This window comes from Blastochloris viridis, assembly GCF_001402875.1.
Classification (GTDB): domain Bacteria; phylum Pseudomonadota; class Alphaproteobacteria; order Rhizobiales; family Xanthobacteraceae; genus Blastochloris; species Blastochloris viridis.
The window spans coordinates 1,371,458-1,826,431 of sequence record NZ_CP012946.1 but is presented as its reverse complement, the minus strand read 5'-3'; the positions used below and the strand labels follow the sequence as shown (position 1 = coordinate 1,826,431).

Below are 454,974 nucleotides of genomic sequence, written 5' to 3'. Positions count from 1 at the left end.
GGTGACGGTGGCGCCGGCGTCGGTGACGGTCGGGGTGACGGTGATCGAGGTCACAGCATTGGCGACCGCGGCGGTGTAGCTGGTGGTGCCGGAGGCGAACGCCGGGGTCAGCGTGCCGGAGCTGAGCGACAGCCCGGACAGGTTGGCGTTCGCCGAGGCGGCGCGGGTGACGGTGACGGTGTAGCTCTGGGTGGTGGTTCCGTTCTGTGCGGTGACCACGGTGGTGACGGTGTTGGCGCCGACCGCAAGGGCGATCGGCCCGGACGGCGAGCCCGAGGCGACTGTGCTGCCGTTGACGGTGACGGTGGCGGTCGCATCAGTCACCGTCGGGGTGACGGTGATCGACGAGACGCCGTTGGCGACCGCGGCGGTGTAGCTGGTGGTGCCGGAGGCGAACGCCGGGGTCAGCGTGCCGGAGCTGAGCGACAGTGCCGACAGCGTGGCCACCGCCGATGGTGCGGCGCGGGTGACGGTGACGGTGTAGGTCTGGGTGGTGGTGCCGTCCTGGGCGGTGACCACGGTGGTGACGGTGTTGGCGCCGACCGCAAGGGCGATCGGCCCGGACGGCGAGCCCGACGTGACGGCGGCGCCGTTGACGGTGACGGTGGCGGTCGCATCAGTCACCGTCGGGGTGACTGTGATCGAGGTCACCGCATTGGTGACCGCGGCGGTGTAGCCGGTGGTGCCGGAGGCGAACGCCGGGGTCAGCGTGCCCGAGCTGAGCGTGAGCGCCGACAGGGTCGCCACCGCCGATGGTGCGGCGCGGGTGACGGTGACGGTGTAGGTCTGGGTGGTGGTGCCGTCCTGGGCGGTGACCACGGTGGTGACGGTGTTGGCACCGACTGCAAGCGCGATCGGCCCGGACGGCGAGCCCGAGGCGACTGTGCTGCCGTTGACGGTGACGGTGGCGGTCGCATCAGTCACCGTCGGGGTGACTGTGATCGACGAGACGCTGTTGGCGACCGCGGCGGTGTAGCTGGTGGTGCCGGAGGCAAACGCTGGGGTCAGCGTGCCCGAACTGAGCGACAGCGCCGACAGATTGGCGTTTGCCGAGGCGGCGCGAGTGACGGTGACGGTGTAGGTCTGGGTGGTGGTGCCGTCCTGGGCGGTGACCACGGTGGTGACGGTGTTGGCGCCGACTGCAAGCGCGATCGGCCCGGACGGCGAGCCCGAGGTGACGGGGGTGCCGTTGACGATGACGGTGGCGGTCGCATCGGCCACCGTTGGTGTGACTGTGATCGACGAGACGCTGTTGGCGACCGCGGCGGTGTAGCTGGTGGTGCCGGAGGCGAACGCCGGGGTCAGCGTGCCCGAACTGAGCGACAGCGCCGACAGATTGGCGTTCGACGAGGCGGCGCGGGTGACGGTGACGGTGTAGGTCTGGGTGGTGGTGCCGTCCTGGGCGGTGACCACGGTGGTGACGGTGTTGGCACCGACCGCAAGGGCGATCGGCCCGGACGGCGAGCCCGAGGTGACGGGGGTGCCGTTGACGGTGACGGTGGCGGTCGAGTCAGTGACGGTTGGGGTGACGGTGATCGAGGTCACCGCATTGGCGACCGCGGCGGTGTAGCTGGTGGTGCCGGAGGCGAACGCCGGGGTCAGCGTGCCGGAGCTGAGCGCCAGCGCCGACAGGGTCGCCACCGCGGAAGGTGCGGCGCGGGTGACGGTGACGGTGTAGGTCTGGGTGGTGGTGCCGTCCTGGGCGGTGACCACGGTGGTGACGGTGTTGGCACCGACCGCAAGGGCGATCGGCCCGGACGGCGAGCCCGAGGTAACGGCGTTGCCGTTGACGGTGATGGTGGCGCCAGGGTCAGTGACGGTTGGGGTGACGGTGATCGAGGTCACCGCATTGGTGACCGCGGCGGTGTAGCCGGTGGTGCCGGAGGCGAACGCCGGGGTCAGCGTGCCCGAGCTGAGCGCGAGCGCCGACAGGTTGGCATTCGACGAAAGGGCCGACACCGTCAGCGCCGGGGCCGTGGTGGCAGTGCTACCTGCTCCCGATTCGGTCGAAGAAACGGTTCCAGTTGTATAGGAATAGGTGCTGGCGACCGTGGATGTGACATCCAGCGATACGGTGCATGAACTCGATGTGCCGGCGGCCAGCGATCCGCCGGAGAGGCTCAAAGACCCGGAGGAATACGTTGCGGTTCCGCCGGAGCAGGTGGTCTGCGGGTTGGAGCCGGTGAGATTGCTCGGCAGTGCCGCGGCCGCGACGGCGACGCCGCTCAGCGCCGCGGAGGCATTGGTGTTGGTGATGGTCAGCGTCAGCGTCGACGTGCCGCCGGCATAGATCGAGGTCGGACTGAACGCGGCGCCGATCGACGGCGGGTTCGGCGCGGGCGCGCTGCAGTTGAGCTGCCAGTTGACGATAGTACCGTTTGCAGTTCCGGTGGCGCTGCCCCGCGACTGAACAAGGACCCGGCTCTCGTCGCCCACCAGCGTGACGGTGCCGCTGACGGGACTAGCTGACGTCGCCTCCGGGCCGTCGACTGGATAGTCGAAGCTTGTCGTTCCATGCCGGACCAGCATGTAGGGGTATGCGCCAATCTGTGGAGTATACGTATAGCTTATTATTTCTCCCGCCGAAAACGAATCGACAACAAGATTTCCAGCAAGGGCGATAAGAGTACCGTTGAGCTCGCCATCGTGAATTCTTTGGCAGCCTGACGACAAAGCATGGGCGGTCTGGGAGGTCAGCAGCGTCGCGAGCACCGCGACCGCGGCGCCGCCCAGGCTCAAGCGACGCGACGCCGTCGTGGCCGAATGGCCGCCGGGCACGGTGTTCGGATCGGCGTTCCGCGTCGAGGGCACGTCCGTGACGGGGGCGATCACACCGCGCGCGATCCGGCCGAGGCAGCGGGCGGCGCAGCTAAGCCGGCGCCAACGACCATCTGTGCGCCGGGCGTCACGCGATTCAGCCATCCCTGCCTCCGGCGACCCTGCGTTGCGCCCGGCCACACGGGAGGTGGCGCAATCGTGAAAAGACGCAAAAATCCCTAACACATCCTTAGGGAGAGACATCGCCCACGGTCAACACAGAGCGGCAACAATCACACGAAAAATCCAACCCTGTGGCGAACTTGACACATTGATTGCGGTCGTTGGTTGCGGTGGAGAATGGCCGTCGTCGCGCGGAGGCGGCGACTGCGTCGTCAACCCGATTGTGGCAACCTGTGATTACATCTAAACGGGAGATTGCGTCCATGCCACCGCGCGGACGCATGGTCACCATGGTGGTGATATCGCCGAAACAGGAGGCGAACAATGGATCCGTTTCTTGGCCAGATCATGCAGGTCGGATTCGACTATGCTCCCGAGGGCTGGATGCAGTGCAAAGGTCAGACACTGCAAGTTTCGCAATATCAGGCGCTCTACAGCTTGCTCGGCACGAGTTTCGGTGGCTCCGGAACCACCTTCATGCTTCCGAATCTGCAGGGACGGACGATAATCGCGCCGGGAGCGGTGGCGACTCCGAGCGGGAGCGTCAACTTCGCTCACGGCCAATCCGGCGGCAGCGCAACCACCGCGCTTACGGTCCCGCAACTTCCCAGCCACAACCACGCGGCGACCTTCACCCCCACCACGACGCCGCTCTCCGCGACGGCGACCCTGGCTGCCACCACCACCGCCGCCAATTCGGCCGGCCCGGTGGCCAACGCGCGGTTCGGCACCGGAGTCGATGGCGGTGGCGCGGGAGCCATCCCGCAGATCTACGCGCCGGCGGGCACCAGCGGCACTGCGGTCAACCTCGCGGGAGTTTCGGTTACCGTAAGCGGCGGCGTTACCGGCGGCACCGTTGCCGTTGGCAATACCGGTCAGGCCTCGCTCGTTCCGACCATTTCCCCGTTTGTGGCGATCAACACCATCATTGCCGTTCAAGGCCTCTATCCGCCGCGGTCGGACTGATCGCGTCGGAAGAGTCTGCCGGCGTCCGGCGGTCGGCGCGGCCGGACGCCGGCGTTCAATTGAACACCGCCTGATAAATTCGCCGTCCCGGCTGCGGTATGAGCTGGGAGATCGTGATGAAATGGGGGCCGCCGCGGCCACAGTCGAATTCGTAGGTCGCGTCGATCAGATAAACGCTATCCGGTGACTCGAAGTAGAGGCTGAAGGGCTCGCGCGGGATGCCAGGATACTTCGACCTGCGCTTGAGACGAACCAACGTCAGTTCGACCGGCTGGGGGATCGTCGCCACGCGCACCGCGCGGCCCACCCACGGTTCGAAATCCTCCGGTGTCAGCATATCGACGGCCCCCAGCACGAACGGCACGAATAACGACGCCCAATCGCCGGCTGCACCGACGACGCCAAATGATGAAGTGTGCGCTGCAGGGTTGCAATACACGAACGTATCGGTGGCGCGAACGCCGTCACGCCGGCGAAGCCGCCCGCCATTCCATCGCCCAATAGAGGCTGTCCTGGGTGACCTTCCGGAAACCCAGCCGGCGGTAGAGCCGCAGGGCGGGGTTGGAGGCCATGACATGGATCGACACACTGGCGCCGTTCATCGCCGCGTCGGCGCAAATCACCCGCAGCAGCGCCGTGCCGATGCCGCCATTGCGGAGCTGGGGCGCCAGAAGAATATCGACGATTCGCCAGTTGGCCGCTTCCCGAGCAAGGCACAGCCGTCCGACCGGTGCGCCGTGGTGCTTCAGAACGAGGCGGTCAGCGCCGGGGTAGCAGGCCGCATAATGAACGCGCTGCAGCCGCGCTTGGTCGGCGAGAAACGCCGTCTTGGCGGCGTCCGTCCAGTCGGTGTGCGCCAGTTCAGCCCAGCGATCGGCAATATAGAGCAGTTCAAGCGCCGGCCGGTCGGTGTCGGACTCGCCGCGCACGGCAAAACCGCGCGCGGTCAGGTCTTCCGGAAGTTTCAAGCCCGTCGCCGACACCATCGATCGCAAGACTGAACGGACGCTTACCCGCTGCCAATTGCCAAAACTTACGGGTTTTGTCGCTGGAACAGCGAGCGTACCGTTCTTCCGATCTGTCGTTCGCCTGATCGTGCAGGCTGAAACTGCGGGGTCTGCGGCCTTGGGCCCGCCAAGCCGGTACGCACCCCGTCGCTTGCCGAAAACCCTGCTTTCGAACAGAGATTTTCGGTGAGTGTGTTTCCCAAGATCACGATGGATCATTCGGAAACAAAATCAGCGGCACCGGCCGGTCAGATCAGACGCTGTCGACGCCTTTCTTGACGGCATCCTTCGCCTTCCCGAGGGTCTGCTGCGCCTCACCCTTGCGCTCCTGAACGGCGCCTTCGACTTCCAGGCTCGGATTGCCGACCGCCTTGCCGACCGCCTGCTTGACGTTTCCGGCTGCCTCGTTCGCCATTCCCTTGATCTTGTCGCTGGTGCTGCCCATGGGAATCTCCTCGTTGACGGGGACCGTAATCGGCCCGGGACTGCATAATTCCGCAAGGTCGGAGAAGGTTCCTCAATTGCGGTCGCGCGCGGCCAAAGCGCCACCGGATCGGCCGCAAACATATTTTCCTATCTTTGATCTTGTATTCCTTCGATCGCGGCGGCATTTCACCAATCTGGAATCCACCCACTGGCCTCAAATCAACGAAACCTTGTCGGAGGTGTATTTTTTTCGGGCGTGGCTGCTATGTTACAGTGGCTGCCAGACGCGAGGCGAGGTGTTCGCTGGCAGCGCTGGACGACGCCGGGGCCTGTTTGCGGCTCGCGTCATACATCTTGAATCTATGAGGACCTTTTGATGCACGGCGCCCTTCCGCGACCCTTCCTGATCGTGGGCGTCGGCGCCTCGGCGGGTGGTGTGGAGGCCCTGACCGGGCTGTTCGGCGCGGTGCCGGCCGAGCCGGGCATGGCCTTTGTCGTGGTGTCGCACATCGGGCCGGGCCGGGAGAGCATGCTCGATCAGATCATCGCGCGGAGCGCCCGGCTGCCGGTGTCGAACGCCAGGAACGATGACCCGATCGAACCCAATCACATCTACGTTCTTTCAACCAACGCTACGATTTCGGTCAAGAACAACCGCCTCGTTGTTCTGCCGCGCTCCGCACCGAGCGATCATAACCCCATCGACGTGTTCTTCACCGCGCTCGGCGAGGACTGCGGCGAGTATTCCGCCGGCGTCGTGCTGTCCGGCTCGGGTAGCGACGGCACGCTCGGCATCAAGGCAATCAAGGAGCATGGCGGGCTGACGCTGGCGCAAGGCACCAGCGGGCACACCCACCCGGGCCAGAGCGGAATGCCGGAGAGCGCTGTCGCAAGCGGGCTGGTCGACAGGGTGTTGGCCGTCGAGGAGATTCCGAGCGAACTGGCGCGGTATGCCGAGTCTCTCGCAACGGTTCCAACGCCCGGTCCTGCGAACGAGGCCGCCCCGGAATCGGCAGAGATTCGGCAGGCGCGGTCGGACATTCTGGTGACCCTGCGTGAGCGGTTCGGCCACGATTTTTCCGGCCACAAGGACAAGCCGTTCATGCGTCGCGTGGTGCGCCGCATGAGGCTATTGCGTGTCGCCAATCTGCAAGCCTACGCCGACCTCTTGAAACGCGATCCGGAGGAGCCTGCCAAGCTGTTGCGCGACCTGCTGATCGGCGTCACCGACTTCTTCCGCGATGCCGAAGCGTTTGCCACCCTTCAGAAGGCGGTGGTGCCCGAACTGTTCGCAGTGCGCGATTCGAACAGCATCGTGCGGGTGTGGGTGCCAGGCTGCGCCACCGGCGAGGAAGCCTATTCGATCGCCATTCTGCTCAGCGAGTACATCGACAAGCTGCCGTATTCGCCGCGCGTGCAGATTTTCGCGACCGACATCGCCCGGCCGGCTCTCAGCGTTGCCCGGGCCGGGCGTTATCCCGCGGCGCAACTCGCAGGCCGGGTCAGCCAGGATCGGATCGAGCGTTTCTTCGTCTCATCCGGCGACACCCTCACGATTTCGAAGCCGTTGCGGGAGATGTGCGTCTTCTCCGACCACAGCCTCCTGCGCGATCCGCCGTTCTCGCGCATCGACCTGATCTCATGCCGCAACCTTCTGATCTACCTCGACGCGGAAGCGCAACGGCGGATTATCGCGGTGTTCGATTATGCGCTGCGCCCCGGCGGCTATCTGTTTCTGGGGCCATCGGAGAGCATCTCGCAACTGGGCGATTCATTCGCCTATCTTGATAAGAAACAGCGCATCTTCCGTCGCCGGGATCGGCCGGGAGTGCGCCTTCGTCCGACGATCGCGTCCAACATGCCTTATCTCCCCCGGGATTTTGACGCGTTGCGTCAGCCGATGACAGCAACTCAACTCCAGCACGCCGTGCAGGCGCGGGTGCTCGACCGATTCGCCCCCGCGCACGTTGTCGTGAACCGGGACGGCGACATCGTCTACCAGTCGGCCAACACCGCCCGATATCTTGAGGCGACCGCGGGCGCGCCGACCCGGCACTTGCTTTCCCTGGCGCGCGCTGACCTCCGCGTTGAGCTGCGCAGGACGCTTCAGCAGGCGGTGCAGAACCGCGCTCGGGTGGTCCGCGATCGTATGAGCGTATTGAACGGCGACGTCAGAGAGCAGTTTCGGCTGATCGTCGAGCCGTTCGGCCACAGTGCCGACGATCCCTTGTTCCTGGTGGTGTTCGCGGAGGCTGAAAATGGCAGTCCGCGGCCGAGCAACGGTGCCGGCAGGGTGGACGCTTTGCCGGCGGGCGCGCCGCACGAGGAGAGCCCCGACAAGGACGAAATCATCGGCCAGATCGAACGGGAGTTGGCCGATACGCACGAGCGATGGCTGGCGACGATCACCGAATATGAGGGCGCAATCGAGGAGCTCAAATCGGGCAACGAAGAGCTGAACTCGATGAACGAGGAGCTCCAGTCCACCAATGAGGAGCTCGATACTTCGAAGGAGGAACTGCAGTCGCTCAATGAGGAGCTGCAGACGGTCAACACCGAGCTGCAGGCCAAGATCGACGAGCTGGATACCGCCAACAGCGATCTGGCCAATCTGTTCGAGAGCACCCAGATGGCGACGGTGTTCCTCGACCACGATCTCGTTATCCGCAGCTTCACGCCGGCGGCGTGCAGCATCTTCAAGCTGATCCAGAGCGACAAGAATCGCTCGCTGACCGACATCGTTAGCCAGATCGACTATCCCGAGCTTGGACAGGACGTCGCCGAAACCGTCACGACCGGCATGGTGCACGAGCGCCGTGTGTCGCAGCGGGATGGCTCGGCGCACTATATCGCGCGCATTCTGCCCTACCTGACCGCGGACAAGGCCAGCGATGGCGTCGTCGTTACCTTCGTCGACATCACCCAGCTGACCCACGCCGAACGCGACGAAGAGCGAACGCGGGTGCTCATCGGCGAGTTGAACCACCGTGTCCGCAACATGCTGGCGGTCGTCATCTCGGTCGCGCAGCAGACGCTGATGCCTGACAAGAGCCTGAAGGACGCCAAGGCGACATTGATCGCGCGCTACAGCGCGTTGGCGCGCTCCTACACGCTGGTCGCACGGCAGAACTGGGGCTTCATCGCGCTCCAGGATCTCGTCGAGGAATCGCTGGGCGCGCACATGCTGGGGCAGATCGGCCGGGTGAAGATCGACGGCTGGCCCGTCCACGTCAGTCCCCGCGCTGCGCTGAGCCTCGGCATGGCACTGCATGAACTCGCCACCAACGCGGTCAAGTACGGCGCGTTTTCCAACGACATGGGCACGGTCTCGGTCAGTTGGGATGCCAATCAGCCTGACACCCAGGACCATTTGACCATTCGCTGGGTGGAGCGCGGCGGCCCAGCGGTCGTGCCGCCGAACCGACGCGGTTTCGGCTCCGATCTCCTCGAGAAGAACTTATCGCACGACCTCGACGCTCGCATCGATCTGCGTTTCGAGCCGGCCGGCGTGGAGTGCGACATCGTAATTCCGCTCTCCAACAACGTGAGGCTGGAATGACCTCCGCGCTCGACCGCTCGCTTCGCATCCTTGTGGCGGAGGATGACGCCATGATCGCGTTCGATGTCATCGACGCGCTCGCAGAGTTCGGCTGCACGGCGTCCGGCCCGGCCGCCACCGTCAAGGCGGCGCTCAACAAGGCCGAGGATCCGGCCGATCAAATCGACGGCGCGCTGCTCGATCTCGATTTGCGCGGCGAGCGGTCCTATCCGGTCGCCACCGCGCTCATCCGGCGCAACATCCCGTTTGCGTTCACCTCGGGCTACGGGGCGGACGCGATCGAAGCGGCCTTTCGCGCCTACCCCTGCCTGCTGAAGCCGATCAACCGGTCGGACCTGCTCACGGTGTTGCGCGGCTTTCAAACCCCAGCGGACGGGGCCGACGCGCTGAACGGCTTACTCTGCCGCAAGCCGGATCATACCCGAGGCCCTGAAGGCTGACCTTTCTCAGCCTCATGGTGAGGAGGCTGCCACCGGGTCGCGCCGCAGGCGCGCCCGATGCCAGGCTCCGCAGCCGTCTCGAACCATGGGGCCGACCTCGGCTCTAAAGCTCGCTTCATCCTTCGAGACGCTCGCTTTCGCGAGCTCCTTCAGGATGAGGCGAGCCGACGCCGGTGGAAGGTCAAACGCACGCGGATCATGGGTCTCGGATCGCGTGGCTGCTCCGCTTGTCCGGGACGGTGGCGCGAGGTCTCCGCCGGGGCCGGCCGGCCGGCCTTGGACGCCGGACGGCACGGCGCCGTGACGCGCAGCGCGCGGATTTGTTCAGGCGCCTGTGTCGGTCGCGGTCTTCGCCTTGGCTTTCGCGGTGGTCTTTTCGGGCGCTTTGGCGGTCGCTTTGGCCGCCGTCTTCGATTTCGGGGCGGCTTTGGGCTTGGTGGCTTTGGCGGTCTTTGCCGCCGCCTTCGGCGTCTTCGCCTTGGGCGCGGCGTCATCGGTCTCGGTCTTTGCCGGGGCCTTGGCCTTCGGCGCGGCCTTGGCGCGCTTCGGCTTCGGCCCGTCGGCTTCCAGCTTCTCGGCTCTCGCCTTCAGCAGCTCGACCGCCTGCGCCAGCGTCACGCTGTCGGGCGTGACGTCCTTGGGCAGGGTGGCATTGACCTTGCCGTGGTTGACGTACGGACCGTAGCGGCCGGCGCGGACGGACACCGGGCCGCCGAGGGCAGGGTGGTCGCCAAGCGCTCGGCCGGCATCGGCGGTGCGACCGCGTCCCGGCCCGCGGGTCTCCTTGACGACGATGAGGTCGATGGCGCGATTGGCGCCGATCGACAGCACGTCGTCATCGGCGCCGAGATTGGCGTAGGTCTTGTCGTGCTGGACGTAGGGGCCGAACCGCCCGATTCCGACCAGGATCGGCTTGCCGCTTTCCGGGTGGGTTGCCACCGCGCGCGGCAGCGCCAGCAACGCCAGCGCGGTATCCAGATCGACGGTTGCCGGATCGAATCCCTTCGGGAAGCTGGAGCGCTTGGGCTTCTCGCCATCGCCGAGCTGGACGTAGGGTCCGAACCGGCCGTTGCGCACCGTGACATCGAGACCGGTGTCAGGGTCTTCGCCGAGGCTGCGGGGGCCGTCGCCTTCGGCCGTGCCGTCGCCATTGCCCGGCACCGCCAGCGGGCGGGTGTACTTGCATTCGGGATAGTTCGAGCAGCCGATGAACGAGCCGTACTTGCCGAGCTTCAGCGACAGCCGGCCATCGCCGCAGCCTGGACAACGCCGGCGGTCGATGCCGTCGCCGAGGTCGGGGAAGAAGTGCGGCCCCAGCATCTCGTCGAGCGTATCGATGACCTCGGAGACGCGCAGTTCCTTGGTGCCGCCCACCGCGGCGGAAAAGTCCTGCCAGAACTGCCGCAGCACCTCGCGCCAGTCCAGCTCGGCGTTGGAGATGCGGTCGAGCTGCTCCTCCAGCGAGGCGGTGAAGTCGTACTCGACGTAGCGCGAGAAGAAGCTCTCCAGGAAGCCGGTGACCAGCCGTCCCTTGTCCTCGGGATGAAGGCGCTTCTTGTCGAGCCGGACATAGCCGCGCTCCCGCAGCACGGCGAGGATGGCGGCGTAGGTCGAGGGGCGGCCAATGCCGAGTTCCTCCATCCGCTTGACCAGGCTGGCCTCGGAATAGCGCGGCGGCGGCTCGGTGAAATGCTGGGTCGCTTCGACGCCGCGGCAGCCCAGGGCCTCGCCGGTGCTCACCGCCGGCAGGCGGCGGGAATCGTCGTCGTCGCCGTCGTCGTCGCGGTCCTCCTGGTAGAGCTTGAGGAAGCCGTCGAACTTGACGACCGAGCCCACCGCCCGAAGATCGAGCTTGCGGCCGTCGGCCGCCGCCACGATGTCGACCGTGGTGCGCTCGATCTCGGCCGATTCCATCTGGCTGGCGATGGTGCGCTTCCACACCAGCTCGTAGAGGCGGGCCTGGTCCGGTTCGAGGCGGCGCGCGACGCTGCTGGGGTGGCGAGCCATGTCGGTCGGCCGAATCGCCTCATGCGCTTCCTGCGCGTTCTTGGCCTTGGTGCGGTAGACCCGCGGCGCCCGCGGCACGTAGCGCTCGCCGAACTCGCTGCCGATCACCTGCCGCGCCGCGGCGATGGCCTCGTCGGCGATCTGGACGCCGTCGGTTCGCATATAGGTGATGAGGCCGACGGTCTCACCGGCGATCTCGACGCCCTCATAGAGCCGCTGGGCGAGCTGCATGGTGCGGGCCGGCGCAAATCCGAGCTTGCGGCTGGCCTCCTGCTGCAGCGTCGAGGTGGTGAAAGGCGGCCAGGGGTGGCGCTTGACCGGCTTGGCCTCGACCGAGGTCACCCGGTAGGCGCCGGCTTTCAGCGCCTGCGTCAAGGCCTCGGCGCTGACGCCATCGGCAATGTCGAGTCGGCCGAGCTTGGTGCCGTCGGCGCCGACCAGCCGCGCCTCGAATACGTCGCCGCGCGGTGTTTCCAGCCGCACCGCGATGGCCCAATATTCCTGCGACCGGAACCGCTCGATCTCCAACTCGCGGTCGCATACCAGCCGAAGCGCGACCGACTGCACCCGGCCGGCCGAGCGCGCACCGGGCAGCTTGCGCCACAGCACCGGCGACAGGGTGAAGCCGACCAGATAGTCGAGCGCGCGCCGGGCGAGGTAGGCGTCGACCAGGGCCTGGTCGATCTGGCGCGGATGCTTCATGGCATCCTGCACCGCCTGCTTGGTGATGGCGTTGAAGGTGACGCGCTCGACCGCGACGTCCTTCAGCGCGCGCTTTTCCTTCAGCACTTCCAGCACGTGCCAGGAAATCGCCTCACCCTCGCGATCCGGGTCGGTGGCGAGGATCAACCGTTCAGCCCCCTTCACCGCCCGCGCGATGTCGGCGAGGCGCTTGGCGGCCTTGGGCTCAACGTCCCACAGCATGCGGAAATCGGCGTCCGGATCCACCGAGCCATCCTTGGCGGGCAGGTCGCGGATATGGCCAAACGAAGCGACGACCTCGTAACCGGGGCCGAGGTACTTGTTGATCGTCTTCGCTTTGGCCGGCGACTCGACAACGACGACGCGCATCTGTGGCTCGACGAAATATATGGAATGACCGGGGACTTTGGCGGCGGAACATGGGCGGCGGATGGCGCCCTGTCAAACACCCCGGCGCAACCTCTACAACCAGAAGATTTAAAGGCGACTCAATAAACCCCAAAGTTGCCAAAACGAACGCCCCTGGCTAGATTGGCGCCCCAGGTCCCGTTTCGTGCGTTCGGCAGGGCAGTGGAGGTAACGGCAATGGATACCAGGTTGCAGCGACAGGCATTGCCCAATCCGAGACAGTCCGGAACCGATGCTGCGGTCGCGGCCTATATCGTCGAGGCCGCGGCGGAACTTTCGCTTCTCGCCCATCGCCACGACATGCCGGTGCTGGCCTACATCCTCGACATGGCGCGTCTTGAGGCCGAATCCCAGGCCAGCGCATTGACCAAATCGTGATGCGCCGGTCAGGCGGCGGCGACGAGGCCGTTGCCCTGCCGCACCAGCCGGCCGGCGAGGTCGAGTTCCAGCAGCACCACCCGCACCGCAGCGGCCGGCGCGTCGGCAAGGCGCACCAGATCGTCGATCGACACCGGCGTCGGCCCGAGCAGACCGGCGATGCGATAACGGAGGTCGTCGTCGGGCCCCGATGAAGCCGGTGACAGCAAAGGTTCTGGCTCGCCGAGCGGCTTGGCCTCCGGCGCGACGCCGAGGATCGGCGCCAGCGCCTCGATGACGTCGGCGGCTTCGGTTACCAAGGTGGCGCCCTGCTTCAGGAGGCGGTTGCTGCCGGCCGCACGCGGATCGATCGGCGAGCCGGGCACGGCGAACACCTCGCGGCCCTGTTCGCCGGCAAAGCGGGCGGTGATCAGCGACCCCGAGCGCTCGGCAGCCTCGACCACCACCACACCCAGCGCCATGCCGGAGATCAGGCGGTTGCGACGCGGAAAGTCGCGGCCGCGCGGCTCCCAGCCCATCGGCATTTCGGAGACCGCGGCGCCGGTTTCCAGCAGGCGGTCGAGCAGGTCGAAATTCTCCGGCGGGTAGGGGCGATCCTGGCCCCCGGCCAGCACCGCCACCGTGCCGGTGGCCAGCGACGCAACATGGGCGCTGGCGTCGACGCCGCGGGCGAGCCCGGAGACGACGACGAAGCCGGCGCTGCCAAGGTCACGGCCGAGAATCGCCGCCATCTTGTGGCCCGCGGCGGAAGCGTTGCGGGCGCCGACAATGGCGACCATCGGCCTGGTCAGCACCTCGGCCCGGCCACGCACCGCCAGCAGGGGCGGGGAGTCGTCTTCCTGGCGCAGCCGTGGCGGATACTCCGGCTCGCCCAGCGCCACGAACGACACGCCGAGCTTGCGGGCCGCCGCCATCTCGCGATCGATCTCCTCGCCGCTGGCGATCCGAATGCCGCGGCCGCCGCCGCGCTTGGCCAAGGTCGGCAGGGCGTCGATTGCGGCGCGTGCCCCGCCGAAATGGTTGATCAGCGCCCGAAAAGTGCGGGGACCGACGTTCTGGCAACGCGACAGGCGCAGCCAGTCCAGGCGGGTCGCGTCGTCGAGATGGCGACCCGTCGGGGCGGTCACGGCACGTTGTCCGCACCGGGCGGGTTGGACGACGTCGACGGCGGGGTCGCACGCGCCGCAGCCGGCGCCGCGGTGCCGCCGATCTTGCCCTCGGAGCCCTTGCGCAGCCGGTCGATGTTGGCCCGGTGGGTCCACAGCAGCAGGATGGTCAGGCCCATATAGAGATGGACCGCGTCGTCATAGCCGAAGAAAATCAGCGCCGACGGCGTGACGATGCTGGCGATCAAGGCCGCGAGCGAGGAATATTTGGTGATGGCCGCCACCGCCAGCCACACCGCGACGAACACCAGCGCCGCCGGCCAGGCGACGCCGAACAGCACGCCAAGATAGGTGGCGACGCCCTTGCCGCCTTTGAACTTGAGCCAGATCGGCCACAAATGGCCGACGAAGGCGCCGAGCCCGGCGATCAGCGGCTGCTCGTCCACCCACAGATGGGCGGCGATCAGCACCGCGGCGGTGCCTTTCAGCGCATCAAAGATCAGAGTCGCCGCGGCCAGCCCCTTGCGGCCGGTGCGCAGCACGTTGGTGGCGCCGATGTTGCCCGAGCCGATGGTGCGCAGGTCTCCGGCGCCGGCCAGGCGGGTGAAGATGACCCCGAACGGGATCGCTCCCAGCAGGTAGCCAAGCGCCAAGGCGGCGACAAAGGACGGCCAACCGTATGTCCAGTCGATCTCCGGCATGATGCCCCCGTGACGACAGAATCGCGAAAATGGACGATCCGCCCGGCCAATTGCGGTTACGCCGTTGCGGTTATGGATCAGCTTTCGCCGAAAAGACCTTGGAGAATAAGGAATTTTCGACGACAGCCCGGCGAAGCGACCTGACTGGAGCTTGCCGATAACGGCTCAGAAATATTCGTAGACCGTGCGGCCGGCAACAAGAGTCCTCAGCACGCGGCCTTCCATCCGCGCCTCGTCGAACGGGGTGTTCTTGCAGCGCGATTTCAGGTCGGCGGGGACGAGCAGCCAGGGTTCGTCCGGGTCGAACACGATGATGTCGGCCGGGGCGCCGGGCCTCAGCGTGCCGACCGGGAGGCCCAGGATTTCGGCGGGACGGGACGACAGCGCCCGCAGCAGCCGCAGCAGCGAAAGTTTGCCGGCGTGCACCAGCCGCAGGCCGGCCGACAGCATGGTTTCCAGCCCGATGGCGCCGGCTGCCGCCTCAGAGAAAGTGAGGCGCTTGGTCTCGACGTCCTGCGGGTTGTGGTCGCTCATCACCACGTCGATCAGGCCGGAGGCGACCGCCTCGATCAGCGCTAACCGGTCGGTCTCGCTGCGCAGCGGCGGAGAAAGCTTGAAGAAGGTTCGGAAGGCGCCGACGTCGAACTCGTTGAAGCTCAGGTGGTTGATCGACACCGATGCGGTGACCGGCAGCCCGGCCTCCTTGGCACGGGCCAGCACCTGGAGCGAATCGGCGCAGGTCAGCGAGGCGGCGTGGTAGCGGCCCCTGGTCAGCGCCACCAGCCGCATGTCGCGCTCGAGCATGATGGTCTCGGCGACGCGCGGAATACCGGCGAGGCCGAGCCGGCTGGCGAACTCCCCCTCGTTCATGGTGCCGGCACCGACCAGCGAGGGGTCCTCGGTGTGATGGACGATCAGCGCGTCGAAGTCGCGGGCGTAGGTCAAGGCGCGGCGGAACAGCTGGGCGTTGGTAACGCTCTGCGCGCCGTTGGTGAAGGCCACCGCGCCGGCGGCGCCCAGCAGGCCGATCTCCGTCATCTCCCTGCCGGCGAGGCCCTTGGTCAGCGCCGCCATCGGCCGCACCCGCACGATGGCGGTGTCGCGGGCGCGTCGCAGCACGAAGTCGACCACCGCCGGATCGTCGATCGGCGGATCGGTTTCCGGCTGGCAGACGATGGTGGTGACGCCGCCGGCCGCCGCGGCCTGGCTGGCTGAGGCCAGCGTCTCGCGGTGCTCGGCACCGGGCTCGCCAACGAAGGCGCGCATGTCGACCAGGCCTGGTGCGACCACCCGGCCGCGGCAATCGACCACCTGCGTGCCCTCCGGCACCCCGGCGCTCGCGATGCCGCGCGCCGTCTCGCGGATCACGCCGTCGGCGATCAGCACGTCACCGGAGAAGTCGAGCTCGCGCGCGGGGTCGACGACGCGGGCGTTGGCGAACAGCAGCGGGCGGTTCTCGGTGACCGGCATGATCGCCCCGTTCATGCGTTGGGCAGGTGTCGGGAGAGTGCGTCGAGTGCCGCCATCCGCACCGCCACCCCCATCTCAACCTGCTCGTTGATCAGCGATTGGGCGCCGTCGGCGACGCTGGAGTCGATCTCGACGCCGCGGTTCATCGGTCCCGGATGCATCACCAAAGCGTCGGGCTTGGCGTAGCGCAGCTTGGCCGGGTCGAGGCCGTAATAGTGAAAGTACTCCCGCACCGAGGGCACGAACGAGCCGTTCATGCGCTCGCGCTGCAACCGCAGCATCATCACGATGTCGGCGTCGCGCAGACCCTCGCGCATGTCCCGATAGACCTCGACGCCGAACCGCTCGATCCCGCCCGGCAGCAGGGTGGTGGGCGCCACCACCCGCACCCGCGCGCCCAGCGTGTTGAGCAGGATGATGTTGGAGCGCGCCACCCGCGAATGCAGGATGTCGCCGCAGATCGCCACCGTGAGTTGATCGATGGCGCCCTTGTTGCGGCGGATGGTCAGGGCGTCGAGCAGGGCCTGGGTCGGGTGCTCGTGGGCGCCGTCGCCGGCATTGATCACCGAGCAGTCGACCTTGCGGGCCAGCAGTGCCACTGCGCCGGAGTCCTGATGGCGCACCACCAGGATGTCCGGATGCATGGCGTTGAGCGTCACCGCAGTGTCGATCAGCGTCTCGCCCTTCTTCATCGAGGACGAGTTGACCGACATGTTCATGACGTCGGCGCCGAGCCGTTTGCCGGCGATTTCGAACGAGGACTGGGTGCGCGTCGAGGCTTCGAAGAACAGATTGACCTGGGTGCGGCCGCGCAGGATCGCCCGCTTCTTCTCGACCTGGCGGTTCAGCGCGACGTACTCGTCGGCGAGATCGAGCAGGCCGGTGATCTCAGGATAGGACAGCCCTTCGATGCCAAGAAGGTGGCGCCGGTTGAGCACGGAGGGGGAGGGCGGTTCGAGGGTCATGCCAAGTGCTGTCCTTAGCCGGTCAGCCCCCACATGGACAAGGCGGACGGCGCCGATCCGCGCCGCTGTCCCCAGCCGCAGCACAACGCCGGCCGTGCAGCAACATGACACAGCCACGATGGCAGCAGCAAACGGCGCTGTCGACGTTATGCGGAAGGCACCAAACGGTTTCCAGTTGGTCACGTCGTGATTGCCGAAAACAACTTCGCCGAAAAATCCTTGATCGGAAAGGGAATTTTCGGAAACCGAACGACCAGGCTCGGGCCGGAGGGCGGCTCACAACAATCGAGGAAGCGCAGATGGCACGCAATTCGCTCCCTGGCGCCGCCGCGGTCGGACTTATGGCGGCGCTCGTCGGCTCGGTGCTGGTTCAACCGGCCGAGGCTTGGCGCGGTCATAAAGATACCGCTCGCGTCGCACCGGAGGCCATCGATGATGGCCCGTACGCCTTTGATGCGGCAGCGTGCGACCCCGATGGTTTCGTCGGCGGTCCGGTCGTGCCGGGCTACTACGGCGGGCCGGTCTATTATGGCGGGCCGGCGGTGAGCTATCCGCCGCCGCCGCGCCGGTGGCGAACGGCTCCGGTGGAGCAGAGCAATGACGTCTACTTCCGCCGCTGGTACGAGACCAGGTAATCCGGCCTGGCGCCGGGCGCGGTTTGCCTTCGCCGCCTACCCGATATGCGGTTTCCGGATGATCACGTCGTGATCCCGGAAACAACCTCGCCGAAACATCCGTGATCGGAAGGGAAGTTTTCGGCGACTGCACGCCGAAACTCCGGCCTGATCAGCTGGATTTTGGATCCGACAAGGATTTCGGCGAGTTTTTGTTGTCAGACTGTCGAAGTGCTCGTCTGCAGACTGCGTGACCGGCGACCTCACGATGAAACGCCGGCATGGCCGGCCGGATTTCGGATCACAGCATCCGCAGCCGGTCGAGCGCGCCCTGCAGCAGGTAGGCGGCGGCCATCTTGTCGACCACCTCCGCGCGCTTGGCGCGCGAGGTGTCGGCCTCCAGCAGGGTGCGGGTGACCGCGACCGTCGACAGCCGCTCGTCCCAGAAGCCGATCGGAATCTCGGTCAGTTGGGCGAGGTTGCGCGCGAACGCTCGCGTCGCCTGGGCTCTGGGGCCTTCGGAACCGTCCATGTTGAGGGGCAGGCCGAGCACCAGCGCCGCCGCGCCCTCCTTGGTCGCCAGCGCCAGCAACTCGGCGGCGTCGAGCGTGAACTTGCGCCGCATGATGGTCTTCACCGCGCCGGCGATGGTGCGGGTGCGGTCGGACATCGCCACGCCGATGGTCTTGGTGCCAAGGTCGAGCCCGATCAGGGGCCCTGGGGCGAGATCGGCGGCGAGTTCGACGAGCGGGGCGACGCGGGCCGGCATGGTGTTATCCTTTTCACCCACCTTGGACGATCTCGCACGGTGCGTCATCCCGTCGAACGTGGTTTGCTGCATCTGTAACCGGCCCACCGCAGCGCTCGGGGAGGAAACAGATGAAAATCACATGGTTCGGCCATTCCGCCTTCCGCGTGGAACTTGCCACCTCGGTCATCCTGATCGACCCGTTCTTCACCGGAAATCCGGCCTTTCAGGGCCATGCCGGGCAGGCCGCGGCCGGCGCCACCCACATCCTCGTCACCCACGGCCACGGCGACCATGTCGGCGACACCGTGGAGATTGCCAAGGCGACTGGGGCCAAGGTAGTGACCAATTACGATCTGGCGATGTGGCTGGCCTCGCAGGGGGTGGAGACGGTCGACCCGATGAACACCGGCGGCACCACCGACCAGGGCGAGTTCACGGTGACGCTGGTGCGTGCCGACCACTCCGCCAGCCTTCCCGGGGTCGAGGCGCCGCTCGGCCCGGCCAACGGCGTCATCGTCAAGGCCCCCGGCGAGCCGGTGCTGTGGCACATGGGCGACACCGACATCTTCTCCGACATGGGCCTGTTGTCCGAGATTCACGACGTCAAGGTCTGCATCTGTCCGATCGGCGACCGCTTCACCATGAGCCCGCACACCGCGGCGCTGGCGATGAAGAAGTTCGTGACGCCGAAGATCGCCATCCCCTGCCATTACGGCACCTTCCCGATCATCGAGCAGACGCCGGACCGCTTCTGCCGGGAGATGATCGGCTCCGGCATTGAGGTCGTCGTGCCGGAGAAGGGCGAGGCGTTCTCGCTCTGAGGCGGTTGCGGCGCGAAACGCGGCTTTGTAGAACCGCAGCCGTGTTCGCGCCGCCTTGGCGCCCATTTCCGAGGGCTCTCAATGTCCGTCGATCAAGCCACGGTGCGCCGGGTGGCGCATCTGGCACGCATTGCCGTCACCGACGCCGAGGTGCCTCACCTCCAAGGCGAGCTCAACGCCATCCTGGCCTTCGTCGAGCAACTCGGCGAGGTCGATGTCGCGGGCATCGAGCCGATGGTTTCGGTCACGCCGATGGCGATGAAGATGCGCGAGGACAAGGTCACCGACGGCGGCATCGCCGACAAGGTGCTCGCCAACGCCCCCGCCAGCGACGATGGCTATTACCTCGTTCCCAAGGTGGTGGAGTGACGATGCGCGATCTCACCCGCCTGACCCTGGCCGAGGCCCGCGACGCGCTGGCCCGCAAGGAGGTGTCCGCCCGCGAGCTGACGGCGGCGCATCTTGGCGCCATCGCCAATGCCCGCGCCCTGAACGCCTATGTACTGGAGACGCCGGACAAGGCGCTGGCGATGGCCGAGGCCTCCGACGCCCGTATCGCCCGCGGCGAAGCCAGGCCGCTGGAGGGCATCCCGCTCGGCATCAAGGATTTGTTCTGCACCGAGGGCGTGCGCACCACCGCCTGCTCGAAGATCCTGGGCGAGTTCGTGCCGCCGTACGAGTCGACCGTCACCAGCCAGCTGTGGCGCGACGGCGCGGTGATGCTCGGCAAGCTCAACAACGACGAGTTCGCGATGGGCTCGTCGAACGAGACCAGCGCGTTCGGCCCGGTGGTGTCGCCGTGGCGCCGCCAGGGGTCCGACACCAAGCTGGTGCCGGGCGGCTCCTCCGGCGGCTCGGCCGCGGCGGTGGCGGCCAATTTGTGCCTAGGTGCTACCGGTACCGACACCGGCGGCTCGATCCGCCAGCCGGCGGCGTTCACCGGCACCGTCGGCATCAAGCCGACCTATGGCCGCTGCTCGCGCTTCGGCATCGTGGCGTTCGCGTCCTCGCTCGACCAGGCCGGTCCGTTCGCCAAGACGGTGCGCGACGCCGCCATTCTGCTGCGTTCGATGGCCGGCTTCGATCCCAAGGACACCACCTCGGTCGACCGCGACGTGCCGGACTACGAGGCGGCGATCGGCCGCTCGGTGAAGGGCATGACCATCGGTATCCCCAAGGAATACCGGGTCGACGGCCTGGAAGCGGAGATCGACGCGCTGTGGCAGGCCGGCATCGCCTGGCTGAAGGACGCCGGCGCCACCATCGTCGAGATTTCGCTGCCGCATACCAAGTACGCGCTGCCGGCCTATTACATCGTCGCGCCGGCCGAGGCGTCCTCCAACCTCGCCCGCTATGACGGGGTGCGCTACGGCCTGCGCGTGCCGGGCGAGAGCATCGGCGACATGTACGAGAAGACCCGCGCCGCGGGCTTCGGCCGCGAGGTGCGCCGCCGCGTCATGATCGGCACCTACGTGCTGTCGGCGGGCTATTACGACGCCTATTACCTGCGCGCGCAGAAGGTTCGCACGTTGATCAAGCGCGACTTCGATCTGGCGTTCGACGCCGGCGTCGACGCGGTGCTGACCCCGGCCACGCCGTCCGCCGCGTTCGGCATAGGCGAGAAGGGATCAAGCAACCCGGTCGAGATGTACCTCAACGACATCTTCACAGTGACGGTGAACATGGCCGGCCTGCCGGGCATCGCGGTGCCGGCCGGGCTGGATGGGCAAGGTTTACCGCTCGGCCTGCAACTGATCGGCCGGCCGTTCGACGAGGAGACGCTGTTCGCGCTGGGCGAGGTCATCGAACAGGCCGCCGGGCGGTTCGTGGTGCCGGAGGCTTGGTGGGCTTGACCTCCGCGCTGTCGTCCCGGAGCGAGCGGGTGCGCAGCACGCGCGAGCATCCGGGACCTTCCACCAGAAAAGGCGCCAAATCTATTGACGGTTCCGCGTCGCGCGGCTGATGCCGCTTGCCCGGAACGACGGGAAGTTTCGCGACGCGCAGCAAGTCGTCGATTAATCGCCGACGCTCGAATAGATATCGCCGAGCCCCAGCGTCAGCTCAAGGCCGGGCAGCGGGATTACAGCCTCCCGCCCGACCAGCATCTCCGGCTCATCCGGGAAGCCGCCCTCGGCATTGCGCGCCCACAGCCATGCCCGCGGCTCGTCCTGCGACAGCACGACATAGGCGGCAAGGCTCGGCAGGCTGGTGTATTCGCGCACCTTTGCCCCGAAGTCGGTGGCAACCGTGGAGGGCGAACCCACTTCGGCGATCAACAGCGGGGAGACGGCGGTGAGGCCCTTGGGATCCGAGCTTTGCACGTCGACTGCCACGTCGGGGTAGCGGACGGATCGGCCGACCCGGATCGCCAGCTCGGCCATTGCCACGTGGTAGCGGCTCCGGTCCAGCGCGGCGTGCAGCATGACAAACAGGTTGCCGGCGATCTCTCGATGGGCCTTTGACGCCCCGGTCATCATCACGATGCGCCCCTCGCTCAGCTCGCAGCGCTGGTTCTGCAAGGCCGGGTGGTTGAGGAACTCGTCCGGCGTCAGCGGGGGCAGGGTCCGGATATTCATGGCAAAGCGCTCCTCGGCGGGACCATCCTACCAGATGCGCCGGGCGGCCTGAACGTCAAATCCCGCCCACCAATCGGCCGAACCGAACGCCGACGGCGGCGGCAACCCGCGGCCCGTCCCGCAATGCTTGCGTTTCCGAGCCGTCGGCCCGGCGCATCTGCATCCGGGCCGACAGGGGCCTCACGCGTTCGCCGCGGTCGGTCGGCGCGGGCGCTGCGGCTTCCTCAGCTTGCGCTTGGCCCAGATCAGCAAGCCGGTGCATAGCAGGCCGATCAGCGCGAACGACGTGACGACATTGACGATGCTGCCGATCGAGCCGCCGAAGGTGCCCTCGTGGATCAGCCGCGGCCAGTTGGCGGGCAGGGGCGTCACGGCATCGCGGGTCACGGCGTAGACCGTCGGGCTCGTGCCGTCATTGACCCGTGCCATCAATTGGCCGCCGCGCGACCGAATCCAGGTCACCGCGGAGAGGTCATGCTCGGCCGCGACCATCCGCACCGCCTCGCGGAGCGCGGGCGCCGGTGCCCGCGCCGCCTGTGGCGCACCGGCGAAGCTGATGCCGAGCGCGATCAGAAGACCGGTCAACGGGCTCAAGATCACCAGCGGCAGCAGGAACCACGCGATGCCCTTGTGCCAGCCGGCCAGCGTGTTGCGCAGCCGCGGCAGTCCCATCAGCAGGCCGATCGCGATCAGCACCAACATGGCGATGGTCGAAACCGTGACCATCCAGCGCAAGTCGAACACGAAATGCTCGTGCAGAATGCGCGAGGTCATGAACACGCCCGACCAGTTCGACGCCGCCGAATCGGCCTTTTCGCCGGAGGCGAGGTCGACCACCGTGCGGGCGCCGGGTCCGCCCGGCCCGCCGGACATCAGCGTCAAGGTGCCGTCGAGCGGGCTGATCATCAGGCTGCCAGCCCGGCCATCGGGGTCGTGCTTGGCCAGGATCTGCTCGACCTTGTCGAGGGTCACGGCACCCGGCTGGATAGCCGAGCGGCTGGCCATCGGCTCGACCGACAGGATCAGGCCGGTAATCAGAATCAACACGAGCGGCAATGCAAATATCAGCGTTGTCCAGCGATGGAGACGCAGCAGCAGGTTCTTGTTCACGGCAAACCTCGATTGAAATGATATTTATCAACAAAACACCGCGACCGGGTCGTTCTCAAGTGAAAGCTTGGTAATGCAGGTTTCAATGCGGAACTGCTGGCGGGTTTTACTTGCGATCCATTCGCGATTGTCAAGACTTCGGGCGATACGCCGATCATGCCGTTGGGTCGGCTGCGTCCGAGCGGGAGGAGAATTCGGTAACCTGGGCGTGATACGGTTTCCGGACGATCAGGCCGGAGAACCGTATTCCGGTCGCCGAAAATCCCCTTCTTTGCAAAGGGATTTTCGCGAACTTGTTTCCGGGATCCCGAAGGGATCTCCCGGAAACCGTATGATACGCAAAACCGAGACTGAAAATCGGTGGAGGACCCGCCGTGGTGGAGCAGGTGACCCCGGTCGGCGCGACCTTGTCGCTGCCGTCAACGCGTGGGCAAATCCCAGCGTTGACAGCCGGCCAGGTGGTCGATGCCCGCGTGCTGGCGGTCATGGACAACGGCGCGGTGCGTCTGGCCATTGCCGGCCTCACCGTGGAGGCCACCACCACCGCCCACCTCACCGTCGGCTCAACCGTCCGCCTGTTGGCCGAGGAGCAGGGCGGAACGCTGAAGCTGTCGGTGATCGACCGTCCCCAGCCCGCTGCGACTTCGGCCGAGGCTATGCGGGCGCCGGGTGCCGACACCGCGCTGGCGGCGCCGCTGGCGCGGGTGGTGTCGACGCTGATGGCGCGCCAAAGCAGCCTCGCGCCTTTGTTCGCCGATCTTGAACAGATGCTGGGTTCGGCGGCGGCCGCCAACGGCAAGGTACCCACGCTGCCGGCGGAGGTGCTCGCCGCTGCGGCGAAGGTGCTCGATTTTCGGCTGTCGACCCGCGATGCCACCGATCCGATCCAGATCCTGACGTCATTTCTGCGTTCCGGCGTCTTCCACGATGCCGCGAACCCGCGTCTGGCGACGGCAACGGCCGCGGATGGCGGCCTGATGCAGCGGCTGGGCCACGCGCTGGAGCAGGTCGTTGGCGCTCAGCCGGCCGGCGGCGCCTCGCAAGGCGCGGCGGCGCCGCAAACGGAGCAGGGGTTGACGTTGCGCGCGCTGATCGGCCTGTTGGCGCTGGCCGAGCCGAAGACGGCCGGCGGCATGATGGCATCGCCGATGCCGCTGCCGGACCTGAAGTCCGCGCTGGCGGACCTGCGCAACGCCATTCTCGGCGCGCTGGGTGAAGATGGGGCGCGCCTCGCCGCGATGATGCCGCCCCGCACCGAGGCCGCGCGGCCGCCGCGCCGCGGGACGCCGCCACGCGCGCAGCCCGCGGCCGACCCGCTGTTGGGCAACACCTTTTCGCCCGGCGAGGCCCTGCGCACCCTGTTGGCGGAAACCGAGGGGGCGTTGGCGCGGCTGTCGCTGGCGCAACTCGCCTGTTCCGACGCCGAGATCGGCACGAGCGGCGGCGTTGAGAAGGGGGCGGCGCCGGGCTGGACGTTCGAGGTTCCGCTGCTGGCCGATGGCCGCACCAGCATTGCCCAGATCGAAATTCGCCGCGACGAGTCCCGCTCTGCCGCCACCGATGAGCAGGTCCGCGGCTGGTCCGTCCGGTTTTCGATCGACGTCGATCCGGTGGGGCCGGTGCACGCCATGCTGGCGTTGCGCGGCGCCGAGCTGTCGGTGTCGCTTTGGGCCGAACGGCCGGCGGCAGTGGAGCAGCTCCAGGCGGCCAGCGGCACGTTCGCCGCCTTGGTGGCCGACCAGGACCTGACGCTCGAGCGCTTGTTCGTGCGCGGAGGCAGGCCGGACGGCCCGCCGATGCCGGCCCGCCACTTGGTGAACCGCGTGTCATGAACGAGCCGCCCAAGACGCCCATCGCCGTCGCGCTGGAATACGAGACCGGCGGCGTGCCGCGTGTCACCGCCAAGGGGCGCGGCCCGATTGCCGAGGCGATCGTCGCCAAGGCGGAGGAAAGCGGCGTCCACATCGAGGAAAACGCCGCGCTGGCCCAGGCGCTGTCGCGGGTCGAACTCGACGCCCAAATCCCTGAGGAGCTGTTTCGTGCCGTGGCCGCGGTGATTTCGTTCGTGCTGCGAGCCGGCAAGCTCAAGCCGCCGGCATAGCAACCGCGGCCGCCTTCGGTCGTGCCCCGGCGGCCGGACGACGAAACTCCGGCCCGGCCGGGCCGGCCGGAGTTCGCATCAATCGTGGCCGGCGGAGGTCACCGACGTCAGGCCAAGCTCGCGCAGCAGCGCAAGGTCGTGGTCGTCACCGGGATTGTCAGCGGTGAGCAGAACCTCGCCGACGAAGATCGAATTGGCGCCGGCAAAGAAGCACAGCGCCTGCAGCTCATCGCTCATCTCGCTGCGCCCGGCCGACAGCCGGACCTCGGACGTCGGCATCATGATGCGGGCGAGTGCGACGGTGCGCACGAAATCGAACGGCCGGATCGGCGGCGCATCCGCGAGCGGCGTGCCGGGGATCGGGATCAGCATGTTGATCGGCACGCTTTCCGGCGGTGTCGGCAGGTTGGCAAGCGTCACCAGCATGTCGAGCCGGTCGGCGACGCGCTCGCCCATGCCGACGATGCCGCCGGCACACACTTTCATGCCCGCCTCGCGAACGAGCTCGAGCGTCTCCAGCCGGTCGCCATAGGTGCGGGTGGAAACCACCGCCGGATAATAGCTCTCCGAGGTGTCGAGGTTGTGGTTGTAGTAGTCGAGCCCGGCGTCGGCGAGGGTGCTGGCCTGCGTCGCCGTCAGCATGCCGAGCGTCATGCAGGTTTCGAGGCCGAGCGCCTTCACCCCCTCGACCATGGCCACCAGCTTGGCCATGTCGCGGTCCTTCGGGTTCCGCCAAGCCGCACCCATGCAGTAGCGGGTGGCGCCGGCGGCCTTGGCCTTTTCGGCTTCCGCGAGCACGTGGTCGAGGTCCAGCAACCGCGTGGCATCGAGTCCGGTGTGGTGGTGGGCGGACTGGCCGCAATAGCCGCAGTTCTCGGCGCAGCCGCCGGTCTTGATCGAAAGCAGCTGGCTGAGCTGGATGCGATTGGGATCGAAGTTGCGGCGATGAACCGTGTGCGCCTCGAACAGCAGGTCGTTGAACGGCTTCAGCCACAGCGCCTCGGCCTCGGCTCGGGTCCAGCGCGGGGCTTTGTCATCGGCGGCGGACGCACACAGCAGACTATCGGACACCGTTTTCCCTTTTGCGATTTGCTTCCGCGATCAAGCCGCGGGCGGTGCGCGACCGCGCGGACGCCCCGGCAGGGTGTTGACGGTGTCCATAACCGAGCGACGCCGAAACGTCAGCCCTTTCGATAGGCCGGGTTGGCCGCGATGCGGCGTCATCATAGCAACGGCCCCGAATGCTGACGCATGGGGCCGTTGAAGCTCTCAGATTATCTTTCGGAACGTCACAGACTTCGCGAAAGCGAACCACCGTGGCTGCCGGCAGCACGAAGGTGCGGGGCAGCATCCGAACGGCCACGTCGTTGCGGACGCGGCCGTTGTGGATCAAGCGGCTTGAATTTCGCCGACGGCGATCTTGCCGGTGCGGCGGTCTTCGCAGCTGTCGAACAGCACCTGCTGGCCCTCAACGAGGCCCCGCATGCCGGCACGTTCGAGCGCAGTAGCGTGGACGAAAACGTCCTTGCCGCCATCTTCCGGCTGAATAAAGCCGAAGCCGCGCTGATCGTTATAGAATTTCACGGTACCCTTGGTCATGTCGTCTCTTTCACAAAACTGGGTCGAAAGCCTGCAGCCGCCATTGGCCGAAAGCTCTTGTCTTCGAAATTTGGAGAAGGTCTGAACGTCGCCCAGTTGTCGTGAGGCGAGACGGCCCGATCGTCGGCCAAAAGTCTACGGACTCACTTTAGGCCGATCCGCGCCGAATACAAGCGCCACTGCCGACCCGCTGTCGCGCTTCGGGGGAAACGCGACAGCGTGCCGGGCGGGTCTCAGCCGGCCGAGCCGCCGAGCCCGCGGCCGATGACGCGGCCAAGGCGGGCGGCATAGCTGTGGGGATCACCCGGCCGATCGCCGTCGAGAATGCGGGCCTCGTCGAGCAGCAGGTGCGCGACATCCTCACGGAAGGCGCGGTCGCTCTCGCCGAGGTCGGCCAACCGCTTGATGAGGTCGTGGCGCGGATTGACCTCGAGAATCGGCTTGGCGGCGGCGCCGAGCCGGCCAGCGCTCGCCAGGATCTTCTCGAGCTGGCGGTCGAGCCCGGCTTCGGACGCGACCAGGCACACCGCGCTGTCGGTCAGGCGGTCGGAGGCGCGGACGTCGGCGACCTCCTCGCCCAGCGTCGTTTTGACGAAGGCGATGAAGTCCGTCACCGCCGGGGCGGTGTCCGACACCGGCGGCGTCGCCGCATCGAGCAGCGGGATGGCGGCGAGGTCGGCCGCGCCTTGTGTCACCGACTTGAACGGCTTGCCCTCGAAATCGGGTCCGAGCGTCACCCAGAACGAGTCGACGGAATCGCTGAGCAGCAGCACCTCGATGCCGCGGGCGCGGAAGCCTTCGAGGTGGGGGGAGGCGGCCAGCCGCGCCGCGTCTTCGCCGGCGATATAGTAGATCGCGGTCTGGTTCTCGCGCAGCGCACCGACATAGTCCTTGAGGCTGCGCCAGCCCTCGCCGGACGCGGCAGTCTTGAAGCGGGCGAGGCCGAGCAGCGCCTCGCGGCGCTCGAAGTCCTCGCACAGGCCCTCCTTCAGCACCGCGCCGAAATTCGCCCACACCTCGGCATAGGCGTTGTCGTCGCGGGCGGCGAGCTTCTCCAGTTCGCCCAGAATGCGCCCGGTGACGCTCTTGCGGATCGCGGCGAGGATCGGGCTCTCCTGGATCATCTCGCGCGAGACGTTGAGCGGCAGGTCGGCGGAGTCGACCAGGCCGCGCACGAAGCGCAGATAGCGCGGCACGATCTCGGCGTCGTCGGTGATGAAGACGCGCTTCACATAGAGCTTGATGCGGCCCTTGCGCTCGGGGTCGGAGAGGTCGAACGGCTTGGCCGAGGGCACGAAGGCGAGCAGCGAATATTCCTGCCGGCCTTCGGCGTGGACGTGGATGGTCAGCGCCGGGGTGTCGAACTGGCCAGCGGCGCTGCGGTAGAAGTCGGTGTAGTCCTCGGCGGTGATCTCGGACTTCGGCTTGGTCCATAGCGCGGCGCCATCGGTGACCTCGGTGGGTTCGGCGTCGGGCTTGTCCTTGATCGAAATCGGCACCGGCACGTGGCCGGACTGGTCCTTGATGATACGCTGCAGCTTGAAGCGCTCGGTATAGGCCTTGCCGTCTTCGCTGAGGTGCAGCACCACGCGGGTGCCGCGGGCGGGCGCCTCGGCGAGCTCGACCGGGGTCACCGTGAAGGTGCCCTTGCCATCGGAGGACCACTGCCACGCCTCGGCGGTGCCGGCGCTGCGGGAGATCACGTCGACTTTTTCCGCCACCATGAAGGCGGAATAGAAGCCGACGCCGAACTGGCCGATCAGGTTGGCGCTGTCGCCCTGCGCGGCGTCGAGCCGCTCCATGAAGGCCTTGGTGCCGGAATGGGCGATGGTGCCGAGCGCCTCGATCAGCTCGGGCTTGCTCATGCCGATGCCGTTGTCCTCCAGCGTCAGGCGGTTGGCCTCGGCGTCGACGGTGAGAGTGATGGCTGGCTTGGCGTCGTCGCCGACCAGACCGGGGTTGGCGATCGCCTCGTATCGCAGGCGCTCGCAGGCGTCGGCGGCGTTCGAGATCAGCTCGCGCAGGAACACGTCGCGATCCGAATAGACCGAGTGCACCATCAGGTGCAGCAGCTTGGCGACGTCGGCGGCGAAGGCGCGGCTTTCGCCGTGGGAGGCTTCGGTCGTGGTCATTGCAATGGAATCCTCCTGAAAATCGATCGGTCCCGACATGGCAAGACCGGCCGCCGACTTCAAGTGCCGCGACCGGCGTTGCGGTGACGGCCACTTGCCGGCGTCAGCCGTAACGGAACACCAGGAGCAAGATATAGCCGCGCAGTTCGGTCACCAGCCGTGGCAGCTGGCTGCCATCGGCGGCATCGACCGCGCTGCCGATCTGTTCCAGCACCTTGCGGGCGCCCTCGATGCTGCGGCGAAAGTCGGGATTGGCGGCAATCGCCGGCGCCGCCTCGCCGTCGCAGCGCTCGAGCGCGGCGCTGGCGCTGGCGGCGGCGGCGGACAGCGCCACCGCCGTGGTCGATTCCGTCAGGTCGGGCGGCTCGTTGCGGAAGGCATCGAGCGGGCCATAGGTCTTCTTGGCGTCGCGGATGCAGTCGGCGAACACCGGGCGGTCGGCGTCGCGGCGTTGCTCGGCGAGCTTCTCGGCCAGCTTCTCCAGAAGATCGGCGGCCTGGAGAGGGTCACCGCTTTCCAGCGCCGTCAGCGCGGCGGCGGCCAGCCCGCCGTGCGTGCTGCCGGCAAGCTGGGTCGATAGCCGCTCCAGGATCACCGCGGCGAGCGCATCGTTGCCGGCACGCACGTAGCCGGCGGCGATGCGGCGGTCCGACAGCACCTCCTCGCTGGTCGCCAGCGCCACGTCGTCGGGCTGGGCCGGGGCTGGGCCGGGCAGTGCGAGCAGCCAACAAACGGCCAGCGCCGCCGCCAGCGCCCGATTGCGCCGGCCGGCCGCTGGCTTTAGAGCAAATTCCGCCGCTGGCGCCATCCGGCCGGCGCGAGGCGCCTGGAGGAGAGGTTGGCCGACATGACGAAGTTTGACCTGCTCACGCGGCGCTCGGTCGTCATCGGCGCGCTCGGTGCCGTCATCGCCGGCACTCTGGCTGGCGCTGGCGGTGCGGAGGAGGGCGGCGACACCGGTTTGATCCGCGAGGACTGGTTCCTGGCCAGCGCGTTCGACCTCGGCGCCGACCTCCGGCTCGCCGCCAGCCGGAACAAGCGGCTGGCGGTGCTGTGGGAGGTGAACGGCAACCCGTTGTGCGCGGAGACCCATATCAAAACCCTCGGCGATGCGGCGATCGCGGCCTTCATTCATGCCCGTTTCGAGATCGTTCAATTCGACGCAGCCGGCGTGCGCGACATCACCGATTTCGACGGCGAGAAACTGCCCGAAAAGGCGCTCGCCGCCAAATACGGCGTTCGCATGACACCAACATTGCAGTTTTTTGCGGACACCACCGATGCCATCGCCGCCAAGCCGGCCCGCCAGCGCGAGGTGGCGCGCCTGCAGGGCTACGTCGAGCCGCGCCACATCCTGGCGGTCTGCCGCTTCGTTGCCGAGAAGGCCTACGACACCATGCCGCTGCGCGACTATCTCAAGGCGCTACCGATCTGAAAAATCTCCCTAACATATTATTTTTAAACATGATTTTCTGATAACGGGCTGGCGTTGACCGGCTTGGGCGGCCGAAGTACCTCTCATTCGCCCCGTTCGGCCGCCTTGGCGGCGTTCCAAAGCGCGTCCATCTCGGCAAGGTCGGACTGTTCGGGGGCGCGGCCGACGCGGGCGAGGGCGTCCTCGATCGCCTGAAAACGGCGGGTGAATTTGTGGTTGGTCCGGCGCAGGGCGTCCTCGGGATCGACGCCGAGGTGGCGCGCCAGATTGGCCACGGCGAACAGCACGTCGCCGATCTCGCCGGCCGCCGCGGCGCGGTCGCCGGCGGCGACCTCGGCCTCCACCTCGGCGATCTCCTCCTTGATCTTGGCGATCACCGGGCCGACCGCGCCCCAGTCGAAGCCGACCTTGCCGGCCTTCTCCTGCAGCTTGAGCGCGCGGGTCAGCGCGGGCAGGGCGAGGGGAATGCCGTCCAGCGTTCGCGGACGCGCGGCGATGTCGCCGGCGGCAACGGCAGTGCCAGCCTCGGCCGCCCGCTGGGACTTTTCGGCCTTTTCCTGGGCCTTGATGGCGGCCCATTGGGCGTTGACGGCCTTGGTGTCGAGGTCGCGGGCGTCGCCGAACACATGCGGGTGGCGGCGGATCAGCTTGGCGGTGATGGCGTGGACGACGTCGCCGAACTCGAAGCGGCCGGCTTCCTGACCGAGCCGAGCGTGGAACGCCACCTGCAGCAGCAGGTCGCCCAGTTCGTCGACCAGATCGGCCTCGTCGCCGCGGGCAATGGCGTCTGCGACCTCGTAGGCCTCCTCGATGGTGTAGGGGGCGATGGTGGAGAAGTCCTGCGCGAGGTCCCACGGGCAGCCGGTGCCGGGCGTGCGCAGCGCCGCCATCAGCTCGATCAGCCGCGCGATGTCGCGGGACGGTTCCGGGCGCGTCGTCATCCAAACTCTCCCAACTCTGGCGGCGGAGCCGGCGCCCGTGTCATCTGGCACACCGACAGGATCGCTCCGGGCTTTGTCGCTCCGGGGCGCCCGGAGGGCTGTCGCCTTGCGCCCTTAATACCGGACCTTGCCGACAGACCGAACTCTGCGCGCATCATAGCCGCGGTAAGCGTCGCCGCCGTCGGAAGCGGCGCAGATGTGCGGTCCAGAATCACCCCCGCCCGCTGCACGAGCAACACCATGGCTGAGTTTGCGGCGGAAGAATTGGCGTCAAGAGGAACCCCGCCGAGTTGATGGCGTTTGGCTAAATCATCACTCTAGAGAATGATCGGGCGCCAAATGACTGCTGAGAAAAATCTGGAAAATCTCTTCCTCGATACTCTGAAGGATATCTACTTCGCCGAAAAGCAGATCCTAAAGGCCCTGCCGAAGATGGCGCGTGCTGCGGCCTCGGAAGAGGGCAAGGCGGGTTTTCTGACGCACCGGGATGAAACGGAGGGGCAAATCGAGCGGCTCGAGCAGGTATTCGAAATTCTTGGCAAGCCCGCCCGCGGCAAGACCTGTGAGGCGATCCAGGGCCTCATCGCCGAGGGCGAAGAAATCATGGAAGAATACAAGGGCACGGCGGTGCTGGATGCAGGACTCATTTCGTCCGCTCAGGCCGTCGAACACTATGAGATCGCACGCTACCGCACGCTCAAAGCATGGGCGGCGCAGCTTGGTCTGAAGACCGCTATCCCGCTGCTCGACGCCAATCTGCAGGAAGAAATCGCTACCGATCAGAAATTGACCGCTCGTGGCGAAGCCATGGCGAACCCAAGAATCTTGGCAAAAAAGGCGGGCTGAAAAGGTCCGGAGACGCGATGGGCCGCCCGACGAGACGGCCTTTGTTTGCTCACCAACGACACCGTCATTGTCCTTGCGAACACTCAAACATCGTCCCGGAGACTTACGATGGCCAAGAGAGCGACCAATCCGTCAACGCGTCAGACTTCGACGGCTACGATCCACGATCAAACCCTCCTGCGCGGGGAGGGCGGTGAACTCCACCAGATCGCCGAAGGTGACGTGCCTGTCCTGACCACGGCACAGGGCGGCCCGGTCGCCGACGATCAGAATACGCTCCGGGTGGGGCCGCGCGGACCGTTGGTCGTCGACGACTTTCATTTCCGCGAAAAGGTCTTCCACTTCGATCATGAGCGGATCCCGGAGCGCGTGGTCCACGCCCGCGGCTACGGCGCCCACGGCTTTTTCGAGACCTACGAGTCGCTCGCGGCCTACACGAAAGCCGATATCTTCCAGCGGCCGGGCGAAAAGACGCCAACCTTCGTCCGGTTCTCCACGGTGGCCGGCAACAAGGGCTCGGCCGATCTCGCCCGCGACGTGCGCGGCTTCGCCGTCAAGTTCTACACCCGCCAGGGAAATTGGGATCTGGTTGGCAACAACATCCCGGTGTTCTTCATCCAGGACGCGATCAAGTTCCCGGACCTGATCCACGCCGCCAAGCAGGACCCCGACCGGGATTTTCCGCAGGCGCAGACCGCGCACGACACGTTCTGGGACTTCATCAGCCTCACGCCGGAAAGCATGAACATGGTCATGTGGATCATGTCGGACCGAACCATTCCGCGCTCGTTCCGCTTCATGGAAGGTTTTGGCGTCCACACCTTTCGGCTCGTCAACGACAAGGGCGAATCTACCTTCGTGAAGTTCCACTGGAAGCCGAAGCTCGGCCTGCAGTCGGTGGCCTGGAACGAGGCCGTCAAGATCAACGGTGCCGACCCGGATTTTCACCGCCGCGATCTGTGGCATGCGATCCAGGGCGGCGACTTCCCGGAATGGGAGCTGCAGGTCCAACTGTTCGATCAGGAATTCGCCGATCGTTTCGATTTCGACGTGCTCGATCCGACCAAGATCATTCCAGAGGAGATCCTGCCACCCAAGCCGATCGGTCGGTTGGTGCTCGATCGCATGCCCGACAATTTCTTTGCCGAAACCGAGCAGGTGGCGTTCATGACCCAGAACGTGCCGCCCGGGATCGACTTCAGCAACGACCCGCTGCTGCAGGGGCGCAATTTTTCCTACCTCGACACGCAGCTCAAGCGGCTGGGCAGTCCCAACTTCACGCATTTGCCGATCAATGCGCCCAAATGTCCGTTCGCGCATTTCCAGCAGGACGGCCACATGGCGATGCACAATCCGGTCGGCAGGGTGAATTATGAGCCGAACTCGTTCGGCGAAGGGCCACGCGAGTCGCCCACGCGCGGCTTTCGCCCGTTCGCGGCCGAGGAACACGGCATCAAGGCGCGACTTCGGCCCGAGAGCTTTGCCGACCACTACAGCCAGGCCCGGCAGTTCTACATCAGCCAGACGCCGCCGGAGCAACGCCATATTGCGGCGGCGCTGACGTTCGAATTGAGCAAGGTTGAGACGCCGGCCATTCGTGAACGCACGGTCGCGCATCTCCTCAACATCGACGAGACGCTGGCAACCACGGTCGGTCAGAAGCTCGGTTTCAAGGCCATGCCGAAGCCAGCGGACGCAGCCGTGCCGACCCGCCAAGACCTCGAGCCGTCGCCGGCGCTGAGCATCGTCGAGCGGGGCCCGAAGCGCTTCGAGGGCCGCAAGCTCGGCATTCTGGTCACCGATGGCGTCGACCCAACGTTGCTGCAGGGCCTGACCGCCGCCATCACCAAGGAAAAGGCGGTGTTTGAGCTGATCGCGCCGAAGGTCGGGGGTGTCACCGCCGCGGACGGCACCTGGATCAAGGCGCAGCATATGATCGACGGCGGCCCGTCGGTGCTGTTCGACGCCGTCGCCGTGCTGACGTCCGCCGCCGCGATCGACGATCTGCTGCAGGAGGCGACCGCGCGCGACTTCGTGGCCGACGCGTTCCAGCATTGCAAGTTCATCGGCTATGACGCCTCGGCCTTGGCGCTGCTGGAAAAGGCCGGCGTGGCGGACGCCCTCGACGAGGGGGTGGTGGCGCTGCCCGGAGAAGACGGGCTGGAGGCGTTCGTCGCGAAGCTCGGCAAACTGCGGGTCTGGGGCCGCGAGCCTTCGGTCAAGCTCGGCAAGGCGTCGCCTCCGGCCAAGTCGCGCTAGGCAGCTAGTGGATTGACGCATTCGGAGGATTCCCGAGTGCGGAGATTTGGTTCATGCTCTGGGCATGAGAGCAGGCATTGTTGTTGACGTCACGCCCGAGGACCGCACGCGCCTTGATTGGATCGTCGGGGATCACAACAGTTCGCAGAAGCACGCGGCTCGCGCCCGGGTCATCATCGCCACCGCCGACGGCTGCGGCACGATGGAGATCGTGCGCCAATCCGGACTGTCGAAGCCGGTCGTCTGGCGCTGGCAGGAGCGCTTCATGCGCGAGGGCGTCGATGGTCTGCTGCGCGACAAGACACGCCCGCCGGGCAAGCCTGCGTTGGCTCAAGAGCTCGTCAAACGCATCGTCGATTTGACGCTCGGCGAACCGCCGGGCGAGACCACCCATTGGACGGGCCGGGCCATGGCCGAGGCCGCCGGCGTCAGCCTGCGTTCGGTCCAGCGGGTATGGACGGCGCATGGCCTGACGCCGCATCGCGTGCGGACGTTCAAGCTGTCTAAGGACAAGCACTTCGTCGAAAAGTTCACCGACGTCGTCGGCCTTTACATCGACCCGCCAGCGCATGCGATCGTGCTTTCGCTCGACGAGAAGTCGCAAATCCAGGCCCTCGACCGCACCCAGCCGGGATTGCCGATGAAGAAAGGGCGCGCCGGCACCATGACCCATGATTACAAGCGCCACGGCACGACAACCCTGTTTGCGGCGCTCGACATTCTCGAAGGCAAGGTGATCGGGCGCTGCATGCAGCGCCACCGGCATCAGGAGTTCATTCGCTTCTTGAACGCGATCGAAGCGAACATCCCGGCCGGCAAGATCGTCCATGTCATCCTCGACAATTATGCGACCCACAAGCATCCCAAGGTCATGCGATGGCTCCTCCGGCATCCGCGGTTCACGTTCCACTTCACGCCGACATCGTGTTCGTGGATCAATGCCGTCGAAGGGTTCTTTGCCACGCTCACCAAGCGTCGGCTGAAGCGCGGCGTTTTCAACTCGATCACCGACCTGCAGGCCGCCATCAACCGGTTCCTCGACGACCACAACGAAAAACCGAAGCCATTCGTCTGGAAAGCCAATCCCGACCGCGTCCTCGCCGCTATCAAGCGCGGGAAGCAAGCGTTAGAGTCAATCCACTAGGAGCCTGTCCAGATAATCCGTTGGCACGGTGTCCGAGCGTGGCGTGTCTCGCTCACCCGGCTCTCGCGAGCTTGGTGATGTTGTGGGCGAGGCAGATCAACGCCCATTCCGCCTGAACCGCTGCCAGACCGCGCAGCAGGAACTGTCGGAACCCGCGCGCCTGCTTGATCTGGCCGAACACCGGCTCGACGATCTGCTTGCGCAGGCGATATCGGCTGCGGTGGCCGGCCCGCTTCAGCGTCAGGCGCATGCGCTGGGTGAGCGGCCCGCCCAGCTTCCGCGAAGCCTCGGCCGGCCGCTTGGCCCGACCGATGGCGACATAGGCACGAATGTCGCGGGCGGCGAGCGCGGCGAGGTTTGCCTCACTGCAGTAGCCCGCGTCCGCCGAGACCTCCTTCGGCCTGCGGCCGAGATGAGCCTCGATGCCCTCGACCAGCGGCACCAACTGCGGGCAGTCGCTCATGCTCTTGGTCAGCCCGTGGGCCACGATGATCTGCGCCGCGCCGTCGACCGCCGCCTGAGCATTGTAGCCCTGGACGTAGCCGTCCTTGGTCAGCAGCACCTGGCTGTCGGGATCGGTGAAGTTGCGCTGCGTCTTGGGGGCCGGCGCGTCCGAGCGGGGTTTCAGAGGCGGCCCCGGCCGCTTGCGTCCCTCGGCGCGGCGCGCCTCCTCCGCTTGGCGTTCGGCTTCGGCTTTGGCGGCCGCAGCCGCGGCGGCTTCCTGCTCGAGCGCGGCCTTGGCTTCCCGGATCTTGGCCAGGCGCTTGGTCTTGTCGGCCACCCAGTCGGGCATCTCCTCGCCGCGGCGTCTCGTGCCGTGCTGCGCGTCGTCCTGCGCGTCGGCGGCCTCCGCGCTCGTCAGCCAGCGGTCGACCTCCGCCTGCAACTCCGCCTCACGCTCCTGCATGCGCCCGTAGCTCATCGCCTTGTGCTTGGAGGCGTTGGCCTTGATCTTGGTGCCGTCGAGCGCGACGTGCCCGAGCTTCACCAGCCCAGCCGCCTCGGCCAGCTTCAGCACCTGGACAAACAGGTTGGCGAGCGCCGCCAGATGGCGTTTGCGGAAGTCGGCGATGGTGCGGAAATCGGGCGCATCGTGCGCGACGATCATCATGAAGTCGACCCGCTCGGTGCAGGCTTTGGCAATTCGCCGTGACGAGTACAGTCCGGTGCAGTAGGCGTGGAGCAGCAGAGCGACCATCATCCGAGGGTCGTACGGCGGCTGACCCAGCTCGCCTTTGTAGCTGGCAAAGATCTCATCCAGATCAAGGCCATCGCGCACCAAGGCGATCACGAACTGCGAGAGGTGATCTTTCGGCACATAGTCCGTGATCGCCGGCGGGAAAAGCTGCGTCTGGTCGATCTTCCACGGCCGAAAATGCCTGCTCATGCAGGCGATTGAATCAGATCCGTCGCCGAAAAGCCATGACTTCTCGGACAGGCTCCTAGCTAGAGCCTGATCCGACCTGACTGCATCAGCTCGGACGCTCTAGGTCTTTGTTATGTCGCATTTTCTTTCGCACAACCGGATCCCACTTGTGCGGAAAATGCTCTAGTCATGGCCGTGAGGCGGCAGCCGCAGCGGGAGCGCGGCGTGTCGCCGTGTCCGGTGGCGTCGCCCGCCGACTCCGGCGGGTGGGGAGGGCGGCGGTGGCACCTCCCATCGAGGCGCGGTCGAGAACGACTCGGCCGCGCCCGTGGCGGCGCCGGACCCCGCGGCGCCAACGCGGTCGGCCAAGCCAGCCGGTCAGCAACCCATGAGCCGTCGAGGTCCGCCAAACATGATCCCGGCAACTGCGCCGCCTGGGGCAAGCGGCCAGCCCAATCATGTCTCGGCCTCATGGTGCGGGGGGCTGCGCGCAGCCGTATCGGACCATGGGCAAATTCATCCTTGGGCGAGACGCCCGCTTTCGCAGGCTCATCAAATGGGGCGAGTTGGCGTTGGCGGAACATCAAGCTCATAGGCCCGTGGGCATAAGTCCGGTCACCCAGTAGGTCACGAAGTCGGCTCGCCGAGATCGGAGTTCATCAGCCCGGCTGGCAGACATGATTCGCATAAGGAATATTATGGAACATTCACGCGTGCCAACGGTTCGCGGGGCTTTGGCGAGCCGCCGGTGATCCGGGACAGTCATCCAAAGCCGTCAGGGCGTGACGGCGATCTTCAGGCCGTCGAACGCCGGCTCGACGCCGTCCGGCAGCCGCTGCGCCAACTCGCGGTAGTCGAGATCGGTGTGCAGGTTGGTCAGCACCGCGTGGCGCGGCTGAACCTGATCGATCCAGGCCAAGGCCTCGGCGAGGCAGAAATGGCTGGGATGCGGCGTGTCGCGCAGCGCGTCCACAATCCAGGTGTCGAGGCCCTCCACGGCGCCGACGCTGTCCGGCGGAATGGCGCTGACGTCGGCGCTGTAGGCCAGCCCGCCGACGCGGAAGCCCAGCGCCTCGGTCCCGCCGTGCACCAGCCGGAACGGCAGCACGGTCACCGGCCCGCCCGGCCCTTCGATGGTGGCGGGCTCGCCGGCATGGATGCGGTGGTCGGTCAGGATCGGCGGATATTCGCTGCCTGGTGGGGTCGCGAAGCAATAGCCGAACCGCGTCCGCATGATCGCCGAGGTCTCGGCGTCCATGTAGACGTCGATGCGCCGGCGCTGGTGGATCACCAGCGGCCGAAGATCGTCGATGCCGTGGGTGTGGTCGGCGTGCTCGTGGGTCAGCAGCACGCCGTCGAGCCGGTCGACGCCGGCGTCGAGCAGTTGCTGGCGCAGGTCCGGCCCGGCGTCGATCAGCACGGTGGTCTTGCCAGCCGGGCCGGTCCGCTCGATCAGTAGCGCGCAACGGCGGCGGCGGTTCTTCGGTTCGGCCGGATCGCAGCGGCCCCAGCCGGAGCCCACGCGCGGCACGCCGCCCGAGGAGCCGCAGCCGAGGATGGTCGCCGTCAGGGTCATGACGCTGCTCGAAGATCTCGCGGCACACGGCTGAAAAGACGGAAGAAATTCTCGGTCGTCAGCGCGGCTGCCGCATCCGGCGAAATCCCGCGCGCCGCCGCCAGCACCCGCACCGTCTCGACGATAAAGCCCGGCTCGTTGCGCTTGCCGCGCCATTTGCCCGGAGCAAGGTACGGCGAGTCGGTCTCGACCAGGATGCGGTCGGCCGGCAGCTCGGCGGCGATCGCTCGCAATTCGTCGGTCTTCTTGAAGGTGAGCACGCCCGAGAACGACACGTAATGTCCGAGCGCCACCGCGCGCCGGGCCAGCTCGGCGCCGCCGGTGAAGCAGTGCAGCAGGGCCGGGAAGGGTCCCTGCCCCATTTCCTGCTCCAGTATGGCCGCGGTGTCCGCGTCGGCCTCGCGGGCGTGGATCACCAGCGGCAGCTTGGTGATGCGCGCCGCTTCGATGTGGCGGCGGAAGCTCGCCTCCTGCACTGCGCGCGGCGAGAAGTCGTAGTGATAGTCGAGACCGGCCTCGCCGATGGCGACCACCTTGGGGTGCTCGGCAAGGCGCACCAAGTCGTCGGTGGTGACGTCGTCCTCTTCGGCGGCGTGGTGGCAGTGGGTGCCGACCGAGCAGAACACGTCGTCGAACCGCTCGGCGATGGCCCGCACCGCATCGAACCCCCGCACGCGGGTCGAGATCGTCACCATGCGGGCGATGCCGGCCGCCCGCGCCCGCGCGACCACGTCGTCGAGGTCGGCGGCGAGGTCGGGGAAGTCGAGGTGGCAGTGGCTGTCGACCAGCATCGGGGGGGCTTGCATCAGGCGCCCTTCACTGGCGCGTCGGGATCGACGTAACGGGGGAACACCGGCTCGGGCGCCGGCAGCACGCCGCCCGCCTGGAGTCGTCCGGCCGGGCCGAGCCGGTCGAAGCCGCGGGCATCGGCCGCCACCCCGACCAGGTCGAGCAGCTTGGCGGCGCCGCGCGGCACGAACGGCTGGGCCATGATCGCCACCTGCCGGATCACCTCGGCGGTGACGTAGAGCACGGTCGCCATCCGCGCCGGATCGGTCTTCTTCAGCGCCCACGGCGCCTCGCCGGCAAAATAGCGGTTGGCGTCGGCGACCACCGCCCACACCGCGGCCAGCACGGCGTGGAGCTGCTGGGTCTTCATTGCCTCGCGGGCGGTGTCGATCATGGCGTCGGCCGCGGCCAGCAGCGTCCGGTCGGCCTCCGAGAGGTCGCCGGGCGTCGGCACCCTGCCCTCGCAGGACTTGGCGATAAAGCTCAGCGAGCGCTGCGCCAGATTGCCGAGGTCGTTGGCCAGGTCGGCGTTGGTGCGGTTGACGATGGCCTCGGGCGTGTAGGAGCCGTCCTGGCCGAACGGCACCTCGCGCAGGAAGAAATAGCGAACCGCGTCAACGCCATAGGCATCGGCGAGCGCGAACGGGTCGACCACGTTGCCGACCGACTTCGACATCTTCTCGCCCTTGTTGAACAAGAAGCCGTGGCCGAACACCCGCTTCGGCAGCGGTAAACCCGCCGACATCAAGAACGCTGGCCAGTAGACGGCGTGAAAGCGGGTGATGTCCTTGCCGATGACGTGGAGGTCAGCGGGCCAATAGTCCGTGCGGGGTCCGCCGCCGTTCAACAAGCCGGTGGCGGTGACGTAGTTGTTCAGGGCATCCACCCACACATACATGATGTGGTCGGGATCTCCGGGCACCGGAATGCCCCAGTCGAACGTGGTGCGCGAGATCGACAGATCCTGCAGTCCGCCCTTTACGAAGCTTACGACCTCGTTGCGACGTCCCTCCGGCAGAATGAACTCGGGATGATCCTCGTAATATCTAAGAAGCGGATCGGTATATTTGGACAGGCGGAAGAAATAGCTTTCCTCCTCGGTCCACTCCACCGGCGTGCCCTGCGGGCCGACGCGGACGCCGTCCTCGCGGACGGTGGTCTCCTCTTCGGCGTAATAGGCCTCGTCGCGCACCGAGTACCAGCCGGAATACTTCGACAGATAAATGTCGCCGGCCGCCGCCATCCGCCGCCACAGCTCGGCGCAGGCTTCTTTGTGCCGCGCCTCGGTGGTGCGGATGAAATCGTCGTTGGAGATGTTGAACCGCTCGACCATCGCCTGGAACCGCGGCACGTTGCGCGCAACCAACTCGGCCGGGGTCAGCCCTTCGCGTTGGGCGGTCTGCAGCATCTTGATGCCGTGCTCGTCGGTCCCGGTGAGGAACAGCACGTCAAAGCCGTCGAGCCGCTGGAAGCGGGCGATAGCATCGGTGGCAATCACCTCGTAGGCGTGGCCGATGTGCGGCACGCCGTTGGGATAGGCGATTGCGGTGGTGATGTAATAACGGCCCTTCATCCGGCCCTCGTTTCAACGGCGCGTACGGCGCGCGGCCTCGGCCAAAGATGAAACGACCGAGAACACGAATGGTTTGCGATCAAGATTGAATGCGTCGACCTCGGCAGCCGCGCGGGCGAGCTTGTCCCATACCTCGGCATGGGCTGCAAGCGCACTCGCCGCGGCGTTGTCCGGCATTGCCAGCGGCGCCGCCAGGTGGTCCTCGACCGCCTCGATGAAAGCGGAGAAGGCGCCGTCCCCGCCGCTCGCCAGCCGCTCGGCGAGACCATGGAGCGCTGTCCCGTCGACCGCCGGCAGCCGGCCGAGAACGGCACGGACCGCCTCGCGAACGGCCCCCTGCTGGGGATCGAGCAGCGCCAGCGCCCGCCGTACCGAGCCGCCGGCGGCGGCGATGACGTCTGCAAGTCCGGGCGCGGCGGGCTCGATGCCCAGCACCTCGGTCAGCACGCGGGCCAACTCGACCGCGCCGAGCGGGCGCAGCATCAGCTTGCGGCAGCGCGAGCGGATGGTCGGCAGCACCCGACCCGGCCGATGCGCGATCAGCAGAAACAGCACGCGCGGTGGCGGCTCCTCCAGGCTCTTCAGCAGTGCATTGGCGCCGGCGACGTTAAGCTCGTCGAGTGAATCGACGATCACCACTCGCCACCCGCCCGAGGCCGCGGTCGAGCCGAGGAAACCGACGGTCTTTCGCACCTCATCGACCGGGATCACCGTTGGCAGCGTGGTGCGGTCCGGCGTGATGACGCGGCGCAGTACGAACAGATCCGAGTTCGACTGCGCCTCGATGCGCCGCACCGCCGCATGGTCGGCGGGCGCGGCGAGCGTTGCGGCATCACGTGCCCCGGCCGCCAGCACGAACCGCGCCACCCGGTAGGCAAAGGTGGCCTTGCCGATGCCCTCCGTGCCGCCAAGCAGCCAAGCGTGTGGCACCTGGCCGGATCGCCACGCATCGAGAAACGCCGCTTCTGCCGCTTCCTGGCCAATCAGGTCGCGGGCGGCGCGCGGATGCGGCCTTCCGGGGACGCGATCGCCCTCTTCGACGGCGACCTTCACCCCAACACCTCGCGGGCGGCGGCGAGGCTGTCGGGCACGATCAGGCGCGACGTCACCGCCTGCCAGACCGCTGCGGCGACCTCATCGGCCTTGCGGGCGGCCTCGATGACCATGCAGCGTTGGGGCTCGCCGTCGGCCAGTTCGCGGTATGCAGTACGCAAGGCGCGGTGGAAGGCGAGGTCCTCGCTTTCGAACCGATCCGGGCGCGCGCCGGGCCGGGCCCGGACACGGGCGAGGCCGAGTTCGGCCGGGACGTCCAACACCAACGTCAGGTCAGGACGGGTGCGGCCAACCGCGATGCGCTCGAGCGCGCGGACGAGACCCGGCTCGACCTTGCCGAGCACGCCCTGGTAGACGCGGGTCGAATCGATGAAGCGGTCGCACAGAACCCAGGTGCCGGCGGCCAGCGCCGGTTCGATCGCGGTCGCGACGTGGTCGGCCCGGGCAGCCCCGAACAGGATGGCTTCCGCCACCGGACCGAGCGGCTTGGCGGCGCCGGACAGCAGCACGTGCCGGATCGCCTCTGCGCCTGGCGATCCGCCGGGTTCCCGCGTCGTCATCACATTGTAGCCGGCATCCGCCAACTGCTCGGCAAGGCGAGCCAACTGGGTCGATTTACCGGCCCCTTCGCCGCCTTCGAAGCTGACGAAGCGACCGCGCCGTCGCGGCGTCTCGGTCACGGCTTCAGTGCTCCAGCCTTGATCTGCGCGATTCCACTCCGGAATAGATCGATCACCAGTTCCTGCGAGCCGTCGAGCGCGCGCTGCCACAGGCTGCCCTGCGCGACATCCTCAGCGGCGTGCAGCGGCATTTCGAGCGCGAGCGTCTCGCCCCGCATCACGCGCAACTTGCCGATCGGCGTGCCGGCGGCCACCGGCGCGCGCACCGGCCCCTGATAAACCACGCGTGCCGTGACCCGCTCGGTCGAGCCGCGCGGCACCAGGATCTTGACCGGTCCTTCCGCGGCGAGTTTGACGCGCCCCTGCACGCCGCCGAACATCCGCGCCTCGGCGACCGTCGCTCCAGCGTCGAACAGTAGTCGCAATTCAAAATTGCGGAAGCCCCAGTCGAGCAGCTTGCGGGCCTCCTCGGCGCGTTCCTTCTCGTTCTTCGCCCCCATCACCACCACGATCAAGCGCTGGCCGCTCTGCACCGCCGAGCCGGCCAAATTGTAGCCGCCTTCCTTGACGTAGCCGGTCTTCAGCCCGTCGGCGCCTATTCCCATCGCGAGCAACGGGTTGCGGTTTTGCTGGAAGATCTTGTTCCAGGTAAAATCACGCTGTCCGTAAATCGGGTAGAATTCCGGGAAATTGCGGATGATGTAGGCGCCAAGCTTGGCAACGTCGCGGGCCGAGATTTTCTGGTCGGGGTCGTGATAGCCGGTGGGATTGCGGAACATCGCGCTGGTCAGGCCGATTTCCTTGGCGCGCGCGGTCATCAACTGAGCGAAAGACGGCTCGTTTCCCATCAAACCTTCGGCGATGGCGATGGCGGCGTCGTTGCCGGACTGCACGATGACGCCCTGCATCAAGTCGGACAGCTTCACGCGGCTGTTGAGGATCGCGAACATCGCCGAGCCGCCCGAAGGCGCGCCGCCGTGGCGCCAAGCATGCTCGGAGATGACGAACTCGTCGTCGACGCTGATCTTGCCGTCCTTGATGGCCTGGAACACCACGACCATCGTCATCATCTTGGTGAGACTAGCAGGCGGCACCGGTACGTCAGCCGACTTTTCGAACAGCACGCTACCGGAATCATAATCGACCAGGATCGCGTGCGGTACACTGGTCTGATAGGCGTCAGCCGCGCAGGCGACGCGAATGCCAGCCAGGATCGCCAGCGCGAGCAAAGCCGTTCTGATCAACCCCACGGTGACGCGCGCCGCCATCGCCACCCGTCCCTCTTTGCCGCCGGCCCTTGGCAAGTCCGAATCTCTTTACCAAGCCAGTGGCGAGGCGATCAACGACGATCACCTAAGATTGTTGACCGATCAATACAGGCCACGCCCGGTGGCGACCGCGCCATTGGCGCCGGAAGCCTCGATCGGAGCGAATGCGGTGGTCGAAGCCGTCGTCATCGGCCGACTGGAGGTGCGGAGCCCCGACGACGTCAGCGGGTGTTCGCTGGGGCCGACGTCGAACGGCCGGTCAGGCGGCAGCGGCACCGATCCGCGTATCGCGACGCGGGTGGAAGCGGAAGGTGGCATCGACGCGGACGAATAAGCCGACACCGGCGGAACGAACGGCGCGGCGGAGGCAACCATCACCGGGCTCGGTGACGGGGCCGGCTGACCGTCGGTCCGCAGCGTGGCAAGCAGCACCTTGTCGTCGGTGCCGTCGAGCGAGGCCGGGCCGACGTATTCGACACGAACCTTGGCGACGCCATTGCGGTGGAAATCGAGCGCCTGGGCGGTCTTCACCGACAGATCGATGACGCGGTTGCCGTGGAACGGACCACGGTCATTGATTCGGACGACGATCGAGCGGCGGTTCGAGAGGTTGGTGACGCGGGCGAAGCTGGGAATCGGCAGCGTCGGATGAGCCGCCGACACCGAGTGCATGTCGTACACCTCGCCATTGGCGGTCAGGCGGCCGTGGAAATCGTCGCCATACCAGGAGGCAACGCCCTCCTCCCGGAAGCCTTGCGGTTTATCAAGCGGCACGAAGGTCTTGCCGGCGATGGTGTACGGCTTGCCCGTGCGAAATGTGCCGCCACCCTTGGGAATCGGCTGACCATCGGCGACGACCTTGGGGCTTGCCGAGACGCCGTATTTGGGATCGACGCGACTGGCGAGGCGCTCCTGCAGCGAGCAGGCCGACAGGATCAAGGCGGCAGCGCCAAGCGTCGCAATCCGGCAACCGGTCCGCGCCGACAGTTCCATCGAATACCCCTCGCCCGGCCTATGCCAGCGTTTCATGCTGAAACCTAACATGACCACAGCCGGCGAATTCGACGAAAATACGGCCGAGTTAATTATGGTTAATGATCGATCAGCATGGCGCCGTCGCCGCCAGGCTGGCCCAGACCGATCGAACGCGCTCGAAAATAGCCCCAAAAACAATATCTTGTTTTCGCCCGGACCGGCTGCTGCGTGGACGTAGGGAGTGGGCCCCTGTGATCGGACGGGATCATGCGGCCGGATTGACCAGCGCCCATTCGGCGTCGGTCAGGTCACTCGGATAGCGCAACCCACGGCGATCCGCCGTCCGGCGGTGGTCTGGCGTCCACATCGTGATCCCTCGCAAAGCGCGCCCGCGCTACAAAATCACAAACGACTCCACAGACTCAACTTCTTTCCGGATCGGCTCTTAGATTCGCCGTTTGCTCCCTCGTCTGATTAACTTTGGGGAAAGCCGTCTCAACCCTTGTTTGATGGCGCGGGCTGACGGACAATCGGCGGCGGCAAGCGTGAAAAGTTGCATGAAATCGAGGGGGCAGAATGGATGCCGTAGAGCTTACGCGCTTGATCGCCGGCGGGGCGGCGATTCGGCGCCGGCGGACATTGCAACCGGCGGGCGGCCAGGGAGACAAGATCTTTCCGCCGACCTATCCGGGGGAGGGACGCAATGCCCCACCGCGCCACGTATTCGAACGGCGGCGCATCAATGGCGGCGAGGTATGGTGCGTGCTGGTCGACAGCGTACAGTCGCAGGCCAACCGGCTGGAAGACGGCCTGCTAGCCGCAGCCCGCGACGGCACCGCGGCGATCCCGCACATCGTCGTCGATTTCCGCGGCACCGGGATCGAGGGGCTGACCGAGATCACCTCGCTCGACGCGCCGCACCGGGTCTATGACGCTATTCTGCGCGACAGCCTGCTCGGTGGCGAGCCGTTCATGAAGAGCGCGCTCGGCGAACGTCTCGCCAAAGCCAAGCCGGACAACGCCACCGCGCTGCTGGAGACCTCGCCGAACGCGCTGCTGTTCGGTGCGTGGCATTCGACCGGCGAGGGCGGCGGGCTCGGCGCCAAGTTCGCCCGCTGCCTGGTGTCGGAGATCGTGGCCGTGGGCACGCCGGTCGAGGAGATCGCCGACAAGCGGACCGGGGAGATCGATTTTCGCACCGCCGGCCGGCGCACCGGCAGCCGCATCGACCCGCTCGGCGTGCTGCGCAAGGTCGAGGTGTTCAAGGGCGAGAACGGCTGGGACGTCACCGAGGCCGGCGCCGGCAAGAAGGCCAAGAAGGTTCGCCCCTCCGAGATCAATCACGGCAATATCGCGCCCTCCGTTCAGCCTCTCGGCGTCACCTGCGATCACATCGAGCACACCATGGTGCTCAGCTTCGCCGCGCTGCGGCGCTTGCGCTTCGGCTCGCCGAAACGCGATGCCGCCGGGCGCGCGCTGCTCGCCGCGCTCGGCCTGCTCGCGGTGGCGGAGCAGGATGCGCGCGGCTATGCGTTGCGTTCGCGCTGCGATCTGGTGTGCGACAGCGCAAGCGGATTGGAGTTCGTGGGCTCCGACGGCACGTCCGATCCAATCAGCATCGATCTCGCCGGCGCACGCGCGCTCTATGCCGACGCCTTTGAGACGGCGAAACATGCCGGCTTCGCGTTCCCGCCCGAGCCGATCCGCCTCGTGCCGCAGGACAAGCTGATCGCGATCGTACGCGAGAGCCAACGCCTGGCGCTAGGCGGCGAAGGCGGAGAGGCGGAGGAGAATGGATGACGCTCGTCCTCGAGATCGAGTTTCTCGCGGGCGTCGCTTTCGCCGCAGTCGGTCCGGACAGCGACCGGCCGGACTGGCCGCCGCAGCCGGATCGCATCTTCTCGGCGCTGGTCGCCGCCTGGGCGGCACGGGGACAGAGCGCGCGGGAAGCCGATGCCTTGCGCTGGCTGGAGACCAGACCGGAGCAGCGCATCGTCGCCTCCGGCGCGCTGGCGCGGACGGCACCGGTCAGCTTCGTGCCGCCCAACGATCCGGGAACCGGCCGGATCGGCAACCGGTCGGTGCTGCCCGATTTCCGCGCGCGCCAGCCACGCCGGTTCCCGGCCGCGCGCCCCGATGATCCCACCCTCCGCCTGATCTGGACCGACGCCGATCCCGACGACGCCACGCTGGCCGCGCTCGACGCGCTTGCCGCCGACACCGCCTATGTCGGCCACTCCACCAGCCTGACCCGCTGCCGCTTCCGGCGGGAGGTGGAGCCCGAGGTGCTTGCAGCGGCGCGCCCGGCGCAGCGCCGCATCTATGACGGGCGGCTAGCCGAGCTGACGGCCGCGTTCGCCGCCGGGCGCCGGCCGGCGCCGGGCGCCCGCGTCCCGCCAGCGGCCGAGGCCGCCGCCATGGTTCGGCACGGGGTGTTCGACAGCCGCTGGCTGCTGCTCGACCACGTTCACGGCACGATGCCGGACGTGCGCGCCGCCGCGATCGTCGCCAAGACCATCCGCGATGCGCTGCTCAACGGCTATAGCGGCGCCGGCAAGCGCATTCCCGAAATCGTCTCGGGGCATGCGCCGGATGGCACCCCGACCCGCGCGCCGCACCTCGCCATCGTGCCGCTGGCGTTCGTCGGCGCACCTTATGCGGACGGCCGGGTGCTCGGCTTCGCGCTGGTGCCGCCGCGCGGTAGCGGGCTGCTCAACGATCCGGGCTTCCTCGCTGCCTTGCGGAGCAAAGCCGAGCTGATTGAGGAGCGCGGCCGGCGCATTCTCACCATCTGCACGCCCAAGGGCACGGCGAACGGCCATGCCTTCCGCATCGAGCTGTCGCCGACCTTGAAGGCCGATCGGCGCTCGCTGGATCCGGCGCCCTATCTCGGCCCCGCGCACACCTTCGCCACGGTGACGCCGATCGTGCTCGACCGCCACCTCAAGGAGAAGGGCGCCGCGCGCCAGAACGAGATCATCGCCCAGATCATCATTGCCTGCCGCAATGCCGGCCTGCCGGAGCCGGCGACGATCACGCCCGACAAAGGCGCGCCGTTTGCCGCGGTGTTCCCCGACAAGCATTCGGCGATCGAAGGCGCGGTGTCGGCGTGGCCGTCCGGCCCGGCGCCGGCCTGGACGCGCTGGCGGCTTCCCAAGTCGCTGGCCAGCCGGCCGCTGATTCACGCGGTGATCCACTTTGCCGAGAAGGTCGAGGGGCCGGTGCTGCTCGGGGCCGGACGCTTCTTCGGCCTCGGCCTGTGCCGCGCCATCGAGCCGGAGCGCGCGCCATGACCGAGGCGCTCAAACCGTCCGAGTTCGCGGCGTTCTTCCGGGAGGTCCATGGTCAAAAGATTCCTGGCTTTTCGCCGTTTCCCTGGCAGACGCGCCTTCTGGAAAAGGTCGCTGCGGACGGATGGTGGCCGGCGCTGCTCGACCTGCCGACCGGTAGCGGCAAGACCGCGGCGATCGACATCGCGGTGTTCCACCTCGCGCTCGAAGCCGAGCACGGCGCGGCCCGCCGCGCGCCGGTGCGCATCGCCTTCGTGGTCGACCGCAGGCTGATCGTCGACGACGTCCACGCCCATGCGAAAAAGATCGCCGAAGCCCTCGCGGCGCCCCAATCGCCGGTGGTGGCGCGGGTTGCGGCCCGGCTGAAGGCGCTGGCCGGCAATGGTCCGCCGCTCGCTGTCGCCCGCCTGCGCGGCGGCGTGCCGCGCGAGGACGATTGGGCGAGTACGCCCTCGCAGCCCACGGTGCTGTGCTCGACGGTCGATCAGGTCGGCTCGCGCCTGTTGTTCCGCGGCTACGGCGTGTCCGACCGCATGAAGCCGGTCCATGCCGGCCTGATCGGCTCGGACTGCCTGATCCTGCTCGACGAAGCCCACCTCGCCGAGCCGTTCCGCCAGACGCTCGGGTATGTGACGCACTATCGCGGCGACGGCTGGTTTGACCCGGCCTGGGGCGTACCGGCGCCGTTCGGCGTGGTCCAGCTCTCGGCGACCGCCGGAGAGAACAGTCCGGACCCTTTTAGGCTCGGCGACGACGACAGAGCTCATGAGGTTCTGAAGCGCCGCATCGAGGCCCCCAAGCCGGCGGCGCTGATCGGCCCCGCCAAGGCGAAGGCCGCGGGCGATGACGAGGAGGCCGACGAGACCGCCGACACGGATGACGCCGAAAACATGCGGCGCGTCGCCGCGCTCGCCAAGGCGGTTCAGGACGCGCTCAAGACATTGACGGAGCGCGGCGTCAGCGCGCCGGCGATCGGCGCGGTGGTCAATCGCGTCGTGCGGGCGCGATCGCTGTTCGAGCGGCTAAAAACCGACCTCGACGCGGATGGCGTCAAGCTGGTGCTGCTGATCGGCCCGGCGCGGCCGGTGGATCGCGAGCAGACCGCAAATGACGCCTTGAAGCCGATCCGCACCGGCGAAGCGCGCCCGCTCGAAAAACCGCTGGTGGTGGTGGCGACGCAGTGCATCGAGGCCGGCGTCGATGTCGATTTCGACGGGCTGATCACCGAGGCGGCGCCGATCGACGCGCTGCGCCAGCGCTTCGGCCGGCTCAACCGCGCCGGCCGCGCGATCGAGCCGGCGGAGGCGAACATCCCGATCGCGGCGATCGTCGCGACCAAGCGCGATCTGTCGCCGCGGGCCGACGATCCGGTGTACGGCCCGGCCATCCGCGCCGCCTGGACCCATTTGTCCGAGCACGCCGCCGCGCCGACGCGCAAGGGCGGGCCGCCGATCATCGATTTTGGCATTGCGGCGTTCGAGGCGGTGGCGGCGTCGGCTCCGCCCGCGGCGCTGTCGCCGCGCCCCGACGCGCCGGTGCTGATGCCGGCGCATCTCGACCTCTTAAGCTGGACCGCGCCGGTGCCGCGCACCGGTCCCGAAATCGGGCTTTATCTGCACGGCGCCGGCCGCGAGAGCGCCACGGTGACGGTGGCGTGGCGGGCGGATATCGATCCCGATCTGCCGGACGAGACGCGCCGGCTGCTGGCGCTGGTGCCGCCGCGCGCGGCCGAGACGATCGAACTGCCGGTCTCCGCGGTGCGCCGCTGGCTCGACGCGGTGGCGCGGCAGGCCCGGCCGCGCGTGGATCGCGACCTCGCCGACATTGCGGCGCGGGCGGAGGAGGACGAGCCGGAGCGCGCGGCGAGGGCGCCGGTCGCGTTCCGCTGGGCCGGCGACGACGACCGCTCGGCCTGGATCGCGCCGCGCGCCATCCGCCCCGGCGACACCATCGTGGTGCCGGCCAAGCACGGCGGCGTGGACGAATTCGGCTGGAACCCATCGGCGCCGGGTCCGGCAACCGACGTCGCCGCCAAGGCAATAGAGCCCTTTGCCGGCAAAAGGTTTGCCGTGCGCGTCGCCCCCGGTCTGCTGCGCATCGAGATCGAGCCGCAGGATGGCGAGACCGAGGCCGCGGCCGAAGCCCGCCAGCGCAAGGAGGATGGGGCGCGTGAAGATGCCGTCGCCGACACCCTCGCTGAAACTCTGGGCCAGCCGTGGAAGGTCGTCCGCGACGCGCTGGCCGCGCTCGACCTGCCGGACGACATCAAGGCTGCCCTGAACCGCCTCGATGAGGGCCGCCAGCGCAAGGCCCGCCCCAAGGTCGAGGTCTACACCGACCTTTACGGCGTCGACGATGAGGACCGGCCGCGCGGCGTGGTGCTCGTCGCCCCATCCGGTCTGAAAGACGTGAAGCCGGAGACCGGCGCGGAAGACGGCCAACCCGCCGCCACCGAGGACGACGTCGCCGGCTCGATGCCCGGCTTCACGCAGGGGCTCGACACGCATTGCGGGCAGGTGTCGGAGTTCGCCGAGCGCTTCGCCCGCGCCGCCGGCCTGCCAGACGCGCGCGTCACCGACGTCACGCTCGCAGCCCTGCTGCACGACCTCGGCAAGGCCGACCCGCGCTTCCAGGCGCTGCTTGCCTTCGACGATCCGCTCGGCGCCGATCCGGCCCACCCTCTCGCCAAGTCGGCGCGGCCGGCGCCGCGCGGAACCGTCGCGCGGGTGGACCTGCCGGCGCGCTGGCGGCACGAGGCGCTGTCGGTGCGGCTGGCGCCGCTCCATCCGCGCTTCGCCGAGGCTGAGGACCCCGACCTCGTGCAGTGGCTGATCGGCACCCACCACGGCCACGGCCGGCCGCTGTTTCCCCACGCCGACTCGCTTGATGCCGAGGCGCGGACGCTGCCGCTGGCCGGCAACACCATCACATTGCCGGCCGGGCCCGGCCCGCAATCGCTGGCCTTCGAGCATGATGGCGTCGACTGGGCCGGCCTGTTCGAGCGGCTCAAGGCCCGCTACGGGGTGTGGGAGCTGGCGCGCTTCGAGGCGGTGCTGCGGCTCGCCGACCACCGCGCCTCCGACTTCGCGGCACGCGCCGCCGAAGGAGACGCGACGTGACCGCCCCGGACGAACCCGCAACGCGCCACCGGTTGGACGGGCTGGAGCCGGACAACCTGCTCGCCTTCCTGGCGCTGCTCGGGCTGTTGCGGGCGCTGGAAGCCGAGAGCCGCGACAGCTTGCGCCCGCGCGCCGCCTGGGACGTCGAGCACCCTCCCCTGCGCCCGGTGCTGCATCTTGCCCGCCCCCTGACGCAAACCGAGGTGGCGGAAGCCGCTGCGGCCGGTGTGGCGAGGCTGGCGGCGGCGCACGAGTTCGGCGGCCGGGCCGACCTCGACCATCCGCGCCCAGATGCGCGGGACTTGCTCAAGGCGGCCGCCGCCAGCCCCGAGACACGCCAGCGCGCCGACCTCCTCACCGCCCTGATGAGCGACGCCGCGGTGAAGGACGCCAAGGACCCCGCGACCGCCCCGGTCGACCCGACGCCGCTGTGCCTGCTGTTCGGCCAGGGCCACCAGCATTTTCTCGACCGGCTGGCCAGCGTGCCGCGAACCGAGGTGCCGCCGCCGCGCGGCCGCGGCAAGAAGGCCGTCGCGGTCTCGGCGGCGGACTGTCTGGCCGAAGCGCTGTTTAAGCCCTGGCATCGCGACGACCCGACCTTTTCGTTCCGCTGGGACCCGGCCGAGGACGTCCGTTACGCTTTGATGCCGGGCGATCCCACCGACCCCGCCTACAAGGGCGGCACCCAGCACGGCGCCAACCGGCTCGCCGCGATCGGCATCGCGGCGCTGACGCTGGCGCCCGAACCGCGGGCGGGGCGGGTGCGGCCGGCGATCCTCGGCGGCAGGTCGGACGCGCGCGGCTTCTCCTTCGCCTGGCCGGTGTGGCGTGAGCCGGCGACGCTCGCCGCCATCCGGGCGCTGCTCGGCCATCCCGGTTTGCGCACGCCGGCTGCGCTCGCCCACCTCGGCGTCGACCACGTGCTGGTGGCGCGGCGCATCTCGGTCGGCAAGTTCATGAATTTCACGCGGGCACGGGCCGAGGAGAGGTGACGGACGGTTGGTGGCCTATGTTTTTTCGCCCTCGCTAGGGCTCCATGTTATGGATTTTGCTTTTTCGCTATCGATCGCAAGTCCCAACGATCTTGCATAACTTGAGGCGACTGAATGCGAATAAAAGCAATCCTCCCCAATATCTTGTAGGACAACGAACATATCTGATGAGATACTACGCAAGACATCTTTCCCATGAATCTTTTCATGCCGCCACCCTCTCTCAACAGCAGCATCAATCACTGTTTTCTTCCTGGGGTTAGCGGGGAGCATCCTAAGCATGTTGCCCGGTCAGGATTCAAAGTGAGGATAAAATTAGGAATATTGTCAATTCACTAAAAAATCCAGGTGTGGCAAACTGGGTTAATGTAGCATGGTAGCCTGCTGCTTATGGATGCGAGGATGCAGCGATGCTTGGCGAACCAAACTCACTGTTCCGACGTTTGCTTCAGTGGGGACGCGCCTACAGACCTTCGGTTAAAACGATGCACATTAGAGCCGTCGCTTTTCAGGAACGAGACCATTGGTGCGCACAGTGCCTTGAGTACGATATTGCAGTTCAGTCGGAGAATCTTCACGGCTTGCGGCAGGCATTGGAACAGGCATTTATTGATAGAATCCAAGTAGGTACTGAGCTTGGAGTAGAGCCGTTCTCAATACTACCCCCTGCACCTGAAATATTCTTTAAGATGTATGAAGCTGCCACGCCGCGGATGATTCCATCGAAGAGGCCTTCGAGAAGAAGGTCGCAGACAGCCACTATTTGCCCTGATTTGCGATTCGCCAGAGATGCTATTTAAAACTAGTTGGCTTGGCGCCGCCAGTCAATAAGTTGCTTTCCTTCTCCTTTAACCGCCTGCCATGATGTATAAGACGCTTTAGGCGCGGTCCCCGAGCCGAGCCGGCTCGGGCCTCATTGAAGATAGATGATGGCAGGTGGACGATCCCCTGACTCAAATATCTCCGCGCCTGGCCCGCCTCTTGCACGTTCAGCGTGCGGGAGGTGGGCATGTCTTCGTCTGATACACGGTCCGATCCGCCGGCCGGGTCTGTGCCCGGCCAAGACGCTCTTGGCCAGAACCTGAGCGACCAAGGCGCCGCCGCTCCGGCCCGCCCCGCCGCCCGCCAGGGCGAATTGGCGCTGTTCGCGCCGCCCGCGGCGGCCGACGAGATGCTCACTCCCGCCCGAATGATCAACGAATGGGTCTACTGCCCGCGCCTCGCCGTGCTGGAATGGGGCCGCGGCGAATGGGCCGGCAACGCCGACACCGCCGCCGGCCGCAGAGCCCACAAGGCCACCGAGACCGGCGCCGCGCCGGCGCTGCCCGAGCCGGACGCGCTGCCGGACGATCGCACGCTCAAGACCCGCCGGCTGCTGCTCGCTTCCGAGCGGCTCGGCCTCACCGCCGAACTCGATGTCATCGAGGCCGACGACGGCCGCGTCGTGCCGGTCGACATCAAGACCGGCAAGCGGCCCCATGTCGCCGAGGGCGCGTATCTGCCCGAGCGGGTGCAGGTGTGCGTGCAGGCGCTGCTGCTGCGCGAGGCCGGCTACACCTGCGAGGAGGGCGCGCTGTGGTTCGCCGACAGCCGCGAGCGGGTGCGCGTCGAGCTGACCGACGAATTGATCGCCACCGCGCTCGGTGCCGCCTCCGACCTGCGGCTGACCGTGGCGGCGGGCCGGCTGCCGCCACCGCTCGACCACTCGCAAAAATGCGTGCGCTGCTCGCTGCTGCCGATCTGCCTGCCCGACGAGGTCAACTGGTTCCGCAAGGGGGCGATCGCGCGCACCCCGCCGCCGGCCGCGACGCCGGCTTTGCCGCTCTACGTCCAGACGCCGGGCGCGCGGGTGACCAAGAAGGACTTCACCCTCGTCGTGCAGGTCGAGGGCGAGGCGGACCGCGCCGTTGCGCTCGACGAGGTGTCGGAACTCGTGCTGGCCGGTCCCGTCTCGCTCACCACGCCGGCCGTCCACGAGCTGCTGCGCCGCGACGTGCCGGTGGCGTGGATGTCGTCGGGCTTCTGGTATCTCGGCTCGACCGGCGGCCAGGGGCCAAGGAGCGCAACGGTGCGCACCGCGCAGTACGCGCTCGCCGCCGACGAGCCGCGCCGCCTCGCCTTCGCGCGCGAGCTGGTGGCCGCCAAGATTCGCAATTCGCGCACCATTTTGCGACGCAACTGGCGCGGCGAGGATGGCGAGCGCGGCCCGCTGCTCGACCGCCTCGCGCTGCTCGCCGACCGCACCGCGCGCGCGGAGACCGCAGCCGCGCTGCTCGGCCTGGAGGGCGAGGCGGCGGCGCTCTATTTTCGCGCTTTGCCGAAGCTGTTCACCGATGCCGTCGCCGCGCTGCCGGCCTTTGCCTTCGAGCGCCGCAACCGCCGCCCGCCCGCCGATCCGGTCAACGCCTGCCTGTCGCTGATCTACGCGGTGCTGACGCGCACGTTCTCGTCGGCAATCTCGGTCGCCGGGCTCGATCCCTGGAAGGGCGTCTATCACGCCGAGCGGCCGGGACGGCCGGCGCTGGCGCTCGACCTGATCGAGCCGTTCCGGCCGGTGCTGGCAGATTCCGCCGTGCTGATGGCGCTCAACAATGGCGAGCTGGCGCCGGACGACTTCGTCTCCGCCGCCGGCGGCTGCAACTTGAAGCCCAAGGCGCGGCGCGCGCTGATCGCGGCCTATGAGCGCCGGCTCGACCAGGAGACCACGCACCCGGCGTTCGGCTATCAGGTGTCAATGCGCCGGCTGATCCAGATCCAGGCCCGGCTGTTTGCGCGCTTCGTGTGCGGCGAGATTCCGCGCTATCCGCATTACGTGCCCAGGTAGAGCATTCTCCGCAAAAGTGGATGCCGGTTTTGCGAAAGAGAATGCGCCAAGCCAACATCTTAAAGCTTGCGATCTGACCCGGTCAGACCGCAAGCTTTGACGGAGAACGCGATGGCCCGCCGCTCAAATGCCGAGCACGCTTACGTGGTCGCCTACGACATCTCCGACCCCAAGCGCTGGCGGCGGGTGTTCAAGACCATGAAGGGCTATGGCCGCTGGCTGCAGCTCTCGGTGTTCCACTGCCGGCTCGACGGTGGCCGCCGGGCCGAGATGGCCTCCGCGCTGGAGGACCTGATCGACCGCGACGCCGACCACGTCATCATCCTCGATCTCGGCCCGGCCGAGGATGTTGAGTTCGCGGTCGAGAGCCTGGGCAAGAGCTTCCAGCCGATCGAGCGGCGCGCGGTGGTGATTTAGAGCATTTCCCGCAAAATTGTGAGCCGAATTCATGAAATAAAGTACGATAACCAAAACCATGAAAGTGTCAGATCTGATGCAACCAGATCGGAAAAATACTCTAAATTTGAAATTATTATCCCTATATGTCCTCACGTCCAATCAGACTCCTGGGAGGACGCCCCCCCCGAAAACCCTGAGTTCAAGCAGGAATTTTCGGCGATGCCGGTTTCAAGACTGCGGATGGACCTTCCGGACCTCGCCTGAGAAGAATCTCGTCTCGTCCGGCAGTCACTCGGATCTGCGATCCCCGCTGTCACAATCGTCGGCGCTGACCCCGCGTTCGGAACGTGCCGCCTTACGGCGCGAGCGCTGCCGTGATATGCATTTCTCCCGTAAGCGCTCGCAGCTGTTTAGATCCTTGAATTTGAAGGGCTGTTTGCCAATGTGAAATACGTTCATGCCTTGTCGCACGTTGCGAGGCGAGACCGTTGACGCAGCTCTCGCAAGTACCTGTCTATTCTCCTGCGTAATCGAGCAAAAATCTGGCAGGGGTATTCCCCGAGTAATCCGCTCGGGCCTCATTGAAGCCTTCCAATCGACTTGCCGGCATCAAGCGATACGCTGCGTATTCCCCGAGTAATCCGCTCGGGCCTCATTGAAGCATCCGCAACTGGGAAAACGTCAAGGCAGTGGTGGGCGGCGTATTCCCCGAGTAATCCGCTCGGGCCTCATTGAAGCCTAGGTGACCTGTCCAACACACCAAAGCTACCAGACCAGTATTCCCCGAGTAATCCGCTCGGGCCTCATTGAAGCGGCGTTTGGGACAAGGGGTGGAACGCGGCGGCCGAGAAGTATTCCCCGAGTAATCCGCTCGGGCCTCATTGAAGCGACCACCTATCAACGGCCATTGAGCGGCTCATAAGCAGTATTCCCCGAGTAATCCGCTCGGGCCTCATTGAAGCGCTTGTCAGGCTCAGTATTCAACAAGCCAACGCGTGTTAGTATTCCCCGAGTAATCCGCTCGGGCCTCATTGAAGCTTGGAACTGAATTGGGATGGACATGGCCAGGGTCGGTCACGGTATTCCCCGAGTAATCCGCTCGGGCCTCATTGAAGCCTCGACACCGGCGAGCTGATTACAGCGCCGCTGGCGGTATTCCCCGAGTAATCCGCTCGGGCCTCATTGAAGCACGCCACGACCGAAGGCTGGCTTTGCGGATGCACAGACGTATTCCCCGAGTAATCCGCTCGGGCCTCATTGAAGCCAGAAGGTCGTGTGACGCCGACCGCTGAAGATGCGGCGTATTCCCCGAGTAATCCGCTCGGGCCTCATTGAAGCGCGCCCCCCAGCACCGCGGTCGCCTCGGCCGAGGCCAGGGAGTATTCCCCGAGTAATCCGCTCGGGCCTCATTGAAGCGGCGTGCGCGGCCGGCGGGCGTCCGAGGTGACGGCGGTATTCCCCGAGTAATCCGCTCGGGCCTCATTGAAGCCAACTCACCCTCGACAACGGATTTTCGCTCACCGCGCCTGTATTCCCCGAGTAATCCGCTCGGGCCTCATTGAAGCAGCGTCAGCTCCACCGCCTTGTTGAGGGTCTTGATGTATTCCCCGAGTAATCCGCTCGGGCCTCATTGAAGCCCGGCGCTGCCGGACGGCGCGGAGGTGCTGCACCGGGTATTCCCCGAGTAATCCGCTCGGGCCTCATTGAAGCGCGGCGACATCGTCGGTGCGGGCGCGGCTCTATCGCGGTATTCCCCGAGTAATCCGCGCGTCAGCCCGGTGACGGCGCTGGGCTTCATCGCGACGGTCAACGTGACGCGCAAGCTGGGCGTGATCCTGCACGCGATATGGCACGCAGCACCTGCTACGTCCGCGACCCGATCGTCTCGCGGCGGCTGCGGCTGTGCCGTCACCCGTTCGATCCGGCCGATACGTCCGCCGCGCCGGACCGATCCGTGCCGCCGCCGTCTCGGCCACGCTTGAACGGCCAAATCCCGCCCTACAACGGCAAGGGCCGGGTGCGCTGCTTCGCGGCAGGCGCAGCCGCGGAGGCGAGGATGCCGTTCATCGAGCCTAAGCCCATCGCCGAATACCCCTGGTACCTGCGGCTGTTCTTCCGCAACCAGGTCCGCCGCTACGGCCAGGTGCTGTCGCCGTCCTGGCTGTGGGGGCGGCTGCCCGGCCATTTCCTCGGCCTTCTGATCCTGCTTGGCCTGTTCCAGCGCCGCGCCTTCCCGATCGACACCGCGCTGCGCAGCGCGCTGTCGGTGCGGGTGGCGCAGATCAATGGCTGTGCGTTCTGCGTCGACCTCAACGCCTACAATCTGCTGAAGGCCGCCGGCGCAGCCGACAAGGCCGCGGCGGTTGAAAAATGGCGAACCAGCCCGCTATTTTCGGAGTGCGAGCGCGCCGCCCTCGCCTACGCCGAGACAATGACCGACACCGCCAAGCGGGTGACGGCGTCGGAGATCGACGCCTTGAGGCCCCACTTCGACGACGACGGCATCACCGCCCTCACCGCCTGGATCGCGTTCCAGAACTTCAGCGCCAAGTTCAACGCCGCGCTCGGCGCCGAGGACGCCGGGCTGTGCCGGCTGCCGCCGTCGCGGTCAGCCGCCGATGGGTGACGGCCGGCGTTGTGCCGGTTCGAGAAACGGCGGCCGCGGGCCAAGCCATGTGGAGCAGACAGGTGAGCCCCCCTCCCGAATCGCCGCGGGCCAGATTCGCCGACCCCGATTGGACGGCGAGCGGCCAACGCCGGGCCGGCGTCACGCTCACCGCGCTGGAGACGCTGTGGTTCAACACCGGCACGCTGTGCAACCTCGCCTGCCCGTCCTGCTACATCGAATCGTCACCACGCAACGATCGCCTTGCCTTCCTCAGCCGAGCCGAGGTGCGGGCCTGCCTCGACGAGGCAGCCGGGCTCGCGCCGCCGCCGCACGAGATCGGCTTCACCGGCGGCGAGCCGTTCGCCAACCGCGACATCACCGGCATGATCGAGGACGCGCTGGCGCGCGGCTTCCGCGTTCTGGTGCTGACCAACGCCATGGCGCCACTCGACCATCACCGCGCCAGGCTGCTCGGCCTTCGGGCGATGTTTCCAGGCCGGCTGACGTTGCGAGTCTCGCTCGACCATTACGCGCCAGCCCGGCACGAGGAGATGCGCGGCCCGCGAAGCTGGGCGCCGGCGGTGGAGGGCCTGCTCTGGCTGGCCCGCCACGGCTTCGTCGTCGCGGTGGCCGGCCGCACCGCCTCGGGCGAGCCGGAGGCGGTGCTGCGCTCCGGCTATGCCCGGCTGTTCGCCGGCCTCGGCCTTGAACTCGACGCCCGCGACCCCGCCGCACTGGTGCTGTTTCCGGAAATGACGGACGACGACAACGTGCCGGAGATCAGCGAATCGTGCTGGGCGGTCCTGCACAAGCGCCCCGAGCAGATGATGTGCGCGTCGTCGCGCATGGTGGTGAAGCGAAAGGGCGCGGACCGCCTCAGCGTGGTGGCCTGCACGCTGCTGCCCTATGACCCCCGCTTCGACCTCGGCCCCTCGCTCGCCGCCGCCGCCCGCCGCGTCCCGCTCAACCACCGCCACTGCGCCAATTTCTGCGTGCTCGGCGGCGGCTCGTGCAGCGCTTCCCGCAATGACGGCGGTTGAGGCCGCATCGCGGCCGGGCGCCTCTCCCGCGCTCCGCGCCGCCGAATTGGCCGCGCGTGCGCCTCCGCACCGGCCGACGGTCAGCATTTTGTCACCTGAGCCGTGGACACTCGCTCAGGTGTGTTGACAGTCCGCCGATCGGCCACCATAAGACGCGCCACTGACGCGGTTTCCGGCGCTGGCTTCGCCACCCGGAGGCTGAGGTTGGGGGAGTGTCCCGAGCGGCAAAGGGGGCGGACTGTAAATCCGCTGGCTAAGCCTTCGTAGGTTCGAGTCCTACCTCCCCCACCATCTGTTGAAATCCATTTAAATCAAATACTTGGGTGCCCCTCAGTGGGCGAGCCCGATGTGACGGCCGAGGGTGACGGCGCCATCGCGATCCAACGCGGCCAGGCCGCGCGCAGGCGCACCGGCTGCACAGAGATGTTCATGCCCGCCGCGGCGGCAGCGGTGCTGCGGATGCCCGTGCTGGCGGTACGCCGTGCCGGAACAAAGCCTTGATGCGCGGGGTTGATCGGCGGATTTCATCCCCCTGCCGAGGACACCCCCATGGCCGAATCCAAGACCGTCACGACCAAGACGGACACCGCGCCCGACGCCAAGACCAAGACCCATCCGAAGGAGCGGACGCTCCAGCACCTGTTCGTCGCCTATCTCAAGGACATGTATTACGCCGAGAAGCAGATCCTGAAGACCTTGCCCAAGATGGCGCGCGAGGCCTCCTCGCCCGAGGTCAAGGCGGCGTTCGAAACCCACCGCGACGAGACCGAAACGCAGGTCGAGCGGCTGCAGCAAGTCTTCGAACTGCTCGATCTTGCCGCGCGCGGCAAGACCTGCGAAGCCATTCTCGGCATCGTCGAGGAAGGCAAGGAGGTGATGGACGAATTCTCCGACTCGCCGGCGCTCGACGCCGGGCTGGTCGCCTCGGCACAGGCGGTCGAGCACTATGAGATCGCCCGTTACGGCGCGTTGAAAAGCTGGGCCGTGCAACTCGGCCTTTCGGATATCGCCAAGTTGATCGACCAGAACCTTCAGGAAGAGATCAAGACCAACAAGCTGCTCACCCAGATCGCCGAGACCTCGGTCAACGCCAAGGCGGCGTAATACGAGGCCTGGCCGATCCGGCCGGCGTTGCGTACCCCGCCAACGGAACGGCCAAAGCGGTCCGCCATGCGCCGCCTGCTTTGGCCGTATTCGTGTTGGCGGGCGCGATCGTCCGGTGTTGAGATATGGCGTTTGCGCAACGCCGGGCGTCATCGCCCACACCATCGTCCCGGTCGCGACAGTGTTCCTGCAAAACCGCCATATCGTTATCTGGAACGAGCGCACGGCGTCCGTCCCATGGCCCGGCGTCGAGACCCGCGGGCGCATCGGGCCACGAGGAACCACGCGTCCCCGGACGCCGCCGGCGTCATGTCATCGCCAAGCCGGTCAGGCCGTCAGCATGTAGCCGTTCAGTTCGCGGCTGACGTATTCCATCTGGTCGAGATTGTATTTCACCACGTCGCCCATCGAGATGACACCGAGCAGCCGCCCCGCGGAAACCGCCGGCAGGTGACGGAATCCGCCGGTGGTCATGCGCCGCATGATCACGTCGAGCGGCTCGTCGGGCGAGCAGATCGCGACGTCGGTGGTCATCACCGTCCTGACCGGCGCATCGAGCACCCTCGCGCCCGCCTCGGCGAGCCGGCGGACGATGTCGCGCTCGGACAGGATGCCGAGCACCATGTTGTCGGCCGTCGTCACCACCACCACGCCGATTTGGCGGCTGGCGAGCAGCATCGCGGCGTCCATCACCGGCTGGTCGGGCAACATCGTCGCGACCTCGCCGACCTTGTTTGCGAGTATCGTCCGGACAATCATCCGCGCCTTCCTCCCTGTTCCAGGATGGCACCCGGTCGTTGGAGCGGTCAGGCAATCAGTATCCGCCTGAATTGACGCGGTCGCAAAGCAAACAGTGGTATGCGGCTATCGGTCACGGCGAGTAACCGGATCGAACAGCGCGAATCCGGCCAATCCGGCGGCAAAGCCGCCAAGGTGCGCCTCCCAGGCGATCGTGCTGCCCGACAGCTCGCTGCCCAGGCTACCCAGCCCGAACAGGAAGTTGAGCCCGATCCAAACCGCCAGGAACGCCACGATACGCGGATCGCGCAGCGCACGGCCGAGCGGCAGCGCCGGCACCCGGTACGCCGCCGCTCCGTGGTGGCGGAACGCGCCGAGCGGCCCGCCAGCCTCGAACACGAACCGCGCCGCCGCCGCCATGAACCCGGACAGCGCGCCGGAGGCGCCCACCAGCGGCACCGGCTCGCCGATGTGGAACGCAAGGTGAGCGGCAGCGCCCGCCGCCGCCGTCAGCGCGAAGAACGCCAGAAAGCGCGCGGTGCCGAACCGCCACGCCACCGCCGAGCCGAACGCCAAAAGCCACACCGCGTTGACCAGCAGATGGGTCCAGTCGGCATGGAGAAAGGCATAGGTCACGAACGTCCAGAACTCGGCGCCAACGCCACCCGGCAGCTCGCCGAACGCTGCGACGTCGGTGTAGCGCGCCGGGATGAAGGCGAAATAGAGCAGGATGTCGACGTCCGCCTCGCGCCCGACCAGTTCCCGAATCACGTGAACCGCGACCAGCGCAATCGTCAGCGCCAACGCCGCGGGCGGCACGTTGAACATCGGCTCGGAACCTGGTTGAGAGGACGTCATGGTCGATCCTGTGTTGGTCAGACTGCGGCCGCCGCCCGAACGTATCGCTGGCAGCCGGCCCGCAGGAAGCGGCAGGAACCTGCGTTAAGAGACCGTTTGGAAACTCCGACGGGGCCGCGCCGGAGCCGATTTCGGGCGCTCCGGCAGGAGCCGATCGAAGAGCGTACCGGGGAGTACGGTCGAGATCGGCGACGAACCGGGCGCCCGAAAGCGGCCCGGCCCTTCGGGTTGCGGGGCGAACGCCGGTCGCGGCGTCAAAAAGCTCGTAGGTACTCCCCGGTATCGGTCTCGCTTTCCTCCTGGCGTCCGGCAGTTCGCGCCACAACGCGGCCCGCCGTCCGAGTTTCCAAACGGTCTCTAAGCCATGGCCCGGACTGCGGACGGGCGCAAGCGCAGCCGACGGCAACGGCGCTTTTTCACCTCGGCGCGGCAGGGAATTGTGGATGCGACCGGCAATCGCTCAAATTGAGTCTTTCGCCATAAACCTCTGTTTACGCTAAACTGTCCATACAAAATGACGGCAGAACTTTTTGGGTTTTGACGAGTCGACTACCCGAAATATTACGGCGGCCTTCTCAGGTCATAAGTTTGTCCTGTTTAGGAATGAACTTGCCGCAACGGAGACTTAACATGAAACATCCGATGCTGCGGCACCTTTTCATGGAATGGAACCGGCAACGAGGCGACCGCGCGGCGCCGGAGCGGGCACTGATATCGCCCGCCAACATCGCCGGCGCCCTCCCCGATGTATTGACGCTGGCGCTCGATGCGACGTCGGGTCATCTGATCCGGCTCGCCGGATCGCGCACCTGCGCGATGTTCGGCCGCGAATTGCGCGGCAGCGCCTTCGTCGAGCTGTTTGCTGCGCCCGACCGCGACGCCATCGCCCTGTTGATCGCCGAGATTGCCGAGTCCCAGGCGCCCGCCCTGGCGCAGTTGATGGGAATGAGCGTCGACCACGGCGAGCTCGCCCTGGAGTTGCTGCTGCTGCCGCTCCTGGTCGACGGCGCCACCCACGCCCAGATGCTGTGCGGCCTGGCCGGCCCGGAGACGCCGTGGTGGCTGATGGGCGATCCGGTGCGCGAATTGCACATCCGTTCGGTCCACCACCTCCACAACGGCGTCGAACACGACGTCTCGCGACGGTGCGCCAATCTCGGCAAAGGGGTCGCATAACGTTCAGGCGGTGCCGCCGAGCTTACCTGCTATTAACGACAGCCGCTCAAGATGGCCGTCCGGTAATCGGTGTCCTCAACTTCCGCGCGGGCCATGGCTGAAGCAGCAAGAACCTTACGGCCCCATTTCGCCGAGCGCCGGCGCCACCAGCGCGTACAGCTCACCCTGCTCGGCCGGTTCATGCTGGAGAGCCAGCAGGAATACCCCTGCCAGACCCTGAACATGTCGCCCGGCGGCGTCGCCTTGATCGCGCCGGTGCTGCCGCGGCCGGGCGAGCGGGTGGTCGCCTATATCGACGAGCTCGGCCGCGTCGAGGGCCGCGTCACCCGCCTGTTCGAGCACGGCTTCGCCATGACCGTGTCCGGCACGCCGCGCCGCCGCGAGAAGCTGGCCGAGGCGCTGACCTGGCTCGCCAACCGCGGCAAGCTCGGCCTGCCGGAGGACCGCCGCCACGCCCGCGTGGTGCCGCGTGACCCGCGTTCCATCATCACCATGCCGACCGGCTCGACGTTCCCCTGCGTGGTGGTCGACGTGTCGCTGTCGGGCGCCGCGGTGCGCAGCGAGATCCGGCCGCCAGTCGGCACCCGCATCACCCTCGGCCGCACCCCGGCGCGCGTGGTGCGCCACATCGAGAACGGCTTCGCGGTGGAGTTCGCCCGCTATCAGCACGTGGCAACGCTGGAAGACGAGCTGAAGGCGCCCGACCCGCAGTTCTGATCCCAGCGCAGGGCCCGGCCGAGCCCGATGCGATTGACGCCGAGCGGCGGACCGGGCACGCAAGGGGCGTCCGTTCCCCTTACTCATCCCCCGCCAATGCCCTCCGCCCAAAGGTTCGCCGCACTCGCCGGCATCGGCATGATGCTGCTCGGCGTCTTCATGTTCTCGCTGAACGACGCCATGGGCAAATGGCTGGTGGCGACCTACGCGGTGGGCCAGGTGCTGGTCATCCGCAGCGCCTTCTCCCTGATCATGCTGACGCCACTGGTGCTGCGCGAGGGCGTCGGCCGCGTGCTGCGCCCCGGCCAGCCGTGGCTGCAGGCCGCCCGCGTCGCCGCTGCGACGGCGGAGATCGGCCTGTTCTACTGGATGCTGGCCTATTTGCAGCTCGCCGACGCCATGACCTTTCTGCTCGCCTCGCCGATCTTCGTGGTGGCGCTGTCGCCGCTGGCGCTCGGCGAGCGGGTCGGCGCGCGGCGCTGGCTGCTGGTCGGCGTCGGCTTCGTCGGGGTGGTGATCGCGCTCAAGCCGTCGTCGGAGGCGGTGTCGCTGCCGGCGCTCGGCGCGCTGACCGGGGCGCTGATGTTCGCACTGATGAACGTCACCGGTCGCCTGCTGCGCGACACATCCGACGTCACGCTGGTGTTCTGGCAGGCGGTCGGCGCGTTGGCGCTCGGCCTGGTGCTGGTGCCGTTCGCTTGGGTGACGCCGAGCTTGCTCGATTTCTCGGCGCTGGCGCTGCTCGGGCTGGTGTCGACCCTCGGCCATATGTGCGTCACCAGGTCGCTCAAGCTGGCGCCGGCCTCAACCGTCGCGCCCTATCAGTACACCTTCATCGCCTGGGCGGTGGTGTGGGGCTGGCTGATGTTCGGCGAGGTGCCCGAGGTGCAGACCATGGTCGGCGCCGCGGTGATCGTCCTCGCCGGCCTTGTGCTGCTGTGGTCGGAAGCGCGGGCCGGTCGCCGCACCTGATTCCCAACCGTTTGTTATCAATGACTTACCGGATTTCGGAGCGGAAACGGACTCCGAATCCATTCCCTCGCATTTGAATCGGTTTTGTCGAAAGATTAGCTCGCCTTCGATTCAAATTATCTTGTGTTTTTCGCGAAGTTTAATTCGACGTTGTATTGGGTTTAGCTAAAGAGCACATTCCTGACTTAGCGCGAGTTCAAAGTGTACCTGTCAGTCTTGTCTTTGCCCTGGGGAGGGTCAAATGGACAAGACAAGCACATCAACGTATTTCGGACGCCTTCGACCGCGGCGAGGCTGGATCGTCTACGCAGCAGGGTTGGCCGCCGTCGCACTGACCGCCGGGTTCGATACCGCCTCGGTGAGCGCGGCCCCGACCGAGCGCCCGATTTTTATCGCGGTCGGAGAATATGCCCGCCCGCCGATCGGCTGGGTTCAGTTTTGCGGCGAGCATCGCGAGGAATGCCGGGTTCGTCCGAGCGAGCCGCGCGACGTGCGGCTGACTGCGACGGCCTGGAAGCAGTTGCTCGCCATCAACACCGAGGTCAACACCCGCATCCAGCCGGCGACCGATATCGAAACCTACGACCGGCTCGAATACTGGACTTATCCGGTCGATCGCGGCGACTGCGAAGACTATGTGCTGTTGAAGCGCCACCTGCTGATGGAGGCGGGCTGGCCGCGCGAGGCGCTGCTGATCACGGTGGTGCGCGACCAGCGCGACGATGGACACGCCGTGCTGACGGTGCGCACCGACCATGGCGAGTTCATCCTCGACAACCAGGTCACCGAGGTGCTGCCGTGGCACGAGACTGGCTATCGCTACGTCAAACGGCAGAGCCAGTCCGACCCGAACCTGTGGGTCGCGCTGGGCGACACTCGTCCCCGTACGCCGATCACGGCAGCGGATCGCCGATAGAGCGCCGCACGCCGCCAATGCACCCGAGTTTGTGGAAGGACAAGCAAACCGGTTGCCCGGAGCATCGCCCGAGACCGTCATCCCGGCCGATGCTTCACCAAGGCGGCGTCGATCGATCCGGTCCGCGGGAGGGCGGGCCGGCTTTGACAACGCCCGCCGAACGTTTTGAGCATCCGCGCGATACATCCCGATCGGCGGATGCTCGAACCGAACACGCGCCCGGTCCGGTCCGACCCTCCCCGTCCAAGGCCGACTGCGCAGAGGCCGGTCCTGTCCACAGGGCCGGCCTCAACGTTTCGGCGGTAAATCCGCCGACCCCAGCCGCCCGGCACAACGGGACATCAGGCGCGTGACGCCGTTTCCGGCTCCCGGCCGGCCCACCATCACAGCCGGGACAGGCCGGCGGCGTAGCGCCGCCAGTTGGCGACGTAATGGGCAGCCGATTTGACCAGCCGTGCCGCCGCGTCGGGCGGCAACGCGCGGATGGCGCGCGCCGGCGAACCCACGACCAGCGAATTGTCCGGGAACGTCTTGCCCTCGGTGACGAGGGCGTTGGCCCCGACCAGGCAGTTGCGCCCGAGCACCGCGCCGTTGAGCATGGTGGCTCCCATGCCGACCAGCGAGCCGTCGCCGATGATGCAGCCGTGCAGGGTGGCACGGTGGCCGATGGTGCAGTCGGCGCCAATGGTGAGCGGAAAGCCCATGTCGGTGTGAAGCATGGCGCCGTCCTGCACGTTGGAGCGGGCGCCGACATGAATCAGCTCGTTGTCGCCGCGCAGCACCGCGCCCCACCAAACGCTGGCCTCGTCTTCGAGCAGCACGCGGCCGATCAGCACCGCGTCGGGCGCAATCCAGCAGCGGTCATGCTGCGGCAATTCGGGGCTGATGCCATCGAGGGCGTAGATCGGCACGAAGTCCTCCCAACGCACGGGCAAAGACGCACAGGTGCTGCCAACCGGCTCCGCGGCGACGCCGGGGTCGGCGGCCGAAGACGGCGAAAGCTAGACCAGTTCGAACGCGCGCAGCAGCACGATGACGGCGGTGCCCGACATCAGGCTCCAGAAACCGGCGATCATGGTCGCGACGGCAACGCCGATCGGATTGTTGTTCTCGAACCGCTCGCGCCGCACCGTGTTGCGCACGATGATGAACGGCGCTGCGAACACCAGGAACGGCACGTGGGCGTAGGCGGTCGCCCCGCCGGTGAGCAGCGCGTGGAAACTCGCCGGCCGCGCCGCCAGCGCCTGATAGCCGGTGGCGAGCATCCCGGCGATCGCGAACCCAAGGCCAAGCGTGATGAAATTCTGAATGGTTTCCGGCGACACGACGCGACCCCTGCACCTGTTCCGACCGACTGCCCGGTGGTGCCGGGCGGCGATGGCAGAGGTTAACACAGCGTTAATGCGGCGCCGCAACTTCGTTCGCAAAGGGTTAACGGCGGTGGCCGGCGACCGCGCGAGGCTTTGCCGGACACCGCGACGGACGAGGCCGCGCAAGCTGAATTCGGCCGTGATCGGCATCCTGCACCGACGCCGGATCGCCCCCGCCGACCGATTTTTGACGGCACCGAGGCCAGCGCCGCCCCGGCTCAGGCTTTCTTGAGGAACTCGGTCTTCAGCACGAGGCCCCTGACCTGCTTGGTGCTGCACTCGACCTCGCCGGGATTTCCGGTCAGCCGGATGCCCTTCACCAGCGTGCCGCGCTTGATCGTCTCCGACGTGCCTTTGACCTTCAGGTCCTTGATCACGGTCACCGAATCGCCGTCGTTGAGCTGGTTGCCGTTGCTGTCCCGAACGATATCTTCACTCATGGCTTGTCCTCTGTCGGCCGCAGATGCGGCCCTTTGTCCGTCGCTTCGCCGACGATCGCGCCGGCCGATTCGGCTGCTCGGCGCCTTGCCGCAGCACCGTTCGGCGTCGGTGGACGAACCGCCCGCTCCGGCGACCCGTTAAGAGACACCGACCGACAATCGGTTTCCACGATCAGGTGGCGATCCCAGCAACACCTCGCCGAAAATCCGGCTTTGAATGCGGACGCTTCGCCGAACCGGCCACGATCTGCCAGCTTGGTCAGCTGGATACCCAGCGGATACCCCGAAAGCAAAAGCGAACCACCCGGTAACCGGGTAATCCGCTCTAAACTTCTGTAACACCTGGGAAATTTTGGTGAGCCCGCTGGGACTCGAACCCAGGACCCCAAGATTAAAAGTCTCGTGCTCTACCAACTGAGCTACGGGCTCGTTCGAGGACGGCAGGGACATACGGAGGCTGGCGCTCCGGGTCAATAACCCACCGCTGTGGTGGGGGCGAAAAACGCGGGAAATGGCTTCGCGACGGCACGCCGCCACCATTTTCGCGGACTTATGCGGATGATCCGACATCCGGCCGCACCGGCCGGCCTCACCTCACACCAGCCGGCTCTGCACCACCGCCGCCTCGATGAACGAGGCGAACAGCGGGTGCGGGTCGAACGGCCGCGACTTCAACTCGGGATGGAACTGCACGCCGATGAACCACGGGTGGCCGGCATATTCGACGATCTCGGGCAGGATACCGTCCGGCGACAGTCCGGTGAAGGCAAGCCCGACCTGCTCCAGCCGGTCGCGATAGGTCATGTTGACCTCGTAGCGATGGCGGTGGCGCTCGGAAATCTCGGTGGTGCCGTAGATCTGCGCCACCCGACTGCCGGGACGCAGCAGCGCGTCGAAGGCGCCGAGCCGCATGGTGCCGCCGAGGTCGCCGCCGGCCTTCCGCCGCTCCAGATCGTTGCCGCGCAGCCACTCGGTCATCATGCCGACCACCGGCTCGGAGGTGGAGCCGAACTCGGTCGAGCCGGCGTCCGTTATGCCGGCGAGATTGCGGGCGGCCTCGACCACCGCCATCTGCATGCCAAGGCAGATGCCGAAATAGGGCACCCTGCGCTCGCGGGCGAAGCGGGCCGCCCGGATCTTGCCCTCGGTGCCGCGCACGCCGAAACCGCCCGGCACCAGGATGCCGTTGACGTGCTCCAGGAACGGCGCCGGGTCCTCGTTCTCGAAGATCTCGGCCTCGATCCAGTCGAGCGACACCTTGACGTTGTTGGCGATGCCGCCGTGGGTCAGCGCCTCGATCAGCGATTTGTAGGCGTCCTTCAGCCCGGTGTACTTGCCGACCACCGCGATGGTGACGGACCCTTCCGGGTTGCGGATGCGCTGGGTGATCTTCTCCCAGCGCGACAGGTCCGGCTCCGGTCCGGGGTCGATGCCGAAGGCGTGCAGCACCTCCACGTCGAAGCCCTCGGCGTGGTAGGCCAGCGGCACGGCATAGATCGAATCGACGTCGCGCGCCTCGATCACCGCGCTTTCCCGTACGTTGCAGAACAGCGCCAGCTTGCGCCGCTCCTCCTTCGGAATCGCCCGGTCGGTGCGGCACAGCAGGATGTCGGGCTGGATGCCGATCGAGCGCAGCTCCTTCACCGAGTGCTGGGTCGGCTTGGTCTTCAGCTCGCCCGCCGACGGGATGTACGGCAGCAGCGTCAGATGGATATAGACGGCGTGATCGCGCGGCAGGTCGTTGCCGAGCTGGCGGATCGCCTCGAAGAACGGCAGGCCCTCGATATCGCCCACCGTGCCGCCGATCTCCACCAGCACGAAGTCGAAATCCTCGTTGCCGGCCAGGACGAAGTCCTTGATCGCGTTGGTGACGTGGGGAATCACCTGGATGGTGGCGCCGAGATAGTCGCCACGGCGCTCCTTCAGCAGGATCTCTTGATAGATCCGGCCGGTGGTGATGTTGTCCATGCGGGAGCACGGACGCCCGGTGAAGCGTTCATAGTGGCCAAGGTCGAGGTCGGTCTCCGCGCCGTCATCGGTGACGAACACCTCGCCATGCTGATACGGGCTCATCGTGCCCGGATCGATGTTGAGGTAGGGGTCGAGCTTGCGCAGGCGGACTTTGTAGCCGCGCGCTTCAAGGTCGGCCGCAAGAGCTGCGGCTGCGAGGCCCTTGCCAAGCGAGGAGACCACGCCGCCGGTGATAAAAACGTACCGCGCCATGGGAGTCAGGTTTTAACCCGCCCACTCAAATTCGGCGAGAGGCAAAAAGCCTCCTCGCCGAGGTGAAACTGAAGATACGCGTAATCGCGATCAGCGAGATTGCGGCGGCTGGGGCGGTCCCGGCTGGACCGGCGGCTTGATCTGGTCAAGCACGCCCTGCCCTTCGGCCGGGGCCGGCACCTGCGTGCCGACAGGCGCCGCGTTGTCGAAAATCGACTTCGGCTCGCGGCTGTAGCCGGCGAGCACCGACAGCGCCAGGCTGGTGGCGAAGAAGATGGCCGCCAGCACGGCGGTGGTCCGGGTCAGCACGTTGGCGGTGCCGCGCGAGGACATGAAGCCGCCGCCCCCGCCCATGCCGAGACCGCCGCCCTCCGATTTCTGCAGGAGAACGGTCCCGACCAGCGCGAGAACGACCATCAGGTGAATGACGATGAGAACGGTCTGCATGACACAAGCAAATAGGCCGGGGCGCTGCCACGTCGAAGGGCACGCCCGCGGCCGGACCACGGTTGGTCGGGCTCATACACGATCATTCCAGCCATTTCCACCCACGCGAACGCTGCAACGCTGCCGGATGGCCGCCGATACACAATCGTGATGGCCCGAAGCGAACAGAAAACAAAACGGTATGGCGGAATCGCGTCGGTGCGGTCCGCGATGCCGAAGCGGCGCGGACTATGCCGCCGCCGTCAGCGATAAACCCCTGCAATCGCCATGAAATCGGTGGCCTTGAGCGAGGCGCCACCGACCAGCGCGCCGTCGACCTCGGCCACCGCCATCAGCTCGGCGGCGTTGTCGGGCTTCACCGAGCCGCCATAGAGAATGCGGATGCCCTGCCCCTCCGCGCCGAACCGCGCGACCAGCCGGTCGCGAATCATGGCGTGGACCTCGGCGACGTCGGCCGGCGTCGGGGTCAGGCCGGTGCCGATCGCCCACACCGGCTCGTAGGCCACTACCGTGTTGGCAGCGGTGGCGCCGTCGGGCACCGACCCGGCGAGCTGGCGGCCCACCACGTCGAGGGTATGCCCGGCCTCGCGCTCGGCCCTGGTCTCGCCGACGCAGACGATGGCGGTGAGGCCGGCGCGGCGCACCGCCACCGCCTTGGCGTGAACCACGGCGTCGGTCTCGGCGTGGTCGGCCCGCCGCTCGGAATGGCCGACGATGATGGCGCTGGCGCCGGCGTCCTTCAGCATTTCCGCCGACAGATCGCCGGTGTGGGCGCCGGAGGGATTGGCGTGGCAGTCCTGGGCGCCGACCCCGACCGCGCCGCGCGGCTCGGCGGCAAAGGCGGCAAGCAGCGTCGCCGGCGGGCACACCAGCACCTCGGCATGGCCAGCCCCGCCGCCCGCCACCGCCGCCACCACCGCGCGGAACTCGGCGATCGCGCCCTTGAACCCGTTCATCTTCCAATTGCCCGCCACCAGCGGACGGCGTGTCGCCGACATGGTTTCTCCCCCCATTGTCCGCCGCTGTGCGGCGGTCTCCGGCATTGTTCGCCTCGGATTGCCCCCGAGGCAGCCTCCGCCTATTGTGCGCCACCCTTGGGCAGCGCGCGCTGCCTGTTTTCATTTGGAATCCGGATTTCGGTCAATGCTCCAGACCTTGCGAAAAGGTGCGGCGAGTTGGGTCGCCAAGTTGTTTCTTGGACTTCTGGTGATTTCGTTCGCCGTGTGGGGGATCGGCGACACCTTCCGCGGCTTTGGGCAGAACCATCTCGCCACCGTCGGCGCGACCGAGATCTCCATCGAGAGCTTCCGCCAGCTCTACAATCAGCGCCTGCAGAATCTCAGCCGCCAGCTCGGCCGGCCGGTCGCGCCGGATCAGGCGCGGGCGTTCGGCCTCGACCGCCAGATGCTGGGCGAAATGGTCGCCGAAGCCGCGCTCGACGAAAGCGCCAGCCGGCTCGGCCTTGGCATCTCGGACGATGAGTTGATCCGCCGTATCCACGACAACCCGGCGTTCCGCGGCACCAACGGCCAGTTCGACCGCAGTCAGTTCGAGCAGCTGTTGCGCGCCAATGGCTTCTCCGAATCGAGCTTCATCGCCTCCGAGCGCAAGCTCGCCAAGCGCCAGCAGATCGCCCGCGCCGTCGGCGATACCGCCGAGCCGCCGCAGGCGCTGGTGTCGCTTGTGGGCATCTACCAGAACGAGACCCGCAAGGTCGAATTCGTCGCCCTCGGCCGTGCCGCCGCCGGCGACATCGCCGCGCCGAGCGACGATGTGCTGCGCAGCTATTTCGAGGAGCGCAAGGCAGCGTTCCGCGCGCCGGAATACCGCAAGATCGCCGTTCTGCCGGTCACCGTCGACACCCTGGCGCCGTGGATCGAGATCAAGGACGACGACATCCGCGCCTACTACGACACCCACCGCGATGCGTTCGGCTCGCCGGAGCGGCGCACCCTGCAGCAGATCGTCTTCCCCACCGCCGAGGATGCCAAGGACGCCGCCGACAAGATCGCGGCCGGCGCCAGCTTCGAGGACATCGCCGCCGCCCGCGACCTCAAGCCCGCCGACATCGACCTTGGTGCGGTGAGCCGCGCCGGCATTCTCGACCCGGTGGTGGCCGAAGCCGCGTTCTCGCTGGCCGAGGGCGCGGCAAGCCCGCCGATCGCCGGCCGATTCGGCCACGTGCTGGTGCGCGTCCTCAAGATCGAGCCCGAGCAGAGCCGCCCGTTCGATCAGATCGCCGATCAGATCCGGCGGCAGCTCGCCACCGACCGCGCCAAGCGCGACCTGCTCGACCGCCACGACAAGGTGGAGGACGAGCGCGCCGCCGGCCAGACCCTGGCCGAGGTCGGCGCCAAGCTCGCGCTGCCGATCGAGACCATCGAGGCGGTGGACCGCTCCGGCCGCGACCCGGACGGCGCCCAGGTGCCGGCGTTCCCCGGCAAGGATGAGCTGCTGCCCGCCGCCTTCAAGAGCGACATCCGCGTCGAGAACGATCCGGTCCAGCTCGGCCTCAACGGCTTCGTCTGGTACGAGGTGCTGGGCGTCACCAAGGCACGCGAGCGCACCTTCGAGGAAGCCAGGAACCAGGTGCTGGCCCGCTGGCAGGAGGAACAGGTCGCGGAGAAGGTGACGGCGAAGGCCGACGCCTTGGTCAATCGCCTGAAGGCCGGCGACCAGCTCGCCGCCCTCGTTCAGGCCGACGGCCTCAGCGTTTCCACCGCCGAGGTGCGCCGCACCACCACCAAGGAGCTGCCCGAGGCGGCGGTGGCGGCGGCGTTCGCGACCGCGCCGGGGTCGGCCGTCGCCGCGCCCGGCGAGGACGCCACCTCCCGCCTGGCGATCCGGGTGGTCGACAGCCAGGTGCCCGCGCCCGGCAAGACCGCCGACAAGGTCAAGACCGACCTCGCCCGCGCCATCGAGGACGATCTGCTCGGCCAGTACCTGGCTCGGCTGGAAGGCGAACTCGGCGTGTCGGTCAACCAGCGCGCCCTCGACCAGATCACCGGCCGCGACTCCGGATCGTGACATGCTGAAAATCGAGCCTGACGTCGACGCGTTCCCGACCGATCGGCCGACCGTGGTGTGGGCCACCCTGGTCGCCGACCTCGAAACCCCGGTGTCGGCGTTCCTCAAGCTGGCCGAGGGCCGGCCCAACGCCGTGCTGCTCGAATCGGTCGAGGGCGGCGCCGTGCGCGGCCGCTACTCGATCCTGGCGCTGGCGCCGGACGTGATCTGGCGCTGCCAGGGCGCCGTCGCCGCGATCAACCGCCACGCCCTGACCGCGCCCGACGCGTTCGAGCCCTGCGCCGAGCCGCCGCTTGAGGCGTTGCGCGCGCTGATAGCCGAATCCGCCATCGAGCTGCCGCCCGGCCTGCCGCCGATGGCCGCCGGCATCTTCGGCTATCTCGGCTACGACATGGTGCGGCTGATGGAAAAGCTGGCACCGGCCAAGCCGGACCCCATCGGCGTGCCCGACGCCATACTGGTGCGGCCGACCATCGTGGTGGTGTTCGACGCGGTCCGCGACGAAATCACGGTGGTGACGCCGGTGCGGCCGGCGCCGGGGGGCACCCCGCGCCAGGCCTATGACCGCGCCGTCGACCGGCTGACCGAGATCGTCGAGCGGCTCGACGCCCCGCTCGACAAGACCACGCCGGCCGCCGACCCCGGCGCCCTCACCGCGGAGCTGACCTCCAACACCACGCCGGCCGAGTACCACGCCATGGTGGCCAAGGCGAAGGAGTACATCCTCGCCGGCGACATCTTCCAGGTGGTGCTGGCCCAGCGCTTCGAGGCGCCGTTCACGCTGCCGCCGTTCGCGCTCTACCGCGCACTGCGCCGGGTCAATCCGGCGCCGTTCCTGGTCTACCTCTCGTTCGACGACTTCTCGCTGGTGTGCTCCAGCCCGGAAATCCTGGTGCGGCTGCGCGAGGGCAAGGTGACGATCCGGCCGATCGCCGGCACCCGTCCGCGCGGCTCGACCCCGGCCGAGGACCACGCGCTGGAGGCCGAGCTGTTGGCCGATCCCAAGGAACTCTCCGAGCACCTGATGCTGCTCGACCTCGGCCGCAACGACGTCGGCCGCGTCTCGGCGATCGGCACCGTGACCGTCACCGACAAGTTCTTCATCGAGCGCTACAGCCACGTCATGCACATCGTCTCCAACGTCGAGGGCACGCTCGATTCCAAGCAGGACGCGCTCGACGCGCTGATCGCCGGCTTCCCGGCCGGCACGGTGTCCGGCGCGCCCAAGGTGCGGGCGATGCAGATCATCGACGAACTGGAGAAGGACAAGCGCGGCCCCTATGCCGGCGCCATCGGCTATTTCGGCGCCGGCGGCGACATGGATAGCTGCATCGTGCTGCGCACCTCGGTGGTGAAGGACGGCCGGATGTACGTCCAGGCCGGCGCCGGCATCGTCCATGACAGCGTGCCGGCCAGCGAGCAGGCCGAGTGCGTCAACAAGGCCAAGGCCCAGTTCCGCGCCGCCGACGAGGCGAGGCGCTTCGCCGCGAGCGTCGGGCGGGGGCAGTAAACGCGACCTGTCGCCCCCGCCCGACGCTCGCGGCTTGAGCCGCGCGAGGGAACGGGGCCCCAGGGAACACCACGGTTAAGATCAAGCCACGCCTTCAGCCACGGTCGCCGCGTCGCGTTGGACATCGCGCTTTCACTGGCGCAAGTCCCTGGGTTCCCTCCCCTCGCCGCTGATGCGGCTCGGCCGGGAACGACCGGTCTGCGCTTCACTCCCGCACGGCGATACGGCCCTCGACTTTCGGCGCCAGGGTGCCGAGCGACCTGAGGTAGACCATCACGTCGTTGGCCATCAGCTGGCCGTCGCGCTCGCCGGCCAGCGGCTTTGCCGCCTTCAGCATGTCGTAGCCGTCGCCGCCGTTCATCAGGAAATCGATGGTGGCAAGGGTGTAGCGCGCGGCGTCGTCGAGCGGCGCGCCGTCGACGGCAATGGCGGTGATGCGCTCGCCGGCCGGCCGCGACCGGCTGACGGTGAGGGTGAGGCCCGACACCTGCGGGAACCGGCCCGACGCCGTGCCGAGCTTGGACAGACCGTTTTCCAACGCGGCGCGGAGCTGGGCGCCGGTCACCTCCAGCACCACCGTCTTGTTCGAGAACGGCAGTTCCTTCAGCACGTCGCGCCGGCTGACCTCGCTGTCGACCCCGTAGGCGCGGTTGCCGCGCAAGCCGCCGCCATTGATCAGGGCGACGTCGGCGCCGGTCGAGTTGCGGATGGCATCGGCGAACAAATTGCCGATCGCCGCCTCCCCGCTCCGCACCGTGGCGTTGAGGCTGTCGAACGGCGCGCCGACCTTGGCCAGCGTGACGTCGAACTCCTGCGACAGATCGGCCTCGAAGCCCTTCACCATCTCGGCGACGCGCGGCTCATCCGCCGCGGTCTTGGTGTCGATGATGCGGAAGTCCGGCCACCACGTCACCTTGCGCCTGGCGCCGTCCTCGATCTGGACATCGAGATCGATGGCGATGACGTATTCGCCGTTCTGCTTGGCCTCGGCGGCGGCCACCGCGCCGTCGTACTGCACCCACAAATCATGATCGTCGCCGGACAACAGCACGTCGGTGGCGCGCGAGGCGTAGAGCTGGAAATCGATGGCGCGGTTGGCGTGGGCGAGTGCAACCACAATGTCGGCGCCGTTTTCACGCAGCGCGTTGGACTGCTCGCGCAGCGTCTCGACACTGTCGCGGAACCGGAGGTCGCCCGGCTGCGACTTCTGCGGCGAATCGGTGGCGGTGAGCCCGACCACGGCGACCTTCACGCCGTCGAACTCGAACACCCGGCTGTCGGCGATCCCCTCCAGCGGGCGGCCGTCCTTGTCGCGCAAATTGGCCGCCACCACCGGGAACTCGGCCTGGCCGATGCGCTGGCGGAACACCTCCGGGCCGAAATCGTACTCATGGTTGCCGGGCACGAACACGTCGGGCTTGATGGCATTGAGCAGATCGATGACGTTTTCGGCCTTGTCGAACCCGGACAACAGCGTCGGCGAGAATGCGTCGCCGGCATGGGCGACGATGACGTTGCGGCCCGACGCGCGCTCCGCTGCGACCACCCCGGCGACCTTGGCATAGCCGCCCCGCCCGTCCTGCGCCGACAGATTGTACATGTCGCAGATCAGAAGAAGCGTGACACGCGCCGTTCGGGCGGCGGCCACCGACGAAAACAGCGCCGACCAGCTTAGAGTGGCGATAAACAGAGCCGCAATGAGTCGCATCAACGTCCTCGGTGGAGACTTTATGGAAAGGCAATTTTGCCGACGATCGACTGGCCGGCGTTCGTGTGAGCTTGCGCACCCGGCGTCAAGCGCAGCGGGGCCATGGCGCGCCGCCACCATGCCGGCCTCGGCCCCGGCGCGCCAGCCCAGCGCCGGCAGCCTGGCCCTGAGCGCCGACGCGCCACCGCTCAAAACATGGTCACACGAGGGTGCTTGCCCGTCGGATGGCCACGCGCTACAGCCAAGACTGGTGGGCGCGCGATGATCCTTCTGATCGACAATTACGACAGCTTTACCTGGAACCTGGTGCAATACCTGGGTGACCTCGGCGCGGACCTCGATGTCCGCCGCAACGACGAGATTACCGTGGCGGAGGCGCTCGACGCCAATCCCGACGCGATCGTGCTGTCACCGGGCCCGTGCACCCCGAACGAGGCCGGCATCTGCTGCGACCTCATCGCCAGGGCCGGCGGCACCGTGCCGATGCTCGGGGTCTGCCTCGGCCATCAGGCGATGGGCCAGGTCTATGGCGGCAACGTGATCCGCGCCCCCGCGCCGATGCACGGCAAGATTTGCGAGATCCGCCACGGTGGCGCCGGCGTGTTCCGTGGCATCAACGGTCCGTTCCAGGCTACCCGCTACCACTCGCTGGTGGTCGAGCGCGGCAGCCTGCCGGAGGCGCTTCAGGTCACCGCCGAGACCGCCGACGGGCTGATCATGGGGCTCGCCCACCGGGAATTGCCGGTGCACGGCGTGCAGTTTCACCCCGAATCGATCGCCTCCGAGCACGGCCACCTGCTGCTCAAGAATTTTCTCGACCTCGCCGCCGACTGGAATAGCCAGAGCGGGCGCCGCCCCGCCGCCCGGTGAACGATCGCCGAAGGATCGACCATGAATAGCTTGAAGGAATTGATCGGCAAGATTGCCACCGGCGCCGTGCTGAGCCGCGACGAGGCCGCCCATGTGTTCGCGTTGATGATGTCGGGCGAGGCGACGCCCTCGCAGATGGGCGCCCTGCTGATGGGCCTGCGCGTCCGCGGCGAAACCGTCGATGAGATTACCGGCGCGGTGTCGGCGATGCGCGCCAAGATGCTGCCGGTCGAGGCGCCCGCCAACGCGGTCGACGTGGTCGGCACCGGCGGCGACGCCTCCGGCTCCTACAATATCTCGACCTGCGCCGCCTTCATCGTCGCCGGCGCCGGCGTGCCGGTGGCCAAGCACGGCAACCGCGCGCTGTCCTCGCGCTCCGGCGCCGCCGACGTGCTCGCCGCCCTCGGCGTCAAGCTCGACCTGACGCCGGCCGACATTTCGGCCTGCATTAAGGAAGCCGGCATCGGCTTCATGTTCGCGCCGGCCCACCACCCGGCGATGAAGAATGTCGGCCCGACCCGGGTCGAGCTCGGCACCCGCACCATCTTCAACCTGCTCGGGCCGCTGTCGAACCCCGCCGGCGTCACCCGCCAGATGGTCGGCGTATTCTCGCGCCACTGGTGCGAGCCGCTGGCCCACGTGCTGGCCAATCTCGGCTCCGAGCGCGCCTGGGTGGTGCATGGCTCCGACGGGCTCGACGAAATCACCAGCACCGGCGCGACCGCGGTCGCCGCCCTCGACAAGGGCAAGGTGACCAGCTTCGAGATTTCGCCCGCCGACGTCGGCCTCAGCCCGACCAAGCCCGACTCGCTGCGCGGCGGCGACGCCGCCGACAACGCCAAGGCGCTGCGGCGGGTGCTGGAGGGCGGACCCGGCCCCTACCGCGACGTCGCCCTGCTGAACGCCGCCGCGGCGCTGGTGGTGTCCGGCAAGGTCGACGGCTTCGCCGAGGGCTTCGCGCTGGCGAAAAGCTCGCTCGACAGCGGTGCGGCCGAAGCCCGCCTTGACCGCCTGATCGCCGTCTCCAATGCTTGATCGATGAGCGACATTCTCGCCCGCATCGGCGCCTACAAGCGCGAGGAAATCGCCGCCGCCAAGCGCGCGCGGCCGCTGGCAACGCTTGAGGCAGCGGCGCGCCAAGCCGGCGCAGTGCGCCCGTTCGCCGGTGCCATCAAGGCCGCCATCGCCGGCGGCCGCACCGCGCTGATCGCCGAGATCAAGAAGGCCAGCCCGTCGAAGGGGCTGATCCGGCCGGACTTCGACCCGCCGGCGTTGGCCCGCGCCTATCAGGCCGGCGGCGCCACCTGCCTGTCGGTGCTGACCGACACCCCCTCGTTCCAGGGCGCGCCGGACTACCTGATCCAGGCACGCGACGCCTGCGCCCTGCCGGCGCTGCGCAAGGATTTTCTCTACGACACCTACCAGGTCGCCGAGGCACGGGCCTGGGGTGCCGACTGCATCCTGATCATCATGGCCGCCATCGACGACGGCTGCGCCGCCGAGCTGGCCGTCGCCGCCCGCGACTTCGGCATGGACGCGCTGGTCGAGGTCCACGACGGGGCCGAACTCGACCGCGCGCTGAAGCTCGATTGCGAGCTGATCGGCATCAACAACCGCAACCTCAAGACCTTCGCGGTCGATCTTGCGATTTCGGAGCAGCTTGCGCCGCAGATCCCGCCCGGCCGCGTCCGGGTCGGCGAGAGCGGCATCTTCACGCCCGCCGACGTGGCGCGGCTGGCGAAGGTCGGCATTCGTACCCTGCTGGTCGGCGAGAGCCTGATGCGCCAGGACGACGTCGCCGCGGCGACGGCCGCATTGCTCGCCGCCGCCGCCGACACCGCGTGACTCCGGTGGCGCGGGGCACCTCGCTCACCCACATCGACGCCCGCGGCAATGCCCGCATGGTCGACGTTTCGGCCAAGCCCGACACCGACCGCACCGCCAAGGCCGAAGGCCGGGTGGTGATGCGGCCGGACACGCTCGCTTTGGTGCGGCGCGGCGACGGCAACAAGGGCGACGTGCTCGGCACCGCCCGCCTCGCCGGCATCATGGCCGCCAAGCGCACCTTTGAGCTGATCCCGCTGTGCCACCCGCTGCTGCTGACCAAGGTCGAGGTCGAGCTTGAGCCCGACGACGCCCTGCCCGGCGTGGTGGTGACGGCCATCGTCGGCACCCGCGGCCAGACCGGGGTCGAAATGGAGGCGCTGACCGCGGTGTCGGTGGCCTGCCTCACCGTCTACGACATGGTGAAGGCGATCGAGCGCGGCGTCCGCATCGAGGCCATCCGCCTGGTCGAGAAGGACGGCGGCGCCTCCGGCCGCTACGTCGCCGAGGAGCCGCCGTGACGTTGATCGCGCTCGACGACGCCCAGCGGCGCGTGATCGAGGGCGTCCGGCCACTGCCGGCCGAGCCCGCCCCGCTCGCCGCGGCCCACGGCCGGGTGCTGGCAGCCGATGTCGGCGCCCGCCGCACCCAGCCTGGCGCCGACATCTCGGCGATGGACGGCTACGCCGTGCGCCACGCCGACATCGCCGCCGCGCCGGCGCGGCTGGCGGTCGCCGGAACGTCGGCGGCAGGCCGGCCCTATCCCGGCCGGCTGGAGCCGGGCCACGCCGTCCGCATCTTCACCGGCGCCACCGTGCCGCACGACGCCGACACCGTGGTGATGCAGGAGGGTTGCACCGCAGAACCCGGTGCCGTCGTCGTCCACCACGCCGCGCCGCCCGGCCGCCACATCCGCCGCCGCGGGCTCGATTTCGTCGAGGGCGAGGTGCTGCTACCGGCCGGCCGCCGCCTCACCGCCCGCGACATCGGGCTTGCCGCGGCGATGAACCACGCCACCCTGCCGGTCCATCGCCGGCCCAAGGTGGCGCTGATCTCGACCGGCGACGAACTGGCGCCGCCGGGCTCGGTGCTGGCCGAAAGCCAGATCGTGTCGTCGAGCGCGCCCTACCTTGCCGCCGCCCTCACCGCGGAAGGTGCCGAGGTCGCCGACCTTGGCCTGGTGCCCGACCGGCTGGAGGCGACCGTCGAGGCGGTGCGGGCGGCGCGGATGCTGGGCGCCGACGTTCTTCTGACCACCGGCGGCGCCTCGGTCGGCGAGCACGATCTCGTCCACCGCGCGCTGGAGGCGGACGGCGTCGAACTCGGCTTCTGGCGCATCGCGCTGCGCCCCGGCCGGCCGCTGATCTTCGGCCGCCGCGCGGCGATGCGTGTGCTCGGCCTGCCCGGCAACCCGGTGTCGACCTTCACCTGCGCGCTGTTGTTCGTGCTGCCGCTGGTGCGGGCGCTGGCCGGACGCTCCGACATTTTGCCGCAGGTCGAGCCGGCGCGCCTGGGATGCGCCCTGCCGGCAACCGACCAGCGGGCGGAAATGTTGCGGGGCACCCTCGCCGACGATGGCGGGCTGGTCGCCACCGCGTTCGCCGAGCAGGATTCCTCAATGATGTCGCTGCTTGCAGCCGCCGATTGCTGCATCGTGCGGGAGGCGTTCGCCCCGGCCGCCGCTGCCGGGGCGCCCTGCCGCATCATCCGGCTCGGCCTTTAGTCCGGTCGGGCTTTTCGTCGCCGCCGCGGCGCAACGCCCGCTCGCACCGGCAGTTACCGCCACTTCTTGCAAATCATTCGCAATCTTCGGTCATGACAGCTATAGCCAATCATGGCATAGACCCGCGCGGGGGTACGCAATTTTATTCGGGGTTCTCATGACCACACTCAGCTCTGCGGACAAAGGCTCAGCCGGTTACGGCGGTCCCGCGATTCTCCTGCATTGGATTATCTTTCTCTTGGTCGTTGGTCTGTTCACCTCGGCCCAGATCGCCGAGGGCGTCGGCGACCAGATCAAGCAGCTGCAAGCCCTGGCCAGCGACCCGGCGGTGGCCGAGCAGATCAAGGGCCTGATGGCGGACCGCGGCAACCTGATGGGCGTGCACAAGGCCATCGGCGTCGTGGTATTCGGCCTGGTGGTTCTCCGTCTGGTCGCCCGTCTAGCGATCGGCGTGCCGGAGCCGGTGTCGGGTTCGCCGATCCTCGGCCTGCTGGCCAAGGCCGCGCACGGGCTGCTCTATGTGCTGCTGATCGTGATGCCCGCGTCGGGCTTCCTGATGTCGATGTATGCCGGCCGTGGCGTCGACCTGCTCGGCATTCCGCCGCTGCTAGAGAAAAACATCGAACTGGCCAAGCAGTTTGGCGCCATCCATGGCCTCACCATGAATGTGATCCTGCTGGTTGTGCTGTTCCACGCCGCGGCGGCTCTTTGGCACCACTACGTCCAGAAGGACGAGACCCTCGGCCGCATGGTGCCGTGGCTGCGCCGCGCTTGACGATTTGGACATGGCGGGAGCTCGTCCCGCCACGTCCGCCTCGGGTTTCATGCGGTTCTCCGGCTGATCAAGCCCGAGAACCGCATTTCGGCTGTCGGGAATTCCGTTTTTAGACAAGAGCTTCCGGCGAGGCTGCGGCCGGACTCGCGACGTGATGTCCCGGGCACCGCATCCCGACCATTTCTCGGCCCACGCCGCCGGCTATGCCGCGCGCCGGCCGAGCTATCCTCGCCACCTTATCGACGTCCTATCCGCCGGGGCGCGGCCTTGCGCTCGACGTCGGCTGCGGCAGCGGCCAGCTCTCGGCCCCGCGCCATCCGCTTCCCGCTGTCGCTGCGATTGGGGCGGGCCGGCTGAGCCGGGGGCATCAACGGCCCCTCTTCAGCGTCCGGGGCCGATGATTACCGTACCAGCCAGCCGGCCAACGCGGCGTTGACGGCGTCCGGCTTCTCCAGCGTCGACAGGTGGCCCGAGCCCGGCACCATCACCAGATCGGCCTTCGGAATCGCCGCCGCCATCTCGCGGGCGAGGTCGGGCGGCGTCAATTGATCGTCGGCGCCGACCAGAACCAGGGTCGGCACCGTGATGGTCGGCAACGTCGGCCGGGAATCGACGCGGCCGAGAATCGCCCGCTGCTGGCGGACGAACGCCTCGGCGCCGACCTCCTGCAGCATGCGCCGCACCACGATCTCAAGGGCACGATCCTCGCGCCGGTTGGGCGCCACCAGCCGCGGCCACAGCGCCTCGTGGATCATGTCGAGCCGGCCGTCCTCGCCCAGTTCGATCATGCGCTTGCGCACGTCGGCGGCAGCCGGCGCGTCGGGGCGCGCCTGGGTGTCGAGCAGCGCCAGCTTGCCGATTCGATCCGGCGCCTGCCGCCACAGCTCGAGCACGACATAGCCGCCCATCGACAGGCCGGCGAGCGCAAAGCGAGGCGGCGCCGTCTCCAGGATCTCGGCCGCCATCGCCGCGATCGAATCGTGCCCGGTCGCGTCCGCCACCACCACCTCGCGGTCGGAGACCGCCGCGGTCTGCGCCGCGTACAGCTCCCCGGTACAGCCGAGCGCCGGCACCATCAGCAGCGGAAGCAGTTCGGACATCGGCGATTCTCCGTAACACCAGCGTCACGACATCATCGCCAGCCGACCCCGCTTGACAATGGCGCGCGTGCCAATAGGGTGCCGCAACTTCGCAGGTTTGCGCTGCGCCGGACGCGCGCGCGAGAGGATTCAATCATGGCCAAGGCCGCAACCATCAAGATCAAGCTCGTGTCGACGGCCGACACCGGCTACTTCTACGTGACGAAGAAGAACTCGCGTACGATGACCGAGAAGCTGTCGAAGAAGAAGTACGACCCGGTCGCGAAGAAGCACGTCGACTTCAAGGAATCCAAGATCAAGTGACCGGCTAAAAGCCGGTCTCATCCAAAAAAGGCGCCGCACGGCGCCTTTTTTGTTGCCCTAATCGACATTGCATACCAACGGCCTCGGATGCTGACGCATGGGGCCGTTGAAACTCACGGCCGGTTGCCGCCGCCTAGCATCCGTTGCCCCCGAACAATCGACCCGCCGAACACGAAATCGCCGGTCGTTCCGGGCGAAGCAGAGACCCGGAACCCACGATCCGCTACGTCCGGGAAAGGCACCGCGATGCCGCGCCGCTGCGCGGGATGCGGACGACGGCAAGCCTCGCGGATGATGGGTCCCGGATCGCGCGGCTTGGCCGCTTGTCCGGGACGACGGCGCGAGGTCTCCCGCCGCGGCCGGCCTGCCTTGGACTCCGGCCATCGGAAATTCTTGCTTCCGAGCAAGGGCCTTCGCCGGAATCGCTTCCCTGGCGCGTAAGCCGTCCGTAAGGGGTGCTGTGGGTGATACCGCGCGGGCTGACGCCCGCCTGGGGATCATAGCTGCTGGTCGAGCGTGCTGGCGTTACGACCACGCCGCTCACGGTGCAAAAAGCGCCCAGAGAAGGAAGGCCGACCGGGTAACGTGCGAAAGGAGGCCTCTCGCGCACGACCCGGCCGGCCAAACCCCACGGACCCAGGAGATGCGGCGGACCTGAGCATTCCGTAGGGCAACCTTGCGAGAGAGACCGGCATAATCGCCACTCTCTCCGATGGCAAGACTCTCGTTGAGCTGAAAGCTACTCCAACTTGCGCCGGAATCAATGCCCGGCCGAATGCCGCGTCCGGCGCTCTTTGAATTGAGTAAAAGTTTATGGTTGACGGCCGCGACTCACGCGGCGTCTGCAACCACACGGTTGCGTCCGTCGCGTTTGGCGCGATAGAGCGCCTGGTCAGCGCGCTTCAAAATCGTGTCCGCGGTATCGGCTTGGTCCTGCCGCGCCGTCAGCCCGATCGAGATGGTGACGTCGAGCAGCCGCGTTCCTTGGTTGACGGCGAACGGCTCGGTCGCGATGTTGCGGCGAATGCGCTCGGCCACCACCGACGCGATGGCGATGTCGGTATCGGGCATCACCACCACGAACTCCTCGCCACCGTAACGGCAGGCAAGGTCGACGTTACGGATCGAGCGCCTGAGTCGAAGCGCGAACTCGCGCAGCACGTCGTCGCCGGCGTCGTGGCCGAAGGTGTCGTTAACCGCCTTGAAGTGGTCGATGTCGAGGATCAGCAGCGACACCGGCTTGGCCCGCGCCGTCGCCCGCTCCAGCACCGCGCCGAGGTGGCTTTCCATGTAACGGCGATTGTGCAGCCCGGTCAGCCCGTCGGTGATGGCGAGTTCCATCGAGTGCTGAACGTTGTCGCGCAGCCTATCGGCGTAACGGCGTTTCTTAACCTGGGTGCGCGCCCGCGCCAGCAACTCCTGGCGATCAATCGGCCGCAGCAGGTAGTCGTTGACGCCCAGCTCCAGCGCCCGCATCAGCCGCTCGCTGTCGTCGGCCTCGACCAGCACCAGGACCGGCACGTGGCGGGTGCGATCGAGCGATCGCAGTTGGCCACACAGCCGAAGCCCGTCGAAACCGTTCAGCCCCAGGCTGACGATGACGAGGTCGAAATTGCCCTCCGCGGCGCGGAACAGCGCTTCCTGCGGGTCGGCCTCCACCTCCACGGTCTGCTCGTGCTGCAGCGCCGCGCTGATACGCTCGGCCGCCGACGGCCGGTCCTCGACGATCAACACCCGGCCGCCCACGCCGGTTTCGACCGCGGCCTCGGCGAGCGGATCGGCGAGGCCGATCTCGCGCGAGGTCGCCGCCCGCATCCGGAGTTCGTCGAGCACCAGCTTCAGCCGCACCAGCGAGCGCACCCGCGTCAGCAGCGCCACCTCGTTGACCGGCTTGGTGAGAAAGTCATCGGCGCCGGCCTCCAAACCCTTGATGCGATCGGAGGCCTGGTCGAGCGCCGTGACCATGATCACCGGAACATGGTCGGTCAGCGGGTTCGCCTTCAGGCGACGGCACACCTCGAACCCGTCCATGCCCGGCATCATGACGTCGAGCAACACGATGTCACACTGGGCGCGAGTGCAGATGTCGAGCGCCTCCACCCCCCCGGCCGCGGCCACGACGTCAAAGTACTCGGCGGTCAGCCGTGCCTCGAGCAGCTTGATGTTGGCCGGGACGTCGTCGACGACCAGAACGCGGGCACTCATCGGGAAACTCTCACGCCAACGGGGAAAAATCGGAGCGCTCAGGCGTCTCCGACGAATTGGCGCACGGTTTCGATGAACTTGCCGATCGAGATCGGCTTGGACAGGTAGGCCTCGCAGCCGCCCTCGCGGATGCGCTCCTCGTCGCCCTTCATGGCGAAGGCGGTGACGGCGACCACCGGGATTGACTTGAGCTGGGGGTCGTCCTTGATCCACTTGGTGACGTCGAGCCCGGAGATTTCCGGCAGCTGGATGTCCATCAAGATGAGATCGGGCCGGTGCTGGCGGGCGATGTCGAGCGCATCGATGCCGTTTCGGGTCATCAGCGTCGCATAGCCGTGCGCTTCCAGGAGGTCGTGGAAGAGCTTCATATTGAGCTCGTTGTCCTCGACGATGAGCACGGTTTTCGGCATGATCCTGCTCCGGCCGCAAGGGGGGCGCTCCGGTCGATGTCGGGTCAAGCCGGCAGCGGGAGAGCGTTTCGCGTCATCCTAAGTATCAAGCGTTACGGAAAGGCAAATGGATCCCTTTCGCCGTCGGGCAGATTCGATGGACAGGTCACGGGCCGAGTTCGTCGGCGCCACTGCGCTCGGCGTGGTGGCGAGCGACCCGGAACGACTTGGCCTGTTCCTTGCGTTGAGCGGGATCGGCCCCGAAACCTTGCGCGAATCCGCCGCCCAGCCCGGCTTCCTGCTCGCGGTGCTCGATTTCGTGCTCTCCGACGACGATCTGGTGCGGGTGGTGGCGAAGGCCGCCGACATTGCGCCGACCGCGGTGGCGAGCGCGCGCGACCAGCTGGCCGGGCCGGCGCCGGGCTGAAGCGATGCCTGCCTTCTGCCGCGACTGTCTTGCCGCCGCCCCGGACGGGACGGTGCGGTGCGGGCAGTGCGGCTCGCCCCGCCTCGCCTGTCATCCCGAACTCGACACCCTGGCGATTGCCCACGTCGACTGCGATGCCTTCTACGCCGCGGTGGAAAAGCGCGACAACCCCGCCCTCACCGACCAGCCGGTGATCATCGGTGGCGGTCGCCGCGGCGTGGTCGCCACCGCCTGCTACGTCGCCCGCACCTACGGCGTGAAGTCGGCCATGCCGATGTTCAAGGCGCTCAAGCTGTGCCCGGACGCAGTGGTGATCGGCCCGGACATGGCGAAGTATGCTCGGGTCGGCCGCGAGGTGCGGGCACGCATGCTGGCACTGACGCCGCTGGTCGAGCCGTTGTCGATCGACGAGGCATTTCTCGACCTTCGCGGCACCGAAGCCCTGCACGGCATGACGCCGGCGCGGGTGCTGGCCCGCTTCGCCGCCTCGATTGAGCGCGAGGTCGGCATCACCGTCTCGGTCGGGCTCGCCCCGAACAAGTTCCTGGCCAAGATCGCCTCCGACCTCGACAAGCCGCGCGGCTTCTCGGTGATCGGCGCCGCCGACGCCGCGGCCTTCCTGGCCGACAAGCCGGTGTCGATCATTTGGGGCGTCGGCAAGGTGTCGGCGGAGCGGCTTGCCGCCGATGGCTTGCGCACGGTTGGCGACCTCGCCAGCGCCGACGAGGCCCACCTCGCCCACCGTTATGGCGGCGAGGGCCTGCGGCTCGCCCGCCTCGCCAAAGGCCGCGACGACCGCCCGGTGGTGGCCGAGCACGAAACCAAGAGCATTTCCAACGAGACCACCTTCGACGTCGACCTCGCCGCGCGTGGCGAGCTGGAGCCGGTGCTGTGGCGGCTGTCGGAGAAGGTGGCGCAACGGCTGAAGGCGGCCGGCCTCGCCGGCCACACCGTGACGCTGAAGCTGAAGACCGCCGACTTCCACCTCCGGACCCGCGCCCGCGCGCTGCCCCACCCGACGCGGCTCGCCCGCCGCATCTTCGACGCCGGGCGGGAGCTGCTGGCGCGCGAGACCGACGGCACCCGCTACCGCCTGATCGGCATCGGCGTGTCGAATCTCACCGATATTGCCGAGGCCGACCCGGTCGACCTCGTCGACAGCTCCGGCCCGCGCACCGCCGCCATGGAAGCGGCGGTCGACGCCCTGCGGGCCAAGTTCGGCTCAGGCGCCGTCGAACGCGGCATCGCGTTCGGCCACCGCCGCGGCCGGCGGTGACGGGTGCAGCGAAGACTGGGTGATAAGGTTTGCGGATTACCGGTCCCGTCGCCTCAGCGCGCCGGTCTCGTCGACCCGACGCAGCGCCGCAAGTTCCGCCGCAGTCGGCTCCGGCACCGGGCTCGCTGCCGGCGACACCTTCAGATCCCACCCGGTGGCGGCCCGGACCTCGTCAATGCCGGAGAACGCAAACCAGCCATCAAGCTCGAATTCCTTCGACTCAGGATGCGGCCGCAGAATGCCGAGCGTGGTAATGATCGCCGACGGGCCGCCACCGACGAAGCCCGCGCGACTGCGGGTGTCCGCTCCGTCGAGATAGCCCGGCGAGCTGATGTAGGCGACGCGTTCGGTGAAACGCTTCTTTTCGTGAGCCACCATGATCACCACCCGCTTGGCGCCGCTGGCGATATCGTTGGCGCCGCCGGCCCCGGTCAGTCGGGTCTTCGGCGGGCGGTACTCCTCGCCGATCTCGCTGCCCCAGATACCGGTGGTGTTGACATTGCCGAACTTATCAACCTCGGCGGCGCCGATGATGCCAACGTCGCACCGGCCGGACGCCACGAAGCAGCCAAGCGCATCCAGCGCAGAGGTGAAACTGGTGGCGTTGGTCGAGAGCCGGTTGCACTCGATGCCCCACGGCAGGCCGCCGACGGGGCTTGAGCCATAAACGCCGCCCTCGGTCATCGCCCGAACGTCAGGGGCGTGGCAAGCCTTGGCGAAATAGCCGGCAAGCATCGACAGACCGACGCCGAAGATCGCGAGCTCGCCGTCGCGGATCTCGCGGCCGGTGGCGATCGCCATCATTTCCTGCCGGGTATAGGCGTGGTGGGTGCCGGTCGCGTCGCTCATGCTTCGGCCTCCCTGGCCATCAGATCCGCGACCTCCTCGTCAGGGAGGATCCAGCGGCGGAACGGGTCGAGCAGAAACCCCGTTGCCGTCGCCTCCAGGCGCTTGCGGGTCTCGGCGCCGATCATCTCGAGATAATCGTCGAGGTCGCTCCAGCCCAGCACGTAGTCCCGGAGATAGGCCGCCGTGCCCTCCTCCGTCGCCAACGCGGCGTTCATCGCCTTCATGTGTGCCTCGTCGCAGTCATGGACGCCGGGTGAGGCCTGCGGCCATGCTGCGAACGGCCAGTGCACCACCGCCTCGACCACCATGTCGGGAATGCGCACGAGATTGGGAAACTGACGAATGCAATCCTGATCGACGATGGCGTCCGCGATCAGCACCACGCGCTTGGCTGCCCGCGACAGTTCGAACCGGCTCCATTCAGTGCCGAGCATGATCGCATTGCCGACGGCGTCCGACAGCGTGACGTGGATGGCGGCAAGATCCGGCGTCAGCGGCTTCAGCGCACCGACCTGCCGGCCGGTGAACGGATCGGTGACGAACGGAATCTTGGAATGATGGTCGATGGGATTGAACGCGCTGTAATGCTGGATGTCCGAATGAATGTTCACGGTCGCCGGCACGAACGGCCACCTCAAGGCGCCGCCAAGCAGACGCAGCGGCAGCGACAGGTTGGAATAGTCCTCCAGCGCCAGCCGGCCGCTCTCTACCGCGCGTCGCAAGCCATTGGCGAAGCCAAACACCTCGAGGCCGGAGAATCCGCATTCCGCCCTGGTCACCGCGCCAGCTGCCGCCAGCAGATTGAGCTGTTGGGTGTTGCAATGGAAGATGGCGTGAAGATCTCGGCGGCCCTGGCGCAGCAACTCACGACCGAACACGATGGCATCCGAGCCCACCGGCAGCGCCGCGCCACTGGCATATTCCATGCCGTCCCATGTGTACCGGCGCACAGCCTCGGCGAGGGAGATCAGCTTCAACGCCACGATCGGAACCTGAGGGTCGGCAGGGAAGCCAATGTCGGCGTGAAGAAGAGCGCCAGCAGCCTGCCGAATGCACCCGCCGCGAGCAGACACAGTGACGCCCAGAACAGTTCGGGCGAGTATGTCTTGAGGCCAAGCGGGTGATCTGCGGTACATAGCGTCGCCAGCGCCCGGCACAGACCCGACGTGTCGCCCATGCACCAGCCGGCCTCCCGCACTGTGAGTACGCCGGCCTCGATCATGAGGCCAAAGATCAGCCCCCACCACGTCACCGCGAGCACCAGGGCGAGCGCTCCTGCAGCAAGCACCCATCCCGCACCGCGCCGCGCCGCCCGCGCCACAGCCCGCGCGCTCATGCCGAGCCGAGGCCGAGCAGCTCGAGCGCGCGCTGGCGCAACGCGATCAGATCCGGGTCGTTGCGATGGCGCGGATAGGGCTTGTCGACCTCCAGCACTGCGGCAATGCGCGCCGGCCGGTCGGTCATCACCACCACCCGCCCGGCCATCAGCAGCGCCTCCTCGACGTCGTGGGTGACCAGGAGCGCGGTGAAGCCGGAATTCTGCCACAGCGACACGATCTCGCTTTGCATCGCCATGCGCGTGAGCTGGTCGAGCTTGCCGAGCGGCTCATCCAGAATGAACAACCGCGGATCATTGACCAGCGCGCGTGCCAGCGCCGCACGCTGGGCCATGCCGCCGGAGAGCTGGTGCGGATAGGCGGAGGCGAAGCGGTCGAGCCCCACCAGCCTGAGCGCCGCTGTGACGCGGTCACGGTGGCTCTTCAACAGCCCGCGCGCCTCCAGCCCGAGCTGGACGTTCTTTTCGACCGTGCGCCACGGAAAGAGCGTGGGGTCCTGGAACACCACCACCCGCGACGGATCGGGGCCGGCGATCTCCACGCCATCGGCGAGAATGGCGCCGCGCCGCGGACGGTCGAGCCCGGCGACCAGTCGCAGCAGCGTCGACTTCCCGCAACCGGAGGGACCGAGCAGCGCCACGAAGCTGCCGGGCTCGACGTCGAGCGTGATGTCCTGCAGCACCGGCAGGATCTCGCCGTCGAGGTCGAAGGCGTGGTCGACGCCGCGGATCGCCAGTGCCATCCCGGCGTCCACCGACTGTTCGCGCTGCAGCGACGCGGTCACTACCATCTGAGGAGCCCCTTCTGCCAGGCGAGGAGATGGTCGCGGACGCGGAACAGCAGCGTCACCGCGCCCGAGCACAGGATCGCCAGCACCACCAGCGCCGCATACATGTTGCCATAGGCGCCCCAGCCCTGCGCCCATTGCAGGTACCAGCCGAGCCCGGCCTTGACGCCCATCATCTCGGCCACCACCAGCACCGCAAATGCACCGCCGAGCCCCATGAACAGGCCGACGAACACGTGCGGCATCGCCGCCGGAATCGCCACCTTCAGCACCAGGAAGCGCTGGTTGGCGCCAAGGGTGCGCGCGATGTCGTAGTAGGCGCTCGACACCGTCGCCACCCCCGACCAGGTCAGCACAGCCACCGGCACGCCAGTGGCGAGCGCGATCAGGAACACGCCGGCGCTGGCGCTCGACGGAAAGGCGAAGAACGCGAACGGCAGCCACGCCGTCGCCGGGATCGGGCCGACGAAGCGCAGGATGGGATGGCCCCAATAGGAGGCCACCGGCGACCAGCCGAGTGCGAGGCCGAACACGAAGCCGGCAACGCCGCCGATCGCCACGCCCTTGACCAGCAGCAGCGCGGAATAGGCCACGCACTCCGCCAGCATCGCGCCCTCATCGAGATAGACTTCGAGGATTGCCTGCGGCGGCATGAAGAACGGCACCGGCAACCACGCCAATTTCGCCGTCACCAGCTCCCAGGCGGTGAAGATCACCGCCAGCGCGATCATCCACGCCTCGCCTCGCCGCGCGGCCCGGCCGAACTTGCCGAGCCGATGGCCAAACACCGCCGTCACCAGCACCACCACCGCGACAGCGAGCGCCACCGCGACCAGCTCCGTGGTGCGCGGCCAGTCCTGTGGCTGCGGCCACCATGCCGTCACCGCGGCCGCGGCCAGCCACGCTGGCGGCGCCAGCACAGCCGTCCAGCGAATGCCGCACGGCGCGACCGTCTCCCGGCTCTCCAGCACGAAAGCGCTATCGCTGCGATCGTCGACGATGCTTGTCATATCGAGGTCCGTCAGCTGAAAACGTCGCCAAAGACTCGCTCGGCGAACTTGCGGGAGTCGGTCGAGGGCTTCAGCACCTGCACCTTCTTCAGCTCGTCCGCATAGAGCACGATCTCTTGCTTCAGCGCCTCGCCCACCGGGTTGTGGCTGTGGGTGTGGTAGGCCACCATCGCCGTCAAATCCTCAACGCCACTCTTGGGCTTATAGGCGTTGTAGAAGACCTCGGCGGTGCCCCGCGGATCCTTCGCCGTTGCAGCCGAGGCTTCCAGGATCGCCGTCGCAGCGGCGCGTACCGTTGTCTTGTCCTCGCGGTACAGCTTGCCTGGCACCGCGAAGATGCAGCAGGTGCGGTTTGCGTATTCGCCGTCGAGATTGGTGGCGATCTGAACGTACCGCTCGTCCTTGAGATAGAAGTGGGTGTCGGGATCCCAGTGCGCCAACGCCTGCGCCTCGCCCTTCTCCACCGCCAGCCCGAGCAGATTGCCGGGATAGACGCGCCAGTCGACCTCCCTGGCCGGATCGATGCCGATCAAGGCAAGACGCAGCGAGATGAAGCTCTTGGCCGGGCTGGACTGGTCGGCGACTGCCACCACCTTGCCCTTCAAATCCTCCAGCTTCTCGATTCCCGCCGGCTTCCAGCCCAACAGGCGCAGGCAGCCGCCGTGGGTGCCGGCAATCAGCTTGACGTCGAAGCCCTGTTCGAGTGGCTTGAACCAGCGCAGCGCCATGCCCACCGCGCCCTCGGCCTTGCCGGTGGCGAGCGCTTCGAGCAGCTGCTCAGTCGAGCCGGCGAAGGTGAGCGTCTCGGCGGCAAGGCCATGCTTCGCGAAGATGCCCTTCTCGATGGCGTAGCCGACCGGCGCTGAGCACACCGCGCCGGTGTTCCAAGCGATGCGGAACGGCTTGGCCTCGCCTTCTGCGCGGGCAACGCCGTTGGCAATGAATGGGGCCGCTAGGAGCGTGCCGGCGCCTCCGATCAGCAACTGGCGACGTGAAAGCGACGTGACGGATGCGCTCATGACGGACTCCTCGAAACCGCGTGACCTTGGTTTGCTGCGTGCGGTCCCTGTTGGCGACGATCTTGAGACTGGATAGTAGCGGCCTCCTCGCAAAATCGGCTTCTCTTGTTGCCGTACGCAGGAGCAGAAATGCCCGCCCTCACCCGTTTGGGCAGATGAGCCTGCTGTTCCGGCGCGCACCGATCGGAGACAGGCGAACGCAGCATGACGGCATCCGCGCAGCTCGTTCGCCTAATCTTCCGAATCCCGATGCGGGTCGCCTGCGCGATCGTGAAATTATCCGGCGCAACGTCGTTTGCTCCGCCACAGAAAAAATAATGTGCGGAGCGCCGTCATCTCAAAATCCGCTATCACGATCGGCCGCAAGATTGGACGTTCAAGCTACCGCAATTCGTTGCGTACACAGCCCCGCGGCCGTAGCCTGACGACGTGATGATGCAAGCTCCGCCTAACGTGCGCCGGCGAACCATCGCAGCATGAAGACCGTGACATCCGTTTCCGAAATCACCGGCAGATCGCCGGCTGTCGCGCGGCATCCGCGCGCGGCCGGAGCCCCACCGTCACCGATGGCCAACGGGATCATTGCGCCATGAACCGGCCGTTCCCCCATGCCGAGATTGGCGCCGCGGTCGCGGCGCTTCAGGCGCGCTTAGGCGAGCGCGCGGTAACCTCGGACGCGGTGCGCGACCACCACGCCCGCGACGAAAGCTCCCATGCCGCCCGCAAGCCCGACATCGTGGTGTTTCCCGAAGCCACCCACGAGGTCGCCGAGATCGCCCGCATCGCCTCCGCCTTTCAGGTTCCGATCGTGCCGTTCGGAGCTGGATCGGGGCTCGAAGGCGCCGCCATCCCAGTGTTCGGCGGCATCTCGCTCGACACCTCGCGTCTCGACGCCATCCTGGAGATCCGTGCCGATGACATGATTGCACGGGTCCAGGCCGGAGTGCGGCGGCAGGCGCTCAATCACCATCTGCGCGACACCGGCCTGTTCTTCCCGGTCGATCCCGGCGCCGACGCCTCGATCGGCGGCATGGTGGCGACCGGCGCCAGCGGCACCAACGCGGTTCGCTTCGGCGTGATGCGCGAGAATGTGCTCGGCCTCACCGTAGTGCTTGTCGACGGCCGGGTGATCCGCACCGGCGGGCTCGCCCGCAAGTCATCCGCCGGCTACGACCTGACACGGCTGTTCGTCGGCTCGGAGGGCACGCTCGGTATCGTCACCGAGGTGACGCTGCGCCTTCACCCCATTCCCGACGCGGTGTCCGCCACCGCCGGCTTCATGACGCTCTATGGCGCGGTGGCGGCAGTGGTCGACATCAAGCGCGCCGGCATCGCCATCGGCCGGGTCGAGCTGCTCGACGAGGCCACCGTCGCGGTGATTGGCCGGCGCAGCAGCCTCGAGCTCGATCCACTGCCAACCCTGTTCTTCGAGTTCCACGGCGACGCGGCGGAAGTCGCGGTGTTGTCGAACACCGTCTCCGAGATCATCGCCGAGAATGGCGGTACCAACCTGCGCTGGCTGCGCGAGGACGCCGCCGCGCGTGCGCTATGGGACGCGCGGCGACTGGCGCCATCGTGGCTGAAAGCCGAGCGTCTGGGAGCGGTGTCGCGACCCTCGGACGTCTGCGTGCCGGTGTCCAGCCTCGCCGATCTGGTGGCGGAAACCCGCGCCGACGTCGCGGCCTCGCCGGTGCCGGCCTACATGTTCGGCCACGTCGGCGACGGCAATTTCCACTGCCTGTTCGTCTATCACCCAAACGACCCGGCCGAGGAGGCCGAGGCAGCGCGGCTGGGCGATCGCATCGTCGCGCGCGCCCTCGCCGCTGGCGGCACCGCCACCGGCGAGCACGGCGTCGGCCTCGGAAAACGCCGGTGGCTCGAGCGCGAACACGGCAGCGAGGCGGTGGCGGTGATGCAGGCGTTGAAGTTCACGCTCGATCCACTCGGCCTGCTCAATCCCGGCAAGGTTCTGCCCGAGCCCACCACGCTGGCTTGGCCCGACCAATTGGCTAGCTCCTTCTGACCGATGAGACGTTCGATCATGCGCCGTCTGTTCCACCGATTGTCTGTCGCCGCCATCAGTTTCGCCGTGTCCACGCCAGCCGTGGCCGAGACCATCCGGGTTGGCGCCACGTCCGGGCCGCATGCCCAGATTCTCGAAGCCGTGGTGCCGGTGGCGAAATCCAGGGGACTCGACATCAAGATCGTCGAGTTCTCCGACGGAACGATGATCAACCCCGCCACCGACAGCGGCGAGATCGACGCCAACGCCTTTCAGCACACGCCGTACCTCGACCGGCAGAACCGCGACCGGCACCTCGATGTCGTCTCGGTCGCGCGCACCGTGCTGATGCCGATCACCGCCTATTCGAAGCGCCACGCCACCGTCGCCGGCCTGCCGCGCGGCGGCGAGATCGCCATTCCCAACGACCCCACCAATTCCGGTAGAGCGCTCAAGCTTCTGGAGGGCAGCGGCCTGTTGCGGCTCAAGCCCGGCACTGGCTTCGAGGCGACCGTGTTCGACATCATCGACAACCCGAACGGCTTCCGAATCACCGAGCTGGAAGCGGCGCAGATTCCGCGTGTGCTGGCCGATGTCGACCTCGGGGTGATCAACACAAACTACGCCATCCGCGCCGGGCTCGACCCACGCAAGGACGCGCTGCTGCGCGAGAACGAGCTATCCGATTACTTCTGCCTGATCGGCGTCGCCCGCCGCAACGTCGAGCAGCCGTGGGTCAAGACGTTGGTGGAGAGCTTCCGCTCGGATGAGGTCAAGACGTTCATCATTGGCACCTTCAAGGGCGACATCCTGGCGGGGTGGTGAGACCGCGCACATCCAACATACCGATCAGAGGGGAAGAACATGACTGTCGCAATCCGCAACGTTGAAACGCTGGCGCTGCACGGCGGCTCGTTCCGCGCCGATCCCACCAACGGCGCCACCCAGGTTCCGATCTATCAGAGCACGTCGTTCGACCTCAGGAGCACCGAACGTGCCGACCGTCTGGTCAATTTCGAGGAGATCGGCTTCATCTATTCGCGCGTCGGCAACCCGACCCAGCACGTGCTGGAGGAACGGCTGGCGGCGATCGAAGGCGGCGCCGCTGCTTTGGCGCTGGCCTCGGGCCAGGCGGCGGCGGCGCTGTCGGTGCTCACTCTGGTCCAGGCCGGCGATAACATCGTCACGTCGACCGACCTCTATGGCGGGACCTGGAATTTCTTCGCCAACCGCCTGAAGCAGTTCGGCATCGAAGCACGCTTCGTCGATCCAGCCGACCCCGAGAACTTCCGCCGGGCAACCGATGACAAGACCCGCCTCTATTTCGGCGAAACGCTGCCGAACCCCAAGCTCAACGTATTTCCGATCCGCGAGGTTGCCGACATCGGGCGCAGCCTTGGCGTGCCCTTGATCATCGACAACACCTCCGCCCCGCTGTTGGCGCGGCCGATCGACCATGGCGCTGCCATCGTCGTTCATTCCGCCACCAAGTATATCGGCGGCCACGGCACCACCATCGGCGGCGCCATCATCGACTCCGGCCAATTCCCATGGGAGCAGTTCGCCGACCGTCACCGGCTGATCACCGATCCGGACCCCTCCTATCACGGCCGAATCTGGACCGACATCGCCCGGCCCTACGGCCCGATCGCCTACATCTTCGCGGTGCGCGCCGGCCTGTTGCGCGATCTCGGGCCGGCGATCGCACCGCAAAACGCCTTTCAGCTGATCCAGGGGCTGGAGACGCTACCGCTGCGCATCCGCCAGCACAGCGAGAATGCGGTCGCCGTCGCCAAATTCCTGTCCGGGCATCCCAAGGTCACGGCCGTGATCTTCCCCGGCGTGCAGAACGGCGAAGCTCGCCGAAGAGCCGATGCTTACCTGAAGGGCGGCTTTGGCGGCCTGGTCGGATTCGAGCTCAAGGGCGGCACCGACGCCGGCCGGCGCTTTATCGACGCACTGAAGCTGTTCTTCCACGTCGCCAATATCGGCGACACGCACAGCCTCGCCATCCACCCGGCGTCGACCACCCACGCCCAGCTGTCGCCGGAGGAGCAGCTCGCCAGCGGCGTCACTCCCGGCTACGTGCGGCTGTCGGTCGGCATTGAGAACATTGAGGACATCATCACCGACATTTCCCAGGCACTGGAGCACGCGTGAGGCAACATGCCGATCAATCTTAAGACCCCGGCGGTCGAAACTCGCGAGCAGCGGCTCGGCACCATCACCCAGTGGGAAGGCTCGGCCCGCCAGCTCGCCCGCGATTCCGCCTTCACCTATGGCTGCGCCAAGGGGTGCAATCCCGACGCGCGCGGACAGGGCGGCCGCCGGCTGTGCGAGAGCTCGACGCCCTATTCGCAGGCATCGATGTGCGCCGAGCACATCGCCGTCACCAACGCCACCATCATCCAACGCTCGGTGGTGGTGCAGCACGCCCCGATCGGCTGCGCCGCCAGCCAGTCCTTCACCTGCCGCTACTATCGCGACCTCGCGGCACGGCGCGGCTGGGAGCTGGAGGATCCCAAGTCGATCTGCACCAATCTCGGCGAGCAGGACATGGTGTTCGGCGGCGTCGAGCGGCTGGAGCAAACCATCCGCGCCGCGTTCGAGCGCCATAAACCGCGGGTGATCTTCGTCGCCACCTCGTGCGCCACCGGCATCATTGGCGACGACGTCGACGGCGCCGCGCGGCGCGTCGAGGCCGAGATCGGAATTCCGGTCGTCACGCTGCACTGCGAGGGCTTCAAGTCGAAGCACTGGTCGAGCGGATGGGACGTGATCGAGCACGGCATCCTGCGCCGGCTGGTGCCGACCGCGCCGGCGAGGCAGCCTGACCTCATCAACGTCATCCACCTTGGCGGGTCGGACGTGTTCTCGCCGCTGCTCGGGCCGCTCGGGCTCAAGGTCAATCTGGTGATGGGCGGCTCGACGCTGGAACGTCTCGCTGCGATGTCGGAAGCCTCGGCCACGGTGACGATGTGCTTCGTGCTGTCCTACCTCGCAACCGGGCTCGAGCAGGAGTTCGGTATCCCGGAGGTGAAGGCGCCGCTGCCCTATGGCCTCGACGCCACCGACGGGTGGCTGCGCGACATCGCCCGCATCACCGGACGCGAGGACAGGGTCGAGGAGCTGATCGCGCGCGAGCGTGCCCGCATCAATCCCGAGCTGGAGCGGCTGCGCCGCGCGCTCAAGGGCAAGAAGGGCTTTGTTGCCGCCGGCGCAGCGTTCGCCCACGGGCTGATCGCCGATCTGCGCGACCTCGGCGTCGAGGTCGACGGCGCGTTCTCGTTCCACCACGACCCTTCGACCGACAGTGGCGACCCGCGCCAGGATTCGCTGATGCATCTGGTCGACACCTGGGGCGACGTGCCCAACTTCACCGTCAGCCCCGACCAGCACTTCCAGGCCCACGCCGCGCTGAAGCGCTCGAAGCCGGATTTCGTGGTCTGCCGCCATTCCGGCACCACGGCGGTGCTGGCGGCGCGACTGGGCATTCCGGTGCTGCCGATCTTCTATTCCAATGACGGGATCGGCTACGACGGGTTGATCACCATCGGCCGTGCCATCCTGCGCGTGCTGCCGCGCCGGCGGTTTTACCAGGACGTCGCCAGCCATTCGCACTTTCCTTATCAGCCGTGGTGGCTCGAACAAACCGAGCCCTACGCCCCGATCCTCGAACCGGCGTGAGCGAACGATCCATGCAAGTTCTGAATACGGCTGCCGCGCCGCGCGACGTCCCCACTGGTGCGGCGTTCTGTGCTTCGCCCGGCGCCATTGAGCAGGTGCGCTACGGCTGCAGCCTCGGCGCGCTGGCGAGCGTAATCGCCATTCCGAATGCCGTTCCGATCACCCATTGCGGCCCCGGCTGTGCCACCAAGCAGTTTCACGCGCTGTCCGGCATCAACGGCTACCAGGGCGGCGAATTCCACGTTCCGAGCACCAATCTCGGCAATCGCGAGGTGATCTTCGGCGGCGCCGACCGGCTCGACGAACTGATCGCGGCAACGCTGAAGGTGATGGAGGCCGATCTCTACGTGGTGCAGTCCGGCTGCATTCCCGGCCTGGTCGGCGACGACGTCGAGAGCGTCGTCGGCCGCTATCGCCGGCGCGGTGTGCCGATCGTGCTGGCCGAGACCAGCGGCTATCGCGGCAACAATTTCACCGGCCACGAGACCGTGATCCGCGCCATCGTCGACCAGTTCGTCGGCGCGTACGATGGGCCGCGTGATGCCGAGCTTGTCAATGTGTGGTCGCTGCTGCCCTATCAGAACCCGTTCTGGCGTGGCGACCTCACGGAGATCCGCCGCATCCTCGAAGGCATCGGCCTCAAGGTCAACATCCTGTTCGGCCCGGCCTCGGCGGGGGTGCCGGAGTGGCGCGCCATTCCGCAGGCGGCCTTTAACCTCGTGCTGTCGCCCTGGCTCGGTCTCGCCACTGCCCGCCACCTCGAACAGGTCTACCGCCAGCCCTATTTGCACGTTCCGACCATTCCGATCGGCGCAACGGCGACGAGTGCGTTCCTTCGCCGAATTGCGGAATTCGCGGCGCTCGACCGGCAGCGAGTGCAGGCGTTCATCGCCGCGGAGGAAAAGGAGCATTACCTCTATCTGCGGGATTTCACCTCCTTCTACGCCGGCTGCACCAGCCAATACCAACTGCCCTCGCAGGCAATCGTGGTCTCCGAAAGTGCCTACAATCTCGCGGTTGCCGCCTTCCTGGTCGAGCAGCTCGGCCTCAACCCCGGCCCGATGGTAATCACCGAGAATCCGCCACCGGAAGTTCGCGACGACATCCGCGCCAACTACACCGCGCTTACCGACGGCGCCGAGGTCGCGTTCATCGAAGACGGCCATCTGGCACGCCAATACGTGCTTGAGCGGCGCACCGACGGCGAGCTGCCGATCGTGTTCGGCTCGACATGGGAGAACGCGCTGGCGCAGCAGCTGAACGCGCCGCTGGTCGAGATCGGCTATCCCTGCACCGACGAGGTGGTGCTGTCGCGCAGCTATGTCGGCTATCGCGGCGCGCTGGCGCTGATCGAGCGGACCTATACCACGGTGGTGCGTGCCAACACCCTGGCCTGAGCCGCCACCTCGCAGCGCCACCTGGCGCGTTCACGCTCAATCGGAAGGCCGGGCCGAACGTTGGCCCGGCCTTTTTTGCATTTGCCGCGCTTGGGCTCGGCATCGCGGCACGTGCTGCCACCACATCGTCATTGCGCCGCCCATCTCTCGACCTGACGCGCGTAGCAGCAGATGTGTGCCACGCGGCCTTCCATGAGAATGGTGTTCGCAATCCAGGCGTGAGTTTGAAAGCCATTCCTCGACCGCGCCTCGTACAATGATTCCAGGATCAGACGACCGCGCCGTGCGCGGTGTGTCACCGGCGTCAGGCCCGCTCGCGACCGATGCGCTTTTGGCGATTGGGCGACCGCAGCAGCCATTGGGATGAAGATATGAAAGTCGCAATCGGAACCGGCGACGGCGTATTCGTCACGGAGCATTTTGGCTTCGCCACCCAATTTCAGATCTGGGATCTCGGCAGCGGCGCGCCGCGACTGATCGAGACGCGCCGCAATCTTCCAGCGTGCGGCGCCGGCCCGCGAGCGGACGCGACGGCGCTGATGGATCGCTCTGTCGAAACCGTGAGCGATTGCCGCGCCGTGGTCGTCGCCCGCATCGGTGAATGCGCGCTCACCCGCCTCACCGCGCTCGGCATCCTCGCCTTCGAGGCGGACGAGCCGGTCAAGGTCGCGCTGCGCGAGATTTCGGCCTTTCTCGCCGACCAGGCGGGCGTGCCGGCATGACCTCGTCTTCCCCTCCCTCGACGATGTGCCCGGCCCAGGCGATGCGCCCGGCCTCCGCCACGCCCGCCTTTCCGGCGCTGGAGGGGCGCCATCCCTGCTTTTCGACCACCGCCGAGGGCCACGCCCGCAGCGCGCGGCTGCACCTGCCGGTCAGCCCCGGCTGCAACATCGCCTGTGCGTTCTGCAAGCGCGATTTCAACCGAAGAGACCAGCGCCCGGGCGTGGCCACGCGGCTGCTGACGCCGGACGAGGCCACGGACATCGTCGCGCGCGCGCTTGAGCTGTGCTCGACCCTCGCAGTGGTCGGCATCGCCGGCCCGGGTGACCCGTTGGCGAGCACGCACGCGCTCGACACCTTCGCCCTTGTGCGTCGGCGCTGGCCGCACCTTATCTTGTGCCTGTCGACCAATGGCCTGATGTTGCCCGCTCACCTCGACGCCATCGCCGACGTCGGCGTTGCCACGCTGACGGTGACGGTGAATGCGGTCGATCCGGCAATTCAGGCCCAGATCACGCCGAAGATCGCCTGGCAGCGCCGCCGCCTGAACGGCATCGAGGCCGCCGAGCGACTGATCGCCAACCAGCTCGAAGGCATCAAGGGCGCCGCCGAACGCGGCCTCACGGTGAAGGTCAACACCGTGCTGATCCCGGGCGTCAACGACCACCACATCGGCGACGTCGCCGCCCAGGTTGCCGCGGCCGGCGCCCGGCTGATCAACGTCATTGCGCTGATCCCACAACACGACTTCGCTCATCTGCCGGCGCCCGGCATGGTGATGCGCCATCGCGCGCGCACTGACGCGGCGCAGCACCTCAAGGTGTTCACTCACTGCCAGCGCTGCCGCGCCGACGCCTGCGGTATCCCGGGTGTCAGCGACTACACCGAACAGCTCTACGGCGACCGGCTGGTCGCCGAACCGACGTTTTCGCACGGCTGAGCCGTGCATGGACCCCAACGCAGGAGAGGCCGGAATGTCAAAGCAGCTCAAGCAAATCGCGATCTACGGCAAAGGCGGGATCGGCAAATCGACCACCACCTCCAACATCAGCGCGGCACTGGCCGAATCCGGCTTGAAGGTGATGCAGTTCGGCTGCGACCCCAAGGCCGATTCCACCAACACCCTGCGTGGCGGCGAATACATCCCTTCCGTACTTGAGCTGCTCGCCGAGCGGCGCCGGGTCGATGCCTACGAGGCGATCTTCCAGGGCTTCGGCGGCATCTATTGCGTCGAGGCCGGCGGACCGCAACCAGGCGTCGGCTGCGCCGGACGCGGCATCATCACTGCGGTGGAGCTTCTCAAGCAGCAGCGGGTGTTCGAGGAGCTCGACCTCGACGTCGTGATCTACGACGTATTGGGCGACGTGGTGTGCGGCGGCTTCGCTGTGCCAGTGCGCGAGGGCATCGCCGAGCACGTCTTCACCGTTTCGTCGTCCGACTTCATGGCGATCTACGCCGCCAACAACCTGTTCCGTGGCATCGAGCGCTTTTCCAGCGCCGGCGGAGCATTGCTCGGCGGCATCATTGCCAACTCGATCAATACCGACTTCCAACGCGAGATCATCGACGATTTCGCCGCCCGCACCGCGACACCGATCGTGCAATACGTGCCGCGTTCGCTGACGGTGACGCAGGCCGAGCTGTCCGGGCGCACCACGATCGAGGCCGCGCCGAACTCCGCGCAGGCCGAAGTGTATCGCGAACTCGCCCGCCGCATCGCCGATCACACCGAGTCGAAGGTGCCGACTCCGCTCAACCAGCAGGAGCTGCGCGAGTGGTCGGCGCGCTGGGCTGACCATCTGGTTGCCGCCGAGCGGGCCGAATCCGAGCGACAGCGCGAGGTTGCCTGACCGCCTGACGAATCCGGATGCCGCACCGCGCGGCATCCGCCGCTGCTGCACCTTCCAAGGATATGCGATGGCCATCAATCTCAAGACCTCGAGCGTCGAAACGCGCGAACAGCGGCTCGGCACCATCATCGGCTGGGACGGCGCCGCGTCGTCGCTGGCCGAGGAATCGGCGTTCTCGCGCGGCGACTGTGCGTCCTGCGGGTCCAGTCGCGGCGCCAAGGCCCGCCGGGTGTGCGAGCTGCAAGGCCCGTTCACCCAGGGCTCGGTGTGCAGCGAGCAGATGGTGGAATGCCAGGCTGGCAACGTGCGCGATGCCGTGCTGGTGCAGCATTCGCCGATCGGCTGCGGCGCCGGTCAAGTGATCTACAACTCGATCTACCGCAATGGCCTGGCGATGCGGGGCCTGCCGGTGCAAAACATCCGCTTTGTCTCGACCAACCTGCGCGAGCGCGACATGGTCTATGGCGGCGCCGAAAAGCTCGACCGCGCCATCCGCGCCGCGTTCGACCGCCACAGGCCGAATGCGATCTTCATCGCCACCTCGTGCGCCAGCGGCATCATCGGCGACGACGTCGAGAGCGTCGCACGGGCCTGCGAGGCGGACCTCGGCGTGCCGGTGATCCCACTGCACTGCGAGGGCTTCAAGTCCAAGCACTGGAGCACCGGTTTCGATGCCACTCAGCACGGCATTTTGCGCCAGATCGTGCGGCGCAACCCTACCCGCAAGCAGGACGACCTGATCAACGTCATCAATCTGTGGGGCACCGACGTGTTCACGCCCATGCTCAAGGAGCTGGGCCTCAGGGTGAATTACGTCGTGGACATGGCGACGGTGGAAGAACTGGCGCAGATGTCGGAAGCGGCAGCGACGGTGAGCTTCTGCTACACGCTGGGGACCTATCTGGCCGCAGCGCTGGAGCAGGATTATGGCGTGCCGCAAGTGAAGGCGCCGCAGCCTTATGGCTTCGCCGGCACCGACGCGTGGCTGCGCGAGCTTGCCCGCGTCACCGGCCGCGAGGCGCTGGCGGAAGACTATATCGCCCGCGAGCACGCCCGCGTGAAGCCGCTGCTGGCCGCGCTACGGCCCAAGTTGAAGGGCCTCAAGGGCTACGTCGCCACCGGCTCGGCCTATGCGCACGGCATGGTCGGCGTGCTGCGCGAACTCGACGTCGAGGTCGACGGCTCGCTCGTCTTCCACCACGACCCGGTCTACGACTCCGAGGATCCGCGCCAGGACTCGCTCGGCCATCTGGTGGAGACCTATGGCGACGTCAAGCACTTCACGGTCGGCAACCGCCAGCAATACCAGTTCTACAATCTGCTCCAGCGGGTGAAGCCCGACTTCATCATCATTCGTCACAACGGGCTGGCGCCGCTCGCCGCCCGGCTCGGCATCCCGGCCATTCCGCTCGGCGACGAGCACCACGCGCTCGGCTACCAGGGCATGGTCAATCTCGGCGAGTCGATCCTGGCGGTGTTGCAGCATCGCAAGTTTCACCAGGACATCGCTGGCCGCGTCCGCCTTCCCTACAAGGCGTCCTGGCTGGCCGAGCCCGATCCGTTCGCGCTTGCGCGCCTCGCCACCGTCTGAAGGACCACCCCATGGCCATCCTCGCTTTGAAGCAACGCTCGGCCGATCTCGCGCCGGAGCCTGACTCGTCCGGCCCGATTGAACTGGTGCGCTACATTTGCGCCATCGGCGCGCTGCAGAGCGCGGCAGCGATTCCGCGAGTGGTGCCGATCACCCATTGCGGCCCGGGCTGCACCGACAAGGCGTACATGAACGTCGCGTTCTACAACGGCTTCCAGGGCACCGGCTGGGGCGGCGGCCCGGTGACGCCGAGCACCAACGCCTCGCAGCGTGAGGTGATCTTCGGCGGCGCCGACCGGCTGCGCGAGCTGATCGAATCCACTCTCACGGTACTCGACGGCGACCTGTTCGTCGTGCTCACCGGCTGCATTCCCGACCTCGTCGGCGATGACGTCGGCTCGGTGGTGCGCGATTTCCAGAAGCGCGGCGTGCCGATTGTTTACGCCGAGACCGGCGGCTTCCGCGGCAACAACTTCACCGGTCACGAAGCGGTGGTGCAGGCGATCATCGAGCAGCACCTCGGCCCCGATGCCGGCGAGCGCAAGGCGGGGCTGGTCAATCTGTGGTCACTGCTGCCGTACCAGAACACGTTCTGGCGCGGCGACCTTGAGGAGATCAAGCGCCTGCTCGAGGGCATCGGGCTCAAGGTCAACGTGCTGTTCGGGCCGGACTCGGCGGGCATTTCGGAATGGCGCGACATCCCTCGCGCTGCGTTCAATCTGGTGCTGTCGCCGTGGCTCGGACTGTCCACCGCCAAGCTGCTGGAGAAACGCTACGGCCAGCCCTGGCTACACATCCCGGTGGTGCCGATCGGCGCCCGCCAAAGCACCGCGTTCCTGCGCGAGGTCGCGGCGTTCGCCGGCCTGCCCTCCGCGCCGGTCGAGGATTTCATCGCCCGCGAGGAGGCACGCTACTACAATTACATCGACGGTTTCACCGACTTCTATTCGGAGTACTGGTGGGGTCTGCCGGCCAAATTCGCGGTGATCGGCGACAGCGCCTACAACCTCGCCCTGACCAAGTTCCTGGTCACCCAACTCGGGCTCATTCCGGCGCGCCAGATCGTTACCGAAGATCCGCCGGATGAGCACCGCGAGGCGATCCGCGCCCAGTTCCGCGCCATCGACCACGACGTCTCGGTCGAGGTGGAATTCGACGAGGACAGCTTCGTCATCCACGACAAGATTCGCTCGACCGATTTTGGCCAGAAGCCGCCGATCATCTTCGGGACGACCTGGGAGCGCGATCTTGTCAAGGAGCTCAAGGGCACGCTGGTCGAGGTCGGCTTTCCGGCCTCCTACGAGGTGGTGCTGTCGCGCAGCTATGTCGGCTATCGTGGCGCGCTCGCACTGCTCGAGCGCATCTACACCACCGTGGTCAGCCGCAGCGCGTAGCATATGCCCCCGGCATCTGATGCCCGTTCAGTGACCGCTGCCCCTGCCACCCGCGTGCATCACTCATCCCCGGACGCTACGGAGGGCCTCATGCGGGTGACTTCCCGAAAGAGCCGGGAGCGGGAACGCCGCATGCCCGGATCTGTGAGGGCGAAGCCGAATGGCCGAGCTACTCGACCACGATAGAGCCCGGAGGAATAGTGCCAATGGCCGCGGCAGCCGGCCGTTGGTTCCGATCGCAATTTTCGTGAAATCATTGATTTAACGGACGAAAATCTGCGAGTTTCGACGGCTCCATGCGTCAGCATCCGGGGCCGTCGGTATAGCGGGCGTTGCCACCGGCCAATTGGGGAGGCCACCCGACCCGGCCCAGCGTCGCCTGCATCGCACAGCTTCCGCAAAATGCAGATACAAGGAGCATCCGCGACATCCCGCCGGTTTCACCGTATTGTTGGGTTCGGCGCATACTTACGCTACTGCACAGAGTCATCCTTGCCCAGATCTCCCAACGTTCTCCCCGCATTGCCCTCGAAGCGAGACCTGCTCGCGTTCCTGAGCAGCCATCCCGGTGCCGCCATGCGCGACATCATGCGCGCCTTCGGCCTTGGCAGCGCCGCGCGCGGCCCGCTGAAAGACCTGATGCGCGAACTCGCCGACGACGGCGTGGTCGCCCGTCGCAAGAAGCGCCTGCACATTCCGGGTACGCTGCCAGCGGTGGTGGTGGCCGACATCACCAGCCGCGACCGCGAGGGTGACCTCATCGCCCAACCGGTGGAGTGGGACGAGGCCGAGCACGGCGCGCCGCCCAAGATCCGCGTGCAGGTGCCGCGCCAACGCCGCGCCGCCCTGCCCGCTCCCGGCGTCGGCGACCGCGTGTTGCTCAAGACCGAGGAGAGCACCGAGGACGGCCACGTCCGCCATGCCGGCCGGGTCCTGAAAGTCCTCGACAGGTCGAAGGCCCGCATTCTCGGCCTCTACCGCCGCCTGCCCGGCGGCGGCGGACGGCTGGTCCCGATCGAAAAAAAGAACATCGGCCGCGAGCTCAGCGTGCCGCCCGGCGCCGAAGGCGACGCCGAGGACGGCGACCTGGTCTCCGCCGACCTCGTTCGCCAGGGTCGCTTCGGCCTCAGCACCGCGCGGGTGCGGGAGAAGCTGGGCTCGGTTGCGTCCGAGCGCGCCATCTCGCTGATCGCCCTCCTCGCGCATGGCATCCCGCACGTGTTCCCGCCGGCGGTGCTTCAGGAGGCGGAGGCCGCGCGCCCGGCGCCGCTGGAGTCCTACGAGGACTGGCGCACGCTGCCGCTGGTCACCATCGACCCGGCCGATGCCAAGGACCACGACGACGCTGTCCACGCCGAGGCGGACCTTGATCCCGACAACCGCGGTGGCTTCGTCCTCACCGTCGCCATCGCCGATGTCGCCCGCTACATCCGGCCGGGCTCGGCGCTCGACCGCGAGGCGAGACTCCGCGGCAATTCGGTCTATTTCCCCGACCGGGTGGTCCCGATGCTGCCCGAGCGTATTTCGAACGATCTGTGCTCGCTCCGCCCACTGGTCGACCGGCCGGCGATGGCGGCACGGATGATCATCTCGGCCGACGGCAAGAAGCTGAAGCATAGCTTCCATCGCATCATGATGCGCTCGGCCGCCAAGCTCGCCTACCCGCAGGCGCAGGCCGCCATCGACGGCCGCCCCGATGAGGTCACCGCGCCGCTGCTCGAACCGGTGCTGCAGCCGCTTTGGGCGGCCTACGCCGCGCTGAAACGGGCGCGCGACGCGCGCGGCCCGCTCGATCTCGATCTGCCCGAGCGCAAGGTCCTGCTGAAACCCGACGGCTCGGTCAACCGGGTGATCGTGCCGGAGCGGCTCGACGCCCACCGGCTGATCGAGGAGTTCATGATCCTCGCCAACGTCGCCGCGGCGGAGACACTGGAGCGCCACAAGACGCCGCTGGTCTATCGCGTCCACGACCAGCCGGCGCTTGAGAAGCTGGAATCGCTGCGCACCTTCCTCGGAACGCTCGGAATCGCGCTGCCGAAGGCGCCGGTGCAGCGACCGTCCGGGTTCAACACCATCCTCGCCAAGGTGGCGGGCAGCGACACGGCGCAACTCGTCAATGAGGTTGTTCTGCGCAGCCAGGCCCAGGCCGAGTACGCGGTCGAGAATTACGGCCATTTCGGCCTCAACCTGCGCCGCTACGCGCATTTCACCTCGCCAATCCGCCGTTATGCCGACCTTCTGGTCCATCGCGCCCTGATCCGGGCGCTCAAGCTCGGCGACGGCGCACTGGCGGACAGCGTCGGCGCCGAAGACTTGGCAGAAATCGCCGCGGAAATCTCTGCCACCGAGCGCCGCGCAATGGCGGCCGAGCGCGACACGGTCGACCGGCTGATCGCCCACCACCTCGCCGACCGCGTCGGCGCCACCTTCGGCGGCCGCATCGCCGGCATGACCCGCGCCGGACTGTTCGTGCGGCTGAGCGAGACCGGCGCCGACGGCTTCGTGCCGGTTGCGACCTTGGGGGCCGACTATTTCCGGTTCGACGAGCAGCGCATGGCGCTGGTGGGCGAGCGTACCGGCGAGACCCATCGGCTGGGGGATACGGTAACGGTTAAATTGGTTGAGGCTGCACCAGTGGCCGGCGCATTGCGGTTCGAACTGTTGTCGGAAGGCCGGTTCGAGACCCCGACCGGTCGTTCCGGGAAACGTGCAATCCGCCGCCTGACCGGTAAAGTGGCGCGCCGACCGGGCCGGAGCCAAAAATGACCGAAACGAGCCTGTCCGAAACGATCCTGTCCGACCGCAGCACGCGCCTCACCAGCGAAGCGCTGCGGCTGATGAAGCCGACCCCCTATCGCCGGCCGCGCGATGCCGCGACACTGATTCTGCTCGACCGCACCGGCCCGACCCCGAAGGTGCTGCTCGGCCGACGTCACGTCGGCCACAGCTTCATGCCGGGGGTGTTCGTCTTTCCCGGCGGCTCGGTCGACGCCGCCGACCGCCGCATGGCCGCCCACGGCGGGCTGGGCGAGGTCTGCAGCCGTCGGCTGGCCGATCAAGTGGTGCGGCCAAGCCCGGCCCGCGTTCGGGCGTTGGCGCTGGCGGCGATTCGCGAGATGTTCGAGGAGACCGGGCTATTCGTCGCGGTGAAGGCGGAGGGGCTCACCGTGCCGACGCCGGGCGACGCCCCGGCCTGGACGGCATTTGCCGAACGCGCGCTGCTGCCGACACTGGCGCCGCTGCGGTTCGTAGCGCGGGCGATCACGCCGCCGGGCCGTTCGAAGCGGTTCGACACCCGCTTCTTCGCCGCCGATGCGACCGCGGTGATCGACCGCGTCGATGGCGTGATCGGGCCCGATGCCGAACTCGTCGAACTGGCCTGGGTCCCGCTCGGCGAGGCCCCGAGCCTCAAGATGCCGATGATCACCCGCATCATCCTTGAAGAACTGAACGATCAGGTCACCGCCGGCTTTCCGGATACGCTGCCGGTGCCGTTTTACCGGATGCAAAGCAAAATATTCGGTCGCAGCGTGCTGCCGTGAGCGTCGCCGGCTTGCGGCGGCGCGGTGGCGACGACTTCCCTGCTGCGACACATCACGGGCCTCGAGCGACCGCCTGCCCAGTGTCGTCGCCAGAAGCTCAAACGATCCGGATCGTCAGGTCCGGCAGGCCGTCGACATGGGCGGTGAGGACGTCGCCGCGCCCGACTGCACCGACATTGTCCGGCGTGCCGGAGAAGATCAGGTCGCCGGCCTTGAGTTCGAATGCCTGCGACAGGTTGGCGATCTGTTCGGCGACACTCCAGATCATGTCGGCGAGGTCGGCGTTTTGGCGCACCGTGCCATTGACTGCGGCCGAGATCGCACCGCGGGCGGGGTGGCCGACCTGCGCCACCGGCTGGATCGGGCCGACCGGCGCCGCGTTGTCGAAGCCCTTGCCGACGTCCCACGGCCGCTTGGCCTCGCGCATCGCGTTCTGAAGGTCGCGTCGCGTCATATCGAGGCCGACGGCGTAGCCAAAGACGTGGCCAAGCGCATCAGCCGGCGCGATGTCGCGCCCGCCCGAGCCCAGCGCCACCACCAACTCGACCTCGTGGTGATAGTTCTTGGTGAGTGGCGGCATCGGGTGGTCGACCACCGCGCCCGGCCGTACCACCTGGATGGAATCGCGCGGCTTTTGAAAGAAAAACGGCGGCTCACGGCTGGGGTCGCCCCCCATCTCGCGGGCATGTGCAGCGTAATTGCGGCCAATGCAATAGATGCGTCGCACCGGAAAAGCCGAGTCTTCGCCGATCACCGGAATCAGCGTCGGAGCGACATCGAACAGCGTCTTGACCGTCATATTGGAACTCGCAGCGGGCGAAGGATTATCCACGACCGTTGCCGACGTTCATCGATTAAATCGGGGAAAGGCGGTCGGGGATGCGCACAGATTGCGGCCGAGGCCGGTTTTCGACTGCAATGTCTACCCCATCCGCAGCGCGGCGTCCTCTCCCAGTGGCCGCCGGCCCGCGATGAGCGGATCGAGCGCACACCGGCGAGGACGGCCCAAAGGCGCGTTGGAGCAGTGACGGTGCCGATCACTTCCACCGCGACATCACATCATGATCCCGGATGCGATTTCGGCCTCTACCCGGCGCTATCTGCCGCCTGCCACCCGCTTAACCACCTTCCGAGCGGTCCGGCCGCGCGCGCGGTCCTGCGCCGCCAGGGTGTCACTCGCCGGCTCGCGGGGCGCCTCGGGTGGCGGCGGGCCGCCGGCCACCGCCGCCCCGCCCATGTAGGCCGGTGGGTCGCTGGCCGGAAACGACAGTTCGGATGCGGCGTCGACCAGTTCCTGCTCAGTTTCGGGTACGGTGTCGCGTTCGGCCTTGGTGCGTTCGGCTTCGGACATCCTGCGCTCGGCCACGGTGGTCTCCCTTGAAGTGAACCAGGAAATAACTCGCCGAATGCTCTGAAAAGTTGGCATTTCCGGCGACCGTCCGGCCATTCCTTGGGGCGATAACCGGACGTAACCTAACCTTCAGGCCGTCGTGCGGGTTCCTTCGCCATCGGTGGCGTTGGCGAGTCCCGGTCGTTTTCCCGGAGCGGCTATGCCGCGCGGTCAGGTGACCGGGCGGCACGGCTCTGGCAAGGTTTGCCGGCTGAAGATCAGGTCTGGGAGGGGTCGGGGATGTTCGATGCCATCGCCTTCGCCGGCGGCGGCAATCGCTGCTACTGGCAGGGTGGCTTCTGGGATGCCGCTGCCAGCGTGCTCGATTTTGCCCCGAAACTGGTGGTCGGCGCCAGCGCCGGCGCTTGGCAGGCGGCCTATTCCCTGCTCGACCTTTACGATCAGGTGCGCCCCACCGTGATCGGCGCCTGCGGCCCCCACCGCACCAATTTCGACTGGCGCGGCAGGACGACGCCGAAAAGTCTGTTCCCGGTCGCGCCGCTGTTCCACGAGCTGGTGTCGATGACGCTCGGCGATGCCGAGTTCGCCCGGCTGAAGCTGATCGTGGACCTGCGCATCGCCATCTCCCGGCCGCCGCGCTGGCTGCCGGCCCAGGCCGCGCCATGGGTCGCTCTCACCGGCTATCAGCTCGAAAAGCGGCTGTTCCATCCGGTCCACCCGCGGTTTGGTCGGATGCTCGGCTTCGAGCCGGAGTTCGTGCCGGTGCGTGCGATGCGGAGCCGAACCGAGCTGGTCGACGCCATCATGGCCAGCGCCACCGTGCCGCCGATCATGCCGATCCTCACCATCGGCGGACGGATTGCGCTCGACGGTGGCTTCGTCGACAACGTGCCGGTCGAGCCGCTGGTGCCGGTCGAGCAGGCCGGTGGGCGCACGCTGGTGCTGCTCACCCGCTGCTACCGCTCGATTCCACACGTTCCGGGCCGCACCTACGTGCAGCCGTCCGAGCCGATTCCGGTCAAGCAATTCGACATCACCGACCCTGCCGGCATCCGCGCCGCTTTCGAGCTCGGCCGCAGGGACGGCGCCGCCTTCGCCGCGGCGTGGCGGCGGCAGATCAGCGCCAGCGGCGCTCGGCGCTCCGCCATCGATCCAGGGGCATGACGTCCGGCGGCACGCCATTGGGGTGCGGCCACGAATCGACCGCCCATGGCCGGCCGGTCGCGCGCTCCACCATCACCGCGGTCTGGTGCGGGTAGCGAAGGTCGATAAGGAAGCCGCGCGCCGCCGGCCCTTCCGGTTGGTGGAACTTCAGAAGGCCGAGGTCCGCGAGCAGCACCAGATACTGGGTGGTGTTGGTGGTCTCGTCGATGCAATCGAGCTGGCCCCGCTCAGGTCGCAACGGGTCAAGCCCGCCGCGGTCGGCGGCGGTGCCGGCCACCGGCGCCACCTTCCGTTCCAGCAACGCGACCGCCCGGGCAACGGCGGCCCGCTCGGCTTCCGCGGTCCTGGCGCCCTGCAGCAGCCGCCGAACCTCGCCGAGGTCGCCGGGGTGAAGCGTGACCGCGGTGCGGGCGGTGCAGCCGAAATCGTGGCAAACGGTCACCCGGTCGGGCCGTGGCGGCGGAATCTCCTTGGTCGCCAGATAACTCACCGCGTCATCGCGCCCCGCCATCGCCGGGTCGGTGCCGCCGAGACAAAGGACCACAACCACTGCTTCACGCCACCGCATCCGGCATCCTAACGCGGTTTGCAGCTCCGACTCCACAGGCTTGGCCGCGGCGCGTCAGCGAGATTGACCGCAGCCCCCCGGCCACCCATAAACCGCCCATGATCGACCCCTCCCACGCGACCCCGATCCACATCGTCGGCGGTGGCCTCGCCGGTTCCGAGGCGGCCTGGCAGGCGGCGCAGGCCGGCGTGCCGGTGGTGCTGCACGAAATGCGTCCGCTCCGCACCACCGAGGCCCACCGCAGCGACGGGCTGGCCGAGCTGGTGTGCTCCAACTCGTTCCGCTCCGACGACGCAGAGACCAGCGCCATCGGCGTTCTCCACGCTGAGATGCGCCGGCTGGGCTCGCTGATCATGGCGTGCGCCGACGCCCACCAGGTGCCGGCCGGCGGTGCGCTGGCGGTTGATCGCGAGGGTTTTTCCGCAGCGGTCACCGGGGCGCTGGACGCGCACCCGTTGATCGATATTCGCCGCGAGGAACTCGGTGCGCCACCGGCCGATTGGGACAGCGCGATCCTCGCCACCGGCCCCCTCACCTCGCCAGCGCTGGCCGAAGCGATCCGCGAGATCACCGGCGAGGCCGACCTCGCCTTCTTCGATGCCATCGCCCCGATCGTCCATCGCGACTCGATCGACCTGAGAGTCGCCTGGTTCCAGTCGCGCTACGACAAGGCCGGCCCCGGCGGCTCGGGCGCCGACTACATCAACTGCCCGCTCGACCGCGACCAGTACGCCGCGTTCATCGACGGCCTGCTGGCCGGCGACAAGACCGAGTTCAAGGACTGGGAAACCGCGACGCCATATTTCGACGGCTGCCTGCCGATCGAGGTGATGGCCGAGCGCGGCCGCGAGACGCTGCGCCATGGCCCGATGAAGCCGTTCGGCCTCACCAACCCGCACAACCCGACGGTCAAGGCCTACGCCATCGTCCAGCTGCGCCAGGACAATAAGCTCGGCACGCTCTACAACATGGTCGGATTCCAGACCAAGCTGAGGCACGCCGAGCAAATTCGGCTGTTCCGCACCATTCCGGGCCTCGCCAACGCCGAATTTGCCCGGCTCGGTGGCATTCACCGCAACACCTTCCTCAACTCGCCCAAGCTGCTCGATGCGACTCTGCGCCTGAAAGCTGCACCGCGGCTGCGGTTCGCCGGCCAGATCACCGGCTGCGAGGGCTATGTCGAGAGCGCGGCGATCGGCGGCCTCGCCGGGCGGTTTGCCGCCGCCGAGCGGGCCGGCGAACAGCCGCTGCTGCCGCCGCCGACCACCGCCCACGGCGCGCTGCTCAACCACATCACCGGCGGCCATATCGAGACCATCGACGCCGGCCCGCGCTCGTTCCAGCCGATGAACGTCAATTTCGGGCTGTTTCCGCCGCTGGCGGCGCCGACCCGCGGTCCGGACGGCGAGCGGCTGCGCGGCCCGGCCAAGGCCCTTGCCAGGAAGCGCGCGCTGTGTGCCCGCGCCCTGGCGGATTTCGACGGCTGGCGCGCCGGCGCCCTCAAGGCCGCGGCGGAGTGACCATGCGCGACAAGACCCTCGGCCCCTCCGCGACGGCCCGCGGCCGCTTCGAGCCGGAGATGGTGCTCAAGTCCGACACGTTCTCCACCATCGAGCGCGGCACCTTCATCAGCGTCGACGGCGGCCGCCGACCGGCGGTGCGGCGGCTGTTCGGCGAGGTGGCGTGGTGGGTGAAGCCGATCGCAAACCATTTTGCCAGGCGCGAGGCCAAAGCGCTCGCCGCCGCCACCGGCCTCAATGCCGGCCCCGAGCTAGTCGACCAGGGGCCGGGCTTCCTGGTGCGCTCGTGGATCGACGGCCTGCCGCTTCACCTCGCCAAGCCGACCGACCCGGCCTGGTTCCGCAACGCCCGGCGGGTGCTGCACGCCATCCACCGCACCGGCATCGCCCACAACGACCTTGCCAAGGAACAGAATTGGCTGGTCGGGCCGAATGGCGAAGCCATTCTCACCGACTTCCAGCTCGCCGCGGTGTTTTCCCGGCGCTCGAAGCTGTTCCGGCTGCTGGCGCATGAGGATCTGCGCCACCTGCTCAAGCACAAGCGCCGCTATTGTCCCGACGCGCTGACCTCGGCCGAGCGGCGCATGCTGAAGCGCAAATCGCTCCCGGCGCGGCTGTGGCTCAAGACCGGCAAGAAGGTCTACAACGCCTTCACCCGCGGCATCCTGCGCTATGAGGACCGCGAGGGCGGCGGCAAGCGCCTCGCCATCGACGCGCCGAAGATCGTGGCGCGACTGAAGCAGCACCCGCAGGTCGGCGACGCCTTCGTGGCAGCCTTCCCGTTTCCGCGCCGCGGCTCCGGCCTCTACGCCTTTGTCGAAGCCTCCGGCCTACAGCCGGATGAGGCGCGCCGCTTCATCGCCGACGAGCTCGGGGCCGAGCATGCGCCAGAGCTTCTGCAGGTGTGCGAGCAGCTGCCGCGCCACCGCGACGGCAGCCTGCACGAGGAGGTGCTGCGCCTCGTCGCGTTGAACCAGATCGACCTCGTTGCCACCCTGGCCGAGACCGAGGCGGCGCGCGCCGCCGCCGCCAACGTCGTCGCCAGCCGGCTCAATCTCGCCGACCGGACCTAAGAGACCGTTTGGAAACTCCGACGGGGCCGCGCGGGAGCCGATTTCCAAACGGTCTCTCAGCCGGCATTCGGATCACAGCGCGGTCCCGGGGCCGGAAACGGTGTCTCCGGATGGCCGCGCGATCCGACGCGCCTGCCGCGCCGCCCACCACAGCGTCAGTTGCCGCTGCCATTGCGGCACTTGCACCGGGGTGGTGAACGGGTCGTAATCTCCGCGCTCCATCCGGACGAGATAGCCGCGCACCAGGGCGACTGGAAGAAAAGCCGCGGTGACCTCGGCCGGAATCCGCTCTACCGCCGCGCTCACCTTCGTCAGGTGGTCGTGGGCGTGGTGACGCATCTCGGCGAGCGCCGCCTTCAGCGACGGCGTGTAGCGGCCACGGAGCACCTCGGCACGGTCGACGCCGTGGCGGTCGAGCACATCGACCGGCACGAACAGCTGGCCGCGCGAGGCGTGCAACGGAAACGCCCGCAGCAGGCCGGTGATGGCGTAAGCCACCCCGCCATGGCCGGCGATTTCCGCGGTGTCCGGGTCGCGGCCAGCGGCCAGGATCAGGGCGGCGAGTTGCAGCAGCGCCGCCGAGGTCTCGCCGGTATAGCCCTCGAGGTCGGCCAGCGTCGGCATCGGATCGTCATAGAGGTCGAACACCCGCGCCTCGATCAGGTCGAAGAACGGTCCGACCGGCAGCCTGCAGCGGGAGATGGTCTCGATCAGCGCTGCCGCGACCGGATGGGCGGCGACGTCGCCATGGGCGCTGCCGGCCAGCGCGTCACGCCACCACTGAAGCCGCACCTCACCGGGCAGGGGGTCCGACACCACTTCGCGGACCCGTGCGACCTCGGCGTTGAAGGCATAGAGCGCGTAGAGGTGCGGACGCGCCGGCGCCGGCGCGAACAGCGTTGCAAGGTACCGGTCCTTGTCGGCTTCGCGCACGAGGGTTTCGCAGTAGGCGAAGGCATCGCTGATCATGTTTTTGGAGATAGCGCGCGCCGCCGGTCAGTCCACGGCGATCAGGCCCGCGGCAACCCGGCGCGATTCGGCCAGCAGCAGGTTGTAGGTATGCGCCGCGTGTGGCGTCGCCATCGATTCAACCGCAACCTGCCGCTCGCGCAGCCGGCGCCGCAGCGGCTCGGGTAGCGGCGCGAGCCGCTCGCCCGAGCCGAACACGAAAAAATCGATGTCGTCGGCCTCGGCAAACACCCGGGCCAGCGCCGCGTCGTCAACGTCCTGCGGCGTCCGAACCGGCCATGCCCAAATGCCGCTCGGCAGGATCAGGAGCGAGCCGCGGTGCGACATCTCCGCGAAACGGAACCCGCCCGCCCCGAAGCGTTCGATGGCGTGGCGCCCCGGCAGGTGCGGCGTGCCGTCGAGCGCGGCCATGTCGGGCTCCGTCCTCAGGCTTTAGCCGTGGCCGCCTTGTCGGCGTCGTCCTTGGCCTGGGTCTTCACCCCGAGATAGATCAGGAACGGCGCGGCGATGAATGCAGACGAATAGGTTCCGATCACGACGCCGAAGATCATCGCCGCCGTGAAGGAGCGGATCACTTCGCCACCGAAGGCATAGAGCGCCACCATCGCCAGCAGCGTTGTCGAACCGGTATAGATGGTGCGCGACAGCGTCGCATTCATCGCAATGTCGAGCAGTTCCTCGGTCGAAATCCGCTTGTATTTCCGCAGCATTTCTCGAATACGGTCATAGATGACAACCGTATCGTTCACCGAATAGCCCATGATCGTGAGGATGGCGGCGATCGAGGTCGAGTTGAACTCGATCTGGGTTACCGCGAAGAAGCCGATGGTCAGAACGATGTCGTGCATCGTCGCCACCATCGCGCCGATCGCGAACTGCCATTCGAAACGGAACCAAAGGTAGAGGATGATGCCGAAGATGGCGATGACGGACCCGATGGTGCCGCCCTGCACCAACTCCTTCGACACCTGAGGCCCGACCACCTCGACGCGGCGGTAATCGACCTCGCTGCCGAGCGCCTCCTTGACCTTGACGACCACCGCCTGCTGCGCGGCGTCGCCGCCGGGCTGGGTCTGGACCCGGATCAGCACGTCGGTCGGTGGCCCGAACTGCTGGATCTGGACATCGCCAAGGTCGAGGTTGGCCAACTTCGCGCGCATCGCGCCGATGTCGGCCGGGCCGGACTTGGACTGCACCTCGATCATGGTGCCGCCCATGAAGTCGATGCCGAAATTCATCCCCACTGTGAGGAACAGCACGATCGAGACGATCGACAGTACGGCCGACAGCGGGAAGGTCAGCCTCCGCCAGGCCATGAACGGCAGCTTGGTATCGGCGGGAACGAGTCTCAGAAGACGCATCGGAACGGTTCCAGCTCAGATCGGCAGACGCGCCGGCCGCGCCCAGCGCACCCAACTGGCGATGAGCAGACGGGTGAACACAAAGGCGGTGAACACGGTGGTGACAATACCGAGCGAGAGCGTCACCGCGAATCCCTTCACCGATCCGGTGCCGACCAGGAACAGCACGAAGCCGGCGATCAGCGTGGTCATATTGGCGTCGATAATGGTCGCGAGCGCTTCGCGGAAGCCATGGTCGAGCGCCGTGATGGCGGAGCGGCCGTTCCGTACCTCCTCGCGCACGCGCTCATAGATCAGCACGTTGGAGTCCACCGCCATGCCGACGGTGAGCAGGATGCCGGCGATGCCGGGCAGCGTCAGCGTCGCCTCGATCGCCGAGAGCACCCCGAGCAGCATGCCGATATTGACGATCAGCGAGATGTTCGCGAACACGCCGAACAGGCCGTAGATCGCGATCATGAACGTCACCACCAGCACCGAGCCGATGATCGAGGCGTAGGTGCCGGCCCTGACCGAATCCTGGCCGAGGCTCGGGCCGATGGTGCGCTCCTCCACCACCGTCAGCGGCGCCGGCAGCGCGCCGGCCCTGAGCAGGATGGCGAGGTCGTTGGCCTGCTGCACGGTGAAGCGGCCGGAAATCTGGCCGGAGCCGCCGAGAATCGGCTCGCGGATCACCGGGGCCGAAATCACCTGATTGTCGAGCACGATGGCGAACGGCCGCCCGACATTCTCCTGGGTGACCGCGGCGAAGCGGCGGGCGCCGTTGGTGTTGAAACGGAAATTGACCACCGGCTCGCGCGTCCGGCTGTCGAAGCCGGGTTGGGCGTCGACCAGGTCCTCGCCCGCGACCATCACCCGCCGTTCGACCAGCACCGAGCCGCTGCCGCGTTCGGAACTTTGCATGACCTCCGAATCCGGCGGCGCACGGTCGGCCAGCGCCTGATCGGCGCTCATCGACATGTCGACCAGGCGGAAGGTGAGCTTGGCGGTGGTGCCGATCAGTTGCTTCAGGCGGGTCGGGTCCTGCAGCCCCGGCACCTGAACCAGGATGCGGTTGGCGCCCTGGCGCTGAATGGCCGGTTCGGTGGTGCCGAGCTGGTCGATACGGCGGCGAACGATCTCGATCGACTGGTCGACGGCCAGCCGCACCCGGTCGTTCAGGCCGGCCTGGGTCATCACCAGCTGGATCTGCCCGTCCTCACCCTTGCGGACATCGATGGTGCGCTGGGTCGAGCCCCCGAACATGCCGCCGATCGGCAGCGACAGCTCGGAGAGCTTCTTAAGCGCCTCGTCGTCGTTCTCGCGGTCGCGAATGCGGACCTGGACCGCGTCGCCCTGGATACCGAGCCCGGTGTAACCGATACGCGCCTCGCGAAGGATGCGGCGCACGTCGTCTCGCAACGCCTCCTGCTGCTCCTTGCGGACCGCCGGAACGTCGACCTCAAGCAGGATGTAGGAGCCGCCCTGCAGGTCGAGTCCGAGCACCATGGTGCGTTGCGCCCAGCTCGGCAGCGCCTGCAGCACCGTCGTCGGCAGTGCATTCGGCAGCGCCAGCAGGCAGCCGACCAGTGCGACCGCCAGGATCGCAATGGCCTTCAACCGGGTGAATACCAGCATCGACACGTCCTTCTGGCGGGCCGGCGCTCCGGCCCCACGTACCGCCTCAGCCCGCGGTCTCGTCCTTGACCGGCTCGCTCTTGGAGCGGACCTCGGAGATCATGCCGCGGATCTGGCGGACCTTAAGGCCCTCGCCAAGCTGAAGTTCGATCTCATTGTCGTCGATCACCTTGGAAATCCGGGCAACGATGCCGCCCGCGGTCACCACGATGTCGCCGCGGCGCAGGTTCTTCACCATCTCCTGATGCTGCTTGGCACGCTTCTGCTGCGGACGCAGGATCAGGAAATACATGATGATGAAGATCAAAACGAACGGCATCAGCGACAGCAGCATGTCGGTTCCGCCGCCGGCACCCGGGGCAGCCTGCGCGTACGCGGGAGAGATGAACATCGACGAACCTCATGAAATGCGGATCGGACCAGCGCGACGATGCAGGGTTTCCGCGCCCCACCATCATCTGGTGACGTCCGGGAGCCCTGCAGACCATTCAGACTCAACGAACCGCGTGCGCCGGATCTGCGAGCCGGCCCACGCAACCCTGCCTCTACGAAGCGGCGCGGACTATAGCCAGCCCCCCTTCGAATGCAATGCCGCTGCATCTTGCGGCATGCTGCCACCGTCGCTAAGCACGCGCCGACCCGTGCTCCAACCCCCGATCATGCCGTGACACCGCTCGCCTCAGTCCTTGATCGCATCGCCGCCGCGCTCGAACGGCTCACCCCGCCGCCACCGCCGGCGCCCGATTTTTCCAATGCCGATGCTTTCGTCTGGCAGGCGGCCAGCCAGCACTTGCAGCCGGTCGAGCGGGTCAACCGCGTGGCAATCTCGCTGCTCAAGGGCATCGACCGCGTCCGCGACACCCTGCTCGATAACACCGCCCGCTTTGCCTCCGGGCTGCCGGCCAACAATGCGCTGCTGTGGGGCGCGCGCGGCATGGGCAAGTCCTCGCTGGTCAAGGCCGTCCATGCCGAGGTGGTGGCGGCGCGGCGGGCCGGCGATCCGCTCAAGCTGGTCGAGATCCACCGCGAGGACATCGAGTCGCTGCCGGAGTTGATGGCGCGGCTGCGCCCGGCACGCTGCCGATTCATCGTGTTCTGCGACGATTTGTCGTTCGACGGTGGCGATACCTCGTACAAGTCGCTGAAGGCGGCGCTGGAAGGCGGTCTCGAAGGCCGGCCCGACAACGTGCTGTTCTATGCCACCTCCAACCGTCGCCATCTCATTCCGCGCGACATGGTCGACAACGAGCGCGCCACCGCGATCAACCCTGGCGAAGCGGTCGAGGAAAAGGTGTCGCTATCGGACCGCTTCGGGCTGTGGCTTGGCTTTCACAATTGCAGCCAGGACGAATACCTGACGATGGTGATGGCGTATGCGGCGCATTTTCGGGTGCCGACGCCGCCAGACGTGCTGGCGCGCGAGGCGCTGGAGTGGGCGGCCACGCGCGGCAACCGCTCCGGCCGCGTCGCCTGGCAGTTCATCCAGGATAGCGCCGGCCGCGCCGGCGTGACGATATCCGGCGCCGACGCTCCGGGATGACAGGGCCCGGCAGCCGGATTTGCCGATCAAGCGTTGCGCCAGGTCAAGGCGTGCCGGCCGGCGCGCCCTACTCTTCCGCTCGCCAGGGAGGACCGACGCCGATGCCCTCGTCGCTTTCGCGCCGGCAGGCGCTTCTGCTCGCCGCAGCCGTCGTTGCGGTCCCGACCGAAGGCCGCGCCGGACAGCAGGATTTCGTCGACGCCATCATTCGGCGCATCGCCGGCACCCTTGATGCCTCGCGCGACAATTCCGACTGGCGCAACAAATATCAACTCGCGCTGCGCAACATCGAGGACCTCAAGAAGACGCTGCAGTACGGCGGCACCATCACCTCAAATCCGGTGGCGGCGCTGCGTGGTGAACTCGGCGAGCGCCTCAAGGAATTGCGCACGGAGTGGGAGGCCTACAACAACGCCGAACAGAAGATCGAGGCACTGCGCAAGCAGGAGGCGCAGGGCGCCATCGCCGACATCGCCGGCGAGATGATCTCTCGCATTGTACCCAAGCCCGGCGTGCTGACACCGCTGGCGCAGGCGCGCACCAAGAACGCCGAAATCATCCGACAGGATTTCGCCCGGCTGAAAACCTTCGACGAAGCGCTGGAAAAGATCCGCGACTACAAGAAGAACCTGCTGCCAGCGATCCACGATACCCGCGACCGCTATCATGGGCTGGTGCCGCTGGTGGAGGCCTACGCCGCGCTGGCGCCGGCGTCGTTCGACGGCACCTATGCCGGCAGCTTCGACGGTGACGCGCGCGGCTCGCTGACCTTCACCATTTCCGGACGACAGGTCAGCGGCTCGATCCAGGGCCGGGTCGAAGGCGACCCGATCGAAGGCAAATTTTCCGGCTCGGTCGCCGAGGACGGCACGCTGAACACCGCGCTGACCGGCTCGTTGCGCGACGCCAGCAAATTCAACCTCGGCACCTTTCCGTTCAGGGGCAATCTGAACGGCCGCGTCAATGGCGCAATCGGCTCCGGCAACTGGGCCGGCGCGAACAAGCACGGCCGCCACAGCGGCAATTGGAGCGCGTCGCGGCGGTAACGCCGACTGGCGAGGCTCGTCCTCCCGGCCGAACGGGCGAGGCTCCCGGTCAGCCGCCGCCCAGCAGCGGCATCGGGTCGACCGGGTTCGAGCCCCGCCGCACCTCGAAGTGGAGCTGCGGCGAGGTGACCGACCCGCTCTGCCCGGCTTTCGAGATGGTCTGGCCGCGCTTCACAGTGTCGCCGCGCTTGACCAGGATCTCGCTGTTGTGGGCGTAGGCGGTCACCCAGCCGTCGGAATGTCGGATCAGCACTAGATTGCCATAGCCCTTGAGCTCGGCCCCGGAATAGGCGACCACGCCGTCCTCGGCGGCCTTGATGGAGGCGCCTTCCGGCACCGCGATATTGATGCCATCGTTGCGCTCGCCGCCCGGCTTGGCGCCGTAGCCAGTGATGACCCGGCCATGCACCGGCCAGCGGAACGACAGACCCTGGCGGGCCGGCTCGCTCTTGGTCTCGACGGTGTCCTCCGGCGTAACGGTCGGCTTGACCATCGCGGCGGTCTCGACCTTCGGCTCGGGCTTGGCGGCGGCAACGCTTGCCGGCGCTGCCGGCGCGAGCGCTGCGGGCGCCGGCGTTTCGGGGCGCGGCTGCGCCAAGGACGGCTGTGCGACGGGCATTTGCGTGGCCGCGGCGGCCTGCTGGGAGGCGCCGCGACGGCCGGGGATCATCAGCCGCTGGCCGACGCTGAGGCGGGCGTCGGGGGTCAGTCCGTTCGCAGCCGCCAGTTCCGCGCGCGTCAGCCTGTAGCGCTTGGCAATGCCGTTCAACGTCTCGCCGGAATTGACGATGTGGGTACCCGAGGGCGCGGCGGCTGCCGGCGGGCTGGCCGCGCGCAATGCGGCGGTCGCCTGGGGCGACAGGGCGGCCGAGGTGCGATCGGGGCCGCCGGGCCGATAGGTATAGGTCGGGATCACCAGGCGCTGCCCGGGATGCACCAGCCTGGGGTCGGATAGATTGTTGGCGCGCGCGATCGCCTGGGCCGGCACGCCATAGCGGCGGGCGAGCAACTCGACCGACTCGCCAGGCTTCACGGTGATCGCGGTCCCACCCTCCCAGTTCCAGCTGTCGGACGCACCGTTTCCGGTCGGCACGGCGCCGGTGGTCTCGATGCGTGCAGGCGCGACACTTGCCGGCGGGCGGTAGGCTGGCGCCGGCGCGGCGGCGACCGTGGTCGGCCGGCCGCCATAGGCGGCCTGAGGCGGGTTCGCCCGCGCCGGCACATACGTGGACTGGGTCGGCGCGGCCGGTGCCGACCACCGCGGCGGCGGCGGCGGCAAGGACGCCTGCGGCGCGCTCTGGCCATAGGCTGGCTGGCCATAGCTCGGCTGACCATAGGACGGCTGACCGTAGGACGGCTGGCCGTAGGACGGGTTGTATGGCTGCGTCTGCTGCTGGACCGGCGCCGGCGGATAATAGGCCGGCGGCAGCGGCTGGTTGGACACCTGAGTGGTGGGCGCTGCCATCACCGGCGCCGGCGGCGCGTTCGAAGGAACCGACCCGGTCGTTTCCGCCGACCGCGAGCCGAACGGAGTGTAAAGCGGATCAGACCCGAAACGACTGTCGGCACAGCCGGCGACGGCCACAGCCATCATTCCGGCCGCAGCAAACCGCGCGACCGTGCGCGGCCGGACGAATTCGGCAGGGGTACGCATCACCACAACTCACTCGCACGCGACAAATACGATGCGAGTAGACCCCATTGCGGTAAACGGCCGCTTAAGCCTGATGAAGGATGAACGCCAAAGCCGGCATCTGCCTCAAAATCGCGTCTCTACATCGACCGTGCAACGCCCGGCAGCAGCGGCACGAAGCGCACCGGCAGCAGCGAGCGCTCATCCCGCCCGGTTTCGGTGCGGGTGATCCGCATAAGCTCCTGCACCTCGCCGTCCGGCCCCACCGGCGCGATCATGATTCCCCCCACGGTGAGCTGATCGAACACCGCTGGCGGGATTTGCGGCGCCGCCGCGGTCAGGATGATTCGGTCGTAGGGCGCTGCCGCCGGCCATCCCAGCGAGCCGTCGGCGAGATGAACCTCGACATTGGTCAGCTCCAGCCGCCGCAACCGGCTCTCCGCCAGCTCCGCCAGCGTACGAAACCGCTCCACCGTCACCACCCGGCCGGCCAGCTTGCCGAGAATCGCCGCCTGGTAGCCCGAGCCGGTGCCGATCTCGAGCACAGTGTGATGCCGGTGGACATCGAGCGCATCGGTCATGGCCGCAACCAGGCTGGGCTGGCTGATGGTCTGGCCGCAGGCGATCGGCAGCGCGCGATCCTCCCACGCCACGTCGCGGTCGGCCGGGTCGACGAACAGCTCGCGCGGCACCGTCTCCAGCGCCCGCAGCACGTTGGTGTCGCGAATCCCGCGCCGCCGCAGCCCGAGCAGGAACTGCATGCGGCCGATGCTCTCGTCGCGTTTGGGGGTCAGGGCGCCCATGTCGTCTCCGCACGCTCGTCGTCCGTGCAGCCTTAATCGGCAACGTCGGGCAAGGAGTGTGGGAATTTTACAACAGCGAGAGAGAAAATGCAGCTCTCTCAATCCGGCGCGCCATCGGCACGGCTCAGGCGAACATCTGCGCCAGCCGGGTCATGAACGGCTCGTCGGTCATATCGAGCCGGAGCGGGGTCACCGACACCTTGCGGGCATGGACCGCCCACAGATCGGTGCCGTTGGCGCGGGCCGGCTCATGGCGGTTGAAGGCGATCCAGTAATACGGCAGGCCCCGGCCGTCGTAGCGGGCGTCGATGCGCAACAGATCCTGGGCGCGGAAGCCCTGGGTGGTGACGGCGACGCCGGTGACGTCGTCCGGCGGGCAATCCGGAAAATTGACGTTGACCAGCACGCCCTTGGGCAGGCCCTCCGCCAGAACGCGGCGGATGACGTCCGGGGCGAAGCGCTCGGCCGTGGCCCAATGCAAGGTTTGGCGGGTGTCATAGCCGTAAAGCTGCGACAGCGCGAACGACGGTACGCCGAGGATGGTGCCCTCGATGGCGCCGGCCACCGTGCCCGAATAGGTGACGTCCTCGGCGATGTTGCCGCCGCGGTTGACGCCGGACAGCACGAGGTCGGGCGGCGTATCGTGCAGGATGTGGCGCAGGCCCATGATGACGCAGTCGGTCGGGGTGCCCTTCACCGCGAACCGGCGCTCGCCGACCTTGCGCAGGCGCAGCGGGTCGTTGAGCGACAGCGAGTGCGCGACGCCGGACTGGTCGGTCTCCGGCGCGATCACCCACACGTCGTCGGTGAGCTGGCGGGCAATGCGCTCGCAGACTTCGAGGCCAGGCGCGTGGATGCCGTCGTCATTGGTGACCAGGATGCGCATCAGCCCGCCCGCTCGATTCGGGCGGCGCCGCCCATGTAGGGGCGCAGCACCTCGGGGATAGTGATCGAGCCGTCCTCGTTCTGATAGTTCTCCAGCACCGCCACCAAGGCCCGGCCAACCGCAACGCCGGAGCCGTTCAAGGTATGGACCGGCCGGATCTTGCCGTCCTTGCCGCGGACGCGCGCCTGCATGCGCCGCGCCTGGAACTCGCCGCAGTTGGAGCACGACGAGATCTCGCGGAAGGTGCCCTGCCCCGGCAGCCACACCTCGATGTCGTAGGTCTTCTGCGAGGCAAAGCCCATGTCGCCGGTGCAGAGGGTGACGACGCGATAATGCAGGCCGAGCCGGCGCAGCACCTCCTCGGCGCAGGCGAGCATGCGCTCGTGCTCGTTCCGGCTCTCCTCGGGCGTGGTGATGGAGACCAGCTCGACCTTGTAGAACTGGTGCTGGCGGATCATGCCACGGGTGTCGCGCCCGGCGGCGCCGGCCTCGGCGCGAAAGCAATAGGTGCCGGCGGTGAAGCGCTTGGGCAGCTCGGCCTCGTCGAGGATAGACTCGCGGACGAGGTTGGTCAGCGGCACTTCGGCGGTCGGGATGAGCCAGTAGTCGACAGATCGCACATCTTCAGGCCTGATAGATGGCAACCAGATGATTTTCTCATCCGCCAAGTCCGATAGCCGCGTATAACCCGCAATCCGTCGGTAGGCAGACTTGATATACGATCGGATGTCATCTTCAGAAGCACCAGCCTGTGACATTTCGCTAACTTGGCCATCGATAATAGGTGTCGCTTTATCGATGACCGAATTAACATATGCGTTGATATCGTCGTCATTTGCAACGCGAGTTCCTGCAAACTGATCATCCCGGAACTTCGGCAATTGCGCCGTGCCGAACATGGCGTGATCGCGCACCAGCAGCGGCGGGGCGACCTCGGTGTAGCCGAACTCGTCGGTGTGGGTGTTGAGGAAGAACTGGGCGATGGCGCGCTCAAGCCGCGCCAATTGGCCCTTCAGCACCACGAAGCGCGCGCCGGACAGTTTCGCGGCGGCGTCGAAATCCATCAGCTTGAGGTTCTCGCCCAGCTCGAAATGCTGCCGCGGCCGGAACGCCAGCACCGGCGCCTGCCCGAACCGGCTGCGCTCGACATTGCCGCTCTCGTCCGGCCCCTCCGGGACGTCCTCGGCCGGCAGATTGGGAATCGCCGCCAGCGCAGCGTCGAGCGCCGCTGAAGCTTCCTTCTCCGCGGCGTCGAGCTTCGGCAGGTCCTCTTTCAGCTTGGCGACCTCGGCCATCAGCTCGGCAGCCTTCGCCTCGTCCTTGGTCGCCTTGGCCTGGCCGATCTCCTTGGAGGCGGCGTTGCGGCGCGCCTGCGCCGCCTCGACCGCGACGATCGCGGCGCGGCGGTCCTCGTCCAGCCCGATCAGCGCTTTCGCCTGCCCGTCCAGGCCACGGCGCTTCAAGCCAGCGTCGAAGGCGTCGGGATTATCGCGAATCCATTTGATATCGTGCATGAATTTAAGCCTGGAAGGTCTTGCTAGATTTACGCGATTCGACGCCGACGTTTGCCGACACGGCGGGCGCGCCTCCACCCGCTCCGCTACGGCGGGGGCGTGACGTGTCAGCGCCTCTTAGCGCCGACCGGTCGTCGCCGCCACCCCCTGCACCGGGACACGCAGCTGCGCTCACGCCGTCGGCGTATTCCGCATCTCCCGCGCCCGCCGGATCTCGATCAGCCGCACCGCCCAGATCGCGCCCTCGTAGAGCAGCAGCAGCGGCACCGCCAACGACATCTGGCTGATCACGTCCGGCGGTGTCAGCACCGCGGCCATGACGAACGCGCCGACGATGAAATAGCGCCGCTTGGTCTTCAGCATCACTGAATCGACGATGCCGATCTGGCCAAGCAGTGTCAGGATCACCGGCAGTTGGAAGGCGACGCCGAACGCCAGGATCAACGTGGTGATCAGCGACAAATATTCGCCGACCTTGGGCAACAGCGCAATTTCGGCCTGACCGTCGCCGCCCACTTGCTGCATGCCGAGCGAAAACATCGTCAGCATCGGAATCACGATGAAATAGACCAGCAGCGCCCCGAGCAGGAAGAACACCGGCGTCGCCACCAGATAGGGCCGAAAGGCGTTGCGCTCGTGGGCGTACAGGCCCGGCGCCACGAAGGCATAAACCTGCACCGCGATGACCGGGAACGACAGGAACAGCGCGCCGAACGCAGCGATCTTGAGCTGGGTGAAAAAATACTCCAACAGCGCCGTGTAGATGAACTTGGAGTTACCCGGCCCCGCCACCCAGGTGAAGGGCAAGACCAGAATATTGTAGATCTGCTGCGCGAAGAAAAAGCACACGATGAATAGCACGAAGAAGGCGATCAAAGACTTGATCAGCCGGGAGCGCAGCTCGATCAAATGCTCAAGCAGCGGAGCCTTCGTGGCGTCAATGTCTTCCTGGGTCATGCCGGCTTGCTCTCGGGCGCGGCCGTGACCGACTCCGGCGCGGACGGCGTCGCCTCAGCCGCGGGCGGCGCGAGGTCGAGCGGCACAGCCGGCTGCACCGCGGCCGCTGTCGGATCGGCGGGCTTGGCCTCGGTCGTTTTGGCATCTGCCGGCTTGGCATCGGCCGGCGCCACCGCGGACTCGATGCTCTGGCGCACCTCGTCCTTGAGGGTCTGCAGCGGATTGGCGATCGAGCGGATGTCGTCGACGCTCTTCTTGAGGTCGGTCAGCTCGGCTTCGCGGATCGCCTCGTTGAATTGGCCCCGGAACTCGGCGGCGATACGCTGCATCTTGGCCACGATCTGGCCGAGGCCGCGGATCACACCCGGCAATTCCTTCGGGCCGATGACCACGAGGGCCACCACCGCGATCACCAGAAGCTCGCTCCAGCCGATGTCGAACATGCTCTTACCCGGGGCCCGATCGGACCCCTCCTCCGCCGGGCGGCCGCCGGAAACGACGGTCGATCAATTGACCTTGCCCGGCTCGACCGGCTGCGACGCGGTCGGGGCCGGCCGCGGGGCCTGATGGTCGATGGTTTTGGTCGGCTCAGCGGGCGGCGGCGGCGCGGCCGGCTTGACCTCGTCGTCTTCCGCCATGCCCTTCTTGAACGACTTGATGCCCTTGGCAACGTCGCCCATCAGCTCGGACAGCTTGCCGCGCCCGAACAGCAGCAGCACCACGAGGATCACGACGATCCAATGCCAGAGGCTCATCGAACCCATTACACCCTCCCGAACAGCCAGCGCCTTCGTTCGCCGTCGCGGCGTGCGCGGCTTTCGACGTTGGCTGAAAACTAGGTTGCCGGTCTCCCGAAGACAAGCGCTTCGGCGGAAACGATCACAGCACCGTTGAAGCTGGCCGGCATCAGCCCTGCGGATCGGTGGCTCCCGGCTCGCCGACGGCCGGGCCGTCGCCCGCCTCGCCGTCCTCCTCGGGCTCGCGTGGCAGCATGCCAAGATCGAGTTCGGTCGCCTCGCCCGCCTCCAACGGGTCCTCGTCGGGCCGCAGCGCCGGGTCGTCGGACGGCACCGGCACCGCGAAGGTGGCCGGCAGCCGGTTGTCGAGGAAGCCCGCGCCTTTCAGTTCCTCCAGGCCCGGCAGGTCGCCAATCGATTCAAGGCCGAAATGGACCAGGAAGGCCTCGGTGGTGCCATAGGTCACCGGCCGCCCCGGGCTGCGGCGGCGGCCGCGCAGCCGGGCCCAGCCGGTCTCCAGCAGCACGTCGAGCGTGCCCTTGTTGGTGGAGACGCCGCGGATCTCTTCGATCTCCGCCCGCGTCACCGGCTGGTGGTAGGCGATGATCGCCAGCGTCTCCAGCGCCGCCCGCGACAGCCTCTTCGGCTCGGGCGCGTCGCGTGACAACAGATAGCCGAGGTCCGAGGCGGTGCGGAACATCCATTTGCCGGCAACCCGGACCAGATTGACGCCACGCGGCGCGTAATCCGCGGCGAGACGCGCGATCAGCCGGCCGACGTCGGCGCCCGGCGGCAGGCGCCGGGCCAGCTCGGCTTCTGACATCGGCTCGGCCGCGGCGAACAGCACCGCTTCGAGGATGCGCAGCGCCTCCTCGCACGGGGCCGCAGCACCCTCCTCCGATGACACGGCCGCCGACACCATCCGCTGCAACACAGCCCCCGTCATGACACCGCAGCGGAACGCCGCCGCACCCACACCGGCGCGAACGGGCGCTCTTGCTGGATTTCGATGGCCCCCTCGCGAACCAGCTCGAGGCTGGCCGCAAGGCTCGATGCCCTGACCGTCGTCCGGTCCCCCGGCGCCGTCGTCCACTGGATCAGATATTCGTCCAGGCAGGTCCAGTCGAGCGCGCTACCGGCGAGCCGCTGCAGCAGGCTGCGGGCCTCGGCGAGCGACCACACTTGGCGCTTGGCCACGGTGACGCGGGCGTGCGCTCGCTTCTGCCGCTCCGCGGCATAGGCTGCAAGCAGATCGTACAGCGAGGCGGCATAGCCCGCCCGCGGCACCAAGGTTGGCTCCGGCTTGCCGCGGCCGAACACGTCGTGGCCCAGCCGGTCGCGGGTGGTCAGGCTGGCGGCCGCGGTGCGGATCGCCTCAAGCCGTTGCAGCCGGAATGCCAGATTGGCGGCCATGTCGACCGCGCTCGGCTCCTCACCCTTGGGTGGCTCGGGCAGCAGCAGGCGCGACTTGAGGTACGCCAGCCACGCCGCCATCACCAGATAGTCGGCGGCCAGTTCGATGCGAAGCTGGTGGGCGCGCTCGACGAAGCCGAGATACTGGTCGGCCAGCGCCAGGATCGAGATCTTGGCCAGATCGACCTTCTGGCTGCGGGCAAGGTTCAGCAACAGGTCGAGCGGCCCCTCGAAACCGTCGACCTCGACCACCAACGCGGCTTCCGCGGGCGCCTCGCCGGCATGCGAACTCTCGAACTCTGCGTCGAGCATGATCAGCCTGGCCTCGCCTCCCCGTTCAGCGTGGCCAATATAGCCGAGAATGCCGTCCGCGCCGCTGCGGTATCGAGTGGCTCTGCCCGTCTTGCACAAGCCAGCGCCGTCGCCGCCCGCGCGGCGGCCTTGCCGGCGAGGTGTGGCGCCACGGCGGCGATCTCGGCCATCTCCGCCATTTCGCCGTTGCAGTGCAGCAGCATGTCGCAGCCGGCCTCGAGCGCCGCGGCGGCGCGGCCGCGGAACGAACCCTGCAGCGCCCTCATCGACAGATCATCGGTCATCAACAGCCCGTCGAAGCCGATTGACCCGCGTATGACCTCAGCGACCACGGTCTTCGAGGTGGTGGCCGGCGCCTCGGCATCGATGTCGGCGTAGACGACGTGGGCGGTCATCGCCATCGGCAGATCGGCGAGGCGGCGGAACGCCTCGAAATCAGTACGCTCCAACTCGGCGCGGGGCGTGGTCACGACCGGCAGTTCGAGATGGCTGTCGGCGGTGGCGCGGCCGTGGCCGGGGATGTGTTTGACGATTGGCGCGACACCGCCGGCCATCAGCCCGTCGGCGGCCGCGCGCGCCAGCGCCGCCACGGTCGCCGGATCGGAACCATAGGCGCGGCTGCCGATGATGGCGTGGGTTTCCGCCAGGGCGAGATCGGCGCACGGCACGCAGTCGACGGTGATGCCGAGGGCGTCAAGGTCGGCCGCAATCAGCCGGGCCCCAAGCCGCGCGGCCTGGCGTCCATGCTGCGGATCGGCGGCATAGAGCCGCCCGAAGGCCTGGGCCGGCGGATATTCCGGCCAGTGCGGCGGCTTGAGCCGCGCCACTCGGCCGCCCTCCTGGTCGATCAGCACCGGCGCATCCGACCGCCCCACTGTGGCACGCAGCTCAGCCGTCAGCGCCCGCACCTGATCCGGCGTCTCGACGTTGCGAGCGAACAGGATGAAACCCCAGGGCTGAGCATCGCGAAAGAACGCCTGCTCGGCCGCGGTGAGCCGGGGACCGGCCAGGCCGGCGATGAAGGCACGCGGAGACATCGAAGACATCGGAACTTTTGACGCGTGGACCGAAAAACGCGGTCGGACACCCGCTCGCGGATGTCCAGCCGACACGGAATGATGCGGTTTCCGGATGGCAGGGCCGATCGGGCGCGCCGAGCGATCCCGGCCGGCGCGGGATCAGTTGCGTTGCTGCACGATGCAGTCGCCGCCGGCCGCCTTCAGGCTGCTGCACACCTCGTTGGCCTGATCGCGGGAGGCGAACGGCCCGATGTGGGCGCGGTAGAAGGTGCCACGCTCAAGCTCGACCTTGCGGACGCTGGTCGGTTGGCCGCCCAGCACGCCGGCATACTTGCTCTGCATCGACCGCAGCGCGGCCTGTGCTTCCGCTTCCGAACGCGCAGCCGATACCTGGACCACGAAGCCGGGTCCCGATACCGACGCAGTGCGCTGCGGTGCCGGCTGTACCGGACGCGGCGTGGCCGGCTGGGACACGGCCGGCTGCACCGGCGCCGGTTGCACCGGGCGTACCGCCGCAGGGGCCGGCGAGGCCGGCGCCGAGGCGGGCGCGCTCGGCATCACCGTGCCGTCGGAACGGACCACCAGAGTGCGGACCTTGCGCGGCTCGTTGCCGGAGGAATCGACCGCACCCGGCAACACCACACGAGGCGGCTGGGCCAGATGACTGGGATCGACCGGCTGCTCTTCGCGCGACACCACCTTTTCGGCCCCGCCGCCGCCAGGGGCGCCAACACGGTCGTAAATCAGCTTTTGACCACTGGCGTCCTGCGGCTGCGGCGGTCCGGCCGGCGCCACCTTGTTGGGACTGGCGTCGGCCTTGATGACCGGCGGCTCGCCGCCACCGGCCAGCGAGCGATAGGCGAACACGCCGCCAGTTCCCACCGCCGCAAGGCCGAGCACGGCACCGGCAAGCATGAACACCAAGCGGGCACGATTGCGCGGCGGCTCATCCAGCCCCTCGCCGTGGGGCGGCATCTGGCCGTCCTCGGAATAATAGGGGTCGTAGACCTGCTCTTCGGCGCCGTAATCGCGGTCGTACTCAGCCGCGGCGTCGTGCCGGTAATAGGAATCGTCCGCTGCCGCGCGCGTCCGCGCCGCCGCGGCCTGAGTCTGCCGCGTCACCGCTGCGGCGTCGTGCCGCGCCGGCTCGGCTCGGCCGAACGCCTCCTTGGCGAAGGCGTCCTGAGCGAACGCATCTTGCGCGAACGCATCCTGCTCGTACGCACTCTGGGCGTAGGTGTCGCGCGGCGGCGTGGGTGCGGGCCGTGCGGCCGTCTGCGCCGGCCGATCATACCGCGCGGCTGCCGCTGCGCGGGCCGGCGGATCGATCGTGGGCCGTTGCGGAGCCGCCGGCTCGGCCGGAGCGGCGTAGGACGGCTGGGGGGGATCGAACCAACTGTCGCTCGGCGGGCCGGCCGGCTCCGGCGGCGGCGGAACAATGCGCGAGGACTCGTCCTTATAGAAATCCTTGAAGGGGTCTTCCTGGCCGATCAGGCGGGCAAGCTCGGCCAGCGGGTCCTCGATCCGACCCGGACGGGCCGCCGCAGCGCCGCTGCGCGGCGCGTCATCGAAGTTATCGGCTGGATTGCGATATCGAGACTCGGCCATGTGTACGCGACCCCTCCAACCGGCCCTCGTCCTTCGCGGCCCTGCGTGCCCGCGAAGATCGGGTTCGAGCGGCCGGATCGACGATCAGCGCATTTCCAATACAGGCTCGACGCCGAGAATGCCCAACCCGGCCCCAAGAACCGTGGCGACACCATGAACAAGCGCCATGCGCGCCGACGTCATTAGTAGATCCTTTTCGATAATGAAGCGTAAATGTGGCGAATCCTTGCCTCGGTTCCACTGGGCATGGAAGGCGCTGGCGAGGTCGTAAAGATAGAACGCCACCCGGTGGGGTTCATGATGGATCGCCGCCTGTTCAACGATACGCGGCCAGATCGCGATCTGCTTGATGATATCAACTTCACCGGGATCGGTGAGCTTTGTCAGATCGGCGCCGGCGGCACCGGCCAGCGAAACATCGAATGACGGCAGCACCGCTGCGGTGTTCCGAAATACCGAGTGGCAGCGGGCGTGGGCATACTGGACATAGAACACCGGATTGTCGCGCGACTGCTCGATGACCTTGGCAAGATCGAAATCGAGCACTGCGTCGTTCTTGCGGTAGATCATCATGAACCGCACGGCGTCGCGGCCGACCTCTTCCACCACGTCGCGAAGCGTGACGAAGTCGCCTGACCGCTTCGACATCCGAACCGGCTCGCCATTGCGGAACAGCCGCACCAGCTGGCACAACTTGACGTCGAGCGCAGCCTTGCCGCCGGTGATCGCCGCGACCGCGGCCTGCATCCGCTTGACGTAGCCGCCATGGTCGGCACCCCAGATGTCGACGAGGTCGGTGAAGCCGCGCAGGAATTTGTCGTGGTGATAGGCGATGTCCGAGGCGAAATAGGTATAGGTGCCGTCCGACTTCTTGAGCGGCCGGTCGACGTCGTCGCCGAACGCGGTCGAGCGGAACAGGGTCTGCTCGCGGTCCTCCCAGTCCTCCGGCGGAGCACCCTTGGGCGGCGGCAACCGGCCCTCATAAATCTGGCCGGCCGCCTCCAGCGCCGCGATCGCCGCCGCCACCCGGTCGGTGGCGCCGGTGGTGAGCGTGCGCTCGGAAAAGAACACGTCGTGGCCGATGTTGAGCGCGGCGAGATCCTGCCGGATCTGGACCATCATGGCGTCGATCGCCGCGCTTCGCACGAGCGGAAGCCATTCGGCTTCCGGCATTTGGCGCAGCGCGGTGCCATACTGCTGCGCCAATGCCTGGCCGACCGGCACCAGATAGTCGCCGGGATAGAACCCTTCGGGGATGTCGCCGATGTCTTCGCCCAGCGCCTCGCGGTAGCGCAGGAAGGCCGAGCGCGCCAGCACGTCGACCTGGGCGCCAGCGTCGTTGATATAGTACTCGCGCGTGACGTCGTAGCCGACAAACGCCAGGAGGTTGGCGAGCGTATCGCCAAACACCGCGCCGCGGCAGTGGCCGACGTGCATCGGGCCGGTCGGGTTGGCCGAGACGTATTCGACGTTCACCTTGTGGCCGCGGCCAAGATCGGCGGCGCCGAAGGCCATGCCATCCCCAATCACCGCCGACAGCACCTCCGGCCAGATCGCCGGCGACAGCGTCAGGTTGATGAAGCCCGGCCCGGCGACATCGACTTTTGCCACCTGCGGGGCCTTGCGCAGCTCGTCCGCCAGCTTCTCGGCGAGGTCGCGCGGCTTGGCCTTGGCGTCTTTGGCCAACACCATCGCGGCATTGGTGGCCAGATCGCCATGGCTGGGGTCGCGCGGCGGCTCCACGACGACGCGGTCGAGGTCGAGCCCGGCCGGCAGGTGGCCTTGGTCGGCGAGCGCGCGGACGGCGGCCCGCACATGGTCGGCATAGGACGCGAAGATGTTCATGGGACTTCGTTTATCGGAAAGCGAAGGTGGCGCCTAACGCAAGTCGGGTGTCGAGTCAAAGAAACGCGCGTGCTCCGCCAGCAGGAAGCGGTCAGTCATGCCGGCGATGTAGTCGGCGACCCGTCGCTTCAGCCGCCCCTCCTCCGCCCCCTCCAGCCCGCGTCGCCATTCCTCGGGCATGTCGCCGGGATTGGCGGCGAGGTGGCCGAACAGCTCGCGCACGGCGCCGCGCGCGGCGCCCATCGCCTGCATGACTTTGGGGTGGCGGTACATGCGGGGAAACAGGAACGCCTTGATGTCGAGTTCCCGCTGCATCATGGCTTTGGAGAAGCCAATCACCGGCCGGCCGGCCCAGCGCACCGCCTCAACCGACTGCGGCGCGACCGCGGCGAGCCGAAGGTCGCTCTCGGCGACAACGTCGCGCACCAGCCGGGTGATCAGCCGTCGTTCCAGCTCGTGGGCCCGGCGACTGCGTTCCAGGTCGGGATAGTCGTGGTCGATCTCGGCGAAAATGTCGCCCAGCAGCGGTACCTGCGTCAAATCGTCGGCGTCGAACAGGCCGGCGCGCAGGCCGTCGTCGATGTCGTGGGTGTCGTAGGCGATGTCGTCGGCGATCGTCACCACCTGGGCCTCGGCCGAAGGGAAGCTGGCCAGCTCCAGATCCTGCAGGCTCTGGTATTCCGCAACGGCAAGCGGAACGGTGGTGCCGGGCAGCAGCGGTCCGTTGTGTTTGACCAACCCTTCCAGGGTTTCCCAGGTCAAATTGAGTCCGTCGAAGGTGGGGTAGCGCCGCTCCAGCCGGGTGACGATGCGCAGCGACTGGGCGTTGTGGTCGAACCCGCCCCATGGCGCCATCAGCGCATCGAGCTCGCGCTCGCCAGCGTGGCCGAACGGGGTGTGGCCGAGGTCGTGGGCCAGCGCCAGCGCCTCGGCGAGGTCCTCGTCGAGGCCGAGCGCTCGCGCCAGCGAGCGGGCGATCTGAACCACCTCGACGGTGTGGGTGAGCCGGGTGCGGTAGTGATCGCCCTCGTCGAACACGAACACCTGGGTCTTGTGCTTGAGGCGGCGGAACGCGGTCGAGTGGATGACCCGGTCGGCGTCGCGCCGGAACGGCGAACGCGGCGGGCTTTCCGGTTCTAGGTAGAGGCGTCCGCGGCTGCGGCTGGCATCGCTGGCGTAACGGGCGCGGGGAATCGGGGTGTCGACGGCCATAGCTGCCTTGCTGGCGAGGGCTGCCTTGCGGGTGAGGACTGCCTTGCAGGCGGGCGGATTTGACAGCGCCGCTGCCGCACTTACCTTCAGGTCGAACGGGGATGCAATGATCTCGTTCGCAAACCGAAACCCCGGAAAGTCATCGACATGGCGAATGGCCTCATCGTCACCCCCCGCGCGGCCACGCGCATCCTCAAGGTTCTCGCCGGCGAAGCCCCCGGCGCAGCGTTGCGCGTCAGCGTCGAGGGCGGCGGCTGCACCGGCTTTCAGTACAAGTTCGGCTGCGATTCCCGAAAGAGCGACGATGTCGTCGTCGAGCAGGACGGCGCCGTGGTGCTGATCGATCCCATTTCGATGCAGTACATGGCCGGCTCGCAGCTCGACTTCGTCGAGGACCTGATCGGCTCGACCTTCCGGGTTGAAAACCCGAACGCCACCGCCAAGTGCGGCTGCGGCACCAGCTTCTCGATCTGACCCGGTCGCCGGATGAGCGCGTCGCGATCCGGCCTGATCGGCCGGGCGGCGTATGATAGGCTCGTCCGACCCTCGGCGGCGCGGGCCGTCTCAGAACCGGAGTGTCGGGCGGTGCGCATCGCGACCTGGAACGTCAATTCGATCAAGCAGCGGGTCGACATCGTCTGCGGCTGGCTGAAGCAGCGCCAGCCCGATCTCGTCGCACTTCAGGAGATCAAGTGCGTCGACGACACCTTTCCCCGCGCCGCGTTCGAGGATGCCGGCTACAACGTCGCCGTCCACGGCCAGAAGACCTTCAACGGCGTCGCCATCCTGTCCCGGCTGCCGCTGGATGAGGTCAATGTCCGGCTCCCCGGCGACGAGGACGACGCCCAGGCCCGCTTCATCGAGGTGGTGGTGTCGACCAAGGGCGGCGCGCTGCGCTTCGCCTCGCTTTATTTGCCCAACGGCAACCCGCCGGACACCGACAAGTACCGCTACAAGCTGGCCTGGTTCGACCGGCTGATCGCCTACGCCCGCCAGCGCCTGGAGCTGGAGGAGCCGTTCATCCTGGCCGGCGACTACAACGTCATTGCCGATCCGCGCGACGCCCGCGACATCGCCCAATGGACCGGCGATGCGCTCTATCTGCCGGCGACCCGCGCCCGCTTCCGCGCGCTCGCCAATCTCGGCTTTACCGACGCCCTGCGTGCCACATCGGACGAGGCCGGGCTCTACTCATTCTGGGATTATCAGGCCGGGGCGTGGCAGAAGAACAACGGCATCCGCATCGACCATCTGATGCTGTCGCCGGAGGCATCGGACCGCCTCGCCGGCTGTGGCATCGACGCCGAGGTCCGCGCACTGGAGAAGCCGTCCGACCATGTGCCGGTGTGGGCCGACCTCAGGCTGGAGGGCACGTGAGCCGCCCGCTTGGCAGCCCTATCGATAGATCTTCAGCCACTGCTGGAGATAGGCCAGCGCCATCGAGCGCTCGTCCTCGGTCGCGACCTTGAAGGCGCTCTCGTAGGTGTCGACGATCCAGCCATCCTCGGTGGTCGCGGCCGACTCCCGCGCCAATGTCAGCAACATCAGGCCACGCGCAGCCTGACGGGGCACGCCCTCGCCCTTGAACAGCAAGCGACCAAGCAGTGCCTGGGCGCGGTACTGCTGCTTCTGGGCGGCGAGCCCCAGCCAGCGCGCCGCAGTGAGCGGGTCGCGCTCGGTGCCGATGCCTTCCAGATACAGGCAGGCGAGTTCGTACTGGGCATTGGCGTCGCCGAACCACGATGCCGCGTACTCGAACATCTCGCGGGCGCGAATGGGGTCCTTCACCACCGCGGTGTTGGGAATGCCGCTGATGAAGAACCGGCCGAGTTCGACGAACGCATTGGCGACGTAGGGGGCCTGTGGGCTGCCCGGCGCGTCGTCGGCGTGGAGGTTGGCGACGCGGCGGAAATACTCGTAAGCTTTGAGTTCATCGCGGCGGACGCCCTCGCCCTTGGCGTACATCGACGCGAGCTTCCAGGCGGCGGCGGTGTGGCCCTGGTTGGCGGCGTACTGCAGCGACTTCAGCGCTTCGCCCTTGTCACCGGCGAGGTCCGACTTGATGCCGGCGATGCCGGCGCGGAAGGCTTCCTCGCTCGACAGTCGGCCGACGGTGCGGCTGGTGTCGGGGGTGAAGGCAGCGGAGCGGGTGCCGGACGCGGCCGCGTCCGGATCGAGGGCGAATGCCGGCAACGCCGTCAGCACGACGGCGAACGCAGCCGATATCAGGCGATGGGATGTCCGCATATTCGTTCTTTGCGCCCTGTCCACCGAATGGACGACCCGCCGTGTTCGAGCGGCGTCACTCCGCCGCGCGGCGCCCCAGCCAGCGCCCGACACGCCCTGAAGGTCCGACCGCAACCAGTCTTTTCTACGGCACCAAACGCGCCGCGGAGCTTTACGGTCATTCAAATGTGCGTGCTCCGCTCCGACAGCGAAGACATAGTCGTCGCGCTCGGCCGCGGCGCTCGCGCGCCAGCCGAACCCGCCCCTCCGCTTGCCGGTCGTGCTGCCCATGACGTTTCCCCTGCCCCAGTCTGGCGCCTCCGCGACCGCCCCCTCGCGAAAAGGAATAAACGCCAACGCTCTGCAGCGGTTACAGCCGTGCCTCCGGTTTGTGGCGGGATCGCGGCTTCCGGGGGAGGCCTCATCTTGAAGTCATTTGAAATGGTGAAGATGTTGCGAAGAGGCAACAGTCATATGCCCGATATGGAAGAATACGGAGCAAGTTCTTCTCCCGGCGCCCGGCCGGGGCTCGACGCCCGATTCTTCGCCCGCAGCGTGCATCGCGTCGCACCGGAGTTGATCGGGGCGGTGCTGATGATCGACGGCGTCGGCGGGGTGATCGTCGAGGTCGAGGCCTACGACCATGAGGACCCCGCCTGCCACGGCTTTGGCGGCCGTACCGAGCGCAACGCCGCGATGTTCGGACCGCCGGGCCGCGCCTATGTCTACCGGTCATACGGCATCCACTGGTGCCTGAACGTGGTGTGCGAGCCGGAGGGCATCGCCAGTGCGGTGCTGATCCGGGCGATCGAACCCACGCTTGGGCTGGAGGCGATGCAGGCCCGCCGGGGCTTGAGCGACCCGCGCCTGTTGTGCGCCGGGCCGGGCCGGCTGTGCCAGGCGCTCGGCATCACCCGCGCCCACGACCACGCCCGGCTCGATACCTCGCCGTTCGCGCTGCTGCCGCGCGCCGCCGAGGTGCCGCTGGCGGTCGGACCGCGCATCGGCATCACCAAGGCCGCCGACCGGCCTTGGCGCTATGGCCTTGCCCGCTCGCGCTTCCTGTCGAAGCCATTCCCGCGCTGATGCGGCACGAGGTCGCCTCGCCAAGACAGAGGCCTCGAGGACTGACCTTGCCTACCCGGCCTCATGGTGAGGAGGCTGCCACCGGGTCGCGCCGCAGGCGCGCCCGATGCCAGGCTCCGCAGCCGTCTCGAACCATGAAGGCGCCGCGCAAGCCTTCGCCCCATCCTTCGAGACGCGACCTTTCAGGCTGCTCCGCAGGATGAGGCGAGCCAATGTCGATCCAGGATCAACGGCAAAGAAGGCCGCCGGTCACGCCGCGCTCATCACCCGCGCCAGGGCCTCGCGAACCTTGGCCAGCAGCGCGACATATTCCTCACGCTTTTCGCGCTGTTCCTCGACCACATCTTCCGGCGCCCGCTCGACGAACGCCGGGTTGTTCAGCTTGGCATCGAGCCGGGTGATCTCACCGGCCACCCGCTTCTCTTCCTTGCCGAGACGCGCGGTTTCCGCTTCGATGTCGATGAAGCCGGCCAGCGGCAGCGCCGAGGTCTCGCCGCGCACCATCAGCTGAACCGAGCCCTTCGGCGCGGCATCGGCGAACGTAATCTCGGACAGCCGCGCCAAGCGCTTCAGCGTGTCGAGATGGCGTCTGGCCCGCTCGGCTGTCTCCTCGGAGGCAGCGACCAGCACCAGTGGCATCTGGGCGCCGGGCGGCACATTCATCTCGGAACGCACCGAGCGGACCTCGGTGACGAGGTCGACCAGCCAGCCGATCTCCATCTCCGCTTCGACGTCGCCGAGACCTTCGAGCGACGGCCACGGCGCCAGCGCCAGCAGACCCTCCCGCGCCGGGCCGGTTTCACCGGTCAGCCGCCACAGCTCCTCGGTGACGAACGGCATGAACGGGTGCAGCAGCCTGAGGATGACATCGAGCGTCCAGGCGGTGACGGCACGGATCTCATCCTTGGCCGGACCGTCCGGCCCGGCCAGCACCGGCTTGGCCAGTTCGAGGTTCCAGTCGCAGAACACGTTCCAGACGAAACGGTAGACCGCGCCGGCAGCGTCGTTGAAGCGATACGCTTCGATCGCAGCTGCGGTCTCGGCCGTGGCGCGCGAGGCCTCGCCGATGATCCAGCGCGACACCATCTCCTTGGCGTGGGCGGGGTCGAACCCGGCGGTGCGGACGCAGCCGTTGACCTCGCAAAACCGCGCGGCATTCCATAGCTTGGTTGCGAAGTTGCGGTAGCCCTCGACGCGGCTGGTGGCAAGCTTGATGTCGCGGCCCTGCGCCGCCATCGCGGCCAGGGTGAAGCGCAGCGCGTCGGCGCCGTACTGGTCGATCAGTTCCAGCGGATCGATGACGTTGCCCTTCGACTTCGACATCTTGGCGCCCTTCTCGTCGCGGACGAGCGCGTGGATGTAGACGGTCTTGAACGGCACCTCGTCTTTGAAGTGAAGGCCCATCATCATCATCCGGGCCACCCAGAAGAAGATGATGTCGAAGCCGGTGACCAGAACGTCGGTCGGGTAATGGCGCTTGAGGGTCGCGGTCTCGTCCGGCCAGCCTAGGGTCGAGAACGGCCACAGCGCCGAGGAGAACCAGGTGTCGAGCACGTCGTCGTCGCGGGTGAGGAAGGTGCCGCGGCGGTCGGGATGCTCGGCGATGGCGATGCCCTCGCCGGGCTCGATGATCTCCTGCTCGGTGTAGTAGGCCAGCGCCTCGGCGAGCGCCTCCTCCTCGGTCTCGGCGACGAACACCTTGCCGTCCCGGCCGTACCATGCCGGGATCTGGTGGCCCCACCACAGCTGGCGCGAGATGCACCAGGGCTGGATGTTCTCCAGCCAGTCGAAATAGACCCGCTCCCAGTTCCTGGGCACGAACACCGTGCGCTCGTCCCGCACCGCGGCAAGCGCCCGCTCGGCCAGCGGCTTGACGTCGACATACCACTGGTCGGTCAGCCACGGCTCGATCACCACCCCGGAGCGGTCGCCGTGCGGCACCATGTGGGTGTGCGGCTCGACCTTCTGGAGAAGGCCGCGCGCCTCCATCATCTCGACGATACGTTTCCTCGCCTCGAAGCGGTCAAGCCCGTGCAGCGTCAGCACGGTATCGAGGTCGTCGCCGCCTTCGAGATGGGCCAGGAACTCCTCGTTGCCTTCAAGCAGCATCTTTGCTTCAGCATCGAGGATATTGATCATCCGAAGAGAATGGCGCTTTCCGACCTCGAAGTCGTTGAAGTCGTGCGCCGGGGTGATCTTGACCGCGCCAGTGCCCTTTTCGGGATCGGAATACGTGTCGGCGACGATGGGAATGCGGCGGCCGGCCAGCGGCAGCAGCACCTCGCGGCCGACCAAGTCCTTATAGCGCTCGTCGTCGGGGTGGACGGCGACCGCGGTGTCGCCGAGCATGGTTTCCGGCCGGGTGGTGGCGACAGTGATCCGGACCTCGGGATCGTCGGCCAGCGGATAGTCGAAGTACCATAGGTTGCCCTTGACCTCGACCTGCTGGACCTCGAGGTCCGAGATCGCGGTGAGCAGCTTGGGGTCCCAGTTGACCAGCCGCTTGTCCTTATAGATCAGGCCGTCGCGATAGAGCGTGACGAACACCTTGAGCACGGCGCGCGACAGGCCCTCGTCCATGGTGAAGCGCTCGCGCGACCAGTCGCATGAGGCGCCGAGGCGCATGAGCTGGCCAACGATGGTGCCGCCAGACTGTTCCTTCCACGCCCACACCCGTTTCAGGAACGCTTCGCGGCCCATGTCGCGCCGGCTCGGCTCCTGCCGCTCCATCAGCTGGCGCTCGACCACCATCTGGGTGGCGATGCCGGCGTGGTCGGTACCGGGCTGCCACAGCACGTCGCGGCCGCGCATGCGCTCGAACCGGCACAGCACGTCCTGCAGCGTGTTGTTGAGGGCGTGCCCCATGTGCAGCGAGCCGGTGACGTTCGGCGGCGGAATCACAATCGTATAGGGCTGCGCGTCGGCGCGCTCCGGCCGCCCGGCCTTGAACGCCTCGGCCTTGGTCCAGGCATCGTGGATACGGGCCTCGACTTCCGCCGGCGTGAACGTCTTTTCCATCATGATCGTGAACCCGTGCGCACTGGAACGGGCGCGACAGAAAGCCGACCGCCGCCCCCTCGTCAATCCGCAAGCGGCCTGCCATCGTCGAAGCTGACCTGCGCGCGGCGGTCCGCCGCACACTCGCGCAGCAGCCACCACGGTCGGGCAGGCCCTCGGCAGAGCACCGATTGAGACGGTTTCCGAATGATCCTCGCGTGATCCCGGAAACGATTTCGCCGAAAAATCCCTGGGTAGAACGGGATGTTCGGCGGGCGGAATACGGCTACCCGGTTTGATCGGCCGGAAACCGTATGAAGCGGCTGTGCCGGGCCGCGGGCGATCCCGCAACCGGTATTCTCACCCAGCCTTGTTCAAAATGACTCAGGGAGCGCCCGCCCCCTCAGCCCCGACAAGCCGGAACTCAACTCCGTCCGTGCCGCCGCCAGGCGCGGTACCGGCTCTCGAACGACGACCGCCCAAGCCAACCAGCAAAGCCAAGCGGCCCCGTGCGGTCTCTCGGGCGGTCGCGCCTTTCGGCACAAAACCGTCGGCAGAACGCGGCCCCCACCGCAACTGCGGCGCACGCGTCTCGTCAGCGCCCGCGCGACACCCGTTCGATCTCAGACCGCACCAGTCGCTCGACGATGGTCGGCAGGTTCTCATCCAACCAGTGCTTCAGCATCGGTCGCAGCATATCGGTGACGATGTCTTCCAGCGTCCTGGCGTTGCTTGAGAGAATGGTGTGGGTCAGCGAGCCGAACGCAGCCGAAACCGCAGCGCTGGTCGCGTCGGACAACATCGAGGATGTCACCGGCGAATGCTCCACCTTCGGCGGGGTAACCGATACCGCCGCAGGCGACAGCGCCGGCTCAGGCTCGCGGAATACCACGTCGGCGCGCGGCTCGACCCGGGTGAAGCCGTTGACCTTGGACTGCGCCTGCATCGGAACCGCCTCGGTCAGTTCGAGCGTGTCGGCACTCTGCGTTTGTGGCTCGGGCTCCGGCTTGTCATCGAACCCGGACAGCAGTGCGTCGATATCGTCTTGCCCCATGGCAGCACTCTCTTCTTCCGCCGGAGGTTCAGCCGTTGGCGGCGGAGGCGCAGCGATTACCGGTTTCGGTAACGGCGGCGGCTTGGCGGGTTCGTCGTCGGCAATAATCCGCCGAATGGAAGCGAGTATCTCTTCCATCGACGGCTCCTGCGCACGCGCACTTTGAGTCATGGCTTCCGCCTTCCTGCCGCGGTCAATCCGACTGGGCAGCCTTGGCCCGGCCTAGAAGAATCGACGCAATCCCAGACTACGGTTGGTAAAGTATGGCACTGGGTTGCGCGAACGCAAGAAATGGCTCGCCATTTATTCTCGGAAACCCACAACATGCCGCAACGATCCGATTGCGCCAATCACTTCCCGGACGGGGTACGCACCCCAAACCAAGCGTCGCGGACCTGGTTGTAGTGCACCGCGTCATCGTATTCACCGACCTTGAGGCCAAGCTGCCTGGCCGAAAGCCGCCCGATGCCGCTGAGCAGGGAATAGGACGCCACGATGCGGTCACGCTGTGCCGTCACCAGCGCCACCTGCGAATTGACCAGTTCGGTCTGGGCGTTGAGGACGTCGAGGGTGGTACGCTGGCCGACGCGGGCTTCCTCGCGCACGCCTTCCAGCGCGATCTGGTTGGCGCGAACCGCGGACTGCGTTGCCTCAATCTGGGCTTTGGCGGCCTGGAGCATGCCCCACGACTCCACCACCGCTGCCCGAACCTGCTCACGCGAGACGTCAACGTCGAGCCGCTTCTGCCCAAGGGTCTCCTTGGCTTGGCGAATCAGCGAATATTCCGCGCCGCCCTGATAGATCGGCACCGTCAGGCGCCCGAGCACCTGCGCCGACATCACATCATCGACCGTGGGCGAGGTCTCGAACTGGCGCAGATAGCTCGCCTCGAGCGTGACGGTCGGCAGCAGGCTGCCTTCGGCAACGTTGACCTGCAGCAACGCCGCGTCGGCGCCGTGTTTGGCCGCCTCGATGGCGGGGTGGCGCGACAGACCGCCATTGACAGCCGCTTCCAGCGACGCCGGCAGCGTGTTGTCGATAGGCTTGCCCTGGGTCAGCTTGCCGGGTTCGCTGCCGATCACTCGACGGTACTGCGCGCGCGAGGTCTGCAGCTGCGCGATCGCCGCCGAAAGTTGCGATTGCGCGTCGGCCAGCCGCGCTTCCGCCTGCGCAACGTCAGTGCGCGTCACCTCGCCGACCTGGAAACGGTCGCGGGTGGCCCGCAGCTGTTCCTCCAGGGCGGTGACGTTCTGCTGGCGCAGGGTCACGATGGCAGTATCGCGCACCACGTTCATGTAGGCGGTGACGCCGTCGAGCAGCACGTTTTGCTCGGTGTTGCGCAAGGTCTCGCGGGCCTGGATCACCTGGGCCTCGGCCTGGCGCACCTGGTTTGGGGTCTTGCCGCCATCAAACAATGTCTGGGTCAGGGACACGCCGTAACTGCTCTGATCGAGGGTGTCCCGGATCGTCGACGTGCCTGAAAGGCCGGTGAGCGAATTCGTCGAGGTGCCCTTCGAGGTCAGCGACTCGTTGCCGACCGTGCCGGTGCCGCTGATTCGCGGCCGATAGCCGGACAGCGCCTGCGGCACGTTTTCGTCGGTCGCGCGCACCGCCGCACGCTGGGAGTTGAGCGTCGGGTTGGTTCGGTAGGCTTGCGCCAAGGCACTATCGAGCGTCTGGGCCTGGGCCTCGCTTGCCAAAGCGAACACCAATGCCCCGAGCACGGCAACCCGCGTGGTTGTCGCCATCGGCATGTGCAACCTCTCAACTAACCAACGCAATGAAACGGCCGGCGAGGACGGACCTCGCCTTCTGCAAAAAGATAGCCGCAGCCCTCGCCGCAGCGTAAGTGAAAATCGGGTCAACGAACGGACGCGCCGGCTCGTTTTGTGCAAACTGGGGCAAAAATGCCACAGGACCACGCACTCAAAACACGAAGCCTTTTGGCTTGGCAAAGCCCGGCAGCAGCGGCACTGCGGCGTTGAACAACGCCAGCGACGAAACCGTGCCGCCGACCGAACGGAACAACGTCACGCGCCCTGCGCCACTGTTGTTGATAACGGCGACGAGTCGGCCCTCGTCGCTCAATTGCCCCAGCAGCGACGGCGGCACCTGCTCAACCGCACCTTCGAAGAAGATGGCATCATAGGGACCGTCCTGGGGCCAGCCGGCAGTGAGCGGCCCGTTCACCACGGCGGCGTTGGCAACGCCGACGCGCTGCAGCGCATCCCGCGCGGTCTCGGCCAGGGCGCCGTCAGATTCCAGCCCCACCACCGAACCGGCCAGCCGCGCCAAGACCGCCGTGGAATAACCGGTGGTGCAGCCGATATCGAGCACGCGGTCGGACGGCTTGAGGCCGGCCGCCTGAACGATCAGCGCCAGTATCATCGGCTCAAGCAGAAAGCGTGGCTCGCCGTCCCCGCCGACCGCGATGTCGTCATCGAGATAGGCCAGCGCTCGGCGCGGTTCAGGCACGAACAACTCGCGCGGCAACTCCGAAAGTGCCGCGATCACGGCGGGGTCGCTCACCCCGTTGGTCCGGATCTGTCCATTCACCATGTTCCGTCGGAGTGTAACGAAGTCGATCATGGGGGCCCTGCTCCGCTGCTTTAGGGGAATTAGGCCCGAAACCACGGCCGGCGCAACTGGTGGGCCGAGCATCGGACGGCCGTTTCCCGTCGATGGCGCGAATCAGGTGGCCGTGACTTCCGGCAGACGCGTCCGGCAGAGCCGGCAAGCCGAAGGGGGAGTTGTCGGTAGGTCGCTCGCTTGCCATGAGTTCGATGGCAAAATTCGACCGTAAACTGGATCAGCTAACCGTAATCTCACCGAGCGCGATGGCGCGGGCGACGGCGTGGGTGCGCGACACCGCCTGCAGCCGACGAGCGGCCGTCGTGATGTGATAGTTCACCGTGCGTTCGGAAATGCCGAGAATGCAGGAGGTTTCCCAGGCTGTCTTGCCCGCCGCCGTCCACTGCAGCACTTCGCGTTCGCGCTCGCTCAGCAACCGCTGACCGCTGCTTCGGATTGGCCCGAGGTGGAGGCGAACCGCGCGAGTGTGGGCGAACAGCCCGAGCAGATGGATCATGCGCTGCACGTTGGGGTGCAGGTCCGGCTTGACGCCGGCAACCGACACGCAGGTCTGGATGGTCTTGCTCGCCATGATCGGGATAACGAGGCCATCGCGCATGCCAGCGTCCGCCGCCTCGGCCATCACCTGCGCCGCTCGTGGCTGCCGCGCCGGATCGACCGGAGCCTCGTGCCAGGCGAAGGGGTCGCTGCGGACGCGGCCGTAAGCTGCGACCGGATCGTCTCGGTAGAAACCTTCCTTGAAGTAGTGGTCGCGCCAGCCGGCCGGCCAACTGTTGAGCAGCAGGAACGATTTCAGATCGGCGGGTGGATCGGGCAAGCCGGTGATGAGGACGATGTTGAACCCAAACGGCTCGACGCACGCGCGAAAGGAGCCGATCAACTCGTGCTGGTCGGCGGCCTGTTCGAGACGCTCCATTGCGGCCAACGTTTGCCGCCCGTGATCCGCCAAGGCCACCCCCCATTCAAAGTGGAAAAATGCTTACGCCTTCCGCAGCCAAAACGCGATTCGGACCCAGCACGAATGCCAGCAGGTTACGGGTACCGCCAAGGTTACGGCGACCTCGGCGGCAGTCCGGCAAGGCCGGATCGGCGATGATCCTGGGTGAACACCATGCGCCAGGCGGCGACGCATCGGGACCTGTCGGAGGCTTCGCCGTCATGCCAGGCGACCACCAAACGGCCGGACGAAATCGCCGGCGGAATCAATTCCGCAGCGCGACAGGGGGTGAGCTGGTCGGTGCGATGGGCGGCCGATCCTCACGGCCGCCGGCAATGAATGGACGGATTGCGCCCGACGGGGGGTTGCAGATTGCTCTGATCCTCTCTAACAAACCGCTCGGATGGCCTCGTGGCGGAATGGTTACGCAGCAGACTGCAAATCTGTGAATCCCGGTTCGATTCCGGGCGAGGCCTCCAATCTCCTCTTCAGGTTTTTCAAGCACCAGTAGCGACGCTTGGTCCTCATCAACTCCGGGTGGGAGTGTATCCACTGCCCGGTGTGCGGTGAGAACTCGGTTCGCCAGAACGCATTGAGCTTCTTGATCCGGCGCTTCTCGGACGGCTGGTGCCAGTCCTCGACGGTGCTGATCTCGGGTCGGATCTTCAGGCAGAGCTGGTCGAACTCCGCCCCACCACCGACGCAGGTTGGCCCGGTAGAAGTCGCAGAGCTTCTCGAGGCTGGGCACCACCAGCTTCAGGTTCACGCTGTTGAGGATGCGCCCGCCGTGTGCCCGAACAGCCCGAAACGCGCCGACCAGGCAGGATTTCGTGTGCCACCGCCACAAATCCGCCAACCCGGCCGCGCCAGACCAACCGAAAAACCCGGACGTGCCCGAGTTCTGCAAGAGCCTCATCGGAACGGGATTTTTGGGCGAGGTTGTTTACGGGGTCCGAAGGGACCTCCCGGAAACGGCTTGGTCGAACGATTTTTTGAAAATGGGATTTTCGACGGCCATCACAAGGTTCCCGGCCAAATCAGCCGGAACCGAAACGACCCATCGCCGCCGGATGCGAGCACACCGCGTCGCCGCGCCCGATCAGCGGCGTTCGATCAGGCGCTGGAAGATACGGCCCAACAGGCCGGTCAGCTTGAGGTGGCCTTCCTGGACGATGAAGCAGATGCAATCTTCGTCGTCGTCCGCCACCGGCTTGTGGTCGGTCATCTCGTCGGCGACGGCGAGGTCGCCGCGGTCGTAGCGGCCGTAGGCATCCGAGAAGCCGCCGCTCAGCACCAAAACCGCCTCGCGCCCGGTATGGGTATGGGCGGGGACCGCGCTGCCGGCGCGCAGCCACATCAGGCTGACCTCGGTACCGTCGCGATCCAACCGGCATTCCTTGAGGCCGGGCAGCTTCGAGTGCCAGCGCACTTCGGAAAACGGCCGTCCGATGAAGCGCCTGATCGCGGTCGGGAGCACCGGGTCGGCCACCTCTGGCGGACGCCGCCGCACCGGCGGCGGCGGCGCATCGTCGGCCAGAATGGCGGCCAGGCGGCTGTCGCGGTCCTTGAGCGGCATCGGCGGCGCGTCGTCGAGCAGAATGCCGCCGAGGACGTCGAGATCGCGCACGAAACTCAGGTTTTGCGGCGACAGTTCAAGATGGGCCTCGACGAGCACCGACATCGGACCCTGGAGCGACCCGGCCGCGTAATCGGCCAACAGCGCATCCACTGGATCTCCCGTTCGTTTGGCGAAGCTCATCGTCGACGCTGTCCTGTATGGTTCACGCAACTGTTACGCCGTCGCCCGCCGGGCGGATCACCCGCCATAACCGATAAGAGGTCGACGAACCGCGAATTCGCGAAGGCCCCGATTGCTGCCGACTTGCCAGCGCCGGAGCGCTCCGTTACCCGAAATGGCCCCTCCCGTCGACATCTACCCGGAGAATAGACATGCCGTCCCGCAGCCGCTGGCTCGTCTCGACCGAATGGCTCGCCGCCCATCTTGGTGCCCCGGACATCGTGGTTGTCGACGGCACGTACCATCTTCCCGCGACCGGCCGCGATGCCGAGGCCGAGTACCTGGCCGGCCACATCCCGCACGCGGTGCGGTTCGACATCGATTCCATCAAGGATCCGAGCTCGCCCCTCCCCCACATGGTGCCGCCGCCGGACGTGTTCGGCGCCGCCGTTGGCAAGCTCGGCATCGGCAACGGCCAGACCATCGTGGTCTATGACGCCTATGGCCTGTTCTCGGCCGCGCGGGTGTGGTGGACTTTCCGGATCATGGGCGCGCGCGAGGTGTTCGTGCTCGACGGCGGCCTGCCGAAATGGCGCGCCGAGGACCGCCCGATCGAGACCGGGCCGGTCACCCGCCCGCCCCACACCTTCAACGCCAGCCTCGACCACAGCGCGGTCGCGGCGGCCCAGGATGTGCTCGCCGCCTTGACGTCCGGCTCCGCCCAGGTGGCGGATGCCCGCGGCCGGGCCCGCTTTTACGGCGAGTTGCCCGAAGCGCGGCCCGACCTGCGCGCCGGCCACATGCCGGGCGCCAGGAACGTACCGTTCGACACCCTGGTCGCCGACGGCCGGCTGACGGACGAGGACACCGTCCGCGCCGTTTTCACCAAGGCCGGGATCGACCTCGACCGCCCGATCATCACCTCGTGCGGCTCCGGCGTCACCGCAGCGGTGCTGACGCTGGCGCTCGACTCGATTGGCAAGACCGCCCGGCTCTATGACGGCTCGTGGGCCGAGTGGGGCTATCGCACCGATCTGCCGGTGACCACAGAGGCCGCGTGAGCAGCGGTTGCTCGCACCATCAATTCCGGTCGAGCGAGGCCGGGATCGCCCGGCGATTTTCGTGACCTGTTTGCGCACAGTCTCGGCTTGCGCGGTTGACGCCGCGTGGCCGGGACGACGCCACTGAATGATTGTTATTTGCAAGTTGGCTGTTTCGAGCCGTTTACTGCAGCCCTATCCTAGACCTTCGTCGAAAGTCATTGTTCTATAATACTATTTTCCTTGTATGACAGATTGAACTCCGGCCTGACGGGCCAAAGTTCGATGTATAGTGGGCCATCCCTCGTTTGCCGCCGTCCTGGTTCGAGAGCTCACTCCACATGTCCGCCTCTTTGTCGCGTCCAATCCGTCGTCTTCTTGTCGCCAACCGTTCCGAGATCGCCATTCGCGTGTTCCGCGCCGCGACCGAGCTCGGCATCCGCACGGTGGCGATCTACGCCGAAGAGGACAAGCTTTCGCTGCATCGCTTCAAGGCGGATGAGGCCTACGAGGTCGGCAAGGCTCGCCCGGGCGCCGACAAGCTCGGCCCGATCGCGGCCTATCTGTCGATCGACGAGGTGATCCGCGTCGCCAGGGAGGCGCGGGTCGACGCCATCCACCCCGGCTACGGCTTCCTGTCGGAGAACCCCGAATTCGCCGAAGCCTGCGGTGAGGCCGGTATCGTCTTCATCGGCCCCGAGCCGCAAACCATGCGCACGCTCGGCAACAAGGTGTCGGCGCGCAATCTTGCGGTTTCGGTCGGCGTGCCGGTGATGCCGGCAACCGACCCGCTGCCCGACGATCCGGCCACGATCGAACGGCTCGCCGCCGAGATCGGCTATCCGGTGATGCTGAAGGCGTCCTGGGGCGGCGGCGGCCGCGGCATGCGGCCGATCGAGGGGCCGGCCGGGCTGATCGACACCGTCACCACTGCGCGGCGCGAGGCCAAGGCGGCGTTCGGCAAGGACGAGGTCTATCTCGAAAAGCTGGTGCGCCGCGCCCGCCACATCGAGGTGCAGCTGCTCGGCGATCGCCACGGCAACCTGGTTCACCTGTTCGAGCGCGACTGCACCATCCAGCGCCGCCATCAGAAGGTGGTGGAGCGCGCGCCGGCGCCCTACCTCGATGACGCCACCCGCGCCGCGCTGGCGGAGGCGGCTCTGAAGATCGGCCGCGCCACCTCCTATGTCGGCGCCGGCACGGTCGAGTTCCTGATGGATGCCGACACCGGCGCCTTCTACTTCATCGAGGTCAACCCGCGCATCCAGGTCGAGCACACCGTGACCGAGGTGGTCACCGGGCTCGATATCGTGAAGGCGCAGATCCACGTCGCCCAGGGCGGCCGCCTCGGTGAGGTGACCGAGACCGGCATTCCGCCGCAAGCCGATATCCGGCTCGACGGCCACGCCATGCAGTGCCGCATCACCACCGAGAATCCGGAAAACAACTTCATCCCGGACTACGGCCGCATCACCGCCTATCGCGGCGCGTTCGGCTTCGGCATCCGCGTCGACGGCGGCACCGCCTATTCCGGCGCGGTGGTGACGCCGTTCTACGACCCGATGCTGGAGAAGGTCACCGCCTGGGCGCCCTCGCCGGAGGAGACCATCGCCCGCATGGAGCGCGCCCTGCGCGAGTATCGCATCCGCGGCGTTGCCACCAACCTGGTGTTCCTGGAGGCGTTGCTCGGCCACCCGCGTTTCCGCGATGGCAGCTACACCACGCGCTTCATCGATGAGACGCCGGAGCTGTTTCAGGTCGCAAGACCCCGCGACCGCGCCACCAAGCTGCTCGGCTACATCGCCGACGTCACCGTCAACGGCCATCCCGAGGTCAAGGGTCGCGCCAAGCCGCCGGCCACCGCGCGCACGCCGGTGCCGCCCTATTTCGGCTCCGCCCGCACCGCGCCGACCGGCACCAAGCAACTGCTCGACCAACTCGGCCCCAGCGGCTTCGCCGCCTGGATGAAGGCCGAGAAGCGGGTGCTCATCACCGACACCACCATGCGCGACGCCCACCAGTCGCTGCTCGCGACGCGCATGCGCTCGTTCGACATCATTGCGGCGGCGGAGGCTTACGCCACCGGCCTGCCGCAGCTGTTCTCGCTGGAATGCTGGGGCGGCGCCACGTTCGACGTCGCCATGCGCTTCCTCACCGAGGATCCGTGGGAGCGCCTCGCCACCTTGCGCGAGCGGGTGCCGAACCTGCTGCTGCAGATGCTGCTGCGCGGCGCCAACGGCGTCGGCTACACCAATTATCCCGACAACGTCGTCCGCTTCTTCGTCAAGCAGGCGGCGGAAGGCGGCATCGACGTGTTCCGGGTGTTCGACTGCCTGAACTGGGTTGAGAACATGCGCGTCGCCATCGACGCGGTCGGCGAGGCCGGCAAGCTGGCCGAAGGCGCGATCTGCTACACCGGCGACATTCTCGACCCCAACCGCGCCAAATATTCGCTGCGCTATTACGTCGACCTCGCCAAGCAATTGGAGGCGGCCGGCTGCCACATCCTCGGCATCAAGGACATGGCCGGCCTGCTCAAGCCCGCCGCCGCCCGCGTGCTGGTGAAGGCGCTGAAGGAGGAGGTCGGCGTGCCGATCCACCTCCACACCCACGACACCTCCGGCATCTCCGGCGCCTCGGTGCTGGCGGCGATCGAAGCCGGCGCTGATGCGGTGGATGCGGCGATGGACGCCATGAGCGGCCTCACCTCACAGCCCTGCCTCGGCTCGATCGTCGAGGCGCTGGAGCACACCGAGCGCGAAACCGGGCTCGACCACGACGTCATCCGCCATCTCAGCTTCTATTGGGAGGCGGTGCGCGATCAGTACGCCGCGTTCGAGAGCGACCTCAAGGCCGGCGCCTCTGAGGTCTACCTGCACGAGATGCCCGGCGGCCAGTTCACCAACCTCAAGGAACAGGCCCGCGCGCTCGGGCTCGATACCCGCTGGCACGATGTCGCGAAAGCCTACCGCGCCGCCAACGACCTGTTCGGCGACATCGTGAAAGTGACGCCGTCGTCGAAGGTGGTCGGCGACATGGCGCTGATCATGGTCTCGCAAGGTATCACGCCCGCCGAGGTGGTCGACCCCGCCAAGGACATCGCCTTCCCGGCCTCGGTGGTCGAAATGCTGCGTGGCGACCTCGGCCAGCCGCCCGGCGGTTGGCCGGCCGCGCTGGTGAAGAAGGCGCTGAAGGGTAAGGACGCCTCGACCGCGCGGCCGGGCGCGCTGCTCGCCGACACCGACCTTGAGGCCCAGCGCGGCGAGGTCGCCAAGCTGATCGAGGCGACGCCGGACGATTTCGATCTCGCCGCCTTCCTGATGTACCCCAAGGTCTATGGCGATTTCGTGCGCGCCGTGCGCAAGTTCGGCCCGGTGTCGACATTGCCAACGCCGGTCTATTTCTACGGCATGAAGCTCGGCGAGGAAATCGCCGTCGAGATCGAACGCGGCAAGACGCTGGTGATCTCGCTGCAGGCGATCGGCGAGACCGACGAGGACGGCCACGTCGAGGTGTTCTTCGAGCTCAACGGCCAGCCGCGCTTCGTCAAGGTGCCGAACCGCGCGGTGTCCTCGCTGCTGCCCGCACGCCGCAAGGCCGAGGACGGCAACGACGCCCACGTCGCCGCCCCGCTGCCGGGCTCGGTGGCGGCGCTGGCGGTGAAGGTCGGCTCGGTGGTGTCGGCCGGCGACGTGCTGATGACCATCGAGGCGATGAAGATGGAGACAGCGCTGCACTCGCCGCGCGCCGGCACCGTCAAGGAACTGCTGGTCCACCCCGGCAGCCCGGTCGACGCCAAGGATCTGCTGGTGGTGTTCGAGGGGTAGCGACTGACGGCGTGACCCCGGGCGGAGCGAAGACCGGGGTCGTCCGCCGAACCGGCGCTATTCTGCACACGGTCCCGGGTCGCGCGGCTTCGCCGCTTGCCCGGGACGACAGAATGGGCCTCGTCATCCCGGGCGAGGCGCAGCCGAGACCCGGGATCGTCATCCGGAAAAGACGCCCCTTCCTGAAACCTGTCCCGGGTCGCGCGGCTTCGCCGCTTGCCCGGGACGACGATGCCTTCATGCCAGGTCGTCGTCCCGGGCGAGCGTCAGCGAGACCCGGGATCGTCCGCAGAACTCCCACCGGCAATCCGCTCATAGAGATCATCCCACTCTGGGTTTTCCGTCTCGATCATCTCGATCTTCCAGGCACGGCGCCAACGTTTGATCTGCTTCTCGCGGGTGATCGCCGCTTCAATTGAATCGTGGGCTTCAAACCAGACCAGGCGGTGAACGTTGAATTGCCAGGTGAAGCCGCGCACGGCGTCGGAGCGATGCTCGAACACACGGCGAACGAGATCATTCGTCACGCCGACATAGAGCGGCCCGTCCTTGCGCGTCGCAAGCATGTAGACCGCGTAGCGCATCGGTGCCTCGTCCTGCGGACGGTCCCGGATCGACGCATGGCGTCGTCCGGGACGACGCGCCCCAAGATACACGTCATCCCGGACGGTGCGGAATGCCGTGACCCGAGATCTCCGTGCCTCGTCATCCCGGGCGAGGCGCGAGCCGTGACCCGGGATCGTCATCATGAAAAGACGCCCCTTCCTGAAAACGGTCCCGGGTCGCGCGGCTTCACCGCTTGCCCGGGACGACAGAATGGGCCTCGTCATCCCGGGCGAGCGTCAGCGAGACCCGGGATCGTCCTCAAGAAAAGGCATCTCTTCCTGCACACGGTCCCGGGTCGCGCGGCTTCGCCGCTTGCCCAGGACGACAGCCGCTCAGCTCACCGCAAAACCTGCGCCAGGAACGCCTTGGCGCGATCGTGCCGAGGGGCGTCGAAAAACTCCCGCGGCGGCGCCGCCTCGACGATCTGCCCGACATCCATGAACACCACGCGGTCGGCGACCTCGCGGGCAAAGCCCATCTCGTGGCTCACCACCACCATGGTCATGCCGTCGAGCGCGAGTTGCACCATGGTGTCCAGCACCTCTTTCACCATCTCCGGATCGAGCGCGGAGGTCGGCTCGTCGAACAGCATGATGCGCGGGTTCATGCACAGCGCCCGCGCGATGGCGACGCGCTGCTGCTGGCCGCCGGAGAGCTGGCCGGGATACTTGCCCGCCTGCTCGGGAATGCGCACCCGTTCGAGGTAATGGCGCGCGACCTCCTCGGCCTCGCGTCGCGGCATCTGTCGCACCCAGATCGGCGCCAGCGTGCAGTTCTCCAGCACGGTGAGGTGCGGAAACAGATTGAACTGCTGGAACACCATGCCGACCTCGCGGCGGATCTCGTCGACGCGCTTCACGTCATCGGTCAGTTCGATGCCGTCGACGATGATGCGGCCGCGCTCGAAGGCTTCCAGCCGATTGATGCAGCGGATCAGCGTCGACTTGCCGGAGCCCGACGGCCCGCAGATCACGATCTTCTCGCCGCGCTTGACGGTGAGATCGACGCCGCGCAGCACGTGAAAGGTGCCGAACCATTTGTCGAGCTGCTCGATCGCGATCGCGATTGCATGCCTGGTCGTCTCGATTTTCGGCACCATGGGACCATCCGTCAGCGGCGCCCGCCATCGAGCCGGCGTTCGATGAATAGCGCGTACCGGCTCATGCCGAAGCAAAACGAGAAATAGATCAGGCCGGCAAACGCGAAGCCGGTGTAGAGCGTCGAGGGCGAGGCCCAGGCCGGATCGGCGAACGCGGCGCGAAGCTGGCCGAGCAGATCGAATATCGCCACGATCATCACCAGCGTGGTGTCCTTGAACAAGCCGATGAAGGTGTTGACGATGCCGGGTATGACCAGCTTCAGCGCCTGCGGCAGCACCACCAGCACCATGGTCTGCCAGTGGCCGAGCCCGAGTGCAATGGCGCCCTCATATTGCGCGCGCGGCACGCCCTGCAGCCCGCCGCGCACCACCTCTGCCATATAGGCGGCGGCGAACACCGCGACCCCGATCAGCACCCGCAGCAGCGCGTCGATGGTCCAAGAGCCCGGCAGGAACAGCGGCAGCATGTAGGTGGCGAAGAACAGCACGGTGATCAGCGGCACGCCGCGCCACACCTCGATGACGGCGACCGCCAGCCAGCGCACCACCGGCAGCGAGGAGCGCCGGCCGAGCGCCAGCAGGATGCCGAGCGGCAGCGAAGCGACGATGCCGGTCACCGCCACCACCAGCGTCACCAGCAGGCCGCCCCAGGCGCGGGTCTCGACATACGCAAGGCCGAACCGGCCGCCGACCAGCAGCGCGAACGCAGCCAGCGGAAACGCCACGAAAAACAGCGCCGCGTTGAGGCGCTTGAACGGCGCCGACGGGATCAGCAGCGGTACCAGCAGCGCCACCGCCGCGGCAAACACGAGATTGACGCGCCAGCGTTCGTCGGCCGGGTAGAAGCCGTAGGTGAGCTGGCCGAGCTTGGCCCAGATGAACGGCCAGCAGGCGCCGACCGGCCGACCGACGGTTTCGGCAAGGCACGCCTCGCGGCCGGAGCCGCGCCACACCGCATCGAACACTAGAAAATCCAGCAGTGGCGGCACGATCAGCCACAGCACCGCGAGGCTGACCAGCGTCAGGACCGTGCTGACCGGACCGGCGAACAGCCGCGCCCGCAGCCATTTGAGCGGCCCGGACGCCGCCCGCGGCGGCGGCAGCGCCGGCTTGAGCGCAGTGAGGACGAAGGCGTGTTTGTCCATCGCTCACCGCCCCACCGGCGCAAGACGCCGATTGTAGAGGTTCATCGCCAAGGCGGTGAGAAGGCTGATGGCAAGATAGACCGCCATGGTCATGGCGATGATCTCGATGGCCTGGCCGGTCTGGTTGAGCGCGGTGCCGGCGAACACCGCGACAAGGTCGGGAAAGCCGATCGCCATCGCCAGCGAGGAGTTCTTGACCACGTTGAGATACTGGCTGGTCAGCGGTGGCACGATCACCCGCATCGCCTGCGGAATCACCACCAGATGCAGCGTCCGCCCCGGCCGGAGGCCAAGCGAGGCCGCCGCCTCGCTCTGGCCGCGGTCGACCGACTGGATGCCGGCGCGCACGATCTCGGCGACGAAGCCGGCGGTATAGAACGACAGCCCCGCCACCAGCGCCACCAACTCCGGCACCAGGCGAATGCCGCCGGTGAAGTTGAAGCCGTCCAGTTCCGCCGGCACCAGCGCCAGCGGCCGCCCCAGCGCCAGGAAGGTCGCGAACGGCGCGCCCAGCACCAGCGCCAGCGCCACCCGGCCGGCCGGCAAGCTGCGGCGGCCGCGCCGCGCCTGCCGGGCCCGCGCCCAGGCCAGGAGGACAATGGCGGCGAGCACCGCCGCGCCGGCGGCGGCGGCCACCCACCACAGGCCGTCACCGGCAACCGGCTGCGGCAGGATCAGGCCGCGGGAGTTGAGGAAGATGCCGAGCGGCGCCTCCAGGCTGTGGCGCGGCCCCGGCAGCGAGCCCAGCACCACCATGTACCAGAACAGGATCTGGAACAGCAGCGGCAGGTTGCGGGCGAACTCGACATAGACGCCGGCAAGGCGCGCCAGCATCCACGATGGCGACAGCCGCGCGATGCCGACGGCGAAGCCGAGCGCGGTGGCGAACACGATGCCGAGTGCGGACACCAGCAGCGTGTTGGCAAGGCCGACCAGGAACACCCGGCCGTAGCTGTCGGCGCGATCGTAGTCGATCAGGCTCTGCGACACGTCGAAACCGGCGGTGGCGGCAAAAAACCCGAAGCCGGAGGCGATGTGCTGGTCGGCAAGGTTGCTGCGGGCGGTGTCGATCAGGCTCCACGCCAGCGCCGCCACCGCGGCGACAACCAGGATTTGCAGCGCCGCTGCACGGAGCGCCTGCGGCGACAACCGAAAGCGGCGGGCGGGAGGGCGATCCGGATCGGTGGTCATGTCATATACGTGGCCCGAGGGATTGAGGTCTCCCGGCCTCATGGTGAGGAGGCTGCGCAGCAGCCGTCTCGAACCATGTGGCCGTGGCCGCCTCATCCTTCGAGACGCGAGCCACCGGATTTTCCGGTGTCTCGCTCCTCAGGAAGAGGCCCGCAGACGTCGGTCAAAGTTCAAACTCAATAACCCCGGCCATCACCGGATCGGCGGGGCGTATTGCAGGCCGCCCTTGGTCCACAGCGCATTCTGGCCGCGGGCGATGCCGAGTTGGGACCCCTTGCCGAGGTTGCGCTCGAACACCTCGCCGTAATTGCCGACGTGGCGGACGATACGAACCACCCAATCCTTGGTCAGGCCGAGCTGCTCGCCGGCGTTGCCCTCGACGCCGAGCAACCGCCGCACTTCCGGGTTGGCCGCGGTCAACATGTCTCCCACGGTGGTGGAACTGACGCCCAGTTCCTCGGCGGCGACCATGGCAAAGTGGGTCCAGCGCACGATGTCCGTCCACTGGTTGTCGCCGTGGCGTACCGCCGGCGCCAGCGGCTCCTTCGAGATGATTTCCGGCAGCACGACGTGGTCATCGGGACGGGTCAGCTTCAGCTTTTCAGCAAAAAGGCCGGAGACGTCGGTGGTGAAGGCATCGCAGCGGCCGTTCTCGCCGGTGTCGTAGGTCTTGATCGCCTCGTCATTGGTGGCGAACGCCACCATCTCGTATTTCATATTGTGGGAATGGAAGAAATCGGCGGCGTTGAGTTCGGTGGTGGTGCCGGTCTGGGTGCAGATCGTGGCGCCCGACAACTCCAGCGCCGAACTCACCTTCAGCGTCTTGCGCACCAGGAAGCCCTGGCCGTCGTAGAAGGTGATGGCGGGAAAATCGAGCCCGAGCGCAGTGTCGCGCGACAGCGTCCAGGTCGAGTTGCGCGACAACACGTCGATATCGCCCGATTGCAGCGCGGTGAAGCGGTCCTTGGCCGACAGCGGCAGGAATTTCACCTTGGTGGGGTCGTTGAAGATCGCCGCCGCCAGCGCGCGGCAGAAATCGACGTCGAACCCGGCCCACTCGCCCTTGTCGTTGGGGGCGGAAAAGCCCGGCAGACCCTGGCTGACGCCGCACTCCACATTGCCGCGGGCCTGGATGGCCTTCAGCGTCGCCTGCGCCAAAGCGGGCGACGCCGACAGGGTGAAGGCCGCGCCCAGCGCGAGACCGACAGCAAGTTTGCGCATATTGAGAAGCCTTCCCACCAATGTTGATCCCCGCCGCTACGATTGCCGTCGCCAATCACCGGCATCAAGTGCCGGTTTCGTTTCGCGACCACCCTGGCCAACTCCAGAACCGGTCCAATGATACGGCGTTCGCACGATCGCTTGGTAAGCCAAGAAGCCGGTTTCGCCGAAATCCTTATTGTAAAACGCTTTTTTCAGCGATCCGCGTACGGCTCTTCAGCCTGATCAGCCGGAAACCGCATGAACCAACCAACGAGCCCGGCTCGCGGTGCCCGCCGACGTCGGCACTGCCAGCGTCCGTTGCCGGCGCTTTCGTGCCGGTGTCATCAACAACGGTCCCGCTGCGGTGAAAAATGCTCTAGACCTTTCGGAGGTCGCCCCACTGGGCCGAGTCTGCTCGGAACCGTCGCCGCGGCATTTCGAACCGCGGCGTAGGTGGGGTCAAGATTCCGCGGGGCTGACCCGAAATCCGGCCGAACAGGCCGGAGTCGCCATCCGGTCGCCGAAGGGATCAACCGGACGCCGTATGACGGGCCGGCCAGGACGGCCCCCGCAAGCAGGTTGGAGCCCATGTCGTCCCCGAAAACGCCCCCCTCGCCCCGCCGCCGGCACATCGCGACCGACCTCGTCCACGCCGGCCGCGAGCCGGCCGAGCAGTTCGGCTTCGTCAACACGCCGATCTATCGCGGCTCGACGGTGCTGTATCCGACCGCCGACGATCTCGCCAACCGCCGCGGCCGCTTCAGCTACGGCCGGCGCGGCACCCCGACCTCGCTGGCGCTGGAGAGCGCCCTCAAGCAGATCACCGGCGGCGCCGGAGTGGTGCTGACGCCGTCCGGCCTGTCGGCGGCGTCGGTTGCGCTGCTGTCGGTGGTGAAGGCCGGCGACCACATCCTGATGACCGACAGCGTGTACGAGCCGACCCGGCACGTCTGCGACACCGTGCTCGCCCGCCTCGGCGTCACCACCCAGTATTTCGACCCGCTGATCGGCGCCGGCATCGCGGAGATGATTCGGCCCGCCACCCGCCTCGTCTATTGCGAGGCGCCGGGCTCGCAGACCTTCGAGATGGGCGACATCCCGGCCATGGTCGAGGCCGCCCACGCCCGCGACGCGCTGGTGGCGATCGACAACACCTGGGCGACCTCGCTCGGCTTCGACGGCCATAGCCATGGCGTCGACCTCGTGATCGAGGCCGGCACCAAGTATCTCGGCGGCCACGCCGACGTGAACCTCGGGTTCGTGTCGGCGGCGCCCTCGGCCTGGAAGTCACTGCAGGGCACCCACGGCACGCTCGGCCAATGCGCCGCGGCCGAAGACATCTTCCTGGCGCTGCGCGGCTTGCGCACCCTGGCGCTCAGGCTCCAGCGCCACCAGGCCTCCGCGCTCGAGGTCTGCGACTGGCTGGCTGGCCGGCCGGAGGTGTCGCGCATCCTCAACCCGATGCTGCCGACCGACCCCGGCCACGCGCTGTTCAAGCGCGACTTCACTGGCGGCTGCGGCCTGTTCAGCATCGTGCTGAAGCCGGCGCCGCGCGAGGCGGTGGCGGCGTTCCTCGATGCGCTTGAGCTGTTCGGCATGGGCTATTCGTGGGGCGGCTATGAGAGTCTCGCCATCCCGTTCGACGCCAAGGCCTACCGCACCGCCACAAGCTGGCAGCCCGAAGGCCCGACCTTACGCTTCCATATCGGCCTGGACGAGCCAGCCGACCTGATCGACGATCTTGAACGTGGATTCGCCGCCATGGCGAACGCCGCCTCACGTCCTGAGGGAGAGCCATGAGACGCGCTCTTGCTGCCGCCCTGCTGGCGGCGCTGTGCCAACCCGCCGTCGCCAACGATTCGATGGCCGAACTCGGCATCGGCGGGCTGACGCTGACCACAACCGCCAATGTCGAGACATCTCTCAAAGCGCGCGTCGGCTACCGGTTCAACCCGCGGCGTTTTCTGACCTACGGCGCGTCGCCCGTCACCGCGTCCAGCGCCTTGGTCTTGCGGTAGCGGCGGTACAGCATCACGCCGAGGATGCCGGACACCACGAACAGCGCCGCCGACACCGCGATCCGTAGCTCGGCGTCGAGCTGCACGCCCGAGCCGGCCAGCGCGAACACCACGGTCTGCGGCACGTAGCCCAGCGCCGAGCCGACGATGAACGGCAGCGGCCGCACGCTCGACACCCCGGCCGCGAGGTTGGTGATGAGGTTGCTGCCGACCGGCAACAGCCGGATCAGCAGCGTCATCGACAGCGGATGGCCGTGCAGCACGTTGTCGAGCGCGGCGATGCGGCGGGGAAAGCGGTGCTTGACGATGGCCCGGCCGAGCAGCCGTGCGTAGGCGAACGCCACCACGCACCCGGCCACCGAGGCAACCAGCGCAAGCGCAGTACCGAGTGCGAGGTCGAAGGCATAGCCGGCGAGGAAGCAGATCAACTGGCGCGGCAACCCGACCGCAGTGAACACCGCCCCCACCGCGACGAAGATCACCTCGCCCGACAGGCCGCGGCCCTTGACCTGGCTATCGATCCAGCCGGTGTCGACCAGATCGGACAGGCCGGTCGCCTTCAGCGTGTAGCCGAGCACGACGAAAGTTGCGATCAGCATCAGGCCGCGGGCCATCAGCCGGAGATTGGTGCGGGCCTGGATCTCGGGAGACGCCGTCACCGCTTATAGCTCCGTCACCTCGGGCACCTGGCGGCGACGGCGGATCAGCCACCAGACGCCGTAGAGGTCGAGGATGCCGACCCACAGCCGGTCCCACAGCCCGTAATTGGATACACCGGCCTGACGCGGCCGGTCGACCACGTCGATCAGCCCGACCTCGAAACCCTCCCGCCGCACCAGCGCCGGCAGGAAGCGGTGCAGCGCGTCGAAATAAGGCAAGGCCAGGAACACGTCGCGGCGGAACGCCTTGAGGCCGCAACCGGTGTCGCGGGTGCCGTCCCCCAGCACGCGGCCGCGCACCGCATTGGCGATGCGCGACTGGATCTTCTTGAACCCGGTGTCCTTGCGGCCGAGCCGCTGGCCGGCAACGAGGCCAACCCGGGCGCCGCCGGCCGCGAGGGCGTCGAGCGCCGCCGGCAGGAAGGTCGGATCGTTCTGGCCGTCGCCGTCGAGCGTCGCGACCACCGGCGCCGTCGCCGCCCGCACCCCGGTGCGGATCGCCGCCGACTGGCCGCAAGACACGGCATGACGCAGCGGTATGAGCCAAGGCCGGGTGCGCTTCAGCTCGGCCAGCACCTTCGGCGTGGCGTCGTTGGAGCCGTCGTCGACGACGATCGCCTCGAACGGCCCGCGGCTGGCGAGCGCGGCGGCGATCTCGTCGACCAAAGCGGGCAGATTGCCAGCCTCGTTGCGCGCCGGCACAACCACAGATACCAGTGGGGCTTGGACCAGCGAAGCTTGTTCGGCCACGTGTCGTCACTTGGGCTGGCGCAGAGCCGGCCGGATCGGCGTCGGCCTGCGCGGAGGGAAGGATCGGCGCTCGCGCCGAGCCGGCCGCGCCCCGAGGGACGGCCGGCGGCGCCGTTGTGGCAGGGTGGCGCCCGCCCGGCAAGTCCCGCCGGCTGCCTTTGCCGGCTATGCCGCCACCGGCTCCTGCCGCACGGCGCGGCTCGACACCACGAAGGCGGCGATGAACACCAGCGTCATCATCAGCACGATGGTGGGTGCCGGGGCGCTGTCGATGAAAAAGCTGGCATAGACGCCGACGAAGGCGCAGCCCACCGCCACCGCCACCGCCACCGCCAGCATGGTGGCAAAACGGCGGGTGAGCAGGAACGCGATGGCGCCGGGCGCGATCAGCATGGCGATGGCGAGGATGATGCCGACCGCCTTCAGCGCTCCGACGATGGCCAGCGACAGCACCGCCAGAAAGCCATAGTGCAAAAGCCGCACCGGCAGCCCGACCGCCTTGGCCTGCACCGGGTCGAAGGCGTGCAGCAGCAGGTCGCGCCACTTGATGAGGATCAGCGCGGTGACGACCGCGGCGATCGCCGCGCTCTGGGCGATGTCCGACCAGCCGACCCCGAGCATGTCACCGAATAGGATGTGGTCGAGGTGAACGTCGCTTTCGACTTTGGTGAAGAGAACGAGGCCGAGCCCGAACATGCCGGAGAACACCACCCCCATCACGGTGTCCTGCTTGATGCGGCTGTTCTCCTTCAGATAGCCGGTGGCGAGCGCACACGTCATGCCGGCGGCGAAAGCGCCAAGAGCCAGCGGCAGGCCGGCGATGTAGGACAACACCACGCCCGGCAGGATGGCGTGGGAGATGGCATCGCCCATCAGCGACCAGCCCTTGAGCACCAGGAAGGCGGAGAGCAGCGCCGCCGGCACCGCCACCAGCACCGCGATCACCAGCGCAAGACGCATGAACTCGAACTGAAACGGCTGGGTCAGGGTCGCGACAAGATCGGTCATGCCACGGTCTCCCCGATGGCGCGCTGGGTCCGCGTGGCGCGGCGCCGGTTGGCGATCAGGCCGTGCCTGGGCGCCAACACGAACGCGGTCAGGAATACCAGCGTCTGCAGCAGCACGATGATGCCGCCGGTGGCGCCGTCGAGAAAATAGCTGACATAGGCGCCGACGAAGCTGGTCAGCGCGCCGATGGCGACGCTGATGGCGATCAGCCGCGGGAAGCGGTCGGTGAGCAGGTACGCCGTCGCCCCCGGCGTCACCACCATGGCGATGACCAGGAAGGCGCCCACCGTCTGCAGCGCCGCCACCGTGCAGGCGCTGAGCAGCGCGAAGAACACCGTCTTCAACAGCGGCGGGTTGAGGCCGACGGTGCGGGCGTGGCTCTCGTCGAAGAACACCACCATCAGGTCCTTCCATTTCAGCAGCAGCACCGCCAGCGACACCGCGCCGATGATGGCGAGCTGCACCGTGTCCTCCGGAGTGATGGCGAGGACGTTGCCGAGGATGATGGTCTGAATGTTCACCGACGTCGGCGACAGCGACACCATGAATAGGCCGAGCCCGAAGAAGGACGTGAAGATCAGGCCGATGACGGTGTCCTCCTTCAGCCGCGTGCGCTGGCTGAGGAACAGCATGGCGCCGGCCGCGAGCGCACCGGAGAAGAAAGCGCCGAGCGAGAACGGCAGGCCGAGCATGTAGGCGCCGGCAACGCCGGGCACGATGGAGTGCGACAGCGCATCCCCGATCAGCGACCAGCCCTTCAGCATCAGATAGGCCGACAGGAACGCACACACCGCACCGACCAGGGCGCTGACCCACATCGCGTTGATCATGTAACCGTAGGCAAACGGCTCCAGCAGCGTGGCGAGCGGGACCGTCGTCATCATGAATCCTTCCCGTTGGTCGGCCGGCCGTTGCCGTAGAGCACGAACGGCCGCTCGTCGTCGGTTATGACACCGGTGGGGCGGCGCTTGATACCGTCGGTCGAGTCGAACGAGAGCTGGCGCAGCGCGCCGCCGAAGGTGCGCTCCAGATTGGATTCGGTGAACACCTCGGGCGTGGGGCCGTAGGCGAGCACGGTGTGGCGCACCAGCACGGTGCGGTCGCAGAATTGCGGGATCGAGCCGAGGTCGTGGGTCGACACCAGCATCACCCGGCCCTCCTCCCGCAGCATGCGCAGCAGCACGATGATGGTGTCCTCGGTGGTGAGGTCGACGCCGGTGAACGGCTCATCGAGCAGGATGACGCGGCTGTCCTGCGCCAGCGCCCGGGCCAGGAACACCCGCTTGCGCTGGCCGCCCGACAGTTCGCCGATCTGACGTTTGCGGAAGTCGGCCATGCCGACACGGTCGAGCGCGACATCGACCGCGGCGCGATCCTTGGCAGCGGGGATGCGCAGGAAGCCCATGTGGCCGTAGCGCCCCATCATCACCACGTCCTCGACCAGGACCGGGAAGCTCCAGTCGACCTCCTCGCTCTGCGGCACATAGGCGACGGCGTTGGCTTTCAGCGCCTGCCGCACCGGCCGCCCGAGGATCGAGATGGTGCCCTTGGCGATCGGGATGAACCCCATGATCGCCTTGAACAGGGTCGATTTGCCCGATCCGTTGACCCCGACCAGCGCGGTGATGGTTCCGGTCGGAATCTCGAAGGACGCGTCGCGCAGCGCGGTGTGGCCGTTGCGATAAGTAACCGTTACCCCATGCGCGGCCAGCCCGGTTTCCATTACTTCGGTCGGCGCCGTCCGCAGGACTGGAGAGGCCATCTGCATCGTCGTCACTCACTCAAGCCTTTGGCGATGGTTTCGGAGGTCACGCGCAGCAGGTCGAGATAAGTCGGCACCGGTCCGTCGGGCTCGCTGAGCGAGTCGACGTAGAGGACGCCGCCGTAGGCGGCGCCGGTCTCGCGCGCCACCTGCTTGGCTGGGGCGGCCGACACCGTGCTCTCGCTGAAAACGACCGTGATGTTGTTGGCGCGCACCGTATCGATGACCCTGCGCACTTGCTGCGGCGTGCCCTGCTGATCGGCGTTGATCGGCCACAAGAACAGTTCCTTGAGGCCGAAATCGCGGGCGAGATAGGAGAACGCACCCTCCGAGGTCACCAGCCAGCGCCTGTCCGGCGGACTGGCGGCGAGCCGGGCACGGATCGGCGCGATGGTCGCCTCGATTTTCGCCTTGTAGGCCTCGGCGTTGCGCCGATAGACCTCTGCGTTGGCCGGGTCGTGGGCAATGAAGGCGTCGCGGATGTTGTCGACATAGGCCAGCGCCGCGGTCGGCGACATCCAGGCGTGGGGATTGGGCTTGCCCTTGTAGGGCCCATCCCCGATGCCGATCGGGGTAATGCCGCTCGACACCACCACGTTCGGCACGCCCTTGAGGTTCCGGAAAAATTTCTCAAACCACAGTTCGAGATTGAGGCCGTTCCACAAGATCAGCTTGGCGTCCTGAGCCTTGAGGATGTCGCCGGGGGTCGGCTGGTAATTGTGGATCTCGGCGCCGGGCTTGGTGATGGATTCGACGATGGCGGCGTCGCCGGCGACGTTCTTCGCCATGTCGGCGATGACCGTGAAGGTGGTGACCGCCTTGAACTTCGGCTCCGCCCGCGCCGGCCCGGCGCCGAGGACGGCGATCGCGACGGCACAGAGGGCACCGATGGCGGCGGCGGCTCGACGAAAGCTCATGGCGCAATCCTTATATTTTAATGCTTCCAATAAGCAAATGATCGCATAGGGACGCGTAACTTGCAAGTCATTTGCAAAAACCACTCCGGCGTTTGGTCGCCTGTTTGTCGCCTGAGGAAGGCGCGCCGTTCCAGCAAGTGCACACCGCATGGCCTTGCCGGCAGCAACCGATCGGGTCTCATACATCGCAAAATCCGCTGAAGGCGCCGTCCAACCACGGCGGAGCCCCGGTTCCCGCATGGGATGTTCGGCAGCGTCGGGTGCAGTATCGTGCCCCGGTCCTCCGAAACCCAGATCAAATGCAGGTGTGCCTGCATCGCGTTCTCGGCAGCCGGTCGGTTGTTTGGCCTCAATTCGAGCTGGCCGGTCAGTTGCGCAGGGTCTCGCGGAACTCGGTCCCGGTCTGCCCCGCGCCCGACAGCGCGGCACAGCTTTCAGACGGCCGCCTCCCAAACTTTGAAGTCAATCCAAATTGCCACTCAAACGCAGCCGCAATAGTCTCGGCCAGTCGTCTGCGACTGCAACGGTGCTATGGCCGGTGAGTTCCATGAAATATCCGATTCCGGAGGCTGTTGCAGAACTCTGCGAGCGGCCTGGATTTTCCTGATTTTCGGGTGGATTTTGCAGAGCGCTCCATCGCCAGCGCTCTATCCCTGGCATGTTGATGTTTGCGAAGACACAACAACGACGGACGAGGCGGCGATGTCGGTGATTGGAAGGATCGCACCAGACCTCGCGGAACTGCAACAGCGGCGTTTTCCGTCCTTGCCGGACGGCATCGGCCCGCGGACCGCGAAGAATGAGCAACTGGCGATCGTGCTGGGGATGGTGCGGATCGAAGGGTTGGTCCCGCACTGGCGCGGGCTTCCCGGACGGCCGCTGGCCGAGCGGCCGCCCGTGCCCGCAGCTTCATCGCCAAGGCGGTGACGGCTATCCGGTGCTGTGATCGACCAGGTCCGCACCCGGCCGATGCTGAGCCATCTGTGCAGCTGGACCGGCCACATCCCCCGCGAGGCGACCTTCTCGCGGGCGCTCGCCGGATTCGCCGACAGTGAACTGCCCTCACAGCTCCACGCGGCCTGATCGAGGCCGGCCACACCAGACCGGCCGCCTCCTCGCCGAGAGCCGGGCGCCGCCGTGACAGCCCCGCCATAAATCCGCCAATTCGGCCACGCCAGACCAACCGAAAAACCCCGGACATGCCCGGGGTCTGCAAGAGCCTCCGATCAATGAGTTTGCGGCGAGGTTGTTTCCTTAGAGCGTCCGCCGATCTGATTGAACCGGGTTGTCGCTCTAAGTCTTTGAATTATCGCATTCTCTTTCGCAAAACCGGTATCCACTTTTGCGGAGAATGCTCTAGATCACGACGTGATCAACCGGAAACCGTATGATGCCGTCCGGGAGATCGGACGCCTGGATCAGGCGAGGTCGGCCGCCACCTTCATCGACACGATCTTGTCGGGGTCGCGCACCGGCTCGCCGCGCTTGATCTGGTCGACCACCTCCATGCCTTCGGTGACCTGGCCCCACACCGAGTACTGGCGATCGAGCCACGGCGAGTCGGCGAAGCAGATGAAGAACTGCGAGTTGGCCGAGTTGGGGTTGGCGGAGCGCGCCATCGAGCAGGTGCCGCGGACGTGCTTTTCGTTGGAAAACTCGGCGGCGAGGTTCGGCAGCTCCGAGCCACCGGTACCGGTGCCGTGCGGGCAACCGGTCTGGGCCATGAAGCCGTCGATGACGCGGTGGAACACGATGCCGTCGTAGAAGCCGCGGCGCGCCAGCGTCTTCAGCCGCTCGACGTGGCCGGGGGCCAGATCCGGGCGCAGCACGATGGTGACGCGGCCCTTGGTGGTTTCGAGGATGAGGGTGTTTTCGGGATCAGTCATCTGAGCGCTTGCCTCTTGTTGCGTTGGTCTTTGAACACGACCCGGATGGTCCGTCCGGCGATGGCTCCGCCGAGCCCGTCGTTGAACGGCAGGGATGAACACAGCTCGAGCGCCCGGGCAACCGCCTGATAGTAAATCGCACGCTCGATGCGGGTAACGGCGCGGGAAAACTCGATGATGCGGGGGCGGCCGAACAGCCGGCCGTCCCGGCGGAAGCTGATCTGGAAGGTGACGTCCGGCGGGCTCGCGACATCGCCCAGCCGCGGCGGCCACCAGCATCCACGCAGGGCCGGCGCGAGGTCGGCGAGCGCGTTAAGCATTTTTTCAGGACTTTTCGGGGCCGGATTGTCCCGACCGACCGGAACGACTAATATCAAACTCGCTGCCGGCCGGACCTCGGCGCCGCCCTCGAAGCCCCGAACGGGGCAATAGACGGAAGCGTCGCAGGTATCGCCAATTCCTACGCCGTCGGCATCGGTACCAGGCTTGGTGCCGACCATCGCATCCGCGGTGGCGGCTCCAACAGCAAGGCCGATGCCGGCGGCGTAAGGAATGGCGAAGTTCATGTGGCGCCGGTCATTGCGCGTCGCCCTTTCCGGCGTCGTTTATTTCGCGTCGGCCTGGACCGTCAACTTCACGATCTTGTCCGGGTCCTTCACGACGCCGTTGCGCGCACTTTCACCCTTCTTGATCTGGTCGACAACGTCCATGCCCTCGGTCACGTAGCCCACGACGGTGTACTGGCCGTTGAGGTGGGACTTCTCGGTGAGCATGATGAAGAACTGCGAGTTTGCCGAGTTCGGATCCGAGGTTCGGGCCATGCCGACCACGCCACGGGCGAACGGCACCTTGGAGAACTCCTGGCGAAGGTCGGGGTATTTCGACCCGCCGGTGCCGTTGCCGAATTCGCCGTCGCCGGTCTGCGCCATGAAATCGGCGATGACGCGGTGGAACGGCACGTTGTCGTAGAAGCCCTCGCGCGCCAGAACTTTGATGCGCTCGGCATGCGCGGGCGCGACGTCGTTGCGCAGGCGGATGACGACGCGACCCTTGGTCGTCTCCAGCACCACGGTGTTCGCAGGGTCCGCCGGCAGCGGCGTCTGGGCGACGGCCGGCGCGGCAAAAGCGAGCGCAATCGCGATCGCGAGGGCACGGAGCATGGAGCCTCCTTTGGGATCAGCCCGTGTGGGCGGGAACTTAAGCGGCGTATTTAGCGGCGAGCCGGTCGAGCACCGGCGGCGGCACGAATGCCGAGACGTCGCCGCCCATGGCAGCGATCTGGCGCACCAAAGTGGCGGTGATCGGGCGTACCATCGGCGAGGCCGGCAGGAACACCGTCTGCACCTCTGGCGCCAGCGTGGCGTTCATGCCGGCGAGTTGCATCTCGTAATCGAGGTCGGAGCCGTCGCGCAGACCGCGGATCAAGAGGCCGGCGCCGGCCCGGCGCGCCGCCTCGACCGCAAGGTCGTCGAAGGTGACGACATCCAATCGCGTCCCGCTGTTGGCGGCGAACGCCCCGCAGCTCTCCAGCAGCATCTTCGCCCGTTCCTCGAACGAGAACAGCGGCGCCTTGCCGGGGTGGATGCCGATGCCGATCACAACCCGGTCGACGAAGCGGCAGGCATTGTGGATCACGTCGACATGGCCGTTGGTGACCGGGTCGAACGAGCCAGGATAGAAAGCCGTGCGCATCATGGCCGCACCCTTAGCCTACAATCCGTCGGAGTGGAATTACGCGCCCGAATTTACGTCTGGCACCGGCAACCCACAACCCTGGCGGGCGACCGCATCGGAGCGGACGCTCCAAGTCTTTGAATTGCCGCAGGTTATGCCGCAAGGGCAGCTCCGACATTTGCGGAAAATGCCCGCGGCAGCGACGAGAGATTGGCGGCCGGAGCGTTCGCCGGGGTCACGCCACCGCCAGAACGGCACGCCAATCCTGACCTCGATCTCGAACGTCGCCTCGCACATCCGCGAGAACAAATCGAAAACTAGCGGCGCCCCGCCGCCAGCAGCACCACGGCGCCGCCGATCAGGATGCCGGCGCTGGCCTTGTCGGCAATGCGGGCGTAGCGGCCCGACACCGCCCGGCCGAGCCGAGCCGCCGCCAGCACGAACAGCGTGTCGCCGGTGGCGGCGATGACGGCGAAGGTCGAGACCAGCAGCCACAGCGCCGCCGAAGGCCCGGCGTTGGCGTCGATGAACAGCGGCAGGAAGGCGGCGAAGAACACCAGCGTCTTGGGATTGGCAAATGCGATGAGAAATCCCCGCCCGAACGCCCGCTCCGGCGCCAAGGCAGGCGCGGCGGCGCCCGGCGACACTGATTTGCTGCGCAATTGCTGCGCAGCAAGAACGATGAGATAGCCCGCCCCGAGGTAGCGGATCAGGTCGAAATGGGCCGAGAACGCATCGACGATCCAGGACAGCCCCGCCGCCACGGTACAAAGCTGAAGGATGACGCCGGCATTGACGCCGGCCACCGCCAGAAGGCCGCCGGTGCGGCCGTGGCGCAGCGTGGTGCCGATCACCAAAGCGACGTTCGGCCCGGGCGTCGCAATCAGCGCGACCGAGGCCAGCACGAACAGCAGCCACGTCTCAAACGACATCGCGTTTCACCCTCCCGGCTGCGACGGCGCCTCGGCACCGCAGCGCCGGCAGCCCTCGCCTGCGCGGCGGATCACTCCGCCTCCCCGCCATCCTCGCTCTCGCCGTTCACCTCGCCGCTGGCGTCCTCGGTCACCCGCTCGACCGACACCACCCGCTCGTCGGCGGCGGTGTTGAAGATGATCACGCCTTGCGTCGAACGGCCGGCGACGCGGATGCCGTCGACCGGGCAGCGGATGAGCTGGCCGCCATTGGTGACCAGCATGATCTGGTCGGCGTCCTCGACCGGGAACGAGGCCACCAGCGGCCCGTTGCGGTCGTTGACGGCCATGGCGACGATGCCCTTGCCGCCGCGGCCCGTCAGACGATACTCGAACGACGACGAGCGCTTGCCGAAGCCGTTCTCCGACACCGTGAGGATGAACTGCTCCTGCGCGCCCATCTCGACGTAGCGCTCGGGCGACAGCGTTCCGTTGCCGGCCGCCTCTTCGCCGTCCTCCGCCACCACCGGCTCGTCCGGCGCGTCGTCGCCGGCGGCACGCCGCATTGCGGAGGCCTGCTTCAGATAGCCGGCGCGTTCGGCCGGGGTGGCTTCGGCATGGCGCAGGATCGCCATCGAGATGACCCGGTCGCCCGCCTCCAGCCTGATGCCGCGCACGCCGGTCGACTCGCGGCCCTTGAACAGCCGGACATCGCCGGCGGGGAACCGGATGCACTGGCCACCGCCTGCGGTCAGCAGCACGTCGTCGGCCTCGGTGCAGAGCGCGACGCCGGCAATGGCCTCGCCCTCCTCGATGAGCTTCATCGCGATCTTGCCGTTGCGGTTGACCTGAACGAAGTCGCTGAGTTCGTTGCGCCGCACGTTGCCGGCGGTGGTCGCGAACATGATCTGGAAATTGGCCCAGGTCGACTCGTCCTCGGGCAGCGGCATGATCGAGGTGATGCGCTCGCCCTGCTCCAGCGGCAGGATGTTGACCAGCGCCTTGCCGCGCCCCTGCGGCGGCGCCAACGGCAATCGCCACACCTTCAGCTTGTAGACCATGCCGCGCGAGGAAAAGAACAGCACCGGCGCGTGGGTCGAGGCGACGAACAGCCGGGTGACGAAATCCTCCTCCCGCGTCTGCATGCCCGAGCGGCCCTTGCCGCCGCGGCGCTGCGAGCGATAGGTCGACAGCGGCACCCGCTTGACATAGCCGGCGTGCGACACCGTCACCACCATGTCCTCGCGCTGGATGAGGTCCTCATCCTCCATGTCGGCGTCGGCTTCGACGATCTCGGTCTTGCGCGGCGTTGCGAACTCGTCGCGTATCTCGATCAGCTCGTCCTTGACGATCGTCATGATGCGCGCGCGCGAGCGCAGGATGTCGAGATAGTTGGCGATCTCGACCGCGAGCTTGTCGAGCTCCTGGGCAATCTCATCACGGCCGAGCGCTGTGAGGCGCTGCAGGCGAAGGTCGAGGATCGCCCGCGCCTGCTCCTCGGAGAGACGATAGGTGCCGTCGTCGGCAAGGCGGTGGCGTGGATCGTCGATCAGCAGCAGCAGCGGCTCGACGTCCCGCGCCGGCCAATTGCGCGACATCAACGCCTCGCGGGCGGCGGCGGCGTCGGGCGAGGTGCGGACCAGCCGGATCACCTCGTCGATATTGGCAACCGCGATGGCGAGGCCGACCAGCACATGGGCGCGGTCGCGCGCCTTGCGCAGCAGGAACTTGGTCCGCCGGCTCACCACTTCCTCGCGGAAGGCGATGAAGGCGCTGAGCAGATCCTTCAAGTTCATCAGCGCCGGGCGACCGCCGGCCAGCGCCACCATGTTGACGCCGAACGTGGTCTGCAGCGGTGTGAAGCGGTAGAGCTGGTTCAGCACCACGTCAGCGACGGCATCGCGCTTCAGCTCGATCACCACGCGCACGCCGTCGCGGTCGCTTTCGTCACGCAGGTCGGAAATGCCTTCGATGCGCTTCTCCCGCACCAGATCGGCGATCTTCTCCACCATCGACGCCTTGTTGACCTGGTAGGGCACCTCGGTGACGATGATCGCCTCGCGGTCCTTGCGCAGGCTCTCGATCGCAACCTTGCCACGCATCACCACCGAGCCGCGCCCGGTGTGGAAGGCGGAGCGGAGGCCGCCGCGGCCGAGGATCAGGCCACCGGTCGGAAAGTCCGGCCCCGCCATGTGCTCCATCAGTTCGTCGATGCCGAGACCGGGGTTCTCGATCAGCGCCATGCAGGCGTCGATCACCTCGCCGAGATTGTGCGGCGGGATGTTGGTGGCCATGCCGACGGCGATGCCGCCGGCGCCGTTGGTGAGCAGGTTGGGAAAGCGCGCCGGCAGCACCGTCGGCTCGCGCTCGGAATTATCGTAGTTCTCCTGGAACTCGACGGTATCCTTGTCGAGGTCTTCCAGCAGCGCGCTCGCGACCTTCTTCAGCCGCACCTCGGTGTATCGCATCGCCGCGGGCGGATCGCCATCGAGCGAGCCGAAATTGCCCTGGCCATCGATCAGCGGCACCCGCATCGAGAACGGCTGCGCCATGCGCACCAGGGCGTCGTAGACCGCCTGATCGCCGTGCGGATGATATTTACCGATGACGTCGCCGACCACGCGCGCCGACTTGCGGTACGGCTTGTTCCACTCGTAACCGTTCTCGTTCATCGAGAACAGGATGCGGCGATGCACCGGCTTGAGGCCGTCGCGCGCGTCGGGCAGCGCCCGGCTCACGATCACGCTCATGGCGTAATCGAGGTAGGAGCGCTTCATCTCCTCGGTAATGGAGATGCCACGGACGTCGGAAGTGTCACCGCCTTGGGGTGTCGCGGGGTCGTTCGGCAACATGGCCTCAATGGGATGCGGGAAGGTAGGGTTGAATAGCCGATTCCGGTTGCCGGCGCCACCAGTCCGGCAACCGGTAAACAGGTATTTTTAATTTTAAATTCAGGCATTTGCGTGATGATGACCCCGCGCCCGCCAAGGTTGCGTCGCGCTTTGGCAAATCTCGTTCCGGCGACGCTGCCTTGACCCATGGGGACACCGGCGCGAGGATCGTGCCCGCCTCGCCATGCTCGGCACGGCGCCGCCGCTCGCGCACCGCGACCGGCGCGCTCGATCGGGGTGATCCATGCCGCTCGATGCCCTCGTCAACGCCTTCGTGACGCTGGTCGTGATCATCGAGCCGGTGGCGTTGGTGCCGCTGTTCCTGAACCTCACCTTCGGCCTGTCGCCGCAGCACCGCCGGCAGGTGGCCGTGCGCGCCTGCCTGATCGCCTTCGCCATCCTGACCGGCGCGGCGCTGGCCGGCGACTGGCTGCTGCGTCAGCTTGGCATCACCCTGCCGGCGTTCCGCATCGCTGGCGGCCTGCTGCTGTTCTGGATCGCCGCCGAGATGGTGTTCGGCGAGCAGGCCGAGCGCAAAATCACCACCGCCTCCGAGGCCAAGACCAAAGACCACATCAACAACGTCGCCGCCTTCCCGCTCGGCATCCCGCTACTGGCCGGCCCCGGCGCCATCACCGCCACGCTGCTGCTGGTCGGCCAGCGCCCCGGCGACATCGTCTTCGCCGCGATGCTGATCGCGGTGATCGCGGCAGCGATGGGCATCGCCGCGCTCTGCCTGCTGCTCGCCGAACGGCTCGACCGCATGATCGGCACCACCATGCGCTCGGTCACCTCGCGCCTGCTCGGCGTCATCCTCGCCGCGATGGCGGTGCAGTTCGTGATCGACGGCGCCAGCGCGGTGATCAGGGGCGGGTGAGCAGCGCTCCGTCCGATGATGCCAAGTACGCGCCCTCATCGTGAGCAGCCCGCCAAGCGGGCGTCACGAAGCATGCTCCAGTCTACGCCGGAGCCACCCTCACGCTTCGAGACGGCTGCTTGGCGGCCTCCTCAGCATGAGGGCTCTGGGGTTCACGCTGCCTCGGCCCGCGTCGCGATCTTGGCGAGGCTGCGCAGAATCATCATGGTGCCCTTGAGGCGTTCGGACACCTTGTCGAAATCGCGCAGGAACAGAATGCGCTGGTCCGGCCGCACCTTCGCCGTCGGTCCCTGGTCGAGGATAAAGCTCATCAGGCCACGGGTGTTCTTGAAGGTGTTGTCGCGGAACGCGATCACCACGCCCTTCGGTCCGGCGTCGACCTTCTCGACATTGGCGCGCCGGCATAGCGCCTTGATGGCGACGATCTTGAGCAACTGGTCGACCTCCGGCGGCATCGGCCCGAAGCGGTCGACCATTTCCGCCGCCACCCCTTCGATCTGGGTGTCGTCCTCCAGATCCGCCAAGCGGCGATAGAGCGTGAGGCGCACGTTGAGGTCGGCGACGTAGTCCTCCGGGATCGTCACCGGCACGCCCAGCGTGATCTGCGGCGACCACTGGTCGGACACCGGTTCGGTGATGCCGGCCTTCATCATCTCGACCGCCTCCTCCAGCATCTGCTGGTAGAGCTCAAAACCGACTTCCTTGATATGGCCGGACTGCTCGTCGCCAAGCAGATTGCCGGCGCCGCGGATGTCGAGGTCGTGCGAGGCAAGTTGGAAGCCGGCGCCCAGCGTATCGAGCGACTGCAGAACTTTCAGCCGACGCTCGGCCTGCGCGGTGAGCGGCTTGTCGGCTGAAACCGTGAACAGCGCGTAGGCGCGGGTTTTCGCGCGACCGACGCGGCCGCGCAGCTGATAAAGCTGGGCGAGGCCGAACATATCGGCGCGGTGAACGATCAGCGTGTTCGCGGTCGGAATGTCGAGACCGGATTCGACGATGGTGGTGGAGAGCAGCACGTCGGCCTTGCCCTCGTAGAACGCGGTCATCACGCTCTCGAGCTCCTTCGCCGACATCTGGCCGTGGCCGACCACCACCTTCACCTCCGGGACGTTCTTGTCGAGGAAGTCCTTGCACGCGGCGATGTCCTCGATCCGCGGGCAGACGTAGAATGCCTGGCCGCCGCGATAGCGCTCGCGCAGGAGCGCCTCGCGCACCACCAGGCCGTCGAACGGCGCTATGAAGGTGCGCACCGCGAGGCGGTCCACCGGCGGCGTCGCGATGATCGACATTTCGCGCACGCCCGACATGGCGAGCTGCAGCGTGCGCGGGATCGGCGTCGCCGTCAGCGTCAGGACGTGGACCTCGGCGCGGAGCTGCTTTAAGCGCTCCTTGTGGCTGACGCCGAAATGCTGTTCCTCGTCGACGATGAGCAGGCCAAGGTCCTTGAAGTTGATGCCCTTGCTGAGCAGCGCGTGGGTGCCGACCACGATGTCGATGCCGCCCGTGACAATGCCGGTCTTCACCTTCGCCAGATCGGATGAGCCGACCATGCGCGAGGCCTCGGCGACGTTGATCGGCAAGCCCTTGAAACGCTCGGTGAACGTGCGGGCGTGCTGGCGGGCGAGCAGCGTTGTCGGCACCACCACCGCGACCTGCTTGCCGTTCATCACGCAGGCGAAGGCGGCGCGCAGCGCGACTTCGGTCTTGCCGAATCCGACGTCGCCGCACACCAGGCGGTCCATCGGGTGGCCGGCGGCCAGATCGTCGGTCACCGCCTCGATAGCGGCAAGCTGATCGTCGGTCTCATCGAACGGGAACCGCGCCGCAAACTCATCGGCCAGACCCGGCGCCACGGTGAGGCGCGGCGCCTCCTTGAGCGTGCGTTCGGCCGCGACCTTGATCAGCGCCGACGCCATCTCGCGGATGCGGCTCTTCATCCGCGCCTTGCGGGTCTGCCAGCCGTGGCCGCCGAGCTTGTCGAGCACCGCCCCGGCGTCCTCGGAGCCGTAGCGGGTCAGAAGCTCGATGTTCTCGACCGGCAGGAACAGCCGGTCGCCGCCGGCGTAATGCAGCTCCAGGCAATCGTGCGGTGCGCCCGCGGCCTCGACCGTTTTCAGGCCGACGAAGCGGCCGATGCCGTGGTCGACGTGAACCACCAGATCGCCGGCATTGAGGCTCGTCACCTCGGCGATGAAGTTCTGGGCGCGCTTGGCGGCGCGCCGCGGCCGAACCAGCCGCTCACCGAGAATGTCCTGCTCGGCCAGCACCGCAACCGCGTCGGTCTCGAACCCGGTTTCGAGGCCAAGGATGGCAAGACCGGTGGTGCGGGCGTCGAGCGCCAACGCCTTGGCCCAGCTTCCCACCGTCTCGATCCGCTCCAGGCCATGGTCGCGCAGCACGTGGCCGAGGCGCTCGCGCGAGCCCTCGGTCCAGGCCGCCACCACCACGGCCTTGCCGCCCTCCTGCAGGGTGCGGATGTGCGCCACCACCGCGTCGAACACGTTGGCGTCGCTGGCGCGCTCGGCGGCGAAGCTATGGCCGCGCTTGGCACCGACGTCGACGACGTTGACGGTGTCGGGCACTGCGAACGGCGAAAATCGCGCCAGGCCCCGCTCGCCGAGCCGCCCCTGCCATTCGCCCGCGGTGAGATAGAGCTTGTCCGGCGGCAGTGGCTTATAGACCGCCTGCATGGTACCGCTCGCCGGCATGTCGAGCGCCTCGCGCCGCGCCTGATAATAGTCGGCGATCTGGGCGAAACGCTCCTTCACCGCGTCCTCGGCCAACGGCTCCAGCACCACAGGCGTGCCGGGCAGATAGTCGAACAGGGTATCGAGCTTTTCGTGGAACAGCGGCAGCCAATGCTCGTGGCCGGGCGAGCGGCGACCTTCGGAAATCGTCTCGTAGAGCGTATCGCCCTTGGTGGCAGCACCGAACGCCGCGACATAGCCGAGGCGGAAGCGGCGGATGCTGTCGGTGGTGAGTTGCAGTTCGCTGACCGGCACGAATTCGAGCTGGCGCATCTGCGCCACCGAGCGCTGGGTCTCCGGGTCGAAGGTGCGGATCGACTCCAGCGTATCGCCGAAGAAATCGAGCCGCACCGGCAGGTCGAGCCCCGGCGGGAACATGTCGACGATGCCGCCGCGCACCGCGTATTCGCCGGTGTCGCGCACCGTGGCGCTGCGCAAGAAGCCGTTGATCTCCAGCCACTCGACGATGCCCGCCATCGCCACCATGTTGCCGGGCGCCACCGCCAGCGACTGCACCGCCACCGTCTCGCGCGCCGGCAGGCGCTGCAGCACGGCATTGACGGTGGTCAGCAGGATCGCCGGCTTGTCGCGGCCGGTGACGCGGGCGAGCCGCGCCAGCACCGACATGCGGCGGGCGACGATGGCGGCGTTGGGCGAAGCCCGGTCGTAGGGCTGGCAGTCCCATGCCGGCAGCGACAACACCTCGACATCGGGCGCGAAGAAGCCGAGCGCGCTCTCGATCGCCTGCATCCGCGGGCCGTCGCGGCACACCATCAAGAGGCTGACCGCCGGGGCGTCGGGCCGGGCGGCGGCGGCGCGGGCAAGGTCGCCTGCGACCAGAGGCTCGATGCCGTCCGCCACGCTGGCGAAGGTCACCGGCTTGCCGGGAGTGAGGGATTGGGGGGCGCGAAGCGGCTTGTTCATTCGAAATCCGGGTGGTCGGCACGGCGCGTCCCTCGCCCATCGCGGACGGGGGCGGCGAGGACGGAACAACGTGACGTCCGAGCCGGGTGAGCTATCCCGGCGCGTGACGTCTCAGTTTGCTCCCTCACCCGCCTCGCGATCCAAAACTCAAAATTGCTCGACCCCTTCTCACGCAGGGAGAGAGGGTCGAAAAAGACTGGCGTTGCGCCACCGCGATCACGCATCGGCTCCCGGGTGGTCGCGATGGAAATCGCGCAGGCCCTTTAAAACCGCGGTGTCATAATCCGGCGGAACCTCGCGCGAGCCGGTGATCCAGCCGTAGATATCGTGGTCCTGGGCGTCCATCAGGTGTTCAAGCTGATCGACCTCGCCCTCGTTCAAGGTGCCGAGCATGGCGTCGGCGAAGCGGCCGATCAAAAGGTCGAGTTCGCGGGTGCCGCGGTGCCAGGCGCGGAACAGGATGCGGCGGCGGCGCTCGTCGAGACCGGCGCTCGATCGCGTGGTGCCTGACATAGGGTCACTCCGGAATAGAAAAAGGCCCGCGGAGCCGTTTGGCCCCCGGTGCTCGTTCCTCTATAGCGTCCGCCGCCGCCGCTGTCAGCGCCGCGTTGTCATCACGGCACGGGCTTGCTGTCGCCGACGGCAGGGTCGCGGGATTGAGGCTTTTGCCCGGCGCCTACCAGTTCTTGTGAATTCTTGTTGGCGAAATATAATCAGGCCACGGAAGGTGTCATGATGCGCACAATGACCGTTTCCCTGTCTCAGCAGCAGGCCAGCCGGGTGCAACAGGCTGTGGAATCCGGGGCTTATGCCTCTAACAGCGAGGTAGTCCGGGATGCTTTGCGGCTGTGGGAGCAACGCGAGGAGATCCGTGCGCTGGAGCTGGCGAAGCTGAAGCGAGCCTATGACGAGGGCATGGCCAGTGGCGCGGTCCGTCCGGTGGACGCGGAGGCGCTTCTTGAAAAGTTCAAGGATAAAGCGCTGAAACGTGGATAGGCTTGTCTTCACCCCGCGTGCGGAGGCCGGTCTCTATGAGGTCTGGGCGGGCATCGCCGCAGACAATATTCGCGCCGCCGATGGCCATACTGGCGCATCATGCACAAGGTGGAGCTGGCCGCCGCCAATCCCAATATCGGCGCCGCCCGGCCCGCGTTGAGCCCAATGGCACGAATTCTGGTCGAGGCCTCTACATCATCATTTACGAACCGCAGCCCGACGGCGTGATGGTGGTGGCCATTGTGCATGGTATGCGCAACCCTGAAAGCTGGCTGCCTCAAGACCCGCGATGAGGTCGTCCGGCTGAAACGGACAGCGATCAAGACGTCATGCGTCCCTCCGTGCTCGACCCCCTGTTCGCCCCGATCACCGCCCTGCCCGGCATCGGGCCGCGTCTGAGGCCGCTCTACGACCGGCTGCTCGGCCGCGACGGCTCGCCGGCACGGGTGGTCGACCTGGTGCTGCATCTGCCCCACACCGTGATCGATCGGCGGTGGCGGCCCAAGCTCGCCGAGGTGCGGCCGGGGGTGCTGGCCACCGTCGAGGTCACGGTCGACCAGCACCGCCCGCCGCCGCCCGGCCGGGCCAAGGCACCGTGGCGGGTCCATACCCACGACGACACCGGCGATCTGTCGCTGGTCTATTTCAAGGGCGACAAGACCCGGCTGGAGCGGCTCTACCCGGTCGGCGAGCGTCGCATCGTCTCCGGCACCGTCGAGATGTATGACGGCATGCTGCAGATGGCTCACCCCGACCGGGTGGTGTCGGTCGAGGATGCCGCCAGCCTGCCGGCGCTGGAGCCGGTCTATCCGCTGACCGAGGGCCTGGCGCTCGGCCACCTCCGCCGGGCAGCCGCGGCCGCCCTCGCCCGGCTGCCGGCGCTGCCGGAGTGGCAGGATGCCGCCCACCTCGCCCGCAATCGCTGGCCGCCGTTCACTGATGCGCTGCGCACGCTCCACGCCCCGGCCGCGCCGGAGGATCTCGACCCCGAAAGCCCGGCGTGGCGGCGCCTCGCCTATGACGAGCTGTTCGCCGGTCAACTTGCGCTGCAGCTCCTGCGCAGCCACATGCGCCGCGAGCCGGGCCGGCGCAGCCTTGGCGATGGCCGCGTCCGCGACCGGCTGATCAAGGCCCTCCCCTTCGTCCTCACCGCCTCGCAGCAGCAGGCCGTTGCGGACATCTCGGCCGACCTTGCCGCCGACACCCGCATGATCCGGCTGTTGCAGGGCGACGTCGGCGCCGGCAAGACGGTGGTCGCCTTGATCGCCATGGCCCAGGTGGTCGAATCCGGCCGGCAGGCGGCGCTGATGGCGCCGACCGAGATCCTCGCCCGTCAGCATTTTTCCACCATCGCGCGCTTCGCCGAGGCCGCCGGGCTGCGCAGCGCGCTGCTCACCGGCCGCGAGAAGGGCCGGACCCGCGAGGCCATCGTGTCGGCGCTGGCGGCGGGCGAGCTCGACATCGTGGTCGGCACCCACGCGCTGTTCCAGGACGACGTGGCGTTCAAGGATCTCGCCTTCGCGGTGGTCGACGAGCAGCACCGCTTCGGCGTTCACCAGCGCCTAGCGCTCGCCAGCAAGGGCGAGGCGGTGGATCTCTTGGTGATGACCGCGACCCCGATCCCGCGCACATTGGTGCTGACCTATTTCGGCGACATGGACATTTCGTCCTTGACTGAGAAGCCGGCTGGCCGGCTGCCGATCGACACCCGCACGGTTCCCCTGGAACGTTTGCCGGAGGTGGTCGACGCGGTCGGCCGCGCGGTCGCCTCCGGCGCGCGGGTCTATTGGGTGTGCCCGCTGGTCGAGGAATCGAGCGAGGTCGACCTTGCCGCCGCCGAGGACCGCGCGGCCCTGCTGCGCACCCGGTTCGGCACGCGCGTCGGGCTGATCCACGGCCGTCTCAAGGGCAGCGAGAAGGACGCCGCGATGGCGAGCTTCGCCGCGGGCGACACCGCCATCCTGGTCGCGACCACGGTGATCGAGGTCGGCGTCGACGTACCGGAGGCGACCGTGATGGTGGTCGAGCACGCCGAGCGCTTCGGCCTCGCCCAGTTGCACCAGCTGCGCGGCCGCATCGGCCGCGGCGACAAGCCCTCGACCTGCCTGCTGCTTTACAAGGGCCCGCTCGGCGAGACCGCAAAAGCCCGCCTCGCCATCCTGCGCGACAGTGAGGACGGCTTCCGCATCGCCGAGGAGGATCTGCGCCTGCGTGGCGAGGGCGACGTGCTCGGCACCCGCCAGTCCGGCTTTCCCGGCTTTCGGCTGGCGCGGCTGGAGAGCCACGGCGCGCTGCTGCCGGCCGCGCGCGATGAGGCGGCCGCGGCACTGGCCGGCGACCCGGCGCTGGCGAGCGAGCGCGGCCGGGCGCTGCGGGTGCTGCTGCACCTGTTCGAGCGCACCGAGGCGGTGCGGCTGCTCCAGGCGGGGTGATGTTTTGAGCTATCGCACCCGGCAATTTGCGAGTTTGCGCCGGAACCTCGCCAGTCGTCCCCGGCGACCGCCGAAGGCGGTCGGGAAGGGGACCCAGGGACCACGACGTTTCCAATCAAGCATGCTCGTCAATCGAACGCTGCAGCTTATCCCGACTGTCGTGGATCATGGGTCCCCTTCCCTCGTGCGGCCAAAGCCGCACTCGCCGGGGACGACCGGTCGAGGTTGACACGCGCGGCGCCGTCAAATCCCGACGGAGATCAGGTCGCCCGCCGCATCAAGGCATTGTACACTTCACCCATGACCCCGCCCGCCCCTGAACCGCCCGACGAGCCCCCGGTCCGCACCACCTCGCTCGGCCTGCGCCGCTACGTCTATCGCCCGCTCGGCTTTGTCGCGCTGGGGCTCGGCATCGTCGGTGTGGTGACGCCGGTGATGCCGGGCACGGTGTTCCTGATCCTGGCGGCGTGGCTGTTCGCGCGCTCCTCGCCCGAGGTCGAGCGCTGGATCCTCACCCACCCGCGCTATGGGCCATTGGTGCGCGACTGGCGCGCCCACGGCGTCATTCCGCGCAAGGTCAAGCTGATCGCGTTCGCCAGCTTCGGCGTCAGTCTTGCTGTGGAATGGGCGGTGGGGGCGCCGCCGATCGCCATCGGCTCGACCGCAGTGGCGCTGCTCGCGGTCGGCACCTGGATGGCGACGCGGCCGGAGACGCCGCGCTGACCAAAGCTGTCCGCCCCCGCCTGCCTCAGCCCTGCGGCTCGCCCGTTGCGACCCGGGCCAAGCGGCGCCAATTCTGCCACTGCTCTTTGGTGAGCAGCCAGACCTCTTGCTGGCTGTAGGCCGGATCGACGAACCTCGCCGGCGCCACTCCGACCAGCGTGGCGCCGGTCCGTGCCTTGATGTCGTGTGACCGTCGATTGCCGACCGCGTTGGTGAACACCAGCCGGTCGAAGCCGAGTTCGTCGAAGGCAAAATCGGTGATGCGGACGGCCGCCTCGGTCATGTAGCCCCGCCCCCAGAACGGCCGGCCCAGCCAGAATCCGCGGTTCTCGGGCCGTCCTTCCCGCCACAGGTCGACGGCGCCGACCAGGCCCTCCGTCCCCTTGAGGTGCAGGCCCCACATCCAGCGGCCCTGGCCCTGGTTCGGCACCACCTGATCGCGGATGAACGCGCGGACACCACCATCGGGGTATGGCCATGGAACGGCCGCGCTAAGGTGGCGGATCACCTCGTAGTCGACAAAATGCCGCTGATAGGCGGCGACGTCGGTCTCCGTAACGCCACGCAGAACGAGCCGTTCCGTCGACAGCGTCGGGATTGGCAGCCCGGCGGCGACGGGACGGCCGTTCACTCCACCGTCACCGACTTCGCGAGGTTTCGCGGCTGGTCGACGTCGGTGCCCATCACCACCGCGGTGTGGTAGGCGAGGAGCTGCACCAACACCGCATAGGCGAACGGGGTGATGGTGGCCGGCATGTCCGGCAGCACGAAGGTCGCCTCGGTCTTCACTCCCGCTTCCTCTGCCCCCCTGGCGTCGGTGAACAGGATGATGCGGCCGCCGCGCGCCGCCACCTCCTGCATGTTGGAGGCGGTCTTCTCGAACACCCGGTCGTGGGGCGCGATCACGATCACCGGCATGGTCTCGTCGATCAACGCGATGGGGCCGTGCTTCAGCTCTCCGGCCGCGTACCCCTCGGCGTGGATGTAGCTGATTTCCTTCAGCTTCAGCGCACCTTCCAGCGCCAGCGGATAGGAGGTGCCGCGGCCGAGATACAGCACGTCCTTGTCCTTGGCGAGGGTGCGGGCGAGCACCTCGATCTTGGGCTCCAGCTTCAGCGCCTCCGCCATCAGGCCGGGGGCGGCCACCAACGCGCCGACCAGCCTCTGCTCATCGGCCTCCGACAGGGTGCCACGGGCGCGGCCGACCGCCACCGCCAGGCACGCCAGCACCCCAAGCTGGCAGGTGAACGCCTTGGTCGAGGCGACGCCGATCTCCGGCCCGGCCAGCGTCGGCATGATGGCGTGGCTCTCGCGGGCGATGGTCGAGGTCGGCACGTTGACGATGCCGAGCACGTGCTGGCCGTGCTGCGCGGCATAGCGCAGCGACGCGAGGGTGTCGGCGGTCTCGCCCGACTGCGACACGAATACCGCGAGCCCGCCCGGCGCCAGCGGCGCCTCGCGGTAGCGGAACTCGGACGCGATATCGATCTCCACCGGCACCCGCGCGAAGCGCTCCATCCAGTATTTGCCGATCAGGCCGGCGTAAAAGGCGGTGCCGCAGGCCGACATCGCAACGTGCTTGAGGCTGGCGATGTCGAACGGCAGCGCCGGCAGCCGCACCCGGTCGTTGGCCATGTCGAGGTAATGCGCCAGCGTGTGGCCGACCACCTCGGGCTGCTCGTGGATCTCTTTCGCCATGAAGTGGCGATGGTTGCCCTTGTCGACCAGGAACGACGACGCCGACGACGTGATCTGCGCCCGCGCCACCTTGTGGCCCGCCGCGTCGCGGATCTCGGCGCCGCGATGGGTGATGATCGCCCAGTCGCCGTCTTCCAGATAGGTGATGCGGCTGGTGAACGGCGCCAGCGCCAGGGCGTCGGAGCCGACATACATCTCGCCGTCGCCATAGCCGATCGCCAGCGGCGAGCCGCGGCGGGCGCCGATCATCAAATCCGGCTCGCCGGCGAACAGGAAGGCGAGCGCGAAGGCACCGCGCAGCCTGGGCAGCGCCGCCGCCACCGCCTCGACCGGGGCCTTGCCCTTGTTCATCTCGTCGGTGACGAGGTGAGCGACGATTTCGGTATCGGTCTCGGTCAGGAAGACGTGGCCGGCCGCCTCCAGCTCGCGCCGAAGGTCGCGGAAATTCTCGATAATACCGTTGTGGACGACGGCGACCTTCTCGGTGGCGTGGGGGTGGGCGTTGCGTTCGGTCGGTGCGCCGTGGGTGGCCCAGCGGGTGTGGCCGATGCCGATGGTGCCGCCGAGCGGCTCGGCGCGCAGCCGGGCGTCGAGATTCTTCAGCTTGCCCTCGGCGCGGCGACGGACGATGCCGCCGTCCTCCAGCGTGGCGACCCCTGCGGAGTCGTAACCGCGGTATTCGAGCCGCTTCAGCGCCTCCACCAAGCGCTCAGCGACCGGCTCCAGGCCCAGAATACCGACGATGCCGCACATGAACGATCTCTCCAACCACAGCTCATACGGTTTCCGGAAGATCACGCCGTGATCCCGGAAACGTCCTCGCCGAAACCCTTGTTCGAGAATGGAATCTTCGGCGACCGGAATTCGAAACTCCAGCCTTGGTCGGCCAGATTTCGTATTAACCGGGTTTAGCTGCCCTCAACCGAGGGGCAAATCACAAAACGTCACGCCAATGACAGGATCGCCTCACGGCTTGCCCTTGAGGCGCCGGAACTCGGCGGCCCAGCCGGCCTTGTTGACCTGCCGGCCACGCGCCACCGCCAGCGCGTGGTCGGGAACGTCGTCGGTCACCACCGACCCCGACCCGACATAGGCACCATCGCCGATCGTCACCGGCGCCACCAGCGAGGAATTCGAGCCGATGAAGGCGCCGGCGCCGATCGTGGTCCGGTATTTCCCGTATCCGTCATAGTTGCAGGTGATGGTGCCGGCCCCGACATTGCTGCCGGCGCCGACGCTGGCGTCGCCGAGGTAGGTGAGATGGTTGACCTTGGCGCCCTCGCCGATGGTCGAGGCCTTGACCTCGACGAAATTGCCGATGTGCGCCCCGGCGCCAATGGCGGCGCCGGCACGCAGCCGGGCGAACGGCCCCAGCTCCACCCCCGCCTCGACCGCAACGCGGTCGAGCTTGCCCTTCTCGAAGCCGTTGAGGTGAGAAAATGCCCGGATGGTGACGTTATCGCCAACCGTGACGCCGGGGCCGAACACCACGAACGGCTCGACCACCACGTCGCGGCCGAGCACGGTGTCGGCGGAAAAGAACACGGTGTCCGGTGCCACCAACGTGGCGCCGCCGGCCAGCGCCGCCGCCCGCGCCCGGCGCTGGAACACCGCCTCGGCGGCGGCGAGCTGGGCGCGGTCGTTGATGCCCATCACCTCGTCGTCGGCTGCCTCCAGCGTCACCGCCTTGAGCCCGGAGGCAACCGCGAGTTCCACCGCGTCGGTGAGGTAGAACTCGCCCTTGGCGTTGGCGTTGCCGATGCGTTCCAGCAGCGACAGCGCCGTTCCGCCGCCGAACGCCATCAGGCCGGCATTGCACAGGCCGATTGTCTTCTCCTCGGCGCTGGCGTCCTTCTCCTCGCGGATGGCGATGAGCCGGCCGCCGTCCGTCACCAGCCGGCCATAGCCGCTGGGGTCTTCCGGCCGGAAACCAAGCACCGCAACGGCGGCGCCCTCGGCGGCCGCGGCCAGCGTCGCCATGGTTTCGGGCCGCACCAGCGGGGTGTCGCCGAACACGATCAGCACGCGGTCGTAGCCGCGGCCGATCGCCGTCCGCGCCGCCAGCACGGCATGGGCGGTACCGCACCGCTCGCGCTGCTCGAACACCTCCGCGGTCGGAGAGAACCGCCGCACCTCGGCGGCGACGTCAGCGCGGTCGGGCCCGATCACCACCGCCACGTCGTCGGCGCCGGCGGCCTCGACCGCGGCCATGACGTGCCCGACCAGCGTGCACGCGCCGACGCGGTGCAGCACCTTCGGCACGGCGGACTTCATGCGGGTGCCCTCGCCTGCGGCGAGCACGATCGCGAGGGTGGACGGGCGAGGCATCGGCTCCTCCGGGCAGCGAGGTCCGTGGCGGACGGCTCCAACGGCTGGGCGCAGTGGCGGCAACGCGCTGGATTTCGCTGGAAAATCAATAAACTGCGGTCAGACTGCTCTGTCGCATCGCCGTTGCGGACGTGGGCGTGCGACCACGAGTGGGACGCGCAGTCATAGCCGGGTGCATTCGGATGCGGAAGGGGCCGGCGGAGGCGCGAATCTGCTAGGCTCTGTTAATCCTGTTCCCCTATCCGGTTGAGCTTGCCATGCGCCCTGCCCCTCGCCCGAATCTCGGTGTGGACGACGACGAGCCGTCATCGTGGACAACCTACGCGGTGTGGGGCGGCGTCGCGCTCACGGGGGGAATCGCGGTGCTCCTTGCCGCCTCGCTGTTCGGCGACCCCACCGTCGAGACCGCGAGCGGCTCGAACAACGCCGCGCCGGACGCCATCGTCCGCCGCGATCCGGCCGTGCTCGCAGAAACCCAGCGGCTGATCGACGCGGTGCGGGCGCTCAGCGACGACCGCGACCGGCTGATGGCTAGGCTCGACCAGATGGAGCGCACGCTCGGCGACGTCACCGCGGCAATCCCGCGCGACCGCGACGCCGGTGCCGGTCACGCCACCACCCAGCCGGCCCCGGCCGGCCACACCACCCTCACCCCGTTGCCGGCGCTGGCGCCGGAACCGTTCAAACCGGCACTGGCGCAACCGGCTGCCGCTTCGCCGGCGGCAACGAACGCCGAGACCAACCACGATGGCGACGCCGGCAAGCCGATGTCGCTCGGCGACATTGCCAAGGATACCGGCAAGGATGTCCTCAAGCCGGTCAAGCCGGCGCCGGCGGCGAACATGGCGGTGCCGCAGCCGCGGCCCCGCGCCGATGCGCCGGCCGAGTCGGTCGGCACCCGCACCGAATTTGCCATCGACCTCGGCAGCGACGCCTCGATCGATGGGCTGAAAACCCGTTGGGCCGCCATCCGTGGCAACAACAGCCAGTTGCTGGACGGGCTGCGGCCGCTGGTCTCGATCCGCGAAAGCCGCCAGGGCGACGCGACCGAGCTTCGTCTGGTCGTCGGCCCGCTGGCCAACGCCTCCTCGGCGGCGCGACTGTGCGCTGCGCTCGGCACCACCGGCGTCAACTGCCAGCCGACCCAGTTCGACGGCCAGCGGCTGGCGCTTTATTGAGTTGGTGCCATCCGCCTCGCCGCGGCACGTCCGCGAGCCGCCCGACGCTATGATCCCGATTTAAAATTCCGCAGCAAGCCCATGCTTCGAAATGGGTTCTCTGCCAAATAGCCGGCTCATCGGATCGACCGACCGGCTGCTGTTTTGCGTGCCGTCCCCAAGCGACGCACCGCCGCCGGCAGCGGACGCAGCGGCCAAAACGACCCCCGCCAAAGAAAATCGCCATGGCCGGGGCCGGCCATGGCGATGATCGATTGAACGCTTAGAGCATTTTCCGCACAAGTGGGTTCCGGTTGTGCGAAAGAAAATGCGAAATTACAAAGACCTAGAGCATCTGACCTGATGCAGTCAGGTCGGATGATGCTCTAGGCTCGACAGCCGGGTCCGGTCACTTCGGCGCGGTCGCCGCGGCGGCGCCGTTGCCCTGCTCGAGCAACTTCTTGCGCAGTTCCTCGGCACGCTTCTGCATCTCGTCCTGCAGCTTCTTCTGCTGCTCCTCGACGGTCTTGGGGTCGAGTGCCGGACCGTCATAAGCCTTGCCGAAACCGGTCAACGGCATGGTGAAGCTCACCGTGCGGTTGGCCTGGTTGAGCGTCTGAATTGTCAGCGCCTGACCGGCTTTCATCTTCTTGACGAAGTCGGCGTTGATCTCCATGTCGCCGTAGCAGGCGTTCGGGAAACACACTGCGTACTTGGCGTTGGCCGGCGGCTGCTGGTCGACGACCACGCGCAGGCCCGGCTGCAGCTGCATGCCCCAGGGGGTGGCGATGATGAAGGTCTTCTTCGGATCGCCTTCGATCTCGCGAATCGCCACCGACGCCAGGAACTGCCCGGTCTCGGCCCGGATCTCCTGGGTGATGAGGCAGATTTCCTTCTTGGCCTGCGGGTCGGTGTTGCAGAGCTTGGTCCAGGAGGTCGAGATCACCTGCGCCTGCTGCGGCGCCTGCTGACCCTGTTGCGGCGCCGGCTGGCCGGCCTGCGGCTGGGCCGGCTTGGGCTGGACCGGCTTGGGCTGGGCCGGCGCATTCTGGGCTGCGGCCTCGTGGGCGAAGGCGCCGAGCGCCAGCACCGCCGCGGCGACCGAAACGGCAAGGCGAGCACGCGAGCGCGAGATTGATCGAACCGGGAACGTCATACGGTACCCCCTCTTGCGCCTGTGCGATCACTCGAACCGCCGCGCGACATCTTAAGGTGGGTCCATCACGGCGAATTGAGGCGCGAGCGTGGCGCTGGTCGAGACCGGTGTACCGCCCTCACGGAATCTTGCCAAGCTGGCATCGCAAAACGGGAAAACCCGATCGGGCTTGATCGGAGGTCGCCGGTCGGAGATCTTCGGGCACTCGGCCCGGCTGCGCACCGTCGCAGACGTCCGATCTTCGAGCGGGGCATCCATGGTGCGACACGTCGTGGCAACCACCCTACTCGCGGCCAGCGTTCTCGCCGCGGTCGGTGCGGCGTTGCCGGCGCGGGCGATGCCGGCGCATGCCATCGCCATGCACGGCCAACCGGCGATGCCGCCGGAGATGGTAGAGCCAGCCTACGCCAATCCCCGCGCGCCCAAGGGCGGCCGGCTGGTGCAGGGCATGCTCGGCACCTTCGACAGTCTCAACCCGTTCATCGTCCTCGGCCTGTCGGCCACCGGCATCCGCGGCTACGTGGTGGAAAGCCTGCTCACGCGCGGGCTCGACGAGCCGTTCACGCTTTATGGCCTACTCGCCCAGTCGGTCGAAACCGACGACGAGCGCACCTTCGTCACCTTCAACCTCGACCCGCGCGCAACGTTTTCCGACGGCCGCCCGGTGACGCCGGAAGATGTGGTTTTTTCATTTCGGCTGTTGCGCGACAAGGGCCGGCCCAACCACCGTACCTATTACCGCAAGGTCAAAGCGGTTGCGATCACCGGCGCGCGCTCGGTGCGCTTCGACCTCACCGGCGCGGACGACCGCGAGCTGCCGCTGATTTTAGGCCTGATGCCGGTACTGCCGCGCCACGCCGTCGACCCCGACACCTTCGAGCGCACCAGCCTCGCCCCGCCGCTCGGCAGCGGCCCCTACCTCGTCACCGAGGTGCGGCCGGGCGAATCGCTCGTGCTGCGCCGCGACCCCGACTATTGGGGCCGGGATCTGGCCATCACCCGCGGCCTCAACAATTTCGACGAGGTGCGGTTCGACTATTACCGCGACGCCAACACCCATTTCGAGGCGTTCAAGCGCGGCCTCTACGACGTCAGGGTCGAGACCGATCCCGGCCGGTGGGCGAGCGGATACGATTTTCCCGCTGTCCGCGACGGCCATGTGGTGCGGGCGACCGTCGCCGACGGCCTGCCGAAGCCGGTGACCGGGCTGGTGTTTAACCTGCGCCGGCCGGTGTTCTCCGACCCTCGCGTGCGCGAGGCGCTGATCGAGCTGTTCGACTTCGAATGGCTCAACGCCAACTACTATTTCGGCGCCTACCGTCGCACCGGCAGCTTCTTCGAGGGCTCGGAGCTCTCGGCGCTGGGTCGCCCCGCCAGCGATGCCGAGCGGCAGCTGCTGGCGCCGTTCGCCGCAGCCATCCGCCCCGACGTCATGGACGGCAGCTACCGTCCGCCCGTCACCGACGGCTCCGGCCGCGACCGCGACCGCTTGCGGCACGCGCTGGAGACGCTCGCCGCCGCCGGCTACCGGCTCGACGGCGGCGTGCTGCGCGGTGCCGATGGCACCCCGTTCGCCTTCGAGATCCTGGTCGGCACCAAGGACCAGGAGCGGCTGGCGCTGGCCTATGCCCGCATGGTCCGCCGCGCCGGCATCTCAGCCGAGGTGCGGTTGGTCGACAACGTCCAGTACGATCGCCGCTTGCAGACCTACGACTACGACATGATGCCGTTCACCTGGACGCAGTCGCTGTCACCGGGCAACGAGCAGGCGTTCTACTTTGGCTCCACTGCGGCGGACGCGCTCGGCACCCGCAACTACATGGGCGCCAAGAACCCCGCCGTCGACGCCATGATCGAGGCGATGCTGGCGGCACGCGACCGCGCCAGCTTCGTGTCCGCAGTGCACGCACTCGATCGCTGCTTGATATCCGGCCTTTACATGATCCCGCTGTTTCACCTGCCGGAGCAGAGAATCGCGCGCTGGAAATATATCGGCTGGCCGGAGCACTCTTCTCTCAATGGACCCCTCCCCGAAAGCTGGTGGCGTGTGGCACCCTAGCGCAAGAGGTGCGAAGTGATTCTCGAACACGACGACAGCGATGGCTTTGCCGGTCGGGTAACTCTCGACCAGATATTCCGCCGGACCACCGAACAGCGGCCGGACGCGACCGCTCTGATCGAGCGGGTCGGCAACCAGCTCTGGCAACTGTCGTTCGCCAGCGTCGAGCGCGCCGTGTCGGTGCTCGCCAGCCGGCTCGCCGCACTCGGCCTGCCGCAGGATTCGGTGATCGCGCTGCAGGGGCCGGCCTCGGTCGGTCAGGTGGTGGCGCTGCTCGCCGCCAGCCGCGCCGGCCTGATTCCGATGTTCATCCCCGAACTCTGGCGCGAGGCGGACCTCACCCCTGCGATCGAAGGCAGCGGGGCGCGGGCAATGGTCTCGTTCGGCGATGCCGACGACACCGTCGACCTTCATTGCCGGGTCGCGGCCGGAGTATTTGCGGTGCGGTTCGTCTGCGCGCTACGCGACGACGCACCCGACGGCGTCATCGCACTCGGCAGCCTGGACGACCTCGTCACCGGCGAGATCGGCCGCATCCCGAGCTACCGCTCCGGCAATCCGGCCGACCACGTCGCGGTGCTGACCTGGGACGTCGGGCCCGACGGTCCCTATCTGGTGCCGCGCTCGCATCGGGCGTTGGTGGCGGGTGGTGTGCCGACGCTGCTCGCCGGCCGGCTCGACGAGTCGGCCGTGCTGCTGTCGACGGTGGCGCTGTCCAGCTTCGCCGGCCTGACCTGCAGCATGGTGGTCTGGCTGCTGGCCGGCGGCACGCTGGCGCTTGCCCGTCCGGCCTCGACCGCCGAACTGATCGAAACCGTGCCGCTGGTGAGCGGAACCCACCTCCTGCTGCCGTCCGACGTCGGCGGCTCGCTGTCGGCCGAGGGCCGGTTCAAGACCTGCCCCGACCTGCGGGTGGTGCTACTGCTCAATCGCGCGCCGGAACTGGTGCCGACGCCTTGGCTGACCGAGGACATCGGCGTGGTCGACATCACCGCCTGGGGCGAAGCGGCGCTGCTGGCGCGACGGCGCGACGGCGCCGAGCAGCGCGCCGTGGTGCCGACCCGGGCCGACGCCTCGGCCGGGCTCGATCCGGTTGCCGTCGCGATGGTCGGTCACCGGACCCTCCAAGGCACGCTCGCACTCGCCGGCGCGATGGTGCCGCACATGGCGTTCCCGGCATCCGCCGGTTCGGGCCTGCCGCTGGTGGCGGAAGGCGCCTACGACACCGGCTGGACCTGCCATGCCAATGCCGAGGGCGCCCTGGTCAGCGACGCGCCGCCCCGTGGCGTGGCGCGCATCGGCGGCTACCGGGTGTCGCTGCGCGACGCCGAGGCCAAGCTGTCCAAGCTGCTCGGCGCCCCGGTCGAGGTCGCGGCGCTGCCGCACCGCGTGCTCGGCCAGCGTGTCGTTGCCGCAACCGAGGGCGCGGTCGACCCCGCCGCCTCGGCCGCCCTTCCGCTGGTCGGCCTGTCGCCGGCGAAGGCCCGCCGCTCGGCCTGAGCGGGCCGGCGCGCCGACGTTTGGCGCAAACCTCTACGGTGTCTGACAATTAGCAGGCGGACCGCGCCCTGCCCGGCCTTGCGCCGGCGGAGTCGGCGCGTGCTGATCCCGTTCCGCGGGGCTCCGGCGTCATTGACGAGTTCTTTACGGCGCCGTGGTCCCCTGGGCGGACACCAAGGAATTGAAAGCTCCCACATGCAGCTTGATGGCCCGGTTGTGCTCGTGACGCGGGAGATCTCCGCACCGATCGTCGGTCACATGGTTGCGATGATCGAGAGCGAGGTCGTGCCGGTCGGCCACGCCGAGGCGCCCGCGGTGGTGCGCAGCATCGCGCCGGCGGCAGTGCTGGTTGTCGACAGCGGCGAGGACGAGGATGCCGCCGACGCTTTGACGGCGGCGATTCTCACCGCCGACCACTTCGTGCCGTTGATCCGGCGCTGGTCGCCGAATGATTCCGACCGCATCGCCACGCTGTGGCTCGACGCCGAGGCTGACGCCGGTGCGCTCTACGCCGCCCTGCAGCAGGCGTCGCGTACACGCACGCTGCTGCTCGAGACGCTGCGGCGACGCGTGGTCGCCACCGCGGCGGCACTGGGAGCGCCCGCCCTGCCGGACCCGTGGGCGCCTGCCCGCGATACCGCGGTGCTGGTGATCGACAATGGCGCGGTGCTGCCAGTGGTGGCGCCGATCTGCGCCGCACGCGGCATTTCGCTGGTCGGCGCGCCGTCGACCAGCCTGGCCGGGACCTATCTTGAGCTTCGCCACTTCGACGCGGTGGTGATCGGGCCGGCAATCGACACGGTGTCGGCCGAAACCTTCCTGTCCTGGCTGCGGGACGACCCGCGCCGACGCGACCTTCCCGCATTCTGGCTCGGCGCCGACCCGGCCTTCCGGCTGCGGATCGACCTGCCGAGCGAAATCCTGGCGCCGCACGATCCGCGCCTCGGCGGGGCGCTCTACGCCGCCGCCCGCCTCCACGCGCTGGAGCATCAACTGTCCGGGCTGATCCAGGACATGCATGCCGCCGGCCTCGCCGATCCCGACACCGGGCTGCTGTGGCCGGATGCCTTCCGCGCCGGTGTGATCCAGTCGATGGCGTGGGCTGAGTCCAACGGCCGCGACGTCGTCGCGCTCCGGCTCGCCGCCGAGCAGGGCCAGCCCCTACCGGCGGTGGTGCCGCGCATGGTGGCACGGCTGATGCGGCGCTCCGACCTGGTCACGCAGTACGATGACAGCGTGGTGCTGGTGGTGCTGGTTGGCAGCGACCGCGACACCGCCGCCCGCATCTCGGCGCGGCTGTCCGGCATCCTGACGCATACCGCCCTGGTTGCGACCGGCCGGGCCGGACCAGCGTTGTCGGTTCGCTGCGTTACCGCCAAGCCCGGCGAATCGGCCGAGGCGTTTCTCGCCCGGCTCGGCGGCGCGTCCGCCGCCCCTGCCAAACTGGCCGAAGCCGGCTGATCGCGCGGCGCGGCCGAGGTTACGCCGCATCCTCCCAGTTCGGTTTGATTTGGCGCAGCAGCGCGCTCAGGCCCGGCTCCTCGATCAGGTCTGCCGCCGCGTCGAGGTCGACCCAGCGCAGTTGGCGCTGTCCCTTTTCGAGCCAAGTATCGAACTGGTCCTCGACGTCGAACCGGAACACCCTCACGTTGACCAGCTCGAAGCCGCTGTCGAGTCGCTTCCACGCCTCATAGCAGCCGAGCGGCTTTTTCTGCACGTAGCCGAACAGGCCGGCCTCCTCGCGCGCCTCCTGGGCCGCAGCGATATAGTCCGGCACACCCTTTATCGGCCAGCCTTTGGGAACGATCCAGCGCTGGGTTTCGCGGGATGTCACCAGCAGCACTTTCCAGCGGCCGTCGGCCCCTTGCCGAACCGGTAGCGCCGCCACCTGCGACCGCGGAACCAAGCGATTCTGCTTTGCCATTATGACAACCTGCACCTTTTCAATAGCGTTGTCGTTGGCCAAACCGCCGGACGACCTTCGAGCGCAACACCATCGGACACCAACGCGACGACGCCATGTCCGGCTTGCCCCCGTTCTGCCGCCGTGAGAAGACGAAGCATGTCCCGTACACCACATAATGCGCCGAGGCCCGGCGGCGAGCCGCCGGCTGAGCTTGGCAGCGACATCGATCCGTCCATCGGCGATTGGACTTCGCCCCCGCGCCCGGCCAAAGCGGGCCGTCGCCCCGGCAAGCCGGCGCCGCGCGGCGGCCGCGGTGGACCGCGCCGCCACGACGAGGTCGTCATTCTCTATGGCTGGCACCCGGTGGCGGAAGCCCTGCGCAATCCGGGCCGCCGCATCCGCCGGCTGCTCGCCACCGAAAACGGCGCCAAGCGGCTCGCCGACGCCGGGCTCGACGCCGTCAATCCGGAAATCGTGCGGCCGGCGGTAATCGACCGCCTGGTCAGTGCCGATGCCGTCCACCAGGGGCTCTATGCCGAATGCGCCCCGCTCGATGCACCTGAACTCGACGACATCCCCGCGGACGGCGTGGTGCTGGTGCTCGATCAGGTGACCGACCCCCACAATGTCGGCGCCATCGTCCGTTCGGCCGCGGCGTTCGCGGCGCGCGCCATCGTCACCACCAACCGCCACTCGCCTGAAGCCACCGGCGTGCTCGCCAAGGCCGCTTCCGGCGGGCTCGAGCATACCCCGGTGGTCAGCGTGCAGAACCTCGCCCGCGCGCTGGAGGCATTGCGCGACCGGGGCTTCACGCTGGTCGGGCTGGACGGCCAGGGCGAGGCCGATCTGGGCGATCTTGCCCTCACCGCCCCGGTGGCCCTGGTGCTCGGCGCCGAAGGCAAAGGCTTGCGGCAGAAGACCCGCGAGATCTGCGACCGGCTCGCCCGCATCGACCTGCCAGGCCGAATCGACAGCCTCAACGTCTCGAACGCCGCCGCGCTCGCGCTCTATGTCGCAACGCGTGCCATCCGGCAGACCGCCGTCAGCGCCGTGGCCGAGGCCACGGCCCGTCCTCCGGCGCGATGATCACGTCCGGCCCGTCGTAGCTGGGGGTCGGCTGCACCGCGTCCGGCATGGTCGGCGTCGACCACGAGCGGAAATAGGGCTCCGCCGGTGTCGGCGTCGGCGCCGGCTTGCGCTTGGGATGGTCGCCCGGCTCGACGCCGCCAGGGTAGAAATGCACCCAGGTCGGCTCGACCCACCTCTGGTCGAGCCGCATGCGCTCAACGGTGCGCGAGCCGCCCGGCAGCGAGGGCGGGGTGTCCTTGCGCACGATGTCGTCGCCCGAACCGGGCATGCCCGGCCAGGCCATGCCGCGCCGCGCATAGTGCATCTCGAAATGGCGCCGCATCGGCTCGGGCATGCCGATCGGCCGAGGCACCGGCATCAGGATCGGTCCGTCGAGCACGCGCGGACTGCCGTGGCCTGGGCGATAGAGCCCCCAATCCTGCTCGATGATCGGGCCGCCGGGGCCAAGCTGAACCGGCGTCCAGTCGGCCGACGCCGGCCCGGCGGACGCCGGCAGCAGCGCTGCCAGGGCAAAAGCGAGCAACGCGCGCATGTGGCCTCCTGCCGACCGAACCTGAACCGCCCCATGTTTCACCCATGATGATGAACAGGGCGTTGACGACTGCGCTGATCCGCACAGGGCACCGAATCCGGGTTAACGCGTCCTGTGTCCGAGGACTTGAGCACAGTATTCGGGGTCCCAACCGGCGCGCTTTCGCCTGAGCCTGAGGCTTTTCTTGTCGGTGACGGCGCGCAGGAGATTGAAGGCGAAGTGGCGGACGACAGCCATGTTCCTGGCGCCGTGTCCCGTGCGCAGGCGGGACTGGTCGTCGCCGAAGGTGACGTCGAGGACCCAGTGCAGGCTGTTCTCGATCGCCCAGTGGCTTCGCACGGCCTCGGCGGCAGCGGTTGCCGAGAGCGCGGCCGAGGAGACGTAGTATCGGGTCTCGAAACGGCAGCGGTCGGCGAGCTCGGCGCGCGATGCGACGCGCACGATGGTGGCGACGTCGGGCAGCCGCAATTCGCCGGGAAAGCGCCGGTCCCCCTTCAGCCAATCGACCTCGCGGGCAACCGTGACGGTGCGGCTCTCGATGCGGCCATGGCCCTTGTCGAGGTCGGTGACGCTCTCGGTCTCGGCCGCGGGCGTCTCGGCGAAGAAGCTCTCGATCTCGGCCCGCAGGGTCGGCTGGTTGGCCTTCACGGCGAGCAGATAGTCGGCCTTGGCGCCTCGGATGGCGGTGGCGATGGTCGGATTGGTGGCGATGGCGTCGATCGAGATCAGGGTGCCGTCGAGGCCGCCGGCGGCGGCGAGCCGCTCGATCAGGAGCGGGATCGCCGTGGTCTCGCTGCTCTTGTCGGCGACCGCCTCCTGGCCGAGCACCAGGCGGCGGGTGGTGGCGAACGCCGAGACGAGATGGAGCGGCGCCTTGCCGGCCCCGCGGTCGTGGCTGCGCCGCGAGGTCTTGCCGTCGATCGCCACCAGGTCCGGGTGATCCGGCCAGCTCTCCCGAACCCACGCCGTGAACGCTGCCGCGAACAGGTCCGGGTCGATGCGGTTCATCAGCAGGGTCAGCCAACGCGCCCCCGGAACCCCGTGGTGGTAGGGCAGGAAGCGGCGCAGAAACGACAGATGCGTCTCGCCCCACTCGGCGATTCCCTCGTAGTCGTCGCAGTCCGCCAAGGTGCCGCACACCACCAGTAGCAGCACCTCCGGCAGCGGGTGAGCCACCCGCCACGCCTCGCGTGGGTCCTCGATCACCGACAGGTGGTCGAGCAGCACCTTCAGGCGCGACTTCTCGGGGACGAACAGGCCATCAAGGCTCAGGCCATCAAGGCTCATGGCGGGGCTCCGAATCGAGGCCCCTCATCGAATCAGACCTTCCGCAACCCCGAAACCGCCGTTAACCCGAGTTCGGCGCCCTGCTGATCCGCAGCGGACGCTTGCTTCGGCGGGAGCGGACTGCTAGCCGTCTTCTTGTCGCCAGCTTAGCCCAGCTGGCAGCGCAGCGGTTTTGTGATCAGGGGCCGTAAGGCTGAAGACGATTCGGATCACGCGCTTCAAGCCGCGCCTGACCCGAGCAGGTACCGAATAGGCACCGGATTTCGGTGTCCGTGGCCAGCGTAGCACAGCGGTAGTGCAGCGGTTTTGTAATCGGAGGGCCTTGAGGCGAGAAGGCGAATCGGATCATGCGCTTAGGGTCAGCGCGATCCGACCAAATACCGAATAGGCACCGGGATCGGTGTCCGCCGGGGCCGGCGTAGCACAGCGGTAGTGCAGCGGTTTTGTAAACCGAAGGTCGGGAGTTCGATCCTCTCCGCCGGCACCATCCTCCCACGGAGCCTAAAGAGTTCTATTCTTCGGTCAGGGATCTCGAACCCCTTCCAGGACGCAGCCAGCTTAGATGATAACAGCCGCACCCGCGGCAACGCCTTCCAAGAACAGGGCGCCCTCCATGTACCCCAGAAAAGCTGGATCATAGGCATAAGGCCACCAGAAAATCTCGTCGCGACCAGGCAATGAGTCGAGGCCAAGGTGGTCAATTTTATTCGTCCAAATCTGAACGCTGCCGAGAAGAAGCTCTCGCGTACAGACGCGCTCTCGGGCGATGATCCGATCACGGAGACTTCGATCGACCACGACAAGGCGAGTGTCAGCGTCGATAACCTTTCCGCATTCCGCCGCGCCAGGATAACGAGTTTCCCTTTCAGCAGTGAGTAAAGCATTTTCGCTCGGCTGTCCTCGCCGCCTAATTTCCTTCCGCATGGCCAACGTGACGAGTTGCGCTGGATCAACCGCCTTCTCGAATTCTTTGTCGCGGAAGAGGTCCGAAAGAACCTCCGCTGAGGTGGCCGCAGCCGGATGCGCTTTCAAGCCATCGATATGCGACACCAAAAAATCATAAACTGTCACGCCCTCGGACCATTCGAAATTCCGGTTGCCGCGCCCGCCGATCTGGATGAGGGAAGTGGTTGCAAATCGCTCACGAAAACACGTTCGAAACGACACGTCGACGCCGGCCTCCATGAGGCTGGTGGCGACCAAAGTCCAATCGGTGAAGCTGCGGTGCTTCAATCTAGCCTTCGCAAGAGCGAGCACGGCGTCTCGGTCTCGAGGGCAAAGGGCTGTCGATAGGTGCATGATGTGTCGACCTTTCTTTCGCATCATGTCAGCCATCACGGCCGCGCTCTGGACCGTATTCATGATGAGGAGCCGCGGCCCGGGAGCCGCCGCAACCGCTTCGGCCAACGCCTCAGGTCCATCCAGGCGGCCCAACGATACAAAAGAGACGCGCCGATCCTCCGCTGCCCGCAGCGGCGACGCGAGGTCTGGCGGCACGAGCTCCGGCAGCCTTAGGCGTGAGTCGCCAACGATGTCGTCGACTTCCCAAAACCTCGCCAGCGATCCGCTGGCGAGGACAAAGGAGCATCCCCAATCGGCGGTGAGCTCGCGCATCCAGCGCCAGTTCTGCGGCCAGAGCGATGTCGGCAGCGCGGCGTGCGCTTCGTCGAGAAAAACCATCGAGCCGGGCAGCGCGTGCAACTTCCTGAGGTTCGACGGCGTGTTCGCCGACAGCGTCTCAAAAAACTGGACGGCGGTCGTCAGGACGATGGGAGCCGTCCATAGAGTCGCGAGATCGCGAGAGGAGATGCTGCTGAAGTCGGCGCGGTGGTGATGCTCGGCAACGATCGTATCCGGCCGGCCGCGCTCGTTTTTCAGTACCAAGGCCTCCCGTAACGTACGCGCAGTTTGCGACAGGATCGCTGTATAAGGAGCCACGATGAACAGACGCCGCGCACCGGTCGCGATTGCTCTGCGGAGCAGGTAGGCCGTCACAGCCGTCGTCTTGCCGATGCCGACTGGTCCCTCGCAGGCCATCAGCGACGCATCGGGTTCGCGCTGGCGGCACGCCTGGTAAAACCGGCGGCGGAAGTCGTTGCGGCGTTTCTCGTCGTCGGACAGCGCCTCACGCCTTCCGAGATCGGCCACATAGGCGTCGAGCGACGCCAACCGCTCAGCCCAGCGCGACTGCGGCTCGTTCGGCACCGTCCATCCAGTGTCGGCGTAGGCCGTGTCGCTATGGTCGGCATCGACGAGGCAGGACAGGCCCAAGCGCATGGGAAGACCATGTAACGCTTTGCTCCGCGCCGGCTGGTGCGGACCGAGCGCTGCCTCGTGGGCAGCTATCATCCTGTCCAGCATGCCGTCGGTGCGCGCGATCTGTTGCTCGTGTACCTCCGGCGCTACACCTTCATCACGCCTGACGCCACGAAGCCGACGTGCATTTGGCGATTTCGCAAAGTGGACCGGCAAGGAAGGCAAGCCGGGCGCATGATGAGCTCGCACCATCCAGGCCGCCATGTAAGCGCCGCTGGCGCGCAGGTGGGCAACACCGGCATCAATGTGATCCCAATCGAGCCGTGCGTTGCACCCCTGACAAAGCGCCGCCTGACTCTGCGGATCGAGCTTGCCGAGGTCGTGAAACGTCGCGGCGTCCACAACGGCGTTCCTGATCGTTTCGCGTCCCGCCGTGTCACTGTAGAAGTGCAACATCGCATCCGCGCGCCGGCGCGCACCTGCAATCACACCCTCGCTTGTGGCCGTGCCGGCAATGTGAGCGCGATAGGTCTGCGGCTCTAGGCCCGGCTCACGGGCCGAGTGGGCGAGCGGCTCCACCCTCACGCCGCACCGGCGAGCGGCCATTCCTTCAGGCAAAGGTCTTCGAACGAAGCGAGACGCGCGCGAAGCTCCTCGGGCAAGGCCGTCGGGATATCGTATTCGTCGATGCCGAGGGATGGCTTGTTCGGGTCGAAGCCGGCCTTTTTCTTCGGCTTCAGCGCCGCCAGGATCAGCGGGTCCGGGCACGACCCGAGCGGGTTTTTATGCTCGGCGTACCAGGCGTGGAGGATGTGGACCTCGGGCCGAATGCCGGAGGCCGTGTGGGCGTAAGCGTGTGGGATCAGGAACTTGAGCACGTCGATGTCGTGTCCGTCGCAGCCGCTCTTGTGCGCTGCGCTCGGGTTGACGAAGAACGGCATCGTATACAGGCCGTGATGCACGACACGGAACGCGAGCGGGGCCATACCGCGGTCCTTGTCGCCTTCCACGCCGGCTTTATTGGTCAGAGTTAAGCGCACGATCTCTACAGGCGAGACGCTCACGCCGGGACCGAACTGCACGACCCCGGTGGTGATAAACTTGCCTTGGTCAGCTTTCTCGACGAACGTGTTGCCGAAAACGCGCCCATCCCAATAGGCGGCACGGAAATCGCCCAGCGACATGGCGCTGATCGCCTTGCGGTCGCGTCCGCGGCTTTCGAGAATGCCGAAGTGCTTTTTCGTTTCTGGGCCGGTCGCAGCGAGCGCGGCCTTTCGAACGTCAGCGTCCGCGTTTTCCATGAGGTCGCGGAGCTTCCGCTTGAACGACACTGGCGAAATCAGGCCACGCCCATCGGCTTCAAAGGTACGCGGCTCGCTCTCCCCGTCAGGATCGCCGTTCGGATTGGAATTGATCACGTTGATGACGAGCAGTCCCGTCCCTCGGTTGAATGCTTCGCTCACGCGCTTTCCCCCCTGTTCACGTCATTTTGTCCTTCTGCATGGCTGGCATCACCGGCGCCTTCTGTGCCTCGCGGCAACCCTGCCATGTAGCCAAGCAGCAGTTCGGCTTGGAAATACTCGTCCGGTCGGCCCTCGACCTTTCCGAGCTTCTCCCGCAGATCCATAGCGATAGGTTCAATCTCGCGCAGAACCCAACGCGCCTTTCGCTTTGCCCACGCTGCATAGGGCGGCCATCGCTTCAGCAGCAGCTTCAGTGCATCGTGGGGTCGCTCGGCGGCCATGCCGAGCAGCGCGTTTCCGAGAAGTGTTGGTGGTATGCTTCCGTCTCGCACATCCTTGCAGTAGCCGACGTGCACGATATCTGCGGCCGCCAGCAGTTGCCCGAGGCGAAACCCGGCGTCCGACATGTAGACCTCCTTTAAGCGGTCGAGATGATATAGAAGCGCGCCGATCCAGGTCGCGGACTGCAATGCGTTGCGACGTAGGCCGGCTTTCGGATCAAAATCCTTCAGAAATTCGGTCCCTTTCGTTCGTGCAGCCGCGACACCGGCGAGAAGATCGCCATGTCGCTCGACGAGCAGATGAAGCAGGTCGCGGGCACGGCGCTCAATGTCGCCTTCCTTGAGAAAGAGCTGGAAAGCCTGAGAAGCAGGGATGCCTATGACCTCGATCGGTCGGCGTCCGCCGTTCGCGAACTGCACGCGCGAAATCGGCGTGATCGACAGAGGGGTCACGTAAGGCGGTCCCCGCAAGATCACCTCTGCCTTCGCTTTGCCCGGAAACGGGAAGCGCAGCCAATCGGGTGTGTTCACGGTGGCGGATTGCCAATCTCGCGCTGCCGTCCAGAATCTGGCCGAGGTCGCTCGACGCTGATAGATGGACTTGCGGTTCGCGGGGTCGACGGTGCGGAGAACGAGGACCAACACTTGGTCCTCAGGCTGCCCGTGCTCAAAGATGCCTTTGGATTGATCGATGGCCCGCGATGCCAATTCCTTGAGTGCCGCCTCGCCGGACAATTCGTCATCGTCCGCCACCGCGTCTGCATAGTGCGCGCCCGGATCAGCCGTGCTCACGACGAGCAGGTCCGACTTGTCGCCGCTCTCGGCCGGAATCAGGCGCCAGGTCTTTCCCTTGCGATCCTCGCGCGTGAGCGCGGCGATGGCACCGGCCAGGCGACGCACGAGTTCTGCATCTGCCTGGAACGAGGCGTCGGCCGTGCGGCCGTATCGGGTGAGCGACGGGATATCCCGGTTGCGCGAGTAGATATAGGTCTGCCCGAGCCCCGGAAGGTTCGGCTGCGGAAAATTCCCAGCGTGAAGCTTCGCGGCCTTGCCGGTCAACGCACAAACGGCTTCGCCCTTGATCTGTTCGTTCCCGGTCGAGGGCGGATTGCTCAAGGCCCTGCTGATGGCACCGATCTGGCGGGCATCGCCGGCATCCCGCTGGAATTCCATGTCCTTGACATCGATCGCCAGGACGATGGGAGCGATCAGCGCCGTCCGGATAGGGTCGATCCAGTAGTCGTCTCCGTTGTTGCGGACGCGCTCGCCCAAGGCGTTTGTGAGTTGCTCCAGAAAGGACGGCGACACGTCCAGAGCCGCAAGGAAGCGCTCGAAGACAGCCGGGACCGAGGCGCTCAGCGGATCGTCGGCCAGCGTCCGCAACGCTTCGAGTCGTTCGCTGATCCGCTTCCTGTGCCCAGAATTTGGCCAGTTCTTAATCTGCCGCGCAGCAACGGAGTGCTCTGAGAAGAGACGCATGAGTTCGTTGCGCCGGTCCGGGGGTGACTTACTCGAATTCCAAGCCCGGTCGTGCTTTTCGCGCGCAAAAGCGTCGAGCGCCAACAACCCCGCCGCCGTCTTGAGTCCTGGGAATCCGTTGTGCTGACCGTCGCGCAAGGTCCAAACGGCACCGTTCCCGGCCTCGGGTATCACCTCCACCGAGGACACATGGCCGCCCTCAGCGAGGCGGACCCGTAAGGCCGACCCCTTTGCCACGTCCTTGACGTCCGGATGGCGGCCGACGAGATCGACCCCGTTCGCGGTCAGTCCACGCTCGATCGCGAGCAGGTCATTCAGCATCTATCTCACTGATTCATTTGGAAAGAACGCCCGAGGCAATGAAGGCCAGGGGCGTTCTCTGGTCGTTAGCCTATCAGTATTTCGATCCGCGCTCCGAAGAGCGCACTATGGTGGCCATTCGATCTCAAGAACGGTGATCCCAAACAAACGCACTCGTACTCGTCTGCCGGACCGCCTTCGCATCGCTTCCGCCTCCATCGTGTGGGCGCGTTTTACGATGGCCTGAAACGGCGGTCAAGTTCACTGATAGGCTAAAAAACGAGCGCCCCTTTTTCGATCCGGACGTCGTGCGCGAAGCGCGACACGTAGGCGCCGTCCTGAGCCCGGTCCCACACGCTGGACAGCATGGAGGGAATCTCGAGATCCAGAGCGTCGTCGACCTCCCATTCCGGCCGGAACGGCCCCCAGTAGTCGCAGGTGAATTCGGACCAACCGAGCGCAGGGGTCTTGAAGCAGCGACCCTGCTTGAGCCGCCGCTCGAACAGGTTTTGGAGGTAGTGCCGCGGGTTGCGTCCACTCCCGCCGCGAGCGCCGCGGATATCGGCGTAGATGCGGTAGCAGGGATTTGCCACGGCGGTGGCGAAGACCTGCATGCCGGTCCCGGTTTTAATGTTCAGGTCCTTCCGCAGCGGGCCGCCGTAGTTGAACGCATAGCGCTGAAACGAAACCGCTCCGCCTATAGATCCGACCGGCCGACATATCTCGACACGCGTGGGATGAAACCATGCTTCGCCCTGCGCGAGATATGCGATCGACTCGAGAAGACCCTTCGCGGCCGACCATGTCGGGACCGGATAGCTCGTGGGGCTGCCGCCGGTGTCCGGCCGCGCGTACATCGCCAGTGGACCGGACACCTCAAGCTGGATCGGATAGGAGCTCACAGCGAATTTGTCCCATTGTGAGTGATTCCTGTAAAACACATTGAAGCAGGCGGCGCGCACGATGCCAACTAAGGCGTGCACCCTCCACCCGCGGATCAGTCCGAGTTTTTCCTCCGGTTAGCGATGTCCTCGCCCCGCCTTCTCATCCTGCTCGCGGACCAACGCACCGACTTCTCGCTCGCTCTCGCGCCCTCGATCAGCCGGTTCACCTCGGCGGCGATGGCGGCGTAGGTACAGTCCGAATGCTCGATGATCAGCCGCTCGGCGAGCCGGCCGATGCCCTTGCCCCGACTCGGCCCGGAGGCCCGTGGCGGCCTCGGAGCCTCGGGCCCTGATGCTGCCGAGCCGAACTGCGTCGAGGGCCTCGGCGGCCACCGGAACGCGCCCGGATCGAGACCGTACTTGGCGACGAGCTCCTCGGCCTTCTCGAGAGCGGCCGCCGCCTCGCCGGCCGGGCAGCCGTTGGCCTCGGTCTTCTCCAGCAGCGCCTCGATGCGCCGCTTGACCAGCGGCAGTTCCCTCGCACTCGGCTTCTTCATGGTCATGTCTCCCAGCGGCGGGATGCCGCGGGACCATGCTGGCGCGGAAAGGGGCGTCCGCGAGCCGGGCCGGAGGGGAAAATCTTCACGGCTCGATGGCGCGGGCGCGGTCCTCGTCGGACACGCTGGTCGCCAGCAGCTCGGCGGATACGGGCATCTTTCTGAACCACCTGTTCACGAAGACCATCGAGCAGATGAGTGACAGCCAGTCCGGCAACACCCATGAGGTGCTGCAAGAGCTGTTTCGCGCCATGGCGACGCCCGCCGACAAGGAAACCCGCCAGGCGGCAAAACTCCGCCCTTGGGCCGACGCCTTTCCGTATGTGAACGGGGGATTGTTCCCAGAAGCCGGCGAGTGCCCGCGCTTTTCCCGGATCGCGCGGTCCTATCTGTTGCGGGCGGCGGAACTCAACTGGCAGGAAATCAATCCCGACATTTTCGGCTCGATGATCCAGGCCGTCGCCGACGACGAGGAGCGCGGTGAACTCGGCATGCACTACACCAGCGTGCCGAACATCCTGAAGGTGCTCAATCCCCTTTTTCTCGACGACCTGCGCGAGCAGTTGGTGGCGGCGGGCGACAATCTGCGCAAGCTGCGGAACCTGCGCAAACGCCTCTCGGCGATCCGCGTGTTCGACCCAGCTTGCGGCTCGGGAAATTTCCTGGTGATCGCCTATCGCGAGATGCGCCAGATCGAGCATGAGATCGTCACGCGCACCCGCGACAATCCCAAGAGCGTTATCCCGCTGGCCAATTTCTATGGCATCGAGATCAAGGGCTTCGCCGCCGAGATCGCCCGTTTGGCGCTGCTCATCGCGGAGTTCCAGTGCGACGTGCGCTTGATCAGCCAGAAGGAAGCTCGGCTGAACGTGCTTCCGCTCCACAAGACGGGGCAGATCCATATTGGAAACGCGTTGCGGTTGGATTGGTTGGAGGTGTGCCCGCCGACTGAACCGCCCCGGGTTTGCCGGAGGCTCCAACTCCTGAGAAGGTGGAGCCATGAGCAAGCAGACGAGCAGCAAGTTTTCTCCTGAGGTTCGATCGCGGGCGGTGCGGATGGTGCTGGATCACGAGCGTGAGCACCCCTCGCGCTGGGCGGCGGTGGTGTCGGTCGCCACCAAGATCGGCTGCACGCCGCAGACCCTGAACGAGTGGATCCGGAAGACCGAGGTCGACGCCGGAAAGCGGGTGGGCGTGCCCAGCGACGTCGCCGAGAAGCTCAAGGCCCTGGAGCGGGAGAACCGGGAACTGCGGCAGGCCAACGAGATCCTGCGCAAGGCGTCGGCGTATTTTGCGATGGCGGAGCTCGACCGCCGGTCCAAGACATGATCGCGTTCATCGACGATCACCGCGAGGTCCACGGGGTCGAGCCGATCTGCAAGGTGCTGCCGATCGCCCCCTCGACCTACCATGACCATGTCGCCAAGCGGGCCGATCCGGCGAAGCTCTCGGCGCGGGCAAAGCGCGACCAGGCCTTGCGTCCTGAGATTGCCCGCGTCTTCGCCGAGAACTTCGAGGTCTATGGCGCGCGCAAGGTCTGGCGGCAGATGGTGCGCGAGGGCTTCGACGTCGCGCGCTGCACCGTCGAGCGCCTGATGCAGGACATGGGATTGCGCGGCGTCATTCGCGGCAAGCCGGTGCGGACGACGGTGCCAGACAAGGCGGCGCCGTGCCCGCTCGACCACGTCAACCGGGTGTTCCATGCTCCGGCGCCAAACATGCTCTGGCTCTCCGACTTCACTTACGTCAGCACGTGGTCGGGCTTCGTCTACGTCGCCTTCGTGATCGACGCCTACGCCCGCCGCATCGTCGGCTGGCGCGTCTGCCGCACGGCGCACGCCAGCTTCGTGCTGGATGCGCTGGAGCAGGCGCTTCATGACCGGCGGCCCGCCCGCAAGGCCGGCCTGGTGCACCATTCGGATCGCGGATCGCAATACGTCAGCATCCGCTACACCGAGCGCCTGGCCGAGGCGGGCATCGAGCCCTCGGTCGGCAGCGTCGGCGACTCCTATGACAACGCGCTCGCCGAGACCATCAATGGCCTCTACAAGGCCGAGGTCATCCATCGAAAGGGCCCGTGGCGGTCGTTCGAGGCCGTCGAGTTCGCCACGCTGGAATGGGTCGACTGGTTCAACAACCGCCGCCTGCTGGCGCCGATCGGCAATATCCCGCCGGCCGAAGCCGAGGCGCGCTACTATGCCATGCTGGAAGAGACAGCGATGGCCGCGTAACTCAAGCCAAAACGCCTCCGGCAAACCCGGGGCGGTTCACCGTCCTGAACGGCTTTTCTCCGAGGTGGGCGTCAAGCGCCTGCGAGATCGTGATGCCGGTCTCGGCCGTCTTGGCGGTGGGGTCCACGCCGGACTGGATCTGCGACATGATCGCCTTGGCCCGGTTCCGAGCCTCGCGCAAGCCGATCCGGTCCACGCGGTCGATCTTGACCCGCACCGTGCGGACGTGCCGGCCGTTCCGCCGAACGTCGCCCTGAACGGCGTAGGTCTTGGTGGTGGCGTGGCAGATGACCATCAGGCCCTTGACCTGTTCGTCCCGCCAGATGCCCGAGCCCGGTTCGAGGTTCCGGATGCGGGCCTCCGTGAGGTTGATGACAGCCATGTTCGTCTTCTCCGAAGCACTGTGTGGAGCACCGTACGGAGACCATCGAGGATCAACGTACGTCGACGATCATGTCGCGCAAGGGCTTGTCCGCGAACCAATAATCCGAAATAATCCTTTTCGGATCAACGACTTCAGACCGAATTTGTAAACCGAAGGTCGGGAGTTCGATCCTCTCCGCCGGCACCATCCTCACTCATCGAGCGCCGAGGCGGACGAGTTCTGCTTCTATTAAGCTCTACGAAGCACACATCGGGGATTGCCCTGCTGCGCATTTGTGGGCAGCCCTCTCAGTCAGCATGGAAGTCGTGGACCGACCCGCCTGGACACCGGATAATCGGGCATCTCAGGGCGCCGGCCCGCTGCTCGCCGTTTTACCTCGCCCCTTGATGTCGTAAGGCTTTGGCTTGCCGGAGCGTCGGCCGTCCTGTGCCCGCGGTTCCGCCCCAATGGCCGATGACGACTGGCCAACAAGGAGCAATTGCGATGACGGACGGCAAGATCGACGCCCAGCTCGCGCTTCGCAGCGACGGGCGGCTGCTGGTCGGGCGCGATCGGATCACCCTGCTTGAGGCTGTCGCCGAACACGGCAGCATCACCAAGGCGGCCGAGGCGGTCGGCTTCAGCTACAAGACCGCCTGGGACGCCGTCGCTGCCATCAACAATTTGCTGCCGACGCCGGCGTTCGTGACCAAGACCGGCGGCCGCAAGGGCGGCGGCGCCGAAGTGACCGAGGAAGGCCGGCGGTTGATCGTCGCCTTCCGCCGACTGGAGGAGATGCTCGGACGCATCTCCGCCGCCATCGCCGAGGAAGGGCTGCAGAACATCGACGACCTGCTGCTGTGGGGCATGACGATGAAGCTCAGCGCCCGCAACGCCATCCGCTGCGAAGTCAGCGAGGTTCGCAGCGGGCCGGTGTCCGTGGTGGTCAAGCTGCGGGTGCCGCCGGACACCACCATCACTGCGGTGGTGACCAACGGTGCGGCGGCCGAACTCGGGCTCGTACCCGGCCGGCAGGCGGTCGCGCTGGTCAAGTCCTCATCGGTGATGCTGGCGCCGGTCGACGAGGTGCCGCGGCTGTCGGTGCGCAACCGTATCATCGGCACCGTCGCCCGCCGGATCGACAGCGAGGTCGGCAGCGAGATCGCGATCGACATCGGCGGCGGCAAGACGCTGCTCTCGGTCGTGACCCGCGAGGGCGCCGACGAACTCGGCGCCGAAGTCGGCAGCCAAGTCTGTGCGCTGTTCAAGGCGACCCACGTGATTCTCGCCGCTGGCTGAAGCGCCGAGGCGAGCCGCACGCCCGGCGCTTCGCCGACCGCTTTCGCGCCGATGCAGCGGGACATGTGAGGGGGCCGCCGGATCGCGACGGCGGAACGTGCCGCCGCGACCCGGTTCCGGACTCCACAAGGCTCCGCGAGCGCGACGCCGGCCCGCAGCCCGCGGTCAGAACGTCGCCTTGAGCGAGGCGTAGAAGCTGCGGCCTGCCTCGGGATAGCCGTCGCTCAGGTAATAATCCTGGTCGAGCAGGTTGCGGGCGCCGGCTGCAACCGTGAAGTTAGCATTGACGGCATACTCAGCCCTGAAGTTTACAAGTGTATAGGCACCGACAGTATAGTAATAATTGGCATTTCCGACCGTATATGACGTCCAGCGGTCGTCGGCGAACTCGACGCTCGGCGTGAGCTTGAGGTTGTCGTACGGTTGCCATGTCACGAATACGAGGCCTTTGAACTCCGGAACGCCCGACGGCCGGAAATTCGGATCGTCGGGATTGGTCACCTCGCGCCGAATCCACGTCAGATTGCCGCCGACCGTCCACCTGTCCGCAATGGCATAATCAAGCGAGGCCTCCGCCCCGTAGAAATAGCCGTCGCCGACATTTTGCGACTGGGTGTGAGTCGAGTCGACCTGCACCGATTGGATCATGTCCTCCACGTCGCTGTAGAATGCGGTAACGGACATTTGGCTCTTGGGCGCAAAGGCGTTGGACCAGCCGAGCTGGTAGTTGGTGGCCTCTTCAGGGGCCAATTCTGGATTGGACAACACCTGCGAGAACTTCGAGCTGAAGCGCTCGAACAGCGTGGGGAATCGGGTGCGGTGCGAAAAGTTGGCGAACACCTTCGCCGTCTCGCTGTAGCGCCAAACCGCCGCGCCCTGGTAGTCGATGGCGTCGCTGTCGTTCAGCGGAAAATACACCATCGCGCCGGTGTCGGTCGAAAAGTCCTCCGCCTTGGATAGATCGCGCCAGTTGTAGCTGACGCCCTGAACGAGATCGAACGCCGGCGTGAGGTGGATTGTGTTCTCCAGCGCGGTCGAAAAGGTATCCTCCACCGAGTTTTGCTTGGGCTCGGTGAAGCAGATCACGTTCGCGGTGCAGCCGGCGGTCTTGGCAAACCGGTTGCCGAAGCTCTCGTTCCATTCGGTGTGATCGTCGCGCCGGTAGCTGAACGCCAGCTTCAGCGTGTCGTAGCGGCCGATGTCGGTGCCGGCCTCGACGTTTCCGCCAACCGCGAAATCGTCGTAGTAAGTGTTGAAGGACCTAGCCGTTTTCCGAATAGTCTGCTCGGGATTATCAAATCCCATGTGCGTATTGTCGAACGTATTGTAGTACAGCTTCGTCTTCAGATAGGACGCCTCGCCAATCTGCGTATCGGAGAGCCAGTAGAGGTTCTGGATGTTCCACTGGGGCCAGTCGCGATAGGGCCGGGTCGGCGACACGTTGGTGACATGGTAGGGCGAGCCCTTGTCGGCCGATTGCTTGATGAGGTTGATGGAATATTCGTCGGTGGCGTTGGGGGTGTAGCCGGCCTTGAGGTTGACGCTCCAGTCGCGGGTGTCGGAGTGGTCGCGGAGCCCGCCGTTCTCGACCGCGGTCGGGTTAAAGCTCTCCGACAGCATCCAGCCGCGCATGTCGCGATAGGTGCCGCTGGCCTGGACGTAGCCGTTCTCCTTGCGCGAGCCGGCGCGGAGATAGCTCATCGTGCCCTCGAACGTGCCGTCGGTGCCGAACTCGGCCTGGGCGCGCCCTTCCGCCTCCAGTTCCTTGGTCGGCTTGTAGCTGACGAGGTTGATGGCGCCGCCCATGCCGCCCGGACCGTCGAGCACCGAGACGTAGCCCTTGGCGACCTGCACCGCCGCCACGTCGGGGGTGAGAAAGCGGCCGAAGTCGAAGCGGTTGTCCGCCGGCAGATAAATCTGCACGCCGTCGATCGACAGCGGCACCTCCAGGCGGCTGAAGCCGCGGACGCTGATGACGCGCTCGTTGCGTGCGTCGCCCGAACCCGTGCCCACCACGCCCGGCACGAGGTTCAGCGCCTCGTCGACCGTGTCGGCGGCAAAGGTCTCCATCTGGCTGCCGGAGAGGGTGCTGCCGCCGAAGTCGTCGGTCTCCTGGGTGCCGCCGGCCGGCGCGGAGACGTGAATCTCGCCGAGCCCGAACACGCCGTCGTCCTCTGCCGCGGCCGGCCCGACCGGCGCCAGGGCCGCAACGACCGCAGCCCCCGTTGCCATCATCATTACCTGACGTCTCAAACGCATATCCCCAAGCCCCTGCAGGTCCCACGCTGTTGGTTGACGTTTCTCCCGGCGGGCAACCGCCGCGCGGTGGTGGTGCGGTGCGTCGATGCACCGAGACGCGGCGCTCGGTTCGAGCGCAGCGGTGCACCGCGCGTCAGCGGTCCGTCGCGACGACGCCCCAGGCTGCGTTGCCGAATCAGCCAAAGCCTTCTCCGAGGGACCACCAAGGTCGCGACGCGCTTCGCGCGCCTGCGTCGATGTCTTCGACCTCGATCGAGATCGGAAATACTCCGCGCCCAGTGCGGAACTTCCGATTCGGACTTGGTAGTTAATTGACAGCACGAACCTTACGGCAGCAACGATTGCCACCTCAATTGCATAATATTAATCATTGTGCAGATATTCTTTAGCCAGAACAATTCAAAAGTATTTCTCTCCGCCAAATCCAAAACCTTCCGAGCAGAGCTGCGACGCCCGGAATGCCGCGGCCATGCCCTGCCGTCGCGGGCTGTCCAAATGCGGTCGAGCCGGCCGGCGTCTCGTCGTCGGTCGCCGAAATTGCCCATCCCGATCGAGCGGGCTGCCGACGCCGGTCCCAGGCGCCGGTGGTCCGGCGCCTGGACTCCCGACATCAGAACGTCGCCTTGAGCGAGGCGTAGAAGCTGCGCCCCGCCTCGGGATAGCCGTCGCTCAGGTAATAATCCTGGTCGAGCAGGTTGCGGGCGCCGGCCGCAACCGTGAAGTGTGCATTAATGGCGTATTCTGCGCGGAAATTGAGCAGAACATAGGCGCCGGTGGTGTAATAATAATTGACCTTGTTGACGGTATATGATGTCCAGCGATCGTCCGCGAACTCAAGGCTGGGCGTGAGCTTGAGATTTTCATAGGGCTGCCAGGTTGCGTAGACGAGACCCTTGATCTCGGGCACACCGCTCGGTTGGAAGCTCGGGTCACTGGGGTTGGTGACCTCGCGATCGATCCAGGTGATGTTGCCGCCGAACGTCCAGGTATCGGACGCCGCATAGTCGAACGACGCTTCCGCGCCGTAGAAATAGCCGTCGCCGACGTTCTGGTACTGGGTGATGCTGGAGGTGATATTCACCGACTGGATCATGTCCTCGACGTCGCTGTAGAACGCCGTCACCGACACTTGGCTCTTGGGTGCAAAGGCATTGGCCCAGCCGACCTGGTAGTTGGTGGCCACCTCCGGCGCCAGCCCCGGATTGGAATAGGCGCCGCCGAACCGCGAACTGAAGCGCTCGAACAGCGTGGGGAAACGGGTGCGGTGGGAGAAGTTGGCGAACACCTTCGCCGTCTCGCTGTAGCGCCAGACCGCCGCGCCCTGATAGTCGACGGCGTCGCTGTCCTTCAGCGGATAATAGATCAACCCGTTCGCGGTGGTGAAGTCCTCGGCGGAGATCAGGTTACGCCAGTTGTAACTGACGCCCTGCACCAGGTCGAACGCCGGCGTGACATGGACGGTGTTCTCAAGCGCAATCGAATAGGTATCCTCCACCGTGTTCTGCTTCGGCTCGGTGAAGCACACTGCGCTCTGGACGCAACCGGACGACGTTCCCGAGCTGTTGGTGAAATTCTCGTTCCACTCGGTGTGGTCGTCGCGACGGAAGCTGAACGCCGCCTTCAACGTGTCGAACCGACCGAACTCGGTGCCAGCCTCGACGTTCCCGCCGAAGGCGTAGTCGTCGTAATAGCTGTTGAACGCGTTCGAGCCGGACTGAACGGTCTGCTGCCAGTCGGAGAACGATCTCAGCGTATTGTTGAACGTATTATAATACGCCTTCGTCTTCACATAGGACGAATCACCGACCTGGGTATTGGACAGCCAGTAGAGGTTCTGGATATCCCACTGCGGCCAATCCCAGAAGCGGCGGCTGGTCGACAGATCGGTGACGTGGTACGGTGCCCCCTTCTGGCCGGCCTGCTTGATGAAGTTGATCGAGTATTCGTCGGTGGCGTTCGGGGTGTAGCCGGCCTTGAGGTTGACGTTCCAGTCGCGGGTGTCGGAGTGGTCGCGCAGGCCGCCGTTCTCGACCGCGGTCGGGTTAAAGCTCTCCGACAGCATCCAGCCACGCTGGTCGCGATAGGTTCCGCTGGCCTGGACGTAGCCGTTCTCGGTGCGCGAGCCGCCGCGAAGGTAGTTCAGCGTGCCCTCGAACGTGCCGTCGGTGCCGAATTCGGCCTGGGTGCGGCCCTCCGCCTCCAGTTCCTTGGTCGGCTTGTAGCTGACGAGGTTGATGGCGCCGCCCATGCCGCCCGGGCCGTCGAGCACCGAGACGTAACCTTTGGCGATCTGAACCGCCGCAACGTCGGGGGTGAGGAAGCGGCCGAAGTCCAGCCGGTTGTCGGCGGGCAGATAGATCCGCACGCCGTCGATCGACAGCGGCACCTGCCAGCGGTCGAAGCCGCGGACATAGATCAGTTGCTCGTTGCGGGTGCCGCCGGAATTGGAACTCGACACGCCGGGCGCGAGATTGACCGCCTTGTCGAGCGTGTCGGTGGCGAAGGTCTCCATCTGATCGCCGGAGACGGTGCTGCCGCCGAAGTCGTCGGTCTCCTGGGTGCTGCTGCTCGGCGCGGACACGTGGATCTCGCCGAGATTGAAAATCCCGTCCTCGGCTGCGGCGGGTCCGCCGGTCGCCGATCCAAGCGCTCCGGCGACCACGGCGCCGGCCGCAACCACCCATGTTTGACGTCGTAAACGCATATCCCCTGCCCCCGCTGTGGTCGTCATTGCGTTCGAAGTGGTCTGGAACGGCGCTCGCGCCGTTCGCCGCTGCTGTTCGAAGACACACGTCGTCCATCGCAGCGCGTGTCCTCGCCGTCGTGAAATTGCGATGCCGATAGCCCTGGTGGTGGCGCCGCGGCGCGCGAGCGGTCCCGGTCCGACCGCGTCAGGCCGGGTCCTCAAGGCGTTTGTTCGTGCCCAATTTCACGTGCGGCACCGGGCCCGACATTGCGGGGTGCTAGAAGTCCGCCCCGACCCGCCGCACCAGGGCGAACGCCCGCTCGTGCGCACGGTCGAGTTCGGCGTTCCAGACCGCCGCGATGTCGCTCGGGTAGGATTTGATCCGGGCCAGCCGGGCGGGGTCCGTCGCCGCCTCGGCGCTCACCGGAACGCTGCCGGCCAGGCGCCGGGCTTCGGCGAGCAGTTCGGAATATTTCGGGTTCGGCTGGGCGGCGAGCTTGGCTTCGGCATCATGGATGGCGCGCCACAGCGCGGCGACCCGTTGGTGCCGGCTCGTAATGGCGGCGTCGAACAGCGCCGAGATAACGCCGCGCCGCAGTCGTCCGAGGTCGGCATCATAGGCGAAGGTGATGTCGTCGGCCGGCGCAAAGGGATTGGCAAATACCGCGTCAATCTTGCCATAGGCGTCGGGCCGAATCGGATGGCGGCGAATGTCGGGCCGCAGCAGCAGCTCCTGAGCCGGGCGCGACAGCAGGAATGCGACGAAGGTGGCGGCGGCCTTGGCATTGGGCGCGCTGGCGGTCGTCGCGATGTGGGCCGGCAGGAACGCGGTGCGCGCCGGATAGACGAAGCCGACTGGGCGCCCACTGGCTGCCGCGGCCATCGGATAGAAGTCGATGGTGAGGCCGACCGCGATGTCGCCGGCGGCGACAAGATCGGTCGGGCTGCCGCCGATGCCGAGAAGCTTGCCGTTGCCGGCGATTTCCGAAATCAGCGCCCAGCCGCGCTCCCACCCCTCCGACTGCAAGATGACATCGTAGAGCGCGGGCGAGAACCCGACCGATGCCGGAATGGGAAGTCCAACCGCACCGGCAACGCGCGGGGTGGCGAGATCGCGCCACGCTTTCGGCACGCCGAGCCCCCGCTCCTTAAGACGGTCGAGGTTGAATGCAAGTCCGTAGCCGGCAACCTCGTAGGCCTCGAACAACCCGTTCGGATCGGAAATCTGCTGCCGCCCGATCCGGCCCGGGATGCTCGCACGGTCGACCGTGATCGCCCGGAACGCGCCGCGGTCGCGCAGCGCCGGAAAGGTGCTGAGCGAGGGCCCCCAGAACACGTCGATGCCGCTCTGGTCCGGCTTGCTGAGATCGCCGAACGCCTCAATGCCCTGCTTCCAGACCAGTTCGACCGCGATGTCCGGATGCGCCGTCTCGAACGCCTTGACAACCGGGCCGACGACGTCGTCGTGATAGGTGGTCAGCACCACCACGGTGTCCTTCGACGCCGCGGGACTGGCCAGCACGACGCCGCCGAGTATCAGCGCCGCGGCGACGGAGACGGCGCGTCGCGCACCTCCGAGGGTGCCATTGACCTGCAGCCATCGCCCACGCAAACGGCTCACGGTCGTTATATAGTTTACATTCATAACGGCAATAATGCGGCAAGTTAACCGGTCGGCAAGATTGAAATTGCCGCAACGAGATGGGAAAATCGCCTAAGAATTGACCAGTCCGCCAGCCTATTCCGCCAGACGAGGTACCTGGGTGGGGCTGGGCGCCGCGGCGCCCGCACCAGGCCAGTTCGAACCGTCCACGGCAAAGGGTGGCGCGTGTCGCCGGTGATGGCGCATTCGCGCCGCGCTTGGAGCGCCCAGCGCCCGCAGCGGCAGCAGGAAATGAAACGGCAAGCGCCGTGCTGGCCGGCGCGAGACCGTCCCGCACGCGCCAAGCGGACGCGCGGAACGGCCTCGGCTTTGCCCCATCGCCTGGACCCCGGGGGGCGTGATCGGGGCCAAGCTTGCGGGCAGGTTCGATGCTGGCACGGCTGCACGCCGGTGTCGGTGATCAAGTCACCGACACCCGGAAGCGAACCTGCGACGGCTCGCCCACATCGCAATTTCCGGGAGCCGGATATGTCAGATACGGGAACCCTCGCCGACCACGCCCTCGCGGCGACAACGGCGCACGGTGCGCCCTCCGCACCTCCGGTGCCGCCGAGCACGCAAGCGGCACCGGCCGACACCTCCAGGACGGGCTCCTTGGCGCACATGCCCGTCGGCCTGTTCGGCATGGTGATGGGCCTCGCCGGCGCCACGATCGCCAGCCAACGGGCAGCCCACACCGCCAGCGGCCTGCTCGCAACCGTGGCTGACAGGGTCGCGCTCGGCATGGCCGGCGTCACCCTCGCGGTCGGCGCGTTCATTTTCCTTGCCTACCTCATCAAGCTGATGCGCTATCCCCACGCGGTGGTGGAGGAATGGCACCACCACGTCCGCATCAACTTTTTCCCGGCCGCCAGCATCGCGCTGGCGCTGGTGGCGACCATGCTGCTGCCGATCGCACCGGAGGTGGCGCGGCCGATCTGGATCGTCGCCGCGATCGGCCACGCCATCGGCTTCGTCGGCGTGGTGTCGAGCTGGATGGGGCCGCGCACCATTCCGGTGGCGACGCTGAACCCGGCATGGTTCATCCCCGCCGTCGGCAATGTGGTGATGCCGATCGCCGGGGTGTCGCTCGGCTACGTCTCGGTGTCGTGGCTCTATTTCGGCGTCGGCGTGGTGTTCTGGCTGCTGCTGCTGCCGATGGTGATCCACCGCTTCGTGTTCGAGGCGCCGCTGCCGCCGAAGCTGGTGCCGACGCTGGCGATCCTGATCGCGCCGCCGGCGGTGGCGTTCATCGCCTATGTCAAGCTGAGCGGCGGGCTCGATGCCGGTGCCCAACTGCTGTTCGGCGCCACCATCGCGTTTGCGGCGCTGGTGGCCGCCGCCGCCGGCCGCATCGCCAGGGCGCCGTTCGGCGTGCCGTTCTGGGCGCTGTCGTTCCCCTCGGCAGCATTGACCATCGCCACCTTGGCCTATGGCGAGAAGACCGCGAACCTGGGCGTCAGCTATGCCGGCCTTGCGCTGTGGGCGCTGTTGATCGTCCTGATCGCGGCGTTGCTGGTGCGGACGATGGTCGCGCATTGGCGCGGGCAGATCTGCGTGCCGGAAAAATAGCGGACCGTCGTGGCCGCCCGCACAAACAAAAACCCGGCCACTCGGCCGGGTTTTTCTCTATCGCACGGAAAGCGCAGCGCCAGGGTGGCTTCCCAGAGGTCGCATCGCCCGGCCGACACGCCGTCGCCGAAATCGTGGCTCGAAGGCGGCGGGATTTCCCGCGAACAATCAGCGTCTGGACGGCGTGACGATCCGCAACCCGTATCATCCGGTCGCGTGGTTGGCTTCTGCCTTCTTGCTGAATTGGTCGTAGGCCTCGACCGCCTGAGCCGCGTACATCACGCTCGGGCCGGCGCCCATATAGATCGCCATGCCCATGGTCTCCATCACCTCGTCGCGGGTGGCACCAAGCTTGACCGCTGCCTCGGCATGGAAGGCAATGCAGGCGTCGCAGCGCGTCGCCACCGCGATCGCGAGCGCGATCAGCTCCTTGGTCTTGGTATCGAGCGCATTCGCCTTGAGCGCCGCCTGGGCGATGGCGGAGAACCCCTTCATCACGTCCGGGGCGCCAGAGCGCACTTCCTTGAGCGCCACCGAGAGTTCGCCGGTTATCGCCGTCCAGTTCTTATGCATGTGGTCCATCACTCCAAAATAAGAAAGCCCATGGGACGATGCGGGGGATCGGCCCATGGGCGTGGACGAGAGCATTCTCAGCAAAACTGGATACCGGTTTTGCGTACGAGAATGCGATAACTCGAAGACCTAAAGCCACCACCCGGTTCAATCGGATCGGTTGGCGCTCCAAGGCTCGATTGTTCAGGTGCGCGGCGTCGGACAGGTCTTGATGCCGAGCAGCGAATAGGCCGGGCAGAAGCTGAAGCCCGCGGTCGCGAGCGGCACCACGCCGACCCACGCCCACACCGGGCCTCCCGTCGCCGCCCAGGCGATCAGCGCAATACCGACAACGGCGCGCAACACACGGTCGATCGTTCCAACGTTCGCGGTCATGTTCATGTGGTCCTCCTCGAATCCTCTTTGAGTGGCAGCAAGGTAGGAGCCTCACAGACGCGGGTCTGTGATGAAGTCACAGTGGCGTGGCGCAAAGAGTCGCAAACTTCAGCCAAGACGCCCGCAGAGAGGCCGCGGCAGCCGCACATGCGCAGCCGCCGCAGCGCCTTCCGATGCGACGAACCCCGATCGGATCGTCCGGATTTCGTCGAAAAGAGACCCCGGCCCATCATGCGACCGCACGATCAGCCACCACCCATGGAGACACGCTATGCTGAAATCGACCGTGCTTGGCCTGATGCTGGCGCTCGCGTCGCTGCCGGCAGCAGCCGAGGATGCCCGCACCCGGCTCGACCTGCCGCCGGAGATTCGCGAACTGTTCCTTGAGGAGATGCGCAACCACATGGCTGCGCTCGACGGCGTCATCCAATTGCTTGCCGCCGGCCAGACGAAGGAAGCCGGCGCGCTGGCGCGCAAGGAAATGGCGATCGGACGCGGCAAGGGCATCGGCCGCTACATGCCGATCGAGTTCCGCGAACTCGGCCTTGCCTATCATCGCTCCGCCGAGGAGTTCGCTCGGCTGACCGAGAGTATTCCCGCCAAGCCGTCGGCGGAGCAATGGGTGCAGGTACTCGGCGGCATCGCCGCCATCACCGCCAATTGTGCCGGCTGCCACGGCGTATTCCGAGCGCAGTGATCGGGTTTGCGATCGGCCGGTTGGGCCCTTGGTGACCTAAGGAAACTCGGCGACAGCACGACGAAACTCCGGCCTGATCGGCCGGATTTCGATCACAGCGTCTTGCTGAGCGTGAACACGCCGCGCATGTCGCCCTGCTTGAAGCCGGTGGCCTGGTCGGCCGGATAGAGTTCGCCGATCTTGGCGCTGACCTCAGGCTTCAGGTTGCTGCCGTGGCAGGAAAGGCAGAGTTCGCCGGTCGGGATCGCCTGGATGTAGCGGAACACCCGCCCACCGTTCTGCTCGACGATCTCGGCACGCTTGAGCGTTGCCGCCGGGGCGCCGGCGGCAACGCGCGCGGCGAAGTCCGTCATCACCGCGCGCTCATAGGCATCCGGCGCCGCGGCCGGATTGCGCGGCTTCAGGCTGGTGCGGGACATTATCCAGCCGCTGCGGTTCGATGCGTCCGCGGCGATGCCCGGCGCCTCCTTGCCGCAAAAGGCAACGGCGCCAACCGTTCCGGAACTCTCGACAGCGCCCTTGAGCGCGCCGAGCAGCGTGCCGGCAAAGTCCTTGGTCAGCGCTGCGGCTTTGGCTTCAAGCGCAAGCCTGGCCTCGGCCCGCTCTCGCACCGAGGCGGCGACAAGCGCGGCGGCAGCCGCCAGCGCAACGATCACGTAAGCGGTCTTGTGCGGCATCGCTGGGTTCCGTGTGTCGGTTGGAGGATGGCGGGCGGACCGAGGTCGATCCCGCCAGCACCGCTATCCGCATGGGTTACGGGTGGCAGCGCCTGTCGTCTGTGACGAAGTCACCGTCTCCTGCGTTCGCGGCCGGTATCTTTCAGCCTGCGGTGGCGCAACCGGCGGCGTTGCCACAGCGTTGCGGCTGGAGGGGCGGCGTCATGCGCTCGACGCAGTTGCGGACGGCGCCGAGCCACCTATATTGAGCATATGTTCAAAACAGCGCAATGATCGGCAGCTGCCATGCCCCGCCCCCACAAGGTTCGCATCGTGCGCGAGGAGCTGCCGGTTCGCTATTTCAAGCCGCGCGGCATCCCGCTCACCGAACTCGACGAGGTGCTGCTGACCGTCGACGGCCTCGAAGCCTTGCGGCTGGCCGACGCCGAAGGGCTCGAGCACATCACCGCGGCCGAGCTGATGGGGGTGTCCCGCCCGACCTTTTCCCGGCTGCTGGCGGGGGCGCGCACCGCCGTTGCCACCGCGCTGGCGCGTGGCTGCGCGATCCGCATTGATGGCGGCGCGGTGCGCATGGCAACCGGCGACGACGTCGCGGAAGACTGCCCGGGACGCCGGATGCGGCGGCGGCGAGGCCATTGCCGCTGGCGCGAAACCAATGTCGGCGACCAGGACGATACGGCGCCCGAGGAGACACCCTCTCCCGACTCCTGAGCCGACGTCGACCGTTCGCGTGCAAGTGCAATCAAAGGATCCCTCGACATGACCACGACCACATCTCCCGAACCGCCCGCATCGGCGCATCCCAACCGGCGCGATATTCTGCTGCTCAGCACCGCGGCGATGGGTGCCGCGGGTCTCGCCGCGGTGGCTTGGCCGTTCATCGACCAGATGAACCCCGATAGCGGGACGATCGCCCAGGGCGCCCCGATCGAATTCGATATCGCCCCGATCGCCGATGGCCAGATCGTCCGCATCTTCTGGCGCGGCAAGCCGATCTTCGTCCGCCACCGCACGACCGAAGAAATCGCCGCCGCCGAGAATACCGACGTGGCGGCGCTGATGGACCCGGAACCCGACTCCGCCCGTGTGAAGGCCGGCAAGGCCGAGTGGCTGGTGGTCTTTGCCAGCTGTACCCACCTCGGCTGCATTCCGCTCGGGCACCAGGGCGATTGGGGTGGCTGGTTCTGCCCGTGCCACGGCTCGCAGTACGATACCTCCGGCCGCGTCCGCAAAGGCCCGGCGCCGACCAACCTGCCGGTTCCGCCCTATCGGTTCGCCAGCGACACCAAAATCGTCATCGGCGAGGCTTGATCGGGTCCGGGAGGTCGCTTCTCAAGCCCGGTAACAGTTTCGCCGAGAGCCCCTGCGCGACAGCGGGTTTTCGGCGACCGCACTGCGGTCCTCGAGCGTCGTCAACCGAAGCCTCGGCCCGAGCGGCCGGGGGTCAGCGTTGCCGTCGCGCCCGCACCGCCCCTTCCCTGTAATTTCGGAGACGTCTATGCGCATCGCGGTCGCCAGCCAGAATTTTCGTACCGTGACCCCCCACGCCGGCAAGACCCGCCGTTTCCTGGTGTTCGAGGTCGACGCCGGCGCGCCGCCGCGCGAGGTGGAGCGTCTCGACCTGCCCAAGGAGATGGCAATTCACGAATTTCAGGGTGGCGGGGATCACCCGCTCTACACCATGCGGGCAGTGATCGCGGCCAGCGCTGGCCCCGGCTTCGTCAACCGGATGGCGTCTCGCGGCGTCGATGCCGTAGCCACCAGTGAAACCGACCCCGTCGCAGCGGTCAGCCGCTATATTTCCGGCACGCTGCCGGCAGCCGCCCCCCACGACGACGACTGCGGCTGCCATTAAAGCGAGGCTGACAAGGAACGCCTGATCCGAAAGCCGGCCGGTCAGCCCGCCGACCTGCGGCTCCATCAGTTGCACGGCGGCAAAGCCGATCATCTCCCGCAACACATCGGCGTCGGGGGTCTTCTCCACGAGCGCGCCAAGGTTCAACATCTCGTCGGTCATCGGTGGTCCTCAGGTTCAGGTTGGTGTCGCAACCAGACCCTACCGAGAAACTGCCGATGGCCACCCTCGCGAAGCCGCCCGCCCGCTACGGCGCCATCATGGGCACGCCTGCGATCGGCTTCGTGACCGCCGAGCTACACCACCGGATGGGACACGACCAATACAGTCGCCGGCAAACCCAGGGCGGGTCAGTCGCGTCGAAACGTGCGGACGACCGCCCTTCGGCTCTGATGTCGGAATTCCGAAAAAGGAACGTCGCGTCCCGATCTCAGCTATCGCGGAACATGCTCCGGCGCCTCACGGGCACGGCATCGGGGCGAGGAGTTCGAGCGTCGCCATCTCGCCGCGGAGGCGGAAGTCGCCATAGTCGAGCGTGAGGTTGCGGCTGATGCCGTTCTCGAACAGCTCGAAGCCCAGCGTGTAGAGCGGCGTCTGCGAGTCGGAGGCCGCGTCGAAATAGCTGACGGTCACCGGCCAGCGCTGCAGGCCGGCGAGTTCCGGCCGCTGCGCCGCCGCCTCCAGCGCGCCGGTGCCCGGCTCGATCGGGCGGCCGACCACGCTCATGGTGTCATAGACCTTGTGGCCGGACTCGGTGCCGTCGAACACCTTGGCGGAGACGATGCGCTCACCTTTGCGCGCCGCCTCGACCAGGCGCCGCATGTGCTCGGTCGGAAACACCACGCCGGCGCCCAGCGCCGCCTCGCCGTCCGCCGGCTTGGCAATCTTGACGGTGACGCGGCCGTCGGCGCCGCGTTCGGCGCGGCCCTCGCTGACATCCTGCGACGCGCGGTCGACCGAGCTTTGGTTGGCAAACCGGAAGGTCTTTGCTGCGGCGTCTTCCCAGCTGGTGGCCAGGGTGTCGGACACGTTCGACCGCTCGTCAGCGCCCTCGATCTGTACCACCTGACGCAACGACATCGCCCAGCCCTCGCAGGCATTGCCGGAGAACTCGTAAACGATGCGGCCGCGCGCGGCGCGGACCTGCGACTTGGTGATCGGCCCGTCGAGGTCGAGATCGTAGACCGCGCGGTGCGGCACGAACGCCGGCGGCTCGTCGGCGACGGCTGGGGTGGCGGCGAGAGCGATAGACCCGACGACGAGGCCGACGGCCGCGGCGAGCGATGTGACGTTCATGAACCCGATCCTAGCCCCACGCCGGGCACCATACTGGCCACGCGCAGCCGCCACAACGCTACCCCGCCTTGTGCGGCACCTCCGGCTGCGTCCACACTGGCGCAACCCTGACCGCCTGCACCCTTGAAGGACCCCTAGCAATGGCCGGAACCGCCGAACAGAAGCTCGCCGAACTCGGGCTTGTCCTCCCTGCCCCGGCCGCGCCGGTGGCGACCTACGTGCCGTTCGTGCGGACTGGCGCGCTGCTGACGGTGTCGGGCCAGCTCTGCTTCGCCCAGGACGGCACGCTGTCGCACAAGGGCAAGATCGCCGATTTCGACCTCGGCACCGGTCAGCAGGCGGCGAGGTTCGCCGCGCTCAACGTGCTCGCCCAGGTCAAGGCCGCCGTCTCCGACCTCGACCGCGTGGTGCGGGTGGTGCGGCTCGGCGGCTTCATCAACAGCGGCCCGATCTACCCCGACCTGGCCAAGGTGATGAACGGCGCCTCCGATTTGATGGTCGCGGTGTTCGGCGAGCGCGGCCGCCATGCCCGCTCCACCGTCGGCGTCGCCGAGCTGCCGCTGGGCGCCTTGATCGAAGTCGAGGGCCTGTTCGAGGTCGAATGATGGCGCCGGGCTGGCTGACGGCGCGGCCGATCGCCCACCGCGGGCTGCACGATCCCGCCGCCGGGGTCGTCGAGAACACACGCTCGTCCTGCGCCGCGGCGATCGCCGCCGGCTACGCCATCGAGGTCGACCTTGAGCGCTCGGCCGACGGCGAGGCGATGGTGTTCCACGACGACACCTTGGACCGCCTGACCGAGGCCACCGGCCCGCTTGCCGCCCTCTCCGCCCGCGAACTGCAAGCGGTGCGGTTCCGCGCCACCGGCGACGCCATGCTGCGGTTCTGCGATCTCTTGGCGCTGGTGGCGGGGCGGGTGCCGTTGATCGTCGAGCTGAAAAGCCGGTTCGACGGCGATCTGCGCCTCGCCGTGCGCGCCGCCGAGGTGGCGGCAGGCTATGCCGGCCCGCTCGCCATGATGTCGTTCGACCCGGACCTCGTCGCCGCGTTGCGCCGGTTGGCGCCGGACGTGGTGCGCGGCATCACCGCCGAGCGCCACTATGACGATGCGGAGTGGACCGGGCTCACGCGCTGGCAGAAGCAGCGCCTCGGCAACCTGCTCCATCTGCCCTCTTCCCGCGCCCAGTTCGTGGCGTTCGGCATCCGCGACCTGCCGAGCGCGGCGACCTGGCTGGCGCGGCACGGGCTCGGCCTGCCGCTGCTGACCTGGACGGTGCGGACCAACGCCGACCGCGCGAGGGCGCGGCGGTGGGCGGACCAGATCATTTTCGAGGGGCTTCGGCCGTAACGGCGCCGGATGCCGACGCATGGGGCGGTTGAGTCGATAACCTCGCCGCATGTATGGTGTGCGGCGACATCACGGCCGGCGTCACGACGCGATGGTCGGGACGCCGCATGAAAACTGATCCGGCCGCGACCTGCGGCGTAACGTGACGGTGTCCGCCATCGTCGCCATGTTCGATCCCACCCCGCACGACCTCAGCCTCGACGTGGTCGGGAGCTTCCGCGACATCGCGCGCGATGCGTGGAATGCCTGCGCCCGCCCCGCGGTGACAGCCGGGGCGGCGGCCGCGGGCTCGGTACCCGCCGATGACGAGCTTTTCCCGGCCTATGAGCAGACCGCGGACAACCCCTTCGTTTCGCACGAATTTCTGTCGGCGCTGGAGCAGTCGGGCTCCGCGGTCGCCGGCACCGGCTGGGCCGGGCTCCATCTGATCGCCAAGGACGGCGGCGGCACCATCGTCGGCGCCGTCCCGGCCTACCTCAAGGGACATTCGCGCGGCGAATACGTGTTCGATCAGGGCTGGGCCGACGCCTACGCGGCCGCCGGCGGCCGCTACTATCCCAAGCTCCAGGTTGCGGTGCCGTTCACGCCATGCACCGGCCCGCGCCTGCTGGTGCGGCCCGGCCATGACGCGCCGGCGGTGCGCCGCCTGCTCGCCGCCGGCCTCGCCGAACTGGCGCAGCAGACCGGCGCGTCCTCGGTTCACGTCACCTTCCCGACCGGGCGCGAATGGACCGAGCTCGGCACTGAGGGCTGGCTGACGCGCACCGACCGCCAGTTCCAGTGGCTGAACCGTGGCTACGGCACGTTCGACGCCTTCCTCGACGACCTCGCCGCCCGCAAGCGCAAGGCGATCCGCCGCGAGCGTCGCGAGGCGCTTGCCGCCGGCATCGAGATCCACCGCCTCACCGGCCCCGACCTGACCGAAGCGGTGTGGGACGCCTTCTTCGCCTGCTACATCGACACCGGCTCGCGCAAATGGGGCCGGCCCTATCTGACGCGGGATTTCTTCTCGCTGGTGTCGGAGCGGATGGCCGACAAGATCGTGCTGGCGATGGCGCGGCGCGCCGGCCGCTGGATCGCCGGCGCGCTCAATTTCGTCGGCTCCGACACCCTCTATGGCCGCCACTGGGGCGCGACCGAGCACCACCCGTTCCTGCATTTCGAGCTTTGCTACTATCAGGCGCTCGACGCCGCCATCGAGCGCGGCCTCGACCGGGTCGAGGCCGGCGCCCAGGGCGAGCACAAGCTGGCGCGCGGCTACCTGCCGGTGCCGACCTATTCAGCCCACCTGATCCTCGACCCCGGCTTGCGCCGCGGCGTCGCCAACTACCTCGCCCGCGAGCGGGCCTATGTCGCCGAGATGGGCCGCGACCTGCTGGCGAGCGCGCCGTTTCGCAAGGGCCAGCCCGAGGACGGCGACCTGTGAGGCGAAATCCGGCCGGTCAGGCCGTCGAACCAGGTTGCAGTCACACCCGCGCCACCTCGGCCGCGACCAGTTCCGGCGCGCGCCGCAGCAGCACCGGCGCATCGACGCCGAAATAGCGCCGGGTGCTGTCCAGCACCTCCTCGTCCATCGCGAACCGGAATGCGTTGCACGGCTCGCCCTCGATCAGTCGGGGCAGGCCGAGCGGCTCGACCTTCCAGCCCATCTCCAGAAGGCGCGGCGTCCACCACATCTCGGCGACCGCGGTGATGGCGGAGATGCCCTCCTCCAGCGAGAATTCGCAGATGCCGCACAGGATTTCGCCCAGCGCCCGGCTGTCGCCGCCGCGGTGCGCCTTGGCGACGAAAATGCGCGTCCATTCGAACACGTCCGGCTGACGCGGCACCCCGCGCAGGGCGAGGTCGGGAAAGACGTCGCCGAGCAGGTGCGGCCGGGTCGACGGGATCAGCCGCGAGCCGCCGACCAGTCGACTACCATCAAGCGACAGAAGATAGAACGCATCGAGCGTGTCGAACTGGTCGATCTCCAACGGAACCGGACGATCGAGGTCCATCCATTTCCGATCTCTGACGTAAATATCATAGCGAAGATGGAAATGTTCCATCAGTTCATTTTTGTATAGGTGACGGTTCATGCGGTGAACGACGTGGATCAACTCTGCCTCCCCTGGATTAATTCACCCTAGGGGCAGAGATTCTCGTCGTCACCTGTAAGTTGTTACTGGATCAACCAGCGGTAAAATGCCGTAAAACCAACGGCCACCCCGCACAGCCAACCCGGCCGGCGCCGCGACTGCGGCCCTTGCCGACTCCCGCGACAGATTTCGAAACTCCGAGGAGCCCATCCGCGGGAAACGGAACTATGGGATCGAGATCTCGCCGAGCGCGATGGCTCGGGCGACGGCGTGGGTGCGCGACACCGCCTGCAGCCGTCGCGCCGCGGTGGTGACGTGGTAGATCACCGTCCGCTCGGCGATGCCGAGGATGCGGGAGATTTCCCAGGCGGTCTTGCCCGCCGCCACCCACAGCAGCACCTCGCGCTCGCGGTCGCTCAACAGCCGGCGGCGAACCGGCGCCTGCTCGCTGGCGAGCTGGACGGCGCGGGCATGGGCGAACATGCCGACCAGATGGATGGCGCGCTGAACGTCCGGGTCCCGCTCCGGCGCCTCGCCGGCCACCGACACGCACGAATGCAGGCTGCGGCTGGTCACGATCGGGATCACCAGGCCATCGCGCATGCCGATATCGGCGGCCTCGGCCATGATCAGTCGGCCGCGCGGCTGACGCTCATCGTCGATCGGCGCGTCGTGCCAGGTGAACGGGTCGATCCGCACCCGGCCGAACGCCGCCACCGGATCGTCGCGGTAGTAGTCCCGTTCCAGGTAGCGGTCGTGCCAGCCGTTCGGCCAGCTGTTCACCAGGAAAAACGGCTGCGGATCGGCCGGCGGATCGGGCAGACCGGTAATGAGCACGACATTGTAGCCGAATGGATCGAGACAGAGCCGGAACGTCTTGATCAGATCGTTGGTGTGAACGGCCTTCTCGAGGCGCTCGACCGCCGAAAACGCGATCTTGGCGTGATCAACCAACGAAGCCATCGCTGCCTCCCGGTGTCCGGCCGATCCCACCGAAGCCACGCTCCTTGACGCCGCTGCTGCCGGCGTCGGGGTGCATCTGCTGACGTACCCAAGTGTGGAGAAAAATTCATCTCCAAACACGCCGACGGACGATGCGCCGCACATGCCGGCGCCCTTGGAGCGCGCCACGCCTCGGCTGCACCGACGACGTCATCGGCGCGATGACGTAAGGTTTTGTTGGCATTTCTGGCGCTGCAATCGGCCGCCACAATTGCCTTGAACAATTCGAGGCGAGCAGCGTTGCGCTTAAGGCGCATTTGACGCTGCCTTTAGGAGGAGGCTCATGGCACATCCGCAACCGAATCCCGAGCTTCATCGCCGTGCCTTCGTGCTCGGCCTTATCGCGGTCGGAGCCGTCGGCTCGCTTGCCGTCACCACCGGCGCGGCCGACGCGGCGCCGGCGCTGCCGGTTCCGCCGGAGATCCCCACCACACCGGCCTATGACGCGCTGTTCCGGCCGGAGGCGGACGAGGCCGCCACCGAGACCGTGCAGTGGGGCCGGCGCTGCTGGATCAACCGGTGGGGTCAGCGGGTCTGCCGTGGCGGCCCGCCGCCCTGGCGCCGTCCGCGGCGGCGGGTGTGCTGGTGGCGCAATGGCCGCCGCTACTGCGCGTGGCGCTGACGAACGGCACCACGGCAGCGCGTTCGCTGAACAACAGCTGGGCGGGTCCGCCGAAGGGCGGCTCGCCCTTTTTCTGCGCCCGGCGGACGCCGGCCAGGTGCCGGTGCCACGAAGGCGCGGCGGGCAAAGGCGGCCGCCGGCGTTGCCGGGAAAATGCGTTAAGCTGGAAAGGTCCGTTCGCCCGATTCACGCCGGGGCGCGATTTTCCGGAAGCGCTGCGGGAGTTGCCACCCGTTGCCGACCTTGAGGCCCGTCATGACCGCCTACGATCCCAACAACGTCTTCGCCAAAATTCTCCGGGGCGAAATCCCCTGCTTCAAGGTCTATGAGGACGCCAAGACCTTCGCCTTCCTCGACATCATGCCGCGGGCGCCCGGCCACACCTTGATCATTCCCAAGGCGCCGGCCCGCAACCTGCTCGACGTCCAGCCCGACGACCTTGCCGAGGTGATCCGCACCGCGCAGAAGATCGCCATCGCCGCCAAGACGGCATTCGCCGCCGACGGCGTCACCCTCACCCAGTTCAGCGAGGCGGCGGGCGGCCAGGAGGTGTTCCATCTCCACGTCCACATCATCCCCCGCCACGTCGGCGTGGCGATGAAGCCGCCGGCTTCGGTCAAGGAAGACATGGCGGTGCTGAAACAGCACGCCGACAAGCTGGCGGCCGCACTGGACCAGTGACCTGTTTCACTTTTTGAATCCGGCACTTGCGTGAAGGTACGGATTCAAATTGTGATCAAAGCTGCAGCCACCACGCCCCGGCGATGATCACCGCATCGGCCGCGATCAGGCCGATGGTCACCGAGCGGCCGGTGGCGGCATAGGCGGCGGCGCCGGCCGCGGTGGCGCCGAGCCGCAACACCAGCGGCGTGGCGGCGAGCCCGCCGGTCGGAAACAGCACCAGCCGCGCCGCAAGGCCGGCCACCAGCGCCGTCGCCACCGCCCGCACCAGGCGAAACGCCAAGCTGCGGTCGTCGATGCGGTTCGCCACCGCGATGCCGAGGAAGCGCCAGACATAGGTTGCCGCAGCGGCGGCCAGCACCATGGCGTAGATCCCGAGTTCGCTCACCGCCACCGCTCCCGCAACAGCCCGGCCGCAAACGCCGCGGCGCCGCCAACCACCCCGGTCAGCATCAAATCGAGGTCGGGCGCCACCGCCACCATGATCGGACACAGCACCAGCCCGAACCCGAAGGCGAGCTTGTCCTCGAAGCTTGCGGCGGTGCGCTCCAGCGACAACAGGAAGAACACCGGCGGCAGGAACACCAGGCCGATCACCAGCGGCTCGGCCAGCCGGCCGGCGAGGAGATAGCCCGCCCCGGTCGCCAGCGCCGAGGCCACGATCAGCGTGTAGGCCATGCCGAGATAGAAGCTCGGCCGCGCCTCGCGCGGTAGCTCCGGCAGGTGGCGGAACGATTCCACCCACACCGTCTGCGCCACGAAATGGGCGCTCCAGAACTGGGTGCCGAGCGCCATGCGCGGCGACCGCAACACCGGCATCAGCGACACCACCATCGGCAGCAGCCGCACCGCCGACAGCGACACCGCAGCGAGCGCGGCCAGCGGCGATGTGCCCGCCGCCACCGCGCCGAGCAGCACCACCTGGCCCGGCATCGCCCACACCGTGAGCGTGGCCAGCACCGCCGCACCCACCGGCCAGCCGGCGTCGGCGGCAAGGCCGCCGAAGCCGATGAACGAGGCCATTAGCACCAGAACCGGCGGGCCGAACGCGATGCGGACGCCGGCGGCGAGCGCCTCGCGCGCGGTCATGGCGCCGGACGCACCGGTGCCGGCGGCGGGGGTGCTGGAGGTCTGTTCTGGGCGGGGAGCGGACGGTTCAGCCATGCGTCCTTGTGACCGATCCGGCATCCGAGCGAAAGTTGGCCTTCCGTCCAAGTCCGCCCGGCCCCGATGCAGAAAGGCCGGGCATCGGCCCGGCCTTCCGTTCATTGCCTGCTCACGCCTTGATCAGCGGCACCTTGGGCACCGGGCTGCGGGCGCTGCCGCCGCCATTGCCGCCTTTGGTCGGCTTGTCCGCCTTGGGCTTCGGCTTGGCGACCTTGGCGGCGAACACCGGTTTGCGCTTGCGCACCTTCTTCGCCGGCGCCACCGGTTCGGGCTTCGGCGTCACCGGCCCTTCGAGGAACTCGAAGCCGAGCTTCCGGACGCCGTCGACCTCCTCGACCACCACCTTGACGTGGCCGCCCTTGCGCAGCTTGCCGAACAGCACCTCGTCGGCCAGCGCCTTCTTGATCGACTCCTGGATGACCCGGCCCATCGGACGCGCGCCCATCTGGATGTCGTAGCCGTGCTCGACCAGCCAGTCGGTCGCCTCCGAGCTGAGCCCGATGGTCACGTTGCGGTCGGCGAGCTGGGCCTCCAGCTGCAGCACGAACTTCTGCACCACCATCGCGATCACCTCGGTCGGCAGGTGCGCGAACGGGATGATCGCATCGAGGCGGTTGCGGAATTCCGGCGCGAACAGGCGGTTGATCGCCTCGGTATCGTCGCCCTCCCGCTTGGAGCGGGTGAAGCCGTAGGCCGCCTTGGCGAGGTCGCTCGCGCCGGCGTTGGTGGTCATGATGATGATGGTGTTGCGGAAATCGACCTGCTTGCCGTTGTGGTCGGTCAATTTGCCGTGGTCCATCACCTGCAGCAGGATGTTGTAGAGATCGGGATGGGCCTTCTCGATCTCATCCAGCAGCAGCACCGAGTGCGGGTTCTGGTCGACCGCGTCGGTCAGCAGGCCGCCCTGGTCGAAGCCGACATAGCCTGGCGGCGCGCCGATCAGCCGCGACACGGTATGCCGCTCCATGTACTCGCTCATGTCGAAGCGGGTCAGCGGCACGCCGAGCGAGTCGGCGAGCTGCTTGGCCACCTCGGTCTTGCCGACGCCGGTCGGCCCCGAGAACAAATAGGAGCCGATCGGCTTCTCCGGCTCGCGCAAGCCGGCGCGGGCGAGCTTGATCGCCGAGGACAGCGCCTCGATCGCCTTGTCCTGGCCGAACACCACCCGCTTCAGGGTCCGTTCGAGGTTGGCCAGCACCTCGGCGTCGTCCTTCGACACCGTCTTGGGCGGAATCCGCGCCATGGTCGACACCACGGCCTCGATCTCCTTGACGCCGATCGTCTTCTTGCGGCGGCCCTCCGGGTGCAGCATCTGCGCCGCGCCGGATTCGTCGATCACGTCGATCGCCTTGTCGGGCAGCTTGCGGTCGTGGATGTAGCGCACCGAGAGGTCCACCGCGGCCTTGATCGCCTCGTTGGTGTAGCGGAGCTTGTGAAAGTCCTCGAAGTACGGCTTCAGCCCCTTCAGGATCTCGAAGGCGTCGGCCGGCGACGGCTCGTTGACGTCGATCTTCTGGAACCGGCGCACCAACGCGCGGTCCTTCTCGAAGTACTGGCGGTATTCCTTGTAGGTGGTCGAGCCGATGCAGCGCACGCTGCCCGAGGACAGTGCGGGCTTCAGCAGGTTGGAGGCGTCCATCGCCCCGCCCGAGGTCGCTCCGGCGCCGATCACCGTGTGGATCTCGTCGATGAACATGATGGCGCCGGGGTAGTTCTCGATCTCCTTGATGACCTGCTTCAACCGCTCCTCGAAGTCGCCGCGGTAGCGCGTACCGGCGAGCAGCGCGCCCATGTCGAGCGAGAACACGGTGGCGTTCGACAGCACCTCCGGCACCTCGCCATTGACGATGCGGCGGGCGAGACCCTCAGCGATGGCGGTCTTGCCGACGCCGGGGTCGCCGACGAACAGCGGATTGTTCTTCTGGCGGCGGCACAACACCTGGATGGTGCGCTGGATCTCGTTGTCGCGTCCGATCAACGGGTCGATCTTGCCGTCGCGCGCCTTCTTGTTGAGGTTGATGCAATAGGCATCGAGCGCATCGCCCTTCTTCTTGGGTTCCTCGCCCGGCTTGGTGTCGGCCTCGTCCTCGACGCCGCGCGCCGGCCGGCTCTCCGACAGGCCGGGCCGCTTGGCGATACCGTGGCTGATGTAGTTGACGGCGTCGTAGCGCGTCATGTCCTGCTCCTGCAGGAAATACGCGGCGTGGCTTTCGCGCTCGGCGAAGATCGCCACCAGCACGTTGGCGCCGGTGACCTCCTCGCGGCCGGACGACTGCACGTGGATCACCGCGCGCTGGATGACGCGCTGGAAACCGGCGGTCGGCTTGGACTCGTCGCTGCCGTCGGTGGTGAGATTGTCCAGTTCGCTGTCGATGTAATCGACCAGGGCCCGCTTCAGCTTGTCGAGGTCGACATTGCAGGCCCGCATCACCGCCGCCGCGTCCTGGTCTTCGACGAGGGCAAGCAGCAGATGCTCCAGCGTCGCGTACTCGTGGTGCCGCTCATTGGCCAGGGCCAGGGCGCGGTGCAGGGACTGTTCGAGGCTGCGGGAGAAACTGGGCAACGGGGGCTCCTATTTCTTCTCCATAACGCACTGGAGAGGGTGCTGGTGTTTGCGGGCGAAGTCCATCACCTGCGTGACTTTTGTTTCCGCCACCTCATAGGTATAGATCCCGCACTCGCCGACGCCATGGTGGTGGACATGCAACATAATGCGCGTCGCTTCGTCACGGTTCTTTCCAAAGAACCGCTCCAGGATCAAAACGACGAATTCCATCGGCGTGTAATCGTCGTTCAGCAGCAGCACGCGGTACAAACTCGGGCGCTTGGTCTGCGCCTTGGTTCGCGCGATCACCGCCGTCCCCGGCCCGGCCGGCGTGACCGGTTTGCCCTTGTCGGCCATTGCGCGGGGACGCCCCGGCGCGGCATCTCGCGATTTGGTCAGAGGAAACTCCAGGATCATCGGCAAGCCGGCAACGCTTTGGTTCGACATCGACGGACGGGACACACGGCAGCCATGAGCGCCGATATCGACACCGCCGACCGCCGATCCACCTCGTAATAATAGTAACAGCCTCGGCGCGCCGCCAGTGCGGTCAGGCCGCGCACGCTGGCGCGGCAGCGCCGCCGCCACTGGCCGCGGCCCGTTCACATGCGAGTGATCAAAACCACCCGCCGAAACCGCGGCCTCGGCCTTGTCCGGCGGATTATGGCGCAAGCCGCCCTCCCGGCGCCAGCCGCGGCGGCCGATCCGATCGAGTTTTGCGAAAATTCCCGCCTCCCCTTCAATCTGTTGGAGACGGCGCCGTGGTGGGATCGCCGGCCCGGCGGCTTCAGCCGGGACGCCGCGGCGCAGGCTCCGTAGCGGCCTTTGGCTCAACAGCTTTCCCCTGCCACAGTTAATCAAGCTTTAGCAAACATTTGGCGGATTTTCCGACAGGTCTAAGGGAACTGTTACCTCCCCGCTTTAGGCTGGCGCGCCGACGATGAGCGGGAGGATGCCATGTTCCGTTTCTTGCGCTGCGAAACGGGTAATGTTGCAGCGATTTTCGCCGTCGCCCTGGTCCCGGTCATCGGCGCCATCGGCGTCGCGGTCGACTATGGCCGCCAGATCGACGGCTTGGCCAAGATGCAGAACGCGGTCGATTCCACCGCGCTGGCACTGAGCCGTCTGCCGACCTCGACCACCAGCGCCGACCTCCAGACCAAGGGTCGGCAGTATTTCGACGCCAATTTCGGCGCCCGCGACGTCGCCGCCATCGAGGTCTCGGTTACCCCCGGCAAGGGCACGCTGTCGGTATCGGCCAGCGGCACCATGCCGACACGAATGATGGTGTTTTCCGACTATCTGGCCATGCCGCTGGCGACGACCGCCACGGTGAAATGGGGCAGCGAAAAGCTCAGGGTCGCGCTGTCGCTCGACACCACCGGCTCGATGAATTCGTCCAACAAGCTCTCGGCGCTCAAGACCGCCGCCAAGGGCCTGCTCGACCAATTGCAGGCGGCTGCCGCCGAGGACGGCGACGTCGAGGTCTCGATCATCCCGTTCAGCGAGACCGTCAATGTCGGAAAAACCAACAAGAACGCGAGCTGGCTGGACTGGAGCGATTATGGCAGCTGTAGCATTTCGGGGCCGGTCAGCAAGGTTCAGTGCCTGGCCGCCTCTACTGGGAGCGGCAGAAACAAAACCTACGGCATATGGACCATCTCGACCAACAAATCGGGTTGGGGCGGCTGCGTGACCGACCGCGGCACCCCTGACGCGGCCTATCCATCCACCGCGGGCAAAGGCTACGATCAACGCACCGACGAGATCGGGACCCGAACGGAATCGAAATTTCCGGCCACTCAAAATGACTACTGTCCAGAGCAGATGATCGGGCTCGGCCACAACTGGACCGCGCTGAAGTCGACGGTCACCAACCTGACCGCGGTCGGCGCCACCAACCAGCCGATCGGCCTGGTGTGGGCGTGGCAGTCGCTGGTCGGCGGCGGTCCGCTGACGGTGCCGGCCAAGAAGACCGACCAGACCTACCGGGAGGCGATCGTGCTGCTGAGCGACGGCCTCAACACCCGCAACCGCTGGGACGGCGACGGCTCGTCCACGTCAACCAAGGTCGATTCGCGGATGTGCAGCGGCACCAAGTGCGACACCGGAACCTGCGCCAACATCAAGGCGCAGAACATCACCATCTACACCATCCAGGTGAACACCGGGAACGACGCGAAATCGACGCTGCTGAAGAACTGCGCCTCCGACTCCGAGAAGTTCTTCTACCTGACCTCCGCCTCGGAGATGGTCTCGGTGTTCGACCAGATCGCCTCTGAGTTGGTCCGCCTGCACCTCTCGAATTGAGGCGCGCGCGATTGCCGGCGAGCGAAGCCGGGAAGGCGCCGCCAGCGCCGCGACGCCTAGGGCCGCGACGCCTGGGGCCGCGCTCGAAACCGGGCTCAGGACTTGGGCGCGCCGAACCGGCTGAAAACGTTCTCGTAGGGCTTGCAGGCTTCCTTGGCGAGGTCGGTGTAGAGCGCGCCGAGTTTGGTCGCCTGCGAAATCAGGCCCTCATAGGCGGCCTTGACGTAGTCAGACTGGATCTCGAACGCCTTGTCGAGCGACTTGGCGCCCAACAGCTTCTCGGCGGCGGCAGAGCTCTGCTCAAAGGACTTTTTCGAATAGTCGGCGACCTCAACCGCGATCGCCTGCACGCCCTTGGTGACGGCACTGGCCGACTTAACCGCGACGTCGACGTTTTCTTGGCTGAGCTTCTGAATTTCGTCAAAATTCTGGAACATGACCGTTCCTCTCTTTCGGCTTAGCCGCCGGTTGGCGCAGGGGGGAGGCGGAATTGCGACGGCTCCGCCTCAACGAGGGGTATCGCAATGCAGCATTCCGGTCAAGGTTTCGTACCGCACTGCAATATAACGCCAGATTTGTTGCGTCTCCTTAACCGTCCATCAACTCTCCCGGCCTAATGTTCGAGGTCGACCCGCCTTCGCGCAAGGCTTGGGCTGCGCTCAGTCGTGCGGGGGGCTCAATAGCATCCGACCCCGTGGGGCTGGCTGCCATCCGGCCAAGAGCCCTTTTCCGACGAGGGCTGGCGGTGGATCGTGACTCCGGGGTCACGCGATGATCCCCGGCAGTTCTGTGCGCATGGTGACGAGGCCGCAACTCCTGCGGCCGCGAGGAACTGCAACGGACGAACCGATGATTGTTCTCGGCCATGGACGGGGCTTCGTGCCGTTTGCCATCCGTGTCGCCGCCGTCGCTGCCGCGATCGGGCTGGCGTTGCCGCAACCGGCCGACGCCCGGCAAAAATCGCACCGCAGCAAGCCGGCTCAGGCGACCACCTCGAGCGAGCAGTGGCGCAGCGGCTATTCTGCAATCGTCGTCGACGCCAACACCGGCAGGGTGCTGCACGAGGCCAACGCCGACGCGCTGCGCCACCCGGCGTCGATCACCAAGATCATGACACTCTATCTGCTGTTCGAGCAGCTCGATGCCGGGCGCCTGCGGCTCGACAGCGAACTGCCGGTATCGGCCCGCGCCGCCGCGCAGGAGCCGACCAAGCTCGGCCTGAGGCCCGGCTCGACCATCGAGGTCGAAGACGCCATCAAGGCCATCATCACCCGCTCGGCCAACGACGTCGCGGTGATCATCGCCGAAGCCGTCGCCGGCGACGAGGCCTCGTTCGCGGCGGTGATGACGCGCAAGGCCCGCGCGCTCGGCATGTCGCGCACCACCTTCCGCAACGCCTCCGGCCTGCCGAACCCGGACCAGGTCACCACCGCGCGCGACATGTCGGTGCTGGGCCGCGCCATCCAGGAGCGCTTCCCGCGCTATTACCGCTTTTTCTCCACCCGCCAGTTCGCCTGGCGCGGCAGCCAGATCGCCAACCACAACAGGCTGCTCGGCCGGGTCGAGGGCGTCGACGGCATCAAGACCGGCTACACCCGCGCCTCCGGCTTCAACCTGGTGTCCTCGGTTCGGCGCGACGGCCGCCACTTGGTCGGCGTGGTGCTGGGCGGCCGCTCCGGCGCCGCGCGCGACGCCCGCATGGCCGAGCTGCTCGAATCCCACCTGCCGCGGGCCTTCGCCGGCGCCCACACCGCGCCGCGCATCGCCGAGTCCGAGCCGGTGGCGGCCGCGGCCGAGCCGCGGAGCCCCGGCGTGCCGCTGGCGCTGGCGTCGGTACGGGCCGACCAGGTTGCCACCGCGGCAATTGCGCGCCCCGGCCCCGGCTCCACCGAGCCGCTGCGTCCCAACGCGGTGCGCTCGATCCAGGTCGGCCCCGCCAATACCCGCGCACCGCTCGGCGCCATCACGCCGGCCTCGGACACCTCGTCCGCCACGGCTCCGGCGGCGCCCTCCCGCGGCGCGATCACCGCTGCGGTCGTCACCATCGGCCCGGGCGGCAATTCGGCGCCGCGCGGCACCTTCCCGCCCGCACCCAATACGCTTGACGCCCAGGTGGCGCGCGTCACCCCGGTGTCGGCGCCCGTCCAGATGCCGCCCACGCCGGCCGCGGCCGCGGTCTCGAACGCCGCCGCCCACGCCGCGCGCAGCGAATGGATGATCCAGATCGGCGCGTTCCCGGCGGAGGCGCAGGCACGTGACAAGTTGCGCGAAGCCCAGAGCCGCAACCGGGGCCTGCTCGCCTCGGCCGACCCCTTCACCGAGAAGGTGGTCAAGGGCTCGACCGCGCTCTACCGCGCCCGCTTTGCCGGCTTCGACGAGGAACGCGCGCGCGAAGCCTGCCGCGTCCTCAAGAAATCCGACTTCGCCTGTATGCCGTTGAAGAACTGAAACGAACTCCAGCCAATCGGCCGGAGGCTCGCACTGCCGTCGCCGAAAAATTCCTTTCAGACTAGGGGTTTTTCGGCGGAGCTGTTTCCGGGGTCACCGACTTGATCATCCGGAAGCCGTATGGGGCACGTCGTCCGCGTGTCCGTGTCGCCTGCCCTTCGCGCGTGGAGTATCAGCGATGGTGCCGCAAGAGTACGTCCTTGGCTTCGTTCACCCGGGTGGCGAGCCAGTTGGACCCACCCTGGTCGGGGTGCAGACGCTTCATGAGCGCCCGGTGGGCCCGTCGAATGTCCTCGGCGGACGCTCCTGGCACAAGGCCAAGGATCTCATAGGCCTCCTGCTCGGTCATCGCGCCGTCGCGCCGGCGCTCACCGGCCCCCGCTGCCGGGTTCGGCTCACCGTCTTCACGCCAGCCGGGCATCCGGCGGTCGAGATAAGCTTCCAGTAGGGCGCGGCTTTCGGCATCGGCGCTGGCGAGAAGGTCGTAGAGCTCCGCGCGGCCCAGCGCCGCCAGGCTGCGCCCGGCATAGGGCCCGGCCACCACGGTGCCGGCCATCTCGCCGAGGTCGTGGTCGAGCACCATCTCGATCAGAGCGGTGCGCACCCGCGAATTTTGCCCGGCGCTGCGCCGGGTCCGGCCGGTCCAGTTGGCTGGCTGCGGCAGCCAGCCAAGCAGCGAGGACGCCACTACCAGCAGCGGGATCGCCGCCATGAACCGCCCGGTCGCGATCAAGCCGAGCGCGACGACAACCGCCGCGCCGCCGCCGATCTGCGCCAGCCGGGCCACCAGCACCTTGGGGTTCATCTTCGCCAGCGCGCTCAGCCCCCACAACATCAGCAGAAGCGCCCCAGCCCCGATCGCCAGCGTCACCATGGCTTATCGCATCTGTTCGAGCAGCAGCCGGGCGCCGGGACCGTTGCTGCGGTCGGCCAGCTCGGCGAGCGCCCGCCGGCCGCCGGCGGCGTAGGCCGCCACCGCCTGCAGCAGCGCCTTGAGCTCGGCAGCCGAGCCCGGCCCGAACCGGCAATAGGCGCCGCGGGTCAGCCGGGCAATCTCGCGGAACGCCTGCTCGGCGACGGCGTCGGTGCCCTCCTGGAACAGGAACGCCGGCACCCCGCGCAGCGCCAGCGGCCCGGCCGCGGCGCAAAGGTCGTCGAGTGCCTCTTCCATTGCGTCACCGACGAAGGCCAGCGCGTGGACCCGGCCCCGGTCGGCCTCCTCGCCGGCGTGGCGCAGCACGCGGGCGATCTGGGTGTGGCCACCGCGGCAATCGATCGAGGTCATCAGCCGCTCCAGCGCGGCGGTGTCGGCCACCCAGCGCGAGGCGCGGCATTCGTGGGTGCCGCGGTAATAGAGCAGTTGCACCGCCAGCCCGCCGGCCACGGCGGCCTCGCGGAACATGTCGGCCTGCATCTGGGTCGCCATGTCCCAGGTCGGCTGCCGGCTCATGGTGGCGTCGAGCGCGAAGATCAGCCGGCCGCGCTCGCCGGCCGCCACCGTCGGCGCACGCCGCTTCACCTCGGCCAGGAATGCCGCGACATCCGCGCCGGTCTCGGCGGGAGGACGGCCTTGCCCGGCAACGGTGGGAGGACGGTTGGAGTCTCGACTCGACATGGACCCATCGCGCGCTGTTGCCTCTTAGGTGGGTCCGATCGCGGCGAATGGCAACCGCGTCGCCACCGAACGTCGGCGCGGCGGCATTCGGTATCGGCCGCGATCCGGCCTGCCTCAGCGGCGAGCAGCGCGGCGGGCCCGGCTGGCCTTGGCCGGCGCCGGGCGCCCGGTGTCGTCCTCCTCCACGCTGTGCCGCCGGCTCGGCACCGCGAGCGGCAGCTTGAGGAACTCGACCAGCGCCCGCACCTCCTGGCGCGCGGCGAAATGCGACAGGTTGGGCTCGACGCCGAACAGCGCGCGGTCGAGGGTATCGAACGCCGTCAGCCCGCGCAGGAACAGCTCGCGATAGATCACCCGCTCCGACAGCCCCTCGGCGACGCGGAAGCCGAGCCCAGCCGCCAGCGCCTGCAGGCCGCGCTCCAGATTGCGGCCATTGCGGGTCTCGAACTGGCCGACGCGGTTGCGCACCACCACCCAGTCGGTGGTGCCGCCGTCGGCGAGACGGCGCTGGCGCCGCGCATCGTGCACCAGCCCGGCGTAGGGGCCGACCGCCGACACCACGAAGGTCTCGGCGTCGATGCGGGCCAGCACGTCGAAATCGACAAAACTGTCGTTGAGCGGCGTCACCAGGGTGTCGGCCATCGCGTGCGCCACCCGCATCAGGTAGCTGTCGGAGCCTGGGGTGTCGATCACCACCACGTCGTGGGTGTGCTCCAGCGTGGTGATGGCGGCGGCGAACGCGGTGAACTCGTCGGCCTCGTTACGGTCGATGGCGTTGTGGCCGCCGCGCTCGACGGTGAAGTGGTGCGACAGCTCCAGCGCGATGCCCATCCGTGCCGCCAGCGCCCGGCGGTTCTCGGTGTAGCGGGTGAGCGAGAGCTGCCGACAGTCGAGGTCGACGGTGGCGACGCGGTGGCCGGCCTTCATCAGCGCCACGGCGATGTGCATCGCCACGGTCGACTTGCCGGAGCCGCCCTTTTCGTTGCCGACCACGATGACGTGCGCGCCGCGGCGACGTCCGATGCCTTCAGAAACCGGCGCCGGTTCCAGACGCATTGAGCGAAACCCCGATCCGACGCGCCAAAACCCACCCGTCAGGCGCGGACCACGCCGCATCTGCCGGGAAATTGTCCGCGGTTCAAGCCGGCGCGGTCAAGCGGCCGCCCGGACAATTTTACATAGCCGCGCAGTTGAAATAGTGGCGATGATGCGCCGCGTCGAGCGGCGCGAACTGCCGGGGAGAGAAAGATGCGAAATGAGACGCGGGTCGTCCGCACGGTCCGCAGCCTGCGCCGCACCCTCGAAGCGTGGACGCGCGAGGGCGAGCGTATCGCGCTGGTGCCGACCATGGGCGCGCTGCACACCGGGCACATGGCGCTGGTGCGGGCGGCGCGGCGCAAGGCCGAGCGCGTGGTGGTGTCGATCTTCGTCAACCCGGCCCAATTCGCTCCGAACGAGGATTTCGCCACATATCCCCGCACCTTCCGCCAGGACGTGCGCAAGCTCAGCGTCGCCGGCGTCGACCTCGTCTACGCCCCGGCGGTCGAGCAGATGTATCCGGACGGCTTTGCCACCCGCATCGTGCCGGACGGCGCCGCCGTCGCCGGGCTGGAGGACACCGTGCGCCCGCACTTCTTCGGCGGCGTCGCCACCGTGGTCGGCAAGCTGTTGCTCCAGGTCCGGCCCGACCTCGCGCTGTTCGGCGAGAAGGACTACCAGCAGCTCAAGGTGGTGACCCGCCTCGCCCGCGACCTCGACCTCGACACCCGCGTGGTCGGCGTGCCGACCGTGCGCGAGAAGGACGGACTCGCGCTGTCCTCGCGCAACGTCTACCTGTCGGAGGGCGAGCGCGGCCGCGCCGTGGCGCTGCCGCAGGCGCTGCGCAAGGCCGCCGAGGCCATCGCGAGCGGCCAGCCGGTGGCGCGCGCCCTCAGCCAGGGCCGCGCCGCCCTCGCCCGCGCCGGCTTCCAGGTAGATTACTTCGAGGCGCGCGACGCCGAGACGCTGGCGCCGCTCAAGCGCGGGCAACGCCAGCAGGTCCGCCTGCTCGCCGCCGCGCGCCTCGGGTCGACCCGCCTGATCGACAATCTGGCGGTGCCGCAAGGGTGAACGGGCGGCGGCCGCACGCCGCCCTTATGGATAGGCCGGCGGCACCAACACCGACCGGCGCCGCGTTGCCCGAAGCGTGGTCGCGCCAGCCATGCTTAAGGTTCAATCAATCAGATCAGACCGAGGCCGGCCAATTCCTGGCGCAGCGCCTCGGGCATGTCGGCGACGCCCTCGCCGATCTGGTCGAGGTCGGACGGTGCATCGGCGGTCGTGAAGTAGCGCCAGCCCTGGAACGCCCGCATCGGCCGGAGTGCGGTGCGCACCACCTTGGGCTCCAGCACCAGCTCGCAGCGGCCGATGCCCTCGGCGTCGACCATCGGGCGCAGCGCGAGCAGGCGCTGGCGGCACTGGATCTGGCCCTTGATCACCCAATAGAGCGAGCCGCCGGCCAGCAGTTCGTCGGCGCGCTTGGGCGTCATGCGGGTGGTGTGGACCTGCTCGAACGGCCCGCCGCGGCGGGCGTGCTGGCAGGCGGTGATCCACGCTTCGAGGTCGGCCACCGCGTCGCAACCGACGCACAGCTTGATGAGATGAAGGGGCTTGATCGGGGTGTCCGGCATAGCCGCGTCCTAACACGCGGATAAGGCGGTGGTCATCCTCGGGCCGCTTTGCCGCCTCGTCGTCCCGGGCAAGGGCCGCAGGCCCGCGACCCGGGACCGTCTTCCGGAACGGTCTTTCCTGCACACGATCCCGGCTCTCGCTGACGCTCGGCCGGGATGACAGGCTGAGGCGTCTCAGCCCTCCGCCGGCGTGATCACCAGGATTTTCGCGCCGTCGGCGACCTGGGCGCCGACGCTGACCGCCACCTCGGCGACGGTGCCGTCGAGCGGCGCCAGCAGCGCGTGCTCCATCTTCATCGCCTCGATCACCGCCACGGTCTGGCCCTTGTGCACCGCATCGCCGGGGCCGACGGCGAGCGCCAGCAGCTTGCCGTGCATCGGCGCGGTGACGACGCCGCCCTGGTCGAGGTGCTCGACGTCGGTCGCCTCGATGTCCTTCGGCCGCACCACCGCCTGCCGACCGTGGCGGATCGCGATCACCGCCTCGCCCGCGTCGATCACTGCTGCGGCCGCCGCCGGGGTGCCGCCGACGCTGACGGCGAGATCCGGCCCCAAATAGCGCACCTGCGCCGTCACGGTGTCGCCGTCGACCGCGACTTGAAGCCCGACCTCGCGCGGGCCGGCAAGGTCGAAGGCGTCGAGCACATCCCACGGCGAGCCCGCCTCGTCGGAGCGTGAGCGGGCAAGCGCCGACAGCCGCGCCTGCTCGCGCCGCACCAACCGCTCGGCCGCCGCCGCCACCGCGCCGGGATCGGCGCCGCGCTGCGGCAACAGCTCGTCGAGGTGGCGGTCGATGAAGCCGGTGTCGAAGCGGCCGGCGCGGAACGCCGCGTGCCGGCACAACGCGGCGAGGAACGGCGCATTGGTGCGCGGCCCCGCCACCAGCGTTCGGTCGAGCGCGCTCGCGAGGCGGTCGAGCGCCGCCACGCGGGTTGGGGCGTGGGCGATGATTTTCGCGATCATCGGGTCGTAGTGCGCCGACACCTCGCCGCCGGCTTCGACGCCGGAATCGACCCGGATGCCCTCCCCCGCCGGCAGATCGAGCGCCCACAGCCGCCCGGTCGAGGGCAGGAAGCCGCGCTCGGGGTCCTCGGCATAGAGCCGCGCCTCGACCGCGTGGCCGTCGATGGCAAGGTCGGCCTGCGCGAGGGGCAGCGCTTCGCCGGCGGCGACGCGGAACTGCAACTCGACGAGGTCGAGCCCGGTGATCGCTTCCGTCACCGGGTGCTCGACCTGCAGCCGGGTGTTCATCTCCATGAACCAGAACGCGTCCGGCTTCAGCCCCGCCGAGCCGTCGGCGATGAACTCCACCGTGCCGGCGCCAACATAGCCAACCGCCTGCGCCGCCTTGACCGCGGTCTCGCCCATGATGGCGCGCATCTCGGGCGTGAGGCCCGGCGCGGGGGCCTCCTCGATCACCTTCTGGTGGCGGCGCTGCAGCGAGCAGTCGCGCTCGAACAGGTGAACGGTATTGCCGTGGCGGTCTGCGAACACCTGGATTTCGATGTGGCGCGGGTCGGTGACGTAGCGCTCGATCAAGACCCGCGGGTCGCCGAACGCGCCTTCAGCCTCGCGCTTGGCCGACGCCAGCGCTTCGGCGAAGCCGGCCGGGTCGGTCACCTTCCTCATGCCCTTGCCGCCGCCGCCGGCGGTGGCCTTGATCAGCACCGGAAAGCCGATTTCGGCCGCAGCATTGGCGAGGCGCAGAGGGTCCTGGTCATCGCCGTGATAGCCCGGCACCACCGGCACGCCGGCCTTGGCCATCAGCGCCTTGGCGCCGTCTTTCGCGCCCATCGCCCGGATCGCGGGCGGCGGCGGGCCGATGAAGATCAGCCCCGCAGCCGCGCAGGCCGCGGCGAAATCGGCACGCTCGGACAGGAAGCCGTAGCCGGGATGGACCGCCTCGGCGCCGGTCTCGCGCGCCGCCGCGATCAACCGCTCGGCGAGCAGATAGCTGTCGCGCGCCGGCGCCGGGCCGATGCGCACCGCGGCGTCCGCCAGCCGGACGTGCGGCGCTGCGGCGTCGGCGTCGGAATAGACCGCGATGGTGCGCAGCCCGAGCCGACGCGCGGTGCGGATGATGCGGACGGCGATCTCGCCGCGATTGGCGATCAGGACGGAGCGGAACATCGGGACCAGGGTGCGCGAACGGAAATAGGACTGTGCGCAACGATCCCGCGGCCGGTCAATTATCCTGATTGCTAGGGCGGGTTTCGGCCGGCGCCGGTTGCGGCGCCGCCGGCGTCAGGGTCAGCGGCGCGGGCACGGCTGGCCGTGGTGCGGCAGGCTGAACCGGGGCCACCGCCTGCGGGCGCGGCGCCGGCCGGGCGGCCGGCTTTGGCGGCTCCGGCCGGGGCGGCGGCACCACCGGGGCGGCGGCGGGCGCCGGCGGCACGGGCGCCGGCGTCAGCTCGGCCGCGGGAGTGGCGACCGGGAGAGCAGCCGGGGGCGCCGCCGGCCGGGCCGGGCTCCAGCTCGCCGCCTGCTTCTCAACCAGGCCCTCGAACGTGCGCGCCGCCATATTGGCCTGGATCTTCGCGGCGTCGCGGAACAGCGCGAACTGCACGCAGGCATCCGGCCGGCAGCCCTCGACGTCGACCAGGACATGGCCCACCAGCCCGAAATCGTCGGCCTCGAGCGACCGCCGCAGCCGCGCGGTGCGCGGATCGTCCGGCCCCAGCCCGGCGACCGGATCGGCGGCGAGTGCCAAGAGGTCGAGCCGGTCCTTGACCAGCGTCACCGCCGCCGCCGCGTGTTCCGGCCGCGCGAACACCGTCCGCTCGCAGGCGGCGCGCAGCTCGGCATTGGAGACGCCGCCGGCACAGGCCAGCAGCGGGTTGGCCTCGGACGGTGCCGCGATCGCCCGCGCCACCCGCTCGGCCAGCGCGGCGCGGGCCGCTTGGACCTTGTGCTGCTCCAAGAGATCGAAGCCGCGCCACGCCACCACGGCGAGCAGCGCGACCAGCGCCAACCGCCACAGCCCGCCGCCCTCCTGGGTGCCGAACAGGCGGGCGATCAGCAGAATGATGATGACCGTGCCGCCGGCGAGCACCGCCCAGACCGGCACGGCCACGTCCGCGGTGAGGTCGCCGCTCACGACCGCGGTCGTGAACGGCACCAGCGAAGACGGAAGAAAATCGAGCATTGCCGCCATCTGATCCATCGTCCCTGTTTTCCACCACCGGCCGCAGCCGGTGTGACCACCCCGCCGCAATCGAGGGTCGCGGCCGCGACCTCGGCGAAACCATCGACCATGGCGGCGCTTCGTTCAAGTCGAGGCCACGGACGACATTGATGCCGTACCGTCTGGCGATCCGCCGCCGGATCACCATATGTCGGCCAACCAGACCAAACGGAGGATTCGATGACGGCTCGACCCACATTCCTGCGCCTTGCGGCGGTTGCGGCAACGGGCCTGCTGCTGGCATGGCCAGTCGGCGATGCCATGGCCAAGGCTGGCAAGAGCTCCAATATGGGCAGCCGCGGATCGCAGACCTTCAGCGCGCCGCCGGCCACCACCACCGCGCCGCGGCCCGCCGCGCCGATCGAGCGCTCGATGACCCAGCCGGGCCAAACCAATCCCGGCGTCAATCAGGCGCGTCCCGGCCAACCCGCCGCCCAACCCGGCGGCTTCGGCCGCGGCCTGCTCGGCGGCATCGCCGGCGGCCTGCTCGGCGCCGGCCTGTTCGGCCTGCTGATGGGCAGCGGCTTCGGCGGCATGGCCGGGCTGCTCGGCCTCCTGGTTCAGGTGGCGCTGATCGGCGGCCTGGTGTGGCTGGCGCTGCGGCTGTTCCGCCGACCGCAGCCGGCGTTGGCCGGTGGCCCGGCCGCACGCGGCCCGGCGCCGCTCAACCGCGCCGGCCTCGACGGCGGCGCCGACATGGGCCGGCGGCCGATGTTCGGCGGCGGTGGCGCCCCCGCCCAGCGCAAGGCCGGCTTCGACGGCGTCGGCCTGACCGCGGCGGACTTCGACAGCTTCGAGAAGCTGCTCAGCGACGTCGAGATCGCTTATGGCCGTGGCGACGTTGCCACGCTGCGCCAGAACACCACCCCTGAAATCGCCGGCTACTTCGCCGACCAGCTCGCCGCCGACGGCACCGCCGGCCGGGTCAACCGCATCGATGACGTCAAGCTGCTGCAGGGCGACCTTGCCGAAGCCTGGCGCGAAGGTCCGACCGACTACGCCACCGTCGCCATGCGGTTCTCGATGGTCGACCGCACCCTCGACACCTCGAGCGGCCGCCTGCTCGACGGCTCCGAGCAGCCGAGCGAAACGACCGAGGTGTGGACCTTCCGCCGCGACAATGGCGGCGCCTGGAAACTGTCGGCGATCCAGCAGGGCTGAAGGCCCTAGGGCGAGTCACCAAATCAGCCGCCGGCCGAGCGACTTGGCGACGCCGGCGGACTCGATATCTTAAAATGCCCCGGTCGGGCGCGGGACCTCCCGCGCCCGACTTGCGTCGGGCCGGGGTCTCGGCGGAAACAGCTGGTGTGCGAGCGACTTGCGAGCGGCGCCGGACTCAATCTGTGAGCATCACGGCCACGCCGCCGCGACCGTGACAACGGCCGATGCAGCCCGCGCGGCCTGCGACCATCGCGCTATGTCGTCCGGCCGATCGAGCCAGCGCGCGCGTCCTATCGCCAAAACTGCCGTTTCCGACCGGGGCTTTCGGCAAGGCTGTTTCCGGGATCGCAACGTGCTCTCCCGGAAACCTTATCAGGAAAGAAACCTAGATCGTCATCCGATTCCGCTGCATCAGATCGGAAGCTTGAGGTATTTCAGCCTCTTGCCGGCAGCCGGATCAGCGGCAGAAGCGCACGCGGCGGCCCCAATCGTCCCAGCCCCACCAGCAGCGCCGCGGCGGCGGCGGAGGCGGTCCCCAGCCCCAGCGCGGCGGCGGCGGTCCCCAACCTGGCGGCGGCGGGCGGCGACCCCAGCCGGGGGGCGGCGGTGGCGGACGGCGGCCCGGCGGTGGCGGGCGACGGCCTCCGCCTGGCGGCGGGGGCGGCGGATAGGGCTGTGCCGCTGCGTCAGTCGTTCCACCACCGATCAGCGTCCCGGTCGCCAGCAAAGCGCCGAAACCGGCAAGCAGCCCGCGACGTGTCATGTCTGTCGTCATGAGAGGGTCTCTCGTTCGACTGTGCATTGAAACCGTGCGTTCGCCCTGCGCGAGCGCATCGAAACTGCAAACGGTGTTTCTGCCGCCATGACCGACCGCCGGCGAGGGCCCGGTTTCAGCGTTGGCGAACACCGTCTGGCGGTTCACCGCGGTGAACCCGCCCGTTGGTCGCCGACGTCAGCCGATCGGTTCAAACGGCGGGCAAACTTCGGCTTTGCCTCATGAACGGGGTCTGAACAATCGCTCCGGACGCGAGGCAGGACGGCGCGAAAACGCGCGGACCGGCGGCGAGCGCGCAGCTGTCTGGCATCCGCCGCAGCGGATGCCAGAGTCGGAGCGTCCGCGGCGAATGGTGCCGCGCAGCGCTCAGAGGCTGTCGCCGAAATCAGCGCGGAACTTGGCGACGAGTTTATCCTGCCAGTCGGACACCGGCTTCAGCAGGCCGTAGAAGAACCGCAGGATCGCCGGCTCCTCGATGAACTCAAGGCCACCGATCAGCTTGCGGTTCTCGTGCAGCCAGGCGATGCGATCGACCGCGTACTTGACCTGCGACAGCGTGAACACACGGCGCGGCAGCGCGAGCCGCACCAGCTCCATGTTGGCGAACACCTCGCGGCCATCCGGCTCGCGCTGCTCGGACAGCGTGCCGCGCTCCATGCCGCGGATGCCGGAGACGAGATAGAGCGCCGCGGCCAGCGCGCCGGCCGGATACTGCGATTGCGGCAGGTGATCGACGAACCGCTTGGCGTCGAGGTGGCAGCCGAGGCCGCCGGGCGGGGTGATCACCGGGATACCGCGCCGGTCGAGGTCATTCACCATGGCGGCGATGAACAGCGGCCCCTGGCTGATCATGTCCTCGTCCATGGTCTCGTCGAGACCGACGACCATCGCCTCCATCTCGCGCACCGACATGCCGCCATAGGTCAGGAAGCCCTCATAGAGCGGCACCAGCCCGCGCATCTTGAGATAGAGCTCCTTGTCGCGGATGCAGATGCCGCCGCCACGGGCGCAGCCAAGCTTGCGCGCCGAGAAATATATGACGTCGAACAGGTCGGCGACCTTGCGGGTGATCTCGCGGATCGAAAGATTCTTGCAGCTGTCCTCGCGCGTCTTGTTAAAATAAAGATTATCGGCCAGCAAGCTGGCGTCGAGCACGTACGGAATGCCGTAATGCGAGCAGACCTTGCGAAGCTCGGTCATGTTCTGCAGCGACACCGGCTGACCGCCGATCAGATTGGTGCCGGACTCGACGCGCACGAACGCGATCTTGTCCGCGCCGTACTTCTTGATGACGGCTTCGAGCTTGGCGACGTCGATGTCGCCCTTGAACGGCAGCGTGCTGTTCACCTCAAGGCCGACATCGGCAACCAACTCCTCGATCACCCCGCCCTGCAGGGTGATGTGGGCCTTGGTGGTGGTGAAGTGGTAGTTCATCGCCACCACCGAACCCGGCGTCACCAGCACCTTGGCCAGGATGTGCTCGCAGGCGCGGCCCTGGTGCGCCGGCAGAAAGTAGTCGGTGCCGAAGATCTCGCGCAGCTTGGCATCGAGCCGGGTGTAGGTGGCGCTGCCGGCATAGGCGTCGTCGGCGACCATCATCGCCGCGAGCTGCTGGTCGCTCATGGCATTGACGCCCGAGTCGGTCAGCATGTCGAGGAACACGTCGGCATTCTGCAGCAAAAACGTATTGTTGCCGGCGACGGAGAGCGCCTTGTGACGTTGATCTATCGGCAGCAGGTTCAGCTTCTGGACGATGCGAACCTTGTGCATTTCCAGAGGAACCGCCTCACCGAAGAACTTCACCTGTGCCATCTCTCGCTCTCCTCAAGCCTGCGCGTTCTTGTCTTGGTTTCATCTCGCCAGGATGCAGGCAAGGGACCGTCCCGTCTTGTCGGCGGCATCGCTGATCTCATGCGGGGCGGAAAACGCCGGCGTTCGATGCGGGCGACAAGGCGTCGGTCGCTTGCCTTCCTCTCAAGCTCAGGGCCAAGACATATCGGGCTGGCGCCGGGCACCGCTTGAGGTGGATCAAACCGCCCGGCGAAGCCGACAGCACGTGCCGGATCGGCCGGCACGCCAGGATTGCGTGACGCAGCGACGCGAAAAGTCCCTGGGCTGCCCTGCCTTCAGCTGCGGCGAGCCGCGGTCGGCATCTTGAGCCAAAACGTTCGATAATTTCGATTGCTTCATAAAAATCATTTCGTTTGATCGAATGATCATGCCCCGGCACGGTGGCGGCGCCTCAGGAGCCCCGCCGATGTCCGTGCCGCCCGCCCCGCTCGCCGCTCTGCCCGCACAGCTCCGCCCCGCCGCCGGCCTGCTGCCCGGCCTTGCGCTCACGGGCGCGGTGGCGGGCGCCGCCGCCCTGCTCCACCTCTTGCCGGGCCTCGGCGATGTCAGCCCGATGATCCTCGCCATCGTGCTCGGCATCGCCGTTCGCAATCTGGTCGGTACGCCGAATTGGGCGCGGGCCGGCTTCGCCTTTGCCGTGCGGCGGGTGCTGCGCTTCGCCATCGTGCTGCTCGGGCTGCAACTCACCACCGCCCAGGTGGCGGCGGTCGGCGCCGGCGGCCTCGCCATCATCGCCGCCAGCCTCGCCGCCACCTTCCTCGTCACGCTGTGGCTCGGCCGCCTGCTCAAGGTCGAGCGCGACCTTGCGGTGCTGATCGGCGCCGGCACCTCGATCTGCGGCGCCTCGGCGGTGATCGCCGCCAACACCGCGGTGAACGCCTCCGACGAGGACGTCGCCTACGCGGTGGCCTCGGTTACGGTGTTCGGCTCGCTGGCGATGGTGCTGTTCCCGCTGGTGCCGGGCCTGCTCGGCCTCACGCCCCACGCCTATGGGCTGTGGACCGGCGCCGCCATCCACGAGATCGCCCAGGTGGTGGCTGCCGCCTTCCAGGGTGGCCCGGCCGCCGGCGAGTTCGGCACCGTCGCCAAGCTGACGCGGGTGATGATGCTGGCGCCGTTGGTACTGGCGCTCGCGGCCGGCGCCCGCCGCCGGGGCGAGCGCCGGCAGGCGCCGCTGCCCTGGTTCGTCGCCGGTTTCGCCGCGCTGGTGGCGCTCAACAGCACCGTCGCCATTCCCGCCGAGGTCAAGGCGCCGCTGGTCGCGGCGACGCCGTTCCTGCTCTCGGTCGCACTGGCGGCGATGGGGCTGGAGACCGATGTGCGGCGGCTCGCCGCCAAGGGGCTCGGCCCGTTGTGGCTCGGCCTTTTCGCCGCGCTGTTCATCGCCGGCTTCAGCCTCGTGCTGGTGATGGCGACGATGTAAGACGAATCCGGCCGATCAGGCCGGAGCGCCCATGACACTCGATCAGCTTCGTATCTTCGTCGCGGTCGCCGAGCGCGAGCACGTCACCCGCGCCGCCGGCGACCTCGCCCTCACCCAGTCGGCGGTGAGCGCCGCGGTGGCGGCGCTGGAGGCCCGCCACGCCACCCAGCTGTTCCACCGCGTCGGCCGCGGCATCGCGCTGACCGAAGCCGGGCGGCTGTTCCTGGTCGAGGCCCGCGCCGTGCTGGCGCGGGCGGCGGCGGCCGAGGCGATGCTGGCCGACCTCGCCGGGCTCGCCCGCGGCCACGTCGCGGTGGCGGCCAGCCAGACCGTGGCCAACGACTGGCTGCCGCCGCGCCTCGTGGCGTTCCGCACCGCCCACCCCGGCGTAACGGTGTCGCTGGCGATCGGCAATACCGCGTTCGTTGCCAGCCAGGTCGGCGCCGGCATCGTCGAACTCGGCCTGGTCGAGGGCGAGGTCGACCACCCGCTGCTCGCGGTCGAGGCGGTGGCGGAGGACCAATTGGTGGCGGTCGCCGCGCCCGGCCTCGCCGGTGTCCCCGACCGGGCGCTGACGCCGGACGACATCCGGGCGATGCGCTGGGTGGCGCGCGAGCGCGGCTCCGGCACCCGCGCCCTGTTCGAGGCCATGGTGGCCGCCGCCGGCCTGACGATGGCCGACCTCGCCATCCTGCTCGAACTGCCCTCCAACGAGGCGGTGCGGGCCGCTGCGGCGGCCGGTGGCGGCGCCGCGGTGCTGTCGCGCCTCGCCGTCGCCGGGGCGCTGGCCGCCGGCACCCTGCGCGCGCTCGACCTTGAGCCGCCGACCCGGCGGCTGCTGGCCCGGCGCTTCCTGGCACTCCGCCACCGCGAGCGCGCGCCCTCCCGCGCCGGCCAGGCGCTGATGGCGACCATCCGCGGCCCGGACTGAGACGGTTCCGCGGCCGCTCGACCCGCAAGCCGTTTGAAAAGCCGTCGAAGCTGCGACTTCACAAAGCCGGCACTCCTGTATAGAGGCTGCCGCGAACCGGCGCCGGATAGCGGTTTTGCCGAAGGCAATCGATGAGGTGCTGCCGCGCGGCATCTGGTAGGAAGTCACGCGGCACCTCGGTGCCGGCCAACGAAGCGAGAGGAGACCTGTCATGGAAAAGGCCGCAGACGGAGTGACGGAGACCAAGGCTCCGCTCCTGGAGCGCAACACGTCGCCCGAGCGCAAGGACCCGCTGCTGATGTCCGCGCGCGAGCGAAACAAGGATGAGCCCTGGGTGATCGTGGCCGTGCTGATCCTGTGCGCGATCGCGATCATCGGCACGCTGGTCATCGTTTTTGGCGCTCAACCCGCGCCGGTCTGACATCCCGGCGGTATCGGCCGGCGGACATCGACGCGTTGGACACGACAGGTTGAACCGCAAGGCGGCCGTCGCCTTGCGGTTTTCTGTTGCTTAATGCCCGCGTCCACCGCTTTGCCGTGACGGCATTCGGCACCCGCGTGCGCCCGGCACGCGGTCGCCGATACGGCGCCGCAACGGCCGCCCGCTTTATGGGCTTGAAACCTCCTTGGTCTCGGCCAACCCTTGGTTGGCTTTGCGAGACCGCCGATGACCGCCCTGCCCCCCTTCGAGGCCCCGTTCGCCGCCCCCGACGAGGACATCGCCGCCGGCCTGCTCGCCGCCGCGGCGCTGCCGAACGACGCCGAGCGCCGCATCGACGCCGAGGCCGCCCAGCTGATCGCAGCGATCCGCAAAGGCGCCGGCGGCATCGGCGGCGTCGAGGATTTCCTGCGGGCCTATGCGCTTTCCACCCAGGAGGGCCTGGCGTTGATGGTGCTGGCCGAGGCGCTGCTCCGCGTGCCGGACGAGGCCACCGCCGACCGCCTGATCGAGGACAAGCTCGGCCGTGGCCATTGGGGCGAGCTGGAAGCCCACGGCCAGACCGTGCTGGTGCACGCCTCGGCCTGGGCGCTCGGCGTCACCGCCCGCCTGATCCAGCCCGGCGCCACGCCGGATTCCATCGTCGCCGCGCTGGTCAAGCGGCTGGGCTTGCCGGCGGTGCGCGCCGCGACCCGGCAGGCGATGCGGCTGATGGGCTCGCACTTCGTGCTCGGCCGCACCATCGGCGAGGCGCTGGGCCGCGCCGCCACCGCCGAGCGGCGCGGCGAGCTATTCTCGTTCGACATGCTGGGCGAAGGCGCCCGCACCAAAGAGGACGCGCAGCGCTATTTCGACGCCTACGCCAATGCCATCCAGACCATCGGCCGCAACGCCGGCGCCGCCCCGCTGCCGGCCCGGCCGGGCATCTCGATCAAGCTGTCGGCGCTGCACCCGCGCTACGAGGCGGTGAGCCGCGACCGGGTGATGGCCGAGTTGGTGCCGCGCATGCTGGAGCTGGCGAGGGCGGCGCGCGCCCACCACCTCAACTGCACCGTCGATGCCGAGGAGGCCGACCGGCTCGAACTCTCGCTCGAGGTGTTCGCTTCGGTGCTGGCCGCCCCCGAGCTTGACGGCTGGACCGGCTTCGGCCTCGCCGTCCAGGCCTATTCAAAACGCGCCCTCGCGGTGATCGAGCATATCGACGCGCTGGCCGCCGCGCTCGGCCGCCGGCTGATGGTGCGGCTGGTCAAGGGCGCCTATTGGGACTCCGAGATCAAGCGCGCGCAGGAACGCGGCCTTGCCGACTATCCGCTGTTCACCCGCAAGGCGATGACCGACCTCAATTTTCTCGCCTGCGCCAAGCGCCTGCTGAACGCCCGGCCGCGGCTCTATCCCCAGTTCGCCAGCCACAACGCCTTGACCGTCGCCAGCGTGATCGAGCTCGCCGGCGGCGTCGACGGCTATGAGTTCCAGCGCCTCCACGGCATGGGCGAGGCGATGTACGCCGACCTCACCGCCCGCCGCCCCGCCGCGGCGGTCCGGGTCTATGCCCCGGTCGGCGGCCACGCCGACCTGCTCGCCTATCTGGTGCGGCGCCTGCTCGAAAATGGCGCCAATTCGAGCTTCGTCGCCGGCGCCGCCAACCCGTTGGTGCCGATCTCCGCGCTGCTGGTCAGGCCGCAGAGCTGGATTGCGCGTCCCGAGCGGGCGCGCCACCGCCGCATTCCGCTGCCGCGCGACCTTTACGGCCACAGCCGCCGCAACGCGGCCGGCGTCGAGTTCGGCCACCGCGCCGCGCTCGATGCCCTGCTGGCAGAGGCCGCGGCCGGCGCCGTGCCGGCGGCGGATGCCGCGCCCCGGATCGACGGCAGGCCCATCCCTGGCACGGCCCGCCTCGCGGTGAGCCCGATCGACGCCGAGACCGTGGTCGGCACCGTGATCGAGGCCGATGCCGCAGCCGCGGCCCTTGCCGTCGACGCCGCGCAACGCGGTTTTGCTGCCTGGGCGGCAACGAAGGCCGAGCTGCGTGCCGGGGCGCTGCGCCGCGCCGCCGACCTGCTGGAGGCCGAGCGCGGCCGCGCCATCGCGCTCCTTCAGGCCGAAGGCGGCCGGACGCTCGACGACGCCTTGGCCGAGGTGCGCGAGGCGACCGATTTCCTGCGCTATTACGCGGCCGAGGCCGAGCGGTTGTTCGCCGCCCCGCTCAAGCTGCCGGGACCGACCGGCGAGGACAACACCCTGGCGTTTCGCGGCCGCGGCGTCTTCGTTTGCATCTCGCCGTGGAACTTCCCGCTCGCCATCTTCGTCGGCCAGATCGCGGCGGCGCTCGCGGCCGGCAATGCGGTGGTGGCCAAGCCCGCCGAGCAGACGCCGCTGATCGCCGACTTTGCGACCTCGCTGCTGCACCGCGCCGGGGTGCCGGCGTCGGCGCTGCATCTGGTGCCGGGCGACGGCGAAATCGGGGCGCACCTGGTGGCGCATCCCCTCGTCGCCGGCGTCGCCGTCACCGGCGCGACCTCGACCGCCCGCGCCATCAACCGCGCCCTTGCCATGAAGGACGGCCCGATCGTGCCCTTGATCGCCGAGACCGGCGGCATCAACGCCATGATCGTGGATGCCACCGCGCTGCCCGAGCAGGTCACCGATGACGTGGTGGCCTCGGCGTTCCGCTCGGCCGGCCAGCGCTGCTCGGCGCTGCGGCTGCTGTGCCTGCAGGCCGACGTCGCCGACAAGATGCTGACGATGATCGCGGGCGCGGCGCGCGAGCTTAAGGTCGGCGACCCGCGCCAGCCCTCGACCCATGTCGGCCCGGTGATCGACGCCGAGGCGAAAGCCCGGCTGGAGCGCTGGATCGCCGCCCACGCCGCCGCCGGGCGCCTCGTCTGGCGGGGCACGACGCCGAGCGGCGGCCATTTCGTCGCCCCCGCCATCATTGCGCTCGATAGCCCGGAACAACTGACGGAAGAGGTGTTCGGGCCGGTGCTGCACGTGGTGCGCTGGCGCGCGGGCAACCTCGACCAGCTGGTCGACGCCATCAAGTCGAACGGCTACGGCCTGACGCTCGGCATCCACAGCCGCATCGACGCCACCGTGCGGCGGGTCATCGAGCGGCTCGGCGTCGGCAACGTCTATGTCAACCGCAACATGATCGGCGCCGTGGTCGGCAGCCAGCCGTTCGGCGGCTCGGGGCTGTCCGGCACCGGCCCGAAGGCCGGCGGCCCAAACTACCTGCCGCGGTTCGCGCAGGAGCAGACGGTGGCCGTCAACACCGCCGCCGCCGGCGGCAACGCCTCGCTGATCGCGACGGAAGATGACTGACGGCCGCCCCGTCAGCGGCACACCCGCACATCCCGCCACACCCGGCGGCCGGAGTCGAGCCGCACCCGCCGCTGCTCGATCCAGCAGCGCCGGCTCTGCGACGCGATGGCGGCACCGGCCGCAAGGCCCATGATGGCGACCGCGGCGGCGGCGCCGTCGCCACGGTCACGGCGGTAGTAATAGCCGCGCGGGCCAGGGCGATAGTACGGGCCCGGCCCGTAGTAGTAGCGAGAGGGACCTGGCCCGTAATAATGGTGCGGACCCGGCCCGGGACCGTAGCCATAGTGGTGGCGCGGCGGCCCCCACTGCGCCTGCGCAGGCATGGCGAAGCTCACCAGGGTGATCGCGGCCAGCACCGTCGCCATCGCCTTCTTGAGAAATCCGAACGTCATGGGTGCCTCCAATCGCACGCGCGGGCGTCGCTGCGCCGGCGCCGCCCCAACTTACGAGCAGCCGGCAGGGACGGATCCGGGATTGCGACGTCTCCCGGATCCGGACGGCAAACGGGTCGGCCGGCCCCGCCGGACACCGGCTCGGGCCGGTCCCCGGTCAGTAATAGCGATAAGGCCGGTCGCCCCGCCAATAACGCGGCGGCGGCGGCGGCGGGCGGCGGTAATGGCGGTCGTAGTAGGGCCGGCGAGAATGGCCCCAGTACCGCGGCGGCGGCGGCGGCGGCCGGCGATAATGGCGCCGGGGCGGCCCATCCCCCCAATATTGCACCAGCTCGATGCCGGCCTCCTGCGCCGACGCCGGGGTCGGCGCCGAAATCGCAACGCCGCCGAACAGCATCGCTGCGGCAACTCCGACGAGCAGAAAACGCGAGACCATGTCAGGACACCTGTTGGTTGTCCGGTTTCGGTAAACCGATCCTTCTGGAACGGCACTAAACAATGGGCGGAAGGGCCTGAACCCGACATGAATGAACCGCGACCACTTTGCGGCCATCCGGCGGCGAATCCTGGTGTTGCCGAACTACGGTCGCAATGCGTGCAGCTTGGCGCCGAAACCTTCCATCCCAGCGGGATCGACTTTCGTCGAATGCCGGTTCCCTCGGCCAAGTGCGCGACAGATTGTCCGCGCCGGCAACCCGGCCCGCCCCTTCAGGGTTGGTGTTTCCAGCGATAGGAGAACGCGATGGAACCCACCCGGCATCCGCGCAAGGATCCGCGTCTGATGACGCCTGCTGAGCGCATCCGCGCCGAGGAACCTTGGGAAATGCCCGCGCTGATCGGGCTCTGCCTGTTCGGCATCGTCGGCTGGGCGGTGATCACGTTCGGCGCCGGCTAGCGCCAGCCGATCCGGTTGCACCAAGCGGTCTCTCCAAGCTTTCCAAGCTTTCATTCCGCAAAATCTCTGTCGCAAGGCGGCCAGGGCGAGTGAAGTCCGCCGCCGCCAGTTTGATGCCGCCATTTCAGGCGGGCGGCATCGCCCACGGCGACGCGACGCGTCCGGCCCGAGTGCCGCCCGACTGCGGGCCGGCGCGTACGTCCTCCCCTCGGCTTGATCCCCACCGTCCGCCCGACTACTCAAGGCAGAAGCGTCGGACGATGCCGACTGGCTCGGCTCTGCACGTTAATCTTTTGGTTTTTCGTATTTTCTTTCGCGAGCCCGGCTCCCGCCCTTGCGAAAGACGCGTCACAGGCAGTCCCGGACGTTTCCATGAAAATCCTCAGGCACCGGCTCGACCTCGCCACCACCGACCCCATTCAGATTGTCGACGTCACCCCGCAGCTGCGCGATTTCGTCGCCGCGAGCGGGGTCCGGGACGGCCTTCTCACCGTGATCTCGCCGCACACCACCGCGCGGGTCAACCTCAACGAGCGCGAGGCCCAGCTTCAGCGCGACATGGTCACGTTCCTCAAGCGGCTGGTGCCGCGCGACGGCGACTGGCTGCACAACCTCTCCACCGTCGACGGCCGCGACAACGCCCACGCCCACCTGCTCGGGCTGTTCGTCAACGCCTCCGAAGCGATCCCGGTCGCCGACGGCGAGCTGATGGTGGGCGGCTGGCAGTCGGTGTTCTTCATCGAGCTGGACGGGCCGCGCGAGCGGCGCCACCTCGACCTGCAACTGATCGGGATTCACTGACCTCATGACGAAGGACGACATCGCCGGCTTTTTTGCCGTCCGCGCCGATCTCAATCTCGACGACTATATCGAGCTCGATTTCAGCTTCGAGTGCGCCGGCGACCCCCACGAGGCCGCCGCCCACCTTGCCAGCGAACAATCAACCGCGCAGTGGCGGCGAGTCGGCGTCGACGAAGATTTCCGGCCACGCTTCGCCGCCAAGGTGCTTGACCTCCGCGCCGAGCCGCGGCCGTCGGGCTTCTCCATCCCGGTCGAGTGCGCGGTGCGCGGCGAGGTCCACGCCTGCCGCGCGACCATCGCCCACCCCCATGGCAATTTCGGTCCGCGCCTGCCCAACCTGCTGTCCGCGGTGCTGGGCGAAGGGGTGTTTTTCGCCCCCGGCATTCCGCTGATCCGGCTGGAGGACATCCGCTTTCCGGCGTCCTATCTCGCCGCGTTCGAGGGGCCGCAATTCGGCCTCAACGGCCTGCGCGAGCGCTTGAAGGCGTTCGACCGGCCGATCTTCTTCGGCGTCATCAAGCCGAACATCGGGCTTCCGCCCGAGCCGTTCGCCGAACTCGGCTATCAGAGCTGGCTCGGCGGGCTCGACATCGCCAAAGACGACGAGATGCTGGCCGATATTCCGTGGTGCCCGCTCAAGGCCCGCGCCGCCGCGCTCGGCGCGGCGCGGCGGCGGGCCGAGCAGGAAACCGGCGAGCCGAAAATCTACCTCGCCAACATCACCGACGAGGTCGACCGCCTGATCGAGCTGCACGACGTCGCGGTCGAGGCCGGCGCCAATGCGCTGCTCGTCAACGCCATGCCGGTCGGCCTCAGCGGGGTGCGCATGCTGCGCCGCCACGCCGAGGTGCCGCTGATCGCCCACTTCCCGTTCATCGCCGCCTTCAGCCGGCTTGCCGGCTACGGCGTGCATTCGCGGGTGTTCACCCGGCTGCAGCGCCTCGCCGGGTTCGACGCGGTGATCATGCCCGGCTTCGGCCCGCGCATGATGACGCCCGAGCACGAGGTGGTGGCGTGCATCCACGCCTGCCTGGAGCCGATGGGCCCGATCAAGCCGTGCCTGCCGGTGCCCGGCGGCAGCGATTCGGCGGCGACGCTGGAGGGCGTGTTCCACAAGATCGGCTCGACCGATTTCGGCTTCGTGCCCGGCCGCGGCGTGTTCGGCCACCCGATGGGACCGCGCGGCGGCGCCGCTTCGATCCGCCAGGCCTGGCAGGCCATCGCCCGCGGCATTCCGGTTGAGGCGCACGCCACCGCCAACCCCGAGCTCAAGGCCGCGCTCGAAGCGTTCGGCAAACGGGGTTGACGGCCCGTCCCTGGCACACAGATGCAAGCGTCCAGACGTACCGAGCCGCATGGCGTTGAATGCGAGATGAATTCCGCCACCTGCGCCCAAGCGCCGGATGTCGGGCTCGAAGCGCGATGCCGTCGCGGAACCATGCGACCGTGCGCACGATTGAACTTCGCTGCGGAGCGCCGACCATGAACCCTATCGACCTGATCGCGTTCGCCACCGACTACGACGGCACGCTGGCCCACGACGGCCGGGTTGACTCCGCCACCGTCGCCGCACTGGAACGGCTGAAGGCCAGCGGGCGCTGGCTGGCGATGGTCACCGGGCGCAACCTCGGCGACCTCCTGGAGGTGTTCGATCGCGCCAACCTGTTCGACGTCATTGTCGCCGAAAATGGCGCGCTGCTTTATTTCCCGGCCACCGGCGAGGAGCGGCCGATCGCGCCGCCTCCGCCGCCCCAGTTGGTGGAGGCGCTGCGCGCCCGCGGCGTGGCGCCGCTCGTCGTCGGCCGCGGCATCATCGCCACCCGAGAGCCGCACGAGACCACCGTGCTGGCCTGCATCCGCAATCTCGGGCTCGATTGGCAGATCGTCTTCAACAAAGGCGCGGTGATGGTGCTGGCGCCGGGCATCAACAAGGCGAGCGGGCTCAGCGCCGCCCTCGCCGCCTTCGACCTCGCCCCGATCAACACCATCGCGATCGGCGACGCCGAGAACGACCTCGCCTTCCTCAGCGTCAGCGGCTGCGGCGTCGCGGTCGCCAATGCCCTCGACGCCGTCAAGGCAACCGCCGACTGGGTCACCGCCGCCGACCACGGTGCCGGCGTGGTCGAGGCGATCGACGCGCTGATCGCCGACGACGCCCGCTTCGCCTCGCTTGCCGCCGAGCGCCACCGCATCCCGCTCGGCGCCGACGGCAGCGCGGCGCTGCGCTTCGCCCATGGCGGCGTGCTGATCGCCGGCGCCTCCGGGCACGGCAAGTCGACCCTGGTCACCGCCATTCTTGAGAAGCTCGCCGCCCAGGGCTTCCAGACCTGCGTGCTCGACCCCGAGGGCGACTACGAGACGCTTCAGGACGCCGTGGTGCTGGGCGATGCCAGCCGGGCGCCGGTCGCCGACGAAGTGCTCGACCTCCTGCGCAAGGCGACGACGAACGTGCTGGTGGTCGACATGCTCGGCATCGCCATCGCCGACCGGCCGCGCTTCTTCGCCGACCTCCTGGCGCCGATCGGCGAGCTGCGCCGCCGAACCGCCCGGCCGCACTGGCTGGTGGCCGACGAGGCCCACCACATGCTGCCCGCCAGCTCCGACACCGCCGATGGCGTACTGGTCGCGGCCGCTGCGTCGACGATCTACGTCACCGTGCATCCGGAGGCGGTGCGCCCCACCGTGCTCGCCGGCGTCGGCACCGTCATCGGCGTCGGGCCGACCGCCGGCGAGGTGATCGCCAGTTTCTGCCGGACGCTCGACCTTCCGCCGCCGCCGGTGCCGCCGCCGGCCGGACGGCCGAACGAGGTGCTGTTCTGGGACCGCGCCGACGACCAGCCGCCGCGCTGGATCGCCGCCGACCTGCCGCGCCAGGAGCGCCAGCGCCACACCCGCAAATATGCCGAAGGCCGGCTCGGCGCCGACCGCAGCTTCTACTTCCGCGGCCCGAGCGGCCTGCTCAATCTCCGCGCCCACAACCTGTCCATCTTCATGCAGATCGCCGACGGCCTCGACGACATGACCTGGCTGTGGCACCTGCGCCGCGGCGACTATGCCCGCTGGTTCCGCGACGTGATCAAGGACGACGACCTCGCCGCCGAGGCCGACCGCCTCACCGCCGACGTCGGGCCCGCCGACAGCCGCCGGCAGCTGCGGGCGATGATCGAGCGCCGCTACAGCGCCCCGGCGGAGCCGGACTGATACGGTTTCCGGGTGATCCCTTGGTGATCCCGGACGCAGTTTCGTCGAAAATCCGTGTTCGATAGCCGGCCTCTCGCCGAAACTGCGTCCGGCTGCCGGCTTGACCGACTGCAAACCGTGTCACAGGACGGCACCGACGGCAGGCCGGCGGCAACACGCGGCGCGGGCACTTTCGTCACGTTGCGGGGTTAACCTGCGGGCGCAGGAGTTCCGATGACAATTCGCCGGAGTTCCCCTTTCGGTGGAAATATCCGACAGCTCACGGGTGCAATTGCGGGTTATTCGGGTCGGTTGCGACCGCCGCGCCAGATCGCATCCAGCATCGATCCGCTATAAAAGCGCTTGCCGACCGGTCACAACAAACCTAACGGCAGCAGATATTGTCCTGCCGGAAACAGGGAACAGCCGTTGTGAGTGAAACCGGCTTCGTCATCAGGGGCGCCATTGCGGGCCATCTCAGCGCCGCGTTCCATCAGAACGCCGTTCCCCTGATTCACGAAATCGTCCTCCACAACGGCGGCGCCGCGGCGGTGTCCGACGTCGAGGTCGCCATCGCCTCCGAGCCGGCCTTCGCCAAGCCGCTGACGATTCGCATCGACGCCATCGCCGCCGGCACCACCCACCACCTGCGCACGCCTGACCTTGCACTCGACGCCGGCTTTCTCCGCAACGTCACCGAGACCATCCGCGGCAGCGTGACCATCACCGCCACCAGCGGCGGCGCCACCCTGGCCGGCCAGACCTTCCCGATCGAACTGCTGCCGCCCTCGCACTGGGGCGGCAGCGCCGCGGCGCCCGAGCTTCTGGCCGCGTTCGTGCGGCCGAACGACCCCGCCGTCGACGTGGTGCTGCACGACGCCGCCGCCAGGCTGGCCGTCGCCGGCCGCGGCAACGAGATCGCCGGCTATGCCGCCGGCTCGCGCCAGCGGGCGTGGGAGGCCGCCGGCGCCATCTGGTCGGCGCTCGCCGGCCGCAGCATCGCCTACGTGCTGCCGCCCGCCAGCTTCGAGCAGACCGGCCAGAAGGTGCGCAGCCCGAGCGACATTCTCGAACGCTGCCTCGCCACCTGTCTCGACAGCGCCCTGCTGTTCGCCGCCTGCCTGGAGCAGGCCCACCTCAACCCGCTGGTGGTGCTGACCAAGGGCCACGCCTTCGTCGGGCTGTGGCTGAAGGACGACGGCTTCTCCGCCGCGGTGGTCGACGACGGCCAGGTGCTGCGCAAGCGGCGCGACCTCGACGATTTGATCTTCATCGAGACCACGCTGCTGACCCAGACCCCGCCGGCGCGGTTCCGCCAGGCGGTCGAGCACGCCGCCAAGCTGCTCGATGACGGCGCGCCGAGCGCGCTGGAATTCGCGCTCGACGTCAAGCGCGCCCGCACCCGCGGCATCCGCCCGCTCGACCTTGCCGAGCCGGCCTCCCCGCCCGCCCCGACCGAGCGCCCCCCGGTCGACATCGGCCTCGACGACGCGCCGAGCTTCGCCGAGGACGTCGTCGTCCGCGAAGCCGCCGACGCCCGGCTCGACCGGCTGGAGCGCTGGAAGCGCAAGCTGCTCGATCTGTCGCTGCGCAACCGGCTGCTGAACTTCAAGGACGGCAAGACCGCGGTCGCGCTCGACTGCACCGTCCCGGCCCGGCTGGAGGACCTTTTGTCGGCCGGCAAGCGCTTCAAGCTGCTGCCCAAGAGCGACGTGCTCGGCGACACCGACCCGCGCGACCCGACGCTGTTCATCGCCCAGCGCCAGGACGACGCCCGCCGCAACGTCGTGCTGGAAGCGCTGGAGCAGCGCAACGAGCTCCACACCTTCCTCACGCCCGCCGACCTCGACGCCCGCCTGACCGAGCTGTTCCGGGTGACGCGGACGGCATTCGAGGACGGCGGCTCCAACATCCTGTTTCTCGCCGTCGGCTTCCTGTCGTGGCGGCCGCAGGACCGCGCCAAGACCGGCGCAAAATCCGACGGCAAGCTCTGCCGCGCGCCGCTGGTGCTGATCCCGGTGGCGCTGCAGCGCGCGAGCGTGCGCAGCGGCTTCCGCCTCGCCGCCCACGAGGAGGAAGCGCGCTTCAACCCGACCCTGCTGGAAATGCTGCGGCAGGACTACCGCCTCAGCCTGCCCGAGCTGGAGGGCGAATTGCCGGGCGACGAGTCCGGCCTCGACATCGCGCGCATCCTTCAGATCGTGCGCACCCACATTCGCGACCTCGATGGCTGGGAAGTCGCGCCCGACGTGGTGCTGGCCACCTTCTCCTTCACCAAATTCCTGATGTGGAAGGATTTGGTGGAGCGCACCGATCTGCTCAAGCGCAACCCGGTGGTGAAGCACCTGATCGACACGCCGCAGCACGCCTATGGCGACGACGTCGCGTTTCCGACCCCGGACGCCATCGACGGCACGCTGCATCCCTCCGATTTGTTCGCGCCGCTGCCGGCGGATTCCTCGCAGCTGTCGGCGGTGGTGGCGGCGGCAAGCGGCAAGGATTTCGTGCTGTTCGGGCCGCCCGGCACCGGCAAGAGCCAGACCATCGCCAACATGATCTCGCAGTGCCTGGCGCTGGGACGCTCGGTGCTGTTCGTGTCGCAGAAGACCGCGGCGCTGGAGGTGGTGCAGCGCCGGCTGCGCGACATCGGCCTCGGCGAATACTGCCTGGAGGTCCACTCCGCCAAGGCGCAGAAGTCCGCCGTCTTGGGCCAGCTCAAGATGGCCTGGCACGAGCGCTCCGCGCCCTCGACCGAGGGCTGGCACGTCGCCACCGCGGTGCTGGCGCGGCTGCGCGACGAGCTCAACGCGCTGGTGCAGGCGCTCCACCGCCGCCGGCCGAGCGGCATGACCGCGCACGAGGCGTTCGGCCGCGTCGTTGCCGCGCGCGGCCGCTTCGAGGCCGTCCGGTTCGATTTCGGCGACGCCGAGCACACCCCCGATCAGCTCGCCCGGCTGCGCGAACTGATCGGCGACATCCGCATCGCCCTCGCCGACGTCGGCGAGCCGGCGCACCATGCGCTGCGCGGCATCGCGGTGACCGACTGGAGCCCGCGTTGGCGGGCCGAGTTCGAGCAGGCCATCGACGCCTTCGTCGCCGCGGCGCGCGCGCTGGGCGGCAGGGCCGAGGCGTTCGGCGCCTCGATCGGGCTCACCGTCGCCGACTCCCCGTCGGCGACCTCGGCGCTGCGCGCGCTCGGGCAATTGCTGCTGCACCCGGCTGCCGACGACGGCGTCAAGGTGCTCGGCGTCGGCGTCGACAAGGTGCGCCAGGCGTTGGCCGAACTCGAAGCGCTGCAGGCGCGCGCCGGCAAGCTCGCCGGCGGCCTCAGCGCGCCTTATCGCGCCAGCGTCTATCGCGAGGATCTGCGGGCGCTGCTGTCGGACTGGATCGCCGCCACCACCGCCAATTTCGTGGTGCGCGGCGCCCGCCAGAAGCGGGTGCGCCAGGCGCTGCAGCCGTTCGCCACCGCGCGGCTCGGCGGCGACATCGGCGCCGACCTCGCCATCCTGATCGACATCAAGGACTTCGCCAGGGCCGCCGACGCGCTCGGCGACCGGCTGGGCGACGTCGGCACCACCTTCGCCGGGCTCGACACCGACGCCGCCACCGTCCGGGTCTGGCTCGAATGGACCGACTACGCCCGCCAGCTCGCCGCCAAGCTGGAGGCGCTGTCCGGCGTCGAGGCCGACCAGATCCTCCACCACGTAATTCTGCTGCAGACCGAGTTCCGCCACCTGTTCGAGCCGGGCGGCGAGGCGCGCACCGCAGCGGAGGCGCTGAACGCAGCGCTGGACGCCATGGTGGCCGCGCACAAGGCGATGACGGCGCTGGCCGGCGGCGGCGAGCGCCCGCCCGCCTTCACCGCGGGCCCGTCCTGGCTCGACGACGCCATCGCCGGTGCCGAGCGCTGGAAAAGCCACCTCGCCCAGGCCCAGAGCTGGTGCCACTGGAACGCCGCGCTCGCCGGCGCCCGCGCCGCCGGGCTGGCGCCGCTGGTCGACGCCATCGCCCGCGGCGCCATTGGCGCCGCCGAGGCCGACGCTGCGTTCGAGGCCGCCTACGCGCGCTGGCAGGCCGACCGCATCATGACCGAGGACCACCTGCTGCGCGGCTTCACCGCCGTCCGCCACGCCGACACCATTGCCCGCTTCCGCGCCGCCGACGAGCAGGTCGCCGAGCTGACGCGGCGGGTGGTGCGGTCGCGGCTGGTTGGCGAGGTACCCTCGCCGACCGCGTTCGGCGCCGATCCGGAATGGGGCGCGCTGGCGCGGGAGCTGGCCAAGCGCGCCCGCCACCGGCCGCTGCGCCAGTTGTTCGCGCGCATTCCCAACGTGCTGACGCGGCTGACGCCGTGCGTGATGATGAGCCCGCTGTCGATCGCGCAATATCTGCCGCCCGACCTGGCGCCGTTCGACGTGGTGATCTTCGACGAGGCCTCGCAGATTCCGGTATGGGACGCCATCGGCGCCATCGCCCGCGGCCGCCAGGTGGTGATCGTCGGCGACCCCGAGCAGCTGCCGCCGACCAGCGTCGGCGAGCGCGGCGCCGCCAATGACGACGACGCCGACATCGAGGACCAGGAGAGCATCCTCGACGAGTGCCTTGCCTCCAACATTCCGCAGCTCCGGCTCGATTGGCATTACCGCAGCCGTCACGAGAGCCTGATCGCGTTCTCCAACGCCCACTATTACGCCGGCCGCCTCGTCACCTTCCCCTCGCCGCTCACCCGGGACACCGCGGTGCGCTACGTCCACGTGCCGGGCGGCGTCTACGAGCGCGGCGCCGGCCGGGTCAACCGCGTCGAGGCCGATGCGGTGGTCGGCGACATCGTGCGCCGCCTCGCCGACCCCGAATTCACCCTGCAGCGCTCCTCGCTCGGCGTCGTCACCTTCAACGCCGAGCAGCAGCGGCTGATCGAGAACCTGCTCGACGAGGCGCGCCGCGGCCGTCCCGAGCTGGAGCCGTTCTTCGACCCGGCGCGCTGGCACGAGCCGGTGTTCGTGAAGAACCTCGAGACCGTGCAGGGCGACGAGCGCGACGTCATCCTGTTCTCGGTGGCGGTGGCACCCGACGACAGCGGCCGCCCGGTCGCCACCATCAGCTCGCTGAACCGGGACGGCGGCCACCGCCGGCTCAACGTCGCCATCACCCGCGCCCGCCGCGAGCTGGCGGTGTTCGCGACGCTGCGGGCCGAGCAGATCGACCTGTCGCGCACCGATTCGCGCGGCGTGCGCGACTTCAAGCACTTCCTCGAATTCGCCGAGCGCGGCACCGGCGCGATCGCCGAGGCGTTCGCCGCCGGCCGCAGCTCGGCCTCGCCGTTCGAGGCGGCGGTGAAGGCGGCGCTGGAGCGCCGCGGCTGGAGCGTCCGCGCCGAGGTCGGGGTGTCGGCGTTCCGCGTCGACCTCGCCGTGGTCGACCCCGACGCGCCGCACCGCTACCTCGCCGGGGTGGAGTGCGACGGCGCCACCTATCACCGCGCCGCCACCGCCCGCGACCGCGACCGGCTGCGCGAGCAGGTGCTGACCGGGCTCGGCTGGCGCATCCATCGGGTTTGGAGCACCGACTGGTGGCTCGACGCCGACCGCGCCCTCGACAAGCTGCACGACCAGTTGATGGCCGACCTCGACGCCAGCCGCGCCGCCGCCAAGCCGGAGCCGGCCGCCGCCGGCGAGGGCGCGGATCAGGAGACGGGCCAGGACAGCGAGCGGGAGAGCGGTCTGGAGACCGGCCGCGAGGTGACCGCCGAACCAGCCGCGGACGGTGCTGCGACTCAAGACAAGGCGCTCCAGGTCGCCGCGGAAGCCGCGATCCTGGAAGCCGCGATCGGCCTCGCCGCCGCGGCGATCCCGGCGGAGGCAGCGGAGATAGCCGAGGCCGCGCCCGCGGCCCTGGGCGACGACACGCCGGCCGCGGCGAGCGAGCCGGCGCCGCACGACGAATCCGGCCGCGACACCGACGACAGCCCGGCTGACCCGGCTCAAGACGAGCCGGCCCAAGACTCGCTGGCTGAAGACTCGCTGGCTGAAGTGGCGCCGGCCCGACCGCCCGCAACCCAAGAGCCCGCAACTGACGCGGTCGCCGGGCAGGAGATCGCCGGGCAAGAGATCGCCGCGTCAAAGATCGCCGGCCAGGACGGTGCGGACCACGACCCAACAGATCCGGAGAATGCGGCTGCCGCCGGCGCGGCGGGCCACATCCAAGAAATCGCGGCTCAGGAAGTCGCTGCCCAACAAGCCGCGGTCGACGAGACTGCGCCCGACGATGCCATCAGCGCGGCGGCGAGCGAGCCGGCCGATTCGCCTCCAGGGCCGATCGGTGACGCCGAGCCCGATCACGTCGACGTGGCCGCCGATTCGCCGGCGCCGCCCGCCGAGACCGCCCCCGACGGCCGGGCGTCCTGACGCGAAATCGGGCCTCGCGGCCGGAGTTTCGCATCCCTGTCGCCGAAATCCCCTTCCGATCAGAGATTTCCGGCGAGGTTGCTTCCTTGAGATCACGACGTGATCAGCCCGGAACCGTCGGACGCGCCCTGCCCGTTTCGGCGCCGGGCGGCCGCACCCACCCTGTTGAGAAGCGACTTCGTTGTTCGCAGGGGCTGGACCGCGCCAAATGAGGTCGCTATATGGTGCCCATCCGGGGCGGCGATTTGCGTGGCCGACAGGCTGTCAGCGAAGCCCGGACCCAAGGCTCTGATGTTGCATCAGAATTTTGGGGGATAGTTTAATGGTAGAACAGCGGACTCTGACTCCGCTAGTCTTGGTTCGAATCCAGGTCCCCCAGCCAAACAAAATCAAACACTTAGCCTGATGCCGCCCGGACCCGGACGGGTCACTTCGAAGCTTCTCCCAGACAGCAGGCGGCAGCGATGCTGCGCGCCATCACATCCGGAACACGCCGAACCGCGTCTGCCGCACCTCGGCGTTGAGCGCGGCGGAGAACGCCAGCGCCAGCACGCGGCGGGTTTCCGCGGGCGCGATGATGCCGTCGTCCCACAGCCGCGCGGTGGCGAAATAGGGGCTGCCCTCGGCCTCGTATTTGGCCCTTATCGGCGCCTTGAACGCGGCCTCCTCTTCCAGCGACCACGCCCCGCCCGCCGCCTCGATGTTGTCGCGCTTGACCGTCGCCAGCACCACCGCGGCCTGCTCGCCGCCCATCACCGAGATGCGCGAGTTCGGCCAGGAGAACAGAAAGCGCGGCGAGTACGCCCGCCCGCACATGCCGTAATTTCCGGCGCCGTGCGAGCCGCCGACGATAACGGTGATCTTCGGCACATTGGCGCACGCCACCGCCGTCACCATCTTGGCGCCGTCCTTGGCGATGCCGCCGGCTTCGTACTCGCGCCCGACCATGAAGCCGGTGATGTTCTGCAAAAACAGCAGCGGCACCCGGCGCTGGCAGCACAGCTCGACGAAATGCGCCGCCTTCAGCGCGCTCTCCGAATACAGGATGCCGTTGTTGGCGATAATGCCGACCGGGATGCCGTGGATGTGCGAGAAGCCGGTGACCAGAGTGGTGCCGTAAAGCCGCTTGAACTCGTCGAACTCGGAGGCATCGACCAGCCGCGCGATCACCTCGCGGATGTCGTATTGTCGGCGGTTGTCGGCCGGCACGATGCCGTCGAGCTCGGCCTCGTCATAGGCGGGCGGGCGCGGCTCGCGCAGCGCGATGTGGATGGCTTTCCGGGTGTTGAGGTTGCCGACGACGCGCCGGCAGATCGCCAGCGCATGGCTGTCGTCGGCGGCATAATGGTCGGCGACGCCGGAGTGGCGGGCGTGGACGTCGGCACCGCCGAGATCCTCGGCCGACACCACCTCGCCGGTCGCCGCCTTCACCAAAGGCGGGCCGCCGAGGAAGATGGTGCCCTGCCTGCGCACGATGATGGTCTCGTCCGACATCGCCGGCACATAGGCGCCGCCGGCGGTGCACGAGCCCATCACCACCGCGACCTGGGCGATGCCGGCCGCCGACAGCTTGGCCTGGTTGAAGAAGATGCGGCCGAAATGGTCGCGGTCCGGAAACACCTCGGTCTGGTGCGGCAGGTTGGCGCCGCCGGAATCAACCAGATAGACGCACGGCAGCCGGTTCTCGGCCGCGATCTCCTGGGCGCGCAAGTGCTTCTTGACGGTGAGCGGGTAGTAGGTGCCGCCCTTGATGGTGGCGTCGTTGCAGACGATGACACACTCGCGCCCTTCGACGCGGCCGATGCCGGCGATGAGTCCGGCGCCATGGACGTCGCCCTCGTACATGCCGAACGCGGCAAGCGGGGCGAGGTCGAGGAACGGCGTGCCGGGGTCGATCAGCCGCATCACCCGCTCTCGCGGCAGCAGCTTGCCGCGGACGACGTGGCGCTCGCGCGTCTTGGCGTTGCCGCCCAGCGCCGCCTCGGCGCGCCGCGCCGTCAGCTCCTCGACCAGCGCCGCCATGGCGGCCCGGTTTTCCGCAAATACCGGCGCGCCGGTGTCGATGCTGGACGCAATGACAGCCACCAAGGCCTCCCGAACAGCCCGGCACTTTTTTGCGGCCGGTTCCCCGCATTTATGACGCAAGCGCAGGGGTGACGGAAGTTGACCGTTGGTTCAGGTCGCAACCGGTCGGAAGGTGCGGCCGGGACGGACCGTGGTCCGCATCAGCTCATGCGCTTGACCTCGGGCCAGTCGACCTCGCTGGCTTCGATCACCCACGGCTCCTTCAATGCCGCGGCCTTCCAGGCCTTGAACGCCGGCAGGCTCTCGACCGCCGCCATGTAGGCGGCAGCGTCCTCGTCGACCGCAACGTCATAGGTGCGAAAGCGCGTCACCACCGGCGCGAACATGGCATCCGCCGCGCTGAACGCGCCGAACAGGAACGGCCCGCCGGCGCCGAACCGTTCGCGGCAACTGCGCCAGATGGCGAGGACACGCGTCACATTGGCGGCGGCCTCCGACGTCAGCGCCCGCGGTGCAATCGGCCGCGCGAGATTCATCGGCAGAAGGCGGCGCACGGCGGAGAAACCGGCGTGCATCTCGGCGGCAACCGAGCGCGCCTCGGCCCGCGCCGCACCATCGGCCGGCCACAGCCCACGGTCCGGAAAGCGCTCGGCGAGGTGCTCCAGGATCGCCAGCGATTCCCACACCCGGAGATCGCCGTCGATCAGGCATGGCACCTTGCCCGTCGGCGAATGGCGAAGGATCGCGGCCTTGTAGTCCCCGTCATAGAGCGGGATCAGCACCTCGTCGAAGGCAATGCCGGCGACCTGCATCGCCAGCCACGGCCGCATCGACCACGACGAATAGTTCTTGTTGCCGATCACAAGGCGCAGCATGGCGAAGCTCCAGCCGAAATTCGCCCCGGCATCCCCGGCCAAGGCCCCTTTCCGTTCGCCGAAAATCCCGGCCGCGACAACACAATTCAGCGGGATGTTCGGCCCGCGCGTGCCGCGGCGCTCCTGCCCTGCCCGCGCTTCGGTGCGCAAGGCATGACCATAGGTCACCCGGACAGCGTCGCTTGGCCGCGTCGGCTCGCTGCTTGCATTGGCGCCGATCCTGCCGCAAGAGCGGAGCCATGTTTGGCCTGACCCCGCTCGACCTTGGCGCGATCACCATCTTCGCCCTCGCGTGGCTGTGCTACCACGCGGTGCTGGAGTGGAGCCCGTACGGCGCGCGCAACCTCAACCACGTCATGGACCGCTACCGGCACGCCTGGATGCGGCAGATGCTGAGCCGTGAGGTCCGCATTGTCGACACCCAGATCACCGCCAGCCTGCAGAACGGCAGCGCGTTCTTCGCCTCGTCCTCGCTGTTCGCCATCGGCGGGGCGCTGGCGCTGCTGCGCTCATCGGCCGACGTGCAGAAGCTGCTGGTCGAACTGCCGCTGGCGATCGACGCCACCCAGGGCACCTGGGAGCTGAAGTCGCTGGGGCTGACGGTGATGTTCGTCTACGCCTTCTTCAAGTTCGCGTGGTCGTACCGGCTGTTCAACTACGCCGCCATCATGATGGGCTCGGTGCCGCCCGCGGCGTACAAGGACGACCCGGCGGCGCTGGCGATGGCCGACCGCACCGCCAAGGTCCACATCATCGCCGCCCGCCACTTCAACCGCGGCCAGCGCGCGCTGTTCTTCGCGCTCGGCTATCTCGGCTGGTTCGTCAACGCCTGGATTCTGCTGGCGACCACGCTGGCGGTGCTGGTGGTGATGCTGCGACGCCAGCACGGCCCGGAGTTCGGCGACGTGTTCGCCGGCGACCCGGTCGCCTTCAAGTGAAGCTGGCCATCGCCGCCAGCACCGCGAACGCCAGCGCCGCACCGCCGGTAAAGGCCACCGCCTGCCAGCCCTCGCCGCTGTTTGGGGCGTCGTCGGCCGGATCGTTCACGGCCCGATCGTCAACGGGGGTGTCCATCGCGCGCTCCTGTCGTATGGCCTGCATGGTCCACCCGCGGTGAGTCTGCGCCACGGGCGTCGGACTTCGCCCTCAACCGCCGAACGCGCCAGCCGCCGTCCGGTTCCTCGCATCAAGAACGCCCCCGCCATGACCGATATCGACGAGGACGCGGTCGCCCGCACCATCCTCAGCCTCGCCACCGCCCGCGCCGGCGGCACCATCTGTCCGACCGACGCCGCCCGCGCCGCCAGCGGCACGCCGGACTGGCACCCCCTGTTGCCGGTGGTGCGCCGCGTCGCGGTGCGCCTCGCGCTCGAAGGCCGCCTCGTCATCACCCGCAAGGGCAAGCCGGTCGACCCCACCGACTTCAAGGGGGTCTATCGCCTCGGCCTGCCGCGCAACGACTAGAATTCTCAGAAAAACGCTTCAACTCAAATGCTTGGAGCGACCGCCCTGGTGCCGCCAGATCGGCGGACGCTCGCGCAAAACCGCCCAAAGGCCGGCGAGCCGGCGTCACGGCGCCGGGAACAGCGTGTCGATCCGCCCGGTGGCGTAGTAGCTGGCCAGGCCGATCCACTCGCGGCTGGCGAGGTCGAGCCGGCGCAGCCCGTCCGAGACGAAGAAGAACGGCCACAGCGTGCCCTGCCCCGGCAGGCGGAAATCGACCGGATAGGCCTCGGTTGCGAACCCCGCGGCGCGGAAGCAGCCGATCGCGCGCGGCATGTGCCAGGCCGAGGTGACCAGCAGCCAGCGCTCGCCGAGCTTGGGCTGCACCAGCGCCTTGGTGAACGCGGCGTTCTCGACGGTATTGCGCGAGCGGTCCTCGACCTCGATTCGCTCCGGCGCCACCCCCATCCGCGCGAAGAACGCCCGCGCCGCGTCCGCCTCGGTAGCGCCGCTGTCGACCAGCCCGCTGCTGCCGCCGACGAACACCAGACGCGCCGCCGGATAGGCCCGCGCCAGCGCCACCGCGTCCGTCATCCGCTCCGCCGCCTCGTTGAGGGCGAGGTCGCCGGTCCGGGCGAAGGCGGCATTGTCGATGGCGCCGCCGAGCACGACGATGCCGTCCGGCAGGCCGCGGCCGGCATCCCAGCGTGGAAAGCGCTGCTCCAGCGGCGCCAGCAGCACATTGGCCAGCGGCGACAGCCCGCACACCACCAGCAGCACCGTCGCCAGCGCCGCCAGCCGGCGGCCGAACCGCCAGCGCAAAGTGGCGACGCCGAGCAGCAGCAGCAGGATCAAGGCGTTGGCCGGCGACACCACGAAGCCGATCAGCTTGGAGATCAGGAAAAATGCGTCCATGCCGCCGCCTCGTCCATGTCCAGGAGCATGGGTCACAAAAGCCGATACCGGCTTGGCAAGAATGAGACGACCCAAAGGCTCAGCGCGACCGCCCGGCGCAATCGGACCGGCGGCCGCTATCTTGCCCGGTCGTCCGGACGTGGTGCGACCGGCCGGATCAGGCGGCCGCCAGCCCGGCGCGGGCGTCGCGGCGGCGCAGCCACGTCACCACCGGCACGCTGAGCGCCACCATCCACGCCTTGCCGAGCACCTGGCCGGCCAGGAAGTCGAGCGAGCCAAACGCCAGCCACAAGAACACGATTGAATCGACCACCAGGCCGGCGACGCTGGAGGCCACCACCGCGGCGACGAACCCGCGGCGCTGCAGCGGGGTGTAGACGGCAAGGTCGGCCAGCTCCGACACCAGGAATGCCATCGCCGACGCCACCACCAGCGCCGGCGGTGCCACCAACGCCGACAGCGCCGCCCCGGCCAGCACCGCCAGCACCGCGACACCGGCGCCGAGCCGGCGCTGCACCAGATCGCGCAGCACCAACGCGGCCCCGATCATCAACACCCCGGAGGGCGCGGTGAGGTGCGGCGCCACCGGCACCAGGCACGGGCCGTCCGCCACGCACACCGTGCCGACATTGCCGACCATCCAGTTGGCAACCGGAATGGTCAGCGCGAACAGGACGAGGAAGGCGGCGCCTTCGATGCGCCGGCGGGTATCGATCTGCATCACCGCACCTTCTGGAATCGCGCCCAGCCCTCGGCGCGCAGCCGGCAGGCCGGGCAGCCGCCGCAGCCATACCCCCAGGGGTGGCGCGTGGCGCGGTCGCCCAGATAGCAGCTATGGGTGTCTTCGACCACCACGTCGAGAAAGGTCGGACCGCCGATGGCCTCGGCCAGCGCGAAGGTAGCGGCCTTGTCGACCCACATCAGCGGGGTGTGGACGGTCACCGGCCGGTCAAGGCCGAGCGACAGCGCCACCTGCATCGCCTTCACGGTGTCGTCGCGGCAGTCGGGATAGCCGGAATAGTCAGTCTCGCACATGCCGGCGACGAGGTGGCGGATACCGCGCCGGTAGGCCAGCGCCGCGGCGAAGCTGAGAAAGATCAGGTTCCGCCCCGGCACGAAGGTGGTGGGCAGGCCGCTGTCGGCCAGCCGGATCTCGACGTCGCGGGTCAGCGCCGTCTCCGACAGCCGCCCCAGCACGCCAAGGTCGATGATGTGATCGTCGCCGAGCCGGCCGACCCAGTTCGGCTTCAACGCCTCCAGGCGGGCGCGGATGCGCGGGCGCACCGCCAGCTCGACATGGTGGCGCTGGCCGTAGGCGAAGCCGACCGTCTCGACCGTGTCGAAACGGTCGAGCGCCCAGCCGAGACAGACGGTGGAATCCTGGCCGCCGGAAAACAGCACCAGCGCCGCGTGGTCGGGGGTCGGCATGTCAGAACCCGGCAGTCAGAACCCAGCTTGGCGGCCCGATTAGCACGGCCGGCTGCGTGCGCCCATATCAAGCGCGGTCGGTCGTCAGCGCAGCACGCGCAGGTCCTGCATCACCTGGGACGGCCAGAACACCGAGAACGGCATCTCGTCCCGCCGCAGCGGCACGATGTTGTCGCGGCCAAGCAGCTCCTGCGAGGCCAGCGGCACCGAGCTGGTCAGCACCGGGTCGCTGGCGGCGGCGGCACCGGCGTCGGCGCGCGGTCCCGCCGGCGCCGCGGACTCCGGCAGCACCGGGTTGGCCGGCTTGGGGATCGGCGGCGCGGTGACCGGCATCGGCATCACCGGCTGGGAGAGCGGCGGCGCCGACGTCGCCGGCTGCTTGGCCATCGACGGCACCCGGACGCGGGTCTCGGCCTGGGCCACCTCGACGTTGGGCGTGCCGAGCGGCACCATGTGCACGACCTTGTAGCCGCGCTCCTTCAGCGTGCGCAGCAGCCGCGGCAGCATCGCCACGGTCGAAGGCTGGATGTCGTGCATCAGGAACATGCCCTTGCCGTTGGCCTCCAGCCGCGCCAGCGCGATGTTGTAGACCTGATCGGCCGAGCGATGCAGCCAGTCGTCGATCGGGAAGTCGGCGCTCATCGCCACGATGCCGCGCTCGGCGAGGTATTTCTCGAACGCAGCGGTGCGGCCGAGGCCGGGGAAGCGGAACCACGGCGCCGCCTGGCGGCCGTCCTGGGCCAGGATCTCGTTGACGATGGTGAAGCCGTCGTCGATTTCCTTCTTGCCCTTGTCGAAGCTCTGCTTGGGGAAGATCAGCGGATGTGTGACGGAGTGGGTGGCGATCGAGTGCCCCTCCGCCGCGACCTGGCGCAGCATGGCGGGATAGGCCTTTGCCATGCGGCCGACGATGAAGAAGGTCGCCTTGACGCACTCCTTGCGCAGCGTCTCCAGCACCGCGCTGGTGGTCTTGGTCAGCGGGCCGTCGTCGAAGGTGAGGATCACCTCCTTCGGCTTCAGCTCGACCATTTCCTTGTACTGCATGAAACCGACGCGCGGCAGCGTCGCCGGATCGACCGCAACCACGCGCGAGGTGCCGAGCGCGTCAGGATTGCCCGGACACTCTTCGGATGCGTAGGTCGGTCCGGCAGCCAGCGATGCGACGATCGACACGGCCGCGGCAGAAGCGAGCAGACATTTCATTGGATGCGTCCCAGTTGCCGCATTTTAGAAAGTCTAAATGCGGCAAAATCGAGCTGGAGGGTATCGGCGCGGCCGATAACGATCAGTAAACCGGTCGTCCCGGAATGGTCTGGGCAGGTATCCGCTCAGGTCCGATCCGCTCAGGTACGATGTGAACCACGCGGTAGCCGGCGGCTTTGAGCGCGCGCAGAAACGCCGGCATCATCTCCGCGGTGTGCCGCTTGGTGTCGTGGAACAGCACGATGCCGCGACCGGCGTCGCGCAGGCGCAACATCACGAGGTCGAGCTCGGCCTCCGGCGTCATCTGCCGCCAGTCGCTCGCCCACAGATCGGCGCCGAACACCGCGACGTTGCGCCGCGCCAGTTCCTCCAGCAGCGCCGGGGTGTCGGCGAAACCGGGGAAGCGGAAGAACGGCACCCGCGGCGCCGCTGCCGCGCCATAGGAGGCGCGGTCGTCGGCGGCCATGCCGCGCTCGATCTCGGCCAGGGCGTCGGCGGTCGCGATCTTGGTCAGGATCGGGTGCGACCAGGTGTGGTGGCCGACGGTGTGGCCCTCGGCCACGATGCGCCGCGCCAGCGCCGGCCGCGCCTCGGCGTTCTCGCCGATCAGGAAGAACGTCGCCTTCACGCATTCGCGCGCCAGCGCATCGAGCACCGCCGGCGTGGTGGCCGGCCACGGGCCGTCGTCGAAGGTCAGCACCACCTCGCGGTCGGCCAGCGCCAGGGTGTCCGGATAGCTCTTGGTGCCGACCCTGATGCCGCCCCCGACCGCCATCACCCGCGCGGTGCCGAGCGCGTCCGGCCCGCACGCCGACGGCGGCGCGACGTCGGCAAGAGCGACGTCGGCAAGAGACACTGCGGCCACAACGATGGCGATACCGGCCGCAAGGCGGCGGAGAAGGCAGCGGCGCACGATGAATACTCCCGGCAGGGCCTGCCAGCGAAACGAACATGACGGAGAAATGGCGCATCCAGCACATGCGGCAGCGCGGCGCAGCTATAGCAGCACCGCCCGCGCGCGACCAACGCCCGCGTTGCCATCGCCCGGCAGCCTTCCTACAACCGCTTTCGAATCCCTTGAGAATCCCCCAAGAACGATCGCCACGCCGAAAGGAGGCGCCCATGCTCGATGAGGCCACGCGCGAGCATATCACGGACGGCGCCGGACCGGGCGTGCGCGATACCGACGGCGACCTCCGGCCCGAGTTGATCGAGCAGGTCGCGAACGCGGTCGAGGCCAGCGACGCGGCGCGTCTCAAGGCGCTGTTCGCCGACCTCCACGCCGCCGACCAGAGCGACCTGCTGGAGGTGCTCGCCCCCGACGACCAGCCGCGGCTGATCGAGCTGTTGGGGCCGGTGTTCGACTTCACCGCGCTGACCGAGCTGGACGAGACCGTCCGCACCCGCATCGTCGAGGCGCTGGAAACGCACACCCTGGTCGAGGGTATGCGCGAGCTCGATTCCGACGACGCGGTCTACATCCTGGAAGACCTCGACAAGGCGGATCAGGCCGAGATCCTCGACCAACTGCCCGAACTCGACCGCGCCGCGCTGAGTCGCAGCCTCGATTACCCTGAGGAAACCGCCGGCCGGCGGATGCAGACCGAGTTCGTCGCCGTGCCGGCGTTCTGGAGCGTTGGCCGCACCATCGACCATCTGCGCGAGACCGAGCACCTGCCCGAACGCTTCTACGAAGTGTTCGTGGTCGACCCGCTCTATCGCCTCAAGGGCGCGGTGGCGCTGGACGTGGTGCTGCGCTCCAGGCCTGGCGTGACGATCGGTGAAATCCTGTCCGACGAGTGGCACCAGGTCCGCGACACCGACGACCAGGAGGATGTCGCCCGGTTGTTCGAGCGCTACAACTGGGTGTCGGCGCCAGTGGTCGACGACACCGGACGGCTGGTCGGCGTGATCACGGTCGACGACATCGTCGACGTCATCGCGGAGGAGGCCGACGAGGACCTGAAGGCGCTCGGCGGCGTCAAGGCCGATGAAGAGCTGTCGGACTCGGTGTGGTACATCGCCAAGAGCCGGTTCTCCTGGCTGTTCCTCAACCTGCTCACCGCGATGCTGGCCTCGGTGGTGATCGGCCTGTTCGCCGGCGAGATCGAAAAGATGGTCGCGCTCGCCGTGCTGATGCCGATCGTCGCCAGCCAGGGCGGCAACGCCGGCACCCAGACCATGACGGTGGCGGTGCGCGCGCTCGCCACCCGCGAGCTCGGCCACGGCAACGCCATGCGCATCGTGGTGCGCGAGGCGGCGGCCGGGCTGATCAACGGCCTCGCCTTCGCCGTCATCATGGGCGCGGTGGCGGTGGCGTGGTTCGGCATCCCCGACCTCGGCCTGGTGATCGGCCTTGCCATGGTCATCGTGCTGGTGGCGGCCGCGCTCGGCGGCATCCTGATCCCGCTGGCACTCCACCGGCTCGGCGCCGACCCGGCGGTGTCGTCGGGACCGTTCGTCACCACCGTCACCGACGTCGTCGGCTTCTGCGCCTTCCTCGGCATCGCCGCGCTGTGGTTCGGAAAGAGCTGAACGTGTCCCGCCGCCGAACCGGCGCCTGCGGTCGGCAGACGACGCCCGGCGGCAACGCATGCCGTTGCCTTTAGCCGGCTCATAGACTTGCCGCCCGCGACATCGCCCGGCTCAACATGTCCCATTAACCGGTTTCGATGACCTGGCGTTAAGGCATTACCGTTACATAGGTTCCGCAACTGGGGATGCCGGACCCATGACGAGGGCGGACACTTCGACCCGAGCGGTGATGCGGCCACGCATCAGCGAATTTATCGCAGCACTCATCGCGATCGGCGCCATCATCGTCATCGTCGTCACGCTGCACACCAATGCCCGCATCGAGCGCGTGGCGGTGGAACGCGAAACCCGCGCCGCCAAATCGATCACGTCCGAGCTGCTGAAGCGGCAGGCATCGCTGGCCGACCGCGTCGCCATTGAGCCCAGCCTGCTCGGCTTCGGCCCCGAACTGCCGCAGGACCGAGCGCTGCGCAGCGTCGTCCTCGCCGAGCGAATCCGCGAGATCCGCGGCTTCATGATGTCGTCGCAGGGTGGCTTGCTGGCGGCGACGGTCGCCGGCGAGCCGGCCGAGTCCGAACTGCCGGAAGAGCTGGCCGCCAGCGTGGTGGCGCTCAGCGACGCCGCGCTGGGCCGTGGCGGCGACGACGGCATCACCGGCTTCGGCCGGGTGCACGCCGGGTTCGCCACCGCAGGCGGCCGCCTGATGATCGCTGCGGCGGCGCCGCTGGTCGAACGCGACCCGCTGCTCGGCACCACCGGCGCGGTGGTGGTGCTGCGCACGCTCGACGACGACACCCTCCGCACGCTGGCCGAAACCTACGGGCTGGAGGCGCTGTCGTTCCAATCCCAGCTGTGGGCGCCCGCCGGCCGGGTGGTGCTGCCGCTCGCCGGCGTCGCCGGCGGCAGCGTCGGCGCGCTGGAATGGCGCAACGCCAACCCGGGCAAGCCGCTGCTCGACGTGCTCGGCCCCACCGCCGTGGTGGTGCTGACCGCGATCGGCGCGCTGCTGATCTTTCTTCTGCGCGACGTCGACAAGGCCGCGCGCGAACTCGCCGCCAGCGAGGGCCGCTCGCGGGCACTGGCGACCTCCGACCCGCTGACCGGCGTCGCCAACCGCCTCGCCTTCTTCGAGGTGTTGCAGGAGCAGACCCGCAAGGCGCGGCGCGGCGGCGGCTTCGCGCTGATGCTGGTCGACCTCGACCGCTTCAAGGAAGTCAACGACACCTTCGGCCACCAGACCGGCGACCGCCTGCTGATGGACGTGGCGCGGCGTCTGCGCGAGGTATGCGGTGCGTTCGTCAACGTGGCGCGGATCGGCGGCGACGAGTTCGCCGTGCTGGTCGACGGCCCGATCAGCCGCGAACTGGCGTCCCGCTTCGCCGTGCGCATCGTCGAGGAGCTGAGCCGCTCGGTGCCGATCGACGGCAAGCAGATCGAGATCGGCGCCAGCATCGGCATCGCGCTGTCGCCCGAGCACGGCGCCGAGCAGCACCTGCTGGTCCATCGCGCCGACCTTGCGCTCTACGTCGCCAAGTCGAGCGGCCGCGGCCGGGTGACGGTGTACGACGCCGATCTCGAAAAGGACTCGCGCCACCGCCGCTTCATTGAGCGCGAGCTGCGCGCCGCCATCCTCACCGGCGAGTTGCTGGTCGAGTATCAACCGGTCTACGCCGCCACCGACAACGTGTTGACCGGGGTCGAAGCGCTGGTGCGCTGGCGCCACGCCTTGCGCGGGGTGATCCCGCCCAGCGACTTCATCCCGATCGCCGAGGAAACCGGCCTGATCCACAAGCTCGGCGCCGCCGTGCTGGAGCGCGCCTGCGAGGATGCCCGGCGCTGGCCGGGGCTCACCGTCGCCGTCAACCTGTCGCCGATCCAGGTCCTGAAGGGCGACATCGAGAGCACCGTCAAGCGCATCCTGCAAGCCACCGAGGTCGCGCCGGAACGGCTGGTGCTGGAGATCACCGAGGGCGTGCTGATCGAGGACCCGGAAATGGCGCTGGCGGTGATCAACCGGCTGCGGGCGCTGGGCTGCCGGGTAGCGCTGGACGATTTCGGTACCGGCTATTCCAGCTTCGGCTATCTGAAGCGCTTCACCTTCGACAAGCTCAAGATCGACCAGAGCTTCGTGCGCGACCTCGCCGATTCGGCCGATTCGGCGATGATCGTCCACGCCATCGTCTCGCTCGCCCGCGGCCTCGGCATGACGGTGGTGGCCGAGGGCGTCGAGACCCCCGAGCAGGTCCGCTTCCTGCAGGCCTCCGGCTGCCACGAGTTGCAGGGCTACCTGCTCGGCCGGCCGATGCGGGCCACCGCGATCGACCACCTCGTCACCGGCGCCAAATCGCCGGCGCTGGTTTCGGTCTGCGCCTGACGAAGGTCGGCCTGACGAAGGTCGGCCTAGGCTGCGACGGTCGCCCCGCTCTATAACGGTCGCAAAAGCAACCAATGCGGGGAGGTCCATCATGCTTGCCGACAGCGCGCTGCCGTTCGACTTCGGCCTCGGCGACACCGCCGACGCTATCCGCGACACCGTAAGCTCCTTCGCCCAGGACAGGGTCGCCCCGCGCGCCGCCGAGATCGACCGCCAGAACCAGTTCCCGCGCGAGCTGTGGCCGGAGATGGGCGCGCTCGGCCTCCACGGCATCACCGTCGAGGAGGCATTGGGCGGCTCGGGGCTCGGCTATCTTGAGCACGTGGTGGCGATGGAGGAGATCAGCCGCGCCTCCGGCGCGGTCGGCCTCTCCTACGGCGCCCATTCCAACCTGTGCATCAACCAGATCAGCCGCAACGGCACCGCGCAGCAGAAGGCCCGCTACCTCCCCCGCCTGATTTCCGGCGAGCATCTCGGCGCGCTCGCCATGTCCGAGCCCGGCGCCGGCTCCGACGTGGTGTCGATGAAGACCCGCGCCGACAGGCGCGGCGACCGTTTCGTGCTCAACGGCTCGAAGATGTGGATCACCAACGGCCCCGGCGCCGACACCCTGGTGGTCTACGCCAAGAGCGATCCCGCCGCCGGCCCCAAGGGCATCACCGCCTTCATCGTCGAGAAGGGCATGGCGGGGTTCTCCACCGCGCAGAAGCTCGACAAGCTCGGCATGCGCGGCTCCGACACCTGCGAACTGGTGTTCGAGGACTGCGAGGTGCCGGAGGAGAACGTGCTCGGCACCGTGAACCGCGGCGTTGCGGTGCTGATGAGCGGGCTCGACTACGAGCGGGTGGTGCTGGCGGCGGGCCCGCTCGGCCTGATGCAGGCGGCGCTCGACCTCGTGCTGCCCTACGTCCACGACCGCAAGCAGTTCGGCCAGCCGATCGGCACCTTCCAACTGGTCCAGGCCAAGATCGCCGACATGTATGTCGGCATGAACGCGGCGAAGGCCTACGTCTACGCCGTCGCCAAGGCCTGCGACCGCGGCCGCACCACCCGCGAGGACGCCGCCGGCGCCATCCTCTACGCCGCGGAATTGGCGACCAAGATCGCGCTCGACGCCATCCAGCTGCTCGGCGGTAACGGCTACATCAACGAGTATCCGGCCGGGCGCCTGCTCCGCGACGCCAAGCTTTACGAGATCGGTGCCGGCACCTCGGAAATCCGCCGCATGCTGATCGGCCGCGAGCTGTTCGGCAAGGCCGGCTGAGCGCCACCTCAGCGCGTCATCCTCGGGCGCGGGAACCTCGACGCGTCATCCTCGGGCGAGGCTTTGCCGAGACCCGAGGATCCATTATCCGCGACCTGAAGCCCTTCGCCGCCACGCCGGCCGTGGCGAATATCCCGCAAGCCCGCGGATCATGGGTCCCCTTCCCTCGCATCGCTTTTCGCGATGCTCGCCGGGGACGACAGGTCGAGCCTCGCGCATTAACCTGAGCGCGTCATCCTCGAGCGAGCCCAGCGCTCCAACCCCGACGGGTTCATCCTCGGTCGAGGCGCGCGCATTAACTTGAGCGCGTCATCCCCGGGCGAGGGACCCTCAACACGTCATCCTCGGGCGAGGCTTTGCCGAGACCCGAGGATCCACGATCCGCGACCTGATGGCGTTCGCCGCCACGCCGGCCGTGGCGAAGATCCCGCAAGCCTCGCGGATCATGGGTCCCCTTCCCTCGCATCGCTTTTCGCGATGCTCGCCGGGGACGACAGGTCGAGCCTCGCGCGCGCCACCTCAACGCGTCATCCCCGGGCGAGCCCAGCGCTCCAACCCCGACGGGTTCATCCTCGGTCGAGGCGCGCGCATTAACTTGAGCGCGTCATCCCCGGGCGAGGGACCCTCAACCCGTCATCCTCGGGCGAGGCTTTGCCGAGACCCGAGGATCCATGATCCGCGACGTAAATGCCGTTCGCCGCCACGCCGGCCGTGGCGAAGATCCCGCAAGCCTCGCGGATCATGGGTCCCCTTCCCTCGCATCGCTTCGCGATGCTCGCCGGGGACGACAGGTCGAGCCTCGCGCGCGCCACCTCAACGCGTCATCCCCGGGCGAGCCCAGCGCACCAACCTCGCGTCATCCCCGGGCGAGGGACCCTCAACCCGTCATCCTCGGGCGAGGCTTTGCCGAGACCCGAGGATCCATGATCCGCGACCTACGTCGCTTCGCCGCCACGCCGGCCACCGCGCATTCCCCGCACGCCCAGCCGGCGGCGCCGTTATCGCTGCGGCAGGCTGGCCGGCGTCAGCCCGGTGCGGCCCGGCGCCGTCGCCAGCGGCCGTTCCGGCTTGACGCCATCGGCAATCGGCCGGTGCGGCGGCACGGTGGTGCGGTGCTCGATCGCCTGCAGCGCGGCGGCGGCGTCGGCGGCGCCGGCGCCGAACACCGGGTCGGGTCCTTCCGGGCCGAGGTCGCGCGCCGAGCTGATCAGCGCCTGCCGAATGTCCTCGGCGCTGGCGACGGGGTCGCGCTCCAGCATCAACGCCACCAGGCCGCTGACCTCGGCAGTGGCGACCGAGGTGCCGGAGGTGAACTCGTAGGCGTTGCCCGGCACCGGCACCAGCACGTCGACGCCGGGCGCAGCGACGGTGACGTAACTGCCGCGGTTTGCCATGGCGAAGGCGTTGTCGTCGGCGTCGATGGCGGTGACCGCGATAACGTTGGGGTCGGCCGCCGGATAGAGCGGCGGCGACTGCGGACCACCATTGCCGGCGGCAGCGACCAGGATCATGCCGCGCCGGCGCGCCTCGGCGATGGCCCGCGACAGCAGCGGATCGCGCGGGCCGGCGAAGCTCATATTGACGACGCGGGCGCCCTCGCGGTGGGCGAGGTCGAGCGCGGTGAGGATCGACAGCGTGGTGCCCTGGGTGCCCTTGCCGTCGTTGCGGAACGCGGTGATGCCGAGGATCGTCGCGCCCGGCGCGGTGCCGGTGAGCGACGCCCGCGCCGCCAGAGCGCCGGCCATGCCGGTGCCGTGGACGTCTGGCGCCGCCTCACCGCCGCCGGTGGCGTCGATCACCTTGTGCAGCGCGTCCTTGATCTCGGGATGGCTGGCGTCGATCGGCGAGTCGATCACCGCCACCACCACCTCGCGGCCGCGGGCCTGCCGGTGCGCCTCGGCCAGCCGCAGCTTTTCGACGGCGTATTGCAGCTGCGGGCCGCCCGGCAGCCCGTGGGCCGGCGCCGAGGCCGGCTGCGAGCCCTCGGCCGGCGCAGTCCGGGCAGCGTCCTGCCCCGCCGCATCCTCGCTGAGCGCATAGGTGTAGTTCGGCTGGCCGACCATGACGCCGCGATTGCCGGACAGCGCCGCGATCACCGCCCGCAAATCCATGCCGGCCGGAATGCGGTAGCGGCCGAAGCTGAAGCCGCCGAGTCCGAAACTCTGGCGGGCGAGCGGCGTCAGCCCGAACTGGCGCTCGATCGCCGCAACCTGTTCGGGCGACAGCTTGGGGTCGACGTGGACCAGCACCTCGTCGCGGAGGAAGCGGGTCTCGGTCGGCGGCGGCACGTCGAAGGTGCGCGGCATCGGCGGCAGTGCCCCGGTCAGATCGCCGTGGCCGCCGGTGCCGCCCGATCCCGGTCCACCCTGTCCACCGCCACTTTGCCCACCTTGTCCGCCGCCGCCTTGTCCGCCATCGCCGGCGGGCTCCGACAGCTCGACCACCGCGCGATCGTCATTGCCATCGCCGGCGTTCGGCGACGGGATCACGATCTGCCGCGCGGGATCGGCGGTGGCCGCGGCCGGCGGGGTGACGGGCTGGTCCACCGTCGGCGGCGCCGGCACGTCGATGCCGCGCGAGGCCAGTGCATCACGGCTCAGTGCGGCGGTGACCGGTGCGAGCTTCGGCACATCGCCGGCGCCGGTGAGCTGCGCCAGCGGCGCGAACGCGGCGGCAAGGCCGCTCGCGGTCAGGCCGTCGAGATAGGCCGCGCCTTGCACGTCCGCCGTCTGCTCGACGATGGCGATCGTCCCGGTGCCGGCTGCACTGCGGCCGATGCGGGTGTTGCCGCCGGCCGTGGCGCCCGGCTCGCGCGGAACGCCGCGACCGCTCACGGTGGCGCCCACCGCCACCAGCACCGACTGGCCGGCCAGATCCAGACCCGCGGGCCGCGCCACCGCGTCCGGCAGCGTGACGTCGGTGAAGCCGATATCGCCGAGGATGCGCAGGTCGGTGCCGGCATAGAGCAGCGTGGCGCCCTGCACCGCGAGCGCGCTCTCGACCGTGAGCGCACCGCTCGCCACCATCGACACCAGCGCAGGATGCCCGGCCGGCAGCGCCAGCACCGCGGCGAAATCGACCGAACCGGCAGTGTTGACCACCGACAGCCGGCTGGCCGGGCCGCCCGCCAGCAGCTCGATGGTGCCGCCGACCGCGAGCGCACCGCCCGCCGCCGAAATCTCGACCGTGGCGCCAGCGATGGTGCCGCGATTGTCGAGCCCGCCCAGACCGGGCTGCTGCGCCGGCGTCAGCCGCAGCCGGACGCTGTCGCCGCGCAACAGCCCGGTCGAGGCCAGCCATTGTGCCTCGATGTCGAGCGCACCGCGCGCCGTCACCGAGCCGGCCACCGTCGCGGTATCGGCGTCGAACCTCGCGTCGGTAGCCGATACCGTCGCGCCGGCGGCGATGTCGAGCCTTGGCGCCGTTACATCGAGCAATCCCGTGGCGGCAACGGTGCCGCCGAACCTCACCCGCTCGCTGGCGTCAAGCTCGATGGCCGCGCCGCGCAGCGTGCCGGGCAGATCGATGGCATCGGCGGCAATCGCCAGCCGGCCGCGCGCCACCACCGAACCGGCCACCGTCGCGGTATCGGCGTCGAACGTCACGTCGGTGGCCGATACCGTCGCGCCGGCGTCGATGTCGAGCCTTGGCGCCGTCACTTCGAGCGATCCCGTAGCGGCAACGGTGCCGCCGAGCCTCACCCGCTCGCTGGCATCAAGCTCGATCGCCGCGCCGCGCAGCGCCGCATCGATATCGATAGTCCCGGCCAGGATGGCGACGCTGCCGAGAACGGTGGCGTTCGCGCCAATTGTCACCGCCCGCCGTGCATCAAGGTAAAGGTCGGTGGCGGCGACGGCAGCAGCGATATTGATGTCGCCGCGGTCGGCCCACAGCGTCAGCGCCTCGCCGGCGGTGAGGCCGGCGTTCACCTGCACGCTGTCGCGGGCAAAGGCGAACAGGTCGCGGGTCGCGGTGACCTTGGCGTCGAACACCACCGAGCCGCCGGACGCGACGAAGACGACGTCGCGGGCGCTGAACGCCGCCTTGACATAGATGCTGCCGGACAGCGACAGCGCGACCACCGCACCGCCAGTGGTGAAGGCGGTGTTGAAATAGATGTCGCCCCACGCAACCGCAAAGATACCGCCGCGCGCCTGCCCCACCGTGACGCAGCTTCGTCCCGGCCGGCAGTCCTGCGCCGATCGCGCGACGTCCAGGCTGTCGGGGTCGAGCAGGATGGTGCCGATGGTACCGGCAACCGCCGACACGTCGACGGCGAGGTCAGCGGTCAGCAGCCCGGCCGAGCTGATCTCGACGAAGCCGCCATTGCCGCCGTTCGGACCGCCGGTGGCAAGGATGGTGCCGGCGAAGGTGGTGTCAGTGTCGCTCCACACGATCGCCTTGCCGCCGTCGCCGCGGTCGGTGGCGGAAACGTCGATGGTCACCGATGGCTCGATCACCACCCGCGACGCGGTCGGCACCGCCTCGCTCTCCAGCGCCGCTAGCGGATGGTCGAGCCCGGCCGGCGCGGCCTTGCCGCCGGAGCGGTCGCCGCCGACCAGCACCGTGCCGCCGCCGGCCGCTCCCGAAGCGTCGAGCCGGGCATCGGCGATCCGGATCTGCTCGCCGGTGACCTGGATTTTGCCGCCGGTCTGGCTAGCGCCCTGCCCGGCCGCCGTCAGCTTGCCGGACACCTTCACGGTCTGTGTCGGCGCACCGGTGGTCTTGGTCGAGGCGGTGGCGGCGCCGAGGATAATGGTGCCGCCCTTCCGTGCCACAGCGTTGGCCTCGATCACCCCGCTGTTGTTGATGACGCTGTCGACCACCCGCCGCGCCGTCACCGCGGTCAGCGCCACCCGGCCGCCATCGGCCTTGAGGGTGCCGGCGTTCGACACCAGCGACGACAGCGCCTTGCCGCTGCGCATGTCCATGACCTCGGCGGCGATCTCGTCGCCGACCTTGAGGTTGATCAGGCCGTCGCCATAGAGGTCGAGGGTGAAGCCGTTGCCGGCGGCGAGCCCGACCTTGCCGAGCCGGGCCGAGATGATGCCCTCGTTGCGCACGCCCGGCGCCACCAGCGCGGCGAAGCCGCCGTCGCTGACGGTGATGGTGCCGGCATTGATGACCGCGGCCGACGGGTTGCCCGGCAGGTCGAACACCATGCCGCCGGCCATGAAGTCGGCATCGGCAATGTCGTGGCTGGTCGCCACCAGCCCGGCGGCGTCCACCACCGCACCGGCGCCGAACAGGATGCCGTTGGGGTTGATCAGCACCAGCTGGCCGTTCGAACTCAGCCGGCCGTAGATCGACGACGGTCCCAGCCCGCCGGTGATGCGGTTCAGGGTGATCGAGCCGGCTTTCGGCACGGCAAACCGGGTGGACTCGTCGGCCCCGATGTCGAAGGTGCGCCAGTCGATCACCGCGCGGTCGGTCGACTGCGTCACCGTTACCGTGGCGGTGCCCTCACCGGCGATGGTCGCGGAGCCGCCTTTGACCTGGCCGCCGAGCGGATTGGCGGTCGCGGCGGTCGCGACCAGCGCCAACGCCGCGGCGGTGAGGATGCTCAGGGTGCGGACCATGCGTCGGCTCCCTAATATTTCGCCACGGCGGCGACGAAGACCCGCCAGTCGTCGTCGGCCCGGCCGTCGATCGGCTTGGCGGCGGAGAGGTCGACCAGCAGATTGTCGTTCCAGCCGAGCCGGATGCCGACGCCGGCCGAGCTGCCGTGCTGGGTCTTCGACGGCCAGTCGGTCCAATCGTCGTGGACCACCTCGCCATGGTCGAGGTAGCCGTAAAGCTGGGTGCGCGACAGCAGGTTGTTCGGGATCGGCAGATCGTAGCGCAGTTCGCCACTCACCGCCCAGCACGAGTCGCCGACCAGTTCGGAAGGGTCGAACGCCCGGCCGACGGTGCGGCCGCCATACGAGCATTCCTCCGGCGCCAGCAGCGTCACGCCGCTGACCTGCGCCTCGGCATAGGCGAACACCGAAAAACCGCCGCCCAGCGGCTGCAGCCGGCCGATGCTGACCTCAACCTTGGTGAAGTCGACCCGGCCGCCGGTGCGCGAGGCGTGCGGGCTGTCGTTCGGGGTCGAGCCGAGCCCGTCGATGCCGAAGCTGGCGGTGGCCGACAGCTGGGTGATGCCGGCGAGGCGATCGGCGACGTCATAGTCGAGCCGCAGCCGGCCACCGCGCAACCGGTCCTCGGTATAAAGGTCGGCATAGGCGAATTCGCGGTAGTCGCCGTGGGAATCGGAGGCGAACACCAGCCCGGTGACGGTGAGGTTTTTGTCGCGCGAGCGGATCACCGGATAGGACAACCCGGCCTCGAACACCGAGCTACGGCTGGCGAACCGCAGCTGCTTCAAGAGCTCGGTGCCGGGCTTGCCGTCCGACCAGCCATAGGATGCGGTGGCGGTGAGCCCCTCCGCGGTCAGCACCTGACGCCATGCCCCGGCGAGATATTGCAACTCTCGGGCCTCGAAGGTGCCGGCATAGGTGACCTGCAACGCCTCATGCCGGCCGAACAGATTGTTGAGGCTCGCCGCGGTGAGATACTGCTCCGGCCCGCGCGAGGGCGTGCCGCGGTTGTCGACCCGCAGCTGGAGGTCGAGCGGCTTCTCCTCGGCCTCGACCACCAGGGTGGCGGCGCCGGTGTTGACGTCGGACGGCTTCAACGTCGAGCGCAGCCTGAGCCCCGGCAGGTCGTTGCCGAGCAGCAGGTAGCGCTCGAGCGTGCGGATGTTGGCGGGGCGGTCGGCAGTGATCCGGGCGGTCCAGGCCGAGAACACGTCGCGGTAGCGTTTCAGCTGGTCCGGCCACACCACCTTGTCGACATAGCCCTCGACCACCCGCAGCCGCACCACCGCGCCATGGCTGGCAAGCTGCTGCGGCGGCACCACCGCGCGCGACAGCACGTAGCCGTCGGCGCCGTATTTGGCGGTGATGCGCTGGGCGAGGTCATAGACCGCCTTCAGCGTCACCTCGCGGCCGACGATATCCTGATAGAGCGGTGCGAACGCCTCGGGGGGATAGACCGTCGCGCCCTCGATGATAACGCCGCGTACGGTGAGGCGGATGGCGTCGGCCTGGTCGGGCGCCGCGGTCGAGCGCAATTCCACCACCGGCCCGCGCGGCTCGGCCCGTGGCGCGACCGGCTCGCGGAATCGCTCCTGCTCGCGGCCGGGCGCCTCGCCGATCGGCACCGGCTGCGCAGCCGCGGCGCCGGCGGCTGCGACGATCGCCAGTCCCGCGATCGCAAGTTCCGCCATTGCCAGCGCACGCACGATAAACACCGCCAGAGCCTCATCGGAAACCAAGCGGTAACTATTCTGGGGTTGTGGAGGGCGGTCAATCGAACCGCGGCCACACATGGATAAAATTTCGCTTACCCAATCTCCGATTACCGCCAGAACATCACGCTCAATCGAACTCTGGTTAATCGGAGGTAAACTTTCCCGGCGAAATTCTACAACCGGCGGGACACAACCCTTACGTCAAGACGCGCCGTGCGTCAGCGGGGCGACGCGCGGGTTTTACAGCGCTGCGCGACGTTACCACCGGGGCGGCCAGCTGCCGCCCAGCCTGCGAGCGCCGCCCGAGGGGTGACGGTGCCGGCCGCCGGGCACAGCCCAAACGAAAATGGCCCCGGTCCTTGGGCTGGGAGCCTTGGGACCTGAGGCCATTTTTCGCTACCCAAAGAGGGGCAATTGGTGCGGCCGAGAGGACTCGAACCTCCACTCCGTTAAGAACTAGCACCTCAAGCTAGCGCGTCTACCAGTTCCGCCACGGCCGCGTTATTGCTTCGGGGGGCGCCCCGAGGTGGGCGGTTGTTAGCAAAGCTCGCCGGCCACCACAAGCCGCCTGCCGACATTCTGTGCGCCGATCGGACGAAGCCGTGGATATCTTTCTCCAGCCAGCCGCCAAGCGGACCGCCTCCCGCCCACGTTTCCGTTCACGCTACCTGGATTGTGCGCGGCAACAGCCGCGTAACGTTCACGGCAATACGATTGCCGCTCACCACCACCGCCCCCTTGGCCACCGGCAGATTGTTGGCGAGGATGGTCACCTCGTCATCTTCGGTGGCGTCGAGCTCGATGATCGCGCCGCGGCCCATGCGCAGCATCTGGTGGATGGGCATCACGGTCGACCCGAGAACGACGGAAATCTCGAGAACAACATTATCGATATTCGCCACGGCACCCTCGAAACCTGCGAGCCCGCACCTCACCACGCGCTGGCGGACACCCGCCGAATTCAACAGGTTATGGTTAAGAACGAATGAATTCCCGTCTCAACCCAGCCTGCCTCGCCGCCCTGCCGACGCCACCAGCCGGAACATCGCCGGTCGAATGGCGAATTGAGGACGGGCTCGTCCCCTACGAGTCGGCAGTGGCCTCGATGGAGGCGCACGTCGCGGCGATTCGCGCCGGCGACGCGCCGGAGCTGGTGTGGCTGCTCGAGCATCCGCCGCTCTATACCGCCGGCACCAGCGCCACCGAGGCCGACCTGCTCGCGCCGGGCCGCTTCCCGGTGTTCCGCAGCGGCCGCGGCGGCCAGCTCACCTATCATGGCCCCGGCCAGCGGGTGGCCTACGTCATGCTCGACCTCAGCCAGCGCGGCGCCGACGTAAGGCGGTTCGTGGCGGCGCTGGAGGGCTGGATCATCAAAACCCTCGCCCGTTTCAACGTCCGCGGCGAACGGCGCGAGGACCGCGTCGGCGTCTGGGTGCGGCGCCCCGACAAGGGGCCGGCCCACGAGGACAAGATCGCCGCCATCGGCATCAGGGTGCGGCGCTCGGTGACCTTCCACGGCATCTCGCTGAACGTCGAGCCCGATTTGTCGCATTTCGCCGGCATCAACCCGTGCGGCATCACCGACGCACGCTACGGCGTCACCAGCCTGGTCGACCTCGGCCTGCCGGTGACCATGGCCGAGGCCGACATGGCGCTGAAGGCGGCGTTCGGCGAGGTGTTCGAGCCGCGCGACTAAACGGTTTGGCCGCCGCTCACCGCGTCGCCAGCACCGAGAACGCCTCGCCCGGAGGTCGTCCGGCAAGGTCAGCTTCGCCGGCGCCGGCGACCTCGAGCGAATCGACCCGCGCCGCTGGCGGCCCGCGCCGGCAGGCTTCGATCATCGCCGCGACCGCAGCATCTTCGCCAGCCGCAACCGCCTCGACCGAACCGTCGGCGCGGTTGCGCACCCAGCCGTCAACGCCGAGGCGGGCCGCGGTCCGCTCGACGAAATAGCGGAACCCGACGCCCTGCACCCGCCCGCGCACCGTCAGCCGCACCACCGTCATGGCCACTCCCCAAATCGCCCCGCCCGGTCGCCACGGCTGCCCCGGACGCCCAACCCTGGCGGCATTCCTTGCGTGGAATCGAAGCACCGGCGACCGCAATCCAATGGCGGACCGCTTCCGCGGCGTGTGCGACACCCGCGATACTGCCCTTCCTGCCTCGACTCCGTCGAAATCCCCGCGCACGATCAGACTGCTGCAGGATGGCGAGATGCATCAAGCTGCCACGATATTTGGGCGGCGCGCGCCGTTGATCGCGGCCGCGCTGCTGTATGCCTCGCTTGCCTATGGCCAAGCCGAGCCGCCGGTCGCCTCTCCTCCCACAGCGTCGCCGCCGGGGTTCGGCATGGTGCCGCCGGCCGAGGCGCCGCTTGCCGGCGGCCCGCCGGCGCCTGGTGAGCCCGCTCCGCCACGAGAATCGCAGCCACGCCCCATTAAACCGCCGGACTTCAGCTGGGAGGCGCTCGGCGACGCGAGCAAGCGGTTCTGGGGCCGGGTCTTCGACCCCAAGGCGCTCGAATCCCAGCCGCTCGACCCTGCCCTGACCCGGACACCCGGCACCGTGGTGCGCGAGATGACCTCCTGCCCGAGTTCGTCCGGGGTGCCGGACTGCGACCGTGCCGCCAAGACCGCCTGCACTGCCAAGGGCTTTGCCGATGGCCGGCCGCTCGACACCCAGTCCAAGCGGACCTGCCCGCCGGAGGTGACGATCGGGCTGCGCAAGGGTGAGCCGGGAGAGTGCCGGCTCGACTATATGGTGTCGTCCTCGGTGTGCTGGTGAGGATCAGCCCCCTTTGCCCGCCAGCGCCCGCTCGGCGTCGGTGATGTAGTCGCGGATCACCGGCACCGAATCGCGCTTTTCGGCCAGCAGAAGCTGGAACACCATGTTGGAGCCGTCCAGGAAGCCGAGTTCCACCGCGGCGAGGTAAAACTCCCACATCCGCGCGAACCGCTCGCCCATCATCGCCACCACCGCGTCGCGCTCGGCCGCAAAGCGCTCGCGCCAGTGCTTGATGGTCCAATAGTAATGCAGCCGCAGCACCTCGCAGTCGGCAACCCATAGCCCGGTGCGCTCGGTCGAGGCGAACACCTCCGACAGCGCCGGCACATAGCCGCCCGGAAAGATGTGCTTGCGGATGAACGGCGCGGTCGAGCCCGGCGGCGACATGCGGCCGATGGCGTGGACCAACCCAAAGCCGCCGGGCTTCAAGAGGCGCTTCACGGTCGAGAAATAGTCGTCGAAATAGGCGACGCCGACGTGCTCCATCATGCCGACCGACACCAGCCGGTCGAAGGTGCCGGCGAGTTGGCGGTAGTCGGTCTCGACGAAAGTGACGCGATCGGCCACGCCCTCGGCCTCGGCGCGCTGCCTTGCCGCGGCGATCTGCTCCGGCGAGACGTTGATTGCGGTCACCGTCGCACCGCAGACCTTGGCGAGATAGCAGGCCAGCCCGCCCCAGCCCGAGCCGATCTCCACCACGCTCATGCCGGGCGCGATCTTCAGCTTGGCGGCGATGTGGCGCATCTTGGCGCGCTGCGCCTCGGCCAGCGGCATGTCCGGCGCCGCAAAGTAGGCGCAAGAATAGCTCATCGTCTCATCGAGCCACAGCCGATAGAATGCCGCCGGGTGGTCGTAGTGGTGACGGGCGTGCTTTGCGGCGCGGCCAAGGGGATTCGACTGGTGGACCCGCTTCAACGCCCGCCAGACCCGGCGCAGCGCCTGCTGCAGCGGATGCGACGCCAGCCCCGAGCGGTTGACCGAGAACAGCCGCAGCAGGTCGAAGACGGTGCCGCCATCCTCGACGGTCAGCCGGCCGTCCATATAGGCTTCGCCGGCCGCAAGCTCCGGGTTGAGGAATAGCTGGCGCGCGACCTTGTCGTCGTGGAAGCGGACAGTGACGGTCGGCCCATCCTGGCCCGAGCCGAACGCACAGGTGGCGCCGTCATGGTCGATGACGGTCAACTTGCCGTTGCGGACGAAGCGCTTCAGCAGCGTGGCGAGCAGTCGCATGAGTCGCCTCCAGCGGAGGCGGTGATTGTACCACGGGACGTGATCGTGCAACTTGACGGCGCGCGCTTTTGGGCTGCACCGTCATCCCGGCCCAGCGCCGAAGGCGCGCGAGCCGGGATCGTCTTCAGGAAGCGGTCTTGGTCTGCGGACGGTCCCGGGTCTTGCTCCGCTCGCCCGGGACGACGGGATATCGCTCAGGCGAATTCCATGATCACCGCATCGACTGCCATCGAGTCGCCGGGTGCGGCCTTGATGGTCTTGATGGTGACGTCGCGCTCGGCGCGCAGCACGTTCTGCATCTTCATCGCCTCGACGATGCACAGCGCCTCGCCGGTCTTGACCTCCTGGCCCACCTTGACCGCGATCTCGACCACCAGCCCCGGCATCGGGCAAACGAGTTCCTTGCCGTGGTCCGGCCCCTTCTTCTGCGGCATCAGCGCGGCAAGCTTGGCTTCGCGCTCGTTGTAGACGAACGTTACCGCCGACACGCCGCGGTAGGACACCTTGAAGCCATTCGGCACGGTGCGCACCTGGGCCGTACGCGGCACGCCGTCGATGGTGCCGCGCCACACCAGGTCGCCCGGCTTCCAGAACGAGGCGAGCCGATAGGTGTGCTGCTCTCGGCCGCGCAGCGTCAGCAGCGACACGTTCCACTCCTCGGCCTCGGTACCGCTGCCGCCGACCTCGGACACCTTGACGTGGAATTCGAGGTCCTTCTCGAACACCACGCAGCGGAACGGATCGACCGGGATCGGCCGGCCCACGATCTGGCCGGAGATCAGCCGGCGCCGGCGGGTGGAGATGAAATCGATCGAGGCCGCCACCGCCGCGATGATGCGCGCCGCCTCGTCTTCCGGATGCTGAACCTTGAAGCCGTCCTTGTATTCCTCGGCGATGAAGCCGGTCGACAGCTTGGCGGAGCGCCAGCGCGGATGCTGCATCAGGGCGGACAGGAACGGGATGTTGTGCTGGATGCCCTCGATGGCGAACGCATCGAGCGCATGCGCCATGGCGTCGATTGCCTGATTGCGCGTCGGCGCGTGGGTGACCAGCTTGGCGATCATCGGGTCGTACCAGATCGAGATCTCGCCGCCCTCGAACACGCCGGTGTCGTTGCGGATCACCGAGTCCTCGAACGGCCCCTCGTGCGGCGGGCGATAGCGCGTCAGCCGGCCGGTCGACGGCAGGAAGCTGCGGAACGGGTCCTCGGCGTAGATGCGGCTTTCGATCGCCCAGCCATTCAGCTTGATGTCGTCCTGGGCAAACTTGAGCGGTTCGCCGGCGGCGACGCGGATCATCTGCTCGACGAGGTCGATGCCGGTGACCATCTCGGTGACCGGATGCTCGACCTGGAGCCGGGTGTTCATTTCCAGGAAGTAGAAGCTGCGATCCTGGCCGGCGACAAACTCGACGGTGCCGGCCGAGTCGTAGCCGACGGCCTTGGCCAGCGCGACGGCCTGCGCGCCCATCTTGGCGCGGGTTTCCGGGTCGAGCAGCGGCGACGGCGCTTCCTCGATGACCTTCTGGTTACGGCGCTGAATCGAGCATTCGCGCTCGCCGAGGTGGATGACGTGGCCATGCTTGTCACCGAGCACCTGAATCTCGATGTGGCGCGGCTCGATGATGAACTTCTCGATGAACACGCGGTCATCGCCGAACGAGGCCTTGGCCTCGGCCCGTGCCAGCTTGAAGCCGTCGAGCACCTCGGCCTTGGAATGGGCGACGCGCATGCCCTTGCCGCCGCCGCCGGCGGAAGCCTTGATCATCACCGGGAAGCCGATTTCCTCGGCGATCCGCACGGCGTGCTGCTCGTCCTCGATCACGCCGAGATAGCCCGGCACCGTCGAAACATTGGCGGCCGCGGCTGCCTTTTTCGACTCGATCTTGTCGCCCATGGCCGCAATCGCCTTGGGATTGGGACCGATGAACACGATGCCGTGCTTGGCAAGCTCGACCGCAAACGCCTCGCGCTCGGACAGGAAGCCGTAGCCGGGATGCACCGCCTCAGCGCCGGTTTCCTTGCAGGCGTTGATGATTTTTTCGATGACGAGGTAGGATTCCGCAGCGGCCGGCGGCCCGATGTGGACGGCTTCGTCGGCCATGTCGACGTGGAGCGCATCCTTGTCGACGGCAGAATAGACCGCGACGGTTTTGATACCCATCCGCTTCGCGGTTCGGATGATGCGGCAGGCGATCTCACCGCGATTGGCGATCAGTATCTTCTTGAACATCCTGCAACCCTTCCCCCGTACTCGGCGGGTGTGTGTTGCGACCTCGTCATCAGCTTGTCAATGTGGGCCTTCGTTGCAGTCACCGGATTACGACCGCAGCGAGCCCGCCAGCGGCAAACATCACCGCCGAACCGGCCAGAAGCGGACCGGCGAACCGCCGGCCGCCCAGGACTGAGCCCATCACCGCCTTGGCCAAGGTGTTGGAGCCGGCCGCGACCACGACGCCAAGCGCCGCCAGTGCCGCCGTGCCGTCGTCCTGGGCGAGTTTCGCCATCGCGAACGTCGCAGCGTCGAGGTCGGCCAAGCCCGCGATGCCAGCCACCGCCAGCGTCGCCCCCGGCCCCAACCAGGACGATGCCGCCCGGCTGATCACGACGACAACCGCCAGCGCCGCCGCATAGCTCAGCACCGGCCCCAGCGCGAATGGATTCGACAACGCAGGCGCGCCATCGCCCGAGCCGGCACTGCGCCGGGCGAATACCAGCCCGCACACAAGCGCAGCACCGGCCGCTGCCAGCAACGGCGGCGCCGCCTTCATCGCCGCGCCGCTCAAGACTGCGAGCAGAACCAAGGTCCGCAGCAGCGACACCGTTCCGGCGATCAAGGTCGCGCCGGCGAGCAGCCACGGCTCGCCCTCCCCGCTGGCGGCGCGGCGGGCATTGGTCAACGTGACTGCGGTCGACGACACCAAGCCGCCGGCTGCCGCGGCAACCAGGACACCGCGGCGCGCGCCGAGCACCTTGACCGCGACATAGCCGCCGAACGCGACAGCGGCGAGCACGATCACCACCAGCCAGAGTTCGCGCAGGTTGAGGCCCTCGAACCCGCCGATTCCAATGGTCCGATCCGGAACCAAGGGCAGCGCGATGAAGCTCATGCCGAGCAGCAGGATCGCCGAGCGCAACTCGGGCCAGGTGACGCGCGCGATGAAGGCGTGAAGCGGCTCGCGCGCCGCCAGGATCGCGGCGGTGGCAACGCCGCCGGCCGCGGCAAGGTGGCGATCGCCGAGCAGGGCATAGCTGCCGAGCGCGAAGGTGACGAGGCCGGAGATCACGCTGGTAACGCTGAAGCTGCCCTCGTGCACGCTCTCGCGAAACTGGAACACCCCGAGCACCGCGCCGAGGGTGAGGAACGACAAGCCGAGCAATAGGCCGCCGCCTCCGGCCGGCAGCGTCGCGGCGATGGCGCCCTCGATGCCGCCGAGCAGGCCGATCAGCGTAAACGTGCGCAGACCGGCAGTGCGCTGCCCCGGCGCATCCTCGCGCTGGCGCCAGCCGCGCTCCACCCCGACCAGAAGGCCGATGCCAAGCGCCAATGCCAGCCGCTGGAACAGTTCCGTGGGCTCCATCCCGGCCGTGCCTCCCGCAATTTCCGACCACGTTGCCGGCGATTGTGCTCCCGGCGCGAGATCACCGGACCGTGACCCTCGGCAGCGAGCGTTGGGTCGGTCGCAGACGTTGCCGTCGCACCAGTTCGTCAATCGCCCGGAGCCCGATATGCATACCACCAGCGCCGGCCTTCATCACATCACCGCCATCGCCGCCGACACGCCCCGAAGCCTCGCGTTCTACCGCGACGTGCTGATGCTGAGGCTGGTCAAGCGGACGGTCAATTTCGACGATCCCGCCACCTCCCACCTCTATTATGGCGACGCCGGCGGTCACCCCGGAACCATCCTGACCTTCTTCACCTGGCCATCCGCCGCCGCACACCGCATCGGCTCCGGGCAGGCCAGCGAGGTCGCATTCCGCATTCCCGAGACGTCGGTCGCGGCCTGGCTGCCGCGACTGGTCGAGCGGTCGGTGCCGCACGAGATGACGCGGCGGTTCGGCCGCACCGCGATCACGCTGCGCGATCCCGACGGGTTGGAGCTGGCGCTGGTGGCCTCGCCCGACCCGCCGCCAGCTCCCCGCGACGACGCCACCGCCATCCTCGGCCTCGACGGCGTGACGCTATGGCTGCGCGACATCGAGCCCACCGCCGCGCTGCTCGGCGAGGTGCTGGGCTATCGCGAGATCGCCCGCGAGGGCGACGTCGTGCGCTTCGAGACCGGCAGCGGCATCGGCAACGTCGTCGACCTGAAGGCTGCCGGCACCGCGCCACTGGGACGGCTGGGCCGCGGCGGCGTCCACCACGTCGCGTTCCGGGTGGCCGACACCAACGCCCAGGCTGACCTTTCGGCATGCCTGCGCGCCCGCGGTCTCACCGTCACCGACCCAATCGACCGGCTCTATTTTCGCTCGGTCTATGTCCGCGAACCCGGCGGCGTGCTGTTCGAGATTGCCACGGACGCACCCGGCTTCACCGTCGACGAGCCCGCCGAACACCTGGGAGAAGCATTGAAGCTGCCGCCGAAACTCGAGGCGCACCGCGCCGAGATCGAAGCGCGGCTGCGTTGATTCGGCATCACAGATAACCGCCGCAACCGATTCTATGCGGCCGGGAATCGGCCGCGACGGCTCCGTCAGCGGCAACCGTATTGGCGCTCGAGCGAGCGAATCTGCTCAATCCGAATGCGCTCGCCCCGCGACAACGGCACCTGCGATTCGTAGCTGTACATGCAGCCCTGGTTGCCGAAATAGGAGATCGCCCGGGCGGTCTTGAAGCAAAAGCCGTTGGCTTTGTAGATCGAGTTCCGCTCAACCCACAGGTCTCCGCAGATCCCAGCCTGCGCCCGAACCGGGGCAGAGACGGCGACGAGGATCAGGCATCCCATCACGATAGCGACTGCGCTGCGCATGGCGTTTCCTCCGGCACATGGTTGCGGTGGGCCGTTAACGCATAGCACGCGCTTGTGTTTTCCGGCAGCGGGTCCGGGAGCGTGCTGAGCGGATAATTGCAGCATTGCCAACGTCCAAGGAACGAGGCCGCGGCGGTTCGCCGTCAACGCGTCAGAACCACGGCCGCACAAGCAAAAGCGGACCTCCGGTGCGCCGGAGGTCCGCTGAACCGTTCAGCCGTGCCCGCTCTGCTCACCTGCCGGGCGACGGACACGATTGCCGCGGAGGACCGGCGCGATCAGATCACGTTGCCGCGCTTGGGTCCGCCGGGGAAGAAGCACCGACACGGCGCGCCACGCGGCACCCGTTCCTCCAGGCCGCAGGTGCCGCGGGTGGTGTAGCAGGCCCGTCCCCACCGGCGCGGCGGAGGCGGTCCCCACCGGCGCGGCGGCGGATCGCCCCAATACTGCGCCAGCTGGAATTCGCTGTCCTCGGCCGATGCCGACGACGGCCCGGCGGTGATGCCGAGCGCGAGAGCCGCTGCAACACCTGCGATCACAAGTCGCGATAGCATGTCAGGTCGTCCGTTTCTGCCCGGAGCTCGGGCGGTCGATTGGCGAGTCCGCGCCGATGCCGGCGCGGCTGCCGAAATTTCGGGCACCGTTCATGAACGACGCCTGAACAAACCACAGCTCACAGCGGCAGGTTATCGTGCTTCTTCGGCGGCTGTTCGAGCTTCTTGGTGCGCAGCATGGCCAGCGCGCGCGCCACGCGATGGCGGGTGGCGTGCGGCATGATCACCTCGTCGATGTAGCCGCGCTCGGCCGCCACGAACGGCGACAGGAAGCGCTGCTCGTACTCCTCGGTGCGCTTGGCGATCTTCTCGGGATCGTCCATGTCCTGCCGGAAGATGATCTCGACCGCGCCTTTGGCGCCCATCACCGCGATCTGCGCCGACGGCCAGGCGTAGTTGACGTCGGTGCCGATGTGCTTGGACGACATCACGTCGTAGGCGCCGCCGAACGCCTTGCGGGTGATCACCGTCACCAGCGGCACGGTGGCCTGGGTGAACGCGAACAAAAGCTTCGCGCCGTGCTTGATCAGACCGCCATATTCCTGGGCGGTGCCCGGCAGGAAGCCCGGCACGTCAACGAACGTGACGATCGGAATCTCGAAGGCGTCGCAGAACCGCACAAAGCGCGCCGCCTTGCGCGAAGCGTCGGCGTCGAGAACACCGGCCAGCACCATCGGCTGGTTGGCGACGATGCCAACGGTGCGGCCTTCGATGCGACCGAAACCGGTGACGATGTTGCGGGCGAAATTGGCCTGGATCTCGAAGAAATCGCTCTCGTCCACGACCTTCAGGATCAGCTCCTTCATGTCGTAGGGCTTGTTCGGGTTATCCGGAACGATGGTGTCGAGCGAATAGTCGATGCGGGCCGGATCGTCGAACGAGGGCCACATCGGCACGCCGTCGCGATTGTTGGACGGCAGGAAGTCGAGCAGCCGCCGGATCTGCAGGAGGCACTCGACGTCGTTCTCGAACGCACCGTCCGCCACCGAAGACTTGGTGATGTGAACCTGCGCGCCACCCAGTTCCTCGGAGGTGACGGTCTCATTCGTCACCGTCTTCACCACCTCCGGACCGGTGACGAACATGTAGGACGAGCCGCGCACCATGAAGATGAAGTCGGTCATCGCCGGCGAGTAGACGTCGCCGCCGGCGCACGGCCCCATGATGACGGAAATCTGCGGCACCACCCCCGAGGCGATGACGTTGCGCTTGAACACCTCGCCATAGCCGCCGAGCGCCGCGACGCCTTCCTGGATGCGGGCGCCGCCGGCATCGAACAGGCCGACGATCGGAGCGCGCACGCGCAGCGCCAGCTCCTGGATCTTCACCATCTTCTGGGCGTGCGCTTCCGACAGCGAGCCGCCGAACACGGTGAAGTCCTTGGCGAAAACGCAGACGGTGCGGCCATTTACGGTGCCCCACCCGGTGATCACACCGTCGCCGGGAACCTTGCTCTTCTCCATGCCGAAGTCGTCGCAGCGATGCTGGACGAACATGTCGAACTCTTCAAACGAGCCGGTATCGAGCAACAGCTCGATACGCTCCCGCGCGGTCAGCTTGCCGCGGGCATGCTGTGCTTCGATGCGTCGGGTGCCGCCGCCGAGACGGGCATGCGCGCGTCGTTCTTCAAGTTTTTCCAGAATGTTCTTCACCACCAGCTCCTGCCCCCGTGATGTCGCGAGGTGCTTAACACCAACCTGCGCCGAGGCAAATCCCACCTTGGGACCATGGCGCCGTTCTGTGTGCACCTTGCGATGCCAAACGGCAAAGACGGTCTGGCAACGGCCGAGCGCGACCGAACGGCAACGCGCGCAGCGAAGCCGAGGTGCCAAAGTCATCTTTGCTATCGAGACGATGTCTCGTGCGAAACCGCAGCAGCAAACGCGCCAATCGAGGCGGCTGCAATGTTCTGGTAACCATACCCGCGCATTCGCGAGGCCGCACGCGGGTTTCGCGCCAGCCGAGACAATTCGCGGCGTTAAAGGCAGGACACACCGGCCGGGACGCACGCGCACCTGCCGCGCGCCGTTTACCGCCGGCTCGCGCGCACGCCGGCGTTCCGACACAGCGTCAGGCCGCAAGTAAATTGAGACCGAGAAAGGTCATCTTTCAGGGTCTTGGGTGTTACGCCGACGATGTCTAACTGGATTTTAGACTCTGTCGCCTGTCATAAATACGATACATCACCACAAATAACGGCTCAATCTGGAACATACCACAATACAAAACTCATATATAATATTGTTAATCATATTAATTTGCATGGCATTACCGCAAAAATAACAGACCGCAAATAGAGATTCACGCGTTCAATGACACGGAGACATGATCTCCATCGAACAGCCGCAGCTTCCAACATAGGTCATCTATCTCAGCCTTTCACAATGATAACATCGTCACAGGGGCTCTGAGAAACCTTCGGGCTGCGGCGGTCAGTCCGTGCGGCGCCGTCTCCGGTGGTCGCACTTCATACTAGGAGGATTTTCATGTCCGTCTCTAGCATCGGCTCGTCGGGGGCATCAGGCCTTTGGCAACTGCTCAAGACGCTATCGTCATCCTCGACCGAGTCGACGTCGAGTTCGACCACGGCAACCAGCGCGACCACCACCACCTCGACGACGTCGGCTTCAACCGATGACTCGTCATCGACCTCGACGACGCAGTTCGGCGCCGAGGTGCTGGCATTCCTGCTCAGCCTTCAGCAGATCGGTCAACCCGACGCCGCCTCGAACGAGGAAGACACGCCGATCTCGAAGCTGTTCAGCTCGATTGATTCCGACGGCGACGGCAGCCTGTCTGCCGACGAGTTCTCCACCTTCGTCCAGTCGCTGGGCGGGTCGGCCGAGGATGCCAGCGAGCTCTATTCATCGATCGACAGCGACGGCGACGGCGCGGTGAGCGAAGAGGAACTGGCCAGCGCCCTGCCGCCGCCCCCGCCGCCGCTTGCGGAGGATGCCGCCGGCAGCATCGTCTCGGCTCTCGATAGCGATGGCGACGGCGCGTTGTCCAAGAGCGAACTGGAGGCATTCGCCACCAGCGTCGGCGGAAGCTCGGAGGAGGCTGAGTCCATTCTCGAAGCGCTCGATACCGACGACAGCGGCACCGTCAGCACTGCTGAACTGACCCAGCGGATCCAGGCCCTGCTGCAGTCGTTCGAGAACGTTGCGCGCTCAAGCACCGAGACCTCGACCACCGAGATCGCAGCTTGACCTCGCAGTGACCGGCGCGACCCGGTTTGCGGGTGAATATCGAGCCGGCCTGACCTCAACAAACGTCGCGGATCACCCGAACCGCGGCGTCCCATTCGGCCTTGCGGAAGGCACGGCGGGCGGCGGCCTCATCGTCCCCACCCCAGAATGCCATCTGCCAGTCTTCGTCGACGTGCGCGGCGTCCCAGCCGGCCTCGGACGTCAGCCCCTCCCCGGCGACTGCGAGCGGGATCAGGACGGATCCGGCCAGCGCGGTCAGGGTGTAGAGCCCGCCGAGCGCGAATGGCGGGGTTGCCTCGACCGCCCGCCGCACCGCGTCGATTGCCGCCGCGGTCTGGTCGACGAAGGTCACGCCCTCGGCCAGCATGAAGCGTGCGCCGAGTCGCTCGCGGGCGAACGCGAGCACCGGATCCCACGCCTCGGCCTGCCGCGTCACCAGCCCGGCAGGCTCGCCCGCCCGGTAACAGACAAGGTCGGAGCCGGCGTATTTGACGATCTCGTCGATCGTCGCCTGCACCCTGCCATTACCCGTAACCTCGTCGATGGTGACGTTGATGAGCCGGGTCAACGGCATGGTGGCGGGGTCGATCACCTCCGCCTGCGCCACCCACTCCGCCGCCAGCGCCTCCGCCAACGTCCGAGTCGGCACCGTCAGGGCGCGGCCACGCGGCGTCTTGGGCCGGCGGCCATCGAGCGTGACGGTCCAGCCGCCCTCGTCTTCGGCCACCGCGACATCGGCGTAGAAGCGTTTGGGCAACTGCGGCCGCATCGCGCGCTGGGCGGCGCGCATCGGGTCATGCTCCGGCCCCGGCGTCTCCAGATCGGCAAGAAGATCGCGAATGCTCATGTCGTGGCCTCGCCCAGTCGCTCGATCGCCGGAAGGAAGCCGGCGAACTCGTCGAGCACGATATGAGCGCCGGCAGCGCTCAACTCGTCAGCCGGATGGTAGCCCCACCCTGCCCCGATCGGCACCGCGCCGGCCGCCCGTGTCATTTCCATATCGAAGGTGGTGTCGCCCAGCAGCACCGTGGCCGCTGCGCTCGCACCAGTCTCCGCCATGGCGGCGAACACCATGTCCGGCGCCGGCTTGGAGGGATGATCGTCGGCGGTCTGCACGGTTGCGAAAACGCCTTCGAGGCGATGCAGGTCCAACATGCGGTCGACGCCGCGCCGCGACTTGCCGGTGGCAAGCCCGAGCACGACGTCGCTCCGCTGTGACAGCGCCTCGATCACCTCCCGCGCTCCGGGAAACAGCGGTGCCCCCTGCCCTGGGTCGGAATTGAGCTGAAAGAACGCTTGCTTATAGGCATCGGCGAAGCTCGTCGCCGGAAATTCCGGGTCCGCGCCGGACAGAACGGCAAACGCCTGCGGCAGCGATAATCCGACCACCGACAGGATGGTCTCGCGCGGCGGCGCCGGCCGATCGTGCGCGGCATAGGCCATGGTCATCGCCCTGACGATGACGTGTTGGCTGTCGATCAGCGTTCCGTCGACGTCGAACAGGATCAGTTTCAAGGTCTTGTCACCCGGTCCTCGGACGCCGTGTCACCCGTCCTCCAGGCGCCGCATCAGCCGGTCCTGGGCCTCGGCCAGCGCATTGATGCGCGAGCGCAGAGCCTTGACCTCGGCAACCAACTCGCCGATCCGCGGATCGCGGAACGGCGCGGCCCACGGGCTGCGGCGGGCGAAGACGACGACCATGCCGGTGATCAGCAGCATCACGACGGCGAGCGCAATGATGGTCAGGGCAGAGTCCGGCATCGGCATATCCATCACAGTCGCCGAGACTTAGAGCCTTTTGCCGCAAAGTGGAAACCGGATTTGCGCCAACCCGCCGGCCGCCGCCGCGACCCCGCGTCGCCCCCCGCTGTGGCGGGGACGGCGCGAGCGCCAGAAAGCGGTCCGCCGATCGATCGCTGCGCCGTCTACTCCTCCGGCGCGTCCTCGATCGGGTCGTAACGCTTGGCGTCGAAGCCAAGCAGGTTCCAAGACTGCGCCATATGGTCCGGCAATGGCGCCGTCACGTCGATGGTACCGCCGCGCGGGTGCGGGATCACGATGCGGCGGGCGTGGAGGTGCAGCCGGTTCTGCATGCCGCCCGGCAAATCCCAGTTCTCGACCTCGAAATATTTCGGGTCGCCGACGATGGGGTGGCCGATGGTGGCGGCGTGGAGGCGGAGCTGGTGGGTTCGGCCGGTCACCGGCTTCATCGACAGCCAGCTGAGCTTGGCGCCGGCGGTCTCCACCACCGCGTAGTAGCTGACGGCGTGGGCGGCGCCCTCCTCGCCGTGGCGGGCGACCCGCATGCGCTCGCTCTCCTCGCCCTCGCCACGGGCGATGAAGGTCGAGACCCGGCCCTGCTTGGGCTTGGGCACGCCCTTGACCAGCGCCCAATAGACCTTGCGGGCCCCGCGCGCGCGGAAGCTCTTGGTCAGCTCGCTCGCCGCCTTGCGGGTCTTGGCGATGACGAGGCAGCCGGTGGTGTCGCGGTCGAGACGGTGGACGAGGCGCGGCCGCTCGCCGCGGGCGTCGGCCATCGCCATCAGCAGGCCGTCGACGTGGCGGGTCATGCCGCTGCCGCCCTGCACCGCAAGGCCGAACGGCTTGTTGATCACCATGACGTCGGCGTCCTCGAACAGCACCAGCGGCGCCAGGGTGGCGCGCGCCTTGGTGGCGGCCTCGTCGTCGCGCTGGGGCGGCGGCGCCACCGACAGCGGCGGCAGCCGAACCTGCTGGCCGGCATTGACGCGGTCCTTGCCGTCGGCGCGCTTGCCGTCGAGCCTGACCTCGCCCTTGCGCACGATGCGCTGGATGTGGGCGAACGACAGGCCGGGGAACTTGGCCTCGATGAAGCGATCGAGCCGCATGCCGGCCTCATCCGGCTTGACGCCGATCACCTGGACGGAGGTGGTGATGGGCTCGGGCGCGGGCGCGCTCTTCACCGGCCTGATGGCCGCCCGCACCGGCTTGTCGAACCCGGCCTTGGCCCGGCCCGGCCCCGGCCGGCCGGCGCCAAGCTGGCCGGCGGCGGACCGGCTGCCGGAGCCGGCATCTGCGCGCCGCGCGCCCGCCGCCTTGCCGCCCGGCCGGCCGCTGCGCGGCGCCTCATCAGTAACGCCTTCGGCGTCGGACCGCGACCGTTCGACCCGGCGCCCGCCGGACCGCGGCTTGGTTGGGCGGCCGTCCGACTCCCAGTCCCGGTCCGGCTCCCAGCCCCGGTCCGGAGTCCGGCCTGGCATCCGCCCCTCGGCCGACTTGAACGACGCCCGGCCCTTCGGCGCGGTGGCGTCGGCCCGATCGTCGAACCGCGGCTTGTCACCGAACCGAGGCTTGTCACCGAACTTGGCGGGCCCTTTGGCCGGCCCCTTGCCCGAGGCCCGCCCCGGCTTCGCATTGCGGTCGCGCGGCCCGGCGATCTGCCGGCCGCCGCCGGGCTGGCGCGGCCCCTGCCGTCCGCTTCTCATGACACGTTCTTTCGTTTGAAACCCATCGCTGGGCCATAGCACGCCCGGTTGGCGGCGGGAACGCCGCTGCTCCCGTCGTCGCGGAGCGGAAGCGAAGGGCTCGGAGCGGGATTACCCCCCGGCCCGCTCGCGCCTGAGCTTGGCCCAATACTCCAGCCGCTTGATCAGCTCGCGCTCATAGCCGCGCTCGACCGGGTGGTAGAAGCTCCGCCGGCCGAGTTCTTCCGGAAAATAGTCCTGGCCCGAAAACGCCTCCGGCAGGTCGTGGTCGTAGGCGTAGCCGGCGCCGTAGCCTTCCGACTGCATCAGCTTGGTCGGGGCGTTGAGGATGTGCTTGGGCGGCATCAGCGAGCCGCCCTCCTTGGCGGCGCGGCGGGCGGCACCAAATGCCTTGTAGGCCGCGTTCGATTTCGGCGCGGTGGCGAGGTAGATCACCGCCTGCGCGATCGCCAGTTCGCCCTCCGGCGAGCCGAGAAAATCGAAAGCATCCTTGGCAGAATTGGCGACCACCAGCGCCTGCGGGTCGGCGAGGCCGATGTCCTCCACCGCCATCCGCACGATGCGCCGCGCCAGGAACAGCGGGTCCTCGCCGGCATCCAGCATGCGCGCAAGGTAATAGAGCGCGGCGTCGGGGTCGGAGCCACGCACCGATTTATGCAGCGCCGATATGAGGTTGTAGTGGCCTTCTCGATCCTTGTCATAGATCGGAGCACGGCGCTGCACCACCACCGTGAGGCCGGTGACGTCGAAGGTCTCGCCGGGCTTGGCAGCGCGCCACACCTCCTCCGCCAGCGTCAACGCGGCGCGGCCGTCGCCATCGGCCATGCCGACCATGGCCTCGCGCGCGCCGTCCGTCAGCGGCAGCGGTTTTCCCTCGACCAGTTCGGCCCTTGCGAGCAGATGTTGAATCGCCGCCGCATCGAGCGGCTGGAACGTCAGCACCCGCGCCCGCGACAACAGCGCGGCGTTGAGCTCGAACGACGGGTTCTCGGTGGTGGCGCCGACCAGCGTCACCGTGCCGTCCTCGACCACCGGCAGGAAGGCGTCCTGCTGGGCACGGTTGAAACGATGGATCTCGTCGACGAACAACAGCGTGCCCTGGCCGATCTCGCGGCGGGCACGGGCGGCCTCGAACACCTTTTTCAGATCGGCGACGCCGGTGAAGATCGCCGAAATCTGCTCGAAGTGAAGGTCGGTTTCCTGCGCCAGCAGCCGTGCCACCGTGGTCTTGCCGGTGCCAGGCGGACCCCAGAAGATCAGCGAGCCGAGCGAGCGGCCGGCCAGCAGCCGGCTCAGCGCGCCGTCCGGCCCGACCAGATGGTCCTGGCCCACCACCTCGGCCAGCTTCTTGGGCCGCAGGCGGTCGGCCAGCGGTCGCGGCGCCGCCGTCTCGAGGCCGGCGGCGGCGAACAGCGAAGGGGTCGGTTCGGACCGTCGGGCCATTTCAAAACCGGGTCAGCCGCCAAACACCATGCTGACGGTCTGGCCGTCGCGCTGCACCACCAGCCGCCACAGCCGCGCGCCGGCCTTGGTGACACGGTCGAGGTCGCTCGGCGTGCCGATGTTCACGCCATTGACCTGGAGCACGAGATCGCCGGCCTGGAAACCGACATGTTCGGCCGGCGAGCCGCGTTCGACCTTCACCACCACCACGCTCTGGCCGTTGAACGGCAAGCGCATTTCGTCGGCCAGCGCCGCGTCGAGCGCCGCCACCGTGACACCCGCGAACGGCGAGCGCGCCTTGATGACGAGCTGCTCACGCCCGCTCGACTCCGGCGGCGCTTCGAGGGCGATGGTCAGCTGTTGCTCGCGATTGCCGCGGTGGACCGTGAAGGCCGCCTTGCCGCCGACCGGCCGCGTCGCCAGCTTGAAGCCGAGGCCGGCCGGATCGTCGACCGGCTGGCCATCGACGGCGATAATGACGTCGCCGCGCTGGAGCCCGCCCTTTGCCGCCGGCGTTCCCGCCGGAACATCCGCCACCAGCGCCCCGACCGGGCGCGACAGTCCCAGGCCCTCGGCAATCTCCAAGGTGACCGGCTGAAGCTGCGCGCCGAGCCACGGCCGCTTCACCCGGCTGCTGCCGCTACGTGCCGACTCCACCACCACCCGGACCATGTTTGACGGAATGGCGAAGCCGATGCCGTGGCTGCCGCCCGACCGGCTGAAGATCGCGGTGTTGATGCCGACCAGCTTGCCCGCCATGTCGACCAGCGCGCCGCCCGAATTGCCGGGGTTGATGGCCGCGTCGGTCTGGATGAACGACTGAAAGTCGGTGACGCCGACCTGGCTGCGCGCCAGCGCCGACACGATGCCCTGCGTCACGGTCTGGCCGACACCGAACGGATTGCCGATCGCCAGCACCAGATCGCCGACCTGGAGCGCGTCGGAATCGCCCAGCTCGACGGTGGGAAACTTGCCGGGATCAACCATGCGCAGCACCGCAAGGTCGGAACGCGGATCGCGCAGCACCAGCTCGGCCGCAAGCTCGCGTTTATCGGTCAGCACCACGCGGATTTGGTCGGCGCCCTCGATGACATGATGGTTGGTGACGACGAGACCGCTGGAATCGACGATGACGCCGGAGCCGAGCGAGCGCTGCACCTTCTCGCGCGGAACGCCAAAGCCACGGTCGCCGAAGAAGCGGCGGAAGAACGGATCTTCGAAAAACGGATGGTTGCTCGGCTGCGGGCTGGTCTTCAGCGCAAACACGTTGACGACCGCCGGGGCGGTTCGCGCCGCGACCGGCGCAAACGACAGTGCAATCTGCTGCGGCGACTCCGGCGTCGCGCGCAGAAAAGCCTCGGCCTGGACCGGCGCGGCAGCAAGGGCCGCGGCAAACGCGGCGGCGAGGCAAACGGGCGAATGGCGCTGCATGGTGAGCCTTAACCCTCAAGGCGGTGTGGCGGCGAGCCCGCCGGACATTCCCGGTCGATATAGGCGCCCCCAAGATTCGAAAAAAGAGCGGACCGTGGCACACGGGCCGCCAAGATCACCTCGCCGCGTTGCGCCAGGCTCGCGCCGACATTCTCGCACGGGTTGCGGCGATTGCCAGGCCCGCGGTCAGGGTCGGCCCTCGCACCTCGTCGCTTGAACCGAGACAGGAACCATGTACCATAATTAGACTGCCGTCCGACACTGAAACCAGCCTCCCCATCGTAAAGTTCGGCTCTATTTGGCCATCCGTGCCGTCGATACCCAACACGCTCAAGCTCAGAACCAAACCAGATCGAACGCCGACTTCATCTCGCACAAGCTTGGCTTTAGACGCGCGCTTACTCAGGCGACTTTTGTGACGAACGGCATATTTTCGTCTTGTGACAACTCGAACCAGACCAGGTGACGATATGACCAAGACATCTTCGAGCCTCCGGACCAGCCCGATATTCGCGGTTGCAGCGCTGGCGGTGTGGTCAGCCTCGGCGCTCGCGGCCGATCCCACTCCCGACATCAAGGGCAAATGGGTCGGAAAGACCCATACCATCGTCGCCGGCAGCGGCGGACATTGGCCGACCAGCAGCGGGACCTTCGAGAAGCCGGCCTTTCACGAAAAAGACTTGGTGTTCAACGTCACCGGCCAGGACGGCCGCCGCTTCTGGGGGGTGACGACCATCTCGAACCGCGACGAGAAGACCGACGAGCCCTTCATCGGTGAACTCACCGGCCGCGGCAACAAGACCCTGGTGATTGCCGACACCGACGGCTACCTCAACGGCCAACTCGACGACAACGACACCGTCTCGTTCTGCTATTCGCACGCCGGCGGCAAGACCAACTCCACCGTCATCAGCTGCTCGGAGGTCAAACGGGCGCCCTAGAGCATTTTCCGCACAAGTGGGTTCCGGTTGTGCGAAAGAAAATGCGATATCTCAAAGACATATACCCGCGGCCCTGAAGGCTGAGCTTTTTTCGGCCTCATGGTGAGGAGGCTGCGACGCAGCCGACCCGAAGCATGGGGCCGACCTCGGCTCTTGAGTCCACTCATCCTTCGAGGCGCCCGCTGTCGCGGGCCCTCAGGATGAGGCGATCTGGCGTCGGTGGAAGGCCAAGCTCAACGGCCGCCGGCATGAATTCGGCTCGCTGCCGCCACCCGCGTGGCGCGGGCAAGCGGCCGCGCAGTGGCGGGCACCGAGGTCGCGCCAAACAGCCCCAAAACGAAAAGAGGCAGCCGAAGCCGCCTCATCATTGAGTAACGTGAGGTTTCACCGATCACGTCGTGATCGGGAAACCGCCCGCAAACGTCACGCCGCAGCGGCCTCGACCGGACCGGAGTCCTTGCCCTTCGCGGTGACGTCACGGTCGACGAACTCGATCACCGCCACCGGGGCGCAGTCGCCGAAGCGATAGCCCGCCTTCACGATACGGCAATAACCGCCGTTGCGGCCCGCGTAACGCGGCCCGAGAACGTCGAACAGCTTCTTCACCATCGCGACGTCGCGGATCTGGGCGATGGCCTGACGGCGGGCGTGCAGATCGCCGCGCTTGCCGAGCGTCACCAGCTTTTCGACCACCGGACGAAGGTCTTTGGCCTTCGGCAGCGTCGTCAGGATCTGCTCGTGCTTGATCAGGGCCGCCGCCATATTGGCGAACATCGCCTTGCGGTGCTCAACTGTCCGGCTGAAGCGCCGGCCGGCCTTGCCGTGGTTCATGATGCTCTCGACCGGCGCCGCGGTCGTCCCTCGTGCCCGGCGAACCGGGGCCTATGGCTCAATAATGATCTTCGAAACGCTTGGCGAGATCGTCGATGTTCTCGGGCGGCCAGCCGGGCACTTCCATGCCCAGGTGCAGGCCCATCGCCGCCAGCACTTCCTTGATTTCGTTCAGCGACTTGCGTCCGAAGTTCGGGGTGCGGAGCATTTCCGCCTCGGTCTTCTGGATCAAATCGCCGATATAGACGATGTTGTCGTTCTTCAGGCAGTTCGCCGACCGCACCGACAGTTCGAGTTCGTCGACCTTCTTGAGCAGAGCCGGATTGAACGGCAGCTCCTGAATGGCCGGCGTCTCGACCGCCCGCTTGGGCTCCTCGAAATTCACGAAGATGTCGAGCTGGTCCTGCAGGATGCGCGCGGCGTAGGCCAGCGCATCGTCAGGCGACAGCGCGCCATTGGTCTCGACCGTCATCGTCAGCTTGTCGTAGTCGAGAATCTGGCCCTCGCGGGTGTTCTCGATGCGGTACGACACCTTCTTGACCGGCGAATAGAGGCTGTCGACCGGAATGAGCCCGATCGGGGCATCCTCCGGCCGGTTGCGATCGGCGGCAACATAGCCCTTGCCGGTGGCAACCGTGAACTCCATGCGGATCTCGGCGCCCTCGTCCAGCGTGCACAGCACCAGATCCGGATTGAGGATATTGATGTCGCCAACCGTCTGGATGTCGCCCGCCGTGACCACGCCCGGCCCCGACTTGCGCACCACCATGCGTTTCGGCCCGTCGCCCTGCATCTTGATGGCGACGTCCTTGATGTTGAGCACGATGTCGGTGACGTCCTCGCGGACACCGGGGATCGACGAGAACTCGTGCAGCACGCCGTCGATGTGGACGCTGGTCACCGCCGCACCCTGCAGCGACGACAGCAGCACCCGGCGCAGCGCATTGCCGAGCGTGGTGCCGAAACCGCGTTCCAGCGGCTCGGCAATCACGGTCGCGATACGGCGCGGGTCCGTTCCCGGCTGCACCTGCAGCTTCTCGGGCTTGATCAGCTCTTGCCAGTTCTTATGGATCACGGGGTCTCACCCTTCAGGTGGGCGGCGGGCCGGCGACCGGCCCTCGGGCTGGGGGGAACGCGCCAAATCAACGCGCAGAACGCGCACGAGGGTCAGACGCGGCGCCGCTTGCGCGGCCGGCAACCATTGTGCGGGATCGCCGTCACGTCGCGGATCGAGGTCACGGTGAACCCCGCGGCCTGCAGCGCGCGCAGCGCCGACTCGCGGCCGGAGCCCGGCCCCGCCACCTCGACCTCCAGCGTGCGCATGCCGTGTTCGGCGGCCTTGCGGGCGCAATCCTCGGCGGCGACCTGGGCCGCGTAAGGGGTCGACTTGCGGGAGCCCTTGAACCCCATCTGACCGGCCGACGACCACGCAATGGTGTTGCCCTGGGCATCGGTGATGGTGATCATGGTGTTGTTGAACGAGGCGTTCACGTGCGCCACGCCCGAGGCGATGTTCTTGCGTTCGCGGCGACGGACGCGACCGGTAGCTTCTTTAGCCATTAGCTCTGATCCTTCAGGCGCGCCCGTCGTTCCAGGCGCTCGGGACTATCGTTGTTGAGTCGCGGCCGGGCCTGTCCCCCGCCACCTCGTTCCATTCGACGTGCCGACGCGGCACGAACGTTCCGGGCGAGCGACGCTCGCCCAGGCCGTACCGAGCGCGGCCCAGCCGCGCCCGACATCACTTCCGCTTGCCGGCGATCGGCTTCGCGGGACCCTTGCGGGTGCGCGCATTGGTGTGGGTGCGCTGACCGCGCACCGGCAGACCGCGGCGGTGACGGAGGCCGCGATAGCAGCCGAGATCCATCAGACGCTTGATGTTGAGCTGCACGTCACGGCGCAGATCGCCCTCGACCATGTAGTCACGGTCGATGGTCTCGCGGATCTGGAGCACTTCCTGATCGGTGAGCTGGTTGACCCGCCGCTCGGCCGGAATGCCCACCTTTTCGGTGATTTCCGAGGCCTTCTTCGCCCCGATGCCGTGGATGTACTGCAGCGCGATGATGACGCGCTTGTTGGTCGGAATATTGACGCCTGCGATGCGGGCCACGGTTGTTCTCTCCTGCGGCGGCCTAGCGGCCGGTCTCATGGGTCTCAGGCGACCGAAGCGGACCGACGAAACGGGTACGCGGCACCCGGCCCTCCTCGGAAGACCCGGCGCCGTCGTGATTGTTCGCCGGGTCATACTGTCAGTTGCGAGGTCCGTCAACCTCTTACCGGGCAAACCGCCCCTATCGGCGTGCGCCGGTAGGGAAAATTCACCCAGAGCGTGGCCTCAGCCCGCCGGCCGTCCATCCCGGACGGTCGTCAGGCGGCAACGCCGAGCACGCGGTCGATCGATTCGGTGACCTGGTCGATCGTCTGCATGCCGTCGACCTCTTTGAGGAGGCCCGTCTTGCGATAATGCTCCGACAGCGGCGCGGTCTGAGCCTTGTAGGCGTCGAGCCGCTTGGCCAGCGCCTCCGGATTGTCGTCGGCGCGAACCGCCTCGCCGCGCGCCGTCATTTCGGCAACACGGGTCTCGATTCGCTTCACCAGCGCCGAATGGTCGACCACAAGTTCGACCACGCCGTCGAGCTTGAGCCCCTTCTCGGTCAGCATCGCCCCCAGCGCCTCGGCCTGACCCGGCGTGCGCGGGAAGCCGTCGAGCACGAACCCCTTGGCGCAGTCCGGCTGGTCGATACGGTCGGCGACGATCGCCACCACCACCTCGTCCGGAACCAGCTCGCCGCGGGCCATGATGTCCTTGGCCTTCAGACCGACCGGCGTGGCCGCTGCCACCGCGGCCCGCAGCATATCCCCCGTCGACAACTGAACGATGCCGTGCCGTGTCGTCAGGCGTTGTGCTTGCGTGCCCTTTCCCGCCCCCGGCGGCCCCAGCAGCACCAGCCTCATCGACGTCTCCCCTTCAGATTCGCCTTCTTAATCAGGTCTCCGTACTGGTGGGCATAGAGATGTCCCTGGACCTGGGAGACCGTATCCATCGTCACCGTCACCACGATCAGGATCGACGTGCCGCCGAGATAGAATGGCACCGCCGCGTACGAGATCAGGATCTCGGGGATGACGCACACCAGCGAGATATAGAGCGCGCCGAGCACCGTGATGCGGGTCAGGACGTAATCGATATATTCCGCCGTCCGCTCACCCGGCCGGATGCCGGGGATGAAGCCGCCGTACTTCTTCAGGTTGTCCGCAGTCTCCTGCGGATTGAACACGATGGCCGTGTAGAAGAACGTGAAGAACACGATCATCGACACATACAGCACCATGAACAGCGGCTGGCCATGGCCGAGCAGCGACGTGATCGTGGTCAGCCAGCCCCCGCCCTGCCCGGCGCTGAAATTGGCAGCCGTGGTCGGCAGCAGCAGCAGCGAGGAGGCAAAGATCGGCGGAATGACGCCAGCGGTATTGATCTTCAGCGGCAGGTGCGAGGATTGCCCCTCGAACATCCGGTTGCCGACCTGGCGCTTCGGGTACTGGATCAGCAGCCGGCGCTGCGCCCGCTCCATGAACACCACGAAGCCGACCACCACCGCCGCCATCACCAGCAGGATCAGGATCACCGCGGTCGAAATCGCGCCTTGGCGGCCGAGTTCGAGCGTGCCGGCAATGCCCGACGGCAACTCCGCCACGATGCCGGCAAAGATGATCAGCGACACACCGTTGCCGACGCCGCGCGCGGTGATCTGCTCACCGAGCCACAGCAGGAACATGGTGGCACCGACCAGCGTGATGGTGGTCGAGATCAGGAAGAACAGGCCGGGCTCCGACACCACGTTGCCCGAGCCCTGCAATCCAACCGCAATGCCCCACGCCTGGAACGACGCCAGCACCACGGTGAGATACCGGGTGTACTGGTTGAGCTGCTTGCGGCCCTGCTCGCCTTCCTTCTTAAGCGCTTCCAGCGTCGGCGACACCGACGTCATCAACTGAATGATGATCGACGCTGAGATGTACGGCATGATGTTGAGGGCGAAGATGGCCATACGGCCAACCGCTCCGCCCGCAAACATGTTGAACAGGCCAAGGATTCCGCTCTGCTGCTGCTTGAACAAGTCAGCGAGCGCCTGCGGATCGATGCCCGGCAGCGGAATATGCGTGCCGAGCCGATAGACCACCAGCGCGGCAAGCGTGAACCAGATACGCCGCTTCAGCTCTTCGGCCTTGCCGAGAGCGGAGAAATTCAAGTTCGCTGCGAGCTGTTCCGCCGCCGACACCATGACCCGTGCTCCTGCTCTCTGCTCGTCTCAGTTGACGCGCGGAAGCTCGAAGTTCAAGCCGTCTCAGCGGCAGCTGACGGCTTCTCGATCACCGTGACCGAGCCGCCGAGCGCCTCGACCGCGGCCTTTGCCGACGCCGTGGCGTGATCGACGACCAGATCGACCTTGGTGGTGATCTCGCCGGTGCCAAGCAGCCGGACGCCGTCCTTGACGCGACGCAACACCCCGGCCGAAACCAGCGCCTCGACCGTCACCGGCTGGCTGACGTCGAGCTTGCCGGCCGTCAGCGCGCGCTGCAGCCGCTCGAGCGTCAGCTCGTTGAAGTCGAGCCGGAAGATGTTGTTGAAGCCACGCTTCGGCAGACGCCGATGCAGCGGCATCTGGCCGCCCTCGAAGCCTTTGATGCGCACGCCCGAACGCGCGGTCTGGCCCTTGCCGCCGCGACCGCCGGTCTTGCCCATGCCGGAGCCGATGCCGCGGCCGATACGGAGCCGCGACTTGCGCGAGCCTTCGTTGTCTTTGATTTCGTTGAGCTTCATCGCTTGATCTCCGCTCGCGCGCTTCAAGCGCCGTTAACGACACGCACGAGGTGCGCGACCTTGTCGATCATACCGCGCACGGACGGAGTATCCGGCAACGTGCTGCGGCGCCCGATCTTGTTGAGGCCGAGGCCGATCAGCGTGGCGCGCTGATCCTGCCGGCGCCGGATCGGGCTGCCGGTCTGCTCGACCGTTACGGTGTTCTCCGCGGAACTGGCCATGGGGCGACTCCGTTCGTCCTGTTCTTCGCTCAGTCGGTCGCTTCGGCGTCGACGTCACGGCGACGGCTTTGCAGCGCCGACACCTTGAGACCGCGCCGCGCCGCCACCGAGCGCGGATTGTCCTGGTGCTTCAGGGCGTCGAAAGTCGCCCGCACCATGTTGTAGGGATTCGACGAACCCATCGACTTGGCCACAACGTCGGCCATGCCCAAGGTCTCGAACACCGCGCGCATCGGGCCGCCGGCGATGATGCCGGTACCGGCCGGGGCAGCGCGCAGCAGCACACGTCCGGCGCCGTGATGGCCGGCAATGTCGTGATGCAGCGTGCGGCCTTCGCGCAGCGGCACCCGGATCATGCCCCGCTTGGCCGACTCGGTGGCCTTGCGGATCGCCTCCGGCACTTCGCGCGCCTTGCCATGGCCGAAGCCGACCCGGCCCTTCTGATCGCCAACCACCACCAGCGCGGCGAAGCCGAACCGACGGCCGCCCTTCACCACCTTGGCGACGCGATTGATGTGGACGAGCTTGTCGACGAAGCCGCTGTCGCGATCTTCGCGCTCACGGTCCCGGTCGCGCTGACGCTCTCTCGCCATTTCTTCTATCTCCTCGGGACGTCCCGTCCGCTAAGATCCGTCAGAACTCCAGGCCACCCTCGCGGGCCGCGTCGGCGAGCGCCTTCACGCGCCCATGATAGAGGTAGCCGCCGCGGTCGAACACGACCTGCTTCACGCCCTTTGCGACGGCGCGCTCGGCCAACACCTTGCCGATGGTCTTCGCCGCCTCAACGTTGGCGCCGGTCTTCAACGTGCCGCGCAGGTCCTTCTCCAGCGAGGACGCCGAGCAGACCGTCACGCCCTTGGTGTCATCAATGACCTGGGCGTAGATATGAAGACCCGAGCGATGCACGGACAGCCGCAAACGCCCGTTCGCCGCTGCCTTGAGGGCGCGGCGCACGCGGTGGACGCGCCGGGCCGTAACGACAGAATTCTTGGCCATCTCAGCGCCCCATTACTTCTTCTTGCCTTCCTTGCGGAAGATGAACTCGCCAGCGTACCGAACGCCCTTGCCCTTGTAAGGCTCCGGCGGACGGAACTCGCGGATCTCGGCCGAAACCTGCCCGACCTTCTGCTTGTCGATGCCGGACACCACGATCTCGGTCGGCTTCGGCGTCGCGATCTGGATCCCGTCCGGGATCGGAAAGAGCACGTCGTGCGAATAGCCGAGCGCGAGCTGCAGATTCTTGCCCTGCACCGCCGCGCGATAGCCGACGCCGGTGATCTCGAGCTTGTCTTCGTAGCCCTTGGTGACGCCAACCACCAGGTTGTTCACCAGGGTGCGGGACAGGCCCCACATCGCGCGATGGCGCTGCGTTTCGGCGCGGGGCGTAACCTTGATCTCGCCGCCGTCGAGTGCAACCGCAACCTCGCCGACCAGCACAACCGAAAGCTCGCCCTTCGGGCCCTTCACCTTGACGGTCTGGCCATTGACCGAAGCGGTCACGCCGCTCGGCACCACGACCGCCTTTTTACCAATTCGAGACATGTTAAATCCCTCCCCCGCTTAGAACACGGTGCAGAGGATTTCGCCGCCGACGTTCTGCGAGCGCGCCTCGTGATCCGCCATCACGCCCTTCGGCGTTGAGACGATCGCAACGCCGAGCCCGTTCATAACGTGCGGCAGCTTGTCGACAGACGCATAGACACGCCGGCCCGGCTTCGACACACGGTCGATGCTCTTGATCACCGGCAGTCCGTCGAAATACTTCAGCTCGACCTCGAACTCGGTGCGGCCGGAGGCGTGCTCCGTCGTGGTGTAACCGCGGATGAAGCCTTCCGACTTCAACACTTCCAGCACGCGGCCGCGCAATTTCGAACCCGGCGTGGAAACCGAGTTGCGCCGCCGAAGCTGGGCATTGCGGATGCGGGTGATCATGTCCCCGATCGGATCGTTGAGCATTTACGCGACCCTCCTCACCAGGACGACTTGACGAGGCCGGGGATCAGCCCCTGCGAACCGAGCTCGCGCAGCGCCACGCGGCTCATCTTGAGCTTGCGGTAGTTGGCGCGCGGGCGGCCGGTAACCTCGCAGCGGTTCCGGATGCGGGTCTTGGACGAGTTGCGCGGCAGCTCGGCCAGCTTCAGCCGGGCGGCAAAGCGCTCCTCGATCGGCAGCGACTTGTCGTCGGCCGTCGCCTTCAGCTTGGCGCGCCGAACCGCATACTGCTCAACCAGCTTGCGGCGAAATTTGTTCTTCTCGATGGCACTGGTCTTGGCCATGTGTCACTCCGTGTTCCGCGTCTGAGACGCTCGTCTCACTGCCGGAAGGGGAAATTGAAGTGGCGCAGCAGCGCGCGCGCCTCGTCGTCGGTGCGCGCGGTGGTGCAGACGACAATGTCGAGACCCCAAATCTGCTCGACCTTATCGTAGTTGATCTCCGGGAACACGATGTGCTCCTTGAGACCGAGCGCATAGTTGCCGCGCCCATCAAAGCTCTTCGGCGACAGGCCGCGGAAGTCACGCACGCGGGGCAGCGCCATGTTCACGAGCCGGTCCAGAAACTCGTACATGCGCGCCTTGCGCAGCGTGACCTTGGCACCGATGGCCTGGCCCTCGCGCAGCTTGAACGTCGCGATCGACTTGCGCGCATTGGTGATGACCGGCTTCTGACCGGCGATCAGCGCGAGATCGGCCGCCGCGTTCTCGACCTTCTTGCGGTCCGCAGTGCCCTCGCCCACGCCCATGTTGAGCACGATCTTTTCGATCACCGGCACTTCGAACCGGTTCTTGTACCCAAACTCTTCGATCAGCTTCGGACGAACCACCTCGTCGAAGAAAATCCGCAGGCGCGCCGGCGGCACGGCGATCTCCACGCCGCCAGCCGGCTTCGCCTTCGGCGTAGCCTTGGCTTCCTTGGCGCCCTTGCCAGCGCCAGCCTTGTCCTTCTTCGGCGCCTGCACGGCACCGGTCTTCGGATTCTTATCAGCCATCGATCCGTTCTCCCGACCGCTTGGCGATCCGCACCTTGCGACCGTCATCGAGCACCTGGAAACCGACGCGGCTCGGCTTGCCATCCTTAGGGTCGGCGACCGCGAGATTGGACAGCTGGATCGGCGCCTCCTTGGAGATGATGCCGCCCTGCTGCGTCTGGGTCTGCCGCTGGTGGCGCTTGACGATGTTGACGCCGCGCACCAAAGCCCGTCCCTCGGTGGGACGAACCTCGATCACCTCGCCGCTGCGGCCCTTGTCGCGGCCGGTCAGCACGACAACCTTGTCGCCCTTGCGAATTTTCGCCGCCATCACAGCACCTCCGGGGCGAGCGAGATGATCTTCATATGGTTCTTCGCCCGAAGCTCGCGCGGCACCGGTCCAAAGATACGGGTGCCGATCGGCTCTTTCTGGTTGTTGATCAGCACGGCCGCATTGCGGTCGAACCGGATCACCGATCCGTCAGGCCGACGGATATCCTTCGCCGTGCGGACGACGACCGCCTTCATCACGTCGCCCTTCTTGACGCGACCGCGCGGGATCGCCTCCTTGACCGACACCACAATGATGTCGCCGACATGGGCGTACTTGCGCTTCGAGCCGCCCAGCACCTTGATGCACATGACACGGCGCGCGCCGGAATTGTCCGCCACGTCGAGATTGGTCTGCATCTGAATCATGACGCACCGTCCTCTCGCGGTCGCGCGACACTCTCATGGTGCCTCGCGGGGATTCAAATTTATTCGACGGACGATTCCGTCACTTGCTCTCGTTTTCGACCACGATCCAGCGCTTCAGCTTCGAGATCGGGGAGTGCTCCTGGATGGAGACGGTATCACCGACCTTGAACTTGTTCGCCTCGTCGTGGGCGTGAAACTTCTTCGACCGCCGGACGGTCTTCTTCAGCACCGGATGGGTAAAGCGCCGCTCGACACGAACCACGACGGTCTTGTCCTGCTTGTCGCTCACCACGGTGCCTTCCAGCACGCGCTTCGGCATAGTCGTCTCCTCAACCCTTGGCCGGCGCAGCGGCGCGCTTTTCGGCGGCGATGGTCTTCAGCCGCGCGATATCGCGGCGCACGGCGCGCACGCGCGCGGTATTTTCGAGCTGTCCCGTCGCCCGCTGAAAGCGCAGATTGAACTGCTCCTTCTTGAGCTTCAGGACCTCGTCTGCGATCTGGTCGGGCGTCATCACCCGCACGTCGGACGCCTTCACGGCAACCTCCTCACTCGGCGATGCGCGCCACGAAGCGCGTCTTGATCGGCAGCTTCGCAGCCGCCAGGGTCAGCGCTTCGCGCGCCAGTTCGTTCGACACGCCGTCGATCTCGAACAGGATGCGGCCGGGCTTCACCCGAACCACCCACAATTCGGGAGCGCCCTTGCCGGAGCCCATGCGGACTTCGGCCGGCTTCTTCGACACCGGCACGTCCGGAAACACTCGGATCCAGACGCGCCCGGCGCGCTTCATGTGGCGCGTCATCGCGCGGCGGGCCGCTTCGATCTGACGCGCGGTGACACGCTCCGGCTCCATCGCCTTCAGGCCGAACTGGCCGAAATTGAGCGAGGTCCCGGCGGTGGCGACACCGTGAATGCGGCCCTTGTGGGCCTTGCGAAATTTCGTTCGGTTGGGCTGCAGCATGGCTCGCCGTCCGTTTCCCTATCTTCAGACCGCCTGGTCGCGACGCGAGCGACCAGAGGACGGCTCGGCTTCCGCCAGGCGCTTGTCCTGCGCCATCGGGTCGTGCTCGAGGATCTCGCCCTTGAAGATCCACACCTTCACGCCGCAGGTGCCGTAGGTCGTGAACGCCGTGGCCTGACCGTAGTCGATATCCGCGCGCAGCGTGTGCAGCGGCACGCGACCTTCGCGATACCACTCCATGCGCGCGATCTCGGCACCGCCAAGACGCCCCGAGCAGTTGATACGAATGCCCTCGGCGCCCAGACGCATCGCCGACTGAACGGCGCGCTTCATGGCCCGGCGGAACGCCACGCGGCGCTCCAGCTGCTGGGCGATCGACTCGGCCACCAGCTTGGCATCGACCTCCGGCTTGCGGTTCTCGACGATATTCAGAACCACTTCCGATTTCGTCAGCGCACCGATGCGCTTACGCAGCTTGTCGATGTCGGCGCCCTTCTTGCCGATCACCACGCCCGGACGAGCCGAGTGGATGGTGACGCGGCACTTCTTGTGCGGACGCTCGATGATGATGCGCGACACCGCGGCCTGCTTCAGCTCCTTCTGGAGCTGACGCCGGATTTCCATATCCTCATGGAGCAGCTTGCCGTACTCGCCCTTTGTGGCGAACCAGCGGCTGTCCCAGGTCCGGTTGATGCCGAGCCGAAGCCCGATCGGATTGACCTTCTGACCCATGTTGCTCTCCGGCCTCTCACTCGGAGGCAGCCGCCTCGACCTGGCGGACGACGATGGTGATATTCGAAAACGCCCGCAAAATCCGTCCGACACGACCACGGCCACGCGGAACGAACCGCTTGATGACCATCGACTTGCCGACGTGGGCGTCGGCGACGATCAGATCATCGACGTCCAGATTGTGATTGTTCTCCGCATTGGCGATAGCCGATTCCAAGCACTTGCGAACGTCTTTTGCGATGCGCTTCTTCGAAAATTCGAGGTCGGCCAGCGCGCTCGCAACCTTCTTGCCGCGGATCAGGCCCGCAACCAGGTTGAGCTTCTGCGGGCTGACGCGCAGATTGCGCGCCTGGGCCATCGCCTCGCTATCTTTAAGTGTGCGCTCGCGCGCCGGCTTACCCATGACGACCTCGCCTCACTTCCGCTTGGCTTTCTTGTCGGCCGCGTGGCCGTGGAATGTCCGGGTCGGCGAGAACTCGCCGAACTTATGCCCGACCATGTCCTCGCTCACGTACACCGGAACGTGCTTGTTGCCGTTATAGACGCCGAAGGTGAGGCCGACGAACTGCGGCAGGATCGTGGAGCGGCGGCTCCAGATCTTGATCACCTCGGCGCGGCCCGAGCCGCGCGCAGCTTCTGCCTTCTTGAGCAGAAAGCCGTCGACGAACGGGCCCTTCCAGACCGAACGCGCCATCGCCAATCCTCACTTCTTCTTGCGAGCGTGACGGCTCGACACGATAAACTTGTCGGTCCGCTTGTTGCTGCGCGTCTTTTTGCCCTTGGTCGGGAAGCCCCACGGCGTCACCGGATGACGGCCACCCGAGGTACGGCCTTCACCACCGCCGTGCGGATGATCGATCGGGTTCATCGTCACGCCGCGGTTGTGCGGGCGGAACCCGAGCCACCGCGAGCGTCCGGCCTTGCCGCTCGAGACGTTCATGTGATCGGCGTTGGACACCGCACCGACCGTCGCGTAGCAGGCACCCGAGACCAAGCGCTGCTCACCGGAGTTGAGACGCAGGATGACGTAACCCTGGTCGCGACCGACGATCTGCGCGTAGGTGCCGGCCGAGCGCGCAATCTGCCCGCCCTTGCCCGCCTTCATCTCGACATTGTGCACGATCGTGCCGACCGGCGCCGAGCTGAGCGGCATGGCGTTGCCCGGCTTCACGTCGACCTGACGGCCAGCGATCACGGCGTCGCCCGGCGACAGCCGCTGCGGCGCCAGAATGTAGCTGAGCGTGCCGTCCTCGTACCGGATCAGCGCGATGAACGCCGACCGGTTGGGATCGTACTCGAGCCGCTCAACCGTCGCCGGCATATCGCGCTTCAACCGCTTGAAGTCGACCAAGCGGTAGGATTGCTTGTGGCCGCCGCCGCGGAAACGGACCGTGATCCGCCCCATATTGTTGCGGCCGCCGCTGGACGACTTGCCGACCGTCAGCGCCTTGACCGGCTTGCCCTTCCACAGCGTCGACCGGTCGACCAGCACCAACTGGCGCTGCGACGGCGTGACGGGCTTAAATGTCTTCAAAGCCATTTTCAGTCTCCCCGTCGCCTCACAGGCCCGTCGTCACGTCGATCTTGTGGCCCTCGGCGAGGGTCACGATCGCCCGCTTGACGTCGGACTGTTCGCCGATCCGGCCACGGAACCGCTTGACCTTGCCCTTGCGGACCAAGGTGTTGACGGCCTCGACCTTGACCTCGAACAGCTTCTCCACCGCTTCCTTGATCTGCGGCTTCGTCGCGGTCCGGGCGACCTTGAACACCACTTGATTGTTCTCGGACGCCATCGTCGCCTTTTCGGTGATCACCGGAGAGACGATGACATCATAGAGGCGCGGGTCGATGCTCATTTGAATCGCGCCTCCAGCGCCTCAACGGCAGCGCGGGTCAGCACCAGCTTTTCGCGCCGCAGAATGTCGTAGACGTTGATGCCCTGCACCGGCAGCACGTCCAGGTTCGGCAGGTTGCGCGCGGCGAGGCCGAAATTCGTGTTCACCTCGGCCCCGTCGATCACCAGCGCGTTGGCCAGACCGAGCTTCGACAGACGCTCGCTCAGCGCCTTGGTCTTCGGCTCGGACAGGCTCAGCGCGTCGAGAACGATGATCGCCTCGCTCTTCGCCTTGGTCGACAGCGCATGCTTGAGACCCAGCACGCGCACCTTCTTCGGAAGATCGATGGCGTACGAGCGCACCAGCGGGCCGAACGCGCGACCGCCGCCACGGAACTGCGGCACGCGGGCCGAGCCGTGACGAGCACCGCCGGTGCCCTTCTGCTTATAGATCTTCTTGGTGGTCCGGTTGATTTCCGCCCGGTTCTTCACCTTGTGCGTGCCAGCCTGCCGCTTGGCAAGCTGCCACGTCACCATGCGGTGCAGGATGTCCGCACGCGGCTCCAGGCCGAAAATGTCGTCGGACAGCGTGACCGAACCGGCCTCGGCGCCGTCGAGCGTCTTGACCTTGATTTCCATCACGCGCTCTCCCCGCTCTCGGCAACGCCGCCATTGCTCGGCAGACGGAACTTGCCGGGCTTAGGCGCATCCTGCGGCAGCTTACGCTTCACCGCATCGCGCACCGTGATCCAGCCACCGGCGACGCCGGGAACCGCACCCTCGACCAGGATCAGACCGCGCGCGACATCCGTCTGCACGACCCGAAGGTTCTGGGTGGTCACCGTCGTGGCGCCCATGTGACCGGGCATCCGCTTGTTCTTGAACGTCTTGCCAGGGTCCTGACGACCGCCGGTCGAGCCGATCGAGCGGTGCGAAACCGACACGCCGTGCGTTGCACGCAGGCCGCCGAAATTGTGCCGCTTCATGCCGCCGGCGAAACCTTTACCCGTCGAGGTACCGGTCACGTCGACAAACTGGCCCACCACGAAATGGTCGACCGTGATCTCGGCACCAACCGGGATCAGACCGTCCTCTTCAACGGCGAATTCGGCAAGCTTGCGCTTGGGCTCGACATTCGCAACCGCGAAGTGCCCACGCTCAGCCTTGCTGACGTTCTTCACCTTCGCCTTGCCGACGCCAAGCTGCAGCGCGACATAGCCGTTCCGTTCGGCGGTGCGATGAGCAACCACCTGGCAATTTTCGACTCGCAGCACCGTGACCGGCACATGCTCACCGCCGTCTGTAAAGACGCGGGTCATGCCGACCTTCTGGGCGATGACTCCGGAGCGCATAGCCCTCTTCCTTCCTGTCGCCTCAGAGCTTGATCTCGACATCGACGCCGGCCGCAAGGTCGAGCTTCATAAGCGCATCGACCGTCTGCGGTGTCGGATCGACGATGTCGAGGACACGCTTGTGGGTACGGATCTCAAATTGCTCGCGGCTCTTCTTGTCGATGTGCGGCGAGCGGTTCACGGTGAACTTCTCGATCCGCGTCGGCAGCGGGATCGGACCCCGCACCTGCGCGCCCGTCCGCTTCGCCGTGTTGACGATCTCGCGCGTCGAGGCGTCGAGAATTCGGTGATCGAACGCCTTCAGGCGGATCCGAATGTTCTGACCGTTCATCGTTCTTGCTTTCGTTCGCGAGACCGGTGCAGACGGCGCGCCACGCAAAGCGTGACGCGCCGCGCTGCGTGACACTTACTCGATGATGCTGGCAACGACGCCGGCGCCAACCGTGCGGCCACCTTCGCGAATGGCGAAGCGGAGCTTCTCTTCCATCGCGATCGGCACGATCAGGTGGACTTCCATCGAGACGTTGTCGCCAGGCATCACCATCTCAGTGCCTTCCGGCAGATGGACGACACCGGTCACGTCGGTCGTACGGAAATAGAACTGCGGACGATAGTTCGTGAAGAACGGCGTGTGACGACCGCCTTCCTCCTTGGTGAGGATGTACGCCTCAGCCTTGAACTTGGTGTGCGGCTTCACGGAGCCCGGCTTGCACAGCACCTGGCCGCGCTCGACGTCCTCGCGCTTGGTGCCACGCAGCAGGCAACCGACGTTGTCGCCAGCCTCGCCCTGATCGAGCAGCTTGCGGAACATCTCGACGCCGGTAACCGTCGTCTTGGTGGTCGGACGGATGCCGACGATCTCGACTTCCTCGCCCACCTTGACAACGCCGCGCTCGATACGACCGGTCACCACGGTGCCGCGGCCGGAGATCGAGAACACGTCTTCCACCGGCATCAGGAACGGCTGATCCTTGGGACGCTCCGGCTGCGGAATGTAGGCGTCGACCGCCTCCATCAGCTTCAGGATCGCCTCATGGCCGATCTCCGGGCTCTTGTCTTCAAGCGCCATCAGCGCCGAGCCCTTGACGATCGGAATGTCGTCGCCGGGGAAGTCGTACTTCGACAAAAGTTCGCGAACCTCGAGCTCGACGAGGTCGAGCAGCTCGGGGTCGTCGACCATGTCGACCTTGTTCATGAACACCACCAGCGCCGGCACGCCGACCTGACGGGCGAGCAGGATGTGCTCGCGGGTCTGCGGCATCGGGCCGTCAGCGGCGGAGACCACCAAGATAGCGCCGTCCATCTGCGCCGCGCCGGTGATCATGTTCTTCACATAGTCGGCGTGCCCGGGGCAGTCGACGTGCGCGTAGTGGCGCTTGGCGGTCTGATACTCGACGTGAGCGGTCGAGATCGTGATGCCGCGCGCCTTCTCTTCCGGCGCCTTGTCGATCTGGTCGTAGGCAGTAAAGCTCGCGCCACCCGTCTCGGCGAGCACCTTCGTGATCGCAGCGGTCAGAGAGGTCTTGCCATGGTCGACGTGACCGATGGTGCCGATATTGCAGTGCGGCTTATTCCGCTGAAATTTTTCCTTCGCCATCGCTCGTAATCTCCGTCGATGTCAGCCTGTCGTACGGTCCATCCGGCTGGGTCTTAAGCAAACTTGGCCTGGACTTCCTGGGCCACGTTCGAGGGTACTTGTTCGTAGTGATCGAATTGCATGGTGAACGTCGCACGGCCCTGGCTCATCGAGCGCAAGGTGTTGACGTACCCGAACATGTTGGCGAGCGGCACCATCGCATTGATGACGACCGCGTTGCCGCGCATGTCCTGGCCTTGAATCTGGCCGCGCCGTGAATTCAGGTCGCCGATGACGGAGCCGGTGTAATCCTCCGGCGTCACCACCTCGACCTTCATGATCGGCTCGAGCAGAACCGAGACCCCCTTCTGAAGCCCCTCGCGCAATGCTGCGCGTGAGGCGATTTCGAACGCCAACGCCGAGGAATCGACCTCGTGATAGGCGCCATCAACCAGCTGGACCTTGAGGTCCACCACCGGGAAGCCGGCGACGACGCCGGATCCAAGCACGGACTGCAGGCCCTTTTCGACGCCCGGCAGGTATTCCTTCGGAACCGAGCCACCAACGACCTTCGATTCGAACTCGAAGCCCTTGCCCGGCTCGTTCGGCTCGCACACCAGCTTGACGCGGGCGAACTGCCCAGTGCCGCCGGTCTGCTTCTTATGCGTGTAGTCGATCGTGGTCGCCCGCGTGATCCGCTCGCGATATGCCACCTGCGGCGCACCGATATTCGCGTCGACCTTGTAGGTGCGGCGCAGAATGTCGACCTTGATGTCGAGGTGCAGCTCGCCCATCCCCTTGAGGATGGTCTGGCCGGACTCCTGATCGGTCGACACGCGGAAGGACGGATCCTCCGCTGCCAGCTTCTGCAGCGCTACGCCGAGCTTTTCCTGGTCGGCCTTGGACTTCGGCTCGATCGCGATCTCGATGACCGGATCGGGGAACTCCATCTTCTCCAGGATCACCGGCTTCAGAGGATCGCACAGCGTGTCGCCGGTGCGAGCGTCCTTCAGGCCGGCCAGCGCGACGATGTCGCCAGCAAAGGCTTCCTTGATGTCCTCGCGCGAGTTCGCATGCATCAGCAGCATGCGGCCAACACGCTCGCGCTTCTCCTTGATCGAGTTGAGAAGCTGCATGCCGCTCTCGAGCTTGCCCGAGTAGATGCGGCAGAAGGTGATGGTGCCGACGAACGGGTCGTCCATGATCTTGAACGCGAGCACGGAGGTCGGCTCGTCGTCGGACGGATTGCGGACAACCTCTTCCTCGTTGCGCGGGTCGGTACCGCCGATGGCACCGCGATCGAGCGGCGACGGCAGAAAATCGACCACCGCATCGAGCAGCGGCTGCACGCCCTTGTTCTTGAACGCCGAGCCGCACAGCACCGGGTTGAACGTCCGGGTGACCACGGCTTTGCGCACCAGACGCTTCAACGTCGCCTCGTCGGGCTCGACGCCCTCGAGGTAGGCGCTCATCACCTCGTCGTCGAGATCGACCGCAGCCTCGATCAGCTTGGTACGATATTCGGCCGCCTTGTCGGCGAGATCGGCCGGAATGTCGTCCTCGCGATACTTCGCGCCGAGCGCCTCGTCGTCCCAAATGATGGCGCGCATGCGGATGAGGTCGATCACGCCGCGGAAATTGCTTTCCGAGCCGATCGGCAGCTGCAGGCACACCGGCTTGCCGGCGACGCGTGTCACGATGTCGTCGACGCACTTGAAGAAGTCAGCGCCGATCTTGTCCATCTTGTTGACGAACACGACGCGCGGCACGTTGTACTTGTCGGCCTGGCGCCACACCGTCTCGGTCTGCGGCTCGACGCCCTGGTTGCCGTCGAGAACGCACACCGCACCATCGAGCACGCGCAACGACCGCTCGACCTCGATGGTGAAGTCGACGTGACCTGGCGTGTCGATGATGTTCAGACGCTTGCCATTCCAGAAGCAGGTCGTCGCGGCGGACGTGATGGTGATGCCGCGCTCTTGCTCCTGCTCCATCCAATCCATCGTCGCGGCGCCGTCGTGCACCTCGCCGATCTTATGGCTCTTCCCGGAGTAATAGAGGATCCGCTCCGTGGTCGTCGTCTTCCCGGCATCAATGTGGGCCATGATGCCGAAATTGCGGTAGTCCTCGATCGGATGGCTACGGGGCATGAGAATGTCCTCGACGGGCGCGCGCGACCAGCGTCACCAACGATAGTGAGAGAAGGCGCGGTTCGCTTCCGCCATCTTGTGGGTGTCTTCGCGCTTCTTAACCGCGTTGCCGCGATTGTTGGAAGCATCGAGCAACTCGGCCGACAAGCGGTCGATCATTGTCTTTTCGTTGCGGTTGCGCGAAGCGCCGATGATCCAGCGGAACGCCAGAGTCTGGCGACGCTCCGGCCGAACCTCGACCGGCACCTGATAGGTGGCACCGCCGACGCGCCGCGACCGCACTTCGATCGCAGGCATCACGTTTTCGAGCGCCTGCTGAAACACGCCGAGCGCGTTCGCCTTGGCGCGTCCTTCGATCACATCGAAGGCGCCATAGACGATCTGCTCGGCAACCGACTTCTTGCCCTGCTTCATGATCGAATTCATGAAGCGCGAAACGACGACATTCCCGAACTTAGGATCGGGAAGGACTTCGCGGCGCTCGGCACGATGACGACGGGACATCGTTGGCTCCCTTACTTCGGCCGCTTGGCGCCGTACTTCGAACGGCGCTGCTTGCGATTCTTGACGCCCTGGGTGTCGAGCACACCGCGCAGGATGTGGTAGCGCACGCCCGGCAAGTCCTTCACGCGGCCGCCACGGATCATCACCACCGAGTGCTCTTGGAGGTTATGACCTTCGCCCGGGATATACCCGATCACCTCGAAGTGGTTGGTGAGGCGAACCTTCGCGACCTTGCGGAGGGCCGAATTCGGCTTCTTCGGCGTGGTCGTGTAGACGCGCGTGCAGACCCCGCGTTTCTGCGGGCTGCCCTCCAGATGGCGGGCCTTTTCGCGATAGACGCTCGCCACGCGGGGCTTGCGGATCAGCTGGTTGATCGTCGGCATGGTTCGCCTTCGGACCCTTTTGTTTCGTCTCTCGACCGAACTCACCCGCGACGGCGGGTGTCATACCCGCAATCGCGAAACGGCCGCCCATGTTCGAACAGCCCAAACGCCGTAAACGCCGCCCGCCATTTGGCGGAGAGCGTTTCGCTGCAAAAGAGGACCGCAGCAGAAATTCCACTGCGTTCATGCAACCTGGGGCTTGCGCCTGGTTTCAGCTTTCGCCGGCTACTGCGACAGCGTCTCGGATCCCTGCGTCCACGCTAGGCGCGCGGATCGGGCGGAACCGACCGCCTGTCGAAAGTCCGGCGTTTCTAGAAGCTGTGCTGCGAGGCGTCAAGCCTGAAAACGCTTGGAAACCATCCCGGTCGGACGATCGATGCATTCCGCCGCCATTTCAGGTGGTATTTACTCACGCCCCAGGTGCACGGCAGCTATGCCCGCCTCGCCTTAAGCCGCCTTTGGGTGCCTTCACCGCGCCAAACCGGCCGGAATTTCCCGCGAAACGGTTAATTTTGCGCCAACTCACCGCTGCATTTGGAAACGATTCTTTCCTGAGACGGAATCGTCACCGTTGCGACCAAAGCCCGCACGGAGGGGGAATCGCGGCCTCGCCGGTCACAATGACCCCCGCCAATGCTGATCGGCGCCGCTAACCCTCGTGCCGGATGATTCGAAATGCGCAGATGATTCGAAGAAAATCCCGGCGCAGACGCAACGTTCCGATTCGAAGCAGGTGCTTTCACTGCAGCCGGTGCTGACGGGCGATCAGCTTCCTGACGTTATAGACCGCGACCGTCGAGTCGTTGACGCGGCGATAATCCAGGCAAATCTCGTTCTCCTTCGGCCGATCGAACCGACGGCAGAACTGATTTCCGCGAACGGTCCAGATTCCATTGATTCGCGTCTTCTTATCGCCGCGAACCAGCTCGTAGACGCTGGTACCGTCCGCCCTGTGGGTGACGATGGCGCGCGCGCCGTCCGGCGCCACCGACTCCAGCCGGACGCCGACCGCAAAAGTCTGGATTTCCGTCGCAGTCATCGCCGTACCCGGCAGCGACGCCTTGCGGACGCCCTCCGCGGCCATCGCCCCTGCCCCGGACAGCGCCGCCACCATCCCAGTGACGACCAGCCCCAACATCAGCCGCACCATCGCCCAGCCCTCCACAGCGTGCCCACCAACCCGCAGCGTCTCGCCGTGACGGAAGCGTAAGCACTCTCGCGGCTGCGGCCAAGTCGCCCCGGCCAAGTCGACCTCGGCCAGGTCCTGGCGGGGCCGGGACGGTCGGCGGTAGCGGCGCCGGCACGCCTTGGCTCGGCCAGCGTCCGAAACGCGAACGGCCGCCCGAGGGCGGCCGTTCCAGTCTTGTCAGCGCTGTCGGTCGGAACGGCCGCGGCCTATGCGGCTCGGCGACGCGATCCGCCCCAGCCGGCTTACTCCGCCACCGGCAGGCTTGCCGGCGGCTCGGCCCGCACCGCCGACGCTTCCTTCTCGCGCTCGGTCTGGATCAGATCGTCGCGGCGGATGGCGACCTCGCGCAGGCGGGTCATCACCGCGCCGGTACCGGCCGGGATCAGCCGGCCGACGATGACGTTCTCCTTCAGGCCGTAGAGGTCGTCGACCTTGCCGGCGACCGCCGCCTCGGTGAGCACGCGCGTGGTCTCCTGGAACGAGGCCGCGGAGATGAACGAGCGGGTCTGCAGCGAGGCCTTGGTGATGCCGAGCAGAACCGGGCGCCCGGTTGCCGGCTTCTTGCCCTCGTTGGCTGCCTTGGCGTTCTCTTCCTCCAGCTCGACGATGTCGACCTGCTCGCCCTGGATCAGATCGGTCTCGCCGGCGTCGTCGATCTCGACCTTTTGCAGCATCTGGCGAACGATCACCTCGATGTGCTTGTCGTTGATGCTCACGCCCTGCAGCCGGTAGACCTCCTGGATCTCGTTGACCAGATAGGCCGCGAGTTCCTCGACGCCCTTGATCGCCAGGATGTCGTGCGGCGCCGGGTTGCCGTCGACGATGAAGTCGCCCTGCTCGACGATGTCGCCGTCCTGAAGGTGGATGTGCTTGCCCTTCGGGATCAGGTACTCGATCGGATCGAGCTCGGGATCGTTCGGCTCGATGGAGAGCCGACGCTTGTTCTTGTAGTCGCGGCCGAAGCGGATCGTGCCGGAGATCTCGGCGATGATCGCCGCGTCCTTCGGCCGACGCGCTTCAAACAGCTCGGCGACGCGCGGCAGACCGCCTGTGATGTCGCGGGTCTTGGCGCTTTCGAGCGGCACGCGGGCCAGCACGTCGCCGGCCTGCACCTTGGCGCCCGGATCGACCGCGATGATCGAGTCCGGAATCAGGGTGTAGCGGGCGTCGCTGCCGCGCGGCAGCTTGGCGATCTTGCCGTCCTTGCCCTTGACCACGATGGCCGGCCGCAGCTCGGAGCCGCGGTTGCCACCGCGCCAGTCGGCGACCAGGCGCTTGGCGATACCGGTCGACTCGTCGAGCGTCTCCGCCATCGACTGGCCTTCGACCAGATCCTCGAACGCCACCGTGCCGTCGGCCTCGGTGAGCACAGGCCGAGTATAGGGGTCCCACTCCGCGATACGGCTGCCGCGCTTGATCTTCTGGTCCTCGTCGACCTTCAGGCGCGCGCCATACTGGATGCGGTGCACCGCCCGCTCCGTGCCGTCGGTGTCGACGATGACGATCGACACGTTGCGGCCGGTGGTGATCAGCTCGCCCTCGGAGTTCCGCGCCACGGCTTTGTTGCGGAACTTCACCGTGCCATCGAAGTTCGACTCGATGAAGGACTGCTCGTTGATCTGCGCCGCGCCGCCGATGTGGAACGTGCGCATGGTGAGCTGGGTGCCCGGCTCGCCGATCGACTGGGCCGCGATGACGCCCACCGCCTCGCCCATGTTGACGGGCGTGCCGCGCGCAAGGTCGCGACCGTAGCAGGTGCCGCACACGCCGGTCTTGGCCTCGCAGGTCAGAACCGAGCGGATCTTGACCTCCTGGACGTTGGCCGCGATCAGCTTCTCGACCTCCGGCTCCTCGATCAGCGTGCCGCGCGGGATGATCACCTCGCCGGTCGCCGCGTCAACCACGTCGTCGGCCGTGGTGCGGCCGAGCACGCGGCTGGCCAGCGACGCCACCACCTGTCCGGCGTCGATGATCGCCCGCACCTTGATGCCGTTGTTGGTGCCGCAGTCGACCTCGTTGATGATGCAGTCCTGCGCCACGTCGACCAGACGGCGGGTGAGATACCCCGAGTTGGCGGTCTTGAGCGCGGTATCGGCGAGCCCCTTACGAGCGCCATGCGTCGAGTTGAAGTACTCGAGCACGGAGAGCCCCTCCTTGAAGTTGGAGATGATCGGGCTCTCGATGATCTCGCCCGACGGCTTCGCCATCAGGCCGCGCATGCCGGCAAGCTGCTTCATCTGCGCCGGCGAACCACGGGCGCCGGAATGGGCCATCATGTAGATCGAGTTGATCTGCGCCTCGCGCCCGGTCAGCTCGTCGAACTTCGCCGACTGGATCTCCCGCATCATCTCTTCGGCGATGCGGTCGGTGCACTTGGCCCAGGCGTCGACCACCTTGTTGTATTTCTCGCCCTGAGTGATCAGGCCGTCATTGTACTGCTGCTCGTACTCTTTGACCGCCGCGCGGGATTCCTCGACGATCGACCACTTCTTGGCCGGCACCACCATGTCGTCCTTGCCGAACGAAATGCCGGCGCGGAATGCATGGTAGAAGCCAAGCGCCATGATGCGGTCGCAGAAGATCACCGTCTCCTTCTGGCCGCAGTGGCGGTAGACCGTATCGATGGCGCCTGAAATCTCCTTCTTCGTCATCAACTTGTTGACGACGTCGAACGGAGTCTTCGCGCTCTTCGGCAGCAGCGCGCCGAGCAGCATGCGTCCGGGCGTGGTTTCGACGATCCGGGTGCTTTCGACGCCGTTCTCGTCGATGAAGGGCACACGGCCCTTCACCTTGGCGTGCAATGTCACCGCCTTGGCGGCGAGCGCGTGCTCGATCTCGCCGATGTTGGCGAACGCCATGCCCTGCCCGGGCTCGTTGTCACGCATCAGGCTCAGATAATAGAGTCCGAGCACGATGTCCTGGCTCGGCACGATGATCGGCGAGCCGTTGGCCGGGTGCAGGATGTTGTTGGTCGACATCATCAGCACGCGGGCTTCGAGCTGGGCTTCCAGCGACAGCGGCACGTGCACCGCCATCTGGTCGCCGTCGAAGTCGGCGTTGAAGGCCGAGCACACCAGCGGGTGAAGCTGGATCGCCTTGCCTTCGATCAGCGTCGGCTCAAATGCCTGAATGCCGAGACGGTGCAGCGTCGGCGCGCGGTTGAGCAGCACCGGGTGCTCGCGGATCACCTCGTCCAGGATATCCCAGACTTCGGGCCGCTCCTTCTCGACCATCTTCTTGGCCTGCTTGACGGTCGCCGACAGACCCTTGGCGTCGAGCCGCGAATAGATGAACGGCTTGAACAGCTCGAGCGCCATCTTCTTCGGCAGGCCGCATTGGTGCAGCTTCAGCTCGGGACCGACCACGATCACCGAACGGCCGGAATAGTCGACGCGCTTGCCGAGCAGGTTCTGGCGGAAGCGGCCCTGCTTGCCCTTCAGCATGTCGCTGAGCGACTTCAGCGGCCGCTTGTTGGCGCCGGTGATGACGCGGCCGCGGCGGCCGTTGTCGAACAGCGCGTCGACCGCCTCCTGCAACATCCGCTTCTCGTTGCGGATGATGATGTCCGGCGCCTTCAGCTCGATCAGCCGCTTCAAGCGGTTGTTGCGGTTGATGACGCGGCGGTAGAGGTCGTTGAGGTCGGAGGTCGCGAAGCGACCGCCGTCGAGCGGCACCAGCGGCCGGAGATCCGGCGGGATCACCGGCACCACGGTGAGGATCATCCATTCCGGCTTGTTGCCGGACTCAATGAACGACTCGATCAGCTTCAGCCGCTTGGCGAGCTTCTTCGGCTTCAGTTCGGAGGTGGTCTCCTGGATCTCCTGGCGGATATCGACCGTCAGCTTCTCCAGGTCGAGCGCCTTCAGCATCTCGCGGATGGCTTCTGCGCCGATCATGGCTGTGAAGGAGTCCTCGCCGAACTCCTCCTGGGCGCGCAGGTAGTCCTCCTCCGACAGGAGCTGACGCTCCTTCAGGGTGGTGATGCCCGGCTCGATGACGACATAGTACTCGAAGTACAGGATGCGCTCGAGATCCTTGAGCGTCATGTCCATCAGCATGCCGATGCGGCTCGGCAGCGACTTCAGGAACCAGATGTGCGCCACCGGAGCTGCAAGCTCGATGTGGCCCATGCGCTCGCGCCGCACCCGCGACAGCGTCACCTCGACGCCGCACTTTTCGCAGATGATGCCCTTGTATTTCATGCGCTTGTACTTGCCGCACAAGCACTCGTAGTCCTTGATCGGCCCGAAGATGCGCGCGCAGAACAGGCCGTCGCGCTCGGGCTTGAAGGTCCGGTAGTTGATTGTCTCCGGCTTTTTGATCTCGCCATAAGACCAGGACAGAATCTTCTCAGGGCTGGCGATCGAAATCCGAATTTGGTCGAAAGTCGGCGCCGGCGTCTGCGGGCCGAACAGGTTCAAGACCTCTTGGTTCATCACCGTCTCCTTGCGCCGGTCATCCGAGGCACCGCCTTTGCCTGGACCGTCGGCCGAATTCCACTCATTCGGGTCGGAACGGGGCGGCCCAGCCGCCCCGCGTCACGCGCCTCATTCCGCTGCCGGCGGCAACTGCTCGAATCCGGCAGCGTTGTAGTTCTTGCTCGACTGCAGCTCGACGTTGAGGCCAAGCGAGCGCATCTCCTTGACCAGCACGTTGAAGCTTTCCGGAATGCCGGCCTCGAAGGTGTCGTCGCCACGGACGATCGCCTCGTACACCTTGGTGCGGCCGGCGACGTCGTCCGACTTCACCGTCAGCATTTCCTGCAGCGTGTAGGCCGCGCCATAGGCTTCGAGCGCCCACACTTCCATTTCGCCGAAGCGCTGACCGCCGAACTGCGCCTTGCCGCCCAGCGGCTGCTGGGTGACCAGCGAGTACGGGCCGATCGAACGGGCGTGGATCTTGTCGTCGACCAGGTGGTGCAGCTTCAGCATGTAGATGTAGCCGACCGTGACCTTACGGTCGAACTGCTCGCCGGTACGGCCGTCGAACAGATCGCTCTGCCCGGACTTGTCGAGGCCGGCGAGTTCCAACATCCGCTCGATGTCGTTCTCGTGCGCGCCGTCGAACACCGGCGTGGCGATCGGCACGCCGCTGCGCAGGCCCTGGCCAAGCTCGATGAAGCCCTGGTCGTCCAGCGTCGCGATGGCGGGATCGTTCGGCGCGTAGACGTCCTTGATCGTCGCCTTGAGCTTCTCGATCTCGTTCTGCGCCAGATAGGCATCGACCGCCTGGCCGATCTGCCGGCCGAGGCCCGCGCAGGCCCAGCCGAGGTGGGTTTCCAGGATCTGGCCGACATTCATGCGGCTCGGCACGCCGAGCGGGTTCAGCACCATGTCGACCGGGGTGCCGTCGGCAAGGAACGGCATATCCTCCGCCGGCACGATCTTGGACACCACGCCCTTGTTGCCGTGGCGGCCGGCCATCTTGTCGCCCGGCTGGATCTTGCGCTTCACCGCCACGAAGACCTTGACCATCTTCATGACGCCGGGCGGCAACTCGTCGCCGCGCTGCAGCTTCTCGACCTTGTCCAGGAAGCGCTGTTCGAGACGCTTCTTGGAGTCGTCGTACTGCTTGCGCATCGCCTCCAACTCGCTCATCAGCTGGTCGTCGGCGAACGCGAACTGCCACCACTGCACCCGCGGGAAATCGGTGAAGATTTCGCGCGTCAGCACGGTGTCCTTCTTGAAGCCCTTCGGCCCCGCCACCGCGGCCTTGCCGTCGAGAATGTCGGCCAGGCGGGTGTAGACGTTGCGGTCGAGGATCGCGAGCTCGTCGTCGCGGTCCTTGGCGAGGCGTTCGATCTCCTCCCGTTCGATCGCCAGCGCACGCTCGTCCTTGTCGACGCCGTGGCGGTTGAACACGCGGACCTCGACCACCGTGCCCTGCACGCCGGGCGGCACGCGGAGCGAGGTGTCGCGAACGTCGGCAGCCTTCTCGCCGAAGATGGCGCGCAGCAGCTTCTCTTCCGGCGTCATCGGGCTTTCGCCCTTCGGCGTGATCTTGCCGACCAGAATGTCGCCGGCGTGGACGTCGGCGCCGATATAGACGATGCCGGCCTCGTCGAGGTTCTTCAGCGCTTCTTCGGAGACGTTCGGGATGTCGCGGGTGATTTCCTCGGGCCCGAGCTTGGTGTCGCGGGCCATCACCTCGAATTCTTCGAGGTGGATCGAGGTGAACACGTCATCCTTCACGATCCGCTCGGACAGCAGGATCGAGTCCTCGAAGTTGTAGCCGTTCCACGGCATGAACGCGACGAGGCAGTTGCGGCCGAGCGCCAGTTCGCCAAGTTCGGTCGACGGCCCGTCGGCGATGACGTCGCCCTTCTTCACCGCGTCACCGACACGAACCAGCGGGCGCTGGTTGATGCAGGTGTTCTGGTTGGAGCGCTGGAACTTCTGCAGGCGGTAGATATCGACGCCGGGCTTGGTCGGGTCGGTCTCTTCGGTGGCGCGGATGACGATACGGGTGGCGTCGACCTGATCAACGACGCCGGTGCGACGCGCGGGAATGGCGGCGCCGGAGTCGCGGGCGACCACCGCCTCCATGCCGGTACCGACCAGCGGCGCCTCGGCGCGCACCAGCGGCACCGCCTGACGCTGCATGTTCGAGCCCATCAGCGCGCGGTTGGCGTCGTCGTTCTCAAGGAACGGGATCAGCGCCGCGGCGACCGACACCAGCTGCTTGGGCGACACGTCCATGAAGTCGACCTTGTCGGGCGACACCATCAGCACGTCGCCGCCGTGGCGGCACACCACGAGGTCTTCGACGAAGCGGCCATCCTTGTCGAGCGGGATGTTGGCCTGCGCGACGTAGTACTTCCCCTCCTCCATGGCGGAGAGGTAGATCACGTCCTCCGTGACGTGGCCGTCCTTGACGCGGCGATACGGCGTCTCGATGAAGCCGTATTTGTTGACGCGCGCGAAGGTGGCGAGCGAGTTGATCAGGCCGATGTTCGGGCCTTCGGGCGTCTCGATCGGGCAGATGCGGCCATAGTGCGTGGTGTGGACGTCGCGCACTTCGAAGCCGGCGCGCTCGCGGGTCAGACCGCCCGGACCGAGCGCCGACAGACGGCGCTTGTGGGTGATCTCCGACAGCGGGTTGGTCTGGTCCATGAACTGCGAGAGCTGCGAGGAGCCGAAGAACTCGCGCACCGCCGCCGCCACCGGCTTGGCGTTGATCAGGTCCTGCGGCATCACGGTGTCGATGTCGACGCTCGACATGCGCTCCTTGATGGCACGCTCCATACGCAGCAGGCCGACGCGATATTGGTTCTCCATCAGCTCGCCGACCGAACGGACACGCCGGTTGCCGAGATGGTCGATGTCGTCGATCTCGCCCTTGCCGTCGCGCAGCTCGACCAGCGTCTTGACCACTGCCAGGATGTCCTCCCGGCGCAGCACGCGGAAGGTGTCCTCGGCGTCGAGATCGAGGCGCATGTTCATCTTGACGCGGCCGACCGCGGACAGGTCGTAGCGCTCGGGATCGAAGAACAGCGAATGGAACATCGCCTCCGCAGTATCCAGCGTCGGCGGCTCGCCCGGACGCATCACGCGGTAGATGTCGAACAGCGCTTCTTCGCGGGCCGAATTCTTGTCGATCGTCAACGTGTTGCGGATGTAGGCGCCGGTGTTGACGTGGTCGATGTCGAGGATCGGCAGCGCGTCGTAGCCAGCATCGAGCAGCACCTTGAGGCTCTTTTCGGAGAGCTCCTCGCCAGCTTCGGCGTAGATCTCGCCGCTCGTCGGGCTCACCATATCCTCGGCGAGATACTGCCCGACCAGATCGCCGTTGGTGGCGCGCAGCGCCTTCAGGCCCTTCTCGATCAGTTGGCGCGCCTGGCGCGCGTTCAGCTTCTTGCCGGCCTCGATCACCACCTCGCCGGTATCGGCGTCGATGAGGTCGGCGGCGGCCTTGAAACCCTTGAACCGCGCGGGATCGAACGGCACACGCCAGCCGTCCTTGTCGCGCTTGTACTGGATCTGGCGATAGAAGGTGTTGAGGATGGTTTCGGCATTGAGACCGAGCGCGAACAGCAGGCTCGTCACCGGAATCTTGCGGCGGCGGTCGATGCGCGCGTAGACGATGTCCTTGGCGTCGAACTCGATGTCGAGCCAGGAGCCGCGATAGGGAATGATGCGCGCCGCGAACAGCAGCTTGCCCGAGGAATGGCTCTTGCCCTTGTCGTGGTCAAAGAACACGCCCGGCGAGCGATGCATCTGCGAAACGATGACGCGCTCGGTGCCATTGACGATGAAGGTGCCGTTCGACGTCATCAGCGGAATGTCGCCGGTGTAGACGTCCTGCTCCTTGATGTCCTTGACCGACTTGGCGCCGGTTTCAGCGTCGACATCAAACACGATGAGGCGGAGCGTCACCTTGAGCGGCGCAGCGAACGTCATGCCGCGTTGGCGGCACTCGTCGACGTCGTACTTCGGCGGCTCGAAGTCGTAGCGCACGAACTCCAGCATCGCGGTCTGCGAAAAGTCGGAGATCGGGAACACCGACTTGAAAACCGCCTGCAATCCTTCATCGGGCCGGCCGCCCTTCGGTTCCTGGACCAGCAGGAACTGGTCGTAGGAGGCCTTCTGCACCTCGATGAGGTTGGGCATCTCCGCGACTTCACGGATGCCGCCGAAGAACCTGCGAATACGCTTGCGACCGCTGAACGTCTGAGCCATCGTGTCCTCATTGCTCGCCGGCAGCCGCCGGCTGGAGGGTCGATGTTCCCGTCGAGAGGGAACGTCGCCGGCGGCGACCCTCGGTCCGCCGTCCCCGTTTTGTCGGGGCCTTAAGCACTTACCCGTCGAACCCGACCTGACGGGAAGAACCGGCACATCACCGGCTCCAGAATTCGACCGGCCCGAACGCGTGACCGGGTTTCAACGTATCACGAACGCAGATCCGAACCACAGGTTGCGGCCCGGGGTAAAACCCCGGACCGCACGGTGAGCGAACTCACTTAAGCTCGACCTTGGCGCCAACCTTCTCGAGCTGCGCCTTGAGCTTCTCGGCCTCGTCCTTGGACACGCCTTCCTTGACCGGCTTCGGCGCGCCCTCGACCAGATCCTTGGCCTCCTTCAGGCCAAGACCGGTGATGGCGCGCACTTCCTTGATGACCTCGATCTTCTTGTCGCCAGCGGCGGCAAGGATCACGTCGAACTCGGTCTTCTCCTCGACCGGCGCCGCGGCGGGGCCGGCAGCCGGCGCCGCAACCGCAACCGCAGCCGCCGCGGACACGCCCCAGCCTTCTTCGAGCAGCTTGGTCAGCTCGGCCATTTCCAGCACGGTCAGGCCGGAGAGCTCGTCATAAATCTTCTGCAGATCAGCCATTTAGATTGGTCCTTATCAGTTCGAACCGGAGTATTGGAAGCCTCACGCGGCTTCGCGCTTTTCGGCATAGGCCTTGAGCAGGCGGGCCATCTTGGCCGACGGCTCTTTCGACAGCTGAGCGAACTTGGTGGCGGGCGCGCTGAGCACGCCGACCAGCCTCGCACGCAGTTCGTCAAGCGACGGCAGCGAGGCAAGCGCCTTCACTCCGTCGACACTGAGAGCCGTCTTGCCCATCGCGCCGCCAAGGATCACGAACTTGTCGTTGGCCTTGGCAAACTCGATGGCGGCCTTGGGTGCGGCCACCGGATCGTCCGAATAGGCGATCAGGGTCGGCCCCTTGAGCAGGGGCGCGATGGCGCTAGCATCCGTGCCGTCGAGCGCGATCTTCGCGAGGCGGTTTTTCGCGACCTTCACGCTGGCGCCGACCTTCTTCATCTGCTTGCGCAGAGTCTGAAGCTGGGCGACCGTGAGGCCGGAATAATGGGCGACGACGACGACGCTCGAAGCTTTGAAAAGCTCGTTGAGCGACTCGACGACGACCTTCTTTTCCGCGCGATCCACGCTTCGTCTCCGTTGGCGGAACAATCAGGATTGTCCGCCGGTTGCACCTGCCGCCCCAAAGGCGGGACATTCCCACCCTTGAAGAACGGCGCTCGGGTTGCCCTGTCCCCCCGGGCGCCGCGCGAGCGGGCCGAGGTGCTGGTTCGAACCGATACCCGGGCTGACCCGGAACCGGTTGATCCCCGTCTGTGCAGGCCCCTAAGCCGGGATTAGGCCATTACTGGCACCCGCAGTCTCGGACAGGACGAGGCCGGACGGGCAAGCCCGCCGGCCCCACCGCGCCGGGGGGTCCCCGTCGCGGATCTGACATGACTCCGGCCGAAGCCGGAGCCAAACTCTCACATAAGCGCTCTTGATGCAGTTTGTCAGCCCCTAAACTGCCTTTTCGACGCCAATGACTGTGGACGGCTCCACCTTCACCCCCGGCCCCATGGTCGAGGAAATGGCGATACGCTGAAGATAGGTACCCTTGGCGCCGGTCGGCTTGGCCTTGACCACCGCGTCGGTGAAGGCGCGGATATTCTCGACCAGCTTGTCGGTCGCGAACGACGCCTTGCCGATGCCGCCATGGATGATGCCGGCCTTCTCGACGCGGAACTCCACCGCGCCGCCCTTGGCCGCCTTCACCGCGCCGCCGACGTCCATCGTCACGGTGCCGACCTTCGGGTTCGGCATCAGGCCGCGCGGCCCGAGCACCTTGCCGAGGCGTCCGACCAGCGGCATCAGGTCCGGCGTCGCAATGCAGCGATCAAACTCGATGGTACCGCCCTGCACGATTTCCAGCAGGTCCTCGGCGCCGACGATGTCAGCGCCAGCGGCTTTGGCCTCGTCGGCCCTGGCGCCGCGCGCGAACACCGCGACGCGCACGGTGCGGCCCGAACCGTTCGGCAGATTGCAGACGCCGCGGACCATCTGGTCGGCGTGACGGGGATCGACGCCCAGATTGAGCGCGATCTCGATCGTCTCGTCGAACTTGGCCTTGGCCCGCGACTTGATCAGGTCCACCGCTTCCGCCAGCGGGTAGAGCTTCGTGGGGTCGATGCCCTCGCGGGCGGCCCGGATACGCTTGCCAACGTTGCTCATGGCCTCACCCCACCACCTCAAGGCCCATCGAGCGGGCGGAACCTTCGATCATGCGCGCCGCCGACTCGACGGAGTCGCAGTTGAGGTCGGCCATCTTCTTCTGGGCGATCTCGCGAACCTGCTCGGCGGTGACCTGCCCGGCCTTGGCGCCACGTCCCGGCGTCTTGGAGCCGGATTGAAGACCGGCGGCCTGCTTCAGGAAGTAGGACACCGGCGGCTGCTTCATCTCGAAGGTGAAGGAGCGGTCCTGGTAGGCGGTGATGACGACCGGAATGGGCGTGCCCTTGGTCATCTGCGCCGTCTTGGCGTTGAACGCCTTGCAGAACTCCATGATATTAAGACCGCGCTGGCCAAGCGCGGGGCCGATCGGCGGCTGCGGGGTCGCGGACCCGGCCGCCACCTGCAGCTTGATGTAACCGACAATCTTTTTTGCCATCTTCCACTCCCGTGGCCGGCGACGCCGGCCTGGTCAGGGTTTCGTGGTTCGGTTCGGACACCTGGCGAGCGCCCTCTCCTCCCACTTCGAGCCGACCGACCCGGACGAGGCTTAACCCCGTCTCGGAACGCCGTAATCGCATCTCCCGGCGCGGACCAATTGCCGCCGCGGAAAACGCGATCAGAGCTTTTCGACCTGCCCGAACTCGAGTTCGACCGGGGTGGGGCGCCCGAAGATCGAGACCGCCACCTTCAGCCGAGACCTGGCATCGTCGACTTCTTCGACGAAGCCATTGAACGAGGCGAACGGGCCGTCCGCAACGCGGACCTGCTCGCCGACCTCGAAACTCACCGTCGCCTTCGGCCGCTCCACGCCCTCCTGCATCTGATGCAGGATGCGCTCGGCCTCGGCATCGGAAATCGGGATCGGCTTTTTGTCCGCCCCGAGGAAACCGGTCACCTTCGGCGTATTCTTGATCAGATGATACGCCTCGTCGGTGAGGCTGCACTTCACCAACACGTAACCGGGAAAGAACTTGCGCTCCGAATCGACCTTTCGGCCCCGGCGCATCTCGACCACCTTCTCGGTCGGCACCAGGATTTCCTCGAACAGATCGTCGAGACCGCGGGTATGAGCCTGCTCGCGAATCGACTCGGCGACCTTCTTTTCGAAGTTCGAATAGGCGTGGACGATGTACCAGCGGGGAGTCGCCATGCCTGACCTCAGGAGCCCAGTGAGAGCAGAAGCGACAGGCCGACGCGGATGAGCCAGTCGACCAGCATGAAGAAGATGGCCGACGCCACGGCCATGACCAACACCATCACGGTGGTGATGCCGGTCTCCCGGCGGGTCGGCCAAGTGACCTTTCCAACCTCCGACCGGACCTGCTGCAAGAATTCGAGGGGATTGGTCTTCGCCATGATGTCCGCTTGAACGATGTCCGCTTGACGTTCGGTGTTTCGCCGGGCTTGGGCCGTATTCTGTGCGTTGTCTCGTGCAGCGCCGTCCAGGGCTTCGGCCGGGACCGATTCGTCTTCGGCCGTACCGGCGCCTGCCGGCCGCGACCTGAATTGCCGGCCACGGGGCCGGGTCGATGCCGGGAGCCGGCGAGTCTCGATAACTGCCACGCCGACCCGAACGATCCGGGCCGAGGCTGGCAGGAGTGGAGGGACTCGAACCCCCAACCCCCGGTTTTGGAGACCGGTGCTCTAGCCAGTTGAGCTACACTCCTCCGGGCGACAGGAAGAGCGGCCACCGTTGGGCCATGACGCATCCTCCGTCGTTCCTCGGAATAAGGCATCACCTATACGACGTCTTTGCCCTTGTCCAGCCCCCGAAGCCGCCGCAAACCGCCGGAAAAACACCTCAAGCTCGGACGTTTCGACATCTTCCCGGCGATCCGCCGACGTTCGCCCTTCGTAAACGCACTGACCGTAGAACGGCAGCCGTGCCCTTAGGTGGCTGGCGGCACCCGGATCCGCCGGTACCCCAGTGTCAGAGACATTTCATCCACAGACCAATAATTTGTCGCGCCCCTTTTCCTGACGGCCGCGAATGCAGATGTCAGGGTCGGACCACTCGCATGCCCCCTCACAGCCCCTTGTGAACTCTAAAGGACTCGGGATCCGCAACGTCATGATGGAATACGAATCGCTGATCGCCCTCGGCGTCTTCGCCGTGATCTGCCTCACCGCTGCCTCCACCGGCGCCAAATACGGCCCTGACGAGTGGTACCGCAGCATCGACAAACCGTGGTGGATTCCGCCGAACTGGGCGTTCGCCCCGGCCTGGATGCTGTTCTACACCCTGCTCGCCGTCGCCGGGTGGGTGGCGTGGCGTGAAGGCGGCGGCTCCGCGGCCAACCCGCTGCCGGCGGCGCTGTTCGTCCCACTGGCGCTCTACGTCCTGCACGTCATTACCAATGCGGTGTGGTCGCCGCTGTTCTTCGGCATGCACCGAATCGATTACGCCCTGATCGACTCGGCCGCGATGTGGCTGACGCTGGTGGCCACCATCTTCGCCTTCGCCGAGGTCAGCACCCTCGCCACCTGGCTGCTGGTGATCTACCTCGGCTGGGTCACCTTCGCGTTCCTGCTGAACCTGTCGGTGCTGCGTCTGAACCGCGACCGCCTGCCGGAAACCGCACCGACCCGCCACTGACGTTATCGCCTTCTGTTCCCTTGGGTCGCATTGAGATCCAAGGGAACACCCTCAGCGGATACCCCTGATCGCAAAGGGATTTTCTGCGAGCAACATTCGGTCGCCGGCCAATTCGGCCGGATGACCAGTATGCCGGATGACCAGTATGAGGAATCACACCGTTATTACGACAAAACCGACATTCGGGCCGACATCGGACCGCAGCGCGACATCGTTCGGAATTTGATTTATATAACGCTGTAAGGTTTACGACACCGGCGCGAAGCATTTCCTGCAATGCCCCGCCTTCATGTTGCTCCGCGCCCGGCGCATCCCGCAACCCGCTGAAATATCACCTGAAATTTCCTTACCGTCTTGGCGTGATCTTTGCTTCGGGTTGATGGACAGCCCGGGAGTCCCCGACATGCCCTTGCGACATCGCCGCCCGCTCGCCGTGATCCTCGGCACCAACGAGATCGCCTCCGCGGTCGCGGTCTTTCTTCATCGCCAGCATTATTCGGTCGTGCTGTCATACGACCCGAACCCGCCGGTGATCCGCCGCGGCATGGCCTTCCACGACGTGCTCTATGACGATCCGTGCCAGTTGGAGGGGGTGGTCGGCCAGCGGGCGGAAACCTGGCCGGAGCTGGTCTATGCCCTCTCGGCGCCCGACGCGGTGGCGGTGACCAGGCTCGGCCTGACCGACCTCATCGTCCACGGCCAGATCGCGGTGCTGGTCGACGCGCGGATGCAGAAGTACGCCGTCACACCCGACCTCAGGCACCTCGCGGGCGTCACCGTTGGGCTTGGCCCCGGCTTTCGCGTCGGCTTCAACTGCGACGTCGCCGTCGAGACCCGCCCTGCCAACAACGGCAAGGTGGTGGATGCCGGCACCACCGACGCCGCCGACGGCATCCCGAGCCTGCTCGGCGAGTTCGGGCGCGAGCGGCTGGTCTATTCCGACCGCGCCGGTCGCTGGCGAACCGCCATCGAGATCGGCACGCGGGTGTTCCGCGGCTTCACCGTCGGCCACCTCGACGGCTTGCCGGTCGCGGCGCCGCTCGACGGCATGCTGCGCGGCGTGGTGCGCGACGGCCTGCTGGTCCCTGCCCGCACCAAGCTACTGGAGGTCGACCCACGCGGCCGCAAAGCGCGCTGGACCGGCATCGACGAGCGCCCGCGCGCCATCGCGTTCGCCACGCTGCAGGCGGTGCGGCGGCGTACCGAGGCTGCCCTGCCCCGCCCTGAAACGCTGCAGCCTGCGACCGCGTCTTGATTCGGTTTCTGAGCGATCGACCCGAAACCCTTGGCAACCGATCGCTGAGACGTTCTCGGCCAATCGGGCCGGCCCCACATGATTCGGATTGTCGGCCGGGCGCGATAACGCTCTCATTCATCTCACAGATCTCGCGGGCGGCCTCACGCCGGCACAATGCGCACCGCGACGTCGAGCGGCTTTGCCGCATACGGCGCCGAGGTGACGATGACCCGCGCCCCGGCCGCAACATAGGCGCCGGCGGTGGCGGCGGCGATGCCGCCGGCAGCGGCGATGATGGCGGGCAACTCCGCCGCCTTGAGACGCGCGGCGAGGTCGGCCACCGCATCGAACGCGAACTTCTCGGTTTGAATCACGTCGGCCCCGGCCGCCGCCCAATCGACCCCCTCCGCCACCGAGCCGACCTCGACCACGATCTTCTTTTCCGGCGCGCCGCGCTTCAGCCGCGCCACCGTTTCGGCCGGCGGCTCGCCGCCGAGGAACGCCCGGTGCTCGGCGAACACCAAAACCGTCTCCGACAGCCCCAGCCGGTGCGGCACCGCCCCGCCCGCGACCAAGGCCGCCATCGACAGCGCCTTGGCGCCCGGCATCGCCTTGCGGGTGCCGGCCACCGCGGCATTCGGATCGGCAGCCCGCGCCGCCTCGACGATGGCCCGCGTCGCGGTGGCGATGCCGGAGGCGGCCTCGACCATCAACTGCGCCATCTTCCAGCCCCGGTGCAGGGCGGCGGCCGGCGCCTCGGCGGTCAGAATCGGCGCACCGGCGGCGAGCGACTCGCCGGAGCTTGCGGTGCGCGCCACCGCACAGCCGGCGCGCTCGAGCAGCCGCGCCGCGTCCTCGACCGCCGCCGCCACCATCGGCCCGCGCGCCGAAAACGTCATCCGGCCCGGCTGTGCGCCGATGCCGAGCAACCGGGTGGTGAGGTCGCCATACGGAACATCGTCGGCGATCAGCGCGTCCAGGACACCGTCACCGAATGAAATCGTCATGCGTCTCGAGCCTCGCATCATCCCGGCCCGACCTCGACCGGACGCAGCCATTTCGCTATGCATATGCAGATACGGCGGTGGTGAGTTTGACCACGTGCCGTCGACCCCGCCAGTCGATCCAGGAGGATGACATGAAGATTTCCGCGCGCAACGTGCTCAAGGGCAAAGTGGTCGAGGTGACCAAGGGCGCCACCACCGCCCACGTGAAGATCGACGTCGGCGGCAACACCGTCACCGCATCCATCACCAACGAGTCGGTCGACGAACTCGGCCTCGCCGTCGGCAAGGATGCCTTCGCGGTGATCAAGTCCTCGGACGTGATGATCGGCGTCTGATCGAGGTCGGAGACCGGCTCGTCCGGCCTCCACCACGGCGGCCCCAGCGGCCGCCGTTTTTCGGAATGTCGTTATGTTCAATTGGATATAGCCGGACCTCGATCATGCTCGACAGACGCGCCCTCCTCGCCGGACTCGCCGGTACTGCCACCGCCACCGCTTTCGGGCAGCCTGCCTGGGGCGCTCCGGCCGCCGGGCTGGAGGTCCTGGGCGCACCCAACGGCGCGACAGTCGTGCTGGTGCGGCTCATCGAGTCGGGCGGCCTTGCCGCCGCAGCCCCCGGCGCCACCTTCCGCCTGTGGCGCGACACCGACGAGCTGCGCGCCGGCCTCGTCTCCGGCCGCTCGCGCCTGATCACCACCCCCAGCCACGTGCCGGCCAATCTCGCTAATCGCGGCCTGCCAATGAAGCTGCTCGCCATCCTCAGCATGGGCCACCTTTCGGTGGTCACCGCCAACGACCAGATCCGGTCGTTCGCCGACCTTGCCGGCAAGCCGGTTGTCGGCTTCTTCAAGAACGACATGCCGGACTTGGTCTTCCGCATCCTCGCCCGCAAGGAAGGCCTCGACCCCGATCGCGACATCCAGCTGACCTATGTCGGCTCGCCGATGGAAGCGGCCCACCTGCTGGCGGACGGGCAGGCCGAAACCGCCATCCTGTCGGAGCCGCCGGCCACCGGCTCGATCGCCAGGGCGGCGCGGGCGGGCCGCACGCTGCACCGCGCCATCAGCCTGCAGCAGGTTTGGGGCAAGCATTTCGCCAAGCCGCGCATTCCGATGGCCGGCGTCGCGCTGCACCAGAGCCTGATCGAGGATTCGCCCGAACTCATCGCCGCGTTGCGCGCCGGGCTCGCCCCCGCTAAGGACTGGGTGCTGGCCAACCGCTCGGAGGCGGCGCAGCTCGCCGAACGTACCATGAGTTTCCGCGCCCCGGTGTTCGAGCGCTCGCTCGACTTTTTCCACCTCGACGTGGTGTCGGCCGCCGAGCTGCGGCCGGAACTCGAGGCGTTCTACCGCGCCATTCTCGACCTTTCGCCCGAGTCCCTCGGCGGCAAGCTGCCGCCCGACGACTTCTATCTCGACCTGTGACGCAGCGGGCAAGGCACCTTCCTTCGGGCCGCGGCGCCATTGCGCGTCATCCTGGAGCGTCGTGGTCCCTGGGTCCCCTTCCCGACCGCCTCCGGCGGTCGCCGGGGACGACCCGTCGAGGCCGTGATGCGCCGGAGAGCGCCGCATCCGCACCGCGGTCGTCCCCGGCGAGCGCGGCGAAGCCGTGCGAGGGAAGGGGACCCAGGGACCATGACACCGCAAGCCTTGCCGCGAGAACTTCGGCATGACCCCCCTCCTCCGCCTCGCCTCAGGTGCCGCCGGGCTCGCCGCCCTGGTGCTGGCGTGGGATGCCGGCCACCGCGCGCTGGGGCCGCTGGTGTTGCCGGCACCGTCCGAAACGTTCGACACCCTGCTTCGGCTCATCGCGTCCGGCGCTGCGTGGCCGGCGCTGCGCGTGACCGCCGCCGACGCGCTCGGCGGCTGGCTCGCCGGCGCGCTGCTCGGCGCCAGCCTCGGCGTCGCCGGCGGCCTCGTCCCGCCGCTCGGCGCCGCGTTGCGGCCGGTGACCACGGTGGTGCTGGGAGTGCCGCCGATCGCCTGGGTGGTGCTGGCGCTGTTGTGGTTCGGGCCGACCGGCCTCAGCGCCGGCTTCACCGTTTTGGTCACGGTACTGCCGATCGTGTTCGCCGGCGCCTTCCAGGGCATCCAGGCCCGCAGCCCCGCGCTCGGCGAGATGGCGCGCGCCTTCGGCGCACCCCCTTTGCTTAAGCTCCGGGCGCTGATCGTGCCGCAATTGCTCGATCATCTGCTGCCGGCGCTCGCCACCGCGCTCGCGTTCGCCTGGAAGGTGGCGGTGATGGCGGAGGTGCTGGGCGGCGGCACCGGCATCGGCGGCGAAATCGCCACCGCCCGCGCCCATCTCGACCTCGCCGAGACCTTGGCCTGGGTGGTGTTGGCGGTGATGCTGATGCTCGCGTGCGACGCCACCTTGCTGGCGCCGATCCGGCGCCGGACGCGGGGGGCGTGATGCTGACCTTTGCCGATGTCCGCCTCGGCTTCAGCGACGGGCCGGTGTTCAACCGGCTCGACCTCGTCATCGCGCCGGGCAAATTGGTTGCGCTGCTCGGCCGCTCGGGCTGCGGCAAAACCACCGCGCTCAGGCTCGCCGCCGGCCTGATCCGGCCCGACGCCGGCCGGGTGGACATCCGCTTCCGCCGCACCGCGATGGTGTTCCAGGAGCCGCGCCTGCTGCCGTGGGCGAGCGCGCGCGACAACGCCGCGTTCGGCCTCGCCGCGCGCGGCGTGCCGCGCCGGGAGCGCCGTGCCCGCGCCGACGCGCTCCTGACGGCGTTCGGCTTCACCGCAGCCGACCTCGACAAGCGACCGGCGCAACTCTCCGGCGGCATGCAGAGCCGCGTCGCCATCGCCCGCGCCTTCGCCATCGAGCCCGACCTGGTGCTGATGGACGAGCCGTTCGCCGCGCTCGACATCGGGCTTCGCCGCGACCTGCAGGACCTGGTGCGTGAGACCGTCGACCGCCGCGGCAGCGCGGTGCTGTTCGTCACCCATGACATCACCGAGGCGGTCCGGTTGGCCGACCGCATTTTGGTGCTGTCACCGCGGCCGGCGCAGGTGGTGTTCGACCGCCCGTCGCAGCCGATCGCCGAGCCGGCGGCGATCCACGCCCAGGCCTCGGCGTTGTTCGAGCAACCGGCGGTGCGATCGGCGATGCTGGCGCGGTAGGCTTCACCGTCCAGCCGAATTCCGGCTGATCCGCCAGAAGCTGCTGCAACGCGCCTCTCTGCGCGGCGCGCCCGCTGATATCTGCAAATTGGCGGGAACCCGGAACCGCAGCGGCAAGCTGTCGCACCCGCATCTATTGGAGCATTCGTTGAGCGAGGCTGTTGCCACATTTTATAGTTGAGGTAGCTTCAGCAAGTTTCAGATACGGCTGACTTCAGAGCGTGCGGATGACGGTTCCCTCTCCTCGTTGGCCCGAGATCGCGTCGGCCGTATTCGAACATCTGCGCGCCCGCTGTCACCGCAGCGGCGGGAGACTGTCTTTGGCGGATCTCGAGGCCGCCCAGCGCGCGTTCCGGCTCGGACGGGTTCCCGTCGACGGCGAGGCGGGCGATGCGGACGCGGTGTCCCGGCAGACCGCGTTCGACCCCGCCAGGCTTCTGGCACTGTTTCTCTACGCCCACGCCTCGGGTCTGGCGGTTACAACCTTTGCGGGAACGCAGCCTCCAATCGACGCGGCGTGGATGAAACGGTTTTTCCACGCCCTGGCCGAATTCCTGATCGACTATTTCGACCCGGCGTTTCCGGCACGGATCGCCACCACCTACGCCGAAGCTGCCGCCCATGGCCACACCGTATCGAGCGTAAGCCTGATGAGCGGCACGGCGGGGCGCACCTCCGCCCGCCTCTGCCTGTCGCCACTGATCGCCGGGCCGCCGATCTCGCCCGGCGCCCTCGCCACATTCTGCTCGCGCGCCAACGCCGCCGACTATCACGACGGCGTGGCCTCACCGCCGCTCCGTGTCGGCCTGATCGAGGCTGAGCGATTCTTCACGCTGGTGCGGCAAACGCCGCGGCTGCGGTGCTGGCTGGACGACACGCCGGAACCCGCCACACCGCGCGATCGCGGCGAGCTCATCCACCTTGAGGACATCGCCGATCTGCTTGTTGCCGTGCAGCCGGCGGCACCTTGATCGCGCCATGCCGTTGCACGCTCCCAGGTCCGCTCGGTCAGCCGATTTCGCGCTGCCGGCCCGACCTGGCGGTCAGGGCGTCCAGCATCTGGTCCATCAGCCGTGACGGCTCGGAACAGCCGGCGTCGCCCACCACGCGCGCTGGCACGCCGGCAACGGTGGTGTTGTGCGGCACGTCCTTCAGCACCACCGATCCGGCGGCGATGCGGGCGCAGTGGCCGATCTCGATATTGCCGAGGATCTTGGCGCCGGCGCCGATCATCACGCCGCGGCGCACCTTGGGATGACGGTCGCCGCGCTCCTTGCCGGTGCCGCCCAGCGTCACCGAATGCAGCATGGAGACGTCGTCCTCGATCACTGCGGTGGCGCCGACCACCAGGCCGGTGGCGTGGTCGAGAAAGATGCCGCGGCCGATCTGTGCCGCCGGGTGGATGTCGCACTGGAACACCGACGACGACCGGCTTTGCAGGTACAGCGCGAAATCGCGCCGGCCAACCGTCCACAGCCAATGCGCCAGCCGGTGGGTCTGGATGGCGTGGAAGCCCTTGTAATAAAGCACCGCCTCGATGAACCGCGTCGTCGCCGGGTCGCGGTCGGCCACCGCCATGATGTCGGAACGGAATGCCGCGCCGATCGACGGATCGGCGTCGAGCGCCTCGGCATAGGCATGGCGGATCAGTTCGTCCGACACATCGGCATGGTCGAGCCGCGCCGCGAGCCGGTGCGCCACCGCCGCCTCCAGCGTGTCGTGATTGAGGACGCTCGTCATCACGAACGCCGCCAGCACCGGGTCGGCATCGATCACGGCTTCGGCTTCCCGTCGCAGCCGGTCCCACACCGGATCGGCATTGGGCAGAGGAGGAACGGCGCGACGAAACGAGCGATGGGGCATAACACCCTCCGCAAAGGACCAATTCAAACCATAGTCTACCATAGGGCCCCTGCCCGCCTGTGGTACCAAACCGGCCCGCGGCGCCTGAATTTCGTCGTTCGATCGGCACAAGGACGGGCGCTCCGGCGAGAAATTTCGGCGAGGCCGGTGGCGCGATCGCAACAGCACCAGCCGAGCCAGCATGATGGGGAGCCGCCATGTCTGAGAGCCTGCCCTCGCCGACCGAGAAGCTGACGGCCCGCGTCGAGGGCCAGATCGGCTGGCTCATCCTCGACAACCCCGCCCGCCGCAACGCCCTGACGCTCGCGATGTGGCAGGCGGTGCCGAAGTTGGTGGCGGCGCTTGAGCGTCACCGCGACGTGCGGGTGATCGTGGTGCGCGGCGCGGGCGATGGCCCGTTCGCCTCCGGCGCCGACATCTCCGAGTTCGAAACCGTCCGCGCCACCGCCGCTGGCGCCCGCGCCTACGAAGCCGTCAATGGCGAGGCATTCGACGCGCTGTGCCACGCCGCCAAGCCCACCATCGCGATGATCCGCGGCTTCTGCCTCGGCGGCGGTCTCGGGCTGGCGCTGGCCACCGACCTGCGCATCGCCGGGGCGAGCGCCGAATTCGGCATTCCCGCCGGCCGCCTCGGCGTCGGCTACCCCCCCGGCGCCATGGCGCAGGTGGTGGCCGCGCTGGGGCCGATGCGCGCCAAGGAATTGTTTTTCACCGCCCGCCGGGTCAAGGCCGACGAAGCATTGGCGCTCGGGCTGCTGACACGGGTGGTCGACGACACGACGCTTGAAGCCGACGTCACCCAGGCCGCGGAACTGATCGCCGGCAACGCACCGCTGACGCTGAAGGCCGCGAAGGCCGCCATCAACGCCGCGGCCGGCCTCGGCACCGCCGACGCCGGGACGCTTGGTGCGCTGGCGGACGCCTGCTTCGACAGCGCCGACTATGCCGAGGGCCGCACCGCATTCCTGGAAAAGCGCCCGCCGCTGTTCAAGGGGGCGTGATCCGAAACCCGGCCGTTCAGGCCGGAGTTTCCTTCCGGTCACCGGAACATCCCTTTCCGCCGGGCTCCCCGCTGGTCCGAATGGGGCGAGCGGGGGTACCCCACCGGTCAACCCGCCATTCTCCGCTGAAACGGCAATCTGAGCATCGGCTCGCAACCGATTCATCCGACTCTGGATTCGAGGCAAGCTCAACCGCCGTGCCAGCAACATGACTCGAACGTCACCCCGCTGCGTTACGGTCGCCGCTTCAGGAACTCCAGCACCCCGGCCTTGAACGCCTTGTCGCCTACCGCGTGCATGTGGTCGCGGCCGGGGACGCAAAGATGCTCGGCGCCGGGGATCAGCGCCACCAGCGCCGGACCGGAACCGGACACCTCGTCGGTCGAGCCCACCGCCACCAGCACCGGCACCGCCAGCGCGCGGGCCTCGTCCTCGGTCATGGTCTGGCGCGAGCCGCGGATGCAGGCGGCGAGCGCCTTGAGATCGCTGCGGGTCTGCTCGGCGAAGGCGCGGAAGGTGCGGCCCTGGCGGTCGCGGACATCCGCCAGCGTCGGGGCCTCCAGCGCCGCGGCGATCGAGGCCGGCAGGCCGACACCGTCGACCAGATGGATGCCGAGCCCGCCGAGGATGGCCGAGCGCACCCGCTCCGGCCGCTTGAGCGCCAGGAACGCGGTGATGCGAGCACCCATCGAATAGCCCATCACGTCGGCGCGGGGCAGGTCGAGGTGATCGAGCAGCGCCGCGACGTCGTCCGCCATCAGCCGGGTGCCGTAGAGGTCGGGCAGGTAGAGCTTGCCGGACTGGCCGTGGCCGCGATTGTCGAGCGCGATAACCCGGCGGCCGGCCTGGGTCAGCGTCGCCACCCAGCCGGGATAGACCCAGTTCACCTCCTTGGTGGAAGCGAAGCCGTGGACGAGCACGATCGGCTCGCCGTCACCCTGGTCGAGATAGGCAATGTCGAGGCCGTCGTGATGGAAGTTAGGCATCAATGATCAAACGCTTGGGAGACAGTAACGCCGGGCGGGGCAATTCGGCCAAGGGTTCCGGATTGGAATCCGGCGCAGCGGCCAACACGTCACCCCCTTCACCAGCATGCGCCCGTCGCGCAATCAATTGACCAAAGGACGCGGCGCTCACGCCGCCCGCACCGTGGCAATGAAGCGCTCGACCTCGGCCTTGAGCACGCCGGACTGCTGGGCGAGGTTGCCGGCCGCCGCCAGCACCTGAGCGGAGGCCACCGAGGAGTCGGCCGCCGCCTTGGTCACCCCGACGATGTTGCTCGACACCTCCGCCGTGCCGCTCGAGGCCTGCTGGACGTTGCGGGCAATTTCGGTCGTCGCGGCACCCTGCTCCTCCACCGCCGAGGCGATGGTGGTGGCGATCTCGTTCAACTGGCGAATGATCTCGGTGATCTGGCCGATCGCGGTGGCTGATTCCGCGGTCGAGGACTGGATCTCCTCGATCTGCGCCGAGATTTCCGCGGTGGCCTTGGCGGTCTGGTCGGCCAGAGACTTGACCTCCGAGGCCACCACCGCGAAGCCGCGGCCGGCGTCGCCCGCTCGGGCCGCCTCGATGGTAGCGTTGAGCGCCAAGAGGTTGGTCTGGCCGGCGATGGTCGAGATCAGCCCGACGATATCGCCGATCTTCTGCGCCGCCTGCGACAGCCGGGCGACCTTGCTCGCGGTTTCGTCGGCGTCCTTGGCGGCCTCGGCGGCGATGCGGGCGGATTCGTTGACCCGCCGGCCGATCTCCGACACCGACGCCGCCAGCTCCTCCGCCGCCGAGGCCACCGTCTCGACGTTCGACGTCGCCTCCTCCGAGGCGCTCGCCACGGCAACCGAACGCTGGTTGGTCTGGTCGGCCGCCGCCGACATGGTCTGCGCTGCGCCCTGCAACTGGGTCGCCGCGCTCGACACCGCGCCGATGATGCCGCCGACCGCACGCTCGAAGGTGTCGGCCAGCGCCCGCGTCGCCTCGGCCTTCTCGGCTTGAAGGCGGAGGTCGGCGGCCTTCTGCTCGGCTGCCATCTCGTCCATGCGAACCAGATTGTCCTTGAATACCTGTGCGGCACGGGCGGTTTCGCCGACCTCGTCGCCGCGCCCCACGAACGGGATGGTGACGCCACGGTCACCGCCAGCCAGGCGTTCGAGCACGGCGGCAATCTTGCCGATCGGACGCCCGATGGCGAACACGCCGAACACCGCCGAGCCGATCATCACCAGCACCGCCAGCGCGCCGAATGCCAGTGCACTCGTCTGCGCCGCTCCGATGGATGCGGTGACCTTCGCGGTGTTGCCGCTGTTGGCCGCCTCGACCGCGGCCACGGTCTCGGTGATCAGCCGGCCGGCAGTCTCGCGCAGCGGCTGCGCCGCCGCCGCCGCCGCGTTGCGCTGCGCCACCGCGGTCACCGCGGCATCGAGCGCCTGACGGTACCGCGCAACCGTGGCGATCAAGGTCTGCATCGCCTCGCGGACGCTGGGGTCGGTGCCGGCATTCTCCGACATCCGCACCCGCGCCGTCGCCATGTCGAACATGCCGACGATGCGCACGCGCAGCGTGGCATCCTCGGTGGCATACCACCGCCAGAACGCAGCGCGTGCATCGTTGACGCCGCTTTCGACACGGTCGACCGCGCTGGCGAGGTCGGGCGCATCCGCGATCTCGAACGAGTCGCGCGTGTTCGCCAGCGCCTGCATCCAGGTGCGGTCGAGGGTATGGATCGACGCGCCGGCCGCGATGACCGCGCCCTGCGCCGCCACGATCTCCTTGATCTTGCCGGCGTAGCCGTCGACAGCCGGCAATGCCTGGGCGATCCGGTCGCGGTTTTCGGCGCTGTCGGCGTGCTGGGCGAGCACGCCGATCCGCTCGCGCGTCGAGGCCGCCAGCGCGTCGAGTGCGGCGGCGATGGCGTCGACCGCGTCCTTGGTGGTGGCGGTGCGGGCATCGGCGGCGATGACCCGCAGCTGTTCCAGCGCAGTCTGCGACTGCAGCATTCCGACGACGATGGTGCTGCTCTTGTCGAGCGCGCCGGACGCCGCATCGATATCGTCGGTGGCGAACCGCGCGGACAACGACATGGCAACGACCAGGATCACCCCGACGGCCGCGCTGATGCCGAGCTTGGCACCGATCGTCAGCGCCAGCTTCGCCAACGTTGGTTTCGCCGCCCCGATGACCTCGGCCATACCGATCTCCCCGCTATTCGGCGCCCGCATCCCGTCCGTCGCCGACGGCCCGCTCTCCTGATGGCAAAGGCGTCAAAACAAAGCCCTAAGATGTTATCGACAATTGTTAAACGGTAACGGGATCGGCTTAACCGTTCGTCACTGTGCCGCGATCGCCGAGCGTCGGGTTGTTGCGCCGCCGCGCGGTCGTCGCCGCTGATCGTCCGCGCCGCCTGCGGGCGTGCGGATCATTCTCCTCGCATCGACCGCCGCGCCGGCGGTCGCCCCTGGCGCGGGGATGATCCGGGGCGCACGACGGCAAAAAACGCCAACGGCCACGTGCGTTCCCGCACGCGGCCGAAAGCAATGCTCCGTGGGATCCGTGCCCGGTCAGACCGGGCTCCAGATCAGGCTTGGCGTACCGTGCGGAGGAACTGGGCGACCTCGGTCTGCAGGACGCTCGATTGGCTGGCCAGACTGCCGGCCGCCGCCAGCACCTGGCTCGACGCCGCCGAGGAATCCGACGCCGCCCGCGTCACCCCGACGATGTTGCTCGACACCTCGGCGGTGCCGCTCGACGCCTGCTGGACGTTGCGGGCAATCTCGCTGGTGGCGGCACCCTGCTGCTCCACCGCCGAGGCGATGGTGGTGGCGATCTCGTTCATCCGGCGGATGGTTTCCGTGATCTGGCCGATCGCGGTGGCCGATTCCGCCGTCGACGACTGAATCTCCTCGATCTGCGCCGAGATTTCCGCGGTGGCCTTGGCGGTCTGGTCGGCCAGCGACTTGACCTCCGAGGCCACCACCGCAAAGCCGCGGCCGGCATCGCCCGCCCGTGCCGCTTCGATGGTGGCGTTGAGGGCGAGAAGGTTGGTCTGGCCGGCGATGGTCGAGATCAGCCCGACGATGTCGCCGATCTTCTGCGCCGCCTGCGACAGCCGGGCGACTTTGCCGGCAGTGGCGTCGGCATCCTTGGCGGCCTCGGCGGCGATACGGGCGGATTCGCTGACCCGCCGGCCAATCTCCGACACCGACGCCGACAGTTCCTCGGCTGCGGACGCCACGGTCTGGACGTTGGTCGAGGCTTCTTCCGACGCGCTCGCCACCGCCGTCGACTGGCGGTTGGTCTGCTCGGCGGCGGCGGACATGGTCTGCGCCGCACCCTGCAACTGGGTCGCCGCGCTCGACACTGCGCCGATGATGCCGCCGACCGCGCCCTCGAACGAGGCGGCCAGCTGGTGCATCGCCCGCTTCTTCTCGGCGTCGGCGCGGGCCTCCGCCTCCTCGCGCTCGGCTGCCATTTCGTCCATGCGAACCAGATTGTCCTTGAACACCTGGGCGGCGCGAGCGGTCTCGCCGATCTCATCGCCGCGGGCGATGAACGGGATGGCGACGGTCTTGTTTCCTGCCGCGAGCTGTTCGAGCACGCCGGCGATGCGGCGGATCGGGCTGCCGACGCCGACGAAGCCGAACACCGCCGAGCCCGCCATCACCAGCACCGTGAGCGCCCCGAGCACGATGCCGGACGTGCCGGCGCTGCTGACCGCCGCATCGACCTCGCCATTGAGCGCAGCCGCGTGCGAGCTGGCCGCCGCCAGCGCCTCGTCGACCAGTTTCGTCGCCTCGACACGAAGCTTGGCGCTTTTCGAGACCTCCGCCGTCCGCTGGCGGATCGCCGAGCTGACCGCATCGAACGCCGCGCGGTGCCGCTCGGCGAGCCCGGTCAAGGTGGAGACAGCCGCTTCGATCTGCGGCGACGGGTACTTCGCCTGCAATTGGCGCAGTTCGCGAAGCCCAGCGTCGACGCCGGCATGGACCTGGGTCTTAAGCTGTTCGTCGCCGGTGGCGAAGAAGCGCCAGATGCCCGAGCGCGCCTCCGTCACATGGCCGTCGATGCCCTCGACCAGGCCAGACGCATCCGCACCCATGCGAGAGGCGGTCGCCTTCAGCGCGGCGACGTCCTTGAGCCAGGTGTCGACGGTGTCGATGAACGACCGCTGGGTTTGGACGACCTGCCGCTGCAAGGCGACCGCCTCGCGCCATCCGACCAGATAGGCGTTCACCTGGGTGCTGGCCCGCGCCAGCCGGTCGCGGTTGGCGTCCAGCGCGGAGGCGCCCGCGATCATCGCAACCCGCTCCGACAGCAGCGGCGCGAGCTTCTCGAACTCGCCGACCGCAGCGTCGACGCCATCGACACTGGTGGCGATATTGGCCTGATAGAACAGCGCCCTCATATCGCGGAGGTCGATCTTGCTGTCGGACAGCTTGTCGACCAGCCCGGCGGCGCGTTCGAGCGAATTGGTGGCGTCGTCGACCTTTCCCAACGAAATTCGAGACACCACGACGAGGGTGAGCACCAGCGCCATGCCGATGGCGGCACTGACGCCGAGCTTTTGGCCGATCTTGAGATTCACGCGCATAAATACCGGCTCCATCCAAGAATGAGCATTGTCGGCGGCGGACGGCAAACATCCACCTTGAGAACAACTGCACCTGTGCTGCCGACGCCGCCCCCAGCATTACGCAGCGGACGATGTCATAAATTAAATCATTTAATTTTTTTCAAACAACCACACGAACACTTGGATGATGCAGATTATCAACCAGAGGTGGGGCTCTTATACATAAGTTGGCGCCGCTTCTATTTTGATGCAACACACAATCGAACTGACGCGCCACGGGTCCACGTCGAAATAAGCGATAGGTTCGCCTGCCATCCGCAGCCGCGTCGATCCATGCAGAAATGGAGGATTGTCGGGTTCAGCTAAGCAGACCTGTTAGGGTTGCTGTTATGTGACATTTTATTGTCAAACCAAAACTATCAAAGCAAAGCCGCTTTTGCGCACCCGATCGTCACATGCCTCCAGGGACTCCGCGACCTGCGGTACACCACGCGCAAATGCGGCCCGCGCCCGCACGCACGTGCCGGTGGCAGGGCAATCGGGTGAAAAATCACGCTGCCAGGAGACTTGCGAGGAAGTCGTCGTCCCAGGCGGCGACTTTTCGCTTGAGGCGGAGAGAATCCTTGCCCGGGGCCTTGCGGATGAGATTGAGGGCCATGTGCTTGAGGGTGGTGAAATTGGCGGGGGCGTGATCGGTGCGGACGCGGCAGTCGTCATCGCGGAACACCATGTCCATGATCCAATGCAGGCTGTTCTCCACCGCCCAATGGCTGCGGATGACGGGTCCGAGCTGGTCGGCCGGGGACGCCAGCGAGGCGATGTAGAAGCGGGTCTCCTGCTCGCACTTGGCGCCGATCTCGCGCATGCTTTCGACCATGACGACACTGGTCAGGCCGGGCCAATCGTGACGGTCTCGGAGCCAAGCCACGTCGTGCATCACCGTGGTGGTGCGGGTCTCGATGCGGCCGTGATCGCCATCGACGCTGTGATGGCGGCTGATCGCTGTGTCCTTGAAACCATTGGCTTTCTGCTCGGCGGCGAACAGCTCGACGTCCTCTCGCAAGCTGCCCTGGTTGCCTTTCAGGGCCAGCACATAGTCGGCCTTCTGGGCGAGGATTTGCGCGGCGATGGCGCGCTGGCAGCCCATGGCGTCGATGGTGACGATGGCGCCCTCGATCGACAGCAGGGAGAGCAGTTGGGGGATGGCGACGATCTCGTTCGACTTGTCGGCCACCTTGACCTGGCCGAGCACCAGGCGCTGGCGCGCCGCGAAGGCGGACACCATGTGGACCGCCGCCTTGGCGTCCCTCTTAGCCGAGCGGCGCAGCGTCTTGCCGTCGATGGCGATCACGTCTGCGGGCGCCCCGGTCACCGCCGCCACCCAGGCGACGAAGCAACGCTGGAACTGCGCAGCATCGAGGGTGGCGAGGATGTCGCCGAGGTGGTCGTGCGAGGGGGTGCCATGGAGAAACGTGCGGAACCGGCGCAGCAGGTCGAGCTTCGTCTCGCCGAACCTTGCGATGTCGACGAAGGTCTCGGCGCCGGCCAGCACCGCCAGCAGGCACAGCAGCAGCACCTCCTCCAGCGAGTACATCACCTTGCCGCGCTGGCGCGGGTCGGGCATGTCCTTGAAATAGTCCAGGAAAACAAGAGCTTCCCCAAGCGCGGCAAAGTCCGGTTCCGCTGGCTCCATCGCCCATCCTCCGCATCCGAATCGGAGGAACCGACAGATTCAGCACTTCAGGCCTTTGTCACCCCTTTCTTCACCCGATCGCCCTGGTGCCGGTGGCGCGGGTGCTGGCGTGGCGGCGATTCGGCCGCTATGGTTGGATTTTCGAGCTGCAAGGGTCGCGCATGGCTGGCCACATTGTTCCCCATTTCCATAACGGTCCCGGCGTGCCGGTGATCGAGGTCGGCGCCAAGGAATTCATGTGCATCGGCGCGCCGCCGCCCAACGATCACCCCCACGTTTTCCTCGACATGGGCGGCGAGAGCGAGATCATCTGCTCCTATTGCTCGACGCTGTACCGGTTCGATCCGGCGCTGCGCAGCGGCGAGGCGCGGCCGGCGGACTGCGTCTGGCAGTACGCCCCGGCCGATGCGGCGTGATCGCAGGGCTCGCCTGCCGCGCCCGACTCTGATCTGCTGACACCTCCCTGCCTGCCTTTACCCACCCGCGCGCGACAGCGGGTAGCACCTGCGGCCGCCGGCCCTCGCCTCGGGCCTGCAGCTGTGCTGCTGTCGCGCCGCAATCGACGCAGACACAACGTGACACCTTTCACCGATAGACCCCGGGTCATGATCGCCGGCGCCGGCGTCGGCGGACTGGCAGCCGCCGTGGGACTGGCCGACGCCGGCTTTGCCGTTTCGGTGATCGAGCGCGCGCCGCAGGTCACCGAGATCGGCGCCGGCATCCAGCTCACGCCCAACGCGACTGCGGCGCTGGCGCGCCTCGGCCTGCTCGACCGCGTCGCCGCGGTCGCGGTCGAGCCGCGCGCAATGGTGATCCGCAACGGCCGCTCGGGACACGAGATCCTTCGTATGCCGCTGGGCTCGACGGTGGCGCGGCGGTTCGGCCGCCCGTGGCTGGTGGTCCACCGTGCCGATTTGATCGCCGCGCTCGCTGCGGCCGTCGCTGCGACGCCCGCCATCAAGATCACGCTCGGCACCACGGTGGAGGCGTTCGCGCTGAACCCTGAGGGCGTTACCGTCTCGCTCGTGACCGGCCGGGAGCGCCGCGAGGAGACCGCCGCCGCCCTGATCGGCGCCGATGGCCTTTGGTCGATGGTCAGGCGCGGCGCCGGCGACGCGCGGGCCCCGGTCGTCAGCGGACGCACGGCGTGGCGCACCACCATTCCGTCCGAGAGCCTTCCGCCCGAACTTGCCGGGCTCGATTCCGGGCTGTGGCTCGGCCCGGACGCCCATCTCGTGCACTATCCCATCCGCCGCGGCAGCGCCTGCAACATCGTTGCGGTCGTTCGCGACGAGACTGCCGTGACCATCAAGCCGAGCGAGGCTGGCGGCTCGTCCTGGAGCGGCGTCGGCGACCCCGAGGTCCTGATCCGCCGCTTCGAGCGCTGGGCCGCCCCGGCGCGGGCCCTGATCGAGCAGCCCGCGACCTGGCTGACCTGGCGGCTGGCCGACCGTCCGCCGCTGACGGCGTGGGGCCGCGGCGCACAGACCCTGCTCGGCGACGCCGCCCACCCGATGCTGCCGTTCCTCGCCCAGGGCGCGGCGATGGCGATCGAGGATGCCGTGGTGCTGACCCAGGCCATGGCGGCACAGCCCGGCAACTTGCCGGCGGCGCTGCGGGCCTACGAGGCCATCCGCCGGCCCCGCACGGCGCGGGTGCAAAAGGAGGCGCGCATCAACAGCCTCGCGTACCACCTGGCCGGGCCAGCGGCGTTGGCGCGCGACGTGGTGTTGCAGACGCGCGGGCCGGCCGGGCTGCTCAGCCGCTATCGCTGGCTGTACGGCTGGCGTCCGGATTGACCGGATCGGCCGGCGCCAATGCGGATTCATTTTCGCGGCAACGCCCGCGATGCCATTGTATCTGATTGAGAATCTGTGATGCGGAGGTCCTTCACCACGGCGCGGCGAGCTTGATTGCATCCATGGCCGCGCACCGCTTGGTCATCGATAATTTGCGATAACCGCGCCTCATTGTGGTCGTAAACTATTTAGACACCTTTTCGCCTGAACCTTCCGCCCACGTTCCGCGACCAACCGATCAAACCCCGCTTCCGGGCGCGACAATCACGGCGCTCGACCGATAGAGGATTCCCCATGTCCGCCCTGTTTCGTCTGGTGATCGCCGCCGGCCTCACGTTCGAGGCGATCGCTTTGGTTGGCGTATTTCTGGCGGCGGCGTGATCCTCCACCGGCTCGCGGTCGGCCGGTTTCTGCATCCTTGTCGGGCGCCGCGTGGTTTCGCGCGGGCGGCGGCGATGCACATCGCTCTTGAGCCGTCACCTCCCCCCGGCTAGGTACGGCGCGCGGAGGATGAAACGGCGGATTCGTGTCGGCGCCGCCGTCATGCAATAGCATAGCGCCTCGCCAGCCAGCGGGGCGATGCGGACGTGGCGAAATCGGTAGACGCAGCAGACTTTAATTGGAGTGCCCGCGGGGAAACCCGCGCGGTAGAACCGCTCAAAGTCGGGGAACGCTAAGGGGTCGCCTTCGTCGTGAGGGCAGGTCCGAAGCCAATCCCGAGCCAAGCCTGCGAACACGTCCGCGCTCAGGCGCCGGCCGGTTCGAAGGAAGGTGTAGAGACTGGACGGGCGGCGCCTAAAGCTATCCAGCCAGGGCGAAGGGACAGTCCAGACCACGAACGCCGGTCGGCGGCGGCGAAAGCCGAAGTGGTATGAAAATCTGCTTCTCTATGAGAGTACGGGTTCGAGTCCCGTCGTCCGCACCACTGACCAGAGCGTCCGCCAATCTGATTGCAGCTGGCGATCGATCCCTTTGAGTTTTCGCGTTCTCTTTTGCAAGACCAAGACCGGCCGGCAGCTACGCCCCGTTACGGCGTGCCCTACTCGCGCCCGTCCTTCGGCGCGGGCACCGGGAAGGCGGTGGTGGCCTTGATGCGCTCCATGGCGAAGCGCGAGGTGACGTTCTTCAGCGGCACCGTGCCGATCAGGCGCTTGTAGAAGTCATCATAGGCCGCCATGTCCGCCACCACCACGCGCAGCATGTAATCGACGTCGCCGGCCATGCGGTAGAAGTCCATCACCTCGGGCAGCGCCGCGATCGAGGTGGCAAAACGTTCGAGCCAGTCTTTGGAATGGTCGCCGGTTTCGATCGACACGAACACGGTGAGGCCGAGGCCGATCTTCTCCGGCGACACCAGGGCGACGCGGCCGACAATGATTCCGAGCGCTTCAAGCTTCTGAATGCGCTTCCAGCATGGGGTCTGCGACAGGTGCACCCGCTCAGCAATTTCAGCAATTGACTGACTCGCGTCAGCCTGCAGCAAGCCGAGAATCTTGCGATCAGTGGCGTCCATGCTCAACGCACCCAAGGAAATTCTGCCGTGAACACCCACTCCCCAAGAAGAACGTTCCAACGAAAGGCGGGGGTATGGTCAAAATTAGAAAAGAACCCCCACGATTCCGCAAGCTGAAATCCTAGGCATAAACGTGGTTGTGGTTTGCATGTTGCGGTAAATTGCGACAAAGCGCGATGATGTGCGGGCGCCCTCGTCTCCCCCGCGCCGCGGCACAGGCCGTGTTTTCGATGATCCGTGGCTCCGCTCCAGCCGTAGACGAACGAAGTCGTCCTTCCGACCGCGAGCGTCCGATGCCCCACGACCCACCGGCCCAGCCGGACGGCCCCTCCGTCATGTGGTTCCGCACCGACCTCCGCCTCGCCGACAATCCGGCGTTGGCGGTTGCCGCTGAACGGCCGCTGGTCGCGCTTTACGTGCTCGACGACGGCGCGAACGGCGCCCGCCCGCTGGGCGGAGCGGCGCGGTGGTGGCTGGCCCGTTCGCTGCGGGCGCTCGCCGCCGCACTCGCCGCGCAGGGCGTCCCGCTGATCCTGCGTCGCGGCGCGGCGGCTGAGGCCGTGCCGGCGGTGTTGCGCGAGACCGGCGCCGGACTGCTCGCCTTCAATCCCGGCGAGACCCCGATCGACCGTGCTGCCGAGGGCGCCGTCACCGCTGCGGTCGCAAAATCGCTGCCGCATGTCGCGGTGAGCCATGGCGTCCGGCGCTCGGCCCTGATCCACGACCCCGCCAGCGTCGGCGGGCGCGTTTTCACCCCGTTCTGGAAACACATCCGCGCCGCGTTCGTACCGCCGCCGCCGCTGCCGGCGCCCGACCGTCTCGCTGGCGCGGCGGCGGTGCGTAGCGACGCCCTCAACGACTGGGAGCTCGAGCCGACCGCGCCGGATTGGGCCGGCGGCCTGGACGAGTCCTGGGCCCCGGGCGAGGCCGGCGCCGCCAAGCGGCTCGCCGACTTCCTGGACGGAGGACTGACCGGTTATGCCACCCTGCGCGACCGCCCCGACCTCGACCACGTTTCGCGGCTGTCGCCGCATCTGCGGTTTGGCGAGATCACCCCGGCCCAGCTCTGGCACGCGGCGCGGGCGGCGATGGCGAGCGGCCGGGCCACCTCCCTCGATGTCGAGAAGTTCCTGACCGAGCTCGGCTGGCGCGAATTCTCCTACAACCTGCTCAATCAACGCCCGCTCCTCGCCGAAGCCAACATCCAGCCACGCTTCGACGCCTTCCCGTGGCGGCAGGACGAGGCGTCGCTGGCGGCCTGGCAGCGCGGGCTGACCGGCTATCCCATCGTCGACGCCGGCATGCGTCAGCTCTGGCAGACCGGCTGGATGCACAATCGGGTGCGGATGGTCGTCGCCTCCTTCCTGGTCAAGCATCTCTTGCAGGACTGGAGGGCGGGCGAAGCCTGGTTCTGGGACACGCTGGTCGATGCCGATCCGGCCTCGAACCCGGCAAGCTGGCAGTGGGTCGCCGGCTGCGGCGCCGACGCCGCGCCCTATTTCCGCATCTTCAACCCGGTGCTGCAGGGCGAGAAGTTCGACCCCCATGGCGATTATGTCCGGCGCTGGGTGCCGGAGCTGACCGACCTGCCCAACGCCGTGCTGCACAGGCCGTGGACCGCGCCGCCAGGCGTGCTTTCAGCCGCCGGCGTCACGCTCGGCGAGAGCTACCCCGCCCCGCTGGTCGACCACGCTCACGCCCGCGCCCGCGCGTTGGCGGCGTTCCAGACCATCAAGGCCAAGGCGGCGTAGCGATCAGTGCGAGCTTCATCCTGAGGAGCGGCCGAGAGGCCGCGTCTCGAAGGATGAGGCAGAGAGGACGTGAGGGTGTGCGCCGCCCTCATGCTTCGAGACGGCGCTTCGCGCCTCCTCAGCATGAGGGAACCGCACACTCCCTAGCGAGGACGATGTGGCAGATGAGCCTCAGCCCGTCGCCCTCGGCGAGCATGGCGAAGCCATGCGAGGGAAGAGGGTCCAGGGAACGCGATGATTGAGGAAAGAGCCCGCGCGCGATCCCAACCCGCGGCAAATCGGCACTGGCGTGGTCCCTGGGTCCCCTTCCCGACCGCTACGCGGTCGCCGGGGACGACAGGGCGCGGCTCGTGCCCCACTCTACCCCAACGGCTCGATGCGGCCATCGCGCAGCGTGACCTGGCGGTCCATGCGGGCGGCAAGGTCGAGATTGTGGGTGGCGATCAGCGCCGCGAGCCCGGAGGCGCGCACCAGCTGCAGCAGTGCGTTGAAGACGTGGTCGGCAGTGCGCGGGTCGAGGTTGCCGGTCGGCTCGTCCGCCAGCAGCAGCCGCGGCGCGTTGGCCACCGCGCGGGCGATGGCGACACGCTGCTGCTCGCCGCCCGACAGCTCCGCCGGCCGATGGGTCAGCCGCTTTTCCAGCCCGAGATAGGACAACAGCTCGGCGGCACGCCGCCGCGCCTCGGCCTTGGACAGGCCGAGCACCATCTGCGGCAGCATCACGTTCTCGATCGCCGAGAACTCCGGCAGCAGGTGGTGGAACTGGTAGACGAAGCCGATGCGGGTGCGGCGCAGCATGGTGCGCTCGCTGTCGCTGAGACGCGAGGTCGGCCTGCCGCCGATGTCGATCTCGCCGCCGTCGGCATGCTCCAGCAGGCCAGCGATGTGCAACAGCGTCGACTTGCCGGCGCCGGACGGCGCCACCAGTGCCACCGTCTCGCCGGCGGCGAGCGCGATATCGGCGCCGGAGAGGATGTTGAGCGTGGCTTCGCCTTGCCGGTAGCGACGCTCGACACCGGACAACAGAAGAACCGGAGCGGTTTCGCGCATCATCTCACTCGTAGCGCAGCGCTTCGACCGGATCGAGCCGGGCGGCGCGCCAGGATGGATAGAGCGTGGCCAGCACCGACAGCGTCAGCGACATCACCACCACCACGGCGGTCTCGCGGACGTCGAGCTCCGCCGGCAGCCGCGACAGGAAATAGAGTTCCGGCGCAAACAGCTGGGTGTCGGTGAGCCAGGAAATGAAGCGGCGGATCTCCTCGATGTTGAGGCTGACCAGCAGACCGACCAGAAGCCCGGTCAGCGTGCCGACGATGCCGATGGTCGAGCCGGTGATCAGGAACACCCGCATCACCGCGCCTTGCGTCGCCCCCATGGTGCGCAGGATGGCGATGTCGTGGCTCTTGTCCTTCACCAGCATGATCAGGCCCGAGATGATGTTGAGCGCCGCCACCAGCACGATCAGCGTCAGGATCAGAAACATCACGTTGCGCTCGACCTGCAGCGCGCCGAAGAAGGTGGCATTGCGCTGGCGCCAGTCGACCATGAAGATCGGCCGCTCGGCTGCCGCATCGATGACGGCACGGAAGTGCGGCATGCGGTCGGCGTTGTCGGTGTAGACCTCGATGAAATTCACGTCGCTCTTGCGGTTGAAGTAGCTCTGCGCCTCCGCCAGCGGCATGAAGATGAAGATCTGGTCGTATTCCGACATGCCGACTTCGAAGATCGCGGCGACGCGGTAGGACTTCAGCCGCGGCATGGTGCCCATCGGCGTGACCGCGCCGCGCGGCGACACCAGCGTGACCAGGTCGCCAGGGCCGACCGCGAGCTGGTCGGCGAGGCGCTTGCCGATCGCGATGCCCTCGCTCCGCTCGAAGCCGTCGAGCGTGCCGAGCTTGATGTTGCTGGAGACCGACGGCAGCCGTCGCAGATCGCTCTCGCGGATGCCGCGCACCAGCGCGCCGGCGGCGGCGTAAGGACTGGAAGCCAGCGCCTGTCCCTCGACCAGCGGCACCGCCATCTTGACGCCCGGCGCCTTGGCGATGCGCGCGGCGACCTCGGCATAATCGGTCAGCGGCTTGTCGACCGGCTGCACCAGGATGTGGCCGTTGACGCCCAGGATCTTGGCAAGCAGCTCGGTGCGGAAGCCGTTCATCACCGCCATCACGATGATCAGCGTGGCGACGCCGAGCATGATGCCGGTGAATGAGAACCCGGCGATGACCGAGATGAAGCCTTCCTTGCGGCGGGCGCGCAGATAGCGCCCCGCCATCATCCATTCGAACGGCGCAAACGCCCGGGTCCCGCTCGCGCCTTTGCCGGTTGAAGCCTTGCCGGTCGACGCTTTGGTCTGTTTCGCGGCCACAGCCTGTCCCATCCCCTCCCCGTCGTCAGGCGCTGAACCGTTCCAGCGCGTCGGACGGGCTCACCAGTTCGCGCGCGCCGTCGGCGCGGCGCTTGAGTTCGACCTTGCCATCGGCCAGCCCCTTCGGCCCCACCAGGATCTGCCAGGGAATGCCGATCAGGTCGGCCTTGGCGAATTTCGCGCCCGGCCGCTCGTCGGTGTCGTCGTACAGCACGTCGACGCCCTTGGCCTTGAGCGCAGCATAGAGCTGCTCGCAGGCGGCATCCGTGGTGCTGTCGCCGGCCTTGAGGTTGAGTACCGCCACCGTGAACGGCGCCACCGCCTCGGGCCAGATGATGCCGGCATCGTCATGGCCGGCCTCGATCAGCGCCGCGACCAGACGCGACGGCCCGATGCCATAGGAGCCCATGTGCACCGGCCGCTCGACCCCGTCCGGCCCCGCCACCACCGCGTTCATCGCCGCGGAATACTTGGTGCCGAAGTAGAAAATATGGCCGACCTCGATGCCGCGGGCCGACACCCGCCGGTCCTCCGGCACCGCGGCAAAGGCGGCCTCGTCGTGCTTCTCGCTGGTGGCGGCGTAGAGCGAGGTCCAGCGGTCGAACACGCCTTGCAGCCCGGCGACGTCGTCGAAGTCGGTATTCGCCGCCGGCGCCTCGAAGCCGAGGAAATCGCGGTGGCAATAGACCTCGCTCTCGCCGGTCGAGGCGAGGATGATGAATTCGTGGGAGAGGTTGCCGCCGATCGGCCCGGTATCGGCAACCATCGGGATCGCCTTCAGCCCCATGCGAGCGAACGTGCGCAGGTAGGCCACGAACATCCTGTTGTAGGAATGGCGGGCGCCGGCCTGATCGATGTCGAACGAATAGGCGTCCTTCATCAGGAACTCGCGCGAGCGCATGGTGCCGAACCGCGGCCTGATCTCGTCGCGGAACTTCCACTGGACATGGTAGAGGTTGAGCGGCAGCGACTTGTAGGAGCGCACGTAGCTGCGGAAGATCGCGGTGATCATTTCCTCATTGGTCGGCCCGAACAGCATGTCGCGTTCGTGCCGGTCCTTGATGCGCAGCATTTCCTTGCCGTAGTCGTCGTAACGGCCACTCTCGCGCCACAGGTCGGCCGACTGGATGGTCGGCATCTTCAGCTCGATGGCGCCAGCGCGGTCCTGCTCCTCGCGAACGATGCGGCAAACCTTCTCCAGCACGCGGTGGCCCAGCGGCAGCCAAGCATAGATGCCGGCGGCCTGCTGCTGCACCAGGCCGGCACGCAGCATCAGGCGGTGCGAGACGATTTCCGCCTCCTTCGGCGTTTCGCGAAGGATGGGCAGGAAGTAACGGGACAGACGCATGGGAAGGGCTCGCGAGTCGAAGGGCGGCGCGGTCGGGACGCGCGACAGAAACCGGAACACCGGGAAAATACAAGCCCCGACGCGCCGCGCGGAGCCTGACGGACGGACCGGCGCAGCCTGCCCGACCTTTGAGCAGAATGCGCCGAATCCAGGCGATTCCGAGGTGACAGCGGTAAAAACGTTTTGTAATCTAGAATTCCGAGAAGGGGATCGCCTTCAGACGTTGCTGAAGGAGCATTGTGGTCCAAGTCCCGGGAGGAAACTCAAGAGGATAACGGTCGCCGGCAGGCTCTTGCAGGCGAGGCGTTAAACCGAAGCGCCCGAAACGGGCTGCGCGGGCGGGACCAGGTCCCGCCCGTTGGCGTTTCTGGCCGCCCCGTTACCGCCCGGCGTGTCATCGGGAGGAAGCGGGACGAGACCTGAATTCGTTAGCCAAGACGCACATCGTCTGCGGGCTGTGCCGACCCTGCCGGCCGGCATCGGCCAGGGATTATACCCGCGACCTTTAGAGACCGTTTGGACACTCGGACGGCAGGCCGCGTTGTGGCGCGAACTGCCGGACGCCAGGAGGAAAGCGAGACCGATACCGGGGAGTATCGGCGAGCTTTTTGACGCCGCGACCGGCGTTCGCCCCGCAACCCGAAGGGCCAGGCCGGCGCGGCCCCCTCGGAGTTGCCAAACGGTCTCTGAGAGCTGAGGTCGGCCCCATGGTTCGAGACGGCTGCGGAGCCTGTCATCGGGCGCGCCTGCGGCGCGACCCGGTGGCAGCCTCCTCACCATGAGGCCGAGAAAGGTCAGCCTTCATGGCCTCGGTATCACCGCAAATGCCGGCGCCGGAACCGCGATCCGTCACACGGTTTCCGGCCGTTCAAGCCTTCGAGCGACACGCCGGTCTTTCGAAAACCCCGTTACCAGACCGGAATCCGCGACGGGACCGCTTTGGAGATCAGGGCGTGATCTTCCGAAAACCGCGTTACGCCTGCTCCAGCTCGACCAGCGTGCCGAGGAAATCCTTGGGGTGCAGGAACAGCACCGGCTTGCCGTGGGCGCCGATCTTGGGGTCACCGTTGCCCAGCACCCGCGCGCCGGCCGCCTTCAGCTGGTCGCGGGCGGCAAGGATGTCCTCGACCTCGTAGCAGATGTGGTGGATGCCGCCGTCCGGGCTCTTCTCCAGAAACTTGGCGATCGGCGAGTTGTCGCCGAGCGGCTCCAGCAGTTCCACCTTGGTGTTGGGCAGGGTGATGAACACCACGTTCACGCCGTGCTCGGGCTGCGGCAGCACGTCGGAAACCTCGGCGCCGAGGGTGTCGCGGTAGACGGCGGACGCGGCCTTGATGTCCTTGACCGCGATGGCGACGTGATTCAATCGGCCGATCATTTCTTCCTCCCGTGACGGTCCAGGATCATTCGACGGCGACGCTGACGGTTCAGGCGGTCGCCCCGAACCTCATACTTGCACCACCAGCACGCGCACAATCGGCTTCTTGCCCCATGCCTCCGCGACCGTACCGCGCACGCCGCGGATGATCGATTCCTCGACCGCGCGCGGGTCGCGCCGCCGCGCCCGCGGCAGCGTGTCGAAGGTCTCCATCACCGCCTCGTCGACGATCGACACAAAGGTGCGCCCGTCGGTGGCGCGCTCCGGCAGGCCGATCACCTCGCTGCGCGGATCGCCTGCCAGCTCGCCCTTGTCGGAAAGCGCCAGCGCCACCGTGACGATGCCGACGAACGACAGCTTGCGGCGGTCGGCAATGGTGCGCGAGGCATCCTCGATCAGCACCTTGCCGTCCTTGTAGAGCCGCGCTGCCGGCACCTCGTCGACCACCTCGGCCGGCCCCGGCGCCAACCGCACCACGTCGCCATTGCCGCACCGCACCACCTCGGGAACCCCAACCTCCCGCGCCAGCACGGCGTGCTCGTGCATGTGCAGCGCCTCGCCGTGCACCGGCAGCAGAATGCGCGGCCGCACCCAGCGCAGCATGTCGGCCATCTCTTCGCGCCGCGGGTGGCCGGAGACGTGGATCATGTGGGTGCGGTCGGTGATGACCTCGACGCCCTGGCGGATCAGCGCGTTGATGATGCGGCTGATGCCGATCTCGTTGCCGGGAATGGCCCTGGCGGAAAAAACAACCGTGTCGCCCGGCGACAGCGCGATGTCGGGATGCTCGTCGAGCGCGATGCGGGAGAGCGCCGCGCGCGGCTCGCCCTGGCTCCCGGTGATCAGCGCGACCACCTTGTCGCGCGGCAGGTAGCCGTAGGTATCGACCGAGCGGAACGGCGGCACCCCCTCCAGGTAGCCGAGTTCGCGGGCAACCATGGCGACGCGATCCATGGCGCGGCCGACCAACACGACCTCGCGCCCGGCCGCCGCCGCCGCCCGGCCGACCGAAACCATGCGCCCGACATTGGAGGCAAAGGTGGTGACCGCCACCCGCCCCTTTGCCTCGGCGATCACCTTGGCCAGATTGGCGCCGGCGTCGGCCTCTGACGGCGATCGCCCGCCCCGGACGGAATTGGTCGAATCCGCCACCATCGCCAGCACGCCGGCATCGCCCAGCGCGCGAAACCGCGCCTCGTCGGTGGTGGAGCCCGCCACCGGGGTCGGGTCGATCTTCCAGTCGCCGGTGTGAAGCACGGTGCCGAGCGGCGTCTTGATCGCCAGCGCGTGGCTTTCCGGAATCGAGTGGGCGACCGGAATGAAATCGACCTCGAACGGCCCGAGCGAGACGTGGCCGCCGACCGGCAGCACCTTGATCGGGATGTCGGGCGCGCCGGGATCCTGCAGGCGGCGGATGGTGAGGAGCTGGGCGGTAAACGGGGTGGTGTAGACCGGCGCCTGAAGCCGCCGCCACAGCTCGGCGAGCGCGCCGATATGATCCTCGTGACCGTGGGTGATGACGATCCCGAGCAGATTCTTCCGCTCCTCCTCGATGAAGCGGACGTCGGGCAGGATGAGGTCGATGCCCGGCAACAGCTCATTGGCAAAGGCGACACCGCAATCGACCGCCAGCCACTGGCGACGCCGGCCCTGGCCGAAGCCGTAGAGCCCGAAATTCATACCGATTTCGCCGACGCCACCCAGCGGCACGAAAACCAGTTCGGCTTCGCCCTTGGTCATGCCCGGGCCTCCTGCATCCTGAAGCACTTTCCGCAAGGCGATACTCGCCTTGCGACGGAAAATGCGTGAACCAAACCTCATACCAACGGCGGCGGCAGCCGGCCGCTGGTTCCGATCGTAGATTTCCGTGAAATCATTGATTTCAAGGACGAAAATCTGCGAGCTTCAACGGCCCCCTGCGTCCGCAACCAGGGCCGTTGGTACTAGAGCATTTTCCGCACAAGTGGGATCCGGTTGTGCGAAAGAAAATGCGAAATTACAAAGACCTAGAGCTTCATCCGACCTGGTGCGGTCAGGTCGGATGAAGCTCTAGGGCGACCGGTCCGACCTGGTCGGATCGGCCCGTCCAACGAACGGCAGAATCTCACCGGTGCCGATGCGGGTCCGCGAGCCGTCCTGCCGCAGCAAGACCATCGCGCCGTCGCCGTCCAGCGTTTCGAACCGGCCCTCCACCACCTCCGTGCCGGTCCGCACCGTGACCGGCTGGCCGACCCTGCCGGCCCGCTGCAGCCAGTGCGCGCGGGTGGTCGCGAATGCGCTGCCGCCCCGCCACTCGCCAAGGCGAACCGCCATCGCCGCATCCAGCGCCGACAGCAGCACCGCCGGCGCGATGGTGCGCCCGGCGGCCGCGGCAAGATCGATCGCCTGATATGGCGTGTCGTCCGGATGGTGAGCGCAGTTGACGCCAAAGCCGATCACCACCGCCAGCGGCCGCCCGGCCGGCGCCACTTCGCCCTCGACCAAGATGCCGGCGCACTTGGCGCCGTCGAGCATCAGGTCGTTCGGCCATTTCAGCGCCAGCCGCGGCGCCTCCAGCCCACACAGCGCGCCGACCGCGTCATGCAGCGCGAGGCCGGCGACGAAACAGAGCTGCGGGCAGACCTCGGACGGCGCCGGGTCAGTGAGCAGCAAGCTGGCGTAGAGATTGCCGGGCTCCGACGCCCACACCCGTCCGCGCCGGCCGCGGCCACCGGTCTGTCGCCGGGCCGAAATCCACAGCGGCCCGAACTGGCCCTCCCGTGCCCGCGCCAACGCCTCGGTATTGGTGGAGCCAACCTCGTCGAGGGCCAGAACGGGCGTTCCCTCGCCCGGAGACTCACCAAACCCCATCGACGCGACTCATCCTTCGGCAACGCTCGGACCGACAAACTCGAGCGCCTGCCGATCCAGCTGGATCACGCAGTCACTCTAAACCCTTGATCTATCGCATTATCTCTCGCAAAACCGCAATCCAGTCCTGCCGGGAATGCTCTAGAACAACGACTTGGCTGCGACCGCAGCCGCGTCCGCCAGCGCCGAGGGATACACGAAGTAGAACGAGACAAACAGCCCCGCCACCCCGAGCACCGCCTTGAGCTCGCCGCTCATCGGCACGAACACGCCGTTGGGCTCGTCGACATACATCACTTTGACGATGCGAAGGTAGTAGTAGGCGCCGACCACGCTCGCCAACGCACCGATCACCGCCAGGACGTAGAGGTCGGCCTCGATGGCGGCGAGAAAGACGTAGAACTTGGCGAAGAAGCCGGCGAACCACGGCACCCCGGCCAGCGAGAACAGCAGCGCCCCGAACAGCAGCGCCATCGCCGGGCGGGTGCGGGCAAGACCGGCGAGGTCGGCGATATCCTCGACCGGGCCGCCCTCGCGCCGCATCGCCAGGATGGCGGCGAACGAACCCAACGTCATCGCGGCATAGATGGCGATATAGACCAGAACGCTGGTGACCCCGAGGGCATTGCCGGCGGCCAGACCCATCAGCGCGAAGCCCATGTGGCTGATCGACGAATAGGCCATCAGCCGCTTGATGTTGGTCTGGCCGATCGCGGCAAACGCACCGAGCGTCATCGAGGCGATCGAGACGAACACCACGATTTGCTGCCACGCCGGGGTGATGCCGGGGAAGGCGTCGACCGCCACCCGCACGAAGATCGCCATGCCGGCAACCTTCGGCGCCGCGGCGAAAAAGGCTGTGACCGGGGTCGGCGCGCCCTCGTAGACGTCCGGCGTCCACATATGGAACGGCACCGCCGACACCTTGAAGCACAGCCCGGCGAAAATGAAGACGAGGCCGACGATCAGCCCAAGACTGGCAAAGGTGGCTTCATCCGGCGGCGCGGCCGCCGACGCCTGGGCGATGCCGGCGAAGCTCACCGTGCCGGTGAAGCCATAGACCAGCGAGGCCCCGTACAACAGCATGCCGGACGACAGCGCCCCGAGCACGAAATACTTCAGACCCGCCTCGGTCGAGCGCAGCGAATCGCGATTAATCGCGGCGACGACGTAAAGCGCAAGGCTCATCAATTCGAAGCCGAGATAGAGCGCGATCAGGTCGTTGGCCGAGATCACCATGCCCATGCCGCAGGTCGAGAGCAGGATCAGCACGGGATATTCGAAGCGAACGTTGTTCTCGGCGCGGAAATGGTTGGCCGACATCGCCAGCGCCACCGCTGACGACACGAAGGCCAGCACTTTCAGGAATCGCGCGAAGTCGTCGACGACGAAGGAGCCGCCAAAGGTCTCGACCCGGCCCGTTCCGGTCTGCGACACCAGCACGGCCGCAACCAGCAGCACCGCCAGCGAGGCGCCGCTGATGACGCCGGCCGACCGCTCGCCGCGGAACGCGCCGAACAGCAGCAGCACCAGCGCACCCAGCGCGAGCACGATCTCCGGCAGCGCCGGCGTGAGGGCGGGTATCGCGGCGACCATGACCGACCTTCTCCTTTAGAACCCGGCGACAACCGGGGCCGCCGCCGCGCCAAGCGCCTGCAGATAGCCCTGGACGACGCCCTTCACCGCGACGGCCGAGGTGTCGAGCACCGGAAGCGGCCAGAACCCGAACACCACAGTCAGCACCACCAACGGCGCCAGCGTGACGATTTCACGGGCGTTGAGATCGGTGATCATCGCAAGCTGAGGCTTGTCGAGCACGCCGAAGATCACCCGACGGTAGAGCCACAGCGCATAGCACGCCGACAGGATCAGCCCCAGCGCCGCGACGAACGTCGCCGTGGTGTTAGCGTGGAAGGCACCGACCAGCGTCAGGAACTCGCCGACGAAGCCGGAGGTGCCGGGCAGCCCGACATTGGCCAGCGTGAACACCATGAACACCGCGGCATAGAGCGGCATGCGGTTGACCAGCCCGCCATAGGCGGCAATCTCGCGGGTGTGCATGCGGTCGTAGATCACACCGACACAGAGGAACAGCGCGCCCGACACTAGGCCGTGCGACACCATCTGGAACACCGCGCCCTGCATGCCCTGCTCGGTGCCCGAGAAGATGCCAAGGGTGACGAAGCCCATGTGCGCCACCGACGAGTAGGCGATCAGCTTCTTCATATCCTCCTGCATCAGCGCGACCAGGGAAGTGTAGACGATCGCGATCACCGACAGCGTGAACACCAGCGGCGTGAAATACTCGCTGGCGTCGGGGAACATCGGGATCGAGAAGCGGATGAAGCCATAGCCGCCCATCTTCAGAAGGATCGCCGCCAGCACCACCGAGCCGGCGGTCGGCGCCTCGACGTGGGCGTCCGGCAGCCAAGTGTGCACCGGCCACATCGGCAGCTTGACCGCGAACGACGCGAAGAACGCCAGCCACAGCCACATCTGTAGCGACGGCGCGAACTGAAACGCCTGCAGCGCGCGGATGTCGGTGGTTCCAGCCTGCCAGTACATCGCCATGATGCCGAGCAGCATCAACAGCGCGCCGAGGAAGGTATAAAGAAAGAACTTGAACGTGGCGTAGATGCGCCGCGGTCCGCCCCAGATGCCGATGATCAGGAACATCGGGATCAGTGTGCCTTCGAAGAAGATGTAGAAGAGCACAAGATCGAGCGCGCAGAAGGTGCCGATCATCAAGGTCTCGAGCACCAGGAACGCCACCATGTATTCCTTGACGCGCTTCGAGATCGAGGACCAGCTCGCCACGATGCAGATCGGCGTCAAGAAGGTGGTGAGGATGACGAACGGCAGCGCGATGCCGTCGACGCCCATCTGATACTGGATGGTGTCGCCGAGCCACGGCCGCTTTTCGACGAACTGGAACTCCGGCGAGCTGGCATCGAACTGAACGAGCAGAACGAGCGACACCGCGAAGGTGACCAGCGTGGTCCACAGCGCCACCCAGCGGGCGTTGCTGTAGGTCGTCTCGTCGTCGCCGCGCAGCATCAGGATGAACAGCGCGCCGACCAGCGGCAGGAAGGTGACGACGGAAAGGATCGGCCAGCCCGACATCAGCGCACTCCCCCGGCGAACATGAACCACGTCACCAGCGCCGCGAGCCCGATCAGCATCGCGAAGGCATAGTGATAGAGATAGCCGGTCTGCAGCCGCACCACCCGGTCGGTGGTGTCGAGCACGCGGGCGGCGATGCCGTCCGGCCCCAGCCCGTCGATCACCGCGCCGTCGCCCTGCTTCCACAGGAAGCGGCCAAGCCGCTTCGCAGCCCGCACGAAGATCACGTCATAAAGCTCGTCGAAGTACCACTTGTTGAGCAGGAACAGATAGAGCGGCCGCATGCTGCGGGCGAGCGCAACCGGCAACCCCGGCGACACCAGGTAGAACAGCACGGCCACCGCGAGTCCCGCCGCCATCGCGATGGTCGGCGCGAACACCACCAAAGCCGGGGCGTGGTGCATCTCCTCGAGCAGCCCGAGCTTGCTCAGCGAAATCGAGTCACGAAAGAACTCGGCGACGCCGTGTTGGTCGACGAACACCGGGTAGAACGCGAACCCGGCACCGAGCGCCCCCACCGCCAGAACCAGCAGCGGCAGCAGCATCGTCTTCGGCGCCTCGTGAACATCCTCGATGCGGCTGACGCCATGGTGGCCGTGATCGCCATGGCCATGGTGGCCGTCCGCGGCGACGAAGCGCGGCGCGCCGTGGAAGGTGAGGAACACCAGTCGCCACGAATAGAACGACGTCAGCGCCGCCGCGATCACCAGCATCCAGAAGCCGTAGCCGGACAGCGCCGCGTGCGAGACAAACGCCGACTCCACGATGGCGTCCTTGGAATAGTACCCGGCGGTGAACGGAAAGCCGGTCAGCGCCAGCGTGCCGATCACCATCATGGCGTAGGTGAACGGGATCGCCTTGCGCAGGCCGCCCATCTTCCGCACATCCTGCTCGTGGTGCATGGCGATGATCACCGCGCCCGAGCCGAGGAACAGCAGCGCCTTGAAGAAGGCGTGGGTAAACAGGTGGAACATGCCTACCGAATAGGCCCCCACCCCCATCGCCACGAACATGTAGCCGAGCTGCGAGCAGGTCGAATAGGCGACGATGCGCTTGATGTCGTTCTGAACGAGGCCGACCGTGGCGGCGAAGAACGCCGTGGTGGCACCGACCAGGATGACGACTTCCTGCGCGGTCGGGGCCAGCTCGAACAGCGGCGACAGCCGGGCCACCATGAACACCCCGGCGGTGACCATGGTCGCAGCATGGATCAGCGCCGACACCGGGGTCGGGCCCTCCATCGCGTCCGGCAGCCAGGTGTGCAGCAGGAACTGCGCCGATTTGCCCATCGCCCCCATGAACAGAAGGAGGCAGATCAGCGTCAGCGCGTCGAATGGAACGCCGGCCACCGCAATGACCTTGTCCTGCAGCGTCGGCACCTGGGCGAAGATGGTGGTGAAGTCGGTCGAGCCCACCATCCAGAAGATGGCGAAGATGCCGAGCGCGAAGCCGAAGTCGCCAACGCGATTGACGAGGAACGCCTTGATGGCGGCCGCGTTGGCTGAGGGCTTGAGATACCAGAACCCGATCAGGAGATAGCTGGCGAGGCCAACGCCCTCCCAGCCGAAGAACATCTGCACCAGGTTGTCCGACGTCACCAGCATCAGCATGGCGAAGGTGAACAGCGACAGGTACGAAAAGAAACGCGGGCGATGCGGGTCGTCGGCCATGTAGCCGATCGAATAGAAATGGACCAGTGCCGAGACGGTGTTGACCACCACCAGCATCACCACCGTCAGCGTGTCGATGCGGAATGCCCAGTCGGCCTTGAAGCTGCCGGCCTCGATCCAGGTGGACACCAGGATGCGGCCGCTTTCACCGTCGTAGCCGACGTTGAAGAAGGCGATCCACGACAGCAGCGCCGAGACGCCGACCAAGGCGGTGGTGACGATCTCGGACGGGCGCGAGCCGATCACGCGGCCGAACAGGCCGGCGATCACACAGCCGAGGAGCGGGAGGAAGACGATAAGCTGGTACATCCCCTCACCCCTTCATCATGTTGACGTCCTCGACCGCAATCGAGCCGCGGTTGCGGAAGAAGACGACGAGGATCGCAAGACCGATGGCCGCCTCGGCCGCAGCGACGGTCAGCACGAACAGCGCGAACACCTGGCCGACCAGATCGCCGAGGAAGGCCGAGAACGCGACGAGATTGATGTTCACCGACAGCAGGATCAGCTCGATCGACATCAAGATGACGATGACGTTCTTCCGATTGAGGAAGATGCCCACCGTGCCGATGGTGAACAGCATCGCCGCCAGGATGAGGTAGTGCGACAGACCGACGGCCATGACTTAAACCCCCTCCCGCGATTTGACCTTGCGCATCTCGACCGCGTCGGCCGGCCCGCGCGCAATCTGCTCGGCGATATTCTGGCGCCGGATGCCCGGCTTATGGCGCAGCGTCAGCACGATGGCGCCGATCATCGCCACCAGCAGGATCAGCCCGGATGCCTGGAAGAAATAGACGTAGTGGGTGTAGAGCACGTGGCCGAGCGCCGCGGTGTTGGTGAGCTCGGCGCCCTGGATCGGCACCTTGATGGCACCCGACACGCCCGGCCCGACCGCCCAGGTGCTGACAACGAGAACCAGCTCGACCAGGAACACCAGCCCGACCAGCGTCCCGATCGGCAGATATTGCAATGCGCCCTGTTTCAACTCGGCGAAGTCGACGTCGAGCATCATCACCACGAACAGGAACAGCACCGCCACCGCGCCGACATAGACGACGACCAGGATCATGGCGAGGAATTCGGCGCCGAGCAGAATGAACAGTCCTGCCCCGTTGACGAAGGTCAGGATCAGCCACAGCACCGAGTGCACGGGATTGCGCGCCACCACCACCAGAAAGGCGGAGGCCACGGCAATACCCGCGAAAAGATAGAAAAAGGCTGCGGCAAACCCCATTCGGCTCCCCCGATGCCCGGCGCCAACGCCGGACCCTTTCCTTCGCTCGCCCCGACCCGCCTCGCGCTTACCGGTACGGCGCGTCGAGACTGATGTTGCGGGCGATTTCCCGTTCCCAGCGCTCGCCGTTCGCGAGCAGCCGTTCCTTGTCGTAATAGAGCTCTTCGCGCGTCTCGGTGGCGAACTCAAAGTTCGGCCCTTCGACGATGGCATCGACCGGGCACGCCTCCTGGCAGAAGCCGCAATAGATGCACTTCACCATGTCGATGTCGTAGCGCGTGGTGCGGCGCGTGCCGTCGTTGCGGCGCGGCCCCGCCTCGATGGTGATGGCCTGGGCCGGACAGATCGCCTCGCACAGCTTGCAGGCGATGCAGCGCTCCTCCCCGTTGGGATAGCGGCGCAGCGCGTGCTCGCCGCGAAAGCGCGGGCTGAGGCTCATCTTCTCGAACGGGTAGTTGATGGTCGCCTTCGGCCGGAAGAAATAGCGCATCGACAGGAAGAACGCCGAAACGAACTCCGACAGAAACACCGAGCGGGCCGCCTGGTCCAACCTCATGATCCGCTCCCCTCTCGCCAAGTCGCCGTCATCCCCCCAGCGTCCGGCCGAACAGATAGCCGACCGATGCAAAGGCAGCGGCGTCCACCACCAGGATGATCCGACGCATCAAGGCGACGCGCCGCTCGAAGTCCAGCTTTTCCGCCGGGCTGGCCGAGCGATCGAGCGCCCTGAGCCGCGCTTCCACGAACGCGACCACCACGCCGTAATTGAGCAGGCCCAGCAACAGGCCCATCGCCGCGCCGATCAGCCCCGGCAGCGACACAAGATTGGCCACGTCCATTTCGGCCATGTCCCTCTCCCGCCCGGCGGTGCTCCGTCATGGCGCCCACCCCATGGTCTGCAGCACGCCGGCCACCACCACCACCATCGCCAGTGACAGCGGCAGGAACACCTTCCAGCCCAGCCGCATTAGCTGGTCGTAGCGGTAGCGCGGCACGAACGCCTTCACCATCGCGAACATGAAGAACACCAGCGACAGCTTCAGCACGAACCACACCACCCCCGGCACGTAGGTGAACGGCGGCAAGTCCAGCGGCGGCAGCCATCCGCCCAGGAACAGGATGGTGGTCAGCGCGCACATGGTCATGATCGCCACGTACTCGGACAGCATGAACAACAGATAGGGCGTGGATGAGTATTCGACCATGAAGCCGGCGACCAGTTCGGACTCCGCCTCCGGCAGGTCGAACGGCGGCCGGTTGGTCTCCGCCAGCGCCGAGATGAAGAACACCACGAACATCGGGAACAGCGGCAGCCAGAACCAGTTCAGCACCGTCGCCCACGGCACGCCGAGAAGGCTGGCGAGGCCATGGTCGCGCTGGGCGAACACGATGTCCTGCAGGTTCAACGACCCGACGCACAGCAGGACGGTGATGATGACGAAACCGATCGACACCTCATAGCTCACCATCTGCGCCGCCGAGCGCAGGCTGCCGAGGAAGGGATACTTCGAGTTCGACGCCCAGCCACCCATGATGATGCCGTAGACGCCGAGCGAGGAGATGGCGAAAATGTAAAGGATGCCGACATTGATGTCGGCGACCGCCCATTTTGCGTCAACCGGGATCACCGCCCAGGCCGCCAGCGCCAAGACGCACGACACCAGCGGCGCGATCAGGAACACACCCTTGTTGGCGCCGGAGGGGATCACCGGCTCCTTGGTCATGAACTTGATGAAGTCGGCGAACGATTGCCACAGCCCCCAGGGTCCGACCACGTTCGGCCCCTTGCGCAGTTGCACGGCCGCCCAGATCTTGCGGTCGGCGAGCAGGATGAAGGCGATGAAGACGAGCAGCAGCACCAGCACCGCGAGGCTGTGCAGGGCGATGAGCAGGATCTGGAGAGCGGTGTCGAGCCAGGTCATGTCATCCCTCATTCCGCCGCCAGCCGCACGCGGTCAGCGGCCAGGCTCGAGCACTCGGCCATCACCTTGGATGCCCGCGCGATCGGGTTGGTGAGATAGAAGTCGGCGATCGCGCTTCGGAATGGCGCCTCATCGATGGCACCGCCCTTGGCGGCCAGTTCGGTTATGGCGCCGGCCTCGGCCGCGTCCACCTCGTCGAGCCGCATCATGCGCGGATAATCCGCCGCCACCGCCGCCCGCAGCGCGCCGAGCGTGTCGTAGGGCAGCGTATGCCCCAGCAGCTCCGACAGCGCGCGCAGGATCGCCCAATCCTCGCGGGCGTCGCCGGGCGCGAAGCTGGCGCGCGAGCCGAACTGCACCCGGCCCTCGGTATTGACGTAGGTGCCGGACTTCTCGGTATAGGCCGCCCCTGGCAGGATGACGTCGGCGCGGTGAGCACCGCGGTCGCCATGGCTGCCGACATAGACCACGAACGCCCCCGCCGGCACCTCGACCTCGTCGGCGCCGAGCAAGAACAGCACGTCGAGCGCGCCAGGCTTCAGCATATCGGCGGTGTTGAGCCCGCCCGGTCCCGGCACGCAGCCGAGATCGAGCGCGCCGACCCGGCTCGCCGCGGTGTGCAGCACCGCATAGCCGTTCCAATCCCCGGTCACCGCACCGGCGGCGACCGCGACCTTGGCCGCCAGCGCCGCCACCGCCGCACCGTCGGAGCGGGTCAAGGCGCCCTGCCCGAGCAGAACCATCGGCCGCGCCGCCGCCTTGAGCACCGCGGCGAACGGATGCCGGCCGCTCGCAATCTCCACCAGCGTCTCCGGCCCGGCGCCGAGATGCTGGGCGTCATAGGTCAGGTCCGCCGCCTCCCCGATCACGCCGACCGGGAAGCCACCCATCCGCCAGCGCTTGCGGATGCGGGCGTTGAGCACCGGCGCCTCGCGGCGCGGGTTGGAGCCAACGACCAGCAGCGCGTCGGCGTCCTCGATCCCGGCAATACCGGGGTTGAACAGATAGGTGGCGCGGCCGGCCGCGGGGTCGAGCGCCGCGCCGTCCTGCCGGCAGTCGAGATTGGCCGAGCCGAGCCGGGACAGCAGATCCTTGAGGGCAAACGCCTCCTCGACCGAGGCGAGGTCGCCGACCAGGGCGCCGATCCGCGCCGCCGGGGCCGCCTTCACCTTGGCATTGATCGCCGCGAACGCCTCGCCCCAACTCGCCGGCACCAGCTTGCCACCCTGCCGCACGTAGGGACGGTCGAGCCGCTGGGTCTTGAGGCCATCCCAGATGAAGCGGGTCTTGTCGGAGATCCACTCCTCGTTCACCGCTTCGTTGGTGCGCGGCAGGATGCGCATCACCTCACGGCCGCGCACGTCGACCCGGATGGCCGAACCCAGCGCGTCCATCACGTCGACGGTCTCGGTCTTGTTGAGCTCCCACGGCCGGGCGTGGAAGGCGTAGGGTTTGGAGGTGAGCGCGCCGACCGGGCACAGGTCGATCACGTTGCCCTGCAACTCGGACCGCATCGCGTTCTCGAGATAGCTGGTGATCTCCATGTCCTCGCCGCGGCCGATGGCGCCGAGGTCGGGAACGCCGGCAACCTCGGTGGTGAAGCGGACGCACCGCGTGCAGTGGATGCAGCGGTTCATCGCCGTCTTCACCAGCGGGCCGAGATACTTGTCCTCGACCGCGCGCTTGTTCTCCGCAAAGCGCGAGGTGTCGGCGCCATAGGCCAGCGCCTGGTCCTGGAGGTCGCACTCCCCGCCCTGATCGCAGATCGGGCAATCGAGCGGGTGATTGATGAGCAGGAACTCCATCACCCCTTCGCGAGCCTTCTTCACCATCGGCGACTTGGTGTTGATCACCGGCGGCTCGCCGTTCGGCCCGGGGCGGAGGTCGCGCACATTGACCGAGCACGAGGCCTGCGGTTTGGGCAGCCCCTTCACCTCGACCAGGCACATGCGGCAGTTGCCCGCCACCGACAGCCGTTCGTGGAAGCAGAAGCGCGGAATCTCGGCGCCGGCGTCCTCGCACGCCTGCATCAGGGTGTCGTCGGGCGAAACCTCGACCTCGGTGCCATCGATGATCAGCTTGGCCATTGTTGTTGTTCCAGCCCTAGGCGTCCGAGAGTTCGCGGCGACATTCGATGTGAGCGCCGACGGCATGCAGATCCTGCGCCATACGATCGGTTCGCTCGTCGATCCGGCGCAGCAGCACGCGCATGATGTTGTCGGGCGCCTCGGTCATCGCCCTCACTCCGCCGCTGCGGCAAGGCGCGCGCCGGCATCATCGGGCCGCGCCGCGTAGGCGTCGATGCGCGCCTCGATCTCGTGGCGGAAATGCCGGATCAGCCCCTGCACCGGCCACGCCGCGGCGTCGCCCAGCGCGCAGATGGTGTGGCCCTCGATCTGGTTCGACACGTCGAGCAGCAGGTCGATTTCGCGCTTGGTGGCTCTTCCCTCGGCCATGCGGCTCACCACCCGCCACATCCAGCCGGTGCCCTCGCGGCACGGCGTACACTGGCCGCAGCTCTCGTGCTTGTAGAAATAGCTGAGGCGGGCGATGGCGCGGATGATGTCGGTGGACTTGTCCATCACGATCACCGCCGCGGTGCCGAGACCCGAGCGCAGCGCCCGGAGCGAATCGAAGTCCATCGGCGTGTCGATGATCTCGTGCGCCGGCACGCACGGCACCGACGAGCCGCCGGGGATGACCGCGAGCAGATTGTCCCAGCCGCCGCGGATGCCGCCGGCGTGCTTGTCGATCAGTTCGCGGAACGGCACGCCCATCGCCTCCTCAACGTTGCAGGGCGCATTGACGTGGCCGGAGATGCAGAACAGCTTGGTGCCGGTGTTGTTGGGCCGGCCGATGCCGGCGAACCACGACGCGCCGCGCCGCAAAATGTCCGGCGTCACCGCGATCGATTCGACGTTGTTCACCGTGGTCGGGCAGCCGTACAGGCCGACATTGGCCGGGAACGGCGGCTTCATCCGCGGCATGCCCTTCTTGCCCTCGATGCTCTCCAGCATCGCGGTCTCTTCGCCGCAAATGTAGGCGCCGGCGCCGTGGACGACGTAGAGGTCGAAGTCCCAGCCGTGGACGTTGTTCTTGCCGATCAGCCGTGCCTCATAGGCCTGGTCGACCGCCGCCTGCAGCCGCTCGCGCTCGCGGATGAACTCGCCGCGCACATAGATGTAGCCGGCGTGCGCGCCCATGGCGAAGGCGGCGATCAGCGAGCCCTCGACCAAGAGATGCGGATCGTGGCGCAGGATTTCGCGATCCTTGCAGGTGCCGGGCTCGGACTCGTCGGCGTTGACCACCAGATAGGCCGGCCGGCCGTCCGGCACCTTGGGCATGAACGACCATTTGAGCCCGGTCGGAAAGCCGGCGCCGCCGCGGCCGCGCAGGCCCGACGCCTTGACCTCGTTGATGATCCAGTCGCGGCCCTTGTCGACGAACCCTTTCGTGCCGTCCCAGCCGCCGCGCGCGCGGGCGCCGGCGAGCCCCCAATCGTCCTGGCCGTAGAGATTGCGGAAGATGCGGTCGCTGTCCTGCAGCATCTGATCAGCCCTCGCTTCCCGCGCCGGCGGGCTTGTTGTCCGCGCCCCCGGCCATCGCAGCATCGCTCAACGGCTTCTTCGGCGCCGGCGACTCGCGCACGCTGGCGGCCTCGCCCGGCCGCTTCGCCTCGGCGTCGGCCAGCACGGGCTGCTTGGCCGCGGCCGGCTTGGCGTCGGCCGCCCAGCCGGTCAGCGTGGTCGGCCCGCCGATAGGCGCGGAGAATTGGCGCTCGACCTGCGGCCCCGGCGCAACCGGGCGGCCAGCGGCGAGATCGTCGATCAGGGTCTCCAGGCTGGCGGTGGTGAGGTCCTCGAAGTAGTCGGCGCCGATCTGCACCATCGGCGCGTTGACGCAGGCGCCGAGGCACTCGACCTCGGCCCACGAAAACTTGCCATCGGCGCTGACGTGGCGCTCGTGGCCGATCTTGCGCTCGCACACCTTCTTCAGTTCGTCGGCGCCGCGCAGCTGGCACGGCGTGGTGCCACACACCTGGATGAAGTGCTCGCCGACCGGCTCCAGGTTGAACATGGTGTAGAAGGTTGCGACCTCCAGCACCCGGATATTGGGCATGTCGAGCAGTGCGGCGACGCACTCGATCGCCTTCTGCGACAGCCAGCCGCCGGATTGTTCCTGGGCGCGCCACAGCAGCGCGATCACCGCCGACGCCTGCCGGCCTGCGGGATACTTGGCGATCTGGCTGTTGGCCCAGGCGAGATTGTCCGCTGTGAAGGCGAACGTCGCGGGCTGCTGCTCGGCGGGTGCGAGGCGACGGACGGTCATGGCTTCAATTCTCTCCCCGCTCGGTCGAACCCGGCTTAAACCCGGCCGCAGCTTTGTCGTCGGCCACGGTCAACCGCAGCGTTGGCAACACCGGCGCGGTCATCGGTCGACCTCGCCGAACACGACGTCGATGGTGGCGATGGCCGCGGTGACGTCGGCGAGCAGATGGCCCTTGGTGAGATAGTCCATCGCCTGCAGATGGGCGAAGCCGGGCGAGCGAATCTTGCAGCGGTATGGCTTGTTGGTGCCGTCGGCGATCAGATAGACGCCAAACTCGCCCTTGGGCGCCTCGACCGCGGCGTAGACCTCGCCGGGCGGCACGTGGAAACCCTCGGTGTAGAGCTTGAAGTGGTGGATCAGCGCCTCCATCGAGCGCTTCATCTCGCCGCGCCGCGGCGGCACCACCTTGCTGTCCCGCGCGTTCACCGGGCCGGCCCCGACCGGGCTCCTCAGCTTGTCGCAGCACTGCCGGATGATGCGCACCGACTCGCGCATCTCCAGCACGCGGCACAGGTAGCGATCGTAGCAGTCGCCGTTCTTGCCGACCGGGATGTCGAACTCCAGATCCTCGTAGCACTCATAGGGTTGCGCCTTGCGCAAATCCCACGCCGCGCCGGAGCCGCGCACCATCACGCCAGAGAAGCCGCGCGCCCAGGCCTCATCCAGCGTGACGACGCAGATGTCGACATTGCGCTGCTTGAAGATGCGGTTCTCGGTGAGAAGCCCTTCGAGATCGTCGACCACGCCGAGGAACGGCGCGCACCAGTCGTAGATGTCGTCGATCAATGCCGGCGGCAGATCCTGATGCACGCCGCCGACGCGGAAATAGGCCGCGTGCATGCGGGCGCCCGAGGCGCGCTCATAGAAGCCGAAGATCTTCTCGCGCTCCTCGTAGACCCACAGCGGCGGGGTCAGCGCACCGACGTCGAGGGCGTGGGAGCCGATATTGATCAGATGGTTGGCGATTCGCGTCAGCTCCGAATAGAGCACGCGGATCAACTGGGCGCGGTAGGGCACCTCGAGCTTCAGCAGGCGCTCGGCCGCCAGCACGAAGGCGTGCTCGCAGTTCAGCGGCGAGACGTAGTCGAGCCGGTCGAAATAGGGAATCGCCTGAAGATAGGTCTTGTGCTCGATCAGCTTCTCGGTGCCGCGGTGCAGAAGGCCGATGTGCGGATCGGCGCGCTTGATCACCTCGCCGTCGAGGTCGAGCACCAGCCGCAGCACGCCATGGGCAGACGGATGCTGCGGACCCAGGTTGATCGTGAAATCGCGAGCCGTGACTTCGGCGTCCATGTCTTTGTCCCCAGCGCCTTTCTTTGTCCCCAGCGCCTGTCCTTGACCTCAGCGCCCGTCCCTCAGCCCGGACGAGAAGCCTTCTCGTCGCCCGGCAACGCGTAGTCGGTGCCCTCCCACGGCGACAAGAAGTCGAAACTGCGGAACTCCTGGTCAAGCCGCACCGGCTCGTACACCACCCGCTTCTGCTCGTCGTCCCAACGCAGCTCGACATAGCCGGTGAGCGGGAAATCCTTGCGCAGTGGATGCCCGTCAAAGCCGTAGTCGGTCAGGATTCGACGCAAGTCGGGGTTGCCTTCGAACAGGATGCCATAAAGGTCATAGGCCTCGCGTTCGAACCAGCATGCGCCGGGGAACAGCGGCACCACCGACGGGACGGGCGTCGACTCGTCGGTCGCCACCTTGACCCGGACCCGGAGGTTCTTTTGCGGCGACAACAGATGGTAGACGACGTCGAAACGCTTCTCCCGCGACGGCCAGTCGACACCGCAGATGTCGATGAAGGAGATGAACCGGCAGCCCGGATGGTCGCGCAACAGCCCGATCACCTCCACCACCCGGCTGGCGTCGGCCGTGATGGCAAGCTCGCCCAGGGCGATGTCATAGCCGGTGACCGCGCCCGGCAGCGCCGCCGTCACCGTGTCGCCGATTTCCCGCAACGCCTCGTCGAGGAGACCGCCGTCCGCGTAATATCTCGTCACCGCTCGATGGTCCCTGTCCGACGAATCTTCTTCTGCAGCAACATCACGCCGTACAGCAGCGCCTCCGCCGTCGGCGGACACCCCGGAACGTAGATGTCGACCGGCACGATGCGGTCGCAGCCGCGCACCACGGAATACGAGTAGTGGTAATACCCGCCGCCGTTGGCGCAGGACCCCATCGAGATCACATAGCGCGGCTCCGGCATCTGGTCGTAGACCCTGCGGAACGCGGGCGCCATCTTGTTGGTCAGGGTGCCAGCGACGATGATGCAATCCGACTGGCGCGGCGAGGCGCGCGGAGCGAAGCCGAACCGCTCGAAATCGTAGCGCGGCATGGCGCCGTGGATCATCTCCACCGCGCAGCAGGCCAAGCCAAAGGTCATCCACATCAACGAGCCCGTCCGCGCCCAGTTGATGAGCTCGTCCGTCGCCGTGACCACGAAACCCTTGTCCGCCAACTCGTCATTGATGCCGACGAACAGCGGGTCATCTGACCCGATCGGCTTGCCGGTGCGCGGATCTAGAATGCCCTTGGGCGCCGGGGCAATCGCAGGTGTCTTGCCCATCAGTCCCATTCCAGGGCCCCCTTCTTCCATTCGTAGACGAAGCCGATCGTCAGCACGCCGAGAAACATCATCATCGACCAGAACCCGAACAGGCCGAGATCGCCAAACGCGACCGCCCACGGGAACAGGAACGCCACTTCCAAATCAAAGATAATGAACAGGATCGCGACGAGGTAGAACCGCACGTCGAATTTCATGCGGGCATCGCCGAAGGCGTCAAAGCCGCATTCATAGGCTGACAGCTTGGCAGCATCGGGCTGCTGGTATGCGACCACGAACGGCGCAATCAGCAGAAACAGGCCGATCACCAGCGACAGCCCGATGAAGATGACGAGCGGCAGGTAGGCAACAAGAAGCTCGGTCATCGGCGATTCCACCTATATAGGGGGTTCGGTCGGGCATTCCGACAGGCTCGGCGGCCTCGCGGATTGCGGCCTTCCGATGGCGAATGGTTACCGCACGCCTTCGACCCCCGCAAGCACGCGATTAGCGGTAATCGCACGCGACGGCGGGTGGCGGACAGAACAATCCGAGACTTGGCCCACAATTGAGGCATAGGCGCCAAATCTCCGGCACGCAGCTGCAGCATTTTTAACCTCGCAGCTGCGAGAGGCTGAGACCGCAAACTCTTGAGTCGGATCGTGCGAGCCACCTTCAAGCTCTTCGTGGCAGCCTCCAATTTCTCTCGCGCCTTTCAACCTTTGCGCTGCCGGCGAACGTTCGCCGGCGCGGCATCAGCTATCGATATAGTCCCCCCTGTCAGGTCTTCAACCGGAACCGCAGCGCAGGGGACACAGCCGACTTTTCCACCGGATTCCAACGCCGTGAAAAGTTTGCACCGAAAGAACCCGACATGGCCTTGACGCCAGAATGCAGGGACCGTATTTCGGCGCTCTCTCGCGACGACATCGCGGGCCCCGCGGAAACCGCGGTGCCTCAAGAGCATCGCGGGGGTGTAGCTCAGTTGGTTAGAGCGCCGGCCTGTCACGCCGGAGGTCGCGGGTTCGAGCCCCGTCACTCCCGCCACTGCCGCCCATCGCGGCATCGGCATTCCCCTCACAGTCTCATCCCTCTTGGTGTTTTCGCCTCCCGCACCGATCCGGCGTGCGGCGGAGCGGCACAATCTGGAAAGCAGCCGCCAAGCCGGCTTGGCTGGCGCCATCGTCGCTCGCTAGCTTCCTGGAGCACGACAGCACAACGCTTGGCTTCACACCGGCAACCGGCGCGAAATCTCTCGGAAATTGCCGTGTCGATTCAGTACCCGGCCTCCAATCTTAGAAATCGTTAAGTTTCCAGAGCCCACGGCCGCGGCTAAGCAAGGCGGGCGGGCCGGTCCCAGGCATCGATGGACCATCCTGCGCTCGTCGCCGTTCTGATCTGGAAATGCCCTTCCCTTACCGCTGGATAGAGTGCCGTTGATGTCGCAATCGTGCCGAACCGGATCGTGCAGATGAGACGCCAGCGGCCAATCAGCCTCCAACGCAGCCGGCTGACCCGGCGCGCGCTTACGGCCGGCGCGCTCGCCTTCGGCGTGTCTGCCTGCGCCGTCGGGCCCGACTACCAGACCCCGCTGCTCGACATGCCGGTACGATACGGCAACGCGCCGAAAGGCCAGGGCAGCCAGGCCACCGACCTCATCCGCTGGTGGCGCGGCCTGCGCGACCCGATGCTGTCGGCGCTGATCGATGAGGCCGTCGCCGGCAATCTCGACGTCGCCACCGCCAAGGCCAAGGTCCGCGAAGCGCGCGCTCTACGCCGCCAGGCGATTGGCGCGCTGTTCCCCAACGTCGACGGCTCGGCCTCGATCACCCGCAACAAGACGGCGTCCAGCCGAGGCTCGTCCTCCACCGATACCGCCGGCAGCCTCGCCTCCTCGCCTTATACGCTGTATCAGGCCGGCTTCGACGCCTCGTGGGAACTCGACCTGTTCGGCGGCAACCGCCGCAACGTCGAGGCTGCCACCTATTCGCTGGAAGCGTCCTGGGACGACCTCGACGCCGCTTTGCTCACGCTGATCGGCGACGTCGCCGTCAACTATGTCGAGGCCCGCGGCTATCAGGCCCGCATCGCGCTGGCCCGCCGCACCACCGCCTCGCAGCGCGAGACCGCCGCCATCACCAAGTCGAAGTTCGAGGCCGGCGCCGCCTCGGCAGTGGACGTCGCCAAGGCCATCGCCCAGGCCGCCACCACCGAATCGAACATCCCGACGCTCGAAATCGCCTATGCCGAGGCGGTGCATCGCCTCGGCGTGCTGACCGGCCGCGAGCCGGCGGCGCTGACCCAGCGACTCGCCACGGCCAAGGCGATCCCCGCGCCCAGGCTGCCGTTGAAACCCGGCATGCCCGCCGATGTGCTGCTGTCGCGGCCGGACGTGCGCGCCGCCGAGCGCCGGCTGGCCGAATCGACGGCGCGAATTGGCGAGGCCGAGGCCGCGCTCTATCCGTCCGTCAGCCTGACCGGCAACATTTCCACCTCGGCGCAGAAGTTGGGCGACCTCGGCAAGAGCTCGACCATCGGCTGGTCGTGGGGCCCGCAGCTCAGCGTGCCGATCTTCAACGGCGGCCAGTTGCGCGCCGCCGTCGACGTCACCGAGTCCCAGCGCGATCAGTCCTACATCGCCTTCCGCGCCGCCGTGCTGACCGCACTGGAAGACGTCGAGAACGCGCTGGTGGCGCTTTCCAAGGAGCGCGTCCGCGCCTCCCGGCTCAGCGAATCGGTCCAAGCCAACCGCGACGCGACGCGACTGGCGCGCCAGCTCTTCCAGACCGGCTCATCCAGCTTCCTCGACGTGCTCGACGCCGAGCGCTCGCTTTATTCCGCCGAGGACACGCTACTGCAGAGCCGGGTCGCGATTTCCACCGATTACATCGCGCTCGCCAAGGCGCTCGGCGGCGGCTGGACCGACCCGGTCGATGTGGCGACACCGGAGGCCGTCGACATCGGCACCGGCCCCCACATTCCCGCGCTCGCGACCCCGCCTCGCGTGACACCATGAAGCTTGCCACGCCATGAAGCTCTCGAAAAAACGCGCCGGCCTGATCCTCGTCGTGGTCGCCGGACTCAGCGCGGCCGCGCTGGGCCTACGATCCTACTTCCAGCCGGCCGCGCCCGACGCGATGTTGACGGCGCGGGTCGCGGTCGGCAACGTCGAGCAGACCGTACTTGCTACCGGCACGCTGAAGCCGGTCAAGCTGGTCGCGGTCGGCGCCCAGGCGTCCGGCCGGGTGGTGTCGATGAAGGTCAGGCTCGGCCAGAAGGTCGCGACCGGCGAGCTGATCGCCGAGATCGACCCGATCAACCAGCAGAATGCGTTGCGAAAGGCGGAAGCCTCGCTCGAAAACATTCGCGCCCAGCGGCTGGAGAAGGTCGCGACGCTGGCGCTCGCCCGCGCCACCCTCGGCCGCGCCCAGCTGACCCTGGCGCAGCGGGCGACCTCGCGCGCCGAGTTCGACAGTGCCGAGGCCACGGTGAAGCAGACCGAAGCCCAGATCGCAGCGCTCGACGCCCAGATCCTGTCCGGCGTGGTGGCGGTGGAGGATGCGAGAGCCAACCTCGGCTATACGCGCGTCACCGCGCCGATCGACGGCACCGTGCTGGCCATCGTCACCCAGGAGGGCCAGACGGTGAACGCCACCCAGACCGCGCCGACCATGGTGGTGCTCGGCCAGGTCGACGTCATGACCGTCCGCGCCGAGATCTCGGAGGCGGACGTGGTGCGGGCGAAGCCGGGCCAGCCAGTCTATTTCACCATCCTCGGCGACCCGGACCACCGCTACCACGCCAAGCTCGAATCGATCGATCCGGCGCCAGAATCGGTCAAGACCGACTCCAGCTTCTCGACCTCGTCCTCCTCGTCGTCGTCATCTTCCTCGTCGTCGTCATCATCGTCCTCCGCGATCTATTATTATGGCGTGTTCAACGTCCAGAACCCGGACGGCCGGCTGCGCACCTACATGACGGCGCAGGTACGCATCGTGCTCGGCGACGCCAAGGGCGTGCTCACGGTTCCCTCGGCGGCGTTGCACCGCTCCGCGGCCGGCTACACCGTCGACGTGGTCGAGCCGAACGGCACGGTGTCGACCCGCCCGGTCGAGGTCGGGCTCGACAACAAGTCGGTCGCCGAAATCCGCTCCGGGCTCAAGGTCGGCGAGCGGGTCGTCACCGGGCGCAAGGATTCCACGCAGCCGGCCTTCCGCGGCCCGCCGCGTCCGTTCTGACCCAATCATCCGGTTTCCGGCCGATCCGGCCGGAAGCCGAAGTCCGGTCGCCGAAGAACCCTGTCCTGACCACGGGTGATTCGGCGAGGTGGTTTCCGGGACCCCGCAGGGATCGGCCGGAAGCCGTATCAAAGGGGTGGATTTGGCCTTGGCTGACACGCCTCCGACCCTCGACGCCGCCCACCTCACGCCGCCGGACACCCGCGCGGCGACGGCCGCCGGTGCGCCCGGCGCGCCGCTGATCGAGATCCGCGGCCTGACCCGCGAATACCAGTCCGGCGACGACACCATCGCCGCCTTGAAGGACATCGACATCTCGATCGCGCGCAGCGAGATGGTGGCGATCGTCGGCGCCTCCGGCTCCGGCAAGTCGACCTTGATGAACATCCTCGGCTGCCTCGACCGACCGACCTCCGGCAGCTACCGCGTCGCCGGGCGCGAGACATTGCTGCTCGAGCCGGACGAACTGGCCGAGCTTCGGCGCGAGCATTTCGGCTTCATTTTCCAGCGCTATCATCTGCTGTCGGAGCTGGACGCCATCGGCAATGTCGAGATCCCGGCAATCTACGCCGGCCTGCCGCGCACCGAGCGCCAGAGCCGGGCGGCAAGCCTGCTCAAGCGGCTCGGCATGGCCGACCGCACCCACCACCGCCCCGGACAGCTGTCAGGCGGCCAGCAGCAGCGCGTGTCGATCGCCCGCGCCTTGATGAACGGCGGCGAGATCATCCTCGCCGACGAACCCACCGGCGCGCTCGACAGCCAGAGCGGCCTTGCCATGCTGCAGATCCTCGACGAACTGCACGCCGAGGGCACCACCGTCATCATCGTCACCCACGACCCTTCGGTCGCCGCCCGTGCCGAGCGCATCATCGAGCTGCGCGACGGCAAGATCGTGTCGGACCGCCGCAACGAGCGAGCGCCGGCGCCCGCCGCAGCAGCCGCGCGCGGGCCGGCCGGCGCCCCGGCGAGCCATTGGCGGGCGGCGCTCGACCGCTTCCGCGAGGCTTTCCGCATGGCGCTGGTGGCAATGGGCGCCCACCGCCTGCGCACCTTCCTCACCATGCTCGGCATCGTCATCGGCATCGCCGCGGTGGTGTGCGTGGTGGCGCTCGGCGAAGGCTCGCGCCAGAAGGTGCTGGCCAACATCTCCAGCCTCGGCACCAACACGCTGGAGATCTTCCCCGGCCTCAATTTCGGCGATACCCGCTCCGGCCGCATCCGAACTCTGGTGATCGACGACGCCGAAGCCCTGGCGCAGCAGCCCTATGTGGCGGCGGTGACGCCCACCGTCTCCACCACCTCGACGTTGCGCTACCGCTCGGTCGAGGCCACCGCCATGGTCAATGGCGTCGGCGACCGCTATTTCGACGTCCGCGGCACCAAGCTGCTCGACGGCTGGCTGTTCGACGCCGACAGCGTGAAGCGCCTCGCCCAGGACGTGGTGATCGACGAGAACGCCCGCGACGCGCTGTTTCCGGATGAGCCCGGCCGCAGCCCGGTCGGCGAGGTCATCCTGGTCGGCAAGGTGCCGTGCCGGGTCATCGCGCTGGTGCAGAAGCAGCAGGGTGGGTTCGGCTCCAGCTCCAACCCGTCGGTATTCCTGCCCTACACCACCGTGCAGGCCCGTTTCCTCGGCACCACCAATCTGCGCTCGATCACCGTGCGGGTCGACGACGGCACCTCCCCTGCGCTCGCCCAGGGCGCGGTGACCCAACTGCTCACCTTGCGCCACGGCGCTCGCGACTTCTTCATCCTCAACACCGACGACATCCGCCAGACCATCACCCAAACCACCGAGATCCTGACGCTCCTGATCTCCTCGATTGCGATCATTTCGCTTCTGGTCGGTGGCATCGGGGTGATGAACATCATGCTGGTGTCGGTGTCTGAGCGGGTGAACGAGATCGGCGTGCGCATGGCGGTGGGGGCGCGGCGCAGCGACATCCTGCAGCAGTTCCTGATCGAGGCGGTGCTGGTGTGCCTGATCGGCGGCATCCTCGGCATCGCGCTCGCGCTCAGCTTCGGCTTGGTGTTCGCCCTGGTCGAGACACCGTTCACGCTGATCTATTCGCTCACCTCGATCATCACCGCGGTGGTGTGCTCGACCTTGATCGGCGTGGTGTTCGGCTATCTTCCGGCCCACAACGCTTCGCTGCTCGACCCGGTGGTGGCGCTGGCACGCGATTGATCGCGCCGAACGGGCATCACGAGCCGCGCCAGGTGTCCCATCGGGGCCATAATCGGCCGGCGAGGTCGATTGCGCGACCGGTCGCCGAGAGCGCTCTTTCGGCTCAAGGATTTTTCGCCGGGGTCGCTTTCGGAATCACGATCTGACCCACCGAACGCCGCGGCGATGGCAGTTCGGCCGCGGAACCACACCTCCGAAATTATGGTTAATGAGATGTGAACCCTCGCGGTCAACTCAATGACCACCTGGCAACATGGTCGCAATCGAACCCCGGTCGTGATCACGGCGATACTGCTGTGAGGTCGCCATGGCTCGCGCGTTCTGGACCACGCTCACCTTCACCCTCAGCCTGCAGGTCATCGCCATGACCGGGCTTGTGGCGCGTGCCGTTCACGACCAGGCCGTCACGGTGTCGCAGATGCTGCACCGCACCGCTTTGCTCAAGAACGACGCGGCGTGGCGGCGTTGAGCTGTCACCGCACCGGGCGGTCGCAGGCCGGCGGCTGTGGACCGCGACGCCGAGCTCCCACGGGAACAGCACCACCGCGTCCGCGCTCACCGCCCCAGCTTCAGCCGCACGGCCGCGAGCATGGTCTCGACCGCGTGCCGGGCCGCCGCCAGCTTGTCGGCGTCGCGCGCGCGCACCACCAGATTGGTGTTGGGCAAACCGACGTCGTCCAGAAAGGGATAGCTGCCGATCATCACCTCGGGGTGGGCGGATGCGACCGCCCGCAGTTCGGTGCCGATGTCGCCCTCGCGCAGCTCGGCACGCACCGTCTCCGACAGCATCCGCACGCCGGTCTTCAGCTTCGGCGCCACCTCCTCCAGCATCGCCTGCATGATGGCCGGCACCCCGGCCATGACGATGACGTTGCCGATCCAGAAGCCCGGCGCCTTCGACAGCTTGTTGGCGATGAGGTCGGCGCCGGCGGGAATGCGCGCCATGCGCAGCCGTGCCTCGTTGAGGTCGGCCTCGGCGAACCGCTCCAGCATCATTGCCTTGGCGCGCGGGTCGACCCCGATCGGGACGCCGAACGCCTTGGCGATCGAATCGGCGGTAATGTCGTCGTGGGTGGGACCGATGCCGCCGGTGGTGAACAGATACGTGTAGCCTTTGCGTAGCGCGTTCACCGCGGCGACGATCGCCGCTTCGTCGTCGCTGACGATTCGCACCTCCTTGAGGTCGATGCCGTGCGCTGTGAGGAAGTCGGCGATGTAGCCGACGTTCCTGTCCTTGGTGCGCCCGGACAGGATCTCATCGCCAATGACGAGGATGGCGGCGGTGACGGTGATCGGATCGGCCATGACAACTCCCCTGGGATCGCCACCAGCCTCTAGCCCGATCGACAGCGCCTTCCCATTCGAGCGTCGCCGGAGCCCCGTGGTGGGCCGCGCCTGTTCATCGGGCGCACCGCGTTGTTTGCGCCTATTTTTTAGGCATCATCATCAGAAGTGGAAGGATTGCCGCCGAATGCAGCAAGGGCTCTTCCATCGGCCCGGAATTTGCGTCTAAGCTTGAGGCGACGAGGAGAAAGTCTCAACCATATTCGTGCACACGCCAACAGGCGGTGGGCCGAAAGCGGTGAACGGCTTGATGTTTTCCGGGCCCCTGCGGGCCGGCCTGCCGGCCGAACCGCAGACGGCCCGTTGGGACCGGGGTTGTGGACCTGGGTTGAGGAAAGGCGTCCAATGGCTGCCTTCGATGAGATGAAGGGCCTCAACGGCCATGTCCGTCCCGGCTACCGGCAGTTGTCGGAATGGCTTGCGACTGTGCCGCGGGCATTGCTGGATGACCGGCGCCGGGAGGCGGAGTTTCTGTTCCGCCGCATCGGCATCACCTTCGCCGTTTACGGCAACGCCGAGTCGACCGAGCGGCTCATTCCGTTCGACATTGTGCCGCGCATTCTCGCCAACGCCGAATGGGCGGCGCTGTCCAAGGGGCTGGAGCAGCGGATTCGCGCGCTCAACCTCTACATCCAGGACGTCTATTCCAAGCGCGAGGCGATGCGTGCCGGCATCGTGCCGGAGGAGTTGGTGTTCCAGAACCCGGTGTTCCGGCCGGAGATGAACGGCCAGCGGGTGCCGCACGACATCTGGGTGCACATCGCCGGCATCGACGTGGTGCGGATCGACCCCGAGACCTTCTACGTGCTCGAAGACAATGCCCGCACCCCCTCCGGCGTGTCCTACATGCTGGAAAACCGCGAGATCATGATTCGGCTGTTTCCCGAGCTGTTCGCCACCCACCGGGTGGCACCGGTCGAAAAATATCCGGACGAGCTGCTCGCCACCCTGAAATCGGTGGCCCCCAGCACCGCCCCGGCCGATCCGACCTGCGTGCTGCTGACGCCGGGACTGTTCAACTCGGCCTATTACGAGCACTCGTTCCTGGCCGACAAGCTCGGCATCGAGCTGGTGGAGGGTCGCGACCTGTTCGTCGAGGGCAGCGTGGTCTACATGCGCACCACCGAGGGACCAAAGCGCGTCGACGTGATCTACCGGCGCGTCGACGACGACTTCATCGACCCCCTCGTCTTCCGCCCCGATTCCGCGCTCGGCGTGCCGGGCCTGATGGGCGCCTATCAGGCCGGCAACGTGACGCTCGCCAATGCCGTCGGCACCGGCGTTGCCGACGACAAGGCGGTCTATTCCTACATGCCGGAGATCATCCGCTTCTTCCTCGGCGAGGAGCCGATCCTGAAGAACGTGCCGACCTGGCGCTGCCGCGAGCCGGATGCGCTGGCCTACGTGCTCGACCATCTCGACGACCTGGTGGTGAAGGAGACCCACGGCTCCGGCGGCTACGGCATGCTGATCGGTCCCAAGGCATGCAAGGACGAGATCGAGAGCTTCCGTGCCAAGCTGAAGCACGATCCCTCCAATTTCATCGCCCAGCCGACGCTCGCACTCTCCACCGCGCCCTGCCTGGTGGAGGACGGCATCGCCTCGCGCCACGTCGACCTGCGCCCCTACGTGCTGCAGGGTAAGAACGGCGTGCGCATCGTGCCGGGCGGCCTCACCCGCGTGGCGCTGCAGGCCGGATCGCTGGTGGTCAACTCCTCGCAGGGCGGCGGCACCAAGGACACCTGGGTGCTCGGCGCATGATCACGTTTTGCCCCTCGAACCGTCGTTGCGTCCATGCTGTCGCGCACCGCTGACAACCTGTATTGGCTGGCTCGCTACGTCGAGCGCGCTGAGTTCATCGCCCGCACCCTTGAGGTCGCCCAGCGGATGGCCTCGCTGCCGTCGTCCTATGGCGGCTCCTCCAACGAATGGGAGTCGGCGCTGGCCGCCACCGGCTGCGCCGCCGCGTTCCACAAGCACTATCGCGACGCCACCGAGCGCACCGTCACCGAGTTCCTGGCATTTTCGCCGGACAACCCGTTCTCGATCGTCAACTGCCTGGAGATCGCCCGCTCCAACGCCCGCGCGGTGCGCACCGCGCTCACCGTCGAGATGTGGGAGGCGGTCAACGACATCTGGCTGGCGCTGAAAAAGCTCGACCGTCGCCGGCTCGATCGCGACGAGGTCAACCGCTTCCTCGACAAGGTGAAGGAAGCTTCGCTGCTGTTCGACGGCTCGGCCTCGCGCACCATGCTCAGGCGCGATTCCTACTGGTTCGAGCGACTGGGCCACTACATCGAGCGTGCCGACAACACGGCGCGCATCCTCGATGTGAAATACCACCTGCTGCTGCCCGAGGAATCCCACATCGGCGGCGCGCTCGATTATTATCAGTGGACCAGCGTGCTGCGCGCGGTTTCCGCCCTCACCTCGTTCCACTGGGTCTACCGCGAAAGCGTCAAACCGTGGCTGGTGGCCGATTTCCTCATTCTCAACGAGCAGATGCCGCGCTCGCTGGCGAGCTGCTACGAGAACATCACCCGCTATCTCGACCTGCTCGCCCAGCAGTACGGCCGCCAGGGACCGGCCCAGCGCCACGCCCGTTCGGTGCGCTCGCGGCTGCAGAACGTGCGGATGGAGGCCATCTTCTCCGGCGGGCTGCACGAGTTCATCGCCGGTTTCATCGCTGACAATCACAAGCTCGGAGCCGAGGTGGCCGAGCAGTATCTGGTGTGATAGGAATGCTCCGCTCCAGCTCGGAGGCTGATGTCCGACTGCGACCGATGTTTCGACCCAAGATGTCATGAAGATCGCAGCCGGAACCATGAGGCGATCTTTTTCGATCCCGTGTGATATGGTTTTTCCTACGTCCGGCATGTCGCCATGCGCCTTCGCATCACCCACGAAACCCGCTACCAGTATCAGCAACCGATCAACGGTCTGATCCAGACGTTGCGGCTCACCCCCCGCAATCATGACGGGCAGTATGTCGTGGGCTGGCGGATTGATGTGTCCGCCGATTGCCGGCTGGAGCGTCACCAGGATGCGTTCGGTAATTTGACCGACACCTTCTCGATGAACGGCCATCTCGATCACCTGAGCGTGCTGGTTGCCGGCGAGGTCGAGACCGAGGACAGCCACGGCGTGGTCCGCGGCACGGTCGAGCCGCTGCCGCCCTCGCTGTTTCTGCGCGAGACCGACCTCACCCGTGCCGACCCCGCCATTGAGGCGTTCGCCAACGACGTCGCCATGAGCGGACCGACCGATCCGCTCGACCGGTTGCACACGCTGCTGCTGCGTCTGAACACTGACATCGTCTACGACAGCGATCCGACCCACACCGCCACCACCGCCGCCGAGGCGTTCGCCCTGAAGCGGGGGGTGTGCCAGGACATCACCCACATCTTCATTTCCGCCGCCCGCCGGCTCGGCATTCCCGCCCGTTACGTCGGCGGCTATTACTACAGCGGCAGCGACGAGAATCAGGCCGGCGCCAGCCACGCCTGGGCCGAGGCGTTCGTGCCCGGCCTCGGCTGGGTCGGCTTCGACGCCACCAACGGCATCTGCATCACCGACACCCATGTCCGCGTCGCCGCCGGCCTCGATTATCTCGGCGCCGCCCCAGTGCGTGGCAGCCGCCGCGGCGGCACCGGCGAAACGATGACGGTCGAGGTCTTCGTCACCCGGATGGGGATGTTCGACCAGGCGTCGAGCCCGTCCCGGGCGCAAGAGCAGGCCCAGAGCCGGACCAAGGGCCTGCCGCAGTCGCAGATCCAGTCGCAGAACTGAGGCCCACGACCGCGCTCCCGCCGGCATCGACACCCGCCGTCGCCACCGGGCGTGGCCCAGCCAAAAGGTGTCTGCCGCGGCGCCACGCTCGGATCGCAAGGGCACGCCGAGAGGCTGCAACGACGCCGACAGCAGGTTGTGTGTGCGCGTCAAGCTCTATGGCATTCTCGGCAACAGTGGACAGCGGTCTTGCGACAGAGGATACGGTAACTCAAAGGCTTAGAGTGCTGCCTGGTTCAATCGGATCGGCGGATGCTCTAAGAACGGCCCGACAGGGGTGGAGCCGATGACCTATTGCTGCGGACTGCTGGTGCACGACGGCCTGGTGATGATCGCTGACACGCGCACCAACGCCGGCCTCGACAACGTTTCGACCTTTCGCAAGCTGCACGTGTTCGAGCGGCTCGGCGAGCGCGTGATGGGGTTGGCGTCGGCGGGCAACCTGTCGATCTCGCAGTCGGTGGTCAGCCTTCTGGCCGAAGGCATCGAGAATTCCGAAACCGGCGAACGCGAGACGCTGATCGACGCGCCGACCATGTTCCAGGGTGCCCAGCGCATCGGCAAGGCGATCCGCTTGGTTCATTCGCTCTATGCCACCGGCCTGGAGCAATCGAACCTCACATTTGACGTGTCGTTCCTGCTCGGCGGCCAGATTTCCGGCAGCAAGCTAGAGCTATATATGATCTACGCGGCCGGTAATTGTATCAGATGCACGGTTGACACACCGTATCTGCAGATTGGTGAGCACAAATACGGCAAGCCGATTCTCGATCGTGCCTGCAACTTCTCGACCGATCTATATGACGGCCTCAAGATCAGCCTGATTTCGATGGATTCGACCATGCGGTCGAATCTCGGTGTCGGCATGCCTATCGACGTGCTGATGATGCGGCGCGACGCGCTGAAAGCCGAGCTCAATTACCGCATCGAGCCGGGCGAGCCCTATTTCCACGACCTGCGTGAGCGCTGGTCGGCGGCGTTGCGCGCCGCCCACATGGCGATTCCGCGGCCGCCCTACGGCGTGCCGAAATCGTAGTGACGACAGCGTCGTCCCGACACGCCCAACGGCCGAGCCGCGTCGATGCTCCGCCAGCGCATCAGCCTTGGTATTCCGCCCAGCAGGTCGGCGTTTCGTAGACGACGACGGCAACGGTCTGCGGCAACGCCGGCCTGACCCGGTCCCAAATCCAAATCGCGATGTTCTCGGCGGTCGGATTGTCGAGCCCGGCGACGTCGTTGAGGCAGCGGTGGTCGAGTTGCTGGTGCAGCGGCGCGAACGCCGCTTCGATGTCGAAGAAATCGACCACGAACCCGGTTTCCCGGTCCACCGGCCCTTCCAGCCGAAGCTCGACCCGGTAGGAGTGGCCGTGCATGCGGTGGCAGCGGTGGGTTTCCGGCACCTTGGGAAGCCGGTGCGCGGCCTCGAACGTAAAGACCTGAGTGATTTTCATGGAATGCAGAGGATCTTGTGGATCTGCAGGCTGAGCTGCCATCGTGGGTGGGCGAGGCAATAGGCGACCGCCGCCTCGGTGTTGCGCTCACGCTCCGGCCCGTCCATCGGCTGGAGCAGGAAATGGGTGAATGCCAGCGTCTCGTACCGGCTCGGCCCGGCGCCGTGTTGGGGAAACACCAGTTTCAGCTCGTCGCCCGCCGTCACCGCCAGCTGCGCCCCCGCCTTCGGGCTGACGCAGATCCAGTCGAGCCCCGGCGGCGGCGCGATGGTGCCATTGGTCTCGACCGCGATCTCGAACCCCTGCTCGTGCAACGCGGCGATCAGCGCGGCGTCGACCTGCAGTAGCGGCTCGCCGCCGGTGAGCACCACCAAGGGCGTGCCCGACCCACCAGCCGGCCACGTGGCCGCAACGGCCGCCGCGAGCTCGCCCGCGGAACCGAAGCCACCGCCGCCCGCCCCGTCCACACCGACAAATTCAGTGTCGCAAAAGGTACAAACCGCGCGCCCGCGATCCGCCTGGCGGCCATTCCACAGATTGCAGCCGGAAAACCGGCAGAATACCGCCGCCCGCCCGGCGTTCCGGCCCTCGCCCTGCAAGGTGTAGAACATCTCTTTGACGGCGTAGGCCATACGTCAGTCCCGGCGGGCGTCAGGCGAAACACGGCTCTCCAACCCGTCGGTCGAAAAACCGCAAAGAATGCCGCCCCCGCGCGGATGAGACGCTGGCGGCTCGGTCGCCGGCTCAGAACACGATGGCCTCGAAGCCGATCATCAGGCCCGCCAACATGCCGGCCACCACGATAATCGCCACCGTCCCCACCGCATAGCCCACCGCAACCACCCGGCCGTCGTGCTCCAGCAGGCCGAGCGAGAGCACCGCAATGGCGATGCCCGGCGGGATATTGCCGATGAACGGCACCGGCAGCATCATCGCCACCGCCAGCACCGCGATCATGGCGCCGAACACGCGCCGGCCAGTGCCGGAGGTGAGAATTTGCAGCCGAGGCGAGGCGAGCTGCTCGACGCGGACGATCCACGGCAGCGTCTTGCCGAGAACGCGGGCGAACGCACCGCGAGCGAACCCCTTGTGCCGGATCGCCGACGGCAGCCACGGCTCCTCGAGCCCGGACGCCAGCTGCAGTGCCAGCAGCAGCACCGCAACACCCGTGATCACCGATACGCCGGGCACCATCGGGAAGCAGTTGGGAATCGCCAGCACCAGGAACAGCGCGCCGAACGCCTTGTGCTCAAGGCGATGGAAAACTTCGCCGAAGGTGATGGTTTCGTCGGGATCACCCACCGCCAGCTCAGACAAAAGTTCGGACGTGCGGCGACCGGCGGCGGACATAACTGAGTTCCCCTTGTCTGCCATAGGTGTCGTACGGAACCGGCGAAATCAAGGCTTCGCCGCCGCCGATCGGCACGATGACTGAGGTCGGCTTACCTGGTTACCTCTCCCGCTACAAACCGGGTGCCTCCTTGCCGACAGGTCGGGCGATTGGCGATGGTGAGCCGCCGTCCCCACCCGAACCAATGGTCCAGGATGCCGGAAGCCGGCACCGGACCATTGGTGCCAGCGGATTCGTTCCCGCCATCGCCGCCGCGACGGCGGCGCCCGGAGCCGGACGGCTCGGCTCAATGCAGCCGGAACATGCCGTCGACGATTTTGAATTCGGCTGGCCCGATCAGCCGCGAATGGGCGACGGTCACCGAGTGCAACGGCCCTTCCAGTTCGCTTTCCCAGAAATTCAAAAACTTGGTCAGCGACGGGAACTTTGGATAAAGATCATAGTCCTGCCAGATAAACGTCTGGAGAATGGCGGGAAAATCCGACCGACGATAGCAGATATTGGCCGTCGTCAGCCCATAGCCCGCGACCTGACGCCTGAAATCATCACTCACCATTCCCTTACCCTCCCTTCACACGCTCGCGAGAGAATTTGGATCGCTCAGGCCAAATGATAGCTCAAGACGACTGGCGCGCAACGGGTGGCTATAGAAATTTTAGATGAACTTCCGTATTATCTGGCAGCATCTAAAGATGAGTGCCAACAGTTAGCGGGCCACTGTCGAGGTCGAGCCGACGACCGCCAGCGTATTCGCCATCGTAACGCCAACCGGCAACTCGCCAATGGCGCCGAGCACCACCATCTGCCGTTCCTTGACGGCGAAAACCGGGCCATCCCCGGTCAGAGCCAGCAGCGTGAACAGGCCTGCGCTCGCGAAAACCATGGCAGCAACGCAACGAACCCACATCTCGACCTCCACCCAGCACCCGGCGGTCCACGTTCGGTTGACCGCAACCGATGTCCGCGCCATCGCACCACACCCCCCATGCAAGCGATGGTCCAGTTCGCGAAGGTACCGATTGGTTAATGCCGATCCGGGAACCGGCGGGTGTCACGGCGGGATACAGCTACCGCCCCAGGCCGAACGGAGGGCCGCTTGCACGGCCGCCAACCGAGTGTTCGCTGTTTTGTACCGCCACGCCCGGATCGGCGGCAACATTGTCCGGCATTACGGCGGCAACTGCTCAATTTTATAGCAAGGCGGCACGATTTGGCGAGCTTGGGCGTAATCATATCCGCGTCAGTCCGCGTTGGATCGGGCTGACGCGTACGCGCTGCACCGGGCGGAGCGGCTCGCGCCGCCCGGCGCACGGCACCTCTCACTGCGCCAGCCAGCCGCCATCCATGTTGATGGCAGCGCCGCGCAGATTGGCGGCCGCGTCCGAGCAGATGAACACCGCCAGGGCAGCAATCTGCTCGGGCGTGACGAACGTCTTCGACGGCTGCTTTTCGCTCAGCAGATCGCGGCTCGCCTCGGCATCGCTGAGGCCCTTGCGCGCGGCAAGCGCGTCGATCTGCTTCTGCACCAGCGGCGTCAGCACCCAGCCGGGACAGATGGCGTTGGCGGTAACCCCGGTTTCCGCGGTCTCCAGCGCCACCACCTTGGTCAGGCCGACCACGCCATGCTTGGCCGCGACATAAGCCGACTTGTTGGGCGAGGCCGCCAAGCCGTGTGCCGAGGCGACGTTGATGATGCGGCCCCAATTGCGGCTCTTCATCCCCGGCAACGCATATTTGGTGCCGTAGAATGCCGCCGACAGATTGATCGCGATCACCCGCTCCCACTGCTCATCGGGAAAGTCCTCGACCGGCGAGACGAATTGGATGCCGGCATTGTTGACCAGGATATCGACCTTGCCGAGCTCGGCGATGGCGGCCTCGATCAGGCCGCGCGTCTCGGCCGGCTTGGCGAGATCGGCGCCGTTGAAGGCCACCCGCACCCCGAACTCGGCAGCCATGCCGGCGCGCAGCGTCTCGATCTCGCCGGCGTCGCCGAACCCGTTCATCATGATGTCGGCGCCCTCCGCCGCCAGCGCCCGGGCGATGCCCAGCCCGATACCGCTGGTGGAGCCGGTCACCACCGCCACCTTTCCCTTCAGCATGTTCTCACTCCCCGGGGACGATCGTTGTGTTGTTCGCCAAGCCGGCCGGCGGCGGTCCCCAGCAACGCGGCCAACATCGTGCCCGCCCGGTTGATGGCGGACCGGGAGCACCAATGGATGCGCCCGCGCCAGCTTACACGATACCGTGGCGACCGAAGATCGCGATCGGCGGCACAGCCTGGCGCAGGCGAACCACCAGGGAGGATCGCCTCTCAAAGAGAACTCCCGCTGTGTCCGGCACCTCGCGGCGATAGGACGTCTTGTCGGATTTGTTCCCGCGAATTCTTCACTCTCTTTGCGTTGTGAGATGTCAATTTCTTTTTCGAACTTTTTTAAATTCTCAGGCCACCTAAATTTCCAAATACCTATTCTTTCGGTTTGAAGCGCATAATCCCAACATAATCACGCGGTATTCCATATTGGCACTCCCCTATCGAGAGTGCTAAATTTTTGTGGCACGCCCTTGCGGGGTGTTGCGCGGCTGCCTATGTCGCAGCCGGGCGAAGGGGGATGGCTTGAAGCGCCCTATCGCTGCAGCTTTTTTGAACGCAAGAATGCTTTGGAGGAATGACATGAAGTTCCGGCCGCTCCATGACCGCGTCGTGGTCAAACGCATCGACGCTGAGCAGAAGACCGCCGGGGGGATCATCATTCCCGATACGGCGAAGGAAAAGCCCCAGCAGGGCGAGATCCTGGCCGTGGGCCCGGGCGCGCGCGACGAAGCGGGCAAGCTGGTCCCGCTCGACCTCAAGGCTGGAGACCGCGTGCTGTTCGGCAAGTGGTCCGGCACCGAAGTCAAGATCGACGGCGTCGAGGTTCTGATCATGAAGGAATCCGACATCATGGGCGTGATCGAAGGCACCGACAGCGCCAAGAAGGCTGCCTGAGGTAAGGCAGCCTGAGTTCGAGGCTGCCTGAGCCGTGACGCCGCGCAACAGCGTCGGCGAGAGACACAGTTTCCCTTTGCCCGCATCGGTCGGGCCTCCGTTTTCAAGGACTAAACCATGGCTGCGAAAGACGTGAAATTCTCTACCGACGCGCGCGACCGGCTGCTGCGCGGCGTCGACATCCTGGCCAATGCCGTGAAGGTGACGCTCGGCCCCAAGGGCCGCAACGTCGTCCTCGAGAAGTCCTACGGCGCACCGCGCATCACCAAGGACGGCGTCACCGTCGCCAAGGAGATCGAGCTCGAGGACAAGTTCGAGAACATGGGCGCCCAGATGGTGCGCGAGGTGGCCTCCAAGTCGTCCGACCTCGCCGGCGACGGCACCACCACCGCCACCGTGCTGGCCCAGGCCATCGTGAAGGAAGGCGTCAAGTCGGTCGCCGCCGGCATGAACCCGATGGATTTGAAGCGCGGCATCGACCTTGCGGTCGAAGCGGTGGTCGCGGACCTCAAGAAGAACTCCAAGAAGGTCACCTCCAACGACGAGATCGCCCAGGTCGGCACCATTTCCGCCAATGGTGACGCCGAGATCGGCGGCTTCCTCGCCGACGCCATGAAGCGGGTCGGCAATGAGGGCGTGATCACGGTCGAGGAGGCCAAGAGCCTCGCCACCGAGCTCGACGTCGTCGAGGGCATGCAGTTCGACCGCGGCTACGTATCGCCCTACTTCGTCACCAATGCCGAGAAGATGCGCGTCGAGTTCGACGACGCCTACATCCTGATCTACGAGAAGAAGCTGTCGGGCCTGCAGGAGCTGCTGCCGCTGCTCGAAGCGGTGGTGCAAACCTCCAAGCCGCTCGTCATCGTCGCCGAGGACGTCGAGGGCGAGGCGCTCGCCACCCTCGTCGTCAACAAGCTGCGCGGCGGCCTGAAAGTGGCGGCGGTCAAGGCGCCGGGCTTCGGCGATCGCCGCAAGGCCATGCTGCAGGACATCGCCATTCTCACCGGCGGCACCGCCATCAGCGAGGACCTCGGCCTCAAGCTTGAGAATGTCACGCTGACTCACCTTGGCCGCGCCAAGAAGGTGGTGATTGAGAAAGAGAACACCACCATCGTCGACGGCGCCGGCCAGAAGGCCGACATCGACGCCCGCGTCGCGCAGATCAAGGCGCAGATCGAGGACACCACCTCGGACTACGACCGTGAGAAGCTGCAGGAGCGCCTGGCCAAGCTCGCCGGCGGCGTCGCGGTTCTCCGCGTCGGCGGCGCCACCGAGGTGGAGGTGAAGGAGCGCAAGGATCGCGTTGACGATGCCCTGCACGCCACCCGCGCCGCGGTCGAAGAAGGCATCCTGCCGGGCGGCGGCGTCGCACTGCTGCGCGCCACCAAGGTGCTCGACGGCATCCCGGTCGCCAACGCCGACCAGAAGACCGGCATTGAGATCGTGCGCAAGGCACTGTCCTGGCCGGCCCGCCAGATCGCGCTCAATGCCGGCGAAGACGGCTCGGTGATCGTCGGCAAGATCCTCGACGACGCAACCTATGTCTTTGGCTTCGACGCCCAGTCTGGCCAGTACGGCAATCTGGTCGCCAAGGGCATCATCGACCCGACCAAGGTGGTGCGCGCCGCGCTGCAGAACGCCGCCTCGATCGCCGGCCTCTTGATCACCACCGAGGCGATGGTCGCCGAGCTGCCGAAGAAGGCGGCCGCGCCGGCAATGCCGGGCGGCGGCATGGGCGGCATGGGTGGCATGGACTACTGAGCCGAAGGGCCAGAAATCCGGAACGCCGCTCGCCAAATCGACGTCCGAGGTCGGCGCAACCGCCGACTTCGGACGCAGACCGGACGACCGGGCATTCCACGCCGCACCTGCGGGTGAAATACGCATGAGATTCAATCCCGGCGGCCGCAACCGCCGGGATTTTAGTTTTGGCCACCTGCGTTCTTCGGCTTGGCCGGGACGCGCCGTTGTCAAAGAACGGCCAGCAATTCAGAGGTCTGGAGCATTTTCCGCCAAACCGGTTCCCACGCTGCGATCCTGCGTTCGCGCGAAATTTGTGTTTCTGGAGCGCGCAGCCCTGAAAGCTTCACGTTTCAACCGCGAAGAGTTCATTCTCCAGTCCGGTCCGGACGATAATTCGCACCCGCCACCAAGAAGTGATCGCGGATCGTTCTCCCTCGCTATTACCTCGCAGAAGGCGATTAATGCCTATCTTTAGTTGAGAAACCACAGCCAATTTCGGCCGACGGCGGACTGCAGGGAGCGATCGGCGTCACATTCCGACCATCCGCATCCCAGCCTTTCGGCAATTGCGGATGCGGCAGTGGTGGCTGACGACTTACGATCACGACAAATCGGGAACGCCCATCGGCCCGACTGTCCCGACCAAGCCGAAGGGCGTCGATGGATTTGCGTGAGGACAACTGCGTGACGTTGGGTTCAACCGAGGCCACGTTGCCGTGCCGGTCGGCTGCTGTGGCCACGGGCAGCTCGGCGCTGGCGGAATTGAGGATATTTACCAACCTCGCCGCGGCAGAGCCGATGTGGCGGGCATTGGAGCGTGAGGTCGTGTTTCCGGCCTGCCAACGCTTCGACATTCTGGCGCTGTGGCTGCGCCACGTCGGCACATTGGCTGGCGTCGAGCCGATGATCGTGATCGGATTCGACGGCACCGGACGACCTTCCATGCTGTGGCCCCTCGGCCGGCGCCGGGTTGGTCCGTTTTGGGTTGCCGAGCCTCTTGGCGGAACGCACGTCAACTACAATTTCGGCTTGTGGCGGAAAAGCCTCGCCGAAAGCCTGGACGCTGCCGCGGTGGCCGATCTTCTCGCCCGCATCGCCAAGCTGGGGGTGCGAGTTGACGTGCTCGCAATCGAGCGCCAGCCGTCGGCCTGGGACGGCGTCACCAACCCATTGCGCCTGCTGCCACACCAGCCGGCGCCGAGCTATGGCTGGCGCGCCCAGTTGGAGAGCGACCCGGCCGCCTATCTGGCGCGACTGATGTCGCCGGATACCCGCCACAATTTCCGTCGCAAGGAACGCAAGCTCGCGCGGAACCCCGGCTATCGCTACCACCGCACAGAAACCCCTGAAGAGGCCGCGCGGGCGATCGATGCCTATTTCGCCCAAAAGGCCGCGCGGCTGCGCAGGGCCGGCATCGCCAACGTGTTTGCCGAGCCCGGCGTCGAGGCCTTCCTGCGCGCGGCGGTGCAGCACGGCCTTTCCGACGGCCGGCCGTTGCTGGAGTGCCACGTGCTGGAATGCGACACCGAGGTGATCGCGTTCTGCGGCGTGCTGCGCGATGACCGGCGCGTATCCGCCTTGCTGCTGTCGATCACCGGCTCGGAGAACGCGCGCTGGAGCCCCGGCGTCGTGCTGCTGATCCACCTCGTCTCCGAGTGCTGCGCGGCGGGTTACGATTGGTTCGACCTCGGTGTCGGCGAGGCCGGCTACAAAGGTTGGTTCTGCGACGAAGCCGAAGCGCTGTTCGATTCCTTCCTGCCGCTGACGCTGAGCGGTGGGGTGCTGGCGGCTGGACGAGCCGGCCAGAACGCGCTCAAGCGCCGCATCAAGCAGTCGCCGCGTCTGTGGGCAACGGTCCAATCGGTCCGCCGCCGGCTGTTCGGCGCCGGCTGCTCGGCCGAAGAGACACGGTAATCAGGCCGGCGAAGCGAACGTAGTTTCCGCAAAAGCCGGAGCCCGTTTTGCGAAGGAAACGTCGATAATACAAAATTTCAGAACATCCGCTCGATTCAGCCGGACCGGCAGGTGCTTTAGGCTGCCATAACCGGATCGTCCGACTCCGCAGCCTCGTCGGGAGCATCGTCCTCCACCACCGCGATCAGATCGGCGATGCCGGCTTCCGTCAGCTGATCGTAGATCTGCTCGGCCTCCGCCGGTTCCCATTTTTTCGGACCGACCACGACCACCAGCGGCAATTGCGGCGCAAACGCCGCCTTGGCCAACGCCGTCGCCGGCGGCGCCGCCAGGATGACGTGGTCGTAGGTCTGGGCCAGCGCCGACAGCGCCACCACCAGCCGGTCGGCGGCCAGCAGGTCCTCGATCTCCGGCGACGGCGCCCCGGTCGGAACGATGTGGAGGCGCGACGTGCGGTCGCGCTGGATTACCTGCCCGAACGACGCGGTGCCGCGCACCAGATCCACCACGCCAGGCGCGGCCGGATCGCCGACCAGGCTCGCGCCGGTCTGACGCGGATCGAGTTCGATCAGCACGGCGCGGCCGCTCACGGCGAGGCCGCGGGCAAGCCGGACGACGATCGGGCTCGCATCGACACTGCCGTTGGCCGGCGCGACCGCGACCATGCCCGCCCCTCGCTCCCGGACGAGGTCGGACAGTGTGGGAGCGCCTGGAGCCGGGGCGGACGCCTCGCCCAGCTCGGTCCGGGTCGCTTCGGCATCGGGCGCCGTCCTGCCGCTTCGATTCGGCGGCGACGACGGCGGCGTGCGTCCGGAAAACAGCTCCGCGCTGACGAGAAGGCCGGCCGACAACACCAGCACCGTAAGCGTGACCAGGGCTATAATCGGCAGCTTCTTGGGGAAGCTCGGCACGTTGGAGGGCGTCGCCCGCGAGATGATGCGCGCGTCCGCCGGCAGCGCCGACAGCGTGTCGCGCGCCGCCGAGTCACGATAGCGCGCCAGGTAGGATTCGAGCAGGTCGCGTTGCGCCTTCGCCTCTCGTTCGAGCGCGCGAAGGTGCACGTCCTGCTCGTTGGAGCCGGCGGCCTGACGCTTCATCTGCTCGAGGTCTTTCGCCAGCTGCTGCTCGCGCGCTTCGGCGATGCGGGCGTCGCTCTCGAACGCCCGCACCATCCGGTCCGCCTCACGGCGGATCTGGCCCTCGAGCGCGGAAATCTGGGCGCGCAGTTCCTTGATGCGCGGATGCTGGCCGAGCAGCGTCGATGACTGCTCCGCCAGCACGGCCGTGAGCGTGACGCGTTGCTCGACCAGGCGCCGGATCAGCTCGGAATTGAGGATTTCCGAAACCTCGATCGGTCGGCCGGAGGCGAGCATCCCGCGGATCGACCGCGCCTTCGCTTCCGCATCGGACTTCTGGGCGCGCGACGTGCCAAGCTGGGTGTTCAGCTCCGAAAGCTGCTGGTTGGACAATTGGGTGTTGTTGACGCCGACGAACAGGTTGGCCTGAGTGCGGAACGCCTCGACGCGGCCCTCCGCCTCGGCCACCTTCTTGCGCAACTTTTCGATTTCGCCCTGCAGCCAGTTCGACGCCTGGCGGGTGGTGTCCTGCTTGGCGAGCTGCTGCAGCCCGAGATAGGTCTCGGCGACCGCGTTGGCGACTTTCGCGGCCAGATCGCGATCGCGCGATTCGAACTCGACCGCGATCACCCGCGACTTGTCGATGGGATAGACCCTGAGCCGATCGAAATAGGCCTTCAGCACGCGCTCTTCTGCTGCGCGCGAATCGTCGCCAAGACCGACCAGACGAAGCAACAACGACAGCAGCGACCCGCCGGAATTGAACTCGGGCCTCTCGTCAAGCTTGAGCTCTTTCACCACCTGCCGGCCAAGGTCGCGCGATAGCAGAAGCTGGACCTGGCTGGTCACCGCCTCCGGATCGACCAGCGTGCGGTCGGCCACGCTGGTGCGCTCGATCTCCAGGCGGAAGGCGGCGGACTCGCGGTTTTCGACCAGGATGCGCGATTCCGAGGTGTAGACCGGCGTCATCAGGTTGACGGCGACGAAGGTCACCGCCGCCGCAACCAGCGTGGGCGCCAAAATCCACTTCCGCTTTTCCCACAGCGAGCGGCCGAGCGCGCCGAGATCGACCTCGGCGGGCTCATTAAAGGCGAGTGGCAAGCGGCCGGCCTCCACCGCGACTTGGCGGCCGATCGAAGGCGCCACACCGGCGGCACGAACCCGAGCCGACTCTGGATCGCGCTCGTCCGTATCGTCGACACCGCTCATCGCCCACTCCACGCAACTGACCGACGGCATGATTAAAGGCTATTAGGGTTGCTGGCGGGTTAATCAGCTTCGTCATGAAGTTGTGCAACGCTTCGTTAACCACGTTTGCTCGATACAGGTGGCTTGATACGAGCGAGATTTCGCGATGCGAATGCCCCTCATCATCCTGCTGGCCGTCGTGCAGATGCTCGTAAGCTGCGCCACACCGCGGATCCAGGTCGACACGGCGTTCGAGGCGCCCTACACGCTGGACGCTGGCGATCGGCTGCGCGTCACTGTGTTCGGCCAGGAAGGATTGTCCAACACCTACGCCGTCGATGCGGCCGGAAAGATCGCGATGCCGTTGATCGGCACCGTGGAAGCGCGCGGCCGCACCACTGAGGAACTGGCGCGGGCAGTTGCAGCCCGGCTGCGCCAGGGTTACGTGCGCGAGCCGCACGTCGCGGTCGAGATCGAGACCTACCGTCCGTTCTTCGTGCTCGGCGAGGTCACCGCCGCGGGCCAGTACGCCTACGTATCCAGCATGACGGTGGAGACCGCGGTCGCCATCGCCGGCGGGTTCTCGCCACGCGCGACCAAATGCTGCGCCCAGATTTCGCGCGTGGTGAACGGAGAAGTGGTCCGCGCCACTGTGCCGATGAACTATCCAGTGCGGCCGGGCGACACGATCAACGTCCCCGAGCGGTGGCTGTGACGCCGCTCCGCATCCTGCACGTGCTGCGGGCGCCGGTCGGTGGACTGTTCCGCTACGTCGTCGACCTCGCGCGCGAGCAGACCGCGCGTGGCCACGCGGTCGGCGTGGTGGCCGACGCCGCCACCGGCGGCGAACGCGCCGAGGCCATCCTGGTGGACTTGGCGCAAAACCTCGAACTCGGCGTCAGCCGGGTGCCTATGAGCCGCCAAATCGGCGTGCTCGACATCGCTGCGGTGCGCCATGTCGCGGCGAGAGCGCGCGAAACCCGGCTGGACGTGCTGCACGGACACGGCGCCAAGGGTGGCGCCTACGCTAGGCTGGCGGCGCCGCACGATGCCATCCGCGTCTACACGCCACACGGCGGCAGCCTGCACTACGACACCAGTTCCATCGTCGGCCTTCTCTACCTGACGCTGGAGAAGGTGCTGGCGCGGCGCACCGATCTGTTCCTGTTCGAAAGCAATTTCGGTCGCGATGCCTTCATCCGCAAGGTCGGCCAGCCGGTGGCCATGGAGCGGATGGTCCACAACGGCGTCGCGCCGGCGGAGTTCGAGCCAGTCGCGCCCTGGCCCGACGCCCGCGACATCGTGTTCGTCGGCGAACTGCGCCGACTGAAAGGCGTCGACCTGGTGATCGAGGCCATCGCCCGGCTGCGCGACGAGAGCCTGCCGCTCACCGCCACCATCGTCGGCGCGGGACCGGACGCCGAAGCGTTTCGCGCCCTCGCCGCAGCGAGGGGACTGACCGGCGCGCTCGCCTTCCCCGGCGCCATGCCGGCTCGCGAAGCCTTCGCCTACGGGCGCGTGCTGTGCATGCCCTCCCGCGCCGAGTCCCTGCCCTACGTGGTGCTGGAGGCCGCCGCCGCAGGCCTGCCGCTGGTCGCAACCCGAGTCGGCGGCATGGCCGAGATTTTCGGCGAGGCATCGCACCGCCTGGTGCCGCCCGACGACGTGGCGGCCCTGGCACAGGCGCTGCGCGCCGCCGCCACCCAGCCGAACGTCGCCACCACCGCAGCGTTGCGCGAGCGGGTACGCCGCCATTTCTCGGTGTCAGCGATGGCCGATGGCGTGCTCGCCGCTTACTGTCACGCCATTGCTCGACGTCGAGGTTAAGCCTTCCGTGATGGTTTTGACGTAGAGATCCTGACCAGATGTCTGCGTCGGCGGCAGTCCGGAAACAGGCGGTTTGCGGCCGGTCCAACTGAGGTTGACGTAACGGGCACTGGCGGTAAGCCGTGGTGTCCGGTGTGGAGCGTCTCCACATCTGTCCTGGAACCGCAGTGGCGCGACGTGGTTTTACACTCCCGAAACCGCGCCGGGCCTCGGGAGTGCGCAACACAATGGCCGATGAAAATCTGCGCGGCGGGCTCAAGGCCGAGATCGACGTGTCCCCACGGGGATCCGAATCCGGCCATCTCGGCGCCGTGGCCAGCCACATCGCCGACGAGCCGATTGCCGGCGCGATCTCGCCGATCGTGCTGGCGGGGTTCGTGCCGCTGGTTGAATTCACCGCCATCTCGCTGCTCGGCACCGCGATATACCTCGCCTACGTCGTGCCCGACAGCGGCTTCGCAGCCTATTACCCCCTCACCATCCTGGGGCTGTCGGCCATCGCGGTGCTCGCCTTCCATTCCATCGACATCTACCAGGTGCAGGCGTTTCGCGCGGTGGTCCTGCAATTCTCGCGAATGTTCGCCGCCTGGACTTCGATCTTCATGATCGTGTTTGCCATCGTGTTCTTCGCCCGCCTCGACGGCGTGTTTTCGCGGGTGTGGATCGCGACCTGGTACAGCCTCGGTGCGGTGATGCTGTTCGGGCTGCGTGTCGGCCTTGCCGGGTTGGTGCGAACCTGGACCCACCAGGGCCGGCTGGTTCGCCGCACCGCCATCGTCGGCGGCGGCGAGGCCGGTGCCAGCCTGATCCAGTCGCTGGAGGCACAGGCCGACTGCGACCTCGACATCATCGGCGTGTTCGACGATCGCGGCGACGGTCGCTCGCCCGAGCGCATTGCCGGCAAAGTGAAGCTCGGCACTGTAACCGACCTCGTCGAGTTCGCGCGGCGCACCCGCATCGACCTGGTGATCTTCTCGCTGCCGGTGACCGCCGAGGCTCGCATCCTGGCAATGCTAAAGAAGCTGTGGGTGCTGCCGGTCGACATCCGGCTGTCGGCGCACGCCGCCCAGCTGCGGTTCCGGCCGCGTGCCTATTCCTACATCGGCAATGTGCCGACCATCAATGTGTTCGACCGTCCGCTGGCGGACTGGGACGTGGTGATGAAATGGCTGTTCGACAGGGTGATCGGCAGCTTGACGCTCATCGCGCTGTCGCCGGTGCTGCTGGCCGTGGCAATCGCGGTAAAGCTCGACTCGCGCGGCCCCGTGCTGTTCCGGCAGAAGCGCTACGGCTTCAATAACGAGCTGATCGAGGTATTCAAGTTCCGCTCGATGTATGTCGACCAGTGCGACGTGGCCGCCTCCAGTCTCGTAACCAAGGGCGACCCGCGGGTGACGCGGGTTGGGCGCTTCATCCGCAAGGCCTCGCTCGACGAACTGCCGCAGTTGTTCAACGTGGTGTTTGCTGGCAACCTGTCGCTAGTTGGCCCGCGTCCCCACGCCATGCAGGCGAAGGCGGAAAACCGGCTCTACGACGAGGCGGTCGACGGCTATTTCGCCCGCCACCGCGTCAAGCCTGGCATCACCGGCTGGGCGCAGATCAATGGCTGGCGTGGCGAAACCGACACCGCCGAGAAAATTCAGCGTCGCGTCGAGCACGACCTCTACTACATCGAGAACTGGTCGGTGATGTTCGACCTCCTGATTCTGCTTAAGACGCCGCTTGCGTTGCTGAAGTCGGAGAACGCCTATTGACCGGGGCCACCATCAGCACAGCCGCGGGCCTGCCGTCCCCGCTCGCGACCTCGTCCGGTCGCGACCGGCTCCGGCTGCTGCTGTTGCTGCTGGTCGGCGTATCGAGCGCCTTCGTTTTTATGGAGCCGTCGCCCTACGAGGTGTTCTCGCTGTTCACGCTCACGGTGTTCGCGGCGACCGGCCTTGCCGTGACGCGCGCGCACGCGCCGCTGATCCTGCTGGTCATCCTCTACAATGCCGGCTTCACGCTCTCGTTGATTCAGGTGTTCGGCGAGCCCAAGACCAACATGTGGGTGTGGGTGTCGTGGTATCTCGGCTTAACCGCGATCGGCTTCGCGCTGATCGCCACTCGCGACACCGCGCGCCGGCTGAACGCGCTACTGACCGGACTCACCATCGGCGCGGTGGGCGCGGCGCTCTGCGGCATCGCCGGCTATTTTGGCGTGATGTCCGAGTTGTTCACCCTCTACGGCCGGGCTCGCGGCACTTTCAACGATCCCAACGTGTTCGGCCCGTTCCTGGTGCTGCCGGCGGTGCTGTGCGGGCTGCGCGTGCTTGGCGGCGGCGCCGGTGCGCTGGTCCGCAACGTGCCGATCCTGGCAGTACTGCTGCTCGGCCTGTTCCTCAGCTTCTCCCGCGGCTCCTGGTTCATCTTCGTCGCCTCGGCGATGGTGGCGGTGGTGCTGTCGCTGCTCACCGCCCGCTCGCCGGTGGCACGCGCCCGCATTTCGCTGCTGACCGGTGCCGGCGTCGTGTTCGTAGTCGGCCTGGTGGTAGCGGCACTGTCGTTCGATGAGGTCGGCGCGCTGTTCCGCGAGCGCGCCACGCTGACCCAAAGCTATGACACCGGCCCGCTTGGCCGTTTCGGACGCCACATCCTCGGGGCACAGCTTGCGCTCGACCATCCGTTCGGCATCGGGCCGCGCCAGTTCCACCTGTTATTCGTCGAAGATCCGCACAACGTGTACCTCAACGCCTTCCTGTCGGGCGGCTGGATTTCGGGTCTCGCCTATGCGTTGCTGGTGCTGCTCACGCTGGTGTTCGGCTTCACCCCGGTGCTCCGGCGTTCGCCGTGGCAAATCGCCTATATCGCGATCTACAGCACCTTCGTCGGCAACGTCGCACTCGGATTCGTGATCGACTCCGATCACTGGCGAATGTTCTGGATGCTGCTCGGGCTGGTGTGGGGGCTGTCGATCGCCACCCGCCTGACGCCCGAAACGGCGATGGCGGCGACGCGCGCGCGCACCTCCGGTCAGGCGGTCTCCGGCTGATCGCGCTGGCGAACCGAATGCCGGGATCAGTCGAGCAGCGGCCGGACGGCGAGGAATCCGCCCGCCGCCGCCAGCAGCCATGCCCCGAGGAAGGCGACCCGATAGAGCCATAGCGCCCGGCGGACGTCGGCCGCGGTGGCTTCGGCGCGGCCATCGCCCATCCAATGGTCGTCGACCAGCCTGCCGCCATAGACCCGCGGACCCGCCAGCCTGAGGCCGAGCGCGCCGGCCATCGCCGATTCCGGCCAGCCGGCATTGGGCGAGCGGTGGCCGCGGGCATCGCGCCGCACCGCATCCCACGCACCACGCACCGAGGCCCCCGGCACCACTGCGGCCGCGGCAATGAACAGGAGTGCGGTCAGTCGCGACGCCGGCAGATTGACGACGTCGTCCAGCCGCGCCGCCCCCCAGCCGAAGGCGAAATGACGCTCGCTCTTGTGACCGATCATCGAGTCGGCGGTGTTGATTGCCTTGTAGGCGATCATGCCGGGCAGGCCGCCGACCAGAAACCACACCGCCGGCGCGGTGACCCCGTCGGAGGCGTTCTCAGCCAGACTCTCGATGGCGGCGCGACACACCCCGGCCTCGTCCAGCGCCTCCGGGTCGCGCCCGACCACCATCGACACCGCCCGCCGCCCGGCAATGAGCCCCTCGGTTTCAAGCGCCCGCGCCACCCGCGCGATGTGGCGGTCCAAGCTGCCGCTGGCGATCAGGGTTGCGACCGCAACCAGCGCCAGTGCGAAACCGGCGACCCCGCCGGCCTGCGCCGCCGCCTCGATGGCGAGCCCGACGCCGATCGCGAGCAGAACCAGACTCAAAATCACAGCGATGCCCGCGATGCGTCTGATCTTAAACGACGATTCGGCGCGGTTGAACCGCTGGTCGAGCGCGGCGATCAGGCTGCCGATCCACGACACCGGATGGCCGATGGCGCGGAACACCGCGTCGGGATAGGCCACGGCCGCTTCGGCCGCCATGGCGAGAACGAGAAGCAGCGAACGGTCGGTCGGATCGATCATCGGGCATTATCGGCAAGAAAGGGGTCAGCGGCCAGGCCCGAACGGGCCGGCACGTTGACAAGCCATAGCGCCCTTTCGGATGCAAACGACGTGAAAAAAGCCGTAGATAACTTGGCCATCACGCCGGTTTCGTATTCTGCTCGCCGCAAGCGGCGTTTTCAGCCACGAATTCGCGACGGACAGTGGAATCGGGATCGCAGGGTGACGCGCCAAGGCCCGGGGCAATAAGGGGAAACGCGGTGCAGGATGCCAGTGCGATACTGAACGCACACGGTGGGTGCATCGACGCGGCGGCGAAGCTGTATCCGAAGGCGCCGCAGCCGTGGCTCGACCTGTCGACCGGCATCAACCCCCGGCCCTACCCGGTGCCGCCGATCGACCCGGCGCTATGGCACCGCCTGCCGCTGGCGTCGGACCTCGACGAACTCCTCGCTGCCGCGGCTGCCTACTACGGTCGGCCGGAGGGTATGCGGCTGGTGCCGGTGGCCGGCAGCGAGAGTGCCATCCGGCTGTTGCCGCGCATCGTCCGCGCCCGCAGGGTCGGCATTCTCGGCCCGACCTATCCCTCGCACGCCGCCGCCTGGAACGCCGCCGGCTGCGTGCTGGCCGACCTCAGCGTCCTGCCCGACCCCACTGCCGACCTCGACGGTATGGTGCTGGTCAACCCCAACAACCCGGACGGCCGCCGCCATCTGGCCGCCGACCTGCTGGACTGGGCGGCCGCCTGGACCGCGGCCGGACACTGGCTGATCGTCGACGAGGCGTTTGCCGACGTCGATCCCGCGGTGTCGCTGCTGGCGCAACCGGTGCTGTCGCCGCGGCTCGTGGTGCTGCGGTCGCTCGGTAAGTTCTTCGGCCTCGCCGGGCTTCGGCTCGGCTTCATCGCCTGCTGCGAAACGGTGGCCGCCCGCTGGCTGCCGCTCGCCGGCGATTGGCCGATATCCGGGCCGGCCGCGGCAATCGGCGCCGCGGCACTTCGCGACGGCGACTGGATCGCCCGCACCCGGCAGCGGCTTGCCGAGGACCGCCAGCGGCTCGACGCTTTGCTCGCCGCCGCCGGCTTTGCCGTGCTGGGCGGCACCGACCTGTTCCGGCTGGCCGAGGCGCCCGGCCATCTGGCGGACGATTGCGATTTGCTCGGCCATTTCGGCCGCCGCGGCATTCTGGTGCGAGGGTTTTCCTCCGCGCAGCGCCGCATTCGGTTCGGCCTGCCGGGCGACGACGATGCATGGCGTCGCCTCGGTGAGGCCTGTCTCGCCTTGGGCTGAGCGAGCGTTCGCGGCGCGGCCGGTTGCCTCGACACCAATAGTCAATCCAGTTTGACGAGGATCGTCGCGCCGGGCGCAGGAGAAAACCGTCTCGCTCCGCGGCGCCGCCGCAACGAAGGGGTCACCGCCGATCCCGCTCTACATCAATCCTCTCCGGCAGCGGACGGCGCCGGGGAGACAGGGAAGACCACGCGAATGGCGAGCGCTTCGAGCGGCAACCTTCACCACCAAACGCGGCTACGGCGGTGGCGGAACCGCGTGCTGGGCCTCGTTCGGCAGGTGACCGCCGCCGGTGCCGGCCGGGCTGCGGCTACGGCGCTGCTGATTCGCATCGCTTCCGCCATCCTCGCCTATGCCACCCAGGTCATCCTGGCGCGCTGGATGGGACGCAGCGACTTCGGCATCTACGTCTATGTCTGGACCTGGACCCTGGTATTCGGCGATCTGGTCCATTTCGGTCTCGCCTACAGCGCGCAACGGTTCATCCCCGAATACACCCAAAACGGCCGGCTGGACCTGCTGCGCGGCTTCCTGCGGAGTTCGCGGTGGTTCGTCGCCCTCGCCGGGACCGGCATCGCCGCGTTCGGCGTTTCCGGACTGTGGGCGTTCCAGCCGCGAATCGACCCCGCCGAACTGCTGCCGCTCTACCTCGCCTGCGCCACGGTGCCGCTCTATGCACTGGGCAACCTCTCCGACGGCATCGCCCGGACCTACAACTGGGTCAATCTGGCGCTGCTGCCGCCCTACATCCTGCGACCCGCTCTCATCGTGGCGCTGGCGATCATGGCACCGCTGTTCGGCCTCGCCGCCGATGCCGCCAGCGGCATGGGCGCGGCCATGATCGCCACCTGGGCGACCGCAATCGTGCAGCTCCGCCTGCTCCACCGCCAGCTCGCCCGCACCGTCGAACCGGGACCGCGCAGCTACGATCCCAAGGGCTGGGCCAGCGTCTCGTTCCCGATCTTCCTGGTGTTCGGCTTCTACACGCTGTTCAACTACACCGACGTGATCGTGCTGCAGTTCCTGCGCCCATCGGCAGAGGTCGCGACCTATTTCGCCGCGGTGAAGACGCTGGCGCCGATCGCCTTCATCAATTTCTCGGTGGTCGCCGCCGTCGCCCACCGCTTCGCCGAGCACCACGTCGCGGGCGCCGACGACGACCAGCGCCGGCTGCTGGCCCAATCGATTCGCGCCACCTTCTGGCTGTCGGTTGCCGCCCTGGCCGGCCTTCTTCCGCTCGGCTGGCTGATGCTGCGGTTGTTCGGACCGGGGTTCGAGGAAGGCTACCCGCTGTTGTTCGTGCTGGCCCTCGGCCTGATCGCCCGCGCCTCGGTCGGGCCGGCCGAGCGCCTGCTCAACATGGCCGGCGAGCAGCGGCGCTGCACCGTGATCTACGCCTGCGCGTTCGCCACCAACCTGATCGCCTGCATCGCGCTGATCCCGCACCTGCACATGTACGGCGCCGCGGCGGCGGTCAGTCTCGGCCAGGTGGTCGAGGCCACCCTGCTCTACCTCACCGTTCGCCGCCGGCTCGGCCTCCACGCCTTCGTGTTCTTCACGCCGAAGCCCGCTCCGTAGCGCGCAAGAACGAAGCGCATTGCGACGGCAATGGGCGGCCTGCGGAGTCCGCTGGCGCTAGCCGCCCTACCGCCCGAGCCGCTCTGCTTCCGCCGCGAGGCGGTCGATCGCCTCCGCCAGCATCGGCCCGCCGCACACCGTCAGCCGCTCGGGCAAGTAGATCCGCCGGCCCGGCGGATAGAGCTTGACCAGCGCCGGGTGGACCAGCAGCGCCGAGCCCTGGTCCTCGGCGGCGGCCAACTCGCGGGTCAGCAGCAGCGCGTCCGGACGATGGGCGATGATCTTCTCCAGCGGCACGAAGCCGCCGGTAGCGGCGAACGCGGCGCCGGCATTGGTGAGCCCGAGCACATCGAGCAGGTCGGTGGTGAGGGTGCGCCCCCCCGCCACCCAGCCGCGGCGTTGCAGCGGCAGCACGCTGAGCCTGGCGTGCTGCCTCGCCTTGGCCCGCGCCACCGCGGCGTCGATGGCAGCGACCGCCGCGTCCGCCCGCGCCGGCTGGCCCAGGAGCTCGCCGGCCCGGCGGATCTGCGCTGTCGCATCGGCGATCGAGCGGGCGATGTCGAACTCGGCGAGCGCGACCCCCTTGGCCTTGAGGAAGCCGCGTGTGGTCTGGCGGGTGTAGCGGCCGGACAGCACGAGGTCGGGCTGCAGCACCAGCACCTCCTCGGCGACGCCGGACAGGCTGGGATAGTTGGCCGCCGCCGCCGCGCCGAAGGACAGCATCGGATCGCGGGCATAGACGCTCAAGGCCAGGATCTGATCGGGATCAGCCAGCGCCAGCACCAACTGGTCGGTACACATGTTGATGGAGACGACGCGGGGGTGCGCCTCGGCCAAGGCCGGCGCGACCCAAGCAACGGCAGCGGCCGCCACAACGGCTCTCCAGAAGCCGCCTGATCCTCGCGCCTTCGGCGCTCGCCGGGGACGACCGGCCGCGTCAACACCGCCGTTCACAGCACCGCCCACGGCACCACCACCGGCAGCCCGTCCTCGACGCTGGCGAATGCCCGCACCCCGAACACCGCCGCCAGCACGGCGGCCGACAGCGCCTCCGCGGCCGGCCCGCTCGCCGCCAGCCGGCCGCCGGCCAGCACCACGATGTGGTGGCAGAACCGCGCCGCCAACGCGAGGTCGTGGGTGACGGCGAGCACCAACGCGCCCGCCTCCGCGGTCGACCGCAACGCCGCCATCAGCTCGATCTGATGGCGGGGGTCGAGCGCGGCGGTCGGCTCGTCGGCCAGCACCAGCGGCGCCTCGACCGCGAACACCCGCGCCAATGCCACCCGCGCCCGCTCGCCGCCGGACAGTTCCGTCACCGGCCGGTCGGCCAATTCCAGGGTATCGGTCAGCCGCATCGCCTTTTGCACAGCAGCCTCGCCAGCGGCGTCAAGCCGCGCGGGATCGCGCGCACCGTGGGGGTAGCGGCCGAGCGCGGCGACCTCGCGCGCCGGCAATGGCCAGTGCATCGAATGTCCTTGCGGCAGATAGGCAACGCGGCGGGCGCGCACGCCCGGCGCCAGCGCGGCCAGCTCGGCGCCATCGAGCCGGATATGCCCGGCGTGCGGAATGAGGCCGGCGATGGCCCGCAGCAGCGAGGTCTTGCCGGCGCCATTCGGCCCGACGATGCCGACCAGGGCCTGCCGCGGCAGCTCGAGCGACACGCCCTCCACCACCCGGCGGCCGCCCAGCGACACCGTGACATCGCCAAGCTCAAAAAACGGCGCGCTCATGCCATCCCCCCGCTGAGACGGCCGCGCTCGCGCACGATGAGGTAGAGGAAGAACGGCACCCCGATCAGCGCCGTCAGCACGCCGACCTTGATGTCGGTGGTTGCCGGGATCACCCGCACCGCGACGTCCGCCGCCATCAGCAGCACCGCGCCGGCCAGCGCGCTCGGCACCAGCACCCGCGCCGGATCGTAGCCGACCAGGCTGCGCACCAGATGTGGCGCGACCAGCCCGATGAAACCGATGGTGCCCGACACTGCCACCGCAGCGCCGACGCCGAGCGCGACGCCGAGGATCACCACGAGGCGGAGCCGGGCAACGTTGATGCCAAGGCTTTGCGCCGCCTCCTCGCCGAGCGTCAGCGCGCGGAACGCCGGCCCCGACCACAGCAGAATGGCGCCACCCACCACGATGAACGGCAGCGCCATCGTCACGTGCTGCAGGCTGCGATCCTCCAGCGAGCCGAGCAGCCAGAACGCGATCTCCAGCGCCGCGAACGGGTTGGGCGCGAGATTGAGCGCCAGCGAGGTGGCGGCACCGGCGAGGCTGGAGATGGCAAGGCCGGCGAGAATGAGCAGCAGCAGCCCGGCGTTGCGGCCGGCCACCGCCACCAGCAGGAATACCGAGACGAAGGCGCCGACGATTGCCGCCACCGGCAGCGCGAACGACAGCGCGTCGGTGAGGCCGAGCGCGATGGTCGCCACCGCCGCGAACGCCGCCGATTGCGGCGCGCCGAACAACGAAGGCGCCGCCAGCGGATTGCGCAGCAGGCCCTGCAGCGCCGCGCCCGACAGGCCGAGAATGCCGCCGATGGCCAGCGCCAGGATCGCTCGCGGCAGGCGCAGCTCCAGCACGATGATGCGCTCGGCATCGCTGCCGGAGCCGGTCAGCACCGCCAGCACGCGCTCGGGCGCGATCGCCACCGGCCCGGTGCCGAGCGACACCACGAACAGCACGATGGCCAACGCCGCCAGCACCGGCACCGCGGCGCGGGCGCGCCAAGGCCGCGCGCCACGGGCCAGCGCAGCCTCGGTTCGGGAAAGAGGATCACGCATGATCGGCGCTCATAGACCGGATGGCCGCCGGCGTCGACCTCATCCCTTCCACGCCACCATGACCGCGCCGAGCGCAATCAAGCCAACGCCGAGCCAGTTGGTCCACGACAGCCGCTCGCCCAGCAGAATGGCGCCGAACACCGCCACCAGCACCACGCTGAGCTTGTCGAGAGGCGCCACCCGCGCCGCATCGCCGAGCTTCAGAGCACGGAAATAGCATAGCCACGACGCCCCGGTGGCAAGGCCCGACAGCACCAGCGCCAGCCAGCCCGCCGCCGGAATGGTGGTGGGCGCCTGCCAATGACCGGTCGCCGCCAGCAAGCCGCCGAGCGCGAACAGCACGACAACGGTGCGGATGAAGGTGGCGGTGTCGGGCTCGATCGCAACGACGCCGACTTTGGCCAGGATCGCCGTGGCCGCGGCGAAAACCGCGGACAGCAGCGCCCACACTTGCCAAGATTCCAGCAACGAGGGAGTCAGCAGCGACTTCATCGGGCACCCACGGCGTTGGCGGAATCCGACCAAAGCACGGCGCCCCGGTTCGGACAAGCGCGGGTGCCGCGCGGCCGATCAGCCCTCGCGCGCCAGCAGCGATCTCAGCAGCGCGACCAACCGCGCTCCCGCCGCCTCGGGCTCCCGGTCATTGACGATCTCGATGTCCCCCGGCCGCAACGCCACCGCAACCTTGACCCGCTCGGCGCGGCTGGCGCCGCCTTCCGTCGCCTCGGACGCGCGGTGGCGGGCGGCGCGGCGGGCGGCCAGCAGCTCGGCCGGCGCGGTGACATGCACCAGCCGGGTATCCCGATAGCGGGCACGCGCCAGCGCGGCGACGCTGCGCGAGATGTTGGCGACCACCACCTTGCCGCCGCGGATATCGCGCTCGAACCCCACCGGCAGGCCGTAATCATGGCCGTGGGCGTGCCAGGACAGCGCGAAGGCGCCGGACGCCTCGGCCAGCGCGAACGCCTCGGGCGTCGCCGACAGGTGATCCTCCGAGCCGTCGCTCGGCCGGGTGACGACGCGGCGCACGAACACCACGTCGGGATTGCCGGCGAATGCCGCCCGCGCCAACTCGATCACGGTGTCCTTGCCGGCGCCGCTCGGTCCCAGCACGCCGACGAACACGCCGGGGCCGATCCCGCCATCGCCCAGTCGCCCCGCCTCTTCCATGGTCACAGCACCCGCCGACCGTCTCGCCACACCGTGCGCACCACCGGCACGCCGAGCCGAACGTCGACCCGCACCAGGTCGGCGCGCTTGCCGGGCGCGATCTCGCCGCGATCCGTCAACCCCACCGCCTCGGCCGGGGTCTTGGTGACGGTGCGCAGTGCCGCGGCGAGGTCGATGCCGGGCAGCGCCTCGGGAAGTTGCAGCGCCGCCATCAACAGGCTGGCGGGCACGTAGTCGGAGGACAGAATGTCGAGCACGCCGCTTGCGGCGAGGTCCAGCGCGGCGACGTTGCCGGAGTGCGAGCCGCCCCGCACCACGTTGGGCGCGCCCATCATCACCTTGACGCCAGCCTTGTGCAACGCCGCCGCCGCCTCCACCGTGGTCGGGAACTCAGCGACGGCGACGCCATCGCGCATAGCCTCGGCGACGTGCTCGGCGGTGGTGTCGTCGTGGCTCGCCAGCGTCACGCCGTGGGACTGCGCCAGCTTCACCAGCCGCTCGCGATTGACGATGGCATAGCGCTCTGATTGCGCCTTACGGTGGGCGAACAGCCGGTCGAGCTCGGCGTCGGACATGCCGCCGGCCTTGCCGCGGTAGTAGGTCCGCAGCTTGTCCTCGTCGCGGAACTGGCGCTGGCCGGGCGAGTGATCCATCAGCGACAGCAGCCGCACGTCCGGCCGCGGCAACAGCACGGCAGCGTCCTCGACCACCGTGCCGGTCGGCACCTCGCAGCGCAGGTGCAGGAAGTGGTGGGCGCGCAGCATGTCGGCGTCGCGGGCCTTGCCGATGGCGTCGGCCAGCAGCTCGGCGTGGCCATCGGCATCGCCGCCCAGGCTCTCCTCCCGCCACACCCGGAGCGAGTCGAGCACGGTGGTGATGCCGCAGGCGGCGAGCTGGGCATCATAGGCCACCACCGCCGCCAGCGCGTCCCACGTCACTTTCGGCCGCGGCAGAAAATGCGCCTCGAGGTGATCGGTGTGCAGCTCGACCAACCCCGGCACCAGCAGGCTGCCGGACAGGTCGATCCCACGCTCGGGCGGGGAGCCCTCGCCGACCTCAATGATGCGCCCGTCCGAGACGGCGACCCAGCCGCGCGCGATGACGCGGTCGGCCAACACGACGTCGGCATTGGCAAGAACGAACGTATCCATGGTTCCCTCGGGGTCAGGCAGCGGCAAAGGCGCGGACGTCGAGCGTGCGATCCGCAACGGCGTCGCGAACCTCCGCGTCGTGAAAGATGCCGACCAGCGCCGTTCCGGCCGCCGCCTTGTCGCGGATAAACTGGATGACGGCGTCGCGATTGACACCGTCGAGCGAAGCGGTCGGCTCGTCGAGCAGCAGCAGCCTTGTCTCGGCGATGAAGCCGCGGGCGATGTTGACGCGCTGCTGCTCACCGCCGGAGAAGGTCGCCGGCGGCAGCCGCCACAGCCGCTCCGGCAGGTTGAGCCGCCGCAGCATGGCGGCCGCACGCTCGCTGGCATCCGCCGCATCGACCCCCCGCGCCCGGAGCGGCTCGGCGACGATGTCGAGCGCGGCGACGCGCGGAATCACCCGCAGGAACTGCGAGACATAGCCAACCGTCGTCGCCCGCAGCGCCAGAACCTCGCGCGGGCTTGCCTTGGCAATGTCGACCGCCGTTCCACCGTCATGGATCAGGATACAGCCGGCGTCGGTGCGGTAGTTGCCAAAGATCATCTTGAGGATCGAGCTCTTGCCCGCCCCCGACGGCCCGCCGAGCGCGACGCACTCACCCGCCGCCACGTCGAACGACACCCCCGCCACCACCGGCAGCGTAAGGCCGCCGCGCAGGTGAAGCGTGAAGCTCTTGGCGATGTTCTGCACGTCGAGAATTGTCATGATGTCCTCATGCCTTCGCTGCGCGCTGTTGCCTCATGGTGAGGCGCGTGCGCAGCACGCGTCCCGAACCATGAGGCATCGCCAAGCGCTGTGGACAGCGCCCTCACCCTTCGAGACGGCGCACCGCGCCTCCTCTGGGTGAGGGCCGCCAACTGCGCGCGCTGCTGAACAACATTCACGACTGCAGCACCGACGACACCAGCAGCTGGGTATAGGCCGCGCGCGGATCGTCCAGCACTTGGTCGGTCAGCCCATCCTCGATCACCCGGCCCTCCTTCATCACCATGATGCGGTGGGACAGCAGCCGCGCCACCGCGAGGTCATGCGTGACGATCACCACGGCGAGGCCGAGGTCGGCGACCAGCTGGCGAATGAGGTCGAGCAGCCGCGCCTGCACCGAGACGTCGAGACCGCCGGTCGGCTCGTCCATGAAGACAAGGCGCGGCTGGGTGACGAGGTTGCGGGCGATCTGCAGGCGTTGGCGCATGCCGCCGGAAAAGGTCTTCGGCGAGTCGTCGATGCGGTCGGCCGCGATCTCGACCCGTGCCAGCCAATCGCCGGCGGCGTGACGAATGGCGCCATAATGGCGCCAGCCCACCGCCATCAGCCGCTCGCCGACATTCGCCCCCGCCGACACCGCCATGCGCAGGCCCGCCTCCGGCGACTGCCGCACGAAGCCCCAGTCGGTGCGCAGCAGCAGGCGCCGCTCCGGCTCGGACAATTCGGCAAGGTCACGCAAGCTGCCATCGCGCATGCGATAGCGCACACGCCCGGCGCTCGGCTCAAGCTCGGTCGAAAGCAGGCCGAGCAGCGTCGACTTGCCGGAGCCGGACTCGCCCACCACCGCCAGCACCTCGCCGGGATGGAGCGTGAAGGACACCTCGCGGCAGCCGAGCCGCGCGCCGTAATATCTGGTCAGCCCGTCGGCGATGAGCAGCGGCTCCTCATGCATCCCGCTTCTCCTCGTCTTGGATCGGATTGCCGGCGAGACAGCCGCGGTGGCCGTCCGCCTGCCGCCCGTTGCAAAAGTCGGTGTCGGAACACACGAACATGCGGCCGCCGCGGTCGTCCAAAATCACCTCGTCGAGGAACACGCCGGTTGAGCCGCACAGCGCGCACGGCTCGGTGAAGCGCTGCGGCGCGAACGGGTGGTCGTCGAAATCGAGGCTGATCACGCGCGTGTGCGGCGGCACCGCGTAGATGCGCTTTTCGCGGCCGGCGCCGAACACTTGCAGCGCCGGACAGTCATTGAGCTTCAAGTTGTCGAACTTGGGGATCGGCGACGGATCCATCACGTAGCGACCGTCCACCGTCACCGGGTAGGCATAAGTGGTGGCGATTTCGCCGAAGTGCGCGATGTCCTCGTAGAGCTTGACGTGCATGGTGCCGTAGTCGGCCAAGGCGTGCAGCTTGCGGGTCTCGGTCTCGCGCGGCTCCAAAAACCGCAGCGGCTCCGGGATCGGCACCTGATAGACCAGGATCTGGTGCGCCTTTAGCGGCGTTTCCGGCACGCGGTGGCGGGTCTGGATGATGGTGGCGTCCACCGTGCGGGTGGTGGTGGCGACGCCCGCCACGCGGGTGAAGAAGCCGCGGATGGCGACGGCGTTGGTGGTGTCGTCTGCGCCCTGGTCGATCACCTTGAGCACGTCGTCCGGCCCGATGATGGCGGCGGTGACCTGCACGCCGCCGGTGCCCCAGCCGCGCGGCATCGGCATCTCGCGGCTGGCGAACGGCACTTGATAGCCGGGAATCGCGATCGCCTTCAGGATAGCCCGGCGGATGGCGCGCTTGGTGTGCTCGTCGAGATAGGCATAGTTGTAGGTGGCGTCCGCGCTCATTGCGCCGCCTCCTTGATCGCGTCGGCGCTCCATGCCGCACGCAGGCGGCGCACCAGATCGAGTTCGGACTGGAAGTCGACATAGTGCGGCAGCTTCAGGTGTTCGACGAACCCGGTCGCCTCGACATTGTCGGCGTGCATGATCACGAATTCCTCGTCCTGCGCCGGGGCGGCGATGTCCTCGCCAAGTTCGCGGGCGCGCAGCGCGCGATCGACCAGCGCCATCGCCATCGCCTTGCGCTCACAATGGCCGAAGGCGAGGCCGTAGCCGCGGGTGAACTGCGGTGGCGCCGCCGCGGAGCCCTTGAACTGGTTCACCATCTGACACTCGGTGACGGTGATGGTGCCGAGCGTAACGGCAAAGCCAAGCTCCTCGACGTCGAGCTCGACCTCGACCTCGCCGAGCCGGATTTCGCCGGCGAACGGATGACTGCGGGCAAAGCCGCGCTGAGTCGAATAGCCGAGCGCGAGCAGGAAACCTTCGTCGCCGCGCGCCAAGGCCTGCAGGCGTAGATCGCGGCCGATCGGAAAGGCCAGCGGCTCGCGGGTGAGGTCGCCGGGCTCAAAGCCGTCATCCGCGGGCGAGGGCTCGATCAGGCCCTGCTCGCCGAGCAGATCGGTGACGCGCGGCACCGGGTCCTGGCATGGCTCCGCCGAGGCCGGCGCCGGCGGCTCGAAGCCTTCCAGCGCGCCGTCGATCAGGCGATGGGTGTAGTCGAAGGTCGGCCCCAGGATCTGCCCGCCCGGTAGGTCTTTGAACGTCGCCGAAATGCGGCGGCGGATGGTCATCGCCGATGTGTCGAGCGGCTCGGTTGCGCCGAACCGCGGCAACGTGGCGCGAAAGGCGCGCACCAGGAAGATCGCCTCGACCAGATCGCCGCGCGCCTGCTTGATCGCCAGAGCCGCGAGGCCGCGGTCATAGAGCGAGCCCTCGGTCATCACCCGGTCAACCGCAAGCGCAAGCTGACCGTCGATCTGCGCAGCGCTCAACTCCGGCACCAACGGATCGCCGCGGCGCTGGTGCGCCAGCAGGCGATGGGCGTTGCGAATCGCGGCCTCGCCGCCCTTGACCGCGACATACATCAGGCCCCCTCCCCGACCAGGCGAACCGAGCGCGGCAGCGCCGCAACCTCGGTCGCCGTGCACAGTACGACGTCGACCCCACGCGGGAACGCGGCGCGATTGGCCTTGATCCGTTGGGCGAAGTCAGCCGGCAGCGGCGATGCAGCAAATCTCGCCGTGTCCTTGATGCCCGGGCCAGCCAGCGCCAGCGTCGCGCCGGCGAAGCACGCGACCTGCAGCACCAACGTCGCCGAGCGGTCGGGATAGACGTCAGAGCCTTGCGCAAATGCCGCGAACGGTGGCATCGCCACCGGATCGGCGATCAATGCGAATGCCGCCGCGGCCGGATCACAAACGATCGGCGCGCCGGCGTGAAAGCGCAGAAACGCGGCGACGTCCGGCGCCGCCGCCAGCGGCGGATCGAGCCACACCGGCGTGTCGTGGTCGAGCAGCGTCAACGCCACCGTGGCCAATGCCGGCGTCATCGGCGGCGGCGGCGCGAGGTCGGCCGGCACCGCATGCCCGAACCCCGGCCGCGCGAATGCCGCCATCACCGCGCGGAAGGCGCGCTGGGCGTCGAACACCGGTTCGGCAAAGCCGGAGGCAACTGTCATGACGCGCTGTCCTGGTTATCGCCGCGAGTGACGGTGAAAAACGCGACCCGCGTCGCCGCCGCCTCGGCCGCCGCCCGGCCCGCCGCCGCCGCCGCCCGCGCGCGCGCCGGAGCCAGCACGTCGCGCTCGACCCGCGGCCGGGTGGCGATGTCCTGCCACAGCGCGTCGAACACCGCGGCCAGCCACGCCTTGCGCGCAACCCGCCCCAACACATAGGCGTGGCCGATGTGCCCGCTGGGCAGCCGCACCGCGGCCCGTGTCACCGTCGCCTCGCCGAGGTTGAACGGCGCGCCGTCGCCGCCGATCCGGCCGCGCACCATCGCCAGCCCGCAGCCGGGCCGGCGCAAATCCTCTACCGCCGGCGGCTCCGGCCACGCCGCCCAGGCCGCCTCCAGTTCGCCCACCTCCGCGGTGGCAAGAACCGCCATCGCGAAGCGGCGGTCGCGTTCGAAATCTTGCGCGTTCGGCATTGTTTCCGGACTGGACAGGTGACCCAACTTGTCTAGTATCATAGACAAGTGAGCCGGCCTGTCCAATGAACCTTTGGTGACAAATCGTGCCGCCAGACCCCGACCGCTCCAGTATTGATCGCAGCTCCGGCGTCTCGCTGTGGCGGCAGATCGCCGAGCGCATCGAGCGCGAGATCGCCGCCGGTGCCTATCCGCCCGGCGCCCAGCTGCCGTCCGAGGCGGAATACAGCGAGCGGTTCGGCGTCAACCGCCACACCGTTCGCCGGGCGCTTGCGGTGCTGGCGGAGAGAGGGATGGTGCGCTCGGTGCAGGGTCGCGGCAGCTTCGTCGAGGAAGCGCCGCTGCGCTACGCCATCGGCCGCCGTGTGCGCTTTTCCGAAAATGTCATCGCCGCCGGCCGCTCGCCGCGAGGCAGGCTGATCGGGGTCGCGACCGTGGTCGACGCTGAGCCGGCGCGACGGCTCGCTCTACCGCCTCGCACACCGTTGTTGCGCGTCGAGCTGGTGTCGAGCGCCAACGCCGTGCCGCTGTCGCGCTCGACCTCGTGGTTCGAGCAGGCACGCTTCGAGGGGCTGGAGGCCGAACTGCACCGCACCGGCTCGGTCAGCCGCGCCTTCGCCGCCCACGGCATTGCCGACTACACCCGCCTTGAGACCGTAATTTCCGCTCGCCCGGTCGACCCGGCCGAGCAGGAACTGCTGGAGCTGCCGGCCGGCCGCGCTGTGCTGGTGGTCGACGCCGTCAACGCCGACGCCGGCGGCCGACCGATCCAGGTCCAGCGCACCCGCTTCGCCGCCGACCGCGTTCACCTGATCGTCGGCAGCTGACGCCGCGGCGTTGTGCCATGCGCTATCCCACCACCTCGCGGCGGCCGATGATCGAGAACCGCAGCATGTCCGATAGCCAGTCGATCGCCGCGACCGTCGCCAGGATCATCAGCACCAACGCCGAGACGTGCTGGAATTCGAGCGTGCGGATCTGCTCGGCGAGATGAAGGCCTATGCCGCCGGCGCCGACGATGCCGATGATCGTGGCCGAGCGCGTATTGGACTCGAAATAGTACAGCACCTGGCTGGCGATCACCGGCGCCACCTGCGGCCACAGCCCGAACCGAACCGCCGCAAGGCGGCTGCCGCCGGTCGACACCACGCCCTCCACCGGTCGCGGATCGGCCGCCTCGATGGCCTCCGAGAACAGCTTGCCGAGAATGCCGACATTGGCCGAGGCCACCGCCAGGATGCCGGCGAACGGGCCAAGACCCACCACGTTCACCCAGATCAATGCCCAGATCAGTTCGTCGACGCCGCGCACGGTGTCGAGTATCCGCCGCGACAGGAAGTGGATCACGACCTGCCCCACCACCGTCTTCGCCGCCACGAACCCCATCACGATAGCAGGCACCGTCGCCAGCAGCGTGCCGAGCAGCGCGATCGCCACCGTCTCCGCCAGCGCTTTGAGGTAGAGCACGAACGTCGCCCAATCCCCGGTCGAGGGCGGCACCATGAACACCACGAACTCGCCGAGCTTGAGCAGGCCAAGGGCAAAGCGACGGGCGTCGAACTCCAGCACCGCGATGCCGAGCGCAAACAGCGCGATCATTGCAGCCGTTACGCACAGCGCGACGACGCGGCCGCGCGTCACCCACCGGAACTGGTCGGGGTGGCGCCTGGCGAACGCCGCCGTATCGGCCACGAGCTTGGGTCGTTCCGCCATCACGCCCGCCTAAGCCCGAGCAGTGCATGGCGAAGTCGCTCGGTGCAAAGATCGATCACCATCACCGTACCGACGATCAGCACCAACAGCGCACTGACGTCGGAGTAATAGAACTTGCGGATCGCTTCGATCAGGTCCTGGCCGATGCCGCCGGCGCCGACGAAGCCCATCACCGCGGCGCTGCGGACGTTGACCTCGAACCGCAGTAGCGCATAGCTGGCGAAGTTCGACAGCACCTGCGGCACGACGGCGAAGCGCACCGCTTCCACCCACGAGCCGCCATTGGCCTTGACGCCGTCGACCGGCTTCAGGTCGATGTTCTCGACCACCTCGCAGAACAGCTTGCCGAGCGCGCCGGTGGAATGCACCGCCAAAGCCAGCACGCCCGCAAGCGGGCCGAGCCCGAACGCGATGACGAAGATCAGCGCGAACACCATTTCCGGAACGGTGCGGCAGACCTCGAAGAAGCGCTTGGTGGCAAAGCGCACCCACGCGCGGCCGGTGAGATTGCGCGCGGCAAAGAAGCACAGCGCAAAGCCGCCGAGCGCGCCCATCAACGTGCCCATATAGGCGATCAGCAGCGTCTCGCCGAGCATGACCAACCAGCGCCGCCAGCCCCAGAACCACTCGCCGACATCGGACAGCACGCCGGCGCCACCCTCGAGGTGGGCGAGACGGACGATGTAATCGCCGAAACGGTGGAGATTCACGACGAACTTGCCGACGTCGACTTCACCGACCAGGGCGGCAACGACCACGGCAACGATCAGTACGGTGGCGCCAAGCGTCGTCTGCCGGCGCTTGGCCGCGACCGCGGCGTCATAGCCACCCATCATCAGGGCGAGCCGGGCATCGCCCTGGCGGTGGATCGATGGGGCCATGACCTACACGCGGCAAGCGCATCATCAGGTTGCCGATGACCGCGTCGCGATCCCGGAAACACACGTCAACGGCGGCCCGGACCAGCCGGGCCGCCGCGGCGGAGAGCGGACCAGGGGTCAGGACCGCTTCTGCTTGCGCAGTTCGTCGACGAACTTGTTCAGTTCGACGATCGGCAGATACGCCGAGTGATCGATCGGCTGCCAGGGCTGGCGCTTGCCCTCGTAGATCTTGTCGAAAGCGTCCTTGTCGGCAGCGTATTTGAAGAAGGCGTCACGGATCTTGGCCTTCAGGTCCGCCGGCAGATCGGTGAGGTAGGCGAACGGCGAATTCACGATCAGGTCGGAGGTGAAGATGATGCGATAGTCGTCATACTTCGCCATGCCTTTGCGCTCCATGCGGCGCAGGCTGGACTCGTTGGCGTCGTTCCACCAGTTGGCGGCGGCATCCACCGTGCCCTGCTGCAACGCGATGACCGCGTTTTCGTGGCTGCCGGTGTAGACGACCTTGTCGAAGAACTTGTCGGGATCGATGCCCATCTTGTCGAGGGCAAAGCGCGGCACGTTGTTGCCGGAGGTCGAGTTGGGGTCGACCAGACCGAGGTTTTTTCCCTTCAGATCGTCGATCTTCTGGTAGGGCGAATCCTTGCGGACGTAGAACACCGAGTGATAGCCCTTGGTGCCGTCCTGGTTGACCTCGATGGCGAACGGCTCGGTCTTGACGCCGGTCATCGCGGCGCGGGCATAAGAGGCCGGGCCATAATACGCGATGTGGATGTTGCCGGCGCGCTGGCCTTCGATGATCGCGGCATAGTCGTTAGCGAGGCGCAGCGTCACCTTGGTGCCGAGCTCCTTCGACAGATACTCGGCGAACGGCGTCCAGCGGTTGGAGACGCCGGAGGCGTTCTCTTCCGGGATCAACGCGAAGACGAGTTCGGGGTATTTCGCCTTCCAATCCTGCGCAAGCGCAGCGTTGGCGCTGACGGCAAGCGCGGCGCCGGCAAGAATGAGCGAGCGTCGGTTCAACATCGTGGTCTCCTTGAGGGGGGCGGAACCGGGTCTTTACGCGGGAACAGCCAGCCCCGCCGGCACGTCGGCGGGAAGCTCGGCATCCATCACCTCGTCGGCTTCGAGGCCATAGAGGTCGCGGGCAACGTGGTCGGTCAGGCATTCGGGCGAGCCGTCGAACACCACCCGCCCGCCCGCCATGCCGACCAGGCGGTCGCAATAGCAGCGGGCGACGTCGAGCGAATGGAGGTTGCACAACACGGTGATGCCGTAGTGCTTGTTGATGCGCAAAAGCGCATCCATCACCGTTTTGGTGTTACGTGGGTCGAGCGAGGCGATCGGCTCGTCGGCGAGAATGATGCGCGGCTCCTGCACCAGCGCGCGGGCGATGGCGACACGCTGCTGCTGGCCGCCGGACAGGCTGTCGGCGCGCTGCGCCGCAATCTGAGCGATGTCGAACTGGTCGAGTGCGGACAGCGCGATTGCCTTCTCCTCGTGCGTCCACAGCTTGAGCATCGAGCGCCAGTTCGGCGTGCGCTGCAGCCGCCCCAGCAGCACGTTGGTGAGCACGTCGAGCCGGCCCACCAGATTGAACTGCTGGAAGATCATCGCGCAGTCGGCGCGCCAGCGATAAAGCCGGCGCCCGGACAGCCGCGTCACGTCGTTGCCATCGGCCAGGATACGCCCGGCGCTCGGCTCGGCGAGGCGGTTGATCATGCGCAGCAGCGTCGACTTGCCGGCGCCCGACCGTCCGATGATGCCGATGAAGCCGCCGGTCGAAATCTCCAGCGACACGTCGGCAACGGCGAACTTGTCGCCAAACCGTTTGGACACCCCGTCCAGAACCAGCACATCATCCTCCGCGGGAGGCGCCATCCGAACGCCGGCGAACGGGCAGGCGAATATCGGCGCAACCTTGCGGCAACCGGCCAGTCCGGCCTGAGGCGATCAGGCCGGCCGCTGACCGAGGCCGTTTCTTCACCGAGTCCTAGCCAGTCGGCACGACAGCGCGATGACGGCGCAACGGCGTGGGCAACGCCCGGCGAGGCGAAGCTTTGTCGGCAGCCGACCAGCCCATTGTCGTCGGTCGGTCACACGACCGTGGCAGGCATCTGATCGGGATCCGGGCAGTCGCCGCGCGGTCCTGCACGCCGTTCGCCGAGCGCCGCCGCGACGGCGGCATGCCCGGCGAGCCGACGGCCCTCCAGAGGCGAGACCTCCGATGACGCGCCCGTCCGACACCCCGCAGGTCGACCCGACCGCACAGATCCGCGACTGCCGGCTCGGCCACTACACCGCAGTCGGCGCCCGCACCAAATTGCTCGAGAGCACGCTCGGCGACTATTCCTACATCGTCAACGACGGCGAGGTCGCCTACACCACCGTCGGCAAGTTCTGCTCCATCGCCGCGATGGTGCGGATCAACCCCGGCAACCACCCGATGACGCGGGCGACCCAGTCGCATTTCACCTACCGCGCCTCGAGGTATTTCGCCGGCGAAGACGACGAGGCGTCCTTCTTCGAGTGGCGGCGCGGCTTTCCGGTCACCATCGGCCACGACGTCTGGATCGGCCACGGTGCCATCGTGCTGCCGGGCCGGACCGTCGGCACCGGCGCTGTGGTGGCGGCCGGTTGCGTGGTCACCAAGGACGTCGCCCCCTACACCATTGTGGTCGGCAACCCGGCGCGGCCGCTGCGCCGGCGGTTCTCCGAGACCCTCGCCGAGCGACTGGTGGCGCTCGGATGGTGGGAGTGGGATCACGCCCGCCTCCACGCCGCCCTGCCCGATTTCCGCGCACTGAGCGCCGAAGCGTTCCTCGACAAATACGAAGCCGCTGCTTACATCCCGGCCGAATGACCACACGTTACGCGCTTTATTTCGCCCCGCTCCACGACCGCGCCTTGTGGTCGTTCGGCTGCACCACCATCGGCTGGGACGCCGAAGCCGCTGCGGCTTTTCCGCCGCAACCGCCGACCTCCGCACTCGCCGCGGGCTGGGCCGAGGCGACCGCCGAGCCGCGCCGCTACGGCTTCCATGCCACGCTGAAGGCGCCGTTCGCGCTGGCTGAAGGCACGAGCATCGACGACCTGCTCGAGGCGGCGGCGACCTTCGCCGCCGCGCCGCGCGCCATTCCCGAGGTGCGCCTTGAGACGCGCGTCATCGCCGGCTTCGTGGCGCTGACACCGGCCGAGCCGAGCGAAGCGCTCGGCGCCCTCGCCGGCGACTGCGTGCGCACGTTCGACCGCTTCCGCGCCGCGCTGACGCCGGAGGATCGCGCCCGGCGCGCGCCGGAGCGGCTGTCGCCACGCCAACTCGGCTATCTCGACCGCTGGGGCTATCCGTTCGTGTTCGAGGAGTTCCGCTTCCACATGACGCTGACCGGCCGCCTGGCGCCCAAAGCCGCCGAGGCAGCGTGCCTCGCTCTCGCGAGCGCCCACGGTGCCGCCTGCGGCGAGGGGCCGGTCGAGATCTCCACCCTTGCGCTATTCGTACAATCCGCCCCCGACGCACGATTCCGCATCCTGTCGTCGTGGCCGTTGCGGAACGCGTGACCCGCCGCCGGCGGTTGGAACCTGAAACGCGGCAGCGGCGTTTGGTCCGGTTCGATCGCCGGGATCATGAGGTTGGATGCGATGACGAAGATCGATCGCCGCGCCGCGCTGACTGGATCGCTCACCCTCGCTGCCGCCGGCAGTCTCGCCGCGACCAAGGCACAAGGCCAGGCTGGAGCCGCACGCGAGGGAACCACCCTCGTCACGCCGGAGCCGCTATCGCAGGCACCCGGCTTCTACCGCTACAAGGTGGGCAGCCTCACCGTCACCGCGCTGCACGATGGCTTCTCCCTTCGTCCGCTCGACGCCTCGTTCGTACCCAACGCCGCGCTGGACGAGGTGACGCGGGCGCTGGCCGAGGCTTTCCTGCCGACCGACGCCGTCCCGCTCACCTTCACCGCGCTGCTGGTCGACACCGGCAGCCAGCGCATCCTGATCGACACTGGCACCGGCGGCCGGTTGGGCCCCACCAGCGGCCAGCTCGCCGCCAATCTGGCGGCAGCCGGCGTCGCGCCGGATTCGATCCAGACCGTGGTGATCAGCCATTTCCACGGCGATCACATCAACGGCCTCAAGACCGGGGACGGCGCGCTCGCCTTTGCCAAGGCCGAGGTGCTGGTGCCGCAGCCCGAGTGGGCCTACTGGATGGACGACGGCATGATGAGCCGCGCCCCCAAGCCGCTGGAGGGCAATTTCCGCAATGCCCGCCGCGTGTTCGGCGACATCGGCGAGCGGGTAAGGCGGTTCGAGTGGGGCCAGGAGATTGCCGGTGGCATCTCCGCCATCGACGCCCCCGGCCATACCCCCGGCCACACCGCTTTCCTGCTGTCCTCCGGGCGCGAGGAACTGCTGGTGCTGTCCGACACCGCCAACCATCCGGCGCTGTTCGTGCGCCATCCCGGATGGGCGGCGGTGTTCGACATGGATTGGGACACTGCGCGAATGACGCGCCGCAAGCTGCTCGACCGTGCCGCGGCCGAGCGGGTGCGCGTCGCCGGGTTCCATTTCCCGTTCCCGGCCAACGGCCACATCCTGCGCGAGGGCTCCGGCTACCGCTTCGTGCCGGTGCAGTGGTCGGCACAGGTGTGATCCCGCCATCAAGGCCGGGGCGTTTCGCCGTTTCCGGACACCGATTTGGCCGAAGCTGTTTCGGTGGATCGCGCCAAGACCTAGCGGAAACTTCCCATGCGGAAACATGGTGCCGGGCGGCATCGCTGATCTGCCGCCAGGCCGGCTTGCGTCCCGTCATCGGCATCCCATCTGGACGCCATGAGCACGACCCACCTGCATTGGACCGACACCTTCGACCCCGCCGATCCCTATGAGCGGGCTGCGCTGCAGCGGCTGTCGGTGCTGGCACAATTGCTCGACAGCGCGTTCGAGGTGCCCGGCACCAAGGTTCGGCTCGGGCTGGACGCCATGATCGGCCTCGTTCCCGGCATCGGCGACGCCATCTCGGCGGCGCTCGGCTCCTATCTGGTCTACGAGGCCCGTCAGCTTGGCGCGCCGAACCATCTGGTCGCCCGCATGGCCGGCAACGTGATGCTGGATTTCGCGCTCGGCGCAGTGCCCGTACTTGGCGACGCGGCCGATGTGCTGTTCCGCGCCAACAAGCGCAACATGGCGCTGCTGCAGCGCCACCTGGAGCGCAAGGCCCGCCGGCGCACCATCGACGGCACCGCCACCCGGCTGTAGCCGCCGCGCCGGCCCGCCATGGCCGCGGCCGGGCATAACGGTGGCAGAACCGTGGCCAAGCCTTGACAACACCTTAACGAAACTGCGAATTGGCCCTGTGCAGGTGGGCCGGTGCATCCGGCCCAGGGAACACGGTGAGGACGGCCGCGGAGCGGCTGGACGAATCCGAGGCTGCCCCCGCAACTGTGAGCGGTGAGCCAACCGTCGATACGCCACTGGAGGTCCAGCTCTGGGAAGGCGGCGGCAGGCGATGACCCGCGAGCCAGGAGACCGACCTGTGCGAGTCACCTTCCGGCGTGCGGGGCGCGCGGCCGGGGCGGTCTCTCCGCTCGGTGACAGTGGAACTGTCGCGGAGGGTCGGCCATGCGCCACGCCTTGAGCTTTGAACGATGCCAGCGCTGGGCGAAAGCCTGGGCCGCCGCGATTCCTGTCGATCTTCTGGCTCCCGGAGATGCGTCATGGCGGCGTCCGCCCGCTCGGCTTTGCATAGCTTTCTGCTTACGACCTCGTTGATCCCGCTCGTCGCACTGCCGGCGCTGGCGCAATCTGACAACGATCTGCCCGAACTCGTGGTCACCGCCAGCCAAGTGCCGGTGGAAGCCTCCAAGGTCGGGTCGGCGGTGACGGTGATTCGAGGCGACGAACTGCGTGCCAACGGCATCACCACGGTGCCCGACGCGCTGCGGCAGGTCGCCGGCGTCGCCGTCGGCACCACCGGCCCGCGCGGCGGCCTCACCGAGGTGCGCATGCGCGGCATGAAGCCGACCCACCTCATGGTGATGATCGACGGCGTGAAGGTGAACGGCGTCGACAACAACAGCTTCGACTTCGCCGGCTTCCTGGTCGACGACATCGAGCGCATCGAGGTGCTGCGCGGCCCGCAGTCCGGCGTGTGGGGCGCCGACGCCCAGGCCGGCGTGATTTCGGTGATCACCAAGAGCGGCCGCGGCCTGGCCAAGCCGGAACTCACCACGCGCGCCGAGATCGGCACCCGCAATTCGGGTGGCGCGGCCGCCTCGGCACGCGGCGCGGTCGGCCCGGTCTACGGCGCGCTGACGGTGTCGAACGAATCGACGCGCGGCTTCAACGTCTCGCGCTGGGGCTCGGAAACCGACGGCAGCCACGCCACCGTGGTGTCCGGCAAGGCCGGTGTCGACTTCAACGAGTATTTCAATCTCGAAGGCTCGGTCCACTGGATGGACCGTGCGACCAAGACCGACAATAGCGACTATGCCACCATCGGCTACCTGCCGGACTGGACGCCCATTCCGGCCAATCCGGCGACCTATGGCCGCGTGGTCGACAAGGCCGACACCTCGGCCTACGACAATTTGTCGGCGAGCGCGGTCGGCACGCTGAAGCTGTGGGATGGCCGCTGGACCCAGACCTTCGGCATCAAGTCCTTCGAGCACAATCTGGATTCGCGCTCGCCGGAGTGGGGCAACTATTTCTACAACGGCCAGCGCACCACGCTCGACACCAAGGGCGCACTGAAGTTCGAAACACCTTGGCTGGCCGGCGCCCAGAATACCCTCGCCATCGGCGCCGATTACCAGGACGAGGACTATCGTCAATCGGGCCCCTATGTCGATCCGACCTGGACCGCCGGCCTGTCGCGGTCGCAGACCGGCCTGTTCGCTGAGTATCTGCTCGATCTGCCGACCGGGCTCGCGCTCTCGACGGCGGTGCGCCACGACGACTTCGAAGTGTTCGAGGATGCCGATACTTGGCGCGTGACGGCCTCGCAGACGTTTTCCACCGGCACCCGGCTGCATTCCTCGGTCGGCACCGGCGTCACCAAGCCGACCTTCCTGCAGCAGTTCGGCAGCATTCCCGGCACCTTCGTCGGCAATCCTGACCTCAAGCCCGAGCAGTCGACCGGCTGGGATACCGGCGTCGAACAGACCCTGATCGACGGCAAGCTGTTCTTCGACGTCACCTATTTCTGGATGGACCTCACCGACGAGATCCGCACCGTCACCCTCGGCAGCGGCCTCAAAAGCGCGGTCAATTCGCCGATGAGAACCGAGCGCCAGGGCGTCGAAGTCGCGCTCAAGGCCGAGCCCCTGCCGTGGTTGTCGCTGGAGGGCACCTACACCTACACCGACGCCGATGCCTACGACACCGCCCAGCAGACCGTGCTCGGCGCCACCCGCATTCCGATGCACGCCGCCTCCGGCCGCGCCACGGTGAAGTTCGCCGATGGCCGCGGGCGCGCAACTGTAGCGGTGGTGTTCAACGGCTCGATGATGGACACATACTATGGCCTCAACACCGAGCGGGTCGAACTCGGGTCCTACACCCTGGTCAACGCGTTGATATCGTATGACCTGACGCCGCAGACCACGATCTACCTGCGCGCTGACAACATGTTCGACGAGACATACGAGGAGGTCTACTCGTACCTGTCGCCCGGCGCGGTGGTCTATGCCGGCCTCAAGGTCAAGCTCGGCGGCGAGGCCGAGCCGAAGGCGATCGCCGCCCGTTACTGACCGCTGCAGTCCTGCCGCCGCCCGGCGCGGCGGCAGGAACGCAGGACTGCCAGCTGCGCTTTTCGGGCTCCGCCGACCCGATCGAGCCGGCCAGCCGCTCAACGGACGGTCGACCGGGACCCACAACGATCGCAGAGAGGCGTCTTCACCGCTGCCCGCCGGCGAAAAGCCCCTCGCCCCGCGCCGGCGGTCGCCGCCGTCACTCGGCTGTTTCGGTGATGATCCAGGCGAGATAGGCCGGCTCGCCACCGGTCACCGGCACCACCACGATGGCTGGGGTCTTGTAGGGGTGGCGCGCCCTCACCGCCGCCACCACGGCGTCGGATCGCGTCGTGTTGGTCTTGACGATCATCACCGTCTCCTGGGCGCGTTCGACCACGCCCTCCCAGCGATAGATCGAGCGCATGCCGGGCAGGATGTTGACGCAGGCCGCCAGCGTCGCCTCGATCAACGCCAAGCCTGCAGCCTCCGCCTCCACGACCGAGGGCCACGTCGTATAAACGAGCGCCGCCTGTTCCATAGCTTTGTCTCCAGCGCTGGATGCTGCGATCGGAGGGGGGGACGGCCGCGGCACGGTGGTTTATGCAGGTCGCAACAGCCGAGTCTTTGCAGGAATTCCAGGCGCACCCTATGTTGGCGCAGTCTGAAAATGCTGGCTAGCCGCCGCAATGCACGAATCCCCTCGCCGTTTTGACAAGGTCGCCTTCGTCGGGAGCCCGGCTCCGGACGCTCAGGCGGCGCTCGCCCGTTTCGAGGCGCGCTATGGCCGCTGCGACCCCAACGACGCCGACGTCGTGGTGGCGCTGGGCGGCGACGGGCTCATGCTGCAGACCCTCCACCACGTCATGCACAAGGGAACCCCGATCTACGGCATGAATTGTGGTTCGGTCGGCTTCCTGATGAACGACTTCATCGAGGACGGCATCGTCGGCCGCCTCGCAGCAGCCGAGCCGACCATCATCCACCCGCTGGTGATGACCGCGCGCGACGGCGACGGCGCCATCCACATCGCCAATGCCATCAACGAGGTGTCGCTGCTGCGCCAGTCCTACCAGGCGGCCAAGTTGCGCATCCTGGTCGACGGCCGCGAGCGCCTCGCCGAACTGATCTGCGACGGTATCCTGGTCGCCACCCCTGCCGGCTCGACCGCCTATAACCTCTCGGCCCACGGGCCGATCCTGCCGCTCGACTCGCCGCTGCTGGCGCTGACGCCGCTGTCGGCGTTCCGGCCGCGGCGCTGGCGCGGCGCCATCCTACCCGACCGCGCCGAGGTCCGCATCGAGGTGCTGGAGGCCGACAAGCGCCCGGTGAGCGCGGCCGCCGACCACATCGAGGTCCGCAACGTCCGGGAGGTATCGGCGCGCATGGACCCGTCGATCTCTTTGACAATGCTGTTCGACCCCGGCCACAGCCTTGATGAGCGCATCCTGCGCGAGCAGTTCGGCACCTGATACCCGCGGCTGCTGAACTTGATCTTCCACCCACCCCGGCGCAACCCAGTCGGCCACCGGTTTTTCCCGCAAGCGCGTTTTCCCAGCGGAACGCTTCCGTCTCCACGGATCCTTAACGGTCGGTTGTTAGCCTGGATCAAAGTCCGGACAACGGCCGACGCATGTTCCACATTGATTTCAATCGACTCCGCTTTCTGGTGATCGACGACAATGCGCACATGCGGCGCATCGTCCGCACCCTCCTGCACGGTTACGGCGCCCGCGAGGTCTATGAGGCCGAGGACGGCGCCGCTGGCCTTGAGGCGTTCACCTCCTACACGCCCGACATCGTCATCACCGATTGGGCGATGCCGATCTTCGACGGTCTCGAACTGACGTCGATGATTCGCCAGCCGGGCGCGAACGCCAATCCCTACGTGCCGATCATCATGTTGACCGGCCACAGCGAAAAGCGCCGCGTCATCGAGGCGCGCGATTCGGGGGTCACGGAGTTCCTGTGCAAGCCGATTTCGGCACAGGCCCTTTACCAACGAATCCTCAATGTGGTGATCAATCCGCGCCCGTTCATCAAAACCAAGACATTCTTCGGTCCTGATCGTCGGCGGAACGTCAACCCGAACTATGTCGGCCCGGAACGCCGCAAGGGCGGCAAGGCCGAAGTCATCAAGGCCCAGCCGCTGCTCGACAAGCTGCGCTCGCCGACCTGAGATCGAAGACCATGACCAACGCCAAGCCCGACGCCAGCGTGACCCCGTTCCACGATCACGACGTGATCGTGCCGAAGAAGAACCTCAAGTCGTTCGCTCGCAAGGTGTCTGCGGACGAGAACGGGCTCGACTTCGAGGCGATCGAGCGCGCCGAGGCGGCGCTGAACGAATTGTCATCGGAGTTCGACGGCTGGATGGCGATCGAGTGCGACCGGCTGGAAGCCTCGCGCAAGGCGCTGTCGTCCGGCGGACTGTCCAAGGGCTCGACGCAGGTGATGTTCCGCGCCGCCCACGACATCAAGGGCGAGGCTGCCACCTTCGGCTTCCCGCTCGCTGCCGAGATCGCCGACAGCCTGTGCCGGCTGATCTTCCACACCCCGAAACCGGCGGCACTGCCGCTGGAACTGATCGACCGCCACGTCGCCGCCATCCGCGCGGTAGTGCGCGAGAACATGCGCGGCGGCGGCGATACCACCGCCCGCGAGGTGGCCGAGCATCTGCGCTCGATGGCGGAGGCGTTCCTGCGGGAGCAGCACAAAGACGACGCCGACTGGCTGGCCGACAACACCTCGCCCTCGATCGTACCCGATCCATCATTGCGCTGACCGCGCCCGCGGCGCACCGCGCCCGAACCGCAGCGCTCGCCTGACCGAATGCCGCGCTACGCCACCTCGGCGAGGTCCTCAGTGAACGCCCGCGCTTCCTCGCGCGCGGCCTCCGCCGCGTAGCGCCGCAGCAGCGCGAAATAGCCGTCGAGTTCGCGCGGATCGTGGCCGCGATAGAGTGTCAGCACCCGCTCAACCATACGCCGGCGCAGTTGCACCGCGGCCAGCGGGCCGTGGGCAAACCCGACCTCGTGCAGCGCCGTCATCGCCGCGCGGAACAGCGGCTCGGCCGAGGCCGGCAGCCCGGCCTTGAGAAACAGCGGCGCAAAGGTTGCGAAGCTGCGGTCGTCGAGGATCGCCGCCACCCGCTCCAGCCTGAAGCCCGATAGGTTGGCCAGCGCCGCCTCGAACAGCGTGCGGTTGCCGGCGAGCAGCGCGCGCAGCAGCAGTCCCGCGGTGAGCTGGCCGGTGTCGCGCAGATGCTGCACCAGTTCCAGCGCGGTGCCGCCATCGACGCGCCGGGCGATCGCCACCGTGGTGCGTTCACATGCCTCGCGCGTCACCCGCGCTGCCACCTCCGGATTAAGCCAAGCCCGCTCCGACACGAACGCGGCCAGCAAGCCGGCCAGCTTCGCCGCCAGCGCCTGGCGCAGCGGCGGTGTCAGGTCCTGACGCGCCAGCAGCGCTTCCCGGATCGCGCCGACATGGCCGAGACGCTCGATCAGCCGCTCCAGCGTCGCCTCGGCGAGGTCGGCGCCCTCGTTCTCGATCAGCATGCGGCAGACCTCGGCGTCGGCAACCTCGGCAATCACCGCCGACACCGCCTCCGGCACCCACGGCCGCACAGCCACGGCGGCGCGCAGGCCAGGCCGGCCGGCGCGCACGATCTCGATCAGCTCGATCTCCAGCAGCACCGGCGAGCGCTCGACCACCACGACGGCGATGTCCGGAGCATCGTGCGCCAGCGCCAGGATGATGTCGTGGGGGGCCTCGGCGCTGCGGCTGAGCGCTTCTGCCAGCGTCCGCCGCACCAGCGGCGCGCTGTCGTCCAGCATCAAGGTGAGCGCGGCCTGGGCGGCCTTGCGGTCATGCTCGGACAGGTCGGAATAGAGATAGGCGCGAGCCAGCGCGGCGGTTGCTTCTGCGCGATCCCCCGGCGAGGCGGTACGAACCCATTGCAGGAACCGGCGGACGATCATGTTTTTACACCAGCAACACACTCACCGCCGCCATGCTAGGCAGCGGCGCTTAACAAAGCGTTCACCGTAAATATTTGCAATTCAATAGGAATTTTTTGCCGGGTCAGCGGCCGGCAGCCGCATCCGGCGTGCGGGCGAACGTGCCGAGTTCCAGCGGCGTGCCCGCCGTGCCGGTGGTCTTGCCCGGACCCGCGGCGTAGGCCGCCCGCGCCGTCTGCGGCAGCCACATCGAGCGCACGTCGGCGGCGACCGGGCTGCTGCGCTCGGTCTGGAACAAACCGTAGAACGCGAAAGGCAGCAGCGGCTCGGCCTGCTCCGCCGCGAGCGCCAGCGCGGCCGGCTGCGGCAGGGCTTGCGGCTGGGGCATGGTGGGCTGGGGCATGGTGGGCTGCGGCGCGCTTGCGGTCGCCTGAGTGGTGGTCTCGGTGCCGTGCTGCTTGACCAGCACGGCGTAGACCTCGGCCGCCGAACGCGGCCGCCCGCTCTTGTCGTAGAAGATCGGCCGGTTGGCACCGGCCGCCTCGGGAAACACCGTGTCCGCCGGCGCGGCCGGGCTGGTGCCGACGAGATCGAGGAACTTTCGGGCCCCGGCCGAGCCGAAGAAGTGGGCAACGTAGAGTTCGCCGTCGGTCGGCTGGCGCCCCAGCACCGTGCGCAGATCGGCGGCGTTGCGGTTGGTGAAGGCGCCGCCCATCACTGCATTGGCCAGCGGGTCCTCGCGCAGCGCCATCACCTGCTGCTTGAGCGCCGGATCGGCGATGTCGAGATTGCCGGAGGGCGTGCGAACGATGGCGCCGGCATATTGGCCGTAGCCGTAGCGGGCGCCGTCGGCCTTCAGCGTCTCCAGCCAGGTGTCGTCGAGAAACTGGAACAGGCCGGTGGCGGTGGAGGTCTTCGAGCGCAGCCTGGGATCGAGGTCGGATTCGCGCCGCGCCGTCTTGACGAGATATTCGAAGCTGACGCCGGTGGTGCGGCTGGCAAGCGTCAGCGCATCCTGAACCGAGGTCTCGCCGGTGCGCGGCGCAGACGCCGGCGGTTCCGGCAGCAGGGGCGCAGCGGTTGTCGTCGGCGCATTCGGTGAAGAGAACAGGAAGAACATCGGGAGCGACCCAGCGGTGAGCGATCGGCGCGCACGCCAACCGCCGATCTGGCGCGATCACCGCTCATTGGTGCGGCGATTATGGTAAACAGCGGGTTAACTTGGCCGTCGCCGAACGGCGGCAACGATCACGGGAGGAACGCGATGGACGGACGGCACTGGCGTGGCGGGTTGTGGCTGGAGGACTTCGCGGTCGGCGCCACCTTTCGCCACCGCCTCACCCGCACGCTGACCGAAATGGACAACGTGCTGTTCTCCAACATGACGCTGAACCCGCAGCCGTTGCACATCGACCGCCATTTTTGCGAGCGCGAGACCGAGTGGGGCCAGCCGCTGGTCAACTCGTTGTTCACGCTCGGGCTGATGATCGGCATTTCGGTCAACGACCTCACCAACGGCACTACCATCGCCAATCTTGGCATGACCGAGGTGCGCTTTCCGGCGCCGCTGTTCCACGGCGACACCCTGCGCGCCGAGACCACCGTATTGTCAGTGCGCGAATCGAAATCGCGGCCGGACGCCGGCATCGTCGAGTTCCACCACCGCGGCTACAATCAGGACGACGTGCTGGTGGCCGAATGCCGCCGCCAGGCCTTCATGAAGAAGCGGCCGGCGTGACATGCGCTCGCTGCTGTTCGTTCCCGGCGACAGCCCCAGGAAGCTCGCCAAGGCGCTGGAGGCCGGCGCCGACGCGCTGATTCTCGACCTTGAGGATTCGGTGGCGCCCGACGGCAAGGCTGCTGCGCGAGACGCCACCGCCGGCTTCCTGCGCGAGGCGGTGCCGCTCCCGGCGCGGCCACGGCTGTTTGTGCGGGTCAATGCGCTGACCTCCGGCCTGACCGACGCCGACCTCGACGCGGTGATCAAAACCCGGCCGGACGGCGTGATGCTGCCGAAAGCCGAGCATGGCCGCGACGTCGTCCACCTCGCCGCCAAGCTGGCGGCGCGGGAGGCCTTAGCCGACATCCCGGCGGGGGCCACAGGGGTCCTCGCCATCGCCACTGAGACCGCGGCTTCGCTGTTCGGGCTCGGCAGCTATGCCGGCTGCTCGCCCCGCTTGGCCGGCCTTGCCTGGGGCGGCGAGGACCTCTCCGCCGACCTCGGCGCCGAAACCAACCACGACGAGGCCGGCCGCTGGACGTCGCCCTACCTGCTCGCGCGCAATCTGTGCCTTGCCGGCGCGGCGGCGGCGCGCGTTGTCGCGATCGACACCGTGTTCGTCGACGTGCGCGACGAGGCCGGGCTGATCGCGGAGGCCGAGGCCGCCCGCCGCGACGGCTTCTCGGCCAAGATGGCCATCCACCCCGGCCAAGTCGCGCCGATCAACGCGGTGTTCACGCCGTCTGCCGCGGCGGTGGCGGAGGCCGAGCGTGTGGTTGCCGCCTTCGCCGCCGCAGGCGATGCCGGCGTCACCACCCTCGACGGCAAGATGCTCGACCGCCCGCATTTGTTAAGGGCAAGACGGGTGTTGGAGAGGGCAGGATCGAAGGACACGCCGGCTGCCGACGGTCGCGGCTGACCGCATCGTCCCGGACTGCGCGGGAGGCGCAGCACCCGGCGCAGATCCAGCCCGTTGGAGAGTTGCCCGCCGCCGGCGGCGAGCCGCTTGCCCCACCGAGCGCTGTGCCTATGCTGAGCCAATTGGGCCTGCGGCGGGACTGCGATGCCGACACCACCCGACACCGAGTGCTCCCCCGCCGCCGACCTCGTGCGGTTCGCCGACGGGCGGGCGTTCGCCACCGTGCTGGCCGATCCGCCCTGGCAGTTCGTCAATCGCACCGGAAAGATCGCGCCCGAGCACCGGCGGCTGTCGCGCTATGGCACGCTGTCGCTCGCCGAGATCATGGCGCTGCCGGTCGCCGACATCGTGCGCCCCACCGCGCACCTCTATCTGTGGGTGCCGAACGCCCTGCTGCCGGAAGGGCTTGAGGTAATGCGGGCGTGGGGCTTCGCCTACAAGGCCAACATCGTCTGGCACAAGCTGCGCAAGGACGGCGGCTCCGACGGCCGCGGCGTCGGCTTCTATTTCCGCAATGTCACCGAGTTGATCCTGTTCGGCACCCGCGGCAAGGGCGCCCGCACCCTCGCCCCCGGCCGCACCCAGGTGAACTATCTCGGCACCCGCAAGCGCGAGCACTCCCGCAAGCCCGACGAACAATATTCTCTGATCGAAGCCTGCTCGCCCGGACCGTTCGTCGAGCTGTTCAGCCGCGGCACCCGCGCCGGCTGGGCGAACTGGGGCGATCAGGCCGATGCCTCCTATCAGCCGACTTGGAACACCTACCGCCACAATTCGACTGCCGCCGCCAGTTGACGGCACACACGCGCAAACTGCGATTGACTCAATCATGGCCTGCAGCAACCATGGTAACCGTTTCCGTCACGGTTCCCGGGTGCAGCTGATCGGTTTTCTCGAACACCGTCGCCGTTCCGTTGCCTTGCGCCGCACCGCCACGGACATCGGAAGCGACCGCGGGTTGCTTCGCCCGCTGCTGTCGCCGGGCTGACATCAAGGCGTGTGATCCTGGCCGATCGGGAGGCTTCGATGTCCACGGCGGTTCAGCAGGCCCTGGCCGATCTGTGCTCGAAGGGGGTGCTCCATGGCGAGGACGTCGCCGACGTCCTGTCGGTCGCACCAGCGACGGTGGCGCGCTGGCTGCGCGGCGAGGCGGTGCCGGACCTGCCGACCCGCGCGGCAATCGGCCAGATTCACTTCATTGTCGGGCGCCTTACTGCCCTGTTCGCAGCCGACGAGGTCCGGCACTGGCTGAACGACGTCCAGCCCGCCCTCAAGGGTGCGCGCCCGGTCGACCTCATCCGCGGCGGCCGCACCGCCGAGGTGCTGGCGGCAATCGACGCACTGGACATGCGCCCCACGCCGTGACCGGCGCTGGCCGGCGCCTCGGCCGCCGCCCTGCCCTGTGGCGATTGGCGCAGGGTGGTTGCGCGGCCACCGGCCCGTTCCTATCTCAGGCTGACGCGGATTACGGCGAATCTGGCTGGAACGCCGCAATCAGCCCCCAACACCCGGTCCTCCCGCCCAACCTCGCCAATCATGACACGCCTTCTCAAGCCGCTGTGGGTGCTGCTCGCGCTGGTCTTCCTGGTCGAGGCCTGGCTGTGGGACCGGCTGGCGCCGCTGGTGGCGCGGCTCGTTGCGCTGATCCCGTGGCTTAAGATCAAGGCGGCGGTCGCCGCCCGCATCGAGGCGCTGCCCCCGACCGCAACGCTGGCGGTGTTCCTGCTCCCGGTCGCCGTGCTGCTGCCGGTCAAGTTTCTCGGCCTGTGGCTGCTCGCCCGCGGCGCCTGGCTCGGCGCGGTTGCGCTGCTGGTCGCCGCCAAGGTGGTCGGCCTCGGCCTCACCGCATTCATTTTCGACGTCACCCGGCCGAAGCTGCTGCAACTCGCCTGGTTCCGGGCGCTTTACCAGCGCGTGCTGGCGTGGCGCGACTGGGCGCACGCCCAGGTCGACCCCATCGTCCGGGCGCTGCGCCAGCGCCTCGCCGGCCTTGTCGCGCCGGCCACCCGCCAGGTGCGCCGCGCGCTGCAGCGGTTGGGCTGGCGCCCGTCCGGGCGCGGGCTCAAGCTCGCCCGGCGCATCCGCCGGCGCATCCACGCCCGCGCCGCCTGATCGGGAGCGGACGATCACGGCGCGATGCCCGAGCCGGCTTCGCCGAACATGAAACCGCCGGTCGTTCCGGGCAAAGCGAAGCTGCGACTCCGAACCCATGATCCGCGACGTTTCCGGCAACGCCAGCGATGCCGCGCCGCTGCGCGGGATGCGGACCACAGCGATAAGTCGCGGATCATGGGTCCGATCGCGTGGCTTCGCGCCGCTTGTCGGGGACGACGGCGCGAGGCCTCCGCCGCGGCCGGGCGGCATCGGACAACGGATGCCACGGCGCCGTGGAGCGCAGTGCGTATCGCTTCTGTTCAGGCGCCGAGCAGCCCGGTTTCGATCAGGCCGCGCCCGGCCACCACCAGGCCCAGCACCAGGATCAGCACGCCCGAAATATAGGGCAGCCGCGGCGCCCACCGCGAAAAGCCCGACCAGCTGCCCGCCGCCTTTCGCGTTCCCCACGCCGCGGCAAGACCGACCGCCACCAGGGTGATCGCCAGCCCGAGGCTGAACGCCGCCACCATGGCGACGCCGAGCGCCACCGCCTTCAGGTGCAGGCACACCAGCAGCACCGCGATCGCCGCCGGACACGGGATCAGCCCGCCAGTGAGGCCGAACCAAGCGATCTCCCATCCACCGACGTCCCGTCCGCTGACGAACCGCCGCTTGATCTCGCGGGCGTGCGCGGCGGCGTGGGCGTCGCCGTGATCGTGGCCCTCGTCGTGATCGTGGTGGTGATCGTCGTGCGCGTGGCCATGGTGATCATGATGGTGGTGATGATCGTGCGCCTGTTCCTGGGCGTGGACGTCGCGGCGAACCGACCACAACAGCCGCGCCGCCAGCAGCACGATCAGCACCCCCGAGGCGAGCATCAGCCACGGCTCGGCCGACTCCATCACCAGCCTGTCGCCAAGCATCAAGCCGAGCAATACCAGCCCCCACACCACCAGGGTATGGCCGATCGCCGCCGAGACGCCGAGCAGAACGGCCTGCCCCGGCGTGCCACGAATGGCGACGATGAACGCGGCCATCACCGATTTGGAGTGTCCCGGCTCAAGCGCGTGGAGGGCGCCGAGCAGCAACGCCGCCGGCAGATAGATCCACGGGTTGGCCGTCCCGGTTTGAATCAGTGACGCGATGTCGGGCATGTCGATCTCGGCGGTATCGGTAGCGGTCTGGGATCGCGGCGCGATTGCACCGGGTCACGACGTGATCTGCCGCAAACCGCACGACGCCCGAACGTAAGATGTAATTGAGCCGCCGACTGCCCAAGCTTGTCAAGGCCGCGTTCGTGGCAATGTCGCCGCGCATCATGCAAAAGCGGCCCAGGACGCCGTCCTGGGCCGCGCTCGTTCAAATCGCTCTAAAATCGTTGATCGCCAGCGGATTCGACGCAGCCCGCAGCGCGGTCTCCGGCACAAGCGCCCGCTTGAGAACTGCTTTGCAGGCGTAACCCTCTACTGGCGAAATCACCGGAGTTTCGTCAGATTTACTTTCGAACGATGGGCGTTGCCGCCGGGGCGTCGGGGCCCCACAGCCGGAAGCTCATATTGGTCATCACCTGCCAGCCGCTGCCGGTGTTGCGGGCATAGACGTCGTCGGTGACGATCAAATTGACCTTCGCCACCCCGAAGTCGTAGCCGATCATGCCGCCGAGCGCGATCTGCTGGGAGCGGCGGTCGCCGATCGGGTCATAGGGAGGACCGGCATAGATCCCGAGCGGATCCTTGTCCTCGGTGGTCTGGTAGATGAAGGCGGCCACCGGCCCGAACTCCCACTTGCCGACCTTCTTGAGAAAGGTGAAGTCGCCATAGAGCACGTCGCCCGAAGTGTAGTGCGAGCGCTCGTTCTTGGTGTTGAACTCGTAATAGAGATGTGCGGTGAGCGCCCAATCCTTGTCGAGATAGCTGGCCGCCCAGCTCGGCTGAAACGTCCAGTAGTCGAGGCCCGGGGCGCCGGTGCCGGCGGTCGCCGGCAGCATCAGCCGTGCATTCTTGACGTTGCCGTTCGGCGCATAGAAGCCGAAGCCAGCCGAGGTGAACCAGCCACCGCCCAGGTTCCAGGACAGGTTGATCGGCGAGAACAGCGTGTTGTGGAAGCCGAACACATCGCGCACCGTGCAGTTGGGGCTGGAGCAGGGTCCCGCCACCTTCTCGAACTCGGTGTCGTTGTAAATCATCGGCAGCACGATATACGCGCCGTAGGACGCACCCAGCAGCTGCCAGCCCGGCACGACCATCAGCTGCGCCGACGGGCTGGCGACCACGTCGTGGAAGCCGGTGTTGTCGCCATGCTTGTCGACGACATCGGCGTCATAGCGGAGATAATTCAGGTTCATGTAGACGCCCGGCGGCGGAAGCGCGCCGGCCGGCGCCCCGATGGTGACGCCAGTGCGCGTCGCCTCGTGCACGCCGGGCTCGTAAGCCAGCGCGCTGCCGGCCATCGGCCCCAGCGCGCCGAGCGCCGCAGCCCCCAGTCTGATCGCGGCAGCCCCTGCGCGAAGCGCCGCAGCCTCCCTTTTTTGTGTCATGTCGCCCCCCAGAAAAACGACCCCCGTGTCGGCGCACCGGCGATGCCGGCATCGCTCGACACATTTCGGCCTTATTCCCTTCCGTTAGCGCGGCCTTGGCTCACCGAGAACTGAATTTCCGTGACCTCGCCTGGCGGTCACCGAATTGTCGTAACCTGCGGCTTTTCCGCCACAGCGCACGCCCCAGGTAGAGCGGCCGCCCGCCCGGCGGGGATTGCGGCCGATCGGCGGCGAGAACGGCCGTTGGGTTGAAACTCACGATCAGGCGGCGCTTTTTTTGCGGCGGCGCGCGTCTGGCGCTCTCTGGCTTAACGGATACCGTAACGCCGGAATTCCTCCGCGCTCAGCGCTCCTGGTTGCGCCAGCGGTCGACGATGTCCTCAACGTCGAGGTCGGACGGCCCGTCCCGCCATTTGCGGAAGAAGTCGACATCGTTGCTGTTCGGGGTTGGCTGCGGGGCGTCGAACTGTAGCCGGGTCGGCAACGGCACCGCCTCGCCCAGCACCAAAGCCTCGCCGCGGCCGAGACCGGCGAGCACGCTGAGCAGGTCGCCCTCGCTTTCCGGCACCAGGCTGCGGATATAGTCCTGGTCGGCCGGATTGGTGATGCGCAGGCAGATGAAGGTGCCGCACTGCGCCAGCACCGTCTCCGACACCTCGTGCGGGCGCTGGCTCACCACCGCGAGGCCGACGCCGTATTTGCGGCCTTCCTTGGCGATGCGCTCCATCGAGGCGCGGGCGCCGGCAAACGCGCGATTGTCGGCGCGCGGCACGTAGGCATGGGCCTCCTCGCAGACCAAGAGCAGCGGGAATTCGCGGCTGGCCGGGTTCCAGAAATTGAACTCGAACGCCAGCCGGCCGATCTGCGCCGCGACGATGGGACGAACGTCGAACGGCACCGACGACAGATCGATCACAGTGACGGCAGCACGTGGCCAGCCGAGCCCGACGAAATCGCGTAGCAGCGCCGCCAGCGAATCCGAGCTTCGCCGCTGCCGCGGCTTGAGCAGGAAGGCGTAGCGAACGTCGTTCAGCTTGCTGTTGACGCGCATCAGGAAGTTGTCGAACACGCCGGTGAGCGGGCCGCGCACGGTTTTGCTGGGCAGATCGGTCGGCACCATGCCGTTCTTCTGCTCGATCGCGGCCAGCAGCGTCATGAAATCGAAATACACCGGGGTATCGAGCGTGCAGCGGGCAAGGCCGAGCCGGCGGCCCTCCGCCTGCTTCAGCGCGCCGAGCACATCGCGGAACACCGCCAGCTGGTCGGTGGCGCGCGGATCGTCGAAGTCGATCAAGAGGTCGCACAGCTCGGCGAAGCTCATCATCCAGTAGGGGATTTCGAGCTCGCGAACGTCGAGGTGGCGGGCGACGCCCGCCGCGAACGCCGAGCGCGGCGTGCCGTCGTCCTCGCGCCAGCAGTATTCGCCGTGCAGGTCGAGAATGACGATGTGCGCCCGCGGCATCACCGCGAGGGTGCGCTGGATGAGCGCGGTGACGGTCCACGACTTGCCGGAGCCGGTCTGACCGAGCACAGCGACATGGCGGCCGAACAGAGCGGAAGGGTCGAGGCACACCGGAAGCGCACGGTGGGTGGTCACAGTGCCGACCGAGAAGTTGGTGGCGCGGAAGCGCGCGAACATGCGGGCGACGTCGCGGGTGCCGAGGGCGTGGACGCTGGCGCCGACGATGGGATAGTGGCTGACCCCGCGCTCGAACTGGCCCGCAAGGTTGAGGGTGCCGACCGGCAGCAGGTGAAGCGTCCGCACCGCCGGTACGGTCGCGCCCGGTTCCTCGCGCATGCGCACCACCATCGCCACCACCGCGGCGCGCCCCTCGCGAACCGCAACGTAGGTGCCAATCTGGCCAAGCGGCGAATCAACCTGAAGCGCTGCCGCGGCGCCATCGGTCAGGGTCGCGACCAGGCGATCGGTCGCGACGTCGATCACCCGGCCGACCGCCTCCCCGTCCGGCCAAAGCTCCCGCTCCGGTGCCGCGCGCTCCATCGCCCTTCCCCACGGTCGCCGGTGCAATGTCGCCGGCGGCCCGCTTGTAGCAGAGTTCTGACGTTACGCCCTGCCCTGCCGGAGAATGCCGTCGCCGTTGCCATGGCTGGCACCGAACGGTGACGCCGTGATTCGGGCGGGCGGCCGCGCCACGCGAGGCCTCTGTTTTCGGCGAGCCGGCGCCGCGGACCGCGGCGCCGTCCGGTCGCGGAGCACCCTCACCTCGTTTAGGTCGGCCGGTTAAACGATTTCCTTGTTCAGCGCCCGGCTGATCGATTTGGAATGACGCAGTCAACCCCAGACGCTTGTTCGGCCCGATGTTTCGGTGAAGATCCATCCCAGCAGATCATGAGAACGGCTGGAAATCGCGTCAGGCGTTGCGGGAATTCTGCTGCGATGGGGATGAGGTCTCCGCATCTCCCGATGCCAGCGGTGACTTGATCTTGACGTTATCTGCCAAGCGCGCGGCGGGTTGTTGCCGAGCGCGTGGCGGCCGCCTCGCGACCGGGAGGCAACGGCGCCGACATCCCTCACCACGGCGCGCGATCCCCAACAACGGCCCGGTTTCGCCGGATGGAGCGCTTGCCCCGCGCCATCGCCTTGGGTATGGTCCGCCACCGCTCAAGAGGGGCTCCGCCCCGATCAGGCTCGGCTCGTGGAGAGGTGGCTGAGCGGTTGAAAGCACCGCACTCGAAATGCGGCATACGGGCAACCGTATCGGGGGTTCGAATCCCCCCCTCTCCGCCAACCTCAAGTCGCAAACCGTGAACGGCGGCGCATCGGCGCCGAAAATTCCCGCGTTTTCAAAGGGCTTTGGCCGGTCCAAGCGAACCTCAGAGACTGGCGAAGGGCCGATTTTCGGTCTCTGAACGGCTTCAGTCTCTTTCCGACCGAACCTCCCCCGATTCGGTTCGGTCGAATAAAATGGCGTATTTTCAGCAGGTTATGATTTTCGGCCGACCGAACTTTTGGCGGCCGATTTCCCGGCAGGCACCCGAACCAGAGAACGCGCGGTGGGCGTTGTGGCGCGCAAAGCGACGTAGTCCGACAGGACGAATATCTCCCGCCACGAGAGGCGTCCGTGAACGGTTGGAACCTTGGCGCCCGTCTCGGCTTTTGGAACGAAATAACGACCACGCTTGAGCGACTGTAGGATTCCTAAACTGATCCTGCTCCGCTAAGCTAAAGCGTAGTTGTCGGGTACGTCGCAGGGGGGGCAATGGCACACGATCCAACTCAGTTGGCTGCCCTTACGCGCCTATTTTCCTCAGCCGTTTTTCAAGATCTGGCGAAGAAGGGTCGCTCGGCGATGTTCAGTCGCCTTGTCGACCAGGCCGGCCTCGCTGGACGCTGCGGAGCGATGGCCACCGTCGGCGATGCTTTTGACACGGCGTTCGACATCCTTAAGGTCGCCGGCCAGCGTGACGAGTATATTTATCGCGCGGCGCTGACTCAGAAAATACTGATGGGCATACACTCGCTCCGCACGGCGTCGATGCTCAACGAGTTTCGGGCCGGCACGTGCAAAGCCGATCTTGTAATCCTCAACGGCACTGCCACGGTCTATGAGATCAAGTCCGAACGCGATTCTCTTGCCCGGCTCGCCAACCAAGTCGCGAACTACAAGCGCGTGTTCGCGAAGGTAAATGTCATTGCCAGCGCAGGACATGTCGAGGGCGTGCTGGCAACCGTTCCCGCTGATGTCGGGGTAATGTGTCTATCAAAGCGCTACCAAATTTCGAGCGTCCGCGAGGCGCGTGACTGCCCCGAGCGGATTTGCCCAATGACGGTTTTTGAATCCCTGCGCACGGCTGAAGCGGTTGCGATCCTGAAAGCTCTTGGCGTGCCGGTGCCGCAGGTTCCAAACACGCAGCGTCATGTCTTGCTACGCGAGGTGTTCGCTGCGATCGAGCCCGCCACACTGCACGCCCAGATGGTGCGGACGTTGAAGCGCACTCGCAATCTCGCGCCGCTCAGTGATCTTGTCGACATGCTCCCGGAATCGCTGCAGGCCGCGGCCCTGTCCATTCCGGTTCGCCGCGCTGATCATAGCCGACTGGTCGAGGCGGTTGGAACGCCGCTCGGCGCGGCAATGGCCTGGGGCTGAGCATCGGATGTACCATCCCTATTTTCGCGGGAAGCAATTCGAACTTATTACCATCCGCGAGACGGCACCGCTGCTCGCGCAGAAGGGCTTTGTTCCAATTATCGAGCCGGTCCGCGAAGCGTTGGGCGGGCTGGAAAGGACACTAAAGGCGATCTGCGATGCCGGTGGTAAAGCTATCGTAATTGTCAATCCTTATCATGGCGACCATCGCGAAAGTGGTTTGAGCATCACGAACCTGCTGCAGCAAAGCTATCTCGGCAACGATACGATCGTTGCCGGAATCTTGCTGCGCAGCGACATGACTCTTGAAGAAGCGATAGCCTGTCATGCCAATCATGAGGATCATCATCCGGTGATCGTCCATGCCGGCTTCACTGCACCAAAGACACTTGCGGCGCACCTTGCCGACAAGATGGCGGACATGTGCAACGTGTTCGTCGAGGACCATGCGAAGATCCTGTACCGAAAGCATTTCGAGGACAGCACCCGCATCCTCGTGCGCGACGGCTTCAAGCGCCAGCGCAACGCGGACTATCCGGAGATGGAGGAATTCTCGGACCTCCACATCACCTATGAAGAGGTGGGTATGGCCGGGTTTGGCGATTTTTTGATCGTCGGCGACGTGTATAGCGAGAGCGGCGGACCGGCATACGCGGTGGCTATCCATCTGACCTTCATCGATCCAGACAAGGACGATGTGATGTATATTTATCATTTCGTCTCCGAGACCAAAGACACGCCCACCGATCCGGCAGGAAAATTTGGCCAAGCACTCGCGAAGCTGATTAGGAAACTCGACAGCGGCAAGTCAAAGCTCCTCGAAACAAGTGCGATCAAGGAATTCCGCGAGCTTCATGCCAAGGGCCATTTCCCCGGCCTGGGCTATGTGAAGAAGCTCTCGATGAAGCATCATATCGAGACACTGGCTGCCTATCTCGGCTGAGGCGGGGCGGGCATGCCGAAAAAATACTGCTGTCCTGAATGCTTCGACGATCGCGGACTGCGCGACGATATTTTCCCATCACTCGACCCGGAACGCGGCATCTGTAGCTTTTGCGGCAACAACGATGTGCCGCTAGTCGAACCGGCCAGGCTCGTCAACTTGTTCGAACTACTCGTCAATGTATATGAACCCAATAGCGACGGTAAATTGCTAGTCGAATGGATGAAGGACGACTGGCAGCTCTTCAACCATCCAGCGATGGATGTCGCACATGCCAAGGAACTGCTCGGCGAGATTCTCGACAATGGAGAGATCGTGCGTCGTCCATTCGCGCCTTCGCCCAGCTATATCAGCGAAGGATTAGCGCAGTGGGAGACGCTGCGCGACGAGCTGATGTACCGGAACCGTTGGTTCCTCGACATGTCGATTGACGAAGCGCGGCTTCGCCATCTCCTCGATCTGCTGCTCGCGCCAGATTTGCCACGCAAATGGTTTCGGGCGCGCATCCGCACTGACGATGAGACCTATCCAATCGAAAAAATGGGAGCGCCGCCGACGCGCCGAGCCTCACATGGTCGAGCCAATCCGGCGGGCATTCCCTATCTATATCTTGGCTCGCTTCCCGAAACCGCGGCTGCGGAGATTCGCCCACACACCGGCGAGGTCGCTTGCGTTGCTGACTTCGCTATCCCCAAAATTCGCGCCGTTGACCTGCGTCATCCGCGCAAGCTGGTGTCACCATTCATTCTGACCGACGCAAGCGAAATTGGCCAACTTCGCGCTGACTTGCCTTTTCTCGAGCGTCTAGGTGAAGAGCTGACGAGGCCTGTTTTGCCACAGGGCGCAGCGATCGATTATATCCCGAGCCAGTATCTGTGCGAGTTCATCAAGAAGAGTGGATTTGACGGGGTCGTCTATCGCAGCTCGGTCAGCGATGGTTTCAACTTGGCTCTATTCGATCCAAATAAGGCGATGGGCGGCACCGTCGCTGTCTACAATATCAAAAAAGTTTCCGTCGTAGTGGCGCAGACTTGATTTAGGATGATGCTAGCGAATTTTTATTCGTATTATTTGGCTGCCGGCCTCGGCGGTATAAAATACAATTATCCACACATTAGTCATCTCTGAGCAGGATGACTGGCAAGAATCAAAAGTGGTCCTTGGCACAGAGCATCGTTACCCTCGCAACCCTCGCAACCCTCGCAACCCTCGCATTGCCCAAACACGGCATCCATCTGCTCCGCCCACGGCCGTTCGGCGACGGCGGCGAGATCGCTGAGCGACAGCGCCGGCGGCACGCGCTTGATGACGAGGCGTTCAAGCACCTCCGGCGACAAATAGGCGAGCCGCATCATCCGGCCGACGAAGCGGTCGGAGAGCTTCTCGGCGGCGGCGATATCCTGAATCGTGGTGGCGGCACCGCTTTCCAGCTTCCGCCGCCAGCTCCACGCCCGGGCGATGGCGCGCAGGACGTGCGGGTCCTGCGATCGGCCATCTGCCATGCCGGCATCCTCGGGGGGCAGGATCTTCGGCCGGCCGTTGCGTTTGCGGATCGTCAGCGGAATGACCACGCGGATGGTGTCGGACGCAGTCGTCATGCGCGGGCCTCCGCTTGGCGCGGCGCGATTTCCTGGCGCGGCGCGATCATCTCGCGAACGACCGAGCCAAGGCCGGCCCGGCGCAGGTCGACGGCGATGCCGGCCGGGCCGACGGTGACGCGCTCGACCAGGAGATGGACGATGCGCGCCTGCTCGGCGGGATAGAGCGCCGCCCAGAGCTGATCGAACGCGCCGAGCGCCGAGATGATCGCCTGCTCGTCGACGGTCGAGCTCTGTGTTCGGAAGTCCTCAATGGTTCGGGCGACGATCTCAGGCGCGCGGATCATGCGGCGGATTTCGCCGAGGACGGCATTCTCGACCATCCCGGCGGGCAGGCGCAGCGGACCGGCCGCATCCCCGGTCGGGCGGTTGCGGATCATGTCCATCGAGGCGTAGTAGCGATAAAGGCGCGTGCCCTTCTTGGTCGCCGTCGGCGTCATCGCGGCGCCGGTCTCGGTGAAGATGATGCCCTTGAGCAGCGCCGGGGTTTGGCGCCGGGTGTTGGTCGCCCGCAGCCGGGGGCTCTCCTGCAAGATGCTGTGAACCTTGTCCCACAGGTCCTGATCGATGATGGCGTCGTGCTCGCCGGGATAGGCCGTGCCTTTGTGGACGGCTTCGCCCAGATAGACCCGGTTGTTGATCAGCTTGTAGAGGAATCCCTTGTCGATCTGCTTGCCGCGCTTGTTGCGGACACCCTCGGCGACCAGCGCCTTGGCCAGCGTCGTCGCCGAACCGATGGCAACGAACCGCTCGAAGATCATCCTGACCGTTGCGGCCTCGGCGTCATTGATCACCAGCTTGCGGTCGCGCACATCGTAGCCCATCGGCACGTAGCCGCCCATCCACATGCCGCGCTTGCGCGAGGCGGCGACCTTGTCGCGGATGCGTTCGCCGATCACCTCGCGCTCGAACTGGGCGAAGCTCAAGAGGATGTTCAGCGTCAGGCGTCCCATCGAGGTCGTGGTGTTGAACGACTGCGTCACCGAGACGAAGGTGACGTTGTTGCGCTCAAACATCTCGACCAGTCTGGCGAAGTCCATCAGCGAGCGGCTGAGGCGGTCGATCTTGTAGACGACGATGACGTCGATCAGGCCCGCCTCGACATCCCGAAGGAGACGCTGCAGGGCTGGCCGCTCCAGCGTGCCGCCGGAGAAGCCGCCGTCGTCATAGCGCTCGCGGATGGCGGCCCAGCCCTCCGGCTTCTGGCTGGCGACATAGGCCTCGCACGCCTCGCGCTGGGCGTCGAGGCTGTTGAACTCCATGTCGAGCCCCTCCTCGCTCGACTTGCGGGTATAGATGGCACAGCGCTGGCGGCGCGGCATGGTGATGACGGAACCTGGCGAACGGCTCATCGGTCGTCCCTCCGGGATTCACGCAGGCCGAAGAAGCGATAGCCGTTCCATTGCGTGCCGGTGATCGCCCGCGCCACCGCCGACAGCGACTTGAACTTGCGGCCCTGCCAGTCGAAGCCGTCCGGCAGCACGGTGACGGTGTGCTCGACGCCGTCCCATGGGCGGACCAGCTTGGTGCCGACGACCGGGTTGCGGCCGTCCGCGATGATCGCCTTGCGGCCGATCCGGCCCTCGACCTCGTCGGCCAAGAGATCCAGCGCCCGGCGCGTCTCGCGCGACAGGCCGCCATGGGTCAGTTCCTGGATCCGGTAGCCGAGCCTGAGCTCAAGGTAGCTGCGGCTGTTGTTCGGCGCCGGCGTGCCGAACACGGCTTGCCACTTCGCCTTCAGCTCGATCACCGTCATCTGCTTGAGCGCCGCGAGCTGCATGAGCACGCTCGCATCCGTGGCGGCGTTGTGGCCGCCCCGGCTTGGCGTCGCTTCGATTCGTTTGGTCGCTGCCGGCATCATTGCCCTCCAACTCGGTTGCTGGGTTTGCGACGACCAACACGGCGTTTGAGGGCGAGAATGTCGAATGAACTGTCTTCGCCGGCGGCAGATAAAGACCTGGACTGTTCGGGCAGGATGCGCCTCAGCCCGGCGGCGAGAATGTTCGAGAGTTCAGCGAGGCGCTCGTCAGCCGACATGCGGGCGGGCGGCAGTGGATTTGGACCGGATCGAGCGTCGTGCATGGGAGTGTTCGCAATCGATATCGATCGGCGAACGATATAAGAAATAATCTCCAATTAGAAGAGAATTCTATTGCTTGACGTGTTCTTGCGAAAACAAAGGAAGTCACACGAAAAACGATATGCCCTGCGGGGCGCCGGCCCGATCCTCTTTTGTCGGCGATTGACGTCGGCCTTGCGAATCAGCGAAGGCCCCCAAGCGGCGATCGGTGTTCGACAACTATCGGCCCGCTTCCGATCAACCACGTTCTTGACCGCGGGCCGCGCCGGAGATACGTCAATCAGCGAACTGGCGTGTATAGGGGCGCGGGGCCAAGCCATGGGACACCCATGAAACCGACCACGATGACGTTTGGCCAGGCCATTGCCAAAGCCAGGAAAGCCAAGGGGTTGAGCCAAAAGGAACTGGCGGCCCTCATTATGAAGGACGAGGAAGGCGGCGCGATCTCGCCGCAATACCTGAACGACATTGAGCACGACCGCCGCAGCCCGACCTCCGATCATCTCATCCGGCAATTCGCCACCGAGCTGAAGGTTGACGAAGGCATCCTGTTTCTGCTGGCGGGGAAGATCCCTGATGATCTGCGCCGGCAGGTGACCGATCCGGCGAAGGCTGCGGTGGCTTTTGCAAACTTTCGACGCGCCATCACGAAGTGACGAGCATGCCATGGTGAGAATGGTACGCGATCTGACCGGCCGATTCCCCGAGCGCCCTCATTACACCACCAGGGAACTCGACCAAGAGTGTGAGGCGCTGGTCGCGAACCTTCTTATGAAACGACATGGCGAGGTTCGGCCCCGGATCACCACCGACGAGCTCACGCTGCTTGTCGAACAGCATGGCGCTGACCTCGATTCGTCGGTCGATCTCACTCGCTTCGGCGAGGATGTGGAGGGAGTGACTGTCTTCCATCCAAATCGCGAGCCGGAAGTGATGATCTCCGACCGGCTTGCCGGAGATGTGCGACGCGAGAATCGCCTGCGTACGACTTTGGCGCACGAATTCGGCCATGTGCATTTCCATCGTTATTTGTGGGCCGACAAGCTCTCCGCCGGCCGCCTATTCGATCGGATGAGCACCGAGAACAAGGCAATCTGCAAACGCGACACCATCCTCGACGCGCGCGACTATGACTGGATGGAGTGGCAGGCCGGCTATGTCAGCGGGGCCGTTCTCATGCCCGCCACCGCGATTCGGCGCCTCGTGTCGGATTACTGCGAGGGCCGTGGCCTGCACGGCACGGTAGCGCTCATGTCGGACCATGGCCGGCAGATCGTCGGCATGGTCATCGAGGCATTCCAGGTATCGGAGGATGCAGCGCGGGTCCGCCTGCAGAAGCTGGGTCTGCTGGCATCCTCCGACCGACAGCCGTCATTGTTCGGCTAACAGGATCAATCTGCCCATCCGCTAAGCCGCGTATTTTTTCGATTGACTCCGCTCAGGCTCTCGATACGCTTGTTAGCAGATTGCCGTGTGGACC

General features: G+C 67.4%; 406 protein-coding genes, 9 tRNA genes, 4 pseudogenes, 1 CRISPR repeat array, 1 riboswitch and 1 other annotated feature (1 of these 422 running past the window's edge). Of the genes and pseudogenes, 161 read left to right on the top strand and 258 right to left on the bottom strand.

Going from position 1 to position 454,974, the window contains the following annotated elements; all coding sequences use genetic code 11:
- Nucleotides 1–2,529 carry the 5' portion of a cadherin-like beta sandwich domain-containing protein gene (locus BVIR_RS08110; RefSeq protein WP_055037231.1) on the bottom strand. 1,992 nt of this gene lie to the left of the window's left edge, so only the first 2,529 of its 4,521 coding nucleotides appear in the window; its start codon is at nucleotides 2,527–2,529; the stop codon falls past the left edge of the window.
- 735 nt (nucleotides 2,530–3,264) lie between these two features.
- Here BVIR_RS08110 and BVIR_RS08105 point away from each other — a divergent pair.
- Nucleotides 3,265–3,906, top strand: a complete 642-nt coding sequence (locus BVIR_RS08105) for a phage tail protein (RefSeq protein ID WP_055037230.1) — start codon at nucleotides 3,265–3,267, stop codon at nucleotides 3,904–3,906.
- 55 nt (nucleotides 3,907–3,961) lie between these two features.
- Here the strand turns inward: BVIR_RS08105 and BVIR_RS08100 are convergent, their stop codons facing one another.
- The 3 genes from BVIR_RS08100 to BVIR_RS08090 are packed head-to-tail and all read right to left on the bottom strand — an operon-like array spanning nucleotide 3,962 to nucleotide 5,358.
- Complete coding sequence (locus tag BVIR_RS08100; RefSeq protein WP_236823739.1) at nucleotides 3,962–4,345, bottom strand: DUF6916 family protein; 384 nt, start codon at nucleotides 4,343–4,345, stop codon at nucleotides 3,962–3,964.
- Between the two features lie 25 nt (nucleotides 4,346–4,370).
- The gene (locus BVIR_RS08095; RefSeq protein ID WP_082416843.1) at nucleotides 4,371–5,132 is read right to left on the bottom strand and encodes a GNAT family N-acetyltransferase; all 762 of its coding nucleotides are present in this window, start codon (nucleotides 5,130–5,132) and stop codon (nucleotides 4,371–4,373) included.
- Between the two features lie 34 nt (nucleotides 5,133–5,166).
- Nucleotides 5,167–5,358: a CsbD family protein gene (locus BVIR_RS08090; RefSeq protein WP_055037228.1), complete on the bottom strand. Its 192-nt coding sequence runs from the start codon at nucleotides 5,356–5,358 to the stop codon at nucleotides 5,167–5,169.
- A 357-nt stretch (nucleotides 5,359–5,715) separates the two neighbouring features.
- Between BVIR_RS08090 and BVIR_RS08085 the strand changes: the two genes are divergently transcribed.
- Together BVIR_RS08085 and BVIR_RS08080 are read left to right on the top strand one after the other, a co-directional pair.
- Nucleotides 5,716–8,898, top strand: a complete 3,183-nt coding sequence (locus BVIR_RS08085) for a CheR family methyltransferase (protein WP_055037227.1) — start codon at nucleotides 5,716–5,718, stop codon at nucleotides 8,896–8,898.
- Complete coding sequence (locus BVIR_RS08080; protein ID WP_055037226.1) at nucleotides 8,895–9,338, top strand: response regulator; 444 nt, start codon at nucleotides 8,895–8,897, stop codon at nucleotides 9,336–9,338. Before BVIR_RS08085 ends, BVIR_RS08080 begins: the two co-directional genes overlap by 4 nt.
- Nucleotides 9,339–9,662: 324 nt before the next feature.
- On the opposite strand, the gene topA is transcribed toward BVIR_RS08080, so the two are convergent.
- Nucleotides 9,663–12,416, bottom strand: a complete 2,754-nt coding sequence (topA, locus tag BVIR_RS08075; RefSeq protein ID WP_055037225.1) for a type I DNA topoisomerase — start codon at nucleotides 12,414–12,416, stop codon at nucleotides 9,663–9,665.
- A 216-nt stretch (nucleotides 12,417–12,632) separates the two neighbouring features.
- Here topA and BVIR_RS16780 point away from each other — a divergent pair, with 216 nt between their 5' ends.
- The gene (locus tag BVIR_RS16780) at nucleotides 12,633–12,833 is read left to right on the top strand and encodes a hypothetical protein (RefSeq protein ID WP_060833002.1); all 201 of its coding nucleotides are present in this window, start codon (nucleotides 12,633–12,635) and stop codon (nucleotides 12,831–12,833) included.
- A gap of 8 nt (nucleotides 12,834–12,841) precedes the next feature.
- Here BVIR_RS16780 and dprA read toward each other — a convergent pair whose 3' ends face one another.
- The 4 genes from dprA to BVIR_RS08055 all read right to left on the bottom strand — a co-directional run bounded on the left by dprA (nucleotide 12,842) and on the right by BVIR_RS08055 (nucleotide 17,075).
- On the bottom strand, nucleotides 12,842–13,960 hold the full coding sequence (gene dprA / locus BVIR_RS08070) for a DNA-processing protein DprA (RefSeq protein WP_055037224.1): 1,119 nt from the start codon (nucleotides 13,958–13,960) through the stop codon (nucleotides 12,842–12,844).
- Nucleotides 13,957–14,640 carry a glycerol-3-phosphate 1-O-acyltransferase PlsY gene (gene plsY, locus BVIR_RS08065; protein WP_055037223.1) on the bottom strand — a complete coding sequence of 228 codons (684 nt, stop codon included), beginning with the start codon at nucleotides 14,638–14,640 and terminating at the stop codon, nucleotides 13,957–13,959. The genes dprA and plsY overlap by 4 nt, the downstream gene beginning before the upstream one ends.
- 165 nt (nucleotides 14,641–14,805) lie before the next feature.
- Nucleotides 14,806–16,110: a dihydroorotase gene (locus tag BVIR_RS08060; RefSeq protein ID WP_055038763.1), complete on the bottom strand. Its 1,305-nt coding sequence runs from the start codon at nucleotides 16,108–16,110 to the stop codon at nucleotides 14,806–14,808.
- 11 nt (nucleotides 16,111–16,121) lie between these two features.
- Nucleotides 16,122–17,075: an aspartate carbamoyltransferase catalytic subunit gene (locus tag BVIR_RS08055; RefSeq protein ID WP_055037222.1), complete on the bottom strand. Its 954-nt coding sequence runs from the start codon at nucleotides 17,073–17,075 to the stop codon at nucleotides 16,122–16,124.
- A gap of 299 nt (nucleotides 17,076–17,374) precedes the next feature.
- On the opposite strand from BVIR_RS08055, the gene BVIR_RS08050 reads away from it, so the two are divergent.
- Nucleotides 17,375–17,710 (top strand): hypothetical protein, encoded by a 336-nt coding sequence (locus BVIR_RS08050; protein WP_055037221.1) that lies wholly within the window; start codon nucleotides 17,375–17,377, stop codon nucleotides 17,708–17,710.
- 280 nt (nucleotides 17,711–17,990) lie between these two features.
- On the opposite strand, the gene ruvX is transcribed toward BVIR_RS08050, so the two are convergent.
- Nucleotides 17,991–18,458 (bottom strand): Holliday junction resolvase RuvX, encoded by a 468-nt coding sequence (gene ruvX, locus BVIR_RS08045; protein ID WP_055037220.1) that lies wholly within the window; start codon nucleotides 18,456–18,458, stop codon nucleotides 17,991–17,993.
- A 110-nt stretch (nucleotides 18,459–18,568) separates the two neighbouring features.
- Here ruvX and BVIR_RS08040 point away from each other — a divergent pair, with 110 nt between their 5' ends.
- The 3 genes from BVIR_RS08040 to gatA all read left to right on the top strand — a co-directional run bounded on the left by BVIR_RS08040 (nucleotide 18,569) and on the right by gatA (nucleotide 21,114).
- Complete coding sequence (locus BVIR_RS08040) at nucleotides 18,569–19,261, top strand: metal-dependent hydrolase (protein ID WP_055037219.1); 693 nt, start codon at nucleotides 18,569–18,571, stop codon at nucleotides 19,259–19,261.
- A gap of 81 nt (nucleotides 19,262–19,342) precedes the next feature.
- The gene (gatC, locus tag BVIR_RS08035) at nucleotides 19,343–19,630 is read left to right on the top strand and encodes an Asp-tRNA(Asn)/Glu-tRNA(Gln) amidotransferase subunit GatC (RefSeq protein ID WP_055037218.1); all 288 of its coding nucleotides are present in this window, start codon (nucleotides 19,343–19,345) and stop codon (nucleotides 19,628–19,630) included.
- Between the two features lie 2 nt (nucleotides 19,631–19,632).
- Nucleotides 19,633–21,114 (top strand): Asp-tRNA(Asn)/Glu-tRNA(Gln) amidotransferase subunit GatA, encoded by a 1,482-nt coding sequence (gene gatA, locus BVIR_RS08030; RefSeq protein ID WP_055037217.1) that lies wholly within the window; start codon nucleotides 19,633–19,635, stop codon nucleotides 21,112–21,114.
- Nucleotides 21,115–21,276: 162 nt separating this feature from the next.
- Here the strand turns inward: gatA and BVIR_RS08025 are convergent, their stop codons facing one another.
- Both BVIR_RS08025 and BVIR_RS08020 read right to left on the bottom strand, forming a co-directional pair.
- On the bottom strand, nucleotides 21,277–21,837 hold the full coding sequence (locus tag BVIR_RS08025) for a Uma2 family endonuclease (protein WP_055037216.1): 561 nt from the start codon (nucleotides 21,835–21,837) through the stop codon (nucleotides 21,277–21,279).
- A gap of 180 nt (nucleotides 21,838–22,017) precedes the next feature.
- Nucleotides 22,018–22,947 (bottom strand): PepSY-associated TM helix domain-containing protein, encoded by a 930-nt coding sequence (locus BVIR_RS08020; RefSeq protein ID WP_055037215.1) that lies wholly within the window; start codon nucleotides 22,945–22,947, stop codon nucleotides 22,018–22,020.
- A 374-nt stretch (nucleotides 22,948–23,321) separates the two neighbouring features.
- On the opposite strand from BVIR_RS08020, the gene fliK reads away from it, so the two are divergent.
- Nucleotides 23,322–24,779, top strand: a complete 1,458-nt coding sequence (fliK, locus tag BVIR_RS08015) for a flagellar hook-length control protein FliK (RefSeq protein ID WP_055037214.1) — start codon at nucleotides 23,322–23,324, stop codon at nucleotides 24,777–24,779.
- Nucleotides 24,776–25,048, top strand: a complete 273-nt coding sequence (locus BVIR_RS08010) for an EscU/YscU/HrcU family type III secretion system export apparatus switch protein (RefSeq protein WP_055037213.1) — start codon at nucleotides 24,776–24,778, stop codon at nucleotides 25,046–25,048. The genes fliK and BVIR_RS08010 overlap by 4 nt, the downstream gene beginning before the upstream one ends.
- A 78-nt stretch (nucleotides 25,049–25,126) precedes the next feature.
- Here BVIR_RS08010 and bioB read toward each other — a convergent pair whose 3' ends face one another.
- The 4 genes from bioB to BVIR_RS07990 form a co-directional block, all read right to left on the bottom strand.
- Nucleotides 25,127–26,119, bottom strand: coding sequence for a biotin synthase BioB (bioB, locus tag BVIR_RS08005; RefSeq protein ID WP_055037212.1), 993 nt, complete (start codon nucleotides 26,117–26,119; stop codon nucleotides 25,127–25,129).
- Between the two features lie 318 nt (nucleotides 26,120–26,437).
- Nucleotides 26,438–26,647, bottom strand: coding sequence for a cold-shock protein (locus BVIR_RS08000; RefSeq protein ID WP_055037211.1), 210 nt, complete (start codon nucleotides 26,645–26,647; stop codon nucleotides 26,438–26,440).
- Nucleotides 26,648–26,880: 233 nt separating this feature from the next.
- The gene (htpG, locus tag BVIR_RS07995; protein ID WP_055037210.1) at nucleotides 26,881–28,779 is read right to left on the bottom strand and encodes a molecular chaperone HtpG; all 1,899 of its coding nucleotides are present in this window, start codon (nucleotides 28,777–28,779) and stop codon (nucleotides 26,881–26,883) included.
- Between the two features lie 103 nt (nucleotides 28,780–28,882).
- Nucleotides 28,883–29,587 (bottom strand): hypothetical protein, encoded by a 705-nt coding sequence (locus BVIR_RS07990; protein WP_055037209.1) that lies wholly within the window; start codon nucleotides 29,585–29,587, stop codon nucleotides 28,883–28,885.
- Between the two features lie 39 nt (nucleotides 29,588–29,626).
- Here BVIR_RS07990 and BVIR_RS07985 point away from each other — a divergent pair, with 39 nt between their 5' ends.
- A complete protein-coding gene (locus BVIR_RS07985) occupies nucleotides 29,627–30,214 on the top strand; it encodes a thioredoxin family protein (RefSeq protein ID WP_055038762.1) in 588 nt (195 codons plus the stop codon).
- Between the two features lie 83 nt (nucleotides 30,215–30,297).
- Here the strand turns inward: BVIR_RS07985 and mazG are convergent, their stop codons facing one another.
- Nucleotides 30,298–31,155 (bottom strand): nucleoside triphosphate pyrophosphohydrolase, encoded by an 858-nt coding sequence (mazG, locus tag BVIR_RS07980; RefSeq protein WP_055037208.1) that lies wholly within the window; start codon nucleotides 31,153–31,155, stop codon nucleotides 30,298–30,300.
- 339 nt (nucleotides 31,156–31,494) lie between these two features.
- Between mazG and BVIR_RS07975 the strand changes: the two genes are divergently transcribed.
- From BVIR_RS07975 to BVIR_RS07965, 3 genes are all read left to right on the top strand, one after another.
- Complete coding sequence (locus BVIR_RS07975) at nucleotides 31,495–32,001, top strand: YciE/YciF ferroxidase family protein (protein ID WP_055038761.1); 507 nt, start codon at nucleotides 31,495–31,497, stop codon at nucleotides 31,999–32,001.
- Between the two features lie 108 nt (nucleotides 32,002–32,109).
- Nucleotides 32,110–34,260 carry a catalase gene (gene katE / locus BVIR_RS07970; protein ID WP_055037207.1) on the top strand — a complete coding sequence of 717 codons (2,151 nt, stop codon included), beginning with the start codon at nucleotides 32,110–32,112 and terminating at the stop codon, nucleotides 34,258–34,260.
- A gap of 64 nt (nucleotides 34,261–34,324) precedes the next feature.
- Nucleotides 34,325–35,404: an IS630 family transposase gene (locus BVIR_RS07965; RefSeq protein WP_055036096.1), complete on the top strand. Its 1,080-nt coding sequence runs from the start codon at nucleotides 34,325–34,327 to the stop codon at nucleotides 35,402–35,404.
- 52 nt (nucleotides 35,405–35,456) lie between these two features.
- Here the strand turns inward: BVIR_RS07965 and BVIR_RS07960 are convergent, their stop codons facing one another.
- The 9 genes and pseudogenes from BVIR_RS07960 to BVIR_RS17180 all read right to left on the bottom strand — a co-directional run.
- A complete protein-coding gene (locus BVIR_RS07960) occupies nucleotides 35,457–36,791 on the bottom strand; it encodes an IS1182 family transposase (RefSeq protein WP_055036131.1) in 1,335 nt (444 codons plus the stop codon).
- Between the two features lie 754 nt (nucleotides 36,792–37,545).
- Nucleotides 37,546–38,346: an MBL fold metallo-hydrolase gene (locus BVIR_RS07955; RefSeq protein WP_055037206.1), complete on the bottom strand. Its 801-nt coding sequence runs from the start codon at nucleotides 38,344–38,346 to the stop codon at nucleotides 37,546–37,548.
- The gene (locus BVIR_RS07950; RefSeq protein ID WP_055037205.1) at nucleotides 38,343–39,137 is read right to left on the bottom strand and encodes a TatD family hydrolase; all 795 of its coding nucleotides are present in this window, start codon (nucleotides 39,135–39,137) and stop codon (nucleotides 38,343–38,345) included. Before BVIR_RS07950 ends, BVIR_RS07955 begins: the two co-directional genes overlap by 4 nt.
- A gap of 14 nt (nucleotides 39,138–39,151) precedes the next feature.
- Nucleotides 39,152–40,708 carry a methionine--tRNA ligase gene (metG, locus tag BVIR_RS07945; protein WP_055037204.1) on the bottom strand — a complete coding sequence of 519 codons (1,557 nt, stop codon included), beginning with the start codon at nucleotides 40,706–40,708 and terminating at the stop codon, nucleotides 39,152–39,154.
- 12 nt (nucleotides 40,709–40,720) lie between these two features.
- Complete coding sequence (locus BVIR_RS07940; RefSeq protein WP_055037203.1) at nucleotides 40,721–41,761, bottom strand: DNA polymerase III subunit delta'; 1,041 nt, start codon at nucleotides 41,759–41,761, stop codon at nucleotides 40,721–40,723.
- A complete protein-coding gene (tmk, locus tag BVIR_RS07935) occupies nucleotides 41,758–42,441 on the bottom strand; it encodes a dTMP kinase (protein ID WP_055037202.1) in 684 nt (227 codons plus the stop codon). The genes BVIR_RS07940 and tmk overlap by 4 nt, the downstream gene beginning before the upstream one ends.
- The gene (locus tag BVIR_RS07930; protein ID WP_055038760.1) at nucleotides 42,438–43,649 is read right to left on the bottom strand and encodes a D-alanyl-D-alanine carboxypeptidase family protein; all 1,212 of its coding nucleotides are present in this window, start codon (nucleotides 43,647–43,649) and stop codon (nucleotides 42,438–42,440) included. The genes tmk and BVIR_RS07930 overlap by 4 nt, the downstream gene beginning before the upstream one ends.
- Nucleotides 43,650–43,751: 102 nt before the next feature.
- Nucleotides 43,752–44,678 carry a septal ring lytic transglycosylase RlpA family protein gene (locus tag BVIR_RS07925; RefSeq protein WP_417852045.1) on the bottom strand — a complete coding sequence of 309 codons (927 nt, stop codon included), beginning with the start codon at nucleotides 44,676–44,678 and terminating at the stop codon, nucleotides 43,752–43,754.
- Between the two features lie 220 nt (nucleotides 44,679–44,898).
- A pseudogene (locus tag BVIR_RS17180) lies at nucleotides 44,899–44,991 on the bottom strand (IS5/IS1182 family transposase); the annotation flags it as partial.
- Between the two features lie 209 nt (nucleotides 44,992–45,200).
- On the opposite strand from BVIR_RS17180, the gene cas7g reads away from it, so the two are divergent.
- The 10 genes from cas7g (at nucleotide 45,201) to BVIR_RS07875 (ending at nucleotide 60,000) form a co-directional block, all read left to right on the top strand.
- Nucleotides 45,201–46,424 (top strand): type I-G CRISPR-associated RAMP protein Csb1/Cas7g, encoded by a 1,224-nt coding sequence (gene cas7g, locus BVIR_RS07920; protein WP_055037200.1) that lies wholly within the window; start codon nucleotides 45,201–45,203, stop codon nucleotides 46,422–46,424.
- A complete protein-coding gene (csb2, locus tag BVIR_RS07915; RefSeq protein WP_055037199.1) occupies nucleotides 46,421–47,917 on the top strand; it encodes a type I-G CRISPR-associated protein Csb2 in 1,497 nt (498 codons plus the stop codon). The genes cas7g and csb2 overlap by 4 nt, the downstream gene beginning before the upstream one ends.
- On the top strand, nucleotides 47,914–51,033 hold the full coding sequence (gene cas3g / locus BVIR_RS07910) for a type I-G CRISPR-associated helicase/endonuclease Cas3g (RefSeq protein ID WP_055037198.1): 3,120 nt from the start codon (nucleotides 47,914–47,916) through the stop codon (nucleotides 51,031–51,033). The genes csb2 and cas3g overlap by 4 nt, the downstream gene beginning before the upstream one ends.
- Nucleotides 51,030–52,025 (top strand): type I-G CRISPR-associated protein, Cas3-extension family, encoded by a 996-nt coding sequence (locus tag BVIR_RS07905; protein WP_055037197.1) that lies wholly within the window; start codon nucleotides 51,030–51,032, stop codon nucleotides 52,023–52,025. The genes cas3g and BVIR_RS07905 overlap by 4 nt, the downstream gene beginning before the upstream one ends.
- 1,009 nt (nucleotides 52,026–53,034) lie before the next feature.
- On the top strand, nucleotides 53,035–54,849 hold the full coding sequence (locus BVIR_RS07900; protein WP_082416839.1) for a CRISPR-associated endonuclease Cas4/Cas1: 1,815 nt from the start codon (nucleotides 53,035–53,037) through the stop codon (nucleotides 54,847–54,849).
- 111 nt (nucleotides 54,850–54,960) lie between these two features.
- Nucleotides 54,961–55,266 (top strand): CRISPR-associated endonuclease Cas2, encoded by a 306-nt coding sequence (gene cas2 / locus BVIR_RS07895; protein WP_055038758.1) that lies wholly within the window; start codon nucleotides 54,961–54,963, stop codon nucleotides 55,264–55,266.
- 533 nt (nucleotides 55,267–55,799) lie between these two features.
- Nucleotides 55,800–56,958: a CRISPR direct-repeat array (repeat unit 37 nt; unit sequence GTATTCCCCGAGTAATCCGCTCGGGCCTCATTGAAGC).
- 136 nt (nucleotides 56,959–57,094) lie between these two features.
- The gene (locus tag BVIR_RS07890) at nucleotides 57,095–57,874 is read left to right on the top strand and encodes a carboxymuconolactone decarboxylase family protein (RefSeq protein WP_145912030.1); all 780 of its coding nucleotides are present in this window, start codon (nucleotides 57,095–57,097) and stop codon (nucleotides 57,872–57,874) included.
- Between the two features lie 62 nt (nucleotides 57,875–57,936).
- Complete coding sequence (locus tag BVIR_RS07885; protein WP_236823738.1) at nucleotides 57,937–58,896, top strand: radical SAM protein; 960 nt, start codon at nucleotides 57,937–57,939, stop codon at nucleotides 58,894–58,896.
- Nucleotides 58,897–59,102: 206 nt separating this feature from the next.
- Nucleotides 59,103–59,187 (top strand) — tRNA-Tyr (locus BVIR_RS07880).
- A 258-nt stretch (nucleotides 59,188–59,445) separates the two neighbouring features.
- A complete protein-coding gene (locus tag BVIR_RS07875) occupies nucleotides 59,446–60,000 on the top strand; it encodes a YciE/YciF ferroxidase family protein (RefSeq protein ID WP_082416837.1) in 555 nt (184 codons plus the stop codon).
- Nucleotides 60,001–60,327: 327 nt separating this feature from the next.
- On the opposite strand, the gene BVIR_RS07870 is transcribed toward BVIR_RS07875, so the two are convergent.
- Together BVIR_RS07870 and BVIR_RS07865 are read right to left on the bottom strand one after the other, a co-directional pair.
- Nucleotides 60,328–60,759, bottom strand: coding sequence for a CBS domain-containing protein (locus tag BVIR_RS07870; protein WP_055037196.1), 432 nt, complete (start codon nucleotides 60,757–60,759; stop codon nucleotides 60,328–60,330).
- A gap of 105 nt (nucleotides 60,760–60,864) precedes the next feature.
- A complete protein-coding gene (locus tag BVIR_RS07865) occupies nucleotides 60,865–61,596 on the bottom strand; it encodes a rhomboid family intramembrane serine protease (protein WP_055037195.1) in 732 nt (243 codons plus the stop codon).
- Between the two features lie 630 nt (nucleotides 61,597–62,226).
- Between BVIR_RS07865 and BVIR_RS07860 the strand changes: the two genes are divergently transcribed.
- From BVIR_RS07860 to BVIR_RS07845, 4 genes are all read left to right on the top strand, one after another.
- On the top strand, nucleotides 62,227–62,772 hold the full coding sequence (locus BVIR_RS07860; RefSeq protein WP_055037194.1) for a PAS domain-containing protein: 546 nt from the start codon (nucleotides 62,227–62,229) through the stop codon (nucleotides 62,770–62,772).
- 93 nt (nucleotides 62,773–62,865) lie between these two features.
- Nucleotides 62,866–63,489, top strand: a complete 624-nt coding sequence (locus BVIR_RS07855) for a PilZ domain-containing protein (protein WP_055037193.1) — start codon at nucleotides 62,866–62,868, stop codon at nucleotides 63,487–63,489.
- Nucleotides 63,490–63,585: 96 nt separating this feature from the next.
- Entirely contained in the window at nucleotides 63,586–64,461 is an 876-nt protein-coding gene (locus BVIR_RS07850; RefSeq protein ID WP_055037192.1) for a DMT family transporter, read from the top strand.
- Nucleotides 64,462–64,702: 241 nt separating this feature from the next.
- Nucleotides 64,703–65,377 carry a transglutaminase-like cysteine peptidase gene (locus tag BVIR_RS07845; protein WP_055037191.1) on the top strand — a complete coding sequence of 225 codons (675 nt, stop codon included), beginning with the start codon at nucleotides 64,703–64,705 and terminating at the stop codon, nucleotides 65,375–65,377.
- 383 nt (nucleotides 65,378–65,760) lie between these two features.
- Here the strand turns inward: BVIR_RS07845 and BVIR_RS07840 are convergent, their stop codons facing one another.
- The 7 genes from BVIR_RS07840 to tpiA form a co-directional block, all read right to left on the bottom strand.
- On the bottom strand, nucleotides 65,761–66,288 hold the full coding sequence (locus tag BVIR_RS07840; RefSeq protein ID WP_055038754.1) for a gamma carbonic anhydrase family protein: 528 nt from the start codon (nucleotides 66,286–66,288) through the stop codon (nucleotides 65,761–65,763).
- A 90-nt stretch (nucleotides 66,289–66,378) separates the two neighbouring features.
- Entirely contained in the window at nucleotides 66,379–66,702 is a 324-nt protein-coding gene (locus BVIR_RS07835; protein WP_055037190.1) for a DUF6949 family protein, read from the bottom strand.
- A gap of 263 nt (nucleotides 66,703–66,965) precedes the next feature.
- Nucleotides 66,966–67,187 carry an alkylphosphonate utilization protein gene (locus tag BVIR_RS07830; RefSeq protein ID WP_055037189.1) on the bottom strand — a complete coding sequence of 74 codons (222 nt, stop codon included), beginning with the start codon at nucleotides 67,185–67,187 and terminating at the stop codon, nucleotides 66,966–66,968.
- Nucleotides 67,188–67,540: 353 nt separating this feature from the next.
- Nucleotides 67,541–67,616, bottom strand: a tRNA-Lys gene (locus BVIR_RS07825).
- A 165-nt stretch (nucleotides 67,617–67,781) separates the two neighbouring features.
- Complete coding sequence (locus BVIR_RS07820) at nucleotides 67,782–69,410, bottom strand: CTP synthase (protein WP_055037188.1); 1,629 nt, start codon at nucleotides 69,408–69,410, stop codon at nucleotides 67,782–67,784.
- A gap of 90 nt (nucleotides 69,411–69,500) precedes the next feature.
- Entirely contained in the window at nucleotides 69,501–69,857 is a 357-nt protein-coding gene (gene secG, locus BVIR_RS07815) for a preprotein translocase subunit SecG (protein WP_055037187.1), read from the bottom strand.
- Between the two features lie 242 nt (nucleotides 69,858–70,099).
- Entirely contained in the window at nucleotides 70,100–70,855 is a 756-nt protein-coding gene (tpiA, locus tag BVIR_RS07810; RefSeq protein ID WP_055037186.1) for a triose-phosphate isomerase, read from the bottom strand.
- A gap of 145 nt (nucleotides 70,856–71,000) precedes the next feature.
- Between tpiA and BVIR_RS07805 the strand changes: the two genes are divergently transcribed.
- Entirely contained in the window at nucleotides 71,001–72,884 is a 1,884-nt protein-coding gene (locus tag BVIR_RS07805; protein WP_055037185.1) for a peptidylprolyl isomerase, read from the top strand.
- Between the two features lies 1 nt (nucleotide 72,885).
- The gene (trpE, locus tag BVIR_RS07800; RefSeq protein ID WP_055037184.1) at nucleotides 72,886–74,394 is read left to right on the top strand and encodes an anthranilate synthase component I; all 1,509 of its coding nucleotides are present in this window, start codon (nucleotides 72,886–72,888) and stop codon (nucleotides 74,392–74,394) included.
- A gap of 205 nt (nucleotides 74,395–74,599) precedes the next feature.
- Here the strand turns inward: trpE and BVIR_RS07795 are convergent, their stop codons facing one another.
- A complete protein-coding gene (locus tag BVIR_RS07795) occupies nucleotides 74,600–76,102 on the bottom strand; it encodes a bifunctional metallophosphatase/5'-nucleotidase (RefSeq protein WP_055037183.1) in 1,503 nt (500 codons plus the stop codon).
- A 261-nt stretch (nucleotides 76,103–76,363) separates the two neighbouring features.
- On the opposite strand from BVIR_RS07795, the gene BVIR_RS07790 reads away from it, so the two are divergent.
- The 6 genes from BVIR_RS07790 to BVIR_RS07765 all read left to right on the top strand — a co-directional run bounded on the left by BVIR_RS07790 (nucleotide 76,364) and on the right by BVIR_RS07765 (nucleotide 81,294).
- Nucleotides 76,364–76,972: an anthranilate synthase component II gene (locus BVIR_RS07790; RefSeq protein WP_055037182.1), complete on the top strand. Its 609-nt coding sequence runs from the start codon at nucleotides 76,364–76,366 to the stop codon at nucleotides 76,970–76,972.
- 21 nt (nucleotides 76,973–76,993) lie between these two features.
- Entirely contained in the window at nucleotides 76,994–78,007 is a 1,014-nt protein-coding gene (gene trpD / locus BVIR_RS07785; protein ID WP_055037181.1) for an anthranilate phosphoribosyltransferase, read from the top strand.
- 3 nt (nucleotides 78,008–78,010) lie between these two features.
- The gene (trpC, locus tag BVIR_RS07780) at nucleotides 78,011–78,817 is read left to right on the top strand and encodes an indole-3-glycerol phosphate synthase TrpC (RefSeq protein WP_055037180.1); all 807 of its coding nucleotides are present in this window, start codon (nucleotides 78,011–78,013) and stop codon (nucleotides 78,815–78,817) included.
- 5 nt (nucleotides 78,818–78,822) lie between these two features.
- On the top strand, nucleotides 78,823–79,317 hold the full coding sequence (gene moaC, locus BVIR_RS07775; RefSeq protein ID WP_145912033.1) for a cyclic pyranopterin monophosphate synthase MoaC: 495 nt from the start codon (nucleotides 78,823–78,825) through the stop codon (nucleotides 79,315–79,317).
- Nucleotides 79,314–80,519 (top strand): molybdopterin molybdotransferase MoeA, encoded by a 1,206-nt coding sequence (locus BVIR_RS07770; RefSeq protein WP_055037179.1) that lies wholly within the window; start codon nucleotides 79,314–79,316, stop codon nucleotides 80,517–80,519. Before moaC ends, BVIR_RS07770 begins: the two co-directional genes overlap by 4 nt.
- Nucleotides 80,520–80,676: 157 nt before the next feature.
- On the top strand, nucleotides 80,677–81,294 hold the full coding sequence (locus tag BVIR_RS07765) for a cytochrome b (protein WP_055037178.1): 618 nt from the start codon (nucleotides 80,677–80,679) through the stop codon (nucleotides 81,292–81,294).
- Nucleotides 81,295–81,695: 401 nt separating this feature from the next.
- On the opposite strand, the gene BVIR_RS07760 is transcribed toward BVIR_RS07765, so the two are convergent.
- On the bottom strand, nucleotides 81,696–82,394 hold the full coding sequence (locus BVIR_RS07760; RefSeq protein ID WP_055037177.1) for an alpha/beta fold hydrolase: 699 nt from the start codon (nucleotides 82,392–82,394) through the stop codon (nucleotides 81,696–81,698).
- Between the two features lie 135 nt (nucleotides 82,395–82,529).
- On the opposite strand from BVIR_RS07760, the gene rpmG reads away from it, so the two are divergent.
- A complete protein-coding gene (rpmG, locus tag BVIR_RS07755) occupies nucleotides 82,530–82,697 on the top strand; it encodes a 50S ribosomal protein L33 (protein ID WP_055037176.1) in 168 nt (55 codons plus the stop codon).
- Between the two features lie 831 nt (nucleotides 82,698–83,528).
- Here rpmG and BVIR_RS07750 read toward each other — a convergent pair.
- On the bottom strand, nucleotides 83,529–84,902 hold the full coding sequence (locus BVIR_RS07750; protein ID WP_055037175.1) for a PleD family two-component system response regulator: 1,374 nt from the start codon (nucleotides 84,900–84,902) through the stop codon (nucleotides 83,529–83,531).
- A 38-nt stretch (nucleotides 84,903–84,940) separates the two neighbouring features.
- Entirely contained in the window at nucleotides 84,941–85,312 is a 372-nt protein-coding gene (locus BVIR_RS07745) for a response regulator (protein ID WP_055037174.1), read from the bottom strand.
- Between the two features lie 136 nt (nucleotides 85,313–85,448).
- On the opposite strand from BVIR_RS07745, the gene BVIR_RS07740 reads away from it, so the two are divergent.
- Entirely contained in the window at nucleotides 85,449–85,718 is a 270-nt protein-coding gene (locus BVIR_RS07740; RefSeq protein WP_055037173.1) for a DUF3572 domain-containing protein, read from the top strand.
- Nucleotides 85,719–85,722: 4 nt separating this feature from the next.
- Entirely contained in the window at nucleotides 85,723–86,994 is a 1,272-nt protein-coding gene (locus BVIR_RS07735) for a DNA polymerase IV (protein WP_055037172.1), read from the top strand.
- Between the two features lie 36 nt (nucleotides 86,995–87,030).
- Here BVIR_RS07735 and BVIR_RS07730 read toward each other — a convergent pair whose 3' ends face one another.
- The 6 genes from BVIR_RS07730 to BVIR_RS07705 all read right to left on the bottom strand — a co-directional run bounded on the left by BVIR_RS07730 (nucleotide 87,031) and on the right by BVIR_RS07705 (nucleotide 91,996).
- A complete protein-coding gene (locus BVIR_RS07730; RefSeq protein WP_055037171.1) occupies nucleotides 87,031–87,843 on the bottom strand; it encodes a CoA-transferase subunit beta in 813 nt (270 codons plus the stop codon).
- Entirely contained in the window at nucleotides 87,840–88,826 is a 987-nt protein-coding gene (locus tag BVIR_RS07725; protein WP_236823737.1) for a CoA transferase subunit A, read from the bottom strand. The genes BVIR_RS07730 and BVIR_RS07725 overlap by 4 nt, the downstream gene beginning before the upstream one ends.
- Nucleotides 88,817–89,104 (bottom strand): hypothetical protein, encoded by a 288-nt coding sequence (locus BVIR_RS17025; protein ID WP_055037170.1) that lies wholly within the window; start codon nucleotides 89,102–89,104, stop codon nucleotides 88,817–88,819. Before BVIR_RS17025 ends, BVIR_RS07725 begins: the two co-directional genes overlap by 10 nt.
- Before the next feature lie 71 nt (nucleotides 89,105–89,175).
- Nucleotides 89,176–89,970 (bottom strand): ABC transporter ATP-binding protein, encoded by a 795-nt coding sequence (locus tag BVIR_RS07715; protein ID WP_055037169.1) that lies wholly within the window; start codon nucleotides 89,968–89,970, stop codon nucleotides 89,176–89,178.
- The gene (locus BVIR_RS07710) at nucleotides 89,964–90,977 is read right to left on the bottom strand and encodes an ABC transporter permease (RefSeq protein WP_055037168.1); all 1,014 of its coding nucleotides are present in this window, start codon (nucleotides 90,975–90,977) and stop codon (nucleotides 89,964–89,966) included. The genes BVIR_RS07715 and BVIR_RS07710 overlap by 7 nt, the downstream gene beginning before the upstream one ends.
- 11 nt (nucleotides 90,978–90,988) lie before the next feature.
- The gene (locus BVIR_RS07705; protein WP_082416829.1) at nucleotides 90,989–91,996 is read right to left on the bottom strand and encodes an ABC transporter substrate-binding protein; all 1,008 of its coding nucleotides are present in this window, start codon (nucleotides 91,994–91,996) and stop codon (nucleotides 90,989–90,991) included.
- Between the two features lie 589 nt (nucleotides 91,997–92,585).
- Between BVIR_RS07705 and BVIR_RS07700 the strand changes: the two genes are divergently transcribed.
- The 12 genes from BVIR_RS07700 to BVIR_RS07645 all read left to right on the top strand — a co-directional run bounded on the left by BVIR_RS07700 (nucleotide 92,586) and on the right by BVIR_RS07645 (nucleotide 108,179).
- On the top strand, nucleotides 92,586–94,019 hold the full coding sequence (locus BVIR_RS07700) for an FAD-binding oxidoreductase (RefSeq protein ID WP_055037166.1): 1,434 nt from the start codon (nucleotides 92,586–92,588) through the stop codon (nucleotides 94,017–94,019).
- Between the two features lie 66 nt (nucleotides 94,020–94,085).
- The gene (locus BVIR_RS07695; protein ID WP_335338145.1) at nucleotides 94,086–94,823 is read left to right on the top strand and encodes a MetQ/NlpA family ABC transporter substrate-binding protein; all 738 of its coding nucleotides are present in this window, start codon (nucleotides 94,086–94,088) and stop codon (nucleotides 94,821–94,823) included.
- A 39-nt stretch (nucleotides 94,824–94,862) separates the two neighbouring features.
- Nucleotides 94,863–96,158 carry an O-acetylhomoserine aminocarboxypropyltransferase/cysteine synthase family protein gene (locus BVIR_RS07690; RefSeq protein WP_055037164.1) on the top strand — a complete coding sequence of 432 codons (1,296 nt, stop codon included), beginning with the start codon at nucleotides 94,863–94,865 and terminating at the stop codon, nucleotides 96,156–96,158.
- A gap of 6 nt (nucleotides 96,159–96,164) precedes the next feature.
- Nucleotides 96,165–97,685, top strand: coding sequence for a nitrogenase component 1 (locus BVIR_RS07685; RefSeq protein ID WP_055037163.1), 1,521 nt, complete (start codon nucleotides 96,165–96,167; stop codon nucleotides 97,683–97,685).
- An 11-nt stretch (nucleotides 97,686–97,696) separates the two neighbouring features.
- Nucleotides 97,697–99,082: a nitrogenase component 1 gene (locus BVIR_RS07680; RefSeq protein WP_055037162.1), complete on the top strand. Its 1,386-nt coding sequence runs from the start codon at nucleotides 97,697–97,699 to the stop codon at nucleotides 99,080–99,082.
- Between the two features lie 338 nt (nucleotides 99,083–99,420).
- On the top strand, nucleotides 99,421–99,804 hold the full coding sequence (locus tag BVIR_RS07675) for a NifB/NifX family molybdenum-iron cluster-binding protein (RefSeq protein ID WP_236823736.1): 384 nt from the start codon (nucleotides 99,421–99,423) through the stop codon (nucleotides 99,802–99,804).
- Nucleotides 99,801–100,742 (top strand): radical SAM protein, encoded by a 942-nt coding sequence (locus tag BVIR_RS07670; protein ID WP_082416827.1) that lies wholly within the window; start codon nucleotides 99,801–99,803, stop codon nucleotides 100,740–100,742. The genes BVIR_RS07675 and BVIR_RS07670 overlap by 4 nt, the downstream gene beginning before the upstream one ends.
- Before the next feature lie 34 nt (nucleotides 100,743–100,776).
- Nucleotides 100,777–101,652 (top strand): nitrogenase iron protein, encoded by an 876-nt coding sequence (gene nifH / locus BVIR_RS07665; RefSeq protein WP_055037160.1) that lies wholly within the window; start codon nucleotides 100,777–100,779, stop codon nucleotides 101,650–101,652.
- Nucleotides 101,653–101,719: 67 nt separating this feature from the next.
- Nucleotides 101,720–103,243, top strand: coding sequence for a nitrogenase component 1 (locus BVIR_RS07660; RefSeq protein ID WP_055038750.1), 1,524 nt, complete (start codon nucleotides 101,720–101,722; stop codon nucleotides 103,241–103,243).
- A gap of 11 nt (nucleotides 103,244–103,254) precedes the next feature.
- On the top strand, nucleotides 103,255–104,637 hold the full coding sequence (locus BVIR_RS07655; protein ID WP_055037159.1) for a nitrogenase component 1: 1,383 nt from the start codon (nucleotides 103,255–103,257) through the stop codon (nucleotides 104,635–104,637).
- 576 nt (nucleotides 104,638–105,213) lie between these two features.
- Complete coding sequence (gene rnr, locus BVIR_RS07650) at nucleotides 105,214–107,403, top strand: ribonuclease R (protein WP_236823748.1); 2,190 nt, start codon at nucleotides 105,214–105,216, stop codon at nucleotides 107,401–107,403.
- Nucleotides 107,400–108,179 (top strand): NUDIX hydrolase, encoded by a 780-nt coding sequence (locus BVIR_RS07645; RefSeq protein WP_169788592.1) that lies wholly within the window; start codon nucleotides 107,400–107,402, stop codon nucleotides 108,177–108,179. The genes rnr and BVIR_RS07645 overlap by 4 nt, the downstream gene beginning before the upstream one ends.
- Before the next feature lie 97 nt (nucleotides 108,180–108,276).
- On the opposite strand, the gene BVIR_RS07640 is transcribed toward BVIR_RS07645, so the two are convergent.
- Entirely contained in the window at nucleotides 108,277–109,011 is a 735-nt protein-coding gene (locus tag BVIR_RS07640; RefSeq protein ID WP_236823735.1) for a fumarylacetoacetate hydrolase family protein, read from the bottom strand.
- Between the two features lie 264 nt (nucleotides 109,012–109,275).
- Nucleotides 109,276–109,530 carry a hypothetical protein gene (locus BVIR_RS07635; RefSeq protein ID WP_055037157.1) on the bottom strand — a complete coding sequence of 85 codons (255 nt, stop codon included), beginning with the start codon at nucleotides 109,528–109,530 and terminating at the stop codon, nucleotides 109,276–109,278.
- 279 nt (nucleotides 109,531–109,809) lie between these two features.
- On the opposite strand from BVIR_RS07635, the gene BVIR_RS07630 reads away from it, so the two are divergent.
- Entirely contained in the window at nucleotides 109,810–110,694 is an 885-nt protein-coding gene (locus BVIR_RS07630; protein ID WP_055037156.1) for a patatin-like phospholipase family protein, read from the top strand.
- Here the strand turns inward: BVIR_RS07630 and BVIR_RS07625 are convergent.
- On the bottom strand, nucleotides 110,648–111,262 hold the full coding sequence (locus BVIR_RS07625; protein ID WP_145912034.1) for a hypothetical protein: 615 nt from the start codon (nucleotides 111,260–111,262) through the stop codon (nucleotides 110,648–110,650). The genes BVIR_RS07630 and BVIR_RS07625 overlap by 47 nt on opposite strands.
- Before the next feature lie 98 nt (nucleotides 111,263–111,360).
- On the opposite strand from BVIR_RS07625, the gene trmFO reads away from it, so the two are divergent.
- Both trmFO and BVIR_RS07615 read left to right on the top strand, forming a co-directional pair.
- Nucleotides 111,361–112,782: a methylenetetrahydrofolate--tRNA-(uracil(54)-C(5))-methyltransferase (FADH(2)-oxidizing) TrmFO gene (gene trmFO / locus BVIR_RS07620; protein WP_055037154.1), complete on the top strand. Its 1,422-nt coding sequence runs from the start codon at nucleotides 111,361–111,363 to the stop codon at nucleotides 112,780–112,782.
- 2 nt (nucleotides 112,783–112,784) lie between these two features.
- Nucleotides 112,785–113,855, top strand: coding sequence for an AMP-binding enzyme (locus BVIR_RS07615; protein WP_055037153.1), 1,071 nt, complete (start codon nucleotides 112,785–112,787; stop codon nucleotides 113,853–113,855).
- 72 nt (nucleotides 113,856–113,927) lie between these two features.
- Here the strand turns inward: BVIR_RS07615 and BVIR_RS07610 are convergent, their stop codons facing one another.
- From BVIR_RS07610 to yajC, 5 genes are read right to left on the bottom strand one after another with little or no spacing between them, the layout of a single operon-like run.
- Nucleotides 113,928–114,824 carry a phytoene/squalene synthase family protein gene (locus BVIR_RS07610; protein WP_055037152.1) on the bottom strand — a complete coding sequence of 299 codons (897 nt, stop codon included), beginning with the start codon at nucleotides 114,822–114,824 and terminating at the stop codon, nucleotides 113,928–113,930.
- Nucleotides 114,825–114,851: 27 nt separating this feature from the next.
- Complete coding sequence (locus tag BVIR_RS07605) at nucleotides 114,852–115,235, bottom strand: Mth938-like domain-containing protein (protein ID WP_055037151.1); 384 nt, start codon at nucleotides 115,233–115,235, stop codon at nucleotides 114,852–114,854.
- Nucleotides 115,236–115,249: 14 nt separating this feature from the next.
- Nucleotides 115,250–116,185, bottom strand: coding sequence for a protein translocase subunit SecF (gene secF, locus BVIR_RS07600; RefSeq protein WP_055037150.1), 936 nt, complete (start codon nucleotides 116,183–116,185; stop codon nucleotides 115,250–115,252).
- A 15-nt stretch (nucleotides 116,186–116,200) separates the two neighbouring features.
- Nucleotides 116,201–117,802 carry a protein translocase subunit SecD gene (gene secD, locus BVIR_RS07595; protein ID WP_055037149.1) on the bottom strand — a complete coding sequence of 534 codons (1,602 nt, stop codon included), beginning with the start codon at nucleotides 117,800–117,802 and terminating at the stop codon, nucleotides 116,201–116,203.
- Between the two features lie 46 nt (nucleotides 117,803–117,848).
- Nucleotides 117,849–118,193: a preprotein translocase subunit YajC gene (gene yajC, locus BVIR_RS07590; RefSeq protein WP_055037148.1), complete on the bottom strand. Its 345-nt coding sequence runs from the start codon at nucleotides 118,191–118,193 to the stop codon at nucleotides 117,849–117,851.
- Nucleotides 118,194–118,466: 273 nt separating this feature from the next.
- On the opposite strand from yajC, the gene BVIR_RS07585 reads away from it, so the two are divergent.
- Both BVIR_RS07585 and BVIR_RS07580 read left to right on the top strand, forming a co-directional pair.
- Entirely contained in the window at nucleotides 118,467–119,342 is an 876-nt protein-coding gene (locus tag BVIR_RS07585; RefSeq protein WP_055037147.1) for an ATP-binding protein, read from the top strand.
- 101 nt (nucleotides 119,343–119,443) lie between these two features.
- Complete coding sequence (locus BVIR_RS07580; RefSeq protein WP_055037146.1) at nucleotides 119,444–120,388, top strand: hypothetical protein; 945 nt, start codon at nucleotides 119,444–119,446, stop codon at nucleotides 120,386–120,388.
- Between the two features lie 49 nt (nucleotides 120,389–120,437).
- Here the strand turns inward: BVIR_RS07580 and BVIR_RS07575 are convergent, their stop codons facing one another.
- From BVIR_RS07575 to BVIR_RS07515, 13 genes are all read right to left on the bottom strand, one after another.
- The gene (locus tag BVIR_RS07575) at nucleotides 120,438–121,853 is read right to left on the bottom strand and encodes a LysM peptidoglycan-binding domain-containing M23 family metallopeptidase (RefSeq protein WP_236823734.1); all 1,416 of its coding nucleotides are present in this window, start codon (nucleotides 121,851–121,853) and stop codon (nucleotides 120,438–120,440) included.
- Between the two features lie 308 nt (nucleotides 121,854–122,161).
- Nucleotides 122,162–122,824: a protein-L-isoaspartate(D-aspartate) O-methyltransferase gene (locus BVIR_RS07570; protein ID WP_055037144.1), complete on the bottom strand. Its 663-nt coding sequence runs from the start codon at nucleotides 122,822–122,824 to the stop codon at nucleotides 122,162–122,164.
- 124 nt (nucleotides 122,825–122,948) lie between these two features.
- Nucleotides 122,949–123,710: a 5'/3'-nucleotidase SurE gene (gene surE / locus BVIR_RS07565; RefSeq protein WP_055037143.1), complete on the bottom strand. Its 762-nt coding sequence runs from the start codon at nucleotides 123,708–123,710 to the stop codon at nucleotides 122,949–122,951.
- The gene (gene serS, locus BVIR_RS07560; protein WP_055037142.1) at nucleotides 123,710–125,224 is read right to left on the bottom strand and encodes a serine--tRNA ligase; all 1,515 of its coding nucleotides are present in this window, start codon (nucleotides 125,222–125,224) and stop codon (nucleotides 123,710–123,712) included. The genes surE and serS overlap by 1 nt, the downstream gene beginning before the upstream one ends.
- A gap of 171 nt (nucleotides 125,225–125,395) precedes the next feature.
- Complete coding sequence (gene tatC, locus BVIR_RS07555) at nucleotides 125,396–126,181, bottom strand: twin-arginine translocase subunit TatC (protein WP_055037141.1); 786 nt, start codon at nucleotides 126,179–126,181, stop codon at nucleotides 125,396–125,398.
- Nucleotides 126,178–126,624 carry a Sec-independent protein translocase protein TatB gene (tatB, locus tag BVIR_RS07550; protein WP_055037140.1) on the bottom strand — a complete coding sequence of 149 codons (447 nt, stop codon included), beginning with the start codon at nucleotides 126,622–126,624 and terminating at the stop codon, nucleotides 126,178–126,180. The genes tatC and tatB overlap by 4 nt, the downstream gene beginning before the upstream one ends.
- A gap of 63 nt (nucleotides 126,625–126,687) precedes the next feature.
- Nucleotides 126,688–126,945: a twin-arginine translocase TatA/TatE family subunit gene (locus BVIR_RS07545; protein ID WP_055037139.1), complete on the bottom strand. Its 258-nt coding sequence runs from the start codon at nucleotides 126,943–126,945 to the stop codon at nucleotides 126,688–126,690.
- A gap of 142 nt (nucleotides 126,946–127,087) precedes the next feature.
- Complete coding sequence (gene scpB / locus BVIR_RS07540) at nucleotides 127,088–127,864, bottom strand: SMC-Scp complex subunit ScpB (RefSeq protein WP_082417356.1); 777 nt, start codon at nucleotides 127,862–127,864, stop codon at nucleotides 127,088–127,090.
- Nucleotides 127,861–128,643 carry a segregation and condensation protein A gene (locus BVIR_RS07535; protein WP_055037137.1) on the bottom strand — a complete coding sequence of 261 codons (783 nt, stop codon included), beginning with the start codon at nucleotides 128,641–128,643 and terminating at the stop codon, nucleotides 127,861–127,863. Before BVIR_RS07535 ends, scpB begins: the two co-directional genes overlap by 4 nt.
- Nucleotides 128,644–128,645: 2 nt before the next feature.
- Nucleotides 128,646–129,680 carry a beta-N-acetylhexosaminidase gene (gene nagZ, locus BVIR_RS07530; protein ID WP_055037136.1) on the bottom strand — a complete coding sequence of 345 codons (1,035 nt, stop codon included), beginning with the start codon at nucleotides 129,678–129,680 and terminating at the stop codon, nucleotides 128,646–128,648.
- Nucleotides 129,681–129,821: 141 nt separating this feature from the next.
- Nucleotides 129,822–131,270 (bottom strand): SPOR domain-containing protein, encoded by a 1,449-nt coding sequence (locus BVIR_RS07525; RefSeq protein WP_055037135.1) that lies wholly within the window; start codon nucleotides 131,268–131,270, stop codon nucleotides 129,822–129,824.
- An 84-nt stretch (nucleotides 131,271–131,354) separates the two neighbouring features.
- A complete protein-coding gene (argS, locus tag BVIR_RS07520) occupies nucleotides 131,355–133,115 on the bottom strand; it encodes an arginine--tRNA ligase (RefSeq protein WP_055037134.1) in 1,761 nt (586 codons plus the stop codon).
- A 33-nt stretch (nucleotides 133,116–133,148) separates the two neighbouring features.
- Nucleotides 133,149–134,327, bottom strand: a complete 1,179-nt coding sequence (locus BVIR_RS07515; protein WP_055037133.1) for a deoxyguanosinetriphosphate triphosphohydrolase — start codon at nucleotides 134,325–134,327, stop codon at nucleotides 133,149–133,151.
- Nucleotides 134,328–134,474: 147 nt separating this feature from the next.
- Between BVIR_RS07515 and BVIR_RS07510 the strand changes: the two genes are divergently transcribed.
- Nucleotides 134,475–134,801 (top strand): HesB/IscA family protein, encoded by a 327-nt coding sequence (locus tag BVIR_RS07510; protein WP_055037132.1) that lies wholly within the window; start codon nucleotides 134,475–134,477, stop codon nucleotides 134,799–134,801.
- Between the two features lie 111 nt (nucleotides 134,802–134,912).
- On the top strand, nucleotides 134,913–135,704 hold the full coding sequence (gene xth, locus BVIR_RS07505) for an exodeoxyribonuclease III (RefSeq protein ID WP_055037131.1): 792 nt from the start codon (nucleotides 134,913–134,915) through the stop codon (nucleotides 135,702–135,704).
- Nucleotides 135,705–135,722: 18 nt separating this feature from the next.
- Here xth and BVIR_RS07500 read toward each other — a convergent pair whose 3' ends face one another.
- Entirely contained in the window at nucleotides 135,723–136,574 is an 852-nt protein-coding gene (locus BVIR_RS07500) for a tetratricopeptide repeat protein (protein ID WP_055037130.1), read from the bottom strand.
- A 462-nt stretch (nucleotides 136,575–137,036) separates the two neighbouring features.
- Here BVIR_RS07500 and BVIR_RS07495 point away from each other — a divergent pair, with 462 nt between their 5' ends.
- Entirely contained in the window at nucleotides 137,037–137,639 is a 603-nt protein-coding gene (locus BVIR_RS07495) for a DNA-3-methyladenine glycosylase (protein ID WP_082417354.1), read from the top strand.
- A 249-nt stretch (nucleotides 137,640–137,888) separates the two neighbouring features.
- On the opposite strand, the gene BVIR_RS07490 is transcribed toward BVIR_RS07495, so the two are convergent.
- From BVIR_RS07490 to BVIR_RS07470, 5 genes are all read right to left on the bottom strand, one after another.
- Entirely contained in the window at nucleotides 137,889–140,660 is a 2,772-nt protein-coding gene (locus BVIR_RS07490; protein WP_055037128.1) for a valine--tRNA ligase, read from the bottom strand.
- Nucleotides 140,661–141,231: 571 nt separating this feature from the next.
- Complete coding sequence (locus tag BVIR_RS17435) at nucleotides 141,232–141,828, bottom strand: PopZ family protein (protein WP_470267977.1); 597 nt, start codon at nucleotides 141,826–141,828, stop codon at nucleotides 141,232–141,234.
- A 212-nt stretch (nucleotides 141,829–142,040) separates the two neighbouring features.
- On the bottom strand, nucleotides 142,041–143,438 hold the full coding sequence (locus tag BVIR_RS07480; RefSeq protein ID WP_055038748.1) for a TolC family outer membrane protein: 1,398 nt from the start codon (nucleotides 143,436–143,438) through the stop codon (nucleotides 142,041–142,043).
- A 178-nt stretch (nucleotides 143,439–143,616) separates the two neighbouring features.
- The gene (locus BVIR_RS07475) at nucleotides 143,617–144,279 is read right to left on the bottom strand and encodes a protein-L-isoaspartate O-methyltransferase family protein (RefSeq protein WP_055037126.1); all 663 of its coding nucleotides are present in this window, start codon (nucleotides 144,277–144,279) and stop codon (nucleotides 143,617–143,619) included.
- Between the two features lie 220 nt (nucleotides 144,280–144,499).
- The gene (locus tag BVIR_RS07470; protein ID WP_055037125.1) at nucleotides 144,500–145,198 is read right to left on the bottom strand and encodes a LuxR family transcriptional regulator; all 699 of its coding nucleotides are present in this window, start codon (nucleotides 145,196–145,198) and stop codon (nucleotides 144,500–144,502) included.
- Between the two features lie 426 nt (nucleotides 145,199–145,624).
- Here BVIR_RS07470 and BVIR_RS07465 point away from each other — a divergent pair.
- A tRNA-Cys gene (locus BVIR_RS07465) sits at nucleotides 145,625–145,698 on the top strand.
- 620 nt (nucleotides 145,699–146,318) lie between these two features.
- Here the strand turns inward: BVIR_RS07465 and BVIR_RS07460 are convergent.
- Complete coding sequence (locus tag BVIR_RS07460) at nucleotides 146,319–146,948, bottom strand: ChrR family anti-sigma-E factor (protein ID WP_236823732.1); 630 nt, start codon at nucleotides 146,946–146,948, stop codon at nucleotides 146,319–146,321.
- 221 nt (nucleotides 146,949–147,169) lie between these two features.
- Between BVIR_RS07460 and sseA the strand changes: the two genes are divergently transcribed.
- Both sseA and pyc read left to right on the top strand, forming a co-directional pair.
- Entirely contained in the window at nucleotides 147,170–148,018 is an 849-nt protein-coding gene (gene sseA / locus BVIR_RS07455) for a 3-mercaptopyruvate sulfurtransferase (RefSeq protein WP_055037123.1), read from the top strand.
- A 320-nt stretch (nucleotides 148,019–148,338) separates the two neighbouring features.
- Nucleotides 148,339–151,824 carry a pyruvate carboxylase gene (gene pyc, locus BVIR_RS07450; RefSeq protein WP_145912035.1) on the top strand — a complete coding sequence of 1,162 codons (3,486 nt, stop codon included), beginning with the start codon at nucleotides 148,339–148,341 and terminating at the stop codon, nucleotides 151,822–151,824.
- 266 nt (nucleotides 151,825–152,090) lie between these two features.
- On the opposite strand, the gene BVIR_RS07445 is transcribed toward pyc, so the two are convergent.
- The 5 genes from BVIR_RS07445 to BVIR_RS07425 form a co-directional block, all read right to left on the bottom strand.
- Nucleotides 152,091–152,573 carry a GIY-YIG nuclease family protein gene (locus tag BVIR_RS07445; RefSeq protein WP_335338144.1) on the bottom strand — a complete coding sequence of 161 codons (483 nt, stop codon included), beginning with the start codon at nucleotides 152,571–152,573 and terminating at the stop codon, nucleotides 152,091–152,093.
- 194 nt (nucleotides 152,574–152,767) lie between these two features.
- Nucleotides 152,768–153,529, bottom strand: a complete 762-nt coding sequence (locus BVIR_RS07440; protein WP_055037121.1) for an amino acid ABC transporter ATP-binding protein — start codon at nucleotides 153,527–153,529, stop codon at nucleotides 152,768–152,770.
- Between the two features lie 11 nt (nucleotides 153,530–153,540).
- A complete protein-coding gene (locus BVIR_RS07435) occupies nucleotides 153,541–154,674 on the bottom strand; it encodes an amino acid ABC transporter permease (protein WP_055037120.1) in 1,134 nt (377 codons plus the stop codon).
- A 3-nt stretch (nucleotides 154,675–154,677) separates the two neighbouring features.
- Complete coding sequence (locus BVIR_RS07430; protein WP_055037119.1) at nucleotides 154,678–155,865, bottom strand: amino acid ABC transporter permease; 1,188 nt, start codon at nucleotides 155,863–155,865, stop codon at nucleotides 154,678–154,680.
- 192 nt (nucleotides 155,866–156,057) lie between these two features.
- Nucleotides 156,058–157,086 (bottom strand): amino acid ABC transporter substrate-binding protein, encoded by a 1,029-nt coding sequence (locus tag BVIR_RS07425; protein WP_055037118.1) that lies wholly within the window; start codon nucleotides 157,084–157,086, stop codon nucleotides 156,058–156,060.
- A gap of 570 nt (nucleotides 157,087–157,656) precedes the next feature.
- Between BVIR_RS07425 and metC the strand changes: the two genes are divergently transcribed.
- A complete protein-coding gene (gene metC / locus BVIR_RS07420; RefSeq protein ID WP_055037117.1) occupies nucleotides 157,657–158,868 on the top strand; it encodes a cystathionine beta-lyase in 1,212 nt (403 codons plus the stop codon).
- Complete coding sequence (locus BVIR_RS07415) at nucleotides 158,865–159,086, top strand: hypothetical protein (protein WP_055037116.1); 222 nt, start codon at nucleotides 158,865–158,867, stop codon at nucleotides 159,084–159,086. Before metC ends, BVIR_RS07415 begins: the two co-directional genes overlap by 4 nt.
- On the opposite strand, the gene BVIR_RS07410 is transcribed toward BVIR_RS07415, so the two are convergent.
- From BVIR_RS07410 to BVIR_RS07385, 6 genes are all read right to left on the bottom strand, one after another.
- Nucleotides 159,038–159,745, bottom strand: a complete 708-nt coding sequence (locus BVIR_RS07410) for a TVP38/TMEM64 family protein (RefSeq protein ID WP_197604417.1) — start codon at nucleotides 159,743–159,745, stop codon at nucleotides 159,038–159,040. The genes BVIR_RS07415 and BVIR_RS07410 overlap by 49 nt on opposite strands.
- Nucleotides 159,746–159,748: 3 nt before the next feature.
- Complete coding sequence (locus BVIR_RS07405; protein ID WP_055037115.1) at nucleotides 159,749–160,495, bottom strand: glycosyltransferase family 2 protein; 747 nt, start codon at nucleotides 160,493–160,495, stop codon at nucleotides 159,749–159,751.
- Between the two features lie 165 nt (nucleotides 160,496–160,660).
- On the bottom strand, nucleotides 160,661–161,503 hold the full coding sequence (locus tag BVIR_RS07400; RefSeq protein ID WP_055037114.1) for a metal ABC transporter permease: 843 nt from the start codon (nucleotides 161,501–161,503) through the stop codon (nucleotides 160,661–160,663).
- Nucleotides 161,500–162,384: a metal ABC transporter permease gene (locus tag BVIR_RS07395; RefSeq protein WP_145912110.1), complete on the bottom strand. Its 885-nt coding sequence runs from the start codon at nucleotides 162,382–162,384 to the stop codon at nucleotides 161,500–161,502. The genes BVIR_RS07400 and BVIR_RS07395 overlap by 4 nt, the downstream gene beginning before the upstream one ends.
- Nucleotides 162,384–163,226, bottom strand: coding sequence for a manganese/iron ABC transporter ATP-binding protein (locus BVIR_RS07390; protein WP_055037112.1), 843 nt, complete (start codon nucleotides 163,224–163,226; stop codon nucleotides 162,384–162,386). The genes BVIR_RS07395 and BVIR_RS07390 overlap by 1 nt, the downstream gene beginning before the upstream one ends.
- 50 nt (nucleotides 163,227–163,276) lie before the next feature.
- Entirely contained in the window at nucleotides 163,277–164,182 is a 906-nt protein-coding gene (locus BVIR_RS07385; RefSeq protein ID WP_082416814.1) for a metal ABC transporter substrate-binding protein, read from the bottom strand.
- Between the two features lie 702 nt (nucleotides 164,183–164,884).
- Between BVIR_RS07385 and BVIR_RS16775 the strand changes: the two genes are divergently transcribed.
- On the top strand, nucleotides 164,885–165,109 hold the full coding sequence (locus BVIR_RS16775; protein ID WP_145912036.1) for a hypothetical protein: 225 nt from the start codon (nucleotides 164,885–164,887) through the stop codon (nucleotides 165,107–165,109).
- A gap of 491 nt (nucleotides 165,110–165,600) precedes the next feature.
- Here the strand turns inward: BVIR_RS16775 and BVIR_RS07380 are convergent, their stop codons facing one another.
- The 6 genes from BVIR_RS07380 to gyrA form a co-directional block, all read right to left on the bottom strand.
- Complete coding sequence (locus BVIR_RS07380) at nucleotides 165,601–166,068, bottom strand: peptidylprolyl isomerase (RefSeq protein WP_055037111.1); 468 nt, start codon at nucleotides 166,066–166,068, stop codon at nucleotides 165,601–165,603.
- A complete protein-coding gene (locus BVIR_RS16770) occupies nucleotides 166,065–166,634 on the bottom strand; it encodes a hypothetical protein (protein WP_145912037.1) in 570 nt (189 codons plus the stop codon). Before BVIR_RS16770 ends, BVIR_RS07380 begins: the two co-directional genes overlap by 4 nt.
- A 39-nt stretch (nucleotides 166,635–166,673) precedes the next feature.
- The gene (locus BVIR_RS07370; RefSeq protein ID WP_055037109.1) at nucleotides 166,674–167,228 is read right to left on the bottom strand and encodes a peptidylprolyl isomerase; all 555 of its coding nucleotides are present in this window, start codon (nucleotides 167,226–167,228) and stop codon (nucleotides 166,674–166,676) included.
- A 37-nt stretch (nucleotides 167,229–167,265) separates the two neighbouring features.
- Nucleotides 167,266–167,763: a pantetheine-phosphate adenylyltransferase gene (gene coaD, locus BVIR_RS07365; protein ID WP_055037108.1), complete on the bottom strand. Its 498-nt coding sequence runs from the start codon at nucleotides 167,761–167,763 to the stop codon at nucleotides 167,266–167,268.
- Between the two features lie 296 nt (nucleotides 167,764–168,059).
- Nucleotides 168,060–168,674 (bottom strand): LysE family translocator, encoded by a 615-nt coding sequence (locus tag BVIR_RS07360; RefSeq protein WP_055037107.1) that lies wholly within the window; start codon nucleotides 168,672–168,674, stop codon nucleotides 168,060–168,062.
- Nucleotides 168,675–168,745: 71 nt separating this feature from the next.
- A complete protein-coding gene (gene gyrA, locus BVIR_RS07355) occupies nucleotides 168,746–171,505 on the bottom strand; it encodes a DNA gyrase subunit A (RefSeq protein ID WP_055037106.1) in 2,760 nt (919 codons plus the stop codon).
- A gap of 283 nt (nucleotides 171,506–171,788) precedes the next feature.
- On the opposite strand from gyrA, the gene BVIR_RS07350 reads away from it, so the two are divergent.
- Entirely contained in the window at nucleotides 171,789–172,421 is a 633-nt protein-coding gene (locus BVIR_RS07350) for a MarC family protein (RefSeq protein ID WP_055037105.1), read from the top strand.
- A gap of 152 nt (nucleotides 172,422–172,573) precedes the next feature.
- Here BVIR_RS07350 and mfd read toward each other — a convergent pair whose 3' ends face one another.
- Together mfd and BVIR_RS07340 are read right to left on the bottom strand one after the other, a co-directional pair.
- Nucleotides 172,574–176,092, bottom strand: a complete 3,519-nt coding sequence (gene mfd / locus BVIR_RS07345; RefSeq protein ID WP_055037104.1) for a transcription-repair coupling factor — start codon at nucleotides 176,090–176,092, stop codon at nucleotides 172,574–172,576.
- Between the two features lie 216 nt (nucleotides 176,093–176,308).
- On the bottom strand, nucleotides 176,309–176,605 hold the full coding sequence (locus BVIR_RS07340; RefSeq protein ID WP_055037103.1) for an FAD assembly factor SdhE: 297 nt from the start codon (nucleotides 176,603–176,605) through the stop codon (nucleotides 176,309–176,311).
- 222 nt (nucleotides 176,606–176,827) lie between these two features.
- Between BVIR_RS07340 and BVIR_RS07335 the strand changes: the two genes are divergently transcribed.
- The 3 genes from BVIR_RS07335 (at nucleotide 176,828) to BVIR_RS07325 (ending at nucleotide 180,243) form a co-directional block, all read left to right on the top strand.
- On the top strand, nucleotides 176,828–177,088 hold the full coding sequence (locus BVIR_RS07335) for a type II toxin-antitoxin system ParD family antitoxin (protein ID WP_055038744.1): 261 nt from the start codon (nucleotides 176,828–176,830) through the stop codon (nucleotides 177,086–177,088).
- A 329-nt stretch (nucleotides 177,089–177,417) separates the two neighbouring features.
- On the top strand, nucleotides 177,418–179,520 hold the full coding sequence (recG, locus tag BVIR_RS07330) for an ATP-dependent DNA helicase RecG (protein WP_055037102.1): 2,103 nt from the start codon (nucleotides 177,418–177,420) through the stop codon (nucleotides 179,518–179,520).
- A 300-nt stretch (nucleotides 179,521–179,820) separates the two neighbouring features.
- Complete coding sequence (locus tag BVIR_RS07325; RefSeq protein ID WP_055037101.1) at nucleotides 179,821–180,243, top strand: YbaN family protein; 423 nt, start codon at nucleotides 179,821–179,823, stop codon at nucleotides 180,241–180,243.
- Nucleotides 180,244–180,268: 25 nt separating this feature from the next.
- Here BVIR_RS07325 and BVIR_RS07320 read toward each other — a convergent pair whose 3' ends face one another.
- The 3 genes from BVIR_RS07320 to glmU all read right to left on the bottom strand — a co-directional run bounded on the left by BVIR_RS07320 (nucleotide 180,269) and on the right by glmU (nucleotide 184,269).
- Nucleotides 180,269–180,874, bottom strand: a complete 606-nt coding sequence (locus BVIR_RS07320) for a GNAT family N-acetyltransferase (RefSeq protein WP_055037100.1) — start codon at nucleotides 180,872–180,874, stop codon at nucleotides 180,269–180,271.
- Entirely contained in the window at nucleotides 180,871–182,694 is a 1,824-nt protein-coding gene (gene glmS / locus BVIR_RS07315) for a glutamine--fructose-6-phosphate transaminase (isomerizing) (RefSeq protein WP_055037099.1), read from the bottom strand. The genes BVIR_RS07320 and glmS overlap by 4 nt, the downstream gene beginning before the upstream one ends.
- Nucleotides 182,695–182,907: 213 nt before the next feature.
- On the bottom strand, nucleotides 182,908–184,269 hold the full coding sequence (gene glmU / locus BVIR_RS07310; protein WP_055037098.1) for a bifunctional UDP-N-acetylglucosamine diphosphorylase/glucosamine-1-phosphate N-acetyltransferase GlmU: 1,362 nt from the start codon (nucleotides 184,267–184,269) through the stop codon (nucleotides 182,908–182,910).
- A 257-nt stretch (nucleotides 184,270–184,526) separates the two neighbouring features.
- Between glmU and BVIR_RS07305 the strand changes: the two genes are divergently transcribed.
- On the top strand, nucleotides 184,527–185,447 hold the full coding sequence (locus tag BVIR_RS07305) for a hypothetical protein (RefSeq protein WP_145912038.1): 921 nt from the start codon (nucleotides 184,527–184,529) through the stop codon (nucleotides 185,445–185,447).
- A gap of 388 nt (nucleotides 185,448–185,835) precedes the next feature.
- On the opposite strand, the gene BVIR_RS07300 is transcribed toward BVIR_RS07305, so the two are convergent.
- A complete protein-coding gene (locus BVIR_RS07300; RefSeq protein WP_055037096.1) occupies nucleotides 185,836–186,582 on the bottom strand; it encodes an invasion associated locus B family protein in 747 nt (248 codons plus the stop codon).
- A 256-nt stretch (nucleotides 186,583–186,838) separates the two neighbouring features.
- On the opposite strand from BVIR_RS07300, the gene BVIR_RS07295 reads away from it, so the two are divergent.
- The 3 genes from BVIR_RS07295 (at nucleotide 186,839) to BVIR_RS07285 (ending at nucleotide 191,602) form a co-directional block, all read left to right on the top strand.
- Nucleotides 186,839–188,641, top strand: a complete 1,803-nt coding sequence (locus tag BVIR_RS07295; RefSeq protein ID WP_055037095.1) for an extracellular solute-binding protein — start codon at nucleotides 186,839–186,841, stop codon at nucleotides 188,639–188,641.
- A gap of 15 nt (nucleotides 188,642–188,656) precedes the next feature.
- Nucleotides 188,657–190,141, top strand: coding sequence for an AMP-binding protein (locus tag BVIR_RS07290; protein WP_055037094.1), 1,485 nt, complete (start codon nucleotides 188,657–188,659; stop codon nucleotides 190,139–190,141).
- Between the two features lie 195 nt (nucleotides 190,142–190,336).
- The gene (locus BVIR_RS07285) at nucleotides 190,337–191,602 is read left to right on the top strand and encodes a hypothetical protein (protein WP_055037093.1); all 1,266 of its coding nucleotides are present in this window, start codon (nucleotides 190,337–190,339) and stop codon (nucleotides 191,600–191,602) included.
- A gap of 19 nt (nucleotides 191,603–191,621) precedes the next feature.
- Here BVIR_RS07285 and BVIR_RS07280 read toward each other — a convergent pair whose 3' ends face one another.
- The gene (locus BVIR_RS07280; RefSeq protein ID WP_055038743.1) at nucleotides 191,622–192,065 is read right to left on the bottom strand and encodes an NUDIX hydrolase; all 444 of its coding nucleotides are present in this window, start codon (nucleotides 192,063–192,065) and stop codon (nucleotides 191,622–191,624) included.
- A gap of 216 nt (nucleotides 192,066–192,281) precedes the next feature.
- Between BVIR_RS07280 and rlmB the strand changes: the two genes are divergently transcribed.
- Nucleotides 192,282–193,133, top strand: a complete 852-nt coding sequence (gene rlmB, locus BVIR_RS07275) for a 23S rRNA (guanosine(2251)-2'-O)-methyltransferase RlmB (RefSeq protein ID WP_055038742.1) — start codon at nucleotides 192,282–192,284, stop codon at nucleotides 193,131–193,133.
- Here rlmB and BVIR_RS07270 read toward each other — a convergent pair.
- Both BVIR_RS07270 and BVIR_RS07265 read right to left on the bottom strand, forming a co-directional pair.
- Entirely contained in the window at nucleotides 193,090–193,668 is a 579-nt protein-coding gene (locus BVIR_RS07270) for a hypothetical protein (RefSeq protein WP_055037092.1), read from the bottom strand. The two genes, rlmB and BVIR_RS07270, sit on opposite strands and share 44 nt — an antisense overlap.
- Nucleotides 193,669–193,770: 102 nt before the next feature.
- The gene (locus BVIR_RS07265) at nucleotides 193,771–194,955 is read right to left on the bottom strand and encodes an ISAs1 family transposase (protein WP_082416810.1); all 1,185 of its coding nucleotides are present in this window, start codon (nucleotides 194,953–194,955) and stop codon (nucleotides 193,771–193,773) included.
- A gap of 412 nt (nucleotides 194,956–195,367) precedes the next feature.
- On the opposite strand from BVIR_RS07265, the gene BVIR_RS07260 reads away from it, so the two are divergent.
- Nucleotides 195,368–195,442: transfer RNA gene (locus BVIR_RS07260), tRNA-Thr, on the top strand.
- Between the two features lie 71 nt (nucleotides 195,443–195,513).
- Here BVIR_RS07260 and BVIR_RS07255 read toward each other — a convergent pair.
- The 5 genes from BVIR_RS07255 to BVIR_RS07235 form a co-directional block, all read right to left on the bottom strand.
- Nucleotides 195,514–197,790: a CRISPR-associated helicase/endonuclease Cas3 gene (locus BVIR_RS07255; protein WP_145912039.1), complete on the bottom strand. Its 2,277-nt coding sequence runs from the start codon at nucleotides 197,788–197,790 to the stop codon at nucleotides 195,514–195,516.
- 2 nt (nucleotides 197,791–197,792) lie between these two features.
- Nucleotides 197,793–198,674, bottom strand: coding sequence for a type I CRISPR-associated protein Cas7 (locus BVIR_RS07250; RefSeq protein ID WP_055037090.1), 882 nt, complete (start codon nucleotides 198,672–198,674; stop codon nucleotides 197,793–197,795).
- Nucleotides 198,671–200,755 (bottom strand): hypothetical protein, encoded by a 2,085-nt coding sequence (locus BVIR_RS07245; protein ID WP_060833008.1) that lies wholly within the window; start codon nucleotides 200,753–200,755, stop codon nucleotides 198,671–198,673. Before BVIR_RS07245 ends, BVIR_RS07250 begins: the two co-directional genes overlap by 4 nt.
- Nucleotides 200,756–201,006: 251 nt before the next feature.
- The gene (gene cas5, locus BVIR_RS07240) at nucleotides 201,007–201,636 is read right to left on the bottom strand and encodes a CRISPR-associated protein Cas5 (RefSeq protein ID WP_060833009.1); all 630 of its coding nucleotides are present in this window, start codon (nucleotides 201,634–201,636) and stop codon (nucleotides 201,007–201,009) included.
- 95 nt (nucleotides 201,637–201,731) lie between these two features.
- Nucleotides 201,732–202,181 (bottom strand): DUF2786 domain-containing protein, encoded by a 450-nt coding sequence (locus BVIR_RS07235; protein WP_055037088.1) that lies wholly within the window; start codon nucleotides 202,179–202,181, stop codon nucleotides 201,732–201,734.
- A gap of 140 nt (nucleotides 202,182–202,321) precedes the next feature.
- Between BVIR_RS07235 and BVIR_RS07230 the strand changes: the two are divergent.
- Together BVIR_RS07230 and BVIR_RS07220 are read left to right on the top strand one after the other, a co-directional pair.
- Nucleotides 202,322–203,125, top strand: a pseudogene (locus tag BVIR_RS07230) (DNA methyltransferase); the annotation flags it as partial.
- 49 nt (nucleotides 203,126–203,174) lie between these two features.
- A protein-coding gene (locus tag BVIR_RS07220; protein ID WP_145911955.1) for an IS3 family transposase occupies nucleotides 203,175–204,406 on the top strand; the annotation gives its coding sequence in 2 pieces (ribosomal slippage) (nucleotides 203,175–203,466 and nucleotides 203,466–204,406; 1,233 coding nt in all).
- Nucleotides 203,459–203,575 (top strand) — a sequence feature (AL1L pseudoknot). It overlaps the preceding gene by 117 nt.
- A gap of 1 nt (nucleotide 204,407) precedes the next feature.
- Here the strand turns inward: BVIR_RS07220 and BVIR_RS07215 are convergent.
- Nucleotides 204,408–204,788: an integrase arm-type DNA-binding domain-containing protein gene (locus tag BVIR_RS07215; RefSeq protein ID WP_055037084.1), complete on the bottom strand. Its 381-nt coding sequence runs from the start codon at nucleotides 204,786–204,788 to the stop codon at nucleotides 204,408–204,410.
- Nucleotides 204,789–205,274: 486 nt separating this feature from the next.
- Between BVIR_RS07215 and BVIR_RS07210 the strand changes: the two genes are divergently transcribed.
- Nucleotides 205,275–206,069, top strand: coding sequence for a TOBE domain-containing protein (locus BVIR_RS07210; RefSeq protein ID WP_055037083.1), 795 nt, complete (start codon nucleotides 205,275–205,277; stop codon nucleotides 206,067–206,069).
- A gap of 165 nt (nucleotides 206,070–206,234) precedes the next feature.
- Here the strand turns inward: BVIR_RS07210 and BVIR_RS07205 are convergent, their stop codons facing one another.
- The 3 genes from BVIR_RS07205 to BVIR_RS07195 all read right to left on the bottom strand — a co-directional run bounded on the left by BVIR_RS07205 (nucleotide 206,235) and on the right by BVIR_RS07195 (nucleotide 212,635).
- Complete coding sequence (locus BVIR_RS07205) at nucleotides 206,235–208,328, bottom strand: TonB-dependent receptor (RefSeq protein WP_055037082.1); 2,094 nt, start codon at nucleotides 208,326–208,328, stop codon at nucleotides 206,235–206,237.
- Nucleotides 208,329–208,938: 610 nt separating this feature from the next.
- A complete protein-coding gene (locus BVIR_RS07200; protein ID WP_236823731.1) occupies nucleotides 208,939–210,909 on the bottom strand; it encodes a TonB-dependent receptor in 1,971 nt (656 codons plus the stop codon).
- Nucleotides 210,910–211,291: 382 nt separating this feature from the next.
- Nucleotides 211,292–212,635 (bottom strand): ABC transporter substrate-binding protein, encoded by a 1,344-nt coding sequence (locus BVIR_RS07195; protein WP_060833010.1) that lies wholly within the window; start codon nucleotides 212,633–212,635, stop codon nucleotides 211,292–211,294.
- A gap of 645 nt (nucleotides 212,636–213,280) precedes the next feature.
- Here BVIR_RS07195 and BVIR_RS07190 point away from each other — a divergent pair.
- Nucleotides 213,281–214,228, top strand: a complete 948-nt coding sequence (locus BVIR_RS07190) for an SLAC1 anion channel family protein (RefSeq protein WP_055037079.1) — start codon at nucleotides 213,281–213,283, stop codon at nucleotides 214,226–214,228.
- 204 nt (nucleotides 214,229–214,432) lie between these two features.
- On the opposite strand, the gene BVIR_RS07185 is transcribed toward BVIR_RS07190, so the two are convergent.
- On the bottom strand, nucleotides 214,433–214,801 hold the full coding sequence (locus tag BVIR_RS07185) for a carboxymuconolactone decarboxylase family protein (RefSeq protein ID WP_055038739.1): 369 nt from the start codon (nucleotides 214,799–214,801) through the stop codon (nucleotides 214,433–214,435).
- Between the two features lie 183 nt (nucleotides 214,802–214,984).
- Nucleotides 214,985–215,176 (bottom strand): YgaP family membrane protein, encoded by a 192-nt coding sequence (locus BVIR_RS07180; protein ID WP_055038738.1) that lies wholly within the window; start codon nucleotides 215,174–215,176, stop codon nucleotides 214,985–214,987.
- Nucleotides 215,177–215,447: 271 nt separating this feature from the next.
- Here BVIR_RS07180 and BVIR_RS07175 point away from each other — a divergent pair, with 271 nt between their 5' ends.
- Entirely contained in the window at nucleotides 215,448–215,873 is a 426-nt protein-coding gene (locus tag BVIR_RS07175; RefSeq protein WP_055037078.1) for a hypothetical protein, read from the top strand.
- A 92-nt stretch (nucleotides 215,874–215,965) separates the two neighbouring features.
- Here the strand turns inward: BVIR_RS07175 and BVIR_RS07170 are convergent, their stop codons facing one another.
- Entirely contained in the window at nucleotides 215,966–216,550 is a 585-nt protein-coding gene (locus BVIR_RS07170; protein WP_055037077.1) for a Tll0287-like domain-containing protein, read from the bottom strand.
- 285 nt (nucleotides 216,551–216,835) lie between these two features.
- On the opposite strand from BVIR_RS07170, the gene BVIR_RS07165 reads away from it, so the two are divergent.
- Both BVIR_RS07165 and petA read left to right on the top strand, forming a co-directional pair.
- Complete coding sequence (locus BVIR_RS07165; protein WP_055037076.1) at nucleotides 216,836–217,261, top strand: DUF134 domain-containing protein; 426 nt, start codon at nucleotides 216,836–216,838, stop codon at nucleotides 217,259–217,261.
- Between the two features lie 48 nt (nucleotides 217,262–217,309).
- Nucleotides 217,310–217,861 carry a ubiquinol-cytochrome c reductase iron-sulfur subunit gene (gene petA / locus BVIR_RS07160; protein WP_055037075.1) on the top strand — a complete coding sequence of 184 codons (552 nt, stop codon included), beginning with the start codon at nucleotides 217,310–217,312 and terminating at the stop codon, nucleotides 217,859–217,861.
- A 580-nt stretch (nucleotides 217,862–218,441) separates the two neighbouring features.
- On the opposite strand, the pseudogene BVIR_RS16765 reads toward petA, so the two are convergent.
- Nucleotides 218,442–218,567 (bottom strand): annotated as a pseudogene (locus BVIR_RS16765) (IS256 family transposase); the annotation flags it as partial.
- 297 nt (nucleotides 218,568–218,864) lie between these two features.
- Nucleotides 218,865–219,701 (bottom strand): cell envelope integrity EipB family protein, encoded by an 837-nt coding sequence (locus BVIR_RS07150; protein ID WP_055037073.1) that lies wholly within the window; start codon nucleotides 219,699–219,701, stop codon nucleotides 218,865–218,867.
- Nucleotides 219,702–219,841: 140 nt separating this feature from the next.
- Here BVIR_RS07150 and BVIR_RS07145 point away from each other — a divergent pair, with 140 nt between their 5' ends.
- The 3 genes from BVIR_RS07145 (at nucleotide 219,842) to BVIR_RS07135 (ending at nucleotide 222,475) form a co-directional block, all read left to right on the top strand.
- Nucleotides 219,842–220,306, top strand: coding sequence for a RidA family protein (locus BVIR_RS07145; RefSeq protein ID WP_055037072.1), 465 nt, complete (start codon nucleotides 219,842–219,844; stop codon nucleotides 220,304–220,306).
- On the top strand, nucleotides 220,303–221,049 hold the full coding sequence (locus tag BVIR_RS07140; RefSeq protein ID WP_055037071.1) for a glycerophosphodiester phosphodiesterase family protein: 747 nt from the start codon (nucleotides 220,303–220,305) through the stop codon (nucleotides 221,047–221,049). Before BVIR_RS07145 ends, BVIR_RS07140 begins: the two co-directional genes overlap by 4 nt.
- 166 nt (nucleotides 221,050–221,215) lie before the next feature.
- A complete protein-coding gene (locus BVIR_RS07135; protein WP_055038737.1) occupies nucleotides 221,216–222,475 on the top strand; it encodes a GNAT family N-acetyltransferase in 1,260 nt (419 codons plus the stop codon).
- A 40-nt stretch (nucleotides 222,476–222,515) separates the two neighbouring features.
- Here the strand turns inward: BVIR_RS07135 and BVIR_RS07130 are convergent, their stop codons facing one another.
- Together BVIR_RS07130 and BVIR_RS07125 are read right to left on the bottom strand one after the other, a co-directional pair.
- A complete protein-coding gene (locus BVIR_RS07130; RefSeq protein ID WP_082416806.1) occupies nucleotides 222,516–223,127 on the bottom strand; it encodes an acyl-homoserine-lactone synthase in 612 nt (203 codons plus the stop codon).
- Between the two features lie 225 nt (nucleotides 223,128–223,352).
- On the bottom strand, nucleotides 223,353–224,090 hold the full coding sequence (locus BVIR_RS07125; RefSeq protein WP_055037069.1) for a LuxR family transcriptional regulator: 738 nt from the start codon (nucleotides 224,088–224,090) through the stop codon (nucleotides 223,353–223,355).
- A gap of 322 nt (nucleotides 224,091–224,412) precedes the next feature.
- Here BVIR_RS07125 and BVIR_RS07120 point away from each other — a divergent pair, with 322 nt between their 5' ends.
- Both BVIR_RS07120 and BVIR_RS07115 read left to right on the top strand, forming a co-directional pair.
- Nucleotides 224,413–224,751 carry a hypothetical protein gene (locus BVIR_RS07120; protein WP_055037068.1) on the top strand — a complete coding sequence of 113 codons (339 nt, stop codon included), beginning with the start codon at nucleotides 224,413–224,415 and terminating at the stop codon, nucleotides 224,749–224,751.
- Nucleotides 224,752–225,006: 255 nt separating this feature from the next.
- Nucleotides 225,007–225,432 carry an HIT family protein gene (locus BVIR_RS07115; protein ID WP_055037067.1) on the top strand — a complete coding sequence of 142 codons (426 nt, stop codon included), beginning with the start codon at nucleotides 225,007–225,009 and terminating at the stop codon, nucleotides 225,430–225,432.
- 55 nt (nucleotides 225,433–225,487) lie between these two features.
- On the opposite strand, the gene BVIR_RS07110 is transcribed toward BVIR_RS07115, so the two are convergent.
- The 4 genes from BVIR_RS07110 to clpS all read right to left on the bottom strand — a co-directional run bounded on the left by BVIR_RS07110 (nucleotide 225,488) and on the right by clpS (nucleotide 229,501).
- Nucleotides 225,488–225,820, bottom strand: a complete 333-nt coding sequence (locus tag BVIR_RS07110; protein ID WP_197604414.1) for an AzlD domain-containing protein — start codon at nucleotides 225,818–225,820, stop codon at nucleotides 225,488–225,490.
- Entirely contained in the window at nucleotides 225,817–226,596 is a 780-nt protein-coding gene (locus BVIR_RS07105; RefSeq protein ID WP_169788589.1) for an AzlC family ABC transporter permease, read from the bottom strand. The genes BVIR_RS07110 and BVIR_RS07105 overlap by 4 nt, the downstream gene beginning before the upstream one ends.
- 112 nt (nucleotides 226,597–226,708) lie before the next feature.
- Nucleotides 226,709–229,162 (bottom strand): ATP-dependent Clp protease ATP-binding subunit ClpA, encoded by a 2,454-nt coding sequence (gene clpA / locus BVIR_RS07100; RefSeq protein ID WP_055037065.1) that lies wholly within the window; start codon nucleotides 229,160–229,162, stop codon nucleotides 226,709–226,711.
- A 9-nt stretch (nucleotides 229,163–229,171) separates the two neighbouring features.
- Nucleotides 229,172–229,501, bottom strand: a complete 330-nt coding sequence (gene clpS / locus BVIR_RS07095) for an ATP-dependent Clp protease adapter ClpS (protein ID WP_060833051.1) — start codon at nucleotides 229,499–229,501, stop codon at nucleotides 229,172–229,174.
- Between the two features lie 600 nt (nucleotides 229,502–230,101).
- Between clpS and BVIR_RS07085 the strand changes: the two genes are divergently transcribed.
- Nucleotides 230,102–231,454, top strand: a complete 1,353-nt coding sequence (locus BVIR_RS07085; protein ID WP_055037063.1) for a TadE/TadG family type IV pilus assembly protein — start codon at nucleotides 230,102–230,104, stop codon at nucleotides 231,452–231,454.
- Between the two features lie 95 nt (nucleotides 231,455–231,549).
- Here BVIR_RS07085 and BVIR_RS07080 read toward each other — a convergent pair whose 3' ends face one another.
- On the bottom strand, nucleotides 231,550–231,891 hold the full coding sequence (locus BVIR_RS07080; protein WP_055037062.1) for a phasin family protein: 342 nt from the start codon (nucleotides 231,889–231,891) through the stop codon (nucleotides 231,550–231,552).
- Nucleotides 231,892–232,303: 412 nt separating this feature from the next.
- Between BVIR_RS07080 and BVIR_RS07075 the strand changes: the two genes are divergently transcribed.
- Nucleotides 232,304–233,902, top strand: a complete 1,599-nt coding sequence (locus tag BVIR_RS07075) for a D-alanyl-D-alanine carboxypeptidase (RefSeq protein WP_060833011.1) — start codon at nucleotides 232,304–232,306, stop codon at nucleotides 233,900–233,902.
- Between the two features lie 172 nt (nucleotides 233,903–234,074).
- Here BVIR_RS07075 and BVIR_RS07070 read toward each other — a convergent pair whose 3' ends face one another.
- The 3 genes from BVIR_RS07070 to BVIR_RS07060 all read right to left on the bottom strand — a co-directional run bounded on the left by BVIR_RS07070 (nucleotide 234,075) and on the right by BVIR_RS07060 (nucleotide 236,573).
- Entirely contained in the window at nucleotides 234,075–234,776 is a 702-nt protein-coding gene (locus BVIR_RS07070; protein WP_055037060.1) for a DnaJ domain-containing protein, read from the bottom strand.
- Between the two features lie 3 nt (nucleotides 234,777–234,779).
- Nucleotides 234,780–235,517, bottom strand: a complete 738-nt coding sequence (locus BVIR_RS07065) for a vWA domain-containing protein (protein ID WP_055037059.1) — start codon at nucleotides 235,515–235,517, stop codon at nucleotides 234,780–234,782.
- A 114-nt stretch (nucleotides 235,518–235,631) separates the two neighbouring features.
- Complete coding sequence (locus BVIR_RS07060) at nucleotides 235,632–236,573, bottom strand: division plane positioning ATPase MipZ (protein WP_055037058.1); 942 nt, start codon at nucleotides 236,571–236,573, stop codon at nucleotides 235,632–235,634.
- A gap of 192 nt (nucleotides 236,574–236,765) precedes the next feature.
- Between BVIR_RS07060 and panC the strand changes: the two genes are divergently transcribed.
- A complete protein-coding gene (gene panC / locus BVIR_RS07055; protein ID WP_055037057.1) occupies nucleotides 236,766–237,626 on the top strand; it encodes a pantoate--beta-alanine ligase in 861 nt (286 codons plus the stop codon).
- 110 nt (nucleotides 237,627–237,736) lie between these two features.
- On the opposite strand, the gene BVIR_RS07050 is transcribed toward panC, so the two are convergent.
- The 3 genes from BVIR_RS07050 to BVIR_RS07040 form a co-directional block, all read right to left on the bottom strand.
- Nucleotides 237,737–238,186, bottom strand: a complete 450-nt coding sequence (locus BVIR_RS07050) for a DUF1489 family protein (RefSeq protein ID WP_055037056.1) — start codon at nucleotides 238,184–238,186, stop codon at nucleotides 237,737–237,739.
- A 174-nt stretch (nucleotides 238,187–238,360) separates the two neighbouring features.
- Nucleotides 238,361–240,316, bottom strand: a complete 1,956-nt coding sequence (locus tag BVIR_RS07045) for an acetyl-CoA carboxylase biotin carboxylase subunit (RefSeq protein WP_055037055.1) — start codon at nucleotides 240,314–240,316, stop codon at nucleotides 238,361–238,363.
- A gap of 55 nt (nucleotides 240,317–240,371) precedes the next feature.
- The gene (locus tag BVIR_RS07040) at nucleotides 240,372–241,340 is read right to left on the bottom strand and encodes a hypothetical protein (protein WP_058124829.1); all 969 of its coding nucleotides are present in this window, start codon (nucleotides 241,338–241,340) and stop codon (nucleotides 240,372–240,374) included.
- 210 nt (nucleotides 241,341–241,550) lie between these two features.
- Between BVIR_RS07040 and BVIR_RS07035 the strand changes: the two genes are divergently transcribed.
- Nucleotides 241,551–242,531, top strand: coding sequence for a TIM44-like domain-containing protein (locus tag BVIR_RS07035; RefSeq protein ID WP_055037053.1), 981 nt, complete (start codon nucleotides 241,551–241,553; stop codon nucleotides 242,529–242,531).
- A gap of 1,141 nt (nucleotides 242,532–243,672) precedes the next feature.
- On the opposite strand, the gene BVIR_RS07030 is transcribed toward BVIR_RS07035, so the two are convergent.
- A complete protein-coding gene (locus BVIR_RS07030; protein ID WP_055037052.1) occupies nucleotides 243,673–245,118 on the bottom strand; it encodes a tryptophanase in 1,446 nt (481 codons plus the stop codon).
- 445 nt (nucleotides 245,119–245,563) lie between these two features.
- On the opposite strand from BVIR_RS07030, the gene BVIR_RS07025 reads away from it, so the two are divergent.
- The 4 genes from BVIR_RS07025 to putA all read left to right on the top strand — a co-directional run bounded on the left by BVIR_RS07025 (nucleotide 245,564) and on the right by putA (nucleotide 251,268).
- Nucleotides 245,564–246,580: a YeiH family protein gene (locus tag BVIR_RS07025; protein WP_055038734.1), complete on the top strand. Its 1,017-nt coding sequence runs from the start codon at nucleotides 245,564–245,566 to the stop codon at nucleotides 246,578–246,580.
- Between the two features lie 31 nt (nucleotides 246,581–246,611).
- Nucleotides 246,612–247,511, top strand: coding sequence for a LysR family transcriptional regulator (locus tag BVIR_RS07020; protein ID WP_055037051.1), 900 nt, complete (start codon nucleotides 246,612–246,614; stop codon nucleotides 247,509–247,511).
- Nucleotides 247,512–247,722: 211 nt separating this feature from the next.
- On the top strand, nucleotides 247,723–247,932 hold the full coding sequence (locus tag BVIR_RS07015) for a hypothetical protein (RefSeq protein WP_055037050.1): 210 nt from the start codon (nucleotides 247,723–247,725) through the stop codon (nucleotides 247,930–247,932).
- Between the two features lie 246 nt (nucleotides 247,933–248,178).
- The gene (gene putA / locus BVIR_RS07010) at nucleotides 248,179–251,268 is read left to right on the top strand and encodes a bifunctional proline dehydrogenase/L-glutamate gamma-semialdehyde dehydrogenase PutA (RefSeq protein ID WP_055037049.1); all 3,090 of its coding nucleotides are present in this window, start codon (nucleotides 248,179–248,181) and stop codon (nucleotides 251,266–251,268) included.
- Between the two features lie 11 nt (nucleotides 251,269–251,279).
- Here putA and BVIR_RS17075 read toward each other — a convergent pair whose 3' ends face one another.
- On the bottom strand, nucleotides 251,280–251,660 hold the full coding sequence (locus BVIR_RS17075; protein WP_055037048.1) for a hypothetical protein: 381 nt from the start codon (nucleotides 251,658–251,660) through the stop codon (nucleotides 251,280–251,282).
- A gap of 157 nt (nucleotides 251,661–251,817) precedes the next feature.
- Complete coding sequence (locus tag BVIR_RS07000; RefSeq protein WP_055037047.1) at nucleotides 251,818–252,096, bottom strand: hypothetical protein; 279 nt, start codon at nucleotides 252,094–252,096, stop codon at nucleotides 251,818–251,820.
- Nucleotides 252,097–252,402: 306 nt separating this feature from the next.
- Between BVIR_RS07000 and BVIR_RS16755 the strand changes: the two genes are divergently transcribed.
- The 6 genes from BVIR_RS16755 to BVIR_RS06975 all read left to right on the top strand — a co-directional run bounded on the left by BVIR_RS16755 (nucleotide 252,403) and on the right by BVIR_RS06975 (nucleotide 263,325).
- Nucleotides 252,403–252,555 carry a hypothetical protein gene (locus BVIR_RS16755; RefSeq protein WP_156331030.1) on the top strand — a complete coding sequence of 51 codons (153 nt, stop codon included), beginning with the start codon at nucleotides 252,403–252,405 and terminating at the stop codon, nucleotides 252,553–252,555.
- Nucleotides 252,556–252,927: 372 nt separating this feature from the next.
- Nucleotides 252,928–253,356, top strand: coding sequence for a secondary thiamine-phosphate synthase enzyme YjbQ (locus BVIR_RS06995; protein WP_055037046.1), 429 nt, complete (start codon nucleotides 252,928–252,930; stop codon nucleotides 253,354–253,356).
- A gap of 4 nt (nucleotides 253,357–253,360) precedes the next feature.
- A complete protein-coding gene (locus tag BVIR_RS06990; protein WP_055037045.1) occupies nucleotides 253,361–254,662 on the top strand; it encodes a RuBisCO large subunit C-terminal-like domain-containing protein in 1,302 nt (433 codons plus the stop codon).
- A 176-nt stretch (nucleotides 254,663–254,838) separates the two neighbouring features.
- The gene (locus BVIR_RS06985) at nucleotides 254,839–256,557 is read left to right on the top strand and encodes an HAD hydrolase family protein (RefSeq protein WP_335338143.1); all 1,719 of its coding nucleotides are present in this window, start codon (nucleotides 254,839–254,841) and stop codon (nucleotides 256,555–256,557) included.
- A 410-nt stretch (nucleotides 256,558–256,967) separates the two neighbouring features.
- Nucleotides 256,968–262,943, top strand: a complete 5,976-nt coding sequence (locus BVIR_RS06980) for a DUF4011 domain-containing protein (protein ID WP_082416798.1) — start codon at nucleotides 256,968–256,970, stop codon at nucleotides 262,941–262,943.
- 308 nt (nucleotides 262,944–263,251) lie between these two features.
- Nucleotides 263,252–263,325: transfer RNA gene (locus tag BVIR_RS06975), tRNA-Gln, on the top strand.
- A 95-nt stretch (nucleotides 263,326–263,420) separates the two neighbouring features.
- Here BVIR_RS06975 and BVIR_RS06970 read toward each other — a convergent pair.
- Complete coding sequence (locus BVIR_RS06970) at nucleotides 263,421–264,965, bottom strand: carboxyl transferase domain-containing protein (protein ID WP_169788623.1); 1,545 nt, start codon at nucleotides 264,963–264,965, stop codon at nucleotides 263,421–263,423.
- Nucleotides 264,966–265,168: 203 nt separating this feature from the next.
- Entirely contained in the window at nucleotides 265,169–265,843 is a 675-nt protein-coding gene (locus BVIR_RS06965; RefSeq protein ID WP_055038731.1) for a glutathione S-transferase family protein, read from the bottom strand.
- 239 nt (nucleotides 265,844–266,082) lie between these two features.
- Here BVIR_RS06965 and BVIR_RS06960 point away from each other — a divergent pair, with 239 nt between their 5' ends.
- On the top strand, nucleotides 266,083–266,781 hold the full coding sequence (locus BVIR_RS06960) for a DUF599 domain-containing protein (RefSeq protein WP_055037044.1): 699 nt from the start codon (nucleotides 266,083–266,085) through the stop codon (nucleotides 266,779–266,781).
- Here the strand turns inward: BVIR_RS06960 and BVIR_RS16750 are convergent.
- A complete protein-coding gene (locus tag BVIR_RS16750; protein WP_156331029.1) occupies nucleotides 266,774–266,917 on the bottom strand; it encodes a hypothetical protein in 144 nt (47 codons plus the stop codon). The genes BVIR_RS06960 and BVIR_RS16750 overlap by 8 nt on opposite strands.
- A gap of 129 nt (nucleotides 266,918–267,046) precedes the next feature.
- Between BVIR_RS16750 and BVIR_RS06955 the strand changes: the two genes are divergently transcribed.
- Nucleotides 267,047–267,307, top strand: a complete 261-nt coding sequence (locus tag BVIR_RS06955; RefSeq protein WP_055037043.1) for a DUF3253 domain-containing protein — start codon at nucleotides 267,047–267,049, stop codon at nucleotides 267,305–267,307.
- A 105-nt stretch (nucleotides 267,308–267,412) separates the two neighbouring features.
- On the opposite strand, the gene BVIR_RS06950 is transcribed toward BVIR_RS06955, so the two are convergent.
- The 5 genes from BVIR_RS06950 to BVIR_RS06930 form a co-directional block, all read right to left on the bottom strand.
- Nucleotides 267,413–268,201 carry a YdcF family protein gene (locus BVIR_RS06950; protein WP_055037042.1) on the bottom strand — a complete coding sequence of 263 codons (789 nt, stop codon included), beginning with the start codon at nucleotides 268,199–268,201 and terminating at the stop codon, nucleotides 267,413–267,415.
- 157 nt (nucleotides 268,202–268,358) lie between these two features.
- Nucleotides 268,359–268,922, bottom strand: a complete 564-nt coding sequence (locus BVIR_RS06945; protein ID WP_055037041.1) for a VUT family protein — start codon at nucleotides 268,920–268,922, stop codon at nucleotides 268,359–268,361.
- Entirely contained in the window at nucleotides 268,922–269,629 is a 708-nt protein-coding gene (gene queC, locus BVIR_RS06940) for a 7-cyano-7-deazaguanine synthase QueC (protein ID WP_055037040.1), read from the bottom strand. Before queC ends, BVIR_RS06945 begins: the two co-directional genes overlap by 1 nt.
- 84 nt (nucleotides 269,630–269,713) lie before the next feature.
- On the bottom strand, nucleotides 269,714–270,832 hold the full coding sequence (locus BVIR_RS06935; protein ID WP_055037039.1) for a polysaccharide deacetylase family protein: 1,119 nt from the start codon (nucleotides 270,830–270,832) through the stop codon (nucleotides 269,714–269,716).
- A gap of 82 nt (nucleotides 270,833–270,914) precedes the next feature.
- Nucleotides 270,915–271,745, bottom strand: a complete 831-nt coding sequence (locus BVIR_RS06930) for a polysaccharide deacetylase family protein (RefSeq protein WP_055037038.1) — start codon at nucleotides 271,743–271,745, stop codon at nucleotides 270,915–270,917.
- A 209-nt stretch (nucleotides 271,746–271,954) separates the two neighbouring features.
- Between BVIR_RS06930 and mgtE the strand changes: the two genes are divergently transcribed.
- The 3 genes from mgtE to BVIR_RS06915 all read left to right on the top strand — a co-directional run bounded on the left by mgtE (nucleotide 271,955) and on the right by BVIR_RS06915 (nucleotide 277,005).
- A complete protein-coding gene (gene mgtE, locus BVIR_RS06925; protein ID WP_055037037.1) occupies nucleotides 271,955–273,367 on the top strand; it encodes a magnesium transporter in 1,413 nt (470 codons plus the stop codon).
- 196 nt (nucleotides 273,368–273,563) lie between these two features.
- Nucleotides 273,564–275,741 (top strand): putative bifunctional diguanylate cyclase/phosphodiesterase, encoded by a 2,178-nt coding sequence (locus BVIR_RS06920; protein ID WP_145912044.1) that lies wholly within the window; start codon nucleotides 273,564–273,566, stop codon nucleotides 275,739–275,741.
- A 91-nt stretch (nucleotides 275,742–275,832) separates the two neighbouring features.
- The gene (locus BVIR_RS06915; protein ID WP_055037035.1) at nucleotides 275,833–277,005 is read left to right on the top strand and encodes an isovaleryl-CoA dehydrogenase; all 1,173 of its coding nucleotides are present in this window, start codon (nucleotides 275,833–275,835) and stop codon (nucleotides 277,003–277,005) included.
- Between the two features lie 998 nt (nucleotides 277,006–278,003).
- On the opposite strand, the gene BVIR_RS06910 is transcribed toward BVIR_RS06915, so the two are convergent.
- The 4 genes from BVIR_RS06910 to BVIR_RS06895 all read right to left on the bottom strand — a co-directional run bounded on the left by BVIR_RS06910 (nucleotide 278,004) and on the right by BVIR_RS06895 (nucleotide 285,201).
- Complete coding sequence (locus BVIR_RS06910) at nucleotides 278,004–282,584, bottom strand: S8 family serine peptidase (protein WP_055037034.1); 4,581 nt, start codon at nucleotides 282,582–282,584, stop codon at nucleotides 278,004–278,006.
- A gap of 11 nt (nucleotides 282,585–282,595) precedes the next feature.
- Nucleotides 282,596–284,299 (bottom strand): ShlB/FhaC/HecB family hemolysin secretion/activation protein, encoded by a 1,704-nt coding sequence (locus tag BVIR_RS06905; RefSeq protein ID WP_169788588.1) that lies wholly within the window; start codon nucleotides 284,297–284,299, stop codon nucleotides 282,596–282,598.
- 415 nt (nucleotides 284,300–284,714) lie between these two features.
- Nucleotides 284,715–284,799 (bottom strand) — tRNA-Leu (locus BVIR_RS06900).
- 159 nt (nucleotides 284,800–284,958) lie between these two features.
- On the bottom strand, nucleotides 284,959–285,201 hold the full coding sequence (locus tag BVIR_RS06895; protein WP_055038730.1) for a FliM/FliN family flagellar motor switch protein: 243 nt from the start codon (nucleotides 285,199–285,201) through the stop codon (nucleotides 284,959–284,961).
- An 83-nt stretch (nucleotides 285,202–285,284) separates the two neighbouring features.
- Between BVIR_RS06895 and lipB the strand changes: the two genes are divergently transcribed.
- Nucleotides 285,285–285,995, top strand: a complete 711-nt coding sequence (gene lipB / locus BVIR_RS06890) for a lipoyl(octanoyl) transferase LipB (RefSeq protein ID WP_082416792.1) — start codon at nucleotides 285,285–285,287, stop codon at nucleotides 285,993–285,995.
- A 16-nt stretch (nucleotides 285,996–286,011) separates the two neighbouring features.
- On the opposite strand, the gene BVIR_RS06885 is transcribed toward lipB, so the two are convergent.
- Nucleotides 286,012–286,305, bottom strand: a complete 294-nt coding sequence (locus BVIR_RS06885) for an acylphosphatase (RefSeq protein ID WP_145912045.1) — start codon at nucleotides 286,303–286,305, stop codon at nucleotides 286,012–286,014.
- A gap of 208 nt (nucleotides 286,306–286,513) precedes the next feature.
- Between BVIR_RS06885 and BVIR_RS06880 the strand changes: the two genes are divergently transcribed.
- Nucleotides 286,514–287,083: a hypothetical protein gene (locus BVIR_RS06880; protein WP_145912046.1), complete on the top strand. Its 570-nt coding sequence runs from the start codon at nucleotides 286,514–286,516 to the stop codon at nucleotides 287,081–287,083.
- A 3-nt stretch (nucleotides 287,084–287,086) separates the two neighbouring features.
- Here the strand turns inward: BVIR_RS06880 and BVIR_RS06875 are convergent, their stop codons facing one another.
- From BVIR_RS06875 to BVIR_RS06865, 3 genes are all read right to left on the bottom strand, one after another.
- Nucleotides 287,087–288,313 (bottom strand): SAM-dependent methyltransferase, encoded by a 1,227-nt coding sequence (locus BVIR_RS06875; RefSeq protein WP_055037030.1) that lies wholly within the window; start codon nucleotides 288,311–288,313, stop codon nucleotides 287,087–287,089.
- A 194-nt stretch (nucleotides 288,314–288,507) separates the two neighbouring features.
- Nucleotides 288,508–290,544, bottom strand: a complete 2,037-nt coding sequence (locus tag BVIR_RS06870) for an acetyl-CoA carboxylase biotin carboxylase subunit (protein ID WP_055037029.1) — start codon at nucleotides 290,542–290,544, stop codon at nucleotides 288,508–288,510.
- Nucleotides 290,545–290,623: 79 nt separating this feature from the next.
- On the bottom strand, nucleotides 290,624–291,892 hold the full coding sequence (locus BVIR_RS06865; protein ID WP_055037028.1) for an MgtC/SapB family protein: 1,269 nt from the start codon (nucleotides 291,890–291,892) through the stop codon (nucleotides 290,624–290,626).
- 148 nt (nucleotides 291,893–292,040) lie between these two features.
- On the opposite strand from BVIR_RS06865, the gene BVIR_RS06860 reads away from it, so the two are divergent.
- On the top strand, nucleotides 292,041–292,943 hold the full coding sequence (locus BVIR_RS06860; RefSeq protein WP_055037027.1) for a ring-cleaving dioxygenase: 903 nt from the start codon (nucleotides 292,041–292,043) through the stop codon (nucleotides 292,941–292,943).
- Nucleotides 292,944–293,008: 65 nt separating this feature from the next.
- Here the strand turns inward: BVIR_RS06860 and BVIR_RS06855 are convergent, their stop codons facing one another.
- The 3 genes from BVIR_RS06855 to BVIR_RS06850 form a co-directional block, all read right to left on the bottom strand.
- Complete coding sequence (locus BVIR_RS06855; protein WP_055037026.1) at nucleotides 293,009–293,284, bottom strand: YARHG domain-containing protein; 276 nt, start codon at nucleotides 293,282–293,284, stop codon at nucleotides 293,009–293,011.
- A 278-nt stretch (nucleotides 293,285–293,562) separates the two neighbouring features.
- A complete protein-coding gene (locus tag BVIR_RS16745) occupies nucleotides 293,563–293,838 on the bottom strand; it encodes a hypothetical protein (RefSeq protein WP_060833013.1) in 276 nt (91 codons plus the stop codon).
- Between the two features lie 119 nt (nucleotides 293,839–293,957).
- Nucleotides 293,958–295,490 carry an acyl-CoA carboxylase subunit beta gene (locus tag BVIR_RS06850; protein ID WP_055038728.1) on the bottom strand — a complete coding sequence of 511 codons (1,533 nt, stop codon included), beginning with the start codon at nucleotides 295,488–295,490 and terminating at the stop codon, nucleotides 293,958–293,960.
- 1,023 nt (nucleotides 295,491–296,513) lie between these two features.
- On the opposite strand from BVIR_RS06850, the gene BVIR_RS06845 reads away from it, so the two are divergent.
- Nucleotides 296,514–297,047 carry an EF-hand domain-containing protein gene (locus BVIR_RS06845; RefSeq protein ID WP_055037025.1) on the top strand — a complete coding sequence of 178 codons (534 nt, stop codon included), beginning with the start codon at nucleotides 296,514–296,516 and terminating at the stop codon, nucleotides 297,045–297,047.
- 55 nt (nucleotides 297,048–297,102) lie between these two features.
- Here BVIR_RS06845 and BVIR_RS06840 read toward each other — a convergent pair whose 3' ends face one another.
- The 6 genes from BVIR_RS06840 to BVIR_RS06815 all read right to left on the bottom strand — a co-directional run bounded on the left by BVIR_RS06840 (nucleotide 297,103) and on the right by BVIR_RS06815 (nucleotide 303,385).
- Nucleotides 297,103–297,894 (bottom strand): ATP12 family chaperone protein, encoded by a 792-nt coding sequence (locus BVIR_RS06840; protein ID WP_055037024.1) that lies wholly within the window; start codon nucleotides 297,892–297,894, stop codon nucleotides 297,103–297,105.
- Complete coding sequence (locus BVIR_RS06835) at nucleotides 297,891–298,562, bottom strand: HAD-IA family hydrolase (protein WP_055037023.1); 672 nt, start codon at nucleotides 298,560–298,562, stop codon at nucleotides 297,891–297,893. The genes BVIR_RS06840 and BVIR_RS06835 overlap by 4 nt, the downstream gene beginning before the upstream one ends.
- A gap of 30 nt (nucleotides 298,563–298,592) precedes the next feature.
- Complete coding sequence (locus BVIR_RS06830; RefSeq protein ID WP_145912047.1) at nucleotides 298,593–298,808, bottom strand: hypothetical protein; 216 nt, start codon at nucleotides 298,806–298,808, stop codon at nucleotides 298,593–298,595.
- A gap of 164 nt (nucleotides 298,809–298,972) precedes the next feature.
- Nucleotides 298,973–300,511, bottom strand: a complete 1,539-nt coding sequence (locus tag BVIR_RS06825) for an RluA family pseudouridine synthase (protein ID WP_145912048.1) — start codon at nucleotides 300,509–300,511, stop codon at nucleotides 298,973–298,975.
- 111 nt (nucleotides 300,512–300,622) lie between these two features.
- Nucleotides 300,623–301,954 (bottom strand): replication-associated recombination protein A, encoded by a 1,332-nt coding sequence (locus BVIR_RS06820; protein WP_055037021.1) that lies wholly within the window; start codon nucleotides 301,952–301,954, stop codon nucleotides 300,623–300,625.
- Nucleotides 301,955–301,966: 12 nt separating this feature from the next.
- Entirely contained in the window at nucleotides 301,967–303,385 is a 1,419-nt protein-coding gene (locus BVIR_RS06815) for a DegQ family serine endoprotease (protein ID WP_055037020.1), read from the bottom strand.
- Between the two features lie 470 nt (nucleotides 303,386–303,855).
- Between BVIR_RS06815 and BVIR_RS06810 the strand changes: the two genes are divergently transcribed.
- Nucleotides 303,856–304,326, top strand: a complete 471-nt coding sequence (locus BVIR_RS06810) for a hypothetical protein (protein ID WP_055037019.1) — start codon at nucleotides 303,856–303,858, stop codon at nucleotides 304,324–304,326.
- A 423-nt stretch (nucleotides 304,327–304,749) separates the two neighbouring features.
- Here the strand turns inward: BVIR_RS06810 and rplQ are convergent, their stop codons facing one another.
- From rplQ to BVIR_RS06605, 41 genes and pseudogenes are all read right to left on the bottom strand, one after another.
- The gene (gene rplQ, locus BVIR_RS06805; RefSeq protein WP_055037018.1) at nucleotides 304,750–305,157 is read right to left on the bottom strand and encodes a 50S ribosomal protein L17; all 408 of its coding nucleotides are present in this window, start codon (nucleotides 305,155–305,157) and stop codon (nucleotides 304,750–304,752) included.
- 58 nt (nucleotides 305,158–305,215) lie between these two features.
- Complete coding sequence (locus BVIR_RS06800; protein ID WP_055037017.1) at nucleotides 305,216–306,232, bottom strand: DNA-directed RNA polymerase subunit alpha; 1,017 nt, start codon at nucleotides 306,230–306,232, stop codon at nucleotides 305,216–305,218.
- A gap of 92 nt (nucleotides 306,233–306,324) precedes the next feature.
- Nucleotides 306,325–306,717 (bottom strand): 30S ribosomal protein S11, encoded by a 393-nt coding sequence (gene rpsK, locus BVIR_RS06795; RefSeq protein ID WP_055037016.1) that lies wholly within the window; start codon nucleotides 306,715–306,717, stop codon nucleotides 306,325–306,327.
- Nucleotides 306,718–306,895: 178 nt separating this feature from the next.
- Complete coding sequence (gene rpsM / locus BVIR_RS06790) at nucleotides 306,896–307,264, bottom strand: 30S ribosomal protein S13 (protein WP_055037015.1); 369 nt, start codon at nucleotides 307,262–307,264, stop codon at nucleotides 306,896–306,898.
- A 272-nt stretch (nucleotides 307,265–307,536) separates the two neighbouring features.
- Nucleotides 307,537–308,109, bottom strand: a pseudogene (locus tag BVIR_RS06785) (adenylate kinase); the annotation flags it as partial.
- Nucleotides 308,106–309,437 carry a preprotein translocase subunit SecY gene (gene secY, locus BVIR_RS06780; protein WP_055037013.1) on the bottom strand — a complete coding sequence of 444 codons (1,332 nt, stop codon included), beginning with the start codon at nucleotides 309,435–309,437 and terminating at the stop codon, nucleotides 308,106–308,108. The gene secY and the pseudogene BVIR_RS06785, both read right to left, overlap by 4 nt.
- A gap of 53 nt (nucleotides 309,438–309,490) precedes the next feature.
- Nucleotides 309,491–309,976 carry a 50S ribosomal protein L15 gene (gene rplO, locus BVIR_RS06775; protein WP_055037012.1) on the bottom strand — a complete coding sequence of 162 codons (486 nt, stop codon included), beginning with the start codon at nucleotides 309,974–309,976 and terminating at the stop codon, nucleotides 309,491–309,493.
- Between the two features lie 23 nt (nucleotides 309,977–309,999).
- A complete protein-coding gene (gene rpmD / locus BVIR_RS06770) occupies nucleotides 310,000–310,197 on the bottom strand; it encodes a 50S ribosomal protein L30 (protein WP_055037011.1) in 198 nt (65 codons plus the stop codon).
- A 29-nt stretch (nucleotides 310,198–310,226) separates the two neighbouring features.
- Nucleotides 310,227–310,790: a 30S ribosomal protein S5 gene (rpsE, locus tag BVIR_RS06765; protein WP_055037010.1), complete on the bottom strand. Its 564-nt coding sequence runs from the start codon at nucleotides 310,788–310,790 to the stop codon at nucleotides 310,227–310,229.
- A gap of 40 nt (nucleotides 310,791–310,830) precedes the next feature.
- Nucleotides 310,831–311,193 carry a 50S ribosomal protein L18 gene (rplR, locus tag BVIR_RS06760; RefSeq protein WP_055037009.1) on the bottom strand — a complete coding sequence of 121 codons (363 nt, stop codon included), beginning with the start codon at nucleotides 311,191–311,193 and terminating at the stop codon, nucleotides 310,831–310,833.
- 12 nt (nucleotides 311,194–311,205) lie between these two features.
- Nucleotides 311,206–311,739: a 50S ribosomal protein L6 gene (gene rplF / locus BVIR_RS06755; protein WP_055037008.1), complete on the bottom strand. Its 534-nt coding sequence runs from the start codon at nucleotides 311,737–311,739 to the stop codon at nucleotides 311,206–311,208.
- 18 nt (nucleotides 311,740–311,757) lie between these two features.
- Nucleotides 311,758–312,153 carry a 30S ribosomal protein S8 gene (gene rpsH, locus BVIR_RS06750; RefSeq protein WP_055037007.1) on the bottom strand — a complete coding sequence of 132 codons (396 nt, stop codon included), beginning with the start codon at nucleotides 312,151–312,153 and terminating at the stop codon, nucleotides 311,758–311,760.
- A 14-nt stretch (nucleotides 312,154–312,167) separates the two neighbouring features.
- Nucleotides 312,168–312,473 (bottom strand): 30S ribosomal protein S14, encoded by a 306-nt coding sequence (gene rpsN / locus BVIR_RS06745; protein ID WP_055037006.1) that lies wholly within the window; start codon nucleotides 312,471–312,473, stop codon nucleotides 312,168–312,170.
- A 35-nt stretch (nucleotides 312,474–312,508) separates the two neighbouring features.
- Complete coding sequence (gene rplE, locus BVIR_RS06740; RefSeq protein ID WP_082416788.1) at nucleotides 312,509–313,183, bottom strand: 50S ribosomal protein L5; 675 nt, start codon at nucleotides 313,181–313,183, stop codon at nucleotides 312,509–312,511.
- Nucleotides 313,176–313,493 carry a 50S ribosomal protein L24 gene (rplX, locus tag BVIR_RS06735; protein ID WP_055037005.1) on the bottom strand — a complete coding sequence of 106 codons (318 nt, stop codon included), beginning with the start codon at nucleotides 313,491–313,493 and terminating at the stop codon, nucleotides 313,176–313,178. Before rplX ends, rplE begins: the two co-directional genes overlap by 8 nt.
- Complete coding sequence (gene rplN / locus BVIR_RS06730; protein ID WP_055037004.1) at nucleotides 313,493–313,861, bottom strand: 50S ribosomal protein L14; 369 nt, start codon at nucleotides 313,859–313,861, stop codon at nucleotides 313,493–313,495. The genes rplX and rplN overlap by 1 nt, the downstream gene beginning before the upstream one ends.
- 79 nt (nucleotides 313,862–313,940) lie before the next feature.
- The gene (gene rpsQ / locus BVIR_RS06725; RefSeq protein ID WP_055037003.1) at nucleotides 313,941–314,180 is read right to left on the bottom strand and encodes a 30S ribosomal protein S17; all 240 of its coding nucleotides are present in this window, start codon (nucleotides 314,178–314,180) and stop codon (nucleotides 313,941–313,943) included.
- Nucleotides 314,181–314,190: 10 nt separating this feature from the next.
- Nucleotides 314,191–314,397: a 50S ribosomal protein L29 gene (gene rpmC, locus BVIR_RS06720; RefSeq protein ID WP_055037002.1), complete on the bottom strand. Its 207-nt coding sequence runs from the start codon at nucleotides 314,395–314,397 to the stop codon at nucleotides 314,191–314,193.
- A gap of 10 nt (nucleotides 314,398–314,407) precedes the next feature.
- The gene (gene rplP, locus BVIR_RS06715; RefSeq protein ID WP_055037001.1) at nucleotides 314,408–314,821 is read right to left on the bottom strand and encodes a 50S ribosomal protein L16; all 414 of its coding nucleotides are present in this window, start codon (nucleotides 314,819–314,821) and stop codon (nucleotides 314,408–314,410) included.
- Between the two features lie 24 nt (nucleotides 314,822–314,845).
- Entirely contained in the window at nucleotides 314,846–315,553 is a 708-nt protein-coding gene (gene rpsC, locus BVIR_RS06710; RefSeq protein WP_055037000.1) for a 30S ribosomal protein S3, read from the bottom strand.
- A gap of 16 nt (nucleotides 315,554–315,569) precedes the next feature.
- Nucleotides 315,570–315,956: a 50S ribosomal protein L22 gene (gene rplV / locus BVIR_RS06705; RefSeq protein ID WP_055036999.1), complete on the bottom strand. Its 387-nt coding sequence runs from the start codon at nucleotides 315,954–315,956 to the stop codon at nucleotides 315,570–315,572.
- 12 nt (nucleotides 315,957–315,968) lie between these two features.
- Nucleotides 315,969–316,247, bottom strand: coding sequence for a 30S ribosomal protein S19 (gene rpsS, locus BVIR_RS06700; protein WP_055036998.1), 279 nt, complete (start codon nucleotides 316,245–316,247; stop codon nucleotides 315,969–315,971).
- A gap of 9 nt (nucleotides 316,248–316,256) precedes the next feature.
- Nucleotides 316,257–317,093, bottom strand: a complete 837-nt coding sequence (rplB, locus tag BVIR_RS06695) for a 50S ribosomal protein L2 (RefSeq protein WP_055036997.1) — start codon at nucleotides 317,091–317,093, stop codon at nucleotides 316,257–316,259.
- 19 nt (nucleotides 317,094–317,112) lie between these two features.
- Entirely contained in the window at nucleotides 317,113–317,409 is a 297-nt protein-coding gene (locus BVIR_RS06690) for a 50S ribosomal protein L23 (RefSeq protein ID WP_055036996.1), read from the bottom strand.
- A complete protein-coding gene (rplD, locus tag BVIR_RS06685; RefSeq protein WP_055036995.1) occupies nucleotides 317,406–318,026 on the bottom strand; it encodes a 50S ribosomal protein L4 in 621 nt (206 codons plus the stop codon). The genes BVIR_RS06690 and rplD overlap by 4 nt, the downstream gene beginning before the upstream one ends.
- Complete coding sequence (rplC, locus tag BVIR_RS06680) at nucleotides 318,026–318,739, bottom strand: 50S ribosomal protein L3 (RefSeq protein WP_055036994.1); 714 nt, start codon at nucleotides 318,737–318,739, stop codon at nucleotides 318,026–318,028. The genes rplD and rplC overlap by 1 nt, the downstream gene beginning before the upstream one ends.
- A 22-nt stretch (nucleotides 318,740–318,761) precedes the next feature.
- Nucleotides 318,762–319,070 carry a 30S ribosomal protein S10 gene (rpsJ, locus tag BVIR_RS06675; protein WP_055036993.1) on the bottom strand — a complete coding sequence of 103 codons (309 nt, stop codon included), beginning with the start codon at nucleotides 319,068–319,070 and terminating at the stop codon, nucleotides 318,762–318,764.
- A 75-nt stretch (nucleotides 319,071–319,145) separates the two neighbouring features.
- Nucleotides 319,146–320,336: an elongation factor Tu gene (tuf, locus tag BVIR_RS06670; RefSeq protein ID WP_055036992.1), complete on the bottom strand. Its 1,191-nt coding sequence runs from the start codon at nucleotides 320,334–320,336 to the stop codon at nucleotides 319,146–319,148.
- 53 nt (nucleotides 320,337–320,389) lie between these two features.
- The gene (gene fusA, locus BVIR_RS06665; RefSeq protein ID WP_055036991.1) at nucleotides 320,390–322,465 is read right to left on the bottom strand and encodes an elongation factor G; all 2,076 of its coding nucleotides are present in this window, start codon (nucleotides 322,463–322,465) and stop codon (nucleotides 320,390–320,392) included.
- 33 nt (nucleotides 322,466–322,498) lie between these two features.
- A complete protein-coding gene (gene rpsG / locus BVIR_RS06660) occupies nucleotides 322,499–322,969 on the bottom strand; it encodes a 30S ribosomal protein S7 (protein ID WP_055036990.1) in 471 nt (156 codons plus the stop codon).
- Nucleotides 322,970–322,980: 11 nt separating this feature from the next.
- A complete protein-coding gene (rpsL, locus tag BVIR_RS06655; protein WP_055036989.1) occupies nucleotides 322,981–323,352 on the bottom strand; it encodes a 30S ribosomal protein S12 in 372 nt (123 codons plus the stop codon).
- 739 nt (nucleotides 323,353–324,091) lie between these two features.
- On the bottom strand, nucleotides 324,092–324,502 hold the full coding sequence (locus BVIR_RS06650) for a hypothetical protein (RefSeq protein WP_055036988.1): 411 nt from the start codon (nucleotides 324,500–324,502) through the stop codon (nucleotides 324,092–324,094).
- A 281-nt stretch (nucleotides 324,503–324,783) separates the two neighbouring features.
- Entirely contained in the window at nucleotides 324,784–328,977 is a 4,194-nt protein-coding gene (gene rpoC / locus BVIR_RS06645; RefSeq protein ID WP_055036987.1) for a DNA-directed RNA polymerase subunit beta', read from the bottom strand.
- A 111-nt stretch (nucleotides 328,978–329,088) separates the two neighbouring features.
- Entirely contained in the window at nucleotides 329,089–333,219 is a 4,131-nt protein-coding gene (rpoB, locus tag BVIR_RS06640) for a DNA-directed RNA polymerase subunit beta (protein WP_055036986.1), read from the bottom strand.
- Between the two features lie 277 nt (nucleotides 333,220–333,496).
- Nucleotides 333,497–333,871 carry a 50S ribosomal protein L7/L12 gene (gene rplL / locus BVIR_RS06635; protein ID WP_055036985.1) on the bottom strand — a complete coding sequence of 125 codons (375 nt, stop codon included), beginning with the start codon at nucleotides 333,869–333,871 and terminating at the stop codon, nucleotides 333,497–333,499.
- Between the two features lie 42 nt (nucleotides 333,872–333,913).
- The gene (rplJ, locus tag BVIR_RS06630; RefSeq protein ID WP_055036984.1) at nucleotides 333,914–334,432 is read right to left on the bottom strand and encodes a 50S ribosomal protein L10; all 519 of its coding nucleotides are present in this window, start codon (nucleotides 334,430–334,432) and stop codon (nucleotides 333,914–333,916) included.
- Nucleotides 334,433–334,804: 372 nt separating this feature from the next.
- Nucleotides 334,805–335,515, bottom strand: a complete 711-nt coding sequence (gene rplA / locus BVIR_RS06625; protein ID WP_055036983.1) for a 50S ribosomal protein L1 — start codon at nucleotides 335,513–335,515, stop codon at nucleotides 334,805–334,807.
- A gap of 4 nt (nucleotides 335,516–335,519) precedes the next feature.
- Nucleotides 335,520–335,951, bottom strand: coding sequence for a 50S ribosomal protein L11 (gene rplK, locus BVIR_RS06620; RefSeq protein ID WP_055036982.1), 432 nt, complete (start codon nucleotides 335,949–335,951; stop codon nucleotides 335,520–335,522).
- Between the two features lie 180 nt (nucleotides 335,952–336,131).
- Nucleotides 336,132–336,665 carry a transcription termination/antitermination protein NusG gene (gene nusG / locus BVIR_RS06615; protein ID WP_055036981.1) on the bottom strand — a complete coding sequence of 178 codons (534 nt, stop codon included), beginning with the start codon at nucleotides 336,663–336,665 and terminating at the stop codon, nucleotides 336,132–336,134.
- 8 nt (nucleotides 336,666–336,673) lie between these two features.
- Nucleotides 336,674–336,871: a preprotein translocase subunit SecE gene (gene secE / locus BVIR_RS06610; protein ID WP_055036980.1), complete on the bottom strand. Its 198-nt coding sequence runs from the start codon at nucleotides 336,869–336,871 to the stop codon at nucleotides 336,674–336,676.
- A 234-nt stretch (nucleotides 336,872–337,105) separates the two neighbouring features.
- Nucleotides 337,106–337,182 (bottom strand) — tRNA-Trp (locus BVIR_RS06605).
- A gap of 404 nt (nucleotides 337,183–337,586) precedes the next feature.
- Between BVIR_RS06605 and BVIR_RS06600 the strand changes: the two genes are divergently transcribed.
- Nucleotides 337,587–338,111 carry a TspO/MBR family protein gene (locus BVIR_RS06600; RefSeq protein WP_236823730.1) on the top strand — a complete coding sequence of 175 codons (525 nt, stop codon included), beginning with the start codon at nucleotides 337,587–337,589 and terminating at the stop codon, nucleotides 338,109–338,111.
- 403 nt (nucleotides 338,112–338,514) lie between these two features.
- On the top strand, nucleotides 338,515–339,366 hold the full coding sequence (locus tag BVIR_RS06595) for a xanthine dehydrogenase (RefSeq protein WP_055036978.1): 852 nt from the start codon (nucleotides 338,515–338,517) through the stop codon (nucleotides 339,364–339,366).
- 143 nt (nucleotides 339,367–339,509) lie between these two features.
- On the opposite strand, the gene modD is transcribed toward BVIR_RS06595, so the two are convergent.
- Nucleotides 339,510–340,355: a ModD protein gene (modD, locus tag BVIR_RS06590; protein WP_055036977.1), complete on the bottom strand. Its 846-nt coding sequence runs from the start codon at nucleotides 340,353–340,355 to the stop codon at nucleotides 339,510–339,512.
- 131 nt (nucleotides 340,356–340,486) lie between these two features.
- Between modD and BVIR_RS06585 the strand changes: the two genes are divergently transcribed.
- The 5 genes from BVIR_RS06585 to BVIR_RS06565 all read left to right on the top strand — a co-directional run bounded on the left by BVIR_RS06585 (nucleotide 340,487) and on the right by BVIR_RS06565 (nucleotide 344,453).
- Nucleotides 340,487–340,690: a TOBE domain-containing protein gene (locus tag BVIR_RS06585; protein WP_055036976.1), complete on the top strand. Its 204-nt coding sequence runs from the start codon at nucleotides 340,487–340,489 to the stop codon at nucleotides 340,688–340,690.
- Nucleotides 340,691–340,794: 104 nt separating this feature from the next.
- Nucleotides 340,795–341,778, top strand: coding sequence for an ABC transporter substrate-binding protein (locus BVIR_RS06580; protein ID WP_055036975.1), 984 nt, complete (start codon nucleotides 340,795–340,797; stop codon nucleotides 341,776–341,778).
- Nucleotides 341,779–342,022: 244 nt separating this feature from the next.
- Nucleotides 342,023–342,766: an ABC transporter permease gene (locus BVIR_RS06575; protein WP_055036974.1), complete on the top strand. Its 744-nt coding sequence runs from the start codon at nucleotides 342,023–342,025 to the stop codon at nucleotides 342,764–342,766.
- A complete protein-coding gene (locus tag BVIR_RS06570) occupies nucleotides 342,766–343,482 on the top strand; it encodes an ABC transporter ATP-binding protein (protein ID WP_055036973.1) in 717 nt (238 codons plus the stop codon). The genes BVIR_RS06575 and BVIR_RS06570 overlap by 1 nt, the downstream gene beginning before the upstream one ends.
- A 320-nt stretch (nucleotides 343,483–343,802) precedes the next feature.
- Complete coding sequence (locus BVIR_RS06565; RefSeq protein ID WP_055036972.1) at nucleotides 343,803–344,453, top strand: hypothetical protein; 651 nt, start codon at nucleotides 343,803–343,805, stop codon at nucleotides 344,451–344,453.
- Nucleotides 344,454–344,490: 37 nt separating this feature from the next.
- Here the strand turns inward: BVIR_RS06565 and cysE are convergent, their stop codons facing one another.
- On the bottom strand, nucleotides 344,491–345,345 hold the full coding sequence (gene cysE, locus BVIR_RS06560) for a serine O-acetyltransferase (RefSeq protein ID WP_055036971.1): 855 nt from the start codon (nucleotides 345,343–345,345) through the stop codon (nucleotides 344,491–344,493).
- A 197-nt stretch (nucleotides 345,346–345,542) separates the two neighbouring features.
- Here cysE and BVIR_RS06555 point away from each other — a divergent pair, with 197 nt between their 5' ends.
- Nucleotides 345,543–346,346, top strand: a complete 804-nt coding sequence (locus BVIR_RS06555; RefSeq protein WP_055036970.1) for an enoyl-CoA hydratase — start codon at nucleotides 345,543–345,545, stop codon at nucleotides 346,344–346,346.
- Between the two features lie 233 nt (nucleotides 346,347–346,579).
- Here the strand turns inward: BVIR_RS06555 and BVIR_RS06550 are convergent, their stop codons facing one another.
- From BVIR_RS06550 to BVIR_RS06535, 4 genes are all read right to left on the bottom strand, one after another.
- Nucleotides 346,580–347,332, bottom strand: a complete 753-nt coding sequence (locus BVIR_RS06550) for an alpha/beta fold hydrolase (protein ID WP_055036969.1) — start codon at nucleotides 347,330–347,332, stop codon at nucleotides 346,580–346,582.
- Nucleotides 347,333–347,479: 147 nt separating this feature from the next.
- Nucleotides 347,480–349,531, bottom strand: a complete 2,052-nt coding sequence (locus BVIR_RS06545) for a methyl-accepting chemotaxis protein (RefSeq protein WP_055036968.1) — start codon at nucleotides 349,529–349,531, stop codon at nucleotides 347,480–347,482.
- 386 nt (nucleotides 349,532–349,917) lie between these two features.
- On the bottom strand, nucleotides 349,918–351,930 hold the full coding sequence (locus tag BVIR_RS06540; RefSeq protein ID WP_055036967.1) for a HAMP domain-containing methyl-accepting chemotaxis protein: 2,013 nt from the start codon (nucleotides 351,928–351,930) through the stop codon (nucleotides 349,918–349,920).
- Between the two features lie 532 nt (nucleotides 351,931–352,462).
- Entirely contained in the window at nucleotides 352,463–353,605 is a 1,143-nt protein-coding gene (locus tag BVIR_RS06535; RefSeq protein ID WP_082416579.1) for an ISAs1 family transposase, read from the bottom strand.
- 161 nt (nucleotides 353,606–353,766) lie between these two features.
- On the opposite strand from BVIR_RS06535, the gene BVIR_RS06530 reads away from it, so the two are divergent.
- Together BVIR_RS06530 and BVIR_RS06525 are read left to right on the top strand one after the other, a co-directional pair.
- The gene (locus BVIR_RS06530) at nucleotides 353,767–354,021 is read left to right on the top strand and encodes a zinc-finger domain-containing protein (protein ID WP_055038726.1); all 255 of its coding nucleotides are present in this window, start codon (nucleotides 353,767–353,769) and stop codon (nucleotides 354,019–354,021) included.
- Between the two features lie 189 nt (nucleotides 354,022–354,210).
- On the top strand, nucleotides 354,211–355,404 hold the full coding sequence (locus BVIR_RS06525) for an FAD-dependent monooxygenase (RefSeq protein WP_055036966.1): 1,194 nt from the start codon (nucleotides 354,211–354,213) through the stop codon (nucleotides 355,402–355,404).
- Between the two features lie 1,039 nt (nucleotides 355,405–356,443).
- Here BVIR_RS06525 and BVIR_RS06520 read toward each other — a convergent pair.
- Entirely contained in the window at nucleotides 356,444–356,917 is a 474-nt protein-coding gene (locus tag BVIR_RS06520) for an Lrp/AsnC family transcriptional regulator (RefSeq protein ID WP_055036965.1), read from the bottom strand.
- 293 nt (nucleotides 356,918–357,210) lie between these two features.
- Between BVIR_RS06520 and BVIR_RS06515 the strand changes: the two genes are divergently transcribed.
- The gene (locus BVIR_RS06515) at nucleotides 357,211–358,668 is read left to right on the top strand and encodes a cryptochrome/photolyase family protein (protein ID WP_055036964.1); all 1,458 of its coding nucleotides are present in this window, start codon (nucleotides 357,211–357,213) and stop codon (nucleotides 358,666–358,668) included.
- Nucleotides 358,669–359,028: 360 nt separating this feature from the next.
- Here BVIR_RS06515 and BVIR_RS06510 read toward each other — a convergent pair whose 3' ends face one another.
- From BVIR_RS06510 to BVIR_RS06410, 22 genes are all read right to left on the bottom strand, one after another.
- Nucleotides 359,029–359,721, bottom strand: a complete 693-nt coding sequence (locus BVIR_RS06510; RefSeq protein WP_055036963.1) for an ABC transporter ATP-binding protein — start codon at nucleotides 359,719–359,721, stop codon at nucleotides 359,029–359,031.
- 1 nt (nucleotide 359,722) lies between these two features.
- Nucleotides 359,723–360,946: a lipoprotein-releasing ABC transporter permease subunit gene (locus BVIR_RS06505; protein ID WP_055038725.1), complete on the bottom strand. Its 1,224-nt coding sequence runs from the start codon at nucleotides 360,944–360,946 to the stop codon at nucleotides 359,723–359,725.
- A 115-nt stretch (nucleotides 360,947–361,061) separates the two neighbouring features.
- Entirely contained in the window at nucleotides 361,062–362,384 is a 1,323-nt protein-coding gene (proS, locus tag BVIR_RS06500) for a proline--tRNA ligase (protein ID WP_055038724.1), read from the bottom strand.
- Nucleotides 362,385–363,357: 973 nt separating this feature from the next.
- Nucleotides 363,358–363,762 (bottom strand): methylmalonyl-CoA epimerase, encoded by a 405-nt coding sequence (gene mce / locus BVIR_RS06495; RefSeq protein WP_055036962.1) that lies wholly within the window; start codon nucleotides 363,760–363,762, stop codon nucleotides 363,358–363,360.
- 69 nt (nucleotides 363,763–363,831) lie between these two features.
- A complete protein-coding gene (locus BVIR_RS06490) occupies nucleotides 363,832–365,502 on the bottom strand; it encodes a ribonuclease J (RefSeq protein WP_055036961.1) in 1,671 nt (556 codons plus the stop codon).
- 309 nt (nucleotides 365,503–365,811) lie between these two features.
- Nucleotides 365,812–366,612: a biotin--[acetyl-CoA-carboxylase] ligase gene (locus BVIR_RS06485; protein ID WP_055036960.1), complete on the bottom strand. Its 801-nt coding sequence runs from the start codon at nucleotides 366,610–366,612 to the stop codon at nucleotides 365,812–365,814.
- Between the two features lie 141 nt (nucleotides 366,613–366,753).
- Entirely contained in the window at nucleotides 366,754–368,208 is a 1,455-nt protein-coding gene (gene nuoN / locus BVIR_RS06480; RefSeq protein WP_055036959.1) for an NADH-quinone oxidoreductase subunit NuoN, read from the bottom strand.
- A 15-nt stretch (nucleotides 368,209–368,223) separates the two neighbouring features.
- The gene (locus tag BVIR_RS06475) at nucleotides 368,224–369,735 is read right to left on the bottom strand and encodes an NADH-quinone oxidoreductase subunit M (RefSeq protein ID WP_055036958.1); all 1,512 of its coding nucleotides are present in this window, start codon (nucleotides 369,733–369,735) and stop codon (nucleotides 368,224–368,226) included.
- Nucleotides 369,735–371,714: an NADH-quinone oxidoreductase subunit L gene (gene nuoL / locus BVIR_RS06470; RefSeq protein WP_055036957.1), complete on the bottom strand. Its 1,980-nt coding sequence runs from the start codon at nucleotides 371,712–371,714 to the stop codon at nucleotides 369,735–369,737. Before nuoL ends, BVIR_RS06475 begins: the two co-directional genes overlap by 1 nt.
- Nucleotides 371,715–371,718: 4 nt before the next feature.
- Complete coding sequence (gene nuoK, locus BVIR_RS06465) at nucleotides 371,719–372,027, bottom strand: NADH-quinone oxidoreductase subunit NuoK (RefSeq protein WP_055036956.1); 309 nt, start codon at nucleotides 372,025–372,027, stop codon at nucleotides 371,719–371,721.
- Between the two features lie 3 nt (nucleotides 372,028–372,030).
- The gene (locus tag BVIR_RS06460) at nucleotides 372,031–372,642 is read right to left on the bottom strand and encodes an NADH-quinone oxidoreductase subunit J (RefSeq protein ID WP_055036955.1); all 612 of its coding nucleotides are present in this window, start codon (nucleotides 372,640–372,642) and stop codon (nucleotides 372,031–372,033) included.
- A 67-nt stretch (nucleotides 372,643–372,709) separates the two neighbouring features.
- Entirely contained in the window at nucleotides 372,710–373,198 is a 489-nt protein-coding gene (nuoI, locus tag BVIR_RS06455; RefSeq protein ID WP_055036954.1) for an NADH-quinone oxidoreductase subunit NuoI, read from the bottom strand.
- Between the two features lie 28 nt (nucleotides 373,199–373,226).
- Nucleotides 373,227–373,490, bottom strand: a complete 264-nt coding sequence (locus tag BVIR_RS06450) for a hypothetical protein (protein ID WP_055036953.1) — start codon at nucleotides 373,488–373,490, stop codon at nucleotides 373,227–373,229.
- Between the two features lie 27 nt (nucleotides 373,491–373,517).
- Nucleotides 373,518–374,564: an NADH-quinone oxidoreductase subunit NuoH gene (gene nuoH, locus BVIR_RS06445; RefSeq protein WP_171841652.1), complete on the bottom strand. Its 1,047-nt coding sequence runs from the start codon at nucleotides 374,562–374,564 to the stop codon at nucleotides 373,518–373,520.
- 8 nt (nucleotides 374,565–374,572) lie between these two features.
- Nucleotides 374,573–376,651, bottom strand: coding sequence for an NADH-quinone oxidoreductase subunit NuoG (gene nuoG / locus BVIR_RS06440; protein ID WP_055036951.1), 2,079 nt, complete (start codon nucleotides 376,649–376,651; stop codon nucleotides 374,573–374,575).
- Nucleotides 376,652–376,667: 16 nt separating this feature from the next.
- Entirely contained in the window at nucleotides 376,668–376,799 is a 132-nt protein-coding gene (locus tag BVIR_RS17305) for a hypothetical protein (protein WP_257720208.1), read from the bottom strand.
- Between the two features lie 5 nt (nucleotides 376,800–376,804).
- A complete protein-coding gene (gene nuoF / locus BVIR_RS06435) occupies nucleotides 376,805–378,112 on the bottom strand; it encodes an NADH-quinone oxidoreductase subunit NuoF (protein ID WP_055036950.1) in 1,308 nt (435 codons plus the stop codon).
- Nucleotides 378,113–378,116: 4 nt separating this feature from the next.
- Entirely contained in the window at nucleotides 378,117–378,893 is a 777-nt protein-coding gene (nuoE, locus tag BVIR_RS06430; RefSeq protein ID WP_055036949.1) for an NADH-quinone oxidoreductase subunit NuoE, read from the bottom strand.
- Between the two features lie 99 nt (nucleotides 378,894–378,992).
- Nucleotides 378,993–380,186: an NADH-quinone oxidoreductase subunit D gene (locus tag BVIR_RS06425; protein ID WP_055036948.1), complete on the bottom strand. Its 1,194-nt coding sequence runs from the start codon at nucleotides 380,184–380,186 to the stop codon at nucleotides 378,993–378,995.
- Between the two features lie 62 nt (nucleotides 380,187–380,248).
- The gene (locus tag BVIR_RS06420; protein ID WP_055036947.1) at nucleotides 380,249–380,887 is read right to left on the bottom strand and encodes an NADH-quinone oxidoreductase subunit C; all 639 of its coding nucleotides are present in this window, start codon (nucleotides 380,885–380,887) and stop codon (nucleotides 380,249–380,251) included.
- Nucleotides 380,884–381,483 carry a NuoB/complex I 20 kDa subunit family protein gene (locus BVIR_RS06415; RefSeq protein WP_145912050.1) on the bottom strand — a complete coding sequence of 200 codons (600 nt, stop codon included), beginning with the start codon at nucleotides 381,481–381,483 and terminating at the stop codon, nucleotides 380,884–380,886. The genes BVIR_RS06420 and BVIR_RS06415 overlap by 4 nt, the downstream gene beginning before the upstream one ends.
- A complete protein-coding gene (locus BVIR_RS06410; protein ID WP_055036945.1) occupies nucleotides 381,453–381,818 on the bottom strand; it encodes an NADH-quinone oxidoreductase subunit A in 366 nt (121 codons plus the stop codon). The genes BVIR_RS06415 and BVIR_RS06410 overlap by 31 nt, the downstream gene beginning before the upstream one ends.
- A gap of 584 nt (nucleotides 381,819–382,402) precedes the next feature.
- Between BVIR_RS06410 and BVIR_RS06405 the strand changes: the two genes are divergently transcribed.
- The 5 genes from BVIR_RS06405 (at nucleotide 382,403) to BVIR_RS17015 (ending at nucleotide 388,327) form a co-directional block, all read left to right on the top strand.
- Nucleotides 382,403–382,479: transfer RNA gene (locus BVIR_RS06405), tRNA-Asp, on the top strand.
- A 424-nt stretch (nucleotides 382,480–382,903) separates the two neighbouring features.
- On the top strand, nucleotides 382,904–384,448 hold the full coding sequence (locus tag BVIR_RS06400; protein WP_055036944.1) for an efflux transporter outer membrane subunit: 1,545 nt from the start codon (nucleotides 382,904–382,906) through the stop codon (nucleotides 384,446–384,448).
- A gap of 13 nt (nucleotides 384,449–384,461) precedes the next feature.
- The gene (locus BVIR_RS06395; protein WP_055036943.1) at nucleotides 384,462–385,670 is read left to right on the top strand and encodes an efflux RND transporter periplasmic adaptor subunit; all 1,209 of its coding nucleotides are present in this window, start codon (nucleotides 384,462–384,464) and stop codon (nucleotides 385,668–385,670) included.
- 238 nt (nucleotides 385,671–385,908) lie between these two features.
- Nucleotides 385,909–387,858: a MacB family efflux pump subunit gene (locus tag BVIR_RS06390; protein ID WP_055038723.1), complete on the top strand. Its 1,950-nt coding sequence runs from the start codon at nucleotides 385,909–385,911 to the stop codon at nucleotides 387,856–387,858.
- A 307-nt stretch (nucleotides 387,859–388,165) separates the two neighbouring features.
- A complete protein-coding gene (locus tag BVIR_RS17015; protein WP_169788587.1) occupies nucleotides 388,166–388,327 on the top strand; it encodes a hypothetical protein in 162 nt (53 codons plus the stop codon).
- 86 nt (nucleotides 388,328–388,413) lie between these two features.
- Here the strand turns inward: BVIR_RS17015 and BVIR_RS06385 are convergent, their stop codons facing one another.
- Nucleotides 388,414–389,163, bottom strand: a complete 750-nt coding sequence (locus BVIR_RS06385; RefSeq protein ID WP_055036942.1) for a competence/damage-inducible protein A — start codon at nucleotides 389,161–389,163, stop codon at nucleotides 388,414–388,416.
- 384 nt (nucleotides 389,164–389,547) lie between these two features.
- Here BVIR_RS06385 and BVIR_RS06380 point away from each other — a divergent pair, with 384 nt between their 5' ends.
- The 4 genes from BVIR_RS06380 (at nucleotide 389,548) to BVIR_RS06365 (ending at nucleotide 394,027) form a co-directional block, all read left to right on the top strand.
- Complete coding sequence (locus BVIR_RS06380) at nucleotides 389,548–390,963, top strand: circularly permuted type 2 ATP-grasp protein (RefSeq protein ID WP_055036941.1); 1,416 nt, start codon at nucleotides 389,548–389,550, stop codon at nucleotides 390,961–390,963.
- Between the two features lie 33 nt (nucleotides 390,964–390,996).
- A complete protein-coding gene (locus BVIR_RS06375) occupies nucleotides 390,997–391,938 on the top strand; it encodes an alpha-E domain-containing protein (protein WP_055036940.1) in 942 nt (313 codons plus the stop codon).
- Between the two features lie 147 nt (nucleotides 391,939–392,085).
- Complete coding sequence (locus tag BVIR_RS06370; RefSeq protein ID WP_055036939.1) at nucleotides 392,086–392,991, top strand: transglutaminase family protein; 906 nt, start codon at nucleotides 392,086–392,088, stop codon at nucleotides 392,989–392,991.
- A 286-nt stretch (nucleotides 392,992–393,277) separates the two neighbouring features.
- Nucleotides 393,278–394,027 carry a proteasome-type protease gene (locus BVIR_RS06365; RefSeq protein ID WP_055038722.1) on the top strand — a complete coding sequence of 250 codons (750 nt, stop codon included), beginning with the start codon at nucleotides 393,278–393,280 and terminating at the stop codon, nucleotides 394,025–394,027.
- Between the two features lie 61 nt (nucleotides 394,028–394,088).
- Here the strand turns inward: BVIR_RS06365 and queD are convergent, their stop codons facing one another.
- From queD to BVIR_RS06340, 6 genes are all read right to left on the bottom strand, one after another.
- Nucleotides 394,089–394,442: a 6-carboxytetrahydropterin synthase QueD gene (gene queD / locus BVIR_RS06360; protein ID WP_055036938.1), complete on the bottom strand. Its 354-nt coding sequence runs from the start codon at nucleotides 394,440–394,442 to the stop codon at nucleotides 394,089–394,091.
- Nucleotides 394,439–395,074: a 7-carboxy-7-deazaguanine synthase gene (queE, locus tag BVIR_RS06355; protein ID WP_055036937.1), complete on the bottom strand. Its 636-nt coding sequence runs from the start codon at nucleotides 395,072–395,074 to the stop codon at nucleotides 394,439–394,441. Before queE ends, queD begins: the two co-directional genes overlap by 4 nt.
- 112 nt (nucleotides 395,075–395,186) lie before the next feature.
- Complete coding sequence (locus BVIR_RS06350) at nucleotides 395,187–395,792, bottom strand: exopolysaccharide biosynthesis protein (protein WP_055036936.1); 606 nt, start codon at nucleotides 395,790–395,792, stop codon at nucleotides 395,187–395,189.
- Nucleotides 395,793–396,079: 287 nt separating this feature from the next.
- Entirely contained in the window at nucleotides 396,080–396,349 is a 270-nt protein-coding gene (locus BVIR_RS06345) for an usg protein (protein WP_055036935.1), read from the bottom strand.
- Nucleotides 396,350–396,499: 150 nt separating this feature from the next.
- Complete coding sequence (locus BVIR_RS16735) at nucleotides 396,500–396,712, bottom strand: hypothetical protein (protein ID WP_145912051.1); 213 nt, start codon at nucleotides 396,710–396,712, stop codon at nucleotides 396,500–396,502.
- A gap of 400 nt (nucleotides 396,713–397,112) precedes the next feature.
- Entirely contained in the window at nucleotides 397,113–397,895 is a 783-nt protein-coding gene (locus BVIR_RS06340; RefSeq protein WP_055036934.1) for a 3-hydroxybutyrate dehydrogenase, read from the bottom strand.
- Nucleotides 397,896–398,467: 572 nt separating this feature from the next.
- Here BVIR_RS06340 and groES point away from each other — a divergent pair.
- The 4 genes from groES to BVIR_RS06325 all read left to right on the top strand — a co-directional run bounded on the left by groES (nucleotide 398,468) and on the right by BVIR_RS06325 (nucleotide 402,439).
- A complete protein-coding gene (gene groES / locus BVIR_RS06335; RefSeq protein ID WP_055036933.1) occupies nucleotides 398,468–398,782 on the top strand; it encodes a co-chaperone GroES in 315 nt (104 codons plus the stop codon).
- A gap of 117 nt (nucleotides 398,783–398,899) precedes the next feature.
- A complete protein-coding gene (gene groL / locus BVIR_RS06330; protein ID WP_055036932.1) occupies nucleotides 398,900–400,543 on the top strand; it encodes a chaperonin GroEL in 1,644 nt (547 codons plus the stop codon).
- Nucleotides 400,527–401,000, top strand: coding sequence for a hypothetical protein (locus BVIR_RS16730; protein WP_145912052.1), 474 nt, complete (start codon nucleotides 400,527–400,529; stop codon nucleotides 400,998–401,000). Before groL ends, BVIR_RS16730 begins: the two co-directional genes overlap by 17 nt.
- A 185-nt stretch (nucleotides 401,001–401,185) precedes the next feature.
- Nucleotides 401,186–402,439, top strand: a complete 1,254-nt coding sequence (locus tag BVIR_RS06325; protein ID WP_082416776.1) for a GNAT family N-acetyltransferase — start codon at nucleotides 401,186–401,188, stop codon at nucleotides 402,437–402,439.
- A 116-nt stretch (nucleotides 402,440–402,555) separates the two neighbouring features.
- Here BVIR_RS06325 and BVIR_RS06320 read toward each other — a convergent pair whose 3' ends face one another.
- Complete coding sequence (locus BVIR_RS06320) at nucleotides 402,556–404,724, bottom strand: GumC family protein (RefSeq protein ID WP_055036930.1); 2,169 nt, start codon at nucleotides 404,722–404,724, stop codon at nucleotides 402,556–402,558.
- Nucleotides 404,725–404,875: 151 nt separating this feature from the next.
- Here BVIR_RS06320 and BVIR_RS06315 point away from each other — a divergent pair, with 151 nt between their 5' ends.
- The 4 genes from BVIR_RS06315 to BVIR_RS06300 all read left to right on the top strand — a co-directional run bounded on the left by BVIR_RS06315 (nucleotide 404,876) and on the right by BVIR_RS06300 (nucleotide 409,558).
- Entirely contained in the window at nucleotides 404,876–405,418 is a 543-nt protein-coding gene (locus tag BVIR_RS06315) for a polysaccharide biosynthesis/export family protein (RefSeq protein WP_417852044.1), read from the top strand.
- Nucleotides 405,415–406,530 carry a glycosyltransferase gene (locus BVIR_RS06310; protein WP_236823728.1) on the top strand — a complete coding sequence of 372 codons (1,116 nt, stop codon included), beginning with the start codon at nucleotides 405,415–405,417 and terminating at the stop codon, nucleotides 406,528–406,530. Before BVIR_RS06315 ends, BVIR_RS06310 begins: the two co-directional genes overlap by 4 nt.
- 227 nt (nucleotides 406,531–406,757) lie before the next feature.
- Nucleotides 406,758–408,284: an undecaprenyl-phosphate glucose phosphotransferase gene (locus BVIR_RS06305; RefSeq protein ID WP_055036927.1), complete on the top strand. Its 1,527-nt coding sequence runs from the start codon at nucleotides 406,758–406,760 to the stop codon at nucleotides 408,282–408,284.
- Entirely contained in the window at nucleotides 408,281–409,558 is a 1,278-nt protein-coding gene (locus BVIR_RS06300) for an O-antigen ligase family protein (protein ID WP_055036926.1), read from the top strand. Before BVIR_RS06305 ends, BVIR_RS06300 begins: the two co-directional genes overlap by 4 nt.
- A gap of 26 nt (nucleotides 409,559–409,584) precedes the next feature.
- Here the strand turns inward: BVIR_RS06300 and cbiB are convergent, their stop codons facing one another.
- A complete protein-coding gene (gene cbiB / locus BVIR_RS06295) occupies nucleotides 409,585–410,577 on the bottom strand; it encodes an adenosylcobinamide-phosphate synthase CbiB (protein ID WP_171841653.1) in 993 nt (330 codons plus the stop codon).
- Between the two features lie 239 nt (nucleotides 410,578–410,816).
- Between cbiB and cobD the strand changes: the two genes are divergently transcribed.
- Complete coding sequence (gene cobD, locus BVIR_RS06290; protein WP_055036925.1) at nucleotides 410,817–411,845, top strand: threonine-phosphate decarboxylase CobD; 1,029 nt, start codon at nucleotides 410,817–410,819, stop codon at nucleotides 411,843–411,845.
- A 258-nt stretch (nucleotides 411,846–412,103) separates the two neighbouring features.
- A complete protein-coding gene (locus BVIR_RS06285) occupies nucleotides 412,104–413,423 on the top strand; it encodes a lipopolysaccharide biosynthesis protein (RefSeq protein WP_055036924.1) in 1,320 nt (439 codons plus the stop codon).
- 66 nt (nucleotides 413,424–413,489) lie between these two features.
- On the opposite strand, the gene BVIR_RS06280 is transcribed toward BVIR_RS06285, so the two are convergent.
- The 12 genes from BVIR_RS06280 to phnG form a co-directional block, all read right to left on the bottom strand.
- Nucleotides 413,490–414,296, bottom strand: coding sequence for an ABC transporter substrate-binding protein (locus BVIR_RS06280; RefSeq protein ID WP_055036923.1), 807 nt, complete (start codon nucleotides 414,294–414,296; stop codon nucleotides 413,490–413,492).
- A gap of 77 nt (nucleotides 414,297–414,373) precedes the next feature.
- Nucleotides 414,374–415,153, bottom strand: a complete 780-nt coding sequence (locus BVIR_RS06275; protein WP_055036922.1) for an ABC transporter ATP-binding protein — start codon at nucleotides 415,151–415,153, stop codon at nucleotides 414,374–414,376.
- The gene (locus BVIR_RS06270) at nucleotides 415,150–416,205 is read right to left on the bottom strand and encodes a FecCD family ABC transporter permease (RefSeq protein WP_145912054.1); all 1,056 of its coding nucleotides are present in this window, start codon (nucleotides 416,203–416,205) and stop codon (nucleotides 415,150–415,152) included. Before BVIR_RS06270 ends, BVIR_RS06275 begins: the two co-directional genes overlap by 4 nt.
- Before the next feature lie 39 nt (nucleotides 416,206–416,244).
- Complete coding sequence (locus BVIR_RS06265; RefSeq protein ID WP_055036921.1) at nucleotides 416,245–416,697, bottom strand: EamA family transporter; 453 nt, start codon at nucleotides 416,695–416,697, stop codon at nucleotides 416,245–416,247.
- 78 nt (nucleotides 416,698–416,775) lie between these two features.
- Entirely contained in the window at nucleotides 416,776–417,375 is a 600-nt protein-coding gene (gene phnN / locus BVIR_RS06260; protein ID WP_061349910.1) for a phosphonate metabolism protein/1,5-bisphosphokinase (PRPP-forming) PhnN, read from the bottom strand.
- A 2-nt stretch (nucleotides 417,376–417,377) separates the two neighbouring features.
- Nucleotides 417,378–418,526, bottom strand: coding sequence for an alpha-D-ribose 1-methylphosphonate 5-triphosphate diphosphatase (locus BVIR_RS06255; RefSeq protein ID WP_055036920.1), 1,149 nt, complete (start codon nucleotides 418,524–418,526; stop codon nucleotides 417,378–417,380).
- Nucleotides 418,527–418,539: 13 nt separating this feature from the next.
- The gene (gene phnL / locus BVIR_RS06250) at nucleotides 418,540–419,235 is read right to left on the bottom strand and encodes a phosphonate C-P lyase system protein PhnL (protein WP_055036919.1); all 696 of its coding nucleotides are present in this window, start codon (nucleotides 419,233–419,235) and stop codon (nucleotides 418,540–418,542) included.
- Nucleotides 419,236–419,407: 172 nt separating this feature from the next.
- Complete coding sequence (gene phnK, locus BVIR_RS06245) at nucleotides 419,408–420,184, bottom strand: phosphonate C-P lyase system protein PhnK (RefSeq protein ID WP_055036918.1); 777 nt, start codon at nucleotides 420,182–420,184, stop codon at nucleotides 419,408–419,410.
- The gene (locus BVIR_RS06240; protein WP_055036917.1) at nucleotides 420,177–421,070 is read right to left on the bottom strand and encodes an alpha-D-ribose 1-methylphosphonate 5-phosphate C-P-lyase PhnJ; all 894 of its coding nucleotides are present in this window, start codon (nucleotides 421,068–421,070) and stop codon (nucleotides 420,177–420,179) included. Before BVIR_RS06240 ends, phnK begins: the two co-directional genes overlap by 8 nt.
- Nucleotides 421,067–422,152, bottom strand: coding sequence for a carbon-phosphorus lyase complex subunit (locus BVIR_RS06235; protein WP_055036916.1), 1,086 nt, complete (start codon nucleotides 422,150–422,152; stop codon nucleotides 421,067–421,069). The genes BVIR_RS06240 and BVIR_RS06235 overlap by 4 nt, the downstream gene beginning before the upstream one ends.
- Entirely contained in the window at nucleotides 422,152–422,745 is a 594-nt protein-coding gene (gene phnH / locus BVIR_RS06230) for a phosphonate C-P lyase system protein PhnH (RefSeq protein WP_055036915.1), read from the bottom strand. Before phnH ends, BVIR_RS06235 begins: the two co-directional genes overlap by 1 nt.
- Nucleotides 422,742–423,233, bottom strand: coding sequence for a phosphonate C-P lyase system protein PhnG (gene phnG, locus BVIR_RS06225; protein WP_417852056.1), 492 nt, complete (start codon nucleotides 423,231–423,233; stop codon nucleotides 422,742–422,744). Before phnG ends, phnH begins: the two co-directional genes overlap by 4 nt.
- Before the next feature lie 68 nt (nucleotides 423,234–423,301).
- Here phnG and phnF point away from each other — a divergent pair, with 68 nt between their 5' ends.
- Nucleotides 423,302–424,042, top strand: coding sequence for a phosphonate metabolism transcriptional regulator PhnF (phnF, locus tag BVIR_RS06220; RefSeq protein ID WP_055036913.1), 741 nt, complete (start codon nucleotides 423,302–423,304; stop codon nucleotides 424,040–424,042).
- Between the two features lie 22 nt (nucleotides 424,043–424,064).
- Here phnF and phnE (BVIR_RS06215) read toward each other — a convergent pair whose 3' ends face one another.
- The 4 genes from phnE (BVIR_RS06215) to phnC form a co-directional block, all read right to left on the bottom strand.
- Nucleotides 424,065–424,928 carry a phosphonate ABC transporter, permease protein PhnE gene (gene phnE / locus BVIR_RS06215; RefSeq protein ID WP_055036912.1) on the bottom strand — a complete coding sequence of 288 codons (864 nt, stop codon included), beginning with the start codon at nucleotides 424,926–424,928 and terminating at the stop codon, nucleotides 424,065–424,067.
- Nucleotides 424,928–425,809 (bottom strand): phosphonate ABC transporter, permease protein PhnE, encoded by an 882-nt coding sequence (phnE, locus tag BVIR_RS06210; RefSeq protein ID WP_055036911.1) that lies wholly within the window; start codon nucleotides 425,807–425,809, stop codon nucleotides 424,928–424,930. The genes phnE (BVIR_RS06215) and phnE (BVIR_RS06210) overlap by 1 nt, the downstream gene beginning before the upstream one ends.
- A 117-nt stretch (nucleotides 425,810–425,926) precedes the next feature.
- Nucleotides 425,927–426,835, bottom strand: coding sequence for a phosphonate ABC transporter substrate-binding protein (gene phnD, locus BVIR_RS06205; protein WP_055036910.1), 909 nt, complete (start codon nucleotides 426,833–426,835; stop codon nucleotides 425,927–425,929).
- Nucleotides 426,836–426,868: 33 nt separating this feature from the next.
- Nucleotides 426,869–427,666 carry a phosphonate ABC transporter ATP-binding protein gene (gene phnC, locus BVIR_RS06200; RefSeq protein ID WP_055038718.1) on the bottom strand — a complete coding sequence of 266 codons (798 nt, stop codon included), beginning with the start codon at nucleotides 427,664–427,666 and terminating at the stop codon, nucleotides 426,869–426,871.
- A gap of 370 nt (nucleotides 427,667–428,036) precedes the next feature.
- Between phnC and BVIR_RS06195 the strand changes: the two genes are divergently transcribed.
- The 5 genes from BVIR_RS06195 to BVIR_RS06175 all read left to right on the top strand — a co-directional run bounded on the left by BVIR_RS06195 (nucleotide 428,037) and on the right by BVIR_RS06175 (nucleotide 433,554).
- Nucleotides 428,037–428,672, top strand: a complete 636-nt coding sequence (locus tag BVIR_RS06195) for a DapH/DapD/GlmU-related protein (protein ID WP_055036909.1) — start codon at nucleotides 428,037–428,039, stop codon at nucleotides 428,670–428,672.
- Nucleotides 428,669–429,367, top strand: coding sequence for a DUF1045 domain-containing protein (locus BVIR_RS06190; protein WP_055036908.1), 699 nt, complete (start codon nucleotides 428,669–428,671; stop codon nucleotides 429,365–429,367). Before BVIR_RS06195 ends, BVIR_RS06190 begins: the two co-directional genes overlap by 4 nt.
- Nucleotides 429,368–429,448: 81 nt before the next feature.
- Nucleotides 429,449–430,456: an MBL fold metallo-hydrolase gene (locus BVIR_RS06185; RefSeq protein ID WP_055036907.1), complete on the top strand. Its 1,008-nt coding sequence runs from the start codon at nucleotides 429,449–429,451 to the stop codon at nucleotides 430,454–430,456.
- Between the two features lie 180 nt (nucleotides 430,457–430,636).
- Nucleotides 430,637–431,062 (top strand): DUF4112 domain-containing protein, encoded by a 426-nt coding sequence (locus BVIR_RS06180; protein ID WP_055036906.1) that lies wholly within the window; start codon nucleotides 430,637–430,639, stop codon nucleotides 431,060–431,062.
- 84 nt (nucleotides 431,063–431,146) lie between these two features.
- A riboswitch (cobalamin riboswitch) is annotated at nucleotides 431,147–431,355 on the top strand.
- Between the two features lie 165 nt (nucleotides 431,356–431,520).
- A complete protein-coding gene (locus tag BVIR_RS06175; RefSeq protein ID WP_055036905.1) occupies nucleotides 431,521–433,554 on the top strand; it encodes a TonB-dependent receptor plug domain-containing protein in 2,034 nt (677 codons plus the stop codon).
- Between the two features lie 199 nt (nucleotides 433,555–433,753).
- Here the strand turns inward: BVIR_RS06175 and cutA are convergent, their stop codons facing one another.
- Nucleotides 433,754–434,074: a divalent-cation tolerance protein CutA gene (gene cutA, locus BVIR_RS06170; RefSeq protein ID WP_055036904.1), complete on the bottom strand. Its 321-nt coding sequence runs from the start codon at nucleotides 434,072–434,074 to the stop codon at nucleotides 433,754–433,756.
- A 148-nt stretch (nucleotides 434,075–434,222) separates the two neighbouring features.
- Here cutA and BVIR_RS06165 point away from each other — a divergent pair, with 148 nt between their 5' ends.
- The 3 genes from BVIR_RS06165 to BVIR_RS06155 all read left to right on the top strand — a co-directional run bounded on the left by BVIR_RS06165 (nucleotide 434,223) and on the right by BVIR_RS06155 (nucleotide 436,317).
- Complete coding sequence (locus tag BVIR_RS06165; RefSeq protein ID WP_055036903.1) at nucleotides 434,223–435,005, top strand: NAD kinase; 783 nt, start codon at nucleotides 434,223–434,225, stop codon at nucleotides 435,003–435,005.
- Nucleotides 435,006–435,166: 161 nt separating this feature from the next.
- Nucleotides 435,167–435,712, top strand: a complete 546-nt coding sequence (locus tag BVIR_RS06160; protein ID WP_055036902.1) for a response regulator — start codon at nucleotides 435,167–435,169, stop codon at nucleotides 435,710–435,712.
- Between the two features lie 11 nt (nucleotides 435,713–435,723).
- Entirely contained in the window at nucleotides 435,724–436,317 is a 594-nt protein-coding gene (locus tag BVIR_RS06155; RefSeq protein WP_055036901.1) for an Hpt domain-containing protein, read from the top strand.
- A 56-nt stretch (nucleotides 436,318–436,373) separates the two neighbouring features.
- Here the strand turns inward: BVIR_RS06155 and BVIR_RS06150 are convergent, their stop codons facing one another.
- Together BVIR_RS06150 and BVIR_RS06145 are read right to left on the bottom strand one after the other, a co-directional pair.
- Nucleotides 436,374–437,516, bottom strand: a complete 1,143-nt coding sequence (locus tag BVIR_RS06150; RefSeq protein ID WP_055036900.1) for a DUF2336 domain-containing protein — start codon at nucleotides 437,514–437,516, stop codon at nucleotides 436,374–436,376.
- Between the two features lie 103 nt (nucleotides 437,517–437,619).
- Entirely contained in the window at nucleotides 437,620–438,615 is a 996-nt protein-coding gene (locus BVIR_RS06145) for a hypothetical protein (RefSeq protein ID WP_055036899.1), read from the bottom strand.
- Nucleotides 438,616–438,759: 144 nt separating this feature from the next.
- Between BVIR_RS06145 and BVIR_RS06140 the strand changes: the two genes are divergently transcribed.
- From BVIR_RS06140 to BVIR_RS06120, 5 genes are all read left to right on the top strand, one after another.
- The gene (locus tag BVIR_RS06140; protein ID WP_055036898.1) at nucleotides 438,760–439,233 is read left to right on the top strand and encodes a MaoC family dehydratase; all 474 of its coding nucleotides are present in this window, start codon (nucleotides 438,760–438,762) and stop codon (nucleotides 439,231–439,233) included.
- A gap of 1 nt (nucleotide 439,234) precedes the next feature.
- Complete coding sequence (locus BVIR_RS06135; protein ID WP_055036897.1) at nucleotides 439,235–440,134, top strand: HpcH/HpaI aldolase/citrate lyase family protein; 900 nt, start codon at nucleotides 439,235–439,237, stop codon at nucleotides 440,132–440,134.
- 144 nt (nucleotides 440,135–440,278) lie between these two features.
- Complete coding sequence (locus tag BVIR_RS06130) at nucleotides 440,279–440,929, top strand: MT-A70 family methyltransferase (RefSeq protein ID WP_055036896.1); 651 nt, start codon at nucleotides 440,279–440,281, stop codon at nucleotides 440,927–440,929.
- A gap of 231 nt (nucleotides 440,930–441,160) precedes the next feature.
- Entirely contained in the window at nucleotides 441,161–441,499 is a 339-nt protein-coding gene (locus tag BVIR_RS06125; protein ID WP_058124827.1) for a helix-turn-helix domain-containing protein, read from the top strand.
- Between the two features lie 168 nt (nucleotides 441,500–441,667).
- Complete coding sequence (locus BVIR_RS06120) at nucleotides 441,668–442,246, top strand: hypothetical protein (protein WP_082417344.1); 579 nt, start codon at nucleotides 441,668–441,670, stop codon at nucleotides 442,244–442,246.
- A gap of 302 nt (nucleotides 442,247–442,548) precedes the next feature.
- Here BVIR_RS06120 and BVIR_RS06115 read toward each other — a convergent pair whose 3' ends face one another.
- From BVIR_RS06115 to BVIR_RS06105, 3 genes are all read right to left on the bottom strand, one after another.
- On the bottom strand, nucleotides 442,549–443,382 hold the full coding sequence (locus BVIR_RS06115; protein ID WP_055036893.1) for a nickel/cobalt efflux transporter: 834 nt from the start codon (nucleotides 443,380–443,382) through the stop codon (nucleotides 442,549–442,551).
- Nucleotides 443,383–443,723: 341 nt separating this feature from the next.
- A complete protein-coding gene (locus tag BVIR_RS06110) occupies nucleotides 443,724–444,764 on the bottom strand; it encodes a SphA family protein (protein WP_082416768.1) in 1,041 nt (346 codons plus the stop codon).
- 343 nt (nucleotides 444,765–445,107) lie between these two features.
- Entirely contained in the window at nucleotides 445,108–446,766 is a 1,659-nt protein-coding gene (locus BVIR_RS06105; protein WP_055036891.1) for an ATP-binding protein, read from the bottom strand.
- Between the two features lie 657 nt (nucleotides 446,767–447,423).
- Between BVIR_RS06105 and BVIR_RS06100 the strand changes: the two genes are divergently transcribed.
- The 4 genes from BVIR_RS06100 (at nucleotide 447,424) to BVIR_RS06085 (ending at nucleotide 450,851) form a co-directional block, all read left to right on the top strand.
- Nucleotides 447,424–447,513, top strand: a tRNA-Ser gene (locus BVIR_RS06100).
- A 472-nt stretch (nucleotides 447,514–447,985) separates the two neighbouring features.
- Entirely contained in the window at nucleotides 447,986–448,873 is an 888-nt protein-coding gene (locus BVIR_RS06095; protein WP_055036890.1) for a sce7726 family protein, read from the top strand.
- A gap of 7 nt (nucleotides 448,874–448,880) precedes the next feature.
- Nucleotides 448,881–449,816, top strand: coding sequence for a sce7725 family protein (locus tag BVIR_RS06090; protein ID WP_055036889.1), 936 nt, complete (start codon nucleotides 448,881–448,883; stop codon nucleotides 449,814–449,816).
- A gap of 12 nt (nucleotides 449,817–449,828) precedes the next feature.
- Nucleotides 449,829–450,851: an RES family NAD+ phosphorylase gene (locus BVIR_RS06085; protein ID WP_055036888.1), complete on the top strand. Its 1,023-nt coding sequence runs from the start codon at nucleotides 449,829–449,831 to the stop codon at nucleotides 450,849–450,851.
- An 83-nt stretch (nucleotides 450,852–450,934) separates the two neighbouring features.
- On the opposite strand, the gene BVIR_RS06080 is transcribed toward BVIR_RS06085, so the two are convergent.
- The 3 genes from BVIR_RS06080 to BVIR_RS06070 are packed head-to-tail and all read right to left on the bottom strand — an operon-like array spanning nucleotide 450,935 to nucleotide 453,194.
- Nucleotides 450,935–451,387, bottom strand: a complete 453-nt coding sequence (locus BVIR_RS06080; protein WP_236823726.1) for a hypothetical protein — start codon at nucleotides 451,385–451,387, stop codon at nucleotides 450,935–450,937.
- Nucleotides 451,388–451,410: 23 nt separating this feature from the next.
- Nucleotides 451,411–452,766, bottom strand: a complete 1,356-nt coding sequence (locus BVIR_RS06075) for a recombinase family protein (protein ID WP_055036887.1) — start codon at nucleotides 452,764–452,766, stop codon at nucleotides 451,411–451,413.
- Complete coding sequence (locus BVIR_RS06070) at nucleotides 452,763–453,194, bottom strand: DUF2924 domain-containing protein (protein ID WP_055038717.1); 432 nt, start codon at nucleotides 453,192–453,194, stop codon at nucleotides 452,763–452,765. Before BVIR_RS06070 ends, BVIR_RS06075 begins: the two co-directional genes overlap by 4 nt.
- Nucleotides 453,195–453,823: 629 nt before the next feature.
- Between BVIR_RS06070 and BVIR_RS06065 the strand changes: the two genes are divergently transcribed.
- Both BVIR_RS06065 and BVIR_RS06060 read left to right on the top strand, forming a co-directional pair.
- A complete protein-coding gene (locus BVIR_RS06065; protein WP_055036886.1) occupies nucleotides 453,824–454,150 on the top strand; it encodes a helix-turn-helix domain-containing protein in 327 nt (108 codons plus the stop codon).
- A 10-nt stretch (nucleotides 454,151–454,160) separates the two neighbouring features.
- On the top strand, nucleotides 454,161–454,880 hold the full coding sequence (locus BVIR_RS06060) for an ImmA/IrrE family metallo-endopeptidase (protein ID WP_055036885.1): 720 nt from the start codon (nucleotides 454,161–454,163) through the stop codon (nucleotides 454,878–454,880).
- Nucleotides 454,881–454,974 lie beyond the last annotated feature (94 nt).

Bases quoted from the DNA above. Each gene is read 5' to 3' on its own strand.
- BVIR_RS08105 (WP_055037230.1), top strand. From the start codon at position 3,265: ATGGATCCGTTTCTTGGCCAGATCATGCAGGTCGGATTCGACTATGCT.
- BVIR_RS08095 (WP_082416843.1), bottom strand. From the start codon at position 5,132: ATGATCCATCGTGATCTTGGGAAACACACTCACCGAAAATCTCTGTTC.
- BVIR_RS08090 (WP_055037228.1), bottom strand. From the start codon at position 5,358: ATGGGCAGCACCAGCGACAAGATCAAGGGAATGGCGAACGAGGCAGCC.
- BVIR_RS08085 (WP_055037227.1), top strand. From the start codon at position 5,716: ATGCACGGCGCCCTTCCGCGACCCTTCCTGATCGTGGGCGTCGGCGCC.
- BVIR_RS08080 (WP_055037226.1), top strand. From the start codon at position 8,895: ATGACCTCCGCGCTCGACCGCTCGCTTCGCATCCTTGTGGCGGAGGAT.
- topA (WP_055037225.1), bottom strand. From the start codon at position 12,416: ATGCGCGTCGTCGTTGTCGAGTCGCCGGCCAAAGCGAAGACGATCAAC.
- BVIR_RS16780 (WP_060833002.1), top strand. From the start codon at position 12,633: ATGGATACCAGGTTGCAGCGACAGGCATTGCCCAATCCGAGACAGTCC.
- plsY (WP_055037223.1), bottom strand. From the start codon at position 14,640: ATGCCGGAGATCGACTGGACATACGGTTGGCCGTCCTTTGTCGCCGCC.
- BVIR_RS08060 (WP_055038763.1), bottom strand. From the start codon at position 16,110: ATGCCGGTCACCGAGAACCGCCCGCTGCTGTTCGCCAACGCCCGCGTC.
- BVIR_RS08055 (WP_055037222.1), bottom strand. From the start codon at position 17,075: ATGACCCTCGAACCGCCCTCCCCCTCCGTGCTCAACCGGCGCCACCTT.
- BVIR_RS08050 (WP_055037221.1), top strand. From the start codon at position 17,375: ATGGCACGCAATTCGCTCCCTGGCGCCGCCGCGGTCGGACTTATGGCG.
- ruvX (WP_055037220.1), bottom strand. From the start codon at position 18,458: ATGCCGGCCCGCGTCGCCCCGCTCGTCGAACTCGCCGCCGATCTCGCC.
- BVIR_RS08040 (WP_055037219.1), top strand. From the start codon at position 18,569: ATGAAAATCACATGGTTCGGCCATTCCGCCTTCCGCGTGGAACTTGCC.
- gatC (WP_055037218.1), top strand. From the start codon at position 19,343: ATGTCCGTCGATCAAGCCACGGTGCGCCGGGTGGCGCATCTGGCACGC.
- gatA (WP_055037217.1), top strand. From the start codon at position 19,633: ATGCGCGATCTCACCCGCCTGACCCTGGCCGAGGCCCGCGACGCGCTG.
- BVIR_RS08025 (WP_055037216.1), bottom strand. From the start codon at position 21,837: ATGAATATCCGGACCCTGCCCCCGCTGACGCCGGACGAGTTCCTCAAC.
- BVIR_RS08010 (WP_055037213.1), top strand. From the start codon at position 24,776: ATGAACGAGCCGCCCAAGACGCCCATCGCCGTCGCGCTGGAATACGAG.
- BVIR_RS08000 (WP_055037211.1), bottom strand. From the start codon at position 26,647: ATGACCAAGGGTACCGTGAAATTCTATAACGATCAGCGCGGCTTCGGC.
- htpG (WP_055037210.1), bottom strand. From the start codon at position 28,779: ATGACCACGACCGAAGCCTCCCACGGCGAAAGCCGCGCCTTCGCCGCC.
- BVIR_RS07990 (WP_055037209.1), bottom strand. From the start codon at position 29,587: ATGGCGCCAGCGGCGGAATTTGCTCTAAAGCCAGCGGCCGGCCGGCGC.
- BVIR_RS07985 (WP_055038762.1), top strand. From the start codon at position 29,627: ATGACGAAGTTTGACCTGCTCACGCGGCGCTCGGTCGTCATCGGCGCG.
- mazG (WP_055037208.1), bottom strand. From the start codon at position 31,155: ATGACGACGCGCCCGGAACCGTCCCGCGACATCGCGCGGCTGATCGAG.
- BVIR_RS07975 (WP_055038761.1), top strand. From the start codon at position 31,495: ATGACTGCTGAGAAAAATCTGGAAAATCTCTTCCTCGATACTCTGAAG.
- katE (WP_055037207.1), top strand. From the start codon at position 32,110: ATGGCCAAGAGAGCGACCAATCCGTCAACGCGTCAGACTTCGACGGCT.
- BVIR_RS07965 (WP_055036096.1), top strand. From the start codon at position 34,325: ATGAGAGCAGGCATTGTTGTTGACGTCACGCCCGAGGACCGCACGCGC.
- BVIR_RS07960 (WP_055036131.1), bottom strand. From the start codon at position 36,791: ATGAGCAGGCATTTTCGGCCGTGGAAGATCGACCAGACGCAGCTTTTC.
- BVIR_RS07955 (WP_055037206.1), bottom strand. From the start codon at position 38,346: ATGACCCTGACGGCGACCATCCTCGGCTGCGGCTCCTCGGGCGGCGTG.
- BVIR_RS07950 (WP_055037205.1), bottom strand. From the start codon at position 39,137: ATGCTGGTCGACAGCCACTGCCACCTCGACTTCCCCGACCTCGCCGCC.
- metG (WP_055037204.1), bottom strand. From the start codon at position 40,708: ATGAAGGGCCGTTATTACATCACCACCGCAATCGCCTATCCCAACGGC.
- BVIR_RS07930 (WP_055038760.1), bottom strand. From the start codon at position 43,649: ATGGCGGCGCGCGTCACCGTGGGGTTGATCAGAACGGCTTTGCTCGCG.
- BVIR_RS07925 (WP_417852045.1), bottom strand. From the start codon at position 44,678: ATGAAACGCTGGCATAGGCCGGGCGAGGGGTATTCGATGGAACTGTCG.
- cas7g (WP_055037200.1), top strand. From the start codon at position 45,201: ATGGATGCCGTAGAGCTTACGCGCTTGATCGCCGGCGGGGCGGCGATT.
- csb2 (WP_055037199.1), top strand. From the start codon at position 46,421: ATGACGCTCGTCCTCGAGATCGAGTTTCTCGCGGGCGTCGCTTTCGCC.
- cas3g (WP_055037198.1), top strand. From the start codon at position 47,914: ATGACCGAGGCGCTCAAACCGTCCGAGTTCGCGGCGTTCTTCCGGGAG.
- BVIR_RS07900 (WP_082416839.1), top strand. From the start codon at position 53,035: ATGTCTTCGTCTGATACACGGTCCGATCCGCCGGCCGGGTCTGTGCCC.
- cas2 (WP_055038758.1), top strand. From the start codon at position 54,961: ATGGCCCGCCGCTCAAATGCCGAGCACGCTTACGTGGTCGCCTACGAC.
- BVIR_RS07890 (WP_145912030.1), top strand. From the start codon at position 57,095: ATGGCACGCAGCACCTGCTACGTCCGCGACCCGATCGTCTCGCGGCGG.
- BVIR_RS07875 (WP_082416837.1), top strand. From the start codon at position 59,446: ATGGCCGAATCCAAGACCGTCACGACCAAGACGGACACCGCGCCCGAC.
- BVIR_RS07870 (WP_055037196.1), bottom strand. From the start codon at position 60,759: ATGATTGTCCGGACGATACTCGCAAACAAGGTCGGCGAGGTCGCGACG.
- BVIR_RS07865 (WP_055037195.1), bottom strand. From the start codon at position 61,596: ATGACGTCCTCTCAACCAGGTTCCGAGCCGATGTTCAACGTGCCGCCC.
- BVIR_RS07860 (WP_055037194.1), top strand. From the start codon at position 62,227: ATGAAACATCCGATGCTGCGGCACCTTTTCATGGAATGGAACCGGCAA.
- BVIR_RS07855 (WP_055037193.1), top strand. From the start codon at position 62,866: ATGGCTGAAGCAGCAAGAACCTTACGGCCCCATTTCGCCGAGCGCCGG.
- BVIR_RS07850 (WP_055037192.1), top strand. From the start codon at position 63,586: ATGCCCTCCGCCCAAAGGTTCGCCGCACTCGCCGGCATCGGCATGATG.
- BVIR_RS07845 (WP_055037191.1), top strand. From the start codon at position 64,703: ATGGACAAGACAAGCACATCAACGTATTTCGGACGCCTTCGACCGCGG.
- BVIR_RS07830 (WP_055037189.1), bottom strand. From the start codon at position 67,187: ATGAGTGAAGATATCGTTCGGGACAGCAACGGCAACCAGCTCAACGAC.
- BVIR_RS07820 (WP_055037188.1), bottom strand. From the start codon at position 69,410: ATGGCGCGGTACGTTTTTATCACCGGCGGCGTGGTCTCCTCGCTTGGC.
- secG (WP_055037187.1), bottom strand. From the start codon at position 69,857: ATGCAGACCGTTCTCATCGTCATTCACCTGATGGTCGTTCTCGCGCTG.
- tpiA (WP_055037186.1), bottom strand. From the start codon at position 70,855: ATGTCGGCGACACGCCGTCCGCTGGTGGCGGGCAATTGGAAGATGAAC.
- BVIR_RS07805 (WP_055037185.1), top strand. From the start codon at position 71,001: ATGCTCCAGACCTTGCGAAAAGGTGCGGCGAGTTGGGTCGCCAAGTTG.
- trpE (WP_055037184.1), top strand. From the start codon at position 72,886: ATGCTGAAAATCGAGCCTGACGTCGACGCGTTCCCGACCGATCGGCCG.
- BVIR_RS07795 (WP_055037183.1), bottom strand. From the start codon at position 76,102: ATGCGACTCATTGCGGCTCTGTTTATCGCCACTCTAAGCTGGTCGGCG.
- BVIR_RS07790 (WP_055037182.1), top strand. From the start codon at position 76,364: ATGATCCTTCTGATCGACAATTACGACAGCTTTACCTGGAACCTGGTG.
- trpD (WP_055037181.1), top strand. From the start codon at position 76,994: ATGAATAGCTTGAAGGAATTGATCGGCAAGATTGCCACCGGCGCCGTG.
- trpC (WP_055037180.1), top strand. From the start codon at position 78,011: ATGAGCGACATTCTCGCCCGCATCGGCGCCTACAAGCGCGAGGAAATC.
- BVIR_RS07765 (WP_055037178.1), top strand. From the start codon at position 80,677: ATGACCACACTCAGCTCTGCGGACAAAGGCTCAGCCGGTTACGGCGGT.
- BVIR_RS07760 (WP_055037177.1), bottom strand. From the start codon at position 82,394: ATGTCCGAACTGCTTCCGCTGCTGATGGTGCCGGCGCTCGGCTGTACC.
- rpmG (WP_055037176.1), top strand. From the start codon at position 82,530: ATGGCCAAGGCCGCAACCATCAAGATCAAGCTCGTGTCGACGGCCGAC.
- BVIR_RS07750 (WP_055037175.1), bottom strand. From the start codon at position 84,902: ATGAGTGCCCGCGTTCTGGTCGTCGACGACGTCCCGGCCAACATCAAG.
- BVIR_RS07745 (WP_055037174.1), bottom strand. From the start codon at position 85,312: ATGCCGAAAACCGTGCTCATCGTCGAGGACAACGAGCTCAATATGAAG.
- BVIR_RS07740 (WP_055037173.1), top strand. From the start codon at position 85,449: ATGGACAGGTCACGGGCCGAGTTCGTCGGCGCCACTGCGCTCGGCGTG.
- BVIR_RS07735 (WP_055037172.1), top strand. From the start codon at position 85,723: ATGCCTGCCTTCTGCCGCGACTGTCTTGCCGCCGCCCCGGACGGGACG.
- BVIR_RS07730 (WP_055037171.1), bottom strand. From the start codon at position 87,843: ATGAGCGACGCGACCGGCACCCACCACGCCTATACCCGGCAGGAAATG.
- BVIR_RS07715 (WP_055037169.1), bottom strand. From the start codon at position 89,970: ATGGTAGTGACCGCGTCGCTGCAGCGCGAACAGTCGGTGGACGCCGGG.
- BVIR_RS07710 (WP_055037168.1), bottom strand. From the start codon at position 90,977: ATGACAAGCATCGTCGACGATCGCAGCGATAGCGCTTTCGTGCTGGAG.
- BVIR_RS07705 (WP_082416829.1), bottom strand. From the start codon at position 91,996: ATGAGCGCATCCGTCACGTCGCTTTCACGTCGCCAGTTGCTGATCGGA.
- BVIR_RS07700 (WP_055037166.1), top strand. From the start codon at position 92,586: ATGAACCGGCCGTTCCCCCATGCCGAGATTGGCGCCGCGGTCGCGGCG.
- BVIR_RS07690 (WP_055037164.1), top strand. From the start codon at position 94,863: ATGACTGTCGCAATCCGCAACGTTGAAACGCTGGCGCTGCACGGCGGC.
- BVIR_RS07685 (WP_055037163.1), top strand. From the start codon at position 96,165: ATGCCGATCAATCTTAAGACCCCGGCGGTCGAAACTCGCGAGCAGCGG.
- BVIR_RS07680 (WP_055037162.1), top strand. From the start codon at position 97,697: ATGCAAGTTCTGAATACGGCTGCCGCGCCGCGCGACGTCCCCACTGGT.
- BVIR_RS07670 (WP_082416827.1), top strand. From the start codon at position 99,801: ATGACCTCGTCTTCCCCTCCCTCGACGATGTGCCCGGCCCAGGCGATG.
- nifH (WP_055037160.1), top strand. From the start codon at position 100,777: ATGTCAAAGCAGCTCAAGCAAATCGCGATCTACGGCAAAGGCGGGATC.
- BVIR_RS07660 (WP_055038750.1), top strand. From the start codon at position 101,720: ATGGCCATCAATCTCAAGACCTCGAGCGTCGAAACGCGCGAACAGCGG.
- BVIR_RS07655 (WP_055037159.1), top strand. From the start codon at position 103,255: ATGGCCATCCTCGCTTTGAAGCAACGCTCGGCCGATCTCGCGCCGGAG.
- rnr (WP_236823748.1), top strand. From the start codon at position 105,214: ATGCGCGACATCATGCGCGCCTTCGGCCTTGGCAGCGCCGCGCGCGGC.
- BVIR_RS07645 (WP_169788592.1), top strand. From the start codon at position 107,400: ATGACCGAAACGAGCCTGTCCGAAACGATCCTGTCCGACCGCAGCACG.
- BVIR_RS07635 (WP_055037157.1), bottom strand. From the start codon at position 109,530: ATGTCCGAAGCCGAACGCACCAAGGCCGAACGCGACACCGTACCCGAA.
- BVIR_RS07630 (WP_055037156.1), top strand. From the start codon at position 109,810: ATGTTCGATGCCATCGCCTTCGCCGGCGGCGGCAATCGCTGCTACTGG.
- BVIR_RS07625 (WP_145912034.1), bottom strand. From the start codon at position 111,262: ATGCGGTGGCGTGAAGCAGTGGTTGTGGTCCTTTGTCTCGGCGGCACC.
- trmFO (WP_055037154.1), top strand. From the start codon at position 111,361: ATGATCGACCCCTCCCACGCGACCCCGATCCACATCGTCGGCGGTGGC.
- BVIR_RS07615 (WP_055037153.1), top strand. From the start codon at position 112,785: ATGCGCGACAAGACCCTCGGCCCCTCCGCGACGGCCCGCGGCCGCTTC.
- BVIR_RS07610 (WP_055037152.1), bottom strand. From the start codon at position 114,824: ATGATCAGCGATGCCTTCGCCTACTGCGAAACCCTCGTGCGCGAAGCC.
- BVIR_RS07605 (WP_055037151.1), bottom strand. From the start codon at position 115,235: ATGGCCGCGCTCGACGGCACGCCGCACCTGCCGGGGCGCCACGCCATC.
- secF (WP_055037150.1), bottom strand. From the start codon at position 116,185: ATGCGTCTTCTGAGACTCGTTCCCGCCGATACCAAGCTGCCGTTCATG.
- secD (WP_055037149.1), bottom strand. From the start codon at position 117,802: ATGCTGGTATTCACCCGGTTGAAGGCCATTGCGATCCTGGCGGTCGCA.
- yajC (WP_055037148.1), bottom strand. From the start codon at position 118,193: ATGTTCATCTCTCCCGCGTACGCGCAGGCTGCCCCGGGTGCCGGCGGC.
- BVIR_RS07580 (WP_055037146.1), top strand. From the start codon at position 119,444: ATGCCCTCGTCGCTTTCGCGCCGGCAGGCGCTTCTGCTCGCCGCAGCC.
- BVIR_RS07575 (WP_236823734.1), bottom strand. From the start codon at position 121,853: ATGGCAGCGCCCACCACTCAGGTGTCCAACCAGCCGCTGCCGCCGGCC.
- BVIR_RS07570 (WP_055037144.1), bottom strand. From the start codon at position 122,824: ATGGGCGCCCTGACCCCCAAACGCGACGAGAGCATCGGCCGCATGCAG.
- surE (WP_055037143.1), bottom strand. From the start codon at position 123,710: ATGCGCATCCTGGTCACCAATGACGACGGCATCCACGCGCCTGGCCTC.
- serS (WP_055037142.1), bottom strand. From the start codon at position 125,224: ATGCACGATATCAAATGGATTCGCGATAATCCCGACGCCTTCGACGCT.
- tatC (WP_055037141.1), bottom strand. From the start codon at position 126,181: ATGACCCAGGAAGACATTGACGCCACGAAGGCTCCGCTGCTTGAGCAT.
- tatB (WP_055037140.1), bottom strand. From the start codon at position 126,624: ATGTTCGACATCGGCTGGAGCGAGCTTCTGGTGATCGCGGTGGTGGCC.
- BVIR_RS07545 (WP_055037139.1), bottom strand. From the start codon at position 126,945: ATGGGTTCGATGAGCCTCTGGCATTGGATCGTCGTGATCCTCGTGGTG.
- scpB (WP_082417356.1), bottom strand. From the start codon at position 127,864: ATGACGGGGGCTGTGTTGCAGCGGATGGTGTCGGCGGCCGTGTCATCG.
- BVIR_RS07535 (WP_055037137.1), bottom strand. From the start codon at position 128,643: ATGCTCGACGCAGAGTTCGAGAGTTCGCATGCCGGCGAGGCGCCCGCG.
- nagZ (WP_055037136.1), bottom strand. From the start codon at position 129,680: ATGTCTCCGCGTGCCTTCATCGCCGGCCTGGCCGGTCCCCGGCTCACC.
- BVIR_RS07525 (WP_055037135.1), bottom strand. From the start codon at position 131,270: ATGGCCGAGTCTCGATATCGCAATCCAGCCGATAACTTCGATGACGCG.
- argS (WP_055037134.1), bottom strand. From the start codon at position 133,115: ATGAACATCTTCGCGTCCTATGCCGACCATGTGCGGGCCGCCGTCCGC.
- BVIR_RS07515 (WP_055037133.1), bottom strand. From the start codon at position 134,327: ATGGCCGTCGACACCCCGATTCCCCGCGCCCGTTACGCCAGCGATGCC.
- BVIR_RS07510 (WP_055037132.1), top strand. From the start codon at position 134,475: ATGGCGAATGGCCTCATCGTCACCCCCCGCGCGGCCACGCGCATCCTC.
- BVIR_RS07500 (WP_055037130.1), bottom strand. From the start codon at position 136,574: ATGCGGACATCCCATCGCCTGATATCGGCTGCGTTCGCCGTCGTGCTG.
- BVIR_RS07495 (WP_082417354.1), top strand. From the start codon at position 137,037: ATGGAAGAATACGGAGCAAGTTCTTCTCCCGGCGCCCGGCCGGGGCTC.
- BVIR_RS07490 (WP_055037128.1), bottom strand. From the start codon at position 140,660: ATGATGGAAAAGACGTTCACGCCGGCGGAAGTCGAGGCCCGTATCCAC.
- BVIR_RS17435 (WP_470267977.1), bottom strand. From the start codon at position 141,828: ATGGAAGAGATACTCGCTTCCATTCGGCGGATTATTGCCGACGACGAA.
- BVIR_RS07480 (WP_055038748.1), bottom strand. From the start codon at position 143,438: ATGGCGACAACCACGCGGGTTGCCGTGCTCGGGGCATTGGTGTTCGCT.
- BVIR_RS07475 (WP_055037126.1), bottom strand. From the start codon at position 144,279: ATGATCGACTTCGTTACACTCCGACGGAACATGGTGAATGGACAGATC.
- BVIR_RS07470 (WP_055037125.1), bottom strand. From the start codon at position 145,198: ATGGAGCGTCTCGAACAGGCCGCCGACCAGCACGAGTTGATCGGCTCC.
- sseA (WP_055037123.1), top strand. From the start codon at position 147,170: ATGCCGTCCCGCAGCCGCTGGCTCGTCTCGACCGAATGGCTCGCCGCC.
- pyc (WP_145912035.1), top strand. From the start codon at position 148,339: ATGTCCGCCTCTTTGTCGCGTCCAATCCGTCGTCTTCTTGTCGCCAAC.
- BVIR_RS07445 (WP_335338144.1), bottom strand. From the start codon at position 152,573: ATGATGACGATCCCGGGTCACGGCTCGCGCCTCGCCCGGGATGACGAG.
- BVIR_RS07440 (WP_055037121.1), bottom strand. From the start codon at position 153,529: ATGGTGCCGAAAATCGAGACGACCAGGCATGCAATCGCGATCGCGATC.
- BVIR_RS07435 (WP_055037120.1), bottom strand. From the start codon at position 154,674: ATGGACAAACACGCCTTCGTCCTCACTGCGCTCAAGCCGGCGCTGCCG.
- BVIR_RS07430 (WP_055037119.1), bottom strand. From the start codon at position 155,865: ATGACCACCGATCCGGATCGCCCTCCCGCCCGCCGCTTTCGGTTGTCG.
- BVIR_RS07425 (WP_055037118.1), bottom strand. From the start codon at position 157,086: ATGCGCAAACTTGCTGTCGGTCTCGCGCTGGGCGCGGCCTTCACCCTG.
- metC (WP_055037117.1), top strand. From the start codon at position 157,657: ATGTCGTCCCCGAAAACGCCCCCCTCGCCCCGCCGCCGGCACATCGCG.
- BVIR_RS07415 (WP_055037116.1), top strand. From the start codon at position 158,865: ATGAGACGCGCTCTTGCTGCCGCCCTGCTGGCGGCGCTGTGCCAACCC.
- BVIR_RS07400 (WP_055037114.1), bottom strand. From the start codon at position 161,503: ATGACCGATCTTGTCGCGACCCTGACCCAGCCGTTTCAGTTCGAGTTC.
- BVIR_RS07395 (WP_145912110.1), bottom strand. From the start codon at position 162,384: ATGACGACGGTCCCGCTCGCCACGCTGCTGGAGCCGTTTGCCTACGGT.
- BVIR_RS07390 (WP_055037112.1), bottom strand. From the start codon at position 163,226: ATGGAAACCGGGCTGGCCGCGCATGGGGTAACGGTTACTTATCGCAAC.
- BVIR_RS07385 (WP_082416814.1), bottom strand. From the start codon at position 164,182: ATGAGCTTTCGTCGAGCCGCCGCCGCCATCGGTGCCCTCTGTGCCGTC.
- BVIR_RS16775 (WP_145912036.1), top strand. From the start codon at position 164,885: ATGTCGGTGATTGGAAGGATCGCACCAGACCTCGCGGAACTGCAACAG.
- BVIR_RS07380 (WP_055037111.1), bottom strand. From the start codon at position 166,068: ATGACTGATCCCGAAAACACCCTCATCCTCGAAACCACCAAGGGCCGC.
- BVIR_RS16770 (WP_145912037.1), bottom strand. From the start codon at position 166,634: ATGAACTTCGCCATTCCTTACGCCGCCGGCATCGGCCTTGCTGTTGGA.
- BVIR_RS07370 (WP_055037109.1), bottom strand. From the start codon at position 167,228: ATGCTCCGTGCCCTCGCGATCGCGATTGCGCTCGCTTTTGCCGCGCCG.
- coaD (WP_055037108.1), bottom strand. From the start codon at position 167,763: ATGATGCGCACGGCTTTCTATCCTGGCTCGTTCGACCCGGTCACCAAC.
- BVIR_RS07360 (WP_055037107.1), bottom strand. From the start codon at position 168,674: ATGTCGTTTGAGACGTGGCTGCTGTTCGTGCTGGCCTCGGTCGCGCTG.
- gyrA (WP_055037106.1), bottom strand. From the start codon at position 171,505: ATGTTGCCGAACGACCCCGCGACACCCCAAGGCGGTGACACTTCCGAC.
- BVIR_RS07350 (WP_055037105.1), top strand. From the start codon at position 171,789: ATGCCGCTCGATGCCCTCGTCAACGCCTTCGTGACGCTGGTCGTGATC.
- mfd (WP_055037104.1), bottom strand. From the start codon at position 176,092: ATGAACAAGCCGCTTCGCGCCCCCCAATCCCTCACTCCCGGCAAGCCG.
- BVIR_RS07340 (WP_055037103.1), bottom strand. From the start codon at position 176,605: ATGTCAGGCACCACGCGATCGAGCGCCGGTCTCGACGAGCGCCGCCGC.
- BVIR_RS07335 (WP_055038744.1), top strand. From the start codon at position 176,828: ATGCGCACAATGACCGTTTCCCTGTCTCAGCAGCAGGCCAGCCGGGTG.
- recG (WP_055037102.1), top strand. From the start codon at position 177,418: ATGCGTCCCTCCGTGCTCGACCCCCTGTTCGCCCCGATCACCGCCCTG.
- BVIR_RS07325 (WP_055037101.1), top strand. From the start codon at position 179,821: ATGACCCCGCCCGCCCCTGAACCGCCCGACGAGCCCCCGGTCCGCACC.
- glmS (WP_055037099.1), bottom strand. From the start codon at position 182,694: ATGTGCGGCATCGTCGGTATTCTGGGCCTGGAGCCGGTCGCTGAGCGC.
- glmU (WP_055037098.1), bottom strand. From the start codon at position 184,269: ATGCCTCGCCCGTCCACCCTCGCGATCGTGCTCGCCGCAGGCGAGGGC.
- BVIR_RS07305 (WP_145912038.1), top strand. From the start codon at position 184,527: ATGCGCCCTGCCCCTCGCCCGAATCTCGGTGTGGACGACGACGAGCCG.
- BVIR_RS07300 (WP_055037096.1), bottom strand. From the start codon at position 186,582: ATGACGTTCCCGGTTCGATCAATCTCGCGCTCGCGTGCTCGCCTTGCC.
- BVIR_RS07295 (WP_055037095.1), top strand. From the start codon at position 186,839: ATGGTGCGACACGTCGTGGCAACCACCCTACTCGCGGCCAGCGTTCTC.
- BVIR_RS07285 (WP_055037093.1), top strand. From the start codon at position 190,337: ATGCAGCTTGATGGCCCGGTTGTGCTCGTGACGCGGGAGATCTCCGCA.
- BVIR_RS07280 (WP_055038743.1), bottom strand. From the start codon at position 192,065: ATGGCAAAGCAGAATCGCTTGGTTCCGCGGTCGCAGGTGGCGGCGCTA.
- BVIR_RS07270 (WP_055037092.1), bottom strand. From the start codon at position 193,668: ATGCGCGCGTTGCTCGCTTTTGCCCTGGCAGCGCTGCTGCCGGCGTCC.
- BVIR_RS07265 (WP_082416810.1), bottom strand. From the start codon at position 194,955: ATGAGCCTTGATGGCCTGAGCCTTGATGGCCTGTTCGTCCCCGAGAAG.
- BVIR_RS07245 (WP_060833008.1), bottom strand. From the start codon at position 200,755: ATGCTGAATGACCTGCTCGCGATCGAGCGTGGACTGACCGCGAACGGG.
- BVIR_RS07235 (WP_055037088.1), bottom strand. From the start codon at position 202,181: ATGACCATGAAGAAGCCGAGTGCGAGGGAACTGCCGCTGGTCAAGCGG.
- BVIR_RS07215 (WP_055037084.1), bottom strand. From the start codon at position 204,788: ATGGCTGTCATCAACCTCACGGAGGCCCGCATCCGGAACCTCGAACCG.
- BVIR_RS07210 (WP_055037083.1), top strand. From the start codon at position 205,275: ATGACGGACGGCAAGATCGACGCCCAGCTCGCGCTTCGCAGCGACGGG.
- BVIR_RS07205 (WP_055037082.1), bottom strand. From the start codon at position 208,328: ATGCGTTTGAGACGTCAGGTAATGATGATGGCAACGGGGGCTGCGGTC.
- BVIR_RS07190 (WP_055037079.1), top strand. From the start codon at position 213,281: ATGCCCGTCGGCCTGTTCGGCATGGTGATGGGCCTCGCCGGCGCCACG.
- BVIR_RS07185 (WP_055038739.1), bottom strand. From the start codon at position 214,801: ATGCATAAGAACTGGACGGCGATAACCGGCGAACTCTCGGTGGCGCTC.
- BVIR_RS07180 (WP_055038738.1), bottom strand. From the start codon at position 215,176: ATGACCGCGAACGTTGGAACGATCGACCGTGTGTTGCGCGCCGTTGTC.
- BVIR_RS07175 (WP_055037078.1), top strand. From the start codon at position 215,448: ATGCTGAAATCGACCGTGCTTGGCCTGATGCTGGCGCTCGCGTCGCTG.
- BVIR_RS07170 (WP_055037077.1), bottom strand. From the start codon at position 216,550: ATGCCGCACAAGACCGCTTACGTGATCGTTGCGCTGGCGGCTGCCGCC.
- BVIR_RS07165 (WP_055037076.1), top strand. From the start codon at position 216,836: ATGCCCCGCCCCCACAAGGTTCGCATCGTGCGCGAGGAGCTGCCGGTT.
- petA (WP_055037075.1), top strand. From the start codon at position 217,310: ATGACCACGACCACATCTCCCGAACCGCCCGCATCGGCGCATCCCAAC.
- BVIR_RS07150 (WP_055037073.1), bottom strand. From the start codon at position 219,701: ATGAACGTCACATCGCTCGCCGCGGCCGTCGGCCTCGTCGTCGGGTCT.
- BVIR_RS07145 (WP_055037072.1), top strand. From the start codon at position 219,842: ATGGCCGGAACCGCCGAACAGAAGCTCGCCGAACTCGGGCTTGTCCTC.
- BVIR_RS07140 (WP_055037071.1), top strand. From the start codon at position 220,303: ATGATGGCGCCGGGCTGGCTGACGGCGCGGCCGATCGCCCACCGCGGG.
- BVIR_RS07135 (WP_055038737.1), top strand. From the start codon at position 221,216: ATGTTCGATCCCACCCCGCACGACCTCAGCCTCGACGTGGTCGGGAGC.
- BVIR_RS07130 (WP_082416806.1), bottom strand. From the start codon at position 223,127: ATGAACCGTCACCTATACAAAAATGAACTGATGGAACATTTCCATCTT.
- BVIR_RS07125 (WP_055037069.1), bottom strand. From the start codon at position 224,090: ATGGCTTCGTTGGTTGATCACGCCAAGATCGCGTTTTCGGCGGTCGAG.
- BVIR_RS07120 (WP_055037068.1), top strand. From the start codon at position 224,413: ATGGCACATCCGCAACCGAATCCCGAGCTTCATCGCCGTGCCTTCGTG.
- BVIR_RS07115 (WP_055037067.1), top strand. From the start codon at position 225,007: ATGACCGCCTACGATCCCAACAACGTCTTCGCCAAAATTCTCCGGGGC.
- BVIR_RS07105 (WP_169788589.1), bottom strand. From the start codon at position 226,596: ATGGCTGAACCGTCCGCTCCCCGCCCAGAACAGACCTCCAGCACCCCC.
- clpS (WP_060833051.1), bottom strand. From the start codon at position 229,501: ATGGCCGACAAGGGCAAACCGGTCACGCCGGCCGGGCCGGGGACGGCG.
- BVIR_RS07085 (WP_055037063.1), top strand. From the start codon at position 230,102: ATGTTCCGTTTCTTGCGCTGCGAAACGGGTAATGTTGCAGCGATTTTC.
- BVIR_RS07080 (WP_055037062.1), bottom strand. From the start codon at position 231,891: ATGTTCCAGAATTTTGACGAAATTCAGAAGCTCAGCCAAGAAAACGTC.
- BVIR_RS07075 (WP_060833011.1), top strand. From the start codon at position 232,304: ATGATTGTTCTCGGCCATGGACGGGGCTTCGTGCCGTTTGCCATCCGT.
- BVIR_RS07070 (WP_055037060.1), bottom strand. From the start codon at position 234,776: ATGGTGACGCTGGCGATCGGGGCTGGGGCGCTTCTGCTGATGTTGTGG.
- BVIR_RS07065 (WP_055037059.1), bottom strand. From the start codon at position 235,517: ATGTCGAGTCGAGACTCCAACCGTCCTCCCACCGTTGCCGGGCAAGGC.
- BVIR_RS07060 (WP_055037058.1), bottom strand. From the start codon at position 236,573: ATGCGTCTGGAACCGGCGCCGGTTTCTGAAGGCATCGGACGTCGCCGC.
- panC (WP_055037057.1), top strand. From the start codon at position 236,766: ATGCGAAATGAGACGCGGGTCGTCCGCACGGTCCGCAGCCTGCGCCGC.
- BVIR_RS07050 (WP_055037056.1), bottom strand. From the start codon at position 238,186: ATGCCGGACACCCCGATCAAGCCCCTTCATCTCATCAAGCTGTGCGTC.
- BVIR_RS07045 (WP_055037055.1), bottom strand. From the start codon at position 240,316: ATGTTCCGCTCCGTCCTGATCGCCAATCGCGGCGAGATCGCCGTCCGC.
- BVIR_RS07040 (WP_058124829.1), bottom strand. From the start codon at position 241,340: ATGGCGGCAATGCTCGATTTTCTTCCGTCTTCGCTGGTGCCGTTCACG.
- BVIR_RS07035 (WP_055037053.1), top strand. From the start codon at position 241,551: ATGACGGCTCGACCCACATTCCTGCGCCTTGCGGCGGTTGCGGCAACG.
- BVIR_RS07030 (WP_055037052.1), bottom strand. From the start codon at position 245,118: ATGGCACAGGTGAAGTTCTTCGGTGAGGCGGTTCCTCTGGAAATGCAC.
- BVIR_RS07025 (WP_055038734.1), top strand. From the start codon at position 245,564: ATGTCCGTGCCGCCCGCCCCGCTCGCCGCTCTGCCCGCACAGCTCCGC.
- BVIR_RS07020 (WP_055037051.1), top strand. From the start codon at position 246,612: ATGACACTCGATCAGCTTCGTATCTTCGTCGCGGTCGCCGAGCGCGAG.
- BVIR_RS07015 (WP_055037050.1), top strand. From the start codon at position 247,723: ATGGAAAAGGCCGCAGACGGAGTGACGGAGACCAAGGCTCCGCTCCTG.
- putA (WP_055037049.1), top strand. From the start codon at position 248,179: ATGACCGCCCTGCCCCCCTTCGAGGCCCCGTTCGCCGCCCCCGACGAG.
- BVIR_RS17075 (WP_055037048.1), bottom strand. From the start codon at position 251,660: ATGACGTTCGGATTTCTCAAGAAGGCGATGGCGACGGTGCTGGCCGCG.
- BVIR_RS07000 (WP_055037047.1), bottom strand. From the start codon at position 252,096: ATGGTCTCGCGTTTTCTGCTCGTCGGAGTTGCCGCAGCGATGCTGTTC.
- BVIR_RS16755 (WP_156331030.1), top strand. From the start codon at position 252,403: ATGGAACCCACCCGGCATCCGCGCAAGGATCCGCGTCTGATGACGCCT.
- BVIR_RS06995 (WP_055037046.1), top strand. From the start codon at position 252,928: ATGAAAATCCTCAGGCACCGGCTCGACCTCGCCACCACCGACCCCATT.
- BVIR_RS06990 (WP_055037045.1), top strand. From the start codon at position 253,361: ATGACGAAGGACGACATCGCCGGCTTTTTTGCCGTCCGCGCCGATCTC.
- BVIR_RS06985 (WP_335338143.1), top strand. From the start codon at position 254,839: ATGAACCCTATCGACCTGATCGCGTTCGCCACCGACTACGACGGCACG.
- BVIR_RS06970 (WP_169788623.1), bottom strand. From the start codon at position 264,965: ATGGCGGCGCTGGTCGAGGAGCTGACGGCGCGGCGCGCCGAGGCGGCG.
- BVIR_RS06965 (WP_055038731.1), bottom strand. From the start codon at position 265,843: ATGCTGCGCCTTGTGATCGGCAACAAGAACTATTCGTCGTGGTCGATG.
- BVIR_RS06960 (WP_055037044.1), top strand. From the start codon at position 266,083: ATGTTTGGCCTGACCCCGCTCGACCTTGGCGCGATCACCATCTTCGCC.
- BVIR_RS16750 (WP_156331029.1), bottom strand. From the start codon at position 266,917: ATGGACACCCCCGTTGACGATCGGGCCGTGAACGATCCGGCCGACGAC.
- BVIR_RS06955 (WP_055037043.1), top strand. From the start codon at position 267,047: ATGACCGATATCGACGAGGACGCGGTCGCCCGCACCATCCTCAGCCTC.
- BVIR_RS06950 (WP_055037042.1), bottom strand. From the start codon at position 268,201: ATGGACGCATTTTTCCTGATCTCCAAGCTGATCGGCTTCGTGGTGTCG.
- BVIR_RS06945 (WP_055037041.1), bottom strand. From the start codon at position 268,922: ATGCAGATCGATACCCGCCGGCGCATCGAAGGCGCCGCCTTCCTCGTC.
- queC (WP_055037040.1), bottom strand. From the start codon at position 269,629: ATGCCGACCCCCGACCACGCGGCGCTGGTGCTGTTTTCCGGCGGCCAG.
- BVIR_RS06935 (WP_055037039.1), bottom strand. From the start codon at position 270,832: ATGAAATGTCTGCTCGCTTCTGCCGCGGCCGTGTCGATCGTCGCATCG.
- mgtE (WP_055037037.1), top strand. From the start codon at position 271,955: ATGCTCGATGAGGCCACGCGCGAGCATATCACGGACGGCGCCGGACCG.
- BVIR_RS06920 (WP_145912044.1), top strand. From the start codon at position 273,564: ATGACGAGGGCGGACACTTCGACCCGAGCGGTGATGCGGCCACGCATC.
- BVIR_RS06915 (WP_055037035.1), top strand. From the start codon at position 275,833: ATGCTTGCCGACAGCGCGCTGCCGTTCGACTTCGGCCTCGGCGACACC.
- BVIR_RS06910 (WP_055037034.1), bottom strand. From the start codon at position 282,584: ATGGTCCGCACCCTGAGCATCCTCACCGCCGCGGCGTTGGCGCTGGTC.
- lipB (WP_082416792.1), top strand. From the start codon at position 285,285: ATGAATTCCCGTCTCAACCCAGCCTGCCTCGCCGCCCTGCCGACGCCA.
- BVIR_RS06885 (WP_145912045.1), bottom strand. From the start codon at position 286,305: ATGACGGTGGTGCGGCTGACGGTGCGCGGGCGGGTGCAGGGCGTCGGG.
- BVIR_RS06880 (WP_145912046.1), top strand. From the start codon at position 286,514: ATGCATCAAGCTGCCACGATATTTGGGCGGCGCGCGCCGTTGATCGCG.
- BVIR_RS06875 (WP_055037030.1), bottom strand. From the start codon at position 288,313: ATGCGACTGCTCGCCACGCTGCTGAAGCGCTTCGTCCGCAACGGCAAG.
- BVIR_RS06870 (WP_055037029.1), bottom strand. From the start codon at position 290,544: ATGTTCAAGAAGATACTGATCGCCAATCGCGGTGAGATCGCCTGCCGC.
- BVIR_RS06865 (WP_055037028.1), bottom strand. From the start codon at position 291,892: ATGGAGCCCACGGAACTGTTCCAGCGGCTGGCATTGGCGCTTGGCATC.
- BVIR_RS06860 (WP_055037027.1), top strand. From the start codon at position 292,041: ATGCATACCACCAGCGCCGGCCTTCATCACATCACCGCCATCGCCGCC.
- BVIR_RS06855 (WP_055037026.1), bottom strand. From the start codon at position 293,284: ATGCGCAGCGCAGTCGCTATCGTGATGGGATGCCTGATCCTCGTCGCC.
- BVIR_RS16745 (WP_060833013.1), bottom strand. From the start codon at position 293,838: ATGCTATCGCGACTTGTGATCGCAGGTGTTGCAGCGGCTCTCGCGCTC.
- BVIR_RS06840 (WP_055037024.1), bottom strand. From the start codon at position 297,894: ATGAGCATTCGCGATCTTCTTGCCGATCTGGAGACGCCGGGGCCGGAG.
- BVIR_RS06830 (WP_145912047.1), bottom strand. From the start codon at position 298,808: ATGCCGGACTCTGCCCTGACCATCATTGCGCTCGCCGTCGTGATGCTG.
- BVIR_RS06825 (WP_145912048.1), bottom strand. From the start codon at position 300,511: ATGAGAAGCGGACGGCAGGGGCCGCGCCAGCCCGGCGGCGGCCGGCAG.
- BVIR_RS06820 (WP_055037021.1), bottom strand. From the start codon at position 301,954: ATGGCCCGACGGTCCGAACCGACCCCTTCGCTGTTCGCCGCCGCCGGC.
- BVIR_RS06815 (WP_055037020.1), bottom strand. From the start codon at position 303,385: ATGCAGCGCCATTCGCCCGTTTGCCTCGCCGCCGCGTTTGCCGCGGCC.
- BVIR_RS06810 (WP_055037019.1), top strand. From the start codon at position 303,856: ATGACCAAGACATCTTCGAGCCTCCGGACCAGCCCGATATTCGCGGTT.
- rplQ (WP_055037018.1), bottom strand. From the start codon at position 305,157: ATGAACCACGGCAAGGCCGGCCGGCGCTTCAGCCGGACAGTTGAGCAC.
- rpsK (WP_055037016.1), bottom strand. From the start codon at position 306,717: ATGGCTAAAGAAGCTACCGGTCGCGTCCGTCGCCGCGAACGCAAGAAC.
- secY (WP_055037013.1), bottom strand. From the start codon at position 309,437: ATGGTGTCGGCGGCGGAACAGCTCGCAGCGAACTTGAATTTCTCCGCT.
- rplO (WP_055037012.1), bottom strand. From the start codon at position 309,976: ATGAAGCTCAACGAAATCAAAGACAACGAAGGCTCGCGCAAGTCGCGG.
- rpmD (WP_055037011.1), bottom strand. From the start codon at position 310,197: ATGGCCAGTTCCGCGGAGAACACCGTAACGGTCGAGCAGACCGGCAGC.
- rpsE (WP_055037010.1), bottom strand. From the start codon at position 310,790: ATGGCGAGAGAGCGTCAGCGCGACCGGGACCGTGAGCGCGAAGATCGC.
- rplR (WP_055037009.1), bottom strand. From the start codon at position 311,193: ATGGCCAAGAATTCTGTCGTTACGGCCCGGCGCGTCCACCGCGTGCGC.
- rplF (WP_055037008.1), bottom strand. From the start codon at position 311,739: ATGTCTCGAATTGGTAAAAAGGCGGTCGTGGTGCCGAGCGGCGTGACC.
- rpsH (WP_055037007.1), bottom strand. From the start codon at position 312,153: ATGCTCAACGATCCGATCGGGGACATGATCACCCGCATCCGCAATGCC.
- rpsN (WP_055037006.1), bottom strand. From the start codon at position 312,473: ATGGCCAAGACCAGTGCCATCGAGAAGAACAAATTTCGCCGCAAGCTG.
- rplE (WP_082416788.1), bottom strand. From the start codon at position 313,183: ATGGCTGATAAGAATCCGAAGACCGGTGCCGTGCAGGCGCCGAAGAAG.
- rplX (WP_055037005.1), bottom strand. From the start codon at position 313,493: ATGGCGGCGAAAATTCGCAAGGGCGACAAGGTTGTCGTGCTGACCGGC.
- rplN (WP_055037004.1), bottom strand. From the start codon at position 313,861: ATGATTCAGATGCAGACCAATCTCGACGTGGCGGACAATTCCGGCGCG.
- rpsQ (WP_055037003.1), bottom strand. From the start codon at position 314,180: ATGCCGAAGCGCGTGCTGGAAGGCACCGTGGTGAGCGACAAGCAGGAC.
- rplP (WP_055037001.1), bottom strand. From the start codon at position 314,821: ATGCTGCAGCCCAACCGAACGAAATTTCGCAAGGCCCACAAGGGCCGC.
- rpsC (WP_055037000.1), bottom strand. From the start codon at position 315,553: ATGGGTCAGAAGGTCAATCCGATCGGGCTTCGGCTCGGCATCAACCGG.
- rplV (WP_055036999.1), bottom strand. From the start codon at position 315,956: ATGGGTAAGCCGGCGCGCGAGCGCACACTTAAAGATAGCGAGGCGATG.
- rpsS (WP_055036998.1), bottom strand. From the start codon at position 316,247: ATGGCGCGTTCGGTCTGGAAGGGCCCGTTCGTCGACGGCTTTCTGCTC.
- rplB (WP_055036997.1), bottom strand. From the start codon at position 317,093: ATGGCTTTGAAGACATTTAAGCCCGTCACGCCGTCGCAGCGCCAGTTG.
- BVIR_RS06690 (WP_055036996.1), bottom strand. From the start codon at position 317,409: ATGAGCATCGACCCGCGCCTCTATGATGTCATCGTCTCTCCGGTGATC.
- rplD (WP_055036995.1), bottom strand. From the start codon at position 318,026: ATGGAAATCAAGGTCAAGACGCTCGACGGCGCCGAGGCCGGTTCGGTC.
- rplC (WP_055036994.1), bottom strand. From the start codon at position 318,739: ATGCGCTCCGGAGTCATCGCCCAGAAGGTCGGCATGACCCGCGTCTTT.
- rpsJ (WP_055036993.1), bottom strand. From the start codon at position 319,070: ATGAACGGTCAGAACATTCGGATCCGCCTGAAGGCGTTCGATCACCGA.
- tuf (WP_055036992.1), bottom strand. From the start codon at position 320,336: ATGGCGAAGGAAAAATTTCAGCGGAATAAGCCGCACTGCAATATCGGC.
- fusA (WP_055036991.1), bottom strand. From the start codon at position 322,465: ATGCCCCGTAGCCATCCGATCGAGGACTACCGCAATTTCGGCATCATG.
- rpsG (WP_055036990.1), bottom strand. From the start codon at position 322,969: ATGTCCCGTCGTCATCGTGCCGAGCGCCGCGAAGTCCTTCCCGATCCT.
- rpsL (WP_055036989.1), bottom strand. From the start codon at position 323,352: ATGCCGACGATCAACCAGCTGATCCGCAAGCCCCGCGTGGCGAGCGTC.
- BVIR_RS06650 (WP_055036988.1), bottom strand. From the start codon at position 324,502: ATGGTGCGGCTGATGTTGGGGCTGGTCGTCACTGGGATGGTGGCGGCG.
- rpoC (WP_055036987.1), bottom strand. From the start codon at position 328,977: ATGAACCAAGAGGTCTTGAACCTGTTCGGCCCGCAGACGCCGGCGCCG.
- rpoB (WP_055036986.1), bottom strand. From the start codon at position 333,219: ATGGCTCAGACGTTCAGCGGTCGCAAGCGTATTCGCAGGTTCTTCGGC.
- rplL (WP_055036985.1), bottom strand. From the start codon at position 333,871: ATGGCTGATCTGCAGAAGATTTATGACGAGCTCTCCGGCCTGACCGTG.
- rplA (WP_055036983.1), bottom strand. From the start codon at position 335,515: ATGAGCAACGTTGGCAAGCGTATCCGGGCCGCCCGCGAGGGCATCGAC.
- rplK (WP_055036982.1), bottom strand. From the start codon at position 335,951: ATGGCAAAAAAGATTGTCGGTTACATCAAGCTGCAGGTGGCGGCCGGG.
- nusG (WP_055036981.1), bottom strand. From the start codon at position 336,665: ATGGCGACTCCCCGCTGGTACATCGTCCACGCCTATTCGAACTTCGAA.
- secE (WP_055036980.1), bottom strand. From the start codon at position 336,871: ATGGCGAAGACCAATCCCCTCGAATTCTTGCAGCAGGTCCGGTCGGAG.
- BVIR_RS06600 (WP_236823730.1), top strand. From the start codon at position 337,587: ATGATGGAATACGAATCGCTGATCGCCCTCGGCGTCTTCGCCGTGATC.
- BVIR_RS06595 (WP_055036978.1), top strand. From the start codon at position 338,515: ATGCCCTTGCGACATCGCCGCCCGCTCGCCGTGATCCTCGGCACCAAC.
- modD (WP_055036977.1), bottom strand. From the start codon at position 340,355: ATGACGATTTCATTCGGTGACGGTGTCCTGGACGCGCTGATCGCCGAC.
- BVIR_RS06585 (WP_055036976.1), top strand. From the start codon at position 340,487: ATGAAGATTTCCGCGCGCAACGTGCTCAAGGGCAAAGTGGTCGAGGTG.
- BVIR_RS06580 (WP_055036975.1), top strand. From the start codon at position 340,795: ATGCTCGACAGACGCGCCCTCCTCGCCGGACTCGCCGGTACTGCCACC.
- BVIR_RS06575 (WP_055036974.1), top strand. From the start codon at position 342,023: ATGACCCCCCTCCTCCGCCTCGCCTCAGGTGCCGCCGGGCTCGCCGCC.
- BVIR_RS06570 (WP_055036973.1), top strand. From the start codon at position 342,766: ATGCTGACCTTTGCCGATGTCCGCCTCGGCTTCAGCGACGGGCCGGTG.
- cysE (WP_055036971.1), bottom strand. From the start codon at position 345,345: ATGCCCCATCGCTCGTTTCGTCGCGCCGTTCCTCCTCTGCCCAATGCC.
- BVIR_RS06555 (WP_055036970.1), top strand. From the start codon at position 345,543: ATGTCTGAGAGCCTGCCCTCGCCGACCGAGAAGCTGACGGCCCGCGTC.
- BVIR_RS06550 (WP_055036969.1), bottom strand. From the start codon at position 347,332: ATGCCTAACTTCCATCACGACGGCCTCGACATTGCCTATCTCGACCAG.
- BVIR_RS06545 (WP_055036968.1), bottom strand. From the start codon at position 349,531: ATGGCCGAGGTCATCGGGGCGGCGAAACCAACGTTGGCGAAGCTGGCG.
- BVIR_RS06540 (WP_055036967.1), bottom strand. From the start codon at position 351,930: ATGCGCGTGAATCTCAAGATCGGCCAAAAGCTCGGCGTCAGTGCCGCC.
- BVIR_RS06535 (WP_082416579.1), bottom strand. From the start codon at position 353,605: ATGGAGCCAGCGGAACCGGACTTTGCCGCGCTTGGGGAAGCTCTTGTT.
- BVIR_RS06530 (WP_055038726.1), top strand. From the start codon at position 353,767: ATGGCTGGCCACATTGTTCCCCATTTCCATAACGGTCCCGGCGTGCCG.
- BVIR_RS06525 (WP_055036966.1), top strand. From the start codon at position 354,211: ATGATCGCCGGCGCCGGCGTCGGCGGACTGGCAGCCGCCGTGGGACTG.
- BVIR_RS06520 (WP_055036965.1), bottom strand. From the start codon at position 356,917: ATGGACGCCACTGATCGCAAGATTCTCGGCTTGCTGCAGGCTGACGCG.
- BVIR_RS06515 (WP_055036964.1), top strand. From the start codon at position 357,211: ATGCCCCACGACCCACCGGCCCAGCCGGACGGCCCCTCCGTCATGTGG.
- BVIR_RS06510 (WP_055036963.1), bottom strand. From the start codon at position 359,721: ATGATGCGCGAAACCGCTCCGGTTCTTCTGTTGTCCGGTGTCGAGCGT.
- BVIR_RS06505 (WP_055038725.1), bottom strand. From the start codon at position 360,946: ATGATGGCGGGGCGCTATCTGCGCGCCCGCCGCAAGGAAGGCTTCATC.
- proS (WP_055038724.1), bottom strand. From the start codon at position 362,384: ATGCGTCTGTCCCGTTACTTCCTGCCCATCCTTCGCGAAACGCCGAAG.
- mce (WP_055036962.1), bottom strand. From the start codon at position 363,762: ATGATCGGCCGATTGAATCACGTCGCCATCGCGGTCAAGGACATCAAG.
- BVIR_RS06490 (WP_055036961.1), bottom strand. From the start codon at position 365,502: ATGACCAAGGGCGAAGCCGAACTGGTTTTCGTGCCGCTGGGTGGCGTC.
- BVIR_RS06485 (WP_055036960.1), bottom strand. From the start codon at position 366,612: ATGGGGTTTGGTGAGTCTCCGGGCGAGGGAACGCCCGTTCTGGCCCTC.
- nuoN (WP_055036959.1), bottom strand. From the start codon at position 368,208: ATGGTCGCCGCGATACCCGCCCTCACGCCGGCGCTGCCGGAGATCGTG.
- BVIR_RS06475 (WP_055036958.1), bottom strand. From the start codon at position 369,735: ATGTCGGGCTGGCCGATCCTTTCCGTCGTCACCTTCCTGCCGCTGGTC.
- nuoL (WP_055036957.1), bottom strand. From the start codon at position 371,714: ATGTACCAGCTTATCGTCTTCCTCCCGCTCCTCGGCTGTGTGATCGCC.
- nuoK (WP_055036956.1), bottom strand. From the start codon at position 372,027: ATGGCCGTCGGTCTGTCGCACTACCTCATCCTGGCGGCGATGCTGTTC.
- BVIR_RS06460 (WP_055036955.1), bottom strand. From the start codon at position 372,642: ATGGGGTTTGCCGCAGCCTTTTTCTATCTTTTCGCGGGTATTGCCGTG.
- nuoI (WP_055036954.1), bottom strand. From the start codon at position 373,198: ATGAGGTTGGACCAGGCGGCCCGCTCGGTGTTTCTGTCGGAGTTCGTT.
- BVIR_RS06450 (WP_055036953.1), bottom strand. From the start codon at position 373,490: ATGGCCGAAATGGACGTGGCCAATCTTGTGTCGCTGCCGGGGCTGATC.
- nuoH (WP_171841652.1), bottom strand. From the start codon at position 374,564: ATGACCTGGCTCGACACCGCTCTCCAGATCCTGCTCATCGCCCTGCAC.
- nuoG (WP_055036951.1), bottom strand. From the start codon at position 376,651: ATGGCCAAGCTGATCATCGATGGCACCGAGGTCGAGGTTTCGCCCGAC.
- BVIR_RS17305 (WP_257720208.1), bottom strand. From the start codon at position 376,799: ATGACCGAGGCGCCCGACAACATCATGCGCGTGCTGCTGCGCCGGATC.
- nuoF (WP_055036950.1), bottom strand. From the start codon at position 378,112: ATGCTGCAGGACAGCGACCGCATCTTCCGCAATCTCTACGGCCAGGAC.
- nuoE (WP_055036949.1), bottom strand. From the start codon at position 378,893: ATGACCGTCCGTCGCCTCGCACCCGCCGAGCAGCAGCCCGCGACGTTC.
- BVIR_RS06425 (WP_055036948.1), bottom strand. From the start codon at position 380,186: ATGGACGCCGAAGTCACGGCTCGCGATTTCACGATCAACCTGGGTCCG.
- BVIR_RS06415 (WP_145912050.1), bottom strand. From the start codon at position 381,483: ATGGAAGAAGGGGGCCCTGGAATGGGACTGATGGGCAAGACACCTGCG.
- BVIR_RS06410 (WP_055036945.1), bottom strand. From the start codon at position 381,818: ATGACCGAGCTTCTTGTTGCCTACCTGCCGCTCGTCATCTTCATCGGG.
- BVIR_RS06400 (WP_055036944.1), top strand. From the start codon at position 382,904: ATGAGACGCCAGCGGCCAATCAGCCTCCAACGCAGCCGGCTGACCCGG.
- BVIR_RS06395 (WP_055036943.1), top strand. From the start codon at position 384,462: ATGAAGCTCTCGAAAAAACGCGCCGGCCTGATCCTCGTCGTGGTCGCC.
- BVIR_RS17015 (WP_169788587.1), top strand. From the start codon at position 388,166: ATGGCTCGCGCGTTCTGGACCACGCTCACCTTCACCCTCAGCCTGCAG.
- BVIR_RS06385 (WP_055036942.1), bottom strand. From the start codon at position 389,163: ATGGCCGATCCGATCACCGTCACCGCCGCCATCCTCGTCATTGGCGAT.
- BVIR_RS06380 (WP_055036941.1), top strand. From the start codon at position 389,548: ATGGCTGCCTTCGATGAGATGAAGGGCCTCAACGGCCATGTCCGTCCC.
- BVIR_RS06375 (WP_055036940.1), top strand. From the start codon at position 390,997: ATGCTGTCGCGCACCGCTGACAACCTGTATTGGCTGGCTCGCTACGTC.
- BVIR_RS06370 (WP_055036939.1), top strand. From the start codon at position 392,086: ATGCGCCTTCGCATCACCCACGAAACCCGCTACCAGTATCAGCAACCG.
- BVIR_RS06365 (WP_055038722.1), top strand. From the start codon at position 393,278: ATGACCTATTGCTGCGGACTGCTGGTGCACGACGGCCTGGTGATGATC.
- queD (WP_055036938.1), bottom strand. From the start codon at position 394,442: ATGAAAATCACTCAGGTCTTTACGTTCGAGGCCGCGCACCGGCTTCCC.
- queE (WP_055036937.1), bottom strand. From the start codon at position 395,074: ATGGCCTACGCCGTCAAAGAGATGTTCTACACCTTGCAGGGCGAGGGC.
- BVIR_RS06350 (WP_055036936.1), bottom strand. From the start codon at position 395,792: ATGTCCGCCGCCGGTCGCCGCACGTCCGAACTTTTGTCTGAGCTGGCG.
- BVIR_RS06345 (WP_055036935.1), bottom strand. From the start codon at position 396,349: ATGGTGAGTGATGATTTCAGGCGTCAGGTCGCGGGCTATGGGCTGACG.
- BVIR_RS06340 (WP_055036934.1), bottom strand. From the start codon at position 397,895: ATGCTGAAGGGAAAGGTGGCGGTGGTGACCGGCTCCACCAGCGGTATC.
- groES (WP_055036933.1), top strand. From the start codon at position 398,468: ATGAAGTTCCGGCCGCTCCATGACCGCGTCGTGGTCAAACGCATCGAC.
- groL (WP_055036932.1), top strand. From the start codon at position 398,900: ATGGCTGCGAAAGACGTGAAATTCTCTACCGACGCGCGCGACCGGCTG.
- BVIR_RS06325 (WP_082416776.1), top strand. From the start codon at position 401,186: ATGGATTTGCGTGAGGACAACTGCGTGACGTTGGGTTCAACCGAGGCC.
- BVIR_RS06320 (WP_055036930.1), bottom strand. From the start codon at position 404,724: ATGAGCGGTGTCGACGATACGGACGAGCGCGATCCAGAGTCGGCTCGG.
- BVIR_RS06315 (WP_417852044.1), top strand. From the start codon at position 404,876: ATGCCCCTCATCATCCTGCTGGCCGTCGTGCAGATGCTCGTAAGCTGC.
- BVIR_RS06305 (WP_055036927.1), top strand. From the start codon at position 406,758: ATGGCCGATGAAAATCTGCGCGGCGGGCTCAAGGCCGAGATCGACGTG.
- cbiB (WP_171841653.1), bottom strand. From the start codon at position 410,577: ATGATCGATCCGACCGACCGTTCGCTGCTTCTCGTTCTCGCCATGGCG.
- BVIR_RS06275 (WP_055036922.1), bottom strand. From the start codon at position 415,153: ATGAGCGCGCCGTTTTTTGAGCTTGGCGATGTCACGGTGTCGCTGGGC.
- BVIR_RS06270 (WP_145912054.1), bottom strand. From the start codon at position 416,205: ATGCGTGATCCTCTTTCCCGAACCGAGGCTGCGCTGGCCCGTGGCGCG.
- BVIR_RS06265 (WP_055036921.1), bottom strand. From the start codon at position 416,697: ATGAAGTCGCTGCTGACTCCCTCGTTGCTGGAATCTTGGCAAGTGTGG.
- phnN (WP_061349910.1), bottom strand. From the start codon at position 417,375: ATGGAAGAGGCGGGGCGACTGGGCGATGGCGGGATCGGCCCCGGCGTG.
- BVIR_RS06255 (WP_055036920.1), bottom strand. From the start codon at position 418,526: ATGGATACGTTCGTTCTTGCCAATGCCGACGTCGTGTTGGCCGACCGC.
- phnK (WP_055036918.1), bottom strand. From the start codon at position 420,184: ATGCATGAGGAGCCGCTGCTCATCGCCGACGGGCTGACCAGATATTAC.
- BVIR_RS06240 (WP_055036917.1), bottom strand. From the start codon at position 421,070: ATGAGCGCGGACGCCACCTACAACTATGCCTATCTCGACGAGCACACC.
- BVIR_RS06235 (WP_055036916.1), bottom strand. From the start codon at position 422,152: ATGTATGTCGCGGTCAAGGGCGGCGAGGCCGCGATTCGCAACGCCCAT.
- phnH (WP_055036915.1), bottom strand. From the start codon at position 422,745: ATGACAGTTGCCTCCGGCTTTGCCGAACCGGTGTTCGACGCCCAGCGC.
- phnE (WP_055036912.1), bottom strand. From the start codon at position 424,928: ATGGCGGAACGACCCAAGCTCGTGGCCGATACGGCGGCGTTCGCCAGG.
- phnE (WP_055036911.1), bottom strand. From the start codon at position 425,809: ATGGCCCCATCGATCCACCGCCAGGGCGATGCCCGGCTCGCCCTGATG.
- phnD (WP_055036910.1), bottom strand. From the start codon at position 426,835: ATGTTGAACCGACGCTCGCTCATTCTTGCCGGCGCCGCGCTTGCCGTC.
- BVIR_RS06195 (WP_055036909.1), top strand. From the start codon at position 428,037: ATGACGCGCCCGTCCGACACCCCGCAGGTCGACCCGACCGCACAGATC.
- BVIR_RS06190 (WP_055036908.1), top strand. From the start codon at position 428,669: ATGACCACACGTTACGCGCTTTATTTCGCCCCGCTCCACGACCGCGCC.
- BVIR_RS06185 (WP_055036907.1), top strand. From the start codon at position 429,449: ATGACGAAGATCGATCGCCGCGCCGCGCTGACTGGATCGCTCACCCTC.
- BVIR_RS06180 (WP_055036906.1), top strand. From the start codon at position 430,637: ATGAGCACGACCCACCTGCATTGGACCGACACCTTCGACCCCGCCGAT.
- BVIR_RS06175 (WP_055036905.1), top strand. From the start codon at position 431,521: ATGGCGGCGTCCGCCCGCTCGGCTTTGCATAGCTTTCTGCTTACGACC.
- cutA (WP_055036904.1), bottom strand. From the start codon at position 434,074: ATGGAACAGGCGGCGCTCGTTTATACGACGTGGCCCTCGGTCGTGGAG.
- BVIR_RS06165 (WP_055036903.1), top strand. From the start codon at position 434,223: ATGCACGAATCCCCTCGCCGTTTTGACAAGGTCGCCTTCGTCGGGAGC.
- BVIR_RS06160 (WP_055036902.1), top strand. From the start codon at position 435,167: ATGTTCCACATTGATTTCAATCGACTCCGCTTTCTGGTGATCGACGAC.
- BVIR_RS06155 (WP_055036901.1), top strand. From the start codon at position 435,724: ATGACCAACGCCAAGCCCGACGCCAGCGTGACCCCGTTCCACGATCAC.
- BVIR_RS06150 (WP_055036900.1), bottom strand. From the start codon at position 437,516: ATGATCGTCCGCCGGTTCCTGCAATGGGTTCGTACCGCCTCGCCGGGG.
- BVIR_RS06145 (WP_055036899.1), bottom strand. From the start codon at position 438,615: ATGTTCTTCCTGTTCTCTTCACCGAATGCGCCGACGACAACCGCTGCG.
- BVIR_RS06140 (WP_055036898.1), top strand. From the start codon at position 438,760: ATGGACGGACGGCACTGGCGTGGCGGGTTGTGGCTGGAGGACTTCGCG.
- BVIR_RS06135 (WP_055036897.1), top strand. From the start codon at position 439,235: ATGCGCTCGCTGCTGTTCGTTCCCGGCGACAGCCCCAGGAAGCTCGCC.
- BVIR_RS06130 (WP_055036896.1), top strand. From the start codon at position 440,279: ATGCCGACACCACCCGACACCGAGTGCTCCCCCGCCGCCGACCTCGTG.
- BVIR_RS06125 (WP_058124827.1), top strand. From the start codon at position 441,161: ATGTCCACGGCGGTTCAGCAGGCCCTGGCCGATCTGTGCTCGAAGGGG.
- BVIR_RS06115 (WP_055036893.1), bottom strand. From the start codon at position 443,382: ATGCCCGACATCGCGTCACTGATTCAAACCGGGACGGCCAACCCGTGG.
- BVIR_RS06110 (WP_082416768.1), bottom strand. From the start codon at position 444,764: ATGACACAAAAAAGGGAGGCTGCGGCGCTTCGCGCAGGGGCTGCCGCG.
- BVIR_RS06105 (WP_055036891.1), bottom strand. From the start codon at position 446,766: ATGGAGCGCGCGGCACCGGAGCGGGAGCTTTGGCCGGACGGGGAGGCG.
- BVIR_RS06095 (WP_055036890.1), top strand. From the start codon at position 447,986: ATGGCACACGATCCAACTCAGTTGGCTGCCCTTACGCGCCTATTTTCC.
- BVIR_RS06090 (WP_055036889.1), top strand. From the start codon at position 448,881: ATGTACCATCCCTATTTTCGCGGGAAGCAATTCGAACTTATTACCATC.
- BVIR_RS06085 (WP_055036888.1), top strand. From the start codon at position 449,829: ATGCCGAAAAAATACTGCTGTCCTGAATGCTTCGACGATCGCGGACTG.
- BVIR_RS06075 (WP_055036887.1), bottom strand. From the start codon at position 452,766: ATGAGCCGTTCGCCAGGTTCCGTCATCACCATGCCGCGCCGCCAGCGC.
- BVIR_RS06070 (WP_055038717.1), bottom strand. From the start codon at position 453,194: ATGCAGCTCGCGGCGCTCAAGCAGATGACGGTGATCGAGCTGAAGGCG.
- BVIR_RS06065 (WP_055036886.1), top strand. From the start codon at position 453,824: ATGAAACCGACCACGATGACGTTTGGCCAGGCCATTGCCAAAGCCAGG.
- BVIR_RS06060 (WP_055036885.1), top strand. From the start codon at position 454,161: ATGGTGAGAATGGTACGCGATCTGACCGGCCGATTCCCCGAGCGCCCT.